The 451,124-nt window shown below is 68.4% G+C and carries 411 protein-coding genes, 2 tRNA genes, 2 pseudogenes and 1 riboswitch (2 of these 416 cut by a window edge); of the genes and pseudogenes, 233 read left to right on the top strand and 182 right to left on the bottom strand.

Annotation, left to right across the window (positions count from 1 at the left end; genetic code table 11):
• The 6 genes from HEP75_RS20445 to HEP75_RS20420 all read right to left on the bottom strand — a co-directional run.
• A protein-coding gene (locus tag HEP75_RS20445; protein WP_185824739.1) for a M17 family metallopeptidase crosses the window boundary here: on the bottom strand, nt 1-1,007 show its 5' portion. 364 nt of this gene lie to the left of the window's left edge; 1,007 of the gene's 1,371 nt are visible here — the first part of the coding sequence; the start codon lies at nt 1,005-1,007; its stop codon lies beyond the left edge, outside the window.
• A gap of 73 nt (nt 1,008-1,080) precedes the next feature.
• Nucleotides 1,081-1,815, bottom strand: a complete 735-nt coding sequence (locus HEP75_RS20440; RefSeq protein WP_185824738.1) for an HAD-IA family hydrolase — start codon at nt 1,813-1,815, stop codon at nt 1,081-1,083.
• Nucleotides 1,816-1,924: 109 nt separating this feature from the next.
• Nucleotides 1,925-3,046, bottom strand: a complete 1,122-nt coding sequence (locus HEP75_RS20435; RefSeq protein ID WP_185824737.1) for an AI-2E family transporter — start codon at nt 3,044-3,046, stop codon at nt 1,925-1,927.
• Nucleotides 3,047-3,192: 146 nt separating this feature from the next.
• Nucleotides 3,193-3,660 (bottom strand): hypothetical protein, encoded by a 468-nt coding sequence (locus HEP75_RS20430; protein ID WP_185824736.1) that lies wholly within the window; start codon nt 3,658-3,660, stop codon nt 3,193-3,195.
• The gene (locus HEP75_RS20425) at nt 3,657-4,148 is read right to left on the bottom strand and encodes a phage holin family protein (protein ID WP_185824735.1); all 492 of its coding nucleotides are present in this window, start codon (nt 4,146-4,148) and stop codon (nt 3,657-3,659) included. The genes HEP75_RS20430 and HEP75_RS20425 overlap by 4 nt, the downstream gene beginning before the upstream one ends.
• Before the next feature lie 5 nt (nt 4,149-4,153).
• The gene (locus HEP75_RS20420; RefSeq protein WP_185821379.1) at nt 4,154-4,522 is read right to left on the bottom strand and encodes a hypothetical protein; all 369 of its coding nucleotides are present in this window, start codon (nt 4,520-4,522) and stop codon (nt 4,154-4,156) included.
• A gap of 164 nt (nt 4,523-4,686) precedes the next feature.
• On the opposite strand from HEP75_RS20420, the pseudogene HEP75_RS20415 reads away from it, so the two are divergent.
• Nucleotides 4,687-4,914, top strand: a pseudogene (locus HEP75_RS20415) (hypothetical protein).
• A 20-nt stretch (nt 4,915-4,934) separates the two neighbouring features.
• Here the strand turns inward: HEP75_RS20415 and HEP75_RS20410 are convergent.
• Nucleotides 4,935-6,380, bottom strand: a complete 1,446-nt coding sequence (locus tag HEP75_RS20410) for a Do family serine endopeptidase (RefSeq protein ID WP_185824734.1) — start codon at nt 6,378-6,380, stop codon at nt 4,935-4,937.
• 474 nt (nt 6,381-6,854) lie between these two features.
• Between HEP75_RS20410 and HEP75_RS20405 the strand changes: the two genes are divergently transcribed.
• The 11 genes from HEP75_RS20405 to HEP75_RS20355 all read left to right on the top strand — a co-directional run bounded on the left by HEP75_RS20405 (nt 6,855) and on the right by HEP75_RS20355 (nt 21,391).
• On the top strand, nt 6,855-9,008 hold the full coding sequence (locus HEP75_RS20405) for an adenosylcobalamin-dependent ribonucleoside-diphosphate reductase (RefSeq protein ID WP_185824733.1): 2,154 nt from the start codon (nt 6,855-6,857) through the stop codon (nt 9,006-9,008).
• Nucleotides 9,009-9,203: 195 nt separating this feature from the next.
• Nucleotides 9,204-9,923, top strand: a complete 720-nt coding sequence (locus HEP75_RS20400) for a hypothetical protein (RefSeq protein WP_185824732.1) — start codon at nt 9,204-9,206, stop codon at nt 9,921-9,923.
• Between the two features lie 93 nt (nt 9,924-10,016).
• Entirely contained in the window at nt 10,017-10,856 is an 840-nt protein-coding gene (locus HEP75_RS20395; protein WP_185814344.1) for an NrdJb, read from the top strand.
• Nucleotides 10,857-10,859: 3 nt separating this feature from the next.
• Nucleotides 10,860-12,311: an ATP-binding protein gene (locus tag HEP75_RS20390; RefSeq protein ID WP_185814343.1), complete on the top strand. Its 1,452-nt coding sequence runs from the start codon at nt 10,860-10,862 to the stop codon at nt 12,309-12,311.
• Between the two features lie 541 nt (nt 12,312-12,852).
• Nucleotides 12,853-13,251 (top strand): SymE family type I addiction module toxin, encoded by a 399-nt coding sequence (locus tag HEP75_RS20385; protein WP_185814342.1) that lies wholly within the window; start codon nt 12,853-12,855, stop codon nt 13,249-13,251.
• Between the two features lie 463 nt (nt 13,252-13,714).
• A complete protein-coding gene (locus tag HEP75_RS20380) occupies nt 13,715-18,163 on the top strand; it encodes an RHS repeat-associated core domain-containing protein (protein ID WP_255423924.1) in 4,449 nt (1,482 codons plus the stop codon).
• Nucleotides 18,160-18,462: a hypothetical protein gene (locus HEP75_RS20375; protein ID WP_185824731.1), complete on the top strand. Its 303-nt coding sequence runs from the start codon at nt 18,160-18,162 to the stop codon at nt 18,460-18,462. The genes HEP75_RS20380 and HEP75_RS20375 overlap by 4 nt, the downstream gene beginning before the upstream one ends.
• A gap of 319 nt (nt 18,463-18,781) precedes the next feature.
• Entirely contained in the window at nt 18,782-19,114 is a 333-nt protein-coding gene (locus tag HEP75_RS20370) for an SH3 domain-containing protein (RefSeq protein WP_185824730.1), read from the top strand.
• 195 nt (nt 19,115-19,309) lie between these two features.
• A complete protein-coding gene (locus HEP75_RS20365; protein WP_185824729.1) occupies nt 19,310-20,026 on the top strand; it encodes a hypothetical protein in 717 nt (238 codons plus the stop codon).
• A 36-nt stretch (nt 20,027-20,062) separates the two neighbouring features.
• Nucleotides 20,063-20,677 carry a pyridoxamine 5'-phosphate oxidase family protein gene (locus HEP75_RS20360; RefSeq protein WP_185824728.1) on the top strand — a complete coding sequence of 205 codons (615 nt, stop codon included), beginning with the start codon at nt 20,063-20,065 and terminating at the stop codon, nt 20,675-20,677.
• 147 nt (nt 20,678-20,824) lie between these two features.
• Nucleotides 20,825-21,391 (top strand): type II CAAX endopeptidase family protein, encoded by a 567-nt coding sequence (locus HEP75_RS20355; protein WP_255423923.1) that lies wholly within the window; start codon nt 20,825-20,827, stop codon nt 21,389-21,391.
• Nucleotides 21,392-21,518: 127 nt separating this feature from the next.
• Here the strand turns inward: HEP75_RS20355 and HEP75_RS20350 are convergent, their stop codons facing one another.
• The 4 genes from HEP75_RS20350 to HEP75_RS20335 all read right to left on the bottom strand — a co-directional run bounded on the left by HEP75_RS20350 (nt 21,519) and on the right by HEP75_RS20335 (nt 26,238).
• Nucleotides 21,519-22,844 (bottom strand): alpha/beta hydrolase, encoded by a 1,326-nt coding sequence (locus HEP75_RS20350; protein ID WP_185824726.1) that lies wholly within the window; start codon nt 22,842-22,844, stop codon nt 21,519-21,521.
• Nucleotides 22,845-23,002: 158 nt separating this feature from the next.
• Complete coding sequence (locus tag HEP75_RS20345; protein WP_185824725.1) at nt 23,003-23,167, bottom strand: PepSY domain-containing protein; 165 nt, start codon at nt 23,165-23,167, stop codon at nt 23,003-23,005.
• Nucleotides 23,168-23,175: 8 nt separating this feature from the next.
• On the bottom strand, nt 23,176-25,266 hold the full coding sequence (locus HEP75_RS20340) for a TonB-dependent siderophore receptor (RefSeq protein ID WP_185824724.1): 2,091 nt from the start codon (nt 25,264-25,266) through the stop codon (nt 23,176-23,178).
• A 252-nt stretch (nt 25,267-25,518) separates the two neighbouring features.
• On the bottom strand, nt 25,519-26,238 hold the full coding sequence (locus HEP75_RS20335; RefSeq protein ID WP_185824723.1) for a ThuA domain-containing protein: 720 nt from the start codon (nt 26,236-26,238) through the stop codon (nt 25,519-25,521).
• A gap of 221 nt (nt 26,239-26,459) precedes the next feature.
• On the opposite strand from HEP75_RS20335, the gene HEP75_RS20330 reads away from it, so the two are divergent.
• Nucleotides 26,460-27,194, top strand: coding sequence for a hypothetical protein (locus HEP75_RS20330; protein ID WP_185824722.1), 735 nt, complete (start codon nt 26,460-26,462; stop codon nt 27,192-27,194).
• 269 nt (nt 27,195-27,463) lie between these two features.
• Here the strand turns inward: HEP75_RS20330 and HEP75_RS20325 are convergent, their stop codons facing one another.
• The 4 genes from HEP75_RS20325 to HEP75_RS20310 all read right to left on the bottom strand — a co-directional run bounded on the left by HEP75_RS20325 (nt 27,464) and on the right by HEP75_RS20310 (nt 31,033).
• On the bottom strand, nt 27,464-28,486 hold the full coding sequence (locus tag HEP75_RS20325; protein WP_185824721.1) for an IS5 family transposase: 1,023 nt from the start codon (nt 28,484-28,486) through the stop codon (nt 27,464-27,466).
• 290 nt (nt 28,487-28,776) lie between these two features.
• Nucleotides 28,777-29,199: a hypothetical protein gene (locus HEP75_RS20320; protein ID WP_185824720.1), complete on the bottom strand. Its 423-nt coding sequence runs from the start codon at nt 29,197-29,199 to the stop codon at nt 28,777-28,779.
• Between the two features lie 139 nt (nt 29,200-29,338).
• Nucleotides 29,339-30,781, bottom strand: coding sequence for a DUF692 family multinuclear iron-containing protein (locus tag HEP75_RS20315; RefSeq protein WP_185824719.1), 1,443 nt, complete (start codon nt 30,779-30,781; stop codon nt 29,339-29,341).
• Between the two features lie 15 nt (nt 30,782-30,796).
• The gene (locus tag HEP75_RS20310) at nt 30,797-31,033 is read right to left on the bottom strand and encodes a hypothetical protein (RefSeq protein ID WP_185823557.1); all 237 of its coding nucleotides are present in this window, start codon (nt 31,031-31,033) and stop codon (nt 30,797-30,799) included.
• Nucleotides 31,034-31,392: 359 nt separating this feature from the next.
• Here HEP75_RS20310 and HEP75_RS20305 point away from each other — a divergent pair, with 359 nt between their 5' ends.
• Nucleotides 31,393-32,241, top strand: coding sequence for a DUF6348 family protein (locus tag HEP75_RS20305; protein WP_185824718.1), 849 nt, complete (start codon nt 31,393-31,395; stop codon nt 32,239-32,241).
• Nucleotides 32,242-32,383: 142 nt separating this feature from the next.
• A complete protein-coding gene (locus tag HEP75_RS20300) occupies nt 32,384-32,740 on the top strand; it encodes a hypothetical protein (RefSeq protein WP_185824717.1) in 357 nt (118 codons plus the stop codon).
• A gap of 65 nt (nt 32,741-32,805) precedes the next feature.
• Here HEP75_RS20300 and HEP75_RS20295 read toward each other — a convergent pair whose 3' ends face one another.
• Nucleotides 32,806-33,639, bottom strand: coding sequence for a lysophospholipid acyltransferase family protein (locus tag HEP75_RS20295; RefSeq protein WP_185824716.1), 834 nt, complete (start codon nt 33,637-33,639; stop codon nt 32,806-32,808).
• A gap of 295 nt (nt 33,640-33,934) precedes the next feature.
• Between HEP75_RS20295 and HEP75_RS20290 the strand changes: the two genes are divergently transcribed.
• On the top strand, nt 33,935-34,324 hold the full coding sequence (locus HEP75_RS20290) for a ribonuclease domain-containing protein (protein WP_185824715.1): 390 nt from the start codon (nt 33,935-33,937) through the stop codon (nt 34,322-34,324).
• Between the two features lie 291 nt (nt 34,325-34,615).
• Complete coding sequence (locus tag HEP75_RS20285; protein ID WP_185824714.1) at nt 34,616-36,769, top strand: TonB-dependent siderophore receptor; 2,154 nt, start codon at nt 34,616-34,618, stop codon at nt 36,767-36,769.
• A 106-nt stretch (nt 36,770-36,875) separates the two neighbouring features.
• Here HEP75_RS20285 and HEP75_RS20280 read toward each other — a convergent pair whose 3' ends face one another.
• The 5 genes from HEP75_RS20280 to HEP75_RS20260 form a co-directional block, all read right to left on the bottom strand.
• Nucleotides 36,876-37,232: a DUF1428 domain-containing protein gene (locus HEP75_RS20280; protein WP_185814328.1), complete on the bottom strand. Its 357-nt coding sequence runs from the start codon at nt 37,230-37,232 to the stop codon at nt 36,876-36,878.
• A gap of 291 nt (nt 37,233-37,523) precedes the next feature.
• The gene (locus HEP75_RS20275; protein ID WP_185814327.1) at nt 37,524-37,865 is read right to left on the bottom strand and encodes a hypothetical protein; all 342 of its coding nucleotides are present in this window, start codon (nt 37,863-37,865) and stop codon (nt 37,524-37,526) included.
• 10 nt (nt 37,866-37,875) lie between these two features.
• Nucleotides 37,876-38,796: a hypothetical protein gene (locus HEP75_RS20270; RefSeq protein ID WP_185824713.1), complete on the bottom strand. Its 921-nt coding sequence runs from the start codon at nt 38,794-38,796 to the stop codon at nt 37,876-37,878.
• A 570-nt stretch (nt 38,797-39,366) separates the two neighbouring features.
• Nucleotides 39,367-39,852, bottom strand: a complete 486-nt coding sequence (locus HEP75_RS20265; RefSeq protein WP_185824712.1) for a hypothetical protein — start codon at nt 39,850-39,852, stop codon at nt 39,367-39,369.
• Nucleotides 39,853-39,973: 121 nt separating this feature from the next.
• Nucleotides 39,974-40,168 (bottom strand): hypothetical protein, encoded by a 195-nt coding sequence (locus HEP75_RS20260; RefSeq protein WP_185824711.1) that lies wholly within the window; start codon nt 40,166-40,168, stop codon nt 39,974-39,976.
• Between HEP75_RS20260 and HEP75_RS20255 the strand changes: the two genes are divergently transcribed.
• From HEP75_RS20255 to HEP75_RS20240, 4 genes are all read left to right on the top strand, one after another.
• Nucleotides 40,167-41,174, top strand: coding sequence for an exodeoxyribonuclease III (locus HEP75_RS20255; RefSeq protein ID WP_255423921.1), 1,008 nt, complete (start codon nt 40,167-40,169; stop codon nt 41,172-41,174). The two genes, HEP75_RS20260 and HEP75_RS20255, sit on opposite strands and share 2 nt — an antisense overlap.
• A gap of 7 nt (nt 41,175-41,181) precedes the next feature.
• The gene (locus HEP75_RS20250; protein WP_185824710.1) at nt 41,182-41,409 is read left to right on the top strand and encodes a hypothetical protein; all 228 of its coding nucleotides are present in this window, start codon (nt 41,182-41,184) and stop codon (nt 41,407-41,409) included.
• A 151-nt stretch (nt 41,410-41,560) separates the two neighbouring features.
• Nucleotides 41,561-42,025 (top strand): DUF4126 domain-containing protein, encoded by a 465-nt coding sequence (locus tag HEP75_RS20245; protein ID WP_185824709.1) that lies wholly within the window; start codon nt 41,561-41,563, stop codon nt 42,023-42,025.
• The gene (locus HEP75_RS20240) at nt 42,022-43,410 is read left to right on the top strand and encodes an FAD-containing oxidoreductase (protein ID WP_185824708.1); all 1,389 of its coding nucleotides are present in this window, start codon (nt 42,022-42,024) and stop codon (nt 43,408-43,410) included. The genes HEP75_RS20245 and HEP75_RS20240 overlap by 4 nt, the downstream gene beginning before the upstream one ends.
• 123 nt (nt 43,411-43,533) lie before the next feature.
• On the opposite strand, the gene HEP75_RS20235 is transcribed toward HEP75_RS20240, so the two are convergent.
• Entirely contained in the window at nt 43,534-44,352 is an 819-nt protein-coding gene (locus HEP75_RS20235; protein WP_185824707.1) for an HDOD domain-containing protein, read from the bottom strand.
• 655 nt (nt 44,353-45,007) lie between these two features.
• Here HEP75_RS20235 and HEP75_RS20230 point away from each other — a divergent pair.
• The gene (locus tag HEP75_RS20230; protein WP_185824706.1) at nt 45,008-45,502 is read left to right on the top strand and encodes a hypothetical protein; all 495 of its coding nucleotides are present in this window, start codon (nt 45,008-45,010) and stop codon (nt 45,500-45,502) included.
• A gap of 226 nt (nt 45,503-45,728) precedes the next feature.
• Here the strand turns inward: HEP75_RS20230 and HEP75_RS20225 are convergent, their stop codons facing one another.
• Nucleotides 45,729-46,202, bottom strand: coding sequence for a DUF1456 family protein (locus HEP75_RS20225; protein ID WP_179569339.1), 474 nt, complete (start codon nt 46,200-46,202; stop codon nt 45,729-45,731).
• Nucleotides 46,203-46,367: 165 nt separating this feature from the next.
• Here HEP75_RS20225 and HEP75_RS20220 point away from each other — a divergent pair, with 165 nt between their 5' ends.
• From HEP75_RS20220 to glpK, 4 genes are all read left to right on the top strand, one after another.
• Nucleotides 46,368-47,222, top strand: coding sequence for a DeoR family transcriptional regulator (locus tag HEP75_RS20220; RefSeq protein WP_185824705.1), 855 nt, complete (start codon nt 46,368-46,370; stop codon nt 47,220-47,222).
• 345 nt (nt 47,223-47,567) lie between these two features.
• Complete coding sequence (glpD, locus tag HEP75_RS20215) at nt 47,568-49,082, top strand: glycerol-3-phosphate dehydrogenase (protein ID WP_185824704.1); 1,515 nt, start codon at nt 47,568-47,570, stop codon at nt 49,080-49,082.
• 180 nt (nt 49,083-49,262) lie between these two features.
• Complete coding sequence (locus HEP75_RS20210) at nt 49,263-50,081, top strand: MIP/aquaporin family protein (RefSeq protein WP_185824703.1); 819 nt, start codon at nt 49,263-49,265, stop codon at nt 50,079-50,081.
• A gap of 95 nt (nt 50,082-50,176) precedes the next feature.
• Nucleotides 50,177-51,676, top strand: a complete 1,500-nt coding sequence (gene glpK / locus HEP75_RS20205; RefSeq protein ID WP_185824702.1) for a glycerol kinase GlpK — start codon at nt 50,177-50,179, stop codon at nt 51,674-51,676.
• A gap of 109 nt (nt 51,677-51,785) precedes the next feature.
• Here the strand turns inward: glpK and HEP75_RS20200 are convergent, their stop codons facing one another.
• Nucleotides 51,786-52,004, bottom strand: coding sequence for a hypothetical protein (locus HEP75_RS20200; RefSeq protein WP_185824701.1), 219 nt, complete (start codon nt 52,002-52,004; stop codon nt 51,786-51,788).
• A gap of 342 nt (nt 52,005-52,346) precedes the next feature.
• On the opposite strand from HEP75_RS20200, the gene HEP75_RS20195 reads away from it, so the two are divergent.
• The 8 genes from HEP75_RS20195 (at nt 52,347) to HEP75_RS20160 (ending at nt 59,399) form a co-directional block, all read left to right on the top strand.
• A complete protein-coding gene (locus HEP75_RS20195) occupies nt 52,347-52,907 on the top strand; it encodes a TlpA disulfide reductase family protein (RefSeq protein WP_185826682.1) in 561 nt (186 codons plus the stop codon).
• A gap of 4 nt (nt 52,908-52,911) precedes the next feature.
• Nucleotides 52,912-53,127 carry a hypothetical protein gene (locus HEP75_RS20190; protein ID WP_185814316.1) on the top strand — a complete coding sequence of 72 codons (216 nt, stop codon included), beginning with the start codon at nt 52,912-52,914 and terminating at the stop codon, nt 53,125-53,127.
• A gap of 104 nt (nt 53,128-53,231) precedes the next feature.
• Nucleotides 53,232-53,876 (top strand): HAD-IA family hydrolase, encoded by a 645-nt coding sequence (locus HEP75_RS20185; RefSeq protein ID WP_185824700.1) that lies wholly within the window; start codon nt 53,232-53,234, stop codon nt 53,874-53,876.
• Between the two features lie 392 nt (nt 53,877-54,268).
• Nucleotides 54,269-55,270, top strand: coding sequence for an aldo/keto reductase (locus tag HEP75_RS20180; RefSeq protein ID WP_185826681.1), 1,002 nt, complete (start codon nt 54,269-54,271; stop codon nt 55,268-55,270).
• A complete protein-coding gene (locus HEP75_RS20175) occupies nt 55,267-56,121 on the top strand; it encodes an amidohydrolase family protein (protein ID WP_185824699.1) in 855 nt (284 codons plus the stop codon). The genes HEP75_RS20180 and HEP75_RS20175 overlap by 4 nt, the downstream gene beginning before the upstream one ends.
• Nucleotides 56,122-56,172: 51 nt before the next feature.
• A complete protein-coding gene (locus tag HEP75_RS20170) occupies nt 56,173-56,919 on the top strand; it encodes an SDR family oxidoreductase (protein WP_185824698.1) in 747 nt (248 codons plus the stop codon).
• 34 nt (nt 56,920-56,953) lie between these two features.
• Nucleotides 56,954-57,811, top strand: a complete 858-nt coding sequence (locus HEP75_RS20165) for a fumarylacetoacetate hydrolase family protein (protein ID WP_185824697.1) — start codon at nt 56,954-56,956, stop codon at nt 57,809-57,811.
• Between the two features lie 268 nt (nt 57,812-58,079).
• Complete coding sequence (locus tag HEP75_RS20160; protein ID WP_185824696.1) at nt 58,080-59,399, top strand: L-fuconate dehydratase; 1,320 nt, start codon at nt 58,080-58,082, stop codon at nt 59,397-59,399.
• 262 nt (nt 59,400-59,661) lie between these two features.
• Here the strand turns inward: HEP75_RS20160 and HEP75_RS20155 are convergent, their stop codons facing one another.
• Nucleotides 59,662-60,027 (bottom strand): L-rhamnose mutarotase, encoded by a 366-nt coding sequence (locus tag HEP75_RS20155; protein ID WP_185824695.1) that lies wholly within the window; start codon nt 60,025-60,027, stop codon nt 59,662-59,664.
• Nucleotide 60,028: 1 nt separating this feature from the next.
• On the bottom strand, nt 60,029-61,342 hold the full coding sequence (gene fucP / locus HEP75_RS20150; RefSeq protein WP_185826680.1) for an L-fucose:H+ symporter permease: 1,314 nt from the start codon (nt 61,340-61,342) through the stop codon (nt 60,029-60,031).
• A gap of 303 nt (nt 61,343-61,645) precedes the next feature.
• Here fucP and HEP75_RS20145 point away from each other — a divergent pair, with 303 nt between their 5' ends.
• The 10 genes from HEP75_RS20145 (at nt 61,646) to HEP75_RS20100 (ending at nt 71,715) form a co-directional block, all read left to right on the top strand.
• The gene (locus HEP75_RS20145) at nt 61,646-62,401 is read left to right on the top strand and encodes an IclR family transcriptional regulator (protein ID WP_185814309.1); all 756 of its coding nucleotides are present in this window, start codon (nt 61,646-61,648) and stop codon (nt 62,399-62,401) included.
• Between the two features lie 100 nt (nt 62,402-62,501).
• A complete protein-coding gene (locus HEP75_RS20140; protein ID WP_185824694.1) occupies nt 62,502-62,948 on the top strand; it encodes a hypothetical protein in 447 nt (148 codons plus the stop codon).
• Nucleotides 62,949-63,151: 203 nt separating this feature from the next.
• On the top strand, nt 63,152-64,795 hold the full coding sequence (mdcA, locus tag HEP75_RS20135; RefSeq protein ID WP_185824693.1) for a malonate decarboxylase subunit alpha: 1,644 nt from the start codon (nt 63,152-63,154) through the stop codon (nt 64,793-64,795).
• 9 nt (nt 64,796-64,804) lie between these two features.
• The gene (mdcC, locus tag HEP75_RS20130; RefSeq protein WP_185824692.1) at nt 64,805-65,119 is read left to right on the top strand and encodes a malonate decarboxylase acyl carrier protein; all 315 of its coding nucleotides are present in this window, start codon (nt 64,805-64,807) and stop codon (nt 65,117-65,119) included.
• A 286-nt stretch (nt 65,120-65,405) separates the two neighbouring features.
• Nucleotides 65,406-66,320, top strand: coding sequence for a biotin-independent malonate decarboxylase subunit beta (locus HEP75_RS20125; protein ID WP_185824691.1), 915 nt, complete (start codon nt 65,406-65,408; stop codon nt 66,318-66,320).
• Nucleotides 66,320-67,024, top strand: a complete 705-nt coding sequence (mdcE, locus tag HEP75_RS20120) for a biotin-independent malonate decarboxylase subunit gamma (RefSeq protein WP_185824690.1) — start codon at nt 66,320-66,322, stop codon at nt 67,022-67,024. Before HEP75_RS20125 ends, mdcE begins: the two co-directional genes overlap by 1 nt.
• Nucleotides 67,017-67,670 (top strand): malonate decarboxylase holo-[acyl-carrier-protein] synthase, encoded by a 654-nt coding sequence (mdcG, locus tag HEP75_RS20115; protein WP_185824689.1) that lies wholly within the window; start codon nt 67,017-67,019, stop codon nt 67,668-67,670. Before mdcE ends, mdcG begins: the two co-directional genes overlap by 8 nt.
• 818 nt (nt 67,671-68,488) lie before the next feature.
• Entirely contained in the window at nt 68,489-69,301 is an 813-nt protein-coding gene (gene mdcB / locus HEP75_RS20110; RefSeq protein WP_185824688.1) for a triphosphoribosyl-dephospho-CoA synthase MdcB, read from the top strand.
• Nucleotides 69,298-70,218: an acyltransferase domain-containing protein gene (locus tag HEP75_RS20105; protein WP_185824687.1), complete on the top strand. Its 921-nt coding sequence runs from the start codon at nt 69,298-69,300 to the stop codon at nt 70,216-70,218. The genes mdcB and HEP75_RS20105 overlap by 4 nt, the downstream gene beginning before the upstream one ends.
• Before the next feature lie 141 nt (nt 70,219-70,359).
• Nucleotides 70,360-71,715 (top strand): SLC13 family permease, encoded by a 1,356-nt coding sequence (locus HEP75_RS20100; RefSeq protein ID WP_185821327.1) that lies wholly within the window; start codon nt 70,360-70,362, stop codon nt 71,713-71,715.
• Between the two features lie 152 nt (nt 71,716-71,867).
• Here HEP75_RS20100 and HEP75_RS20095 read toward each other — a convergent pair whose 3' ends face one another.
• Together HEP75_RS20095 and HEP75_RS20090 are read right to left on the bottom strand one after the other, a co-directional pair.
• The gene (locus tag HEP75_RS20095) at nt 71,868-72,608 is read right to left on the bottom strand and encodes a GntR family transcriptional regulator (protein ID WP_185821326.1); all 741 of its coding nucleotides are present in this window, start codon (nt 72,606-72,608) and stop codon (nt 71,868-71,870) included.
• A 213-nt stretch (nt 72,609-72,821) separates the two neighbouring features.
• Entirely contained in the window at nt 72,822-74,216 is a 1,395-nt protein-coding gene (locus tag HEP75_RS20090; RefSeq protein ID WP_221899284.1) for an MFS transporter, read from the bottom strand.
• Nucleotides 74,217-74,462: 246 nt separating this feature from the next.
• On the opposite strand from HEP75_RS20090, the gene HEP75_RS20085 reads away from it, so the two are divergent.
• The gene (locus tag HEP75_RS20085) at nt 74,463-75,065 is read left to right on the top strand and encodes a DUF4142 domain-containing protein (protein WP_185824686.1); all 603 of its coding nucleotides are present in this window, start codon (nt 74,463-74,465) and stop codon (nt 75,063-75,065) included.
• A 476-nt stretch (nt 75,066-75,541) separates the two neighbouring features.
• On the opposite strand, the gene HEP75_RS20080 is transcribed toward HEP75_RS20085, so the two are convergent.
• Complete coding sequence (locus HEP75_RS20080; protein WP_255423920.1) at nt 75,542-76,621, bottom strand: pirin family protein; 1,080 nt, start codon at nt 76,619-76,621, stop codon at nt 75,542-75,544.
• 329 nt (nt 76,622-76,950) lie between these two features.
• Here HEP75_RS20080 and HEP75_RS20075 point away from each other — a divergent pair, with 329 nt between their 5' ends.
• The 6 genes from HEP75_RS20075 to HEP75_RS20050 all read left to right on the top strand — a co-directional run bounded on the left by HEP75_RS20075 (nt 76,951) and on the right by HEP75_RS20050 (nt 86,411).
• The gene (locus tag HEP75_RS20075; protein WP_185824684.1) at nt 76,951-77,466 is read left to right on the top strand and encodes a sigma-70 family RNA polymerase sigma factor; all 516 of its coding nucleotides are present in this window, start codon (nt 76,951-76,953) and stop codon (nt 77,464-77,466) included.
• The gene (locus HEP75_RS20070; RefSeq protein WP_185824683.1) at nt 77,459-78,541 is read left to right on the top strand and encodes a FecR domain-containing protein; all 1,083 of its coding nucleotides are present in this window, start codon (nt 77,459-77,461) and stop codon (nt 78,539-78,541) included. Before HEP75_RS20075 ends, HEP75_RS20070 begins: the two co-directional genes overlap by 8 nt.
• A gap of 117 nt (nt 78,542-78,658) precedes the next feature.
• On the top strand, nt 78,659-81,166 hold the full coding sequence (locus tag HEP75_RS20065; protein WP_185824682.1) for a TonB-dependent receptor: 2,508 nt from the start codon (nt 78,659-78,661) through the stop codon (nt 81,164-81,166).
• Nucleotides 81,167-81,176: 10 nt separating this feature from the next.
• On the top strand, nt 81,177-82,544 hold the full coding sequence (locus tag HEP75_RS20060) for a histidine-type phosphatase (protein WP_185824681.1): 1,368 nt from the start codon (nt 81,177-81,179) through the stop codon (nt 82,542-82,544).
• Between the two features lie 259 nt (nt 82,545-82,803).
• Entirely contained in the window at nt 82,804-83,835 is a 1,032-nt protein-coding gene (locus HEP75_RS20055; protein WP_185824680.1) for an NAD(P)H-quinone oxidoreductase, read from the top strand.
• 188 nt (nt 83,836-84,023) lie between these two features.
• A complete protein-coding gene (locus tag HEP75_RS20050; RefSeq protein WP_185826678.1) occupies nt 84,024-86,411 on the top strand; it encodes a DUF3772 domain-containing protein in 2,388 nt (795 codons plus the stop codon).
• Between the two features lie 70 nt (nt 86,412-86,481).
• On the opposite strand, the gene HEP75_RS20045 is transcribed toward HEP75_RS20050, so the two are convergent.
• Both HEP75_RS20045 and HEP75_RS20040 read right to left on the bottom strand, forming a co-directional pair.
• Complete coding sequence (locus tag HEP75_RS20045; protein WP_185824679.1) at nt 86,482-87,144, bottom strand: TIGR02466 family protein; 663 nt, start codon at nt 87,142-87,144, stop codon at nt 86,482-86,484.
• 503 nt (nt 87,145-87,647) lie between these two features.
• Nucleotides 87,648-89,339 carry an AarF/UbiB family protein gene (locus tag HEP75_RS20040; protein ID WP_185824678.1) on the bottom strand — a complete coding sequence of 564 codons (1,692 nt, stop codon included), beginning with the start codon at nt 89,337-89,339 and terminating at the stop codon, nt 87,648-87,650.
• Nucleotides 89,340-89,519: 180 nt separating this feature from the next.
• On the opposite strand from HEP75_RS20040, the gene HEP75_RS20035 reads away from it, so the two are divergent.
• Nucleotides 89,520-90,680 carry a hypothetical protein gene (locus HEP75_RS20035; protein WP_185824677.1) on the top strand — a complete coding sequence of 387 codons (1,161 nt, stop codon included), beginning with the start codon at nt 89,520-89,522 and terminating at the stop codon, nt 90,678-90,680.
• 127 nt (nt 90,681-90,807) lie between these two features.
• On the opposite strand, the gene HEP75_RS20030 is transcribed toward HEP75_RS20035, so the two are convergent.
• Nucleotides 90,808-92,436 carry a dihydroxyacetone kinase subunit DhaK gene (locus HEP75_RS20030; protein ID WP_185824676.1) on the bottom strand — a complete coding sequence of 543 codons (1,629 nt, stop codon included), beginning with the start codon at nt 92,434-92,436 and terminating at the stop codon, nt 90,808-90,810.
• A 142-nt stretch (nt 92,437-92,578) separates the two neighbouring features.
• On the opposite strand from HEP75_RS20030, the gene HEP75_RS20025 reads away from it, so the two are divergent.
• A complete protein-coding gene (locus HEP75_RS20025) occupies nt 92,579-93,475 on the top strand; it encodes a DUF808 domain-containing protein (protein WP_185814289.1) in 897 nt (298 codons plus the stop codon).
• A gap of 93 nt (nt 93,476-93,568) precedes the next feature.
• On the opposite strand, the gene HEP75_RS20020 is transcribed toward HEP75_RS20025, so the two are convergent.
• Nucleotides 93,569-95,158: a GGDEF domain-containing protein gene (locus HEP75_RS20020; protein ID WP_185824675.1), complete on the bottom strand. Its 1,590-nt coding sequence runs from the start codon at nt 95,156-95,158 to the stop codon at nt 93,569-93,571.
• Nucleotides 95,159-95,586: 428 nt separating this feature from the next.
• Nucleotides 95,587-96,513: a carbohydrate kinase gene (locus HEP75_RS20015; protein ID WP_185824674.1), complete on the bottom strand. Its 927-nt coding sequence runs from the start codon at nt 96,511-96,513 to the stop codon at nt 95,587-95,589.
• 511 nt (nt 96,514-97,024) lie between these two features.
• On the opposite strand from HEP75_RS20015, the gene HEP75_RS20010 reads away from it, so the two are divergent.
• Nucleotides 97,025-97,657, top strand: coding sequence for an NAD-dependent dehydratase (locus HEP75_RS20010; RefSeq protein WP_185824673.1), 633 nt, complete (start codon nt 97,025-97,027; stop codon nt 97,655-97,657).
• A gap of 228 nt (nt 97,658-97,885) precedes the next feature.
• On the opposite strand, the gene HEP75_RS20005 is transcribed toward HEP75_RS20010, so the two are convergent.
• Together HEP75_RS20005 and HEP75_RS20000 are read right to left on the bottom strand one after the other, a co-directional pair.
• Nucleotides 97,886-99,181, bottom strand: coding sequence for a carbohydrate porin (locus tag HEP75_RS20005; RefSeq protein WP_185824672.1), 1,296 nt, complete (start codon nt 99,179-99,181; stop codon nt 97,886-97,888).
• Nucleotides 99,182-99,920: 739 nt separating this feature from the next.
• Nucleotides 99,921-100,682 carry an SDR family NAD(P)-dependent oxidoreductase gene (locus HEP75_RS20000; protein ID WP_185824671.1) on the bottom strand — a complete coding sequence of 254 codons (762 nt, stop codon included), beginning with the start codon at nt 100,680-100,682 and terminating at the stop codon, nt 99,921-99,923.
• A 199-nt stretch (nt 100,683-100,881) separates the two neighbouring features.
• On the opposite strand from HEP75_RS20000, the gene HEP75_RS19995 reads away from it, so the two are divergent.
• Complete coding sequence (locus HEP75_RS19995; protein WP_185814283.1) at nt 100,882-101,205, top strand: DUF6172 family protein; 324 nt, start codon at nt 100,882-100,884, stop codon at nt 101,203-101,205.
• 257 nt (nt 101,206-101,462) lie between these two features.
• Here HEP75_RS19995 and HEP75_RS19990 read toward each other — a convergent pair whose 3' ends face one another.
• Together HEP75_RS19990 and HEP75_RS19985 are read right to left on the bottom strand one after the other, a co-directional pair.
• Entirely contained in the window at nt 101,463-102,731 is a 1,269-nt protein-coding gene (locus tag HEP75_RS19990) for a DEAD/DEAH box helicase (protein WP_185824670.1), read from the bottom strand.
• A 361-nt stretch (nt 102,732-103,092) separates the two neighbouring features.
• Entirely contained in the window at nt 103,093-104,667 is a 1,575-nt protein-coding gene (locus HEP75_RS19985; RefSeq protein WP_185824669.1) for a M4 family metallopeptidase, read from the bottom strand.
• Nucleotides 104,668-105,495: 828 nt separating this feature from the next.
• Here HEP75_RS19985 and HEP75_RS19980 point away from each other — a divergent pair.
• Nucleotides 105,496-106,056: a hypothetical protein gene (locus HEP75_RS19980; protein WP_255423919.1), complete on the top strand. Its 561-nt coding sequence runs from the start codon at nt 105,496-105,498 to the stop codon at nt 106,054-106,056.
• A gap of 48 nt (nt 106,057-106,104) precedes the next feature.
• Here the strand turns inward: HEP75_RS19980 and HEP75_RS19975 are convergent, their stop codons facing one another.
• The 5 genes from HEP75_RS19975 to HEP75_RS19950 form a co-directional block, all read right to left on the bottom strand.
• Nucleotides 106,105-107,526, bottom strand: coding sequence for a dihydrolipoamide acetyltransferase family protein (locus HEP75_RS19975; RefSeq protein WP_185824667.1), 1,422 nt, complete (start codon nt 107,524-107,526; stop codon nt 106,105-106,107).
• Entirely contained in the window at nt 107,523-107,873 is a 351-nt protein-coding gene (locus HEP75_RS19970) for an SH3 domain-containing protein (protein ID WP_179569239.1), read from the bottom strand. Before HEP75_RS19970 ends, HEP75_RS19975 begins: the two co-directional genes overlap by 4 nt.
• A gap of 1 nt (nt 107,874) precedes the next feature.
• Nucleotides 107,875-108,954, bottom strand: coding sequence for an alpha-ketoacid dehydrogenase subunit beta (locus HEP75_RS19965; RefSeq protein ID WP_185824666.1), 1,080 nt, complete (start codon nt 108,952-108,954; stop codon nt 107,875-107,877).
• A complete protein-coding gene (pdhA, locus tag HEP75_RS19960) occupies nt 108,947-110,035 on the bottom strand; it encodes a pyruvate dehydrogenase (acetyl-transferring) E1 component subunit alpha (protein ID WP_185824665.1) in 1,089 nt (362 codons plus the stop codon). The genes HEP75_RS19965 and pdhA overlap by 8 nt, the downstream gene beginning before the upstream one ends.
• Before the next feature lie 890 nt (nt 110,036-110,925).
• Nucleotides 110,926-114,489, bottom strand: a complete 3,564-nt coding sequence (locus tag HEP75_RS19950) for a lamin tail domain-containing protein (protein WP_185824663.1) — start codon at nt 114,487-114,489, stop codon at nt 110,926-110,928.
• Between the two features lie 166 nt (nt 114,490-114,655).
• Between HEP75_RS19950 and HEP75_RS19945 the strand changes: the two genes are divergently transcribed.
• The 3 genes from HEP75_RS19945 (at nt 114,656) to HEP75_RS19935 (ending at nt 117,917) form a co-directional block, all read left to right on the top strand.
• The gene (locus HEP75_RS19945) at nt 114,656-115,570 is read left to right on the top strand and encodes a tryptophan 2,3-dioxygenase family protein (protein WP_185824662.1); all 915 of its coding nucleotides are present in this window, start codon (nt 114,656-114,658) and stop codon (nt 115,568-115,570) included.
• Between the two features lie 198 nt (nt 115,571-115,768).
• Nucleotides 115,769-117,292, top strand: coding sequence for an oligopeptide:H+ symporter (locus HEP75_RS19940; protein ID WP_185814275.1), 1,524 nt, complete (start codon nt 115,769-115,771; stop codon nt 117,290-117,292).
• Nucleotides 117,293-117,308: 16 nt separating this feature from the next.
• Complete coding sequence (locus tag HEP75_RS19935) at nt 117,309-117,917, top strand: thioredoxin family protein (protein WP_185824661.1); 609 nt, start codon at nt 117,309-117,311, stop codon at nt 117,915-117,917.
• A 184-nt stretch (nt 117,918-118,101) separates the two neighbouring features.
• Here HEP75_RS19935 and HEP75_RS19930 read toward each other — a convergent pair whose 3' ends face one another.
• Nucleotides 118,102-118,590 (bottom strand): MarR family transcriptional regulator, encoded by a 489-nt coding sequence (locus HEP75_RS19930; RefSeq protein WP_185814273.1) that lies wholly within the window; start codon nt 118,588-118,590, stop codon nt 118,102-118,104.
• Nucleotides 118,591-118,769: 179 nt separating this feature from the next.
• On the opposite strand from HEP75_RS19930, the gene hppD reads away from it, so the two are divergent.
• From hppD to hmgA, 3 genes are all read left to right on the top strand, one after another.
• Nucleotides 118,770-119,837, top strand: coding sequence for a 4-hydroxyphenylpyruvate dioxygenase (gene hppD / locus HEP75_RS19925; protein WP_185826677.1), 1,068 nt, complete (start codon nt 118,770-118,772; stop codon nt 119,835-119,837).
• Between the two features lie 82 nt (nt 119,838-119,919).
• A complete protein-coding gene (locus tag HEP75_RS19920; RefSeq protein WP_185824660.1) occupies nt 119,920-120,333 on the top strand; it encodes an endonuclease domain-containing protein in 414 nt (137 codons plus the stop codon).
• Entirely contained in the window at nt 120,330-121,631 is a 1,302-nt protein-coding gene (hmgA, locus tag HEP75_RS19915; RefSeq protein ID WP_185824659.1) for a homogentisate 1,2-dioxygenase, read from the top strand. The genes HEP75_RS19920 and hmgA overlap by 4 nt, the downstream gene beginning before the upstream one ends.
• A gap of 60 nt (nt 121,632-121,691) precedes the next feature.
• On the opposite strand, the gene HEP75_RS19910 is transcribed toward hmgA, so the two are convergent.
• Nucleotides 121,692-122,195: a hypothetical protein gene (locus HEP75_RS19910; RefSeq protein ID WP_185814271.1), complete on the bottom strand. Its 504-nt coding sequence runs from the start codon at nt 122,193-122,195 to the stop codon at nt 121,692-121,694.
• A gap of 244 nt (nt 122,196-122,439) precedes the next feature.
• Here HEP75_RS19910 and HEP75_RS19905 point away from each other — a divergent pair, with 244 nt between their 5' ends.
• The 3 genes from HEP75_RS19905 to HEP75_RS19895 all read left to right on the top strand — a co-directional run bounded on the left by HEP75_RS19905 (nt 122,440) and on the right by HEP75_RS19895 (nt 124,983).
• On the top strand, nt 122,440-123,099 hold the full coding sequence (locus HEP75_RS19905) for a lectin (protein WP_185824658.1): 660 nt from the start codon (nt 122,440-122,442) through the stop codon (nt 123,097-123,099).
• 98 nt (nt 123,100-123,197) lie between these two features.
• Nucleotides 123,198-123,767, top strand: coding sequence for a DUF1629 domain-containing protein (locus HEP75_RS19900; RefSeq protein WP_185824657.1), 570 nt, complete (start codon nt 123,198-123,200; stop codon nt 123,765-123,767).
• A gap of 265 nt (nt 123,768-124,032) precedes the next feature.
• Entirely contained in the window at nt 124,033-124,983 is a 951-nt protein-coding gene (locus HEP75_RS19895) for a calcium/sodium antiporter (protein ID WP_185824656.1), read from the top strand.
• 96 nt (nt 124,984-125,079) lie between these two features.
• Here HEP75_RS19895 and HEP75_RS19890 read toward each other — a convergent pair whose 3' ends face one another.
• From HEP75_RS19890 to HEP75_RS19865, 6 genes are read right to left on the bottom strand one after another with little or no spacing between them, the layout of a single operon-like run.
• The gene (locus tag HEP75_RS19890) at nt 125,080-125,466 is read right to left on the bottom strand and encodes a Na+/H+ antiporter subunit G (protein WP_185824655.1); all 387 of its coding nucleotides are present in this window, start codon (nt 125,464-125,466) and stop codon (nt 125,080-125,082) included.
• A complete protein-coding gene (locus HEP75_RS19885) occupies nt 125,463-125,747 on the bottom strand; it encodes a K+/H+ antiporter subunit F (RefSeq protein WP_145704729.1) in 285 nt (94 codons plus the stop codon). Before HEP75_RS19885 ends, HEP75_RS19890 begins: the two co-directional genes overlap by 4 nt.
• A complete protein-coding gene (locus HEP75_RS19880; RefSeq protein WP_185824654.1) occupies nt 125,744-126,244 on the bottom strand; it encodes a Na+/H+ antiporter subunit E in 501 nt (166 codons plus the stop codon). The genes HEP75_RS19885 and HEP75_RS19880 overlap by 4 nt, the downstream gene beginning before the upstream one ends.
• A 1-nt stretch (nt 126,245) precedes the next feature.
• Nucleotides 126,246-127,808: a monovalent cation/H+ antiporter subunit D gene (locus tag HEP75_RS19875; protein ID WP_185824653.1), complete on the bottom strand. Its 1,563-nt coding sequence runs from the start codon at nt 127,806-127,808 to the stop codon at nt 126,246-126,248.
• Complete coding sequence (locus tag HEP75_RS19870; protein ID WP_185824652.1) at nt 127,805-128,164, bottom strand: Na+/H+ antiporter subunit C; 360 nt, start codon at nt 128,162-128,164, stop codon at nt 127,805-127,807. Before HEP75_RS19870 ends, HEP75_RS19875 begins: the two co-directional genes overlap by 4 nt.
• The gene (locus HEP75_RS19865; RefSeq protein WP_185824651.1) at nt 128,164-130,995 is read right to left on the bottom strand and encodes a monovalent cation/H+ antiporter subunit A; all 2,832 of its coding nucleotides are present in this window, start codon (nt 130,993-130,995) and stop codon (nt 128,164-128,166) included. The genes HEP75_RS19870 and HEP75_RS19865 overlap by 1 nt, the downstream gene beginning before the upstream one ends.
• Nucleotides 130,996-131,180: 185 nt before the next feature.
• Between HEP75_RS19865 and HEP75_RS19860 the strand changes: the two genes are divergently transcribed.
• A complete protein-coding gene (locus HEP75_RS19860) occupies nt 131,181-132,104 on the top strand; it encodes an NAD-dependent epimerase/dehydratase family protein (RefSeq protein ID WP_185824650.1) in 924 nt (307 codons plus the stop codon).
• Nucleotides 132,105-132,132: 28 nt separating this feature from the next.
• Here HEP75_RS19860 and HEP75_RS19855 read toward each other — a convergent pair whose 3' ends face one another.
• A complete protein-coding gene (locus tag HEP75_RS19855) occupies nt 132,133-132,615 on the bottom strand; it encodes an Mpo1-like protein (protein ID WP_185824649.1) in 483 nt (160 codons plus the stop codon).
• 196 nt (nt 132,616-132,811) lie between these two features.
• Between HEP75_RS19855 and HEP75_RS19850 the strand changes: the two genes are divergently transcribed.
• The 4 genes from HEP75_RS19850 to HEP75_RS19835 are packed head-to-tail and all read left to right on the top strand — an operon-like array spanning nt 132,812 to nt 135,273.
• Nucleotides 132,812-133,393 carry a sigma-70 family RNA polymerase sigma factor gene (locus HEP75_RS19850; RefSeq protein ID WP_185824648.1) on the top strand — a complete coding sequence of 194 codons (582 nt, stop codon included), beginning with the start codon at nt 132,812-132,814 and terminating at the stop codon, nt 133,391-133,393.
• 13 nt (nt 133,394-133,406) lie between these two features.
• A complete protein-coding gene (locus HEP75_RS19845; protein ID WP_185824647.1) occupies nt 133,407-133,715 on the top strand; it encodes a hypothetical protein in 309 nt (102 codons plus the stop codon).
• Nucleotides 133,712-134,020 (top strand): 4Fe-4S binding protein, encoded by a 309-nt coding sequence (locus tag HEP75_RS19840; protein ID WP_221899283.1) that lies wholly within the window; start codon nt 133,712-133,714, stop codon nt 134,018-134,020. The genes HEP75_RS19845 and HEP75_RS19840 overlap by 4 nt, the downstream gene beginning before the upstream one ends.
• Complete coding sequence (locus HEP75_RS19835) at nt 134,017-135,273, top strand: MFS transporter (RefSeq protein ID WP_185824646.1); 1,257 nt, start codon at nt 134,017-134,019, stop codon at nt 135,271-135,273. The genes HEP75_RS19840 and HEP75_RS19835 overlap by 4 nt, the downstream gene beginning before the upstream one ends.
• Before the next feature lie 332 nt (nt 135,274-135,605).
• On the opposite strand, the gene HEP75_RS19830 is transcribed toward HEP75_RS19835, so the two are convergent.
• Entirely contained in the window at nt 135,606-136,532 is a 927-nt protein-coding gene (locus HEP75_RS19830) for a phosphoribosylaminoimidazolesuccinocarboxamide synthase (RefSeq protein WP_185824645.1), read from the bottom strand.
• Nucleotides 136,533-136,675: 143 nt separating this feature from the next.
• Between HEP75_RS19830 and HEP75_RS19825 the strand changes: the two genes are divergently transcribed.
• The 13 genes from HEP75_RS19825 (at nt 136,676) to HEP75_RS19765 (ending at nt 148,056) form a co-directional block, all read left to right on the top strand.
• Nucleotides 136,676-137,008, top strand: a complete 333-nt coding sequence (locus tag HEP75_RS19825) for a DnaJ domain-containing protein (RefSeq protein WP_145704749.1) — start codon at nt 136,676-136,678, stop codon at nt 137,006-137,008.
• A 10-nt stretch (nt 137,009-137,018) separates the two neighbouring features.
• The gene (gene rpe, locus HEP75_RS19820; RefSeq protein ID WP_185821293.1) at nt 137,019-137,687 is read left to right on the top strand and encodes a ribulose-phosphate 3-epimerase; all 669 of its coding nucleotides are present in this window, start codon (nt 137,019-137,021) and stop codon (nt 137,685-137,687) included.
• Nucleotide 137,688: 1 nt separating this feature from the next.
• The gene (locus tag HEP75_RS19815) at nt 137,689-138,171 is read left to right on the top strand and encodes a GNAT family N-acetyltransferase (protein ID WP_185824644.1); all 483 of its coding nucleotides are present in this window, start codon (nt 137,689-137,691) and stop codon (nt 138,169-138,171) included.
• Between the two features lie 326 nt (nt 138,172-138,497).
• On the top strand, nt 138,498-139,436 hold the full coding sequence (yegS, locus tag HEP75_RS19810; RefSeq protein WP_185824643.1) for a lipid kinase YegS: 939 nt from the start codon (nt 138,498-138,500) through the stop codon (nt 139,434-139,436).
• Between the two features lie 342 nt (nt 139,437-139,778).
• Entirely contained in the window at nt 139,779-141,254 is a 1,476-nt protein-coding gene (gene trpE, locus HEP75_RS19805) for an anthranilate synthase component I (RefSeq protein ID WP_185824642.1), read from the top strand.
• 2 nt (nt 141,255-141,256) lie between these two features.
• A complete protein-coding gene (locus tag HEP75_RS19800) occupies nt 141,257-142,327 on the top strand; it encodes an aminotransferase class I/II-fold pyridoxal phosphate-dependent enzyme (RefSeq protein WP_185824641.1) in 1,071 nt (356 codons plus the stop codon).
• 20 nt (nt 142,328-142,347) lie between these two features.
• Entirely contained in the window at nt 142,348-143,124 is a 777-nt protein-coding gene (locus tag HEP75_RS19795) for an SIMPL domain-containing protein (protein WP_185826675.1), read from the top strand.
• 10 nt (nt 143,125-143,134) lie between these two features.
• A complete protein-coding gene (locus tag HEP75_RS19790; RefSeq protein WP_185821288.1) occupies nt 143,135-143,713 on the top strand; it encodes an aminodeoxychorismate/anthranilate synthase component II in 579 nt (192 codons plus the stop codon).
• Between the two features lie 2 nt (nt 143,714-143,715).
• Nucleotides 143,716-144,075 carry a hypothetical protein gene (locus HEP75_RS19785; protein WP_185826674.1) on the top strand — a complete coding sequence of 120 codons (360 nt, stop codon included), beginning with the start codon at nt 143,716-143,718 and terminating at the stop codon, nt 144,073-144,075.
• A gap of 16 nt (nt 144,076-144,091) precedes the next feature.
• Entirely contained in the window at nt 144,092-145,150 is a 1,059-nt protein-coding gene (gene trpD, locus HEP75_RS19780) for an anthranilate phosphoribosyltransferase (protein ID WP_185824640.1), read from the top strand.
• A gap of 234 nt (nt 145,151-145,384) precedes the next feature.
• Nucleotides 145,385-146,290, top strand: a complete 906-nt coding sequence (locus HEP75_RS19775) for a hypothetical protein (RefSeq protein WP_185824639.1) — start codon at nt 145,385-145,387, stop codon at nt 146,288-146,290.
• 231 nt (nt 146,291-146,521) lie between these two features.
• Nucleotides 146,522-147,319, top strand: coding sequence for an indole-3-glycerol phosphate synthase TrpC (gene trpC, locus HEP75_RS19770; protein WP_185814248.1), 798 nt, complete (start codon nt 146,522-146,524; stop codon nt 147,317-147,319).
• Nucleotides 147,316-148,056, top strand: coding sequence for a haloacid dehalogenase-like hydrolase (locus HEP75_RS19765; RefSeq protein WP_185824638.1), 741 nt, complete (start codon nt 147,316-147,318; stop codon nt 148,054-148,056). Before trpC ends, HEP75_RS19765 begins: the two co-directional genes overlap by 4 nt.
• 32 nt (nt 148,057-148,088) lie before the next feature.
• Here the strand turns inward: HEP75_RS19765 and HEP75_RS19760 are convergent, their stop codons facing one another.
• Both HEP75_RS19760 and crp read right to left on the bottom strand, forming a co-directional pair.
• The gene (locus HEP75_RS19760) at nt 148,089-148,850 is read right to left on the bottom strand and encodes a sulfite exporter TauE/SafE family protein (RefSeq protein WP_185824637.1); all 762 of its coding nucleotides are present in this window, start codon (nt 148,848-148,850) and stop codon (nt 148,089-148,091) included.
• Nucleotides 148,851-148,898: 48 nt separating this feature from the next.
• Entirely contained in the window at nt 148,899-149,588 is a 690-nt protein-coding gene (crp, locus tag HEP75_RS19755) for a cAMP-activated global transcriptional regulator CRP (RefSeq protein ID WP_046979198.1), read from the bottom strand.
• 149 nt (nt 149,589-149,737) lie between these two features.
• Here crp and speD point away from each other — a divergent pair, with 149 nt between their 5' ends.
• The gene (gene speD, locus HEP75_RS19750) at nt 149,738-150,532 is read left to right on the top strand and encodes an adenosylmethionine decarboxylase (RefSeq protein WP_003476431.1); all 795 of its coding nucleotides are present in this window, start codon (nt 149,738-149,740) and stop codon (nt 150,530-150,532) included.
• A gap of 119 nt (nt 150,533-150,651) precedes the next feature.
• Nucleotides 150,652-150,969, top strand: coding sequence for a multidrug efflux SMR transporter (locus HEP75_RS19745; protein ID WP_003470247.1), 318 nt, complete (start codon nt 150,652-150,654; stop codon nt 150,967-150,969).
• 83 nt (nt 150,970-151,052) lie between these two features.
• Here HEP75_RS19745 and HEP75_RS19740 read toward each other — a convergent pair whose 3' ends face one another.
• Nucleotides 151,053-151,565: a hypothetical protein gene (locus HEP75_RS19740; RefSeq protein ID WP_255423918.1), complete on the bottom strand. Its 513-nt coding sequence runs from the start codon at nt 151,563-151,565 to the stop codon at nt 151,053-151,055.
• 193 nt (nt 151,566-151,758) lie between these two features.
• A complete protein-coding gene (gene coq7, locus HEP75_RS19735; protein WP_179569151.1) occupies nt 151,759-152,403 on the bottom strand; it encodes a 2-polyprenyl-3-methyl-6-methoxy-1,4-benzoquinone monooxygenase in 645 nt (214 codons plus the stop codon).
• Between the two features lie 215 nt (nt 152,404-152,618).
• On the opposite strand from coq7, the gene rplM reads away from it, so the two are divergent.
• Together rplM and rpsI are read left to right on the top strand one after the other, a co-directional pair.
• Nucleotides 152,619-153,047: a 50S ribosomal protein L13 gene (gene rplM, locus HEP75_RS19730; protein ID WP_003470250.1), complete on the top strand. Its 429-nt coding sequence runs from the start codon at nt 152,619-152,621 to the stop codon at nt 153,045-153,047.
• Nucleotides 153,048-153,049: 2 nt separating this feature from the next.
• Nucleotides 153,050-153,442, top strand: coding sequence for a 30S ribosomal protein S9 (gene rpsI / locus HEP75_RS19725; RefSeq protein WP_003470251.1), 393 nt, complete (start codon nt 153,050-153,052; stop codon nt 153,440-153,442).
• Between the two features lie 447 nt (nt 153,443-153,889).
• On the opposite strand, the gene HEP75_RS19720 is transcribed toward rpsI, so the two are convergent.
• Both HEP75_RS19720 and HEP75_RS19715 read right to left on the bottom strand, forming a co-directional pair.
• Nucleotides 153,890-153,963 (bottom strand) — tRNA-Gln (locus HEP75_RS19720).
• Nucleotides 153,964-154,007: 44 nt separating this feature from the next.
• Nucleotides 154,008-154,084, bottom strand: a tRNA-Met gene (locus tag HEP75_RS19715).
• A 120-nt stretch (nt 154,085-154,204) separates the two neighbouring features.
• Here HEP75_RS19715 and HEP75_RS19710 point away from each other — a divergent pair.
• The 3 genes from HEP75_RS19710 to bfr all read left to right on the top strand — a co-directional run bounded on the left by HEP75_RS19710 (nt 154,205) and on the right by bfr (nt 155,689).
• The gene (locus HEP75_RS19710) at nt 154,205-154,816 is read left to right on the top strand and encodes an RNA pyrophosphohydrolase (RefSeq protein WP_179569149.1); all 612 of its coding nucleotides are present in this window, start codon (nt 154,205-154,207) and stop codon (nt 154,814-154,816) included.
• Between the two features lie 79 nt (nt 154,817-154,895).
• Entirely contained in the window at nt 154,896-155,105 is a 210-nt protein-coding gene (locus HEP75_RS19705) for a (2Fe-2S)-binding protein (RefSeq protein ID WP_058196882.1), read from the top strand.
• Nucleotides 155,106-155,218: 113 nt separating this feature from the next.
• A complete protein-coding gene (gene bfr, locus HEP75_RS19700; protein ID WP_185814243.1) occupies nt 155,219-155,689 on the top strand; it encodes a bacterioferritin in 471 nt (156 codons plus the stop codon).
• Between the two features lie 165 nt (nt 155,690-155,854).
• Here the strand turns inward: bfr and HEP75_RS19695 are convergent, their stop codons facing one another.
• From HEP75_RS19695 to HEP75_RS19685, 3 genes are read right to left on the bottom strand one after another with little or no spacing between them, the layout of a single operon-like run.
• Entirely contained in the window at nt 155,855-158,326 is a 2,472-nt protein-coding gene (locus HEP75_RS19695) for a hybrid sensor histidine kinase/response regulator (RefSeq protein WP_255423917.1), read from the bottom strand.
• Nucleotides 158,327-158,328: 2 nt separating this feature from the next.
• Nucleotides 158,329-160,230, bottom strand: a complete 1,902-nt coding sequence (locus HEP75_RS19690; protein ID WP_185824636.1) for an EAL domain-containing response regulator — start codon at nt 160,228-160,230, stop codon at nt 158,329-158,331.
• Between the two features lie 41 nt (nt 160,231-160,271).
• Complete coding sequence (locus tag HEP75_RS19685) at nt 160,272-160,904, bottom strand: DUF4126 domain-containing protein (protein WP_185821279.1); 633 nt, start codon at nt 160,902-160,904, stop codon at nt 160,272-160,274.
• Between the two features lie 193 nt (nt 160,905-161,097).
• Between HEP75_RS19685 and HEP75_RS19680 the strand changes: the two genes are divergently transcribed.
• Genes HEP75_RS19680 through HEP75_RS19660 form a run of 5 tightly spaced genes read left to right on the top strand, consistent with a single transcriptional unit; the run spans nt 161,098 to nt 164,650 of the window.
• Nucleotides 161,098-161,832, top strand: a complete 735-nt coding sequence (locus tag HEP75_RS19680) for a DUF6776 family protein (RefSeq protein ID WP_185824635.1) — start codon at nt 161,098-161,100, stop codon at nt 161,830-161,832.
• Between the two features lie 7 nt (nt 161,833-161,839).
• The gene (locus HEP75_RS19675; RefSeq protein WP_185814239.1) at nt 161,840-162,295 is read left to right on the top strand and encodes a polymer-forming cytoskeletal protein; all 456 of its coding nucleotides are present in this window, start codon (nt 161,840-161,842) and stop codon (nt 162,293-162,295) included.
• 31 nt (nt 162,296-162,326) lie between these two features.
• Nucleotides 162,327-162,713, top strand: coding sequence for an iron-sulfur cluster insertion protein ErpA (gene erpA / locus HEP75_RS19670; RefSeq protein ID WP_053836095.1), 387 nt, complete (start codon nt 162,327-162,329; stop codon nt 162,711-162,713).
• A gap of 48 nt (nt 162,714-162,761) precedes the next feature.
• Nucleotides 162,762-163,694 carry an NAD(+) diphosphatase gene (nudC, locus tag HEP75_RS19665; RefSeq protein WP_185824634.1) on the top strand — a complete coding sequence of 311 codons (933 nt, stop codon included), beginning with the start codon at nt 162,762-162,764 and terminating at the stop codon, nt 163,692-163,694.
• Between the two features lie 59 nt (nt 163,695-163,753).
• Nucleotides 163,754-164,650, top strand: a complete 897-nt coding sequence (locus HEP75_RS19660) for a hypothetical protein (protein ID WP_185814236.1) — start codon at nt 163,754-163,756, stop codon at nt 164,648-164,650.
• A gap of 234 nt (nt 164,651-164,884) precedes the next feature.
• Here the strand turns inward: HEP75_RS19660 and HEP75_RS19655 are convergent, their stop codons facing one another.
• The 7 genes from HEP75_RS19655 to HEP75_RS19625 all read right to left on the bottom strand — a co-directional run bounded on the left by HEP75_RS19655 (nt 164,885) and on the right by HEP75_RS19625 (nt 169,986).
• On the bottom strand, nt 164,885-165,292 hold the full coding sequence (locus HEP75_RS19655) for a DUF2752 domain-containing protein (protein WP_185824633.1): 408 nt from the start codon (nt 165,290-165,292) through the stop codon (nt 164,885-164,887).
• 5 nt (nt 165,293-165,297) lie between these two features.
• Complete coding sequence (locus HEP75_RS19650) at nt 165,298-165,633, bottom strand: CD225/dispanin family protein (RefSeq protein WP_185814234.1); 336 nt, start codon at nt 165,631-165,633, stop codon at nt 165,298-165,300.
• 94 nt (nt 165,634-165,727) lie between these two features.
• Entirely contained in the window at nt 165,728-166,147 is a 420-nt protein-coding gene (locus HEP75_RS19645) for a DUF2752 domain-containing protein (RefSeq protein ID WP_185824632.1), read from the bottom strand.
• A gap of 85 nt (nt 166,148-166,232) precedes the next feature.
• The gene (locus HEP75_RS19640) at nt 166,233-166,514 is read right to left on the bottom strand and encodes a CD225/dispanin family protein (protein ID WP_185814232.1); all 282 of its coding nucleotides are present in this window, start codon (nt 166,512-166,514) and stop codon (nt 166,233-166,235) included.
• 55 nt (nt 166,515-166,569) lie between these two features.
• A complete protein-coding gene (locus HEP75_RS19635) occupies nt 166,570-166,869 on the bottom strand; it encodes a CD225/dispanin family protein (RefSeq protein ID WP_179569125.1) in 300 nt (99 codons plus the stop codon).
• A 93-nt stretch (nt 166,870-166,962) separates the two neighbouring features.
• The gene (locus HEP75_RS19630; RefSeq protein WP_185824631.1) at nt 166,963-168,885 is read right to left on the bottom strand and encodes an MFS transporter; all 1,923 of its coding nucleotides are present in this window, start codon (nt 168,883-168,885) and stop codon (nt 166,963-166,965) included.
• Between the two features lie 213 nt (nt 168,886-169,098).
• Complete coding sequence (locus HEP75_RS19625; protein WP_185824630.1) at nt 169,099-169,986, bottom strand: LysR family transcriptional regulator; 888 nt, start codon at nt 169,984-169,986, stop codon at nt 169,099-169,101.
• 104 nt (nt 169,987-170,090) lie between these two features.
• On the opposite strand from HEP75_RS19625, the gene HEP75_RS19620 reads away from it, so the two are divergent.
• Entirely contained in the window at nt 170,091-171,302 is a 1,212-nt protein-coding gene (locus tag HEP75_RS19620) for an MFS transporter (protein WP_185824629.1), read from the top strand.
• On the opposite strand, the gene yccS is transcribed toward HEP75_RS19620, so the two are convergent.
• The 5 genes from yccS to purH form a co-directional block, all read right to left on the bottom strand.
• Complete coding sequence (yccS, locus tag HEP75_RS19615; protein ID WP_185824628.1) at nt 171,247-173,487, bottom strand: YccS family putative transporter; 2,241 nt, start codon at nt 173,485-173,487, stop codon at nt 171,247-171,249. The two genes, HEP75_RS19620 and yccS, sit on opposite strands and share 56 nt — an antisense overlap.
• Before the next feature lie 66 nt (nt 173,488-173,553).
• On the bottom strand, nt 173,554-174,228 hold the full coding sequence (locus tag HEP75_RS19610) for a uracil-DNA glycosylase family protein (protein WP_185824627.1): 675 nt from the start codon (nt 174,226-174,228) through the stop codon (nt 173,554-173,556).
• Between the two features lie 49 nt (nt 174,229-174,277).
• Entirely contained in the window at nt 174,278-175,567 is a 1,290-nt protein-coding gene (purD, locus tag HEP75_RS19605) for a phosphoribosylamine--glycine ligase (RefSeq protein WP_185824626.1), read from the bottom strand.
• Between the two features lie 28 nt (nt 175,568-175,595).
• Nucleotides 175,596-176,402: a hypothetical protein gene (locus HEP75_RS19600; protein WP_345776778.1), complete on the bottom strand. Its 807-nt coding sequence runs from the start codon at nt 176,400-176,402 to the stop codon at nt 175,596-175,598.
• A gap of 71 nt (nt 176,403-176,473) precedes the next feature.
• Nucleotides 176,474-178,060: a bifunctional phosphoribosylaminoimidazolecarboxamide formyltransferase/IMP cyclohydrolase gene (gene purH / locus HEP75_RS19595; RefSeq protein ID WP_185824624.1), complete on the bottom strand. Its 1,587-nt coding sequence runs from the start codon at nt 178,058-178,060 to the stop codon at nt 176,474-176,476.
• A gap of 78 nt (nt 178,061-178,138) precedes the next feature.
• Here purH and HEP75_RS19590 point away from each other — a divergent pair, with 78 nt between their 5' ends.
• The 8 genes from HEP75_RS19590 (at nt 178,139) to HEP75_RS19555 (ending at nt 186,145) form a co-directional block, all read left to right on the top strand.
• Complete coding sequence (locus HEP75_RS19590; protein ID WP_185824623.1) at nt 178,139-178,753, top strand: CDP-alcohol phosphatidyltransferase family protein; 615 nt, start codon at nt 178,139-178,141, stop codon at nt 178,751-178,753.
• Between the two features lie 88 nt (nt 178,754-178,841).
• Nucleotides 178,842-180,596, top strand: a complete 1,755-nt coding sequence (locus HEP75_RS19585; RefSeq protein WP_185824622.1) for a bifunctional alpha/beta hydrolase/class I SAM-dependent methyltransferase — start codon at nt 178,842-178,844, stop codon at nt 180,594-180,596.
• A complete protein-coding gene (locus HEP75_RS19580) occupies nt 180,593-181,930 on the top strand; it encodes a phosphatase PAP2/dual specificity phosphatase family protein (protein ID WP_185824621.1) in 1,338 nt (445 codons plus the stop codon). The genes HEP75_RS19585 and HEP75_RS19580 overlap by 4 nt, the downstream gene beginning before the upstream one ends.
• Nucleotides 181,927-182,361 (top strand): hypothetical protein, encoded by a 435-nt coding sequence (locus HEP75_RS19575; protein WP_185824620.1) that lies wholly within the window; start codon nt 181,927-181,929, stop codon nt 182,359-182,361. Before HEP75_RS19580 ends, HEP75_RS19575 begins: the two co-directional genes overlap by 4 nt.
• 13 nt (nt 182,362-182,374) lie before the next feature.
• Complete coding sequence (locus HEP75_RS19570) at nt 182,375-183,892, top strand: TIGR04222 domain-containing membrane protein (RefSeq protein ID WP_185824619.1); 1,518 nt, start codon at nt 182,375-182,377, stop codon at nt 183,890-183,892.
• Complete coding sequence (locus HEP75_RS19565) at nt 183,892-184,545, top strand: CDP-alcohol phosphatidyltransferase family protein (protein ID WP_185824618.1); 654 nt, start codon at nt 183,892-183,894, stop codon at nt 184,543-184,545. Before HEP75_RS19570 ends, HEP75_RS19565 begins: the two co-directional genes overlap by 1 nt.
• Nucleotides 184,542-185,174, top strand: a complete 633-nt coding sequence (locus HEP75_RS19560; RefSeq protein ID WP_047325380.1) for a lysophospholipid acyltransferase family protein — start codon at nt 184,542-184,544, stop codon at nt 185,172-185,174. The genes HEP75_RS19565 and HEP75_RS19560 overlap by 4 nt, the downstream gene beginning before the upstream one ends.
• Nucleotides 185,171-186,145: a phosphatidate cytidylyltransferase gene (locus HEP75_RS19555; protein ID WP_185824617.1), complete on the top strand. Its 975-nt coding sequence runs from the start codon at nt 185,171-185,173 to the stop codon at nt 186,143-186,145. The genes HEP75_RS19560 and HEP75_RS19555 overlap by 4 nt, the downstream gene beginning before the upstream one ends.
• Nucleotides 186,146-186,433: 288 nt before the next feature.
• On the opposite strand, the gene fis is transcribed toward HEP75_RS19555, so the two are convergent.
• The 3 genes from fis to HEP75_RS19540 form a co-directional block, all read right to left on the bottom strand.
• On the bottom strand, nt 186,434-186,706 hold the full coding sequence (fis, locus tag HEP75_RS19550; protein WP_003471008.1) for a DNA-binding transcriptional regulator Fis: 273 nt from the start codon (nt 186,704-186,706) through the stop codon (nt 186,434-186,436).
• Between the two features lie 115 nt (nt 186,707-186,821).
• Nucleotides 186,822-187,721, bottom strand: coding sequence for a DUF3426 domain-containing protein (locus tag HEP75_RS22325; protein WP_255423916.1), 900 nt, complete (start codon nt 187,719-187,721; stop codon nt 186,822-186,824).
• 172 nt (nt 187,722-187,893) lie between these two features.
• Nucleotides 187,894-188,262 (bottom strand): helix-turn-helix transcriptional regulator, encoded by a 369-nt coding sequence (locus HEP75_RS19540; RefSeq protein ID WP_185814215.1) that lies wholly within the window; start codon nt 188,260-188,262, stop codon nt 187,894-187,896.
• A 186-nt stretch (nt 188,263-188,448) separates the two neighbouring features.
• Between HEP75_RS19540 and HEP75_RS19535 the strand changes: the two genes are divergently transcribed.
• Nucleotides 188,449-188,916 carry a hypothetical protein gene (locus HEP75_RS19535; RefSeq protein WP_185824616.1) on the top strand — a complete coding sequence of 156 codons (468 nt, stop codon included), beginning with the start codon at nt 188,449-188,451 and terminating at the stop codon, nt 188,914-188,916.
• A 48-nt stretch (nt 188,917-188,964) separates the two neighbouring features.
• Here the strand turns inward: HEP75_RS19535 and prmA are convergent, their stop codons facing one another.
• The gene (gene prmA / locus HEP75_RS19530; protein WP_185824615.1) at nt 188,965-189,885 is read right to left on the bottom strand and encodes a 50S ribosomal protein L11 methyltransferase; all 921 of its coding nucleotides are present in this window, start codon (nt 189,883-189,885) and stop codon (nt 188,965-188,967) included.
• 205 nt (nt 189,886-190,090) lie between these two features.
• On the opposite strand from prmA, the gene HEP75_RS19525 reads away from it, so the two are divergent.
• Together HEP75_RS19525 and HEP75_RS19520 are read left to right on the top strand one after the other, a co-directional pair.
• Entirely contained in the window at nt 190,091-191,032 is a 942-nt protein-coding gene (locus HEP75_RS19525; protein ID WP_185824614.1) for a hypothetical protein, read from the top strand.
• The gene (locus HEP75_RS19520) at nt 191,029-191,382 is read left to right on the top strand and encodes a hypothetical protein (protein ID WP_185814211.1); all 354 of its coding nucleotides are present in this window, start codon (nt 191,029-191,031) and stop codon (nt 191,380-191,382) included. The genes HEP75_RS19525 and HEP75_RS19520 overlap by 4 nt, the downstream gene beginning before the upstream one ends.
• 106 nt (nt 191,383-191,488) lie before the next feature.
• On the opposite strand, the gene HEP75_RS19515 is transcribed toward HEP75_RS19520, so the two are convergent.
• Nucleotides 191,489-192,232 carry an SDR family oxidoreductase gene (locus tag HEP75_RS19515; RefSeq protein WP_185824613.1) on the bottom strand — a complete coding sequence of 248 codons (744 nt, stop codon included), beginning with the start codon at nt 192,230-192,232 and terminating at the stop codon, nt 191,489-191,491.
• A 100-nt stretch (nt 192,233-192,332) separates the two neighbouring features.
• Between HEP75_RS19515 and HEP75_RS19510 the strand changes: the two genes are divergently transcribed.
• Nucleotides 192,333-193,223 (top strand): AraC family transcriptional regulator, encoded by an 891-nt coding sequence (locus tag HEP75_RS19510; protein WP_185824612.1) that lies wholly within the window; start codon nt 192,333-192,335, stop codon nt 193,221-193,223.
• Nucleotides 193,224-193,450: 227 nt separating this feature from the next.
• Here the strand turns inward: HEP75_RS19510 and accC are convergent, their stop codons facing one another.
• The 5 genes from accC to HEP75_RS19485 form a co-directional block, all read right to left on the bottom strand.
• Nucleotides 193,451-194,818 carry an acetyl-CoA carboxylase biotin carboxylase subunit gene (gene accC, locus HEP75_RS19505; protein WP_185814208.1) on the bottom strand — a complete coding sequence of 456 codons (1,368 nt, stop codon included), beginning with the start codon at nt 194,816-194,818 and terminating at the stop codon, nt 193,451-193,453.
• Nucleotides 194,808-195,242 (bottom strand): four helix bundle protein, encoded by a 435-nt coding sequence (locus HEP75_RS19500; RefSeq protein WP_185814207.1) that lies wholly within the window; start codon nt 195,240-195,242, stop codon nt 194,808-194,810. Before HEP75_RS19500 ends, accC begins: the two co-directional genes overlap by 11 nt.
• A 20-nt stretch (nt 195,243-195,262) precedes the next feature.
• Nucleotides 195,263-195,742, bottom strand: a complete 480-nt coding sequence (gene accB, locus HEP75_RS19495; protein WP_185814206.1) for an acetyl-CoA carboxylase biotin carboxyl carrier protein — start codon at nt 195,740-195,742, stop codon at nt 195,263-195,265.
• Between the two features lie 105 nt (nt 195,743-195,847).
• A complete protein-coding gene (aroQ, locus tag HEP75_RS19490; RefSeq protein WP_185824611.1) occupies nt 195,848-196,294 on the bottom strand; it encodes a type II 3-dehydroquinate dehydratase in 447 nt (148 codons plus the stop codon).
• Nucleotides 196,295-196,624: 330 nt separating this feature from the next.
• The gene (locus tag HEP75_RS19485; RefSeq protein ID WP_185814204.1) at nt 196,625-196,948 is read right to left on the bottom strand and encodes a helix-turn-helix domain-containing protein; all 324 of its coding nucleotides are present in this window, start codon (nt 196,946-196,948) and stop codon (nt 196,625-196,627) included.
• Between the two features lie 142 nt (nt 196,949-197,090).
• Here HEP75_RS19485 and gstA point away from each other — a divergent pair, with 142 nt between their 5' ends.
• The gene (gene gstA / locus HEP75_RS19480; RefSeq protein WP_185824610.1) at nt 197,091-197,720 is read left to right on the top strand and encodes a glutathione transferase GstA; all 630 of its coding nucleotides are present in this window, start codon (nt 197,091-197,093) and stop codon (nt 197,718-197,720) included.
• A gap of 251 nt (nt 197,721-197,971) precedes the next feature.
• A complete protein-coding gene (locus HEP75_RS19475; protein WP_185824609.1) occupies nt 197,972-199,369 on the top strand; it encodes an FAD/NAD(P)-binding protein in 1,398 nt (465 codons plus the stop codon).
• A gap of 124 nt (nt 199,370-199,493) precedes the next feature.
• On the opposite strand, the gene HEP75_RS19470 is transcribed toward HEP75_RS19475, so the two are convergent.
• From HEP75_RS19470 to HEP75_RS19455, 4 genes are all read right to left on the bottom strand, one after another.
• Nucleotides 199,494-200,063, bottom strand: a complete 570-nt coding sequence (locus HEP75_RS19470) for a TlpA disulfide reductase family protein (RefSeq protein WP_185824608.1) — start codon at nt 200,061-200,063, stop codon at nt 199,494-199,496.
• A complete protein-coding gene (locus tag HEP75_RS19465; RefSeq protein WP_185824607.1) occupies nt 200,060-202,345 on the bottom strand; it encodes a protein-disulfide reductase DsbD in 2,286 nt (761 codons plus the stop codon). Before HEP75_RS19465 ends, HEP75_RS19470 begins: the two co-directional genes overlap by 4 nt.
• Before the next feature lie 4 nt (nt 202,346-202,349).
• Complete coding sequence (gene cutA, locus HEP75_RS19460; RefSeq protein WP_185824606.1) at nt 202,350-202,682, bottom strand: divalent-cation tolerance protein CutA; 333 nt, start codon at nt 202,680-202,682, stop codon at nt 202,350-202,352.
• A gap of 364 nt (nt 202,683-203,046) precedes the next feature.
• Nucleotides 203,047-204,816, bottom strand: a complete 1,770-nt coding sequence (locus HEP75_RS19455; protein ID WP_185824605.1) for an endonuclease — start codon at nt 204,814-204,816, stop codon at nt 203,047-203,049.
• Nucleotides 204,817-205,090: 274 nt separating this feature from the next.
• Here HEP75_RS19455 and HEP75_RS19450 point away from each other — a divergent pair, with 274 nt between their 5' ends.
• The 9 genes from HEP75_RS19450 (at nt 205,091) to HEP75_RS19410 (ending at nt 219,313) form a co-directional block, all read left to right on the top strand.
• Nucleotides 205,091-205,378, top strand: coding sequence for a co-chaperone GroES (locus HEP75_RS19450; protein WP_003470504.1), 288 nt, complete (start codon nt 205,091-205,093; stop codon nt 205,376-205,378).
• A gap of 162 nt (nt 205,379-205,540) precedes the next feature.
• A complete protein-coding gene (gene groL, locus HEP75_RS19445) occupies nt 205,541-207,190 on the top strand; it encodes a chaperonin GroEL (protein ID WP_185814197.1) in 1,650 nt (549 codons plus the stop codon).
• A gap of 174 nt (nt 207,191-207,364) precedes the next feature.
• Complete coding sequence (locus HEP75_RS19440) at nt 207,365-207,934, top strand: RNA polymerase sigma factor (protein WP_185824604.1); 570 nt, start codon at nt 207,365-207,367, stop codon at nt 207,932-207,934.
• Nucleotides 207,931-208,938 (top strand): FecR domain-containing protein, encoded by a 1,008-nt coding sequence (locus HEP75_RS19435; protein ID WP_185824603.1) that lies wholly within the window; start codon nt 207,931-207,933, stop codon nt 208,936-208,938. Before HEP75_RS19440 ends, HEP75_RS19435 begins: the two co-directional genes overlap by 4 nt.
• A 190-nt stretch (nt 208,939-209,128) precedes the next feature.
• The gene (locus tag HEP75_RS19430; protein WP_185824602.1) at nt 209,129-211,963 is read left to right on the top strand and encodes a TonB-dependent receptor; all 2,835 of its coding nucleotides are present in this window, start codon (nt 209,129-209,131) and stop codon (nt 211,961-211,963) included.
• Between the two features lie 104 nt (nt 211,964-212,067).
• Entirely contained in the window at nt 212,068-213,354 is a 1,287-nt protein-coding gene (locus HEP75_RS19425; RefSeq protein ID WP_255423915.1) for a hypothetical protein, read from the top strand.
• A gap of 634 nt (nt 213,355-213,988) precedes the next feature.
• Nucleotides 213,989-216,880: a TonB-dependent receptor gene (locus HEP75_RS19420; RefSeq protein ID WP_255423914.1), complete on the top strand. Its 2,892-nt coding sequence runs from the start codon at nt 213,989-213,991 to the stop codon at nt 216,878-216,880.
• 351 nt (nt 216,881-217,231) lie between these two features.
• The gene (locus HEP75_RS19415; RefSeq protein ID WP_185824600.1) at nt 217,232-218,305 is read left to right on the top strand and encodes a 3-deoxy-7-phosphoheptulonate synthase; all 1,074 of its coding nucleotides are present in this window, start codon (nt 217,232-217,234) and stop codon (nt 218,303-218,305) included.
• Nucleotides 218,306-219,028: 723 nt separating this feature from the next.
• A complete protein-coding gene (locus tag HEP75_RS19410; RefSeq protein WP_185824599.1) occupies nt 219,029-219,313 on the top strand; it encodes a GIY-YIG nuclease family protein in 285 nt (94 codons plus the stop codon).
• 356 nt (nt 219,314-219,669) lie between these two features.
• Here HEP75_RS19410 and HEP75_RS19405 read toward each other — a convergent pair whose 3' ends face one another.
• Nucleotides 219,670-221,190, bottom strand: coding sequence for an acetyl-CoA hydrolase/transferase family protein (locus HEP75_RS19405; protein ID WP_185824598.1), 1,521 nt, complete (start codon nt 221,188-221,190; stop codon nt 219,670-219,672).
• Nucleotides 221,191-221,320: 130 nt separating this feature from the next.
• On the opposite strand from HEP75_RS19405, the gene HEP75_RS19400 reads away from it, so the two are divergent.
• The gene (locus tag HEP75_RS19400) at nt 221,321-223,546 is read left to right on the top strand and encodes a hypothetical protein (RefSeq protein WP_185824597.1); all 2,226 of its coding nucleotides are present in this window, start codon (nt 221,321-221,323) and stop codon (nt 223,544-223,546) included.
• Nucleotides 223,547-224,149: 603 nt separating this feature from the next.
• Nucleotides 224,150-226,978, top strand: a complete 2,829-nt coding sequence (gene glnE, locus HEP75_RS19395) for a bifunctional [glutamate--ammonia ligase]-adenylyl-L-tyrosine phosphorylase/[glutamate--ammonia-ligase] adenylyltransferase (RefSeq protein ID WP_185824596.1) — start codon at nt 224,150-224,152, stop codon at nt 226,976-226,978.
• A 90-nt stretch (nt 226,979-227,068) separates the two neighbouring features.
• Here the strand turns inward: glnE and HEP75_RS19390 are convergent, their stop codons facing one another.
• Entirely contained in the window at nt 227,069-227,296 is a 228-nt protein-coding gene (locus tag HEP75_RS19390) for a hypothetical protein (RefSeq protein WP_185824595.1), read from the bottom strand.
• 127 nt (nt 227,297-227,423) lie between these two features.
• On the opposite strand from HEP75_RS19390, the gene HEP75_RS19385 reads away from it, so the two are divergent.
• Nucleotides 227,424-227,585: a hypothetical protein gene (locus tag HEP75_RS19385; RefSeq protein WP_185824594.1), complete on the top strand. Its 162-nt coding sequence runs from the start codon at nt 227,424-227,426 to the stop codon at nt 227,583-227,585.
• A gap of 91 nt (nt 227,586-227,676) precedes the next feature.
• Here the strand turns inward: HEP75_RS19385 and HEP75_RS19380 are convergent, their stop codons facing one another.
• From HEP75_RS19380 to HEP75_RS19365, 4 genes are all read right to left on the bottom strand, one after another.
• Nucleotides 227,677-228,054, bottom strand: coding sequence for a hypothetical protein (locus tag HEP75_RS19380; RefSeq protein WP_185824593.1), 378 nt, complete (start codon nt 228,052-228,054; stop codon nt 227,677-227,679).
• A gap of 45 nt (nt 228,055-228,099) precedes the next feature.
• Nucleotides 228,100-228,693 (bottom strand): queuosine precursor transporter, encoded by a 594-nt coding sequence (locus HEP75_RS19375; RefSeq protein ID WP_185824592.1) that lies wholly within the window; start codon nt 228,691-228,693, stop codon nt 228,100-228,102.
• A 196-nt stretch (nt 228,694-228,889) separates the two neighbouring features.
• Nucleotides 228,890-230,002, bottom strand: coding sequence for a glycerophosphodiester phosphodiesterase (locus HEP75_RS19370; protein ID WP_255423913.1), 1,113 nt, complete (start codon nt 230,000-230,002; stop codon nt 228,890-228,892).
• A 41-nt stretch (nt 230,003-230,043) separates the two neighbouring features.
• Nucleotides 230,044-232,341 (bottom strand): TonB-dependent receptor, encoded by a 2,298-nt coding sequence (locus HEP75_RS19365; RefSeq protein ID WP_185824591.1) that lies wholly within the window; start codon nt 232,339-232,341, stop codon nt 230,044-230,046.
• Nucleotides 232,342-232,541: 200 nt separating this feature from the next.
• Here HEP75_RS19365 and HEP75_RS19360 point away from each other — a divergent pair, with 200 nt between their 5' ends.
• Both HEP75_RS19360 and HEP75_RS19355 read left to right on the top strand, forming a co-directional pair.
• Nucleotides 232,542-232,871 (top strand): hypothetical protein, encoded by a 330-nt coding sequence (locus HEP75_RS19360; RefSeq protein ID WP_185824590.1) that lies wholly within the window; start codon nt 232,542-232,544, stop codon nt 232,869-232,871.
• A gap of 124 nt (nt 232,872-232,995) precedes the next feature.
• Nucleotides 232,996-234,876: a S53 family peptidase gene (locus tag HEP75_RS19355; protein ID WP_185824589.1), complete on the top strand. Its 1,881-nt coding sequence runs from the start codon at nt 232,996-232,998 to the stop codon at nt 234,874-234,876.
• 99 nt (nt 234,877-234,975) lie between these two features.
• Here HEP75_RS19355 and HEP75_RS19350 read toward each other — a convergent pair whose 3' ends face one another.
• The gene (locus tag HEP75_RS19350; RefSeq protein WP_255423912.1) at nt 234,976-235,950 is read right to left on the bottom strand and encodes an ELM1/GtrOC1 family putative glycosyltransferase; all 975 of its coding nucleotides are present in this window, start codon (nt 235,948-235,950) and stop codon (nt 234,976-234,978) included.
• A gap of 132 nt (nt 235,951-236,082) precedes the next feature.
• Here HEP75_RS19350 and HEP75_RS19345 point away from each other — a divergent pair, with 132 nt between their 5' ends.
• Nucleotides 236,083-236,673 (top strand): malonic semialdehyde reductase, encoded by a 591-nt coding sequence (locus HEP75_RS19345; RefSeq protein WP_185814176.1) that lies wholly within the window; start codon nt 236,083-236,085, stop codon nt 236,671-236,673.
• 88 nt (nt 236,674-236,761) lie between these two features.
• Complete coding sequence (locus HEP75_RS19340; RefSeq protein WP_185821225.1) at nt 236,762-237,400, top strand: YceI family protein; 639 nt, start codon at nt 236,762-236,764, stop codon at nt 237,398-237,400.
• A gap of 975 nt (nt 237,401-238,375) precedes the next feature.
• On the opposite strand, the gene HEP75_RS19335 is transcribed toward HEP75_RS19340, so the two are convergent.
• The 5 genes from HEP75_RS19335 to HEP75_RS19315 all read right to left on the bottom strand — a co-directional run bounded on the left by HEP75_RS19335 (nt 238,376) and on the right by HEP75_RS19315 (nt 243,117).
• Nucleotides 238,376-239,167 carry a siderophore-interacting protein gene (locus HEP75_RS19335; protein ID WP_185824587.1) on the bottom strand — a complete coding sequence of 264 codons (792 nt, stop codon included), beginning with the start codon at nt 239,165-239,167 and terminating at the stop codon, nt 238,376-238,378.
• An 83-nt stretch (nt 239,168-239,250) separates the two neighbouring features.
• Entirely contained in the window at nt 239,251-239,838 is a 588-nt protein-coding gene (locus HEP75_RS19330; protein WP_185824586.1) for a PadR family transcriptional regulator, read from the bottom strand.
• Between the two features lie 518 nt (nt 239,839-240,356).
• Complete coding sequence (locus tag HEP75_RS19325; RefSeq protein WP_185814168.1) at nt 240,357-240,743, bottom strand: STAS domain-containing protein; 387 nt, start codon at nt 240,741-240,743, stop codon at nt 240,357-240,359.
• Nucleotides 240,740-241,180: an ATP-binding protein gene (locus HEP75_RS19320; protein WP_185824585.1), complete on the bottom strand. Its 441-nt coding sequence runs from the start codon at nt 241,178-241,180 to the stop codon at nt 240,740-240,742. Before HEP75_RS19320 ends, HEP75_RS19325 begins: the two co-directional genes overlap by 4 nt.
• On the bottom strand, nt 241,177-243,117 hold the full coding sequence (locus HEP75_RS19315) for a SpoIIE family protein phosphatase (RefSeq protein WP_185826669.1): 1,941 nt from the start codon (nt 243,115-243,117) through the stop codon (nt 241,177-241,179). The genes HEP75_RS19320 and HEP75_RS19315 overlap by 4 nt, the downstream gene beginning before the upstream one ends.
• A 237-nt stretch (nt 243,118-243,354) precedes the next feature.
• Here HEP75_RS19315 and aceE point away from each other — a divergent pair, with 237 nt between their 5' ends.
• The 3 genes from aceE to HEP75_RS19300 all read left to right on the top strand — a co-directional run bounded on the left by aceE (nt 243,355) and on the right by HEP75_RS19300 (nt 248,608).
• Entirely contained in the window at nt 243,355-246,045 is a 2,691-nt protein-coding gene (gene aceE / locus HEP75_RS19310; protein ID WP_185821220.1) for a pyruvate dehydrogenase (acetyl-transferring), homodimeric type, read from the top strand.
• 72 nt (nt 246,046-246,117) lie between these two features.
• Entirely contained in the window at nt 246,118-247,734 is a 1,617-nt protein-coding gene (locus tag HEP75_RS19305; protein ID WP_185824584.1) for a DUF262 domain-containing protein, read from the top strand.
• Nucleotides 247,735-247,738: 4 nt separating this feature from the next.
• The gene (locus tag HEP75_RS19300; RefSeq protein ID WP_185824583.1) at nt 247,739-248,608 is read left to right on the top strand and encodes a PIN-like domain-containing protein; all 870 of its coding nucleotides are present in this window, start codon (nt 247,739-247,741) and stop codon (nt 248,606-248,608) included.
• 158 nt (nt 248,609-248,766) lie between these two features.
• Here the strand turns inward: HEP75_RS19300 and HEP75_RS19295 are convergent, their stop codons facing one another.
• Entirely contained in the window at nt 248,767-250,152 is a 1,386-nt protein-coding gene (locus tag HEP75_RS19295) for a DNA cytosine methyltransferase (RefSeq protein WP_255423911.1), read from the bottom strand.
• 108 nt (nt 250,153-250,260) lie between these two features.
• On the opposite strand from HEP75_RS19295, the gene vsr reads away from it, so the two are divergent.
• From vsr to HEP75_RS19270, 5 genes are all read left to right on the top strand, one after another.
• On the top strand, nt 250,261-250,629 hold the full coding sequence (gene vsr, locus HEP75_RS19290) for a DNA mismatch endonuclease Vsr (RefSeq protein ID WP_185824581.1): 369 nt from the start codon (nt 250,261-250,263) through the stop codon (nt 250,627-250,629).
• A 10-nt stretch (nt 250,630-250,639) separates the two neighbouring features.
• Nucleotides 250,640-251,446: an endonuclease gene (locus HEP75_RS19285; RefSeq protein ID WP_237652418.1), complete on the top strand. Its 807-nt coding sequence runs from the start codon at nt 250,640-250,642 to the stop codon at nt 251,444-251,446.
• A 358-nt stretch (nt 251,447-251,804) separates the two neighbouring features.
• A complete protein-coding gene (locus HEP75_RS19280; protein ID WP_185824579.1) occupies nt 251,805-252,404 on the top strand; it encodes a hypothetical protein in 600 nt (199 codons plus the stop codon).
• A gap of 154 nt (nt 252,405-252,558) precedes the next feature.
• Nucleotides 252,559-253,047, top strand: coding sequence for a hypothetical protein (locus tag HEP75_RS19275; RefSeq protein ID WP_185824578.1), 489 nt, complete (start codon nt 252,559-252,561; stop codon nt 253,045-253,047).
• Nucleotides 253,044-254,687 (top strand): XVIPCD domain-containing protein, encoded by a 1,644-nt coding sequence (locus tag HEP75_RS19270; protein WP_185824577.1) that lies wholly within the window; start codon nt 253,044-253,046, stop codon nt 254,685-254,687. Before HEP75_RS19275 ends, HEP75_RS19270 begins: the two co-directional genes overlap by 4 nt.
• 137 nt (nt 254,688-254,824) lie before the next feature.
• Here HEP75_RS19270 and HEP75_RS19265 read toward each other — a convergent pair whose 3' ends face one another.
• On the bottom strand, nt 254,825-255,634 hold the full coding sequence (locus HEP75_RS19265; RefSeq protein ID WP_255423910.1) for a hypothetical protein: 810 nt from the start codon (nt 255,632-255,634) through the stop codon (nt 254,825-254,827).
• A 245-nt stretch (nt 255,635-255,879) separates the two neighbouring features.
• Between HEP75_RS19265 and HEP75_RS19260 the strand changes: the two genes are divergently transcribed.
• Nucleotides 255,880-256,800 carry a hypothetical protein gene (locus tag HEP75_RS19260; protein ID WP_255423909.1) on the top strand — a complete coding sequence of 307 codons (921 nt, stop codon included), beginning with the start codon at nt 255,880-255,882 and terminating at the stop codon, nt 256,798-256,800.
• 185 nt (nt 256,801-256,985) lie between these two features.
• Nucleotides 256,986-257,681 (top strand): DUF4142 domain-containing protein, encoded by a 696-nt coding sequence (locus tag HEP75_RS19250; protein ID WP_255423908.1) that lies wholly within the window; start codon nt 256,986-256,988, stop codon nt 257,679-257,681.
• A gap of 39 nt (nt 257,682-257,720) precedes the next feature.
• Here the strand turns inward: HEP75_RS19250 and HEP75_RS19245 are convergent, their stop codons facing one another.
• A complete protein-coding gene (locus tag HEP75_RS19245) occupies nt 257,721-258,986 on the bottom strand; it encodes a M1 family aminopeptidase (RefSeq protein WP_255423907.1) in 1,266 nt (421 codons plus the stop codon).
• Between the two features lie 134 nt (nt 258,987-259,120).
• Nucleotides 259,121-260,125 (bottom strand): alpha/beta hydrolase-fold protein, encoded by a 1,005-nt coding sequence (locus tag HEP75_RS19240; RefSeq protein WP_185826665.1) that lies wholly within the window; start codon nt 260,123-260,125, stop codon nt 259,121-259,123.
• A gap of 174 nt (nt 260,126-260,299) precedes the next feature.
• On the opposite strand from HEP75_RS19240, the gene HEP75_RS19235 reads away from it, so the two are divergent.
• Nucleotides 260,300-261,265 carry a polysaccharide deacetylase family protein gene (locus tag HEP75_RS19235; RefSeq protein WP_185824574.1) on the top strand — a complete coding sequence of 322 codons (966 nt, stop codon included), beginning with the start codon at nt 260,300-260,302 and terminating at the stop codon, nt 261,263-261,265.
• A 104-nt stretch (nt 261,266-261,369) separates the two neighbouring features.
• On the top strand, nt 261,370-261,585 hold the full coding sequence (locus HEP75_RS19230; protein ID WP_185821208.1) for a hypothetical protein: 216 nt from the start codon (nt 261,370-261,372) through the stop codon (nt 261,583-261,585).
• A 175-nt stretch (nt 261,586-261,760) separates the two neighbouring features.
• Here the strand turns inward: HEP75_RS19230 and HEP75_RS19225 are convergent, their stop codons facing one another.
• Entirely contained in the window at nt 261,761-263,050 is a 1,290-nt protein-coding gene (locus HEP75_RS19225) for an acetamidase/formamidase family protein (RefSeq protein ID WP_185824573.1), read from the bottom strand.
• A gap of 260 nt (nt 263,051-263,310) precedes the next feature.
• Between HEP75_RS19225 and HEP75_RS19220 the strand changes: the two genes are divergently transcribed.
• A complete protein-coding gene (locus tag HEP75_RS19220; RefSeq protein WP_185824572.1) occupies nt 263,311-263,934 on the top strand; it encodes a DUF2076 family protein in 624 nt (207 codons plus the stop codon).
• 265 nt (nt 263,935-264,199) lie between these two features.
• Here the strand turns inward: HEP75_RS19220 and HEP75_RS19215 are convergent, their stop codons facing one another.
• Nucleotides 264,200-265,381: a glycoside hydrolase family 30 beta sandwich domain-containing protein gene (locus HEP75_RS19215; protein WP_255423813.1), complete on the bottom strand. Its 1,182-nt coding sequence runs from the start codon at nt 265,379-265,381 to the stop codon at nt 264,200-264,202.
• A 496-nt stretch (nt 265,382-265,877) separates the two neighbouring features.
• Between HEP75_RS19215 and HEP75_RS19210 the strand changes: the two genes are divergently transcribed.
• The 3 genes from HEP75_RS19210 to HEP75_RS19200 all read left to right on the top strand — a co-directional run bounded on the left by HEP75_RS19210 (nt 265,878) and on the right by HEP75_RS19200 (nt 269,343).
• Complete coding sequence (locus HEP75_RS19210) at nt 265,878-267,965, top strand: beta-galactosidase (protein ID WP_185824571.1); 2,088 nt, start codon at nt 265,878-265,880, stop codon at nt 267,963-267,965.
• A 162-nt stretch (nt 267,966-268,127) separates the two neighbouring features.
• A complete protein-coding gene (locus tag HEP75_RS19205) occupies nt 268,128-268,889 on the top strand; it encodes an AAA family ATPase (RefSeq protein ID WP_221899281.1) in 762 nt (253 codons plus the stop codon).
• Nucleotides 268,890-269,022: 133 nt separating this feature from the next.
• Nucleotides 269,023-269,343, top strand: coding sequence for a DUF3817 domain-containing protein (locus tag HEP75_RS19200; protein WP_185826663.1), 321 nt, complete (start codon nt 269,023-269,025; stop codon nt 269,341-269,343).
• Nucleotides 269,344-269,445: 102 nt separating this feature from the next.
• Here HEP75_RS19200 and HEP75_RS19195 read toward each other — a convergent pair whose 3' ends face one another.
• The gene (locus HEP75_RS19195; RefSeq protein ID WP_185821204.1) at nt 269,446-269,979 is read right to left on the bottom strand and encodes a hypothetical protein; all 534 of its coding nucleotides are present in this window, start codon (nt 269,977-269,979) and stop codon (nt 269,446-269,448) included.
• Nucleotides 269,980-270,328: 349 nt separating this feature from the next.
• Here HEP75_RS19195 and HEP75_RS19190 point away from each other — a divergent pair, with 349 nt between their 5' ends.
• Complete coding sequence (locus tag HEP75_RS19190; protein ID WP_255423563.1) at nt 270,329-270,577, top strand: hypothetical protein; 249 nt, start codon at nt 270,329-270,331, stop codon at nt 270,575-270,577.
• A 29-nt stretch (nt 270,578-270,606) separates the two neighbouring features.
• Here the strand turns inward: HEP75_RS19190 and HEP75_RS19185 are convergent, their stop codons facing one another.
• Together HEP75_RS19185 and HEP75_RS19180 are read right to left on the bottom strand one after the other, a co-directional pair.
• Nucleotides 270,607-271,698, bottom strand: a complete 1,092-nt coding sequence (locus HEP75_RS19185) for a DUF1615 domain-containing protein (RefSeq protein ID WP_185826662.1) — start codon at nt 271,696-271,698, stop codon at nt 270,607-270,609.
• Nucleotides 271,699-271,772: 74 nt separating this feature from the next.
• The gene (locus HEP75_RS19180) at nt 271,773-272,612 is read right to left on the bottom strand and encodes an NAD(P)H-dependent oxidoreductase (protein WP_185824570.1); all 840 of its coding nucleotides are present in this window, start codon (nt 272,610-272,612) and stop codon (nt 271,773-271,775) included.
• An 84-nt stretch (nt 272,613-272,696) separates the two neighbouring features.
• Here HEP75_RS19180 and HEP75_RS19175 point away from each other — a divergent pair, with 84 nt between their 5' ends.
• A complete protein-coding gene (locus tag HEP75_RS19175) occupies nt 272,697-273,590 on the top strand; it encodes a LysR family transcriptional regulator (RefSeq protein WP_185824569.1) in 894 nt (297 codons plus the stop codon).
• 173 nt (nt 273,591-273,763) lie between these two features.
• Here the strand turns inward: HEP75_RS19175 and HEP75_RS19170 are convergent, their stop codons facing one another.
• A complete protein-coding gene (locus HEP75_RS19170) occupies nt 273,764-274,600 on the bottom strand; it encodes an SAM-dependent methyltransferase (RefSeq protein ID WP_185821201.1) in 837 nt (278 codons plus the stop codon).
• 305 nt (nt 274,601-274,905) lie between these two features.
• Between HEP75_RS19170 and HEP75_RS19165 the strand changes: the two genes are divergently transcribed.
• The 4 genes from HEP75_RS19165 (at nt 274,906) to HEP75_RS19150 (ending at nt 278,920) form a co-directional block, all read left to right on the top strand.
• Nucleotides 274,906-275,781 carry a DMT family transporter gene (locus HEP75_RS19165; protein ID WP_185824568.1) on the top strand — a complete coding sequence of 292 codons (876 nt, stop codon included), beginning with the start codon at nt 274,906-274,908 and terminating at the stop codon, nt 275,779-275,781.
• A 198-nt stretch (nt 275,782-275,979) separates the two neighbouring features.
• Nucleotides 275,980-276,327: a hypothetical protein gene (locus HEP75_RS19160; protein WP_185814145.1), complete on the top strand. Its 348-nt coding sequence runs from the start codon at nt 275,980-275,982 to the stop codon at nt 276,325-276,327.
• Between the two features lie 146 nt (nt 276,328-276,473).
• On the top strand, nt 276,474-277,853 hold the full coding sequence (gene cycA, locus HEP75_RS19155) for a D-serine/D-alanine/glycine transporter (protein WP_185824567.1): 1,380 nt from the start codon (nt 276,474-276,476) through the stop codon (nt 277,851-277,853).
• 155 nt (nt 277,854-278,008) lie between these two features.
• Nucleotides 278,009-278,920, top strand: coding sequence for a CorA family divalent cation transporter (locus HEP75_RS19150; RefSeq protein WP_185824566.1), 912 nt, complete (start codon nt 278,009-278,011; stop codon nt 278,918-278,920).
• Between the two features lie 25 nt (nt 278,921-278,945).
• On the opposite strand, the gene HEP75_RS19145 is transcribed toward HEP75_RS19150, so the two are convergent.
• The gene (locus HEP75_RS19145) at nt 278,946-279,305 is read right to left on the bottom strand and encodes a hypothetical protein (RefSeq protein WP_185824565.1); all 360 of its coding nucleotides are present in this window, start codon (nt 279,303-279,305) and stop codon (nt 278,946-278,948) included.
• Between the two features lie 300 nt (nt 279,306-279,605).
• On the opposite strand from HEP75_RS19145, the gene HEP75_RS19140 reads away from it, so the two are divergent.
• The 3 genes from HEP75_RS19140 to HEP75_RS19130 all read left to right on the top strand — a co-directional run bounded on the left by HEP75_RS19140 (nt 279,606) and on the right by HEP75_RS19130 (nt 283,289).
• Nucleotides 279,606-280,505 carry an AraC family transcriptional regulator gene (locus tag HEP75_RS19140; RefSeq protein ID WP_185824564.1) on the top strand — a complete coding sequence of 300 codons (900 nt, stop codon included), beginning with the start codon at nt 279,606-279,608 and terminating at the stop codon, nt 280,503-280,505.
• Nucleotides 280,506-280,559: 54 nt separating this feature from the next.
• Nucleotides 280,560-281,111 carry an RNA 2'-phosphotransferase gene (locus HEP75_RS19135; protein ID WP_185824563.1) on the top strand — a complete coding sequence of 184 codons (552 nt, stop codon included), beginning with the start codon at nt 280,560-280,562 and terminating at the stop codon, nt 281,109-281,111.
• Nucleotides 281,112-281,195: 84 nt separating this feature from the next.
• Nucleotides 281,196-283,289, top strand: coding sequence for an NHL repeat-containing protein (locus HEP75_RS19130; protein ID WP_185824562.1), 2,094 nt, complete (start codon nt 281,196-281,198; stop codon nt 283,287-283,289).
• Between the two features lie 263 nt (nt 283,290-283,552).
• Here the strand turns inward: HEP75_RS19130 and HEP75_RS19125 are convergent, their stop codons facing one another.
• The 3 genes from HEP75_RS19125 to HEP75_RS19115 all read right to left on the bottom strand — a co-directional run bounded on the left by HEP75_RS19125 (nt 283,553) and on the right by HEP75_RS19115 (nt 286,013).
• On the bottom strand, nt 283,553-284,167 hold the full coding sequence (locus HEP75_RS19125; RefSeq protein ID WP_221899280.1) for a transposase: 615 nt from the start codon (nt 284,165-284,167) through the stop codon (nt 283,553-283,555).
• A gap of 466 nt (nt 284,168-284,633) precedes the next feature.
• The gene (locus HEP75_RS19120) at nt 284,634-285,104 is read right to left on the bottom strand and encodes a hypothetical protein (protein ID WP_185821194.1); all 471 of its coding nucleotides are present in this window, start codon (nt 285,102-285,104) and stop codon (nt 284,634-284,636) included.
• A 129-nt stretch (nt 285,105-285,233) separates the two neighbouring features.
• Nucleotides 285,234-286,013 carry a transporter substrate-binding domain-containing protein gene (locus HEP75_RS19115; RefSeq protein ID WP_185824561.1) on the bottom strand — a complete coding sequence of 260 codons (780 nt, stop codon included), beginning with the start codon at nt 286,011-286,013 and terminating at the stop codon, nt 285,234-285,236.
• Nucleotides 286,014-286,451: 438 nt separating this feature from the next.
• Between HEP75_RS19115 and HEP75_RS19110 the strand changes: the two genes are divergently transcribed.
• On the top strand, nt 286,452-287,306 hold the full coding sequence (locus HEP75_RS19110; protein WP_185823498.1) for a hypothetical protein: 855 nt from the start codon (nt 286,452-286,454) through the stop codon (nt 287,304-287,306).
• A 571-nt stretch (nt 287,307-287,877) separates the two neighbouring features.
• Nucleotides 287,878-288,651, top strand: coding sequence for a lytic transglycosylase domain-containing protein (locus tag HEP75_RS19105; RefSeq protein WP_185814136.1), 774 nt, complete (start codon nt 287,878-287,880; stop codon nt 288,649-288,651).
• A gap of 242 nt (nt 288,652-288,893) precedes the next feature.
• On the opposite strand, the gene HEP75_RS19100 is transcribed toward HEP75_RS19105, so the two are convergent.
• The 6 genes from HEP75_RS19100 to HEP75_RS19075 all read right to left on the bottom strand — a co-directional run bounded on the left by HEP75_RS19100 (nt 288,894) and on the right by HEP75_RS19075 (nt 297,815).
• Complete coding sequence (locus tag HEP75_RS19100; protein ID WP_185824560.1) at nt 288,894-289,589, bottom strand: AIM24 family protein; 696 nt, start codon at nt 289,587-289,589, stop codon at nt 288,894-288,896.
• Between the two features lie 51 nt (nt 289,590-289,640).
• Nucleotides 289,641-291,332: an alpha,alpha-trehalase TreA gene (treA, locus tag HEP75_RS19095; protein ID WP_185824559.1), complete on the bottom strand. Its 1,692-nt coding sequence runs from the start codon at nt 291,330-291,332 to the stop codon at nt 289,641-289,643.
• A gap of 430 nt (nt 291,333-291,762) precedes the next feature.
• Nucleotides 291,763-292,557, bottom strand: a complete 795-nt coding sequence (locus HEP75_RS19090) for a DUF72 domain-containing protein (protein WP_185824558.1) — start codon at nt 292,555-292,557, stop codon at nt 291,763-291,765.
• A gap of 96 nt (nt 292,558-292,653) precedes the next feature.
• Entirely contained in the window at nt 292,654-293,091 is a 438-nt protein-coding gene (locus tag HEP75_RS22180) for an SMI1/KNR4 family protein (protein WP_221899279.1), read from the bottom strand.
• Between the two features lie 32 nt (nt 293,092-293,123).
• Complete coding sequence (locus HEP75_RS19080) at nt 293,124-296,018, bottom strand: pitrilysin family protein (RefSeq protein WP_185824557.1); 2,895 nt, start codon at nt 296,016-296,018, stop codon at nt 293,124-293,126.
• Nucleotides 296,019-296,363: 345 nt separating this feature from the next.
• On the bottom strand, nt 296,364-297,815 hold the full coding sequence (locus HEP75_RS19075; RefSeq protein WP_185824556.1) for a glycoside hydrolase family 5 protein: 1,452 nt from the start codon (nt 297,813-297,815) through the stop codon (nt 296,364-296,366).
• Between the two features lie 292 nt (nt 297,816-298,107).
• On the opposite strand from HEP75_RS19075, the gene HEP75_RS19070 reads away from it, so the two are divergent.
• From HEP75_RS19070 to HEP75_RS19060, 3 genes are all read left to right on the top strand, one after another.
• The gene (locus HEP75_RS19070) at nt 298,108-299,766 is read left to right on the top strand and encodes a M28 family metallopeptidase (protein WP_185824555.1); all 1,659 of its coding nucleotides are present in this window, start codon (nt 298,108-298,110) and stop codon (nt 299,764-299,766) included.
• Between the two features lie 14 nt (nt 299,767-299,780).
• Nucleotides 299,781-300,365 carry a hypothetical protein gene (locus tag HEP75_RS19065; protein ID WP_255423906.1) on the top strand — a complete coding sequence of 195 codons (585 nt, stop codon included), beginning with the start codon at nt 299,781-299,783 and terminating at the stop codon, nt 300,363-300,365.
• Between the two features lie 185 nt (nt 300,366-300,550).
• Nucleotides 300,551-301,111 (top strand): hypothetical protein, encoded by a 561-nt coding sequence (locus HEP75_RS19060; protein WP_255423905.1) that lies wholly within the window; start codon nt 300,551-300,553, stop codon nt 301,109-301,111.
• A 19-nt stretch (nt 301,112-301,130) separates the two neighbouring features.
• On the opposite strand, the gene HEP75_RS19055 is transcribed toward HEP75_RS19060, so the two are convergent.
• Complete coding sequence (locus HEP75_RS19055) at nt 301,131-302,723, bottom strand: APC family permease (RefSeq protein ID WP_185824554.1); 1,593 nt, start codon at nt 302,721-302,723, stop codon at nt 301,131-301,133.
• A 286-nt stretch (nt 302,724-303,009) separates the two neighbouring features.
• On the opposite strand from HEP75_RS19055, the gene HEP75_RS19050 reads away from it, so the two are divergent.
• Genes HEP75_RS19050 through HEP75_RS19040 form a run of 3 tightly spaced genes read left to right on the top strand, consistent with a single transcriptional unit; the run spans nt 303,010 to nt 304,091 of the window.
• The gene (locus HEP75_RS19050; RefSeq protein ID WP_185824553.1) at nt 303,010-303,432 is read left to right on the top strand and encodes a hypothetical protein; all 423 of its coding nucleotides are present in this window, start codon (nt 303,010-303,012) and stop codon (nt 303,430-303,432) included.
• Nucleotides 303,433-303,442: 10 nt separating this feature from the next.
• Nucleotides 303,443-303,892, top strand: coding sequence for a type II 3-dehydroquinate dehydratase (locus HEP75_RS19045; protein ID WP_185821183.1), 450 nt, complete (start codon nt 303,443-303,445; stop codon nt 303,890-303,892).
• Nucleotides 303,873-304,091, top strand: a complete 219-nt coding sequence (locus tag HEP75_RS19040; RefSeq protein ID WP_185821182.1) for a hypothetical protein — start codon at nt 303,873-303,875, stop codon at nt 304,089-304,091. Before HEP75_RS19045 ends, HEP75_RS19040 begins: the two co-directional genes overlap by 20 nt.
• 15 nt (nt 304,092-304,106) lie before the next feature.
• Here the strand turns inward: HEP75_RS19040 and HEP75_RS19035 are convergent, their stop codons facing one another.
• The gene (locus HEP75_RS19035) at nt 304,107-305,321 is read right to left on the bottom strand and encodes an FAD-dependent oxidoreductase (protein ID WP_185821181.1); all 1,215 of its coding nucleotides are present in this window, start codon (nt 305,319-305,321) and stop codon (nt 304,107-304,109) included.
• Between the two features lie 232 nt (nt 305,322-305,553).
• Between HEP75_RS19035 and HEP75_RS19030 the strand changes: the two genes are divergently transcribed.
• Genes HEP75_RS19030 through HEP75_RS19020 form a run of 3 tightly spaced genes read left to right on the top strand, consistent with a single transcriptional unit; the run spans nt 305,554 to nt 308,047 of the window.
• A complete protein-coding gene (locus HEP75_RS19030) occupies nt 305,554-306,840 on the top strand; it encodes a histidine kinase (RefSeq protein ID WP_185826659.1) in 1,287 nt (428 codons plus the stop codon).
• Nucleotides 306,833-307,600: a LytTR family DNA-binding domain-containing protein gene (locus tag HEP75_RS19025; protein WP_185821180.1), complete on the top strand. Its 768-nt coding sequence runs from the start codon at nt 306,833-306,835 to the stop codon at nt 307,598-307,600. The genes HEP75_RS19030 and HEP75_RS19025 overlap by 8 nt, the downstream gene beginning before the upstream one ends.
• 42 nt (nt 307,601-307,642) lie before the next feature.
• Nucleotides 307,643-308,047 (top strand): hypothetical protein, encoded by a 405-nt coding sequence (locus HEP75_RS19020; protein ID WP_185821179.1) that lies wholly within the window; start codon nt 307,643-307,645, stop codon nt 308,045-308,047.
• Nucleotides 308,048-308,853: 806 nt separating this feature from the next.
• Here HEP75_RS19020 and HEP75_RS19015 read toward each other — a convergent pair.
• Together HEP75_RS19015 and HEP75_RS19010 are read right to left on the bottom strand one after the other, a co-directional pair.
• Nucleotides 308,854-310,947, bottom strand: a complete 2,094-nt coding sequence (locus HEP75_RS19015; RefSeq protein ID WP_185824552.1) for a TonB-dependent siderophore receptor — start codon at nt 310,945-310,947, stop codon at nt 308,854-308,856.
• 464 nt (nt 310,948-311,411) lie between these two features.
• Nucleotides 311,412-312,029, bottom strand: a complete 618-nt coding sequence (locus HEP75_RS19010; protein ID WP_179568904.1) for a hypothetical protein — start codon at nt 312,027-312,029, stop codon at nt 311,412-311,414.
• Nucleotides 312,030-312,253: 224 nt separating this feature from the next.
• On the opposite strand from HEP75_RS19010, the gene HEP75_RS19005 reads away from it, so the two are divergent.
• Complete coding sequence (locus HEP75_RS19005; RefSeq protein ID WP_185824551.1) at nt 312,254-313,174, top strand: oxygenase MpaB family protein; 921 nt, start codon at nt 312,254-312,256, stop codon at nt 313,172-313,174.
• A gap of 147 nt (nt 313,175-313,321) precedes the next feature.
• Nucleotides 313,322-316,342, top strand: a complete 3,021-nt coding sequence (locus HEP75_RS19000) for an EAL domain-containing protein (protein WP_185824550.1) — start codon at nt 313,322-313,324, stop codon at nt 316,340-316,342.
• Here the strand turns inward: HEP75_RS19000 and HEP75_RS18995 are convergent.
• The 11 genes from HEP75_RS18995 to HEP75_RS18945 all read right to left on the bottom strand — a co-directional run bounded on the left by HEP75_RS18995 (nt 316,332) and on the right by HEP75_RS18945 (nt 327,944).
• Entirely contained in the window at nt 316,332-317,345 is a 1,014-nt protein-coding gene (locus tag HEP75_RS18995; protein ID WP_185821168.1) for a Rieske 2Fe-2S domain-containing protein, read from the bottom strand. The genes HEP75_RS19000 and HEP75_RS18995 overlap by 11 nt on opposite strands.
• Nucleotides 317,346-317,409: 64 nt before the next feature.
• Nucleotides 317,410-318,600: a GGDEF domain-containing protein gene (locus tag HEP75_RS18990; RefSeq protein ID WP_185824549.1), complete on the bottom strand. Its 1,191-nt coding sequence runs from the start codon at nt 318,598-318,600 to the stop codon at nt 317,410-317,412.
• Nucleotides 318,601-318,903: 303 nt separating this feature from the next.
• Nucleotides 318,904-320,013, bottom strand: coding sequence for a hypothetical protein (locus HEP75_RS18985; RefSeq protein ID WP_185824548.1), 1,110 nt, complete (start codon nt 320,011-320,013; stop codon nt 318,904-318,906).
• A complete protein-coding gene (locus HEP75_RS18980) occupies nt 320,010-321,191 on the bottom strand; it encodes an ATP-grasp domain-containing protein (protein ID WP_185824547.1) in 1,182 nt (393 codons plus the stop codon). Before HEP75_RS18980 ends, HEP75_RS18985 begins: the two co-directional genes overlap by 4 nt.
• On the bottom strand, nt 321,184-322,032 hold the full coding sequence (locus tag HEP75_RS18975) for an MBL fold metallo-hydrolase (protein WP_185824546.1): 849 nt from the start codon (nt 322,030-322,032) through the stop codon (nt 321,184-321,186). The genes HEP75_RS18980 and HEP75_RS18975 overlap by 8 nt, the downstream gene beginning before the upstream one ends.
• A gap of 154 nt (nt 322,033-322,186) precedes the next feature.
• On the bottom strand, nt 322,187-323,164 hold the full coding sequence (locus HEP75_RS18970) for an NAD-dependent epimerase/dehydratase family protein (protein WP_185814114.1): 978 nt from the start codon (nt 323,162-323,164) through the stop codon (nt 322,187-322,189).
• 1 nt (nt 323,165) lies between these two features.
• Nucleotides 323,166-324,182, bottom strand: a complete 1,017-nt coding sequence (locus HEP75_RS18965; protein WP_185824545.1) for a 3-oxoacyl-[acyl-carrier-protein] synthase III C-terminal domain-containing protein — start codon at nt 324,180-324,182, stop codon at nt 323,166-323,168.
• Between the two features lie 110 nt (nt 324,183-324,292).
• Nucleotides 324,293-324,739: a GNAT family N-acetyltransferase gene (locus HEP75_RS18960; RefSeq protein WP_221899278.1), complete on the bottom strand. Its 447-nt coding sequence runs from the start codon at nt 324,737-324,739 to the stop codon at nt 324,293-324,295.
• A gap of 81 nt (nt 324,740-324,820) precedes the next feature.
• The gene (locus HEP75_RS18955; RefSeq protein WP_185826657.1) at nt 324,821-325,522 is read right to left on the bottom strand and encodes a glycosyltransferase; all 702 of its coding nucleotides are present in this window, start codon (nt 325,520-325,522) and stop codon (nt 324,821-324,823) included.
• Nucleotides 325,523-325,619: 97 nt separating this feature from the next.
• On the bottom strand, nt 325,620-326,615 hold the full coding sequence (locus HEP75_RS18950; protein ID WP_185824544.1) for an aldo/keto reductase: 996 nt from the start codon (nt 326,613-326,615) through the stop codon (nt 325,620-325,622).
• A 246-nt stretch (nt 326,616-326,861) separates the two neighbouring features.
• Complete coding sequence (locus tag HEP75_RS18945) at nt 326,862-327,944, bottom strand: aldo/keto reductase (protein ID WP_185821160.1); 1,083 nt, start codon at nt 327,942-327,944, stop codon at nt 326,862-326,864.
• A gap of 108 nt (nt 327,945-328,052) precedes the next feature.
• On the opposite strand from HEP75_RS18945, the gene HEP75_RS18940 reads away from it, so the two are divergent.
• On the top strand, nt 328,053-328,955 hold the full coding sequence (locus HEP75_RS18940; RefSeq protein ID WP_185824543.1) for a LysR family transcriptional regulator: 903 nt from the start codon (nt 328,053-328,055) through the stop codon (nt 328,953-328,955).
• Between the two features lie 91 nt (nt 328,956-329,046).
• On the opposite strand, the gene HEP75_RS18935 is transcribed toward HEP75_RS18940, so the two are convergent.
• On the bottom strand, nt 329,047-329,616 hold the full coding sequence (locus tag HEP75_RS18935; RefSeq protein ID WP_185824542.1) for a flavodoxin family protein: 570 nt from the start codon (nt 329,614-329,616) through the stop codon (nt 329,047-329,049).
• Nucleotides 329,617-329,743: 127 nt separating this feature from the next.
• On the bottom strand, nt 329,744-330,655 hold the full coding sequence (locus tag HEP75_RS18930; RefSeq protein WP_185824541.1) for a LysR family transcriptional regulator: 912 nt from the start codon (nt 330,653-330,655) through the stop codon (nt 329,744-329,746).
• A 179-nt stretch (nt 330,656-330,834) separates the two neighbouring features.
• Here HEP75_RS18930 and HEP75_RS18925 point away from each other — a divergent pair, with 179 nt between their 5' ends.
• From HEP75_RS18925 to HEP75_RS18915, 3 genes are all read left to right on the top strand, one after another.
• The gene (locus HEP75_RS18925; RefSeq protein WP_185824540.1) at nt 330,835-331,641 is read left to right on the top strand and encodes a class III extradiol ring-cleavage dioxygenase; all 807 of its coding nucleotides are present in this window, start codon (nt 330,835-330,837) and stop codon (nt 331,639-331,641) included.
• A 108-nt stretch (nt 331,642-331,749) separates the two neighbouring features.
• Nucleotides 331,750-332,994, top strand: a complete 1,245-nt coding sequence (locus HEP75_RS18920) for a putative DNA modification/repair radical SAM protein (RefSeq protein WP_179568856.1) — start codon at nt 331,750-331,752, stop codon at nt 332,992-332,994.
• A 473-nt stretch (nt 332,995-333,467) separates the two neighbouring features.
• A complete protein-coding gene (locus tag HEP75_RS18915) occupies nt 333,468-334,931 on the top strand; it encodes a UdgX family uracil-DNA binding protein (RefSeq protein ID WP_185824539.1) in 1,464 nt (487 codons plus the stop codon).
• Between the two features lie 129 nt (nt 334,932-335,060).
• Here HEP75_RS18915 and HEP75_RS18910 read toward each other — a convergent pair whose 3' ends face one another.
• On the bottom strand, nt 335,061-335,651 hold the full coding sequence (locus tag HEP75_RS18910; protein WP_185824538.1) for a fasciclin domain-containing protein: 591 nt from the start codon (nt 335,649-335,651) through the stop codon (nt 335,061-335,063).
• Nucleotides 335,652-335,963: 312 nt separating this feature from the next.
• Nucleotides 335,964-336,632, bottom strand: a complete 669-nt coding sequence (locus tag HEP75_RS18905) for a class I SAM-dependent methyltransferase (protein ID WP_185824537.1) — start codon at nt 336,630-336,632, stop codon at nt 335,964-335,966.
• 249 nt (nt 336,633-336,881) lie between these two features.
• On the opposite strand from HEP75_RS18905, the gene HEP75_RS18900 reads away from it, so the two are divergent.
• From HEP75_RS18900 to HEP75_RS18890, 3 genes are all read left to right on the top strand, one after another.
• The gene (locus tag HEP75_RS18900; protein WP_185824536.1) at nt 336,882-338,519 is read left to right on the top strand and encodes a Na+/H+ antiporter; all 1,638 of its coding nucleotides are present in this window, start codon (nt 336,882-336,884) and stop codon (nt 338,517-338,519) included.
• Nucleotides 338,520-338,781: 262 nt separating this feature from the next.
• The gene (locus HEP75_RS18895) at nt 338,782-339,729 is read left to right on the top strand and encodes an ABC transporter ATP-binding protein (protein ID WP_185824535.1); all 948 of its coding nucleotides are present in this window, start codon (nt 338,782-338,784) and stop codon (nt 339,727-339,729) included.
• Complete coding sequence (locus HEP75_RS18890; protein ID WP_185814100.1) at nt 339,726-340,487, top strand: ABC transporter permease; 762 nt, start codon at nt 339,726-339,728, stop codon at nt 340,485-340,487. Before HEP75_RS18895 ends, HEP75_RS18890 begins: the two co-directional genes overlap by 4 nt.
• Nucleotides 340,488-340,845: 358 nt before the next feature.
• Here HEP75_RS18890 and HEP75_RS18885 read toward each other — a convergent pair whose 3' ends face one another.
• Nucleotides 340,846-341,088: a DUF3297 family protein gene (locus HEP75_RS18885; RefSeq protein WP_185824534.1), complete on the bottom strand. Its 243-nt coding sequence runs from the start codon at nt 341,086-341,088 to the stop codon at nt 340,846-340,848.
• 146 nt (nt 341,089-341,234) lie between these two features.
• Between HEP75_RS18885 and HEP75_RS18880 the strand changes: the two genes are divergently transcribed.
• A complete protein-coding gene (locus HEP75_RS18880; protein ID WP_185814097.1) occupies nt 341,235-341,780 on the top strand; it encodes a hypothetical protein in 546 nt (181 codons plus the stop codon).
• 584 nt (nt 341,781-342,364) lie between these two features.
• Here HEP75_RS18880 and HEP75_RS18875 read toward each other — a convergent pair.
• Both HEP75_RS18875 and HEP75_RS18870 read right to left on the bottom strand, forming a co-directional pair.
• Nucleotides 342,365-342,649 (bottom strand): DUF4031 domain-containing protein, encoded by a 285-nt coding sequence (locus HEP75_RS18875; protein ID WP_185824533.1) that lies wholly within the window; start codon nt 342,647-342,649, stop codon nt 342,365-342,367.
• An 8-nt stretch (nt 342,650-342,657) separates the two neighbouring features.
• Nucleotides 342,658-343,191, bottom strand: coding sequence for a hypothetical protein (locus HEP75_RS18870; protein ID WP_185824532.1), 534 nt, complete (start codon nt 343,189-343,191; stop codon nt 342,658-342,660).
• 474 nt (nt 343,192-343,665) lie between these two features.
• Between HEP75_RS18870 and HEP75_RS18865 the strand changes: the two genes are divergently transcribed.
• Nucleotides 343,666-344,331 (top strand): hypothetical protein, encoded by a 666-nt coding sequence (locus tag HEP75_RS18865; protein ID WP_255423903.1) that lies wholly within the window; start codon nt 343,666-343,668, stop codon nt 344,329-344,331.
• A gap of 237 nt (nt 344,332-344,568) precedes the next feature.
• On the opposite strand, the gene motB is transcribed toward HEP75_RS18865, so the two are convergent.
• The 3 genes from motB to msrB all read right to left on the bottom strand — a co-directional run bounded on the left by motB (nt 344,569) and on the right by msrB (nt 347,694).
• Nucleotides 344,569-345,795: a flagellar motor protein MotB gene (gene motB / locus HEP75_RS18860; RefSeq protein WP_185824530.1), complete on the bottom strand. Its 1,227-nt coding sequence runs from the start codon at nt 345,793-345,795 to the stop codon at nt 344,569-344,571.
• 10 nt (nt 345,796-345,805) lie between these two features.
• Complete coding sequence (gene motA / locus HEP75_RS18855) at nt 345,806-346,660, bottom strand: flagellar motor stator protein MotA (RefSeq protein WP_185824529.1); 855 nt, start codon at nt 346,658-346,660, stop codon at nt 345,806-345,808.
• 569 nt (nt 346,661-347,229) lie between these two features.
• Nucleotides 347,230-347,694: a peptide-methionine (R)-S-oxide reductase MsrB gene (gene msrB, locus HEP75_RS18850; protein WP_185814092.1), complete on the bottom strand. Its 465-nt coding sequence runs from the start codon at nt 347,692-347,694 to the stop codon at nt 347,230-347,232.
• A gap of 138 nt (nt 347,695-347,832) precedes the next feature.
• Here msrB and HEP75_RS18845 point away from each other — a divergent pair, with 138 nt between their 5' ends.
• Together HEP75_RS18845 and HEP75_RS18840 are read left to right on the top strand one after the other, a co-directional pair.
• A complete protein-coding gene (locus tag HEP75_RS18845; RefSeq protein WP_185824528.1) occupies nt 347,833-348,231 on the top strand; it encodes a hypothetical protein in 399 nt (132 codons plus the stop codon).
• Nucleotides 348,232-348,406: 175 nt separating this feature from the next.
• On the top strand, nt 348,407-348,784 hold the full coding sequence (locus HEP75_RS18840) for a host attachment protein (protein ID WP_185821142.1): 378 nt from the start codon (nt 348,407-348,409) through the stop codon (nt 348,782-348,784).
• 639 nt (nt 348,785-349,423) lie between these two features.
• Here the strand turns inward: HEP75_RS18840 and HEP75_RS18835 are convergent.
• Nucleotides 349,424-349,903 (bottom strand): Lrp/AsnC ligand binding domain-containing protein, encoded by a 480-nt coding sequence (locus HEP75_RS18835; RefSeq protein ID WP_185814089.1) that lies wholly within the window; start codon nt 349,901-349,903, stop codon nt 349,424-349,426.
• Nucleotides 349,904-350,051: 148 nt separating this feature from the next.
• Here HEP75_RS18835 and HEP75_RS18830 point away from each other — a divergent pair, with 148 nt between their 5' ends.
• Together HEP75_RS18830 and alr are read left to right on the top strand one after the other, a co-directional pair.
• Nucleotides 350,052-351,359 (top strand): D-amino acid dehydrogenase, encoded by a 1,308-nt coding sequence (locus tag HEP75_RS18830; protein ID WP_185821140.1) that lies wholly within the window; start codon nt 350,052-350,054, stop codon nt 351,357-351,359.
• Complete coding sequence (alr, locus tag HEP75_RS18825; RefSeq protein WP_185824527.1) at nt 351,338-352,411, top strand: alanine racemase; 1,074 nt, start codon at nt 351,338-351,340, stop codon at nt 352,409-352,411. The genes HEP75_RS18830 and alr overlap by 22 nt, the downstream gene beginning before the upstream one ends.
• Nucleotides 352,412-352,730: 319 nt before the next feature.
• Here the strand turns inward: alr and HEP75_RS18820 are convergent, their stop codons facing one another.
• Nucleotides 352,731-353,300 (bottom strand): DUF3016 domain-containing protein, encoded by a 570-nt coding sequence (locus tag HEP75_RS18820; protein WP_185824526.1) that lies wholly within the window; start codon nt 353,298-353,300, stop codon nt 352,731-352,733.
• A 207-nt stretch (nt 353,301-353,507) separates the two neighbouring features.
• Here HEP75_RS18820 and HEP75_RS18815 point away from each other — a divergent pair, with 207 nt between their 5' ends.
• The 5 genes from HEP75_RS18815 to HEP75_RS18795 all read left to right on the top strand — a co-directional run bounded on the left by HEP75_RS18815 (nt 353,508) and on the right by HEP75_RS18795 (nt 358,238).
• Nucleotides 353,508-353,978 carry a hypothetical protein gene (locus HEP75_RS18815; RefSeq protein ID WP_179568814.1) on the top strand — a complete coding sequence of 157 codons (471 nt, stop codon included), beginning with the start codon at nt 353,508-353,510 and terminating at the stop codon, nt 353,976-353,978.
• An 18-nt stretch (nt 353,979-353,996) separates the two neighbouring features.
• Nucleotides 353,997-354,245, top strand: a complete 249-nt coding sequence (locus tag HEP75_RS18810) for a hypothetical protein (protein WP_185814085.1) — start codon at nt 353,997-353,999, stop codon at nt 354,243-354,245.
• Between the two features lie 189 nt (nt 354,246-354,434).
• Nucleotides 354,435-356,438 (top strand): ATP-binding protein, encoded by a 2,004-nt coding sequence (locus HEP75_RS18805; protein ID WP_185824525.1) that lies wholly within the window; start codon nt 354,435-354,437, stop codon nt 356,436-356,438.
• Nucleotides 356,439-356,509: 71 nt separating this feature from the next.
• Nucleotides 356,510-356,800, top strand: coding sequence for a DUF3247 family protein (locus HEP75_RS18800; protein ID WP_185814083.1), 291 nt, complete (start codon nt 356,510-356,512; stop codon nt 356,798-356,800).
• A gap of 106 nt (nt 356,801-356,906) precedes the next feature.
• Nucleotides 356,907-358,238 (top strand): sorbosone dehydrogenase family protein, encoded by a 1,332-nt coding sequence (locus tag HEP75_RS18795; protein WP_185814082.1) that lies wholly within the window; start codon nt 356,907-356,909, stop codon nt 358,236-358,238.
• 414 nt (nt 358,239-358,652) lie between these two features.
• Here HEP75_RS18795 and HEP75_RS18790 read toward each other — a convergent pair whose 3' ends face one another.
• Nucleotides 358,653-358,916 carry a hypothetical protein gene (locus HEP75_RS18790; RefSeq protein WP_185821134.1) on the bottom strand — a complete coding sequence of 88 codons (264 nt, stop codon included), beginning with the start codon at nt 358,914-358,916 and terminating at the stop codon, nt 358,653-358,655.
• A gap of 143 nt (nt 358,917-359,059) precedes the next feature.
• Here HEP75_RS18790 and HEP75_RS18785 point away from each other — a divergent pair, with 143 nt between their 5' ends.
• Nucleotides 359,060-360,133: a class I SAM-dependent methyltransferase gene (locus HEP75_RS18785; protein ID WP_185824524.1), complete on the top strand. Its 1,074-nt coding sequence runs from the start codon at nt 359,060-359,062 to the stop codon at nt 360,131-360,133.
• The gene (locus HEP75_RS18780) at nt 360,130-360,831 is read left to right on the top strand and encodes a pseudouridine synthase (RefSeq protein ID WP_185824523.1); all 702 of its coding nucleotides are present in this window, start codon (nt 360,130-360,132) and stop codon (nt 360,829-360,831) included. The genes HEP75_RS18785 and HEP75_RS18780 overlap by 4 nt, the downstream gene beginning before the upstream one ends.
• Before the next feature lie 181 nt (nt 360,832-361,012).
• Here HEP75_RS18780 and HEP75_RS18775 read toward each other — a convergent pair whose 3' ends face one another.
• Both HEP75_RS18775 and HEP75_RS18770 read right to left on the bottom strand, forming a co-directional pair.
• Nucleotides 361,013-361,561 carry a DUF1415 domain-containing protein gene (locus HEP75_RS18775; RefSeq protein ID WP_185824522.1) on the bottom strand — a complete coding sequence of 183 codons (549 nt, stop codon included), beginning with the start codon at nt 361,559-361,561 and terminating at the stop codon, nt 361,013-361,015.
• 70 nt (nt 361,562-361,631) lie between these two features.
• Nucleotides 361,632-362,114, bottom strand: a complete 483-nt coding sequence (locus tag HEP75_RS18770; protein WP_179568798.1) for a YajQ family cyclic di-GMP-binding protein — start codon at nt 362,112-362,114, stop codon at nt 361,632-361,634.
• 119 nt (nt 362,115-362,233) lie between these two features.
• Between HEP75_RS18770 and HEP75_RS18765 the strand changes: the two genes are divergently transcribed.
• The 5 genes from HEP75_RS18765 (at nt 362,234) to HEP75_RS18745 (ending at nt 366,514) form a co-directional block, all read left to right on the top strand.
• Nucleotides 362,234-363,130 (top strand): DMT family transporter, encoded by an 897-nt coding sequence (locus HEP75_RS18765; RefSeq protein ID WP_185824521.1) that lies wholly within the window; start codon nt 362,234-362,236, stop codon nt 363,128-363,130.
• A gap of 105 nt (nt 363,131-363,235) precedes the next feature.
• The gene (locus HEP75_RS18760) at nt 363,236-364,243 is read left to right on the top strand and encodes a methionine ABC transporter ATP-binding protein (RefSeq protein ID WP_185821128.1); all 1,008 of its coding nucleotides are present in this window, start codon (nt 363,236-363,238) and stop codon (nt 364,241-364,243) included.
• Complete coding sequence (locus tag HEP75_RS18755) at nt 364,240-364,935, top strand: methionine ABC transporter permease (protein ID WP_185824520.1); 696 nt, start codon at nt 364,240-364,242, stop codon at nt 364,933-364,935. The genes HEP75_RS18760 and HEP75_RS18755 overlap by 4 nt, the downstream gene beginning before the upstream one ends.
• A gap of 198 nt (nt 364,936-365,133) precedes the next feature.
• Nucleotides 365,134-365,937: a MetQ/NlpA family ABC transporter substrate-binding protein gene (locus HEP75_RS18750; RefSeq protein WP_185824519.1), complete on the top strand. Its 804-nt coding sequence runs from the start codon at nt 365,134-365,136 to the stop codon at nt 365,935-365,937.
• Between the two features lie 13 nt (nt 365,938-365,950).
• Nucleotides 365,951-366,514: a DUF1453 domain-containing protein gene (locus HEP75_RS18745; protein ID WP_185824518.1), complete on the top strand. Its 564-nt coding sequence runs from the start codon at nt 365,951-365,953 to the stop codon at nt 366,512-366,514.
• Between the two features lie 69 nt (nt 366,515-366,583).
• Here HEP75_RS18745 and HEP75_RS18740 read toward each other — a convergent pair whose 3' ends face one another.
• Entirely contained in the window at nt 366,584-367,216 is a 633-nt protein-coding gene (locus tag HEP75_RS18740) for an OmpW family outer membrane protein (RefSeq protein WP_179568786.1), read from the bottom strand.
• 188 nt (nt 367,217-367,404) lie between these two features.
• On the opposite strand from HEP75_RS18740, the gene HEP75_RS18735 reads away from it, so the two are divergent.
• On the top strand, nt 367,405-367,947 hold the full coding sequence (locus tag HEP75_RS18735) for a DNA-deoxyinosine glycosylase (RefSeq protein ID WP_185826656.1): 543 nt from the start codon (nt 367,405-367,407) through the stop codon (nt 367,945-367,947).
• Here the strand turns inward: HEP75_RS18735 and HEP75_RS18730 are convergent, their stop codons facing one another.
• Nucleotides 367,948-368,706, bottom strand: coding sequence for a hypothetical protein (locus tag HEP75_RS18730; protein ID WP_185824517.1), 759 nt, complete (start codon nt 368,704-368,706; stop codon nt 367,948-367,950). It abuts the gene before it with no gap.
• Between the two features lie 245 nt (nt 368,707-368,951).
• Here HEP75_RS18730 and aceF point away from each other — a divergent pair, with 245 nt between their 5' ends.
• The 3 genes from aceF (at nt 368,952) to HEP75_RS18715 (ending at nt 373,012) form a co-directional block, all read left to right on the top strand.
• Nucleotides 368,952-370,715 (top strand): dihydrolipoyllysine-residue acetyltransferase, encoded by a 1,764-nt coding sequence (aceF, locus tag HEP75_RS18725; protein WP_185824516.1) that lies wholly within the window; start codon nt 368,952-368,954, stop codon nt 370,713-370,715.
• A 131-nt stretch (nt 370,716-370,846) separates the two neighbouring features.
• The gene (lpdA, locus tag HEP75_RS18720; protein ID WP_185824515.1) at nt 370,847-372,652 is read left to right on the top strand and encodes a dihydrolipoyl dehydrogenase; all 1,806 of its coding nucleotides are present in this window, start codon (nt 370,847-370,849) and stop codon (nt 372,650-372,652) included.
• A gap of 84 nt (nt 372,653-372,736) precedes the next feature.
• A complete protein-coding gene (locus tag HEP75_RS18715; RefSeq protein ID WP_185824514.1) occupies nt 372,737-373,012 on the top strand; it encodes a hypothetical protein in 276 nt (91 codons plus the stop codon).
• Between the two features lie 138 nt (nt 373,013-373,150).
• On the opposite strand, the gene HEP75_RS18710 is transcribed toward HEP75_RS18715, so the two are convergent.
• On the bottom strand, nt 373,151-373,978 hold the full coding sequence (locus HEP75_RS18710; RefSeq protein ID WP_185814068.1) for a hypothetical protein: 828 nt from the start codon (nt 373,976-373,978) through the stop codon (nt 373,151-373,153).
• Nucleotides 373,979-374,410: 432 nt separating this feature from the next.
• Between HEP75_RS18710 and HEP75_RS18705 the strand changes: the two genes are divergently transcribed.
• From HEP75_RS18705 to HEP75_RS18660, 10 genes are all read left to right on the top strand, one after another.
• Nucleotides 374,411-374,776, top strand: a complete 366-nt coding sequence (locus HEP75_RS18705) for an ATP synthase subunit I (protein WP_104558638.1) — start codon at nt 374,411-374,413, stop codon at nt 374,774-374,776.
• A gap of 27 nt (nt 374,777-374,803) precedes the next feature.
• Nucleotides 374,804-375,598 (top strand): F0F1 ATP synthase subunit A, encoded by a 795-nt coding sequence (gene atpB / locus HEP75_RS18700; protein ID WP_185821121.1) that lies wholly within the window; start codon nt 374,804-374,806, stop codon nt 375,596-375,598.
• Nucleotides 375,599-375,675: 77 nt separating this feature from the next.
• Nucleotides 375,676-375,975 (top strand): F0F1 ATP synthase subunit C, encoded by a 300-nt coding sequence (gene atpE, locus HEP75_RS18695; RefSeq protein WP_046978353.1) that lies wholly within the window; start codon nt 375,676-375,678, stop codon nt 375,973-375,975.
• 117 nt (nt 375,976-376,092) lie between these two features.
• Nucleotides 376,093-376,563 (top strand): F0F1 ATP synthase subunit B, encoded by a 471-nt coding sequence (locus HEP75_RS18690; protein ID WP_185821120.1) that lies wholly within the window; start codon nt 376,093-376,095, stop codon nt 376,561-376,563.
• Nucleotide 376,564: 1 nt separating this feature from the next.
• Nucleotides 376,565-377,092, top strand: a complete 528-nt coding sequence (locus HEP75_RS18685; protein WP_179568768.1) for a F0F1 ATP synthase subunit delta — start codon at nt 376,565-376,567, stop codon at nt 377,090-377,092.
• Between the two features lie 147 nt (nt 377,093-377,239).
• A complete protein-coding gene (gene atpA, locus HEP75_RS18680; protein WP_185824513.1) occupies nt 377,240-378,787 on the top strand; it encodes a F0F1 ATP synthase subunit alpha in 1,548 nt (515 codons plus the stop codon).
• 186 nt (nt 378,788-378,973) lie between these two features.
• Complete coding sequence (gene atpG / locus HEP75_RS18675; protein ID WP_185814064.1) at nt 378,974-379,837, top strand: F0F1 ATP synthase subunit gamma; 864 nt, start codon at nt 378,974-378,976, stop codon at nt 379,835-379,837.
• A 146-nt stretch (nt 379,838-379,983) separates the two neighbouring features.
• Nucleotides 379,984-381,390 (top strand): F0F1 ATP synthase subunit beta, encoded by a 1,407-nt coding sequence (gene atpD / locus HEP75_RS18670; RefSeq protein WP_179568762.1) that lies wholly within the window; start codon nt 379,984-379,986, stop codon nt 381,388-381,390.
• Between the two features lie 144 nt (nt 381,391-381,534).
• Nucleotides 381,535-381,957, top strand: coding sequence for a F0F1 ATP synthase subunit epsilon (locus HEP75_RS18665; RefSeq protein ID WP_145705148.1), 423 nt, complete (start codon nt 381,535-381,537; stop codon nt 381,955-381,957).
• Nucleotides 381,958-382,285: 328 nt separating this feature from the next.
• Entirely contained in the window at nt 382,286-382,858 is a 573-nt protein-coding gene (locus tag HEP75_RS18660; protein WP_185824512.1) for a chorismate mutase, read from the top strand.
• A gap of 160 nt (nt 382,859-383,018) precedes the next feature.
• Here HEP75_RS18660 and HEP75_RS18655 read toward each other — a convergent pair whose 3' ends face one another.
• Nucleotides 383,019-383,402 (bottom strand): GtrA family protein, encoded by a 384-nt coding sequence (locus HEP75_RS18655; RefSeq protein WP_185824511.1) that lies wholly within the window; start codon nt 383,400-383,402, stop codon nt 383,019-383,021.
• Nucleotides 383,403-383,546: 144 nt separating this feature from the next.
• Between HEP75_RS18655 and glmU the strand changes: the two genes are divergently transcribed.
• Both glmU and HEP75_RS18645 read left to right on the top strand, forming a co-directional pair.
• Nucleotides 383,547-384,911, top strand: a complete 1,365-nt coding sequence (glmU, locus tag HEP75_RS18650) for a bifunctional UDP-N-acetylglucosamine diphosphorylase/glucosamine-1-phosphate N-acetyltransferase GlmU (protein ID WP_185824510.1) — start codon at nt 383,547-383,549, stop codon at nt 384,909-384,911.
• 136 nt (nt 384,912-385,047) lie between these two features.
• A complete protein-coding gene (locus HEP75_RS18645; protein WP_255423902.1) occupies nt 385,048-385,989 on the top strand; it encodes a right-handed parallel beta-helix repeat-containing protein in 942 nt (313 codons plus the stop codon).
• A 96-nt stretch (nt 385,990-386,085) separates the two neighbouring features.
• Here HEP75_RS18645 and HEP75_RS18640 read toward each other — a convergent pair whose 3' ends face one another.
• From HEP75_RS18640 to HEP75_RS18580, 13 genes are all read right to left on the bottom strand, one after another.
• Entirely contained in the window at nt 386,086-387,438 is a 1,353-nt protein-coding gene (locus HEP75_RS18640; protein ID WP_185824508.1) for a HAMP domain-containing sensor histidine kinase, read from the bottom strand.
• A complete protein-coding gene (locus HEP75_RS18635; RefSeq protein ID WP_185824507.1) occupies nt 387,435-388,772 on the bottom strand; it encodes a sigma-54 dependent transcriptional regulator in 1,338 nt (445 codons plus the stop codon). The genes HEP75_RS18640 and HEP75_RS18635 overlap by 4 nt, the downstream gene beginning before the upstream one ends.
• A 157-nt stretch (nt 388,773-388,929) precedes the next feature.
• Complete coding sequence (locus HEP75_RS18630) at nt 388,930-390,102, bottom strand: FtsX-like permease family protein (RefSeq protein WP_185824506.1); 1,173 nt, start codon at nt 390,100-390,102, stop codon at nt 388,930-388,932.
• 17 nt (nt 390,103-390,119) lie between these two features.
• Complete coding sequence (locus HEP75_RS18625) at nt 390,120-391,346, bottom strand: ABC transporter permease (protein WP_185824505.1); 1,227 nt, start codon at nt 391,344-391,346, stop codon at nt 390,120-390,122.
• Nucleotides 391,347-391,383: 37 nt separating this feature from the next.
• A complete protein-coding gene (locus HEP75_RS18620) occupies nt 391,384-392,685 on the bottom strand; it encodes an ABC transporter permease (protein WP_185824504.1) in 1,302 nt (433 codons plus the stop codon).
• A 49-nt stretch (nt 392,686-392,734) separates the two neighbouring features.
• Nucleotides 392,735-393,961 (bottom strand): FtsX-like permease family protein, encoded by a 1,227-nt coding sequence (locus tag HEP75_RS18615; protein ID WP_185824503.1) that lies wholly within the window; start codon nt 393,959-393,961, stop codon nt 392,735-392,737.
• Nucleotides 393,962-394,025: 64 nt separating this feature from the next.
• Nucleotides 394,026-395,324, bottom strand: coding sequence for an ABC transporter permease (locus tag HEP75_RS18610; RefSeq protein ID WP_185824502.1), 1,299 nt, complete (start codon nt 395,322-395,324; stop codon nt 394,026-394,028).
• Between the two features lie 13 nt (nt 395,325-395,337).
• The gene (locus HEP75_RS18605; RefSeq protein WP_185824501.1) at nt 395,338-396,579 is read right to left on the bottom strand and encodes an FtsX-like permease family protein; all 1,242 of its coding nucleotides are present in this window, start codon (nt 396,577-396,579) and stop codon (nt 395,338-395,340) included.
• Nucleotides 396,576-397,886: an ABC transporter permease gene (locus HEP75_RS18600; RefSeq protein WP_185824500.1), complete on the bottom strand. Its 1,311-nt coding sequence runs from the start codon at nt 397,884-397,886 to the stop codon at nt 396,576-396,578. Before HEP75_RS18600 ends, HEP75_RS18605 begins: the two co-directional genes overlap by 4 nt.
• Nucleotides 397,887-397,899: 13 nt before the next feature.
• Nucleotides 397,900-399,114, bottom strand: a complete 1,215-nt coding sequence (locus HEP75_RS18595) for an FtsX-like permease family protein (RefSeq protein ID WP_185826655.1) — start codon at nt 399,112-399,114, stop codon at nt 397,900-397,902.
• Between the two features lie 16 nt (nt 399,115-399,130).
• Nucleotides 399,131-400,453 (bottom strand): ABC transporter permease, encoded by a 1,323-nt coding sequence (locus HEP75_RS18590; protein WP_185824499.1) that lies wholly within the window; start codon nt 400,451-400,453, stop codon nt 399,131-399,133.
• A 29-nt stretch (nt 400,454-400,482) separates the two neighbouring features.
• Nucleotides 400,483-401,199 carry an ABC transporter ATP-binding protein gene (locus HEP75_RS18585; protein WP_185814049.1) on the bottom strand — a complete coding sequence of 239 codons (717 nt, stop codon included), beginning with the start codon at nt 401,197-401,199 and terminating at the stop codon, nt 400,483-400,485.
• Nucleotides 401,200-401,331: 132 nt separating this feature from the next.
• Complete coding sequence (locus HEP75_RS18580) at nt 401,332-402,603, bottom strand: efflux RND transporter periplasmic adaptor subunit (RefSeq protein ID WP_185824498.1); 1,272 nt, start codon at nt 402,601-402,603, stop codon at nt 401,332-401,334.
• A gap of 379 nt (nt 402,604-402,982) precedes the next feature.
• On the opposite strand from HEP75_RS18580, the gene glmS reads away from it, so the two are divergent.
• Nucleotides 402,983-404,812: a glutamine--fructose-6-phosphate transaminase (isomerizing) gene (gene glmS / locus HEP75_RS18575; protein WP_185824497.1), complete on the top strand. Its 1,830-nt coding sequence runs from the start codon at nt 402,983-402,985 to the stop codon at nt 404,810-404,812.
• A gap of 165 nt (nt 404,813-404,977) precedes the next feature.
• Here glmS and HEP75_RS18570 read toward each other — a convergent pair whose 3' ends face one another.
• Nucleotides 404,978-406,108 (bottom strand): NAD(P)/FAD-dependent oxidoreductase, encoded by a 1,131-nt coding sequence (locus HEP75_RS18570; protein ID WP_185824496.1) that lies wholly within the window; start codon nt 406,106-406,108, stop codon nt 404,978-404,980.
• A 100-nt stretch (nt 406,109-406,208) separates the two neighbouring features.
• Here HEP75_RS18570 and HEP75_RS18565 point away from each other — a divergent pair, with 100 nt between their 5' ends.
• Nucleotides 406,209-406,937, top strand: coding sequence for a TetR family transcriptional regulator (locus HEP75_RS18565; RefSeq protein WP_185826654.1), 729 nt, complete (start codon nt 406,209-406,211; stop codon nt 406,935-406,937).
• 327 nt (nt 406,938-407,264) lie between these two features.
• Nucleotides 407,265-407,738, top strand: coding sequence for a hypothetical protein (locus HEP75_RS18560; RefSeq protein WP_046978691.1), 474 nt, complete (start codon nt 407,265-407,267; stop codon nt 407,736-407,738).
• Between the two features lie 203 nt (nt 407,739-407,941).
• On the opposite strand, the gene HEP75_RS18555 is transcribed toward HEP75_RS18560, so the two are convergent.
• From HEP75_RS18555 to HEP75_RS18545, 3 genes are all read right to left on the bottom strand, one after another.
• Nucleotides 407,942-408,892, bottom strand: coding sequence for a copper resistance protein B (locus HEP75_RS18555; RefSeq protein ID WP_255423901.1), 951 nt, complete (start codon nt 408,890-408,892; stop codon nt 407,942-407,944).
• Between the two features lie 389 nt (nt 408,893-409,281).
• Nucleotides 409,282-411,120, bottom strand: coding sequence for a copper resistance system multicopper oxidase (locus tag HEP75_RS18550; protein ID WP_185824494.1), 1,839 nt, complete (start codon nt 411,118-411,120; stop codon nt 409,282-409,284).
• Nucleotides 411,121-411,240: 120 nt separating this feature from the next.
• On the bottom strand, nt 411,241-411,672 hold the full coding sequence (locus HEP75_RS18545) for a CopL family metal-binding regulatory protein (RefSeq protein ID WP_185824493.1): 432 nt from the start codon (nt 411,670-411,672) through the stop codon (nt 411,241-411,243).
• Between the two features lie 246 nt (nt 411,673-411,918).
• Between HEP75_RS18545 and HEP75_RS18540 the strand changes: the two genes are divergently transcribed.
• The 6 genes from HEP75_RS18540 to HEP75_RS18515 all read left to right on the top strand — a co-directional run bounded on the left by HEP75_RS18540 (nt 411,919) and on the right by HEP75_RS18515 (nt 419,545).
• Nucleotides 411,919-412,362 carry a heavy metal-responsive transcriptional regulator gene (locus HEP75_RS18540; RefSeq protein ID WP_185824492.1) on the top strand — a complete coding sequence of 148 codons (444 nt, stop codon included), beginning with the start codon at nt 411,919-411,921 and terminating at the stop codon, nt 412,360-412,362.
• Nucleotides 412,359-414,809: a heavy metal translocating P-type ATPase gene (locus tag HEP75_RS18535; RefSeq protein ID WP_345776769.1), complete on the top strand. Its 2,451-nt coding sequence runs from the start codon at nt 412,359-412,361 to the stop codon at nt 414,807-414,809. The genes HEP75_RS18540 and HEP75_RS18535 overlap by 4 nt, the downstream gene beginning before the upstream one ends.
• 43 nt (nt 414,810-414,852) lie before the next feature.
• The gene (locus HEP75_RS18530) at nt 414,853-415,065 is read left to right on the top strand and encodes a heavy-metal-associated domain-containing protein (RefSeq protein WP_185824491.1); all 213 of its coding nucleotides are present in this window, start codon (nt 414,853-414,855) and stop codon (nt 415,063-415,065) included.
• A 132-nt stretch (nt 415,066-415,197) separates the two neighbouring features.
• Nucleotides 415,198-416,301, top strand: a complete 1,104-nt coding sequence (locus HEP75_RS18525) for a PLP-dependent cysteine synthase family protein (protein ID WP_185824490.1) — start codon at nt 415,198-415,200, stop codon at nt 416,299-416,301.
• 61 nt (nt 416,302-416,362) lie between these two features.
• Complete coding sequence (locus HEP75_RS18520) at nt 416,363-418,387, top strand: M3 family metallopeptidase (protein WP_185824489.1); 2,025 nt, start codon at nt 416,363-416,365, stop codon at nt 418,385-418,387.
• Between the two features lie 312 nt (nt 418,388-418,699).
• Nucleotides 418,700-419,545 (top strand): SH3 domain-containing protein, encoded by an 846-nt coding sequence (locus tag HEP75_RS18515; protein ID WP_185824488.1) that lies wholly within the window; start codon nt 418,700-418,702, stop codon nt 419,543-419,545.
• A 54-nt stretch (nt 419,546-419,599) separates the two neighbouring features.
• On the opposite strand, the gene fabB is transcribed toward HEP75_RS18515, so the two are convergent.
• Both fabB and fabA read right to left on the bottom strand, forming a co-directional pair.
• On the bottom strand, nt 419,600-420,808 hold the full coding sequence (fabB, locus tag HEP75_RS18510) for a beta-ketoacyl-ACP synthase I (protein WP_185824487.1): 1,209 nt from the start codon (nt 420,806-420,808) through the stop codon (nt 419,600-419,602).
• Nucleotides 420,808-421,323, bottom strand: a complete 516-nt coding sequence (gene fabA / locus HEP75_RS18505; protein ID WP_003473191.1) for a 3-hydroxyacyl-[acyl-carrier-protein] dehydratase FabA — start codon at nt 421,321-421,323, stop codon at nt 420,808-420,810. The genes fabB and fabA overlap by 1 nt, the downstream gene beginning before the upstream one ends.
• A 206-nt stretch (nt 421,324-421,529) precedes the next feature.
• Between fabA and dinB the strand changes: the two genes are divergently transcribed.
• Nucleotides 421,530-422,591 carry a DNA polymerase IV gene (dinB, locus tag HEP75_RS18500; RefSeq protein WP_185824486.1) on the top strand — a complete coding sequence of 354 codons (1,062 nt, stop codon included), beginning with the start codon at nt 421,530-421,532 and terminating at the stop codon, nt 422,589-422,591.
• A 78-nt stretch (nt 422,592-422,669) separates the two neighbouring features.
• Here the strand turns inward: dinB and HEP75_RS18495 are convergent, their stop codons facing one another.
• Both HEP75_RS18495 and HEP75_RS18490 read right to left on the bottom strand, forming a co-directional pair.
• A complete protein-coding gene (locus HEP75_RS18495) occupies nt 422,670-423,611 on the bottom strand; it encodes an MBL fold metallo-hydrolase (RefSeq protein WP_185824485.1) in 942 nt (313 codons plus the stop codon).
• Between the two features lie 141 nt (nt 423,612-423,752).
• A complete protein-coding gene (locus HEP75_RS18490) occupies nt 423,753-424,388 on the bottom strand; it encodes an NAD(P)H-binding protein (RefSeq protein WP_185814035.1) in 636 nt (211 codons plus the stop codon).
• A gap of 103 nt (nt 424,389-424,491) precedes the next feature.
• Here HEP75_RS18490 and HEP75_RS18485 point away from each other — a divergent pair, with 103 nt between their 5' ends.
• Both HEP75_RS18485 and gph read left to right on the top strand, forming a co-directional pair.
• Nucleotides 424,492-425,394 (top strand): LysR family transcriptional regulator, encoded by a 903-nt coding sequence (locus HEP75_RS18485; RefSeq protein WP_185824484.1) that lies wholly within the window; start codon nt 424,492-424,494, stop codon nt 425,392-425,394.
• A gap of 44 nt (nt 425,395-425,438) precedes the next feature.
• A complete protein-coding gene (gene gph / locus HEP75_RS18480; protein WP_185824483.1) occupies nt 425,439-426,092 on the top strand; it encodes a phosphoglycolate phosphatase in 654 nt (217 codons plus the stop codon).
• 450 nt (nt 426,093-426,542) lie between these two features.
• On the opposite strand, the gene btuB is transcribed toward gph, so the two are convergent.
• From btuB to HEP75_RS18465, 3 genes are all read right to left on the bottom strand, one after another.
• Complete coding sequence (btuB, locus tag HEP75_RS18475) at nt 426,543-428,414, bottom strand: TonB-dependent vitamin B12 receptor (RefSeq protein WP_185824482.1); 1,872 nt, start codon at nt 428,412-428,414, stop codon at nt 426,543-426,545.
• Between the two features lie 109 nt (nt 428,415-428,523).
• Nucleotides 428,524-428,741, bottom strand: a riboswitch (cobalamin riboswitch).
• A 26-nt stretch (nt 428,742-428,767) separates the two neighbouring features.
• The gene (locus tag HEP75_RS18470; RefSeq protein ID WP_185824481.1) at nt 428,768-429,187 is read right to left on the bottom strand and encodes a TfoX/Sxy family protein; all 420 of its coding nucleotides are present in this window, start codon (nt 429,185-429,187) and stop codon (nt 428,768-428,770) included.
• Nucleotides 429,184-429,666: a GAF domain-containing protein gene (locus tag HEP75_RS18465; RefSeq protein WP_185814030.1), complete on the bottom strand. Its 483-nt coding sequence runs from the start codon at nt 429,664-429,666 to the stop codon at nt 429,184-429,186. Before HEP75_RS18465 ends, HEP75_RS18470 begins: the two co-directional genes overlap by 4 nt.
• A 183-nt stretch (nt 429,667-429,849) precedes the next feature.
• Between HEP75_RS18465 and bioD the strand changes: the two genes are divergently transcribed.
• On the top strand, nt 429,850-430,530 hold the full coding sequence (gene bioD, locus HEP75_RS18460; protein ID WP_185824480.1) for a dethiobiotin synthase: 681 nt from the start codon (nt 429,850-429,852) through the stop codon (nt 430,528-430,530).
• 301 nt (nt 430,531-430,831) lie between these two features.
• Here the strand turns inward: bioD and HEP75_RS18455 are convergent, their stop codons facing one another.
• From HEP75_RS18455 to HEP75_RS18445, 3 genes and pseudogenes are all read right to left on the bottom strand, one after another.
• On the bottom strand, nt 430,832-431,203 hold the full coding sequence (locus HEP75_RS18455; protein WP_185824479.1) for a phasin family protein: 372 nt from the start codon (nt 431,201-431,203) through the stop codon (nt 430,832-430,834).
• Between the two features lie 280 nt (nt 431,204-431,483).
• A complete protein-coding gene (queD, locus tag HEP75_RS18450) occupies nt 431,484-431,843 on the bottom strand; it encodes a 6-carboxytetrahydropterin synthase QueD (RefSeq protein ID WP_185814027.1) in 360 nt (119 codons plus the stop codon).
• Nucleotides 431,844-432,022: 179 nt separating this feature from the next.
• A pseudogene (locus HEP75_RS18445) lies at nt 432,023-433,333 on the bottom strand (DEAD/DEAH box helicase); the annotation flags it as partial.
• A gap of 376 nt (nt 433,334-433,709) precedes the next feature.
• On the opposite strand from HEP75_RS18445, the gene HEP75_RS18440 reads away from it, so the two are divergent.
• A complete protein-coding gene (locus HEP75_RS18440) occupies nt 433,710-434,699 on the top strand; it encodes a fumarylacetoacetate hydrolase family protein (RefSeq protein ID WP_185824477.1) in 990 nt (329 codons plus the stop codon).
• 89 nt (nt 434,700-434,788) lie between these two features.
• Nucleotides 434,789-435,448: a maleylacetoacetate isomerase gene (gene maiA, locus HEP75_RS18435; RefSeq protein ID WP_185824476.1), complete on the top strand. Its 660-nt coding sequence runs from the start codon at nt 434,789-434,791 to the stop codon at nt 435,446-435,448.
• A 101-nt stretch (nt 435,449-435,549) separates the two neighbouring features.
• Here the strand turns inward: maiA and HEP75_RS18430 are convergent, their stop codons facing one another.
• Entirely contained in the window at nt 435,550-436,698 is a 1,149-nt protein-coding gene (locus tag HEP75_RS18430; protein WP_185814023.1) for a PilT/PilU family type 4a pilus ATPase, read from the bottom strand.
• Between the two features lie 99 nt (nt 436,699-436,797).
• Here HEP75_RS18430 and HEP75_RS18425 point away from each other — a divergent pair, with 99 nt between their 5' ends.
• The 13 genes from HEP75_RS18425 to HEP75_RS18365 all read left to right on the top strand — a co-directional run.
• Nucleotides 436,798-437,190: a DUF4398 domain-containing protein gene (locus HEP75_RS18425; RefSeq protein WP_185824475.1), complete on the top strand. Its 393-nt coding sequence runs from the start codon at nt 436,798-436,800 to the stop codon at nt 437,188-437,190.
• A gap of 14 nt (nt 437,191-437,204) precedes the next feature.
• A complete protein-coding gene (locus tag HEP75_RS18420) occupies nt 437,205-438,083 on the top strand; it encodes an OmpA family protein (protein WP_185816693.1) in 879 nt (292 codons plus the stop codon).
• A gap of 337 nt (nt 438,084-438,420) precedes the next feature.
• Entirely contained in the window at nt 438,421-438,645 is a 225-nt protein-coding gene (locus HEP75_RS18415; RefSeq protein WP_009575526.1) for a YdcH family protein, read from the top strand.
• Nucleotides 438,646-438,847: 202 nt separating this feature from the next.
• Nucleotides 438,848-440,218, top strand: a complete 1,371-nt coding sequence (locus tag HEP75_RS18410; RefSeq protein ID WP_185824474.1) for a pyridoxal-phosphate dependent enzyme — start codon at nt 438,848-438,850, stop codon at nt 440,216-440,218.
• Nucleotides 440,219-440,300: 82 nt separating this feature from the next.
• Nucleotides 440,301-441,497 carry a cystathionine gamma-synthase gene (locus HEP75_RS18405; protein WP_185814020.1) on the top strand — a complete coding sequence of 399 codons (1,197 nt, stop codon included), beginning with the start codon at nt 440,301-440,303 and terminating at the stop codon, nt 441,495-441,497.
• Nucleotides 441,494-442,333: an ABC transporter permease gene (locus tag HEP75_RS18400; protein WP_185814019.1), complete on the top strand. Its 840-nt coding sequence runs from the start codon at nt 441,494-441,496 to the stop codon at nt 442,331-442,333. Before HEP75_RS18405 ends, HEP75_RS18400 begins: the two co-directional genes overlap by 4 nt.
• Nucleotides 442,323-443,687: an ABC transporter ATP-binding protein gene (locus HEP75_RS18395; protein WP_185814018.1), complete on the top strand. Its 1,365-nt coding sequence runs from the start codon at nt 442,323-442,325 to the stop codon at nt 443,685-443,687. The genes HEP75_RS18400 and HEP75_RS18395 overlap by 11 nt, the downstream gene beginning before the upstream one ends.
• Nucleotides 443,684-444,313, top strand: a complete 630-nt coding sequence (locus tag HEP75_RS18390) for a CatB-related O-acetyltransferase (RefSeq protein WP_185824473.1) — start codon at nt 443,684-443,686, stop codon at nt 444,311-444,313. The genes HEP75_RS18395 and HEP75_RS18390 overlap by 4 nt, the downstream gene beginning before the upstream one ends.
• The gene (locus tag HEP75_RS18385; RefSeq protein ID WP_185824472.1) at nt 444,310-445,401 is read left to right on the top strand and encodes a class I SAM-dependent methyltransferase; all 1,092 of its coding nucleotides are present in this window, start codon (nt 444,310-444,312) and stop codon (nt 445,399-445,401) included. The genes HEP75_RS18390 and HEP75_RS18385 overlap by 4 nt, the downstream gene beginning before the upstream one ends.
• Before the next feature lie 174 nt (nt 445,402-445,575).
• Nucleotides 445,576-446,889, top strand: a complete 1,314-nt coding sequence (locus HEP75_RS18380) for a glycoside hydrolase family 99-like domain-containing protein (RefSeq protein ID WP_185814015.1) — start codon at nt 445,576-445,578, stop codon at nt 446,887-446,889.
• Nucleotides 446,877-448,586, top strand: coding sequence for a rhamnan synthesis F family protein (locus HEP75_RS18375; RefSeq protein ID WP_255423900.1), 1,710 nt, complete (start codon nt 446,877-446,879; stop codon nt 448,584-448,586). Before HEP75_RS18380 ends, HEP75_RS18375 begins: the two co-directional genes overlap by 13 nt.
• Nucleotides 448,587-448,615: 29 nt before the next feature.
• On the top strand, nt 448,616-449,467 hold the full coding sequence (locus HEP75_RS18370; RefSeq protein ID WP_255423899.1) for a class I SAM-dependent methyltransferase: 852 nt from the start codon (nt 448,616-448,618) through the stop codon (nt 449,465-449,467).
• Between the two features lie 50 nt (nt 449,468-449,517).
• Nucleotides 449,518-451,124 carry the 5' portion of a hypothetical protein gene (locus tag HEP75_RS18365; protein ID WP_185824471.1) on the top strand. 733 nt of this gene lie beyond the right edge of the window, so 1,607 of the gene's 2,340 nt are visible here — the first part of the coding sequence; its start codon is at nt 449,518-449,520; the stop codon falls past the right edge of the window.

Genomic DNA, 451,124 nt, shown 5'->3' with positions numbered 1-451,124 from the left:
CCGGTCAGTGTGGCGAAATCCAGGATCGCGTCCGGCGCCTGCTCGCTGGCGTAGGTCAGCGCGTCGCACAGCACCAGCCGGCCTTCGGCATCGGTGTTGTCGATCTCCACGCTGATGCCCTGGCGGGTGGCGATCACGTCGCCGGGGCGGAACGCGTCCGGGCCGACCGCGTTCTCCACCGCCGCGAGCAGCACGGTCAGCCGCAGAGGCAAGCGCTGCGCCATCACCAGCCCGGCCAGCGCCAGCGCATGCGCCGCGCCGCCCATGTCCTTCTTCATGTGGCGCATGCCGTCGGCCGGTTTCAGGTCCAGGCCGCCGGTGTCGAAGCACACGCCCTTGCCGACCAGCGCCACGTGCGGGTGCGCGTCTTCGCCCCAGCGCAGCACGATCAGACGCGGCGCGCGGTGCGAGGCGCGGCCGACCGCGTGGATCGCCGGGAAATTGCGCAGCAGCAACTCTTCGCCAACGATGCTTTCGCACTGCGCGCCATGCGCGTCGGCGATCGCGCGCGCGGCCGCTTCCAGCTGCTCCGGCCCCATGTCCTCGGCCGGCGTGTTGACCCAGTCGCGCACGCGCACGCACGCCTCCAACTGGTCGCGCACCTCCGCGCTCGGCGTGGCCAGCAGTTGCGCCGGCACCCGCGTCAGCTGCTTGTAGCGGGCGAAGCGGTAGCTGCCCAGGCCCCAGCCCAGGTGCAACGCGGCCTGCTCCTCCTCGCTCAGCGCGCTGGCCAGCCGCCAGCTGCTGCCGGCCGGCAGCGCGTGCGGCGCGTGCGCGTAGGCATAGGCATCGCCGCGGTCGCCGACGCCCAGCACCGCCGCGGCCACGCCGTCCGCGCCGGGCAGCAACAGCACCGTGCCGGGGGCGGCCACGAACTGCTGCGCGTCCAGCCACGCCACCCAGGCCGGCGTCTGCGCGGCGCGCCATTCGGCCAGGCGTTCGCGGTCCAGCACATGCAGCGGCAGCGCGTGGGGGGAGGCATCGGTGAAGCCGGAAGGCAGGGACATCAGCGGGTCCTTGTGGGGCGGGCGCGGCCGGCGCGGCGCGCGGCCAGGGCGAAGAGGCGGCAGCGGACGGCGCTCATGCGCGCGCGCCGATGGCCGGCTGGGTGGCGTCCAGCCAGTCGGCCAGGCCGGTGAGAGTGTCGAAGTGCAGGTCCGGCGGCGTGGGCGGATGCCAGGCCTGCGCGTCGCGGTTGATCCAGCAACCGCGCAGCCCGGCCTGCATCGCGCCGACCACGTCCATCTCGATGTGATCGCCGACGTGCAGTACCTCCGCACAAGGCACCCCCAGGCGCGCGCAGGCGGCGTGGAAGATGCTCGGGTCCGGCTTGGCCGCGCCGTGTTCGCGCGCGCTGAGCTGGAACGCGAAATGCGAGGCCAGGCCGATCGTGGCCAGGTCTGCATTGCCGTTGCTCAGCGCCACCACCGGCACCCGCGCGGCGATCCGCTGCAGCGCGGCGATGCTGTCCGGATAGCACTCCACCTGGTTGCGCGCGGCATAGAACACCGCGAACGCTGGCTCCACCAGCGCCTCGTCGGCGCCGCTGTCGCGCAGCGCGCGGCGCAGGGTCAGCCGCCGCATCTCGCTCAGGTCGTGGACCAGGTGCGGATGCGCGGCGAACACCTCATCGCGCAGCTGGCGCATTGCCGCGATCGGGAACCGCTCGGCGGTGCGCGGACTGTGCTGCAGCAGCCAGTCGTGCAGCACCTGCTCGATGCGCGCGCCGATCGGCGCGAACGGCCACAGCGTGTCGTCCAGGTCCAGCGTGATCGCGCGAACGGGGAAGGAAGGCAAGGAAGTCACTCGCAACATTTTACGCGAACCCGCCGCAGCGACCGTCGCCCCAGGTAGACACGCGTGCCGCCAGCGCCGCGCCGACCGCTTTTCCGAGCCCCAAGTCCCGAGTCCCCAGTCCCGCCACTCATTCCAGCAACCTGGCCCAGCGCTGCATGCCTTCCACCCGCGCCAGCACCATCTTGATGCACACCAGCAGCGGCACCGCCAGCAGCAGCCCGATCATGCCCCACAGCCAGCCGAACAGCATCAGCGCCAGGATCAGCATCAGCGGCGAGATCGCCATGCGCCGGCCGAGCACGATCGGCGTCACCACCTGGCCTTCGAGCATGTGCAGCGCCAGGTACAGGATCGCCGGCAACGCCGCGCTCAGCGGATCGCGGAACTCCACGAAGCCCATCAGCAGCATCAGGATCGCGCCGATCAGCGGGCCCACGTACGGGGCGAAGTTCAGCAGCGCCACCACCGTGCCCCACAACAGCGCTTCCTGCAGCGGAATCTTCAGCAGCACCAGGATGCCGGCGAAGATCAGCCCGACCAGGGTGTTGATGACGCTGATGGTGAGCACATAGCGCGACACCTCGCGCTCGATCGAACGCAGGATGTCGGTGGTGAATTTCTGCTGCTGGCGGTTCGGCAGCAGCGCGATCGCATGCCGCTGCAGGTTTTCGCCGAACACCATGAAGAAGAACGTCAGCAACACCACCGCCAGCGCCGAGGCGGCCAGCCGCGGGGTGCGCACCAGCGCCTTGTACGGGTCGTCCAGCTGGGTGCGGATCACCTGCACGCGGCGGCCGTTGTCGCCGCCGGCGGCGCGCGCGAAATTCTCCGCCGCCTGGTTGGCCTGCTGCATCGGCTTGGTCAGGTCGCGCACCTGGGTGGCGATGTGGCGCATCTGCCCGGGCGCCTGTTGCACCCACTCGGCGGCCGGCCCGGCCAACTGCATGGTCAGCGCCGCGGCCACCGCCATGCCCGACAGCAGCACCAGCAGCGCGCCGAGGAAGCGCGGCACGTACAGCCGCCGCAGCCCACGCAGGATCGGATTGCCGACCAGGGCGAAGAACGCGGCCAGCAGCACCGGCAGGATCACCTCCTGCGCCGCCCACAGGGTGTAGCCCACCGCCAGCGTCGCCAGCACCACCAACGACATCGGCCCGCGCGGACGCGGTGCGGGCGCTGGCGGCAGAGCGTCCTCGGGGGGCGGTGCCACGTCGCCGGCGTCGGCCACGGATTCGGAGAGAGTGCTCATCGGACCTGCGCTGCGTACGGTGGCCCCGGCACGCGTCCTGCGGACACGCGCCGTTCGGCGCAAAAAGGGGAAGCGGAGTGTAGGCCGATCCTGGCCTGCGCGGTATGAAGGCGGCGTGGCGACCGCAGCGGGTCGCTACGCCGCGCTCAGCGTTCGGAAACGTCGGTGGCCGCTTCGGCCGCGCGCGGCGGTGCCTGCGGCGCTGCGGCGAACGGCGCCTCGACCGGCGCGGTGGCCACGGCGGGCGCAACCGGCGGCCGCGGCACGCCTGCAGCCGCGGGCGTCTCGACCGCCTCGGCCGCATCCTGCGCGGTGTCCGCCGCGCGTTCGGCCTGGTCGGACGCTTCCTTGACCTTGGTCGCCGTCAGCAGGCTGGAGACCGCGCTAAGCATCTGCAGCCAACGCGCGCCGCCGAGCTTGCCGATCGCCGCCGCCGGCTCGGCGCGTCCGGCCAGAAAACCGGCGCCCAATCCCACCGCGACGATGCGCAGCGGCGTCCAGCCTTCGCGCCAGACCCGCTGCAGGGTGGTCCACTGCGTCTGCATCTGCTGCTGGCGGCCTTCCAGCACCGTTTCGGCGCGGGCAATGCGGTGCTGCAGTTGCTCGAATTTCATCGGCGCGTCTCGCTGGCCGCGGCTGCGTTGCCGCCGGCATGATCCTCGTCGTCGTCGCCACCGATCCCCAGCTTCGCCAGCTGGCGGCGGGTGGCGTCGAGCTTGCTCATCTCGAAATAGCGCAGCGCTTGCCAGGCGCCCAGGGCGGTGACCACCAGACTGAACGCAGCCGTCGCCGAGATCGACGCCAGCCACGACCAGCCCAGCCGCTGCAGCACCGCGATCAGCGCGCCCATCAGCAGCATCCACGCCGACGCGCCGAACGACACCGCGATGGTCAGCCACACCAACGCCCGTGCCAGTGCGGCACGCGCCAGGGCCAGGTCCGCCACCACCAGCTTGCGCAGCGCGCGGCTGGCTTCCAGCGTGGCGTTCAGGCCCTCGCGGCCTGCCTGGCCGAACTCGCGGAACGATTGCTCCAGCGAGGGCCGTTCGGCCTCCGCTGGATCGGGCGCGGCGGTGCCGTCGCGGGCCTGCTCGTCGCTCACGAGGCTTACTTGTCGCTGCTGCGGGCCAGCTTGGCGATGATCCAGCCGGTGGCGAAGGCCACGCCGAACGAGGCCAGCGGACGCTCGCGGATCAGCTCGGCGGCGCTGTCGATCAGGTCGCGGCCCTTGTCCATCAGCACATCGACCTGCTCCTTCGCCGCGGCACCGCCGAACTCGGCAGCGGCCAGCCCGGACAGCGCGCTGTCGGACAGCTCGGCCTTGACGTTGGCCTTGCCCAGCTTCAGCTCGTCGCCCGCGGCACCGGCGGCGCCCTTGATCGCGTCGCCGGCGTAGCTGGCGGCCGACTTCAGGTGCGAACCGGCTTCGCTGAGGTTGTCCTTGAGGTTTTCGGTATTGGTGGGGTTGGCATTCATCGCGTGTCTCCTGAGGGTTTGGGGGCTATACCGCCCGCTATGCGCGGACGCTTCGCGGATCGCGGGCGACAGCAATACCATCGGCACGGTGTACGGCTTGTTAGGCCCTGGCGATCCACAGTGTCGCCGCTTGCGGTGCCCGCGACCAGGGCCGGGAGAAACGGATGCGCGCTTATGGGAACAAACTCGGCGGCACGGGCGTGGTCGCCTACGACATGGGACCGGACTGGATCGTGCTGCGCTTCGTCGACGGCAGCACCTACCGCTACGACCGCCACCATCCCGGGCCCTACCACGTGGCGGAAATGCAGCGCCTGGCCTAGGCCGGCAGCGGCCTCAGCACCTATCTCAACCGCTATGTGCGCGACGACTACGCCGCGCGCCTGGAATGAGCGCGCCACCGCCGCCCACCTCACTGCATCAACAAATCCGCCTGTGCCCCGCCACGCACCACGCGCAGCACCAGCTGCGCCGGCTTGCGCGCGAAGTTGGCGCGGAAGCTGGCCAGGTCGGCGAACTCGCCGGTGGAGGCGGCCATCACGATGTCGCCGCTGGCCAGGCCGTTGCGCGCCGCGCGGCTGCCGCGCGCCACGGTGCCGACCAGCACCCCGTTGATGCCGGACTGGCGCAGCGACTCGGGCAGGTCGGTGAAGCTGGCGCCGCCCAGCCGCGGGTCCAGCGATTCGCCGCTCACCGCGCGCGGCTGCTCCTTCAGCGTGGCCTTGATCTGCAGCGGCTTGCCGTCGCGGCGCACGTCCAGCGTCACCGTGCTGCCCACCGGCTGCAGGCCTTCGTAGTTGTGCAGCGCCTCGGCGCTGTCCAGCCGCTCGCCGTTGGCGCCCACCACCACGTCGCCGGGCTGCAGCCCCGCGCCGGCCGCGGCCGAACCGCTCAGCACCCGCGTCACCAGCGCGCCGCGCGGCGCGTCCAGGCCCAGGCCCTGCGCCATCTGCGCGGTCAGGTTCTGGGTCTCGATGCCGAAGGTGCCGCGGATCATCACCCCGTTGTTCTTCAGCAACTGCTCGACCACCGCCCGCGCCAGGTTCGACGGGATCGCCAGGCCCAGGCCGATGTTGCCGGCCATGCTGCCCTGCGGGTTGAAGCTGGCGGTGTTGATGCCGACCAGCTCGCCGTGCAGGTCCACCAGCGCGCCGCCGGAGTTGCCCGGGTTGATCGAGGCGTCGGTCTGGATGAAGTTCTGGTAGCCCAGGCCGCGGATGCCGTTGCGGCCCATCGCCGAGACGATGCCCGAGGTCACCGTCTGGGTGAAGCCGAACGGGTTGCCGATCGCCACTACAAAATCGCCCACGCGCAGCTTGCTGCTGTCGCCCAGGCGGATCTCGGTGAGCTTGTCGGCCTTGATCCGGATCAGCGCCACGTCGGTGTCCGCGTCCGAGCCCATGAACTCGGCCTTGAAGCTGCGCCCGTCGGCCAGGGTCACCTGCACGTCGTCGGCGTTCTCCACCACGTGGTGGTTGGTCAGCACGTAGCCGTTCTTGGCGTCGATGATCACGCCCGAACCCAGCGACTCGTTGATCCGCTCCTGCGGGATGTCCGGGAACAGGCGGCGGAAGAACGGATCGTTGAAGTACGGATTGCGCACCCGCACCACCTGCTTGGTGTTGATGCTGACCACCGCCGGCATGGTCTGCTGCAGCATCGGCGCCAGCGACGGCAGCGGCTGGCCGGCCACCGAGGCCGGCAAGGCGGCGCTGCCGGCCAGCGTCTGCGCCACCGGCGCGGCGGGGGCGGGCGCGGCCTCGGCGCGGTTGTCCAGGTGCGCGTTGATCGCGGTGGCGGCGAAACCGCCGAAGGCAGCGGCGGCGGTCAGGGTCAGCAGCGTGGGCAGCGGTCGCATGGGTCGGGTTCCGGATGACGCGGCGGGAGACGCAAGGCAGATGGGCGCCGGGGCGCATAAATCAAGATGAACGCGCGGCGTTTAACCGCCAGTGAAAGCCCGGCGCCGGGCACACCCACGGCGGCGTACGGAGGCGCCGAACCGGCCGGTTTCGGCGTTGACAGCGGGCCCGCCCAGGGTTAGCGTGGGCACTTCGTTTTGCCACTACATGTAGCGGTAAGACGTCAAAGCAACCCAACTACTGGGGTTTTCGCTGGGGTCCAGACCCCAGGGGGCGCACGCAGTGACGCATGGCGTGAACGTGAGACGGGCGGTCGAACGCCCTACGCATTCCCATTCGGCCGAAGGGCGGCGCCGCGCGCGCTGCCGCGGCTGTCGTCGTCGCGCAGCGCAAACCGCATACAAATAAGAGACACGGCGGACGGTCCACCCCCATCCGCCCCATCGGGACAGGTTCGAGGAGAACAGAAAAGAATGAGCACGGTGCGCCTGGAAGTCGTCCAGACCGAGTCCAAGCAGAACCCCATCCCGATGCAGCCTGCGTCGCAGGATATCTGGGACAAGAAGTACCGCCTGAAGACCAAGCAGGGCGAACCGCTGGATGCCGACATCGACGGCACCTACCAGCGCGTGGCGCGCGCGCTGGCCGATGCCGAGGCCACCGAGGAAAAGCGCGCCCACTGGTTCGAGCGCTTCGCCTGGGCGCTGCGCCGCGGCGCGATCCCGGCCGGGCGCATCACCTCCAACGCCGGCGCGCTGGAACACAAGCCGGCCACCAGCACCATCAACTGCACCGTGTCGGGCATCGTCACCGACTCGATGGACGGCATCCTGGAGAAGGTCCACGAAGCCGGCCTGACCCTCAAGGCCGGCTGCGGCATCGGCTACGAGTTCAGCACGCTGCGCCCGCGCGGCGCGTTCGTGGCCGGCGCCGGCGCCTACACCTCCGGGCCGATGTCGTTCATGGATATCTTCGACAAGATGTGCTTCACCGTGTCCTCGGCCGGCGGCCGCCGCGGCGCGCAGATGGGCACCTTCGACGTGTCGCACCCGGACGTGAAGGACTTCATCCGCGCCAAGCGCGAGGACGGGCGCCTGCGCCAGTTCAACCTGTCGCTGCTGATCACCGACGGCTTCATGCAGGCGGTGGAAACCGACGCCGACTGGCCGCTGGTGTTCCCGGTGAACCGCAAGGAAGAGGCCGACATCGACCTGACCAGCGCCACCGACGTGGTCTGGCGCGACTGGCCCACCCACAGCAACTACATCGTGCGCGACGACGGCCTGGTCGCGTGCAAGGTGTACGGGCAGATCCGTGCCCGCCACCTGTGGGACATGATCATGGTCTCCACCTACGACTACGCCGAGCCGGGCTTCATCCTGATCGACCGCGTCAACGAGATGAACAACAACTGGTGGTGCGAGAACATCCGCGCCACCAACCCCTGCGGCGAGCAGCCGCTGCCGCCGTACGGCGCCTGCCTGCTCGGCTCGATCAACCTCACCAACTTCGTGCGCGACCCGTTCACCGCCCAGGCGCGCTTCGACTGGGAGGAATACAAGGAAGTGGTGCGCGTGTTCACCCGCATGCTCGACAACGTGGTCGAGGTCAACGGCCTGCCGCTGCAGCAGCAGCGCGACGAGATCCTGCGCAAGCGCCGCCACGGCATGGGCTTCCTCGGCCTGGGCTCGACCATGACCATGCTGCAGATGAAGTACGGCAGCGCCGCCTCCTGCGAATTCACCGAAGCCATCGCCCGCGAAATGGCCGTGGCCGGCTGGGAAACCGCGCTGACCCTGGCCAAGGAAAAGGGCCCGGCGCCGATCATGCAGGAGACCTTCGAGGTCACCGCCGCGATGCTGCGCCAGCGCCCGGAAATGGCCAAGGACGGCTGGCGCGTGGGCCAGCAGATCGAAGGCAAGCTGCTGCACGCCAAGTACAGCCGCTACATGCAGCGCATCGCCGAAGTGGCGCCGGAACTGGTGGACGAACTGGCCGAAGTGGGCGCGCGCTTCACCCACCACAGCTCCATCGCCCCCACCGGCACCATCTCGCTGAGCCTGGCCAACAACGCCTCCAACGGCATCGAGCCCAGCTTCGCCCACCACTACAGCCGCAACGTGATCCGCGAAGGCAAGAAGTCCAAGGAGAAGGTGGACGTGTTCTCCTTCGAGCTGCTGGCTTACCGCCACCTGGTCAACGCCAAGGCGATGCCGTACGCCGAGGCCGCCGACGCGCAGTTGCCGGACTACTTCATCTCCGCCGACGACATCCACCCCAAGGAACACGTGGACGTGCAGGCCGCGGCGCAGAAGTGGGTGGACAGCTCCATCTCCAAGACCGCCAACGTCCCCACCGACTACCCCTACGAGCAGTTCAAGGACATCTACCGCTACGCGCACCAGCAGGGGTTGAAGGGCTGCACCACGTTCCGCTTCAACCCGGCCGCCTTCCAGGGCGTGCTGGTCAAGGAAGCGGACCTGGAGAACACCACCTACCGCTTCGAACTGGAAGACGGCAGCGTGGTGGAAGTGAAGGGCAACGAGCAGATCGAATACGACGGCGAAATGCACAGCGCCGCCAACCTGTTCGACGCCCTGAAAGAAGGGTATTACGGCAAGTTCTGAACGCCGCGTTTTTTGCGTCCCCCGCAGCGGCGGGGGACAGGCGGCGGCGGGGAAACGGGGAAAGCGGCAGGCCGGCTTTCCCCAATGCTTCCCTACCGCGCGCCGGCTGCCGTCGCATCCGGTTCCACGCTTCACGCCAATCGGTATAGCATCGCCCGCGTTACATAAACACTGACACCCTGAGGAGGGTTTTTTATGAGCAACGGTAATGGTGTGACGGCGACGCTGACGCAAGTCGCCGAAAACGTAAAAGAGACCGCCAGCAACATGGGCGATGCGATCGCCGCCACCGCCAGCGACGCCGTCGCCAGCGTCAAGCAGACCGCCGGCAACGTGCAGAAGCGCGTGCAGGACCAGGTCGCCAAGACCCGCAAGGCGGTCAAGAAGGCCGAGAAGGCCGTGGCCAAGCGCGCGGAGAAGGCCAGCAAGTCGGTGAAGAAGACCGTCGCCAACGCGCGCAAGAAGCTGGAAACGGCCAAGGCCAACGCCCAGTCCGAAGCCGCCGCGCTGAAGAAGGCCGGCAAGAAGACCGCCAAGAAGGCGGCGGCGAAGAAGGCCCCGGCCAAGAAAGCCGCCGCCAAGAAGACCGCGACCAAGAAGGCCGCAGTGAAGAAGGCGCCGGCCAAGAAGGCGGTAGCGAAGAAGGCGGTAGCGAAGAAGGCCGCGCCGAAGAAGGCGGTCAAGAAGGTCGCCGCCAAGAAGGCCGTGGCCAAGAAGTCGGTGGCCGCCAAGAAGACCGCGGTCAAGAAGAGCGTCGGCGCGCGCAAGGCCGTCGCCAAGAAGGCAGTGAAGAAGGTCGCCAAGGCCGCCAAGAAGAGCACCGCCAAGGTCGCCAAGAAGACCGCCGCAACGAAGAAGACCGCCGTGCGCAAGAGCGCCGGCAAGAAGGCCGCGGCCACCCGCGCCCGGAAGTAAGCCGTCCCACGCTGCATCCTCTCTCCCGTTCGCGGGAGAGGGGCAGGGCGAGGGACGCGCGCCCCAACACGACACGCACATCAGGAACGCATCATGGCCGTCAAGATCGACAAGAAAATCAAGGGCTACGCCGTCGTCACCGCCGAAGACAAGGCGCGCGAAGCGGCGCCACCGGTGCCCGCCGCGTCGATCGACCGCGCCACCGCCGAGGCCGAAGTGCCGGTGGACAACATCATCCACATGCACGAGCGCATCGAGCGCCCGGACGTGCTGATCGGCAGCACCTACAAGATCAAATCGCCGTTGGTGGAACACGCCATGTACGTGACCCTCAACGACATCGTGCTCAACGCCGGCACCGAGCACGAACTGCGCCGCCCGTTCGAGATCTTCGTCAACTCCAAGTCCATGGAACACTTCCAGTGGATCGTGGCGCTGACCCGCATCATGTCCGCCGTGTTCCGCAAGGGCGGCGACGTCACCTTCCTGGTCGACGAGATGAAGGCCGTGTTCGACCCCAAGGGCGGTTACTTCAAGGCCGGCGGCGTGTACATGCCCTCGCTGGTCGCCGAACTGGGCAGCATCGTCGAAGAGCACATGAAGTCCATCGGCCTGCTGCACGACCCGGAGATGAGCGACCACCAGCGCGCGCTGATCAACGAAAAACGCAAGCAGTACGAAGACCGCTCAAAAAAAAACAATGAAATGAAGCCGGCTGTTCCTTCTCCTGCGGGAGAAGGTGCCCGAAGGGCGGATGAGGGTACGGTTTCGACCGACTCAACCGCCGACCACGAAGAAGACATCGCCGTCACCGGCGACGGCGCGAGTTTCCCGCCGTCGGCCACGATGTGCCACAAGTGCAACACCAAGGCCTTGGTCATCATGGACGGGTGTGCTACTTGTTTGAATTGTGGTTATTCGAAGTGTGGGTGAGCTATGAATATAAAGGCGCTTACTTTTTCTGAGCTTGAGATTCAGCGAATTTTTGGTCACGAAGCCGCAGAGAGCGAAGATATTGAACGGCTTCGCGAATACTATTTTAAAAACGATACCTATGAGCAAGTAACGTCCGAACTTCCATTTCGAATTCTTGTCGGGCATAAGGGTGTCGGTAAGTCGGCCTTATTCAAGGTCGCGATGGCGGAAGCAGAGGAGCAGGGAAGGCTCACAGTTCTCATCAGGCCTGACGACATAGTCGGAATTGGCTCCGATACGGGGGACTTCATTCGGGCTATTCGAGATTGGAAAGAGGGGCTAGTCTCCATAATCGGAGAGAAGATCGTTACTGGCTTTGGGTTTGAGAACACTGCTCTTAATAAGGCTGCTCTGGTTGGTGGTCAATTGCTAAATGCGGTTGCAGCATTCTTTGAAGAAAAGAAGCCTCTTGTTGGAGGGGTGAAGAAAAATGTACTTCAACACTTTTTGAAGTATAAGTGTGTAAGCATCTACATAGATGACTTGGATCGTGGCTGGCAGGGGCGTCCGCACGATATACATCGAATATCGGCTCTCCTTAATGCAGTTAGGGATTTGGCGGCTGACAATAGAGGGCTGAGCTTTAAAATTTCTCTTCGGTCGGATGTTTACTACTTAGTTCGGACGTCAGATGAATCTACAGATAAGATTGAAGGGTCTGTTATTTGGCATGCTTGGAATAATCACGAAATATTTGCGTTGTTAGTTAAGCGTATACGTACCTTCTTTGGGGAGGTTGGTGATGAAAAGGTTTTGGTTACGCTAAAGCAAACTCAGCTGGCTGAGACGTTAACTAAGGTGATGGAGGGTCGCTTTAGTGGTGAAGGTAAGTGGCGTAACGCACCAATTTATCGCGTGCTGATGTCCCTAATAAGGAAACGTCCGAGGGACCTTGTTAAGCTACTAACGCTTGCTGCACGAGAGACTCGCAATCGAGGGGGTGATAAGATTTCGACATCTGATTTTAAGGCAATCTTTGACGAATATTCACAGGGGCGAATTCAAGATACCGTGAATGAATTCCGATTTGAGCTCCCTGAGATAGAGCGACTCCTAGTCAACATGAAGCCTAATAAAAGGGAGAGGCAAGCGCGGTCGGGTTACGTATATCAGACTGACAAGCTTCTTGAGAAGATTAGAGGCATTTCCCAAATGGGAAAGTTTCAGTTCTCGAATGGGAAGGTTGCGGATGAAAAGGCCTTGGCTGCCTTCATGTACAAAATTAATTTTCTTGTGGCGAGAAAGGACATGCCTGATGAATCGGTTGTAAGGCGATACTTCGAAGAAAATAGGTATTTATCTTCAAATTTTGCTGATTTTGGTTTCGCCTGGGAGATTCATCCTGCTTATAGATGGGCGCTTCAGCCCGATTCTTTGGCTGATATATTCCAGCAGTTAGCATTGACTGACTAGAGAATTTAACTCTGAATAACCTTGCCGGGCTTCACCTTCGAAGCATTTGAAGCCACGGCAGGTGTGCCAGTTTTGCTAGGTTAACTGCGGTTTTCTTGCATTGTCTAGCATGCGCAACCGTCTTTGCGCCGCCGAAAGCGGTCCAGTCAAGTACTTGTTCTGTTCCCTTCTAGAGAACCGAATGCCGTGGTCCGAATACCGGGCTCAGAGTAGATTTTCTATTTATGTATAGCCTGAATTTCTGTCTACAAAAGTCGTTGACGCAGGGTTTGGCAAAGAACAAAATTGAATCGCTGCGTTAAATCACGCAGCCGGGCTTGGCAGCCCGACCACTCAGGCGCACCAGCGCCCATCTTCGATGCCCGGCGCTTTTTTGTTGCCCGGGCGTTATCGTGGGCGATTAGCTCGCATGCTTCATGGCGGGCGGTACGTGGAGGCCGCAAGGCCTGCCGGTCCCTGAGTCCGGTCTGCCAACCCGTACCGTCCGCCACCCTGCTTGGCAGCAGTGGGCGGACTTCTTTCAACTCAGGAGAAGTCGTCTATGTCCCGCAAAGCAACCGCACCCACGAGTAACCCGTCCTCCCGTCGCCGTACCCGCGATGCCACGCCGTCGCCCGCCACGCCTTTCGTCCCCGGCCCGATGCCGCGCGTCCCGCTCGGCGACCTGACGTACACCACGCTGTTCAATCCGGTCCTGACGGAAGACGAACTGCCGCGCAAGCGCGCGCCGCGTCCGCATCAACCCACGCAGTGCACCATTGGCTACACCTGCCACGACGTGATGGTGGACGGCCACCGGCAGAGCCAGCGCATTCCCACCCTGCGCTTGAGCGGCCAGTGGCTGGAAGCCTTGGGATTCGCGCCGGGTAGCAAGCCGCAGATCGCCATCGTCGATGGCGCGTTGGTGATCACGCCCGTGCCGAACGCCAAGCGGTGCTGAGCCATCGCGCCGACTGATCGAGTGCGTGTCGGTGCTGGTCGGGCGCGAGTCGGATTGCCAGTCAGCATTGGGAGTTGCCGCGTGGTTTTGGTTTTATAGCCACGCGCCCATCGTTCGTGCGCGCGACACGAACAATGGGCACAAGCATTGGTCCAGACGATGGACAAGTTTTGATTTGGCAGGGAGCACCCGGCGCTCGACCTTTGAGTTTCCAGTCTCCAGTTGGCTGCCTGCGGCTCGACTCCAGCGATGGGCTAGGCAGGGCGGTGGACCTTGCTGGAGTGGCCGGTGGCTGAGGCGTGGCTCCCACCGCTTGTTGGCCGGTAGCGGGGCGGCCGGCCAGCAAAAAAGTTTTGGCCGTCTCAGAATTTGCAACAAAGGAGCGATACGATTGTTAGCGCTGGGCAATGCCTGCGCACTGCGGTTGCCCGCCTACAACTCTATCAAGCTCAAGGATGACGCAATGTCGAACCCCCACGTTCGCCTTTCCCGCCGTATCGGTGTGGCCTGCCTGTGGCTGCTTGCCGGGATGCTGGCTTCGCCGCTGAGCCAAGCGGCGCCGCAGCCGCAATACGGACCACCCTATTCGGCCAACTCCCCGAGCGGTTCAGCCGCCTTTCCAACGGTCGGCCAAGCGGTGCAGTTCATCCATGATGGGATCATGCGGCTGTGTGAAAGCGGTACGGGAGGTTGCGTCAACCCGCCTGTCATTACCGATTCTTACAGCGACGGTTATACGGTTGCCTACGTTTATTCCAACGGGCGTGAGTGGGGGAGGGTGTTCGCGAACGACAACATCCCCGGCCAAGGCTCGCCAGCTAAGAATGCGGGCAGCTGCAACACCATGTGCACCGGCGGCCTGGGCCAGCAGGGCGACAACACAGGCCCGCATGGCAGCAGCGGCGACGCGGCGCTGAAACAGGGTGGCGTGCATCGGGGCAGTTCCTTCGAAGGCGACCCGATCAATACCGCCACCGGCAACATGTTCCGCCAGGACACCGACTACGATTCGCCGACCTGGCTGACGCTGCGCCGCTTCTACAACAGCAAGACCTTCGTCACCCCGGTCGCGCTGGGCAAGCAGTGGCGCCATTCGTTCGAACGCACCCTGGACGTCATGCTGTCCAGCGTCGCCAATGGCGGCAGCCGGGTCGAGGCCCGGCGTCCGGATGGTGGCGTGGAACGGTTCCGCCTGAGCAACGGAGTGTGGACGACGGATCCGGACATGCCCGACATCCTGACCGAGCGCCGCGACAGCGCAGGCCTGTTGCTGGGCTTTGCGTTGGAGGTCAGGGCCACGCAGCAGACGGAGATCTACGACACTGCTGGCCTGCTGCGCTCGGTCTTCGACCGCATGGGCCAGACGGTGCTGACCCTGTCCTACAGCGATCCGCCGACGGTGCCCGGCACCAAGACCCCACCCAACCTGCTGCAGCGGGTGACCGACGCGGGTGGCCGCGCGCTGAGCTTCGCTTATGACAGCAATAGCCGCCTGAGCACGGTCACTTTGCCGGATGGCGGCACGCTGACCTACGGCTACGACACCACCGGCAACCTGACCTCTGTGCAATACCCGGATGGCAAGACGCGCCAATACGTCTACAACGAGCAAACGCTCACCTCCAAGGCAAACCTGCCCACGGCCCTGACCGGCGTCATCGACGAGAAGGGCATCCGCTTCGAGAGCACCGGCTACGCCAGCAACGGCAAGGCGATCTCCTCAAGCTTCGCCGGCAACGTCGACGCCATGACGGTCGAATACGCCGCATCGACCTACAACTGGGGCATTCCAGCGACCATCACCTCGCCACTGGGGACGCGGGTCACCCTGGGCTACACCGACAGTGGCTATGGATCGCTGAAGCCGACCGGTGCCGGCGCGGCGTGCGGCGAACAATGCAACCAGCCGTGGAAGTCGCTGACCTACGATGCCAATGGTTACCCGGCCTCGACGACCGACTTCAAGGGCAACATCACCAAGACGACGTATGCGGCGGGCGGCCTGCTGACCCAGCAGATCGATGCATCCGGCACCGCGCAGCAACGCACGACCAACACCACCTGGAACACCAGCCTGCGCGTGCCGCTGACCCGCATTGTGCTCGATGCCGCAGGCGCCACGGCCGCCAAGACGGCATGGACCTACAACGCACGCGGCCAGCAAACGGCGCGTTGCGAGGTCGATCCAGCCGTGTCCGCTGCCATGAGCTACAGCTGCGGCAGCGCCGCCAATGCGCCGGCTGGTGTGCGCCAATGGCGGACGAGCTATTGCGATACCGTCGATGGCACGCAGTGCCCGCAAATCGGCCTGGTGCTGAGCCAGGACGGCCCGCGCACCGACGTCGCGGATACGACCACGTATCGCTACTACCTGACCGCCGACGAATCCGGGTGCGCCAATGTCGGCGGCGCCTGCCATCGCGCCGGGGATCTGTCTCAAGTGGTCGATGCGCTGGGTCGGGCGACGACCTATGTAGCCTACGATCGCAATGGCCGTCCGACGCGCACCCAGGACGCCAATGGCCTGATCCGCGACCTCACCTACACCCCGCGCGGTTGGGCGGCATCGAGCACGCTGCGCGCGAGCGCCGACGGCACGCCGTCGGACCAGGACCAGACCACGCTCGTCGCCTACGATGCCGTTGGCAACGTCAGCAAGGTCACCGATCCCGACGGGACGTTCGTCATCTATGGATACGACGCTGCGCACCGCCTGACCGACGTGACCGATGGTGCCGGCAACAGCATCCACTACACGCTGGACCCATCCGGCAACCGATTCAAGGAAGACACCAAGGACGCATCCGGCACGCTGAAGCACACGCTGTCGCGGATCTACAACAAGCTCGGCCAGCTGGCCACCCAGGCCACCGCCGAGGCCGATCCCACCGACTTCAGCTACGACCTCAACGGCAACGTGCAACTGGTCACCGACGCACTCAAGCGCAAGACGCAGACCGACTACGACCCGCTGAACCGGGTCAAGCAGATCCTGCAGGACGTCGGCGGCATCGCCGCGAAGACCCAGTTCGACTACGACGCGCTGGACCGCACCACTAAGGTCACCGATCCCAAGGGCCTGGCGACGAGTTACCAATACAACGGCCTGGGCGACCTGCTCAAGCTGACCAGCCCCGACACCGGCGCGACCAGCTACACCTATAACAGCGCCGGTAATCTGGCTACACAGACCGACGCGCGCGGCACCAAGACCAACTACATCTATGACGCGCTCGGCCGCCTGGCCAAGGCGACCTACGCCGACAAGGCGCTGATTGCGACCTATACCTACGACGCAAGCCAGACCGTTTGCGCCACCGGCGAGACCTTCGCGTTGGGTCGCCTGAGCAAGCTGCAGGACGGCAGCGGCCTGACCCAGTATTGCTACGACCGCTTCGGCCGCGTGGTGCGCAAGGTGCAGACCACCAACGGCAAGGCGTTCACCGTGCGCTACGCCTACACCAAGGGTGGCCGCCTGAGCCGGGTGACGTATCCGGACGGCGCGGTGGTGGACTACGTGCGCAATGCGCTTGGGCAGGCGACGGAAGTAGGTGTCACCGCAGCCGGTGGCACGCGACAGAAACTGCTCGGCGGCGCCACCTATTACCCGTTCGGCCCCAGCGCCGGCTGGTCCTACGGCAACGGCCGGCCACTGCAGCGCGTGCTCGACCAGGACTACCGCCCGCTGACGATCCAGGACAGCCGCAGCGACGGCCTCAACATCGGCTTCGGCTTCGACCCGGTCGGCAACCTCACTGCGCTGACTGCGCCGGGCAACACCGCTCCGGTCGTGAGCCTGGGCTACGACAACCTGGACCGGTTGACCGCGTTCAAGGACGGCCCGACCGGCGCCGTGATCGACGGCTACAGCTACGACGCCACCGGCAACCGGCTTAGCGCCCAGGTCAACGGCAGCAGCCAGACCTACAGCTACCCGACCGACAGCCACCACCTGGCGAGCGTGGCCGGCGCCGCGCGCAGCTACGACGCGGCGGGCAACACCACGGCCATCGACGGCACGGCCCGCGAGTTCGCCTACGACGCAACCGGGCGCATGAGCCAGGCAAAGCGCAGCGGCACGCTGGCGATGGAATATCGCTACAACGACCGCGGCGAGCAGGTGCGCCGCTTCCTGGGCACGACCAACACCTACACGGTCTACGACGAAGCCGGGCACTGGCTGGGCGACTACGACGATGCGGGTAAGTCGCTCCAGCAAGCGATCTGGCTCGACGACCTACCGGTGGGTGTGCTGGTCGGCACCGCCTTGAACTACGTGCAGCCGGATCACCTCGGCGCGCCACGGACAGTCATCGATCCAGTGCGCGACGTAGCGATCTGGAAGTGGGACATCAAGGGCGAGGCCTTCGGCAACACCCCGCCGGACCAGGATGCGGATCGCGATGGCACGGCATTCGTGTTCGGCATGCGCTTCCCAGGGCAGCGTTATGACAGTGCGACGGGGCTCAATCAGAACTACCATCGAGATTACGATGCCAGCGCTGGTCGGTATGGTCAGAGTGATCCATTAGGTCTGGATGGTGGCATTGATACGTATGCGTATGTTAATGGCAGTTCTCTGGGTTATATTGATCCTTTTGGTCTTGCTAGAACCTCGATTGATTCAGCAATCCAGCAGGCATTGATGCGCGGCGATGTAGGGGAATTGGAGACGATTCTTGAAGCCGCTGCCACCAATGAAGAGCGAGCTGCGGCAAGAGCAGCAATTGACCGTCTAAATAGCCGTGTTGGAGATATCGTTTCCAAAGAGTGTAGGGGGAGTATCAATCGCGAATTTCCTGGTCAGTATCGTGAAAAAACTCTTCAAGAGCTTCTGCGGGACAAAAACGCTGGGGATTCTGCGGCAAGAAAAGCCTGGAAGCTAATTAACGACAGTAGGTTTAAAAAATGAATTATTTTATTTTCCACATCTATATGGTTGGACTGTATTCACCATCTCGCGAAGATGCATGGGAGGAGAATTTGCGCATCTATCAAGAAGAGTCCGCCGAACTTGCCTATGCAAAAGCAAGTCGAGATGCACTTGCTGATCAGGTGGAATACAGGACTTTAGATGGGTACACAATTTCCTGGAAAGTTCACTCTACAAATCTTGTCAAGGAACTTGTTTCAATAGGTAGTGGTGAAGAGATCTTTAGTCGAACTTTGACGAATGGCGAGGCCCAAAGTCTTTTGAAGAAAATAGATTAGACGAATAATTTAGCTATCATCTTTTATCTGGATCGTCTTGTGGATGCTCAGCAGGTTGATCCAGAATCGTTGCTGGGTCGCTTCAACACCGCAGCTGCGGCCCGGAGGCTGTCATATCAGCATGCGTGTTCCCAATACACCTGTCACAACACCTCAAAAATTGCCTGAAAGTAGCTTTCGTCCAGACATAGACTATCGTCCAAGACTGCTTGCAGATGGTTGGTCTTCAGTTCGAAAAAGCATTGCGGCCCAAGTCGATCCATCCAGGTCCGCCGAAAGATGGTGGGCCTCTTGATAATCCTTTCTTATGGGGCTTCTGATGAAAAAATTTATCGGGCTCTTGCTGGCGTTGGTAGTGGTATTTGCTGTTATCGCGGGATTTGCAGCTCAGCGGCTTGTGCTGTTAGCGAAAAGCGATGTGGCCGTAGACAGCTATCCCGTTCCTGGGCCTGCTCCAGTAGCGAAAATGCAAGCCGGTGAGCGTGCCACGGTTTTAGGCTGCGACGACTTAAAATCCTATCCGGCTCTGCATGTGCGCCTGAAAAATGGCATTGAGGGTTATGTCATTGACGGGAGTTATGAATTTATTTCCGTATCGATATGGGACAGTTTGAGCGGGAGTCCCATCGTTTTCTTCTGTCCAAATTACTGAGGCCAGAGAATTAATGGGAATACAGAGCAAGGCATTCGCCCATGATTTATCATTATTTGAGGTGAATCGCTTTGCTTTCTATGGCTGTAGCAGGGAAAAGAGGTTGATTCCGCTGAGTGGTGGTCAGCCCGGCGGTGCTTTCGTCAGTTATGGCTTTGCTCCAAAAGAGTAATTCCGTACTTACTAGGTAATGTGATGAAAAAGGAAGTTGTTCTGTACATGGCCGCGCTCTCCATCGCGCTTGCCGCGTGTGGAAACCCAGGCAAGCCGACGGGCGGGACCACTTCCGCGCCGCCGCAGCCAGAAATGGCCGTATCCGACGCCAATCCAAGCGAACAGCGTTCCGCGGCCCATCCAGTGCATCACGAACGTATCCAGTCGTCGGTACAACGCCAAGACGCCAGTCAGCATCTTTGTCAGGGCAGTGCAAGCGCCTGCAGGATCAGGGGACCGTTGGTAGCCAATTCCGAGGCGGAAGCGCAGTGGCTACTGACACACGGCTATCCGACGGAAGCCGAGTTGGCACGCCTGGAGACAATGGGTCTCGCGCAGCTGAGAGCGGAGGCGCAAGCAGGCAACAAACCCGCGACCGTGATCTATGGCAAGAAGACCGCGATCGAGGCTGGCCGCTTTCAGGAAGGCGTGGACATTCTTCGGGATGCGGCGACGTCGGGAAACCTGTACGCGTACTACGGACTGTCCGACGTCTATGGTGCCGAGACGAAGGAAAAGAATCTGGTCGACAGTGCGGCCTACCTGCGGCTGGCTTACCTGCTGGGTGACGGAAAAGCATCGGCAGGCATGGCATTGCAGGGTCTGAGCGGAGTGGAACGCGTCGCGGCGGATGAGCGTGCGGCATCGCTCTACCAGACATTCGCGAGGAGTCGGACGCCTTCGCCCAGGCCGCTATAGTGATGCCTGCATCACGAACAGCGTCAGGACACAAGCATGACCCATCGCATCGCCACCCTCGAAGCACTCGAAGCGCTGTACGGCCAACCCGTCGAGCGCTCGCTGCGCAAGCAGATCGATCATCTGAACACCGACTACCAGGCGTTCGTGCGAGCCTCGCCGTTCGTGGTGCTGGCATCGGCGGGAAACGATGGACTGGACTGCTCGCCCAAGGGCGACCCGGCCGGCTTCGTGCAGATCCTGGATGCGCGCACGCTGGCGGTGCCGGACCGCCCGGGCAACAACCGCATCGACAATCTGCGCAATCTGTTGCACGACCCGCGCATGTCGCTGCTGTTCCTCGTGCCCGGCATCGGCGAGACCCTGCGCGTGAACGGGCATGCCGAGATCAGCGTCGATCCTGCCTTGCTGGCCCGCTTCGAGATCCGCGGAAAGCTGCCGCGCAGCGTGATCGTGGTGCACATCGACGCGGCCTATTTCCATTGTTCCAAGGCGATCGTGCGATCGACCTTGTGGGATCCGGCGCGGCACGTGCCGCGCGAGCAGTTGCCCAGTGCCGGCACCATGCACGCCCATCTGGCCGATGGCGACTTCGATGCCGCCGCTTACGACCGAGAGCTGCCCAAACGGACACAGGACATGCTGTACTAGCGCGCCAGACAGGTCAGCCAACTGCGTATCACCGGCTAACAAAGGACATCGATGCAAGGGCGCGAAAGATCATCCGCGGGATGGGGTGAGTTCCTGGTCGTCGTAACAACCGCATTCGGACTTCCGATCTATTGGAGTCTTTCGGCCGTGCTGGCGCCCATCGCCGAGCCTTCGTTTTCCGCAGAGGGCCTTTGGGGATTGGCTTTCTACGAGCTGCTTGTCGTAGCGTTGCTCGTCCCGGCGCTGTGGTTCCGTGGGTGGACGCCGCAGGCATTGGGGTTGCAGTGGCAGGGGCGCGACATCCGGCCCGCGATCGGCTTGCTGATCGCGTGCATCGTAGCGTGCTATCCCGTGGAATGGCTGGGCAAGGACATTGACGAGGCGGTGAATCCTTCCATGGATGCCATGGTGGCCGGGAAACTATCGCTAGCTGCGGTGGTGGCGGTCTCGCTGATCAATCCGATCTTCGAGGAGGTGTTCGTCTGCGCCTACGTGATCCGCGCCTTGCAGCGAAACCACAGCCCCGCATTCGCGGTGAACGTGAGCGTGGCGATCCGTGCCTCGTATCACCTGTACCAGGGACCCATCGGCGCGATTTCACTGGTCATCGTGGGGCTGATACTCGGCTGGTGGTTCGCACGGACCGGCCGGCTTTGGCCCGCCATCATCGCGCATGGGTTGATGGACCTACTTGCGCTGATGGCTTATGCATAACGTGTTTGATTGAAAAACATGGCGCTCAATGCGCCGCGCCAAAACATCTGTCCCGATCACGTAGCAGACAGAGCGCAGGGAGATCGCTACTTGCAGAGACGCCCTGGCAGGTAATCGGTTTGGGCAATCAGTCCGCCACCGGCATCACGATGAACTTCCCTGCCGCCGGAAGCTTGCGGTCGTCGATCCAATCCGCAGTCACGTCGAACAGGTGCGCCGAATGGGTCTTTGCCACGCCGTCGGCGGTTTTGATCGACTCGATCAGGCCATGGTCCGCGTTCGGGAACACCACCACGGCGAGGTCCGTCCGGCGTTGCTGGAGCTGCCGAAGAATTGCTTGGGTAGCGGCGTTCGGGGCCTGGCGGTCGCTGCCGCCCAGCAGCCACAGTTGGTGCGGCTTGATTGCCTCGATCACCGGCCGCGGCTCGTAGTCGAAGCTCAACCCCTGCGCGAGGGCAGGGCCGTTGGCCTGGAGTTCGGCGCTCGAGAATTTCAGGAACAGGCCGGTGTAGGAGCGGGGCTGGATGGCGGCCAGCCACGGCGCGTCGGCATGGCTGGACTTGAAGGCGTCCAGCTCGGCGAAGCCGTCGCGCATGTTGGAACGCACGATGCGTTCGGTGATGGCGGTCAGTTCCCTGGCTTCGGCCAGCGCGGTCTCGTCGAACCCTGCGCGCTGCAGCTGTTGCTCCACCAACTCGCGGTCTTGCGCGATCGGCCCTTCCGCCATCGCGAAGGCGGCCACGACGAAATCCAGCGGCACCAGCGTAGCGGTCAGCGGCGCGACCCAGCCGCCCTGGCTGCCGCCGATCACGCCGACCCGGCGCAAGCCTGGGGCGAGCCGCCGGGTTTCCTTGACCGCGGCCGCGGTGTCGCGTGCGCGCGCATGGAAATCGGAGGAGAGTGCGCCGGCGGAGGCGCCGGTTCCGCGCTTGTCGTAGACGAAGACGGCGATGCCTCTGCGCGCGAGTTCGTATTGCCAGACGGTATCGTCGGTAGTGGGGTCGTTGTTCGAACCTTCGACCCATACCGCCGCCGATGTCGCTCGGCCAGTGGCGGGCAATACGAGCTTGCCGTGCAGCGCGATGCCATCGCTGCTGAAGGTGGTTTCCTTTTCGACCAGGCGCAGGCGGGTGCCGGTCTCGGTGGCCTCGCCCTGGGTCAGTTGCAGCGTGCCGGCACGGCAGGGGGCGAAACGGATGTACACGGCGTCTGCGCCGTATCCGCCACTGGCGTCCAGCTGCAGGCGGCCGAACCGGCCGTTCGACAGGGTGTAGTGGAGGTCGCGCTGCTTCCCGCCGTCGCCGGTGATGGTCACCGACTGCCCCTCAGGCAGCGCATACACCCCAAGCAGACAGCGCAGGTCGGCATCCAGGCGGGTCTGCGGGACGGCATCCAGTGGCGCGGACGCGGAAAGCGCGGCGGCGACGAGCGTCGCGGTCAGGAACGCCAGCATGGTCAAGCCTTGTCGTGTCGAAGCCGCACACTCGCAGCTTCGGGCGCTGCCGGCAACGTGCCTAAGGTAGGGGGGACGGTTGGGCGCTTTTCGCGTCGGCGATCAGAACTATGCAACTGGACCGGTCCGTTGCGCTGCATCGCGTCTTCGGCAGTCATCTAGCTGCGCCGCACGCCGCGCTTGCGCCACCACAGGTCCGCGCTCAACCAGCGGTCGGCTTCTTCCTGGAACGCGATAAGGCTGCGGGTCACGCCGGCAACGAACAGCACGCCCGCAAGCGCCAGGCCGGCATGGCGATGCAGCCGGACCAGCAGAAGGCGCACGCCGCGGCCTAGTAGCGGTAGGACACCGTGAAGCTCGCCGTGCGCGGGATGTCCGGCCACACTTCGAAGGTGCTGAAGGCGTGGGTGTAGCCGCGCTTGTCGGCCACGTTGTCGATGCGCATCCCCATCGTGAGCTGGCGGCTGATTTCGTAGTCCATCGACAGGTCCGTGCGCCAGTACGACGGCAGTTCGAAGCTGCCCTCCACGTCGCCGGTGCGGGTGCCGATGTAGGTGGAGGACGCACCGAGGCGCAGGCCGCTCAGGACGCCCTCGCTGAAGCGGTAGTCGGTCTGCAGCACGAAGCTGTGCCGTGGCACGTTGCGGATGGGCGCGCCCATCAGGTCGGTGTTGGTGTCCTCCACCGTCTTGGCGCGCGTGTAGGCGTAGCCGGTCTGCACGGTCCAGCCCTGCATGCCCAGCCGCGCGGAGACGTCCACGCCTTCCGAGCGCTGTTTGCCGATGGCGGCGAGCGAACTGGGATTGTCGCGATCGGAGACCGCCACGTTCTGCCGCTCCAGCCGGAACAGCGCGCCTGTCGCCAGCAGTCGCCCATTCCAGAAGGAGGACTTCGCGCCGACTTCGTACTGCACGCCGGTTTCCGGCTCCAGCGGCGTGCCGCGCGCGGTCAGGCCGGACACCGGCAGGAACGAGGTGGTGCGGTTGGCGAACAGGGCGAGGTCCTCGCGCGGCGTGTAGAGCAGGCCCAACTGGCTCGTCCAGGCGTCCTGCTTCTGCTTAAAGCTGCTGCCGACGCCCCCGCCGGATAGCGAGGCGGTGTCCTGCCGGTACGTGGACCAGCGCGCGCCGACCACCGCCCGCAGCCGTTCGGTCAGGCCGATGCGATCCTGCGCGAACAGGCCGAGGGTGCGGAACGCTTCGTCGCTGGTTCTGCTGCGCGACGGAATCGGGGACACCTCGGGCCTGCGCTCGAACTGGTAGATGGGCGCGTAGAGGTCCAGGCTGCTGGCCAGCCCGGTGCCGCTGGTGGTGTGGCGTTTGAACCGGGTGTAATCGCCGCCGGCCACCAATTCGTGGGTGATGGCGCCGGTGCTGGTCTGCCATGCGAGGTCGTTGTGCGCCGACCACGCCTCGCCGCGCGCGTGCCCATCGAGCACCGCGCGGGTCAGCGTGTGCTGCGGCTCGTCCCAGCCGAGCACGCCGAAAATGTTTTCTTCGTCCACCTCTTCCCGCGTCCAGGAAACGGCCGCGCGATAGCGGAGGCTGTCGCTGAAGCGATGCTCCAGGCGCGCGCTGACGTCGGTGTTGCTGCGCACGGAAGGATCGAAGGTGGGATCGACCAGGCTGAGCGAGCGCGGCAGCGGGCCGTTCGCGTTGGGAAGCACCGTGCCTTCGGCCGGCACGCCGTTGAAGAATCCTTCGATGCGGTTGCGGGTATAGAACGCTTCCAGCGTCAACGTGGTGCGCTCGCTCAGGTCGATGGCGAGCGACGGCGCAATGAACTGGTGTTCCCGGCTCCAGAAATCCACGAACGACTTGCTGTCGTCGACAGCGCCGGTCAGGCGGAATCGCACCGCGCCGTCGGCGGCCAGCGGGCCGGTGAGATCCAGGGTGCCGCGCCAGTCGTCGAAGCGTGCGTACTTCACGGTGCCTTCGAAGCCCCACACGCTCTCCGGCTGTTTGGTGACGACGTTGACGACCGCGCCCGGCTGCAGCTGCCCGTACAGGACCGAGGCCGGTCCCTTGAGCACCTCGATGCGCTCGATGGCGACCGCATCGCGCGCCTGGCGCAGGGGATTGGCGGTCATGCCGTTGACGGTCTGATTCGCCGCGAACCCGCGGATCAGGTAGGTGTCGCCGAACGCATCGAGCGTGGAGCCATCGCGCGACGCGCCCGGGATGAAGCGCAGCGCATCGCCCACGGTCTCGCTCCCCGTCGCCTCGATCATCGCGCGATCGATCACGTCCACGGTCTGCGGAATGTCCAGCGTCGTCTCGTTGGTCACGCGTCCATAGACGGCGATCCGGTCCAGCGTGACGGCATCGCTTCCCGCGTCCTGCGCGGCGGCCGACTGGCCCGCCAGGCCCAAGGCAAGGGCGACGGCGACGGGCAGGCAGCTGGGACGGGGACGCAAGGACATGATCGATTCCGGAATGAGATTTAATCGCATATGGTAACTGAATGGGGGATTCAGCATGCGTCCGGAGCTAGCGATGACTTGGTGCGGAGGCTGGCATGCGCGTGCCGATCGGCGGACGCGCCCGGCAGTTCAGAGCCTGCTGACGGGGCGGATTACTGGCGTTGCCGATGGGGCTGGTGTGCCCGGAGCCGACACGCAGCGCCGCACGCAGAGGCTTTCAGGGAGGGCTGCAGCCACAGCTCCCTCACCCGTTCAGCACCGCTCCTGCCGCTTCGCCGCATAGCGCACGCCTGCACGCAGTTGCGCCAGGAACTGCGGATCGGCATAGACCGCCGCGTCGTGGCCCAGGCCGGTGTACCACGCGCGGCCGCCGTCGAAAGCGTGGCACCAGGCGATCGGGTGGTCCGCGCCCATGGTGCCACCGGTGTAGCGCGTTTCGTCCACGGTGGCGATGACCTGCACTTGCGCGCGTGGATTGCTGCGGTAGTTGTAGATCTCGTCGTGGATCGGCCAGGGCGTGCCGCTGGGCCGCCCGTCGCGTTCGGGCTGCACGTGGGTGGATTGCAGCCCGGGCGGATGGCCCTGGAACCAGGCGCCGACCAGGCGTCCGTACCACGGCCAGGCGTAGCCGGTGTCGGCCGCCGAATGCACGCCGACGAAGCCGCCGCCGTTGCGCACGAAGCCTTCGAATGCCTGTTGCTGCGCGGGATCGAGGATCTCGCCGGTGGTGCTGGCGAATACCACCACGCGGTAGCGGGCCAGGTTGTCGGCAGTGAAGTCGCTCGCGTCTTCGCTGTGGTCCGCGGCCAGGCCTTCCTCGGTCGCCAACTGGCGCAGCGTCGCCACCGCAGTGGGGATCGACTCGTGACGGAAGCCGGCGGTCTTGCTGAAGATCAGCATGCGCTCCGGCGCCGGGGCGGTTGCGGCGACGCCGGCCAGCATGGCGGCGAGCGAGAAGGCGAGTGGCGTCATGGGCTGATTCTGCCCCGGATGCTGGCTGGCGGGTAGTGCAATTGCGGTTCGGGACCGCGCGTGCCTCGCTGGCGCTGCGCATGGCGCGTCCAGGCGCGCGGAGCCGGCTTCGCGACTCTCATGCAGCACCGGAGCATCGGCTGCGAAAGATGTCTGCCGCACTGGTCGACCGCCCGCAAGATGGAGGAAAATTCCACTCCCTTGCCGAATTTGGAACCGCCATGTCAGGACGATGGAGTTGGAGTGCGCTGCTGGTGTGCGGTGCGGCGTTCGCTGCCGCCGCGGCTGCGCCGGCGCCCGTCGAGTACGGCACCAAGGAGGGCTGGGGCAGCCTGCGGATCAGCGGGCAGGGTGACGTGCGCCAGTTCACGATCGACGCGATGGGCGCCAACGGCCACAGCTGCGGGCTGTCCGGCACGCTGCGCGGCGAGATCGCCGAGGCCACCGAAGGCAGCGACACGCCGTGCCGCGTGTCGTTCAAGCGCACGCCCGGCGGGTTCGAGGTGAAGGCGCTGACCGAGGAGAGCTGCCGCGACTATTGCGGCGCGCGCGCCGGCTTCGAGGGCGAGTACCTGGCGTTGCCGGCGGGCTGCACCGCCGCGGCGAGCACGCGGCGGCGCGCGGCGTACCTGGCCGATTATCGCGGCAAGCGCTATGCGGCCGCGCTCGCGGGGATGGACGCGTTCGACAAGGAATGCGGCACGTTCTTCCACTGGCTGGAGCGCGACCGCTTCGCCAACGACCGCGCCATCACCCTGCTGCGCCTGGGCCATCCGAAGGAGTGCCTGGCCGTGCTGGATACCACCATCGCCGCCGGCAGTCGCGACGAGGACTCGCTCCAGGAGGAACTGGACAAGAACGGCAGCATGCTGCCGCCGACCGATTGGGACAGCTATCTGCCGATCGCCAAGTCCACCTGGTTCAACCGCAAGCTGTGCGAGGCGGCGAAGCCGTAGCGGCGAGTGTGGGAGCGGGCATAGTCGCGCCGAATGCAGCGTGGTGTGTTTCGGCTCCGGATACCGTCGGGGCTGAAGCCCCTCCCACAGTGCACCCAGCAAGCTAGCCGCAAGTCCCTGTATGAGCGACTTCAGGGCACCTCGAACAACCCGTCATTTCACTGAAGTGGGCTGCAAAGGCGCTGCCGCTGCGTCTGTTCGAGGAAGCCGACGTGCTTCGCAGGGGTCCTGGATGTAGGAAGAGCGGCCGGATTGGCCGCCTCACCCGCTCACGCGGGCACCATGGCCGGATGCTGCAGCCGCGCCAGCCGCATCAGGTTGTGACTGGCGACCTTCAACCCGATCACCACCGTGGCCCGTGCCAACCCGATGGTGCGCAGGCATTTACCGCCCTGCTGCGCCAGCCGCGCGAACGGGTGTTCGCCGAACACCCGGTCCTTGGCAAGCCGGCGGTTGCGGCGCTGTTCGGCCGCGCTTAGCGGCTTGCGCGCCTGGCCCTGGTGCTGAATGGCCGCCCGATAGCCGCGTTGCGTCAGATCGGCCTCCCGCGATGCGTCGGCATAGCCACTGTCGGCCCACACCGTGCGTCCGCGATTGCTGGGGTCCAGCACCTCCTCGAAGTGTCGGCTGTCATGCACGTTGGCTGCGCTCACCGCATGGCGGCGGATGAAGCCCCAACGCCGATCCGTGCTGGCGTGCAGCTTGTAGCCGTAATGCGCCTTGCCGTGCTTGCGGGTCCAGCGGGCTTGCACATCCTTCTGCGCGCGCTTAGCGTCGCTCCAGTCTTGGCCTACCTCGCCACCCTGCTTGATCTGTGCGTTCTCCTCGCGCGTGTTGCGTTGGATCGGGGCGCTGACGATGCTCGCATCGATGATCTGACCGCCACGCGCGATGAATCCCGCCCGCTGCAATTGCACGCCGACCGCTGCGCTGATGTCGCCCATCACATCCTGCGCCTTGAGCCGCTCGCGCCACACCCAGATCGTCTTGGCGTCAGGCACCTTGCCGCTGTGTTCCAGTCCAAGGAACTGCTGGAAACTGCGCCGATCCAGCACCTGGTACTCCCGCGCATCGTCAGAGAGGTTGTATAGCTGCTGCAACAGCAGCAGTTTGACCATCACCACCGTCGGCCAGGCCGGACGGCCCCCGCGCGTACCGGTGCCCAAGGACAACTTCGCATCGACGGCTTGGGCAATCGCTGCGAAATCAATATGGCGAGACAACACCGCCAGCGGGTCGCCTATCTGCTGGCGCTTGGCTTCGCGTTCGTGTCCGGCAAACAGGCTGATCATCGCGGGGCCTCGGCTCTCTCTTCTGACCATATGATGCCAAAGAAGGAGGTTTTTAGAGGTGCCCTGAAGCCGCGACGAGCGAAGCGGTGAGCGTTCCGGCTTCGAATACTGTCGGGGCTGAAGCCCCTCCTACAGTGCACCCGGCAAGCTAGCCGCAAGTCCCTGTAGGAGCGGCTTCAGCCGCGACGAGCGGAGCAGTGAGTGTTCCGGCTTCGGATACTGTCGGGGCTGAAGCCCCTCCTACAGGGAGCGGCATACCAGGGAAATCCTGCATCCTGCGCAGGCCGCCATCAACCGCCTGCGCGCGGAATCTCCAGCGGCGTCCGCACGCGGTCCATTGCCAGGATCGAGGCGTCGTCCGGATCGCGCAGCACATGCACACGGGTGCCGGCGATACAGAACTGCGGCAACAGTGCTTCGTCGATCAGCGTGCGCAGCGTTGCGGTGAATACGCCGCCCGCGCCGTCGAAGACGTCCAGCGTCAGTTCGACCGCGTGCACGGTCTGGCCCTGGCTGCCGCCGCGCGACAGCCCGTGCTCGGAACGCTTGAGCGCGCGGATCTCCGCCTCGGCAGGGATGCCGCCGTGCATCAGGCGTTGCCAGGTTTTCTCTTCGGCGGAGTAGAGGCCATTCTCGCGGGTGGCGACGATCACCACCGAGACGCCCAGCAGCAGAACGGCGCTCATCACCACGGCGAACACGGTCCACAGCAAGAGTTCGATGGCGACAGTCCTTGGCGGCGCCGGCCGCCAGCCCTGGGGGCAGGCTAGGAAGTCGCGATGTCATCTGCGTGACATGCAGCCGCCCGCACCGATGGCATGCAATTCTTCCAGCTGTTGGAAGAGACAGACGTTAACGTGCGCGGATAGCGGTGACAGCGCCGCCCTGCAGCTCGATCGCAAACCTGCCGGGCGCTTGCGTCGCTGGCGGGGCACGCCGTTCGGCCAGCGCGGTCAGCAGCGGCACCGGGTCGCTATCGAAGGCGACGACGCGCGCGTCGCCCTGCAGCGCGGAGTGGATCACCGCGCTTTCGAACATCGCCACCTGCGCCAGCTGCGGAATCGCCGGCGCCGCGAGTTGCACGTGCTCCAGAAAGCCCAGCGCCTCGCTGCTGGCGAACTGGCGCGGCGGCTGCGCGGCGGCGTAGTCCTCGAACACGCTGCGGAAGGCCGCTTCGCCACCATGCGCCAGCAGCATGCGCGTGGTCAGCCGCGCCGCGCTGGCGATCTGTCCGGCGCGTGCATTGCTGGCCAGTTCCTGCAGCAGGGCGACGCCGGGATCCGCCAGCAGTGCGGTGACGGGATGCGCGCCCGGCGCGTCGCCGCGGACCAGGGCGCCCAGCGTCCGTTCCCAGTCGGCGGGCGACGGTACGGCGCCGCCATCGCTGCGCGCGAGGCCCGCTGCCGCCTGCGGCGCGCGTGCGCCGGGCCGGCGCAGCGCCCATAGCGTGTGCAGCCTGTCGATCTGCCTGCGCACATCGGCGATACCGACATGGGCCAGGGCGGTCGGCAGCATCTCGAACACGATCGCGTGCAGGTTGGGCAGCGCGGGCATCAGCTCGGCGGCTAGTCGCATCAATTCTTCATCGACGAGTCCGGAATGCGCATCGAGCCAGTAGCCGCGGTGCGCGAAGCCGCCGGCCAGGTGCAGTTCGCAGACGCGTTCGAGCGGCAGCGCGGCGAGCGCCTCGCGTACCGGCTGGCGGCCGTTCTTCTGGTTGGTCCACAGGTTGTGCAGGTCGAGCAGGATGCCGCAGTCGGCCTGGGTCGCCACTTCGGCGATGAACGCGCCGTCGCTGAGCTCGCCAGCGACCGGGCGCAGATAATTGACGTTGTTCTCCACCGCGAACGGCACCTGCAGGCCCTGCGCCATCGCGCGGATATTGGCCGCCGCCTGTCGCGCGCTCGCCACGGTCTGCAGCGGCGGCAGCAGGAAACCGGAATCGACCGGGCCGCCGGCCACCGGTACCGCATTGAAGCTCAGATGTTCGCTGGCCCACGGTGCGTCCAGCGCCTGCACCACGTCGCGCATCAACTGCAGGCGTTGCGGATCGGGCGCCAGCGAACCGCCCACCGGCGAGGCCACGCCGTGCACGAGTTTGTGCTGCGGCAGCTCGGCGAGCTGCCGCACCATGCCGGTGTCGATGCGCATCGGCGCCTGCGCGTTGCCGGTCTCGAACCAGAAGAATTCCGGCTCGATCTCGACCACCCCGATCGCGCCGTCGTCCTCGGCCAGCACCGGCATCAACTCCGGCCACAGCACCAGGCCGACGCCGAGATCGGGCAGGGCATGCATCGCCGATGCCGCCGGTCAGGGGCCGATCCGCGGCGCGAAGCCCTCGATCTCCAGCGCCGGATTGACCCGGAAGTCGCGTTCGATCACGAAGCGGAGGTCGAAGCCGGAATGGCAGGCCGCGCAGCCCAGCCGGCCGAGGATTTCCCGGGTGACCTTGTGCATCTTCTCGATGTCGTTGCCGACCTCCACCGGCACCGCAACGGTGACCGCGTGCGGGGACCGGAACGACGATACTGCCCTTGCGCTCTTCATTTGCGTTCTCCATGAACTGTTGGGATGGACCTGCGCGGACGCCGTCCGTATGGGGACGCGCGCTGCGACAGGCAGGCAGCCGCGCCGGAAATCCTGTGCGGGTCGGGAAGATCCGCGCCGGTCGCTGTTGCCTGCCGATAACAACGCGGGGAGTGCCGCATAGCGGCCACGCTCACGCGAACACGGCCGCGCGGGCGCTCTAGCGAGCGGAAAGGGACGATCGGCTGGGCCGGCCATCCGATCGGTGCGCCCGTTAGATCCGTGGATGCCGGCCGCCCAGGAGCGCTGTCGCCGATCCTCCGATCGCGGAATCTATAATCCGTCGCGCGACGACCCACTCGCCTGCCATCGGATCATGGATGTTCAAACGACTGCTGCGCTTCTTTGTCGACAAGCGGCCGCCCCAGCCGGTCAGCACCAATGCCGCGGAGCCGGCCGATGCGCCACCCGTCCGCGATCGTGGCCTGCTCGCATTGCTGGCGCAGGTGCTGGAAAGCGAAGGCCTGGCGCCGGTGCTGCAGGAAGGCCACCTCGTCCTCGGCAATGGCCTGCAGGTTTTCGTCGAACTTTTGGACGTGGTCGAGCTGCCGCCCGACGGCATCCGTACCGCCACTACCATCCAGGTCCACCATCGAACGCTGTTCCCCGACGGCATCGCCGAGTTTCAGCACGCATGGGGCTCGGACATCGAGCAGAGCCTGGTGTCGGGGTTTGCGACCTGGGCGCGCACCGATCTGGTTGCGCTGTCCGAGGCGGTGTCCGCTGCGCAGCAGGAGCGCCATTGCATGACCCTGCAATTGGGATTTCCGCCGCCTGCCGCGCATCGGCGCGAGGTCGTGCTTGGACCGGTCGCCCACCTGGGCGGTGCCGCGCAGGCCGCCGCCTGCGATGTCGGCGATGTGGATGAGGCTGGGCATGCGTTCTGTCCGTGCTGCCTGTTCACGCAAAGCCTGGAGGCCTTCATGCCGGTGCTGGAAAACGATGCGCGGATGCTGGGAATCCGCCTGTTCGCCTCGCGCGATGCGGAAGGCGAGGTCGCGGCGGATTGTCGGATCAACGGCGTCGATTTCGCCGAGGGCGCTGAGTGCCTGCGTCGCTATGCCGCGACTTGGCCGGCGCATCCGGGGCTTGAGTTCCGCAAGCAGTACGTGGTGGTACGTCCGCCCGATGCGCCGGCCGCGCCGCTGGTACCGGACGTCGCGTCGTGATGTCGCCCGGGTCGCGGCTGCACGACACTGCCGGCGTCTCGGCGCCACATGCTGACCAGGCTTTGAGGGCGCGAAGATGAGGAGGGTGTTGATAGTACTGCTGAGCCTGGTTCCGTTTGCCGGATCGGCATGCAGTTGCGCCATGTACGACAGTGTCGAGGACGCGCAGGCGCGCGCCGCGGTCGCGGTGGAAGCGGAGATGCTGTCGCTGCGGCGCGAGCAATCGCCGTCGGCCATGGGTCCTGCAGGCATGGTCGAGGTGGTGCGCTGGAAGGTGACGCGTTCCATGCGTGGCCCCTTGGCGCCCGCGCAGACGTTCGAAACCCGGGTTGCGCTGTTTCCCGCCATGTGCGGCATGCAAGTGGCCAGCCCGCTGAGCGCCAGCAACCATAACGGACGCGTGCGCAAGCGCTGGGTGCTGTTCTTCAACTACGCCGAGGCCAGCGGCGTTCCCTATTTCATCGCCACCTGTTCGCGCAGCCAGCCCATCGAGTCCTAGAGGCCGCGGCAGGCGAGACGCATGCCGCCTTGCGCCATGCTGTGCGGCGGCGATACGGCGTAGGCCTATCGCGCCCCGTCGTGCGGCTGTGCGGCCAATGCCGACGCCACGATGCCATGCACCTGCTGCGCCAGCGCCTTGCGGTCAGTGCCGGGCGCGATCGCGAGCGGTGCGTGGAAGGTCGCCCTGACCACGGCGCCGGACGAGCGCAGGAAGCGCAGGATGTGGGCGCCGGCCTGCATGCCGCCGTAGAACGCGTAGGCGTCGCGCTCGCCGCCGTGCGCCAGGCGGCGGCCATCGACGGACAGGATGTCCATGGTGAACGGTTGCAGCGTCCATGGCCGGGCGTTGGCGTCGCCGCCGAGGAACAGCGAGAACAGGCTGGACTTGAACGGGGCGACGCGCTCGCCGGACGAGGTGGTGCCTTCGGCGAACAGCACCACGTCGTGGTCGGGGCGGATCTGCGCGGCGACGGCCGCTGCCACGTTGGCCGCGTCGATCCGCCGGCGGCTGATGAACAGGGTCTGCGCCAGGGCGCCGAGCCGGCGCATGCCCGGCCAGCGTTCCATGTCGTTCTTGGCGATGAAGCGCGCGTGCAGCAGGCTGCCCAGCACCACGATGTCGAAGTGCGAGATGTGGTTGCCGACGAACAGTGTGCCGCCGCCGCCGCCGCGCGGCGTGCCCACCACCTCGACGCGGATGCCCATCGCCTTGCGCAGGCAGGCGAACCACAGTCGGGGCAGCACGAAGGCGCCGCGTCCGCGGGCGAAGCGCATCAGCAGCCATTGCAGCGGCAGCAGCGGCACGCTGATCAGGACGAATGCGGCGAGCTTGGCGGCCACGCGCAGCGCAGCGAGGGCAGTGCCCGCGACAGGGCGGGACGGAGCGGCGTGGTTCATGGGCGGCGGATGGGGCGTCGGGAGGCAGGCGTGTGCGCAGAAAGACGAGCGCCGGCTTCGGCGCGCCGCCGATGGTAGCCGACGCTGTGGCGTCCGGCACCTGCCGGCAGTGTTGTCGCGCCTGTGGCGTGCTGACGGCCCATTTGCTCGCAGCGAACGCGCCGGCGATCGCCGCACCGGGAGATCAGGTATTCACGGATAGGCGGCGCAGGCGTTTCTTCTCATAGTCCGGTGCGCGGCCTGCGTGCTGTTCGCATCGGCGGCAATCCCTCCATCCGTTCCCAAGGAGTCACCCATGTATCCCTCGATCAGAGTCACGCTGCTGGCCGTCCTCGCCCTGTCGGCTGCGCAGGCGCAGGCACAGAAGGCCCCGAGCTGCGGCGCGCTGCCCAGCTATGTGCGCGAGGCCATGCGCGATGTGGCCGCTTGCATCACCATGCCCAACCCGATCGTCGCCTGCGGCGCCGGAGCCGTCGATGTGCAGGTCTTCGGCAATGCCGAAGGACGCTTGCCCCGGGCCGGCCGCGGCCAGACCTATTACGAGGGCAAGGCGCGGCGCGATCCCGGCGGCCCTGCGGGCACCTATCGGTTGGTGTACCTGGTCACCGACGGGGCCAAAAAGTCGGTCGTCGACAAGCGCTATTACTCGGCCGATCACTACGTCACCTTCTGCGCGATTCCCTGAGCGACTGACTGCAGCGATGCCAGACAGCGTGCCCGGTCCGACCGGGCACGCTGCGTTGGGCGACCCTCGGTGGCAAGCGCTGCAGTTGCCCGCGCCGATGCCTTTTTGCACAGACGCCCATGCGCATTCGCAGCCGACGCTTGCGCCGGGCGCGCGGCGCACTCGTCCCGGCGGCCACGCTCGGATAAACTACGGTGACTTGACGACGCGCAAGCCCTGTTCCTGCCAGCCCCAGTCGTGAGAATCCGCACAGGCCGCCTGCCTGTGGCTCACTTCATTCAGGGGTTTTCCATGTCCGCTTTTCCTCTTCGTACCGCTGCCGTGCGCTTGAGCGTGCTGTCCGTCGGCTTGTCCGTCGCACTGTCGGCCGCGGCGCAGCCGGGTGCGGCCGCCGATGACCCGACCACGCTCGACGCCATCAACGTCAAGGCCGAACGCGCGCGTTCCTACACGGTCGAACAGACCGCGGCGGCGACGCGCCTGGCGCTGACCCCGCAGCAGACGCCGCAGTCGGTCAGCATCGTCACCGCGCAGCGGATCGAGGACCAGCACCTGACCTCGGTGCGCGACGTGCTCGACAACGTCACCGGCGTGTCCTCCAATGCGTACGACACCGAGCGGGTGCTGTTCTATGCGCGCGGCTTCCCGGTCGAGAACATGGCCTACGACGGCGTGCCGGTCGCGCCGGGGGTCAACTCCGGGTCCGCCGATGCCAGCCTGGACACGGCCATCTACGAACGCATCGAGGTGCTGCGTGGGGCCAGCGGGCTGCTCACCGGCGCCGGCAGCCCGTCGGCGACGATCAACTTCGTGCGCAAGCGCGCCGACAGCCGCACCCTGCAGGCCGACGCATCGCTGAGCGCGGGCTCGTGGAACACGCTGCGCGGCACCGCCGATGTCGCCGCGCCGCTGGCCGCCGACGGCAGCGTGCGCGGCCGCCTGGTCGGCGCTTACGAGCAGGGCGATTCCTACCTGGACCGCTACAGCAAGAAGAAGACCGTGCTGTACGGCGTGGTCGATGCCGACCTCGGCGCCGCCACCACGCTGAGCGTGGGCTACGACTACCAGAAGAACCGGCCCAAGGGCGTGACCTGGGGCACCTACCCGGTGTTCTACGATGACGGCAGTTTCCTGGAGTGGCCGCGCGGTTTCAGCAGCGCCGCGGACTGGACCTACTGGAACACCACCACCGCCACCGCCTTCGCCGATCTCAAGCATCAGTTCGGCAATGGCTGGATGCTGCGGGCGCTGGCCAGCCACCGCGCCACCGACGGCGACATGGCGCTGTTCTACGTCTATGGCTTCCCGAACCGCGTCACCGGCGAGACGCTTGAGCCGTCCGCCTACCGCAGCCGCGACCGCGGTCGCCAGAACATGCTCGACGTGTACGCGTCCGGGCCGTTCCAGGCCTGGGGCCGCGAGCACGAGCTGGTGTTGGGCCTGAGCGGTTCGCGCTACGCCAAGCGGTCGTGGGTCAACGCCACCGAGGCGCTGGCGCCGATCGGCGATTTCCTGCAGTGGAACGGCGACTATCCGTTTCCGCAGTTCGCGGCCAGCGCCGACGAGGTCACCGACATCCGCACCGACCAGCAGGGCGCGTATGCCGCCGCGCGCCTGTCGCTGGCCGAGCCGTTGACGCTGGTCGCCGGCGCCCGCTACAGCCGCTGGAAGAACGACACCGACGACCTCTACAGCGGCGTGTTCCACCACGACCACCGCAAGACCGTGCCCTACGCCGGGCTGATCTACGCGATCACCCCGGTGTATTCGGCGTTCGTCAGCTATACCGAGATCTTCGACCCGCAGGACAACCGCCGCAGCGACGGCAGCTTCCTCGATCCGGTACTCGGCAGCAGCCGCGAGATCGGCCTCAAGGGCCGCCATCTCGACGGCCGCCTCAACACCGCGCTGGTGCTGTTCGATACCCGCCAGGACAACGTGGCCGAGGCCGATGTCGGCAAGACTCTGCCCGACGGCCTGACCCAGGCCTACGTGGCGGTGGACGGCACGCGCTCGCGCGGCTTCGAACTGGAAGCGTCGGGCGAGCTGAGCGAAGACTGGAGCGCGTCGTTCGGCTGGTCGCATTTCGAACTGGAGGGCCCGGACGGCGCCGACCTGCGCACCGCGCTGCCGCGCACGCTGGTGCGCCTGTTCACCACCTACCGGCTACCGGGTAGCTGGAACCGGCTCAGCGTGGGCGGCGGCGCCAACTGGCAGTCCGCCAGCCATGCCACGGTGGATGGCCCCAACGGCCCGCAGCGCGTGGACCAGGCCTCGGTGACCCTGCTCAGCGCGATGGCGCGCTACGCGTTCAATCCGCAGGCGTCGCTGCAGTTCAACGCGAACAACCTGCTGGATCGCAAGTACTTCGTGCTGGACGAATACAGCAACCTGTACTACGCCGCCGGACGCAATGCGACGCTGAGCTTCAGCTACAGGTTCTGAGCGGCCCCGCGCTGCGCCGTCGTCGCAGCGCGGCATGAAGCGGCATGCACGGATGGCATGCCGCGGTGGCGGCGCAAAGCGCGTCGCATGTCGGCCGCTGGCGCGCCTATTTGTTCAATTCCAGCACCGGCACGAAGCCGCCGTAGATCATGCGCTTGCCGTCGAACGGCATCGGATTGGCCGCCGGATCCATGCGCGGGTCTTCCATCATCTTCTTCATGCCGGCATCGCGGGTGGCCTTGTCCGGCCATTCGATCCACGAGAACACCACCGTTTCGTCGTCCTTGGCGTCCACCGCGCGGAAGAAGTCGGTCTGCTGGCCGCGCGACACGTCGTCGCCCCAGCATTCGAGCACGCGTAGCGCGCCGAATTCGATGAACACCGAATCGATGCGGGCGTGTTCGAGGAACTTCTCCTTGTTGGCCGTGGGCACGGCCAGCACGAAACCATCGACATACGACATGCAAACCTCCGGGTGCGGCGCGCCGGGACGGGCGCCTTGTTGCATACGACGTGCAAGAAGGCGGGAAATCGACACGCGATTGCCGAGAGGGAGATCTTGTCCGTCGCGGGACTGCGGCCACGTGAAGCCGCGCGATGGACGGGACCATGAATGCGCCTGCCTGACGTCGCGCGCGCTGTGCATGATGTGCACGAGGCAGCTGGCCACCGGATCGCCGCTACCGGCTCGCTGGGTCAGTCGGCGGCATGGACCGAAGGCCCCGCGATGCACGCGAGCGGATGCGTCGCGCGATCACGCCGGCCCGGAACGCTCGCCGCGTTCGATCGCCGCCTGCACCCGCTCTTGCAGCGGCGCGTAGGGCGGCGGCAGTGTCGCCAGCAGATAGCGCTCCACGCTGCGCTCGGTATCGCGGTAGACGGCAGCGCCGACGCTCACCTCGCCGGCATGCGCGCGCCAGTTCGCCGCGCCGTCCTGCCAGCGGAAGCCGCGATAGCCCAGCGCCGGCGGCGCGGCGGCCGGCCCGGGCACGCGTGGCAGGCGTTCGCAGTGTTGGCGCAGCCCGCGCACGGCGATGGCGTCAAGGTCCCAGCACGGATTCGGCTGGCCGCTGTAGATGTCGAGCTCGACGCGCATCGGCCTTGCGTCAGTTGATGACCACCGAGCGCCCGGCGTAGAAGTAGCCGCAGAACTGCTCGTAGCCGCCACGGTCGCAGGTTTCCGGATTCAGGATCAGCTGGCCGCTGTTGTCGTAGTTGCGCGCGGGGGTGCCGCCGGGCTTGTGGCCCCAGAAGCCGCCGCGCTGGTGCCGGTACCAGTGGTAGTCGTGACCGGCGTCGATGACCAGCGCCATCAGCCGGCGCGGGTATTCCTTCTCGCTGAGGCAGTCGCAACGCTTGCGCAGGCCGTCGGCCATGGCCGCGGCGGTGACGGTGTTGCAGGCCATGGTCGAGGTCTGGGCGCCGTGCGCGCGCCCGGGTTGGGCGAAGGTGTTGGTGCGCCAGTTGCGCGCATAGTTGTAGCAGTTGTTGTGGCCGACCACGCCGGCGCCGTTCCAGAAGCCGGGGTTGTACTGGCTCACTTCGTATTCGCACTTGCCGCAGGCTTCGTCCTTGATGGTGGTGCGCAGCGAACTGCGCGGCGGTGCCGGCGGCGCCGGCGTGCGCCGCGGCGGATCGGCGAGATAGCGCTGCAGGCGTTCGAGCACGCTGTCGCGCAGCTTGGCGTCCAGCGGGGTCAACGCGTGTTCCAGCAACTGCACCTTGGAACGCAGCGGCATGGCTTCGATCAGGCGTTGCGCGAGCGCACCGGAGGCCTTGAAGTCGCGGCTGGCGGTGGAGGCCAGCGCGAACTGGCGCGGAATGCCTTTGCTCTTGGCGGGTGCGTCTTCGAGGAATTCGACGCGCACCTCGCGGAAGCCGAGTCCGTCGAAGCCGGTCCCGGGGCGGGCGATCACGCCCTGATTGCCGCTCACCTCGCCGAGCAGGCGTTCGGCCTCGGCGCTGTCGGTGACGTACCAGACCGGATTGGGGCGGCCGGAAAACATCGCGATTTCGATCCTTAGCATGTGCTTCTCCATGGGTGTTGCGTGCGCGCTCGCGGACGCCGCGCGAGCGGTTGCATGAATGCGGGAGAGCGCCGGCGGCGTGCCTGGCGCAGTGGCGTCCTTCTATCGAACGCGCGAAGCCGGGCGGACCGGCCACGCACGATGTCGCGATGGATGCGGTTCGCTGGTAGCGCGGGTGCTGCTTTGATGGCGAGCGGCCGCGATGCGCGGATGGCGGACCGGACTGGAATTACGATGGGAAGCACTCGGGCCGCTTCGCATGCCAGGCCAGCGATCGATCCGGTTAGAGCGACTGCGATCCGCAGGACATCATCTGTGGGAGCGACTTCAGTCGCGACGGGCGTTACCGGTAACGCCTGTCGCGACTGAAGTCGCTCCTACAAGGACTCTCCGCTGGGGTGCTGCAGGAGGCGCTCTGGGTGGCCTGGGGCCATCGGCCCCGACGCATCGTCGGCGCAGTGGTTGCGCTGCTTCGCCGGTCGCGGTTGAAACCGCTCCTACAGGGAGCGAAAGGCAGATGGAAACGCGCTTATCCGCACCCGGTCCGTTATTTCCGCGCAGCGCTGCATGTCAGTTCTGGCCGGCGCCACCTGGGCACGCGGCGGTCAGCTTCAGCGAGTAGGACTGCAGGTCCCAGCGGTGCTGCGGGCTATCGTCCGGCACGTAGTGCCACGACTGCAGGTAACCTTCCGCGCACGATGCGATGGCAATGCTGTCGCCGGGCGTACCGGTGGCAGGCAAGGGCAGCGGTCGCGGCACCGCGCGGGTGGCGGCCGGCATGCTCACGCTGTAGTCCAGGCTCACCGCGCTGAGCTGGTCGGGATCGCCCAGGCGCTTGCCTTCGATCGTCGAGGGGTGTTGCACCAGCCACTCGCGGATCTGGCGCCACTCCGGCGTGTCCTTCGCATAGACGGTCTTGGTCACGATCCGCAACGCCTCCTGCTGCGCGCTCGCGCTACCGGCCAGTGCGGCCAGCGCCAGCACGGCGATGCTGACCAGCCTTTTCGGCGGCTGGCCAATGCCTGCTGCATGATTGCTGCGATGGTTCGACTGCATGCGTCCGCTCCTTGCCGATGGCCGATCGGACAAAAATACCATCGGCGTGTGCCAGCGGCGCAGCGATGAGCGCGAGGCGCGAATTGTCTACGCCACACGCGGCCGGACCGCGCGCCGCGCGTCACGTCGGCGCGAGCGAGGCCTGCAGCGCGGTGGCCAGCGCGGCGTCGCCGTTGACCAGGTCGCTCCAGCGCAACGCCAGGCCCTTGCGGCGGCCTTTCTCGGTGAGTTTCAGGCCGTCCGGGTCGACGGTCAGCGTATACAGCCTGCCATCGATCTCCAGTTCGCGGCGCAGCGGTTTGTCGAGCGGGGTCATGGGTGCTTTCCGGTTTTCACGATGCGCCGAGCGTAGCTGGGCCAAGGTGATGGCCGGTTCTGCAACGGCGCATGCGATGAAGACGCTCAAGATCGCCACCTACAACGTCAACGGCATCCGCAGCCGCCTGCCGCAACTGCTGGAATGGTTGCGGCGCGAGGCGCCGGACATCGTCGGGCTGCAGGAACTCAAGAGCGTGGATGCGGGCTTTCCGATCGCCGAGATCCATGCCGCCGGCTACGGCGCGCTGTGGCTGGGGCAGTCGGCCTGGAACGGGGTGGCGGTGCTGGCCAAGGGCAGCGATCCGGTGGAGAGCCGGCGCGGTTTGCCGGGCGACCCGCGCGATCCGCAGAGCCGCTACCTGGAGGCGATGGCGCATGGGGTGCTGGTCGGCTGCCTGTACCTGCCCAACGGCAATCCGCGCCCGGGGCCGAAGTTCGACTACAAGCTGGACTGGTTCGCGCGGCTGCAACGGCATGCGCGGCATCTGGTCGCGCTGCCGCATCCGGTGGCGCTGATCGGCGACTTCAACGTAGTGCCGACTGACGATGACATCTACAACCCGGCGTCGTGGCGCCGCGATGCGCTGTTGCAGCCGGAAAGCCGCCAGGCCTACGCGGACCTGCTCGCGCAAGGCTGGACCGACAGCCTGCGCAAGGTGCATGGCGAGCGCCGGATCTACACGTTCTGGGACTACTTCCGCCAGCACTGGCAGCGCGATGCCGGCTTGCGTATCGATCACCTTCTGCTGAACCCGCCGCTGGCCGCGCGCCTGCACGACGCCGGGGTGGACCGTTGGGTGCGCGACCTGCCGCATGCCAGCGATCATGCGCCGACCTGGATCGCGCTGAAAGCCGCCACGAAGCGTGGCAGCGTCGCCGCGCCGGCCGGCCGGCAAGGCCACCGGCCATGCGAAAACGGGCAGGCCTGCGAAGGCCGAAAAGGCGGCGAGGCCGGCCAAGCCGACGAAAACCGGGAAAACCGGGAAAACCGACAAACAGCATGAGCTACCGGTGGCGACCAAGACCACCAAGACCACCAAGGCAGCGAAGGTGGGCAAGCCGACTGGTGCAGCCACGCTATTGCAGTCGCCCAAGGCCGGCAAGACGTTCAAACCCGCCAAGCAGGCCAGGCCCGCGAAACCAGCAAAACCAGCAAAACCAGGGAAACCAGCGAAGGCAGCGAAGGCAGCAAAGCCAACAAAGCCAACAAAGCCAACAAAGCCAACCCGAACGCCCTGACCCGCATTGCATGCGCGTGCGCAAATCGGTCCTGCATGGCGGGCGCCGTGCAGGGCTGCCTATACTCAAGGGCCGCTGCCGCCTGCCGTGCGGTACGCCGCGCTTGCCAGGTTGTTCGGGATTTCTTTCTCCACCTGCCGGAGTCGCCGCCATGAGCCTGCTCGTCGTCGCGCTGTTGATCGGGATCGTCGCTGGCCTGCGCGCAATGACCGCGCCGGCCGTGGTCAGCTGGGCCGCCAGCCTGGGCGTGTTGCCGCTGGTCGGCACGCCGCTGGCGTTCCTGGGTTGGCGCTTCACGCCGTGGATCGTCTCGCTGCTGGCCGTCGGCGAGCTGGTCACCGACCAGTTGCCGGGCACGCCCAGCCGCAAGGTGCCGGTGCAGTTCGGCACGCGCATCGTGATGGGCGGCCTGTGCGGCGCGGCGGTGGGCATGGGCGGCGGGCTGTGGGTGGCGGCGATGGTCGCCGGTGCGCTGGGCGCGGTGCTGGGGACCTACGGCGGTGCCGCGGCGCGCGCGGCGATGGCGCGGCATTTCGGTCGCGATCTGCCGGCCGCGCTGCTCGAAGACGCGGCGGCGATCGGCCTGGGCGTCCTGGCGATGGCGCTGCTGCGATGAGCCGCGGCTTCGACGCGATCGTGGTCGGCGCCGGCCAGGCCGGACCCTCCCTGGCCGGCCGGCTGGTCGCCGCCGGCATGCAGGTGGCGCTGGTCGAGCGGCAGTTGGTCGGCGGCACCTGCGTCAACACCGGCTGCATGCCGACCAAGACCCTGGTCGCCAGCGCGCGCGTGGCGCACCTGGCGCGGCGCGCCGCCGATTACGGGGTGCAGCTGCAGGGCGAGGTCGGCATCGACATCGCGCGGGTGATGGCGCGCGCGCATGCGGTGACGCACAGCGCGCGCGACAACCTGGAGCAGTGGCTGGGCGGCATGTCCGGGCTCACCGTGTTGCGCGGCCATGCCCGCTTCGAGGCGCCGCAGCGGCTGCGCGTGGGCGAAGAATGCATCAGTGCGCCGAAGATCTTCCTCAACGTCGGCGGTCGCGCGCATGTGCCGGCGCTGCCGGGGGTGGAACGGATCGACTACCTGACCAATACCTCGATCCTGCAGCTGCAGGAAGTGCCGCGGCACCTGGCGGTGATCGGCGGCAGCTACATCGGCCTGGAATTCGCGCAGATCTTCCGCCGCCTCGGTGCGCAGGTGACGGTCGTCGAGCAGCAGCCGCGGCTGATCGCGCGCGAGGACGAGGACGTGTCCGACTGCATCCGCAGCGTGCTGGAAGGCGAGGGCGTGGCGGTGCGCACCCACGCGCAGTGCATCGCCTTCGCGCCGCATGCGCAGGGCGTGGCGGTGCAGGTGGATTGCCACGAAGGCGCGCCGGAAGTGGTCGCCAGCCATGTGCTGCTGGCGATGGGGCGGCAGCCCAATACCGACGATCTGGGCCTGGAACACGCCGGCATCGCCACCGACGCGCGCGGCTACATCGTCGTCGACGAGCAACTGGCGACCAGCGCCGCCGGCGTGTGGGCGCTGGGCGACTGCAACGGCCGCGGCGCGTTCACCCACACCGCCTACAACGACTACGAGATCGTCGCCGCCAACCTGCTCGACGGTGGCCAGCGGCGGGTGTCGCAGCGCGTGCCCGGCTATGCGCTGTACACCGACCCGCCGTTGGGCCGGGTCGGCATGACCGAGGCGCAGGCGCGCGCCAGCGGCCGCCCGCTGCTGTTCGCCAAGCGGCCGATGACCCAGGTCGGGCGCGCGCGCGAGAACGGCGAGACCGCCGGCTTCATGAAACTGGTGGCCGATGCGCAGACCCACCGCATCCTCGGCGCGGCGATCCTCGGCATCAACGGCGACGAGGCCATCCACGGCGTGCTCGATCTGATCAATGCCGAGCAGCCGTTCGAGACCCTGCAGTGGGCAGTGCCGATCCATCCGACGGTATCCGAGCTATGGCCGAGCGTTGTCGGCGCGCTGCGGGCGGAGGCGGCCAGCGATTAGCGCAGTGCACGCCATCAAAAATGTAGGAGCGGCTTCAGCCGCGACCGGGCATTACCGGTAACGCCCGGTCGCGGCTGAAGCCGCTCCTACAGTGGTTTCCGATCGCCTGCGGCGAGAAGCGGCTCAGCGCAGCATCTCGGTGAATGCGCGGTCGGCCTCGATCACGTCCGGCAGCACGGCGAACAGCGCGTCCAGGTCCACGTCGTCCAGCAGCGGGCCGCTGACCGCCTGCCGCGCTTCCGGGGTGGCCCCGCCGCAGCGCTCCAGCGCATCGGCGACCAGCGCCGCCTGTGCCACCACGCGCGGCATCGGCTGGCCTTCCGGCGACTGGAGCGGTCGTGCCTGGAAGGCGATCGCGGTCTGGATCACCTCCGGCAGGTGCCAGCGCCGCGCCAGCTCGGCGCCAACTTCCGGGTAGCCGAAGCCCAACTGCACGGTCTCGTCGGCGGCGCGGCCGCTGGAGGACGCATCCGGATGCAGCTGCGCCGCATAGTCCGGCGCGCCGGTCTGGATCAGCAATTCGCCGATGTTGTGCATCATCCCGCAGGTGAACGCGGTCTCCGGATCCAGGCCCTTCTGCTTGGCCAGCAGCCGGCAGATGCCGGCGACCTCGAAGCTGTGCAGCCAGAACGCGCGCAGGTCGAAATGGGCGGGCGCATGGAACGCGTCGGTCATCGACGAAGCCAGCACCAACGTGCGCAGCGTGTTGAAGCCCAGGCGCAACGCCGCGTCCTCGACGCTGGTCGAATCGCGCGCGCCGCGGAACCGCGCCGAATTGGCCAGGCGCAGCACCTTGGCCGCGATCACCGGGTCGCGCTCGATGCTGCGCGCCACGCTGTCCAGGCTGGTCGTGGGATTGTCGAATTGCAGGATCAGCTCCTGCGCCACCTTGGGGATGGTCGGCAGGGTGTGCAACTGGTCGAACAGCACCTCTAGTTTCATGGGGACCTCAAAACGGAACGGGAAGGGACACCGCCGGCGCAGGGAGTGGGCGGCGCCCGCCATGGGTGGCGACCCCGCGCATCGTAGACCGAATCGCGGCGGGCGGCGTGCACACCTGAGGGTATGGTCCGTCCTGATGGCGCCGGCTGGACATGCCGCGCGGTGTGTGGACAACACGTTGCGGGTACGGCGTGGGGTCGCCTCGGCCATCGGTCGCGACAGGTGTTTCCGATGCAAGCCACTGCGACCGAGAGCGGCGACCGTCGACGCCTGGACCGAAAGATGCACGTCGCGTGCTGATCGAGCGCGTGCCCGCCCGTGCAGGACCGCGTGCGTCGTTGTTCGGGGATCCCTGTGGCGGTGTGCCGTACCCGTCGCGGCGCGCAGGACGTGCCAGAGTGCCGTGGGGCGCCGGGCTTGCGCGAGCGTGAACGCCGGCAGCGCTGCAATGCGATCGCCGCGGCGGGCCGTTGCGGCGATGCGCCGAGGGGCGGCGGCCGGCCGCATCGTTCGCTGTCGAGCAAGCTGTCCGCGATGGCCCCTGATGCGGCGCGTCATCCAAGTGTCACCGGATTGACCCAAACTCGCCGAACTGGGGAGCCGGTCCCATCGACCGTGCGGCCTTTCTTATCCGCGAACGCGGCAGGATCGAACGATGAAATACATAGTGCTGGCGCTGGCATGCGCCCTGGCGGCGCCGATGGCGCAGGCGCAGTCGGGGTATGTGGAGATCGAGCACAAGCTGAGCGCCGAGCAGTTGCGCGAGGTCGGCCTGACCCCGACCCAGCTGTCCACGCTCAATCGCCTGCTGCGCGACGCCGAGACGCGCGAGGCGGCACAGGCCCCGGCGCGGCCCGCGTCTGCACCCGCAGCGGCCGTCGCCGGCGATGCCGAGGCCGGGCAGGGCATGATGATCGGCCTGGACGACGGCCCGATCAGTGCCCGCGTGCAGGGCGAGGTCGCCGGCTGGGCGCCGGGCACCGTGTTCGTGCTGGACAACGGCCAGCAGTGGAAGGTGCTCAAGGGCAGCATGACCCTGCGCACCGCGCTGGCCTCGCCGGCGATCAAGGTCGTGCCCGGCATCGCCGGACGCTGGTTCCTGCAGGTGGACGAAGACCTGCCGAAGGCGCGGGTCTACCGGATCCGCTGACTCGCTTCCTGTGGGAGCGACTTCAGTCGCGACGAACGCAGCGGAGAGCCTGACGACTTTGGATAGCGTCGGGACAGCATCGCATTGCCACGGACTGCGGCTCCTGTAGGAGCGGTTTCAACCGCGACCCAAGGCCTCGGCAAGACGACGGCTTCGGCTACCGTCGAGGCTGAAGCGCTCCTCCTCAGCAACAAGCCCGCCCAGCGTACGCATCGCGCACTACGCCTCACCCCGCCGCGCGCATCCGCAGGGTCAGGCCCTTGAGGAAGTTGCGCAGCAGCTGGTCGCCGCACAGGCGGAAGTTCTTGTGCTCGGGCTGGCGGAACAGCGCCGACAGCTCTGGCTTGGACACCGGGAAGCCGGCGTCGGCGAAGATCTGGTGCATGTCCACGTCCTTCAGCTGGAACGCCACGCGCAGCTTCTTCAGCACCACGTTGTTGGTGACCCGGGTTTCCACCGGACGCGCCGGCAGGCTGTCGTCGCGGCCGCGGTAGTGGAACACCAGCCCGTCGAGGAAGTGCGCCAGCACCAGGTCGCTGCATTCGACGAAGCCGTCCTCGTCCTCCTTCTTCAGGTAGGCCGGCACTTCGCTCTTGTCGATCGGGAAGGCGGGATCGGCGAGGTGGACCGTGTCCACGATCATCTGGTCGCTCAGGTCGAGCATGTAGCGGATGGAGCGCAGTACGTCGTTGTTGATCATGGCCGGTCCGGTGCTGCCGGTGGGCGTCCGGCGGGGTGCGTAGTCTAGGCCGTGTCCCGCATGGGGGGTAGGCGCGTCGCGTCGAGGCGCGCCGGTCGCCACGGCGCCGTGCGATCGCGATGGCGGCGTTTGCATCCGCGCGCGCATGCGCCCCATCATCGGCGCATGGACAACACGATTCCCAAGCCGAGCGCGGTGCCCGCGCTCAATCCGCGCCAGGAACAGCTGGTGACGCTGGTGCGGCAGCAGGGTTATGCCGAAGTGGAAGGGCTGGCCACGCGTTTCGAGGTGACGCCGCAGACCATCCGCCGCGACGTGGCGCTGCTGTGCGAGGCCGGCCTGCTGCGCCGCTACCACGGCGGGGTCAGCCTGCCGTCGAGCGTGGAGAACCTGGCCTACACGGCGCGCAAGTCGCTGCAGGCGCAGGAGAAGCGGCGCATCGCCACGCTGCTGGCGCAGCACATCCCCGACGACGCGTCGCTGTTCATCAACATCGGTACCACCAACGAGGACGTGGCGCGCGCGCTGATGGGGCACAGCGGGCTGCGGGTGATCACCAACAATCTCAACGTGGCGGTGATGATGAGCGCCAATCCGAGCTTCGAGGTGATGGTGGCCGGCGGGCGCGTGCGCGGCCGCGACCAGGGCGTCACCGGCGAGGCCACGATCGAACTGATCCGCCAGTTCAAGGTGGATTTCGGCGTGATCGGCATTTCCGGCATCGATCCGGACGGCACCTTGCTGGATTTCGATTTCCACGAGGTGCGGGTGGCGCAGGCCATCATCGAGCACTCGCGGCAGGTGTTCCTGGCCGCCGACCACAGCAAGCTCGGCCGCAACGCCATGGTCCGGCTCGGGCCGATCACGCGAGTCCAGGCCTGGTTCACCGACCGCGCGCCGCCGCCGGAACTGGCCGCGGTGCTGGCCGAGGCCGGCACTCGCGTGTTCGTCGCCGAGGGTGGCGCCGACGGCGAGGCCGAGGTGGAAGCGGTGGCCGGCAGCCAGGCCGATCCGGACTGAACTGCGCCGCACGCGACGTGCGTGGGTGAGGCAAACCGGCATGCGGGCAGATGCCCGGCGCAGCGAACGGCGCTGGGAGTAGACGACCACGCATTTCGTGTGCGTTTATGTTCGTATTGTTTCGTTATTATGACGTTAAACCCAGCCGGGAGTCGCTATCGGCGGGAGCCGCCTGCCGGAAATGAAGCGGTCGCCATGTACATCCGCTGCCAATAGCAAGGCTCTGCGTTGACTCTACGCTGCACTGCAGCGTGCTATGTTCGAAAATGTTCGTTTACGATCTTTTCGTCCTTCGTCGTCGACCCAGGGGTTTGCCCGGTGACACGACGCTTCCGGAGTCAGGCAATGCGCGAGATCTACGATGTGCTGGTGGTCGGTGGCGGCATCAACGGGGTGGGCATCGCCCGCGATGCGGTGGGCCGCGGCCTGTCGGTGTGCCTGTGCGAGCGCGACGATCTGGCCTCGCATACCTCCAGCGCCAGCACCAAGCTGATCCACGGCGGGCTGCGCTACCTGGAGCAGTACGAGTTCGCGCTGGTCGGCAAGGCGCTGGCCGAGCGCGAAGTGCTGCTGCGCCTGGCCCCGCACATCATCTGGCCGCTGCGCTTCCTGCTGCCGCACCAGCCGCACCTGCGCCCGGCGTGGATGATCCGCACCGGCCTGTTCCTGTACGACCATCTCGGCCGCGGCCGCCGCACCCTGCCGGGTTCCAAGCGCATGGCGCTGCGCTCGGATCCGGTCGGCGCGCCGCTGCGCGAAGAGTTCCGCACCGGCTTCGTCTATTCCGATGCCTGGGTGCAGGATGCGCGGCTGGTGGTGCTCAACGCGATGGACGCGGCGCAGCGCGGGGCGCGGATCCTGACCCGCACCCGCTGCGTCGCGGCGCGCCGCGTCGGCGGCATATGGCAGGTGCAGCTGGAGCACGCCGACGGCCGCCGCCAGGACCTGCAGGCGCGCGCGCTGGTCAATGCCGCCGGGCCGTGGGCGGTGCAGTTCCTGGACGACGTGGCCAAGGTCGGCCACGACCACGCGCTGCGCCTGGTCAAGGGCAGCCACATCGTGGTGCCGCGGCTGTTCGAGCACGACCACGCCTACATCTTCCAGCAGCCCGACCGGCGTATCGTGTTCGCGATTCCCTACGAGCACGACTTCACCTTGATCGGCACCACCGACGTGGACTACCGCGCCGATCCGTCCGCGCCGAAGATCGATGCCGAGGAGACGCGCTACCTGTGCGAGGCGGCCAACCGCTATTTCCTCAAGCAGATCGCGCCCAGCGACGTGGTATGGAGCTACAGCGGCGTGCGCCCGCTGCTCGACGACGAGGAGGACAACGCCGCCGAGGTCACCCGCGACTACCTGCTGGAAGTGGACGCGGACGACGGCGCGGCGCTGCTCAACGTGTTCGGCGGCAAGCTCACTACCTACCGCAAGCTGGCCGAGGAAGCGGTGGACCGGCTGGTCGCGCATGCCGGGCGCAAGGCGCCGGCGTGGACCGCGCGCGGCGCGCCGCTGCCCGGCGGCGAGCGCCGCGACATCCGCGTGCTGGCGCAGGAACTGCGCGCGGCGCGGCCATGGCTGAGCGAGGCGACCGCATGGCGGCTGGCGCGCAACTACGGCACCCGTGCGGTGCAACTGCTGGGCGACGCGGCATCGCTGCAGCAGCTGGGTGAGCATTTCGGCGCCGATCTGTACCAGGCCGAAGTGGACTACCTGCGCGAACACGAGTGGGTGACCCAGGCCGACGATCTGCTGTGGCGCCGCAGCAAGCTCGGCCTGCGCATCGATGCGGCCGGCCGCCAGCGGCTGATCGACTATCTGCAACAGGCGCCGGCCGCGGTGGCCGCCGCGCCCGCATGAGGCAAGCACCGCGGCCGGCGTGCCCGTCCCGGGCGCCGGCCGCGCGTGCGCAATCGCCGCGCGCATCGGCATCCGCCGCCGCGCGCGAACCTGGGAACGACCGTGGAGGGTGGCAGGCATGTGCAAGACGACGACCGGCATGACCGGCAAGACGACGACAGCAGTGCGGGAGCAGCGCGCATGAACCGGCAACTGCTTGGCGAACTGATTTCCGAGGCGGTGGCGATGGTGATCATCATCGCCTTCGGCTGTTCGGTGGCGTGCATGTACGTGCTGTACGACCCCAGCCCCTACCAGAACGCCTATTGGGGCGTGTGCATCGCCTGGGGCCTGGCGGTGACGATCGCGATCTACGCGACCGGCTCGGTCTCCGGCACCCACGCCAACCCGGCGGTAACCCTGGCGCTGGCGCTGTTCCGCGGTTTCTCGTGGAAAAAGGTGTTGCCGTACTGGGCGGCGCAGGTGGTCGGCGGATTCCTCGGCGCGGGCATCGTCTACCTGCTGTTCGCGCCGGTGATCGACCATTACAACCAGGCCCATCAGTTGACCCGCGAAGCGGGCGGCGCGGCCGGCGTGTTCTTTACCGCACCGGGCCTGGCGATCACCCCGATGCATGCGTTGCGCGACCAGGTGATCCTGACCGCGTTCCTGATTTTCGGCATCTTCGCCATCACCGAGCGCTATAACGAGGCCGCGCCCACCGCCAATTCCGGCGCGTTGATGATCGGCCTGCTGGTGGCGACCATCGGCGCCTCGATGGGCTACCTGGAAGCGTGGGCGATCAATCCGGCGCGCGATTTCGGGCCGCGACTGTTCGCCTACTTCGCCGGCTGGGGGTCCTCGGCGCTGCCGTCGGCCAACAGCTACTGGTGGATTCCGATCGTCGGCCCGCTGATCGGCGGCGTGATCGGCGGCGCGGCCTACCAATGGCTGATCTATCCGTTCCTGCCGGCGCGAATCAAGGCGCTCGAGGAAGAAGCGGCATCGCGCCAGGCCTGAGCCGGCGCGAGCTGGGTGCCGGCACCGCCGGCACCTCCCCATCCATTTCGGGCGCCGCCGCGGCGCGCGCCTTCACGACCCCGCAGGAGTCACCGATGGAAAAGAAATTCATCCTGGCCATCGACCAGGGCACCACCAGTTCGCGCGCGATCCTGTTCGACCGCAAGGGCCACATCGCGGGCATGGCGCAGCGCGAGTTCGGGCAGATCTTCCCGCAACCTGGTTGGGTGGAACATAACCCGCGCGAGATCATGACCAGCGTCTACACCACGATCACCGAGCTGCTGAACAACCAGCAGGTGGACGCGAGCGCGATCGCCGGCATCGGCATCACCAACCAGCGTGAGACCGCGGTGGTGTGGGACCGCGCCACCGGGCAACCGATCTACAACGCCATCGTCTGGCAATCGCGGCAGACCAAGGACATCTGCGAACAGCTCAAAGCGGCCGGCCACGAGGACATGGTGCGGGCCAAGACCGGCCTGCTGATCGATGCGTATTTCTCCGGCACCAAGGTCAAGTGGATCCTCGACCACGTCGAAGGCGCGCGCGAACGCGCGCAGCGCGGCGAGCTGGCGTTCGGCACCATCGACAGCTGGCTGATCTGGAACCTCACCGCCGGCAAGGTCCACGTCACCGACTACACCAACGCCTCGCGCACGCTGCTGTACAACATCCACGAACTGCGCTGGGACGAAGAGCTGCTGCAGATGCTCGACATCCCCGCCTCGATGCTGCCGGAGGTGCGTTCCTCCAGCGAGATCTACGGCACCACCCAGGGCCAGTATTTCTACGGCCACGAAGTGCCGATCGCCGGCATCGCCGGCGACCAGCAGGCGGCGCTGTTCGGCCAGGCCTGTTTCGAACCGGGCATGGCCAAGAACACCTATGGCACCGGCTGTTTCATGCTGATGAACACCGGCGAGAAGGCGGTGGAATCCAAGAACGGCCTGCTCACCACCATCGCCTGGGGCGTGGACGGCAAGGTCGAGTACGCGCTGGAAGGGGCGATCTTCGTCGCCGGTTCGGTGGTGCAGTGGTTGCGCGACGGCCTGCGCATGTTCGGCAAGGCCAGCGACTCGCAGTCCTACGCCGAGCGCGCCGGCGACAACGACGGCGTGTATTTCGTGCCGGCCTTCGTCGGCCTGGGCGCGCCTTACTGGCGCAGCGACATCCGTGGCGCGGTGTTCGGCCTGACCCGCGGCACCACCAAGGAACATTTCATCCGCGCCGCGGTGGAGTCGATGGCGTATCAGACCCGCGACGTGCTGACCGCGATGCAGGTCGATTCGGGCATCGAGCTGAAGGAACTGCGCGCCGACGGCGGCGCGATCAGCAACGACTTCATGGCCCAGTTCCAGAGCGACATCCTCGACGTGCCGGTGCTGCGCCCGGAAGTCGCGGAAACCACCGCGCTGGGCGCCGCGTACCTGGCCGGATTGGCGACGGGCTTCTGGAAGGATCGCGCGGAGATCGCGCAGCAATGGGCGGTGGACCGCCGCTTCGAGCCGAGCATGCCGGCCGAGCGCCGCGAGGAACTGTATGCCGGCTGGCAACAGGCGGTGGAGGCGACGATGGGGTTCCGGATTCGCTAGCCATCGCTAACGCTGTATCTCTGTAGGAGCGGCTTCAGCCGCGACCGGCGTCCCGGTAAGACCCGGTCGCGGCTGAAGCCGCTCCTACAGGAGTTTTCTGGGCCGGACGCTAGACGTACTGCGTCGGCCCGCGCGGCCCCGGCACCGGGGCATCGACGTCGCCGACCGGATCACTGATCGGCGGGATGGTCGGGTCGATCGGCTGGTCCGGGATCGGATCCGCCGGCCGATCCGGGATCGGATCCACGCCCGGATTCGGAACCTGACCGGGCACCTCGTTCGGTGGCTGCTGCGGATCCTGGCCGGGGTTGGGATTCTGCATCTGCATATGCGCCTCATGCTTCGGAAACCAGGCTGCACCGTGCGCGCCGCCGCGAACGCAGCGTGTGAAGCGGAAGGCAAGGGCGGATGAAGGCGCGCCAGCGCTTATCGTTGCAGACGGTGCTCCATGATTTGGAGAAACGCGGCGTGCAGGCCGTGCGCTTGCGCGCAGCGCGGCGCACGCCACTGGAATGCGCAGCTGCGGCAAAGCGTGATTGCCTCCCCAGCATCGCCACGCGGCCGCAAAAACCGCACGCCAGGCGTTGACCGAACCCGGCCAGCTGCGCAGCCTGCAAGCGACACCGCACGGGATGCACAGCGCATGGCACGTCGTTTTCCCTGGAGTTGGCTGGCCTTGCTCGCGGCCTGCGCGCTGCTGATGGTGCTGGCCTGGCAGAACCGCCAGCTGCGCGAAGAGCGGCGCTGGTTCGTGACCCGCACCACCGAACCGTATTTGGGCATGTATGTGCCGAAGATCGCTGCGACCGCGTTGGACGGTTTGGTGCTGACCCTGGGCGTGCCGGCGGGGGACACGCAGGTGCTGTTCTTCTTCACCACCACCTGCCCCTATTGCAAGCGCTCGGCGCCGACGGTGGTGCAGGCGGCGCAGCGCCTGGCCGAGCAGGGCGGCCGCGTGCAGGTGCTGGGAGTGTGCCAGTGCAGTCCCGACCAGGCGCGTCGCTATGCCATCGAGCACCGCTTTCCCTTTCCGGTGACCACGCTCACCGATCGCCGCGCGCTGATGCTGTTTCGCGCGCGCAACGTGCCATCGATGCTGGCGCTGGACCGCGATGGGCGGGTGCGTTACGCACGCGTCGGCGTCTTCGATACCACGGAGCGGGTGCAGGACCTGGTGGCCGCAGTGCGACGCACGGAGGCGCCGGCGGCCTTGGCAACTCTCGAGGAGTGACGACATGAAACAGCGTTGGACAGCGTTGCGTAACGGCATGGCCGCGGCCGTGTTCCTGGCCTGCATGGGCTTCGGCGCGGTGCAGGCGACCGCCGGCGACGGAATCGAGAAGGATGCATCGTGTAGCGCCTGGGCGTGTCAGCAGGAGTGCGCGCCGTTCGGCGGCGAGTTGGGGCCGGGCGGTCCCGGCAAGCCGCTGGTCTGCTACTGCTGCGGTTGAGCCAGCGCCGGGGCCGGCCGCGGCCGGCTCCGGCTTAACCGTGTGCAGGCGCGGGGCGCGGCGGTGCTGGCGACGCGGCCGGTGCTGCGGCATGCTGCGGCCGCATGCGCCGCTACGACCTGATCATCTTCGATTTCGATGGCACCCTGGCCGATTCCTTCGCCTGGTTCCTGGACACCATCAACGACGTCGCCGACGAGTTCGGCTTCCGTCGCTTCGAGCCGGAGCGGCTGCAGGAAATCCGCAGCCTGAGCGCGCGCGAATTGATGGCGCGCAGCGGCATCCGCTGGTGGCGGGTGCCGGCGGTGGCGCGGCGCATGCGCGCGCTGATGGCCGCGCAGATCGAGCGCATCGCCCTGTTCGACGGGGTGACCGAATTGCTGGACGCGCTCGCGCGGGCCGGCGTGCAGCTGGCCCTGGTGACCTCCAACAGCCGCGACAACGTCGAGCGCGTGCTCGGCACCGAACTGACCGCGCGCTTCCGCCACATCGGCTGCGGCGCCGCGGTGCTGGGCAAGCGCCGCAAGCTACGCGCAGCGCTCAAGGCGTGCCGGGTACCGGCCGCACGTGCACTCTGTGTGGGCGACGAGATCCGCGACGCCGACGCCGCGCGCCAGGCCGGCATCGCCTTCGCCGGCGTCGGCTGGGGCTACACCTTGCCGGCCGCGCTGCAGCCGCACACGCCGCTGCCGCTGCTGCAGCGCCCGGCGGACGTCTGGGACCGGCTGGGCCTGCCGATCCCAGCCTGATCCAGCGAGCTGCGCCCGCGACCCAGCTCCCGATTCCCGCCCCGCCGTCGTTCCCTACCTGCTCGCAATCCCTCCGCGCCGGGTGCCGCTTCTACCCATTCCCGATTCCCCATTCCCGATTCCCCATTCCCGATTCCCAGCCCCATGCTGCACCGCGGCGTTGATTGTTCACTTATGATTGCTATATTCATATACGAACAGCCGGCAAGCGGCGCCAGCGGCCAAGGCGACGCGATCCGGCCATCATCCGATCTGGCCCCAGGTGGGCGGAGGCGTGGCATGCGCAATTCCAGCGGTCCCCGATCCTGCAGGTCGAGCGGGCGCCTTGTGTCGGCAAACGGTCGAGGCCAGTGCCAGTGAACGCTGCGGTCGCCGCCGTCGAGCCCGGCCCAATCGCGCAGCGCCCGCTGGGCCGCAGCGAGGTGCGCATCGCCACGCTGGGCTTCGGCGCCGCGCCGATCGGCAATCTGTATGCGGAAGTGGACGATGCGGTGGCGCTGGCCGCGGTCGCCGATGCCCATGCCGCCGGCATCCGCCATTTCGACACCGCGCCGTATTACGGCTATGGGCTGAGCGAGCGCCGGCTCGGGCGGGGCCTGCGCGGGCTGCCGCGCGCCAGCTACACGCTGTCGACCAAGGTCGGACGCCGCGTCTACGACGAGGCCGGCGCCGCGCCGGGGCGCGACGGTTTCGCCGTGGCCGGGCGCGGCGCCGCGTTCGACTACAGCCGCGACGGCGTGCTGCGTGAATTCGAGGCCAGCCTGCAGCGGCTCGGCACCGATCACGTGGACGTGCTGCTGCTGCACGACATCGGCCGCCTCACCCACGGCGAACGCCACCCGGCGATGCTGCGCCAGGCGCTGGACGAGGCCTTGCCGGCGATGGCCGATCTCAAGGCCAGCGGCGCCTGCCGCGCGATCGGCATCGGCGTCAACGAGGAAGACATCGCGCTGGAACTGATGCCGCTGTTCCCGCTGGATTGCGTGATGCTGGCCGGCCGTTACACCTTGCTCGAACAGCACGCGGCGCAGCGGATCATGGCGCAGGCGCTGCAGCATCAGATCGGCATCCTGGTCGCCGGCCCGTACAGCTCGGGCCTGCTCAGCGACGCGCGCGGCCCCGGCGACACCTACAACTATGCGCCGGTGGATGCAGCCACGCTCAAGCACGCGCAGCAGCTGTTCGCGGCCTGCGCGGCGCAGGGCGTGGACGTGGGCGCGGCCGCGCTGCAGTTCCCGCTCGCGCACCCGGCGGTCGCCGCCGTGGTCGCCGGCATGCGCACGCCGGCGGAGGTGGCCAGCGCCGCCACGCGCCTGCAGGCGCCGATTCCGCCCGCGCTGTGGCGCGACCTGCGCAACCAGGGCCTGCTGCAGGCGCAGGTGCCGACGCCGTGAACGTGGTCGATGCGCACGTGCACTTCTGGCAGCTGGCGCGCGGCGACTACGACTGGCTGACGCCCGACCTCGCCGCGCTGTACCGCGACTTCGTGCCCGAAGACCTGATCGCCATGCTCGATGCGCACGGCGTGGACGCGATCGTCGCGGTGCAGGCGGCGCAGACCGAAGCGGAGACCCGCTACCTGTTGCAGCTCGCCCGCGCGCAGCCGCGCATCGCCGGCGTGGTCGGCTGGATCGATTTCGAGGCCGCCGACGCGGCCGTGCGCATCGCCGCGCTGTGCGCCGAGGGCGACGGGCTGCTCAAGGGCCTGCGGCCGATGGTGCAGGACCTGGCCGATCCGCAGTGGCTGGCGCGGCCACAGCTGGACCCCGCATTCGATGCGATGCTGCGGCACGACCTGGCGTTCGACGCGCTGGTCAAGCCGCTGCACCTGCCCGCGTTGCAGGCGCGGCTGCGGCGCCATCCGGCGTTGCGCGTGGTGCTCGACCATGCCGCCAAGCCGGCGATCGGCGGCGACGGTTTCGCCGCCTGGGCCGACGGCCTGGCGCAGCTGGCGCGGCATCCGAACGTGCTGTGCAAGCTGTCCGGCCTGCTCACCGAACTGCCTGCCGATGCCGACGTGGCGGCGATCGAGCCGTACGTGGCGCAGGTGTTCGCCTGCTTCGGCGCGCAGCGTGTGCTGTGGGGCAGCGACTGGCCGGTGCTGACCCAGCGCGCCGGCTACGGCGACTGGCTCGCGCTGGCGCAGGCGCTGGTCGCGCGGCATGCCGCCGGCCACGCCGCCGACGTGTTCGCCGGCAGCGCACGCCGTTTCTACCGTTTGCCCGAGCCGATTCCTTCCCCCTGATCGAGAGTGCCCCACCATGACCACGTCCGCATTCCATCCCCGGAGCCGCGCATGAGCGGCCGACTGCAAGGCAAGCGCTGCCTGATCACCGCCGCCGGCGCTGGCATCGGCCGCGAGAGCGCGCTGGCCTGCGCGCGCGAAGGCGCGCAGGTGCTGGCCACCGACATCGATGCCGCCGCGTTGCAGGCGCTGGCCACCGAATCCGATGCGATCGTCACCCAGACGTTGGACGTCACCGACGCCGCGGCGATCCAGGCGCTGGTCGCGGCAAACGCGCCGTTCGACGTGCTGTTCAACTGCGCCGGCTACGTGCACCAGGGCAGCATTCTCGACTGCGACGAGCCGGCGTGGCGGCGCTCGTTCGCGATCAATGTCGATGCGATGTACTACCTGTGCCAGGCGGTGTTGCCGGGCATGCTGGAGCAGGGCCGCGGCAGCATCGTCAACATGTCCTCGGTGGCCTCCAGCATCAAGGGCGTGCCGAATCGCTTCGCCTACGGCGTGACCAAGGCCGCGGTGATCGGGCTGAGCAAGGCCATCGCTGCCGACTACGTGGCCAAGGGCATCCGCTGCAACGCGATCTGCCCGGGCACGATCAAGACGCCGTCGCTGGGCCAGCGGGTCAAGGCGCTGGGCGGCGACGAGCAGGCGGTGTGGAAGAGCTTCACCGACCGCCAGCCGATGGGCCGCCTCGGCGACCCGCGCGAGATCGCGCAGCTGGTGGTGTACCTGGCTTCGGACGACGCCTCGTTCACCACCGGCCAGACCCACATCATCGACGGCGGCTGGTCGAACTGACCGCGCCTGCCTTCCACTTCCAAGAGGACATCCCATGAAACTGCTGCGCTACGGCGAACCCGGCCACGAACGTCCTGCCCTGCTCGACGCCGCTGGCCATCTGCGCGACCTGTCCGCGATCATCGACGACGTCGCCGGCGAGCATCTCACCGGCGCCGGCCTGGACAAGCTGCGCGCGCTCGATCCGGCCACGCTGCCCAAGGTGGAAGGCGAGGTGCGCTACGGGCCGGCCGTGGGCCGCGTCGGCAAGTTCATCTGCGTCGGCCTGAACTACGCCGACCACGCCGCCGAGTCGGGCATGGCGGTGCCGGAGATGCCGGTGCTGTTCATGAAGGCCACCACCGCGATCAGCGGCCCCAACGACACCGTGACGATTCCGCGCGGCTCGAAGAAGAGCGACTGGGAAGTGGAACTGGGCGTGGTGATCGGCGATGTCGCCCGCGATGTGTCGCTGGAAGACGCGCTCAAGCACGTCGCCGGCTACGCGGTGATCAACGACCTGTCCGAACGCGAGTTCCAGCTCGAGCACGGCGGCCAGTGGGTCAAGGGCAAGAGCTGCGACGGCTTCGGCCCGCTCGGCCCGTGGCTGGTCACCCGCGACGAAGTGGCCGACCCGCAGAACCTGTCGATGTGGCTGGAAGTCAACGGCCACCGCTACCAGAACGGCAACACGCGCACGATGGTGTTCGGCGTGGCCGAACTGGTCAGCCACATCAGCCGCTACATGACGCTGATGCCGGGCGACGTGATCAGCACCGGCACGCCGCCGGGCGTGGGCCTGGGCCAGAAGCCGCCGATCTACCTGAAACCGGGCGACGTGATGGCGCTGGGCATCGAAGGCCTGGGCGAACAGCGCCAGGCCGTGGTCGCCCATCCGCGCGACGCGCAGTAAAGCCTTAAAGCCCCTCTCCCCCCGGGAGAGGGGTTGGGGTGAGGGTACGGGGCGAAGCCACCTCGCCATCCATCCGGATGCGGTCTTCGCTCGCGCCACCACATCCCACGTGTGGGACAGGGCTGCGTGCTTTTGCTTCGTTCGTGTTCTGGATGGGCGGCGGCAGTTGTGCACTCCCGCACCCTCACCCCAACCCCTCTCCCGGGGGGAGAGGGGCTTGTCCATCGCATTTTTCTTTTTCTCTACCGCCTCACCGACCAGGATCCCCATGAGCAAAATCGTCGCCCTCGAGACCTTCGACGTGCGTTTCCCCACTTCGCGCGAACTGGACGGTTCCGATGCGATGAATCCGGATCCGGACTACTCGGCCGCCTACCTGCGCCTGCGCACCGATGCCAACGACGGCCTCGCCGGTTACGGCCTGGTGTTCACCATTGGCCGCGGCAACGACGTGCAGAGCGCGGCGATCGCGGCGCTGTCGCATCATGTGGTCGGGCGCGACGTGGAAGACGTCATCGGCGACCTGGGCGGTTTCGCGCGCAGCCTCACCGACGATTCGCAGCTGCGCTGGCTGGGCCCGGAGAAGGGCGTGATGCACATGGCCATCGGCGGCGTCATCAACGCCGCCTGGGACATGGCCGCGCGCCGCGCCGGCAAGCCGCTGTGGCGCTACATCGCCGAGCTGTCGCCGGAACAGCTGGTGGCCACCATCGACTTCCGTTATCTCAGCGACGCGCTGACCTCGGACGAGGCGCTGGCCATGCTGCGCGCGGCCGAACCGCTGCGCGCCGAACGCCTGCAGACGCTGCTCGAACAGGGCTACCCGGCCTACACCACCTCGCCCGGCTGGCTCGGCTACTCCGACGAGAAGCTGGTGCGCCTGGCCAAGGAAGCGGTGGCCGACGGCTTCCGCACCATCAAGCTCAAGGTCGGCGCCAATGTGCAGGACGACATCCGCCGTTGCCGCCTGGCGCGCGCAGCGATCGGTCCGGACATCGCGATGGCGGTGGACGCCAACCAGCGCTGGGACGTGGGCCCGGCGATCGCCTGGATGCGCCAGCTGGCCGAGTTCGACATCGCCTGGATCGAGGAGCCGACCAGCCCCGACGACGTGCTCGGCCACGCCGCGATCCGCCAGGGCATCGCGCCGGTGCCGGTGTCCACCGGCGAGCACACGCAGAACCGCGTTGTGTTCAAGCAACTGCTGCAGGCCGGTGCGGTGGACCTGATCCAGATCGACGCCGCGCGCGTGGGCGGGGTCAACGAGAACCTGGCGATCCTGCTGCTGGCGGCGAAGTTCGGCGTGCGCGTGTTTCCGCATGCCGGCGGCGTCGGCCTGTGCGAGCTGGTGCAGCACCTGGCGATGGCCGACTTCGTCGCCATCACCGGCAAGATGGAAGACCGCGCGATCGAATTCGTCGATCATCTGCACCAGCACTTCGTCGACCCGGTACGCATCGAACACGGCCGCTACCTGGCGCCGACGCTGCCGGGCTTCTCGGCCGAGATGCACGCGCAGTCGGTCACCCAGTACCTGTATCCGGATGGCCCGTTCTGGAGCGCGGACCTGGCCGCGCAGCAGGTATAGCGCGAGATGCGTGCGCGGCCCCACGCCGCGCACGCGCCCCTGTAGGAGCGGCTTCAGCCGCGACGAACGAAGTAGTGGTCCTGACGGCTTCGCAAGCATCGGGACTGAAATGCTTTCGCAGCGTCATTGCCTGCATCGCGCACGATTCTGTAGGAGCGGCTTCAGCCGCGACGCGCTCTACCGATGCAGTCTGTCGCGGCTGAAGCCGCTCCTACAGGGTGGTTTTTCGGCATGGCAGGAGCGCAGTCCTTACCAAGAGATCTCAGTCCCGCGCCTGCTCCGCCATCGCCGCCTGCAGCGAAAAAATCTGCAGCGCCTCGCGCCATTTCTCGCCCGGCGCCGAACCCGGCAGCTGCTTCTGGAAGCGCCACATCAGCTCTTCCCAGGCCTGCACGCGCGGGTCGGCGGCATCCGCGGCGGCCTTGGCCGCGGGCGAATAGTCGTCGTCCACCTCCATCAGCATCACCAGGCGGTCGCCGCAGCGGTGGATGTCCAGTTCGCGGATGCCGGCGTTGCGCAGCGAGGCGACGATCTCCGGCCACACCGTGTCGGGGCGATGCCAGCGCTCGTATTCGGCGATCAGCGCCGGGTCGTCGTGCAGGTCGAGCAGATAGCAGTGGCGCGGCATCTCAGGCTCCAGCAACGGTGGCGCGAGTCGTGGCCGCGCGCTCGCGCGCATAGGACGCGAACACCAGGATCACCGCGAAGCACAGCGCCGGCACAGTCATCGCCCAGTGGATGCCGGCGCGGTCTGACAGCGCGCCCATCAGCGCGGTCAGCACCGCGCCACCGATGATCGACATCACGATCAGCGACGAGCCGAGCTTGCGCGCGTCGTCGTTCAAGCCGTCCAGGCCCAGCGCGAAGATGGTCGGGAACATCACCGACATGAACGCGCTGCTGGCCACCAGCGCATACAGCCCGGTCCAGCCCGGCAACGCGATCGCCACGCCGCACAGCAGCAGGTTGAGCAGCGCGAACGCGCCCAGCAACACCGCCGGCGACACGAAGCGCAGCAACGCGGTGCCGATGAAGCGGCCGGCCATGAACAGCACCAGCGAGACGGTGAGGAAGCTGGCCGCGGTCTTTTCCGGGGTGCCCGGCACCGCGTCCTGCAGATAGCGGATCAGGTAGCTCCAGATGCCGACCTGGGCGCCGACGTAGAAGAACTGCGCGACCACCGCGAACACGAAGCGGCGGTTGCGCAGCAGCGGGCCGAAATAGGCCCTGCCGCCGCTGGCCGCGGCGCCGCTGTCGCGGGTGACCGGGAAGCGAGTCAGCCCGATCAGCAGGGCCCACAGCACCACCACCGCGCCGATGATCAGATACGGGGTCTGCACCGCCGCCGATTCGGCGGCGAAAAAGCTGGCGCGCGCGGCCGGCGCCATCGCCGCCAGTTGCTGCGGCGTGTGCTCCACGCCAGAGAGGATGAAGTGCTGGCCGATCATCACCCCGGTAATCGAACCGAGCGGATTGAACGCCTGCGCCAGGTTCAGCCGCCGCGCCGCGCCTTCGGCCGGGCCGAGCACGGTGACCAGCGGATTGGCGGTGGTTTCCAGGAACGCCAGGCCGCTGGCGATCACGAACAGCGCCAGCAGGAACAAGCCGTAGGTGTGCTCCTGCGCGGCCGGGTAGAACAGGAACGCGCCGGTCGCGTACAGCAGCAGGCCGAGCACCACCGCCGCCTTGTAGCTGAAGCGGCGCATGAACATCGCCGCCGGGATCGCGAACACGAAGTAGCCCAGATAGAACGCGCTCTGCACCAGCCCGGCCTGCAGGTCGGACAGCTCGAACGCCTTCTTGAACTGCTTGATCAGGATGTCGTTGAGGTTGTTCGCCATGCCCCACAGAAAGAACAGGCTGACGATCAGGACCAAGGGCACGATGGCGGTGCGCGCCAGGCTGCCGGGCGCCGCTGTTGCGGTGTCGCTGCTGTAGTGCATGCCGCCTACCCCTCCCAGGATGTGCCGCGTGGCGTTGAAGTTGTGGCCGGAGCGTACTGCGGTCGCTGTCGCCATGCAAATATAAAATCCGTGTTTATATTTGCATGGAGTGCCATGGCCTGCGTCGTGTCCGAACCCTGGCGCGGGCGGTCCTCGCAAGCGCCGGCATCGGAGTGCACGCGTCGGACCTTGCAGTCCATCTGAACATCCGTGCGCCAGGCGCAGGCTGGTTTCGCCGCGCTTCTGTCCACGGACATTCCCTGTACCCTAGCGCCCTTCCACCCCCCGCCTGGCCTCGACGGAATGACCACGCCCCCGCCCAAGTACCGCGCTCCCGCCCTGGACAAGGGCCTGGATATCCTGGAACTGCTGGCGCGCGACGCGCGGCCGATGACCATGAGCGAGATCTCGCAGGGCATCGGCCGTTCGCGCGGCGAGATCTTCCGCATGCTGCAGGTGCTGGAAGAGCGCGGCTACCTGACCAAGGGGCCGGGCGAGGGCGGCTACGTGCTGACGAACCGCCTGTTCATGCTCGGCATGCAGCAGCCGCAGGTGCAGAACGTCACCGAGGCGGCGCTGCCGGTGATGCGCCGGCTAGCCGATGCGATCCGCCAGCCCTGCCACCTGGTGGCGCCGTCGGACGACCAGATCGTGGTCATCGCGCAGATGGACGTGCCCAGCGACCTGGGCATGGTGGTGCGCCCGGGCCACCGCCGCCCGCTCGCGCATTCCACTTCCGGCCTGGTGCTGTTCGCGTTCCAGCACGAAGACGCGCAGGCGCGGTTGCTGCAGCGCCTGGACGCCAGCGACGTGGGCTACGATCGCGACGCGTTCCTCGCCGCCGCCGCGCAGGTGCGCGCGCTGGGCTACAGCATCCACCCCAGCGAAGCGGTGGTCGGCGTGATCGACCTGACCGCGCCGATCCTGCAGCACGGCAGCGCCATCTACACGCTGACCGTGCCCTTCATCGAACGCCGCCCGCAGCAGATCGACGCGCAGGCGGCGATGCAGGCGGTGTGCGCGGCTGCGGCGGAGATCAGTGCGGCGTTGGGTGGGTAGCCTGTCGCGCGGTACGCAGGACACGCTGCCAGGCTGCGGTTGCGCAGGTGGCAAGCCCGGCATCAGCATGACGACAGCGACATAGGTGGGGGGAGAGCCCGTGTTTACCTGGGAGGGCGCCGTCACCGTCGCTGCCATCGTCGTGGTCGTTGCTTTCATGGCGTGGCTTATTTGGCTTCAGCGCCGTCGCGATCATTGGCTGGAGCGAGCGGTGGAGGAATCCTTCCGGCGCGTTTCCCTGACCAGCGATGGCGTGCTTCTCACCGGTGCGGATCTGGTCGTGGTGAAGAAGGTGCAGCAATTCATGGACGCCAATTACGATGCGTCCTTCATGTTCGATAGCGAAGCCATGAACGGCAGCAACGCGTTCTGGTATTGCAGTGGGCCCGGTGCGCGCTGGTTCCTGGCGATCCCGACGGTCAGCACGTGCCGCAGTGGTGTGGACGTGCGCTGGGTGCTGCGTCCGCTGACCGAGCAACGTGCGCGCGCGGTGCTGCGCTTCGATCGCGTGGCTTATCGAAGCGCGTTCGGCGAGACGCTCGACTAGGCCTGGCAATGCCGGTAACGACGCGGCCATGCACGCGGCGGACGGCTGAATCGTGGTGGTCCCGGATCCGGTGCTATAGGCCGATAGCCGCCTGTTGCACCGCAGCGTGCATTGGTCACGGTTTCATAATTATATCGTAATTACAATTTCGGCCGGCCCCGCCGCCAGGCGCTGCCGCCCTCCATTCGCCGACGGAAAGCCTTATGCCTCAGGACTGGAACACGCTCGCCGACAATCGCCGGCAACGCCTGCAGCGCGCCGAAGGGCTGGCGCGCGGGCGCTTGGTGGAGGCCAAGGACGCGGTGGCGTTGCTGGAGGCGGTGATCGAGCCGGGCGACCGCGTGTGCGTGGAAGGCAACAACCAGAAGCAGGCCGATTTCCTCTCGCAGTGCCTGACCGAGGTCGATCCGGCGCGGGTGCACGGGCTGCACATGCTGCAGTCGGTGCTGGCGCTGCCCTCGCATTTGGACGTGTTCGAACGCGGCATCGCGCAGCGCCTGGACTTCTCCTTCTCCGGGCCGCAGGCATTGCGCCTGGCGCGGCTGGTCGCCGACAAGCGCATCGAGATCGGCGCGATCCACACCTATCTGGAACTGTTCGGCCGCTACTTCGTCGACCTGACCCCGCGCGTGGCGCTGGTCGCCGCGCAGGCCGCCGATCGCCACGGCAATCTCTACACCGGGCCGAACACCGAGGACACGCCGGTGATCGCCGAGGCCACCGCGTTCAAGGGCGGCATCGTCATCGCCCAGGTCAACGAAATCGTGGACACGCTGCCGCGCGTGGACATCCCCGCCGACTGGATCGGCTACGTGGTGCAGGCGCCGCGCCCGCACTACATCGAACCGCTGTTCACCCGCGACCCGGCGCAGATCTCCGAGATCCAGGTGCTGATGGCGATGATGGCGATCAAGGGCATCTACGCCGAGTACGGCGTGGACCGGCTCAATCACGGCATCGGCTTCGACACCGCGGCGATCGAGCTGCTGCTGCCGACCTACGCCGAGTCGCTCGGCCTGCGCGGCAAGATCTGCCGGCATTGGGCGCTGAATCCGCATCCGGCGCTGATTCCGGCGATCGAGTCGGGCTTCGTCAAATCCGTGCATTCGTTCGGCTCGGAACTGGGCATGGAGAAGTACATCGCCGCGCGCGCCGACGTGTTCTTCGCCGGCCCCGACGGCTCGATGCGTTCCAACCGCGCGTTCTCGCAGACCGCCGGCCTGTACGCCTGCGACATGTTCATCGGCTCCACGCTGCAGATCGATCTGCAGGGCAACAGTTCCACCGCCACCCGCGACCGCATCGCCGGCTTCGGTGGTGCGCCGAACATGGGCTCGGACGCACGCGGCCGCCGCCACGGCAGCGAGGCTTGGCTCAAGGCCGGGCGCGAGGCCGCGCGCCCGGGCGAGATGCCGCGCGGGCGCAAGCTGGTGGTGCAGATGGTGGAGACCTTCCGCGAACACATGGCGCCTGCCTTCGTCGACCGGCTCGACGCCTGGGAACTGGCCGAGCGCGCCAACATGCCGCTGCCGCCGGTGATGATCTACGGCGACGACGTCAGCCACGTGCTGACCGAAGAAGGCATCGCCAACCTGCTGCTGTGCCGTACGCCGGAGGAACGCGAACAGGCGATCCGCGGCGTGGCCGGCTACACCGCGGTGGGCCTGGGCCGCGACAGGCGCATGGTCGAGAACCTGCGCGACCGCGGGGTGATCCGCCGCCCCGAGGACCTGGGCATCCGCCTGCGCGACGCCAGCCGCGACCTGCTGGCCGCGCGCAGCGTCAAGGATCTGGTGCGCTGGTCCGGCGGCCTGTACGCGCCGCCGCAACGTTTCCGCAACTGGTAAGGGATGTCGATGGAAACCCTTCGCTATCGCTACGACGGACGCCTGGCGCCGAACGGCCGGCTCGACCAGGTGCTGGTCGGCGTGGTGTCCTCCGGCAATCTGGAAGTGCTGATCGAACCGCAGGAACTGGGCGGGGCGATGCAGATCGAGATCGTCACCGCCGCCGACGGCTTCGGCTCGATCTGGCAGGCGGTGCTCGACGATTTCGCCGCGCGCCATCCGCTGCGCGACGTGCGCATCTCGATCAACGATGTCGGCGCCACGCCGGCGGTGGTCGGCTTGCGCCTGGACCAGGCGGTGGAAGCGTTGCAGGAGGATGCGTGATGCGTTCAATCCGGACATCCGCGATCGCCATGCTCCCTGTAGGAGCGGCTTCGGCCGCGACGTTGTCCGGAGCCGGTGATAGTTCGGTTCCGTTCGTCGCGGTTGAAGCCGCTCCTACAAGGGACGCCGTGCCTGCGAGTAGCCCTGTTGTGGGAGGGGCTTCAGCCCCGATGCGATCCTCCGGCAGCGCCTGGATGGCACCGGCCGCGATCCAGACGCCTGCTGCAATGAACGATCGTCCCGCTCTACCTATTCGGCGAGTCCGCCGCCCACACCGGAGCTGCGCATGAGCGCGATCCCGAACAACCGCCGTCCGCGCAGTTTCTATGAAGCCGACGCGCGCGAGCGCATCACCGGCATGCTCGATCCCGGCTCGTTCCGCGAGTTCGTCGGCCCGCGCCAGCGCGCGATGAGTCCGCATCTGGCCCAACTGGATCAGCCCGGTGCGTTCGACGACGGCATCGTCGTCGGCGAGGGCCGGCTCGACGGGCGCACGGTGCTGATCGCCGCGCAACAAGGCCAGTTCATGGGCGGTGCGGTCGGCGAGGTGCACGGCGCCAAACTCACCGGGCTGCTGCAGCGTGCCGCGGCGACTAGGCCGGCGGCGGTGCTGCTGCTGCCCGACACCGGCGGCGTGCGCCTGCACGAGGCCAACGCCGGTCTGATCGCGATCTCCGAAATCATGCGCGCCACCCTGGACGCGCGCGCCGCCGGCGTGCCGGTGTTGGCGCTGATCGGCAGCGGCAACGGCTGCTTCGGCGGCATGGGCATCGTCAGCCGCTGCTGCACGCGCATCGTCATGTCCGAGGAAGGACGGCTGGGCCTGTCGGGTCCGGAAGTGATCGAGACGGTGCGCGGCGTGGACGAGTTCGATTCGCGCGATCGCGCCCTGGTGTGGCGCGTGACCGGCGGCAAGCACCGCTATCTGCTTGGCGAGGCGCAGGCCCTGGTCGCCGACGCCATAGAGGACTTCCGCGCTGCGGCGATCGCCGCGCTGGCGGCGCCACCGCCGGCCGCAGACGACGATGGCCTGGCGCGCATCGCCGCCGAACACGCCGCGCTGCGCCAACGCCTGGAAACCTACGGCGACTGCCGCGACGGCGTGGACATCTGGCGCCGCCAGGGCATCGCCGATCCCGAAGCGCTGCCGTTGCTGGATACCGCCGCCTTCCTTGCCGCCGTCGCCGATCGGAGCCCGTGATGGAACTGAAGCCTTTGCTGGAAGCACTGTTCCCGCTCGGCCACCGGGTCGAGGTCCGCGACGGGGTGATCGGCGGCAGCGCCAGCACCGCGCTGGGCGAGGTCACCGTGATCGGCAGCGCCGACAAGCTGGAAGTGGGCGTGGAGCATGCGCTGGCCTTGGCCGCCGCGGTGCTGGACAGCACCCGCGCGCATCCGCAGCGGCCGATCGTGATGCTGGTCGATACCGCCGGCCAGCGCCCGTCGCGCAAGGACGAACTGCTCGGCATCAACGGCTATTTCGGCCATCTGGCGCAATGCCTGGACCTGGCGCGGCGGCGCGGGGCGCGGCTGCTGACGCTGGTCTACGGCGAATCGGTGAGCGGCGGCTTCCTCGCCTTCGGGCTGATGGCCGACGCGATCTACGCGTTGCCCGAAGCGCAGGTGCGAGTGATGGATCTGCGCGCGATGGCGCGGGTCACCAAGCAGCCGCTGGAGAAGCTGCAGGCCTTGAGCAAAAGCTCGCCGGTGTTCGCGCCGGGCGTGGAGAACTACGTGGCGATGGGTGCGGTGGAAGCGGTGTGGCAGGGCGATCTGGCGCAAGCGCTGGTCGCCGCGTTGCAGGCGCCGCTGCAGGGCGACGTACGCGCGCAACGCGGCACCGAGCGCAACGGCCGCCTGCTGGCCGCGCCGATCGCCGCGGAGGTCGCTGCCGGCCATGCATGAGCCGCTCGCCCGGCACGACCTGGTCTGGCTCGCGGCCGATGCGCCGTGGCAGGCGCGCACGCCGGGTGCGCAGGCGCGCCTGCGCGACTGGTTCGCTGCCGGCCATCCGGCGATCGTCGCGCGCGGCGATCGCAGCGACGATGCGCAGCTGTTGCGTCTCGGCGTGCCGTTGCCGCCGGCCGAAGGCAAGCAGCGCCTGTCGCTGTCGGCCGAGCGTGATGCGGTGTTGCGGCAGCGCGCGCCGCCGACGCTGGACGAGGTCTGCGCGCAGGTGCCGGCCGTGCCGCAGTGGCAAGTGCCGCTGCGCGAATTGCAGGCGCTGGCCGCCACGCATGGTCTGACTCCGCGCGTATTCGGCGCCTTCGCCTGGCAGGCGCTGACCGGCTTGCCCTACGTGCAGGCCGGCTCGGACATCGATTTGCTGTGGACGGTGCCGTCGCCGGCGCAGGCACCCGCGCTGCTCGCCGACCTTGCGCGCTGGGAGCAGCGTCACGGGCATCGCGTGGATGGCGAAGTGCTGCTGCCCGACGGCAACGCGGTGAGCTGGCGCGAACTGGCCGGCGACAGCGCGCAACTGCTGGTCAAGGCGCTGCGCGACTGCCGGCTGCAGCCGCGCGCCGAGCTGCTGCAGGCATGGGGGGCGTGATGGAATTGCAGGCGGTGCGCGGCGTGGAAGACGGTTGTTTCTCGGCATCGCCGGCGGCCGCAGCCGTGGACGGGCCGGCGCCAGAAGCGGTCGGGGCTGAAGCCCCTCCTACATTGGCCCCAGCAGCACATTCGCGGGCTCCTGCAGGAGCGGCTTCGATCACAACTAACGCAGCCTCAAACCTTCCGGCTTCGGCAGCCGTCGGGACTGAAGTATCTCCCACAGTGCAGGTAGTCGGCCGTCCGCAAGCCTCTGTAGGAGCGGCTTCAGCCGCGACGAACGGAGCGGCGATCTTTCCAATGTCGGAAGCCGCCGGGACTGAAGTTCCTCCCACAGTGCGCCCGGCGAATAGTCCGCAAGTTCCTGTAGGAGCGGCTTCAGTCGCGACGAGCGAAGTTAGAAACCCTGGTGGTTTTGCTTGTCTGTCGCGGCTGAAGCCGCTCCTACAGGGCACCTTGCAAGAAAGCCACAAGACCCTTGTGGGAGCGACTTCAGTCGCGACGAGTGAAGCAATGGAGGTGCTGCGGCCCGACCGCGTCGTGACTGAAGTCCCTCCCACAGTACGGGTAGCCGACCATCCGCTAGTTCCTGTAGGAGCGGCTTCAGCCGCGACGAACGAAGTCGCGGTCTTGCCAACACCGGAAGCGGTCGGGACCAAAGCCCCTCCCACAGGACTTGTCGCAGGCATGGCATCCCTTGTGGGAGCGACTTCAGTCGCGACGATCGAAGCCCGAGCAGCGACGGTACAATTCGCCCGCCATCCGCGAGCGACTGTGGCCGCAGCCAAGGCAGCGGCGATCGCTCCACACCGCCTGTCCATGCCGCACCGCCTCGGCCGTCTCGCCGTCGCCAGCCTGCATGCCGAGCTGGCCTGCGCGCCGAAGCCGGGTCTGGTCACGCCGTTCGATCGCGGCAGCCACGACGATATGGACGCTTCCACGTTCCTGCGCAGCCTGTTCGCGTTGCGCGGCTACTTCGTCGCGATCGCCACCGCCGGCGCGGCCGATGCGGCGTTCCCCACGCTGCGCGAACTCGGCATCGGCGCCGAGCGCGCGATGCTGCGCGCCACCGGCGGCGTCAACACGCACCGCGGCGCGATCTTCAGCCTGGGCCTGCTGGTCGCCGCGGCGGCGCGGTTGCGCAGCCAGCATCACGCGACGCCGGATGGCGTGGCGGTCTGCAATGCCGTGGGCCTCTGGCGCGAGGCGCTGCTCGACGCACCGCTGGACCCATACAGCCACGGCCAGCGCATGCGTCGCCTGCATGGCGTGGCCGGCGTGCGCGAACAGGCGGCAGCCGGGTTCCCGCTGCTGCGCGACGTAGCGCTGCCGAGCCTGCGCGCGGCGATGCGTGCAGGCCTGGCGCAGGAGGCGACGCTGGCGCAGACCCTGCTGCAGCTGATCGCGCAGACCGACGATCTGAATCTGCTGCACCGCGGCGGCCGCGACGGGCTGCGCTTCGCGCAACGCAGCGCGCGTGCGTTCCTCGAGGCCGGCGGCGTGGCGCAGCCGGATTGGCGCCAGCAGCTGTCGCGCCTCGGCGACGCCTTCGTCGCGCGCCGGCTCAGCCCGGGCGGTAGCGCCGACTTGCTCGCCTGCGCCTGCTTCCTGCAGCGCCAGGAGGGCGTATGAGCCTGGCGCTGCTGTGCCCGGGACAGGGCGCGCAACATCCGGCGATGTTCGACTACAGCGTCGGCGAGCCGGCGGCCGAGGCGGTGCTGACCGCGGCGGCGCAGGTGCTCGGCGCCGATCCGCGGGCGCTGGCCGGCGACGACGCACGCTACGACAACGCCATCGCGCAGCCGCTGGTCTGCACCGCGGTGCTGGCCAATGCCGCGGCGCTGTTGCCGCAACTGCCGACGCCGGCGTTGCTGCTCGGCTACAGCATCGGCGAGCTGGCCGCGCATGCGTTGGCCGGCGGCATGGAGGCGTCCGCCTGCCTGGCACTGGCGGTGCAGCGCGCGCAGCGCATGGATGCGGCCAGCCGCAATGGCGACGGCCTGATCGCGGTGCAGGGCCTGCTGCGCGAGCAGGCCGAGACGCTGTGCGCGCAGACCGGCCTGCACCTGGCCATCGTCAATGGCGACGACCATCTGATTCTAGGCGGCCATGCTGATGCGCTGGCGCACGGCGAGCGGCAGGCGCGTGCGCAGCGCGCGCGGGTCACGCGCCTGCCGGTGGCGGTGGCCGCGCACACGCCGTTGCTGGCGAGCGCGGCGCAGGCGTTCGCCGCCGATCTGCGTGCCGCGCCATTGGCGGCGCCGCGCGCCGCGGTGCTGGCCGGCATCGACGGACACCGGATCGGCGACCGCGACGACGCCATCGGCGCCTTGTCGGCGCAGCTGGCGACGACGCTGGATTGGGCGGGAACGCTGCGCCAGGCCGCCGAACGCGGCGCGCGCGTGTTCCTGGAACTGGGACCGGGCGGTGCGCTGGCGCGCATCGCGCGCGAGCTGTTGCCGGAGTGCCAGGCACGCTCGGTGGAGGAGTTCGGCAGCCTGGCCGCGGCAGCGGCGTGGGTGCGGCAGGCGGAGCAACGCATGCAGTGATGCAGCCGCGGCGGCGGGAGGGGGCGGCGATGGCAGCCGTCGCGGCGCCACGGCAGTTGGCAGTGAGCGATCGACCCAGGATGGCGGGTGGCCATTCGCGGCAGTGGTAGTGGTACGGATCCAGCAAGCTCGGGAGGGCGCATGAGTCCACAAATCGCGACGATCATCGGCTTGATCGTCATGTTCATCGTGGCCACGGCGTTGCCGGTCAACATGGGCGCGGTCGCGTTCGCGTTGGCCTTCATCATCGGTGGCGTCTGGGTCGGCATGGACGGGAAGGAGGTCTTGGCCGGGTTTCCCGGCGACCTGTTCCTGACCCTGGTCGGCATCACTTACCTGTTCGCGATCGCGCGCAACAACGGCACCATCGATCTATTGGTGCATTGGGCGGTACGCGCGGTCCGCGGCAAGATCGTGGCGATCCCGTGGGTGATGTTCGTGGTCACCGCGGTGCTGACCGCGTTCGGCGCGCTCGGCCCGGCGGCGGTGGCGATCATCGGTCCGGTCGCGCTGCGCTTCGCCAAGCAGTACAGGATCAATCCGTTGCTGATGGGCTTGCTGGTGATCCACGGCGCGCAGGCCGGCGGTTTCTCGCCGATCAGCGTGTACGGCGGCATCACCAACAAGGTGGTGGAGAAGGCCGGGCTGGACGTGACCGAGATGGCGGTGTTCCTGACCAGCCTCGGCTTCAACTTCCTGATGGCGCTGATCTGCTTCTTCGCCTTCGGCGGCCTGGCCCTGCTGCGGCGCGGACAGGCGCCGTCGCTGGCCACGGCCGAGTACGTGCCGGTGGGCGATCAGTCCTCGCACCGCCAGTTCGCGATCGAAGGCCATGGCGCGCTGCTGGCGGCCGGCGGCGGCACCTTGTCCACCGATCCGGCGGCGCTGGAGGCGGTGAGCTTGAATCGCGATCGCGTGCTGACCCTGTTCGGCCTGCTCGGCCTGGGCATCGCCTCGCTGATCTACAACCTCAACGTCGGCCTGGTATCGATGACCGTGGCGGTGGTGCTGGCGCTGCTGTCGCCGAAGGCGCAGAAGGGCGCGGTGGACGGCATCAGCTGGTCCACTGTGCTGCTGATCAGCGGCGTGGTCACCTACGTGGCGGTACTGCAGGAGAGCGGGGCGGTGGACTACATCGGCAACGGCGTGTCCGACATCGGCATCCCGCTGCTCGGCGCGCTGCTGGTGTGCTACGTCGGCGGCATCGTCTCCGCGTTCGCCTCGTCGGCGGCGGTGCTGGGCGCGACCATCCCGCTGGCGGTGCCATTCCTGCTGCAGGGCCACCTCGGTGCGGCCGGGGTGATCTGCGCGCTGGCGATCTCCTCCACGGTGGTGGACGTGAGCCCGTTCTCGACCAACGGCGCGCTGGTGGTGGCCTCGGCCGCCCCGGACGAACGCGAGTCGCTGTACAAGCGCTTCCTGATCTACAGCGGCCTGGTGGTCCTGTTCGGCCCGCTGCTGGCGTGGCTGCTGCTGGTGGTGCCGGGGTGGCTGTGAAGCTGGGAATTGGGAAACGAGAATCGGGAATGGGGTGAAGCAGTTCCCGCGAGCCGATGCGTTATTGGTTTCGTTGCTGCAGCGTCGGCCCTTCGGGGCCGATGCTTTTTTGCAGAAGCTATGTGGCGCCGATCGATCGCGCAGACCTGCTTCTACGATTCCCCATTCCCCATTCCCCATTCCCGGCCGTTAGGCAATGGCGCCGGCACATTCAACTTTCCGCCGGCGGCCACGTACATCGCCAGGGCATTGCCCTGGCTTTGCAGGTGCCGGTTCATCGTGCGCTCGGCGCCTTCGGCGTCGCCGCGGCGGAAGCAGTCCATCAGTTCGCGGTGTTCGGACAGCGATTGCTGCATGCGTCCGGGCGCCAGCAGCTGGCGGCCGCGGTGCATCTTGAGGATGCGGTGCAGGTCGTGGGTGACGCGGATCAGCCACGGGTTGCCGGCGAATTCCTGCACCGATTCGTGGATCAGGTAGTTCTGCCGGTAGTACTCGGCCAGGTCGCCTTCGTCGGCGGCCTGCTCCATGCGCGCGTGCAGCGTTTCCAGCCGCGCCAGGCCGGCGGCGTCGACCTTGCGCACCGCTTCGTAGGCGCAGCGGCCTTCCAGCAGCGCCATTACCGGGAACAGCTCGTTGAGGTCTTCCAGGTTCAGCCGGGTCACGCGCGCGCCGCGGCCCGGTTCGATCTGCACCAGGCCTTCGGCCGCGAGCAGTTTCAGGCTCTCGCGCAGCGGGGTGCGGCTGATGCCCAGTTCGGCGACCAGTGCCGGTTCGTCGATCCACTCGCCCGGCGGCAGCACGTAGTCGTAGATCTTCTGCCGCAGCCGCTCGGCCACGTCTTCGTACAGCGCCACGCGCTTGCGCGGCGCGCGGGTGTCGGGTGCGAGGGTCATCGGCGGATCGAAACGCTCTGGAGCCGGTGCTGGCGATACGGCCATTCTAGCGGCCTGCGGGATGTGCCGGCGCCGCGGCATTTCCGCCGGCGCCGCCTATTCCACTCGCTTCTTGTGCGGGAGTCGCGACAGCGCCGATGGCTTGCAGGCGCAGCAGCGCCTTGCGACTTCCACGACTGCGTACCGGACAATGACCTTGCCGATGGAGGCGCTTCAGCATTCCACCGGGTGCGCCGCTGGCGCTTTCAACACCAGGGCCGAGAGCAGCATGGCAAGCATGGACAAGCCGATCGCGATGCTGACGGCGACGTGGATCGCAGCGTTCAGAGGGTGGATCGACGCCAGCAAAGCGCCGAAGATCGCCACGCCGAAGGCGGAACCGCTTTGGCGGCCGGCATTGAGCGTGCCGGCCGCCACTCCGGCCTTGGCACGGTCGACCCCGCTCATGAGCACCGAGGTGGCGGCCGGGGTAATGATTCCCGCGCCGAACCCCACCGCCGGGTAACACACGGCGATACGCCAGTATGGCGCGTCGCCGGCCAACGCGAGCAGGCCGACAAATCCCAGGGCGTACAGGCCGAACCCGGCAATCAGCACGGCGCGGGCGCCGTACGCTCGGGTCAGCCGGCCGCAGGCGAAGCTGCCCAGGGTGACCATGGCGGTCAACGGCAGAAACGCGAGCCCCGTTTCCAGGGCGGACCAGTTGCGGTCCGACTGGAAATACAGGCTCAGCAGGAAAAACAGGCCGTAGAACACCAGGGCCGAGATCAGCGACAGGAACGTCGCCCCCGAGAACGCCACGTTGCGGAAATAGCGAAGCGGCAACATCGGGTCCTGTTGCCGGCTTTCCGTCATCAGGAACACGCACCAGGCGATGCACGCCACGAGTACGCCGACGTACACCCATGCGGAGTTCCATCCCAGCTTCGCGCCTTCGATCAACACCGCCACGGACGTCGCCAGCGCGACGATCGCGGCGACTTGCCCGCCGACGTCCAGGTGCCGGGCGGGCGCCAGCGGCGCCGAAGACGGGATGCGCGACGTCAGCCACACGCCGATCAGGGCAATCGGCACGTTGATCAGGAAAATGCTGCGCCAACCCAACAGTTCGATCAGCACCCCGCCGACCAATGGCCCGGCTGCCATGGCGATCCCGCCGCAGCCCGCCCATACCCCGATGGCGCTGGCACGCTGGTGGGTCTGCGGATACGCCGTGTTGATCAACATCAAGGAGCAAGGCACCAACAGTGCGGCCCCCGATCCCTGCAATACCCGTGCGCCCACCAACGCAGGCAGGCCGGTGGCCAGGCCGCACGATGCGGATGCCAGCGCGAACAGGCACAGGCCGGCCATGTAGATCCTTTTCGCACCGAAGCGATCGCCCAACACGCCGCCAGTCAGCAGCAAACTGGCAAAGGTCAGCGTATACGCGTTGATCACCCATTGCAGCCCGGAGATGTCCGAGCCGAGCGTGTGCGAAACGGATTCCAGTGCCACGTTGACGATGGAGGTGTCGAGGATGACGACCACGTAACTGAGGCTGGTCGCGATCAGCACCTGTCGTTGGCCGCGGGTGGCGGGTTGCATGCCTGCGTGTTCTTCCTTCATCGAGTGGCGGCCGGACTATAGGCCGCCTTCTGCCGGAAATGCTTCGGGCCGTGTCGAAGCGTCGGTACCCGATGGCCTCCTGCGACGCGAGGTGCGCGCTGCTGCCCGGACCGAATGGCAGCATCGCATCGCCTGCGCGTGCATTCGCCTGGCCGCGTCGATGTCGTGTCGCGGCAAAGCGCGGCGATTCACACGGGTTTGCGCGCGGCCCGGGCAAGGTGGCGGCTGGCACATCAGGAGCATCCCATGACCCCGAGGCTCATCACGACCCGGCTTTCGATTCTCGCGGCGCTGGCCGCCGTGGCGCTGAGCGGCTGCGGCAAGCCGGGCGACCAGACCTCGCGCACCGCACCGGCGACCTCGCCGGCGCCGACCGCCGCCCCGGTCGGTGGCGAAAGCGGACGCGCGCCGATCAGCGGCGACGCCTCGGCCAAGGCGATGCTGCAGGTGCTGGAAGGCAACGCGGTGGCGCTGTCGCAGCAGGCGCTGTCGCGCAACGTCAGCGGCAGCGTCGCCGACTTCGCCCGCGAAGTGGTCGCCGCTCACCATGGCGCCGCGGCGGCGGATGCCGGCAAGGGCGGTCCCGGCGATGCGGAGAAGATCGCCGCGCAGGCAGCCAAGGGCAAGGCGCAGTTGCAGGCGCTGGATCAAGAGAAGGACGATTCGGCGTACATGAACGCCTACATGGCGACGATGGTGCGCAGCTATTCCGATGCGCTGGCGGTGATCGATGCCGAACTGGTGCCGGCGGCGCAACAGGACGCGACCAAGCAGGAACTGCAGCAGGCGCGCAAGCGCATCGCCGAGCAACTGGAACGCGCGCAGGCGTTGGCGTCGGCGCGCTACTGAGGGTGCTTTGTCGCGTTGTTGTTGCTGTCTGTCGCGAACCGGCTGCGGTGCTAGCGGCGACACAGTACATAGCCCCTCTCCCCCCGGGAGAGGGGTTGGGGTGAGGGTACGGCGCGAAAGCGACTCGCAGGTTTGGGTGCACGAGGCTTCGCCCGTACCCTCATCCGCCCCTGCGGGGCACCTTCTCCCGAGGGGAGAAGGGAACAGCTGCTAGCCCCTCTCCCCTCGGGAGAGGGGTTGGGGTGAGGGTCCGGCGCGAAGCGTCTCGCGGAGTTGGGTGCACGAGGCTGCGCCCGTACCCTCATCCGCCCCTGCGGGGCACCTTCTCCCGAGGGGAGAAGAGAACAGCTGCTAGCCCCTCTCCCATCGGGAGAGGGGTTGGGGTGAGGGTACGGCGCGAAAGCGTCTCGCTGATTCGGATACGCGAAGCCAGCAAGGCGCACTGCATTTCCGCAGCCATTCGCCAAGAACCACCGCTAGACGTTCGCGATATCCGCAGCTGCCGCTTGCAGTGCCGGCCGCTCCTCGCGCCCATCCGGGTGCCGCGCGAAGTGGGTGGGATCGCTGCCGTGCACCGGCGCTTCGTCTTTCCACGGCCAGCCACCGAATTGGGTGCGGCGGTAGTCGGCCATGGCCTGGGCGATCTCGGCCTGGGTGTTCATCACGAACGGGCCGTGTTGGGCCACCGGTTCGGCGATCGGTCGGCCCTGCAGCACCAGGAACTCGCTCGCCTCGCCATCGCCGTTGATCAGCTCGACCGCCTGGTCGGCGCGCAACTCGATGGCGGCGTGGCTGGTCACTTCGCGCCCAGCCACGGTCACCGCTGCGCCCTTGAAGAAGTACAGGCTGCGGCGGGTGCCGCGGCCTTGCGCGGCGGGCAGGGTCCAGCGTGCGCCGGGCGCCATGCGGATCGTCCAGATGGCCACGTCGGCATCGTCCTGCGCGGCCCACGAATCCGGTGGCGGCGCCAGCGGGCCGCCGGCGCTGCCGGGCGCGGCATCGACGGGACCGATGCGACCCGCCACGCAGGCCACGTCGGTGGTGCGGCCGGCGTCGTCGCTGGCGGTGAAACGCGGCAGGTCCTGCGCCCAGAACATGGTGAAGTGCGGCGCCACCATCTTGTTGCGTGCCGGCAGGTTGAGCCAGATCTGGAACAGTTCCAGCGGGTTGGGGGCGGTGGTGTCGAGCAGCGGGAACATCTCCGAATGGACGATGCCCGCGCCGGCCGTCAGCCATTGCACATCGCCGGCGCCGAAGCGCGCCACCGCGCCGAGCGAGTCGGAATGGTCGATCAGGCCCTGGCGCACGATGGTCACGGTCTCGAAGCCGCGGTGCGGGTGGCCGGGAAAGCCGGGGACCTCCTCGCCGTGGTACATGCTCCAGCCGTCCTTGCGGCTGAAGTCCTGGCCGATGGCGCGGCCTGCCAGCGACGCCGCCGGCCCCATCGCACCGTTGCCGGCGGGGTAGGCATCGTCGTGATAGACGCAGAACAGGAACGGGTCGATCGTTTCCCAGGGGAAGCCAAGCGGCTTGATCTGGACGACAGGGTCGGTCATGGAGAGATCCTTCATGCGAACGCCGCCCGAGATGGAGGCGGCAACTCTTCCGATATGGGGCGATGCCGATGGAACGGAAGGCCGCTCCGAAGGACATCCTGTCCTGCACGGGAAACGCTGGACGTGCCGCCGCCGCATACAGGGCCATGGGGCAGGCACTGGTACTGGCCGCGCGCCGCCGCCGGCCGAGCGAACGAGGCCGGCATCGGCGCGCAACTGAATGCCGGCTGGGGCGCAGCCGGCCCTCCGCGCCCGCACTGCCCGCGCGTCATTGGACTGTCATCTGCCGCGACCAGCATCGCAGGCCTTTCCGACCCTGCGAGCGCCTGGTGCGTCCCGAACCCTTGCCGGCCCTGTCGCGGCTGTTCCTGCAGTGGCGGCCGTCGCTGAGCCGTTATTTCCTGCGCCGCCGCGCTGCGGCGTGGGACGCCGAGGACCTGGTGCAGGAAGTATGGCTGCGCCTGCAGCGCAGCGAGGCGCACGTGCCGGAGATCGCCAATCCGGAAGCCTACCTGTTCACCATTGCCGCCAACCTGATGCGCGAGCACGCGCTGCTCAATCAGCGCAGCACGCAGCGCGACACCTGCCTGGACGAGGTGCTGGAGCGGCTGGCGGTGCCGTGCGAAGCCGATGCGCAGGTGCACCGCGAGCAACGCCGGCGGCGCCTGGCCGAGCTGATGGCGCGGCTGCCGCCGAAATGCCGCGCGGCGATGGTGCTGCGCTACCGCGACGAACTCGGCTACCAGGACATCGCCGAGCAGTTGCAGATCTCCAGCCACATGGTCAAGAAATACATCATCAAGTGCCTGGCGGTGTGCCGGCAGGGCATGGCGCGCTATGCGTGAGTCGCCGATCGCCGCGGCGGCCGCGGCCTGGTACCTGGCGCAGCGCGAGGCGCCGCTGGCGCCGGTGCAGCAGGCCGAATTCCTGGCCTGGCTGCGGCAATCGCCCGCGCACGTGGCCGAATACCTGGGCATCGCGCACCTGCATCAGGACCTGCAGGCCGCGGCGTACTCGCAGCAGGCCAGCAGCGAACAGCTATGCGCGCATGCGCGCCACAGCGGCGCGGTGGTGGTGCCGTTGCGGCCCGAACTCGGCCGCAGCGCCGTGCCGCGATCGCGCGCGGCACCGACCGCGCGCAAGCGCAGCAGGCGCTGGGCCTTGGGCCTGGCCGCCGTCCTCGCGCTGTCGGCGATCGGCGTGGCCACGCAGCTGGCGGTCCCGGACACGGTCGCGGCGACGGTCTATGCCGCCGGCACCGATGCCGGGCGCGAGGTGGCGCTGTCCGACGGCAGCGTGGTGCGCCTGGACCGCGGCAGCGCCATCGCCGTGCGCTACGGTGCGCAGCGCCGCGACATCGCGCTGCTGCGCGGCAAGGCGCTGTTCGACCTCGGCCACGATCCGGCGCGGCCGCTGCGGGTCAGCGTCGGCACGCTGGTGCTGCGCGATATCGGCACCGTGTTCGGCGTCGACCAGCACGACGGCGCCACCCGCGTCACCGTGCTGCAGGGGCGCGTGCACGTGCTGCGCGGCGCGCATCCGTGGTGGCGGCGCAGCGCGCTGCCCAGCGAGGGCGCGCAGCTGGCGGACCTGGGCGGCGGCCAGCAGGCGCGGCTGGATGCGCGCGGCCGGTTGCTGGGAATGGACGCGCATGCCGACATCGCCGGCGCCACCGCCTGGCTGCCGGCACAGGTCGGCGTGCACGACCGCAGCGTGGGCGAGGTAGCGCGGCTGTTCAACGCCTACACCACGCAGCCGCTGCGCATCGCCGATCCGGCGCTGGCCGCGCGCCGCATCAGCGGCGTGTTCCACCTGCGCGATCCGGAAGCCTTCGTCGCCTACCTGGGCAGCCTGCCGAACGTGCAGGTGCACCGCGACGCGCAGGCGGTGACGATCCGCAGCGCGCCGGCGCCGATGTAAGAAAAAATTCATGCAATTACCGGTAGCCGCGCGGCGCTGTGCGGCACTCCTAGGTAGGCATGGCCGTCGCGCTGGATGCGCACGGCGGCCTTCCTCTCCCCTCCGGTAGCACGCCCCATGCGCAACACACTCGTTGTTTCCATCGCCCTGCTGCTCGGCAGCACTTCCTCGTTGCCGGCTTGGTCGGCCCCCGTCGCCGCCACCGCGCCGGCGATCGCGCCGATGCCGCTGGACCAGGCGCTGGAGCTGTTCGCCCGCAGCAGCGGCCTGCAACTGATGTACGACCCGGCATTGGCGGCCGGGCAACGCAGCAACGGTGCGCCGGCCGGCCTGGCGCCGGCGCAGCAGCTGCAGAAACTGCTGGCCGGCACCGGCCTTGACTACCGCATGCCGACGCCGAGCACGGTCAGCATCGTGCGCGGCGCCGCCCCGGCGCAACGCAGTGCCGCCGCCCCGCGCGCGCCGCACGCCGCGGCCACGCCGGCCGCCGACCCGGGAGACCGTGACGACGGCCCGCGCGAACTGGCGCCGATCAACGTCACCGCCAACAGCGTCGATACGCTGGCGCCCAGCGCCGCGCCGCTGGAGGCGAGCCAGCCGACCTCGGTGATCGACGAACGCTTCATCCGCGACGGCCTGCGCCTGAACGCGAACTACGACGACATCATCAAGTACGCGCCGAGCGTGGTCACCACTTCGCCGGAAGGCCCGGGCCTGGGCAAGAACGAAGGCATCAGCATCCGCGGCTTCCAGGACGGCCAGTTCAACACCACCTTCGACGGCATCCCGTTCGGCGACGCCAGCGACCTGCACCACACCACGTCGGCGTACTTCAACAACCACGTGCTCGGCCAGGCCGAGATCGACCGCGGCCCCGGCGGCGGCGCCACCATCGGCAACGCCACCTTCGGCGGCACCCTGGCGCTGCGCACGCGCAACCCCAGCGCGGTGGATGGCGTCACCGCGTACATCACCGGCGGCAGCTGGGACACCTGGTCCACCGGGGTCAGCGCCGACGAGCACATCGGCAACACCCGCGTGTTCGCCGACCTGTCCAAGGAAGCCAGCGACACCTACCTGAAAGGCACCGACGACCGCCGCGAGCACGCCTTCGTCAAGACCGTCACCGAGCTGGGCGAGGCGACCACGCTGACCTTCGTCAGCAGCTACAACCAGGAACACCAGAACACCGTGCAGGGCGCCACCCGCGCGCAGATCGAACAGCACGGCTGGCGCTACGGCCTGGGCAACGATCCGACCCTGCAGAACTACACCGGCTACAACAGCGCGGCGTACTACTCCAGCTTCAGCTACCTGGGCCTGAGCACGCGCCTGGGCGACTGGGACCTCGACAACAAGGTCTACTACAACAGCTTCGACCATACCGCCGCCAAGAGCAGCATCCCCACCAGCGAGAGCGCGGCCGACAACGGCGTGACCTTCTACTCCAGCACCGGCAAGAAGCTGTCCAAGCCGGCCACCGACGTGCCCGGCAAGCTGTCGGACAACGATTTCCATGCCTTCGGCGACGTGCTGCGGCTTGCCCGCGATCTGGGCCCGGGCCAGTTGCAGACCGGCGTGTGGGCGGAACGCAGTCTGGACGAACGCGAGCAGCAGCCGGTGGACATGAGCACCGGCGCGGCCAGCGGCACCAAGTACGGCTATCTGTACAACTACCAGCTGCACGACCGCACCGACACGCTGCAGCCGTACGTGCAGTACGACTGGAAGCTGAGCGACACGCTGACCCTCAGCCCCGGCGTGCGCTATTCGCGGGTGGAACGCCAGCTCGACGCGCAGCTCAACAAGAGCACCCCGCCGGCGCCGTCCTACACCAGCGCCAACTACGACGCGACGCTGCCGTCGCTGAGCCTGCACGACGCCTTCAGCGACCACTGGAGCGGCTACGTGCAGGCCGCGCGCGGCTTCCTGGCGCCGCCGATCGACGTGATCGAACTCAACGGCGAGCGCGGCCTGCAGCCGGAGCTGACCAGCAACTACCAGCTCGGCACCAGCTACGCCGCGCGCGGGCTGACCTTCGGCGCCGACATCTACTACATCGATTTCAGCAACTACATCAGCCAGACCCTGGTCGCCACCGACAGCGGCACCGAGAGCGCCTACGTCAACGGTGGCGGCGCGGTGTACCGCGGCGCCGAGGCCGAGGCCACCTACGCGCTGACGCCGACGCTGAGCCTGTACGCCAACGCCAGCTACAACGAGGCCACCTACAAGCACAGCAGCACCCAGGTCGCCGGCACCCCGCACGTGACCGGGGCATTGGGCCTGCTCTACAACAGCGGCACCGGCTACTTCGGCTCGTTGATGGAAAAGGTGGTCGGCGCGCAGTACGGCGTGGACAACACCACGGACGCCAGCGGCGCCACCGTGTTCGGCAACGACCAGCGCCTGGGCGGCTACGCCAGCCTGGATGCGGCGCTGGGCTATCGCAGCACGCATGGCCCCTACGGCCTGAAGGGCTATTCGATCAGCATGGACGTCAACAACCTGCTCGATCGGCATGCGTTGATTGGCTATGCCGGCGCGCGCTCCTCCGACAACCAGCCGCTGTACTTCGGCCTGGCCGGACGCGGCGTGTTCCTCGACCTGTCGCTGAAGTTCTGAGGCCGGGGGCATGCACGTCTCCATCCAAGCACCCAGGACCGCCGCGCTTGCGCGGCGCCGCCTGCATCGCGTGGCGGCGCTGTTGATGCTGGCCGCGGCGGCATTGCCGGCCGTGGCCGCACGCGTGCCGGCGGGCACCGCGGCGCGCGCCGGCGCGAACGCGCCAGCGCAAGTGCGCCTGAGCATCGTGGTGATGCGCCACGGCGTGCGCGCGCCGACCCAGGATCCGCAAGCGCTGGCCAGGTACGCGGCGCAGCCATGGCCGCAATGGCCGGTGGCACCGGGCATGCTCACCGCGCATGGCGCGGCGGGCATGCAGGCGCTGGGCGCGCGCTACCGGCAGCGCTGGCTGGCCGAAGGCGTGCTGGCGCCGGACTGCGCTGCCGCGCAGGTGGTGCTGATCGCCGACAGCACGCCGCGCAACCATGCCAGCGCCGCGGCCTTCGGCGAAGGCCTGCAGCCGGGCTGCCGCGCCCAGTATCTGGCGCTGCCGACGGCACAGAACAATCCGCTGTTCCACTACGCGGCCGGCAAGGACAGGAACGACGACAAGGACGACGACGCGGTGGCCGCGCCGCTGCATCCGGATGCGGCCACGCGTGCGCGGCTGCGCGCGCTGCAGCAGGTCCTGTCCGACTGCCGGGGCGCCGCCTGCGCCGCGCAAGCGCCTGGCCAGGACACCCCGCGGCTGGACGATCCGCAGCGGCTGGACGATCCCGCGCAGGCGGCCAAGCTGCTGAAGACCGCCGGCAGCCTGGCCGAGAACCTGATGCTGGAATACGCGCAGGGCCTGCCGCTGCCGCAGGTGGCGTGGGGCCGCGCCGATGCGCCCGCCCTGCAACGCCTGATCGGGCTGCACAACGCCTCCTTCGACCACAGCAAGCGCGCCCTGCCGGCGGCGCGTGCCGGTGGCTCCAACCTGCTCGCGCACCTGCTGGCGACGCTGCAGGCCGCAGCCGGACAGACCCCGGCAGTGGCGCCGCTGGCGCCGGCGCACACCCGCGCGCTGCTGCTGCTCGGCCACGACACCAACCTGGCGCATCTGGCCGGCCTGCTCGGCGTGCCCGGCCCGGTGCGCGGCCAGCCCGATGCCTATCCGCCCGGCGGCGCGCTGCTGCTGGATCTGGTGCGGCAGCGCGGCCGCGACTATCTGCAACTGCGTAGCGTGGTGCCAACCTTGCAGGCGCTGCGCGACAACCGCTTCGACGGCGACCGGCTGCGCGAGCGGCGCTGGCCGTTGCCGGGTTGCGGCGGCCGTCTGCGCTGTCCGTTGGCGGTCGCGTTGCCGGCGCTGCAGGCGCGGCTGGACGCGCAGCAGGTGCAGGCCGACGTGCCGGCGTTGACGCCGTGGCCGGTGCAGGCGGCGGCTGGCGATTAGCTAGCGCAGTCCTCGCATCGCGTTGCGCACTTTGTAGGAGCGGCTTCAGCCGCGACAGGATTTATCGGTGATGCCTGTCGCGGCTGAAGCCGCTCCTACAGGGATTTCACGGCATCCCTTCAATTTCCGAGCGGACGGTGTTTGGTCCGGACGGAACCCTGCGCGCACCATCACGGATCGCAACGCGGCGAAGGCCGATCATCGCGGTTCCCGCGCTGCGCGCCCGCGTGGCGTTGCGCCGTCTTTGAAGGTTCCCGCCATGTCGCCGATGTCCGCCGCTTCGCTCCCCGATTCGATGACCGCGATCGAGATCCGCCACCCCGGCGAGCCGGAGGTGCTGGTGCCGGTGCGCCTGCCGCTGCCGCATCCGGGCCGCGGCGAACTGCTGGTGCGGGTGGCTGCGGCCGGGGTCAACCGCCCCGACGTGATGCAGCGCCGCGGCAGCTATCCGCCGCCGCCCGGGGCGTCGCCGCTGCCGGGGCTGGAGTTCGCCGGCGAGGTGGTGGCGCTGGGCGAGGGCGTGGAGCGCTACCGGCTCGGCGATGCGGTGTGTGCGCTGGTCGCCGGCGGCGGTTATGCCGAATACGCGGTGGTGCACGAACGCAACGCGCTGCCGGTGCCGGCGCCGCTGAGCCTGGCCGAGGCCGCGGCGCTGCCGGAGACCTTCTTCACCGTGTGGGCCAACGTGTTCCAGCGCGGCCGCCTGCAGGCCGGCGAGACCATGCTGGTGCACGGCGGCACTTCCGGCATCGGCAGCGTCGCCACGCTGCTCGGCACCGCGTTCGGCGCGCGCGTGATCAGCACCGTCGGCTCGGCCGACAAGCGCGCCGCCAGCCTGGCGCTTGGTGCGCAGGCGGCGATCCTGTACCGCGACGAGGATTTCGTCGCCGAAACCCTGCGCCTGACCGGCGGCCGCGGCGCCGACGTGATCGTGGACCTGCTCGGTGGCGACTACCTGCCGCGCAACTACCAGGCCGCGGCGCTGGACGGGCGCATCGTGCAGATCGGCATCCAGCAGGGCAAGGTTCGCGAGCTGGACCTGATGCCGCTGCTGGCCAAGCGCCTGACCCACACCGGCTCGACCCTGCGCGCGCGCTCGGTGATGGAGAAGGCGGCGATCGCGCGCGAGCTGGAGCAGCAGGTCTGGCCGCTGCTCGAACAGGGCCGGATCAAGCCGCGGCTGGACCGCTGCTTCCCGCTGGCCGAGGCGGCGCAGGCGCATGCGCGGATGGAATCCAGCGCGCATATCGGCAAGATCGTGCTGCTGACCCAGGCCGGGGCGGGGCGGTGAGATCCTGTCGCGGCTGAAGCCGCTCCTGCAGGCGAGCTCCTGTAGGAGCGGCTTCAGCCGCGACAGATGCCCATCGGCCCCGCGCCGCTGGCCCTGTTCAAGCCCCACGCCGTATATTGCGCCGCACGCGCGGTGGTCCGCGCTTCACTTGCCGGTCTCCCCGCGTGCGCCTGCCTTCCCGTTCCGCCGTGCTGCTGCCGTTGTTGCGCCGTTCGCTGCTGCTGCTGTTCCTTTGCCTGAGCGCGGCGGCGAGCGCGCAGCCGCAGGACGAGCCGCAGGCGCCCGACCCGCAGGCCTTGCTGAGCGGCGCCGAGGAGACCCTGCAGGACGCGCGGCGCGCCGTGGACAGCGCCGACGACCAGGAGGCGCTGCGCAAGCTGATCGGGCAGGTGGCCGATGCGCAGCGCGATGCCGAGGCCGCGGTCGCGGCGCTGACCCCGCAGCTGGCCCAGGTCGATGCGCGGTTGCAGCAGCTTGGCCCGGCGGCGGACGGCGAGGCGAAGGACATCGCCGCGCAGCGCAGGGACCTGGCCAAGCAGCGCGCGCCGCTGGATTCGGGAATCAAGCGCGGCAAGCTGCTGGCGGTGGAGGCCAAGCAGCTCGGCGAGGAAATCGAAAACGTGCAGGCCGAGCACTTCAGCCAGGAGCTGTCGCTGCGTTCGACCTCGCCGTTGTCGCCGTCGCTGTGGCGGCAGATCGCCAGCGATTTCCCCGCCGACCGCGATCGCCTGCTCGCCCTGTACCAGTTGGGCGCAAAGGCGCTGGACGACGCGATCGCCGACAACGGCACCGCCGCGCTCGGCATCGGCCTGGCCATCGCGTTCGTGCTGCTGTTCCCGCTGCGCTACCTGCTGCGCTGGCTGGGCAAGCGTTACGCGATGTCGCGCGCGCCAGGCAGCCGCCTGCGCCGCTCCGGGCTGGCGTTGTGGTTCCTGCTGCTGGGCACGCTGACCCCCGGCCTGGCCGCGCTGGTGCTGGCCGAGAGCCTGCGCAGCATCGGCGCGGTGCCGACCGCGCTGGAGAGCGTGCTGCGCGGCTTCGTGGTGTACAGCTTCGCCGCCGCGTTCATGGGCTCGCTGGGCGCCAGCGTGCTGCTGCCGAACCAGCCGTCATGGCGGCTGTTCCCGATCGACGACGCCACCGCGCGGCGCCTGCGCAAGTACACCTGGGCCACCGCGACGTTGGCCTGGGTCAGCAGCATGCTGCTGGTGATCAACCGCGCCAGCCACACCAGCGCGTCGGCCACGGTGGCCGCCGATGGCGTGATCGCGCTGGCCTACGCGGTGCTGATCCTGGCGATCCTGACCAGCCTGTCGCGGCTGCGCCGGCGCCAGTACGCCGAGGCCGCGGCGCAGGCGCTGGAAAACGGCCAACCGCCGCCGCCCGGACAGCATGGCGGCGCGCTGGCGCTGGTCGGGGTGCTGGTGCGGGTGGTGGTGGTGGTGGCGCTGCTGGCCTCGCTGCTGGGCTATCTGTACCTGGGCCTGTTCATCACCCGGCAGATCATCTGGATCACCATGATCGTCGGCGCGATCCGCCTGCTGATGACCTTCGCCGACGATTTCGCGCTGTGGCTGTTCGCCAGCGAAGGCCGCATCGGTCGCGCCGCCAACGGCGCGTTCGGCGTGCGCCCCAGTCAACTGGAGCAGGCGGGCGTGCTGACCTCGGCGGTGGTGCGGGTGGCGCTGCTGCTGATCGGCCTGGGCGCGCTGCTGATGCCGTTCGGCACCAACGTGTCGACCTTCACCGACTGGTTCTCGCTGCTGTCGCAGGGCATCCCGATCGGCAAGAGCCACCTGTATCCGGGCGCCGTGCTGCGCGCGCTGCTGGTGCTGGGCCTGGGCATGCTGGCGATGCAGTACATCCATCGCTGGCTGACCGGGACCTACCTGCCGAAGACCGAACTGGACGATGGTTCGCGCAATTCGGTCAGCACGGTGGCCCGCTATGTCGGCATCCTGCTGGCCGCGCTGTGCGCGCTGGCGGCGTCGGGGATCGAGGTGGCGCAGATCGCGCTGGTGGTCAGCGCGCTGTCGGTGGGTATCGGCTTCGGCCTGCAGTCGATCATCCAGAACTTCGTGTCCGGGCTGATCCTGCTGGCCGAGCGCCCGGTCAAGATCGGCGACTGGGTCAAGATCGGCGACCAGGAAGGCGACGTGCGCAAGATCAGCGTGCGTTCCACCGAGATCCAGGTCGGCGACCGCTCCACCCTGATCGTGCCCAACTCCGAACTGATCACCAAGACCTTGCGCAACATGACCCTGGCCGGGCCGCTGGGCCGGGTGCAGATCCAGTTCGCGGTGTCGCTGGGCACCGACATGGCCAAGCTGCGCGCGCTGCTGCTGGAACTCTACGCCGCGCATCCGGGCGTGCTGGAGGATCCGGCGCCGTCGGTGTTCATCGACTCCATCGCCAGCGGCCACGTCACCCTCAACAGCTTCGCCTACGTCGGCAATCCGCGGCTCGTCTACGGCATCCGCAGCGATCTGTTCTTCAGCCTGCTGCAGCGCCTGGCCGATGAGGGCATCGCGCTGGAATCGCCGCAGGAAGTGCGGCTGCTGCGCAAGGAGCCGTGAGCGCGGGCGGCGGCTTTTTTAGGCGTGCGCGGGTCCGATGCGCCGCCCGGCCGGGAACGGCTGCGTTCGCTCAGATGCTGAAGTTGAACGCGACCGAGATGCGTGGCCGCGAACCGGTAAACACGCTGACCGAGTGCAGAAGCCAGGCAGGGAACATGACCAGGGTGCCGCTCTCGGGAGCGATGGAGGTGGTCAATCCCGCGCTCAGGCAGCCTGCGATGCGGATCTTGAGTTCCGGATTGTAGAGAGAAGGCATGACCCCTCTCGGGTCGAGAAACTGGAGTTCTCCGCCAACTTCCTGGCCATCGTCGCGACCGTCGTCCACCCAGTAGACGCCCGACCAGAAGGCGCCGGGATGCGCGTGTTGCGCGTTCGAATCCCCGGCATTGTTGACGTTTGCCCAGGCATTGATCTTCCACTCGAACTCGGGCACGACCAATCCATGCTCCGGATGGTAGACGGCGGTCAACGCGTAGGCCAGTTCTCTGGCGTACGCGGTCAGCGCCATGGCGCCTTCGCCGCCCCACGCGTTGAAATCCGCACTGGACTGCCATCCCCCCGAATTGCTGTGGCGCACGCCGGCCGGGTTTTCGGCCCTGTTCCGATCGATTTCTTCTTTCAGCACTGCATTGAGACGTTCGGCCGCCGGGTGCGCGATTTGAGCGACGGGCGTGGCAAACAACCGGTGTATCTCGATCTGCTCGGGGACAACGAGTTTCGAATGAAGTGACATGTTCGAAGTTTCTGGTATCTACGGGCCGTTTTTCGCTGCGTGAGCCTTGCGGTATTGCTGGCGCTTCCTCGCATGGCGTGGGAGCGCCATTTTGCCCGTCGCTCATGCACAGGCTGTTTGCTACTTCGTTCACGAGCGTTGATCTGCTGCGCATTGATTCACGCGCAGCCGTAACGGTCTTCGCGGTCGAAATCGCTCCGGCAGCAAGACGCCGGGCATCAGTCTAGCGGCATCATTCCGGTGGCGTGTGTCACCCAGCCGCGTGCAGATCGCGCCACGCTTGCCCGCGGATGCTGCAACAAGAAGGAAGCCAACGGCGTGCGCATGCCCGGGCCATGATGCGGCGCCGTGCATGCGCAAGCGTGGCCCTCGGTTGTGCCTGCCGTCCGCGGTCCGGCCCCGAGCGGCGCGACCTGACCGCCAGTCTCAGCCGACAAGCCGCGCCGCATTTGCTGGCGACCCGTCAAACCCGGCGCGACCTGGTCGGACATCGACTCCGCGGCCTAGCGCCGCCCGCGCTCCTCGCGGGCGTGCGCGCGGCGGTCGAACAGCACCGCGCTGGCGACGATGCCCAGGCCCAGCGCCACGCCGAGCAGGAACAGCACCATCGCGATGGCTGGATAGCCGAACAGCTTGGCGCCGGTGTCGATGCGCATCATCTGCGTGGAGGCCAGGATCAGCGCGGCGGTGACGATGCCGGCGGCGACGCGGTTGGCGATCTTCTGCAGGCTTTCCATCAGCCGCGATTCTTCCAGCCCGGCCACGCGCACCTGCAGGCGGTTCTCCGCAGCCAGGGTCAGGATGTCCGACAGCTTGCGCGGGCCTTCGCGCAGCAGCGCCTGCATCTCCATCGCCTCGCTGGCCAGGTTGGCCGCCGACAGCGATTTCTTCAGCCGCGCGCGCATCACGTGCTGCAGTTGGTCCTCGACCACGCTGCGCGTGTCCAGGCCCGGCGACAGCGTGCGGCACACCGCCTCCAGGTTCAGCAGGGTCTTGCCGAGCAGGCTCAGTTCCGGCGGCGTGCGCAGCCCGTAGGCGGTGGCGATGCGCACCAGGTCCAGCACCACGCGGCCTTCGGAGGTGGCGTCATGCGCGGCGTAGCGCGCGATCATCTGCCCGGTCTCGCGCTGGTAGTGATCCTCGTCGAAATCTTCCAGCCGCGTGCTCAGCGCGATGGTTTCCTCGGCCACTTCCTCGCCGCGGCCATCCACCGCGGCGAACAGCAGCTTGAGCAGGCGCTCGCGCAGCTTCGGCGGCACATGCGCGACCATGCCCAGGTCGAAGATCGCCAGGCGCCCGTCGCTCAGCACGCGCAGGTTGCCCGGGTGCGGATCGGCATGGATCTCGCCGTGCACGAACATCTGGTCCAGGTAGCCGCGCACCAGCGCCGCGGCCAGGTCGTCCATCGGCTGCTCGGTGCGGCGCAGCCCGGAGATCTTGTCCACGCGCACGCCTTCGGCCAGCTGCATGGTCAGCACCTTGCGGCTGCTCAGGTCCCAGATCGGCTGCGGCACCCACAGCTGCGGGAACGGCTTGAGGTGGTCGCCGAAGCGCGCCAGGTTCTCCGCTTCGGCTTCGTAGTTCAGCTCGGCCAGCAGCGCCTTGCCGAACTCGGCCAGCCAGTCGGCGAAGCGGATGCGCCGGCCCAGCCCGGTCAGCTTGTCGGCGGCGCTGGCGAAACTCTTCAGCACCTCCAGGTCCGAGCGCACCTGCGCGGCCACCTCGGGCTTCTGCACTTTGATGGCCACCGGCGTGCCGTCGCGCAGCGCGGCGCGGTGCACCTGCGCCAGCGAGGCGGTGCCCAGGGGGGTGTCGTCGAACGCGGAGAAGGCCTTGTTGACCGCCACGCCGAGTTCGGCCTCGACGATCTCGCGGATGCGTTCCACCGGGATCGGCGCGGTGTTTTCCTGCATCCGCTCCAGCGCGGTGGCGAATTCCGGCGGCACCACGTCCGGACGCGTGGACAGCATCTGTCCGAGCTTGACGAAGGTCGGGCCTAGCGCTTCCAGGTCGGTGACGAACTGTTCGGGGGTGCCTTCCGGCGGCAACTCGTGCACGCCGTCGGCGGTTTCCATGTCCATGCCGGAGAACACCCCGGAGCTGCGGTAGCGCAGCAGCAGGCGCAGGATCTGGGTGCGGCGGCTGAGGCCGCCGACTACCTGGGTGGTCTCCGCAGCGTCGGGCGTCGCGCTCAAGGTCAGGCTCCAGGCAGGGAATGCGGAGGCCAGTGTGGCCGGGGCCGGGTCGTCGCCCGGTGAATCTGCCGGCGGTGCGGCGACGTTGGGGACAGGGAGCCAAGAGTGTGCCGGCGCAAGTGCGGCGGCTGCTCTAGACTTCCGCCTCCAGCTACAGGCTGCCACTTCCCAGGACTCGTCATGCTGTTTCCCTTTGCGCGCGCCGTTCCCGTTCCCACGCGTGACATGTGGCGCTGCGGCCTGGTCTTGCTGGGCGCGCTGTTGTCGGCGACGGCGGCTGCCGAGACGGACCGCCATGCCGACGAGGGGTTCGATGCGCAGGCGTTCGCCGGCAGCGAACATGTCACTTACAAGGTCCAGGATTTTTCCGAGCGCTACCGGGCGACGCTGGAGGTGGAGGCGAACGAGGAGGTGTTCCGCCCCGGCATCATTCGTGTGTTCGCGCGCGGCGGCACCACGCCGCTGATCGAGGTGGCCTCGCCCGAGTTGGTGCTGGACACCGATGCCAAAGGCGGCAAGGTCAAGGCCAACGTGCACGAACTGCCGTACGGCGAGCAGAGCGTGCTGATCTACGCCGATTTCAATTTCGACGGGATCAAGGACCTGGCGCTGATGGACGGGCAGAACAGCTGCTACCACGGCCCGTCGTATCAGGTGTACCTCGGCACCGTCGACGGCTTCGCGCCGAGCCCGGGGTTCACCGACCTGGCGCAGAACAACTGCGGCATGTTCGAGGTAGATGCGAAGGCGCGCGAGATCCGCACCATGACCAAGGACGGCTGCTGCTGGCATCAATTCAAGGTGTACACGGTGCGCGACGGCGAGCCGTTGCTGGAGAGCGAAGTGGTCAACGACGCCACCGGCCGTTCTTCCGGACTGGACACGGAAACGCGCTACCGGGACCAGGGCGGCAAGCGCGTGGCGGAGGAGCACTACCTGTGGGACGAGGAGGGCGGCACCGCGCTGGGCGCACGCAAGATCCTGCTCGAATTCCGCCTGGCGCCGTCCGGCAAGCGCATCGTGGTGTTCGCCAACGTGGGCGACGACGAGGCCCGTACGCCGTACTACGCGGCGATCGGCGCGCAGCAGCAGGTGGAGTTGCTGTACCCGGATGACGGAGACGGAACCTTCGCCTACGATGCAGCGCGGCACACGCTGAGCTTCGTGCGCGACGCCACCACCTACCGCATCGTCGGCGACGCCCAGGGCGTGCCGCAGCGCATGGAGGTGGTCGTGCGCGGCAAGACCCAGCCGCTGGCCCTGCAGCCCGGCTCGGTGCATGGATCGTTGCAGGCGGTGGCGCAGGCACTGAGCGCCGCACAGGCCGCTGCGGCGCAGTAAGGCGGGCGCCGCGCATCGATGTTCCTGGCGCGCATCGATGTTCCCTGTAGGAGCGGCTTCAGCCGCGACAGGGTCTTCCCGGAGAGTGCCTGTCGCGGCTGAAGCCGCTCCTACAACAGCAAGACGGCTACGGGCCCCACGCCGCGAAGGCGCGTGCCACCGCCTCTGCACCCGGATCGACCACGCCGCGCAGCGCGTCCGCCGGCACCGCGGCCGAACGGCCGGCGCGGGCCTGGGTCAGCTGCGCGGTGGCGTCGGCGCCGGCACGTGCAGCGCGCGCCGCGTCGTCGGTGCTGCCGCCGCGCGCCAGGGCCTCCAGCGCTGGCAGCAGCGCGTCGAGCATGGTCCGGTCGCCCAGTTGCGCGCCGCCGTAGTGCTGCATCCGCGCCACGCCGGCCTGCAGCGCCGGCACCCAGCCGTGCCCGGCCTCCAGTTCGGTGGCGGCGGTGGTGAACAGGATCGACAGCAGCACGCCGCTGGAGCCGCCCATGCTGCGTTCGATCGTCGCCGCCAGGCCGTGCGCCAGCGGCGCGGCCTCGCCGGTCGACAGCGCGTCCTCGTCCAGCGCCTGCTGCAGTGCGCGGGCGCCGGCGGCGAAGGTGCTGCCGGCATCGCCGTCGCCGGTCTGCGCATCGAGCGCGTCCAGCTCCGCCTGCGCGCCGATCAGCGCCTGCGCCACCCGTGCCAGGGCCGCGCCGCGTTGCGGGTCGCGGGCGCCGTGCCGGTGCGCGTCGCTGCGCGACAACGCCGGAGTGAAGTGGGTGGGCGCGTGCGGCACACGCACGCCCGGCCAGCCCAGGGTCTGCACCGGCGATCGCAGCGCGGCGAGCACGTCGGCGTCGGCCGGTGCCAGGGTGATCGAGAAGCCGTGCATGTCCATCGAGGTCATCAGCGCCGCCGGCAGCGTCATCAACGCGATCCGCTCGGTGCCGATGTGCTGCACCGCCAGTCGGGTCAGCACGCCCAGTTCCTGGGTGGAGCAGCCGCCCAGGTCGTTGAGCATCAGCAGCAGCGGCGCATCGGCGCCGTAGCGCGCGTCGGCCTGTTCGAGCAACGGGTCCAGCACCAGCGTCAGCGCTTCCTCGACCGAGGCCGGCTGCACCTTGCGCGTGCCCGGCTCGTTGTGAATGCCCAGGCCCAGTTCCGGCGCGCGGCGGCCGGCGTGCTGGCCGGGCACGGTGCAGCTGGACAGGGCCATGCCCAGCGACAGCAGGCGGTCGGCGAAGGCCTGGCCGCGCCGGGCCAGCTCGGCCAGCGCCACGCCCTCGCGCGCCAGGTGGCCGACGTATTTGTGCACCAGCACGGTGCCGGCGATGCCGCGCGGTTGTGCGGCGTCGGGCAGGGCGATGTCGTCGGCGACCAGTACGCTGGCCACGTCGATGCCTTCGGCGCGGGCGCGCTCGGCGGCCAGGCCGAAGTTGAGCCGGTCGCCGGTGTAGTTCTTGATCACCAGCAGCACTCCGGGCGCGTCGGCGCAGGCGCGGATCGCGGCCAGCACCGCTTCCACGCCGGGCGAGGCGAACAGGTCGCCGGCGATCGCACCGCTGAGCATGCCGGGGCCGACGAAGCCGGCATGCGCCGGTTCGTGGCCGGCACCGCCGCCGGACAGTACTGCGACCTGGGCCGGGTCGCGCTGGGCCTGCAGCACGATGCGGGTACCGCTGGCCGGGTCCGAGCGCAGCAGCGGTTGCAGCGCGGCGACGGCGTCGAGCACGTCGTCGACGATGGCGCGGGGGGCGGTGAGGAACTGGTCCATGGGGGTCCTTGGCGGAGCGGCGGGTCTGTCGCGCACGGTAGCCGAGCCGACGTTATGCGCGGCTGAGGCCGGCGGCGGCGATCACGCACCGGGCGCGCGGAATCGGCGAGAATCCCCACTCACCCCCGAATGGAATCCCCGCATGGCCGGCGCCAGCCTGTTCACCCTGCTCGACGATATCGCCTCGCTGCTCGACGACGTGTCGATCCTGACCAAGGTGGCGGCGAAGAAGACCGCCGGCGTGCTCGGCGACGACCTGGCGCTGAACGCGCAGCAGGTCACCGGGGTCAACGCCGACCGCGAGTTGCCGGTGGTGTGGGCGGTGGCCAAGGGCTCGCTGCTCAACAAGGCGATCCTGGTGCCGGCGGCGCTGGCGATCAGCGCCTGGCTGCCGTGGGCGATCACCCCGCTGATGATGATCGGCGGCGCGTTCCTGTGCTTCGAGGGCGTGGAGAAGCTGGCGCACCGCTTCCTGCATTCCAAGGACGAGGATGCGCAGCGCCACGCGCAGCAGCTGCAGGCGCTGGCCGACGAAAAGGTGGACGTGGTCGCGCTGGAGAAGGACAAGGTCAAGGGCGCGATCCGCACCGATTTCATCCTGTCCGCGGAGATCATCGTGCTGTCGCTGGGCGTGGTCGCCGGAGTGCCGTTCTCCCAGCAGGTCATGGTGCTGGTGGCGATCGCGCTGGCGATGACGGTCGGCGTGTACGGCCTGGTCGCCGGCATCGTCAAGCTCGACGACCTGGGCCTGTACCTGACCCGCAAGGGCGCCGCGGCGGCGGCGATCGGCCGCGGCATCCTGTGGCTGGCGCCGTGGCTGATGCGGGTGCTGTCGATCGCCGGCACCGCGGCGATGTTCCTGGTCGGCGGCGGAATCCTGGTGCACAGCATCGGCCCGCTGCACCACGCCCTCGAAGGCATCGCACCGCAGGGCGCCTGGGGCAGCGTGGTGCTCAACCTGGGCAATGCGCTGGTCGGCATCGTCGCCGGGGCGTTGGTGCTGGGGGCGGTGTTGTTGTTCAAGAAAATCCGGGATTAGGGATTCGGGATTGGTGATTCGCAAAAGCGGTGCGCTCGCGCTTTTGCCAATCCCGAATCCCCAATCCCCAATCCCGCGCCGGCCACGCCGGCGCTAATCCACGGAAACCACCCGATTCTTGCCCGCCTTCTTGGCCTCGTACAGGGCGCGGTCGGCGCGCTTGATCAGCACGTCCTGGGTCTCGCCGGGGCGGCGCATCGCCACGCCGGCGCTGAAGCTGACGAACACGCGCTGGTCTTCGTGCACCACCGCGCGCTGGGCCAGCGCGCGCTGCACCCGTGTCACCGCCGCGGACGCTTCGAAGATGGTGCAGTCGGGCATCAGCAGCAGGAATTCCTCGCCGCCGAAGCGCGCGATCGCGTCGCTGCCGCGCAGCGTGGTGCGCGCCACTTCGACCACGTGGCGCAACGCGGCGTCGCCGCCGGGATGGCCGTAGATCTCGTTGAGCTTGCGGAAATCGTCCAGGTCCAGCATCGCCACGCACAGCGGCTGGTCGCTGCGCTCGGTGCGCACCAGCTCGCGCGCGAACAGTTCGTCCAGCCCGCGCCGATTGAGGCTGCCGGTGAGCTGGTCCACCCGCACCAGTCCGCTGACGTCCTGCAGTTCCTGTTCCAGGCGCAGGATGCGCTGCTCGGCCGCGTCCACTTCCTGGCGTGCGGCGATCAGGTGGTCGCGCGCGCGCAACGCCTGCTGCTGCACGTGACCGGTGTCCTGCAGCACTTCCTGCAGCAGGCGGTTGAGGTCGCCGATGCTGCGCGCGTCGCGGATGGTCTGCGAGTAGTCGGCGATGCGGTCGTGGAACTCGCTGGTGCTGATCGCCATGCCGTCCAGGTTCTCGACGAAGGACACCATCATGTCCTTCATCGCCTCCTTGGATTCGGCGATGCCCTGCTTCAGCAGGCCCTGCTTGTAGATCACCTCGCGCAGGCTGCCGCGCGCTTCCTCGATCGAATAGCGGTCCAGCGGGCCGCTGATCATGTCGCGCACCACCGCGATCTGGCCCTGCAGCCAGCTGGTGTCGTCGAGCAGTTCGCCGACGTTTTCCAGCAGCAGGTCGAACAGGCCCAGCAGCAGCGTCTGCTGCTCCTGGCTGTCGCTGGCGCGCAGCGCGATCTGGTGGCACAGCTCGCGCACGCGCTGCGCCACCGGCTCCAGCGGCAGGCCCGGGCGCCATTGGCGCAATGCCTCGCCGGTGGCCTCCGATTCGTTGGCCAGTTCCGGCAGGTTGTGCAGCAGCGAGGCCAGCGCGCCGGCGATCGCCTGGCGCAGCAGATCGCGCAGGCGTTCGGTGTCGCTGGGCCCGGCCAGCGGATCGCCGACGTCGATGGTGCGGATGTATTTGTCGATCAGCTGGCGCAGCGCGCGGCCGTAGCTGGGCCAGTCGCCGCTGGCGGCCGCCGATTGCAGGCGCCGGCCCATGTCGCCGAGTTCGCCGTGCAGGCCGGCCATGCCGTCGGCGAAGGCGCCGAGCAGTTCCAGCGGCTGGTGGGCGTGGTTGAACAGGCGGATCAGCGCCGCGGTGGCCGCGGCCGGATCGGCGTGCTCGCCCGGCGCCGCCTGCGCAGCACCATGCGCGCCATGCCGCGCCACCGCGGAAGCGGCCGGTGCCGCCGGTTCGCGCCGGCGCGGCGACAACAGCTTGCGCAGCCCGCCCGTCGGCGGCTCGTCGCGTTGATCCGGCATGCGGACGCTTCCTCCAATAGAACGCACCGCCCTGCCGCAAACGCGGCGCCCATGGCGATACTCAGGAACAGGATATCGGCGCTGGCGGCGTGCGCTTGAGCCGGCGGCGGGCGCCCTACGATCGTCCCGGCGTGGACGAATGTCCACTTGCTCGCTTTCTTGCCGCGTAGACGCCAAGCACTGCAGGCATCTCCCATCGCGCCATTCCTGCGCGTGCACGAGGCAAGAGAGAACAGGGATGTGCGAAATGTCTACGCTCGGGCGATGACGTAGCGCCGCGGGTGCATAAGCGCGGCCCTGCGGGTGCGCCTGTTCAGGGCGGCAGCAGGCGCGCGGCCCGGCCTGACCATCGATCGGGCGCTGCGCATGCAGCACCGGTTGGCACCCCGGCAGATCCCACGCGACCTGCCCGGATTCGATGACGCGCCCTAGAGCGCGGCGCGGACCTCGTCCAGGCTGGGCGGATTGGCACCGGCGCGGGTGCAGTTGATCGCCGCCGCGGCCACGCAGAAGTCCAGCAAGCGCTGCAGCGCCGGCGCCGACGGGTCCAGCGCGGCGAGCGTGGCCAGGTCGGGCAACTGGTGCAGCAGCGCGGCCTGGAAGCTGTCGCCGGCGCCGACGGTATCTGCAACCTGCACCGCGCGCCCGGCCACGCGCGCCTCGGCGTCGCCGCGCCAGGCCACTGCGCCATCGCCGCCCAGGGTCATCACCACCAGCGACGGACCCTGCTGCAGCCAGCTGCGCGCGATCGCGAACGGATCCTGCTGCGGATACAGCAGCTCGATGTCTTCCTGGCTGACCTTGACCACGTGCGCCAGCGCGATCCAGCGCGCCAGCCGCGCGCGCCACACCGCCATGTCCGGCTCCACCGTCGGCCGCACGTTCGGATCCAGCGAGATCAGCCGCTGCGCGCGTTCGCGCTCGGCCAGGGCCTGGAAGGTGCTGGCGGTGGTCTCGGCGACCAGGGTGTAGGAGCCGAAATGCAGGCCGCCGACCGTGGCGTCGAGCGCCGGCAGGTCGGCCGCGGTCAGCGCGCGGTCGGCGCAGCCGGTGCCGTAGAACGAATAGTTGGGCACGCCCTGCGCGTCCAGCGCGACCATCACCAGGGTGGTCGCCTCGCGCTTGTCGATGCAGTGCTGCAGCGCCACGCCCTCGCGTTCCAGGGTGCTGCGCAGCTGGCGGCCGAGCGGGTCGGTGGACAGGCCGGTGAACAGTGCCGACGGCGTGCCGAGCCGGGCCAGGCCGATCGCCACGTTGAACGGCGAGCCGCCCTGGCGCGCGGTCATGCCGACCGAGGTGCCGGCGTAGCCGTCGATGAAGATGTCGTACAGGGCCTCTCCACACACCACGAACATCGAACGGCTCCTCGGTTGGCTGCAGCGGCGCCGGGGCGGCGCGATGGGCGGCTATTGTGGCGTACAAGCTGTGGCGCGGCGACCATGGGCGCTGGTGCGGGGTGGTGGCTGCTTGTGTAGGCATGCTGCTTTTGTGTTTGAGGGTGCGAGGCTGCGCCCGTACCCTCATCCGCCCCTTCGGGGCACCTTCTCCCGAGGGGAGAAGGGAGCAGCCGTAGCCCCTCTCCCACCGGGAGAGGGGTTGGGGTGAGGGTCCGGCGCGAAGCGACTCGCTGAGTTTGGGTGCACGAGGCTTCGCCCGTACCCTCATCCGGCCCTGCGGGCCACCTTCTCCCGGTGGGAGAAGGAACAGCCAACTAGCCCCTCTCCCGTCGGGAGAGGGGTTGGGGTGAGGGTACGTCGCGAAGCGTCTCGTGGATCCGGCAGACGCTCGCACGCGCGCCCGACCGCACCTTGCCCATGCGCCTGCGATCGGCGTAGCTTCATCCATCCATCGCGCAAGGCGCTTTCGATGAAGATCCTGCTCGCCGGTGCCACCGGCCTGGTCGGCTCGCATGTGCTGGCGCAGTTGCTTGCCGCGCCGGAATGCAGCGCAGTGGTCGCGCCGACCCGGCGCGCGCTGGATGTGGTGCACGCCAAGCTGGACAACCCCTTGGTCGATTTCGAGCGCTTGCCGGTGCAAGCACCGTGGTGGCAGGTTGACGCGGCGATCTGCGCGCTCGGCACCACCATGCAGCAGGCCGGCTCGCGCGAGGCGTTCCGCCGCGTCGATCACGCCTATCCGCTGGCGATCGCGCGGCTGGCGCGGCAGCACGGCGCCACCGCGTTCGCGCTGAATTCGGCATTCGGCGCCGACCCGCGCTCGCGTCTGTTCTACAACCGGGTCAAAGGCGAGTTGGAGCGCGACCTACAGGCGCTGGGCTATCCGTCGCTCGCCTTGGTGCGCCCCGGCCTGATCGGCGGCGAGCGCGCGCAAACGCGCGTGGCCGAGCGCGCCGCCGCCGTCGTGCTCGGGATGCTCGGGCCACTGCTGCCACGGCGCTACCGGATCAACCCTGCCGCGCGCATCGCCGCCGCGCTGGTGGACAGCGCGTTGCGGCCGCAGGCCGGCTGCCAGGTGATCGGTTCCGAACGCCTGGCCTGAGCGCGAGGCGGGCTACGGCCCGTCAACGCTATCGCGATGGTCGTGTCGTCGTGCGCTGTGCCGCGACCCGCATGTGATGCCGCCGCATCGCACTGGTCGAAGTGCGATGCGGCGGCGGCCTGCCATGCAGGTAGCGTCGCCGCGTTCCCGCGACTCTCGCCCGCGCGCGTGGCGCCTGCTGCATGGCGCCACGCAACGTCGCCATCGGCGCGACGCTGCACGCGGCGATCAGAAGTTCATGCTGACGCGCAGGCCGCCGACCACGCCGTTGTTGTCCTTGATCCCGTTGGCGTTGCGGATGTACTGCAGGTTCGGCATCAGCGACAGCGCCGGGGTGATGGCGTACTGGTAGTTCAGTTCCAGCGGATATTCGTATTCCTGCACGCCCACCGTCGTCGCGCCGGCCGGCAGCGCGGCGTTGTAGCGGCGCTGCGCAGCGCCGAGGCGTTCGCTGACGCGGGTACGGCCGGCGGCAAAGCCGATGCGGTCGTAAGGACGCGAGGCGAATGGCGCATCCAGCCACGCGCCCAGCTGCAGCATCTGGTCGATGCGGTCGGTGTCCTTGTCGGCCTGCACCCAGTTGCCGAACAGGCGCAGCGTGCCGCCGCCGGGCGCGCGCCACAACACCTGCTCGGCCATGGCGTAGTAGCCACTTTCGCTGTCCATCGTCGCGGTGGCGTCGGCGCTGATGTCCGACGGCAGGCCGCTGACGGTGACGGTGTTGCGGTAGTCGGCGCTGTTGCGCCAGCCGCCGACGCGGTAATGGCCCTGCAGGCCGTCGCCGAAGGTGGGCAGGTATTCGATCTCGGCCACCACCAGCGTGCCCTGGCTGTCGCCGTCGGTGCGCAGTTTCAGGCCTTGGTCGCGGTCCAGGTTGTTCGGGTTGACGTCGTAGGCGCCGAGCTTGAAGCGCCAGGCGTCGTTGGGCTTGAACGCGACCACCGCGCCGTACTGGCTGATCGGATCGACGTACCAGCCGTTGCTGACGTAGCCGGGCAGGCCGCCGCAGAAGCTCAGGTTCTGGAACTTGCAGGAGAACGAGAAGAAATCGCCGTTGGCGTAGAGGCGGCCGAGCTTGATGCTGAGGCGGTCGTCGAACAGGTCCTGGGTCAGCGAGAACTGGCTCAGGCGCGTCACCGAGCCGCGGCCGTGGATCTCCTGCACCGCCAGCAGGGTCGGAAAACCGGCCGTGTCGTTGAGCGAGTCGCCGTTGCGGTTGGCCACTTCGACCTTGAAGGTGGCGCCATGCCAGGCCCACAGCTTGTCCAGGTCAAAGGTGCCGGCCAGGAAGAACTGGTCGGCATAGGCGTAGGTATCGTCGCGGCTGCCGCCGGAGTTGTTGTGCGCGAACTCGCCGGTGTAGGACAGGCGCAGGTCCACGCCGCTGTCGACCAGCCGGGTGCGCGCGCCGCCCCAATCCCCGGTCAGGGTCTTGGCCGGATCGAAATCCTGCGCCGCGGCCTGCGCGCAGCACAGCGCTGCCGACAGTGCCGCCAGGACGAGGCATGGGGTCTTCTTGTTCATGGGCGACTCGCTTTGTGCGGGGCCGGCGGGTGCGCGCGGCCGGTCATGGAAAGGACGCCGGCGCGGCGGCTGCCGCGCGGCACAGGGCGCCTGGGCGGCGGCGGTCGTTGCGGTGCGTGGTCTGAGGCTGAGGTGCGCAGAGCGACAGGGCCCGCGGGCGTGCCGTTGGAGGCGGGAAGCTTTACGGATGACGGTGTCGGTGCACGGATGGAACACATGGCCTCCCGGTCGCCCATCGCGACGCGCTGCGCTGGGCTGGGTGAACGTGGATACAACCCCTGTGACCGGAGCATATCGTCGCCACGTTCGTTTGATGTTCGTTATTTTTCGAATTAGAACTTTCTTGTTTTTCTTTGTTCAGGATTGGCAGCGATCGCCAAATCCAGTGCATGGTCCACCGCCCCCGTCGTGCCTTGCGTGGCGCGGGTTTCTGGCGTTCGAGTGAGGTGCGCTGCGACTTTCGCTTATCGCCGCTGCCGCTTCGGGAAGGGCGGCGCGGGGCATGTTTTGCTGCATTGCAGCGTCCGGAATGGGCGCAGAAGCCGCCGCGATGGCGCGCGCTGTGTGGCGTACCTCCACGACGGCTGCTGCAGGGCCGGGTTGCTGGCGTCTGTCATCCCTGCCGGGTCGGCCCGCCGCCGCATCCGCCTGGCAATGTCTTCCTGCCGCACGAGCGGTGCCGCTGTTGGAGACGCGTTGCGGCGCGGCGCCGCTTGCCCGGCGGGCGCCGCAGCGTGGTTCAGGCGCCCAGCGACTGCCCGCCGTCCACCGCCAGCACCTGCCCGGTGATCCAGCGCGCCTGCGGCGAGGCCAGGAACAGTGCGGCGTTGCTGACGTCCTCAAGCGCGCCGAAGTCGCCGAACGGAATGGCGGCACGGATGCGCCGGTACAGCTCCGGCTGCTGCGCGCGGCGCTGGTCCCACAGCCCGCCGGGGAACTCGATCGAGCCGGGCGCGATCGCATTGACCCGGATCCGTTCGCGCGCCAGTTCGGCGGCCAGGGTGGTCGTGTAGTAATTCAGCGCGGCCTTGGCCGCCGAGTACGCCGGCACCCGCGGCGTCGGCCGCAGTGCGTTGATCGAGCTGATGTTGAGGATGCAGGCGCGTTGGCTGGCGCGCAGCAGCGGTAGCGCGGCGCGGTTGCAGCGCACCGCGGCCATCAGGTCGATGTCGAAGCCGGCCTGCCAACTGGCGTCGTCGTCGCCATGGCCGTAGCCGGAGGCGTTGTTGACCACCACGTCGATGCCGCCCAGGGTGTCGGCCGCGTGCGCCACCCAGCGCTGGATCTGCGCCGGATCGGCCAGGTCGCAGGTCAGCCGCGACACCGGATGGCCGTGGCGGAGCAACTGCTCGGCCGCCTCGGCCAGGCCGGCGGGATTGCGCGCGCAGATCGCCAGCGCGGCGCCCCGGCGGGCGAAGGCGTCGGCGATGGCCAGGCCGATGCCGCGGCTGGCGCCGGCGACGAGGACGCGGCAGCCCGCGAAGGCGGAAGGGTCGGTCATCGGCAACTCCTGCGGCGGCGCCGGCATGCGCCGGGCACCGATTATCGGCCAATCCGCAGCGCGGGGCCGGGTTCTGGCACCATGGCGGCCCGCCGCGCATGCAGGCGGCCGGCCGCAGGGCCTGCCCACGCGCCGCCGCCCGCGGTCAGCGCCGCGCATGCCGGCCGCCGCGTTCCCTCTTTTCAGGATCCTCCCCGCAGTGAAGAAGACCTACCAGCTCCGCATCGAAGGCAAGCATCCCGACCGCCTGCTCGACGCCAGCAAGCACGACATCCGCAAGTACATCCGCCGCGAGCGCCGCAAGGCCTTGCCGGCCGGCGCCGACTACTGGGACTTCGACACGCTGTTCGGCGCCGAGGAAGCCAGTGCCGCGGTGGTGCCGCCGGCCGAGCTGCTGCGTTCGATCGACGCGCTGGTCGCCACGGGCGGCACCCAGTTCTATGTGGAAATCCGCAGCAAGCCGGGCAAGCGCACACCGCGGCCGCAGGGCGATGCCGCGGTGGCCGATCCGTTCGACGATTGAGTGTGGGCGCCGCCGCTCCTGTTTGGAGTGGATGCGGGTGGCCTCGGGTCATCGGCTGCGGTGATTGATACGGGGGCGTTCGGTTGCTGTCGCGGCTGAAGCCGCTCCTACAGAAGCTGGCCGAAGGAACTGTAGGAGCGGCTTCAGCCGCGACCGACAGGATCGACGCGCGCAATGCATTAAACAGCTCGCGACCAGCGCTGTGCGAAACAGCGCGCATCTCGGACCACCGAACGCGACCAGCGCCGCGAACGCGCTCACCCCTTCGCTGGCAGCCCGCCGCCCTGCGCGTTCGCCGCGCGCAGCTTGTCCTTCTTGCTTGGGCGCTTGCCCTTGATGCCGCCGGTCTGCGGCGCTGCCTCGGCGGCGGGCGCGGCCGTCTGCGTCGGTTCGAAACCGGCGACGCGTTCGCGCGGCACGCGCAATTGCTGGCGCTTTTCGATCAGGCGCAGGTGCGCCTCGCTGGCCGCGTCGACGAAGCTCACCGCCAGGCCGTCGGCACCGGCGCGCCCGGTGCGGCCGATGCGGTGGGTGTAGTCGGCGGTGGCGCGCGGCAGGTCGTAGTTGACCACCACCGGCAGCTGCGCGATGTCCAGGCCGCGCGCGGCCACGTCGGTGGCCACCAGGACCTGCACCTGACCGCTCCGGAAGCCGGCCAGCGCCTGGTTGCGGCGGCCCTGGCTCAGCTCGCCATGGAACGGCTGCGCCAGCACGCCGGCCTTGCCCAGCTTCTCGGCCAGATTGTCGGCGCCGCGCTGGCTGGCCACGAACACCAGCGCCTGCGGCCAGGCTTCGCTGTGCAGCAGGTGCCGCAGCAGCGCGGTGCGCTGTGCGCTGTCCACTTCGATCGCACGCTGGCGGATCGTCGCCGGGGCCGCGGCGGCGGCGTCCTCGCCGATGCGTCGCGGTCCGCGCATCAGGCGTTGCGCAAGCACTTCCACCTCGGCCGGGAAGGTGGCCGAGAACAGCAGGGTCTGCCGGCGCCGCGGCAACAGCGCCAGGATCCGGCCGAGTTCCGCTTCGAAGCCCAGCGCCAGCAGTCGGTCGGCTTCGTCCAGCACCAAGGTGCCCACTGCGCCCAACTCCAAGGCGTTGTGCGCGACCAGGTCGAGCAGCCGGCCCGGGGTGGCCACGACGATGTCGGCACCGCCGCGCAGCTTCAGCATCTGCGGATTGATCGAGGCGCCGCCGGCGACCGTGGCCACCTTGACCCGCCGCGGCAGGAAGCGGCCCAGCGCCTGCAAGGTGTCGCCGACCTGCGCGGCCAGCTCGCGGGTCGGCACCAGCACCAGGCCGCGCACGCGGCGGCTGGCCGGTGCCAGCGCCGCGCGCTGCAGCAGCGGCAGCGCGAAGGCCGCGGTCTTGCCCGAACCGGTCGCGGCGCAGGCCAGCAGGTCGTCGCCGCGCAGGATCGGCGCGATCGCCTGCGCCTGGATCGCAGTGGGCGCGGTATAGCCGGCGGCGTCGAGCGCGCGGGAAAACGCGGGCAGCAGCTCGGGGGCGAGGCCCAGCGTGGTGAATGGCATGCAGCGAGGTCCGGAAGGTGGGCGGCGAAACCGATGCCGCCGCGATGCTCCGCGGCGGACGTAGCCGCGCAGCCTACCCGCAGCCGCACGCCTATGCGAGGCGTACGCGCCTGCGGGTATCCGATGGCCGCTATTCGAGAGGTGGTCAGTCCGGGGTAGCGGACAGCTGCGGCATACCCTGGCGTCGTGCCCTCGATCATTGCCGAACCGGTCATGCGTGGCAGTGAAGTGCGCATGCACCTCGCCATGCGCATCGGCGATCACGCGTGCGCGGGTTCGCCTGCAACGCCGCGTTGCCATGCCACCGCACGGCCACCCCACCGGGGATGGCCGTGCGGCGGGGTAGTGCCGGACGCCGCGCTTACTGGCAGGTCACGCCGACCGCACTGAACGCAGCAGTCACCGCCGCCACCGGACGGCCCAGGTCGCTGGCCGCGGTGCGCACGCCGCAGGCGCCGCTGTTGAAGCTGGTGCTCGGGGTCCAGTACAGGCGGTTGGCGCGGGCGAAGACCTCGAAGGCGGTGCGCGTGTTCCAGCCAGAGGTGGTGGCCAGCTTGTAGAACGCCTTGTTGTAGACGCCGGAGGAGTAGTGCACGTCCAGCCCGCTGCGGTAGTTGGCGGCGTTGTCGATCGAGGATCCGTCCTGCGGCGGATTGGCCATGTAGCGCAGCGCGCCGTTGGACTTGAAGATCTCCGGGCCGACCAGGAAATCGTTGCTGCCCTTGAGGTAGTACTCGGTCGCCTCGCCGGCGATGTCCGAATACGCCTCGTTGATGCCGCCGGACTGGCCGGAATAGGTGAGGCCGGAATTCTGCTCGGTGAAGCCGTGCGAGACCTCGTGGCCGGCGACGTCGATGCTGACCAGCGGATAGAAGCGGGTGTTGCCGTCGCCGAAGGTCATCGTCGACCCGTTCCAGAACGCGTTCTCGTAGCGCGTGCTGTAGTGCACGCGCATCACCAGCTGGAAGCTCAGCGGCGCCACCCCGGCATAGGCGCGGTACATCTTCTCGATGATGCCGCCGAAGTAGTGCGCGTCGTTGATCGGCGAGTAGGCGCCGTTGATGGCCTTGTAGGTGTTGCGCGGGCAGGCGAACTGGTACGCCGTACTGCCGGAGGTGCCGCCGTTGAGGTTCACCGACTTGACCGTGCTGTTCTGCATGCGGCAGTTGTTGTCCACCTCGAGGAAGCCGTGGATGCTGCCGCTGGTGCCGTATTCGTACTGCCCGGTCTTGGCGTTGCCGCCGGGGCCGGTGGCATCGCGGGTGGTCAGGCCGTCCCATTGCCGCAGAATCGCGCCGCTGCGCGCATCGACGATCACGAACGGCCGGGTCGGCTCGCCGCCCTGCGGCGCATCGGCGAAGAACGACACCACGTAGGCCATGTGCGCGCGGTCGTCGTCGTCCAGGTAGATCATCTGCGGCGCCTGCGCGCGCTCGATGCGGCGCGCGGCCAGCGCATCGCCGAGCGCGGCGCGCTTGGCTACGTCCAGCGCGCGATTGGCTGGCAGCAATGCGCTGGAAGCTGCCGTGGTCGTGGCCGGCAGTTCGCTGGCCAGGCCCGCCACCGAGCGCCCGAACAGGCTGCGCACGCTGCCGTCGCTGCGTTCGCTGACGACGACATGCTCGCCCCAGACCGGCACGCCGCGGAAGGTCTGTTGGTAGCGGCTGTGCACGGTACCGTCGTCGTCGGTGCTGCTGCTCAGCAGGGTCAGCGCGGACTCGGCATCCAGGCCGATCAGTTCGGCGTGGCGCACTGCGGCCGCGGCGGGAACGCCGCCAAGGCTGGTGGTGGCGGCCTTGTACTGCACGTTGAGCGTGCCGAGATCCTTGCCGTGCAGGTCCACGCGCTCGGCCGCCGTGGCGGAGGTGGCGGCGAGGGCGAGCAGCAACGGCGACAGCAGCGCGAGCGGGCGGTGGTGGCGGATGGATTTGGGCATCTTCGAGTTCCTCGCAAGTGATAAGGGAATGTCGTGCCGGCGCGGCTGCGCATGGCGGCCACGGGTGGTTGCGGTTGTGTGCGGAAGTGCGTCGGCGTTGCGGCCAATGGCGCGGTGCCGTCCCCCTGGCAACGACCATAACGATGCGATTACGGGCTGTGGTAGACAGCGTTTGTTCAGACTTTCGATCTGGGATGGCGAGCCGGATGTGCGGCTCCCACGCGCGCCAAGGGCGGCACGCGTGCCGAGCGTGCGGCGTCAACGGTGTGGCTGCACCTGTGCCAAAAAAACCCAAAGGGTTAGTGCGCAAAAGCGCTGAAAAAGATAATCGGGCTGCCTTTCGCCCGATAGGGGAAGTACTGCCGGCAGGTGCGCAAGCCGCGCTGCAGGGTGATCGAGGCGAGCTTTGGGAGAACTCAAGAAAATTTGGAAAAGCAGCTATTTCCCGGTGAATTTCGCACAGTGCAGAAGCTTGATTTACGTACTTTCGTGGACTGTAAAAGACCGGCGTACAGCCTTCGCTGTGGGAATGCAGTTAATCGGTAGACACGGACGATCCAAAATGCGTGGCAAGTCACCTTTGGGAAGATTGGCGATTGCCGCCGCGGAGTGCGGATTGCTATATATCGGCCGCGTCTCGTCGGCACGGTATTGGCTGCCGACGCATGTCTTTCCTCCCCTCGGGATCGCAACGCTATGACCTCTTCGCCCCTGCGACCGAGCTCGGCTGCATTCGCCGCGGCGGTGCGCGCGTACGGGCAGCGGCGTTGGTCCGTGACCGCGGCGCGCCATCGCCTGCGCGGATGCCTCGCGCGCAGCGTGCTGGGGATGGCGTTTGCCGTTGTCGTGCTGGGCGCGCCGCCGTTGTCGGCGCAGGCGCCGGATATCCGCGCGTTGCGCCAGGCGGCTACCGGCGCGCGTTTCAGCTTCGGCCATTCCACCTATCGGCTGATCCCTGGCGCGGTGGTGCGGCTGCGCGCCGAAGATGGTCTGCGCGATCGGCGCACGATGCCTGCCGCCGACGGGGTGGTGGCGCAGATCGGCCCGTACGCGATCCTGCTCGGACGCGACACGCGCAACGCAGTGCCGGCGTCGCGCGATCCGTCCAGGCAGGACGAACGGCTGGTCGCGGCGATCAACGAGCTGACCGAGCAGACCGTGCTGGTCGCGCCCAAGCTGAAGTTGTTCGGCACCACGCCGGCGGTGGTCGAAGCGCTGGCGCACCGGACCGGCGGCACCCTGGTCTACGCCTCGGCGATCGACGGCAGCGCGGTGATCGGCTACGGCTCGGTCGACGCCGCGCATGCGGCGCTGGTGCAGTTGCAGCAGGCCCGCGGCGTGGCCGAGGTGGCGCTGCAGGTGATCCAGGCCTTCGACGAGCGCAACTGATGGGTGGCAAGCACCGCCGCCTCGTTGCGAGGCGGCGGCGCAGTTCGCTCAGCCCGGCAGGGCCAGATCGTCGATCATCGCGCGCAGGAAGCGCGCCGCCTCGCCGCCGGTGCAGGCGCGGTGGTCGAAGCTCAGCGACAGCGGCAGCAGCTTGTGCGTTTCCACGCCGCCCATCACCGGCACCAGTTGGTGGCGGGCGCGGCCGGCGGCGACGATCGCCACGCACGGCGGCACCACGATCGGCGTGGCGTAGCGGCCAGCGAACATGCCGAAGTTGGACAGCGAGATGGTGTAGCCGCTCAGTTCCGACGCGGCGATGCTGCGCGTCTCCACCTGCTGGCGCAGGCGGTTGACGCCTTCGCGGATGCCGCGCGCATCGAGCATGTCGGCATTGCGCAGCGCCGGCACGAACAGGCCATCGTCGGTGTCCACGGCGATGCCGATGTCGACCTGCGCGTGCAGGGTGCGGGTCAGCGCGTCGCCGTCGAACCAGGCATTGAGCGCCGGCACCGCCTGACAGGCGACGACGATCGCGCGCACCAGGCGCACGGTCATGTCGTTGCCGGGGGCCCAGGCGTGGACGTCGGCGTCGTCGTTGAGCGTGGTCAGCACCACTTCGCGATGCGCCTGCGCCATCACCCGCGCCATGTTGCGGCGCACGCCCTTGAGCGGCTCGGGCTGGCCGTGCGCGGTGGTGCCGGGCGGCTGGGTGCGCATCGGCTTGCCGGTGGTGGAAAGCGGCGTGCGCGAGGGTGCTGCAGGCGCTGGTGCAGGCGCAGTTGCTTCAGCCGCGGCTTGCGATTGGCGTGTGGTCGCGGCTGAAGCCGCTCCTACAAGGGCCGAACCGTCGGCGGCGGCCTGCTTTACGTCGGCCAGGGTCACCGCGCCGTCGCCGCCGCTGGCGCGCACCCGTGTCAGGTCCACGCCCAGCTTTTTTGCCAGCGCGCGCACCGCCGGCATCGCGCGGACCCCGCCGACCGAGACCGTGCGCTCGCTGTGCACGGCGTTGGAGCTCTGCATCGCGCCGACCACGGTGCCGGCGTCGTCGCGTGCGCCATCGCCTGGCGCCGCGTCGGCATCGCGCAGTTCGCCGCCGGTGTGGGAGGCGATGACGCGGTCGTTGTCGCCCGGCGCATCGGCGCCGGCGCCCTTGCCGGGACTGGCCGGCGCGGCGCCACCCTGGTGATGGCCGGTGTCCTGGCCTTCGGCGCGCTGCGGCATGCTGGCGTCGGGCGCGAACTGCGCCAGCATGCTGCCGGTGACGACGATGTCGCCCGGCGCGCCGGCCAGCTTCAGCACCTTGCCGGACACCGGCGAGGGCACTTCGACCACCGCCTTGGCGGTTTCCATCGATACCAGCGGTTCGTCGAGTTGGATGGTGTCGCCTTCCTTGACGAACCATTCGACGATGGTGGCGTCGGGCAGGCCTTCGCCCAGGTCGGGCAGATTGAAATTCTTGGTTTGGCTCATGTGGTCTCTTCCAGCAGTTCCAGGTCGCGCGCCGGCAGCCAGCCCTGCACGCCATCGGCGCGCTCGGCCCACCACCAGTCGCCGTATTCGTAATGCAGGGTCACGGTGTCGCCCTGCACGGCATCCAGTTCGCGCGCGTCGTAGTCGCGCAGCGCTTCGGCGTGGCCGTCGCCGGTGGCGCGCAGCCAGGCCAGCGGCGCCCAGCCGGCGTTGCCGGCCGCGGTCGTGGTCCAGACGAACGCGGGCCATTCCTCGTCGCGCACGCCCAGCACCACCCGCTCGCCGGCGGCGAAGCGGATCGGGTGCGGGTAGGCGGCGCGGTAGTCGCTGAGCAGGCGCGCCTGCATGTCAGCCTGCGGCGACGGCACGCTTGGCCGCCGCAACGATCTTGTCCACGCTCGGCAGGTATTTCATCTCCAGCCGGAACAAGGGAATGTGGGTGTCGTAGCCGGTCACGCGCTGCACCGGCGCGACCAGGTCGTACATCGACTGCTCGGCCAGGCGCGCGGCGATCTCGGCGCCGAAGCCGGCGCTACGCGGGGCCTCCTGCACGATCACGCAGCGGCCGGTACGCGCCACCGATTCGGCGATGGTGTCGAAATCCAGCGGGCGCAGCGTGGCCACGTCGATGACCTCGGCGCTGATGCCGTCGGCGGCCAGCTTGTCGGCCGCTTCCAGCGCTTCCTTGACCTGCGCGCCCCAGGCGACCAGGGTCACGTCGCTGCCCTCGCGCAGCACGAAGCACACGTCCAGCGGCAGCGCCTCGCCATCGTCGGCGACCACTTCCTTGTACTGGCGGTACAGGCGCTTGGGCTCCATGTAGATCACCGGATCCGGCTCGCGGATCGCCGCCAGCAGCAGGCCGTAGGCGCGCTGCGGCGAGGACGGCAGCACCACGCGCAAGCCCGGCACGTTGGTGAAGATGGCTTCGTTGGCCTCGCTGTGGTGCTCCGGCGCGCGGATCCCGCCGCCCCACGGCACGCGCAACACCATCGGGCAGTGCAGGCGACCGCGGGTGCGATTGCGCAGGCGCGCGGCGTGGCAGATCAGGTGATCGACCATCGGGTAGACGAAGCCGTCGAACTGCGCTTCGGCCACCGGCTTCATGCCCTGCGCGGCCAGGCCGACGCTCAGGCCGGCGATGGTGGTTTCGTCCAGCGGGGTGTCCAGCACGCGCTGCGCGCCGAAGCGCTGCTGCAGGCCGGCGGTGGCGCGGAACACGCCGCCGTTGACGCCCACGTCCTCGCCCAGCACCAGCACCGACGGGTCGTGCTGCAGTTCCCAGGCCAGGGCCTGGGTGACGGCTTCGATCAGGGTGATGGGGGTGCTGGTCATGGACTGGTCTCCGCGCGCTGTGGCCGCGCTGTGGGCGGTGCCGGCCGCATGCGTGGCGGCCGTATCGGCAAGGCGAGGGCTGAGCTCATCCATGGCGCTGCTCCAGGGCGATGGCGTCGGCGCGCTGCGCGAGCAGGTCCGGCGGCGGATCGGCATACAGGTAATCGAACATCGCTTCCACCGGCTGCACCGGGGTGGCCAGGTAGGCATCGACCTCGATGTCGACCAGGCGCGCGCATTCCTGCTTCCACGCCGCTTCCTCGGCCTCGTTCCACAGGCCCTGCGCGGTCAGCCAGGTGCGCAGCCGGGTCAGCGGCTCGCGCTCCCAGGCCTGCTTGACCTCGGTCTCGTCGCGGTAGCGGCGCGCGTCGTCGGCGGTGGTGTGGTCGGACAGGCGGTAGGTCATGAATTCGATGACGCTGCCGCCCTGGCCGCTCAGCGCGCGCTCGCGCGCCTGGCGCATCGCTTCCAGCACCGCGATCAGGTCGTTGCCGTCCACCTGCAGGCAGTGCAGGCCGCCGGCCAGGCCCTTCTGCGCCAGGGTCTGCGCGCCGGTCTGCGCCGCGCGCGGCACCGAGATCGCCCAGCCGTTGTTGATCACGCACAGGATCAGCGGCAGCTGGTAGGCGCCGGCGGAATTGAGCGCGGCATAGAAATCGGTCTTGGAGGAGCCGCCGTCGCCGCAGGTGGCGACGGCGACATGGCCTTCGCCGCGCAGCTTGAACGCCAGCGCCGAGCCGGCGGCGTGCAGGCACTGGGTGGAGATCGGTACGCAGATCGGGAAGTCCTTGGCGGCGTCGGAATCGCGCAGGAAGTCGCTGCCGCGTTCGTCGCCGCCCCAGTACAGCAGCACCTCGCGCGGGCGCACGCCGCGCATGAACATGGCGCCGTATTCGCGGTAGCTGGGCGCCAGCACGTCGCCGCTGCGCATCGAGGCGCCGATGCCGATGTGGGTGGCTTCGTGGCCCAGGCACGAGGCGTAGGTGCCGAGCTTGCCGGTGCGTTGCAGGGCCACGGCCTTGCTGTCGAAGGTGCGCACGTAGAGCATCTGCTTGAACAGCGCCAGCAGGGTCTGCGGGTTGGCCGAGTCGGCCGGGAGGGCGTCGCGGGCCGGCTGGCCGTCCGCGTCGAGGTACTGCAGGTATTCGATTTCGAACTGGGCGGCGATGGTCATGACAGCGGCACTCTCGACAACAAGTTTCAAATGATATGACTCGGCATGTTAAGGATGGCGTGCACAAAAGCCGTCCTGCACCGCAGCACGGTATCTTGCTGGATTGCAGCAAAAACTTGCGCTTTGAGGGCTTTGCGCATTGCTGGCGTTCACTTGGGCGATTGTTGCGTTGCGGTGGTTGGCTGCGCGGTGGTTGCGGATGTCCATCGGTGGACGTTTGGGGTTGGGCGTGATGGCGGCTGCTGTGGCGTTCGAGCGATTGCGCAAAAGCAATGGCGACGGCAAGAGCAAGATCAAGAGCTTTCGCGCCGGTCGGCGCGAGTCACTTTTGTCTTGGCAAAAGTAACCAAAACCGCTCCCGCCCGACACGAGCCGGTGCGATACAGCCGCACCGGTGCCCTGCGCTCCTCGCGGCGAGCGGCACGGCGCCCAAACTCGCTTCGCTCAAACAAGGGCGCCTCTTCGGCCGCTCGCCACTGCGGTGCTCGGCTCGCTTTAAGGCGGGAAGTTTTAAGAGCGACAGCTCACGGCAACAGCAAGAGCAACAGCAATAGCTCAAGAGCGACAGCGAAAGGCTCGAAGCGGGAGCGAAGGCTGCATTCGAATGGAGGGCGAGGTGGCGGCTGTTCCTTCTCCCATCGGGACCATGGCCCCCTTTTCGGGGGAAGGTGCCCCGAAGGGGCGGATGAGGGTACGGGCGAAGCCTCGTGCGCCCAAACTCCGCGAGTCGCTTCGCGTCGTACCCTCACCCCAACCCCTCTCCCGAGGGGGAGAGGGGCTTGAGCAACAGCAGGGCGGCTTCGAGGGCGAGCGTGGGTTACGGAGCGAGCGCAAAAGAAAAGGGCGCGGCTTTGCGGCCGCGCCCTTGTTCTGCCCGAAGGCGGTTGCGCTCAGCGGCCGATGCGGGTGCTGAAGCGTGCGGCGTTGTCGGACGGGTCGGCGTCGGGCGAGGCCGAGCTGGCGCTGGCTTCGATCACGATGCTGCGGTCGGCCGGCAGCGGGCGGGTCGCGGTGGTCAGGGTGAACGCGGTGCTGGCGCCCGGCGCCAGGTCGGCGCGGGTGCTGCACTGGTATTGCGCGCTGCGCAGGCCGTGGGCCTGGCGTACGCACTGCCAGCCGCGCGGCGGCACCAGCAGCGACAGCACCGACAGGGTGTTGCCGCTGACGCTCAGGCTGGCGCGCTTGACCGGCGCATTGCCGTGGTTGACCAGGGCGATGCGGTAGTTGGCGCTGAACGCGATCAGCGGCAGCGTCGCCGGGCCGTCGATGCGCAGCGCCAGGTTGCCGGCGGGCGCGGCCTGCACCGCGACCGCGGCGCTGGCGCCGTTGTTGCCGCCGTTCGGGTCCTCGGTCTGCGAGGCGACCGAGGCGGCCAGGGTCAGCGTGCGCCCGACCAGGTCGGCCGTGGCCGGCACCGCCACTTCGAAGCGCGGCGCGGCGCCGGCGGCGAACGCCGTCGTGGTGCAGGTCACCACGGTCTGCGCGGCCACGTCCGGGGCCGCGCAGTCCCAGCCCGGAGCGGCGGTCACGGTCGGCGTCACCGCTGCATCCAGGGCGAAGGCGACCGCGGCGAAGCGCGCCGCATCCGGGCCGGCGTTGCCGGCCTCGACGCTGTAGCGGATGGTGTCACCGGCGTAGACCGCGGCATTGGCCGCGTTCGCGGTCACGCTCAGGTCGGCGCGCTGCAGCGGCTTGAGCTTGAGCAACACCACCGCCGGATCGTGGTCGGACAGCCGTGCCGGCGAGTTGGCGTCGTTGCGCGCGGTGGCTGGGAAGTCGGCGTTGAGCCGCGCATGGCCTTCGCTCAGCGTCGCGACCTGCGCCGAGTTCATCAGCGCGCGGTTGGCCAGGATGTGGTCCAGCGACTGCACGTTGCCGTCGTAGGCGTACGAATAGCTCTGGTCCGGCGTGGACAGCAGGGTCAGGTTGTACAGGTCCGGCGTGACCAGGTCGGCGCCGTCGCCGTCGACCACGGTCTGCGCGTCGGCCGACGGCAGGCCGGTCACCGTGCCCATCGCATCGACGTAGCCGTCGTTGAACTCGAAGGCGTTGAAGTCGCCCATCACCAGCAGCTGTTCGCCGGGATCGGCCGCTTGCCGCGCCTGCAGCAGGTTGGCCAGGAACACCGCCTGTGCCTGGCGCTTGGCGCGGATGCGCAGGCCGCTGGCGTCGTCGGTCTCGGCGCCGTTGAGCGAACGCTGGTGCACCTCGACCACGGTCAGCGGCAGCGTGCGGCCGTCGGCGAAATGCACGATCGCCTTCAGCAGCAGCGGCGGGCGGTCGTTGAGCAGGCTGCTGCCGCCGGCCGGCTCGGTCCAGGTGGTGGCCTTGCCTTCCTGGCTGACGGAGAGCACTTCGACGCGGGCGATGCCGGCGCCGACCGCGCCGGTCTTGACCAGGAAACCGACGTCGATGCCGCCGACGTCGTTGCCTTCCTGCAGATAGGCCACGTACTGCGGATCGGGCTGACCGGCGGCGACCGCATCGCTGTTGATGCGCGCGGCCAGGGTCTGCAGCACGCTCAGGTTTTCCACTTCGACCGTGCCCAGGATGTCGGGCGTGTTGAGGTAGTTGCGGATCGCCAGCGAGGCCTTGTTGAGCCGCGCCTGGTAGGCGGCCGCGGTCAGTACCGGCTCGCCGATCGCCGGGTCGTTCTGGTCGTCGAAGAAGCGTTCCATGTTGTAGGTGGCGACGTTGACGTCGTCCGCCTGCGGCGCCGGGGCCGGCTTGGGCTGATCGGCGCCGTTGCATTGCACGGTCGGCGCGGCTTCCGGATAGATCGTGTAGCGGCGGAAGCTGTAGTCCAGCGGGCCGCTGACGCCGAGCACCACGCAGCCGCCGGCCACGTCGATGCGCTCGCCGCCGAGGCCGGCGCTGCCCACCGCGATCACCTGCGGGTTGGTGTTCCAGCGCGGCACGTCGGCCGGGGAACCGGCCGGCAGCGGGTCGGGCTGCTGCACGCCGGCGGTGCGCCAGGCGCGCGGCAGGCCGGTGACCACGGCATGGAACACGCCGTTGCTGCTGGCGCTGGCGTTGGTCTCGTTGACGCTGCCGCCGGTGGGCGCGTTGACGGTCAGGCTGGGCACGGTGACGCGCATGCCCTCCAGGCGTTCGAGTTGGTCGTAGGCGCCGTTCGGGTCGGGGAAGCTGGTGGTCAGCGTCACCGCGGCCGGCAGCGGATTGCCGGTGGACTGCAGCAGCACGGTCGGGGTGCCCAACTCGGTCAGCGGCGGCTGGGTCGGGTCGGCGGTCGGCACGTATTCGAGCACGGTGGCCTGCACCCGCACCGCATTGCCCACCGCGGCCTCGGCCGGCGGCGCGCTGCCGGTGTAGACGTAGATGCCTTCGGAGGTCTGCGGATCGGCGTCGGCCTGGGCGTCGGGCGCCTGCAGGAAGAAGCCGGCGCTGCGGCGCGCGGTGACGATGCCGCTGGTGGCGACGATCTGTCCGACCAGCGGCGAACGCGCGCCGCTGCCCTGGATGCTGTGGATCGGCACCAGGTTGAAGTCGTCGTTGAGGATCACCCCGCTGGCGGTCAGCGTGGCCGGCAGGGCGCCGCTGATGCCGGTGATGTCGAGGTAGAAGGTCTCGTCGGGTTCGTTGGCGGTGTCGCCGTTGACCGGCACGCTGATCTGCGCGCTGCTCTCGCCGGCGGCAATGGTCACGTCGGTCGCGGCCACGGCCTGGTAGTCGCTGCCGGCGCTGGCGCTGCCGTCGCGGGTGGCGACGCGGAAGCTCACCCCGCCGCTGCCGGCCGGTTGGCTCAGGGCGATGGTGAACACGAACGCGGTGCTGCCGCTGTCGCCTTCGCCGCGGCTGACGTTGGCCACGCTGGCTACCGGCTGGTTGCCGCCGCCGCACAGGTTGGCGGCCGCGGCGCTGTTGCGCGGGGTCGGCGCGCCGGTGGCGAAGTCGGCGTTGTTGTTGTCGCTGTCGCTGCAGCCGCCGTTGCCGCGCAGCACCGCCAGGGTGTTGCTCGGCGCGGCGGTCGGCGCGCTGCCTTCGGCGCAGCTGGCGCTGCTGCCGTAGCCGACGAAATCGACGTTGCCGGCGGGGCAGGCGCCGCTCAGCGCGGTCGCCGCGTTGCTCAGCGCGATCTTGCCGGCGGTGCCGCTCATCGCGGTGGTGCCGGTGGCGTCCGGGGTCGGCAGCGCGGTGCTGCCGCCGCTGCCGTCGGCCTGCTTGACCAGGTAGTAGCCGCCGGCGGGGATGCTGCCGGCCAGCGTGGTGACCTGCCAGCTGCTGCCGGCGGCCGAGGCGTACTGCACCGACCAGCCGGCCAGGCTCACCGCCTGGTTGCCGTTGTTGTGCAGTTCGACGAAATCGCTCTTGTAGGTGGCGCCGCTGTTGCCACCACCGCCATAGACCTGGCTGATGACGACCTGGGCCTGGCCGGTGCCGGCACAGGCAAGCGCGCACGACAACACTGCAGCACGAAGCAGCATGGTTCGCATGACGAAGACTCTCCCCAATCCTTGAAGACGCAAGTTGCGACGATGACGGACGGCGCTCCCCAAAGCGCCGGCTCGATTCTGCCCGAGTTTGCCGCCGGCCGCTGACCGGGATGTGACAGGCGTCGCTGCGGTACCCTTGCCGGCCCCGGATCGCCGTCCCCCGCCCATGCCCGTCGAACAGAACCAGCGCCCGCTCGAAGCCGGCATCCATACCGACCTGGAAGGCCGCGTCACCTACGGCGGCTACCTGCGGCTGGATCAGCTGCTGTCCGCGCAGCAGCCGCTGTCGGACCCGCCGCACCACGACGAGATGCTGTTCATCATCCAGCACCAGACCTCCGAGCTGTGGCTGAAGCTGCTGGCGCACGAGCTGCGCGCGGCGATCATGCACCTGCAGCGCGACGAGGTCTGGCAATGCCGCAAGGTGCTGGCGCGCAGCAAGCAGGTGCTGCGCCAGCTGACCGAGCAGTGGTCGGTGCTGGAGACGCTGACCCCGTCCGAATACATGGGCTTCCGCGACGTGCTCGGCCCGGCGTCGGGCTTCCAGTCGCTGCAATACCGCACCATCGAGTTCCTGCTCGGCAACAAGAACGAACAGATGCTGCGCGTGTTCGGCCACGACCCTCACGGCCAGGCGACATTGCAGGCGGTGTTGGAAGCGCCCAGCCTGTACGAGGAATTCCTGCGCTACCTGACCCGCTTCGGGCATGCGATTCCCGAGCAGTACCGGGCGCGCGACTGGCGCCAGCCGCATGTCAGCGATCCGCTGCTGCGGCCGGTGTTCGAGCGCATCTACGAGAACACCGACCGCTACTGGCGCGAATATGCGCTGTGCGAGGACCTGGTGGACCTGGAGACCCAGTTTCAGCTGTGGCGCTTCCGCCACATGCGCACGGTGATGCGGGTGATCGGCTTCAAGCGCGGCACCGGCGGCTCCAGCGGCGTGGGCTTCCTGCAGCAGGCGCTGGCGCTGACCTTCTTCCCGGAATTGTTCGAGGTGCGCACCTCGGTGGGGCTGCCGGACGGGCGCGATGCGGCGCTGCCGGGAGCGGCCGCCGGCAGTGCGGAATTCGGAGCCTGAGCGTGCACGCCGGCCCAGGCACGCGCGTGGCCGGGCGGCATGACCCGCCGCAGGCCGAGGGGGCGCTTGCGAATCCCCAATCCCCAATCTCGAATCCCGGCCATTTGACGCCAGCGCCAACTGTCGGTGATGCTCGCCCGTTCCCCGGCCCGGCCGGGAATCGCCCCAGCCCATACTGAATACGCAAGGGAACACCGCATGAGCGTTGACGACGTCGCGTCGCACCCCCCAGCCTCACCGCCGCAGCCGCCAGCGCAACCGCCCGAATTCAAGACCCTGCTGGGCCATCCGCGGCCATTGTGGATGCTGTTCATGACCGAATTCTGGGAGCGCTTCGCGTTCTACGGGATTCGCTGGGCGCTGACCCTGTACATCGTGGCCGAGTTCTTCCAGGGCTCCGGCGCGGGCGAGGCCCCGGCCAACCGGCTGTACGGCGCCTACCTGGCGCTGGTCTACGCCTCGGCGCTGTTCGGCGGCTTCGTCGCCGACCGGCTGATCGGTTACCAGCGCTCGCTGCTGATCGGCGCGGTGGTCATGTCGGTGGGCCTGTTCCTGATCGCGGTGCCGAACGAAGAGGTGTTCAAGATCGGCCTGGCCACGATCATCGCCGGCAACGGCCTGTTCAAGCCGAACGTGTCGACCATGGTCGGCAAGCTGTATCCGCTCAACGATCCGCGCCGCGATTCGGGCTTCACCATCTTCTACATGGGCATCAACGCCGGCGGCTTCTTCGCGCCGATCCTGACCGGCCTGCTGGCCGACAAGCTGTTCGGCACCGAAGCGATGCCGGCCTACAAGTACGTGTTCATCGCCTCCGGCATCGGCATGCTGATCAGCCTGGTGTGGTTCTGGATCGGCCGCCGCCAGCTCGGCGCGGTCGGCCGGCCGCCGGCCGGCGGCGAGGGCATGGGACGCACGATCGGGGTGCTGCTGGCGACGCTGGTGGTGATCCCGGTGGCCTACGGCCTGCTGCTGATCGATGCCGGCATCCTCGGCTGGATCCTCACCGCGCTGTTCGTGGCGCTGTGCGCGATGATCCTGGTCGAAGGCATCCGCGAGGGCCGCGTGCCGCGCGACCGTTCGATCGCGATGCTGATCGTGTTCGTGTTCAACGTGATGTTCTTCATGTTCTTCGAGCAGGCCGGCAGTTCGTTCAACTTCCTCGCGCAGAACATCGTCGAGCGCGACCTGGGCGGCTGGATGTTCCCGGTCGGCTGGTTCCAGTCGGTCAACACGCTGGCGATCCTGGTGCTGGGCCCGGTGTTCGTGTGGCTGTGGGTGGCGCTGAAGTCGTCCAACCCGTCGATCCCGCGCAAGTTCGGCCTGGGCCTGATCTTCAACGGCCTGGCCTTCGCGCTGCTGATGTTCGCCTTGTCCTCGCTGGTCGACGGTTCCGGCAAGATCCCGTTCTGGACCCTGTTCATGGTCTACGTGATCCAGACCGTGGGCGAGCTGTGCCTGTCGCCGATCGGCCTGTCGATGACCACCAAGCTGGCGCCGACCAAGGTGGTGGGCTTCGCGATGGGCGGCTGGTTCCTGTCCACCGCGATCGGCAACAACCTGTCCGGCATCTTCGCCGCAGGCGTCAGCGGCGAGACCGGCATGACCGTGGACTCGGCGCTGAAGGGCTACACTTTCGGCTTCTGGGCCCTGCTCGGCTCGGGTGTGTTGTTGTTCCTGATTGCACCGTTGATCAACAAGTTGATGCACGGTGTCAAATGACGTGAGGTAGATCGCAATGTCGAACAAGACGATCAAGACGATAGGCAGCGCGGCGGCGCTGATGCTGGCCCTGAGCGGCTGCAACAAGGCGCCTGCGCCGGAACCGGAACAGGCGCCGGCCAAGCCGCTGGACACCTCGGTGCAGAAGCCGCCGGTGGCCGATCCGAACCAGCCGGTGGCCTCGGGCAACACGCCCGCCGCTGCCGACGTGGCCGCCGCGGCGGCGTTGGGCGCGCAGTTCGATCCGAACCGCGATCCGGCCAACGACCTGGAAACGGCCGAAGTGGAAGCCAAGCGCGGCGGCAAGCGCATCCTGCTCGACGTGGGCGGCGAGTGGTGCTCGTGGTGTCACATCCTCGACGAGTTCATCGAGGGCGACGCCGAGGTGCGCAGTTTCCGCGACGCCAACTACGTGTGGGTCAAGGTCAACTACAGCGACGACAACAAGAACGAGGCGTTCCTGGCCCAGTACCCGAAGATCGAGGCCTATCCGCACCTGCTGGTGCTCGATGCCGACGGCAAGCTGCTGCACTCGCAGTTCACCGGCGAACTGGAAAAGGGCAAGGGCTACGACCGCAAGAAGTTCTTCGACTTCCTCAAGCAGTGGGCGCCGCCGAAGACCTGAGCGCAGCGGCAGCCTGCTGAAAGTCGCTCGAATCCTGTAGGAGCGGCTTCAGCCGCGACAGGCATTGTCGGTAATGCCTGTCGCGGCTGAAGCCGCTCCTACAGGGACATGGCCTTGCGGCGCGCATGGTTAGTTCCGGCAGCGCCGCATCGCCGCCACGCCCGCTGCGAACGGGCGCTGCCCCTCACTTGCCGGTCATGCTCGGCAGCCCCTCGGCCGCCAGCCGGTCGATCAGCCGGTTCAGCACCCGCTGCTCTTCCTCGCTGAACGGCGCCAGCAGGCGGCGCTCGCATTCCAGCACCATCGGCGCGATCACTTGGTAGACCTCCACCCCCGCCTCGGACAGGTGCAGCACCGAGCGGCGGCGATCGTCGCCATGGGTCTCGCGCTGGATGAAGCCGCGTTCCAGCAAGCGTGCCACCGCGCGGCTCACCGCCACCTTGTCCATCGCGGTGCGCTCGGATACCTCGCCGGCCGACAGCCCCGGGTACAGCGCCAGCACCGCCATCACCCGCCATTCGGTCACCGCCATGCCGTAGCGCTCGCCGTAGACGCGGGCGATATTGCTGCTGATCCGGTTGGACAGCACGCTGATGCGGTAAGGCAGGAACTGCTCCAGGTCGAGCGAAGGCTGCTCGGGAGCGGGCGGGGCGGCGGAAGCGATCGACGTCATGCTGCATTGCACCTTGCTGGTGGTTTCATTTGTAACTATAACGGAGGAGACTACTGTCCATTCTCGCGAGTCTGGCGTCCGTCCGCATCCGAAATTTCGGTCGGCCGCTGCCCGCGTCCTCCAGGAGACGAGCCATGAGTGCACAACCGCAGTATCCGTCCCAGCCGGCCAACCTGGGCATGCAGGTCACCACCTTCGAGAACCCGATGGGCATCGACGGCTTCGAATTCGTCGAGTTTGCCGCGCCGGCCGGGCAGGGCGAGCAGTTGCACGCCTACTTCCGCAGCATGGGCTTCAGCGCGGTGCTGCGCCATCGCAGCCGCGCGATCACCGTGTACCGGCAGGGCGGGGTCAACTTCCTGGTCAACGAGGACCCGGATTCGTTCGCCGCCGATTTCGCCGCCGCGCATGGTCCCTGCGCCTGCGGCTTCGCGATCCGCTTCCGGCATCCGGCCGACGAGGTGTTCGCCAAGGTGCTGGAGAACGGCGGCGAAGCCATCGCCGACAAGGCCGACACCCGCGCGGTGCCGGCGCCGGTGGTCAAGGGCATTGGCGACTGCATGCTGTACCTGGTCGACCGCTATGGCGAAAAGGGTTCGGTCTACGCCGAGTTCGAGCCGGTGCCGGGCGCCGAGCCGCATCCGGCCGGCTTCGGCCTGACCTTCATCGACCACCTGACCCACAACCTGTACTTCGGCAACATGCAGCGCTGGTCGGACTACTACGAGCGCCTGTTCAATTTCCGCGAGATCCGCTACTTCGACATCAAGGGCGCCAAGACCGGGCTGACCTCCAAGGCGATGACCGCGCCGGACGGCGTGGTGCGGATCCCGCTCAACGAATCGTCCGATCCGAAGAGCCAGATCAACGAATACCTCGACGCCTACCACGGCGAAGGCATCCAGCACATCGCCTGCTTCACCGACGACATCTACGAAACCGTGGAGCGGATGCGCTCGGCCGGCGTGGAGTTCCTGGATACCCCGGACGCGTACTTCGAAGTGATCGACCAGCGCATCCCCGACCACGGCGAAGACGTGGCGCGGCTGGCCAGGAACAAGATCCTGATCGACGCCGACCCGGAGACCAAGCAGCGCAAGCTGCTGCAGATCTTCACCCAGAACTGCATCGGCCCGATCTTCTTCGAGATCATCCAGCGCAAGGGCAACGAAGGCTTCGGCGAAGGCAACTTCCAGGCGCTGTTCGAGAGCATCGAACGCGACCAGATGAAGCGCGGCGTGCTCTGACGCGATACCGCGGCGAATGCCGATAAGCGCTTGAGCCCCTCTCCCATCGGGAGAGGGGTTGGGGTGAGGGTACGGTGGCTCAATGAGAGTCAAACCGCCGCTCCCTACTTCAACGCTGGAAAATGCACGCTTGCTGCGTCGGGCCATGACCGACGCCGAACACAAACTATGGAGTTATCTCAGAGGCGGGCAGTTGCAAGGCCTCAAGTTCCGGCGCCAATATCCCATTCCTCCCTATGTCGCTGATTTTTGCTGTTTGGCATCCAAGCTGATCGTCGAACTCGATGGTTCGCAACACAGCGAACCACGCGATGCAGAAAGAACGCGCTGGCTTGAGTCGCAAGGCTGGCGAATCGTCCGCTTCTGGAACAACGATGTGCTGCTGTCGACGGACGCTGTGATCCAGGCAATTTGCCACGTTACGGCGGCGCCGTACCCTCACCCCAACCCCTCTCCCGATGGGAGAGGGGCTTCAGAGCAAGAGCCCACGCAATGAACATCTCGCAGAAAGGGTACATGTCCGGCTTCGGCAACGAATTCGCCACCGAAGCCGTACCGGGCGCGCTGCCGGTCGGGCAGAACTCGCCGCAGCGCGTGGCCCATGGCCTGTACGCCGAGCAGCTGTCGGGCACCGCGTTCACCGCGCCGCGCGGCGCCAACCGGCGCAGCTGGCTGTACCGGATCCGTCCGGCGGCGCTGCACGGCGGCTTCGCCGCGTACACCCAGGCCGGCGACTTCCACAACGACTTCAATGCCGGGCCGGTGTCGCCGGACCAACTGCGCTGGAGTCCGCTGCCGCTGCCGCAGGCCCCAGTGGATTTCGTCGATGGCCTGTACACGATGGCCGGCAACGGCTCGGCCGAGGCGCAGCACGGCGTGGCGGTGCATCTGTACGCGGCCAACGCCTCGATGCAGGGGCGTTTCTTCTACGACGCCGACGCCGAGCTGCTGATCGTGCCGCAGCTGGGCCGGCTGCGGCTGTGCACGGAACTGGGCACGCTGGAGCTGGAACCGCAGGAGATCGCGGTGATCCCGCGCGGCGTGCGCTTCCGCGTCGCGCTGCTCGACGAAGAGGCGCGCGGCTACGTGTGCGAGAACTTCGGCGCGCTGCTGCGCTTGCCAGACCTGGGGCCGATCGGCGCCAACGGCCTGGCCAATCCGCGCGATTTCCTGACCCCGGTGGCCGCCTACGAAGAAGACGAAGGCGACTTCGCGCTGATCGCCAAGTTCCAGGGCCATCTGTGGCAGGCGCCGATCGCGCATTCGCCGCTGGACGTGGTCGCTTGGCACGGCAACTACGCGCCGTACAAGTACGATCTGCGCCGCTTCAACACGATCGGCTCGATCAGCTTCGATCATCCCGACCCGAGCATCTTCACCGTGCTCACCGCGCCCAGCGACACGCCGGGCACCGCCAACCTGGACTTCGCGATCTTCCCGCCGCGTTGGCTGGTGGCGCAGCACACATTCCGGCCGCCGTGGTTCCACCGCAACGTGGCCAGCGAATTCATGGGCCTGGTGCACGGCGTCTACGACGCCAAGGCCGAAGGCTTCGCGCCCGGCGGCGCCTCGCTGCACAACTGCATGAGCGGGCATGGTCCGGACGCGGCGACCTTCGACAAGGCCTCGCAGGCGGACCTGTCGCGGCCGGACGTGATCGCCGACACCATGGCCTTCATGTTCGAGACGCGCGCGGTGCTGCGCCCGACCGCGCAGGCGCTGGCCGCCGCGCATCGCCAGCGCGATTACCAGCAGTGCTGGCAGGGGCTGCGGCGCAACTTCCGCGCGCCCTGAGCGCCGCGGCGCGCGGCATCCAGCCCGCGCCGCCCAGGCGCGGCACCTACGGCAATGGGCTCAGGCCGCTTCCAACGAGGCGTGCAGCGGCGTCGGCAGCACTTCCAGCAGGCGCTCGCGGATGCGCTGCGCATAGCGCTCGGAGGTCATCTCCGGCATCGCGCGCAGCGCGTCGGCGATCGCCTGCAGCGTGGCGACATCCTCGCGCGCCTCGCGCAACCGCTGCTGCAGCGGACGCGAGGCGGGGTGGCGCTGCAGTTGCAGCAGATCCAGCAGGTACATGCGCGCGTTGAGCAGCGCGCGGCGCGGATCCACCGGCGCCGCGACGGCTGGCGCTGGCGGTGCTGCAGCCGGCGGCGGGGCGGCGACGCGGCCGTCGTCCAGATAGCCCTGCTGCAACAGCGCCTGCACGATCGCCGCGGCATTGCTGCCGCCCAGCGCGGCCAGTTCCTCGACGCTGCGTTGGCCGTCGGCCAGGATCAGGACACGGCGCTGGCGCATGTCCAGCGGCGCGGCGTGGGATTGCAGTGCCGCGAGGGCGAGGGCAGTCTTGCGCGGGTGCATGGCAGTGGTGCCGGAAGGGAAGAAGCTTGGCGGTCGGCGGTGAAATACTGATGACAGGCGGTGCGCGTCGGCTGTTGTGGGAGGCGCGTAAGTGCGGCGCGACGCGATATGGCTCTGACGCAGCAACTGCCACTACGAGCGATGGCGATGAGATGACGGGCCTGCATCGCGATTCCGCAACGCCAGGCAGTGCATACGCACGGCGCGCACGCTAGCCTATGCGCTGCTCTTGCGAGGAACTGCGATGAAGCCGACCCTGCCCGCCGCTGCATTGCTGCTGTTCGCGCTGAGCGCCTGCGACAAGGCGCCGCCGCCGCAACCGACTTCGACCGCTGCCGCCGGCACGGCGGACGACGGCGCCTTGCCGCCGCCGACGCTGGATCAGCCCGACACCGACGTGCCGCCGGCCCAGGCCCCCGCGGCGGCGATGCCGCCGGAGATGGCGCCGGCCGAGCGCCAGCTGGCTCGCGACGACGGCTACGGCGACCTGCGCCTGGGCATGAGCGCGGCGCAGGCGCGCGCGGCCTGGGGCGGCGAACTCGACGGGCAGTCCGGCGAAGCGGGTGACTGCTACGTCCTCAGGCCGCGCTGGGCCAAGGGCGGCAACGACTTCGGCCTGATGTTCGAGGCCGACAAGCTGGTCCGCTACGACGTGCGCACCGCCAAGGAAACCGCGCCGGGCGGCGGCAATGTCGGCATGGACCTGGCGCAATTGCGCACGCTGTACGCCGGACGCGTGGAAGAGCAGCCGCACAAGTACATCGAAGGCGGCAAGGTCCTGCGTATCCGCAGCGGTGCAGACCACCCCGGCGTATTGGTGTTCGAGACCGACGCCGCGGGCAAGGCCACCTCTTGGCGCGTCGGCCTGCCGCCGCAGGTGGACTACGTGGAAGGCTGCGGCTAGCGCAGGCGTCAAGCCGATTGTCAGCGCGCAGGGCAGTTACGTACTGGGCATGCCCGCTGCATAAAGATCAACTCGTGCAGGTCGCTGCAGGGAATGCCATGTACCTATTGGACATCAGCGAGAGCTACTCGGAAATTTTCTGGTTCAAATACGACCAGAAGCTCTCGCCCGACCACCTGCTGTTCATCAGTGGCGAAACGCAATCGACGATTGCCGCCACCCCGACCTTCAGAAACAACAAGAAAGTAAGCAGGTCACGCTTGCTGGTGTTCGATCTCCTCCAAAGCGACACGCTCGAATTCGTCAGCCAGGCAATGGCTGAGGTGTTGCGCCAATATCCTGATGACGTCCAATTGTTTCCAGCCGACGTCTACCTCAAAGAGGAAAGGCTGGAGGGCTTCTACGTCTTCAATGTGATCCAGACATTGCCCTGCATCGACCTCGAACACTCCCAGCATGCCCCCATGTTCGGCTTTATGCCTGATGGGCCACTGAGATTCTCAACGCTTCAGAGCCTGCCGCCTGCGGCTTTGGCTGGTCACCACCTCGTCCGGGCCAAGGAAAGCTCGCAGCGCATTTTCGTTTCCCAGCAGCTAAAGCAGCAATGCGAGGCGTCCGGGCTTGGAGGCTTGCGATTTTTGGACTGCTCCAACGGTATTCGGGTGTGAGACAAGTGGGGCGAATTCGTTGATAAAAGGGCCTCGTCGTCCTTTTTGTTTCCTTCAGGAACTCGGCCGCGATCTTCACCGGCTCGCCGATCCGCAGGCTTTTGCGGGTGCAGCGGTGGCGGTCGCGATCCACGCCGCCGGCACCCGGTTCCGCTGACGAAACCCGCCTGGCCAGCCAGCCGTTTCCCGCCCGGTCGCCACGATGACAGCTACATCATCCGCGCTGCGCATAGAATCGCGCATCGTAATGGCGAGGGGATGGGCGATGGCGAGCGCGATCGGCTTGGTGCTGGTGGGACTGCTGCTGCTGGCCTTGGGCGGCGACTCGATCGTCAAGGCAGCCTCGGGCCTGGCGCAGCGCTGCGGCGCCTCGCCGTTCGTCGCCGGCCTGCTGCTGGTGGCGTTCGGGACCTCGCTGCCGGAACTGGCGGTCAATGCGCGCGCTTACATGGTCGGCGCGCAGGACCTGGCGCTGGGCAATGCGGTCGGCAGCAACATCGCCAACCTCGGCCTGACCCTGGCCCTGGCCGCGCTGGCGGCACCGCTGCTGGTGCGCACGCGGATGCTGGCGCCGTTGCTGCTGGTGCTGGCGGTGGCGACGCTGGCGCTGATCGGCTTCGGCCTGGACGGGGCGATCTCGCGCCTGGAAGGCGTGCTGCTGTTGCTGGGCTTCGTCGGCGTGGTGGTGTTCCTGCTGCGTCGCGCGCGCAGCGAGGAGGCAGGGCGCCAGCTCGGCCTGTCCGGCTACGCAGTCACCCGCACCGCGCTCGGCCTGAACCTGCTGCGTCTGCTGATCGCGATCGCGCTGCTGTATTTCGGCGCCAAGCTCGTGGTCGATGCAGCGCCGCGGCTCGGCGCCGCCTGGGGCCTGTCGCCGCTGCTGGTGGGCCTGTTGCCGGTGGCGATCGGCACCGCGCTGCCGGAAGCCGCCGCGGCGATCGCCGCCGCGCGCCGCGGGCAGGGCGACATGGTGGTCGGGCATGTGCTCGGCTCCAGCCTGTTCAACCTGCTGGTGGTGATCGGCGGCATGGCGGCGTTGCGCCCACTGCCGTTGCCGGCCTCGTTCGTGCGCCTGGAGCTGCCGGCAGCGGTGGCGCTGAGCGTGGTGCTGTATCCGATGTTGCGCGGCGACATGCGCATCAGCCGCGGCGAAGGCGCGGTGCTGCTGGTCGCGTTTCTGGCGTGGGTCGGGTTGGAAGTGGCGCTGGTGGGGTGAGGCTGGAGCCCGCCATGCAGACGCTGCCACCTGTAGGAGCGGCTTCAGCCGCGACCGGGCGTTATCGGCAAGGCCCGGTCGCGGCTGAAGCCGCTCCTACAGGACTGCGCCCTGGTCGTCCTGCTGCGCCGGCGGCGGCAGCCCTTCCTGGCCGGCATGATCGCGGCTGTCGGGTACCTGCGGCCGCTGTTCCATCATCAGCGACAGCGCCGCCTTGGCCATCATGTGCGCGCTGATCGGCGCGGTGATGAACAGGAACGCGGTGATCAGCAGTTCGCGCGGTTGCGGGTCCTGGCCCAGGAACAGGTGGTAGCCGACCGAGGCCAGCAGCACGCAGCCCACGCCCAGCGTGCTGGCCTTGGTCGGCGCGTGCAGGCGCTTGAAGAAGTCCGACAGCTTCACCAGGCCCAGCGCGCCGAGCAGGATGAAGAAGCAGCCGACGATCAGCAGCAGCGACAGTCCCACTTGCAGCAGCCCGATCATTCGACGATGTCCCGGCGCAGCACGTACTTGCTCAGCACCACGGTGCTGCCGAAGCCGAGCATGGCGATGACCAGTGCCGCTTCGAAGTACACGGGCGAATCCAGGTACATGCCGAACAGCATCAGCTCGGCGATCGCGGTCACCGACAGCGTATCCAGCGCCAGGATGCGGTCGGGCACGGTCGGTCCGCGCAGCAGCCGCCACAGCGCCAGCAGCATCGCCAATGCCACCACGTGCATGCATACGGCGATGGTGCCCTCGATGAACATGTGGCCGGTCATGGGAAGATCTCCATCAGGGGCGCTTCGTAGCGCGTCTTGATCTGCCGGATCACGGTCTCGGCATCGTCCAGGTGCAGCACGTGCACCAGCAGGTATTTGCGGTCGTCCGACAGCGCCGCCGACACCGTGCCCGGGGTCAGGGTGATCATGCTGGTCAGCGCGGCGATGCCGTGGATATTGGCGATGTCCAGCGGCACCCAGATGAAGCCGGGGTGGATCCTCGATTCCGGACCCAGCACCTGCAGCGCCACCACCACGTTGGAGCGCACGATGTCCCAGGCGACCACGCACAGCATCTTCGGTACCGGACGCAGCGAGCCGATGCGCGCGAACTCGCGGTCCAGGCGCGCGGCGAACAGCGGCACCGCCACGCCCAGCATTGCGCCCAACAGCAGCTGGCCCAGGCCGAAGCTGTCGCTCATCAACAGCCAGAACACGGTGACGGTGACGCTCAGCGGCCAGGACGGAAACAGGCGGCGCAACCAGGGACGGCGCATGTCAGGGCTCCCGCAGCGCTGGCGCGACGGCGCGCAGCTGGGTGGCGTAATCGGCCGGACGCAGCAACTGCGCGGCGGCGGCCTCGGTATAGCGCAGCATCGGCCCGGCGGCGATGGTCATCGCCACGCCGTAGCCGAGCAGCAGCAGCGTCGCCGCGGTTTCCAGCGGTCGTGCGCGTGCCTTGCGCGGCTGTGGCGGCGGCGATTGTTCGATGCCGTCGTCGTCTATGTGCTGGTCGCCCGGCACGCGCCAGAACAGGCGTACGCCGGCGCGGGTCAGGCCCATGATCACCATCAGGCTGCTGAGCAGCACCGCGGCCCACACCGGGCCGGCGTTGGCCGCGGGCGTGGCACTGAGGATCGCGACCTTGGCCAGGAACCCGGACAGCGGCGGCAACCCCGCCACCGACACCGCGGCGATCAGGAACAGCACGCCGGGCACTGTCTTGCCCGGCAGCGGCGCGATCACTTCCTTGCGGTCGCTGGCGTCGCCGCGGCGGCGCCGGATCAGGTCTGCAATCAGGAACAGCGCCGCGGCGACGAAGCTGCTGTGCGCCAGGTAGTACAGGCCAGCCCCGAGCGTGCCCGGCGCGTCCAGCGCGAAGGCGATGAACAGCGTCGCCGCCGACACGATCACCAGGTAGCCAACCAGCACCCGCAGGCGCACCGCGGCCAGCACTCCGAGCGCGGCCAGCAGCAGCGTGCCGATGCCCAGCCACAGCAGCCATGCGCGGCCGTAGCCGTCCAATGCCTGCGCCTGGTTGCCGAGGATCAGCGTGCTCACCCGCAGCACCGCGTACAGCCCGACCTTGGTCATGATCACGAACAGCGCCGCCACCGGCGCCGGCGCGCGCGCATAGGTTTCCGGCAGCCACAGGTACAGCGGCAGCAGCGCGGCCTTGGCGCAGAACACCAGCAGCAACAGGCCAAAGGTGGCCTTGATCAGGCGCAGGTTCTCCGGCGGCGCCTGCGCGATGCGCTGCGACAGCTCGGCCATGTTCAACGAGCCGAGCAGCGCGTACAGCAGACCCAGGGCGATCAGGAACAACGTGGAGGAGGTGACGTTGAACACCACGTAGTGGAAGCCCACGCGCAGGCGCAGGCCGCGCCCGCCGCTGAGCAGCAGGCCGTAGGAGGCGATCAGCATCACCTCGAAGAACACGAACAGGTTGAACACGTCGCCGGTCAGGAACGCGCCGTTGAGCCCGACCAGCTGGAACTGGAACAGCGCATGGAAGTGCGGCGCGCGCCGGTCCCAGCCGGCGCAGGCGTGCAGCAGGCAGGCCGCGGCGAGCAGGGTGGTGGTCAACAGCATCCACGCCGACAGGCGGTCGGCCATCAGCGCGATGCCCAGCCGCGACGGCCAGTCGCCGAGCAGGTAGACCTGCACTTGGCCGTCGCCGGCGCGCACGAACAGCGCGATCACCGCCGCGGCCAGCGCCGCCATCGCGGTCCAGGCCACCGCGCGGCGCACGTGGCGCCCGTAGCGGCGGTGCTCCACAAACAGCGACAGGGCCGCACCGAGCAGCGGGATCAGGATCGGCAGGATCACCAGATGGTTCATAGCGCGCTGTCGCCGTCGTGATCGACGCGCGCATCGACGTGGTCGCTACGGTTGTCGCCGCGGCTGCGCATCGCCAGCACGATGCTGACCGCGGTCATCGCGAAGGCGATCACGATCGCGGTCAGCACCAGCGCCTGCGGCAGCGGGTCGGTGTAGTCGGCCAGGGTCGGCGCGACGCCCTCGCGCAGTACCGGCGCCTTGCCCTGCACCAGCCGTCCGCCGGCGAAGATCAGCAGGTTGGTGGCGTAGGACAGCACGGTCATGCCCAGGATCACGTCGAAGCTGCGCGCGCGCAGCAGCAGGTACACGCCGACCGCGGTCAGCACGCCGATCGCGCTCGCCAATGCCAGTTCCATCAGCGCATCTCCCCGGTGCGGGCCGAACGTTGTGCCGGATCGATCTCGCCGCGCTGCGACTCGCGCGTGCGCGAGGGCTTGATCGTGCCCATCATCGACAAGGTCAGCATGGTGCCGCCGAACACGACCAGGTACACGCCGGTATCGAAGCCCAGTGCGCTGGCCAGCGGGATGTCGCCGATCAGCGGGACGTAGAGGTCGTAGTGGCCGCTGGTCAGGAACGGCACCCCGAACAGCATCGAAGCCATGCCGCTGAGCGCGGCCAGCAACAGGCCCAGACCGATGCAGCGGATGTAGTCGAAGCCGAAGCGCGATTCCACCGAGGCCGCGCCCTGGATCACGTACTGGATCAGCAGCGGCACCGCCAGCACCAGGCCGGCGATGAAGCCGCCGCCGGGCGCGTTGTGCCCGCGCAGGAACAGGAAGATCGACACGGTGAGGGTCAGCGGGAACATCAGCTGCGCCAGGTCGGCCGGCACCGGCAGCTTGATCGGCGGCCCCGGCATCACTTTCTCAGGCGCCATCCGCGCGCGCCGCAGCAGCGCATGCACCACCAGCGCGGCGATGCCGAACACGGTGATCTCGCCGAAGGTATCGAAGCCGCGGAAATCGACCAGGATCACGTTGACCACGTTGCGCCCATAGGCCTGCGGCAGCGCGCGCTGCAACAGCTCGCCGGCCATCGTCGCCGCCGGGCGGGTCATCACCGAATACGCCAGCAAGGCCATGCCGGTGCCGGCGGCGATCGCCAGCGCCGCATCGCGCAGCTTGCGCCAGCGCTGCGGCTCCACCGGCGAGGCCTTGGGCAGGTAGTTCATCGCCAGCAGCATCAGCACCAGGGTGACCATCTCCACCAGCAACTGGGTCAGCGCCAGGTCCGGCGCCGACAGGAACACGAACACCAGGCTCACGCCCAGGCCGCTGCCGCCGATCACCAGCACCGCCAGCAGGCGCTGCCGGTACAAAAACAGCGTCGCCAGCGCGCAGCTGACGATCAGCAGCCACAGCGCCCAGCCCAGCAGCGGCATCGGTTGCGGCGCCGGCCACTGGCTCCATAGCGGCGGTGCGGCGACGAACGGCGCCGCCGCGACCACCACCGCGCTCAGCAGCAGCCAGCGCAGGCTGCGCTGCAGGCTGCCGTTGGTCAGCAGGCGGGTGAAGCGCGCGGCGATGCCGAACAGCGCGTCCACCTGCCAGTGGAACACGCGCTTGCCCAGCGAGCGGCGCACCTCGGTGTACAGCGCGGTCAGCCGGCGCAGGCCGAAATACAGCGCCACGCCGCCGACCACGCCGGCGAGGCTCATCGCCAGCGGCGCGTTCCAGCCATGCCATACCGCCAGGCTGTAGTCGGGCAGCGCCTCGCCGAGGATGGAGCGCGCGGCGGTGCGCAGCACAGGCGCCACGGTCAGCGCCGGTACCACGCCGACCGCCACGCACAGCAGCACCAGGATGTCCACCGGGATTCTCATCCAGCGCGGCGGCTCGTGCGGCATCGCCTGCAGTTGCCGTGGGCCGCTGCCGAAAAACGTCTCGTAGACGAAGCGCAGGCTGTAGGCGACGCCGAACACGCCGGCCAGCAGCGCCGCGGTGGCGGTGAACACGCGCATCGCCGCCGGCCCGCCGGCGTCCAGCGCCTGCGCGAAGAACATCTCTTTCGACAGGAAACCGTTGAGCAGCGGGATGCCGGCCATCGACAGCGAGGCGATGATCGCCAGTGCGCTGGTGAACGGCATCCAGCGGCGCAGGTTGCCGAGCCGGCGCATATCGCGGGTATGCGTCTCGTGGTCGATGATGCCGGCGGCCATGAACAGCGAGGCCTTGAACACCGCGTGGTTGAGGATGTGGAACACCCCGGCCACCACCGCCATCGGCGTGGACAGCCCGAACAGCATGGTGATCAGGCCCAGGTGCGAGATCGTCGAATACGCCAGCAGGCCTTTCAGGTCGTGCTGGAAGATCGCCAGCCAGGCGCCGGCCAGCAGGGTGATCGCGCCGATGCCGCTGACCGTGTAGAAGAACAGGTCGCTGCCGGCCAGCGCCGGATGCAGCCGCGCCAGCAGGAACACGCCGGCCTTGACCATCGTTGCCGAGTGCAGATACGCCGACACCGGCGTCGGCGCCGCCATCGCATGCGGCAGCCAGAAATGGAACGGGAACTGCGCGCTCTTGGTGAAGATGCCGAGCAGGATCAGCCCCAGCGCCCACGGATACAGCGCGCTGGCGCGGATCGCATCGCCGGCGGCGAGCACCGCATCGAGCTGGTAACTGCCGACGATGCGCCCGAGCAGCAGCACGCCGCCGAGCAGCGCCAGGCCGCCGCCGCCGGTGATCACCAGCGCCATGCGCGCGCCGTCGCGCGCATCCTTGCGGTGCGACCAGAACCCGATCAGCAGGAACGAGCTGATGCTGGTCAGTTCCCAGAACACCATCAGCAACAGCAGATTGCCGGCGATCACCATGCCCAGCATCGCGCCCATGAACAGCAGCAGGTAGCCGTAGAAGCGCGCCGCGTTCTCGCGCGCGCTGAGGTAGTAGTGGGCGTACATCACCACCAGCGCGCCGATCGCCAGCACCAGCCCGGCGAACATCCACGCCAGCCCGTCCAGGCGCAGCGAGAACTGCAGGCCGATCTGCGGCAGCCAGGCGTGGTCGGCGCGCACGATGCCGCCGCCGAGCACGGTCGGGGTCAGCGTGCCGAGCACGATCAGCCCGGCCAACGGCGCCGCCGCGGCGACCCAGGCCAGCGTGGCGCGCGAACGGTGGCGCAGGGCAATGACGGCCGCCGCCATCAGGAACGGCAAGGCCAGCAGGATGTCCAGAACGGGGATCATGCAGGGAATACGAGATTCGCGAGCAGGTGCCCGAGTGTAACAGGCGCTTCCCGGCGCTGGCCTGCGATGGTGGTCGGCGCATGCAAGGTCATCGCTGCACGATAGCGCAGGCCGGGTGAGGCGCTTGCGAGCGCGCGGCGGCCGCGGGATTGGGCGTGGCGGCGTGCGCTCGCTATGCTTGCGCGATGACCGATGCGCCTCCTGTCACCGCTGCCGCCGCCACGACGCCTACGCCCACCGCGGGAGCGCGCGTGGCGCTGCTGTTCGGCGGCAGCGGCCAGATCGGCGAGCGCCTGCTGCACGGTCTGCTCGCCGCCGGCTGGCAGGTGCATGCGTTCTCGCGCACGCCGCAAGCGCCGCGCGACGGCCTGCACTGGCACCCGGGCGAATTGAGCCAGCTGCAGGCGCCGCCGGTGCAGGCCGAGGCGATCTTCAGCTGCGGCCCGCTGGATGCGTTCGCCGACTGGTACCGGCGCACGCCGTTGCGCGCTTCGCGCGTGGTCGCGTTCGGTTCCACCAGCCTGGAGGTCAAGCGCGATTCGCTGGACGCCGCCGAACGCGACGTCGCCCGGCGCCTGCGCGAGGCCGAGGCGGTCCTGTTCGCGGCTGCGGCCGAACGCGGCGCCGCGGTGACCGTGCTGCGCCCGACGCTCGTCTACGGCGCCGGCCGCGACCGCACGCTGAGCGCGATCGCCACGCTGGCGCGGCGCAGCGGCTGGTTCGTGCTGCCGCGCAGCGCGCGCGGCCTGCGCCAGCCGGTGCATGTGCAGGACCTGGCCGATGCGGCGCTGGCGGTGCTGGCGCATCCGGCCACGCATGGCCGCAGCTATGCGCTGGGCGGCGGCGAAGTGCTCAGCTACCGCGAGATGGTGCGGCGGGTGCTGGCCGCGCTGCAGCCGCCGGCGCGGCTGCTGTCGCTGCCGCACGCCCTGTTCGCGCTGGCCCTGCGCATCGCCCATGCCGGCGGCCGTCTGCGCGGCATGAACCGTGCCGCTCTGCAGCGCATGGGCGAGGACCTGGTGTTCGATCTGACGCCGGCGCAGCGCGATTTCGGCTACGCGCCGCGCGCCTTCGCCCCGGATGCGGCGATGCTGGGCGAGCCGCGCTGAGGCGCAGGCGGCAGGCCCGGCGGCAGGTTCAGTAGCGCCAGCCCATGCGCCGATAGAGCTTGGCCAGCACCCAGGCCGGCCCGATCAGCAGGTACACCAAGTCGGTCAGGAAGCTGGGTTTGTGGCCTTCCAGCTTGTGCCCGACGAACTGCGTGATCCAGGCCGCCACGAACACGCCGATGGCCAGCCACAGCAGGCCGTGCAGGCCCAGACGCGCCTCCAGCAGCCGGCACAGGCAACCGCAGAAGAAGAACGCGGCCAGCATGCCGTAGCCCAGCGGCCGCGACAGCCGGTTGTAGAACATCCACGCCGCGAACATGCCCAGTGCCGCCCACAGCCCGCTCTGGAACAAGCTGCCGCCGACCGGGATGCACCACAGCAGCGCCACCACCGACCACAGGATCGCCGGTACCGCCAGCACATGGATGCGCTGGTTGGCGACGTTGCGGTGATCGTCGGAATAGCTGGCGAAATAGCGGTCGATCGGGCGCGCGTAGGCGGTGGTATCCATCGTCCCTCCCAGGAGTCGGGCCAGGATAGCGCCATCGGCGTGGCGATGCGGAGACAGCGGCCGCGCCGGAGCAGGCGCTTGCCTGGGCCGTGTCTGTTGGCCTCCGTCGTGCCATCGTGCGGCGGTCGAGTCGGCACAGCGCAAAAAAAGCCCGTCGTCGGCACAATATCGACCGCGCTGTCACGTCTGCAACAGCATGAGCCCATCGAATCCAGCGCCCGAGACCGACCGCGCCATCGCCGCGACGGTCCTGCACGAGCGCTCCAGGCTCGGCAACTTCATCCGCCGCCGCGTGCTCGACCGCGCCGAGGCCGAGGACATCCTGCAGGACGTGCTCTCCGAGTTCGTGCAGGCCTACCGGCTTCCCGCGCCGATCGAGCAGGCCAGCGCCTGGCTGTTCCAGGTCGCGCGCAACCGCATCATCGACCGCTTCCGCAAGCGCCAGGCGCAGCCGCCGGACAGACATCTCGACGAGGGCGCCGACGTTGCCGACGACGACGACACGCTGCGCCTGGATCTGGCGCTGCCGGCGCCTGGCGGCGGGCCGGACGCCGCCTATGCGCGCACGCGCTTGCTGCTGGCCTTGCAGCAGGCGCTGGACGAATTGCCGGAAAACCAGAGCGAGGTATTCGTGGCCCACGAATTCGAGGGCCGCAGTTTCAAGCAGATGGCCGCCGACAGCGGCGTCGCGATCAACACCTTGTTGGCGCGCAAGCGCTACGCCGTGCTGTACCTGCGCGCGCGCCTGCAAACGGCTTACGACGAACTCGAATTCTGAAGGAGTGAACAAGATGGCATTCAAAGCGAGATATCTGGGCAAGGCGGTGTTCGTGCTGGCGGCGCTGGCCGTCCTCGGCGCGGTGGTCATGCTGCTGTGGAATGCGGTCGTGCCATTGGCAGTGAGTGGCGCGAACCCGATCGACTATCCGCATGCGCTGGGATTATTGGTGCTCAGCCGCATTCTGTTCGGCGGATTCCGCGGGCACGGTGGCTGGCACAGGCACCGCCATTGGGAGAAATGGCAGGCGATGACGCCGGAAGAGCGCGAGCAGTTCAAGCACGCCATGCACCGCCGCCGGCACCGGGGCGAACGCCAGTGAAGCCACTGCACGATGCGATGACGGTGTGCCGGCAGGCGCCGGGTGCGGTGCGGCCGAGCGTCGACTTGGCGCGCTGCGAGGGCAAGGGCGAGTGCGTCGCGGTGTGCCCGGAGCAGGTGTTCGAACTGCGCCGCATCGACGCGCCCGACTATCGCCGCCTGGGCCTGTTGCACCGGTTCAAGCTGCGCGTGCACGGCATGCGCGTGGCCTATGCGCCGAACGCCGACGCCTGCCGTGGCTGTGGCCTGTGCGTGGCCGCCTGCCCGGAGCAGGCGATCACGCTGCGCCGCGGGGTGCCGGCATGAGCGCGGCGGCCGCGGCGTCCCCGCCGGGCTTCAGCGGCTACCAGAAGGCGGTGGCGGGCATGCTGGCGTTCCTGCAGTTCGCCGTCATACTCGACTTCATGCTGATGTCGCCGCTGGGCGCGACGATCATGCCGGCGCTGCGCATCGGCCCGGCCCAGTTCGGGCTGGTGGTCTCCGCGTATGCGTTCAGCGCCGCCATTTCCGGACTGCTGACCGCCGGCTTCGCCGACCGCTTCGACCGCAAGAGGATCCTGCTGTTCTTCTACGCCGGCTTCATCGTCGGCACCGCGTGGTGCGGCCTGGCGCAGAGCTTCCACAGCCTGCTGCTGGCGCGCATCGTCACCGGCCTGTTCGGCGGCGTGATCGGCTCGGTGGTGCTGGCCATCGCCGCCGACCTGTTCCCCGCGCAGCAGCGCGGGCGGGTGATGGGCTTGATCCAGACCGCCTTCGCGGCCAGCCAGGTGCTGGGCATCCCCATCGGCCTGTCCCTGTCCAACCGCTGGGACTGGCATGCGCCGTTCCTGGCGATGGCCGGGCTCGGCCTGCTCGCCGGCCTGGTCGTGGCCTGGCGGCTGCAGCCGGTCACCGAGCACCTGCATGCGCCGCGCGAACACGGCGCATGGCGGCACCTGCTGCACACCTTCGCCGTGCCGCGGCACCTGCCCGCGTTCGCGGCGACCGCGCTGTTGAGCATCGGCGGCTTCATGCTGATGCCGTTCGGCAGCGCCTTCATCGTCGGCAACCTCGGCATCGACCTGCACAGCCTGCCCACCATCTACCTGATCACCGGACTGTGCGCGATCGTGTTCGGCCCGATGATCGGCCGCGCGACCGACAGCTTCGGCATCCTGCGCGTGTTCACCTTCGGCACGCTCGCCTCGATCGTCATGGTGCTGGTCTACACCCACCTGGTGCGGGCGTCGCTGCCGCTGCTGATCGTGGTCAACGTGCTGCTGTTCGCAGCGATCTTCTCGCGCATGATCCCGTTCCAGGCGCTGGCCGCCTCGGTGCCGTCGGTGGCGCAGCGCGGCGCCTTCAACGCCATCGGCGCCTCCGTGCAGCAACTGTCCGGCGGCCTGGCATCGCTGATCGCCGGGCACATCGTCAGCATCGGCGCCGACGGCAGGCTGCAGCACTTCGAGGTCGTCGGCTATGTAGTGGTGGCGGTGTCCCTGGTCGCCTGGTTCCTGCTCCGCGGGCTGCAGCGCGACATGCAGCGCGAGTCGAGCTTGCCGCGAGCCGCCGCAGGCTGAGGCGCCGCGGCAGTCAGGGTGCCGTGCGCTCTGGGCGCTGGCCGGTGTATCGCTGCACGTGGCGCGCCGGCGCAGCGTGATCGTCTGCGGCGCATGCGCCCGGCATCAGCATGCGCCGGCGGCCGCCAGGCCGTGCAGTACGCGAGAATGAAGCAGAGCGCACGGCGTCATGGCGGCCTCTGCGGGATGGACCGCGCCTGCACGGCGAGCGTGCAGGTTGCATGCACCAGAGCGGGCTGCAGGCTGCGCCCGGTAGTGCGCGTACGGGTGCACGTCCGGGAGGGCCTGCAGGAAACGCCAGGCCCCACCGTTCCTGCGCGTCCGCTGGATCGTCAGTCGATCGAAATCCCCGCCAGCCGCTGCAGCGCTTCGGCGTATTTGGCGCGGGTGCGGTCGATCACGTCCTGCGGCAGGCTGGGGCCGGGCGCGGTCTTGCCCCAGTCCAGCGTCTCCAGGTAGTCGCGCACGAACTGCTTGTCGTAGCTCGGCGGGCTGGTGCCCACTTGGTACTCGTCGGCCGGCCAGTAGCGCGAGGAATCCGGGGTCAGTATCTCGTCCATGATGTACAGGCGACCGTCGGCGTCGGTGCCGAATTCGAACTTGGTGTCGGCCAGCAGGATGCCGCATTCGGCGGCGAAGTCGGCGGCGAAGCGGTAGATGCGCAGGGTGGCGTCGCGCACGCGCTCGGCCAGTTCGGCGCCGACGGTCTTGACCATCGCGTCGAAGTCGATGTTCTCGTCGTGGTCGCCGACCGCGGCCTTGGTCGAAGGGGTGAAGATCGGCTCGGCCAGTTTCTCGGCCTGGCGCAGGCCGTCGGGCAGCTCGATGCCGCTGACCTTGCCGGTGCGCTGGTAGTCCTTCCAGCCGCTGCCGATCAGGTAGCCGCGGGCGATCGCTTCCACCGGCACCGGCTTGAGCTTCTTGGTCACCACCGCGCGCCGGGCGTACAGCGCCGCGTCCACGCCGGCGGGCAACACCGCGGCCACGTCGATGCCGGTCAGGTGGTTGGGCATCAGGTGCTCGGTCTTCTTGAACCAGAAGTTGGAAACCTGGCACAGCATCTCGCCCTTGCCGGGAATCGGGTCGGGCAGCACCACGTCGAACGCGGACAGGCGGTCGGTGGCGACCATCAGCAGGTAGTCCCCGGGCGGGGCGTCGGCAGGCAGGCGGTCGCGGGGAATATCGAATACGTCGCGGACCTTGCCCCGGTGACGCAACGGCAGGCCGGGCAGATCGGATTGCAACAGCGTGGTGGACACAGGCACTCCTACGGACTTCGCAATGGCGGCTGTCCCGGGACCCGGCGGGCCCGCGGCTCGACAGCGGGCCGCGTAGTGTACGGCCGGAAAGCCCCGCTGTGCCGTAAAATGCGAGGCCTTGTCCGCCGAGCCCGCCCTCGCCCATGCACTGGTACGGAAAACTGCTCGGCGCCATCGCCGGGGCGCTGCTGTTCCGGCCCAATCCGGTGTTCGGCGCGGTGCTGGGGCTGCTGGTCGGGCACGCCTTCGATGCTGACTGGTTCAAGCTCGGCCAGCGCGACGACCCCTACCGCGAACTGGGCGTGCGCCGCGACGCCACCGACGCCGAGATCGAACTGGCCTACCGCCGGCTGATCTCCCAGTACCACCCCGACAAGGTCGCCGGCGCCAGCCCGGAGCTGCGTGCGCGGGCCGAGAAGAAGGCCAGCCAGCTCAACACCGCCTACGACCGTATCCGCACCCTGCGCAAGCGCTGAGACCTTCGCCATGTCCGATTGCATCATCTCCCCGTCCATCCTTTCCGCCGATTTCGCCCGCCTCGGCGAGGAAGTGGACAACGTCCTCAAGGCCGGCGCCGACTGGATCCATTTCGACGTGATGGACAACCATTACGTGCCGAACCTGACCATCGGCCCGATGGTGTGCCAGGCGCTGCGCAAGCACGGCGTCACCGCGCCGATCGACGTGCACCTGATGGTCGAGCCGGTGGACCGGCTGATCCCGGATTTCGCCGAGGCCGGCGCCAGCCTCATCAGCTTCCACCCCGAGGCCAGCCGCCACGTGCACCGCACGATCCAGCTGATCAAGTCGCACGGCTGCAAGGCCGGGCTGGTGCTCAACCCGGCCACGCCGGTGGACATCCTCGACTGGGTGCTCGACGACCTGGACCTGGTGCTGGTGATGTCGGTCAATCCGGGCTTCGGCGGGCAGGCCTTCATCCCGTCGGCGCTGGACAAGCTGCGCGCGATCCGCGCCAGGATCGACGCCAGCGGCAAGCCGATCCGGCTGGAGATCGACGGCGGGGTCAAGCCCGACAACATCGCCGCGATCGCCGCCGCCGGTGCCGACACCTTCGTCGCCGGCTCGGCCATCTTCAACGCGCCCGACTATGCCGCGGTGATCGCGCAGATGCGGGCTGCGGTGGCGGCGCGCTGAGATGGCCGCGCTGCAGATCCGCCCGGCCACCGCCGACGATGCCGCGCTGATCCTGCGCCTGATCCGCGACCTGGCCCGCTACGAGCGCGCCGAGGACGCGGTGCAGACCGACGAGGCCGGCCTGCGCGCCAGCCTGTTCGGCCCCGGCGCCACCGCGCATGCGCTGATCTGCGAGGCCGACGCGCAGCCGATCGGCTATGCGGTGTACTTCTACAACTACTCGACCTGGCTCGGCCGCAACGGCTTGTACCTGGAAGACCTGTATGTGGCCCCGGAACACCGCGGCAGCGGCGCCGGCAAGGCCTTGCTGCGGCATCTGGCCCGGCAGGCGCTGGCCGAGGGCTGCGGCCGTTTCGAATGGTCGGTGCTGGACTGGAACCAGCCGGCGATCGAGTTCTACCAGGCCGCCGGCGCGCAGGCGCAGGACGAGTGGACCGTATACCGCCTGCAGGGCGAGGCGCTGGCCAGGTTCGCGGCCGGCTGAGCGGCGGCGCAAAAGAAAGAACCGCACTGTCGCCAGTGCGGCCCCTGGGAGAAATCGGAGGCTGATCCTGCCTCCATCCGTCGTCCTTGCTATGGCCTTCCATGTTCCGGGCGATCGGTGACGCAGGTATGACAGCGTGGTCGACATTGCGCTGCTTGCCGGGCGCTGCGTAGGCAACCAATCACGGCCGGTCGGCCAGTGCAGATGGCCGGGCGTGGCGCGTGCCTGATCCGGCGCCCATGGCCCGCGCAGCTGGCACGTTGCGCATTCACGATGTCCGCATCCGCCGCCGGCTAGGCTGCAGGCCTGATCTCGGGAAGGTCCGCATGGCAGCACCGCACTGGCGTCTGATCCTCAATGGCAAGTCGGCGGGCGACGAGCCGCTGCGCGAGGCCGTGTCCGTGCTGCGCGAGCGCGGTATCCAGTTGCAGGTGCGAGTGACCTGGGAGGAGGGCGACGCCGAACGCTACGTGGCCGAAGCGGTGGCCGACGGCGCCGACTGCATCGTCGCCGCCGGCGGCGACGGCACCCTGAGCGAGGTGGCCAGCGCGCTTGCGCACCACGACGCCGATGCCGCGGCGCTGCCGGCGCTGGGCCTGGTGCCGTTGGGCACGGCCAACGATTTCGCCACCGCCGCCGGCATTCCCGACACGCCGCTGGCGGCGCTGGAGCTGGTCGCGCAGGCGCCGGCCGTGGCCATCGACCTGCTGCGCATCGAGGCCGAGCACGGGCCGCACTGGTGCGCCAACGTCGCCAGCGGCGGCTTCGGTACCCAGGTCACGGTGGAAACCGACGAGGGCCTGAAGAAGATGCTCGGCGGCCTGGCCTACCTGATCACCGGGATGGGCAAGCTGGGCCAGATCGATCCGATCCAGGCGCGGTTCGAAGGGCCGGATTTCGCCTGGGAAGGCGAATTCATCGCGCTGGGCCTGGGCAATGGGCGCCAGGCCGGCGGCGGCCAGGCGCTGTGCCCGGACGCCTTGCTCGACGACGGCCTGCTCGACCTGACCATCGTCCCGGAGATGAGCGGCGAAGTCGCCGCCACCCTGGGCACGCTGGTCACCTCCGGCAAGCAGGCCGCGCTGGAGCGGGTCGCGGTGCGCGCACAACTGCCGTGGGTACGCATCGACGCGGCCATGCCGCTGACCTTGAACCTGGACGGCGAACCGGAGACCTCGCGGCACTTCCGCATCGATTGCGTCGCCGGCCGCCTGCGCATGCACCTGCCGGCCGATTCGGCGTTGCTGCGCGGTCGGGCGGGGTAGCGGCGCGGCTATCGCTTGCCGGAGGGAGTACCGCGTCGCGACTGAAGTCGCTCCCAACAATGGGACTTGCGGCGCGCCGGCTGGGTGCACTGTGGGAGGGACTTCAGTCCCGACTGCATCCAGCCCAGGCAGGCCTGGCGCTTTCCAGGCTGCGCAACAGCCCATGCGGCGCAGCGCCGATGGTCCCTTCTGCAACCGTTGCCAGTCGCCGCAGTTGCGGTAAAGTAGCCGCCGTGTCCAGCCTGACGACCCAGCGTTCCTTCACTTCCGCTCGCCGTGCGTGGCGATGGTGGCCTGTAGCCGTCGTCCGCCCCGCCACCGAGTCCCGGAAGGAAAGTCGTCTTGATCACCCGCGAGCTGTTCCAGCGCTACGCCGCTGAAGGCCACACCCGCATCCCCGTCGTCCGCGAAGTGCTGTCCGATCTGGACACGCCGCTGTCGGTCTATCTCAAGCTCGCCGACGCCCCGCATACCTACCTGTTCGAATCGGTCGAGGGCGGCGAACGCTTCGGCCGCTACTCGATCATCGGCCTGCCGGTGCGGCGCGTGTACACCTTCAGCGGGCATACGCTGGAAGTGCGCGATCACGGCGAGCTGATCGAACGCCGCGAGGTCGCCGATCCGTTCGCCGAAGTCGAGGCGCTGCGCTCGGCGCATTCGGTGCCCAAGCTCGACGGCGTGCCCGGCTTCACCGGCGGCCTGGTCGGCTGGTTCGGTTTCGAATGCATCGGCTACATCGAGCCGCGCCTGGCCAGCGGCGACAAGCGCAACGAGCTCGACACGCCCGACATCCTGCTGATGCTGTCCGAAGAGGTCGCGGTCTTCGACAACCTCAAGGGCCGCCTGTACCTGATCGTGCACGCCGATCCGCGCGACGCCGACGCCTGGGAACGGGCGCAGGCGCGGCTGGACGCGCTGACCGCCACGCTGCGCCAGCCCGGCGCCGGCTACCCGGTGCCGCTGGCGCGCGACGTGCTCGACGAAAGCGACTTCGTGTCCGGTTTCACCCGCGACGGCTTCATCGCCGCGGTGGAGAAATCCAAGGAATACATCCGCGCCGGCGACATCTTCCAGGTGGTGCTGAGCCAGCGCCTGAGCGTGCCGTTCAGCGCGCGACCGGTGGACGTGTACCGCGCGCTGCGCGCGCTGAACCCGTCGCCGTACATGTATTTCCTCGACGTCGGCGACACCCAGGTGGTCGGCTCCTCGCCGGAGATCCTGGTGCGGCTGGAAGCGGGCCAGGTCACCGTGCGCCCGATCGCCGGCACCCGCCCGCGCGGCAAGACCGTGGAAGAGGATCTGGCGCTGGAAGCGGAACTGCTGGCCGATCCGAAGGAGCGCGCCGAGCACCTGATGCTGATCGACCTGGGCCGCAACGACGCCGGCCGCGTGTCGCAGGCTGGCACCGTCGCGGTCGGCGAGCGCTTCGTGATCGAGCGCTACAGCCACGTCATGCACATCGTCAGTGAAGTCACCGGCACGCTGCTGCCCGGGCTCAGCTACGCAGACGTGCTGCGCGCCACGTTCCCGGCCGGCACCGTCAGCGGCGCGCCGAAGATCCGCGCGCTGGAAGTGATCCGCGAGCTGGAGCCGATCAAGCGCAACGTCTATGCCGGCAGCATCGGCTACCTCGGCTGGCACGGCGACGCCGATACCGCGATCGCGATCCGCACCGCGGTGATCAAGCACGGCCGCCTGCACGTGCAGGCCGGCGCCGGCATCGTCTACGACTCCGATCCGCAGAAGGAGTGGGACGAGACGATGAACAAGGGCCGTGCGCTGTTCCGCGCGGTGGCCGAGGCGGCGAAGGGGCTGTGAGCGTGTCCGCACCGGCCGCGCGGATCGGCTTCCGCAACGACTACAGCGAAGGCGCGCATCCGCGCCTGCTCGCCGCATTGGCCGCGGCCAGCGCCGAGCAGAACGGCGGCTACGGCCTGGACCGGCACAGCGAACGCGCCGCGCAACTGATCCGCCGCGAGATCGCCTGCGCGCACGCCGACGTGCACCTGCTGGTCGGCGGTACGCAGACCAACCTGGTCGCGATCGGCGCCTTTCTGCGTCCGCATCAGGCGGTGATCGCCGCCGCCAGCGGGCACATCGCCACGCACGAGACCGGCGCGATCGAGGCCACCGGGCACAAGGTCCTGACGGTGGAGGCGGCCGATGGCCGGCTGAGCCCGGCGCTGATCGCGCCGCTGCTGGCCGAGCACGGCAACGAGCACATGGTGCAGCCGCGGTTGGTGTACGTGTCCAACACCACCGAGCTCGGCACGATTTACCGCAAGCGCGAGCTGCAGGCCTTGCGCGAATTTTGCGATGCGCACGGGCTGTGGCTGTTCCTTGATGGCGCGCGCATCGGCAGCGCGTTGACCGCCGAGGGCAACGACCTGCGCCTGGCCGACATCGCCGCGCTGACCGACGCGTTCTACATCGGCGGCACCAAGAACGGCGCGCTGCTCGGCGAGGCGCTGGTGATCGTCAACCCGGCGTTGCAAGCGGATTTTCGCTACTTGCTCAAGCAGCGCGGCGCGCTGCTGGCCAAGGGCATGGTACTGGGCGCGCAATTCGCCACGCTGTTCGAGGATGGCCTGTTCTACGAACTGGCCGCGCACGCCAACCGCATGGCCGCGCGCCTGCGCGAGGGTCTGGCCGCGGCCGGCGCGCAGTTCGCGTCGGACTCGCCGACCAACCAGCTGTTCGTGACGCTGCCGGCCGACGTCGTCGAGGCCTTGGCGCAGCGCTACGATTTCGAGCGCTGGCAAGTGCTGGCCGACGGCCGCTGGGTGATCCGTTTCGTGACCTCGTGGGCCACGCAGACCGATGCGGTCGACGCGCTGTGTCGCGATTTCGCCGCGCTTTCGTACCCCGGCGCGCAACGCGCGGCCGGCTGACATTCGCCAAGGAGAGGAAGATGAAGACGAAAACGCTAGGTCGCTGGGTCATCGCCGTATTGCTGGCAGTGCCGGCATTCGCCAGCGCGCAGGTCAACAGCCTGCCGTCCCAGCCGCACCTGCTGGTCAAGGGCGAGGCGCAGCGCGAAGTGGTGCCGGATCGCTTCGGGGTCAAGATCACCCTGAGCGCGGTGGATGCCGATCCGAGTGCAGCGCGCAAGCGCGTGCAGGCCAATGCGGCGAGCGTGCTGGCCGCCTTCAAGCAGCAGCACGCGCTGGCCGATAGCGTGCAGGCGACGACGCTGTCGATCCAGCCAGAGCAGCGCTACGAAGACAACAAGCAAGTCTTCATCGGCACGCGCGTGCAGCGCACCTTGTCCGCCGACTTCAGTACGTTGGACGACCTCCGCGGCTTGCTCGGCAAACTCAGCACCAGCGAGGAACTGCAGGTGTCGGGCGTCACCCCGCACTACAGCGGCGAGACTGCGTTGCGCGCTGAGCTCAAGCGCCAGGCGGCCGAGCAGACCCGCGCGTCGGCGCAGGCACTGGCCAAGGCCTACGGCGTACGCCTTGGCGGCCTGTACACAATCTCTGAGGTTGCGCCGGATTTCGCCTACGGCATCCAGGCCGGCCGATGGCCGACGGAGCCGGTCGCCTTGCAGTTGGCGAGTGCGCCTGTCGGGCCTTTGTTCCAAGTTGCAGAACCACGTGCCGCTGATCATGTGGCCGAATACCTCGAAGCCGGCAGCCTCACCCTTTCCGAAAACGTCTATGCGGTCTTCCTGATCGCGCAATGAGTCCTTCGCCATGCTGCTGATGCTCGACAACTACGACAGCTTCACCTACAACCTCGTGCAGTACCTGCAGGCGCTCGGCGCCGAGGTCAAGGTGGTGCGCAACGACGCGCTCAGCGTGGACGAGATCGAGCGGCTGGCGCCGGAGCGCATCGTGATCTCGCCCGGCCCGTGCACGCCGAACGAGGCCGGCGTCTCGCTGCAGCTGATCGAGCGGCTCGGCCAGCGCACGCCGATCCTGGGCGTGTGCCTGGGCCACCAGAGCATCGGCCAGGCCTACGGCGGCGACGTGGTCCGCGCAGGCACCATCATGCACGGCAAGACCTCGCGCATCCGCCACGAAGGCCGCGGCGTGTTCGCCGGCCTGCCGGACCGCTACGAGGCCACCCGCTACCACTCGCTGGTGGTGGAGAAGAGCACGCTGCCGGACTGCCTGGAAGTGACCGCCTGGACCGAGAACGAAGACGGCACCATGGAAGAGATCATGGGCCTGCGCCACCGCCAGTTCCCGGTCGAGGGCGTGCAGTTCCATCCCGAGTCCATCCTCACCGAGCACGGCCACGCCCTGCTCAAGAACTTTTTGGAGCGATGAATATGCGTCTGCCTTTACGTCCGGTGCTTGCGGCGATCGCATTGCTGACCTGCGCTCCGTGTTTCGCGGCGCCTGCCGCCGCCAAGCCGACCGCGCCGCACTGCGCTGCGGAGGCGCTGAAGCAGGCCGCCAAGCTGCTCGCCTTCCATTCCGGCAACGACGAGCGCGCCGAGGTCGGCGAGGAAGTCGAGCGATTGCCGTCCATCGTCAATCCGGCCAACCCCAAGCAGCGCTTCGAGGTGCTGCAGGTGTGGGGTTCCATCTACAAGGGCGAGTACCGCATGCGCCTGCTCTACTACCCGATGCGCGACGGCGACTGCGTGCTGATGGGCCAGGAAATCCTCGAGCACGCCAGTCTTTGAACGTCCAGGAACCGCAATGACGCTGACCCCGCAGCAAGCCCTGCAACGCACCATCGAGCACCGCGAGATCTTCCACGACGAGATGGTCGGGCTGATGCGGCAGATCATGCGCGGCGAAGTGTCGCCGATGATGACCGCGGCGATCCTCACCGGGCTGCGGGTGAAAAAGGAGACGATCGGCGAGATCGCCGGTGCGGCCGCGGTGATGCGCGAGTTCTCGCGCACCGTCGAGGTCGCCGACCGCACCCACATGGTCGATATCGTCGGCACCGGCGGCGACGGCTCGCATACCTTCAACATCTCCACCTGCGCGATGTTCGTGGCCGCCGCGGCCGGGGCCAAGGTGGCCAAGCACGGCAACCGCAGCGTTTCGTCCAAGTCCGGCAGCGCCGACGCGCTGGAAGCGCTGGGCGCGGCGATCGAGTTGCAACCCGAGCAGGTGGCGCAGGCTTTGGACGCCACCGGCATCGGCTTCATGTACGCGCCGGTGCACCACCCGGCGATGAAGGTGGTGGCGCCGGTGCGGCGCGAGATGGGCGTGCGCACCATCTTCAACATCCTCGGACCGCTGACCAATCCGGCCGGTTCGCCGAACATCCTGATGGGCGTGTTCCATCCCGACCTGGTCGGCATCCAGGCGCGCGTGCTGCACGAGCTGGGCGCCGAGCGCGCACTGGTGGTGTGGGGCCGTGACGGCATGGACGAACTCTCGCTCGGCGCCGGCACCCTGGTCGGCGAACTGCGCGATGGCGAAGTGCGCGAGTACGAAGTGCATCCGGAGGATTTCGGCATCGCAATGTCGGCCAGCCGCAACCTTAAGGTCGCCGATGCCGCCGAATCGATGGCGATGCTGCTGAGCGTGCTCGACAACGTGCCCGGTCCGGCGCTGGACATCGTCGCCTTCAACGCCGGCGCGGCGCTGTATGTGGCCGGCGTGGCGGCCGATATCGGCGCCGGCATCGGGTTGGCGCGCGCGGCGATCGCCGACGGCCGCGCCCGCGCCAAGCTGGATGCGTATGTGGCGTATACGCGGCGCCTGGTGGAGCTGCAGGACGTGGCGCCCGCTGCCGGTTGAACGCGTCGGATCGGGAAAAAGCAGTCGGCGATCCCGCATCGTCGCCGCGTCCATCCATGCCGTCGGCAATGCAGGCTTGGCGCGCATCGCCATGTCGTTCGCGCGTCACGCGGATGCGCGAATGTGCCGGTAGCGATGCGAGGGCAGGGCGATTGCGCAGGGCCGCTGCGTTGGCCGGCGCGCTAAGCTGCCTTCCGCTGCGCATCGGCGGCGCACCACGACACGAGGATTTGCATGGCCAACCGATCCTATCTCTACAGCCTCGGCAACCGGCCGACGTCGTACTACGACCGGCCCGAGACCATTTCCAGCCTCTCGGAGTGGGCGTACGACGTGCCGTTCGTGTACCGGCTGCTGATGTCGGCCGATCCCCAGCTGTGCGCCTCGCTCGTGGCGGAAGGCCTGGATGACGACGAGGGCGACGACGAGAACGAAGGCGAAGATGCGCTTGAGGCTAGCGCTCAGGAAGCCGACGAGGACGAAGAAGAAAACGAAGACGAAGACCAGCCCCCGCGCCTGCATGCGATCAGCAGTCCGTTCGCGCCGGGCCTGGAGCGGGTCCGGCGCTTCGCCGGGATCGTGAAGGCGATCGCGATGGCTGCGCCTGCCGCGCAGCCCGCTCCGGCGCCGGTCGCCGAGCCACCACCGGCGTCCTTGCTGGGGCGTCTCACGCGGATGCTCTCTGCACCGGCGCCGGCACCGGTCGAGGCGCCAGTGCAGGTGCCGGCGACGGTCGAGCACTTGCCGGGCTGGCTGGACGAAACGATCGCTTTCCTGGAGGAGAACCGCGATGCGTTCCTGCTGCTGGAGACCGTCGAACTGGACATGATGTCGGCGATGGGAGAAGCGGACCTGCGCGCATGCGTCGAGGAGGAGATCGAACGCTGTCGCGCCGTCGGCGCCGCCTTCGAGGCCTTGCCGGCCGACACCGACGAGGCGGCGCGCCTGCTGCGCCGCCTGGCGGTCGAAGAAGGCGCGCCGCCGCTCGATGTGTTCCATGGCCTGCGCTTCGACGACGACTGCGACAGCACGCGCACCGGCGCCACCGAGCGGCCGCTGGGGCTCAGCAACTGGTCCGAGGTGCTGTATTTCGAATTGTCCGACCGGGAGGCGTTCGACGCGCGCGAGGCCAGGGACTGACGCCACAGGTCGCGCGGCTGTCGCCGCGGTGCCGCGGCAGCAGGCGGCGCCACAACCGAACCGGCGCGGGAGAGGCACATAGATACGCGCGGCAATCGTCCGCTCGCGCCTGCCGGCCCCAAAAAACCGACGTCCATGCGGCTGACCGTATCCCGAATCCCCAGTCCGGCCGCATGACCCCGGCCTTCACCGTCTTGACCGATAATGCCCGTCCCCCAGGATCCAAGCCCTATGAGCAGCGACATCCTCCGCACCATTCTCGCCCGCAAGGCCGAAGAGATCGCCGCGCGCAGCGCGCGCGTGCCGCTGTCCGAGCTGATGGCGCGCGCCGAGACGGCGCCACCGGTGCGCGGTTTCGCGCGTGCGCTGCAGGCCGCGATCGCCGCCGGCGATCCGGCGGTGATCGCCGAGGTCAAGAAGGCCAGCCCGTCCAAGGGCGTGATCCGCGCCGACTTCCATCCGGCCGACATCGCGGTCAGCTACGAATTCGGCGGCGCCGCCTGCCTGTCGGTGCTGACCGACGAGGACTTCTTCCAGGGTCACGACCGCTACCTGCAGCAGGCGCGCGAGGCGTGCACGCTGCCGGTGCTGCGCAAGGACTTCATCATCGACCCGTACCAGGTGTACGAGGCGCGCGTGCTCGGCGCCGACTGCATCCTGCTGATCGTCTCTGCGCTGGACGATCTGCAGCTGGCCGAACTGTCGGCGCTGGCGCTGCAGCTGGGCATGGACGTGCTGGTCGAAGTGCACGACATCGACGAGCTGGAACGCGCGATCCAGGTGCCGGTGCCGCTGATCGGCATCAACAACCGCAACCTGCGCACCTTCGAGGTGTCGCTGCAGACCACGCTGACGATGCAGGACGCGGTGCCGCGCGATCGCCTGCTGGTCACCGAGAGCGGCATCCTCGGCCCGGCCGACGTGGCGACGATGCGCGCGGCCGGCGTGCACGCGTTCCTGGTCGGCGAAGCCTTCATGCGCGCCGAGGAACCCGGCGAGGCGCTGCGCCAGCTGTTCTTCGAACCATGAGCGGAGCCTATCCCGCGCCGCGCGCCGATGCGCCGCTGGTGGTGTTCGATTTCGACCACACGCTGTACGACGGCGACTCGGGCAGCCATTTGTTCGCCTGGTTGATCCGGCGCAATCCCGTGCGCCTGGCCGCCGCGCTGCTGGCCACGCCGCTGCTGGGGCCGCTGGTGGCGATGCTGCCGACCCGGCGCACCGGCATTTCCGGCTACGTGTGGATCGCCAGCTTCGGCCTGCACCGCGCCCGCGAGTTCAACCGGGTGATCGACCAGTACGTGCTGCAGCACGAGGCGCGGATCCGCCAGCGCCTGCTGCCGCACGCGCTGGAGGTGTTCGCCCGGCACCGCGCCGCCGGCGACCGGGTGGTGGTCGCCACCGGCGCGCCGCCGGAACTGGCGCGCGCCATTCTCGGCTTCGTCGCCCACCAGGACGTGCCGGTGGTCGGCAGCCTGATCGGCCCGCGGCTGGGTGCGGTCACCGCCACCCGCCACTGCCACAACGAAGAGAAGATGCGCATGCTGCGCGAGCTGGGCTACGGCGAGATCGCCACCGCCTACTCCGACAGCACCGCCGACCTGCCGCTGCTGCACGCCGCCGCGGTGCCGGTGGTGGTCAATCCGAAAGCCTCGGCCGTGGCCCGCTTCCGCCGCGAACTGCCCTCCGGCACGCCGATCCTGAACTGGGGTTGCCGCGACCGCGCCGGCGACGCGGCGACCGGATTGGCCGCGCCGCGGAACTAAGGCTTATCCCCAGCACGAGCGCGTCGGCAGGCCTAAGCCCACCACCAGCGATGCAGCGTGCTGCCGATCTGGTACAGGCTGATCCCGAGCACCAGCAGGCCCACCGCCACCAGCACCCAGCGTTCGCGCACCCGCTTGACCAGTAGCGCCGCCAGCGGCGCGGCCAGCATGCCCCCGACCAGCAGTCCGAGCACGATGTCCAGGTGCTGGATGCCCATCGTCAGCAGGAAAGTCAGTGAGATCGACAGCGTCACCAGGAATTCGGCGGCGTTGACCGTGCCGATCGTGGTGCGCGCCTGGCCGCCGCGCGCCAGCAGGGTCGAGGTCGCCACCGGCCCCCAGCCGCCGCCACCGCTGGCGTCGAGCAGGCCGGCGACGAAGCCCAGCAGCGGCACCCGCTGCACCTGCTGCCGCGGCAGCGCGCGGCCGGCGGCGCGCAACAGGATCAGCACCGCCAGGCCGAGCAGATACAGATGCACGAGCGGGCGGATCATATCGCCCGGCAGTTGGGTCAGCACGTAGGCGCCGAGGATGCCGCCGGCCATGCCCGGCAGCGCCAGGCGCAGGAACAGGCGCTTGTCGACATTGCCCAGCGCCAGATGCGACAGGCCCGAGGCGCCGGTGGTGAACACTTCGGCGCTATGCACGCTGGCGCTGACCGCCGCCGGCGGCAGACCCATGCTCAGCAGCACGGACGAGGACACCAGGCCGAAGGCCATGCCCAGCGCACCATCGACCAGCTGCGCAGCCAGGCCGACCAGCACGAACCAATAGAACGTCTCGCTCAGAACCATCGCGGTGGACCGCCGCCGCTAGCGCGGCGCGCGGTCGCGGCCTTGCGCTCAGCGCGCGCCGTACAGCACCACGGTCTTGCCACGGGCGTGCAGGATGCCGTCGACCTGCAGCTTCTTCAGCACCCGCCCGGCCATCTCGCGCGAGCAGCCGACCAGCCGCGCCAGCTCCTGCCGCGACACGCGCAGCTGCATGCCCTGCGGGTGGCTCATCGCCTCCGGCTCCTGCGCCAGGTCGTGCAGGGTGCGCACGATGCGGTCGGTGACGTCCAGGAACGCCAGGCGGCTGGCCTTGCGCGAGGTGTCGAGCAGGCGCTTGGACAGCTGCACGCCGATCGCGTACAGCACCCGCGGCGCATCCGCCGACAGCGAGCCCAGGAACAGCTGGTGCAGGCGTTCGTAGCTGATCTCGGCCAGTTCGCACGGGGTGCGGGTGCGCAGGATCACTTCGCGCTGGTCCGATTCGATGAACAGGCCCATCTCGCCGACGAACTCGCCGCTGCCGAAATAGCCCAGCACCAGCTCGCGGTCGTCATCTTCCTCGGCGATGATGCTGACCGAGCCGCTGACGACGTAGTACAGGGTGCCGGCCGGATCGCCGGGCCTGAACACGTCCGTCCGCGCCGGATAGCGACGCCGATGGCTGTGGGCCAGGAAGCGGTCGATGGTGGCGGTGTCCAACGTCAGAGGACTTGGAGCGATGCGCACAGGTGTTGCAGTGGAGGTGTTTCCGGGACTCATGGCGGCTTCGCTACTACGTGAGTCCCGAAGCTTAACGGGACGCGTTGTCTGCGGCAAACGAGCGCCAGACCCCACGTTTCGCTACGGGCGCGTTTGGCCCATAATTGCTGCCCTTTCTACCCCATCCATCTTTTAGAGGATTCACGCCCGTGGTCAAGCCGTTGCCTCGCCTGAGGCTGCAAGGTTTCAACAACCTCACCAAGGCGTTGAGCTTCAACATCTACGACGTCTGCTACGCGGTGTCCGAAGAGGAGCGCCAGCGCTACATCGAGTACATCGACGAGCAGTACGACGCCGACCGACTGACCGAGATCCTCACCGATGTGGCCGAGATCATCGGCGCCAACATCCTCAACATCGCGCGCCAGGACTACGATCCGCAGGGCGCCTCGGTGACCATCCTGATCTCCGAAGAGCCGGTGATCGACAAGAAGCTGGCCGGCAAGGAGATCATCTCCGACGCGGTGGTCGCGCACATGGACAAGAGCCACATCACCGTCCATACCTACCCGGAAACCCATCCGCAGCACGGTATCGCTACCTTCCGCGCCGACATCGACGTCGCCACCTGCGGGGTGATCTCGCCGCTGAAGGCGCTCAATTACCTGATCGAGCGGCTGGAATCGGACATCGTGATCATGGATTACCGCATCCGTGGCTTCACCCGCGACGTGAAGGGCAAGAAGCACTACATCGACCACAAGATCAATTCGATCCAGAACTTCCTGGCCAAGAACATCAAGGCGCGCTACGAGATGTTCGACGTCAACGTCTATCAGGAGAACATCTTCCACACCAAGATGCACCTGAAGGACTTCGATCTGGACCAGTACCTGTTCGAGGAAAAGGCCAAGAATCTCTCGTTCAAGGAGCGCATGCGGATCGAGGCGCTGCTCAAGCGCGAGATCGAGGAACTGTTCCACGGTCGCAATCTGGCCGAGTAGCACGTCACATTCGGCGGGACGGCCCGCCACGCGGCGTTTGCGCTGCGACCCCTGCCGACGGCGGCCCGATGTGCAGACATCGGGCCGTTTTTGTTTTTATTTGTCTACGGAGACAGACAATGCCATGGATCTACCTGCTGCTCGCCGGCCTGTTCGAAATCGGCTTCGCGCTCGGCCTCAAGTACAGCGAAGGCTTCACCCGGCTGTGGCCGACGCTGGGCACGCTGGCCGGCGCCGGCATCAGCCTGTGGCTGCTGACCCAGGCGCTGAAGCACATTCCGCTGGGCACGGCGTATGCGATCTGGACCGGGATCGGTGCGTTGGGCACTGCAGCGCTGGGCATCGCGCTGTTCGGCGACAGCGCCTCGCCGGCGCGGCTGGCCTGCATCGGCCTGATCGTGGCCGGCGTGATCGGCCTGAAGCTGGTCCAGTCCTGAGCGCTGCCGGGTTCGCAGCCTGAGAAGCAAGCCAGTGGGGTAATGCGTGGTGTGGCGCAGTTGCGCCTGCGCAGCGCGCGTGGTCAGGCCACGGCGGGACGGCGCCGCGTGCCGAGCACGCGTCCGATCAGTACCTGGTGTGCGGCTGCGGCCAGCAGTGCGACGATCGACAGCGCGATCGCCAGGCGGGTCAGCACGCCGCCGAGGTTGCCGGCGTGCTGCAACTGGTCGAGGCGGCCGAAGCGCGACGGGTCGGCATTGGCGTAGGCGATCTCCACCGTGGCGCCGTCGAGCAGCAGCGGCGCGGCCTCGGCGCCGCTGGCCTCGAACGTGCCGCGGTGCAGCCGGCCCTTGCTCTCGAACACATAGTGGAAGCGGTAATGCACCAGCGGCTCGGCATGCACGCCGAAGGCGCCGTCGGCGATCACCGGCACCGTGGCCACCGAGTGGTCGGACAGGATCGCGCTGGCGTGGCGATAGTCGCCGAGCAGGTGGTACAGCAACGCGCCGCCACCGAGCGCGAACAGGCTGGCGAACAGCAGGCGCGAGAGCCAGCGGGTCCGTGGCGAAGCGATGTGGGTGGAGCGTGCGGGCATGTCGGTCGGTAAAGCGCGCGCAAGCGGCATGGCTCGGCGCAGTGGTGCAGCGGATGAAGGCGATGCCGGGATGGAACCGCCGGTCGCTGGAACAGGGCAAGCCGACGTGGAATCAGTCAGCTTTCGTTCACTTTAACCCGAATGCGCCGGCAATGCCAGCACGACCGTTCGCGGCATGCCTGTCGCGCCGTGCTCAGAGCCGGTAGGCGACCGCTTTCATCAGCCGCGAGGCGGCGGCCATCAGGCTTGGAATCGGCGCCGGCAAGCGCCGAGCGCCGGCCTGTTCGGCATGCTCGGCATGGCGCGCCTCGTCGGCCTTCATCACCTTCAGCACGTCGCGGCTGCGCAGGTCGGCCGGCGGCAGGGTCTGCAGGTGCTCGTCCAGATGCGCCTCGACCTGGCGTTCGGTCTCCACCACAAAGCCCAGGTTCCAGCCGTCGCCGCGCAGCCCGGCCAGGGTGCCGATCGCGTAGCTGCCGGCGTACCAGACCGGATTGAACAGGCTCGGGCGGCTGTCCAGTTCGCGCAGCCGCGCCGCGCACCAGGCCAGGTGATCGGTCTCTTCCTGCGCCGCCTCCAGCAGGTGCGCGCGGGTCGCCGGGTCGCGCGCGACCGCGGCCTGGCCGAAGTACAGGCCCTGCGCGCAGACTTCGCCGACATGGTTGATGCGCATCAGCCCGGCGGCGTGGCGGCGTTCGTCCGGCGCGAGCACCACGTCGGCGGTGGCCGCGGCCGGGTAGGGGCGTTGCGCCGGCGGATTGCCGAACACCGTCTCCAGCGCGCGCTGGGCTTCGACCAGGGCGCGGTCGAGCGGGGTATGCAGGCGGGGAGCCGTCATCGCGAGGGGCCTGGGAGCGGTGGGGGATTCGATTTTCGCCCCGGGTCGCCGCGATGCCAAGCGCCGGCCGGCGCTGGCGTCCCGCGCAGGGGCGGACTTGCGCGTGCCGCTGCTGGCGCGTAGAATTCCGCCTCTTGCGTTTTTGCAAGTCACAACGCGTGGCAAAGTTCAGGCAGCGTGCTGCCGGAATCCGCCCGACCAACCGAGTCTTCTTAATGAGCACCTTCACCGCTAAGTCCGAGACCGTCCAGCGCGACTGGTATCTCGTCGACGCCGCCGGCAAAACGCTGGGCCGGCTTTCCACCGAATTGGCCCGCCGTCTGCGCGGCAAGCACAAGCCGGTCTATACCCCGCACGTCGATACCGGCGATTACCTGGTGGTAATCAACGCCGAGAAGATCACGGTCACCGGCAACAAGCTCAACGACAAGAAGTACCACCGCTTCACCGGCTACATCGGCAACCTGAAGACCGAGACCTTGGCGCAGGCGCTGGAGCGTCATCCCGAGCGCGTCATCGAGATCGCGGTCAAGGGCATGCTGCCGAAGGGTCCGCTGGGTCGCGCCATGTACCGCAAGCTCAAGGTCTACAAGGGCTCCGAGCATCCGCATACCGCCCAGCAGCCGCAAGTTCTGGATATCTAATCATGGCTATCACGCAAAACTACGGCACCGGCCGCCGCAAGTCCTCCACTGCCCGCGTGTTCCTGCGCAAGGGCACCGGCAACATCACCGTCAATAACCGTCCGCTGGACGAGTTCTTCGGCCGTGAGACCGCGCGCATGATCGTGCGCCAGCCGCTGGAGCTGACCAAGAACACCGAGAGCTTCGACATCTTCGTCACCGCCGCCGGCGGCGGCACCACCGGCCAGGCCGGTGCGATCCGCCTGGGCATCGCCCGCGCGCTGGTCGAGTACGACGAAACCCTGAAGTCCGAGCTGCGCAAGGCCGGTTTCATGACCCGCGACGCCCGCGAAGTCGAGCGTAAAAAGGTCGGTCTGCACAAGGCCCGTCGCGCGACCCAGTTCTCCAAGCGCTGATCCACCGCGCCTGGCGAGGAATCCTTCGGGATTCCCCTGGGAATACGCAAAAGCCCGGCTCCGGCCGGGCTTTTGTCGTTTTGGGCTTTAGTTTGGTCTTGGCGGGTGAGCGCTATCGAGGTGGCAGGTCCAAACGATGGTGGTGGCTTTGGACCGCCCACGTCCGATTGCAGCGCCCAAGGCAATGCGTCATTCAATAGCATCGGCAGTCGAGCGCGGCCTGCCCGCAGGTCAAGGATTTACCTCCAACCTGCATCAAGGCGTCTGGTGAAAAGCCCCCTTGGAGTCCAAGGGGGCGCGCCGACAGGCGCGGGGATGTGGGGGCGGAAGGGCTGGGGCCCGCACCTTGCGCAGCAAGGTGCGGGGCGTAGGCGCAACGCGCCTACGCAAACCCCCGCGCCAAACAAAAAAGAAAGGCCGATCAAAGATCGGCCTTTCTTTTTTGTTTGGCTGCCCCGGATGGATTCGAACCACCGATGCCTGAGTCAGAGTCAGGTGCCTTACCGCTTGGCGACGGGGCAATGTCGCAGATCGCAATTATCGCACGCTTGCCGCGTGGACACCATGGTGGCTATGGGTGGACTCGAACCACCGACCCCAGCATTATGAGTGCTGTGCTCTAACCGGCTGAGCTACATAGCCTTGGTGAACCCCCAATTCTTATAGGAAATGGGGCGGCTGTCAACGGGTTTTTGCCGCGCTTGTGGGCCGGCCGCAGCCATGGCAGAGTCGGAGCCAGTAGATTTTTCAGGAGTCCGCATCGTGATCGATCCGGACGGTTATCGACCGAACGTGGGCATCGTGCTGATGCGGCCGGACGGTCAGGTGTTCTGGGCACGTCGCGTGCGCCGGGATGGCTGGCAGTTCCCGCAAGGCGGCATGAATACCGACGAGACCCCGGTCGAGGCCATGTACCGCGAGTTGCGTGAAGAGACCGGGCTGTTGCCCGAGCATGTCGAAGTGCTCGGTGCGACGCCTGGCTGGCTGCGCTATCGGCTGCCCAGCCGCGCCATCCGCCGCAACGAACGCCAGGTGTGCATCGGCCAGAAACAGGTCTGGTTCCTGCTGCGCATGCAGTGCGACGAGAGCGAATTGAACCTGGAGCTGACCGAGACCCCGGAATTCGACCATTGGCGCTGGGTCGACTTCTGGTATCCGGTGGAGCATGTGGTGCTGTTCAAGCGCGGCGTCTACGCGCGTGCGCTGCGGCATCTGGCGCCGTTGGCGCAGAGCATCGCCGGACCCGGCATCCGCGCCATGCCGACCCTGGCGCAGGAAGCGTGGATGCCCGGCAACAACGCCGGCCACGAGCGCCCGCGCAAGCGGCCGCGCAAGCGTGGCGGTCCCCTGGTCGCCCGTATTAATAACGATTAACGGTCGGAATTGACAACCATTCTCACTTTGGGTTGAATGGCGGCAGGCGCAGTCCGCGCCGTCCGCCGCCAACGCCATCGTGTACGTCTGCATCTGCAATGGGGTTACCGATCGCCAGATCCGCGAAGCCGCCGACGCCGGCTGCCGCAGCGTGTCCGAGCTGACCATGCGCACCGGTTGCGGTGCCACCTGCGGTTCCTGCCTGGACATGGCCGGCGACCTGCTGGAACGCGCGCTGCTGCGCGAGCTGCCGTTGCCCCTGCTGGGCGGCATGGCCCGCGCCGCCTGAAAGCGGCGTCCCCGCCGCGCCGATGCGCAGCGGGATGATCACGATTCGCGTTCCTTCACGGCCGCGGCCGATTCGCTAAAGTCTGCGCTTTCCACGCATTAGCGAGCACTGCGATGAAGGGCGACAGCAAGGTCATCGAGTTCCTCAACAAGGTCCTCTACAACGAGTTGACCGCGATCAACCAGTACTTCCTGCACGCCAAGATGCTGAAGAACTGGGGGCTGAAGGAGCTGGCCGAACACGAGTACAAGGAATCGATCGACGAGATGAAGCACGCCGACAAGTTGGCGGACCGCATCCTGTTCCTCGAGGGGCTGCCCAACTTTCAGGCGCTGGGCAAGCTGCGCATCGGCGAGAACCCGAGGGAAATCCTCGAGTGCGATCTGGCGCTGGAGCAGGACGGTACCACCACCTTGCGCGACGGCATCGCCTACGCCGAGTCGATCCAGGACTACGTCAGCCGCCAGCTGCTGGCCGACATCCTGGAGTCGGAGGAAGAGCACATCGACTGGCTGGAAACGCAGCTCGATCTGATCGGCCGCATCGGCGAGCCGAACTATCTGCTGACCAAGCTCGAGGACTGAGCCGGGCGTCGCCGCCTGGTCGTGTTTGGTCCGCACTCGGGCCAGCGTCAGGTAGCCACGGATGCTGGCATCCCTGTAGGAGCGGCTTCAGCCGCGACAGGCTCTATCCGGAGGTGCCCACAGGATCTGTCGCGGCTGAAGCCGCTCCTACAGGGGGTGCGGCGTCTACGGCGCGGTGCTTTCCGCGGCGTCGCGCAAGGTGTTGCGGTAGCCCTTCAAGGCCAGCCGCGCGCGCGCGAATTCGGCGATGACCAGCGCCACCGCGACCGCGGGGCGCTCCAACTGATGGGCGCGCACGCCGGCCTCGATGCGCGCGGCGGCGGCCGACAGCGCCAGTGCGCCGACGTTGGCGGCCGAGGACTTCAGCGTATGCGCTGCGTCGCGCAACGGGTCCAGTTGCGGGATCGAGGCGGCCTGCTCCAGGCGCTGGATCAGCTGCGGCGCATCGTCCAGGAACAGTTCCACGATCTGCGCGGTGGTCGCGCTGCCGGCGAGTTCGCGCAATTCGTCTAGCACCGCGATATCCAGCACCGGCAACGGGGTCGGCGGCAACATCGGTGCCGTGTCGGCGACGCTGGCAGCGGGCGTGGCGGCGACAGCGGCGGTTGCTGTCGGCGCTGCCGCGTTTTCTGCAGCCGCTTCTTCCGCGTCCGCCGACAACGCGACATCCGCCAGCGCGGCATTCACCGGCATACCATTGGCGGCACGGTGCGGCAGCCAGCGTTGCAGGCATTCCGCCAGCAGTTCGCGGTTGACCGGCTTGGACAGGTAGTCGTCCATGCCGGCCTCCAGGCAGCGCTGGCGGTCGCCGGCCATCGCGTTGGCGGTCATTGCCACGATCGGCAGTCGCGGCCGTCCCGCCGCCGCTTCGGACTGGCGCCATTGGCGGGTCGCGGCATAGCCGTCCAGGACCGGCATCTGGCAGTCCATCAGCACCAGGTCGTAGGGCTGCGCGTCCAATCTCGCCAGTGCGGCGGCGCCGTCCGTGGCGCTGTCGCTGCGGTAGCCGAGCACGTCGAGCAGCTTCTGCGCGACCAGCAGGTTGACCGGGTTGTCCTCGACCAGCAGCAGGCGGTAATCGGCGGGCGGCGAGGCCGGGCCGGCAGCGGTGTCCAGCTCCGGTTCGGCGGCGCTGGCCGAGGTTGGCGTTGGTTCGGCGGCGTGTGCGGGGTAGAGCGCGTCATCGGGCGAGGTCGGCTCGACGCTGGCAGCGGGAGCCGCCGCTGGCGCCAGCGCGAGCATCCCGCGCAGGTCCAGGTCCGCCGCCTGCCGCGACAGCAGCGCGCCGTGCGCGCGGATCTCGTCGGGAATCTCCACTTCCCCGTACAGCCAGATCAGGCGCACGCCATGCGGCGCCGGCAGGCGCCCGACGGCACGCTGCAGCGCGCGTGCGCTCTGGCGCAGGCCGTCGAGGTCGCCGATCACCAGGTCGTAGGGCGGGAGTGCGGGGCCGGCGGCGCGCAGCCGCTCCAGCGCTTCCTGGGTCGAGTCGACCTTGCTCAGCTGCACGCCCCAGTTCGGCAGCAGCGCTTTCAGGCGCTGGTACAGGCGCAGGTCGGCGCCGACCAGCAGCGCGTGCAGCCGCGGCAGGCCGCCCTGGAGTTGCGGCAGGTCGCCGATCACCTTCAGCAGCGGGATCTCGAACCAGAACGTGGCGCCCTGGTCGCTGCCCGATTCCACGCCGATGCGCCCGCCCATCAAGTCGACGATGCGCTTGCAGATCGCCAGCCCCAGGCCGGTGCCGCCGTACAGGCGGGTGGTGGAGGCATCGGCCTGGGTGAAGGAGCGGAACAGCCGTTCCTGCTGCTCGGCGCTGATGCCGATGCCGGTGTCGCGCACTTCCAGGCGCAGCAGGTGCTGCGCCGGGGTCTCGCCGAGGCGGCGCACGCGCACCTCCACGCTGCCGCGCGCGGTGAACTTGATCGCGTTGCCGATCAGGTTGCTCAGCACCTGGCGCAGCCGCACCGGGTCGCCGCGCACCGGCAGGCGCACCGCCGGATCCAGTTGCAGGCTCACGCGCAGGCCCTTGGCCTCGGCCGAGCGCTGCATTAGCTGCAGCACGCCTTCGAGCAGGTCGCGCAGGTTGAAGCTGGTGATCTCCAGCTCCAGCCGGTTCGCTTCCAGCTTGGAGTAGTCGAGGATGTCGTCGACGATGCGCAGCAGCTGCAGCGAGGAGTCGTTGGCGGCGCGCAGCATCTCGCGTTGCTCGGTGCCGAGCTGGCCGCGCGCGATCAGTTCCAGCATCGGAATGATGCCGTTGAGCGGAGTGCGGATCTCGTGGCTCATGGTGGCCAGGAATTCGCCCTTGGCCATCGCCGCGGCCTCGGCGGCCTGCTTGGCCTGCACCAGCTCCCGTTCCAGCCGTTCGCGCAGGTGCACGTCGCGCTGCAGGGCGTCGCGTTCGGATTCGGCCAGTGCGGCGCGTGCCAGCGCCGCGTCCAGCGCGCCGGCCTGCTGCCGCGCGCGCCAGCCGGCCACCACCGCCAGCAGCGCGGCGATGCCGATGCACAGCGGGGCCAGCAGATGCCAGGGCGGCGGCGGGGCCAGTACCGGCACCCCCAGCAGCGCGCCGGCGACCGCGCTTGCCGCGCTCGACGCGGCCAGCCACGGCAGGGGCCGGCGCCGGCGTGCGGGCATCGCTACAGCACCGCGTTCTGGAAATCGAAGTTCAGTTCGTCGCCGACCGACTGCACCAGGTTGCCCTGGATGAAATCGACCCCGCCCATCCACATCGCCGCGGCGGCCTGCGCTTCCTCGATCTGCTGGCCGATGATCAGCAGCCCGGCGCGGTGCGCCAGGTCGATCGCGGCGCGCAGCTGGTCGCGCAGTGCGGCATCGGCGTGCGCGTTGGCGAAGCGCGCGGACAGGCGCAGGTAGCCCAGCGGCAACTGGTTGAGCAGCGCCTCGGCCTCGGCGCCGGGTTCGAACTGGCTGAGGCAGAACTGCACGCCCAGCGGCATCAGCCGGGCGCAGAACTGCTGCAGCGTCACCGTGTGGATCAGCGCATCGTCCAGGCGCAGGTCGATCACCAGCGAGGTGCCGGTGACGCCGCGGCGGCCGATCGCCTCGACCAGCCAGTCGGCGAAGGCGCCGCGCGCCAGCGTGCGCGAGGACTGCGACACGAACAGGCGCAGCGGTGGCGTGGCGTGCTGGTACAGGTGCAGCAGGCCGAGCGCGTGGTCCAGCACCTGCTGGTCGAGGTCGGCGATGCGCCCGCCGGCCTCGGCTGCGGGCAGCACCTGCCCGGCCGACAGCAGCGTGCCGTCGCGCTGGCGCAGGCGCAGCAGCACCTGGTACTGCGCGGTATCGCCGCCGGCGACGGCGACGATCGGCTGGTAGGCCGGCTCCAGCTGGCCTTCGAACATGGCGATGCGGCCCAGGTCCTCTTCATCGCGCGGCGGCGCGTACGCGGCCACGCCCTGCGGGTGCAGGCGCGCCTGCAGCGCGGTGCGCTCGACCGCTTCCAGCGCGCTGCCGGCGTCTTCGAAGCCCTGCGCCAGGTCGGCATAGCCGATCGCGCAGCGCAGGTGCACGGCTTCGTCGTCGCGCAGCGGGAACGCATGGCTGGCCAGGGCTTCGCGCAAGGCCTGGGCGCGCTGCCGCAGCGCGTCCAGGTCGCTGTCCTGGGCCAGCAGCAGGAAGCTGTTGTCGTTGAGCCGGGCCAGCGGCTGCGGCGCGGTGACGCTGGCCAGGCGGCGTCCGGCTTGGGTCATCAGGCGTTCGAACGCGGCGTAGCCGTAGCGTTCGCGCAGGCCCAGCGCGCTGGCGATCTCGATGAAGAACAGGCCGCCGCCGGCGCGCGTGCGCAGCGACTCGCCGAGCAACTGCAGCACGTGGGTGCGGGTCGGCAGGCCGGTCTCGGGATTGTTCAGCGGCACGCCGTCGCTGGCGCTCTGCTGCGCCTGCTGGCGCGCGCGGCGGATGCGGTTGGAGACCGCGGCGATCAGGTGCCGCGGGCGGATCGGCTTGGTCAGGAAATCGTCGGCGCCGCTGTCCAGCACTTCGTATTGCAGCTCCGGATCCGGGTCGCCGGTCAGGAACACGATCGGCAGCAACTGGTGCTGCGGTTGCTGGCGGATCAGCGCGGTCAGGCGCATGCCGTCCAGGCCCGGCATGTGCAGGTCCATCAGGATCAGGTCGGGGCGGTATTCGGCGATCGCCTGCTGCACGCCTTCGGCCTGCATCTCCACCTGCGCCTGCATGCCGGCGCCGTGCAGCACGCTCTGCGCGAACAGGGCCTGCGAGCGGTCGTCCTCGACGATCAGGATGCGGTACGGCGCGTCCAGCGGCTGCGGCGGCGCAGCCGCGTCGCTGGACGCGCTCGGCGCTGCGGGGGGAGCGGTGTCGTGGCCGGCGGCAGCGGCCGCTGTGCCGTCTTCCGCACTCGGCGCCAGGGCCAGGTCGGACGCCGGCGCTTCCGGGTCGGGCACGGCGTCGGCGGCCCAGCGCCGCCAGTAGTGCGGTGGCGGGGTCTCGGCACGGACGTTGCGCGAACGCGGTTCGTCGCGGCTGGAAAGTGGTGCGGTGTCTCTTGCGGCCATCGCGTCTTTATCCTGGTGCGCGCGCAATTATGCGATGAAGTTCACGAAGACAGGGAGCCCTTGTGGCCCGGACCGGCAACGGCGGCGTCCGCGGGCACCGCCAGCAGGCGGCGGACGCCGCGCCACAGCGTGCGCCACACCCACCACACCAGCAGCGCACCCAGCACGCTCGCCCCAAGCAATACGGCCAGCGCCAGCCACGGATGCACCAGGGCCAGCGCGAGCGTGGCCAGGACCACCGAATCCTCGGTCAGCGAGGCGATCCAGTTGCTGGCCGGTTCCGGCGAGGTGTTCAGCAAGGCGCGCGAGCCGGCCTTCAGCACATGGCTGGTGAGCGCGACGCCGGCACCGGTGGCCAGCGCGCCGGCGCCCAGCTGGCCGTCCTGGGACAGCGTGGCCGCGGCCAGAAACGCGCCGGCCGGGATCCGGGTCAGGGTCTGCAGCAGGTCCCAGACCGAATCCACGCCGGGAATCTTGTCGGCGAAGAACTCGGCCAGCGCCAGCGCGCCGGAGGTGCCCAGCACCCACCACGACTCGGTGGCCTGCAGTGCCGGCGGCAAGTCCAGCCAGCCGAGCAGGCCGGCCACGCCGATCCCGAACACGGTCAGGTAGACGCGGATGCCGGCCAGCCAGGCCAGCAGGATGCCGATTACGAAGAGGTGGGCGTCGGTCATGGCGAGGCGCTCCTGCAGATGCGCGGGTGGCGGCCACTATCGGCCAAGCGTGCGGCGAAGGCCAGCGCACGGGCGGCCGCCCGCGCCGCCGCTGCCGGCAACGGCAAGCTACGGCGCGTGGCTTACACTAGCCGGCCGGCCGACCCCCCGCGAGGATCGACGCCGCTGCCGCCTCGGTGGCGCGGCTTTGACGATGAACCGACCCGTCCCCCGTTTCCAGATCGTGCCCAACGGCGCCGCGCCCGTGCGCGGACGCGGCCTGTGGCTGCTGATCGCCATCGTCTGGCTGCTGTCGCTGGCGGGAACCTGGCTGCTGGCCAGCCGCCAGGCCGCGCCGGAACTGGGCGAGGTGAGGACGCAACTGCGCCAGGCCGAGGCCAAGCTGCAGGCGCAGCAGCGGCAGATCGACACGCTCAACCAGCGCCAGGCCACCCTGGCCCGCTCCGACCAGATCAGCCGCGCCGCCAACAACGAGGTGCAGAGTTCGCTGGCCGAGCGCGACGAGGAGATCGCCGGACTGCGGGCCGACGTGGCCTTCTACGAGCGCCTGGTCGGCGCCACCAGCCAGCGCAAGGGCCTGACCGTGCATTCGGCCGAGTTCTCGGCCGAGGCCGGCGGCACCTGGCACTACAACGTGGTGCTGACCCAGAACCTCAACCGCGGCGCGATCAGCCAGGGGCAGATGCGCCTGGCGGTGGAAGGCGTGCGCGGCGGCAAGCTGACCAGCGTGGGCTGGGACGAACTGCACCAGAAGAGCGGCGTGCCCGGGCAGGACTATTCGTTCCGCTATTTCCAGCAGTTGGACGGCAGCGTGATCCTGCCCAAGGATTTCACCCCGCAACGGGTGCGAGTATCGCTGTCCGGCGGAGGGGCGCCGGTCACCCAGAGTTTCGATTGGACACTGGCCGGCAACGGCAAAGGGGAGTAGGCAGCTTATGTTCGGAAGCAACAAGAACGGCCGCAGCAGCGGCCAGACCGTGGTGGATACCCTGATCGGCGCGCAGGTGGTGATCCGGGGCGACCTGGTGTTCAGCGGCGGCCTGTACGTGGAAGGGCGCATCCTCGGCAAGGTGCTGGCCGAGGACGGCGCGCCGGCGACGCTGACCCTGTCCGAGCACGGCAGCATCGAGGGCGAGGTGCGCGCGCCGATCGTGATCATCAACGGCCAGCTGACCGGCGACGTGCATGCCGCCGAGCGCGTGGAACTGGCGCCGAAGGCGCGGGTGCAGGGCAACGTGCACTACCAGGTGGTGGAGATGAACGCCGGCGCGCAGCTGACCGGGCGGCTGATCCATGTCGGCAGCATGGCCGCGCTGGCGCCGCCGGAGCCGTCGCACGAGGAACCGCAGGCCGCGCCGGCGCAGCGCGCGCTGACCGCGGCGGATGCTTGATTCGGCCCCCGGCCGCCCCCATCCTGCAGCCATGAGCACTCTCGTCTCCCTGCCCAGCGCCGCGCCCGCCCCCGACTACCAGTCGCTGGAGCGGCCGCTGAACTTCACCCAGGCCGCCGCGGCCAAGGTGCGCGAGCTGATCCGCGAGGAAGGCAACGATGCGCTGGCGTTGCGCGTGTACATCCAGGGCGGCGGCTGTTCCGGGTTCCAGTACGGCTTCGAGTTCGACGAGAACCGCGCCGAGGACGACCTGTCGGTACGTACCGACGAAGTCACCCTGCTGGTCGACCCGCTGAGCCTGCAGTACCTGATGGGCGCGGAAGTGGATTACAGCGAAGGCCTGCACGGCGCGCAGTTCGTGATCCGCAACCCCAACGCCAAGACCACCTGCGGCTGCGGCAGCAGCTTCAGCGTGTAGACACGCTGCGGCTTGCGGGATGCGCGGTTTGCCTGCACCCTGCGCCGCATGCCCGAACTGACGCCTGTTTCCTTCGCGTTCGCCGACGCGGTCATCGACCGCGCCGATGCGCTGCGCAACGATCCCGAGGCCTTGCGCCGCGCCTGGCCCGCCGCGCACCTGCTGCTGCTCGATGCCGACGGCAACGCCTACGCCGATGCGCACGGCCAGCCATTGGCGCTGACCGGCGCCGCGCTGGGCGATAGGGTCGAGCAGGCGATCTTTCTCGGCCTGCGCGATGGCCAGGCCTGGTTCGCCGTAGCAGCGGGCATGCTCGACGCAGACCTCGATCCGCCGCGGCGCATGGACCTGCGCCGCGCCGCGGCCGAGTGGCCCGCATTCGCGTCCGGCCTGTTCGCCTATGCCCGCGGCATGCTGCATTGGCAATCGCGCACCCGCTTCTGCGGCGTCTGCAGCGGCGCCATCGGCTTCCGCCGCGGCGGCTTCCTCGGCGTGTGCGCGCAATGCGCCAGCGAACACTATCCGCGCGTGGATCCGGCGGTGATCGTGGCGGTCAGCGACGGCGCGCGGCTGCTGCTGGGGCGCCAGGCGAGCTGGCCGGCGCGGCGCTATTCGGTGATCGCCGGCTTCGTCGAGCCGGGCGAGTCGCTGGAGCAGACCGTGGCGCGCGAAGTGGCCGAGGAGACCCAGGTGCGGGTGCGGCCCGGCAGCTGCCGCTATTACGGTGCGCAGCCATGGCCGTTCCCGGGTGCGCTGATGCTCGGCTTCAGCGCGCTGGCCGAGCCCGACGCGCCGCAGGTGGATGGCGAGCTGGAAGACGCGCGCTGGTTCGAGCGTGACGAGATCGGGGCCGCCCTGCAGCGCGCCGCGGAACAGGGCGACAGCGCCGACGACGGCCATGGCCTGCGCCTGCCGCCGGGCATCTCCATCGCGCGCGCGCTGGTGGTGGACTGGTATCGCCGCGGCGGCGCGCAGGCGTAGACCGGCAAGCCGCGCCGGCGTCCGCCGCACACGCTTCAGAACGGTCCCGGAGGACCTGCATGTTCACTACTCTCGTCGCTGTGATCGTCGCCCTGGTGCTGGGCCATGTCGCGCCCGGCATGGTGGCCTCGCTGCGCCGTTTCGATGCCTATGGCGACTGGCTGTCGTGGCTGGATGCGCACGCCGGCGAAGGCAGCGGCTGGCGCGGCCGCTACGGCATCGCGCTGGCGCTGCTGCCGGCCTTGCTGTTGGTCGGGCTGCTGCAGTGGCTGCTGGCCGCGCCGCACCTGGGCCTGCTGGCGCTGCTGTTCGGGGTGCTGGTGCTGGCCTTCAGTTGGGGTCCGCGCGATCTGGATACCGATGTGGAAGCGGTGATCGAGGCCGACGACGTGGCCGCGCGGCGGGTGGCGGTCGCGCACCTGCATGCCGATGGCGGGCCGCCGCGCGAGGATCCGGCGGGCTTGGTGGAGGCGGTGGCGGTCAGCGCGTTGCGGCGCTGGTTCGCAGTGCTGTTCTGGTTCCTGCTGCTGGGGCCGTTCGGCGCGCTCGGTTATCGCCTGCTGGCGCTGGCCGCGGTCGGCCCGTACGCGCCGCGGCTGCCGTTGGCCACCGCGCTCGGCGCGCGCACCGTGCTGGCCGCGATGGAATGGCCGGTGGCGCAGCTGATGACCTTCTCGCTGGCGCTGGTCGGCAACTTCGAGACCGTGTTCGGCGCCTGGCGCGCGGCCGGCGGCAATCGCTGGCAGCTGGACAGCGGCTTCCTCGGCCCGGTGGCCTGCGCCAGCGTGCGCGGCGAACTCGACGACGAGGCGCACGACTACAGCGATGCCGGCATGGCGGTGCCGGTGCTACGGCGCCTGCCGGAATTGCGCGATGCGATGAGCCAGATCTGGCGGGTGCTGCTGCTATGGCTGGTGGTGCTGGCGTTGCTGGTGATCGCCGGCTGGGTCAGCTGACTAGGGCGTGTCATCGATTCCCGAGTAGGTCGCGTTGGGTCTGTCAGGTTGCCAGCCGGTGCTGCGTGGCGCAGCGCCTGACTGGCGGTCAGGTCAAGCCGCGCGGTGCCGGCTGGCGGCCTGACAGACCCAACCCGTAGGGCCACTCTTGCGCGTGCACGCTGCCGTGCCAGCGCCGACATGAACGCGCATGCGCGAGAGCGGCGCGAGCTGCTCGGGGATTGATGACACGCCCTAAGTCGGCGCGAGCAGGGTGAACGGGAACCACGGCAGGTTGCGCGCGATCCAGTAACCGGGCAGCGCCAGCAGCCAGAAATTCGGCCGCGACAGCAGCGCGACCACCGGCGCGAACCACGCCGCGCGCCAGCCAGCCTTCCAGGCGATCAGGCCCGGCAGCACGGCCAGGCCCAGCATCGCGCCGGGATTCATCGCGAAGGCACCGACTGGATCCAGGTGCACCAGCGCGTGCAGGGCGCGGGTCATGCCGCAGCCGGGACAGTAGTAGCCGGTGAGCGCATGGAACAGGCACGGCGCGAACGGATTGTCCGCGGCGTTGGGATCGAACCGGTACAGCAGCGCGCCGCCGGCCGCCGCGAGGGCGGTGGCGCCGCCGAGGCACGCCCGTTGTTGCCAGGCGCGCATGCCGATCAGCTCATGTGCTGCATCTGGTTCACGTATTCCATGTACTTCTGCATGCCGCCGGTGGCGACCATGCCGATGTTGAGCAGCACGCCGATGATGGCCATGGCGGTGGTCACCCAGCACCAGGTCTTGGCGTTGTTGGAGGCGCGCCGTGCGCCGTCCAGGTCGCCCTGGTTGAGCAGCCCGTTGACTTTGCTGGAGAACACGATCGCGACGATGCCCGGAATGATCGACGGGCAGCACAGGCAGAAACCGAGCACCGTGGCGATGATCGCCCAGGCCAGATGATTGGGAATCGCGCCGGGGGCGGGCGGCGGCGTGACGGGGCTGACGGTGCTCATGTGTGGATCTCCTTGAAGGGCTATGCGCTGGGCATGGGGCCAAGTCTAGACGAGGTGGCCGCCGCGCCTCCATCTTTCGGCGCGCGTGCCGCGCTCAGTGCGGCGCGAGCAGCATGAACGGGTACCACGGCAGGTTGCGCAGCACCGCGTAGCCGAGCAGCAGCCACAGCCACAGGCGCGGATCGGCGAGGATCTTCAGCAGCGGCGCCAGCACGCGCATGCGCAGCCCGGCGGCGTTGAGCGCCATGATCGCCAGCAGCGGCAGGGCCACCACCAGCAGCGGATTGGTCGCCATGGCATGGGCGAGATCCAGGTGCACCAGTGCGTGCAGGCAGCGGGTGCTGCCGCAGCCCGGGCAATACAGGCCGGTGAGCGCGTAGAACGGGCACGCAGGCAAGGGATTGCCCGGCACATTGGGATCGACCCGGCGCAGCACCAGTGTCGCGACCACGGCGCCGCCGCTCAGCGCGGCCAGCGGTAGCCAGCGGGGCAGGGGGCGTCCGCGCAGGAACATCGGCGACGGAATCGTGGGTAACGGAATCGTGGAGCGATCGAACAGGGCCGCCGCTGCGCGCGGCAGCGGCGGCCCGGCGCGTCGATCAGGCCGTGGCCGACTGCTGCATCATGCTCATGCCGCCCAGGGCGAACAGGAAGATCAGGTACAGCACGACCAGCACGACCCAGGCGACGACCGAGTAGATCGCCCACTTCTTGGCCTTGTCGGCCGATTCGCGGGCGCCGGTGACGTCGCCGGCGGCGAGCTTGGTGTTGACCTGGGCGGCGAACACGATCGAAACGATGCCCAGCGGCAGGCAGCAGAACAGCGTGCTCAGGATCGCCCAGACCAGATTGTTGGACACTTGCGGTGCGGTGGTATTCATCCGTGTTACTCCGGTTGCGTGGTGGAACGAAGAAAAAACGAGAAAGCGGGTCGGCTCACTGCCCCAGCGCGCTGCTGAGGATCGCGATGCCGCCGAACAGCAGGAACCACAGTGCGAGCAGGATCGGCGCGGCCAGCGCCGACCACATCGCCCACAGGCCGGCCTTGCGCGAGGCGTCGCGGGCGCCGGCCACATCGCCGGCGGCGCGCTTGCCGTCCACCTGCGAGGCATAGACGATCGACACCACGCCTAGCGGCAGGCAGCAGAACAGCGTGGACAGGATCGCCCACACCAGATTGTTGGGGACGTAGATGCCCGCGCCGTTGGGCGGTGGTGGCGGCAATACCTGACTCACTGATCGACCCCTGAAATGGACGCCGCTGCAGTACGCAGGCGTCTCCCCGGCGCCTAATCTACCCGAAGCGGCGTTTTCAGGCACCCCGCAGCTTCACGCGGCGTCTCCGCGCAACTGCCGCACCTGCGCTTCCAGCAGTTCCGCGCTGACCTCGGCGGCGTCCACCGGCGCGCCGGCGATCACCTCCACGTGCGCGCGGAAGCGCCGCGGCACGCGCATGCGCCGCAGCCGCGAGTCGCGCTTGCTCCACATGCTGGTCCACATGTTGCGCAGCGCCATCGGCAGCACCGGTACCGCGCGGCGCTCGACGATCTTCTCCACGCCCGACTTGAACTTGGCGATCTCGCCGTCCTTGGTCAATGCGCCCTCGGGGAAGATGCACACCAGCTCGCCGTCGGCCAGCGCCGCGTCGATCTCGTCGAATGCGCGCTGCATCAGCGCCGGGTCCTCGCGCGCGCCGGCGATCGGGATCGCCTTGGCGGTGCGGAAGATCCAGCGCATCACCGGGATGTTGAAGATGCGGTAGTACATGACGAAACGCACCGGCCGCGGGATCGACGCGGCCAGCACCAGCGCGTCCATGTAGCTGACGTGGTTGCACACGATCAGCGCCGCGCCCTCGTCGGGCACGTGCCGCTCGATGCCGTGCAGGCGCAGCCGGTACAGCGCGCGCACCATCACCCAGCTGAGGAAACGCATCAGGAATTCGGGGACGATGCTGAAGATCCAGATCGCCACCACCGCGTTGGCGATGGCCAGCGCCAGGAACACCTGCGGGATGCTCAGCCCCGGCATCGGCACGCGCACGCCGAACAGGGTCAGCTGCTGCATCTGCAGCGCGATGCCGACCATCGCGGCGATGACGATGAACATCGAGTTCTGGATGTTGAGCCCGGCGATGACCCGCGACAGCTCGGCCTTGGGCGTGCGGCTCTGGATCAGCGCGAACAGCGGCACCACGAACAGGCCGGTGCACAGGCCGATGCCGACCAGGTCGAGCATGATCCGCCAGCTGCCGGCCTGGTGCACGAACTGGCCGATGCCCAGCCCGGCCTGCAGCGCGCCGCCGGGGCGGGCGAAATACAGGTCGAGCATGAACGCGCTGATGCCGAACGCGCCCAGCGGCACCAGGCCGATTTCCACGGTGCGCCCGGACAGCTTTTCGCACAGCAGCGAGCCGGTGCCGGTGCCGATCGAGAACAGCGCCAGGGCGAAGATGTACAGGTCCTGCGCGCCGCCGAGATTGAGTTCGGCATAGGTCGGCAATTGCGCGGTCAGCACCGTGCCGATGAACCAGAACCAGGACACGCCGAGCACCGCGTTGCGCACCGCCAGATGGCGCCGGGTCAGGCGCATGATCGCCAGCGACTCGGGCAGCGGATTCCAGTTGATCTTCAGCTCCGGCGCGCCGGCGTCGACCTTCGGGATCAGTCGCGCGACCAGGTTGCCGGTGACCGCCAGCGCGATCACCGCGGTGGCCGCGGCGACCGGGCCGTGGCTGCCGGCGATCTGGAAGATCAGCCCGCCCAGGATCATGCCGCACAGGATCGAGATCGAGGTGCCCATCTCGACCAGGCCGTTGCCGCCGGTCAGTTCTTCCGGCTTGAGCACCGAAGGCAGGATCGAATACTTCACCGGGCCGAACAGCGTGGACTGCAGGCCGGTGCAGAACAGCGCGACCAGCAGCACCGCCATGTTCTCGGTCAGGAAGCCGACCGCGGCCAGCGACATGATCGCGATCTCCATCGTGGTGGTGATCACCACCAGCCGCGATTTCTCCAGCTTCTCGGCGATCTGCCCGGCCAATGCCGAGAACAGGAAGTACGGCAGGATGAACAGCGCCGGAGCCAGGTTGGTGTACAGCGTGCGCTGCTCGGGGGTGACGCCCAGATAGAACAGCAGGCCGATGATCGCCTGCCGGTAGACGTTGTCGTTGAACGCGCCCAACCCCTGGACCACGAAGAACGGCAGGAAGCGGCGCTGTTTCAGCAGGGCGAACTGGCTATGGCCGGACATGCAGGCTCCTTTGCGAACGCGCGCAGCCTAGCAGGTTCGTTGCGCGGTGGAGGCGGCGCCGCGGAGTGGGGCGTGCCGCGATGCGGGCTGTGTCGGTGGTGGGGTCTGCGGGGCTTGCGCGTGCTGCCGTTTTCGGAGGCGCGCGAGGGTGGCGTGCTTCGTTCGTCGCGGCTGAAGCCGCTCCTACAGGGGGGGCGGTGCGACGCGATCCGGTTAGTCGGTTGGGACGGTGCCTGCCTGCTGCCGCAGCAGTGCGATCAGCGCGCGTGCGGCCGGGGTCGGGTCCGAGCGCCAGGTGGCGTAGGTCAGGAAGCGGAAGCGCTCGCGCAGCGCGATCACCGCCACGCCGTGCATCGCCGCGGCCATGCTCTGCGGCACGATCGCCAGGCCCAGGTCCTCGACCACCAGCTGCCGCTGCAGATCGGCATGGGTGACCTCGTACTGCAAGCGCTGGCGCAGGCCGGCCTCGGCGAAGGCGCGGTCGATGATGCCGCGCACGCCGGCGCCGGCGATCAGCCCGGCCATCGGCGCGTCCTCCAGTTCGTGCAGGGACACGTCGGCGCGCGCGGCGAAGCGGTTGCCGGGCGCGGCGATCAGCGCCAGCGGCTCCTCGTGCAGCAACAGGCGCTGCTCGGGCAGGACGATATGCGGGCCGACCCCGACCAGGGCCACGTCCAGCCGGCCTTCGCCCAGCTCGAGCAGCAGCGCATCGCTCATGCCGGTGCGCAGGTGCACGTCCACCGCGCTGTGCGCGGCGCGGAAGCGGCGCAGCAGGGCCGGCACCTGCACCGTGGTCAGCGAGGAGATCTGGCCGATGTGCAGGCGCCCGCGCACGGTGCCCAGCGCCTGCGCCATCTCCTCATGCAGGCGTTCGGCGGCACGCAGGGTGGCGCGGGCGTTGTGCAGGAATACTTCGCCGGCGGCGGTCAGCCGCACCTGCCGCGCGCCGCGCTCGAACAGACGCGCACCCAGCGCTTCCTCGATCTTGGCGATCTGGTGGCTCAGCGCCGACTGCACCGTGTGACAGCGCCGTGCGGCGGCGGTGAAGCTGCCTTCCTCGGCCACGGCGACGGCGAACTCGAGTTGGCGCAGGGTCAGCATGGCATCTGGAAACAAGATGGATCGAGTGAAAACAATACATTGGAAAGATCGATGGCGCTTGCCCAGACTGGCGCCATTCCTTCCGTACCCCCTGGATTCCGCTCATGGACACGTCCCCGCATCCCCCGTTGCATCGCGGCCTGGTGCTGCTGATGGCCGCCGCCACCGGCCTGGCGGTGGCCAGCAACTACTACGCGCAGCCGCTGCTGGAGGTGCTGGCGCAGACCTTCGCGATCGACGTGCGCAGCGCCGGCGCGGTGGTCACCACCGCGCAGCTGGCCTACGCCGCCGGCCTGCTGTTGCTGGTGCCGCTGGGCGACCGCTTCGAGCGCCGCAGCCTGATCGTGGGGCTGTACGCGCTCAGTGCGGTGGGCCTGCTGATCAGCGCCGCCTCCACCAGCTTCGCGCTGCTGCTGCTCGGTACCCTGGTCACCGGCCTCAGCTCGGTGGCCGCGCAGATCCTGGTGCCGTTCGCCGCCACCCTGGCCGCGCCGCACGAGCGCGGGCGGGTGGTCGGCACGGTGATGAGCGGCCTGCTGCTCGGCATCCTGCTGGCGCGCACCGTGTCCGGGCTGCTGGCCGGCGTCGGCGGCTGGCATGTCGTGTACTGGGTGGCCGCGGCGCTGATCCTGCTGGTGGCGGCGTTGCTGTGGCGCGCGCTGCCGCGGCATCCGGGCAATCCGCGGCTGTCCTATCCGCACCTGATCGGTTCGGTGCTGGCGCTGCTGCGCGACGAACCTGTGCTGCGCTCGCGGGCGATCCTGGGCGGGCTGATCTTCGCCGGTTTCAGCACGTTCTGGACCACGCTGGCATTCCTGCTGTCCGGTCCCAGCTACGGTTACGGCACCGCGACGATCGGCCTGTTCGGCCTGATCGGCGCCGCCGGCGCGTTCGCCGCCAACCTGTCGGGCAAGCTCGCCGACCGCGGCGCCGGGCACTGGGTGGGTTGGGGCGGGCTGGCCATGCTGCTGCTGTCGTGGCTGCTGCTGGCCGCCGCGCCGCACTCGCTGTGGCTGCTGATCGCCGGGGTGCTGCTGCTGGACGTGGCGGTGCAGGGCGTGCACATCGGCAACCAGCATGTGATCTACCAACTGGATCCGAAGGCGCGCAACCGCATCACCTCGGCCTACGTCACCTGCTACTTCATCGGCGGCGCGATCGGTTCCAGCCTGGGCACCGCCGCCTACGCCTACGCCGGCTGGCACGGGGTGGTGGTCGGCGGCGCGGCGCTGGCGCTGGCCGCGCTGCTGTGGATGGGGATCAGCGTGCGGCCGGCACGGCCGCCGGTGGTGCCGGCGCCGCTGCCGGAGCGGTGACCGCATGCGCGGCGGCGCGCAGCTTGGGCAGCAGGCGCAGGGTCAGCGCCAGCTGGTTGCGCACCAGCCGCCGCTTGGCTTCGTCGATCCCGTCCTCGTGCTCCAGCGCATCGGCCATGCCCACCTCCGCTGATTCGTCGGCCGGCGGTAGCGCCTGGCGCTGCGCCAGCGCGTCGGCGATCGCGCCCAGGGTGTCCTGCAGGTAGCCGCCGGCACGGTCGATGGCCGGATCGGCTTCGCCGGCCAGCGCGGCGCGGTGCGCGCCCAGCGCCGACAGGTAGCCGAGCAAGGTGTTGGACAGCGCCAGGAAGCGGAAGCCCGCATCCAGATTGCGGCGGTAGCGGCCGGGTTCGCGCAGCATGTTGGACAGCGCCACCGACAGCGCCGCGTCGGCGTTGTGCATGTCGCGCCGGGCGATGCGGTAGGGCAGGTCGTCGCGCATGCCGCTGCGGTACTGCTCCAGCACCTGCGCCAGGTAGCGCGCGCAGCTGGCCAGCACCGTGGCCATCACCTGGTTGAGGCGCCGGCCCTGCCAGTCGGGCAGGATCAGGAACGAGGCCGCCGCGGCGATCGCGCAGCCGATCAGCGTATCCACCAGGCGCGGCCAGATCAGCACGAAGCCGTCGCCGAGCAGGTTGAAGCAGAACAGCGCCATCACCGTGATCGCGGCGGTGGCCAGCATGTAGCGGTCGGTGCGGGTGACGAAGAACAGCAGCGCGCCGAACAGCGCGAACAGCAACTGCAGTTCGGTGCCGGGGAACAGCTGCATCAGCGCCCAGGTCGCGATCAGCCCGATCAGCGTGCCGGCGATGCGCTGCGCCAGGCGCAGCCGGGTGGCGCCGTAGTTGGGCCGGCACACGAAGGCGGTGGTGAGCAGGATCCAGTAGCCGTTGCTGGCGTGGATCGACTGCATGACGGCGTAGCCGACCACCAGCGCGATCGCCATGCGCAGCCCGTGCCGGAACAGCACCGAACCGGGGGTGAGCTGCTGGCCGACGCGCACCAGCATCTCGCGCAGGGTGTGCGGCGAGGAGTCGCGCAGGCGCGTGTCGAGGGTGTCGCTGGTGGTGTCGGACTGCGCGGATTCGGACAGCCGCCGCTCGATGCTCTGCAGGTTGGTGACCAGTAGTTCCAGCGAGCCGAGCAGCCGCGCATGGCGCGGATCGGCCTGCGCATGCAGGAAATCCAGCGACTGGCGCAGGTCGGTAGTGGCCTGCTGGGTCTGCTCGCCGTATTCGAACGGCTGGCGCAGCCGGATCGCCTCGCCCAGCGCGGCGCAGGCCTTGCCCTGCAGCGCCAGCAGGCGCTGGCAGCGGTACAGCACGTCGCTGTGGAAGAAGGCGTCGGTGAGCGCTTCGTAGGGGTAGTGCGAGGAACTGGCGCGTTCGTGGAAATCCTGCGCCATGTAATACAGCCGGAAGTACAGGCCGGACTGCACCCCGGGCCGGCCGGAGCGGCCGAAGCGGCTCATGATCGCGGTCTTGGCCGCGTTCAGCGCCGCCACCACCTGCGCGTTCTGTTCGGCCAGCGCCAGCCGCCGCGCATGCAGGTCGCTCTGCCGCACCGGTTCGAACAGCGCGGCCTTCAGCCGCAGGTAGCGGCCGAGTTCGAAGAACAGCCGCGACAGCCGCTCGCGCACCGGGCGGTTGGCGAACAGCAGGGTCCACAGGATCGACAGCAGCCCGTACCAGGCGGCGCCGAGCATCAACAGGCCGATACCGTGCCAGGCGCTGCCGCCGACGTGGCCGGTGCGGCCGCCATGGTCGATGCCGATCATCGCGTAGATCGCCAGCGCCACGGTGGCCTGGGCGATGGAGGCGTAGCGTTCGCCGAGCGCGCCGAGCAGGGTCAGGGCGAAGGTGGACAGCGCCATGCCGGCGACGAACGCCAGCGGGTACGGGAACAGCAGCACCACCGCGGCCGCGGCGGCGGCGAAGCACAGCAGCGACAGCAGCACCGACTTGATCCGGCCCAGCCAGTTGTCGTCGGTCTCGGCGATGGCGCTGGCGATGGCGCCGAGGAAGATCGCCGGCAGCGCGGTCAGTTGCTGCTGCTGCCAGCACACGCCCATCGCCACGCCCAGGGCGATGAACACGCGCAGCCCGTAGCTGGCCTTTTCATGGGCCCACAGGCGGCTGAGGCGCGATTCGATCGAGGATTTCGGCACGGCGACACGATAACGCAACGCTGGCCGCCGTATCGCAGCCGCTGGCGGATCGGCGCGCCGCGATGCGAGCGCGGCGCTGTTCGCTCAGATGTCCAGTTGCCGCAAGCGCGCTTCGAGCAGCGCCGGGAAACGCTTGAACCAGGTCTGGTTGAGCGGCGAGGGATGCGGCAACGGATATAGCGTGAAGCATCGCGCCGCGCCGGTTTCGGCCTGCAGCCGGACCTCGGTGTGCGCGCTGAAGCGCGATTCGCTGGCCCAGAACGCATCCAGTTGCGCGCGCACGTCCTTGGGCTGGTCGATGCCGAACCACAGGAAGGCTTCGCGGCCGAGGGTGACGATCTCGTGGCCGCGCCATTGCGCGATCAACAGGCGCCGCATCAGCGGATGGAAACGCCGCTTCGCCTGCATCGACCAGGCCTTGTTGCCGATCGGCTTGTACGGCACGGTGTTGATCCAGAAGAAGGCGCGGCCGACTTTGAGCGAGGCCGCGAAGTCCGGCATCGGCTGGCCGTCGTGCAGGTGCCGGTACAGCGCCTTGCGCACGAGTTGTCCGCCGCTGCCGACGAAGGGTTCGCCGTGTTCGACTTCGCTGCGGCCCGGATCGCGGCCGAAGAAGCACAGCCGCGCGGTGCGGCGGCCCAGGCCGATGATCGGCTCGAGCGGATCCTTGGCGTAGTCGGCGTAGACCTTGGTGTCGATGCCGTCGGTCTGCGCCGCCAGCTCGCGGAATTGTTTGCGCAAGTCGGGATCCAGTGCCATGCAATGTCCTCGAATGCCGATGGTGCTCCTACAGAGGGCGACGTGCGCCCTATTCGCCGCGTTCGCGCGCGATCGCGCGCCAGCCGATGTCGCTGCGATGGAATTCGCTGGGCCACCGGATCTGCGCCACGCCGGCATACGCATTGCGCTGCGCGTCGGACACGCTGTCGCCGAGCGCAGCCACGCACAGTACGCGGCCGCCGGCACTGAGCACGCGGCCCTGGTCGTCCAGCGCAGTGCCGGCATGGAACACCTTGGCGCTCGCCGGCACCTGGTCCAGGCCGGAAATCGCTTCGCCGGTGATCGGCGTTTCCGGATACGGCGCCGCCGCCAGCACCACGCCCAGCGACGGGCGCGGATCCCACTGTGCTTCGGTCGCATGCAGGCGGCCGTCGATCGCCGCCTCGATCAGCTCCACCAGATCCGACTGCAGGCGCAGCATCACCGGCTGCGTTTCCGGGTCGCCGAAGCGCACGTTGAACTCGATCACCTTCGGCGCGCCGCTGGCGTCGATCATCAGTCCGGCATACAGGAAACCGGTGAACGGCACGCCGTCGGCGATCATGCCCTGCACGGTCGGCTCCACCACCTCGCGCATCACCCGCGCGTGCACCTCGGGCGTGACCACCGGTGCCGGCGAGTACGCGCCCATGCCGCCGGTGTTGGGGCCGCTGTCGCCATCGCCGACGCGCTTGTGGTCCTGGCTGGTGGCCATCGGCAGCGCGGTGGCGCCATCGACCATGGAGATGAAACTGGCTTCCTCGCCGTCGAGGAATTCCTCGATCACCACGCGCGCGCCAGCATCGCCGAAGGCATTGCCGGAGAGCATGTCGCGCACCGCCGCTTCGGCCTCGTCCAGGGTCATCGCCACGATCACGCCCTTGCCCGCGGCCAGGCCGTCGGCCTTGACCACGATCGGCGCGCCTTTGTCGCGCACATAGGCCAGCGCCGCGTCCACCTCGGTATGCACTTCGTAGAACGCGGTCGGGATGCCGTGGCGGGCGAGGAATTCCTTGGCGAAGGCCTTGCTGCCTTCCAGCTGCGCGGCCTTGGCGCTGGGCCCGAAGATGCGCAGGCCGGCGGCGCGGAAACGGTCCACCACGCCCAGCACCAGCGGCACTTCCGGGCCGACCACGGTCAGCGCCACGGCCTCGTCCTGCGCCAGCTTGAGCAGGCCGTCGAGGTCGTCGACCTTGACCGCCACGTTGCGGCACTTGGGTTCAGTGGCGGTGCCGGCATTGCCCGGGGCGACCAGCACTTCGCTGACGCGCGGGGATTGGGCCAGCTTCCAGGACAGGGCGTGTTCGCGGCCGCCGGCACCGATGACGAGGATTTTCAAGGCGTGTCTCGTGAGGTCGAAGGAAGGACTATTCGCAGGCTTCGCGCTGCATCGATTCGGGGAACGGATAGACCCAGCGCTTGGCGTCGAAGGCGAACACCTGGGTCGTGCCGAGCTTCTTGCCGCAGGACATGCCGCGTTCCTCGATGGTCACCGGCCACACCCGCGCGCCGCGGTCGCTGTCGTCCACGTCGAGTTTGAAGTCCACGTCGAACAGTTGCGCCTGGCATTGTTCGGCGGTCTGCTGCGGATCGCGGCCGTCGTCGCTGCAGTCCAGCGCGCCGTGGTTGTCGATGTGCTCGCGCACCGAGCCGGCGTTGACCAGGCCCTTGGGGCCGGGCAGCACCAGGTCCTGCGATTGCAGCACGGTGCCTTGCCCCATCCAGTCGCTGTAGACCACGAAGCCGTAGAAATCGCTGCCCAGCCGCAGGATGTCCACCGCACCCGGGTCGCCGTCGCTGCCGAAGCCGTCGCCGAGCTTCTCGGCGACCACCGCCAGGCCCTGGCCGGTGTCGCGCAGGATCAGGAAATCGATCAGCCCCGGATTGGCATGGCCGCCGTCGCTGAGCCGGTGGCAGACCGCCAGCAGTTCCTGGATCTGGTCGCCGACCACCACCGGCTGTTCGGCGCAGACTTCGCTCTGCACCGCGTTGCCGTCGGCCTGGCCGGACCAGCTCTCCGACAGGCGCGCCTGCTTGCCGTAGCGCGTCTGCAGGAAGGCCTGCAGGCGTTCGGTGCGCGGCACGTGCGCAGTCGGTGCCGGCGTGGCGGCCGGCGCCGCTGCGGCCGCCGGCGCGGGCGTCGTCGGTGCCGCGGTCGGCTTGCACGCGGCCATGCCGAGCGCGAGCAGCAGCGGCAGGCCGTGGCGCAATGGAGTGCGATTCATCGTTCCGATTCCTTGGCCGCTCAATGGCGGAAGTGGCGCACGCCGGTGAACACCATGGCGATGCCGTGTTCGTCGGCGGCGCCGATCACCTCGCCGTCGCGCATCGAGCCGCCGGGCTGGATCACCGCCTTGATGCCGGCCGCGGCGGCGGCGTCGATGCCGTCGCGGAACGGGAAGAACGCGTCGGAGGCCATCACCGAACCCTGCACCACCAGCTCCGCATCGGCCGCCTTGATCCCGGCGATGCGCGCCGAATACACCCGGCTCATCTGCCCGGCGCCGACGCCGATGGTGCGGTGGTCCTTGGCATAGACGATGGCGTTGGACTTGACGTACTTGGCCACCTTCCACGCGAACAGCAGGTCGGCGAACTGCGCCTCGGTGGGCGCTAGCCGGGTGACCACTTTCAGTTCGTCGCGGGTCACCACGCGGTCGTCGGCGCTCTGCATCAACAGGCCCGAGCCGATGCGCTTGGTGTCGACGAAACCGCCGGACACCGGCGCCAGCGGAATGCGCAGCACGCGCACGTTGGCCTTCTTCTTCGCGTATTCCAGCGCACCTTCTTCGTAGTCCGGCGCGATCAGCACTTCGACGAACTGGCGGTCGAGGATGACCTTGGCGGTGGCCGCGTCCAGCGTGCGGTTGAAGGCGAGGATGCCGCCGAAGGCGCTGGTCGGGTCGGTCGCGTAGGCCAGTTCGTAGGCATCGCCGCAGGCCGCACCCACCGCCACACCGCAGGGATTGGCATGCTTGACGATGACGCAGGCCGGCGCGTCGAACTGGCGCACGCATTCCCAGGCCGCGTCGCTGTCGGCGATGTTGTTGTAGCTCAGCTCCTTGCCCTGCAACTGCTGGAACGTGGCCAGCGAGCCCGGCGCCGGGCACAGGTCGCGGTAGAACGCGGCGTGCTGGTGCGGGTTCTCGCCGTAGCGCAGGTCCATCACCTTGACGAAGGTGCCGTTGGCCTGCGCCGGGAACGCGGCACGCACCGGCACCTCGCTCGCAGGGTCGGTCACCGTGGACAGGTAATTGCTGATCGCCGCGTCGTACTGCGCCACGCGGTTGAACGCGGCCACCGACAGCGCGAAGCGCTTGGCCGCCGACAGCTGGCCGTCGTGCGCCTCCAGTTCGGCCAGCAGGTCGGCGTATTGCACCGGATCGGTGGCCACCGCCACGCGCGCGAAGTTCTTCGCCGCCGAGCGCAGCATCGCCGGGCCGCCGATGTCGATGTTCTCCACCGCCTCGGCGAGCGTGCAGTCGGCCTTGGCGGTGACCGCCTCGAACGGATACAGGTTCAGCACCAGCAGGTCGATCGCGGCGATGCCGTGTTCGGCCATCACCGCGTCGTCGGTGCCGGCGCGGCCGAGCAGGCCGCCGTGCACCAGCGGGTGCAGGGTCTTGACCCGGCCGTCCATCATTTCCGGGAAGCCGGTCAGCTCGGACACGTCCTTGACCGCCAGCCCGGCCTCGCGAATGGCCTTGGCGGTGCCGCCGGTGGACAGCAGTTCCACGTTGCGCGCGGCCAGCGCGCGGGCCAGGTCGATCAGGCCGGTCTTGTCGGAAACGGACAGCAATGCCCGGCGCACGGGCAGGAAATCGGAGGACATGGGGGCAGGGCACACATCGGAGCGGGGAGCCGATATTGTAGGCTGCGCCGCCCCGGCATGGACCCTCAGGACCCCGCAATGGTTTCGATCTACGCATTGAAAGGACGCTTCCAGGACCTGCTGCGGCCCGGGGTGCGCGGCCTGTACCGGCTCGGGGTGACCGCCAACCAGGTCACCGTGGGCGCGGCCGCGGTGTCGCTGCTGGTCGCCGCCTGGGTGTTCTGGCGCGGGCCGGCGCAGCCGCTGTGGTACGCGCTGCTGCCGGCGTGGATGCTGCTGCGCATGGCCTTGAACGCGGTCGACGGCATGCTGGCGCGCGAGTTCGGCCAGCAGTCCAGGCTCGGCGCCTACCTCAACGAACTGAGCGACGTGATCGCCGATGCGGCGCTGTACCTGAGCCTGGCCAGCGTGCCCGGCGCGGGGTCCGGCTGGCTGTGGGCGCTGGCGCTGGCGGCGGCATTGACCGAGTATGCCGGGGTGTTGGGGCTGATGGTCGGCGCCGGACGGCGCTACGACGGACCGATGGGCAAGAGCGATCGCGCCTTCGCCATCGGCCTGCTGGGGCTGCTGCTGGCCGGCGGCTGGGTGGGGGCGAAGACGGTGGACGGGTTCGCGATCGTGCTGGCGCTGCTGTGCGCGGCGACGGTGCTGCGGCGCGTTGCCGCCGGCCTGCGCGAGGGCGCGCCGCGCTGAGCCGCGCGGCGCGGGCCGCGGCAACGACACGGAAGCGGTAGCGGTACTCACGGCAAGAGCAAGTACGACGACAGGGAATCGGCAACGGATGCGGCAGGTCAGCGAAAGCGAGTTTTGCAGTTTCGACGGAACACGGCTGTTCTACCGGCATTGGCCGGCCACGGCGCCGGCGGCGGCGCCACGCGCGGTGGTGCTGCTGCACCGCGGCCACGAACATTCGGGGCGGGTCGTGCACCTGGCCGACGAACTGGGCCTGGACGACTGCGCGATGTTCGCCTGGGATGCGCGCGGCAACGGCCGCTCGCCCGGCGTGCGCGGCGATGCGCCCGGCTTCCCGGCGCTGGTGCGCGATCTGGACCGCTTCATCGCCCACATCGGCGAGACCCACGGCATCGCGGTGCAGGACATCGTGGTGATCGCGCAGAGCGTGGGCGCGGTGATCGCCAGCACCTGGGTGCACGATTACGCGCCGCCGCTGCGCGCGCTGGTGCTGGCCTCGCCGGCGTTCAAGGTCAAGCTGTACGTGCCGTTCGCGCGGCCCGGTCTGGCCTTGATGCACAAGCTGCGCGGCAATTTCTTCGTCAACAGCTACGTCAAGCCGCAGTGGCTGACCCACGACCCGGCGCGCGTGGCCAGCTACCGCGACGATCCGCTGATCACCCGGCCGATCTCGGTGCGGGTGCTGCTGGGCGTGTACGCCGCCGCCGACCGCGTGGTCGGCGATGCGCAGGCGATCACCGTGCCGGTGCAGTTGCTGGTGTCCGGCGACGATTTCGTCGTGCACCGCGGCCCGCAGGACCGTTTCTACGAGCGGCTGTCCTCGCCGGTGAAGGAGCGCCACCTGCTGCCCGGGTTCTTCCACGACACCCTGGGCGAGCGCGACCGCGCGCCGGCGCTGGCGCAGATCAGCCGCTTCGTGCGCGAGCGCTTCGCCGAAGCGCCGGCACTGCCGAGCCTGCTGCAGGCGCACCGCCGCGGGCCCACCTTCGAGGAAGCCGAGCGGCTGTCCTGGCCGCCGCAGAAATACAGCCTGCAGGACCTGCGCTGGCGCTTCGTGCGCGCCAACCTGCGCTTCGGCGGCACTTTGTCCGAGGGCGTGGCGCTGGGCCTGCAGACCGGCTTCGATTCCGGCAGCACGCTGGATTACGTGTATCGCGACCGCGCCGCCGGCAAGGGCCCGCTGGGCCGCTTCATCGACCGCAACTACCTGGATGCGATCGGCTGGCGTGGCATCCGCGTGCGCCGCACCCATCTGCACGAACTGCTGCGCCTGGCCATGCAGCGCCTGCGCGACGCCGGCGCGTCGGTGCGCGTGCTCGACATCGCTGCCGGCCACGGCCGCTACGTGCTGGAAGCGCTGGCCGGTGGCGAACAGCGTGCCAATGCGATCGCGCTGCGCGATTTCAGCGACTTGAACGTGGAGCGCGGGCGCGCGCTGATCGCCGAACTCGGCGCCGCCGACATCGCCCGCTTCGAACAGGGCGATGCCTTCGACCGTGACGCGCTGGCGGCGCTGCAGCCGCGGCCGACGCTGGCGGTGGTGTCGGGCCTGTACGAACTGTTTCCCGACAACGACCAGGTGCTGCGTTCGCTGCAGGGCGTGGCCGCCGCGGTCGAACCGGGCGGCTACCTCGCCTACACCGGCCAGCCCTGGCACCCGCAGCTGGAATTCATCGCCCGCGCGCTGACCAGCCACCGCGGCGGCGCGGCCTGGGTGATGCGCCGCCGCACCCAGCAGGAGATGGACGAACTGGTGCGTGCGGCCGGCTTTCGCAAGCTGGAGCAGCGCATCGACGAATGGGGCATCTTCACCGTGTCGCTGGCGCAGCGGATCGCGCCGTGAGCGAAGCGGCGCCGCGGCCGTGGCGGCGGGCGCTGGCGTGGCTGGCGCTGCTGGGGCCGTTCTTCTTCCTCAGCTACGGCCTGGCCAATACGCTGGCCGAGCGCCGCGCCTACGTGCCTTCGTTTCCGTTCGCGTGGGAAACGCAGATCCCGTTCTGGCCGTGGACGATCGTGCCGTACTGGTCGATCGACCTGTTCTACGTGATCTCGTTCTTCGTCTGCCGCACGCGCGCCGAACTGGACACGCATGCCAGGCGGCTGCTGACCGCGCAGCTGCTGGCGGTGGGATGCTTCCTGCTGTGGCCGCTGCGCTTCGGCTTCGAGCGGCCGCCCAGCGACGGCGTGTTCGGCTGGTTGTTCGCGGTGCTGCTGGGTTTCGACAAGCCGTTCAACCAGGCGCCGTCGCTGCACATCGTGCTGCTGGTGGTGCTGTGGGTGCGCTATGCGCAGCATCTGCACGGTCTCGCGCGCAGCGCGCTGCACGCCTGGTTCGCGCTGATCGGGCTGTCGGTGCTGACCACCTACCAGCACCATTTCCTGGACATTCCCACCGGCCTGGCCGCGGGTTGGCTGTGCGTGTGGCTGTGGCCGCAGCGGGTGGCGGCGCCGTGGAGCGCACTGGCCGTGGCGCGCGATCCGGCGCGCTGGCGCCTGGCCGGCGGCTACCTGTGTGGCAGCGCGGTCTGCGTCGCGCTGGCCTGGGTTGTCGGCGGCGCAGCGTGGTGGCTGTTGTGGCCGGCGTTGTCGCTGCTGCTGGTCGCGTTCGACTACGCGCTGCTCGGCGCGATCGGCCTGCAGAAGCGCGCCGACGGCCGCCTCAGCCTGGCCGCGCGCTGGCTGTACGCGCCGTACCTGGCCGCGGCCTGGCTCAATGCGCGCGCCTGGACCCGGCGCGATCCGGCGCCGCGCGAGATCGCCGACGGCGTCTGGCTGGGGCGCCTTCCCGGCCGCGGCGAGCGCGCTGCATTCGCCGCGGTGGTCGATGTCTGCGCCGAACTGTCGCTGCGCGATGCCGGTGCGCACGATCGCACGGTGCCGATGCTGGACCTGGTCGCGCCGCCCGCACAGGCATTGCGCGACGCCGCCGCCGCGATCGAGGCCGCCCGCCGCCATGGTCCGGTGCTGGTGTGCTGCGCGCTGGGCTATTCGCGCAGCGCAGCGGCGGTTGCCACGTGGCTATTGCTTAGCGGCCGCGCCGCCGATCTGGATGCCGCGCTCGCGCTGTTGCGCGCACGCGCAGCACGGATCGTACTGGGGCCTGCGCAGCGCGATGCCATCGCCGCCGCGTGCGCCGCGCCGGCCGCTCCGCCGCAGGTCCTGGAGCTGCCGGCATGAGCACGCCGCTGGAACTGCGCACGATGGCCGCGCTGCTGCGGCAGGCATCGCCGCTGGACCGGCTGTCGCTGGCGCTGCTCGCCGTCGCGCTGCTGCTGGGCGCGTGGTACGGCAGCGCCGGCGCGCATCTGGCGCTGGCCGCGTGCCTGCTCAGCGTGCTGGCGGGCTTGCTGCAACGCTACTGGGCCGCACGCGTCGGCCTGGATGCAGCGTTGCTCGAAGCAGTGTTGGCCGAAGCGGACCTGGACCAGGCCGGCAGTGATCTCGACGCCGCCCTGCACCGGCTCGGCCTGCTGCGGCGCCTGCCGCCGCCGCGCGACTGGCAGGCGCGCTGGCGCGGCATGCGCGGCTTGTTGTTGCGGCAGATCGCCAGCCTGGCGCTGCAACTGCTGGCGCTGCTGGCGGCGCCGATCGCGGTGCAGTTCGCATGACGGAGCGCAGACCATGACCGCATCCGCCGATCCGGCGCCGCTGCCCCACGCCGATGCCGCGCAACAGGCGCTGTGGCAGCGCCTGCAGGCCTATCGTTTCGGCGAGGAGGACGACGCGTTGCCGGTGTTCGTGCGCCGCGTGGCCAAGGAAGCCAAGGTCTCCCTGGCCGAAGCCGCGCAGGCGGTGGAGGAATACCGTCGCTTCTGCTTCCTGGCCTGCAGCAGCGCCGACGCAGAGGTCACGCCCAGCACGCTGATCGACCAGGTCTGGCATACCCACCTCACCGATACCCACGAATACTGGCAGCGCTTCTGCCCGCAGGTGTTGCAGACCACGCTGCACCATCGGCCCGGGCGCGGCGACGCCGCCGATGCAGACCGCCACGCGCTGCAGTACCGGACCACCCTGGCGCACTACCGCCGCCATTTCGGCGATCCGCCGGCGGCGTGCTGGCCGGCGCCGGGCGACACCACAGCGCCGCAACCGCGGCTGCGCAGCGATGTCGCGGCGCGGCGTTGGCCGATGCCGCGCGAGGGTGGCAAAGCGCTGTGGCTGTGGTTGCTGGCGACGCTGCTGCTGGGCGGGTGGCTGAGTTCGATCAACCCCGCCGCGTCGCCGTTGCACTGGCGCGGCGGTTCGTTCCTGCTGCTGTTCCTGGTGGCGATCGGGCTGGCCTGCGCATTGGCCGCGCGGCTGCGGCGCGCGGTGCGCGGCCTCGGCCAGCAGCGCGCGGTCCGGCAGGTGGACAACGCCGAACTGGCGTTCCTGGCCGGCGGCAGCGAGCGCGTGGCAGACATGCAACTGGCCTTGCTGCTGGCGTGCGACGCAGTGCAGTTGCAACTGGCGCCGTCGAGCCTGCGTGGCAGCCACCGCGACGAGGCCCAACTGCAGGTCACGGACGCTGCAGTGCCGGCGGCGCTGCAGCGCGCCCTGCTGCTGGTGCGCGCCAACCCGAAATTGCCGCTGGCGCTGCAGGCATTGCGCGACGATGCGTCGCCGCTGCATGAGGCGTTGATCGGCAAGCGCCTGCTGCTCGGCCGCGGCCAGGCCTGGTGCGCGCGTCTGCTCGGCGCAGCGCCGCTGCTGGCGCTGTGGATCGCCGGCGCGCTGAAGATCCACATCGGCCTGCAGTTGCAGCGCCCGGTCGGCTTCCTGGTCGCGGCGATGGTGCTGGTGACAATGCTCGCGCTCGGCTTCCTGTTGACGCCGCCGCTGCGCAGCGTCGCCGGCGAGCGCTTGCTCGCCGAGCGCGACAAGGCATGGCGCGCAGGCGCCGGAGCGGCGCCCGCGCCACAGGCATTGCATCTGGCATCGCCCCTGGCCCTGGCCGGCACCGGCGTGCTGCTGGGGACGCCATGGGTGGACTACCACGCATTGCGTACGCCGATCGTCGCCAGCAGCGGCAACGGTGGCGGCAGCAGCTGCACCAGCACCAGCAGTTGCACCAGCGGCAGCAGCGGCGGCGATGGAGGCGGCGGCAGCAGTTGCAGCAGCGGTTGCGGCGGTTGCGGCGGCGGAGGCGGCGACTGATGGCAGGACCGACGATCAGCGAACGCCGCGCGCAGTGGCGCGCGCGCCTGGCAATGGCGCTGCGCGCGCGTGGCGCCACGCCCAACGGCCTGTCCTGGACCGCCACCGGCTTCGCCGCGCTGGCGGCGCTGATGTTCTATTGCGCCTGGCGCGAGCCGCCGCGCGATGCCGCCGGCTTGCTGCTGCTGGCCGCGCTCGCCCTGCACGGCCGGTTGCTGTGCAACCGCCTGGACGGGCTGATGGCGCGACAGGCGCAGATGATCGGCCGCGCCGGCGAGGTCTACAACGAAGCGCCGGACAGGCTGTCCGATGTCGTGGTGTGCCTGGGCGTGGGCTACGGCCTGCAGCACGTGCTGAGCTGGGGCGCGGAGCTGGGCTGGGCCGCGGCCCTGCTGTGCGTGGGCACCGCCTACGTGCGCATGCTCGGCCTGGCCTGCGGCGTCAGCGAGCCGGTGCAGGGCCCGATGGCGCGCGTGCAGCGCATGCGCTGGCTGTCGCTGGCCGCGTTGCTGGCGGCCGTCGCGCTGCTGCTGCAATACACGGCCGTCGCCGAAATGATTCTGGTTGCGACCATGGCGCTGCTGATCGGCGGCGCGGCCTTGACCATCGTGATGCGTCTGCGCGCCATCGTGCGCGAACTGGAGTGGACATGATCGAACGCCTGATCGCCCGCGGCTGCAGTGCCGCGATCCGCATCCTGACCGGCGCGCGTGCGTTCTGGCGCGGCTGCATTCCTTCCAGCGAGCGCCGCGTGTACTACGGCAACCACGCCAGCCACGGCGACTTCGTGCTGATCTGGTCGTCGCTGCCGGCGGCGCTGCGGCGCGAGGTGCGGCCGGTGGCCGCGGCCGAGTACTGGCAGCGCGACGCGCTGCGCCGCTACCTGATCCACTCGGTGTTCAACGGCGTGCTGATCGAGCGCGAGGCCGCGCAGCGCAGCCGCGATCCGATCGAGTGCCTGTGCGAGGCAGTCGATGGCGGCGGCTCGCTGATCCTGTTCCCGGAAGGCACGCGCAACACCGAGGAAGGCGTGCTGCCGTTCAAGAGCGGCATCTACCACCTGGCGCGGAACCGCCCGGAACTGGAGTTCGTGCCGGTGTGGATCGACAACCTCAAGCGGGTGATGCCCAAGGGCAAGTGGCTGCCGCTGCCGTTGCTGTGCACCACCACCTTCGGCGAGCCGTTGCGGCTGGGCGCCGGCGAGGACAAGCAGGCGTTCCTGGAACGCACGCGTGCGGCACTGCTGGCGTTGTCGCCGGAACAGATGGAGGCCGCACGATGAGCGCGATCGCCTTCAGCGACCACCTGCAGCAGTCCTCGCTGCGGCAGCAGACCATCTGGCTGTTCCTCGGCATCGCCGCGGTGCTGCTGCTGGCCACGCTGATTTCCGAAACGCTGCGCTGGCGCGCGCGCGGGCGCCCCAGCGCGGTGCTCGACAACCTGGTGGCGCGGATCCGCGCGTGGTGGGTGATGGCCGCGGTGGTGGCGCTGGCGTTCGTGTTCGGGCGCATCGGCGTGATCGTGCTGTTCGCGCTGGTGTCGCTGTTCGCGCTGCGCGAGTTCATCACCTTGGCGCCGACCCGGCGCGGCGACTACTACGCGCTGCTGGTGGCGTTCTACATCGTGCTGCCGTGGCAGTACTGGCTGGTGTGGAGCGGCTGGTACGGGCTGTACACGCTGCTGATCCCGGTCTACGCGTTCCTGGTGCTGCCGATCCTGGCCACCATCGGCGGCGACACCACGCGCTACCTGGAGCGCACCGCGAAAGTGCAGTGGGGGCTGATGATCTGCGTGTTCTGCATCTCGCACGTGCCGGCGCTGCTGAACCTGGAGATCCCCGGCTACGAGGGCCGCAACCTGCTGCTGTTCGCGTTCCTGGTGATCGTGGTGCAGTCCTCGGACGTGCTGCAGTACGTGTGGGGCAAGTTGATCGGCAGGCACCTGATCGCGCCGAAGCTGTCGCCGTCCAAGACCGTGGAAGGCTTCGTCGGCGGCATCCTGTCGGCGAGCCTGCTCGGCGCGGCCTTGTGGTGGATCACCCCGTTCTCGCCGCTGCAGGCGTTCGCGCTGGCGCTGGTGGCCAACCTGATGGGCTTCTTCGGAGGTCTGGTGATGTCGGCGATCAAGCGCGACCGCGGCATCAAGGACTGGGGCCACATGATCGAAGGCCACGGCGGCGTACTCGACCGGCTGGACTCGGTGTGCTTCGCCGCGCCGGTGTTCTTCCACCTGATCCGCTATGGGTGGGTGTGAGGGGCCGGGATGACCAGCCATGCGGCTGTGGAAAAGCGGGGGATTGGGGATTGGAGATTGGGGTTTGCGCGAGGGCCGCTTTCTGTAGGAGCGGCTTCAGCCGCGACGCGTTACCGGTAATGCGTCGCGGCTGAAGCCGCTCCTACACAAAAGCGCCCGGGCTGAAATAAAAAAGCCGCCTTTTCTGCAGAAAGGGCGGCTTTTTTTTATCGGGCCGCTTGACGGCGATTTGCATGGGGACGTGATTCTGCAGTCCCGAGTCCCGAGTCCCGAGTCCCGAGTCCCGCCTCAAGCCAACCCGTATTCCTTCAACTTCTTGCGCAGCGTGGCGCGATGGATGCCCAGCATCGCCGCGGCGCGGCTCTGGTTGCCTTCGCAGTGGTTGAGCACTTCCACGAACAACGGGATCTCCATCTCGCGCAGCACGATCTCGTACACGTCGTCGGCGTCGCAGCCATCGAGGTCGCGCAGGTAGCGGCGCACGGACTGCGCCACGTGTTCGCGCAGCGGCGGCTTCGGCGCGCCGCGACTGGAGTCAGGACGAGTGGTGGCAGCGTTCAAGTTCGGCGGGTCCCCGGATGACGTCGGCGCCGGAAGGTTGGAGGGCCGGCGCGGGGGGACGAGTCTAGCGCGTGGCCTGCCTCGCTGCCATGCCGGATCGTGATGTCACAGCGTTTCAGTGGAAGTCGAAACTGAATGCAGCGGTTCCCGCGGCCGGTTCGCGCACCTGGAACGCCACCTGCGCGCTCTGTCCGGGCGCCAGCGTCGCCGTATCCGGGCGGGTGCGGCCCAGGTACTCCTCCGGGCGCAGCACGCGGCTGCCGATGGTGCGGCCGTCGGCGTCGGCCAGCGACAGCTGCAGCAGCGGCCAGGCCTGCGCCCAGCGCGCGTCGTTGCGGAAGGTGGCCTGGATCTGCAGGGTGCCGGCGCGGCCGGGCAGCGGCCGCACCTCGCGGCTGAGCATGGTGAACGCGCTCGGCTCGCGCCACGGCGGCAGGCTGCAGCGCAGCGCCTGGCACACGCCGGCCACCCACGGCCGCCAGCGCGCGTCGGCGCCCAGCCGTTGCCGGTCGGCGACCAGGATCTGCAGCGCCAGCAGCAGGCCCAGCCCGACCAGCGCGATCCACTGCCAGGGCGCGGCGCGCAGCACCGGCCGGCGTGACGCGCTGGGCTGCATGAAGCTGGGCGCGGCGCTGGTGGCGATCGCTGCTGTGGTCAGGTCCGGTTCCAGCTGCGGCGGCGGCGCCAGCGCCGATTCCGGTTCGGGTTCCGACTGCGGTTCGAGTCCGGCAGGCGCGCTCGACTCGCCGGTCACCGCGGCGGGCGGCGTTGCGGTGACCCCGGCGGCGCGCGAGGCGTCCGCCTCCGGCGTCGACGCTGGCTCGGACTCCGGCGCGCCGGGGGCATCGGCACGCGGCGCCGCGCCGTTACCGGTATCGCCCGTCTCGGCGGGGCCGGCCGCCGCGTCTGCAGCGGGACCTGCCGTCTCGGCGGCATCGGCCTGTTCCGGCACCGGCTGCTGGGGCTGGCGCAGCAAGGTCGCGAGGCTGGGACGGGGCGGGGTGGGATCGGGCATGCGTGCAGGCGACGGCGGCAACGAGACCCCTATTCAAGCACGCGCGGGAGCGGGCTGCAGTGCGCTCGTGGCCTTCGTGGGCTTCTGTAGGAGCGGCTTCAGCCGCGACAGGCACCTTCGGTAAGTTCCTGTCGCGGCTGAAGCCGCTCCTACAGGGACATCGGGTCCCTGCTCAGCGCCGGTGCTTGCCGGTGCCGATCAGGTCCAGCAGGCCGGCGCGCTGGCGGGGACTCAGGGTCTCGAAGCTGTCGAGCAGGCGCGCCTGCTGGTCGGACAGTTGTCGGTAGTGCGCGGCTTCCTCGGCCACGGACAGCGGTTCGCCGAACACGCGTTCGCCGCGGCCGGTGGCCAGGTATTCGAAGGTCAGCCCGCTGCGGCGGGCCAGGGCGATCAGGTGCTCCACCGCCGGCGCGGTGCCGTCGGCCATCTCCCACTGCGCCACGGCGCTGCGGGTCACCGACAGGTCCAGCGCGAGCGCTTCCTGGGTGAGACCGGTCAGCTTGCGCGCTTCGCGCACCCGTTCGTACAGCCTGCTGTTCACACTCACCTCCGCGGGGGAGGCGAGATATAGCCGCGCCGACTGGGAAAGTTGGTTCGTACGGCTTTCAATGAGGGCTTTGTTGTTGATACTGTCGTCGGCGATGGCTGTGCGCAGTGAAGACGCCGCATCGTTTGCGCCGTCTCTGCCGCCGCCGCCCGACCCGCTGCCATGGACCAGGACGCGCCGATGCACACGCAGGATGCCCCGCTGCAGGATGTCCACCGCTCTCGTTTCGCGATCGCCCCGCTGCGCACGCACAGCCGCCCGCGGCCGCCGCCGGGGATCGGCGCGCACCGCTACCGGATCTGGGCCGATGCCGGCGACGGTCGCTGCGCGGTCAGGCAGGGCTGGTCGTGGCAGGTGTTCGCGCTGCCGTATCCGCCCGCGCCGCCGTCGCGGGCGCCGGCGCTGCTATGGCTGCTGGTGCACGCCGCGGGCTGGCTGGCGCTGGTCCAGACCCTGGGTGCGTCGGCACTGATCGGCGTGCTGCTGGAACTGGCCTGGCGGCTGCCGCGGGCGCGGCGCGGCCATCGCTGGCACGAGCGCCGCCTGCGCGCGCAGGGCTGGCGGCCGCGGACCCGGGTGCTGGCGATCCATGCCGAGGCGGCGTTGCTGACCGCGGCGATCCGCAGCCTGGCCGCAGGCCGCGGGTGAGTGTTGGATCCGGCGCGAGCGCGTGAGCGGACCCGCCGCTCCGCGGACTCAGGCGCGGCGCACGCCGTCGATACGCATCCAGTCGCCGTCCTGTTCGCTGCGCAGCTGCTCGAACCACGGCGCGTAGCGCTGCAACAGCTCCTGTTCCTGGCCATGCAGGATCCCGGACAGGGCGATGCGCCCGCCCGGCGCGACGCGTTCGGCCAGGGTCGGCGCCAGCGCGTCCAGCGCCGAGGCCAGGATGTTGGCGACCACCACCGGATAGGTGGCCACCGGCTCGTCGGCCGGCAGGTGCACCGTCAGGCGCGCGCCGACGTCATTGCGCTCGGCGTTGTCGTGCGTGGCCAGCAGCGCCTGCGGGTCGTTGTCCACGCCCACTGCCGCCGCCGCGCCCAGCTTCAGCGCGGCCAGCGCCAGGATCCCGGAGCCGCAGCCGAAGTCGAGCACGCGCGCCTGCGCCAGCGCGCCGTCGGCGGCCAGGGCGTCGAGCCAGCGCAGGCACAGCGCGGTGGTCGGATGGGTGCCGGAACCGAACGCCAGGCCCGGGTCCAGCCGCACCACCGCGGCATCGGCGCCGCGCGCGTCCTCGGGCAGGTCGTGGTTCCACGGCACGATGAAGGTGCGCGTGCCGAAGCGCATCGGCTGGAACTGGTCCAGCCAGGCGCGTTCCCAGTCCTGGTCGTCGACCTTGCGGAACGTGGCCTGGGCCCAGTCCAGGCCCGGGTCGAACGCCTCCAGCGCGGCCAGCAGCAGCAACGCGTCCTGCTCGGCGGGGAACAGCGCACTGAGCACCAGCGTGCCCCACAGCGGGGTCTCGCCGACCCCCGGTTCCAGGATCGCGCGCTCGTTGCTGGTGTCGGCCTCGGCGTCGAGCAGGGTGACCGCCAGCGCGCCGACGTCCTCCAGCGCGTTCTCGTAGCGGGGCTGGGTGGCGTCGGTGCAGCGCACAGTCAGTTCGAGGAACGGCATCGGTCGGGCACAAGGAGGAATGACCGCGCATCTTAGACGACCGCCGCGGCGGCCCGAACCGGCGCCGGCCGCGCACGCCGCGACCGCGGCCGCCATTGTCTGCCGTGGCCCGCCATCGGCTGCGTTAGACTGGCACATTGCGGCGGCCCCCGGTTCCAGCGGCCGCGGCCGCGCTCCTCGCCTGCTGCCCCGATCGCCTACGCGCATGCCCTTCGCCGTGTCCCGCAAAACCTGGCTGTTGCTGGCGCCCGCTGCGCTGCTGCTGGGCGTGGTCGGCTATCGCGCGCTGCTGCTGGCCGCGGCACCGGCGCTGCCGGTGACTGTGGGTGCCGCCGCGGCCACCCCGGCGACCGTGGACGTGTCGGGGCAGGACCAGCGCAGGCGCAGCTCGGTGCAGGCATTGCCGGCGGCGTCGCCCGACCGCCGCACCGCGCTGGAACGCAGCCCCGACCTGTACCGCACCGCGCAGCAACTGTCCGCCGCCGCCGCGCAGGGCGATGCCGATGCGTCCTGGCTGCTCAGCCGCATCTACGACTATTGCGCCGGCTATGCGATGAATCCGGCCGGCTATGCCGCCGACACCCGTGCGATCGATGCGGCGCAACTGCCGACCTCGGGGCGCATGGTCGATGCGCGCGCGCGGGTCGGCCGCCGCTGCGCCGGCTTCGTGCCCGGCGACGGCCTCACCCGCCAGGCCATCGTCGCCCAGCGCGTGCAGGCCGCGCGCGGCGGCAACCTAGCCGCGGAGGCGGCGCTGCTGACGCTGGGGCAGCCGCTGCAGTCCTCGGCCGGCTACAAGCGCGACCTGGTCGAACGGGTGCGCGCCTCCGGCGATCCGGACGCGTACATGGCGCTGGCACCGGCGATGGGCTTGGCCGCCAGCGGCGACGACAGCCTGGACGAGCGCATCGCCGGTACCGCCTTCACCGAACTGGCCTGGCAGCTGGCGGCCTGCCGGCTGGGGCTGGATTGCGGCCCGAACAGCGAGTTGATGACCCGCTATTGCGCCAACGGCGGGATCTGTTCGCAGGACCCGACCCAGGATTTCAGCAGTTTTGTTTACGACGCCGCGGTGCCGCGGCAAGGCACGGACACGATGAACGACATGGTCAACCGTCTGGTGGATACGACAGGAGCGGGCTCATGAATTACCGGCGATGGCTGCACGGCGCCAAGTTCTGGTTCTGGGTGCTGGCCCTGGTCGCCTATTCGGCGGCGGCGGCCGGCCTGCTGCTGATCGACACGGCCGAGCAGCGCTACCGCGGCCTGTCCAAGGTCGAACTGACCACCACGCACGCCGACCCGGACCTGCGCCGCGCCGGCGCCGCGCAGGTGGCGGCGATCTACCGCGCCCGCAGCGGCATGCCGTTCTCCACCCTGAGCCCGGGCAGCACCTTCCAGATCGTGTGGCCGGACGGCTCCACCGAGACGGTGATGATCGTCAGCCCGACCTCGACCCTGGGCGCCGAGCCGGTGCCGGGGACGCAGGCGAAGTAGCCGGGATTCGGGATTTGGGATTCGGGATTCGCAAAGGCGAGTCTTCGGCCCCGATCTGTTGGTGCGACCCGATATTTCAGCGCTTCGCGGCGGACGTGCGGCGCACCTAGCGCTGTTCGGACAGCGCCACGGCATCGGCGCCGGCCGGGAAATGCAGCCGCTCGGAAACGTCGTTGGCCGCTTCCCAGATCGCCTGGGCGACGTCGCTCGCCGTCGTCACCGCCGCCGGTTGGCCCAGGTGCGAGAACACCTCGCGGGCAAAGGGCGCGTAGGCGTCCGGGATCAGGCCCTGCATGCGCTGCTGTCCGTTGGCGGTGAACTGGGTGGACGGGCCGTAGCCGGGCTCCACCAGCTTGACCCGCAGGCCGAACGCCTGCAGTTCGTGGCGCAGCGATGCGGTGAAGCCCTGCACCGCGGTCTTGCTTGCCGTGTACGCGGCCACCAGCGGGAACGGCGCCAGCGTGGCGCTGGAGGTCACGTTGACGATGACGCCCGCGCCGCGCTGGCGAAACCGGGGAATGGCGGCCTGGCACATCGCCATGACGCCGAAGGTGTTGGTCTCGAACACCTCGCGCACGGTCGCCATCGGCGTGGCCTCGAACGCGCCGAACAGCCCGATGCCGGCATTGTTGACCAGCGCGTCGATGGGGCCGGCCGCCTCCAGCGCCAGCGCGATGCTGTCGGGCTGGGTCACGTCCAGCGCCAGCATGCGCAGGTCGGGCGAGGCCGGCAGCAGCGCCGGTCGGGGCTGGCGCATGGTGGCGACGACGTTCCAGCCTTGGGCCAGGAAGTGGCGCGCGGTTTCCAGGCCGTAGCCGGAGGAGCAGCCAGTGATCAGGACGGTCTTCATTGCGTTCTCCAGGAGTGAGTGGACTCGGGAGGAAACGATAGGCCAGCTGTCTCGGATGATCGATAATGCGGAATCCTTTTTGTTTTAGCGAAAGTCCGAAATGCACGATCCGCTTTCCGAGCTCGTCCGCCTGCTCCACCCCCGCGCGGTGTTCGCCAACCTGATCAGCGGCAAGGGCAACTGGGCGGTGCGCTATGCCGAGTACGGGCAGCCGGGGTTCTGCATCGTGCTGGAAGGCAGCGCCGTGCTGGCGGTGGACGGGCATCCGCCGCTCGCGATCGGCGCCGGCGATTTCGTGCTGCTGCCGACCACGCCGGCGTTCACGCTCTCCAGCCTGGTGCCGGGGCCGCCGGTATTCATCGATCCGAAGGTCGTTCCCGGCGGGCAGGGCGAGCGGCGCCACGGCGAACCGGACGGCGCGCCGGACATGCGCTCACTGGGCGGCGCCTTCCTGTTCGACAGCGCCCATGCCGGGCTGCTGGTCTCGCTGCTGCCGGCGGTGGTCCACGTGCGCGGCGCGGGCCGGCTGATGCAACTGGTGCAGATGGTGGGCGAGGAGTACCACGACAGGAAGCCGGGCAACGACTACATGCTGTCGCGGCTGGTCGAGATGCTGCTGGTCGAGGCCATGCGCTGGACGACGGCGGGGAATGCGCCGCCGGGCCTGCTGCGCGGCCTGGGCGACGAACGGCTGGCGCCGGCGCTCACGCGGATCCACGCCCGCATCGATCACGCCTGGACGGTGGGCGAACTCGCGCAGGCGGCCGCGCTGTCGCGCTCGACGTTCTTCGACCGCTTCGCCCGCACGGTCGGCGTGCCGCCGATGGAGTACGTGCTGGCCTGGCGCATGGAGCTGGCGAAGGACCTGCTGCGGCGCGGATCGAACGTGGCCGAGGTGGCGCAACGCGTCGGCTATGGCTCGACCAGCAGCTTCAGCGTCGCCTTCAGCCGCCACGTGGGCGAAGCGCCCAGCCACTACGCCAAACGCTGACGCAAAACGCGGCGGCGATGCCGATGGCAGTGCTTTGCAACGCCATCTGCGGGCAATCCGAAGTGGCCGGATGCGATCGCCAATCTGCCGCGCAACGCGCATGCGAAGGCTTGCCCAAGGCGCGTCCTGGCAGCGACTAGAACCGGTCGCCTGCCATCACCAGGAAGGGATCGCGACCCGGGACCCGCATTTGCGAATCCCCAATCCCGAATCCCCAATCCCGGCTCTCAAACCAACGCAATCGACTTGTTCTTGCGCTCGGCCAGGCGCTTTTCCAGGTAGTGGATGTTCTGCCCGCCGGCCTGGAAGCCCTTGTCGCGCATGATCCGCTGCTGCAGCGGGATGTTGGTCTTGATCCCGTCCACCACCATCTCGCTCAGCGCCACGCGCATGCGCGCGATCGCGGTGTCGCGGTCCGGGCCGTGCACGATCAGCTTGCCAATCATCGAGTCGTAGTTCGGCGGCACCCTGTAGCCGCTGTAGATGTGCGTGTCCACGCGCACGCCGGGGCCGCCGGGCGGGTGGAAGCCGGTGATCAGGCCCGGGTTGGGCATGAAGGTTTCCGGGTCCTCGGCGTTGATGCGGCACTCGATCGCATGGCCGCGCAGCACGATGTCGCTCTGCTTGATGCTCAACTTGTGGCCGGCGGCGATGCGCAGCTGCTCGCAGACCAGGTCGATGCCGGTGATGCGCTCGGTGACCGGGTGTTCGACCTGGATGCGCGTGTTCATTTCGATGAAGTAGAAGCGGCCATCCTCGAACAGGAATTCGAAGGTGCCGGCGCCGCGGTAGCCGATGCGCACGCAGGCATCCACGCAGACCTTGCCGATCTCGCTGCGCAGCTGCTCGGTGATGCCGGGCGCGGGCGCTTCTTCGACCACCTTCTGGTGGCGGCGCTGCATCGAGCAGTCGCGCTCGCCCAGGTGGATGGCGTTGCCCTGGCCGTCGGCCAGCACCTGGATCTCCACGTGGCGCGGATTCTCCAGGAACTTCTCCATGTACACCTGGTCGTTGCTGAAAGCGGCCTTGGCCTCGGACTTGGTGGTCTCGATCGCCGCCTTCAGCGCCGCCTCCGAATGCACCACGCGCATGCCGCGGCCGCCGCCGCCGCCGGCCGCCTTGATGATCACCGGGTAGCCGATCTCGCGCGCGACCTTGGTGTTGGCGACAATGTCATCGCCCAGCGGGCCGCCCGAGCCGGGCACGCACGGCACGCCGGCGGCCTTCATCGCGCGGATCGCCTCGACCTTGTCGCCCATCAGGCGGATGGTGTCGGCCTTGGGGCCGATGAAGATGAAACCGGACTGCTCCACGCGCTCGGCGAAGTCGGCGTTCTCCGACAGGAAACCGTAGCCGGGATGGATGGCCTGCGCGTCGGTGACCTCGGCCGCGGCGATCAGCGCCGGGATGTTGAGGTAGCTCTCGGCCGACGACGCCGGGCCGATGCACACCGACTCGTCGGCCATGGCCACGTGCTTGAGGTTGCGGTCGACGGTGGAATGCACCGCGACCGTGCGGATGCCGAGCGTATGGCACGCGCGCAGGATGCGCAGCGCGATTTCGCCGCGATTGGCGATGACGACTTTATCGAGCATGGGATTCGGGATTCGAGATTGGGGATTCGTAGAGGGCGCCGGGCTCGCGCAGATGTCGCGAATCGTCCAGCGTGCGGATCAATGCGTTGAGCCTGGAAAAGGTGCGGTTCAAGAGATCGAGGGTTGCCGCGTCCGGCGAACCGAACTGCAGCCGTGTCGCGATCTGCATCTGCGTATCCAATTCGGCCAGCGAGCCTCGCGCCATCGACAGATAGCGCAGGTACTCGGCAGTGGACCGCCGCGCGGCGCCCTCCGCGATGTTGGAGGGAACGCTGATCGCCGCGCGCCGCATCTGTGCGGTCAGTCCAAAGCGTTCGGCATCGGGGAAATTCTGGGTGAGATGGTAGATCGCTTCGACCAACGCCATCGCATCGCGCCACACCGTGAGGCGCTCGTGCGGCCGCTGTTGCGAATCCCAAATCACGAATCCCCAATCCCGGCCGCTCAGCCAATCACAAACAACGGCTGATCGAACTCCACCGGCACGCCGCTGTCGCTGAGGATCGCGACGATGGTGCCGGAGACGTCGGCTTCGATCGGGTTGAACATCTTCATCGCCTCGATGATCGCCAGGGTCTCGCCGGCCTTGACCGCCTGGCCGACCGTGACGAAGGCCGGCTTGTCCGGCGACGGCGAGGTGTAGAAGGTGCCGACCATCGGCGCGCGCAGCACGTGGCCCTCGGGCAGGGCATTGCCGGGCTTGGCGGTGCCGCCGGTGGAGGCCTCGGTGGGCGAGCTCATCGGCATCGGCGCGGCCGCAGGCGGCGCGGCGACAGGGGCCGGGGCGTACTGCGGGGCGCTGGCGATCATGCCCTTGGGCGTGCGCGCCAGGCGCACGCTTTCCTCGCCTTCCTTGATCTCGATCTCGGCGAGATTGGACTCTTCCAGCAGGTCGATCAGCTTCTTGATTTTACGGAGATCCATAACGGCCTCTTGAGGTGAATCGGGAAATGACCGGGCACGCGGCCCGGCGAACGCGGAGAGGGTGGCGCAGCGCCGCACGACGCGCGCTGAAGCCGGGAGTGCCGCTCATGCGCCGGCTCCCAGCCGGGCCAGCGCCGCATCCATCGCGTAGCGGTAGCTGTCGGCGCCGAAGCCGCAGATCACGCCGAGCGCGTGGTCGCTGAAATAGCTGTGGTGGCGGAACGGCTCGCGGCTGTGCGGGTTGGACAGGTGGATCTCGATGAACGGGATCGCCACCGCCGCCAGCGCGTCGCGCAGCGCCACCGAGGTATGGGTGAACGCGGCTGGGTTGATCAGGATGAAGGCGGTGCCGTCGCCGCGCGCGGCCTGCACCCGCTCCACCAGCACGTGCTCGGCGTTGGACTGCAGGTTGTCCAGCTGGTGCCCGGCGGCCGTGGCCTGCGCGAGCAGCGTCGCATCGATCTGCGCCAGCGTGGTGTGCCCATAGACCCCCGGCTCGCGGGTGCCGAGCAGGTTGAGGTTGGGGCCATGCAACAGCAGCAGTCGCGCCATGGAAGACAAAGCAGCGGAAAGGGCGGCAGTCTGCGCGAAGCCGGGATTACTGTCCAGTTCGGCGAAGTTGCGCGTGTTTTAAACGGATGTTTGGTTCTGCGGCGCGCGGCGCGTGGCGCGGGCAGTGCAAGGCGCGAGGCGGCTTGGTCGCAGTTGCACTGCTCGCATCCTAGCCCGTCCAGAGCGAGGTCAGTCGAGGCGCTTTCTTGCGCGGAGGCTGTTGCGGTGCGCGATGTGCGACGACGCATGGCACTGGCTGCATTCCGAAGTCGTCTCGCACGTGCGTCTCTGAAGCCCGGGACATCCCTTCCGGTCCCGAGCCGGCAGCGCTCATCCGGCAGACCGCGCCTTGACCCACAGCCCGAACTCCTTCATCACCGCCACCACTGGTTCCAGGCGCCGCCCGTCCTCGGTCAGCGCGTATTCGACCTTGACCGGCACGGTCGGATAGACGGTGCGCTGAATCAGCCCCGCTTCTTCCAGGGCGCGCAGGTCCAGGGTCAGCATGCGCTGCGAAATGGCCGGAACGTCGCGGCGCAGTTCGTTGAACCGCTTGGGGCCGTCGAGCAGGTACGACACCAGCAACAGGCGCCATCTTCCGCCCAGCAGGCGCATGGCCTCTTCCACGGAGCAGCCGGACACGTTGTCCTTCATCGCAAGTCCCTCGGTGTGCGCACGCTAGGTATAAATTTTGTACCTAGACAACATTATAGTGCCTTCTTCCTTTTCTATACCTGGTTTCTAGAATGCGTCGGGCTGCTCGCCCTAGAGCTGCGCCCACTTTCTGGAGATCGCAATGAAGCTGTACTACATCCCGGCCGCCTGCTCCCTCGCGCCGCATATCGTGCTGCATGAGCTCGGCCTCGAGGCGACGCTGGTGAGGGTCGATCACCGCAAGCATCTGACTGAGGATGGAGAAGATTTCCATCGGGTCAATTCGATGGGCTACGTGCCGGCGCTCGAACTCGACGATGGCAGCGTGCTGCGCGAAGGGCCGGCCATCGTCCAGTACCTGGGCGATCGCAAGCCGGAACGCGGCCTGGTGCCGCCCAACGGCAGCATGCAACGCTACCGCTTGCAGGAATGGCTGAACTTCCTGGCCACGGAGATCCACAAGGGCTTCATTCCGCTGCTGTACGCGCGGCTCGCCGGCCAGTACGTGGATACCGCGCGGCCGAAGCTGGAGCAGCGCTTCGCCTGGATCGATGCACAGCTCGCCGGTCGACAGTTCCTGATGGGGGATGCCTTCACCGTCGCCGATGCCTATCTCTACGCGCTGACCGGCTGGGGCCAGGCGCCCTGGCTGACCTCGCACTACCGGGCGGACATCCACTTCGACGCGTTGCAGAACCTGCAGGCGTGGTACCGGCGCGTGCACGCGCGGCCTTCGGTGCAGCGGGCACTGAGCGAAGAAGGGCTTCAGTAGGTCGATCGCGCGCACGTCCATCGTGGCTGCGTTTCCACTGAGGGAATGCCCCACGTCGCGCTGGCCATTCCAGCATCGCGCGACGATCGTGCGACGCCATCGCCAAGGTCCGGCGCACGCCGCTTATGGAACAAACGCATCTGCTGATACCCGATCGGCATGCGCCATATGCCGCGCATTAACCGGCGATTTACACCCGCGGCCGGCATCCCGGGCACAAAGGACGCCCCGACCGGCCACGAGTGTCAGCCATGCGAATTGCGATCATCGGCGCAGGATTCTGCGGCAACCTGCTGGCCGCGGCCCTGGCCGGGCAGGGAACGGCCAGCCGGCTGACATTGATCGGCGTGGCCGACACCTTCGGCCGCGGCATCGCCTATGGCGCGGCGCGGCCCGAGCATCTGTTGAACGTGCGCGCCAAGGACCTGGGCGTGGACCCGCAGGATCCGGGCGGCTTCGCCGACGCCTTGCAGCTCGACGCCGCGCAGCGGCTGGAATTCCTGCCGCGGCTGCGCTACGGCCGTTACCTGGAGCAACACCTGGACGCGGCGCTGGCCGCCTCGGCGGTGGAAGTGGCGCGGGTCAGCGAAGAGGCGGTAGCGGTGGAGCGCGGTCCAGACGGCTTCCGCATCTTCCTGGCCAACGGCGAGGACGTGGTCAGCGACGTGGTGGTGCTGGCGATCGGCGCGCTGCCGCCGGCGGCGCTGCCCGGCATCGGCCCGCGCCTGGCGGTGCACCGGCGCTACATCGGCTGGCCATGGCAGGACGGGGTACTGGACGAGGTGCCGCCGCAGGCGCGGCTGTTGCTGGTCGGCACCGGCCTGACCATGGCCGATGTCGCGCTGACCCTGCGCCGCCGCGGCCATCGCGGTCCGATCACCGCGCTGTCGCGGCGCGGCCTGGCGCCGCAGGCACATCTGGCCCAGCCGGGCGCGCCGGTGACGCTGCCGCCGAGCGTGGCGCAGGCGCTGCGCAACCACGACCTCACCGGCCTGGTGCGCAGCCTGCGCCAACTGGCCACGGTGGTGGAGGACTGGCGCTGCGTGGTCGATGCGCTGCGCCCGCATCTGCAGCCGTTCTGGAAAGGCCTGGCGCCGGCGGCGCGCGCGCGTTTCCTGCGCCATCTGCGCCCGTACTGGGAAGCGGCGCGGCATCGGCTGGCGCCGGCCGCGGCCACGGCGCTGGCGCAGATGCAGCAGCAGGGCCAGTTGCGCATCCGCGCCGGGCGCCTGCTGCGTGCGCGGCTGGGCGAAAACGCGGTGGAGGCGGTGATCCGCGACCGCGCCAGCAACAGCGCGCGCACGGAAGACTTCGACGTGCTGATCCGCGCCACCGGGCTGGACACCGACGTCGCGCGCACCAGCCATCCGCTGGTCGCGACGATGCGCGATGCGGGCCTGCTGCAGGCCGATCCGCTGGGCCTGGGCCTGGTGGTGGACGCGCGGTTGCAGGTGCGCGATGGCAGCGGCCATCCGGTGCCAGGGCTTTACTGCCTGGGACCGCTGCTGCGCGGCGGTCTGTGGGAAATCACCGCGGTGCCGGAATTGCGCGCCGGCGTGCAACTTCTGGCCGCGGAACTGGCGGCGCTGGGGCCGGCGCGGGTTGCCGGGGGCGGCGCCGGCAGGAAGGCGCAGCGGCAGGCGGTATAGCGCAAGCCGATCCAGGCGACGATCCCGATCCCTGTAGGAGCGGCTTCAGCCGCGACAGGCACCTTCGGCAAGTTCCTGTCGCGGCTGAAGCCGCTCCTACAGGGGCCAGTACGCAAACGAGCGCCTACGGCAACTGCGCCCAGCGCTCCGCCTCGCCCGGTGCGAACGGCCCCAGCTTCTGCCGCACGATGCGGCCGTTGGCGTCGATCAGCACGCTGTAGGGCAGCAGGCCCTGGGTGTCGCCCAGGCGCACGCTGGCGTCGGCCGGGCCGGGGGTTTCCAGCGCGATCGGGTAGCCGATCGGCACCCGCTGCAGGAACGCACGCACGTCCTCGGGGCGGTCCAGGGCGATGCCGAGCACCTGCAGGCCGTTGGCCGGCTGCGCGCGCGCCAGGCGGTCGAGTTCCGGCATCTCGCGCACGCACGGTTCGCACCAGCTGGCCCAGACATTGACCAACAAGGGGCGGCCGCGGAACTGGGCCAGGGTCAGGCTGCCGCCGTCGAGGGTGGGCAGGCGCAGCGCCGGTGCCGGATCGCCGGGGCGGGCCGCGGCGACGCCGGCCGGCAGCGCGCTGCCGGTGGCCGGCGCCGACGGCGTTGTCGCCGGCGTGCGCCACCAGACCTGCGCGGCGGCAATGCCCAGCACAGCCGCGATCGCCGCCACCGCGAGCAGGCGCGGCGGCGTGGCGTTCATCGCGCCGCGCGCAGCAGGGCGTCCTCGGCCACCGCCTGGCTCAGCACCGGCGGCAGCACGGTCGGCGGTGCGCCCGGACCGTAGACCACGTACAGCGGCACACCCACCGCCTTGTGTTCGGCCAGGAAGGCGCTGATGCGCGCGTCCTCGTTGGTCCAGTCGCCCTTCATGTACACCGCGTCGACCCGCTTGAGCGTGTCGCGGAAGGCGTCGCTGCCGAGCACGTTGCGTTCGTTGGCCTTGCAGGTCACGCACCAGTCGGCGGTCATGTTGACGAACACCACGCGGTTGTCGGTGCGCAGCCGGTCCAGCATCTCCGGCGAGAAGGCCACGGTGTTGCGCTCTGCGGTCACGCTGGGCGGCGCCAGCCGGGTCACGCCCCACACCGGCAGCAGCGCCAGCAGCACCAGCAGCGAGGCCAGGCGCAAGCCGAGGGTGTGGCTGCGCCAGCGCGCGCGCTCGATCCACCACAGGCCCAGCGCCAGCAGCGTGGCGCCGACCAGCAGCAGCGCCACCGCATCCACGCCGCGCTGCTTGCCCAGCACCCACAGCAGCCAGATCGCGGTCAGGTACATCGGGAACGCCAGCACCTGCTTGAGCGTCTCCATCCACGGGCCGGGGGTGGGCAGGCGCTTGGCCAGCGAGGGGATGAAGCCAACCAGCAGGAACGGCAGCGCCAGGCCCAGGCCCATGGTCAGGAACACCAGCATGCCGATCGCCGGCGGCGCGGCGAACGCATAGCCCAGCGCCAGGCCCATGAACGGGCCGACGCAGGCGCTGGAGACCACGCAGGCCAGCACGCCGGTGGAGAAGTCGCCGACCGGGCCGCTGCGCGAGGACAGCGACTGGCCGAGCCCGCCGAGGTTGGCGCTGAGCGTGAACACGCCGGACAGGCTCAGGCCCATCGCGAACATCAGGTAGGCCAGCACGGCGACGAAGCCCGGGCGCTGCAGCTGGAAGCCCCACAGCAGATGCGCGGCCACGGCGATGCCGCCGACCACGGCGAAGGACGCCAGGACTCCGAGCGTGTACCACAGCGCATGGCTGCGGGCGCGCGCATGGCTTTCGCCGCTGTGCGCCAGGCCCAGCACCTTCAGCGACAGGATCGGCAGCACGCACGGCAGCAGGTTCAGGATCAGGCCGCCGCCCAGCGCCGCCAGCAACACCCACAGCAGGTTCTGCGGCTCGGCGGCCGGCGCGGTGCTGCGCGCGGCGTTGTGCACCGAGGCATCGGGCACGCTCGCCGCGTCGGGCGCGGTCACCGGCGTGGCCGCGTCGGCCGCCGCAGCGCTGGCGTCGGCCTGGCGGCTGTCCAGCGGCGTCACCAGCAGCGGCGTCACTTCGGCCTGGTCGGTTGGGCTGAGCTTGCCCTTGGGCAGCGACAGCTTCACCCGCCGGGTCATCGGCGGATAGCAGATGCCGTCGGTCTGGCAGCCCTGGAAGGTGGCGACCAGGGTCGCGTCGGCGGCATCGGCGCGCTGCCGCTGCAGCGGCACGCTGACCTCGGTCTGGTCGAAATACACCACTACGTTGCCGAAGTGCTCGTCCTGGTGCGAGCGGCCCTGCGGCCAGTGCGGCATGCCGGTGCGGATGCCGGTCGCGCCTTCCAGCGCCAGCGCGGTACGGTCGCGATATAGGTAGTAGCCCGGCGCCGGGGTGAAGCGCAGCAGCAGGGTGTTGCCGTCGCCGACGATGGCTTCGAAGCCGAACGCCTGGTCCGACGGCAGCGGCAGGCCTTGCACGGCGCCGGCACCGGCGCCGAACAACGGCTTGGCGGCGGGGCCAGCCGCGCCCGGCGCGCTGCCCGGCAGCGGCGAGGAGGCGGTCGTCGCCGCACCGGCCTCGGCCGCCGGCAGCGCCACGGTGAGCACGCGCTTCTGCGGCGGATAGCACACGCCGGCGTCGGCGCAGCCCTGGTAGCGCACCTCCACCTGCAGGCTGGTCGTGGCGGGATCGGCCACGCCGCTCTGCACCGCGTTCAATTCGCCGCGGTAGGTTTCCACCTCACCGAAGTACGGGTCGGTCTTCTTATGCCCGGCCGGCAGCTGCACGGTCGGGTTGGCCTTGAAGCCGCTCAGCACCCGCACCGCGATCCGGTGCCGGTACAGGTAATAGCCGTCGGCGATCTTCCAGTGCAGCTCGATGCGGCCGCGCTCGGGCGCCTGCGCGCTCAGCACGAAGGCCTGATCGACCGGCAGCAGATCCTTTTCGCTGATCGCCAGGGCGGGGAAGGCGGCCAGGGCCAGCAGGCACAGGGCGGCGATACGGTGCAGCACGGTCATCGGCTTACGGTTCCTCACGGGTTTCGGCGTACATCCACTGCAGGTAGGCGGGCAGGCCGCCGGCGACCTCGACCTCGATCAGTTCGGGGACGTCGAAGGGGTGCAGTTCGCACAGCCGCTGTTGCAGCGCGGGGATGCGGTCGGCGGCGGTCTTGATCAGCAGCAGCACTTCCTCGGCCTGCTCCACGGTGTCCTGCCAGCGATAGGTGGCGTGCACGCCGGGCAGGCGGCTCACGCACGCGGCCAACCGTTCTTCGACCAAGACCTGGGCGATCCGCGCGGCGCTGGCGGGATCGGGGCAGGTGCTGAACAGCAAACGGAGTGGGGGCGAAGACATGCGGCCGACAGTATAGGGACGCCGGCAGGGCTTTGCCGGGCCTGGTTCGGGCATGAGTGCGCGCCCGCGGGCGTGCGGTTGCAGGCCTGTGCGGGGCTGCGCGGGATGGCGCGGGCCGGGCATGGCGCAGGGCCGCACTGCGGCGAACCGATTTTCGTCGCGGGACATGCACGGTAGCCCGATGGCGATGCAGGGCAGCAGGCGGGAAAACAGGGCCGTGATCGTGCCGGCGTTCGCACGCTGGCGGCGGCCATCTGCCGCCGAGCGCCCATTGCATGCGCGAGCGATGCCGGATGGCCCGAAGCCACCCGGATCGCGCGCTGGATGCTCCGGCGCGCCGCCGTCGGCGCGCCGGAGATCCGGCTCAGTTGAGCAGCTGGCAGGTCGCCGGCTTGGCCGAGGTGAACAGCGAGGAGGTCGCCCACTCCGGGTGGTCGATGAACGGATTGCGGTTGCCCTGGAAGCTGTACACCACTTCGTTGCGGGCACGCTCGGCGTCGTCCGGCGGATCCTGCTGGCTCCACGCGATCAGCGTCGACAGCAGGCCCATGTAGGCCGGCGAGGCCGAGGTCTGCACGATCTTGCTGCGGTCGTCGGTCAGTTCCAGGTCCGGCTCGGACTGCCCGGTGGCCGCGTCGGTGCCGCCTTCGTAGCGGATCGCCATGTACATGACCGCGCGCGCCATGTCGCCCTTGCGGTGGTTCCACACTTCGAAGCTGCCGCCGTTGCCGTCCGGGGTGCGCACCCAGTTGGAGTTGCCCGGGTAGCTGCCGCTGCCGCCGCCGAAGCCGGCGTTGGCCTCGGTGATGCGCTCGCCGCAGTTGCTGTCGCAGTTCGCGTACGGCTTGTTGCCGCGGTCGGCGTTCCAGGTGGAATCGGTCAGGTACAGCATGTGCGTGTCGGTGTACGGCGCGTAGGGCAGGCCCTTGTCGCCGCTGGCGGTGCCGAAGCCCAGCGAGTTCGGCCAGCTGTGCTCGCGGTTGTACTTCAGCCCGCTGCCGCTGCCGGCGCGGTCGGTGCCCTTGGCGTAGCTGCGGTTGCGGTAGGCGTCGAGGATGCGCCCGCTGTTGTTCGGGTCCTCGTCGGCGATCTCCAGGATGGTCCAGGTGCTGGTGCCGGAGCTGCTGCTGTACGGATAGACGGTGTGGCCCTTGATCGTCTCGTGCAGCGAGCAGCGCAACTGGCTGGCGTTGGAGGTGTTGACCCGCGAGTAGTAGCCGCTGGCACCGCCGCCGCTGCCGCTGGCGACGCTGAAGGCGATGCTGCTGTCCTGTGCCGGGTGCGCGCCGCCGGCGTCGCTGATCTTTGCCGCCAGGATGCTCAGGCTGCAGCTTTCGCCGGCGGCCAGCGCGGTGTTGGTGGAGATCGCGAACTGGCTGCCGCTGCTCGGGTAGCTCAGCGCCACCGTGCCGGACTGGCTGCAGCTCAGCCCGAACGCGCCGCTGGCCAGGGTCACCGCTTCGCTGAAGGTCACCGCCAGGTCGCCGGCGGCGGGGAAGTTGCTGGCGCCCTGTGCCGGCGTGGTCGCGGTCACCGACGGCGCGGTATTGCTGCCGCCGCCGCTGAAGGTCTGGCCGCTGTTGCAGGCGCCGAAGCTGCTGGCCGAGCTGCCGGCCCAGCTGAAGTCGGACGCGGCGCTGCCGTTGCTGCCGCGCAGCTGCAGCGAGGTGCCCGCGGCGGTGCTGTTGCTCTCGCTGACCGGCAGGTTCTGGCTGGTGAGGCCGGCCGCCGGGCCGCCACCGCCGGTGATCGCGCCCTCGTAGCTGAGGAACTGCACCACCTGGCCGCTGCCGTCGACCAGCGCCACACCGTCGTTGGGGCCGTTCTGCACGCCGTTGCTGGCGTAGCCGACGGTGGCGATGCGCACCTGCCCGCCGCAGGTGACCAGGCTGCCGGCCGGCACCGAGGTCGTGGCGTAGACGGCGGCGGCGCCGGGGTTGCTGCCGTTGTACAGGTAGACCTTGTAGCCGCTCAGGCTCTCGCCGGCGGTGGCGACGATCTCCACGCCCTCGCCGGTATCGCCGGCGGCGGTGGCATCGTCGTAGTGCAATTCGTTGATGAATACGGCGGCCTGGGCGTGGCCGGCCAGGGCCAGCAGACAGGCGAGAGGTAAGGCAACGGCGGATGGCTTCATCGACAACTCCTTTTGGATGGTCCCCCCTGGGTCTGCGAGCCTAGCCTGCCCCTGTGACAGCGTTGCGGAATCCGGGTACCAGTTCCACGGCCGGACGGGCGCCGAAGCGAAATTTTTTTGCCGCCAGCCCTTGAAAGGGCGCCGGCCAGCACCACATCTTGCGCATCCCGGCGTACCGGGTTTTTTCGCGAGCGTTGCTGGCAGTCGTCACATGCGAGTGCTAACATCGCCAGCCTTTCCTAGACCAATCAATCACTTAAGAGGGTCTCTCTCAATGAGCATCAAGCCGCTTCACGACCGCGTCGTAGTCAAGCCGATCGAAGCCGATGAAATTTCCGCCGGCGGCATCGTGATCCCGGATTCGGCCAAGGAAAAGTCCACCAAGGGCGAGATCGTCGCCATCGGCAGCGGCAAGCCGCTGGACAACGGCAGCGTCCGCGCTCCGGCGGTCAAGGTCGGCGACAAGGTCATCTACGGCCAGTACGCCGGCTCCAGCTACAAGGCCGAAGGCGTCGAGTACAAGGTGCTGCGCGAAGACGACATCCTCGCGATCGTCGGCTAAGACGCCGCCGATCGCGGGATTCGGGAGTGGGGATGAGCAGCCATACGGCTGCGGAAAAACCGGGATTCGCGCTGCGCTCGCCGCGGCGCGGTCCCGGGTCTCCCCCGAATCCCGCTCTTGGCCAATCCCTAATCCCCAATCACGAATCCCGGAGTTACACACATGGCTGCCAAAGATATCCGTTTCGGTGAAGACGCTCGTTCGCGCATGGTGCGCGGCGTCAACATTCTCGCCAATGCCGTCAAGGCCACCCTGGGCCCGAAGGGCCGCAACGTCGTGCTCGAGAAGAGCTTCGGCGCGCCGACCATCACCAAGGACGGCGTCTCCGTCGCCAAGGAAATCGAACTGGCCGACAAGTTCGAGAACATGGGCGCGCAGATGGTGAAGGAAGTCGCGTCCAAGACTTCCGACAACGCCGGCGACGGCACCACCACCGCCACCGTGCTGGCGCAGGCGCTGATCCGCGAAGGTTCCAAGGCGGTCGCCGCCGGCATGAACCCGATGGACCTCAAGCGCGGCATCGACCAGGCCGTCAAGGCCGCCGTGGTCGAGCTGAAGAAGATCAGCAAGCCCACCGCCGACGACAAGGCGATCGCCCAGGTCGGCACCATCTCGGCCAACTCCGACGAGTCGATCGGTCAAATCATCGCCGACGCGATGAAGAAGGTCGGCAAGGAAGGCGTCATCACCGTTGAAGAAGGCTCGGGCCTGGACAACGAGCTGGACGTGGTCGAGGGCATGCAGTTCGACCGCGGCTACCTGTCGCCGTACTTCATCAACAACCAGCAGAGCCAGTCGGCCGACCTGGACGACCCGTTCATCCTGCTGCACGACAAGAAGATCTCCAACGTGCGCGACCTGCTGCCCGTGCTGGAAGGCGTGGCCAAGTCGGGCAAGCCGCTGCTGATCGTGGCTGAGGAAGTCGAAGGCGAAGCGCTGGCGACCCTGGTGGTCAACACCATCCGCGGCATCGTCAAGGTCGTCGCGGTCAAGGCGCCGGGCTTCGGCGATCGTCGCAAGGCGATGCTGGAAGACATGGCCACCCTGACCGGCGGCACCGTGATCTCCGAGGAAGTGGGCCTGGCGCTGGAGAAGGCGACCATCAAGGACCTGGGCCGCGCCAAGAAGGTGCAGGTCTCCAAGGAGAACACCACCATCATCGACGGCGCTGGCGACAGCTCGGCGATCGAGTCGCGCATCAAGCAGATCAAGGCGCAGATCGAAGAGACCTCTTCGGACTACGACCGCGAGAAGCTGCAGGAGCGCGTGGCCAAGCTGGCCGGCGGCGTGGCGGTGATCAAGGTCGGTGCTTCGACCGAGATCGAGATGAAGGAAAAGAAGGCGCGCGTCGAAGACGCCCTGCACGCGACCCGTGCGGCCGTGGAAGAAGGCGTGGTCCCGGGCGGCGGTGTGGCCCTGGTGCGCGCGCTGACCGCGATCGGCGAGCTGAAGGGCGCTAACGAAGATCAGACCCACGGCATCCAGATCGCGCTGCGCGCGATGGAAGCGCCGCTGCGCGAGATCGTCACCAACGCCGGTGAAGAGCCGTCGGTGATCCTGAACCGGGTCAAGGAAGGCACCGGCAACTTCGGCTACAACGCCGCCAACGGCGAGTTCGGCGACATGGTCGAGTTCGGCATCCTGGATCCGACCAAGGTGACCCGTTCGGCGCTGCAGAACGCCGCGTCGATCGCCGGCCTGATGATCACCACCGAAGCGATGGTGGCCGAAGCGCCGAAGAAGGACGAGCCGGCCGGCGGCGGTGGCGGCATGGGCGGCGGCATGGGTGGCATGGGCGGTATGGATTTCTGATCCGCACCGGCGCAAGCCGACCTGCAGTACGCAATCGAAAGGAGCCCCGCAGCGATGCGGGGCTCTTTTTTTATGCGCTTGCGTGGCGCCGGCGCAGGACAGCGCCGCACAGGTCATGCCGGTTGCATGCCGATGCGCTATAAGCTGCGCACGCATCGCCATGCATGGGAAGCCATGGTCACACCGGTCTGCCACCTCGATCAGCATCGGCTGGACCAGCACCGGCCGGCGTTGCATCGGTTTTTGTTCCGGCGCACCGGCGACTGGTCACTGGCCGAGGACCTGGTGCAGGAGACCTTCCTGCGCCTGGTCGTGTACGCGCGCGAGCATGTGGTCACCGATATGGCGGCGCTGGCCCGCTCCATCGCGCTCAACCTGCTCAACGACCATCTGCGCCGGCGCCAGCGCCAACGCACCGAATCGATCAGCGACGACGTGCCCAGCCCGGCCTTGGGCGTGGAGGAGGCGGCGATGCAGCGCGAGCGCGTGGAGAGCTTCGCCCGCGCGCTGCAGGGCATGCCGCCACTGCGCCGCGAGGTGTTCGTGCGTTGCCGGGTGCGCGGGCAGAGCTATCGCGAGATCGCCGAGGCGCTGGGCCTGAGCGAGGGCGCGGTGGAAAAGCACGTCAGCCGCGGGCTGCGCTGGCTGCAGGAGGCGGTGGCGCGGACCGATGCCACGCGTCCGCCGGCCGGCGCCGCGGTGCGCGCTGCGCAGCGCGGCCCGGCGCAGGACGACGACGCATGAGCCGGGATCCGGCCTTGCCCCCCGGCGATCGCGCACAGGCTCCCGGCGACGCCGCGGACTGGGTGGCACGCAAGCTTGCCGGCGACGGCGCCGATCCGCCCGGCCTGCAGCGCTGGCTGGCCGCCGATCCGGCGCATCGCGCCGCGTTCGATGCGCTGTGGGCGCTGGCGCACGATGCGGCCTTGCTGGAGGCGCTGGCTGGCTTCGATACGCCGGCTGCGATGCCGCGGGTGCTGTCCGCCTCCGCATCGGCACCCGCGGCAGCGCCGCTACGGCACCGGCGGCGCTGGCAGGCCGCGGTGGCGCTGGCCGCCAGCCTGGCGTTGCTGGCCGTGCTGGCGTGGCCATGGCTGCGTCCGGACCCGGCGCCGCTGCTGGCCGCCACTGCGCCGGGACAGGTGCGCGTGCTCAAGCTCGACGACGGCAGCGTGCTCACCCTCAACGGCGCCAGCCGCGTGCGCGTGCAGCTGCGTGCGCACCGGCGCGAGGTTGCGCTGGAGGCCGGCGAAGTGTTCTTCGACGTCGCCCACGACGCGCGGCGCCCGTTCGAGGTCGCCCTGGGCACGGCCCGAGTGCGGGTGCTGGGGACCGTGTTCAACCTTGCGCGCGATGGCGCCACCAGCGAGCTGTCGGTGTACTCGGGACGGGTGGAGATCGTCAGCCGCGGCGCACGCCAGGTGCTGGCCCAGGGCATGCGCATCGACGCCGCACGCGACGGCCTGGGCGCGCTGGCCCGCTTCGACCCGGACGCCGGCGACTGGCGCGAAGGCTGGCTGCAGACCGCCGGCATTCCGCTGTCGCGGCTGGTGGAACGGCTCAACCGCCGCTCGCCGCAGTCGATCGCCATCGCCGATCCGGCGGTGGGCGCGCTGCAGGTGTCCGGGCGCTTCCGCCTGGACCAGCCGGAGCAGACCCTGGCGCACCTGGCACGGCTGTATCCGCTGCGGATCCAGCGCACGGCAACGGGCATCACGCTGACCGGCGACACCGCCGTTCACCAGTAGACGCCGCTACGCTTGCTGCCGCGGGCGGTGCCGCTCCCAGGTAGGCAGCGAATTTCCGGGATAAGACGTCGGTCGCAACCCGCATTGCGACGCGTCATAAAAATTTCATGGCGATTGCTTGTCAGGATCGTCGCTGTGCGTCGTCTTGGATGTTCGCCACGCCTCGTTGGCAACCAGACAGACGACGCTCATGCCGCCCCGTATCCCGTTCCGTTGTTCTTCCCGCTTCCCTCCGGTCACCGCGTTGGCCGTGGCACTTGCGGTCGCCGTGGCGGCGGCGCCGCTCGCCGCACAGCCCGCCCCGGCTGCCGCGTCCGGCGCCGCGGCGGTGCTGCCGCCCGGCGATCTGGGCGACACCCTGAATGCGTTCTCGCGCGCCACCGGCCTGCAGGTGATCGCCGACCCGAGCCTGCTGCGCGGCAAGCGCAGCCCCGGCGGCAGCGTCGCCGGCGATGCACGGCAAGCGCTGGCGCACCTGCTGCGCGGCACCGACCTGGGCTTCCGCCTGGACGGGGACACGGTGATCGTGCGGTCCGCCAGCGCCGATGCCAATGCCGACGCCGACGCAGCACAGGCGAGTGCGGCGCCGGCCGCGGCCGAAGCGATCGACCTGGACCAGATCGTGGTCACCGGCACCGCCACCCAGCAGCCGAAGTTCCTCGCCCCGTACGCCATTTCCACGATCGGCGCCGAAGCGATCGCGCGCCAGGCGCCGCGCAGCATGGTCGACATGCTGCGCTCGGTGCCCGGCGTCACCGTGGAGAATTCCGGTGGCGAGGCCGGCGGCGAGAACGTGGTGATCCGCGGTCTGCCGTGGTCGGGTTTCCGCCTGCTCGACGTGCTCGAGGACGGCCTGCCGCTGTTCGAGTCCAACTACGAGCGCCAGCTGCAGATCGACGAGGTGTACCGGCTGGACCTGGGCACCACCGGCGCGGAAGTCGTGCGCGGCGGGACCGCGCCGATCTACAGCAACAACGCCTCCGGCGGCGTGCTCAACTTCATCACCAACCACGGCACCGACATCGCCAAGGGCGCGGTAAAGCTGACCGGCGGGTCGAACGCGCTGGGCCGCATGGACGCCACCGCCTCCGGGCCGGTCAAGGGCAACGACAATCTGCTGTATGCGGTCAGCGGCTTCTACCGACAGAGCGACGGCCTGCGCGATCCGGGCTTCGGCAACGGCAACCAGGGCGGCCAGATCAAGCTCGGCGGCACCTACAAGTTCGACTTCGGCAAGATCTTCGCCGACTTCAAATACCTCAACGACCGCGGGGTGTTCTACAGCGCGATCCCGCTGGCCGATCCACGCAACGGCGACTCGCTCGGCGACCTGATCGATCCGTCCACCGGCACGCTCAACAGCGACAGCTTCCGCAACGTCAGCATCCGCACCCTGGACGGCAAGGGCGGCAACCGCGTGCAGACGCGCGACCTGGCCGATGGCGTGCATCCGGTCACGCGGACTCTGACCGTGGGCGGCGAGACCGAGTTCGCCAACGGCTGGCGGCTCAGCGACAAGGCCCGCTACGTCGATGGCGACGTCGGCTTCAATGCGCTGCTCAACGGGTCTCCGGTGGATGCGGCCAGTACCCTGAGCGGCCGCCTGGCCGCCGCGCGCGCCGCGTTCCCGGGCACCGCGGCGCTGCGCTACGTGCTGGCCGGGACCAACACGCCGTTCGATCCGGCCTCCACCGCCGGGCTGACCATGATCAACACCTGGTCGAGCACGCAGACCCACTACAGCGACTTCGTCAACGACCTGCGCCTGGGCCGGCTGTTCGATACCGCCGGCGGCGGCAGCCACGACGTGTCGCTGGGGCTGAGCTTCAGCCGTTTCGACCTGCAGCAACAGCAGCTCGGCAATGCGCTGCTGACCGACGTCAAGACTAATCCCGACGCGCTCGACATCCAGGCCTTGAACGCCGGCGGGCAGGTGCTCGGCAACGTCACCGAGAACGGCTTCACGTCCTATGGCAGCGGCGACCTGATCGGCGACAGCCACGGCACCGCCACCGCGCTGTACGCGGCCGATACCTGGAAGCTGGCCGATGCCTGGGAAGTGGATGCCGGCCTGCGCCGGGTGTGGCGCCGCGAGGAAGGCAACCGTGGCGTGATCGGCACCCAGACCATCGCCAGCAGCGGCCCGCTTGCCGCACGCAGCGTCACTGGTCTGGTCGGCAGCGTGCCCTACCAGAAGAACATGGCCGGCACCTCGTGGACGCTGGGCACGTCCTACAAATTTTCCGAACCGTTCAATGCATTCGCGCGCTACACCGAGAGCTTCAGTTTCCCGCGCCTGAGCGAGCAATGGGGCAATGTGGTGAACGGCGTCGGCGGGCGCATGCCCGACGGCAGCGCCACGCCGGTGACGCCGATCCGCCAGGCGGAGATCGGCCTGAAGTACGGTTCGCGGCCGCTGGACCTGGTGCTGATCGGGTTCTACAGCGACTTCAAGAACCTCAATTCCAGCACCTATGTCGCCAATGCCAGCGGCCTGCTGGTCAACGTGCCGCTGATGCTCGACACGCGCACCAAGGGCGTGGAGCTGGAAGGCACCTGGCGGCCGACCGACGCGTTCGAGATCGCCGGCTCGGTCACCGTGCAGGATCCGCGCATCAGCGGTGCCGACACCTTCAGCGGCCTGTCCGGCGCCAGCCTGGTCGACAACGAGATCCCGCGCGTGCCCAAGTACAGCTGGTCGTTGCAGCCGAGCTATCGCTTCCAGGCCGGCGAGGTGGAGACACGCGTCTATGCCACCTGGTTCGGCATCGGCCGGCGCTTCCAGGACTTCACCAACGCCAGCGTGCTGCCGGCCTACCGAACGCTCGATGTCGGCGTGCACCTGCAGCTGGACGCCAACTTCAGCGCGCAGCTGCTGTGCACCAACGTGACCGATTCGCACGGCCTGACCGAAGGCAATGCGCGCGCGCCGGGCGTGTCCGGCGATCTGGTGCAGGCCGACGCCACGGTCGGGCGGCCGATCTTCGGCCGCAGCTACGTCGCCTCGCTGCAGTGGGCCTGGTAGCGCGTCGCTAGCGATGCTGTGCGTGCGCCAGCGCCGACGGCGCAGGCACGGCAACGCGTCGTACCGGCCTCCGGTTCCGCCCAAAGGACACACGCATGCATTCCATGAATATCACCCGCCGCCGCTTCCTCGGCGGCCTTGGCACCACGCTTGCCGCGGGCATGCTGCCGATGCCTGCCTGGGCGCAGGCTTCCGCCGCGGCGGCCGCATCCGCCGACCGGCTGCGCGAGCCGCTGAGCGGCTGGACGCCCGGCATGCTCGACATCCACCACATCGGCACCGGCCGCGGCAACGCCACCCTGATCGTGTGCCCGGACGGCACCTCGATGATGATCGACGCCGGCGCGATCGACGGCCTGGACAAATACCTGATCGACGAGCTGCCCAACGACTCGCGGCGCGCCGGCGAATGGGTGGGGCGCTACGTGCGACGCCACCTGGCGCAGGCCGGCCGCCACGAGATCGACGATTTCGTGCTGACCCATTTCCACCGCGACCACATGGGCGAGCGCCTGCCGGACACGCCGATGGCCAGCAACGGCAAGTACGCACTGACCGGCCTGATCGACGTGGCGCAGATCGTGCCGATCCGCCGCTACCTGGATCGCGGCTTTCCCGACTACGACTTTCCCGCACCGCTGGACGACCCGAACCAGCTCAACTACCGCGCCTTCATCCAGGCCGAGCGCGCACGCGGCGCAGTGGTCGAGCGCTTCCGCGCTGGGGCTGGCGATCAACTGCGGCTGCGCCGTAAACCCGCCGCATATCCCGACTTCGCCGTGCGCAACCTGATGGTCAACGGCGAAGTGTGGACCGGCGAGGGCGAACGCACCCGCAACCTGTTTCCGCCCGGAGCGGTGCCGACAGAGAACCAGTGCTCGCTGGCGTTGCGCATGGACTACGGCGCGTTCAAGTACTACAGCGGTGGCGACGTCAGCAATACCACCAACTACTACGGTGACGACCCTTGGCGCGACGTGGAAACGCCAGCGGCGCAGATCGCCGGGCCGGTCGACGTGGCCGTCGCCAACCACCATGCGTACGCCGACGCGATGGGGCCGGCGTGCGTGCGTGCGCTGCGCCCGCGCGCCTTCGTGATCCTGAGCAACGATTCGGCGCATCCGTCGATCACGCCGCTGGAGAACATGCTCAGCCAGCGGCTGTATCCCGGCCCGCGCGATATCTACGCCACCGCGATGAAGCCGGAGAACATCATCGCCAACAAGCGCGTGCGCGAGATGACCAGCCTCAACGGGCACGTGGTGGTGCGGGTCGAGCCGGGCGGAGCGCGGTATCGCATCGTGGTGCTGGACAACAGTGACGAATCCGATCGCGTGCTGGCCGTGCACGGCCCGTATGCCAGCGGCCGGCGCGAGGCGGTGGGCGGCTAGCGGCAGAGACGATGCCGTGTGCATGCGGCTTCAGCCGCGACAAGCATTGCCTTCAGCGCCGGTCGGCTCGATTGCCCGAGATCGCAAGCCTCGCTGCAAAAGCTGCAAATGCCCGGCAGAAAAAAAGGCGCCAGCGCGGCATCGCTCGCCTGGACGCGGCCGCATCCGGCCTTGCCGCGGTTCATGAAGCGCGAGGCCGGCACCGCTGCCTGCGCCGTACCGCAATAGGTCTTGCATCGATGGCCGGACGTCCGCAGCAAGGCGGTGTCTTGCAATGTATTCAGGCGCCGTCGCCGCCACGGAGATGCGATGCGGACTCTGCGCAAATCGACGCGTTGCGCAACGAATCGCGCATAAAGCGGGATCGTCTACAAGATCCCTGTGGCGACGTGTTGACAACGTTGTCGCCGCATTGCAGGTTAGGTCCGCGAGCACGTCAGGGGATATACGCGCTCGCACGTTCGTCTTCCTTTTGCGCGCCGATGCGGCGCAACGCAGCGCATGCCATCGCATGCGTGCGGCTGCGCCGTGGGCAACGACACGGGATACCTCGTGTGGTGGCGGAACGAAGACGCGCATTGTTGCGCCGGCGTCCGTCGGCGTTTCCGCGCCAGCCTGCAGCAGGGAGATCCGCATGCCTCGTCATTACCTCACCACTCTCGCGCTCGGCATCGTGCTGGCGCTGCATGGCGCGCCCGACGCGCTGGCGCAGGACGCCGCAAGCGATGCCGCACCCAAGGCCGCAGCCACCGACCTGGGCCAGGTCGTGGTCACCGGATCGCGGATCAAGCGCTCGGAAGTGGAAGGCGCCGAACCGGTGGTGGTGATCAGCGCGCAGCAGATCCAGCAGGAAGGTTTCCTCACCGTGTACGACGTGCTCAATACGCTGAATCAGCAGGGTGGCGTCGAGGCCGATACCAAGTACGGCTCGCATACGCCCAACGCATCGCCGGTGAGCTTGCGCGACCTCGGCCCGGGCCGCACCCTGCTGCTGGTCAACGGCCACCGCGTCGCCGATTATCCGCAGCCCTACGCGGGCGAGAGCAACTTTGCCAACTACAGCAGCATCCCGTCCGCGGCGGTGGAGCGGATCGAGATCCTCACCGGCGGCGCCTCGGCGATCTACGGTTCCGATGCGGTGGCCGGCGTGATCAACGTGATCCTGAAGAAGGGCTACCAGGGCAACCAGGTGCGGCTGCGCGGCGGTACCGCCACCGAAGGCGGCCGCGACGTGTTCGACCTGTCCTGGGTCGGCGGCACCAGCGGCGACAGGTGGAACCTGACCTATGCGCTGCAGTGGACGCGGCGCGATCCGCTGTCGGTCGGCGAGCGCCCGAAGATGGACGACCAGGACGACGAGTCCTACAGCAACTGGACCGCGCAGGCGCGCAAGTACGGCTTCAATTCCTACACCGGCCTGACCCTGCTCGACGCCGACAGCAATCAGCGCCTGGCTCCGCCCAGCGGCACCTGCGCGCGCTTCGGCGGCCAATACATCGATTCGCAGCGGCTGAGCTACGACTACAACAGCGACACGCTCACCAACCTAGGCGGCTATTGCGGCATGGCCCACGACTACGCCGACTGGCTCGCCGCCAGCGGCGGCGACAGCGGCTCGGCGTATCTGTACGGTACCTTCGATTTCGACAACGGCATTCAGGCCTGGAGCACGCTGTCGGTGAACAAGAGCACCGGCTACTGGACCTACGATCCGCCCTACGTCTACCTGGGCCCGTTCCACGACACCGGGACCGACCGCAACCTGTACGCGATCCGCCAGCTGACCCGCTACGAATCCGGCGGCTGGAAAAATCTGGCCAATACCACCAAGGAACTGTCCTGGGACCTGAGCGCCGGCCTCAAGGGCACCCTGGCCGATCGCTTCGACTGGGAAATCGCGCTCGGCCGCGCGCGCTACACCACCGACGAATACGTGCGCACCGTGGACACGCAGAAGGCCACCGCCTATTTCCTCGGGCCGCAACTGGGCAGCACCGCCGACGGCACGCCGATCTACGACCTCAACGAGGAACGCTGGTACCAGCCGCTCAGCGGCGCGCAGTACAACGACCTGGCGGTGAAGGCGCACAACCAGGCCGATTCGTGGGTCAACCAGGCCAGCGCCAACATCACCGGCGAACTGTTCCAGGGCTGGGCCGGGCCGATCAAGTTCGCCGCGGTCGGCGAGGTGGCCAAGCAGGGCTACCGGCTCGATCCCGATCCCTGCGCCAACACCTGCTATCCGCTGGACGTGGTCGATTACGGCGGCGGCGAACGCCTGCGCTATTCCGGCGGCATCGAATTCGACGTGCCGCTGCTGTCCTCGCTCAACGCCAGCCTCGCCGCGCGCCACGACCGCTACGGCGACTACAAGTCGTACAGCAGCGATCTCGGTTCGGCGATCGGCAAGCAGAGCGACACCACCTGGAGCACCGGCCTGGAGTGGCGTCCGCTGAGCACGCTGCTGCTGCGCGGCAGCCTGGCCACCAGCTTCCGCGCCCCGGACATGCACTACGTGCTCGGCGAACCCAGTTCCACCCAGCAGACCGTGATCGACCAGTACCGCTGCATCCAGCAGGGCTACTACCTGACCGGCGGCTGCAGCGCCGAGAACGCCGACGTCTATTACCTGATGCAGGTCAACCGCCGCGGCACCCCGGATCTGGAATCGGAGCACGGGCGCTCGGCCACCGCCGGCTTCGTGTGGGACATCGCCGACGGCCTGTCGCTGACCGTCGACTACTACAAGATCCGCCTGCAGGACATGATCAAGGACATCAATCGCGACGAGATCCTGACCGCCGAAGCGGGTTGCCGTACCGGCTTGACCACCGCCGGCGGACTGTGGGTCAATCCGGGCGGCGCCGAATACTGCGCGCGCATCGTCTCGCGGGTGACGCGCGACGCCGCCGGCCGCGTGACCGGCATCGAGCAGGGCCCGATCAACATCGCGCAGATGCAGGTCTCCGGCGTCGACGCCTCGCTGAAGTACCGGGTGACCACCGCGCGCTGGGGCAACTTCAGTGTCGGCCTGGACTACAACAACCTGATCAGTTATCGCGAGCAGACCTACCGCACCGACGACTACAAGAACCTGCGCGACCAGAAGATCCGCAGCAAGCTGCGCGGCAGCGTGCACTGGGAGAACGGCGGCCCGCTGGACCTGACCGTCTACGCAAAGCGCTTCGGCTCCACCCAGGCGGTGAACTGGGGCACCTGCACGCGCTTCGACGACGGCTACCAGCCGAGCCCGTCGGACGAGTGCCTGGTCACCGACAGCGCCAACCCGCACTTCGGCGACAGCACCACGCGCTACTTCGGCCGGGTCGGCCCGGCGGTGTACTGGAACCTGACCGCCGGCTACCGCATCACCCCGAAGATGAAGGTGAACCTGTACGTCAACAACGTGCTCAACACCACCGGCTACGACAACAAGGAGCGCTACTACGGCTACCAGTTCTACAACACCACGCTGTACGACGCGATCGGGCGCGAGGTGGCTGCGGAGTATGTGTTCGATTTCTAGAGGCCGGGATTGGGGATTCGAGATTCGGGATTGGGAGACGTCGCGGATCGCTTGGGCCTTCGGGCTTTGCGACTCCCCAATCTCCAATCCCGAATCCCGAATCCCTGCTCCATCCAGTTGCCAATGCAACTGTAGCGCCCCCCAAAATCCTGTGCTATCAATGCACCCCATGAACGCCAACCGCAGCTTTTATTTTTGGTACTACGGTTTTCCGATGCCGCTGGCGGAGGAAGGAATGCGTTCACCCTGAAGGAAACTTCAGCCGCATCCCCGAAAGCCGCCAGCGAACCTGGCGGCTTTTTTCATGCCGCCGGACCTGGCCCCCCACCCAGAACCCGACGAGAGATTCCCATGCCTCCCCATACCGACGATCTGCGCATCCGCAAGATCGAACCGCTGACCCCGCCCGCCCACCTGCTGTCGCTGCTGCCCTGCGACGAAGAGGCCTCGCAGACCGTCGCCGCCTCGCGCGCGGCGTTGCACGAGATCCTGCACGGCCGCGACGACCGCCTGGCGGTGGTGATCGGCCCGTGCTCGATCCACGATCCGGTGGCGGCGATGGAGTACGCGCAGCGCCTGCGCCCGCTGCGCGACACCTACGGCGATGCGCTGGAGATCGTGATGCGGGTGTACTTCGAGAAGCCGCGCACCACGGTCGGCTGGAAGGGCCTGATCAACGATCCCAACCTCGACGGCAGCTTCGACATCAACAAGGGCCTGCGCCTGGCGCGCGGCCTGCTGCGCGACATCAACCGCCTCGGCCTGCCGGCCGGCGTGGAATTCCTCGACATCATCTCGCCGCAGTACATCGCCGACCTGGTGGCCTGGGGCGCGATCGGCGCGCGTACCACCGAAAGCCAGGTGCACCGCGAACTGGCCTCGGGCCTGTCGTGCCCGGTCGGGTTCAAGAACGGCACCAGCGGCGACGTCAAGATTGCGGTCGATGCGGTCGGCGCGGCCTCGCATCCGCACCATTTCCTGGCGGTGACCAAGGACGGGCAGACCGCGGTCGCCACCACCACCGGCAACCCCGATTGCCACGTGATCCTGCGCGGCGGCAAGCTGCCCAACTACGATGCGGCCAGCGTCGCCGCCGCCGGCCAGGTGCTGGAGAAGGCAGGTTTGTCGGCACGGTTGATGGTCGATGCCAGCCACGCCAACAGCGGCAAGAACCCGGACAACCAGCCGAAGGTGATCGAGGACATCGCCGCGCAGCTGGAAGCCGGGCAAACCCGCATCGTCGGCGCGATGGTGGAGAGCCACCTGGTCGGCGGCCGCCAGGAGCTGGTGGAGGGCCAACCGCTGGTCTACGGTCAGAGCATCACCGATGGCTGCATCGATTGGGACAGCTCGGTGCAGGTGCTGGAGCGCCTGGCGCAGGCGGTGCGCGCGCGGCGCCAGGCGCGGTTGTCGCAGGCGGCCTGAGCGGCGCAGCGCAGCGACAGGCAGCGGCTGCAGTCCGATGCCTGTCGCCCGAAAGACTCGCCGTTATCCCGATGCTCGCTACAGCCCGAGCAAAGCGGCAAGCACCACACAGCACGCGCGCCGCTCTTGTGCACGCATCCCGCTCTTCTGTAGGAGCGGCTTCAGCCGCGACGAGCGAAGGCGCGATCGCTCCGACTACGGTGACAGCAGGGATGAAGCTTCTTCTACAACGCGCGTAGCAGGGGGGCGAAGGCCTTTGTAGGCAGCTTCAGCTGCGACAGCCGGCGTTGTCAGCAAAGGCTGGGGGAGGCGCATCCAATGCGGCACCAGGCCGGGCCGTCGAAGCGGTGTCGATCCGGTGGCGGGCTGCAGGCAACGCCCAAGGTGTCCGTTGCGCATCACCCAAAAAAGACCCGGCCGTGCCGTCGAATCCAAAGGGAGAGAGCCTCTTCATCGACGGCATCCGGCCGGTGGTGAATTTATGCGCCCGTGCCGTGGCTGCGGTTTGCCGTTGTGTGCCAACGACTGGCAAGGTGTTCGGGTTGCGTTAAAGCCGGTTTCGTGGCGGTTCAGCGCGGCAACGCGATCGCAGTAGGCGGCGTCGATGCTGGCCGGCAATGCGCTGCATGCGATGCGCCGGCGCTCGCACTGGGTCGGTGCTCTGGCTGCGCGTGCCGCCGCATGTGGGCTGGCGCATTCCGCGCGCTGACCGATAATGCGCCCATGGCCGACTCCCTGCCCTGGTTCCTGTACCTGCTCGAATGCCGCAATGGCAGCTACTACGCGGGCATCACCATCGATTTGCAGGCGCGCTACCAGGCGCATCTGCGCGGCACCGGCGCCAAGTACACCCGCGCCAACCCGCCGCTGCGGCTGCTGGCCAGTCGCGCCTACCCCGACCGCGCCGCTGCGTCGCGCGCCGAATACGCGCTCAAGCAACTGCCGCGCGCGCGCAAGCTGGCTTTTCTCAGTGAGCTCGACCCGGTGTTCTCGCCCATCGATGCATAGCGGGGTGGTGGACGCTTTGCACTGACCGCATCCGAAGCCTGCCAGCATCGCCGCTTCGTTCGTCGCGGCTGAAGCCGCTCCTACAGGGGGCTTGCGGCGAGTTTGTTGGGTGCACTGTGGGAGGGGCTTCAGCCCCGACTTTTGCCGAAGCTGGCAAGCCGGCCGCTTCGTTTGTCGCGGCTGAAGCCGCTCCTACAGGGGCTTGCGGGGCGCTTGCTGGTGCACTGTAGGAGGGGCTTCAGCCCCGGCCGATCACCGAAACGGCTGCGGTCCGGGCTCGCTCGTCGCGGCTGAAGCCGTTCCTACAAGAGCGCGTGGGAGCCGCGGCGATGGCGCTGCGTAGCGCGCCGGATGGGTCAACCCGCCGCGTGCATCGTGCCGGTGTCCAGCCAGCGCTGGTGCCAGGACAGCGCCTCGGGCAGCAGGTGTGGGGTGTGCTTGCCGTAGCTGTCGCGCAGCGCGCGGTCGAAATAATCTTCCAGCTGCGTGCGGTAGCCCGGGTCCACGCAGTGGTCGATCAGCTGTCGTGCGCGGTGCCGCGGCGGCAGCCCGCGCAGGTCGGCCAGGCCGTGTTCGGTGACGATGATGGAGACGTCGTGCTCGGTGTGGTCCACGTGGCTGACCATCGGCACGATCGCCGAGATGCTGCCGTGCTTGGCGGTGCTGGGGCTGAGGAAGATCGACAGGAAGCTGTTGCGGGCGAAGTCGCCGGAGCCGCCGATGCCGTTCATGATGCGGCTGCCCATCACGTGGGTGGAATTGACGTTGCCGTACAGGTCGGCCTCGATCATGCCGTTCATGGCGATGCAGCCCAGCCGCCGCACCAGTTCCGGATGATTGGAGATCTCCTGCGTGCGCAGGATGATGCGCTGGCGATAGAAATCGATGTTGCGCTTGAACTCCTCGTTCGCCTCCGGGCTCAGTGCGAAACCGGTGCACGAGGCCACCTTCAGCACGCCGCTGCACAGCAGGTCGAGCATGCCGTCCTGGATCACCTCGGTGAAGGCGCTCAGGTCGCGAAAGCCGCTGCTGGCCAGGCCGGCCAGCACCGCGTTGGGAATGTTGCCCACGCCCGACTGCAACGGCAGCAGGTTGGCCGGCAGTCGGCCCTTGCTCACTTCGTGCTTGAGGAAGTCGATCAGGTGCGCGGCGATGCGCTCGCTGGTGGCGTCGGCCGGGGTGAATGGGCTATTGCGGTCGGGGCCATGGGTGCGCACCACCGCCACGATCTTGTCCGGATCGCAGCGCAGCGACGGCTCGCCGATGCGGTCGTCGGCGTGCAGCAGCGGGATCGGCTTGCGCTGCGGCGGCAGCGCGGTGCCGTAGTACACGTCGTGCATGCCGTCGATGCCGGCCGGCTGCCAGTCGTTGACCTCGACGATCACCTTCTTGGCCAGGTCCAGCCAGGTCTTGTTATTGCCGATCGAGGTGGACGGGATCAGGCTGCCGTCCTCGCGAATGCCGGCCACTTCCACCACCGCGGTGTCGATCTCGCCGTAGAAGCCGAACCACACGTGCTGGGCGACGTGGCTGAGGTGGATGTCGATGTAGTCCAGGGTGCCGGCGTTGATGCGTTGGCGCGCGTCCGGGTCGGTCTGGAACGGCATGCGCAGGGCGATGCCCTCCGCCTTGGCCAGCGCGCCGTCCAGCTCCGGCGCGGTGGAGGCGCCGGTCATCAGCCAGATCTTGAACGCCTGCCCCTGCAGGTGCGCGGCCTCGATCCGCTGCGCCAGCGCGATCGGCACCGCCTTCGGGTAGCCCGAGCCGGTGAAGCCGCTCATCGCCACCGTCTCGCCGGGCTGGATCAGCGCGGCGGCGGCCTCGGCGGTGACGATGCGCTCGCGCAGGCGCGGGTGGAGGATGCGTTCGGCGGACATGGGGCAACCATGGGGGCAGGGGAGAGGCCGATTATCGCGGATCGCGCCGGTCGCGGCTTTGCGCCGATGGTGCAGTGGCGGCGCTGTGGCTTTCACGCGCCCCACGCCGCGCCACAGCGATAGTGCGTCGGTGCCGCCCTTCGCCCGCCTCTCTCCGAACGCCGCCCTCGAACGCTACCGGCGCTGGCCGCGGCCGTTGCGCCTGCTGCTGCGCGGGCTGTCGATCGCCTATCTGCTGTACCTGCTGCTCGGCAACGTGTTCCTCAACACGCCGCTGTTCGACATGGCGACCAACCGCAAGCCGGAAAAATTCCGCATGCAGACCGGCCCAGCGCTGACCGTGCTGCCGGGCTTCGTCACGGCGTGGGACGTGCGCATGCGCGGGCACGTGCAGCGCAACGTGTGGACCCTGCGTGCCGATCGCGCGAGCGCGCGCATCGCGCTGTTGCCGCTGCTGCACCGCGAAGTGCGCCTGCCATGGATGGAGGCGGTGAACGTGATCGGCGAGATCGACCGCGTCGCCGACGCCATCCCGCCGCCGCCGCAGAGCGACCAGGGCTGGACCCTGCGCTTCGACGCGATCCACAGCGGCACGCTGCGCCGCGCGCGCTTCGGCGAACTGGCGATCGAAGGCAAGGGTCATGGCACGGTGGGGTTCCTCAAACAACTCAAGGGCGGGCCGTCGGAGCTGTACCCGTCGCAGATCGTGTTCGACGAGGCCAGCGTGCGCTACGGCAAGCGCCAGATCGCCGACCAGGCGCATCTGGACGCGCGCTTCTCGTTCCCCCGCCACTACCGGGCGCAGGCGCCGGGCCTGCGCAAGCTCGGCATCACCGACCTGGCGCTGCAGCTGCACGGGCGCAGCGTGGCGCTGCGCATCGACACTGCCGGGGCGAATACGCAGCTGAGCACCGAACCCGGGCTCGGCCACATCGACGCCAACCTGCGCATGCTACGCGGCGAACTGCAGCCGGGCAGCAAGCTCAATTGGCGCGTGCCGCTGCACGCCGGCGTCGGCGCCACCGATCGCGGCGTGCTGGCGCTGCTGCTCGACGTCGATCGCGACATCCGGCTGCGCGCGCGCCTGCCTGGGCAGGTCGATCCGCGCAGCATGCTCGACGCCGACGTGCGCATCGCCGGGCGCAACGTACCGTTCGCCGATCCCGCGGCGTTGCTGCCGCGCCTGTCCGGCACGGTGCAGGGACGCTGGCATTTCGAATCGCTGAACTGGATCAGCGACCTTTTGGTGCGCAAGCCGTGGTTCCGGCTCGATGGCGGCGGCGACGTGTCCGCCGATCTGCGCCTGGCGCACGGCGCGCTGCAGCCGGGCAGTCGCCTCGACGTGCCCGACGTGCAGGCCACGGCCGATGTGCTGCGGCTGCGCATCCGCGGCCAGGCGCAAGCGGTCGGGCGCATCGTCGGCACTGCCGAGCAACCGCGCACCCAGGTCGACGTGCGCATGCATACATTCGCGCTGGCACCGCTGGCCGAACCCAAGGCGATCTTCGTGCAGGGCGAGAACCTGCGCCTGGACCTGCAGGGCGACGGCGCGCTGGCGACGTTGAAGGAATCGTTGCAGGCGCGCCTGCGTTTCGACGATGCGCGCGTGCCGGACCTGCGCGCCTACAACCGCTACCTGCCGGCATCGCAGGTGCGCGTGCTCGGCGGCAGCGGATCGCTCAGCGGCGACCTGCACCTGGACGCGGCCGGGCAGGTGGGCGAAGGCAATGTGCGCATGCGCGGCCGCCAGGCGCAGCTGCAGGCGGCCGGACTGGCGCTGGCCGGCGACCTGGATCTGGACGCGCGGCTGCGGCGCGGGGAGCTGCAGGGCAAGCGCTTCGACCTGAGCGGCAGCACGCTGCGCCTGCAGGGCGTGCGCTACGGCGACGGCGCCAAGCAACGCGACTGGTGGGCCACGCTGCGTGTGCCGCAGGGGCGCATCGCCGCGACGCCGGCCACGCAGGCCGATGCGCAGGTGCAGATCCAGATGCGCGATGCCGGTCCGGTGCTGGCGGTATTCGCGCAGCGCAGCGATGCGCCGGCCTGGCTGCTCAAGCTGGCCGATGCCGGGCAGCTGGAGGCGAGCGGCCAGCTGCGCTGGCGCAAGGATGCGCTGTGGCTGGATCGCTTGCAGGCGGAAAACCAGCGCGTGTCGCTGCGCGCGCGGCTGCGCGTCGGCGATGCCGGCACCCAGGGCGATTTGTATGCGCGCTGGGGCGTGCTCGGCGTCGGCGTGGCGCTGCGCGGCGAACAGCGGCAATGGCATCTGCTCGGTGCGCGCGAATGGTACGAGCGGCAACCGGCGTGGTTGTCGGACACGCTACCCGCTCCGGCACCGACGCCGTTGTCGCCCTGAGCCGCAAGGCGGTGCGTGCTCGCGCGTCGTTGCGGCTATGCAGGCGCGCCAGCTTGTTGCTCGAATCGTGCCTTCGTCGCCAGGCAAGCCGTGTTCCTATGGAGCGACTGCGGATCGCCTGGGCAATCGGTCGCGACGATGAAAGCGCGTCGCGATCGAATCGATCAGGCGCAGCACGTGCCCATGCGTGATCACGTGACGCCTGCGCGCCGATGCCGTGCAGTTGTGCCGATACGCGTAGTCTGTAAAGACAAGGCATCGCCGCATACTGCATTGCAGCAGAATGTACCGCCCAGTTTCATTTTGCAGTGCAGCGTGCAATGTGCAAATAAAGCGCCCAAGATCAACCTGCATCCCGACGTGGGGGAGGGAGCAAGGCCCGCTGGCAGTTCGCTGCAAGCGGGCTTTTTTTTGCCTCGAGTTTGGGTAACCCAGGACGCTGCGTCGCCTTTTCAGGCAGTGCTTTTCGTATGGCGCCAGGCATGGACGCCAATCGTGTACCACGCGCCCTCGCCTGATCGTGCCTGCGGCTTGGCCAATCGCCTTGTCGGTGCGCTGCGCGGCCCTCTGTCTGCCGGCGCGCCGGGATGCCATCATCGACGGATGCCCACCTCCTCCCCGCTTGTCCCCGACACCTTGCAACCCTTGCTGGACCGCAACCTGGCGCGCTTGCGCCAAGCAGTCGGTGCGCGACCCTGGCCCGATCGTCCCGGCTTCGACACCGACCTGCAGCGCGCGGTGCTTGCCAGCGATTTCCTGCTCGACACGGTATGCCGGCAACCGACGCTGCTCGAACACCTGGCGCAGCCCGATCCGCCGCCGTTGCCGGTGCCGCAGCTGGATCCGGCGCAGCCGGCGGCGTGGCCGGCGCACCTGCGCCGCTATCGCGCGGCGGCCTCGGCGCGGCTGGTGTGGCGCGACGTGCTGGGCCTGGACGACGTCGATGCGACCCTGGCCGGCAGCACGCAGTTGGCCGAGATTTGCCTCGACATCGCGCTGCAGGCGCTGGAAGGCGAATTCGCCACGCGCCACGGCGTGGTCCGCGCCGCCGACGGCAGCGCGCAGCGGCTGGTGGTGTTCGGCCTGGGCAAGCTCGGCGGCGGCGAACTGAACTTCTCCTCGGACGTGGACCTGGTCTACGCCTATCCGCAGGGCGGCGAATCCGATGGCGCGCGTGCGCTCGCCGCCGAGGAATATTTCGCGCGCCTCGGCCAGCGCCTGGCGCGGCTGCTGGACGAGACCACCGCCGACGGCTTCTCGCATCGCGTGGACCTGCGCCTGCGTCCGTTCGGCACCGCCGGGCGGGTGGCGCTGTCGTTCGCCGGCATGGACCACTACTTCCAGCGCGAGGGCCGCGACTGGGAGCGCTATGCGTGGCTGAAAGCGCGCGCGGTGGCCGGCGACATCGCCGCCGGCGAGGACTGGCTGCAGACCCTGCGCCCGTTCGTGTACCGGCGCTACCTCGACTTCACCGCGCTCGACGGGCTGCGCGAGATGAAGGCGGCGATCACCGCCGAGGTCGCGCGGCACGATCGCCTGGACGACATCAAGCGCGGTCCCGGCGGTATCCGCGAGATCGAATTCCTGGTGCAGTCGCTGCAGCTGATCCGCGGCGGCCGCGAGCCGGCGTTGCGCGAGCGCCGCCTGTTGCCCGCGCTGCAGGCGCTGGTCGCCGGCGGCCAGGTCGCGGCCGCCGATGGCGCGGCGCTGGCCCACGCGTACCGCTTCCTGCGCCATGTCGAGAACCGCCTGCAGATGCTGCGCGACGCGCAGACCCATGCGCTGCCGGAAGACGCGCTGGACCGCGCGCGCATCGCGCTCGGTCTCGGTTACACCGATTGGACCCAGCTGTATGCCGCGTTGCAGGTGCAACGCGACCGTGTCGCCGCCGAATTCGCCGAGTTGCTGGCGCCGCGCGTGCAGGCGGTGGCGCCGGATGCGCTGGCCAGTTACTGGCGCGGCCTGCCGGACGACGCCGGCACGCAGGTGCTGGCCGCCGCCGGCTTCGCCGATGCCGAGGGCGCCGACCAGGCGCTGCGCGGCTTCGTGCAGTCGCTGGGCGTGCGCACGCTGTCGGATGCGGCGCGCGCGCGGCTGGACCGGGTGCTGCCGGCATTGCTGCACGCCGCCGCGCGCTCGCCGCAGGCCGACGCCGCGTTGCACCGCGTGCTCGGCCTGCTGCAGGCGATCCTGCGCCGCGCCAGCTATCTCGCCTTGCTCGACGAACAGCCCAGTGCGCTGGCGCGGCTGGTCGATGTGCTCGCGCGCAGTGCGTTCCTGTCCGAACGGCTGGTCGCGTATCCGTTGCTGCTCGACGAACTGCTCGACAGCCGCGTCGCCGGGCCGATGCCGGATCGGGCGGCAATGCAGCGGCTGTGCGACAGCGCGGTCGCCGCCGCCGGCGACGATCCGGAAGCCGCCCTGCGCGGCCTCAACGAAGCGCGCCAGGCACTGAGTTTCCGCATCGCGCTGGCCGCGCTGGACCGGCGCCAGCCGGCGGTGCATAGCGCCCGCCAGCTCGCGGAGCTGGCCGAAGGCGTGGTGCTGACGGTGCTGCGTCTGGCCCGCGCCGAGTTGGTCGCAGCCCATGGCGAAGTGCCCGGCGGCAGTTTCGCGATCGTCGGCTACGGCAGCCTCGGCGGCATCGAACTGGGCATCGGCTCGGACCTGGACCTGGTGTTCCTGTACGACCATGCCGCCGGCGCGGAGACCTCCGCAGGACCGCGTCCGCTGGAGAGCGGGCGCTGGTTCGCGCGCCTGGCGCAGAAGGTGATCGCGTTGCTCGGCGCGGTCACCGGCGGCGGCCGCCTGTACGACATCGATGTGCGCCTGCGCCCGGATGGCGGCAAGGGCGCGCTGGTGTCGTCGCTGGCCAGCTATACCGAGTACCAGCGCGAGCGCGCCTGGACCTGGGAGCACCAGGCGTTGGTACGCGCGCGCGGCGTCGCCGGCGATGCCGTGTTGCTGCAACGCTTCGAGCAGGTGCGCGCGCAGACCCTGGCGCGTTCGCGCGACGCGGCGCAGCTACGCGAGGAAGTGTTGAAGATGCGCGCACGCATGCGCGCCGAACTGGACCGCAGCGATGCCGCCCGCTTCGACCTGAAGCAGGGTGCTGGCGGCCTGGTCGATCTGGAATTCCTGCTGCAGGCCGGAGTGTTGCTCGGCGCCGCGCAGCATCCCGAGCTGACCGTGCCGCGCGCTACGCCGGCGCTGATCGACGCATTGGCGGCCAGCGCATGGTTCGATGCGCCGACTGCCGCCAGTTTGCACGACGCGCACGCAACGCTGGTCGACGCCGGTCTGGCCTGCACGCTCGACCGGCGCCCGCGGCTGACTGCAAGCACCGACGCGATTGCGCGGGCGCGGGCGGCGATCACTGCCGCGGCGCAGGCCAAGGGGCTGGCGTTCGAGCCGGGGCGCAGCGAGCGATAGCGCGGCTGGTCCGCCGCCGGCCCGCCGGATCCCACCCGGCCTGCCCGGAAGTGGATGGCACGCCCCTGAGGTGAACATGGGGTGTGCCCGTCATCCGGGGTTGGCTCGCTTTTTGAGCCAAAGCGCCCTGATGAGCATGAGCACAAGCAGAAGAAAGCCGCAGAGTCCTTGCAGCAATTCCGGCCAGCCGGGGCCAAGGCCGCATGCGGCCGCAATTTTCTGCCAAAGAACGTCTGCGAAAAGCGCATTCAAAAGCGAGGCGAGCAATAACGGAAGAAGCAGTGGATCGCGGAGCATGCGCCTGTGGTTCGATGTCATCTGTCTTCGCTTCCTTTCGTTTTTTTGAGGCGTGTGTTGGATCCGAGTCACGTGCGCGACAGCACGTAGCAGCGTCGTTCGATCCGTCGCACGGGCTCGGCGACGATGTTGCCGAAGTCGGCCTGGCGTGGCGGGTGCCGCTGGGGTCGGCGCCGGCCTGAGCTGCACGCTGGACCGGCGGCTGCGCCTGACCGCAAGCACGGAGACCGTCGTGCGCGTGCGCGCGGCGATCACCGTCGCGGCGCAGGCCAAGGGGCTGTCGTTCGAGCCGGAGCGCAGCGAGCGATAGATCGCTGCACGGCTGCTGGCTGAGCAGCGGCCAGTTTTGGCCGGACGTGAGATGGTGGGTACGCGGCAGCAGCGTATGCACACCGCCATGTCTACGCAACCAAGTCGCCCAGTCGCACCTTGAGTGCTGCGATTTGCTCCTGCACGGCCTCCATCGCCTGCGGATTGTCTCCCCACATGTCGATGAATCCCCAAGTGGCGTCGGGAGGATCCAGCATGTTGCTCAAGATCTCGATGGCGCTTTCGAGCAGCGGCTTCAAGTCTTCCAGATAGCGGGAGGGCCAGACATAGGCGATGCCCAGCGTCTGCAACAGGTAGCTGGCGGCTCTGACCGAGTCGTAGCGCTCCTGGCTCGGGTCGAACCCATTGATCTCGTCGATCAGGAGCGAAATGTCATGTGCTTTCCAGAAACGCTGAAACCAATCCGCCGCCTCATCGTTGGCCCACGGCTGCGTGTTCCAATCTCCCATGATCTTTGTCCTTGTCTGCGGCCGCCAATTTAATTGTGCTGCGTCCTAGCGCTGCCGCGGCCGCGCGGCCGATGCGCCGGTCGCGGCCGGCGGCGCCATCCGCCACAGCAGTGCCCGGAACGGCGCCAGCAGGAACACGCCGATGCCCAGTTTCACCGCCAGGTCGCCGGCGGCCCAGCTGACCCACGGCAGCGCCGAGCCGGTGAAGGCGACCGACCAGAAGATCGCCGTGTCCAGCGTCGCGCTGCAGGTGGTGGCGACGATCGGCGCGCGCCACCAGCGGCCGCGGCGCAGGCGGTCGAACACCGCGATGTCCAGCAGCTGCGCGGCGATGAACGCCAGGCATGAGGCGGCGGCGATGCGCGGGGTGGCGATCCAGATCGACAGCAGCACCGCCAGCGCGAAGCCGCACCAGGCCACGCGCCGTGCCGCACGCGGGCCGAAGCGGCGATTGATCAGATTGCTGACCAGGAACGCCACTGGATAGCTGAAGGCGCCCCAGGTCAGCCAGTCGTTGATCGGGAACTGCACCAGCACGTTCGACAGCAGTACGACTGCGCCCATCGCCAGCACCGCCAACAGCAGGGCGCGCGGGGTCAGTGCGGCGAACGTAGGCGATGGCGAGGACGGCGGAGGCATTGGGCGGCTGCGCGGCGGGCAAGGCGAAGCGGCGCATTATCGCGATGCGGCGGCGTTGCGGCCAGCGCGCGGCATGCGGGCCGCGACGCCGTTGCTCCCTGTAGGAGCGGCTTCAGCCGCGACCGGGCGGTACCGATAGAGTTTCGGTCGCGGCTGAAGCCGCTCCTACAAGGGGCGAGCCGCCGAGGAAGCGCCCTCAGCGTTCTTGCGGCGGCGCTGTCCCATCCACCGCGGCACGCCCGACCGCCGGGTCGTCGGTGAAGAAGGCATCCACGCCTGCGGCAATGAACGCGCGCATCTCGGCGATGCTGCCGGCGGCATTCACCGCCGCCGGGCCGCGCGCGTCCTGCAGTTGCTTGGGCAGGAAGTAGTTTTCCGGACGGAACGTGTATGGCACCACCTGCAGTCCGGCCGCATGCGCGTCGGCGATGAAGGCGGTGGGCGCGGCCAGCGCGCCGTCGGCATCGACCGGGATGATGGTGCGCAGGTTGGGGCTGACCAGTTGCGCATACTTGGCGATCGCGCGCAGGCCCTGCGCGCTGCCCATCTGCGCATAGGTCGGGCCGTCGCGCAGCTGGTCGCCCGGGCGTTCCTTCGGGTCGCCCAGCAACTGCACCAGGCGCACGTTCGGATGGTCCTTGCCGAGTTTGCGGTGCAGGGACTGCAGGTTGCCGATCTCGAACGACTGCACGATCACCGGCGCGCTGCGCGTGTACGCATGCGCGTCCAGCGTGGCCAGCACCTTGTCCTCCATCGCCAGGCCCAGCGCCTGGAAATAGGTGCCGTGCTTGATCTCCGGGATCAGCCCGATCGTGCGCCCGCGCGCGGCCGATTCGGCCGCGGCGAAATCGATGATCTCGTCGAAGGTGAGCAGCTGGAACTGCCCGTCGAACGCGGTGCCGCGCAGTTGCGGCAGGCGCTCGCGCGCGCGCAGCGTCTTCAGCTCGGCCAGGGTGAAGTCTTCGGTGAACCACCCCTCCACGCGCTGGCCGTCGATCTGCTTGGCCGTCTTGCGCGCGGCGAACTCCGGATGCGCGGCGACGTCGGTGGTGGCGCCGATCTCGTTCTCGTGGCGCGCCACCAGGGCGCCGTCCCTGGTCGAGACCAGGTCCGGTTCGATGAAGTCGGCGCCGTCGGCGATGGCCTTCGCATACGACGCCAGCGTGTGCTCGGGGCGCAGCGCGCTGGCGCCGCGGTGGCCGATCACCAGCGGCTTGTGCGGACCCGCAGCCGCGACCGTGTCGGCCGCGGCGGTCAGCGACGACAGCGCCATCGAACATCCCAGCATCCAGACCATGGGTTTCATCATCGCATGCGCTCGGCGGCCAGGTGAGGGCAGGATGCGCGCGTTCAGAAGCGCGCGTCCAGGGTCAGGAACACCTGCCGCGGCGCGCTGGCATGGAACGCCAGCGAACGCCCGTTCGGATCGCTGTTGCCGAAGGCGGAGAGGTTGGAGGCGTAGCGCTTGTCGGTGAGGTTGGTCACGTTGAGCGACAGCTTCAGGTCCTGCAGGAACGACACTGCGCCGAAGTCGTAGCCGGTGCCAGCGTCGAACGCGGTGTAGCCGCCGAAGCCCTGGTCGTTGGTGTAGGTGTAGTAGCGCTGGCCGGTGTACTTGCCGCGCAGGTTGGCGTTCCAGCCGTTGTAGTTCCAGCTGATCTCGCTGGTGACCATGCGCTTGGGCGTGTCCACCGTGTACTTGCCGGCGGTGGGGATGGTCACGCCGTTCTGCACGTAGTTGTCGTCGTAGGTGGAGCGGTTGATCGACGCCGAGTTGTACCACTGCAGATGCGCGTTCGGCTTCCAGATGAAGGTCAGCTCGCCGCCGCGGCTGCTGACCGAGCCGACGTTGAAGAAGCGCGTGGTGCACGCCGGGGTGGTGCCCTGCTGGATGCTCGGGCAGGGATTGAGCGAGAGCAGGCGGTTGTCGAAGGTGACGTCGTAGCCGACCAGCGAGGCCTCGAACGTGTCGCGTACCAGGCGGTAGCCGGCCTCGAAGGTCTTCGACTTCTCCGGTTCCAGCGCGCCGACGCTGGCGTCGAACGAAGCCTGGGTCACCAGCAGCGGGCCGCCGGCGCCGCCGCCCTGGAACGCGGCGATGTTCTCGGCATAGGAGGCGAACACTTCCTGCCCCTCGGCCAGGCGATAGCTCACCCCCACCTGCGGCAGCAGCGCTTCGCTGGCCTTGAGCGTGCCGTTGGCGACCGGCGCTTCCACCGCGATCCCCGGCGTCTCGCGCGCGGTCATCGTGGTGTGCGGGCTCTTCGCGCCCACGTCCAGGGTCAGGCGCTCGTCGAGCAGCTTGAAGGTGCCCTGCACATAGGCCTGCTTGGTGGTGATCGTATAGTCCTGCGAGAACAGCCGGCGGTCCGGGCCGCTGAGGAACAGGTCGTCGTCGATCGGGCCGTCGATCCAGTAGAAGTTGCGCTCCACGTGGTGCTTGTTGCGCTCGTACCACACGCCGGCTTCCAGGTGGTGCGGGCCCAGGTCCCAGCCCAGCGAGGCGATGCCGCCGGTGCGGTTGATGGTGTAGTTGGTGCTGCGGATCGAGATCGGCAGCGCCTGCGGCGTGCCCGGATTCGAGGCCTGGCCCGGCGACCACCAATGGCCCTGGCCTTCGTTCTCGTGGTGGTAGACCTGGGTGTGCACGCTCACCGCGTCGGACGGCTGGAAGTCGCCGGCGAGGTAATACAGGTCGTCGTTGCGCAGCGCGCGGCTCTGGTAGTAGGCGTCGTCGGTGTTGTCCACGCCGCCGCTATAGGCGCAGCGGCTGGCGTCGCGGGTGGCCGGCGCGCAGTAGGCCGCGGCCAGCGCGCGCTGCCAGTCCGGCGCATACAGGTTCCAGTCCCAGCCCAGGCCGCGGTGCAGGCCGCTCTTGGACAGGTAGGCGTAGTCGGCCTGCGAGGTGCGCGAGGTATCGACGAAGGCGGTAATCTTGCCGCCTTCGAACTGGTACACGCCCTTGCCGTTGAACTGCGCGGTGCTGGTCGGCGATTTCGGATCGGCCCACATGTCGGCGCTGGCGTAGACGCCGGACAGATACGCCGAGAAGCCGTTGTGCTCGCCGGTGTCCAGGCGCAGGTAGGTGCGGCGGTTCTGGTCCGAACCGACCGTCTGCGACAGGCGCACGCCGGTTTCGGTGGACGGATCGTCCGAGAAGTACTGCACGGTGCCGCCGAGGTTGCTGGTGGACGCGGTGCCCAGGCTGCCGATGCCCGAGGCCAGTTCCACGCCGCCAAAGTTCTCGGCGATCAGCGCGCGGCTGATGTTCAAGCCGTTGTAGTTGCCGTAGGCGTTGTCGCCCAGCGGCAGGCCGTCGAGCGTATAGCCCAGGCGCGTGCCGTTGAAGCCGCGCAGGCTCACCGTCTGCGATTCCTCATTGGCGCCGAACGCGTCGTTGGACTGCACGTTGACGCCGGGAATGCGGTTGAGCAGTTTCTGGATGCTGGTGCCCGGCGGCAGTACCGCAATGTCCTGGCGGGCGATGCGCTGCACCTGGCGGGTCTCGCCCTGGCCGATCACCGACACCGTATCGAGTTGGCGGGCATCGCCGGTCGCGCCGTCGGCCGGCGCGTCTGCCGCGTGCGCCGCCAGCGGCGACAGCAACGTGGCGAGGATCGCGGCGCTCAGCAAGTGATGGGTAGGCATGCGTGAAAAATTCGCTAAAGGAGGTTGGGCGAAGATGCGACAGCGAGGTTTCAGGATCGCGTCACGCATGTTGCGGTTGTCATGCAATGCCGACACAGGCGACACATTTTCCTCAGTCGCGCGATGTGACCTGGCGCCGTCGTGTGAAAACTAAACGGTCGCAAAACGGAAAATTCGATCGTTCAGGAACGACCCAGCGCATGCCTCCGTTTTCCGCCGAAAAACATGCATCGCCCGCACATTTTTCAGCAGCGCACACGTGCTTCGACGATGCCGATGAAACATTGTCGATGCATTTCTTTCCAGGATCGAAAATGCGGTGCAACGTCAAAGTTTCGACGCGTGGCTTCATCAATGATTGCGGCCACGTCATCGTTTGGACTTCGTTCGTGACATTGCCGAAACAGGTATTGGACGACCGGATGGCATTGCCTCCAGCAAGCCCGTTGCACACGCGAATGCGGCGCGCATTCGCTGGGGAGTCTTCACCGCACCTGCGTGCGGCCGCGGTGGCCGTGCAGATGCGCTAGTCGATCGCAAGTCGCTGTGGCGCGTAGCGGCCGCTGCGCGTCTGCGCCTGTTTCGTTCCCACGCGACGCCGCCTGCAACTGCTTGCAGGCGACGCCCTATCGTTCCTTCCAAGGAGAGAGATGCATGATCGATCGTATTCGCCGTCAGCCGCTGCTGGCCGCCGCGTTGTCCGGGTGCGCGCTCGTGTTCGGCAATGCCCATGCCGCGCAGGACGCCACGCTCGCCGCGATGTCCGCCACGTTGCGCACCGCGCCCGTCAGCTTCGAGGTGCACCTGCCGTTGCGCGACCAGGCCGGCTTGGACGCATTGCTGGCGGACATCCAGGATCCGGTGTCGCCGCAGTATCACCACTGGCTGTCGCGCGCGGAGTTCGAGCGCCGCTTCGCGCCGTTGCCTGCACAGGTCGAACGCGTGCGCTCGGCCTTGCAGGCCGCGCACATGTCCGTCACCCAGCAGGGCGCGAGCCTGCATGTGAGCGCCAGCGCCGATAACGTCGAGCGCCTGTTCTCCGCGCCGCTGGCGGTGGACCTGCCCGAAGGCGGGCATGCCAAACTCGCGGCCGCCGCCGGCACGCTGCAGCTGCCGGCCGCGTTGCGCGAGAGCGGCGCCGTGGTCACCGGCCTGACCGGCGGCCTGCCGCTGCACCATGTCCATTCGCAGAGGCTGCGGCAGGTCGATCCGGCCAATCGCAATGGCCGCCTCGGCGTCTACGCATACAACGATCTCAAGCAGGCCTACGGCTATCCGTCGTACCAGAGCATGATCGGCGCGCCCGGCCAGCAGCGTCGCCTCGACGGGACCGGCACCACCATCGCGGTGCTGATCTCCAGCGATGTGCTGGATTCGGACGTGGATGCGCTGTTCAACGAAGAAAAATTCAGCCGCTATGGCGCCGGTCACGTCAATCCGAAACTGTTCGCGCGCCGTTACGTAGCCGGCGCCAAGCCAGGGATCAACGAAGAGGGCGGCGCGGGAGGCGAAGCGGCGCTGGACGTGGAGATGGCGTTGGCCGGCGCGCCGGGCGCGCATGTGCTGCTGTACGTGATCCCCGACCTGACCGACGCATCGCTCGCCGCGGGCTACCGGCAGATCGTGCAGGACAACGAGGCGGATGTGGTCACTTCCTCGTTCGGCGCCTGCGAGCTGTACTACACCAAGGCCTACAACGACGGCAAGGATCTCACCTCGCCCTTCCACACCATGGATGCGATCTTCAAGCAGGGCAACGCGCAGGGCATCACCTTCATCGCCTCCAGCGGCGACAACGCCGGCGTCGCCTGTGCGGATACGCACTATGCGGTCGAGGGCAAGGACGGCAACTTCGTCGCCGGCGTCGAGCATCCCGCGGCCGATGCGTATGTGACCGCGGTCGGCGGCGGCAATCTGTCCACCAACTACGAGCAGGGATCGCCGGACTCCAGCTACCGGTCCGAGAGCGCGTATGCCGATCCGCTGCTGACCCAGGACTACTACGGCGTGGGCGCACTGCTGGCCGGTGGCTATTGGGGTGCCGGCGGCGGTGTGAGCACCTTGTTCCAGCGCCCGGCCTATCAGCTGCGCGCGCTGGGCGGCACCCGCACCTCGATGCGCGCCTTGCCCGATGTCGGCATGCTGGTCGGCGGCTGCCCCGATACCGCGAAACAGCCGTGCCGCGAAGGCCGGGGGCTGTATGCCAGTTCGGTGCTGTCGGTGTACAAGGGCGAGTTCTACTCGACGATCGGCACCAGCGTCGCCGCGCCCGAGTTCGCAGGCGTGGCCGCGCTGCTGGTGGAGAAGCAGGGGCGCCAGGGCAATCTCAACGATTACCTGTATCGGCTGGCGGCCAATTACCCGCAGGCGTTCCATCGCGATATCCCGGGCAACAATGGCGTCGTCGACAACAACGTGCCGCTCAAGGGCAGGTACAACTACACGGCCGGCCTCGGGACGCCGATCGTGCGCGCCTTGATCGGTGCGCTGGACGCCGCTCCGGCCGGTGCGCCGCGTTCGCCCAGCAATCCGTGAGCTGACGCGAACGCAACGACGGGGCCGCAGCTGCGCCAATGCCGGCGCACCTGCGGCCCCGTTGCGTTTGCGCAGGCATGGCCTGCAGGCGGCCTTGCTTCAATCCAATTGCAGGCGCTCGCGGATGCGCATGGCGATGCGTGCGGTTTCGCGCAGCGGTTCGATCGTGCCTGCGGTGGCGCCATGCATGGCCGGTGCATCGACGAGGCGACCGCGCGCGCGCAGCGCGGCATGGAAGTCGCGTGCGCGGCCGCGTGCCGACGTCGGCATCGCCACTACCACCGGTACCCGCGTGGCGCAGGCTTCCGACAGCAGGTTCACCGAATCGGGCGTGCACACGATGCGTTCGGCCCAGCCCAGCAGGCCGGCGTAGGGGTTCGCGCCGTCGCCTTCGCCGCACCAGACCACGCCGGGCACACCGGCAAACGCGCCACGCAGCGCGGCGGCCACTGCCGGCGGTGTGCGTCGCGAGGTGCTGGCGAGCACGCTGCCGCCGCTGTCGCGTAGTTGCGACGCCAATCGTCCGAACACCGACGCCGCGGCATCGGCCGTCCATGGCGCAAGCGCGGCCGGGCCGCCGACCAGCAACGCGGTGCGCGGCGACGGCAGCGCGCCGAAGTGCGGGAACGCGGCGCGCGCGGCGGCCAGCCAGGCGTCGTCGATCGGATGCAGGCTGCCAAGCAGGGTGAGCACGTTGTCGCCGCGTAGGCGATCGTGCTCGGGCACCACCACCACGTCCCAGTGCCGCGGCGACAGGCGCGGATCCAGTACCTGCACCACCGCGCTGCCGCGCGCGCGCAGCAGCCGCGTCGCCAGCGCCGCCTGGCGGCCGCAGCCGATCGCCAGCGCCGGCGGTTGCCGCAGCAACTCGGCGAAGGCGGGGCCATAAGCCTGCGCTGCGCCGGGCAGCCGCCGCGGCGCCAGCCAGCGCCAGGGCGTGTGCGGTTGCAGCACCAGCGCCGGGGCGGGCGGCATTGCGGCGGGTCCAGCCAGTGCTGCGGCGAGTGCTTCCGCCTGGCGCGCGTTGCCGGCGCGGCCGTCGCTAATCGCCCAGGGCGCGCCCGATCGTTTCACGTTTGGTAGTAATCCGTTGCATTGCGGCTGGGTGTTGCGGCTATCGTGCCACTCTACACTGGCCGCCTTGCGCCGAAACCGCCCACCGTGGCTGGGCATCGGCCTTCCTCCGACGACAAAAGGTACCTCCGCATGTCCGACGTTCTGCACGATGCCGCCCTGGATCAACTGTTCCGTACCGCCCGCACCCAGAATGCCTTCCGCGACACGCCCGTCGGCGAAGACACCCTGCGCGCCTTGTACGACCTGCTGAAGTGGGGCCCGACCGCGGCCAACAGCAGCCCGGCGCGGTTCGTGTTCGTGACCTCGGCCGCGGGCAAGGAGAAGCTCAAGCCTGCGCTGTCCGAAGGCAACCTGGCCAAGACCTTGGCCGCGCCGGTGACGGTCATCGTCGCCCACGACGAGGATTTCCACGAGAAGCTGCCGTACCTGTTCCCGCACGCCGATGCCAAGAGCTGGTTCGACGGCCCGCGCGAAGGCCGCAGCGAGTCGGCGTTCCGCAACGGCTCGCTGCAGGGCGCCTACCTGATCCTGGCTGCGCGTTCGCTGGGCCTGGATGCCGGCCCGATGTCCGGCTTCGACAACGCCAAGGTCGATGCGGCGTTCTTCGCCGGCACCGCGATCAAGTCCAACTTCCTGGTCAACCTGGGCTACGGCGATCCTGCCGGCCTGTTCCCGCGCCTGCCGCGGCTGAGTTTCGACGAGGCCGCGCGCATCGAGTAAGTCGGATCGTTTTCCGCTTCACCCTCACACCGCTGTGCCTGCGCTTGCCGCAGTTTCCCAACCACCGATTTCTTCAGGAGCTCCGCCCATGAACAAGACCCGCAAACTGCTGCTTCCGCTCGCCCTGGCGCTGGCCGTCGTCGTCGCCCAGCCCGCCACCACCGCCTTCGCCGCGCCGGCCGCCGCGGCCGCCACCGCGATCAAGGGCACCACCGGCACCTACAAGCTCGACCCCTCGCACACCGACGTGCTGGTGCAGTGGAGCCACTTCGGCTTCTCCAACCCCAGCGCGCATTTCGGCGACGTCGACGGCACCCTGGTCTACAACGCCGAGAACGTGGGCAAGTCCAGCGTCCAGGTGACCCTGCCGCTGTCGGGCCTCAACAGCTTCACCGCCAAGTTCGACGAGCACCTGAAGAGCGGCGACTTCTTCGACGCCGCCAAGTTCCCGACCGCGACCTTCAAGAGCACCAAGGTCACCGCCGCCGGCACCAACAAGCTGAGCGTGGCCGGCGACCTGACCATCAAGGGCATCACCAAGCCGGTAGTGCTGGCGGTGACGCTCAACGGTGCCGGTCCGCACCCGATGAAGAAGGTGCCGGCGCTGGGCTTCGATGCCAGCACCACGATCAAGCGCAGCGACTTCGGCCTGGGCGCGTACGTGCCGAACGTCAGCGACGAGGTCAAGATCCGCATCACCACCGAGGCGCTGCAGGACGCGAAGTAAGCCTGCGCTCTGCGGTGAAAGCGGCGGCCTGAACTGGGCCGTCGCTTTCGAGGGAAACGCCCGCCACTCGGTGGGCGTTTTCGTGTGTGCCCACGCGGCGCGACATGTCGGCGCCGCTGGCGGGAGTGCGCGGTGTGGCGCGCAGCTGCAGATGTTTCAGCTGCCTGCAGTCGGGACTGAAGTCCCTCCCACAAGGAGCGATGCATTTTGTGGGAGGGACTTCAGTCCCGACGCACGAGCCATGGTTTCCGTATCGCCAAGCGCTTTATGTAGGAGCGGCTTCAGCCGCGACCGGAGAATGAAGCGGCTGGATCGATCGAGCCAAGAAAAAGCGTCGCGGCTGAAGCCGCTCCTACAGGGAGCCCGCAAGGACGCACGCTTTTTGTGGGAGGGACTTCAGTCCCGACGCACGACCCCATAGTTTCCGCATCGCCAAGCGCTTATGTAGGAGCGGCTTCAGCCGCGACCGGAGAATGAAACGGTCGGATCGATCGAGCCGAGAAATGTGTCGCGGCTGAAGCCGCTCCTACAGGAGCCTGCAAGGAAGCACGCTTTTCTATGGGAGGGACTTCAGTCCCGACGCACGACCCATGGTTTCCGCATCGCCAAGCGCTTATGTAGGAGCGGCTTCAGCCGCGACCGGAGAATGAAGCGGCTGCATCGATCGAGCCAAGAAAAGTGTCGCGGCTGAAGCCGCTCCTACAGGGATCCCGCAAGGAAGCACGCTTTTTGTGGGAGGGACTTCAGTCCCGACGCATGGACCCCGCGGTTTCCGCATCGCCAAGCGCTTATGTAGGAGCGGCTTCAGCCGCGACCGGAGAATGAAGCGGCTGGATCGATCGAGCCAAGAAAAGTGTCGCGGCTGAAGCCGCTCCTACAGGGGCCTCGCAAGGAAGCATGCTTTTCTGTGGGAAGGACTTCAGTCCCGACGCATGAAAAACAACCGCATCCACCTCGGGCGCGCAATCACCAAACTTATGCCTCCTCCTCGCGCCCGGACTTCCAATACCCCGTCGCCCGGATCCACTCCTTCGGCACATTGAGCCGGCCTTCGACGAACTTGCGCATCATCCGTGCACGCGCCGATTCGCAGGCGATCCAGTAGAACGCATCGCCGTCCGGCGCTTCGAAATCGCGCAGCGCGTCTTCCAACAACTGGCTGCCGAGCATGGGCACGCCGTTGCGTTCCAGCCAGGTGATGCGCACCTGCGCGCGCGACGGCAACGCCTGCCGGTCGGCGAAGCCGGGGATCTCGATCAGGGCCTCCACCTTCGCGCCGGCTGGCAATTCTTCCAACCAGCGGCCGATCGCCGGCAGCGCGGTCTCGTCGCCGATCAGCACATAGGTGTCGTAGTCGTCGGCGGCCACGAACGAGCCGCGCGGGCCGCCGATCACCAGCGGGTCGCCCGGGTTGGCCTGCGCCGCCCAGCGGCAGGCCGGGCCGTCGCCGTGCAGCACGAAATCCAGGGTCAGTTCCTGCGCCGCGGCGTCGTAGTGGCGCGGGGTGTAGTCGCGCGCCGGCGAGGGCGCGGTATCGGCCGGGTAGACCGGGCCGCTGTCGGTCATTGTCGGCAGCACGAATGCGCCATCGGCGTTGGGGAAGAACAGCTTGACGTGGTCGTCGGGTCCGGCGCTGACGAAGCCGTCCAGCTCCGCGCCGCCGACCACGATGCGGCGCATGTGTGGGGTCAGCGGTTGGGTGCGCAGCACCTGCAGGTGGCGGAACCGCAGCGGATGGCGTAGCAGGCGGTTTTCATGGGTGTTCATGCGGAAAATCCTTGGGGGAAGGGGGGCGGCGCGTTGCGCCAGCGGAAAGGAAGGAGGTTTTGGCGGCGGCGCGCGGGCCGCGCTCAGCCATCGCCGTCGCGTTCCATGCCGTCGGCGGCCTGTGCCAGCAGTTGCGCGACGCGTTCGATTTCCGCCTCGGTCCAGCGGCCGTGCCGGGCCAGCAGGCCATGCTTGATCCGGCGCATCGCCTCGCGCACCGGGGCTGGCACATTCGCGCGGACCAGCGCGCGGGCGCTGTGATGGGTGCGTTCCACCGCCGCGTCCAGCTGCGCGCGCTGCGCCTGCACGAAGGCCAGGCCGTCGGCGGTGATCGCGTAGCGCTTGCGTGCGGCACCGGCATCGGCCTGCACCAGGCCCTGCGCTTCCAATTGCGCCAGGGTCGGATAGACGGTGCCGGCGCTGGGCGTGTACAGCCCATGGAACAGGTCGGCGACCGCGCGGATCAGCTCGTAGCCGTGGCGCGGCTGGGTTTCGATCATCGCCAGCAGCAGCAGGCGCAGGTCGCCATGGCCGAGCGGGCGGCTGCCGCGTCCGCCGCCGCGGCCATGCTGGCCGCGTCCGCCGCCGCGGCCATGCTGGCCGCGGCCGGCGCTGTCATCGTCGAACAGGCGGCGTGGATCGCGGTGGCTGGGGTCGGTTGGGCGGGGCATCGTTTCGATATGTCTAAGTGTTGCGAAACGATATATCGAAACTGGGTGGCGGGCAAGGTTCTGGTGGGGCTTGCGTGGTTGGGGCGGGGGGATGGTTCAGCGGGGGGAATCTGGTAGGCAGCTGGGGCCGCGTGGTGTGTGGGGCGCCTTCTAGTTGGTCGCGTCGCGACTGAAGTCGCTCCCACAAGGATGCTGCACAGCGTCGTGCCAGCTGGCCGCAAGGCGGCGGCTTCTCTGTCGGTACCGCGTCGGCTATTGCGTTTTGTGGGAGTGCCTCCTTGTGGGAGCGACTTCAGGGCGACGCGGGGTGGGGCGGTGAGTAGGCTTCGGAGCCTGCCTGTCGGGGCTGAAGCCCCTCCTACAGTGCAGCTAGCGGGTCGGTCGCGCGCTTTCTGTAGGAGCGGTTTCAACCGCGACGAACGGAGTCGTTCGCTTTCCGGCGGTGCAATGCGTCGGGACTGAAGTCCCTCCCACAGTGCACCCAGCCAGCCGCAACGCAGGCGAACACCTCGCCGAATTCAGCCGCCGTCGCCTTCCTCCAACACCCGCCGCTGCATCTCGTCCAGGTACTCGTCCAGTTCCTGCACCGAGGTGAAGATCTCGTTCAACGGGACCGCCTTGACCACGTCGAACACCTTGCGGATCTGCGGTTGCGGGTTGACCACCAGCACGCGGCCGTCGCGGGTGGCCAGCACCTTGCGCGCCTTGAAGATCGAGCGGATGCCCGCGCTGCTGATGTAGTCCAGGTGCGACAGGTCCAGCACCAGGGTGGTGATCTGGGTGGCCAGCAGCGGCGCCAGCGCCTCGTCCAGGGCCTGGTAGGTGTGGGTGTCCAGGCGCCCGCTGAGGGTGATGCGCTGGCGCCTGTCCTGGGTGGGGTCGATCTGCAGGCTCAACGTGGTCATGCGGGGAACTCCTGGGGGATGGGGCCGAAGGGGTGCAGCAAGGTGATACACACGACGTTGCGGCCGGCGTCGTGGCGGTAGTCGATGTGGTCGGCGAGTTGCCGCACCAGATGCAGGCCGAGGCCGCCGATCTGGCGCTGCGCGATGTCCGCGTCCAGGTCCGGCGCCGGCGCCGTGCGCAGGTCGAAGGCCGGGCCGCTGTCGTGGAATTCCAGCACCAACGCGCCGGTGTCCACCTGCAACAGCACTTCCACCGGCGGCTGTTCGCTGGCCAGGTGGCCGTGCTCGAGCGTGTTGCAGGCCAGTTCCTCCACGATCAGCCGCGCCCGGTGCACGTGGTCCAGGACCACGCCATGGCGCAGCAGCGCGGCCTCCAGCGTGTCGCTCAGCTGCGCCAGCGTGTCCAGCGCCGGCACCATCTGCAGACGTAGTTTCATGGGCTTCCCTCCCGGGTCGGATCCTGGCGCAACCGGATCGCCAGCAATGTAATGTCGTCGGATTGCGGTGCGGCCGCGGTGAACGCGTGCACGTCGGCCAGCACCCGCGCGCACTGCGCCTGCGCGTCGATGCCGGGCTGCAGCGCGGCCAGCAACCGCTCGGCGCCGTAGGCCTGCAGGCGCGCGTCCATCGCCTCGGTGATGCCGTCGGTATAGCTCAGCAGCGTGGCGCCGGCGGCCAGGCGGCCGCGTACCACGGGGTAGCGCGTCTGCGATTCGATGCCCAGCGGCGGCCCGGATTCCACCGCCAGCAGTTGCGCATGGCCGTCGGCGCCGAGCAGCACCGGCGGCTCGTGGCCGGCGCTGGACAGCCAGTAGTCGCCGCTGTGCACATCGATCAGCCCACACAGCACGGTGGCGAACATGCAGGTGTCGTTGCCGTCGACCATGCGCTGCGAGGCCGCGATCAGGATCGCGTCCGGCCGGGTGTGGCGGCGCGCGGCCACCTCCAGCACGGTCATCGCCCGCGCCATGAACAGCGCCGCCGGCACGCCCTTGTCGGACACGTCGCCGACCACGAACCACAGCAGCCCCGGCTCGGTTTCGAAGAACTGGTAGAAGTCGCCGCCGACCATCGTCGCCGGTTCCAGCAGCGCGTAGGTTTCCAGATGCTTATGCGCGCTGTCGAAGGTGCGCCCGTCCGGCAGCATCGCCTGCTGGATGTCGCGCGCGATCGACAGCTCGCTCTGCATCCGCTGCCGCGCCTGCGCCAGCGTGGCGATCTCTTCCAACTGCAGCTTGATCGAACCGCGCGCGCTGTCGAAGGCGCGCGCCATCACCCCCACTTCGTCGTGCCGTTCCACATGCCGCAGCGGATAGTCGAACTCGCCCTGGCTGAAATGCCCGGCCGAATTGGTCAGGTCCTCGATCGGCCGCGCCAGCCGCGCGGTGTAGCGGTGCAGCAGCCACAGCCACAGCAGCAAAGCGGTGCCGCCGCCCAGCCCCACCCACAGCGCGATGCGGTTGAGCCCGGCCACGATGTAGCGCTCGGACACGGTCAGCGCGAAGGTCCAGCCGGTATCGCCGACCGCCGCGCTCTGGGTCAGGTAGCGCTCGCCGTCGGGCGCGGTGTGGGAAAAGCGCACCGGCACGTGCGCGGCCACCGCCGCGGCCAGTGGCGACAGGTCCGGCCGCGCGCGTGCCACGTGCGCCTCCAGGGTGCGGCGGAAGCGCAGCGCCGGGTCCGGATGCAGCACGAACAGACCGTCCGGCGACAGCAGCATCGGCTGCAATCCGGCGCTGGCCGGCAGTTCGCCGACGATCGCCTGCAGCCGTTTCAGCGGCACATCCACGCTGACCATGCCGATCGCCGGCGCCCCCGTGTCGTCCCCGGGCAGGCGTAGCGGCAGGTTGTAGGTGGTGAGGTAATCGCCGCCGGTGGACGCGTCGCTGTACGGCTCGGACCACCACGGCGCCGACGCCGTCAGCGTGCGCCGGTACCAGGGCATGGTGCGGTAGTCGTAGGCCAGCGCATCGGCCGGCTGCTCGGTCACCCGGCCGTTGGCCCGCCGCAGGTGCCAGGCGAAGCCGCGGTCGTCGCCTTTCAGCGCGCCCGGCTCGATCACCAGCAGCGCCCCGGCGATGTCCGGATCGCCCTCCAGGGTGGCGTGCAGCAGGCTGCGCAGGTTGAACGGCTGGCGCCCGACCGCCGAGGCGCCAGCGGCCAACGTGCGCCCGCTCACCTGCACCGAGCCCAGCGTGGCGTCCAGGCTGCGCGCGGTCTGCTGCGCCAGTCCGGCCACCTCCTCGCGCGCATTGCGCACCACCACCTGGCGCGCGCCCAGGTAGAACAGCACCGCCAGGCCCAGCAGCAGCGCCACCTGGATCAGGCTGCCCCACAGCATCAGCCGGGTGCGCAGGCTGTGCCGCCAGGCCACCGCTGAAGCGTCCTGCACTGGCGAGAGAGCGGCGATGGCGGCGTTTCCGCGGGAGTCGGCCCCGATCATAAGCGCAGCCGCGCCCCGCCGCGCGTCCGGGGCGCGCGCGGTCCCAGGCCAATGTGACAGTCCGTTCCATACGCTGCCGTACGAGGTCCGGCGGGGCGGTTGCGCTACACTTGGAGGCTTCGAAAAACACATGCAATCGCGCGCGTGCGTGCGACCTACGGGAGCGCTATGAACTGGTTGAACGAGGTGCTGCAGAACGATCCGAACCCCACTGAGACCCAGGAGTGGATCGAATCGCTCAAGGCCGTCATCGATGTCGCGGGCCCCGAACGCGCGCATCAGCTGCTGGAGGACATGGTCGAACTGACCCGTCGTTCCGGCGCCTACCTGCCGTTCTCGCCGACCACCGAGTACGTCAACACCATCGCGCCCGCCAACGAGGCCAAGAGCCCGGGCGATGCGGCCATCGAGTGGAAGATCCGCTCGATCATCCGCTGGAACGCCATGGCCACCGTGGTCCGCGCCAACCGCAAGCCCGGCGACCTGGGCGGCCACATCGCCTCCTTCGCCTCGGCCGCCACCCTGTACGACGTGGGCTTCAACCACTTCTGGCGCGCCCCGTCCGACAAGCACCCCGGCGACCTGCTCTACATCCAGGGCCACAGCGCCCCGGGCATCTACGCCCGCGCCTTCCTCGAAGGCCGCATCAACGAGACCCAGCTCGACCATTTCCGCATGGAAGTGGACGGCCAGGGCATCTCCTCCTACCCGCACCCGTGGCTGATGCCGGACTTCTGGCAGACCCCCACCGTGTCGATGGGCCTGGGCCCGCTCAGCGCCATCTACCAGGCGCAGTTCATGAAGTACCTGGAGCACCGCGGCCTGATCGAGAAGTCCGACCGCAAGGTGTGGTGCTTCATTGGCGACGGCGAGAGCGACGAGCCGGAAACCCTGGGCGCCATCGCCCTGGCCGGCCGCGAAGGCCTGGATAACCTGATCTTCGTGGTGAACTGCAACCTGCAGCGCCTGGACGGCCCGGTGCGCGGCAACGGCAAGATCATCCAGGAGCTGGAAGGCGTGTTCCGCGGCGGCGGCTGGAACGTCATCAAGCTGCTGTGGGGCGGCTACTGGGACGCGCTGCTGGCGCGCGACACCGACGGCGTGCTGCGCAAGCTGATGATGGAAACCGTCGACGGCGAATACCAGAACTGCAAGGCCTTCGGCGGCGCCTACACCCGCGCCAACTTCTTCGGCAAATACCCGGAGACCGCGGCCATGGTCGCCGGCCTGTCCGACGACGACATCTGGCGCCTGAACCGCGGCGGCCACGACCCGCACAAGGTCTACGCCGCCTACCACCAGGCGGTGAACACCAAGGGCATGCCCACCGTGATCCTGGCCAAGACGGTCAAGGGCTACGGCATGGGTTCCTCGGGCGAATCGCTCAACCCCACCCACCAGACCAAGAAGCTGGACGACGACGCCGTGCGCGCGTTCCGCGACCGCTTCAACATCCCGCTCAGCGACAAGCAGCTGGCCGATGCCGAGCAGGTGCCGTTCTACCACCCCGGCCCGGACTCGCCGGAAGTGCAGTACCTGCAGGAACGCCGCGCCTCGCTCGGCGGCTACCTGCCGCAGCGCCGCCGCAAGGCCGATCAGTCGTTCACCGTGCCCGGCCTGGACAAGTACGACCGCCTGCTCAAGTCCAGTGGCGAGCGCAGCTACTCCACCACCATGGCCTTCGTGCAGAGCCTCAACATCGCCCTGCGCGACAAGGACCTGGGCCCGCGCATCGTGCCCATCGTGGCCGACGAAGCGCGTACCTTCGGCATGGAAGGCATGTTCCGCCAGATCGGCATCTACGCCCCGTTCGGCCAGAAGTACAAGCCGGTGGACGCGGACCAGCTGATGTTCTACCGCGAGGACCAGTCCGGCCAGGTGCTGCAGCAGGGCATCAGCGAACCGGGCGCGATCTCCTCGTGGCTGGCCGCCGGCACCAGCTACTCGGTCAGCAACGTGCCGATGCTGCCGTTCTACATCTACTACTCCATGTTCGGCTTCCAGCGCGTGGGCGACATCGCCTGGCAGGCGGCGGACATGCGCACCCGCGGCTTCCTGCTCGGCGGCACCGCCGGCCGCACCACCTTGAATGGCGAAGGCCTGCAGCACGAAGACGGCTTCAGCCAGGTCATCGCCGGCTCCATCCCCAACGTGCGCAGCTACGACCCCACCTTCGGCTACGAAGTCACCGTGGTCATGCAGTACGGCATGAAGCGGATGATGCAAGAGCAGGTGGACGAGTACTACTACATCACCCTGATGAACGAAAACTACACCCACCCGGAAATGCCGGCCGGTGCAGAGGACGGCATCATCAAGGGCATGTACCTGCTGACCGACGCCGGCAAGCCCAAGAAGGGCGAACTGCGCGTGCAGCTGCTGGGCTCGGGCACCATCCTGCGCGAAGCCATCGCCGCGGCGGAGCTGCTGGACAAGGACTTCGGCGTCACCGCCGACATCTGGTCCTGCCCCAGCTTCAACGAACTGCGCCGCGACGGCTTCGACGCCGAGCGCTGGAACCGCCTGCATCCGGAAGGCGAGCAGCGCAAGCCCTACGTCACCCAGCTGCTGGAAGGCCGCCAGGGCCCGGTAATTGCGGCAACGGACTACGTACGCGCCTTTGCCGACCAGATCCGCGCCTTCGTGCCGACGCACTACACCGTGCTGGGCACCGATGGCTTCGGCCGTTCGGATACCCGCGCTAACCTGCGCCGCTTCTTCGAAGTGGACCGGTACTACATCGCGCATGCCGCGATTGCGGCGCTGGCGAAGGATGGGAAGATGACCGGGAAGGATGTGGCTCGGGCGATCAAGCAATACAAGATCGATCCGGAGAAGTCGAATCCGGTCGGAGTCTGAAATTAAAACCCCCGCATCGCCGGGGGTTTTTTGTAGGCAATGCATCCTACTCGCATCACTGAAGGACAATCGATGCACACCCCTCTGAATGCTTCGGCGACAACTGCTGGTACGCTGATGTCGAGCTCGACTCTTGAGATACCGCCCTACCAGCGAGAATATGCTTGGCAATTAGATGAGGTATCGGACTTCTGGAATGACCTCAAGAAGGCCATCAACGAAGATTCTTACTTCCTTGGCCTGTTGATCCTCACGGATGACGGCGGTAGGAAGCATGTTGTCGACGGCCAGCAGAGGATCTTGACGCTCACCCTTCTTGCGGGGGCTCTCTATCAAGAGGCTCTGTTTGCCGGGAGGAAGGCACTTGCCGAACGAATTCACGCGGACTTCTTGAGTTCAATTGATTACGACACTGACGAAGTCCATCCGAGGGTGATCCTGTCGGACGGACAGGACGACGTAACTCTTCAAGCCCTCTTGTCGACAGGAGCCCCACCCCTCGTACTGGGTGATACTGGTGGCTCGATCTCCCATGTCATGTCTGAGGCGTACAAATTCCTAAAGGACCAGCTAAGAAAAGACCTCGCTGATGATCCCTTCAAAAGGCTTGGCGCTTGGACGGATTTCATAACTAATCGACTCTACTTCGCAGTCTTTGTTCACCCCGATTCTGCATCCGCCTACCGTGTCTTCGAGGTCATCAATACTCGAGGAAAAGAGCTGACAACTGCTGACTTGCTGAAGAACTATGTCCTTAGTCAGACGCCAAAGACCAAGCGCGATGAGCTGTATCAGCAATGGCAACGAATTGCGCGAAGTTTCTCCCTCAATGGATCTAATTCATTTGTCCAGTACATCAGGCATGTGATCACTATCGAGGCTGGTCACGTCCTTCCAAAAGATCTTTTTGATTTCATAGCCGGTCGTCAGGTCTTTGGGTCGCGCAGCCCGCCATCAATTCCAGAATTAATGGCAATCCTCAGTGCGCATCTTCCGCTCTACTTGCAAATGATTGATCCAACGTTGGAAGGGCCAGCGGAGTCGGATGCTCTGAAAATATTTTCTGCCCTCAATAGCCTGGGTGTAATATCAGTGCGTCCACTACTATTGGCCATTGCTAATGTTCCAGATTCGATAGAGGGAATGCGCTATGTGCTGAGATTGGTTGTGCGAAGAATAGTCGTCGGAAACCTGGGTACCGGCAATGTTGAGCGTCAACTCAGTGAGGCTGCGCGATCTGTTAAAAGCGCTAATGACTGGAGGTCTGCGGAGGCGGCGTTGCGCGATCTTGATCCAGAAGACGAGCTCTTCTTGGATCAATTAAAGAGAAGGTCTTTCAATAAGGGTGTGCTCACGTTCTTGCGTCGATCGATTATCCAAAATGAAATGACGCCAGAATCGATTGGAGTACTTCATTTCATCGCGCCACGACAGCAGGGTGTGTGGAATGGCCTAAGTGATGAAGATCTCTCGTACTGGGGTGCGACGATTGGCAATGTGATTTTGACCGAGCTTGAACGGCGCCCAAAAGCAGCCAGTACTTGGGAGGGCGTAAAGAACGCATTGCTACCATCCGCAGTAGATGGTGAAATTGTTCAAGCTTTGGAAGCCTTTGATGTATGGGATGCGAGCGCTATTGAAGAAATTGGTAAAAACCTTTCGGACTCTGCGCGTCAAGTGTGGTGCTGATCAGATGCCTTCCGTCGACCATCTTAGTGAGATCGAGAATGTTCTCGATCGTCGAGTGCCGATCGCAGCAGTCGAAATGCTCGCGGCGGCCGTTGTCTACAAGAAGAAGGCAGAGTTTAAGCTTGGAGATATCGCTATCGGGCTGGACGCCAATGTCCTGCTGAAGCTCGCTGGTCATAAACAAAGAGCAGACATTATTGACTATTTCTCTGGGAAGCATGATGCCCCGCTAGTGCTTCCTGGGCAGGTGATTCAGGAGTTTTGGAACAATCAATTTGCAGCGATGCAGTCAGTGCCCGCCCAGGTGAAAAAGCACTTCGATGCGTTGGCGGCTGAGATTCAAAAAGTTGACGGGGCGTTCGGCGATACTGCAGTGAAGGCGCATTCTTTGCTAGGTGAGCTCGGCTCAGACTACGGTTACATTCGCGATAAATCGACAATTAGTCATCTTGCAAGTGTCTGTGCAATTTTGTCGGATAAGGCCCATGTGGGCTACGTGCCGCGCTTGAGATTCCAGGAAATCGCCCATCAGAGAAGGCGCACGCGCACACCTCCCGGGTTCAAGGACGACGCAGATGGCGACTTCTTCGTTTGGGCAGACTTCTTATTTGGGCTACTCACAAAGAAATCGGAAGGTGCGGAATTCAAACACGTGGTTTTGGTCACTGATGACAAGAAGTTGGACTGGAGCTTGGCAGGGGTAGCGCATCCGATTCTCGCTGCCGAAGTATTGGCTCTGACGGGAGTGTCCTTCGAAGTGTGGTCGCTTGACGTGCTAGGCAAGGAGGTCGTCGCTGCTGTCGGGGTAAGCTCGAACGCGACGCCGCCCAGTTCGCCGGGAGCTTCTACCGGTGAAGTCGATGCATCGGAGTAACGGGGTCAAGTTCTAAGGTTTCCCCACGTTTTCATGCCGCGAATAACGGGGTCAGGTTCACTTCTAGCTGTAAGTGAACCTCACACCGTTTTTATATGCATGCACTGGATTCAGCGCATGCAGGCATTGCTAAGTAGTCAATAGCTAAGGTGTAGGCGTCAATCCAATGGTGCCGAATAATATAAGGCGCCTTGCATGATATCCGACTGCTTTCGCTTCTTGATCCCGCTTTTCTTATCTCTGCGGCCAATTGGATTGGAAATGCCCCAATAATGGGACGCCTCTGTTGTCCCGAATCGCAGTAGAGCGCTGTTGCCAAGTGCAATCACCTTCTTGGGACGCTGCGGTTTGACTCCTAGTGCGCGTATAACCTCGCTTGCGACCGCCCGAGCTAGAGGCGGCGGAACAGCATTTCCTATCTGGCGCGCTCCGTGCCACTTAGTCGTGTTGAAGCGGAACCAGTCGGGAAATCCGTGAAGTCGCGCCATTTCGCGCACTGTGATGCAGCGTTTCCACTTGTAATGGATGGGGCGCGGGCTAGTAAAAGCTCCGCGCGCTGAATCGGTGCCGGCACGAAGAGTATTAGAGACCCCCCCGGGATGGAGCTTGAAGAATCGAGAAACGGGCTCGACCTCGCCGGGGAGAGTTGCCGCAAAACGTTCGCGTGAGATGTCGCTATGATTGGAACGAGCGCTCGAAGTCAAAAGAGTTGGGTCCCAATCCCGTTTGTATCCGTAAGCCCAGCCTGCCGAATCCGAGCAGCGCATAAGGGCTGCGTAGCTGCTGGGATCGCTCCACCTCGCAATGCGCGCCTCGTCGTTCCCATTCAGCCGAGCGTACCGTTCTGCGTCCGGCAGGTCGCCCAAAGCGTCTAGGCAAGTTGGCGCTGTGGGAAGCGCAGTCTCCGCACTTCCTGGTTTGCGCGTCGTTGGTGTTGGATAGGATGGAAGCGGAAGCCCTCGCTTGGCGCCAAGTAGAAAAAGCCGCTGCCTATCTTGGGGGACTCCATACGAGCAGGCGTTGAGAACTTTCCAGTCCTCAACTACGTCATAGCCTGCTTCCTTGAACTCTTCGATGATTTCGAAAAGAAATTTCCGATGCTTGCCGACAGTAAGCCCTTTAACGTTTTCGAAGACGAAGTAGCTAGCGTCCAGTTCTCGAACGATCCGCACGAAGTCCTTCACCAGCGAATTTCTTGGGTCGTCCAGTGCGCGCCGCCCAATAAGGGAGAAGCCTTGACAGGGGGCGCCGCCAAAGACTACGTCAACAGTACGTTCGCCTATCCCGGCCGCAGCGCGGATGCGTGAGCCGTTCAGCTCTGTAACTGATTGCGGAATCACCTGACAATGCGGAAAATTGTACTCATGGACCGAGGCGTGGACTGGATCGATTTCTACTGCCGCAACTACATCGAATCCAGCTTGTTCAAAGCCAAGGCTAAGGCCGCCGGCACCGGCGAAGAGGTCGATTCCAAGGGGTCTGTTCATGGGTGGAAGTATAGTGTGCCCGCGATCATTTGTCGATCGGAAGAGGTCGTTCTGCATGGTCAGAGATCCTTCTCTTGAGGGTGGTGGACATTGCAAGAGAGCCGTCTCACGGCATGAGATGGGTTGCTCGTGGACAGGTTGACTGCAGAGCGACGCAGTTGGCTTATGTCGCGGATAGGCTCGAAGAACACCAAGCCAGAGCTTGCGCTGCGATCATTGCTGCACGGACTCGGGTTCAGATTCAGGCTGCATAGACGAGACCTGCCAGGTACGCCTGATGTGGTCCTTCCTGGTCGTCAGACGGTCATCTTCGTCCACGGATGCTTCTGGCATGGACATGCGTGCAAACGAAACAAAATGCCGAAGTCCAGGACGGAGTATTGGGGGCCTAAGATCGATGCCAACCGGAAGCGAGATGCGAAGAAGCGGAGGATGTTGCGTAAGCTTGGCTGGCAGGTACTTACGGTATGGGAGTGCGAGCTGAGAAATCCTTCTAAGCTTTCGGATAGACTTGTACGTATGATCGATGACTAGGAAGGGTGTCGTGGGACTTGTAGCTAAGAAGCCGAATCGCTATTCGGAGATCATTGCCGAGGTATTCCGACGCCATTACACGCAAGGGAGTAGGCGGGTCGCATTCGAGCGGGAGGAGTTCGAGAGGGTGGCGACCGAAAAAGGTATAGATCAAATAAAAAATTTGGGTGATGCGATCTACGCATTCAAGTACAGAGTGCCGTTGCCTGATTCCATCGTTGAGACGGCTCCTGAGGGGTACGAGTGGGGTATCTTCGGAGTGGGGCGCGCTAAGTACGAGTTCCGTTTGGTCGCCCCCTTGGATATCACTCCGCGGTCCAATAGGCTTGTGATAAAAATCCCGGATGCTACCCCCGAAATAATCGGGGCATATGCTCTTGGCGACGAGCAGGCGCTGCTGGCGAAGGTCAGATATAACCGCCTAATCGATGTGTTCTTGGGGGTCACGGCATCTTCGCTCCAAAATCATCTGCGTACAACCGTTAAAGGGATTGGGCAAATTGAGATCGACGAGCTCTACGTAGGCGTTGATCGCTACGGTTCTCAATATGTCATTCCGGTTCAGGCGAAAGGTGGAAAGGATCGGCATGGTAGGCAACAAACCGAACAAGATATCGCTTGTTGTATAGAGAAATTTCCGAATCTAAGATGTCGAGCGGTTTCTGCGCAGTTTATGCCGAATGGGCGAATCGCGATGTTCGAGTTGGCAATGCAGGACGACGATATTAAGGTGGTTGCTGAGGAGCAATATGAGCTTGTTCCTGCCGCATGTATTACTTCGGAGGACCTGGACGTATACCGAAGAGGTCGTGGATAAATAAGTGATAGTCGTGACTTTTGGAGGGTAAGCGTGGGTTTTCAGTAAAAAATTCAAAAATGTGACTGATTTAAAGTTTGCCTTGCTTGCCGGGTATTGACATGCAAAGCTGCTGATAGCATCTTAGTTACAAGGAGCGTCGAAACTCCTCACGTAGCGGCACCCACCTCCGACAAACCGGTGGGTTTTTTGTGCCCGAGTCTCGGGCGCAAGCCGACGCGATGCCTGCGTCGGGAGGGCGGCTAATACAACACCCTTCGGGGAAATACGCCCGCCGTCTACGTGCGGTTTCGAACCTCCCGACTTCCCGTCCGCCATTTGTGGCGGGCGGACCCCTTCATGGAACGAGGAGGCAACGATGTCGTACGACCGTTTGGACGATGAAGCCATGCCCGGCTATTTCCTGCCGGAGGAGAGCCAGTTCCGGCTGGCGAAGCTGCGCGATCACGTGAGGTTCCTGGTCCGGCTGGCGCAGCCGCGCACGCCGGACGAGGAGCGTGCCGCCGAGCCCAAGGTGCGCATGGGCGAGCTGGCGGTCTGTCTGGAGCTGTTGGCCGACCAGGCGGAGCTGGTGCTGGACGCGCTGTCCTATCCTGCGCAGCGGACCGACACGACGCACGGCGCCCGGCCCGCTGCCACCGTCGAGGTGGCGCCGGACGCGGGCGGCGGCGCCTTCCGCGTCACGCTGGCGCAACTCGACCAGCTCACCCTGCTGGCCGAGACCGTCTCGGCCCACGCCCGGGCGGTGGCGGCCGGCGATGCAACCGCGCGTGCCGGCCAGGCATTACCGGAAGTGGACGACACGCTCTGCGAGGCAGCGAACGCGATGCGGGCGCTGCTGCTGCAGATCGAGCACCAGCCGCTGCGCGAACCGACGCCCAACGGCGTACGCGAGGAGCGGGCGGTCTATGCGTTGGAGGTGGACGCGCCGCCTGCGGGAAGCGGGCGGCTGCATTGATTCCACATGGCTGAGGTGAGGCAAGAACGCTCCGCCGGTGGGCTGGCTGGCGGAGCGTTGCCGGTTCATCTCGCAGGAGATGTATGGAATGCCTCAGGTCTAGTTGCTATCTTCCGCGCATACGAGCCGCAGGCATGTCCAAGGAGTGACCGAAATGGCTGAGCAAGTGCGATCCAGGCCGTGTTTTCCCGTGGCCGCGCTGGTTGTAGCGATGGGGTTGATCACCTCGTGTGCAAGCTCCGCTTCCGCGAGCAAGGCCACTCCGTTTTCCGGGGAGTGGGCGTATGCCAAGAAATGCGACTTGGGCCACTATCTGAGCCTGCATCTGCAGCAGCATGGCGATCGCGTCACGGGAGATTGGAGCGAGGCGACGAACGCCCACGGCAATGATGGGCAACTGCAGGGACAAGTGCGTGGAGACACGTTGTATGTCCGCTACTGCAGCGATGACGGGGGAAAGAGCTACGCCGCATGCCCCGCGTTTTCAGGGCCAGAGGATCAGTTCCGGCTGGAAAATGGGCAACTTGTTCAATATCAGAAGTACGGTTCTGTCTACCGCCGTAGCGTCGCGCTTCATCCGGACATCGCTGGGAAGGAAGTGCCTTTTGACAAGGATTGTACGGATCCCGAGGACGAACAATGAGTGCGCTCACAGACCAGGAGCTGCGCGCGACCCTCTACTTCGCGGTGGGTGTCACCTCCGAGAGTCGATACGATGCATATCGACTGGCTGTTGCAGGCGACAAGGCGTCAACGCCGACACTCGAACCGGCGGACAAAAGCGGCTATTCGATCGGTACCATCCAAACGGATCTTGGGCAGCACTATCAGCCCAATGATCCTAATGGCGAAAACGTTCCAAGGGACTTGATCAATGCGTACCAGGGCTGGGCGAGCGCGCATCAGCCACAGTCGGTGTTGACCGAAGATCAGGCGACGAGAGCGATTGCGGATCTTGGTCGTGATGGAGATGCGATCAGAAGCGACCACGGGCGCCCGCTGGATGCGGATGTCAAATCGCGGTTGGACGCGTTCTTGTCCTCGGACGCCGGTATCACTTGGGTGCACGATCGCGACATCGCCCAGATCGACAAACTGATGGATCATGCCATTGCGCCTCTGCAGCGAAGCAACCTGTATCAGAACGCTTCACTCGACGACCAAGTGAAACTGGCGGCGATGGTTGGCAAGGTGTACAACCAGAACGAAGTACGCGCTGCACCAATGATTCGCAAGCTTGAGGGCAATCAGTATGACTCTGTGGCAGACGTCAGTGCTGCCATCGACGGACTTCTCCCCAAACGCTCGGGTCGGAACGACTACTTTGAGCTGGGGCGTGACGACGCCCTGAGGGGGGCTGAGGTCGTCAACGCACTGCGCAACGCGAATCGAGAAAGCCCTCTCTCGACGGCATGGGCGAGTGTCCTGGCTGATCCGCTTGTCAATCCAACCGCCCTCACTGCGGACAGGACGCACCAAAACTTGCCGCACGAGTACCCGGTCATCAAAAACCTGTTCATCCATGACGATCGCTCAGGGCAGTTCATCGGGGCTTTGGATAGAGGCGCGACGCATCAATACGGTCCTGCGGATCGCGCGCACCCAGAGCGCTTCAATGGGCCGGGCTTCTATGCCGCAGGGAATGATCTGGTCAACTGGAACAAGCATGGGCAGGGCCATGCCTTCTTGAACGGTGAATGGAGCTCTGTCGCGCGCGAGAATCTGACGCGCGCTCGAAACCAAGATGGCACCACCGATCTCAATGTGCAGCAGGGAGGCCAGACGCAACGGCTGCTGCATGTGGATCCTCATGCACCGGAACTTCGGCCCGCTCCGCAACAGCACGGTGGCAGGACCGGACCCGACAATCCTGCGCACCCCGATCACGCAATGCTCCTGCAAATCAGGGAGGGAGTGCAGCGGCTCGGCAACCAGGCCGGCGTGCCATTCGATGAGAGCAGCGAGCGCGTGTGCAGGAGCCTTCTCGCCGCCTGCAAGGACAATCGAGACCAGTATCCGAATGCTTCCAGCGCCTCGCTATCCGGCAATGCATTGACCAGGGTGGATCATGTCGTCGCTGGTCCCGAGCGTCTGTTCGCGGTTCAAGGTGAGTTGAACGATCCCGCGCACCTGCGTGCCCATGTCCTCGTACAGCAAGCGACGCAGACACCGGTAGAGCAATCAGACGCCAAACTTATGGTGGCGAACCAGGCAATTGCTCAGGAACAAGCGATGACCCAGCAACGCGACTTGTCTAGAAATCAAGGGCAGTCGCTGGGGTGACGTTATCGAGGCAGCGGGCTCCTTCGTGTTGCCCGGTGCCGCCAGAATGACAACGGATAGGTGAGTGTCCGCAACTCCGCATCCACCAGTACCGCTGGCGAATGCGTGTTGTCCTCATCACTCCATTCCTTTGGGGCCTACTTCTTCATTGCGCCTTTACGGCACAAGCCGATGTTGGTCCTTGCCGCGCGCACGATCGCCACGTAGCGATCCGCCAGCGTCGGCGTCCATCCTTCCACCACTGCGTCGTCGTCCTTGCCGGCGTCCTCGGCATACTTGTCGAGCGTGGCCAGGCACTGCGCATACAACCCGTTCTTGTACTGGGTGATGGCCAGGTCGTTGCGAATGGCGCCTTCTTCTTCCCATTCCAGCGTTGGCAAGCAATTCGTCAGTGCCGGGGACAAGGTGGTCAGCGCCGCCTTATAGTTTTTGCCATCGTAAAAACGCTTGAACGCAGTCCGTGTGCGATCGAGGTCGTCCCGGCCGCACCCTTCGGCCATCCGCAGGTAGGGCGCTTCGAAGCCCGCGTTGTAGCCGCAGAAGGCCTTGCACTCGGTAGGTGTGGCCGCCTTCACCTCGATGCCATACGCATTGGCCGTGAACTTCACGCTGCAGGAAGGAACGCCAGCGTCGCCCTTTGCGATGCCGTGGTCGCCTTGGATCGCTCCATCCAGCAGGCACATGTCTCCCCCGGAGGTGCTTTCCAGGGAAAACATCAACGTCCCGTTCTGCTTGTCGAGCAGCAGCCGCCCCCATCCCTTTTCGGTCAGGTATTCGCCGGGCTTCAACGTTTCCCCCGATGTTGCGGGCGACGCGGGTTGCGCGTTGCTTTGTCTTGCCTTGGAGGCTGCCGCAAGCGGCTGCGCCGAGCAAGCCGCGCTACATAGCGCCGCGATCGCCGCGCAGGCGAGCCATTTTAGCTTCAGGGAATGATGCGTCTTCGCCATGCTTGGTCTCTCACTCCGCTTTCAGATAACCGACAAACCCACCACGCGGCGCCAATTCCAGCGCGATAGTGTCATGCGCGTGGCGGCGCCGCGCAGCCAATTCCGCTTGTTCGCTATCACATCGTCTTTGGTTAGATCGTTGGGAGGGGCGAACGTGCATCTTATTCAGGCTGTGGGCGCAATGCGTGCCAGACTTGTCATGCGCGCGAGGTTCGTGCAGCCTGCGCTGTCATGGAAGCGATGGCATGCGACTGATGCAGAACGACCAGGAACAGCGTCCCCCGGCCACGCGGCTCTACGCGCTGCTGGCGCGCGACGCGCGCAGCGGGGTGATCTTCCGCCGCGGGCCCAGCAAGCAGGTGCAGCTGATCCGCTGGGACCTGCGCGACGACAGCTTCGAACATGGGCAATGGTTCAAGGGCCGCATCTACGAGCGGCGCTGCGATCTGTCGCCGTCGGGCCGGCTGCTGGTGTATTTCGCTTCAAAGCAACACGGCGATTTCGTCACGTGGACGGCGCTGTCGCGTCCGCCGTTCTTCACCGCGCTGGCGCTGTGGCCGAAGGGCGACTGCTGGGGCGGAGGCGGCATGTTCGAGGACGAACGCACGCTGCTGTTGAACCATCGCCCGCAGCAAGGCCGCGATCCCTTTCCGCTGCCGACCGGCTTCCAGGTACCGCACGACATGGAGGTCCGGCCGTTCGGTCGTGGCTCTGGCGGCGGCGAAGACCAGCCGATCGATGGCGTGCTGCGGCAGCGCGACGGCTGGCAGGCGATCGATGCAGGTGAGGGCGAAACCGGTGGCATGAGTTCCACCACGCTCTATCGCTTCAACTGGCCGCGTGTATGGGAGAAGGCTGGCGCCAGCGGACGCCGGCTGCAATCGCTGCTGCATGCGATCGGCCGCGAAAACGAAGCGTGGTACAGCCTGGACCATCGTGTGCTGGACCGTGAGGGCGCCGTGCTGCTGGACCTGCCCGGCACCGACTGGGCCGATTGGGATGGCGGCGATCTGGTGTTCGCCCGCGACGGTTGCCTGTACCGCCTCGTCAAAAGCGATTTTCGGCGCTATGCGCAGGAAGGCGAAGCGGTTTTCCGTTTGTTGCACGATTTCACCGGCGCGCGGTTCGCGCCGCTTGCGCCTGCGGCGGATGCGCTCAAGTACTGAGTGATGGACGTGCAGCATGCGATCGATCCTGACGATCGACGTGCAGCGCATCACGAAGAGCTGCGGTGTCGGGAGCGCGATGTCGCCGCTTGCCGCCGTCCGTCTGGAGGTGGCGATATGCCGACGTGCAATCCGCCGAGTGCGCATTGCGTGAAGCGGCGAACTGAAGAATTCAGGGAAATTGCATGAGCCTTCTTCACCTGCATGGCGCGATGCTGATGCTCCCATCCAAGAGGGAATCGCACATGAAACATTCACTGTTGGTCCTGTCCATCGCGGCTGCACTGGCCATCGCGGGGTGCAAGCCGAACAAGGACAACGGCGCGCCGGCACCCACGGCCGACACGCCGGCCGCGAGCACCGAGCCGACGCCGGTGGGCGGCGCCGCCACCCCCACCACGCCGCCGGTCGGCGAGGCGAGTCCGGCGCCGGAAGGCGCGGCGCGTGCGAGTTCCGGCGACGACATCGCGCTGGGTTTGCTGGGGGCGGTCGACAAGAACGAAATCGCCGCGGCTAAGCAGGCGCAGGAAAAGAAGGTGACCGGCGCGGTGCTCGAGTACGCGAAGATGATGGAGAAAGAGCACTCCGAGAACCTGGAGAAGACCAAGGCGCTCGGCACGCTGGCCGAGACGCCCGACGTCAAGCAACTCGAGAACAAGGGCGAGCAGGAGCTGACGACGCTGGGCCAGAAGTCCGGCAAGGACTACGCCGCGGCCTACATCGACGCGATGATCGCCGGGCACAAGGAGGCTTTGCAGTTGATCGACACGCAGATGACGGCGGCGGCCTCGACGGAGCCGGTCAAGGCGCACCTGACCGAGACCAAGACCCACGTCGAGCAGCATCTGGCGAAAGCGGAAGCGATCAAGAAGGCGATGTGAGCGCGGGGCGTGGCAGGTCGTCGATCTGCCACGCCTTGCTCATCGGGTCGGCGCAGCAGTTGCCGTCGCGGGCGGTATCGCGGCTGGCGCCGACTCATTGGTGCCATAGACCCATTCGGCGAAGACGGCCGACAGGTCCTGTCCACTGGCGCGCTCCATCGCGGCCTGGAAATCGCGGCTGGTGACGGTCTTTCCGGCATGGCCGCGGGTGAATCCACGGATGCCGTTCCAGAAGGCCTGCTCGCCCAGGCGCTCGCGCAAATGTGCGAGGAACAGCGCACCCTTGCTGTACTGGACCGCGCGGCGCATGCCGAGGGAGGGATAGCTGCCCGACCAGGCCAGCGGCTTGTCGAATCCCGCGGCGCGGGCACGCTCGAGCCGACGCTGCGCCTGTTCCAGCTCCTGCCGATAGGCGTCCGCGCCGACTGCCTGTTCCTTCCAGGCTGCGGTCATGAAGGTGGTGATGCCTTCGTTCAACCAGAAGTCCTGCCACGACGCGCAGGTCACCAGATTTCCCCACCACTGGTGGGCCATCTCGTGGGCCACGATCCACGCCTCTGACGGTGCCTTGTTGTCCTCTTCCAGTGCCTCCTGGCCGATCAGGGAGAACGTCGCGGCTTCCTGTGCTTCCTGTCCCGGCACCCGCAATTGGGTGTAGCGCCGGTCGGGCAGCGCGATGCCGGCCTTGTCGGCCAGGAAGCGCGCGATGCCCGGTGCCTGTGCGAACGCTGCCGCCAGGTCGGTCCCTTGCCCGGTGGCGTCCATGTACACCAACTCGCCCACGTCGGTCTTGACCGTTGCCTTGGCGAAGGTTCCCGCGGCGAAGCCGAACAGGTAGGCGGAGTAGGGCCGTGTGGAGCGCCAGCGATGCAGGACCAGGCCATCGCGGCGCGCGCGCAGCGGCAACGCCTTGCCGACGCCCAGCGAGGCCGTGCCTGCCGGCAGCAGCAGGTCGAGCGCGAACTCGGCCTTGTCGCCGGGCGCGTCCTGCAGGCAGACCATCCAGTCGCAGGCGAAATAGCTGCTGTAGACGCCGTCGCCGGCGCGGATCAGGCCGCGCGCCGGCACGCCCTCCAGCGCGAAGCGGAGCGTGGCGGTCGCGCCCTTCTGCAGCGGCACGGGCAGGTCGAAGACAATGCCGTCGGCGCGCCTGACCACCGTCACCGCGCGCCCGTCCAGCGTCGCTGCGTGCAGCTGCAACGCGTTGGGCGAGAACACCAGCTGCGACACCCGCTGCGTGCCGCGCAGGGTGATGCTCTGTGTCCCGGCGACGGCGGTGGTGACCAGATCGGGATGCAGGGTCACCGCGTAGCGTTCGACCTCGAATCCCGTCCCCGGCGCCGGGGACGGTACCGCCGCGCCCGCGGCAGCCGATGCGGCGGCCAGGGCAACCAACGCTGCGCGTGCGTACCGGTTCGCCCATCGGCGTGGCGGTCGTGTCATCGGGGTTCCTTGGTGCCCAGCAGGTATTTCAGTCCATGGGTGAGCCCGCGCGGCGCCACGCTCAGGTGGTCTTCGTCGTTGAGCACGTCCAACTGCAGCTGCAACGACGGATAGCCCCGCGCTCGCAGCGTTCGCGTCATCTCCTGCGCATCCGACACCATGTCGTAGTTCTGTCCATAACGCCGCTGCTCGTATTCGCCGACGTACATGTAGACCTGCGCCGGCAAGTCCTTGTGGCTGGCGGCAAAGGCCTTTTCCTGCGCCTGCATGGCGTGCTCGCCGTACCAGTAGGACGGGCTGCCCAGGATGTAGCCGGAAAACATCTCCGGCGCGGTCAGCAGGATCTGCGCGCCGAGCAGGCCGCCGTAGGAGTGGCCGAGGAACAGGCGCCGGTGTTCGTCGGTGCGATAGCGCTGCGCCACGAACGGCAACGCCTGGTCGCGCAGATAGGCGATGTAGGCGTCCGCCTTGCCATGCGTCGCGTTCGGCGCTGCGTCCGCTCCGCCTTCCGGCGTGGGCGTGTAGTCGCGTCGTCGGCTCGGCATGGGTTCGTCGCCGATCGCGTAGGAAAGGCCGACCAGAATGAAATCGTCGATGGCCGGCCCTTCGCCGTTCAAGCGCCGTGCGATCTGCCGGACCAGAGGAAAGGAGTAGTCGGCGTCGGTGACGTAGAGCACCGGATAGCGGCGGCCGGGGTCGTCGGCATAGGAACGCGGCAGCGCGACGAATACTTGATAGTCGCGGCCTGAAACCGGGTCGGGCACGTTCCAGACCTGGCTGTCCGCGATTTCGTAAGGCTTTCCTTCGCCGCGTTGCGCGCCCGCGAAGGACGCCGTCGCGCGCGCAACTGGCGCTTGTTTCGCCGCCTGTTGCGCGGACGTCGGCGCCGGTGCCTGCGATGTATCGGCACACGCCACCAGAAGCACTGCAAGCAATCCCACCGACAACGATTTGCTCAATTTCGATCTCCTGGCCGCATTGGCTCGATTGGTCCAACGCATGGACAGGGCCGGATCATGCCATGCCGCAACGCTGCCCCGCTGTTTTCGATCGAAGAGCTCGGCAAGCCGACGACGGCGCGGAAGCTGCGCCAGCGATTGGCGCGGTACGCGCGCCATGGGCATGGAAGCGACCGCAGCCGCTAGACTTGCGTTCTCCGGAATCTGGTGAGGCCGATGAACCGCTACCGCTTCGTGTTGCTGGCCTTGCTGGCCGTATTCGGTGTCGCGCAGGCGCAAGACGATCGCCGTATCGCCGTGACCATCGACGATCTGCCGTGGCAGCGCATGGGCAAGACGCCGGCCGCGCAGGTGCCGGCGTTCCATGCGCAGCTGATGGCGTCGTTGAAGCAGGCGAACGTGCCGATCGTCGGCTTCGTCAACGAGGACAAGCTCGAACAGGACGGCCAGCTGCAACCGCAGCGGGTAGCGATGCTGCGCGATTGGCTGGATGCGGGCTACGAACTGGGCAATCACACCTACGGCCACGTGAATCTGCACGAGGTGGGATTGCCGGCCTACGAGGACGCGATCGTGCGTGGCGAACGCACGCTGCGGCCGCTGCTGGCCGAATACGGGCAGCCGCTGCGCTGGTTTCGCCACCCCTACCTGGCGACCGGTCGCAGCGATGCCGATCGCGAGGCGGTGGTCGCCTTCGTCGCCGCGCGCGGCTACCGCGTCGCGCCGGTCACCGTGGACAACGGCGATTGGGTGTGGGCCTTCGCCTATGCGCGGGTGCTGGAGACCGAGCCGGATGGTGCGGCGCGCGAGGCCACGCTGCTGCGGCTGCGCAAGGGCTATGTGCCGTACATGCTCAACAAGCTGGATTATTTCGAGGCGCAATCGCAGCGCTTGTTCGGCCGCCGCATCGCGCAGGTATGGCTGATGCATGCCAACGAGTTGAACGCCGTCGCGTTCCCGGAGCTGATCGCCGCCACGCGCCGCCGCGGTTATGCGTTCGTCACCCTGGACGAAGCGCTGCGCGATCCGGCCTACCGGCACGCGGAGGGCTATACCGGCGGCGGTGGCATCAGCTGGTTGCACCGTTGGGCCATGGCCGAGCACAAGCCCAGGGACTTCTATGCCGGCGAGCCGGCGGTGCCGGGTTGGGTGTTCGCGCTGGCCGGGATCGATTCGGAATAGAGGCGGTCGGGTCGGCCTGGGCGCGCGCTCGCGGCGTTCACTTTTCCGAGAGCCGTTGTGCTTCACGCTGCCCGCTTCGCGATTCCCGCTTCCCACCAATTGCCATGCCCACCTCCAAGACACCGCCCTGGAAGAAGCCCAAGCCGCGCGGCCAGCGTTCGCAACCGCTGTCGCCTGCGCAGAAGGCCGCGGCGCGGCAGCGCGCGGAAGAGAACGGCCGTCCGTATCCGAACCTGATCGACAACATGTGGGCAGTGCGTCTGCCGCGCGGCGAGGCTGCGGCGGACGAGACCGTGGCGGACGACGACGCGGAGAAATAGGCGCCGCCTGCGCATACGGTTGCAGCGGATGAAGCGAGTCGCGGTGTGGAATTTGGCAGCGGTGCCGTTCGCTCTTGGGCCATCGCGCGCGACAGGCATTGCCGGTAACGCGCGTCGCGACTGAAGTCGCTTCCACAATGGCCGTGCTGGCTGCAACTGCGTCGGCGAATGCGTTTCAGCGCGCCGGCGCATCCAGCGTGCGCAGCACCGACTTGTCGAGGCTGGCGGCTACGCCGATGCTGCGCCCGGCGAGGTTGGCCACCCTGTACTGCACCGCCACGCCCAGCACCTGGGTGGCCTGCGCCAGCGACAGGCCGTAGTCCTGCTGCAGCCACTGCAGCATGCCGGAGGTGGCCACGCGCAGCGCGTCGTCGCTGGAGCCGGCCTGGCCCAGGGCCATGATCTGCTCGGGCGATTCGACCCGCGGCATCGCGATCGCGCGGTGTTTGATCAGTTCGACCCGCAGTTCCACGTCCAGCGACGTCTCCAGCGCCCACTGCGTGGTCTCGCCATCGCCCTGCAGCGCGTGGCCGTCGCCGAGATAGAGCAACGCGCCCGGCTGTTGCACCGGCAGATACACGGTATTGCCCTGGACAACCTCATTGAAGTCCATGTTGCCGCCGCTGGCGCCGGTATCGCCGGTGGACAGGGCGGCGCTGCCGAAGCCGGGCGCCAGCGCCAGGCCGCCGAGCATCGGTCGCAGCGGGATCGCGAAGTGCTTCATCGGCCCTTCGCCGTCGACGGGATGCGCGAGCGCCGCAGCGCGGTCCAGGCGCCAGCGCACGTGCTTGCCAAGTGCGCTGGCCTGCGCGGCCACGCGCGGGGTCTGCAGGCGCCCGACCAGGCCGTCGAGGCTGTCGGCGGAGTCGCGGTTGAGCCGCAGCGAGACCACGTGGATGGCGAGCGTATCGCCCGCTTCGGCGCCGACGACGAAGAACGGCCCGACCTGCGGATTGCCGAACAGCGCGCGGGTGACGCCGCCCGCATCCACGCCGCCAGAATCCAGCGTCTTTGTGCGCAACGTATCGCCCGGCCAGAGCATCAGCACGGGTGGGCGATTTGCACTGAAGGTATTGGCGTAGTCGCTGGGCACGAAGTCGTGCGTGCGCGGCGCGGCGGTGTCGCGGGTCGGCACGCGCCATGCGTCGAAGGCGTGGTTGGCGCGCATGTCGGCGGCATTGGGATCCGGCTGGTCGCTGCGGCCGCGCATGCGTTGGCCCTCGACGCGGCCGTCGAAGCGGTAGACGCTGCCGTCGGTGGAGGTGGCCACGAAGGCGAGCGCATCGCCATGGCGCGTGCCGCGAACCGGATCGTTGTCGAGCCGACCCTGCAGCTGCGTGCCGGTCGCGTCCAGCTCGAGCGTCTGATAGCTGCGGTTGCCCCACAGATCCGTGGCCACGATCCATTGCTCGCCGCCCCATGCCGGCGCCGATGCGAGCAACGCCAGCGCGGGTATCCATCGCATCCTTCGCCACTGCATCGTCGTTTACCTTGCGTAGCTGTATTTGACTACAATTGTAGTCATTGGCGATTGCGGCGGAAATGCCGGAAGTCATGCCGGAATCGGCGTGGATGCCGTCGATTGCATCCTGGTGCGAGCGCGCCAGCCTCGGGGCTTTGATGAATGTCGCCGCACCAGGTCGCGTCGTCGCCCTTGGCGGCGGCGCGTCCGTGCCCATGCTGTGCCTGCCGGCATCGAGCCGGTCACCTCCTCCAGGTATTGGTATGACTCCGCAAGAACAACAGCTCCTCGAAGATTTCCTGGCCCGCGTGCGCAGCGCCGGCGGTGTGGCGATGGATCCGCAGGCGGATGCGCTGATCCGCGAGCGCCTGGCCGGCCAGCCGGATGCGGCCTATCTGCTGGTTCAGCGGGCCTTGCTGCTCGAGCACGCGCTGGACAGCGCCAAGGCGCAGATCGCGCAGCTGCAGCAGGCCGCGCCGCCACCGCCACCGGCCGCCAGTTTTCTGGGCCAGGGATTCAATGCGGGACCGCCGCCGTTGCCGCCGACACCCGCGCCGCAGGCCGCGCCGGGTTGGCGCGAGCGCCTGTTCGGCGGTGGCGCCAGCGTGCCGGACCAGGCGCAGGCCGCGCCGGCCGCACGCGGTCCGAGTTTTCTCGGCACCGCGGCCACCACGGCCGCAGGCGTGGCCGGCGGCATGTTCCTGTTCGAAGGCGTGGAGAGCCTGCTCGGCGGCGGCCACCACGGCGGCTTCCTGGGCGGCGGGTCGTCGCAGCCCACCGTGGTCGAGAACGTCACCAACAACTACTACGACGATGCGCCGCAGCAGGACGCCGGCCAGGACTTTTCGGACGACACCAGCATGGATGGCGACGACAACTGGACCTAGGGATCTGGGTGTTCCGCTCGGCAGGCATCTTGATGGGGCCACCGAGCGGACCTTGTAGCGTCATTGCGCCTGCGATGTCTGTCCGCCCGCGGGTACTTTTCCCCGCTCTTCATCAGGCTGTCGCCGCAAGGTTGCAGAGCGGTCGCCACGTGTAACGCGCGGCATGCGTGGCCGGACGAATCTGCGGCCCATGGGGCCGCAGATCCTCCTTGCAGCGTGCGCTGTGGCGAACGGACGATCGGTCCGGGCGCCGTGACACCAACAATCAGTTGCTGATGAACGTCGCCACGCTCTGCGGATCGACGTAGAACGCGGTCTGGCCGTTGCTGACCTGGTACGCGCCGCCGTAGCCGACGTTGACGCTGGCCGAGGTGCTGTACTTGGTGAAGCTGGCGGCGCTGCCGCTGGGCAGGGTGACCTTCAGTTCGCGATACTGGGTGCCGGTGTTGACCGCGACCAGCACGATCTTGTTGTCGGCGCGCTTGTAGGCGGTGACGGCGACATCGCTGTAGGGCGCGGCGGTGGCGCCGATCCGCTTGGCGCCGGGACGCACGAAGCGGGCGTATTGCGCCATCGCGTAGCCGCGCTTGCTGACCGCGCCGCCCTCGGTGATCAGGCCGTAGCTGCGGCGGATGTACCACCAGATGTAGGCGCTGTAGTTGGCCGCCATGCTCTTGTGCAGCTCGCTGGCCACGCCGAGCGCGGACGGCCAGGCGTTAGCGTCGGTATTGTCGGTGTAGTGCTCGGTCATCCACAGCTGCTTGCCCTTGTTGCGCGCCAGCGGATAGTCCTTCGGCTGCACCCCGTACAGATGGCCGCCGATGATGTCCACGTGCTGGCTGGCGCTGCTGTTGAGCAAGCCATCGGTCAGGTTGGGATTGAAGTTCAACGACTCGGCCGCGAGCACTTTCAGGTTGCCGAAGCTGGCACCCTGGGCGCTGAGGAAGTTGGTGAAATCGCTGCCGTTCCATTCCGCCGACTCGTAGTCCGGGTGCCAGTCCGGCTCGTTCTGCACGGACAGCGCGTACAGCGGCGCGCCCTTGCTCGACATGTAACTGGAGAAGTCCAGCAGGTGCTTGGCGTAGGCGCCGTAGTACTGCGGCAGCAGCTTGCCGCCGTTGTTGAGACTGTTGTTCGACTTCATGTACGCAGGCGGCGACCACGGCGTGGCCAGCAACACCGCGCCATGCGAGCGCGCGCGTACCGCGGCCGGGACCTGCTGGCTCCAGCCCGAACTGGAGGGGTCGATGCGCATGCGCATGATCGACAGGCCGATCTGGCCGTTGTCGCTGCCGAAGGCCAGATCGACCTGGGCCGGGGTGAGGTCGGCGATCCAGCCGGCGCCGCTCATGCCGCCGAATCCCTGGATGGTCTGGTAGGTCTGGCTCGGGGTGACGGTGACGTTCTGTGCCAGGACGGGCGCGGCCGAAAGGACCGCTGTGGTCATCGCCAGCAGGGTGGCGAGGATCCGTGGTGTTCTCATGTGTGTCTCCGGGGGAATGCAACAGGGGGTGTGACAGGGCGTGACCCTACGCCGTCGACATGACATAGACAATCGGTGCATGCGCCAACTGCGGCAACTGAGATGCAAGGCGCAGGGAGGCAGGGATTGCATTCGCGAAGGCGCAGGACAGTCGCGCGCTTGTCTCAGGACACGTGCATGCCGATCGGAGATGTCGCCACTGCCGCACAGGCTGAGCATGGTGCGTGCCTATCTGCGAGGCATCATGTGTGCGTGTGCATGCCGGCGCTTTGCAAGACGCCTGATGCTGCGCCGCGCAATCCTGTGCCGCGCAAAACCGCGGTACTGCCGATTTTGTGCACAGTTGCGCATCCAGGTTCGGCAAGTTGCGCAAGTGCGCGCGTAGTGCATGCGTGCACAATGGCGATGGCGGCTGCTCGGGTTTCACCGGCCGTCCTTCCCTCTATCGACGAGTCTGTCTATGCCATCGCCTTCCTGGTTTCTGCAGCGCGCGATCGCGCTGTCGTTCGGCGCGCTGTTCGCTCTTGCGGCGGCGATTCCCGCTGCGCATGCGCAGGCCACGCGCTACGCCGATGCCGCGCCGTTGCTGCTGGGCGTGGCCTGGTATCCGGAACAATGGCCGGAGGCGCAGTGGGAGCACGACCTGGCGTTGATGGAGGCGGCGCACGTGCGCGTGGTGCGGATCGGCGAGTTCGCATGGAGCCGCATGGAGCCGCGCGAGGGCCAATACGACTTCGCCTGGATGGATCGCGCCATCGCCGCGGCGGCGCGGCACCACATCGTGGTGGTGCTCGGTACGCCGACCGCGGCGCCGCCAGCGTGGTTGACCCAGGCCTATCCGGATACGCTGCGCGTCGGCGAGGACGGCGTGCGCGACGAGCATGGCAACCGCCAGCAATTCTCCTTCGCCAGCGCGCGCTACCGCCGCTTCGCCCATGCCATCGCCGAGCAGATGGCGCAGCGCTACGGCCGCAATCCGCATGTGGTCGGCTGGCAGCTGGACAACGAATACGCGCAGGCCTCGTTCGATCCGGAGGCCAAGGCGCAGTTCCATGCCTGGTTGCAGCGCAAGTACGGCAGCATTGAGGAACTGAACCGGCGTTGGGCCACCGCGTACTGGAGCCAGACCTACAACGACTTCGCGCAGATCCCGGTGCACGAGGACGGGCAGAATCCGGCGCTGCTGCTGGAGTGGAAGCGCTTCGTCAGCGACACCTGGACGGACTACTCGCGCAACCAGATCGACGCCATCCGCCCGCATGCCGATCCGCGCCAGTTCATCACCACCAACACCATGGGCTGGTTCGCCGGCTTCGACGCGTACACCGTGCACGATGTGCTCGACATCGCCGCGTGGGACGACTACGTCGCCGGCGAGCGCTACGACTGGGTGGACAACGCGGCGCGCCACGATCTCACCCGCGGCTACAAGCAGCGCAACTACTGGGTGATGGAAACGCAGCCGGGCTTCGTCAACTGGCGCGCGACCAACGTGGCGTTGCGCAAGGGCCAGGTGCGGGCGATGGCCTGGCAGGCGGTGGCGCACGGCGCCGATGCGGTCGCGTATTGGCAGTGGCGCGCGGCGCCGAACGGGCAGGAGGAATACCACGGCACCCTGGTCGGCGCCGATGGCGAGCCGGTGCCGGTGTATGCGGAGATCCAGCAGGTCGGCGCGGAGTTCGCCAAGGCCGGCGCGGCGCTGGCGGGCACCACGCCGCACGCGGACGTGGCGCTGATCAACGACTTCGACAGCCGCTGGGCGCTGGGTTTCCAGAAGCATTCGGCCGACTTCGATCCGGTCGTGCAGATGAAGTCGTTCTACCGGCCGCTGCGGCAGCAGGCGCAGGTGGTCGATGTGGTCTCGGCGCTGGCGCCGCTGGACGGCTACAAGCTAGTGGTCGCGCCGTCGCTCAACGTGCTCAGTGAGGCGCAGGCGCAGCGGCTGAAGGCCTATGTCGAACGCGGCGGGCATCTGGTGCTGGGTCCGCGCAGTGCGATGAAGAACGCCGACAACGGCCTGCAACCGCAGCGCCAGCCCGGTCCGCTCGGCGAACTGCTGGGCGGCCGGGTGCAGCAGTTCTATGCGCTGGACAAGCCGATCCCGGTTGCCGGCGCGGCCGGCGAGGGCAGCGCGAAGATCTGGGCCGAGCAGCTGCAGGCGCGTGCGGCGCAGACCGAGGTGCCGTTGCGCTACGGCCAGGCCAACGGCTGGCTGGACGGCGAGCCGGCGGTGCTGACCCGGCGGGTCGGCAAGGGGCGTATCAGCTATGTCGGCGCCTGGCTCGACGACGCCACCCTGGATCGCCTCACCGGCGACTGGCTGCGCGATGCGCAGGTGCGCGCGCCGCTGGCGGACGTGCCCGAGGACGTGGAGGTCGGCGTGCGCAGCGATGGCCGCCGCCGCGTGCTGGTGCTGATCAACCATGGCAGCGATGCGCAGCAGGTGCACCTGCCGGCGCCGATGCGCTCGCTGCTGGGCACGGGTGCGGCCAGCGACGTGGTACAGCTGGCGCCGGAGGGCGTGGCGGTGCTGGACGATCGCCGATGAGCGCGGTTGCGATGCACGGCTGACGCCGTGCGGCCGATCCGTGCGCGTAGCGCGGATCGGCGCAAGGAACGGCCCTGGTGCTGCGCGCGCATTGCGCGCAGCGCGCGTCGCCGCGACACTTGGCGCCGTTGTGCCGGCCTTCCGCCGGCCGGGAGGGAACCCGTGCGCGCGATCGATGCCGAGCACTATCTGATGGATGTCACGCTGAAGAAGGATCGCGTGGCCTCGATGCAGGCCTGGCCGTATTCGCTGCCGGCGGTGCGCAACCTGGGCGTGCTGCGCTTCCATCCGAAGGTGACCTTCATCGTCGGCGAGAACGGCAGTGGCAAGTCGACTCTGTTGGAAGCGATCGCGGTGGCCTGGGGTTTCAATGCCGAGGGCGGGACCAGGAATTTCAACTTCAGCACGCTGGCGTCGCATTCCAACCTGCACGAGGCCTTGCGCCTGGGCCGCAGCGGCCGACGCCCGCGCGACGGGTTTTTCTTGCGCGCTGAGAGTTTCTACAATGTGGCCAGTGAGATCGAGCGCCTGGATGGGGCGCCATCGTTCGGTGCTCCCGTCATCGACAGCTACGGCGGCGTATCGCTGCACGCGCAGTCGCACGGCGAGTCGTTCTTCGCGCTGATGCTGCACCGCTTCGGCGGCAACGGTTTCTATGTGCTGGACGAGCCGGAGGCGGCCTTGTCGCCGTCGCGGCAGATGGCGATGCTGACGCGGCTGCATCAGCTGGTGCAACAGCGCTCGCAGTTCGTGATCGCCACGCATTCGCCGATCCTGATGGCGTACCCGCACGCGGACATCCTGCAGATCGGCGAGGATGGCTTGCAGCGCGTGGCATACCGCGACACCGAGCACTACCGGCTGACGCGCGCGTTCATGGAGCAACCGCAGCGCATGCTGGACACGCTGCTCGACGGCGATTGAAGCCGTGTTCCCGGCGGCCGAGCGCCGACGGCCGGCGTCGGGTCTGTAGAATGATGGCGCCAGCGGGCGTCGCCGCCGCCATCGCGTCGCGGCGTCTTTCTTCCCACTGGAGTTGCCTGTGCCTTCCCATCCGATTTCGCCTGTCGGCCGGCTGTTCGCCGCCGCCGCCTTCTTCGAGGGCCTGACCTGGGCCGGCCTGCTGCTCGGCATGGTGCTCAAGTACGGTACCCAGACCACCGAACTGGGTGTGTGGCTGTTCGGCCGCCTGCACGGGGTGGCGTTCCTGGTCTATCTGGTCGCGAGCGTGGTCGCTGCGGTGCGCCTGCGCTGGCCGTGGTGGGCGTGGCTGCTGAGTCTGCTGGCGGCATTGCCGCCACTGGTCACGGTGCCGCTGGAAATGTGGTTTCGCCGCATCGGGCTGCTCGGCTTGCCGCGGCAGGGCGTGGTGCGATAGCGGCAGCAGGGCCGATCACGCGCCGCTCGGCTCTTCTGCTCGGCGCAAGGCAAAAAAAGCGGCCCGGAGGCCGCTTTTTTCTTGTCCATTGGCGCCGCAGGCTCAGCCGCTGGTCACCAGATGGATGCGGTGCTTCTTGGCGTAGGCATTCTGCGCGGCGTCCAGCGCCGTCGCTTCCTTGTCGAGGGCGTCCGATTCGGTGTTCAGCCGTTCCAGCAGCGGCTGCACCTGCGCTTCGGTGTAACCGTCGGGCAGCGCGGTTATTTCCTGCAGCGTCGCCAGCACCGTGTCGGTCTTCTTGTAGTAGGCCTTCAGCTTGGCGTCCATGTCCTGCGCGTCTTCGGGAATGCCGAAGCCTTCGTAGCCCGTGTTGGAACTTGCGACCTGCTTGCGCGGATTGTTCAGCGCGTTGCGGTGCGGCTGCATCGACTTCAGTTCGCTCGCATCGGCCAGCAGCTGCTCGCCGCGCTCGCCGCCGATCCACGGCTCGGTCACCGAGGTGACGCCGTTCCAGGCCGAGACGTTGTAGGTCAGGTAGTCCTCCGGCGACATGTTCTTTTTGCCGGTGGTGGGATCGCAGGCGGACAGCGCAGCTACGCACAGGGCCAGCAGGACGAGGGTGAGGAGATTTTTCAAGAGGAGTTTCCTTGGTGGGAACGCGCTACCCGCTGGGCGACCGGCATGGGAGCGCAAGGCAAGGAAATCGACGCGTGCGGCATGCCGGGGCGAGGCCGGCGCGATCATCCTTGATGGGTGCAATGGCGGCAGTCCGGGCCGGTAACGCGTTCTGCGCAAGCGATGCGCGGCAAGTATAGCGGCATCGCTGCGCCGGCGCAGTTTGCGCGCGCCAGCCGCTGCGGCGGCTCTAGAATGCAGGCCATCAACGCAGGCAGTGGAAAAGATGGGAAAGCGTCGACGACGGCAACATGGGAGCGCAGCTGCGCACAGATCCGGCCGCCGTCTGCCCGCCTGGTTGCGTTGGCCGGTGTCGCTGTTGGTCGTCGCGCTGGCGGCGGCGAGCGCCTTGTTGAAGCTCTACCTGCTGGTGAAGGCGTTGCTGAGCGGCGTGTACACGAGCGGATCGCGCTTCGGCTCGCCCCAGGTGTATCTGCTGGACGTCGATCCCGGGCGCTATTGGTTCTGGATGGCATGGGACGGGGTTTTCACCGTCTTGTTGCTGTTGCTGGCCGTGGCCATCGCGTGGGTGTTCCTGGTGCTGGACAAGCCGAAATAGCGCGCCGGCGGCGGGACATGCCGCTGCGGTCACTTGCCCATGCAGCGGCGCCAGCGTTCGGCGACGCGCTGCGCGAACCAGGCGGTGGTGAGGGTGCGGGTGATCTTCGGGCTTTCCAGGGTGATGCCGGGCAGGATCGCGCGCGGCAGCGGCTTGCCGGCGTTGCGTTCGGCCAGCGCGAACACCTTGCGGTAGAGTGCGGTGTCGCCGAAATCGGCGGCGTTGCCGCGCTGCAGGGCGCGGCGGATGTCCTTGTCGTCCAGCGCCAGGCGCGAGCCCAGGCTGCGTGCCGCACGTTCGGTGGCGCCGGGCTGGTCGAGGTCGCTGCCGGGAATCAGCAGATCGCCGTCCAGGGCCAGGGTGCTTCCGCTGGCCTTCGCCAATGCCGCCTGGAACGCCGCATTGCGGCTGGCGTACCAGCCGGCGTTGAAGTCGGCGAAGCGATACAGCAGCGCGTCGTAGTCGCTCGGGTAGCCGAGCAGATGACGGGTGCCGAACCACACGCCGCCGCGGCGGCCGAACACCTCGTGGCGTACCGTGTCCTGCAGTGGGTACGGATAGCCATCGGTATGCGCCTCGGCGAAGGCGATGCTCACCTGCATCGGCCCGCCGGTATGCACCGGGTTGAGGTCGCCGAACAGGCGTTGGCCCAGCGGCACGCTGCTGGCGAAGTCTTCGAAGATGGCGCTCAGTTCCTGCTCGGTGCGCGCGGCGGCGATGCGTTCGCCGTAACTGCGGCCATTCGGTGAGGTCACCGCCAGCGCGGCATCGAGCATGAACGCGGGCACATGCAATGCCGACGCGCGGCGGCCGAGTTCGGCGCGCGAGATCTTGCCCAGGCCGGGCACCGGCGGATTGGCCTGGTAGGTGGATTCCTGTTCGATCACCGCCAGCACCGCGCAGATGTTGTCGGCGCTGGTGGCCAGTTCCTGCGAGGACAGCGCCACGTACACGTCGTTGGCCCAGCCGCTGCGGTCGGGGATCGCGGCCGGGATGCGCCGTGCGATGTCGGCCTTGATCTCGGTCGGCGTGCGCTCGGGCGCGCGCGGTGCCTGCGTGGCGCAGGCGCCGAGCAGCAGGGTGGCGCACAGGGCGAGCAGGCGGGCGGATGTGGATGCGATCACGTGCGGCTGGGCTCCGAAGGCAGGCGCGGCGCATTCGCCGCAGGCGCCATCCTACCGTCCAGCGCTGCGCTTCATGTCTGAGGGATCCTCTGGACGTGCGCGGCCGCTGTCGCTGCGGCGCGATCTTCTTCGGACCCCATCACATGCGCCGCGAACCCGACCTGGCCCTGCGCGACCTGCGGCCGCAGCGTCAGCTCCGGAATGGCATAGTCGCCGCCGTTCTGCTTGCGGAACGCGATCGGCGCGGCGCTCCACAGCGTGTCCAGGCGTTGGCCGAGCGTGTCGCGGATCTGTGCGAACCGGTCCGCATCCATGCGGCTGCTGCGATAGACCACGAATGGCGGCAGCACGTCGAAGCCTGGGTAGTGCAGGATGCCGTGCTGGATCGGGAACAGCACATCGTCGATCGGGCCGTTGATGCCGCGCGGCGCGTAGTGCGATTCCCAGCCGCCGGTGGTGACGATCAGCATCGCGCGCTTGCCGGCCAGCGTGCCCTCGCCGTAGCGGTCGCCCCAGCGCAGGTCGGAATGTTCGCCGACGCCGTAGGCGAAGCCATACGCATAGACGCGGTCCACCCAGCCTTTCAGGATCGCCGGCATCGAGAACCACCACAGCGGGAACTGCAGCAGCACGGCGTCGGCCCAGCGCAGCTTGTCCTGCTCGGCGGCGATGTCGGCGCTCTGGCGGCCGTTGGCGAAGGCGCGTTGGGAGTCCAGCGACGGATCGAAGCGGTCGCCGGACGCGCCGTCCAGGCTGTCCTGCGCGTCGAGCGTCGGCTTCCACTGCATCGCATATAGGTCCGATACCTGCGCATGGTGCCCGGCGGCCTGCAGGCGTTGCACGGCGAAGTCCTTGAGCGCGCCGTTGAGCGATGTGGGTTCGGGATGGGCATAGACCAGCAACACGTTCATGGGCGACCTCGGCAATGGGATGCAGCCAAGGTAGGTCGTAGCCAGCTATAGTTGAAATGAATTACAGGAATTCCAGCTATAACCATGCTTAATTTCGGACGCCTGGACCTGAACCTGCTGCTGACCCTGGACGCGCTGCTCGCCGAGCACAACGTGACCCGCGCCGCCGAGCGCCTGCATCTGTCGCAACCCTCGGTCAGCGTGCATCTGGCCAAGCTGCGCGAGGCGCTGGACGATCCGCTGCTGCTGCCCGGGCCGCGCGGCATGCGCCCGACCGCACGCGCCGAGGCTTTGCGCGCGCCGCTGCGGCAGGCGCTGGAGGCGCTGCAGCGCGCGGTGGCGGCGGATGCGCCGTTCGACCCCGCGCAGGCTAGCAATAGCTGGCGCGTGGCCGCGACCGACTATGGCGAATCGACCATCCTGCTGCCGGCGCTGGCCGCGCTGCGCAGCGAGGCGCCGGGCACGCGATTGGCGGTGCTGGAAATGGCGCCGTTGCAGATCGCGCGCCAGGCCGAGCAGGGCGAGATCGACCTGGCCCTGCATACCCGCGATGGCGCGCCGCCGAACCTGCGCCAACGCACGCTGTTCGCCGAAGACTATGTGCTGGTCGGTCGCGCTGGACATCCGCGGCTGCAGCGGCGGCCGACGCTGGCGCAATTCTGCAAGCTCGAACATGTAATCGTGTCGCCGGACGGCGGCGGTTTCAGCGGTGTCACCGACGCGGCGCTGCACGCGCGTGGGCTGCAGCGCCGGGTGGTGCTGTCGGTGCCGCATTTCCTGTTCGTCATCGACGCGCTGCTGCGTACCGATCTGGTGGCGATGCTGCCGTCGCGGCTGGTGCGCGCGCATTCCGGGCTGAAGGTTTGCGCGCCGCCGGTCGCCGTGGCCGGTTACGAGATGGCCATGCTCTGGCACGAACGCGTGCACCGCGATCCGGCGCATCGCTGGTTGCGCGAGCGGATTGCTGCTTCGGTGTGAGGATCGACTGTTGGTGGCGTTCTTTCGGCGGTTTATGTGTTGTGGAGCTGTGCCGGGGCATCGATCGCGATGGGGTGTCTGTCGCGGCTGAAGCCGCTCCTACAAGGGCGTGCGGCTAGCTTGCGGGTGTCGCAAGAATGAGCCGGCCGCTTCTGCAACCGAATCGGGATGGGCTAGCGGCGTGTCGCCAGCACGCCGTCCAGCGCGAGTTCTGCGCGGAAGCCGGCCTTCTCCAGGCGCTTGGCCACCTCGCGCGGCACGTCGCGGCCGCTGGTCAGCTTGTTCGGGCTGCCGGTGTAGTGGAACAGTCGCCCGCCGCGGCGCAGCACCCGCGCGAGCTGGTCGTAGAACGCCTGCGAGTACAGCTCGCCGGCGATGCCGAAGCGTGGCGGGTCGTGCAGCAGCGCATCCATCGAATCGCTGGCGATGGCGAGGATGGCCTCGGCGACGTCGGCATGCGTCAGCTGCAGGCGACCCTCGCTGGCCGCCGGATCCGGCGACCACGGATTGAGCGTGCGCAGCCACAGCACGTCGGCGTTCTTCTCGAACGAGTGCAGTTGCGCCACGCCGGCCTCCAGCGCGCAGGCGGCGAAATAGCCCAGCCCACCGCAGGTGTCGAGCACCCGCTTGCCACGCGGCTCGATCAGCGCCACCTTGCGCCGCGCGTCCTCGAACGGCGACAGCTGCGCGCTCGGCAGCATCTTGATGCCGTCGATCTCGAAGGTCGGCGCGCCCCATTCGGTCGGAACCAGCTTGATCAGCGCGCCGCCGAAGCGCGACACCGGCGCGAAGTCCTCGCCATCCCAATGGTAGATCGTGCGGTCCTTGAGCTTGGGCGGATACGGATACGCCTGCCCGCGCCACTGCCAGCTTTCCGCGTCGAGCACGGCCTGGCCTTCGCTGCGCTGCAGATCCAGCGACCCGGTCCAGGTGGCGGCGCCGCCATCGCGTGCGGCAAGCAGCGCGTCGGCGAGCGGGCGGGTCAGCAGGGGGCCGGAGGAATGGGTCACGTCGAGGGAGGCGATGCCAGCGCGCGCTGCGCGAGGCCGGGTCGTCGGTACGGGGGAGGGCATCGTAACCGAGGCCCGCGGCGAAGTCCTGCGCCGGCGCGGCCGTGGCGTGCCAGGCATGCGGCGTCGGAATGCGTCGCACAGTACTCGTCGGCAACGACGGCGCAATCCGCAGCGGCACGTGGCTCGCGCGCGTGCTAGTTGCGGCGAACCGTCATGGTGGCCGTGGCGATGGCGACGCATAATGGCGCCGTCCTCCCCCCAATGGCCGACGCCGCGCGCGGCGCCAGCTGCCAGGATCCGCGATGCTCAAAGGTGTGCTGCTCGGTTTCGCCTGCTATGCCGCCTATTCGATCAGCGATGCGTTCGTGAAGGGCCTGGAGGGCACGCTGCCGGCCTACGAGGTGGTGTTCTTCGGCGCGTTGCTGATGCTCGCCGCGCTGCCGTTCCTGAAGAAGCGCGGCGACCGCTGGCGCGAGGTGGTGGTGGCGCAGCGTCCCAGCATCTGGCTGCTGCGCGCGTTCACCGGCGCGGTCGGCAATCTGTCGGCGGTCACCGCGTTCACCCTGTTGCCGATGGCCGAGGCGTTCGCGCTGATCTTCCTGATGCCGATCTTCGTCACCGTGCTGTCGGTGCTGCTGCTCAAGGAGGAGGTGCGCTGGCGGCGCTGGCTGGCGGTGATCGTCGGGTTCGTCGGCGTGCTGATCGTGTTGCGGCCCGGCTTCCGACATCTGAGCGAAGGCCATGTCGCGGCCATCGTCTGCGGCTTGGTCGGAGCGGTGTCGGTGATCAGCCTGCGCATGGCCGGGCCGGGCGAGAAGCGCCTGACCCTGTACGGCGCCGGCGTGCTCGGCCCGTTGCTGATGGGCGCGCTGCTGATGCTGCCGACCTTCGTGTGGCCGACCTGGCAGCAATGGGTGCTGCTGGCCGGCTATGGCCTGCTCGCCGGCCTGGCGGCGATTTTCCTGATGTATGCGTCGCGGCTGGCGCCGGTCAGCGCGGTGGCGCCGACCCAGTACAGCCAGATGCTGTGGGCGATCGGCTTCGGCTACTTGCTGTTCCACGATCACCTTGACTGGCCGATGCTGGTCGGCATCGCGCTGATCCTGGGCGCCGGCCTGTTCACCCTGGTGCGCGAGGAAAAAGTCACGCAGTGGTGGCGGCGCACCAAGATCGTGTGAGGCGCCGGCGTCGCGCGCGGTCCGCGCTGGCGCTCGCTCCGCTGCGGCGCTGCGCCGCCTCAGTGCGCAGACCGCACGCGATCAGCAAATCCCCGATGGTGCGCCGTGCGCGCCGTGCCGATGCTGGCCCCTCACGGACGAGGCACGGCATGGGCGCGCGGCGCCGGTTCTTTTCTTCCATCGAATCTGGAGATTTTCATGATCAACGAATTGGCGGGCGAGGCGATCGGCTTCGTCCAGGGGCCTTCGGGCCGCGTGGTGGCAGGCGTGGTGGCGGGCAACGGCCAGATCCGCAACGGCAGCGGCTTCTCGGTGGCGCGGACCGGCACCGGACACTATCTGCTGTCGTTCCAGCCGGCGTTCGAGACCCTGGGCGGTGCCGCCATCACCCAGATCTACGGCGGCGACGGCGACACCCGCGACAACGCGGTCATCATCCGCATCGACGCGCGGCAGGTGCTGATCAAGACCGGCGACGGCAACGGCGCGCAATCCGATCGCGACTTCAGTTTCGTGGCGCTGGGCCAGGGCGCCAAGCCGGTGTGATCGCGATGCCCGGCCGGGCGCTGCGCGGTGCATGGCAGCATCCGGCCGCGGTTGCCGCCGTGCGGTGGCATGCAATGCGCCGCTACTGGCGGACGCTGGCCGGGTCCACTATGTTGTCCGACTGACCCCTGCCGATGGCCGCGCCCATGTCCGACCCGTCCGCCCAGCCCGACCATCTGCAGCGCAGCCTGTCCAACCGCCACCTGCAGTTGATCGCGATCGGCGGCGCCATCGGCACCGGCCTGTTCATGGGCTCGGGCAAGACCATCAGCCTGGCTGGCCCGTCGATCCTGTTCGTGTACCTGATCATCGGCGCGATGCTGTTCTTCGTGATGCGCGCGATGGGCGAACTGCTGCTGTCGAACCTGGAATACAAGTCGTTCATCGACTTCTCCACCGATCTGCTCGGTCCGTGGGCCGGGTTCTTCTGCGGCTGGACCTACTGGTTCTGCTGGATCATCACCGCCATCGCCGACGTCATCGCGATCGCCGCCTATGCGCAGTTCTGGTTCCCCGGCCTGGCGCCGTGGATCCCGGCGATGCTGTGCGTGCTGTTGCTGCTGAGCCTGAACCTGGTGACGGTGAAGCTGTTCGGCGAAATGGAATTCTGGTTCGCGCTGATCAAGATCGTCGCCATCTGCGCATTGATCATTACCGGCGCCGGGCTGGTGGCCTGGGGCTTCCAGTCGCCGTCCGGGCACGTGGCGTCGCTGGCCAATCTGTGGAACGACGGCGGCATGTTCCCGATGGGCATCGGCGGTTTCTTCGCCGGCTTCCAGATCGCGGTGTTCGCCTTCGTCGGCATCGAGCTGGTCGGCACCACCGCCGCCGAGACCGCCGACCCGCAGCGCAACCTGCCCAAGGCGATCAATTCGATTCCGGTGCGGATCCTGGTGTTCTACGTGCTGGCGCTGATCGCGATCATGGCGGTGACGCCGTGGCGCGAGGTGGTGCCGGGCAAGAGCCCGTTCGTGGAGCTGTTCGTGCTGGCCGGGGTGCCGGCCGCGGCCAGCCTGATCAACTTCGTGGTGCTGACCTCGGCCACCTCCTCGGCCAACAGCGGCATCTTCTCCACCAGCCGCATGCTGTATGGCCTGGCCGAGGAGCGGCATGCGCCGCGCGGCTTCGCCCGGCTGTCGCGCGCGGCGGTGCCGGCGCGCGGGCTGCTGTTCTCCTGCGCCTGCCTGCTCGGCGGCACGCTGCTGGTGTACCTGATCCCGAACCTGGTCACCGCCTTCACCCTGGTCACCACCTTGGCCGCGGTGCTGTTCATGTTCGTCTGGTCGCTGATCCTGTGCGCGTACATCGCCTACCGGCGCAAGCGCCCGCAGCTGCATGCGGCCTCGGCGTTCAAGATGCCCGGCGGCGTGCTCATGTGCTACGTGTGCCTGGCGTTCTTCGCCTTCGTGCTGGCGTTGCTGACCCTGCAGGACGACACCCGGCAGGCCTTGTTGGCCAGCCCCGCCTGGTTCCTGCTGCTGGGCATCGGCTATGCGTTGAAGCGTCGCGGTGGCGCGCGCGCCTGAGCGGCGGCCGCGTTGCGTGGCCGGCCTAGCGCGGAGATGGTGCTGTTCGGTGCGGTGTCGCGGCGTGGGCGGCTGCGGTGAGTGCCTGCGCCGTTGACGTTCGCTTCAGCCGCGGCGGAGGATGCTCGCGCCCTCCCGCCATCAAGCCGATCCCGATGATCACGATCCACCGCATTGCCGGAACCTCCGCGCAACCGTTCTGCTGGGTGGACCTGTGCCAGCCCAGCGCCGAGGAACTGGCCGAGGCCGACCGGCAGGTGGGGTTCGCCTTGCCCACGCGGGCGGCGATCGGCGAGATCGAGTTCAGCAGCCGGGTGCGCACCGAGGGCGACGTGCTGTTCCTCAACGTGCCGCGTTTCCAGGACGACGACGGCCCGACCGCGCCGCTGGGCTTCGCGCTGTCGCCGCGGATGCTTGTGACCCAGCGCGAGCAGCGCATGGGTTCGTTGCAGGCGGTGGCTGCGCAACTGGAGAAGAACCCGTGCCGGAGCAGCGACGATCTGCTGCTGCGCCTGCTCGATCAGGTGGTCGGCCGCTTGGCGGACCGGCTGGAAGCCCTGGAAGCGGAGATCACCGAGACCACCCGCATGGCCTTCGACGAACCGCACAAGTCGCGCGATCTGGAGCGGATGCTCAATGCGGTCGGCGGCATGGGGCGGCGGCTCGGCGGCATGCACAACGCCGGGCAGGGCCTGTTGCGCCTGGCCACCTACCTGGACGGCGCCGCGCCGGACTGGTTCGGCGCCGATGCGGCCAAGCGCATCGTCCTGCTGCACAAGGACCTGGTCACCCTGAGCGAGTTCGAGCAGCACCTGGACGACCGTGTCGAGTTCCTGCTCGACAGCGTGCTGGGCATGATCAACATGGACCAGAACAACGTGATGAAGGTGATGGCGGTGGCGTCGGTGGTGGGCATTCCGCCGACGGTGCTGGTCGGCATCTGGGGCATGAACTTCGCGCACATGCCCGAACTCAAGTGGCACGACGCCTATTACTGGGCCTTGGGCGTGATCGCGCTGAGCGTGGTGCTGCCGCTGGCGTGGTTCCGCCGCCGCGGCTGGGTGTGAGCGCGGCGGCAGGCGCTCGTGTTTGCTAGGCGGCGAGGCTGTCCGCTTCGGCTTCCGTCTCGCTGTCGCCGCGCTCTTCGCCGCTGATGTGCTGCACCGGCGCGATGTCCCAGGACACCGTGTCCGGATCGATCAGCGCGTGGATCGCCGCGCCGCGCAGTTCGCGCATCAGCCGCCGCGCCGAGGCGGTGCCATGCGCCACGCTGTCCCAAAGCAGCATGTCGACCACGGTGCCGTCGCGGCGCCGGGCGATGCGCCGCGAGCGGAAGCCGGGCTGGCGTTGCAGCCAGGCATCGACCTCGGCGTTGGCGCGCAGGAAGGTGCGCCAGGTGCAGTCCTGCAGGCGGAAGGTGGTGATTTCCAGGGCTTCGCTATGCGCTTGCATCGGCTCAGCCCTGCGCTTTGCGCGGCGCGGCGCAGTGAAGGGAACGGGTGCGGCGGGGCGCGGCGGCGGCGATCGGCGCGCAAGTGGGGGAGGAGGGGAGCAGGATGGGCATGGGAGCACTCCGGTAGACGCGACGGGGGATCCGGCCTGCACAGAATGCGAGCGCGGCGCCGGGCCGCGTTATCGCGATCCCGCGGAATTCTTGTCCGATCCTGCAAACCGTGCCGCGGCGGCGAACGCGCCGTCGCAGCATCAGGCAAGCTGTATGTCCCTGGATTGCCCGCCACCGCGCCGACGCCGATGACCGCGCTTGCCGACCGCTATCAAGAAATCGCCGCCTTCATTGCCCGATTGGCCGTCCCCGACGGCGACGGCGATACCGCCATCGACGGCCTGTACTGTTCGTACCGCACCGCGCCCTCGCCAAAGACGCACACCGCGCAGTGGCCGTGCTTCGCCCTGGTGGTGCAGGGCGAGAAGTGCCTGAGCCTGGGGGCCGAGGAATACCACTACGCGGCCGGCACCTATCTGCTGGTGGCGCTGGACCTGCCGGTGGTCTCGCGCATCACCCAGGCCAGCCTGGAGCAGCCATTGCTGGGCCTGGCCATGGCGATCCGCCCGGACCGGCTGCGCGACCTGCTCGAACGCATTCCGTTGCCGGCGCAGGCCAGCGCCGATTGCGTGCGTGGCGTGTCGGTCAACACCGCCAGCGCAGCGCTGCTGGATGCGACGCTGCGCATGCTGCGGCTGCTCGAACAGCCCGACGACATCGCCGCGATGGCGCCGCTGATCGAGCAGGAAATCCTGTATCGCCTGCTGACCGGCCCGTGCGGCCCGAACCTGCTGCGCATCGCGCAGGAGGACAGCCCCAGCAACCGCATCGCCAAGGCGATCGCGTGGCTGCGCCAGCATTACGCCGAGCCGATACGGATCGAAGACCTGGCGCGGCAGGTGAACATGAGCGCCTCGTCGCTGCACCACCATTTCAACGCGGTGACCGCGATGACCCCGCTGCAATACCAGAAGCAGCTGCGCCTGCGCGAGGCGCGGCGGCTGATGGTGGTGGAGCGGATGGACGTGGGTTCGGCCGGCTATCGCGTCGGCTATCAGAGCCCGTCGCAGTTCAGCCGCGAATACAGCCGCCTGTACGGCCGCTCGCCGCGCAACGACCTGGCCGAACAGCTCGGCCTGGGTGGCTGACCGCGCCGGCCTGGTCTATCGTGCCCGGCCCGAGTGCATGCCGAGGCCGCTGCGATGGACTGTTCCGACGAGACCGCAAGCAAGTTCCTGAGCTGGGTGTTGCGGCACCAGCCGCAGGCGATCGGGCTGCGGCTCGATGCGCAGGGCTGGGCCTCGATCGACGACCTGCTGCGGCTGGCGCAGCCCACCCATCCGTTGACCCATGCGCAACTGCAGCGGGTGGTGGCGCACAGCGACAAGCAGCGTTTCGCGATCAGCGCCGATGGCCAGCGCATCCGCGCCAATCAGGGGCATTCGCTGCCGGTGGACCTGGGCCTGACATCCGCGGAGCCGCCGCCGCAGCTGTACCACGGCACGGCGACCCGGTTCGTGGACGCGATCCGCCGCGACGGGTTGCTGCCGGGCCAGCGCCAGCACGTGCACCTGTCCGTGTCGCCCGACACGGCCTTGCAGGTCGGGCAGCGCTACGGGCAGGCCGTGTTGCTGACGGTGCGCGCGCAGGCCATGGCCGAGGCGGGGCATGCGTTCTATCGCGCCGACAACGGCGTCTGGCTGACCGCGCAGGTGCCGGTGGCGTTCATCGATTTCGCAGCTGCGGCCGCTTAGGAGCCCGCCAGACACGCACGCGAGCGCTTCCCTGTGCCGCGCGCTTTGTCTAAGGTGCCTGACCATTCGTTGCGCGGGCAGGGCATGAGAAAGACCGGAGTGTGGCTGCTGTTGCTGGCGCTGGTATCGCTCGCGGTGTTCGCGTGGTGGCGAAGCGAACGTCCGCACAGCGCAGTGCGCACCTCCAGCGCGCCGGCGCCGACACCACTGGGTTGGCTGGCGCAGCTGCAGTGGGTAGCCGGTGACGGCGTGCGCGGCCTGGCCGATGGCGCCGCCGGGCGTGCGCGCTTCGCCGATCCCTACGGCATCGTGGTCGATGCGCACGGCGTGCTGTACGTGGCCGACGCCGGCGACAACAACCGCATCCGCCGCATCGCCCGCGACGGCGTGGTGTCCACCATCGCCGGCGGCGCCGAAGGCTTCGTTGACGGCCCTGCCGGCACGGCGCGCTTCGCGACGCCATCGGGCATCGCCGTGGACGCGGCGGGCACGCTGTACATCGCCGATACCGGCAACCATGCGATCCGCAAACTCAGCGCGCAGGGCATGGTGAGCACCTTGGCCGGCGACGGCACGGCCGGTTTCCGCGACGGCCCGGCCGCGCAGGCGCGCTTCAACGGCCCGATGGGCGTGGCAGTGGATGCGCAGGGGCGCGTCTACGTCGCCGATACCTACAACGACCGCATCCGCGTGATCGAGCGCGATGGCCAGGTGCGCACGCTCGCCGGCGGCGAACGTCCGGGCTATGCCGATGGCATGGGCGCCGAGGCGCGCTTCGATACGCCGACCGACCTGAAGGTGGACCGCGCCGGCGTGCTGTGGATCGCCGACCTGCGCAACAACGCGATCCGCCAGCTGCTGCCGGACGGGCGAGTGATCACCCTGGCCGGCGCCAGCGAGGCCTCGCCGCTATCGCGGCCGCTGAGCCTGGGCCTGACCTTCGATGGTCACGGCTACGTCGGCAGCGACGACGGCCGCGTGCTGCAGGTCACCTCGACCGGGCACGTGCTGGTGCTGTCCGGCGAGCGCAGCGACACCAGCCTGGCGCGTCCGGCCGGCGTGACCGTGGCCGCGGACGGCGCGGTCTACGTTACCGATGCGGGCAGCGCGCGGGTGCACCGGCTGCTGCCGACCACGCCGCAGGCCGCTGCCGCCGCCGCGCCCGCGGTGATCGGACCCGCCGCCGCACAGCCGCTGCCAATCACCCACGGCCGCTGGCCGCTGCGCCCGCAGGACGGCTGGCACGAGGTGGTCGGCACGCTCGGCGAGGTGCGCGGCAACTACCAGGGCGAGAGCCGCGACCATCTGCATGCAGGCCTGGATATCCGCGGCGACGTCGGGCAGACGGTCTACGCCATCGCCGATGCCAAGGTCGCCAGCGCCAGCGCGACCTGGGCGCTGGGCAAGCTCGGCGAAGGCATGGCGCTGGACCAGCTCGGCTACATCCACATGCGCGTGGGCCGCACCGCGCAGGGCGCGCCGCTGGATCCGCAACGCTTCCACCTGCTCACCGACGACAGCGGCGCGCCGGAGCGGGTGCGCGTGCTGCGCGGCACCCGCTTCGCCGCCGGCGACGCGCTGGGCACGATCAACGCGATGGCGCATGTGCACCTGAGCGTCGGCGCCAGCGGCTTCGAACGCAATGCAGTGCTGCTCGGCTTCCGCGACTACGCCGATCACTACCCGCCGCAGATCCAGCGCATCGAACTGTTCGACGGCACCGGCCAGGCGCTGCCGGCGACGCAAGGACGGGTGCGGGTGGCGCGCGGCAACGGCGGCGTGCAGATCGTGGTGGAGGCCTGGGACCAGGTGGATCGCAACCTGCCGCGCCGGCGCCTTGGCCTGTACGCGCTGGGCTACGAAGTGCTCGATGCGCAAGGCCGGGCGTTGCCCGGTGCCGCGCCGCCGCAGCCGAGCATCCAGTTCGACCGCATGCCCGCCGATGCCGACGCGGTGAAGGTGGCCTACGCCGCCGACAGCGGCATCACCGTGCACGGCAGCGCCACGACCCGCTTCCGCTACGTGGTGACCAACACCGTGCGCGACGGCCACATCGCCGAAGGACGATGGCAGCCGGACGCGCTGCCCGCGGGCGACTACCTGATCCGCATCACCGCAAGCGACTACAGCGGCAACCAGGCCATCGCCAATCGCGACCTGCGGGTGACGCTGGAATAGGCGCAGGCACCGCGGCGACATGCGCGCGCACGACGGCAGCCGAGCCGATTGCGAAGACGAGCCTGGAGCCGATGCGCTTATCGAATTGCAGGCATCAGCCCCTTGTGGAAGCGACTTCAGGGCACCTCGAACAACCATAGTTTCATCACTATGAGCCGCGAATGGACAGCGTCAGCGCGTCTTGAGGACGACTTCGGTGTATTGCCGGCTTGCTGGATGGCATTGATGTGCCAGGTAAGGCGGCCGTCGGCCGCCTTACCTGATCACGCCGGCACGATGCCGCGATGCTGCAGCCGCGCCAGCCGCATCAGGTTGTGACTGGCGACCTTCAACCCGATCACTACCGTGGCCCGTGCCAACCCGATGGTGCGCAGGCATTTACCGCCCTGCTGCGCCAGCCGCGCGAACGGGTGTTCGCCGAACACCCGGTCCTTGGCAAGCCGCCGGTTGCGACGTTGTTCGGCCGCGCTTAGTGGCTTGCGCGCCTGGCCCTGGTGCTGAATGGCCGCCCGATAGCCGCGTTGCGTGAGATCAGCCTCCCGCGACGCGTCGGCATAGCCACTGTCCGCCCACACCGTGCGTCCGCGATTGCTGGGGTCCAGCACCTCCTCGAAGTGTCGGCTGTCATGCACGTTGGCTGCGCTCACCGCATGGCGGCGGATGAAGCCCCAACGCCGATCGGTGCTGGCGTGCAGCTTGTAGCCGTAATGCGCCTTGCCGTGCTTGCGGGTCCAGCGGGCTTGCACATCCTTCTGCGCCCGCTTGGCGTCGCTCCAGTCTTGGCCTACCTCGCCACCCTGCTTGATCTGTGCGTTCTCCTCGCGCGTGTTGCGTTGGATCGGGGCGCTGACGATGCTCGCATCGATGATCTGATCCAAGGAACTGCTGGAAACTGCGCCGATCCAGCACCTGGTACTCCAGCGCATCGTCAGAGAGGTTGTACAGCTGCTGCAGCAGCAACAGTTTGATCATGACCACCGTCGGCCAAGCCGGACGGCCCCCTCGCGTACCGGTGCCCAAGGACAGCTTCGCATCGACGGCTTGGGCAATCGCTGCGAAATCGATATGACGCGAAAGCAGGGTCAGCGGGTCGCCTATCTGCTGGCGCTTGGCTTCGCGTTCGTGTCCGGCAAACAAGCTGATCATCGCGCGACCTCGGCTGTTGGCTAAGACCCTATGATGCCAAAGCAGGCAGGTTTTTAGAGGTGCCCTTCAGTCGCGACGGGCATTACCGATAAACCCCGTCGCGACTGAAGTCACTCCACAACACTACGAATGGCAAGTGGTCTGGCACAGCTGTCGCTTGCGGAGGACACCAGTTGCGCCTCCGCAGAACACGCCGACTTACTGCAACTGCTTGAGCCGTTCGACGATTTCTTCGGCGTGGCGGCCGACCAGGCCTTCGGAAGTGCCCCAGGCGCTGGTATTGGTCGACTCGACATCGAAACGCGCGGCGGTCTTGCCATCTGCGCCAGCGACCTCGACCTTGCTCTTGATCTTGTCGCGCCCGGCCATGATGCCGGCCCAGAAACGCGCGCCGTTGCTGCGCATGTAGTAGTGGTCGATGGTGATCGTCATCTTGCGCGCGTCGGCGCTGCCTTCGGCACCGCGCAGATGCGCCTCGCCCAACTTTTCGTCGAGCTGGCGCTGGAACATGCCCAGGCTTTCGGCGTCGGTGTCTTCGTTGCCTTTGATCTGGTACCAGTAGGTCTCCGGTGCCGCGGCCTTGTAGCTCTGTCGCACGACACTATTGGTCGAGCAGCCGGCCACCAGCATGACGCCCGCCAACGCGAGCGCGCTCCATAGGTTCTTCATGATGTCCCCTTGTCGATGTCCTTTTCCGCCGGGGCGATCGCCGCCGGCACTGGCAGCATAACGCCTTACCGATGGCATCGCTGCGGGGGCGGGTACTGTGCAATGCGGCTGCCGGCAACACGCGGCGAACTAGTCCGCGTCATCCCCCAACCACGGCGCCTGCGCCTTGCGGTATTCGCCGCTGGCCTTGCTCAGGTGCAGCCACTGGTCCACGTAGGCCTTCCAGGCCATGTCGTCGCGCGGTAACAGGAATGCTTTTTCGCTGTACTGCAGCGGCTGTTGCGGATTCACCGCGCATAGCCCGGGCACGCGGCGCTGCTGGAAGCGCGCTTCGGAGGCGTCGGTGATCATCACGTCGGCGCGGCCTTCGAGCAGTTCGCGGAAGATCGCGGTGTTGTCGTCGGACAGGGTCAGCCGCGCCTGCGGCAGTTCGCGGCGGGCGAAGGCTTCGTTGGTGCCGCCGCGCGGTTCGATCACCCGCACCTCGGCGCGATCGATCTGCGCGATGTCGCGATAGCGTGCCTGGTCGGCGCAGCGCACCAGCGGGATCTTGCCGTCCACGTCGAGCACGGCGCTGAACCAGGCATGGCGCTGCCGCGGCAGCGACACCGAGATGCCGCCGACGGCGATGTCGCAGCGATCGGCGAGCAGGTCCGGCAGCAGCGTCGCCCAGCGCGTGGCTACCCAGGTCACCGGCACCTCCAGGCTGGCCGCCAGCGACTGCGCCAGGGCGATGTCGATGCCTTCGTAGCCACCGTCCGCGCGCAGCAGGCTGTAGGGCAGGTAATCGCCGGTGGTGCACACGCGCAGTGTGCCGCGCTGCGCGATGCTGTCCAGGTGCGACGGCGCGGCAGTGGCCGGCAGTGCGGCGGCGGCGCTCAGCAGGCAGGCGCCCAGCCATCGGATCATTGTGTGTTGCATGGCAGATGCGTTTCCACGACAGGGGCGTTCTTCAAAAACAGGGGCAACGGTGCGCGCTGGCTGTACGCCGGCTGTCGCCGCAGCGGCGCCGGCCACCTTAGCGGGTTTCCTCGAGATAGGGCGCAGCGTCAAGCGTGGCAGGGGTTTTGCACCTGCAGTCCGGCGGCGCGTGGCTGTGGATGACCGTGTTGGACGCCGACCGACACGTTGCGGCACAGGAACTCACGGCACCATAGCGGAGTCCGGAGACAATCCTCCGGTGGACGCATACCTCGCTATGGAATTTCGATCGTCGTGACGTCTGCGCCTGCGGAAGACCGGCTGCTGCGCCTGGGCGCGGCCGCCACCACCCTGCTGATCCTGCTGTTGCTGGGCCGCCTGCTGTTGATCGCGCCGGCAGCGGCGCCGCCGCGCGCCGATGACGCGATGCGGCTGGTGTTCGTGCCGCGCTCGGTCCCGGTCGCCGCACCGCCGCCGCAAGCGCAGGCCGCCCCGTCCGCGCCGCATGCCGCGGCACGGCGCGCGCCGGCCGCCGCGCGCGCGGCGCAAGCGCCGCTGCCGCCACCGACCCGCAGCGCCGCCCCCGTGGCCACCCAGGCCGCGCCGATGAGCGCCACGCTGTACACCCGCGACGGCAGCGCGCGGCTGCCGGACGGCGTGGCGGTGGATCCGTTCGCCGAGGCGCAGGGCACGCCGCCGGGCACCACCAACCCGCGCGACCTGGCCAAGGCCAAGCGCCTGCTCGAGCGCCCGAACCCGATCGACTACCGGCGCACCCGCTTCGACAAGGACTGGGCCACCAGCGGCACCCTGGGCGACGTGGCGATGCAGGGCATCGGCGATGCGATGAAGAAGATGCTGCCCAAGAGCACCCACCAGTCGGCGGTGGCACGGCCGCCGCCGGACGTGCGCTTCGACCCGGCGCTGCACGAGCGCCCGGGCGACCTCGGCAGTGAGGCCACCGGCGATGCCTACAAGGCCGCGCCGATCGCGTTGGAAAAGGCGCCGGGCCTGGACGGCGAAGCCAGCCGCCGCATCCGCAAGGCGATCGGCGAACTGGAGCAGCGCCGTGCGGCCTGCCCGGCGGCGCAGCGCAGCCGCCTGCTGCAGCCGGTGCTGGACAACCTGGGCGACCTGCAGCGCGTGGAAAACGCCATGGCCCACGGCGCCGATCCGGTCCTGGCGCAGCAGACCCTGCCGCGCGCCGCCGACAGCGCCTACGACCTGGCGCGGCGCGCGCTGTGGTACGCCGACCAGAAACTGGCGGCCTGCGCGCCGTAGGCGGTGGCGTTTCCCGGCTGCGCGCCATTGTAGGAGCGGCTTCAGCCGCGACAAGCGGCGTGGGCCGGCTATCCGATTTCGAAAGCAGTCGGGACTGAAGTCCCTCCCACAGTGCACCCAGCCGGCTCGCCGCAAGTCTCCTGTAGGAGCGGCTTCAGCCGCGACGAACGGCGTGGCCCGTCTATCCGATTTGATAAGCAGTCGGGACAGAAGTCCCTCCCACAGTGCACCCGGCTGGCTCGCCGCAAGTCTCCTGCAGGAGCGGCTTCAGCCGCGACGAACGGAGTGGGCGGGCTATCCGATTTCGTAGGCATTCGGGACAGAAGTGCCTCCCACAGTTCACCTGGCAGCTCGCCGCAAGCCTCCTGTGGGAGCGACTTCAGTCGCGACGAGCGGAGTTGGAGTTGCGACGAGCGGTGCCGGAACTGCAGCGGCTTCGGCAACCTGTCGCGGCTGAAGCCGCTCCTACAACGGCGCGCGTCAGAACGGGTGGGCTGGGCGGTCCTCACCCGCGCCGACGCCCGGTGCGCGATGATGCGCGCCCGCCTTCGCCGGTTCCGTCCGCCACCCCATGTTCTGTTCCCGAACGCTGCTGAGCCTGCTGCTGTGCTGCGGCGTCGTCGCCGTGGCGCAGGCGCGCACGGTGTACCGCTGCGTGCGCGACGGCACGGTCAGCCTGGCGACCGCGCCGGAGCCGGGGTCGCGCTGCACCGCCAAGGAACTGGACGATGCCGCGATCGCCACGCCCAACCTGTGGGGCAGCATGGGCGTGTTCAGCGGCACCCTGTACGAGCGCGAGCAGGACGGGCGCCTGGTGTATTCCACGCGCAACCTGCCGGGGTCGCGCCCGTACCTGCGCTTCACCGCGGTCACTCCGCCGGGCGAGGCGGCGCATCCGGGATTGGGCAAGGTCGGCGCGCCGCAGTTGAACATGCACGCCAAGCAGTTCCGCGCCGCGGCGCGCGCCACCGGCGTGGACGACCCGTGGCTGCGCGCGATCGCGCATGCCGAAAGCGGCTTCGATGCGGCAGCGGTGTCGCCGAAGGGCGCGCAGGGCGTGATGCAGCTGATGCCCGAGGTGGCGAAGGAATACGGCGTGGCCGATCCGTTCGCCGCCGACCAGTCGATCGCCGGCGGCGCGCGCTACATGCAGGCGCTGCTGCGCCGCTACCAGGGCGACCGCACCCTGGCCGCGGCCGCCTACAACGCCGGTATCGGCACCGTGGCGCGCTACCGCGGCGTGCCGCCCTACGCGGAAACCCGCGATTACATCGACAAGGTGATGGCGCTGTACCAGCGCTACCGCGAGGCGATGGGGATCAAGACAGAGACACCGGCGCAGTAGCGCGGGTTGCGATCGGGCACTTGCGGGCCGCGTGGTCGCGCGTCGCTGCCGACGCACGCACGATCGAACCTGGCATCCGCACCCGTGCCGACACGGTGCGTCCGCGCAGCGCACGACATCCACGGGGCATGGCGTACCGACGACTGCACCATGACCCAGCCCCTGCCGGCGAAATACGGCTGGGTGCGCTCACCGGAGCCGCGCCCGAGCAGCGTGCGCAAGCTGACGCCAGCGTCGCGCTCTCAGCTCTTGGCCTGCAGCGCCACTTCCTCGTACGGCTGCACCACCACCCAGCCCTCGCCGGCGAAGCGCAGCTGGATGCTCTCGCCGGAGCCGCGCCCGAGCAGCGTGCCCAGGCTGACGTCGGCGACGATCTCCGGAGTCAGCCCGCCGGACCAAGCCACGGTGGCGTTGGGGTCGGTGAACACCGGGCCGCTCTGCGCATTGACCGGCAGCGTCAGCGGTGCGTAGTGCGAGGTGATGGCGACGATGCCGTGGCCGCTCAGGCGCACGTTGAACAGGCCGCCGGAGAGCATGCCGGCGACCCGGCGCATCATGGTGATCTGGCTGTCGATGCCGGCCTCGATGGCGAGCACGTCGTTGCCGTTGACGAAGATCGACTCGCCGGCCAGGCGCAGCAGGGTGATCTTCTTGCCGGCGTCGGCCAGGTAGACGCGGCCCTGGCCCTCGATCTTCATCAGCTGCATGCCTTCGCCGCTGACCGCCTTCTTCAGCAGGTTTCCCAGGCCCTGTTCCAGCAGGCCCTGGCGGGTGAACTTGACCGCGCCCTTGCGCGCGACCATGGCCCCGGCCTTGGCCCAGACCAGGCCGTCCAGGCGCACTTCCAGCAGGTGTGGGCTTTCCAGTTCGAACGCGTCGGCGGAGGCATCCTTCTCGCGCGAGGCCGACAGGAATTCGGCCAGGGTACGTACGCTCATTTTCGATCCTTGGTATGGGCAAGGATCGCAGCATACCCGCCGGCCGCCGACTCAGGGCGTGGCCGGCTCCGGTTGCCGCGCCTGCTGCGCGGCCGGCGCCACCGCTGCGGCGGGCGCGGGTTTGGCGTACAGGTCCAGCAACAGCAGGGTCACGCCGTTGGTCCAGCCGAAGCCGTCCTGCAGCGCGTATTCGCCGCCGCCGCCGCCCTGGGCCTTGGCGTCGACGCCGTACTTCTCCACCAGCTTGTGCTGCTGCGCGAACAGCGCCTGCACCCGCGCCAGGAAGCGGCTGCCGATGCGCTGCGCCAGCGCGTCCTGGCCATAGCGGCGCAGGCCGTCCACCGCGATCCACTGCAGCGGCGCCCAGCCGTTGGGCTCGTCCCATTGCTGGCCGGTATGCAGGCGGGTGGTGGCCAGGCCGCCGGGACGCAGCAGCTGCGCCTGCACGGTGTCGGCGCTGCGCTTGGCGCGCGCCGGCGAGGCGATGCCGACGAACAGCGGATACAGCGCCGCGGCGGTGACCTGGTCGCGCAGTCTGCGCTGTTGCCAGTCGTAGTCGGCGTAGTAGCCGGCGTCGCTCCACAGGTGCTTGTCCATCGCGGTCTTGCGCGCGCTGGCCAGGGCCGCGTAGTCGGTGTCGCAGCCGGCCGCGCCCGGGTTCTTGGCGCAGGCCAGGGCCAGGGTGGTTTCGAGATGGTAGAGCAGGCTGTTGAGATCGACCGGGACGATGGCGGTGGTGCGGATCGTGGCCAGGGTCTTGCGGTCGCCCAGCCAGCGGCTGGAATAGTCCCAGCCGCTCTCGGCGCCGGCGCGCAGGTCGCGGTAGACCTCGGCGGCGGGGCGGTCCTTGGCTTCGGCCGCGGTGCGCACGTCGTGCAGCCAGGCTTCCGGGCGCGGCGTATCGCGCGCGTCCCAGTAGCGGTTGAGCAGGCTGCCGTCGGCCAGCCGCACCACGTGCGCCTGCGCGCTGCCCGGCGCCAGCGCCTGCGCGCCCTGCATCCAGTACGCGTATTCCTTCTGCAGCTGCGGCAGGTAGCGCGCATAGGCCGCGTCGCCTTCCACCTTGGCCTGCAGCTGCACCATGTGCGAGAAGAACGGCGGCTGCGAGCGGCTCAGGTAGTAGCTGCGGTTGCCGTTGGGGATGTGCCCGTAGGTGTCGATCAGGTAAGCGAAGTTGTCCAGCATCTGCCGGCTGCGTTCGCGCTCGCCGCTCTCGACCAGGCCAAGCATGGTGAAGTACGAATCCCAGTAGTAGACCTCGCGGAAGCGCCCGCCCGGCACCACGTAGGGCTGCGGCAGCGACAGCAGGCTGCTGTGCGCCGGCACGTCCACCTGGCGCCGCACCAGCAGCGGCCACAGCGCGTCGATGTGCTCGCGCAGGCCGGTGTCCTGGCGGATCGCCTCGGTCTGCACCGGGCCGGATTCCTCGAAGTTGGCGGCGACGAAGCGGCGCAGGTCGAAGCCCGGCTGCTGGCGCTGCGCCAGGTAGTCGGCGTTGATCAGGGCCGGGTCGCGCAGCGGCAGCGCATCGACGAAGTGCTTCTGGTCGTCGAACAGTTCCTGCCGCTGCACGGCCTGGAACAGTTCGGGGTAGGCCAGATCCGGGGTCAGCGGCGCGGGCGCCGGCGCGGCCTGCATCGGCGCCGGCGCGGGCTGCGCCGAGGCGGTGTCGTAGTTGCCCAGCAGCAGGCCCAGCGACAGGCTCAGCAGCGGCGTGCAACAGGGAGGAGCGGCATGGCTCATCTCGGGTCCAGAGCAGGATGCGTGCGGCATGGTAAACGACCGAAGGAGGAGGCGGGTGACTGGCGGCTGTGGCGGCCGCGTGCCGACGAAACCCGGAAGCGCGGAGCGATCCGGCCGGGGCGCGACGCCATCGGCCGATCTGGCGATATCGGCCATGCGCCGGTGGGCTTGAATCGGAGCGGATTGCGGAGACATGCCGGAGGCGATGCAAGAGCGGGGCCAATCGGGTGCTGCCGCCCGTCGGGCGGGACGGTGGAGTGTGCCGACGTCGGCTGCTGGCATGCGCCTGCCGAGCTGGTGCACGAACGCGGAGCGCCTTGCATCGGCGGCAGTGTCGGGTGCCGACACGATGTGTCGCGGCTGAAGCCGCTCCTACAGGGGTGGCGAATGAGTGTCTGGCCTTGTCGCCGCAAACGGCGCGACGTGGCGGTCAGCCGGCTGCGGCGGCGCCGAGCGCGCGCAGCTGCGCCTGCAGCGTGGCGGCGTTGTCGAGCGCGTGGCCGAGCGCGGTGTTGTCGAAGATCACCCAGGCTTCGTCGGTGTGCGGCGTGGTGGCGGCGACGCGTTCGGCCAGGCCGCGCAGCGTGTCGTCGGCGTAGTCGCTGTAGTAGATGCGCGGCGCGCCGTGCCAGCGCCAATAGGCCGGCGTCGCGGTGCCGGCGGGCTGCGCGGCGCTGGCGTTCAGCGCCGGATCGGCGGCGACGCGGGCAATGCGGTGGCGCTGCCACAGGACCTCGGCGCGCGCGCCGAACCAGCTGGCGTGGCGCGGCTCGCAGGCGATGCCGCCGTGCCAACGGCGCCGCAGCATGGCGAAGAAGGTGGCGGCGGTGCGCGCATCGAAGGCCAGGCTCGGCGGCAGCTGTACCAACAGGCAGCCGAGCTTGTCGCCGAGGTGGCCGACTTCATCGAGGAAGGCCTGCAACAGCGGCCCCACGCCGGACAGGCGTGCGTCGTGGGTGATCGTACGCGGCAGCTTGGCCGAGAAACGGAAATCCGCCGGCACGCTGTCGGCCCAGCGCTGATAGGTGCTCGCGCGGTGGGCGCGATAGAACGTTGAGTTGATCTCGACAGCATCGAAGCGGGTGGCATAACGTTCCAGCTGGCTGGCACCGTCGCCGACCAGCGCGCGCTGGGTGCTGGCGATCGACCAGCCGGCGCAGCCGGCGCAGCCGACGCGGATGCGCGGTGCGGCGTCGGCGCGGCGGCGGGGCGAGGCGGTCGGCATCGGCGGTGGCAGGCGAGGAAAGGCCTCCGGGATAACAAGCGCTGCGGCCAAGAGCCGTGAAGGACATTGCCGGCCATGCGCGTTTTTCTGCCCGGTTCATTCCTCGTCCGCATCCTCCTCGTCGATCAGCCCTTGGACGAACTGGAGGAAATCTGGGCAGAGCGGCCTTTCGGAGTGGGCCTGGTTCTGTTCCGGGCTGAGCTCGATGTCGAAGGTGTCGGTGGTGAAATAGCGGACGGCTCCCGTGTCCAGATCCAGGCAAAAGAAGTTGCCGCCGCAGTCGTTCGCGAACGGCAGCAGGCGTGAAGCAGGAAGGACCGGCTCGTGGCCGTCGTCCCGATCTTGCACTGCTTGGATGTCGAGCGACCGATGCGTGCAGCGCGCAACGATGGCTGCAATCGGCAGCGCGCTTGTGCGCGTGCCTCTAACGCGAGACTGGGGATCGGGCAGCGTGTGCACCACTGCGCGCGCGTCGCGAGGCAAAGACGTTCCGGCGTCGCGGGCGATCCGCTCGCACGCCGCCTTGCAACGCATGGCCGGGATCTCCCGGCCATGCGCGTGTCGCCTTACTGCTTGCCGGCGGTCTTGGCCTTCGCCTTGACCGGCTGGCCGTCGCTGTCCAGCACCTGCACCTCGCCCAGCTTCAGCGCGCGTACCGGCGCCTCGATCTGCTTGAGGTCGCCGACGATGACCCAGGTCATCGCCTGCGGCGCGACGATTTCCTTGATTGCCGCTTCCGCCGCGGTCTGGTCGATGCCTTCCAGGCGCGTCTTCAGGGTCTGCACGTAGTCGTCCGGACGCCCGTACTGGACAATGCTCTCGACCGCGCCCAGCACCGCGCCGGTGGTCTCGAAGCTGCCCGGCAGGGCGCGGATGCGCTGGTTCTTGATCTTGGCGATCTCGTCGGCGGTCAGCGGCTTGTCGCCGACCACGGCCTTGGCTTCCTTCAGGATCTCGGCGGCCGACTCGGCGGTCTTGTCGGTCTGCACCGGGGCGAAGAACAGGAACGGGCGCTGGCCCTGCGCATCCAGCATGAAGCTGTTGGCGCCGTAGGCCCAGCGCTTGTCCTCGCGCAGGTTCATGTTCAACCGCGAGGTGAAGGTGCCGCCGAAGGCGCCGTTGGCCACGCCGATGGCGAGGTTGTTCGGTGCCTTGGTCGACGGCGCCAGCAGGCCGGCCAGGATCAGCGACTGCGGGGCGTCGGCACGGTTGATCAGGAACACGCGCGGCTTGGGCTGCGCGGCGACCTGCGACAGGGTCTTGCTGGGGCGCGTGGCCGCCGGCGGCTGCCAGTCGCCGAACGCCGCGTCCAGCTGCGGGATGATCTGCGCCAGGGTGGTGTCGCCGGCGACCAGGATGCGCAGGTTGTCCGGGCGCAGCCAGCCGTTCTGGAACGCGGTCAGGTCGCTCGCGCTCAGGCTCTTGATCGCCTTTTCGGTGCCGCTGCCGGTGAGCGGCACGCCGTAGGGATGCTGCGGGCCGTACAGCAGCGGCGGCAGGGTGCGCAGCGCCAGGCCCTGCGGCTGGGTCTTCTCCTGCGCGATGGAGGCCAGCCACTGGCCGCGCACGCGCTCGATGTCTTCGGCCTTGAACGCCGGGTTGCGCACGATGTCGGCGAACAACGCCAGCGACGGCGCCAACTGGTCGTTGAGCGCATCGAGCGAGGCGGCACAGCTGTCCAGCTCGCACGCCACGCTGGTGATCGCGCCCAGGCGCTGGCGGCGCTGCGCCACTTCCACCGAATCCAGGCTGCTGGTGCTCTCGTTCATCAGCGCCGCGGTGAAGTTGGCGGTGCCGAGCTTGCCGCCCTTGTCGGCCGCGTAGCCGGCATCGAACAGCAGTTCGACCTGGGTCACCGGGATGGTGTGGCGCTCGGCCAGCACCACCTCGATGCCGTTCTTGAGCTTGCCGCGCTGCAGCTGCGGGAAGCTCAGGCTCGGGAACTGGCTGGTCTCCGGAATGCCGGCGGCGCGATCGACCTGGTTCTTGCCGACGCTGTAGCTGGCCTTGGCCGGCAGCGCGGGCGCGGGCTTGCCGTCGGCCGCGGGCAGCGGTTTGACCGCCTTGTCCTCGGCCACCGGGTCGAAGCCGTCGCCGGCTGGCAGCACGGTCAGCAGGTAGTCGCCCTTGCCGAACCAGGTGTCGGCGGCCTTGCGCACGCTGGCCGCGGTGGCGGCCTGGGCGCGCTGCAGGTCGTGCTGGTAGGCGCCCGGATCCTTGCGATAGACCTGGCCCTCGGCCAGGATCGCGGCCTTGCCGGTGAAGCCGCCGACCTTCTCCAAGCCGCGCACGAAGCCGGCGCGGTAGTTGGTCTGCGCGCGCTGCAGTTCGTCGGCGCTCGGGCCCTCGGCGAGGAATTTCTTCAGTTCGTCGGCGATGGCGGCCTCGACCTTGGCCGGGTCCACGCCGTCCTTCACGTCGGCGCTGATCTGCAGCTGGCTGGCCAGCGCGAACGGCTGGACGCTGGCCGAGACGTCGTCCACCAGGTTGTCGCGGTACACCAGGCGCTGGTACAGGCGGCTGGTCTTGCCGCCGCCGAGCACGGTGGTGGCCAGGTCCAGCTGCACGGCGTCGTCGCTGCCCAGCTGCGGCGCCACCCAGGTGCGGTAGATGCGCGGCTGCGCGACATGGTCGTGCTGCACGCCGCGGGTCTGCTTGGCCAGCGGGGTGATCCACGGCTGCTGGCGCGGCACCGGCTTGCCGGCGGGGATGTCGCCGAAGTACTGCTCGGCCTTGGCCTTCGCCTGGGCCACGGTGATGTCGCCGGCCAGCACCAGAGTGGTGTTGGCGGCGCCGTAGTTGTCATGGAACCACTGCTTGACGTCGTCCAGCGAGGCCGCGTCGAGGTCGGCCATCGAGCCGATGGTGTCGTGCTGGTACGGGTGGTTGGCCGGGAAGATGTTGGCCAGGATGTTCTCGTCCACGCGCCCGTACGGGCGGTTCTCGCCCTGGCGCTTCTCGTTCTGCACCACGCCGCGCTGCGTATCCAGTTCCTTCTGCCCGATCGCGCCGAGCAGGTGGCCCATGCGGTCCGATTCCATCCACAGCGCCATGTCCAGCGCGGTGGTCGGCACGGTCTCGAAGTAGTTGGTGCGGTCGAACCAGGTGGTGCCGTTCATGTCGGTGGCGCCGACCTTTTCGAACGGCTGGAAATAGGTGCCCTTGTGGTTTTCCGAGCCGGAGAACATCAGGTGCTCGAACAGGTGGGCGAAGCCGGTCTTGCCGGCCGGCTCGTCGCCGGAGCCGATGTGATACCAGATGCTCACCGCCACCACCGGCGCCTTGTGGTCTTCGTGCACCACCACGGTCAGGCCGTTGGGCAGGGTGAAGCGGGTGTAGGCGATCTCCGGCACGGTGGCCTTGGCCGCCAGCCCCGGCGGCGCGGCGCTGGCCGGTGCGATGGCGGCGCCGACGCCGAGGGTGAGGATGCTGGAGATCAACAACGACAAGGGTCGAAGCATTGGGCCGGGCCTGATGAGGAGAATGGACCAGCATAGTGGCCGCGTGCCGGACCCGGAACGTGACTTATGGCACAGCGGCGATGCCCGGCCGCGCGCGGTTGCCGATCGGCGGACGCTGGGAGCGATTTCAGTGGCGATCGGCGCGGACGCGAAGCCCCGTTGTGCCCGATGTTTCGAGACGTCCCTGGTCCGCTCCCGCTCCTGCAGCGATCGCCATCCGGATCGCCACGCGCCACGCCACTACGCAGTGCGATGGCCTGAAACGCGAACGGCAGCGTCGTCCGACGCTGCCGTTGTTGCTACCGCCGCGCAGTGCACGCGGAGGCGATTCGGTTACAGGCGATCTCAGCGCGCGGCGCAGAAGCCGAATTCGGCCATGGCGCCGGGGGCCAGGGTCTTGTTCCAGTCCACGCCGGAGGCCTTGAGCGTGCTGCCGGATTGCGACCAGTTGGCATTCCACAGGTTGTTGACGGTGCCGCTGATCGAAAGCGTGACCGCCCAGTTGCCGCTGGCGCTGCCGGTGTTGGTCACCTGCACGCGGTGGCAATAGCCGGCGTTCCAGTCGCTGTCCACCACGGTCTTGGTGCTGAAACTGGCGCTGCCGGGAGTCGGCGTGGGGGTCGGCGTCGGTGTGGGTGTTGGAGTGGGCGTCGGAGTAGGAGTAGGCGTGGAGCCGCTGGAATCGCCCCACAGTTTCTTCAGCAGGGTGACCTTGTCGGTGCGCACCGATTTCCAGTCGTCGTTGAGGATGCCGCCCGTGTCGCCGCTGTTCGGATTCCACGACCAGTAGAAGCCGCTGTGGATGCCCTTGCCGACCAGATAGTCGACCAGCGCGTTCTGCCACTTCACGTCCAGCGCATTGCCCTGGCCGTACTTGCCGCCGAACTCGCCGAGCATCAGCGCGTGGCCGGACTGCACGAACTTGCCGAAGTGCTGCTCCCAGATCGCCGGCATGTTGGCCGGGAAATTGGAGGCGCTGAAGTAGGGCTGCATGAACACGTCCGGGCCGTACACATGCGGCGCCAGCAACAAGCGGTTGGCCGGAATGTTCAGCGCGGTGCACGCCAGCGGCTCCAGGTTGCCGCCCCAGAAATGGCCGCCGCTGCTGGAGCAGTTCGCGTTCTCGCCGATGCCTTCGACCACGATCAGCCATTTCGGCGCCACCTTCAGCACCGCGGCCGAGGCGCGTTCGGCGGCCTTGTTCCAGTCGGTGGCGGCGTTGCCGCTGCCCCAGGTGGCCGCGCCGTGCGGCTCGTTCTTCAGGTCCAGGCCGATCACGCCCGGCACGCTGGCGTAGCGCTTGGCGACGAAGGTGAGATCGTTAAGCCACTGCTGCTCGCTGTAGGAGGAGGTGTACCACAGCTCGGAAATCGCGTTGCAGTCCGGCGTGTGGTGATCGAGCAGCACGTACATGCCGCGGCTGCTGAGTTCGTTGATCACCTTGTCCATCACCTGCAACGCGCTCAGGCCCTGCAGGTCCGGATTGAGGCCGTAGTCGATGCTGCTCGGCGCGGTGCCGTTCAATGTCTGCGGGCAGAACGGCAGGCGCACGGCGTTGAAGCCCAGGCCCTGCATCTGCGTGATCATGTCCTTCCAGTTGCGCGCCCACAGGCCGTGCACGCTGTGCACGTTGGTCTCGAAGCCGAACCAGTTGACGCCGCGCAGCTGCACCGCGTTGCCTTTGTCGTCCACCACCTTGCCGCCGTTGATGGCATAGCTCCAGGCCGAACCGCTGGCCGCCAACAGCGCCGCGGCCAGCAGGCAGCGGGTGATGCGGGATTTTTTCGACGTCGACATCTCTCTATCTCCGAAAACGGCCGGCCCAAGACGGGCGGCCAAAGGTGGGGGCGCAGGCGGGGCGCATGGCGACCATCATCGGCAGCCGATGTGGCGGACGTCGTGATTGCCGGCACAGAAGGGCGGCTTGTCCACGGACGCTGCGATGCGCTTGGCGAGCGCGGCGATTAGAGCACGCGCAGATGGCAATCTGAGCAGTGCGTCACGTCTTTCTGGTCGGTGCAGGCACCGCTTGGCCGCCCGTCGCGGGCGTCGCTACACTCGGGCGGGTACATCCATCCAAGGGGCAAGAGTGAAGCGACCGATCATGGGCATGCTGGCGCTGGCGATTTCCGGCGCACTGATGGCGGCGCCGCCGTCCGCACCGAGTTTCGACACCAAGCGCATTTCCGCCGACGTCAAGACGCTGTCCTCCGACGCTTACGAGGGCCGCGCGCCGGCCACGCCGGGCGAGGACAAGACCGTGGCCTACCTCAGCGCGCAGTTCCAGGCCGCGGGCCTGCAGCCGGGCGGCGACCTGCAGGACGGCAAGCGCCTGTGGACGCAGGCGGTGCCGCTGCGCCGCGCCGACATCGTCGGCACGCCGCAGGTGGCGGTCGAGGCCGGCGGCCAGCGCCAGGCGCTGACCCAGGGCCAGCAGATCGCCGTGCGCGCCGCGCTCGACGGCAGCACCCAGGTCGCCATCGACGCCGCGCCGTTGGTGTTCGTCGGCTACGGGGTCAAGGCGCCGGAGCGCGACTGGGACGACTTCAAGGGCGTGGACCTGAAGGGCAAGATCGCGGTGGTGCTGATCAACGACCCGGACTTCGAGACCGGCAAGGGCGCGTTCGACGGCAAGGGCATGACCTACTACGGCCGCTGGACCTACAAGTACGAAGAGGGCGCGCGGCAGGGCGCGGCCGGCGTGCTGATCGTGCACGAGACCGCCCCGGCGTCCTACGGCTGGGCCACGGTGGCCAGCTCCAACACCAACAGCATGTTCGACGTGGTCCGCGACGATCCCAAGGCCGCCCATCCCACGCTCGAAGGCTGGATCCAGCGCGATCTGGCGGTGGACCTGTTCAAGCGCGCCGGGCTGGATTTCGAGGCCTTGAAGAAACAGGCGCAGTCGCGCGATTTCAAGCCGGTGGAACTGAAGGGCGAGCGCCTGCATGCCGACTACGCGGTGAAGTCGGAGGTCATCACCTCGCACAACGTGGTCGCGCGGCTGCCCGGCAGCACCCATCCGGACGACAGCGTGATCTACACCGCGCACTGGGACCACATCGGCGTGGGCGCGCCCGACGCCAACGGCGATCGCATCTTCAACGGCGCGCTGGACAACGCCAGCGGCACCGCCGCGCTGCTGGAACTGGGCCGCGTGTTCGCCAAGGGCCCGGCGCCGCAGCGCTCGGTGGTGTTCCTGGCGGTCACCGCCGAGGAGAAGGGCCTGCTCGGCTCGGAGTACTACGCGTCCAAGCCGCTGTATCCGCTGGCGCGCACGGTGGCGGTGATCAACATGGACGGCATGAGCCCGTTCGGCCCGTCGCGCGATTTCGGCATCTACGGCACCGCCAAGCTGGACCTGCTCGAGGATCTGAAGACGGTCGCCAAGCGCTGGGACCTGCGCTACACGCCGGACCCGAAGCCGGAAGCCGGCTACTTCTTCCGCTCCGACCACTTCTCCTTCGCCAAGCGCGGCGTGCCGGCGCTGTCGTTCGCGGCCGGGCAGGACTGGGTGGACGGCGGGATCAAGGCCGGCAAGGCGGCTTCCGACGACTACACCGCCAAGCGCTACCACCAGCCCGGCGACGAATGGCTGCCGAGCTGGATCTTCGCCGGTGCCGCGCGCGACCTGCAGGTGCTGTACACGCTGGGCAGCGAGCTGGCCAACTCGCCGCAATGGCCGAACTGGAGCAGCGACTCTGAGTTCCGTGCCACCCGCGACGCCAGCGCGGCGCAGCGGCAATAGGCCGGGGCTGAGGCATGACGACCGAGCCGCCGGACGCCGTGCCGGTGGCGCGGCTGCAGGACGACGCAGCATCGTCGTGGCCGACGGCGGCCGAGGCCGCCGTCGCCGATCCCGGCGCGGCAGACGTGATCGATCCGCTGCATCCCGGCCTGGTGCGCACCGGCGTGGTGCTGGCGTTCCTGATCGCCGGCCCGCCGCTGGGCACGGTCGTGGTCGGCTTTCCGGTGGCCATCGTGTGGTCGGGAGAAGGCCCCTCCGTCAGTAGCCTGTTGCTGGCCCTGATGATGGCGCTGTTTTCCTATGTGTTCGGCGCGTTGCCGGCCCTGCTGACCGGCCTGCTGGCCGCATGGTTTTGGCCACGCCTGCGCGGCTGGCGCGCGCATCTGCGGCTGGGCCTGGCCGCCGCGCTGCTGTCGGCGATCTGCGTCGGCGCGGCGATCGCGCTGCTGCGCCGCCCGCCGCCGCCCGCCAACGAGGTCGCCATCGCGCTGGCCCTGTGCGCGCTGGCGGGGTTCGTCGGCGCCACGCTGGTTTCGCGTTTGCTGCAGGCGCTGCGTGGCGGGACACCGGTGCCTGCACGCATGCCCGAATCGACATAGCCGCATCGCTGCCGTCCGCGCCTTTACAGGCATCGTATTCGTCTGGACTGATCGCCGGGATCGTCGCCCGCCGCTGCGCCGCCTGCCGATAGTGATGATCGGCATTCCCGGTCGCGCGGTCGCCGCGTAGCGCGCGCACCCCTACCGCAACGACGAACCAAACGACCCCTAAACGGCACTGTTCCATGACGACCGACGATCCATCCGATACCGATACCGTCTCTGCCGCGCCCATGGCACCGGCGCATGCCCCGCAGGCGCCCGGCACCGATGTGCCGCAAGGCGACGATCTGGCCGCCACCGCCGATGCCATCGATCCATTGCATCCTGGCCTGGTGCGCACCGGCGTGGTGTTGGCGTTCCTGATCGCCGGTCCGCCGCTGGGCACGTTCCTGGTGGCGGCGCCGTTGCTGCTGATCGGATCGGTGGGGGGCAGCCTGCCGTTCGGCAATGCGTTGCTGGCCGCGCTGGCGATCGCGTTGGTGTCCTACCTGTTCGGCGCGTTGCCGGCCTTGCTGACCGGCGCGATCGCCGCGTGGTACTGGCCACGATTGCGCGGCTGGCGCGCGCATGCGCGGATCGGCCTGGTGGGATTTCTGTCGTCCCTGATCTGCCTCGGCATCGCGTTCGCGGTGCTGAGCATGCAGCGCGATGCCATCGAGACCTTCAGCATGGCGTTGCTGTGCAGCCTGCCGGGATTCGTCGGCGCCACGCTGGTCTCGCGCCTGCTGCAGGCGCTGCGCTGACCCCGCGCCGGCGCCGGCCTCAGCCGGCGCTGGCCTGCTGCAGCGACGGCGTGCGCCAGCCGGCGCGCACGCCCCAGAAGTAGAAGCCCAGTGCGACCACGCCGACCACGATCAGGTCCGGGCCGTAGGACAGGTAGCCATGCCCGCCGAAGGTGGTGCTGCCGGCCCACGACAGCAGCGCGATGGTCGGCAGGTAGGCGATCAGCCAGCTGGCGCCGCGCAGGTGCTTGCCGAAATCCTTCCAGCCCTGGCGGTGCTGGTAATACGCGTACACCGGCAGCGCCACCAGCATCAGCAGGATGATCTCGCCGGTCAGCGGCCAGCGCGCCCAGTACAGCAATTCGGTGGCCAGCACGAAGGCGGTGGCGGCCAGTACCGGCAGGCCGAAGATGCGCAACGGGCGGTGCATCTCCGGCGCGTGGCGGCGCAGCGCCATCGCGCTGATCGGGCCGGTCAGGTAGGAGATGATCGTGGCCACCGAGATCACTGCCGCCAACGTGCCCCAGCCGCGGAAGAAGAACAGGAACAGGTAGGACACCGCCAGGTTGAAGAACATCGCCGGGCGCGGCACGCCCCAGTGCGGATGCAGCTTGCCCAGCACCTTCGGCAAGGTGCCGTTCTTCTCCATGCCATAGATCATCCGCGCGGTGGTCGCGGTGTAGGTGATACCGGTGCCGCTGGGGCTGACGAAGGCGTCCACGTACAGCAGCATCGCCAGCCAGTGCAGGTTGACGATGATCGCCAGCTGCGCGAACGGCGAGCGGAAATCGATGCCGTGCCAGCCGGCCTTGGCCAGCAGCTCCGGCGGCACCGAACCGATGTAGGCCACCTGCAGGATCAGGTAGATCACCGTGGCCAGCGCGATCGAGCCGAGCACCGCGAACGGGATGCTGCGTCCGGGATCGCGCGCTTCGCCGGCCAGGTTCACCGGACTCTGGAACCCGTTGAAGCTGAACACGATGCCGGCGGTGGCCACCGCGGTCAGCACCGCGGCGAAATCGATCGTATGCGTGCCGCCATGCAGGCCTACGCTGAAATTCTCGCTGTGGAAACCGCTGGCGATCAGCGCCACGCCGGTCAGTGCCGGCACCACCAGCTTGAACACGGTGATCAGGCTGTTGGAGCGGGCGAACAGCTTCACGCTCCAGAAGTTCAGCAGGAAATACACCAGCACCAGCGCCGCGGCGATGTACAGGCCTGGCACCGACAGTTCGCCGGCGCCGCCGGGCTGCTGCACGTACAGATCCTGCGCCCACTGCCACGGCCACGACGCCATGTACTGCACCGAGGCCTCGGCCTCGACCGGGATCACCGACACGATCGCGATCCAGTTGGCCCAGCCGGCGATGAAGCCGACCAGCGAGCCGTGCGAGTAGTGGCTGTAGCGGACCATGCCGCCGGACTCGGGGAACATCGCGCCCAGTTCGGCATAGGCCAGGGCGATGGTGGTGACGATCGCCGCGCCCAGCAGCCAGGCCCAGACCGCGCCGGGGCCGGCCAGCCCGGCCGCGCGCCAGGCGCCGAACAGCCAGCCGGAGCCGATGATCGAGCCCAGGCCGGTCAGCATCAGGGCGAATGGGCCGACATCGCGGCGCAAGGCGGTTTGGGTCATGGAAGGTTCCTGGCGGCGTCGGCAGCGGGAAACCGGGGATGATCGCAGAAGCGCGGCGGCGCCGCACTTCCGGGATTCGGGATTGGGGATTGCGGGATTCGTAAAGGCGATGGTGGCGAAGCGGGGGCGCGACCGGCTTGGATTTTCCCAATCCCGAATCCCGAATCCCGAATTCCCAATCCCGGCACTTCTTACGCAAGCTTTACGCGGCAACGGCATGGCGCAATGGCGCGCTTACGCGGCACAGGCCTAGAGTCTGCAGCGTCCTTTCCGTTGGATGTGTTCCATGTCGATTCTGGTGATCCAAGGCCCGCACCGCGATGCGCCGGCCATTGCCGTGGCTCGTTGCCTGGCCGGCGCGTCCGGTGCCCGCGTGGTGCCGGTGGCCTGCGCCGATGCGGCGCAGATCGTGGCGCGGCTGCAGGAGGGCGCGCACGACGAGACCGAGCTGGTACTGCTGGACTCCGGCGAACTGCCGGCCGCGGACCTGGCCGATCACGGCGTGCAGCTGCGCGAGGCGCTCGATGCGCTCGGCCATCCCTACATCGAAGTGCACGACGCCAGCGCGCAGGCGCTGGAACCGCTGCTGCATCCGCGCCACATGCCGCTGCTGACGGTGATCGCCAATGGCGCGCTCGCCGACAGCTACGCGATCGCGCTGGGCGTGGCCGCGCGCCATCTCGGCGCGCGCGCGGCGCTGGCCAACTGAGGGCGCCGCCATGTCGATCCTGTTGTTGCGCGGCCCGGACTGCGTGGCCGGCCATCGCGGCCGCCCGGCGCGCATCGCGCCGCGGGTGATGCGGCAATTGCTCGAGCATGCCGGCCGTGCCGGCAAGACCCTGGCGGTGCGCGGCTGCGCCAGCGAGGGCGAACTGCTGCATGCGCTGGCCCAAGCCGACGCGGCGGCGGTGGAAATGCTGCTGCTGGATCCGGGCGCGTGCTCGGACAGCGCCGCCACCGCCGCGGCGGTCGCGCACCTGGGCCGGCCGTACGTGGAAGTGCACGACGATGCCTGCGACCAGCGCGAACCCTGCCTGTGCGCGGCCTCGCGGCAGCGCGTGGGCCAGGTCGGCGGCTATTGCGCGCAGAGCTACGCGCTGGCCTTGTCGATCGCGCTGGAACACCTGGGCTGCAACGGCTACGAAGGCGATGTCCACGTCGGCACCTGAGTCCGCGCGCCACTACTTGGCCGACTACGACGCCTACAGCTACGGTCAGCGCGTGGCCTGGGGCACGCTGGCGCACAGCTGGGACGACGATGCGCCGCTGGACCCGGAATGCCTGCTGCAACGACTGCGCGCGCAGGCGGCGCAGCGGCACGGCGTGGACAGCGACGACATCCGCATCCGCAGCGTCAGTCGGCTGTAGCGCGGGGCATCGCGGTTACGCGAACAGCGTAGCAAGCCGCGCCACCGCCGCCTCGGAGGCGGCGCGATCCGGAGTGGCATCTGGGTTGCCGAAATCGCCGTCGGCCTGCGCCTGCACCAGGATCCCGTCGCGGCGCGGCACCACGTTGAGGTTGTGGCCGCGATAGACCAGCCCGTAGTTCACTTCCGGCTGCGGCACCAGCCGCGCGGTCTGTCCGCGCACCGGCACCAGGCTGTCGTCGCCGAGCAGGGCGCGCGCGCCATAACCGGTGGCGTTGACCAGGGTCTTCTCGCGCAGGTCGGCGAACTGGCGCGGGCTTGCGAACTCGCGCGTTTCGATCTCGCCGCCGGCGGCGAGGAAATCGTCCAGCAGCAGCCGCGCATAGGCGCTGATGTTGAACACCAGTTGCGTGTAGCGGCGCACATGCGCCACCCGGAACGGATGCTGGCCTGCCGCCAGCGGCTGCGAGTGCGGGCCGAGGTCGGCCAGATACTGCGCCTCCAGCGCTGGGTAGTCGGGTTCGCCGTTGCCGCCATGGCCGCTGGGCTGGTCGAACGGCACATCCGACAGCACGTAGCCGTCGCGCCACTCGATCGGATCGCCAGGCAGGCCGAGCAGGTTCTGGTACATGTCGAACGAGGTGCGCGCCATCCGTTCCCAGCGCCGCCCGAACTCGGGCGTGGCGTAGGCGCTAGTGCACACCCGCGAATCCGGCGACCACACCCCGGTGGCGAAGGAAGAACGCACTTCCGGCGGCCGCTCCCTGGCGTAGATGCGCACGCGCAGCCCGGCGCGCTGCGCGACCAGCGCGGTGGTCAGGCCGATCGCGCCGCAGCCGATCACCGCCAGTTGGGTCTGGCCGGTGGCGCGCGCCAGCTGCGTGGCGATCGCCGCCGATCCCCACGACAGCGACCAGCCGCTGCCGCCATGGCCGTAGTTGTGGATCACGGTCTTGCGGCCGATGCGCTCGGCCTCGATGCGCGGCCCTTGCGCGCGGAACGGACGCGTGCACGCGTGCAGCGCGACGATGCGGTCGGCGCTGGCGCGGATCGGCGCCAGCGGCGCCGGCACGGCGAAGGCGGCGCTGGGAGCGGGCGTTGCGGGGAGGATCGGCCGGGTCGGCGCTGGCTGCGGCATCGCGGCATCGCGCCGCGGCTGCGCGAGCAGAGGACCGGCACCGAACGTGGCGGCGGCCAGTGCGCCGCTGCGCAGGAAGTGTCGTCGGTGCATGCCGGGCTCCTGATCGTGACGACCGAAGTCTAAGCGAGCGTGTAGGTCCACGTCGCTTCCGCAGGCCGGCAATAGGTGCACGCGCAGACGCAACGCCGAAGCGTCGCCGGTGCCGCGGTTGGCGCCGCCGATCCGAGGTTCCGTCCGCACTTGCAGGGTTTTTGTCGCAAGGGGACTGGCGGCCTGCGCTGCCGCGGCTATGCTCGCGGCCATGTCATCGATCCCCGCCGCCATGTTTTCCAGCGTGTCCCTGATCCTCCGCCTGCTGTGCGCCTGGGTGGCGGCGGTGATCGTCGCCGGCTTCGTCTGGAGCGGCCTGTTCTACGGCATGGAAAACCGGCCCGGCTGGTTCTTCGGCCTGCTGGCGATGCTGCTGATACTGTCGGCGCTGGTCGCCGGCATCACCCATCTGCGCCGGGTCTGGCTGATCGCCGGGCGGCTGGACAACGCCACCCTGTCCAGCCGCCAGCGCCGCCAGATCGAGATCCCGCTGGACACCCGCGAGGCGTTCGCGCTGGTCGCTGCGGCGGTGCGCGAACTGCCGCGGGTGGAAGAGATCGAGAGCGCCGCCGACAGCCTGCAGGTGCGCGCCAAGGTGCGCCGCATCGACCCGTACAACGGCCGCACGCCGTCGCGCTGGAACCTGGCCGCGCGCTTCGCGGTCAAGCGCAATCAGGTGCTGGCGACGCTTGCACCCGGCGCCGGCACCAGCAGTCTGACCTTGCTGCTGGAACCCGACGCCAGCGCCTGGATCGACCTGTTCGCGGTCGACGAGGGCAGCAACTACGAGAACGCCGAGGCATTGAGCCGTGCGGTGGCGCGCCGCGTCGCCGAGTTGCGCCGCGACGAGCAGGCCGCCGCCAAGCAGGCGGCCACCGATCAGGAGCTGACCGTGGCGCGGCTGAATCTGCTGCACGCGCAGGTCGAGCCGCACTTTCTGTACAACACGCTGGCCAGCGCGCAGGTGCTGGCGCGCACCGATCCGCCGCGCGCCGACCTGATGCTCGGCTACCTGATCCAGTACCTGCGCCGCTCGCTGCCCAGCGCCGAGGACGCACTGAGTTCGCTTGGCGAAGAGCTGGAACGCACCCAGGCCTACCTGGAGATCCTCAAGATCCGCATGGGCGCGCGGCTGCAGCTGGAACTGCAGGTGCCGGAGGCGATGAAGAGCCTGCCGCTGCCGTCGATGATGCTGCAGACCCTGGTCGAGAACGCAATCAAGCATGGCCTGGAACCCAAGCCCGGCGGCGGCACGGTCTGGATCCTGGCGCGCGCGTTCGACGACCACGTCACCATCACCGTCGCCGACGACGGCCTGGGCTTCAACACCCAGTCCAGCGGCACCGGCATCGGCCTGAAGAACCTGCGCGAGCGCTTGCGCCTGACCTATGCCGGCGCGGCCACGTTCGCCATCGTGTCCAACTTCCCCAGCGGCGTGGCCGCGACGATCACCTTGCCGTCTCCGCAGCCGCCGTCGTCACCCCCGGCGCCGCCGCCGACAGGAGCCGGTCATGGTTGATGCCGTCATCGCCGAAGACGAGGAACTGCTGCGCACCGCATTGGTCGGGCTACTCGGCGAGGTCTGGCCGCAGCTGCGCATCGTCGCCGAATGCGAGGACGGCGCCAGTGCGCTGGAGCGACTGGCCGAGCACCAGCCGGACGTGGCCTTCCTGGACATCCGCATGCCCGGCCTGAGCGGCATCGAGGTGGCGCGCGCGCTGGGCGAATTGAGCCCGCGCACGCAGGTGGTGTTCGTCACCGCCTACGACCAGTACGCGATCGATGCGTTCGAGCAGGGCGCGGTGGACTACCTGCTCAAGCCGATCGTGCGCGAGCGCCTGCAGGCGACCGTGCAGCGGCTGCAGGCCCGCGCCGCGCAGGGGCCGGACGTGGCGGTGCTGGATGCGCTGCTGCAACGCCTGGGACAGCGCCCGCCATCGCCCGCCGCGCCGCCGCCGCTGGCCTGGATCACCGCCAACAGCGGCCGCGAGACGCGGCTGATCCTGCTCGACGACGTGATCTATTTCCAGGCCGACAACAAATACACCACGGTGCTGACCCGCGACGGCGAAGCGCTGCTGCGCACGCCGCTGCGCGAGCTGCTGGACGTGCTGGATCCGGCCGCGTTCCGGCAGATCCACCGTTCCACCATCGTCAATCTGAAGGCGGTGGCCTCGGTGGTCCGCGACGACACCGGCAAGGGCCGGATGAAGCTGCGCCACCGCGACGAAGTGCTGACCGTCAGCTTGCCGTACATGAGTCTGTTTCGCGGCATGTAAGCGCCGCCTCCCGCATCTCCGCACTGGAACAAGGAATTCGCCATGCGTCTGCTCTCCGCGCTGTGGTCGTGCCTGCTCGGCATCGTCGGATGCCAGGGCCACGCCACCTTCGACCTGTCCACCGACGCCCACCGCGAGACGGTGGTGCATAGCAGCGAGCGCGGGTCCGCGGTGATCTTCAGCCGTACCAGCTACCGCGGCGGACTGGCCACGTTCCGCTGCATGGACAGCCGCAGCGGGCGCTGCCACTACCAGGTCTATGCCGCCTGCGCGGCGTCGGCCGCGGTCGCCGGCAATGCAGCGGCGGCGGCGTGCGAACCGCGCATGCTGCAGGAGTTCGACCTGCAGGTCGGCCAGCGCCGCGAGATCGGCGGCCTGCCGCGCGACTTCGGCCAATGCGTCGCGCCCGAGATATCGGCTGCGCCGCAGCCGTGCGCGCAGGGCTGAGGGGCGATTGGCGTCGAGGGATTGGGACCTAGTTACCGATACCGTCGCCGATCAGAGTCCGCGCATCAGTTCCGACTGTTTCCGAGGCCGGATAGCTGGATGGCTTCGTTCGTCGCGGCTGAAGCCGCTCCTACAGGGGGCTCGTTACCGACTCGCCAGATGAACTGTAGGAGCGGCTTCAGCCGCGACAGGTCGCCGAAGGAAGCCGCTGCGATACCCGGCCCCTTCCTCGGCCCATCTGTCGCGGTCGCTTCTGAAGCCCAGCAACCGGACAGCTCCGCTCGTCGCGACTGAAGTCGCTCCCACAAGGGGCTTGCGGCGAGCCGGCTGGGTGCACTGTGGGAGGGACTTCAGTCCTGACTGTTTCCGAAGCCGGATAACAGATTGCCTTCGCTCGTCGCGGCTGAAGCCGCTCCTACAGGAGCTTGCTGCCGACTCGCCGGGTGCACTGTAGGAGCGGCTTCAGCCGCGACAGGTTGCCTAAGTCGCTGCGATACCCGGACCTTTCCTCGGTCCATCTGTCGCGATCGCTTCTGAAGCCCCGGCAACCGGACAGCTCCGCTCGTCGCGACTGAAGTCGCTCCCACAAGGGGCTTGCGGCCAGCCGGCTGGGTGCACTGTGGGAGGGACTTCAGTCCCGACTGTTTCCGAAGCCGGATAGCTGGATGGCTTCGTTCGTCGCGGCTGAAGCCGCTTCTACAGGGAGCTCGCAACCGACTCGCCGGGTGGACTGCGGGAGCGGCTTCAGCCGCGACACGCCGCCGGGCCGCTGCACTTCCTGCCAAGAGCAGCACGCGCTCGGTAGCTCAGTAATCCACGCCCACCGAGAACAGCAGCGTGCGCGGATCGCCCAGTGCCACTGCGCGCTGCAGGCCGCCGGCGAAGTAGTCGCGATCGAACGCGTTCTTCAGGTTCAAGGCGTAACGCCAATGGCCTTGGCGGTAGGCGAGTCCGGCGTCGAACACCGCATAGCCGGGAATGCGATGGCCGTAGGCGGTCTTCTCGCCTTCGGCGCGCGCGCCGCCGCTGAACGTCCAGCCGTCGTCCACGCCGTGCGGCGCGTACTGCAGCCACAGCGAGCCGCTGTGCTTGGGCACGTTGTACAGACGGTCGCCGACGGTGGTGACGCTCTGTTCGCCATCGTCGGTGACTACCGCGTCGGTGTAGGCGTAGCCGGCGAACAGGCTGACGCCGCTGCCCAGGTCGGCGGCGGCATTGAGTTCCACGCCACGGCTGCGCTGCTCGCCGACCGCGATGCTGTAGCCGTCGTTGAACGGATCGCTCTGCAGCACGTTGCGCCGGCGCAGGTCGTACAGGGCCATGCTCAGGCTGGTGCCCGCGTCCAGTTCCATCTTCAGCCCCAGCTCCACCTGGCGGCCGCGCTCGGGATCGAACTGCGCGCCCTGCGCGTCGGTGCCGACGTTGGGATAGAACGAGGTGGCGACGCTGGCATAGGGGTGCAGCCCGCCGCCGGCATCGAACATCAGCGCGGCCGAGCCGGTGGTGGCGCTGGCATCGTTGCGCGTGTTGGTGTCGGTGAGGTGGTCCTCGCTGAGGTTGCGGCTGCGGTCGTGGCGCATGCCCAGCAGCAGCTGCCAGTCGGGCGTGAACTGGATGCGGTCGCGCAGATACAGGCCGCCGGAGGTGACCACGCTGAGGTTGTCGCGGCTGGGCGTGGCCGGGCAGGTGACCGCGCCGCCATAGACCGGCGCGTACACGTCCAGCGTGCCGACCCGGCAGGTGGACTGCACGTTCCATTCCCAGGTCTTGAACGCGTCCACGCCGGCGGTCAGCGTGTGCTGCCAGGCGCCGGTGGCGAAGCCGCGCTGCAGGTAGGTGTCCTGTACCCAGGTGCGTCCGTCGAAGTGTTGGTCGGTGGCGGTACGGCGCAGCGTGCGCAGGTCGGCGGCCAGGCCGTTGTTGGCGATGATGAAGCCGTCCAACCCGAATGCCTGCCAGCGTGCCGCGTGGTGCAGGGTCCAGCCGTTGTCGAAGCGATGCTCCAGCACGTAGCCGATGCGGCTCTGGTGGCTGTGGTACGGCGGCTGGGTGGGTTCGCCGGTGAACAGCGAGCGAGCGATCCTGCCGTTCGGATTGGCCTCGGCGCTGCCTTCCCAGGGCAGGCCCTGCTGGCGGATGTAGTCGCGTTCCTGGTAACTGGTGAGGAGCACGAAGTCGGTGCGTTCGCCCAGGTCCAGCGACAGCGACGGGGCGATCCAGCGGCTGCGGAAATACACGTGGTCGGTGGGATCGTCGGAATTCATCGCCAGGCCATTGAGCCGCAGCGCGACCTTGCCGTTGGCCGACAGCGGCTGGTTGAGGTCGAAGCTGCCCTCGCGCAGGCCGTCGCTGCCGACGCCCAGTTCGGCGCGGCGCAGCGGCGCCGGTTCGGGCCGCTTGCTGACCAGGTTGACCAGCCCGCCCGGCAGCACCTGGCCGTACAGCAGCGAGGCCGGGCCCTTCAGCACTTCCACCTGCTGCATGCCGAACAGCTGTTCGGCGACGCGGTTGTTGGAGGCGGTGCGCAGGCCGTCGACGAACAGCGAGTCGGACGCGGTCTGGCCGCGGATGATCAGGTCGTCCCAGCCGCGCCGGCCATAGGTGTTGGCGACCACGCCGGAGACGTTGTGCAAGGCATCGGCCAGGGTCTGCGCCTGCTGGCTGTCCAGCAGCGCGCGCGGCACCACGGTGATCGAGAACGGCGTCTGCGCCAGCGGCGTATCCGACTTGTCGGACTGCGCGGGCTTGGTGCTGCGGAAGCCGGTGTCGGCCGCCTCGGCGCGGACCTGCACCGCCGGCAGTGCGGTGGCCTGCGCGGTATCGGCGGTATCGGCCGCGCGCGCAGCCGGGGAAGCCGCCATGCCGAGCAGGCAGGCGAGCGGGAGGGGGTGCAGTTTCATCGAGACCGTGGGGTGGGGAAGGGGCTAATCGAGAATGATTATATTTCGCGATGTGGCGATTGCGAAGACCTGGTCGGCGGCGGCGGGTATTCGCCGGGCACAGTCAAGCTGCGGCAGGGGCACGCAGGCGATCGGGCAAGCGAGGGCGTTTGCCGCAGTGGCGGCCCTCGATAAGTCCGGGTCGGCACTTGCGCCAGCGGTGCGCATCCAGGGCGCCGCTGTCGATAGGCAACGCCGAACTGTCGCTAGGAAAGCGACTGCGCTCCAGCGCGGATGACGCCGGCGCTGAGGCACTGCAACGCCGATGTCGGCGCTGCGTGCGTCGCGGTGGGATGCGGCGGCGAGTTGTCCAGACGGCGTCAGGGCGCGGCGGTGGCCACTACGGCGGCAGGCACTGTCGCGCCTGTCGCCGATGTCGATGCAAAGCGCGTGCTGTATTCAGGCGCGCGCCACGCGCCACCAACTCAGCCGGCGACGCGGAGCACGCCGTTCTGGCCGCCAGGCGGCACGCCCTCGAACTGGATCAGTGCGGCGACCAGTTCGGCATGCAGGCGGATGCGGCCCATCTCGCGCATGATGCGGATGTCCTCGTGGCGCAGTTCGCGGTTGGCCACCACCTCGCGCTTGTACTCGAGGATTTCCGGATACTTGCGCGCCATGTTCAGCGCGTCGGCGACGCACTCCACGGTATCGGCGTCGGCCGACAACGGTTCACGGCTGTTGAAGGCGGTGAGCCAGCGCTCGAAGCCGGCGGTGCGGTCGAACATGTTGGCGATGAACCAGATCACGAACAGGATCGCGACCCAGGAACTGACCACGATGACGATGCGCGAGAAGGTCAGGTGATAGTCGTGCTGCCACAACTGGTTGGTGATCACGCCGAGGATGATCAGCGAGATCGCCTGCCAGCCGATGATCGAAACCACCAGCCACTGCTGCTTGGCCTTGGCCAGCAGATCCACTTCCGAGCGCAGCTGCGCCTCGCTCTTGTGCTGCCAATGCGCGACCTGTTCCGGGAACGAGCGCTGGTGCAGCGCGTTGTCCTCCAGCAACAACCCCAACCCCTTGAACAAAGCGATCATGACAGGCTCCCTGCAGATGCGGTGGCGGACGGCGGTGTCTCGGTGATCTTGAAGCAGCTTCTTTCTAGCACAGTGGCCGGGATCGGCATGTTGCAGGCGCACATGAAGGCCGCACGCGGCGATGCGGAGACGCGCGTTCGCGCCCCGAAACCCTGGGTGCCGTCGCCAAGCATGCGCGCAGCGGTTTGCACGGCGCATGCATCGCCGCCCGCTACCATGCGGCGATGAGTGCCATGCTGCGTACCCTCACCGCTCCCGCCGCCGCCCGGATCCGCAACTGGGTGCTGGACGTGTTCCCGCGTGGCCAGGGCGGGATCGACTACGACCAGCCGCTCGGCGATGCCGGCCTGTTCGGCCCCGACAGCGTCACCTGGCGCATCCATGCCGAATTCCCCGGCATGCTCGCCGGCGGCCTGTGCGCGCTGCTGCTGCAGACCCTGCATCCGCTGGCGCTGGCCGGCGTCTACGACCATTCCAACTTCCGCGAGGATCTGGTCGGGCGCCTGCGCCGCACCACCCAGTTCGTCGCCGCCACCAGCTATGCGCCGGTGGCCGAAGCGCAGCGCCTGATCGCGCGCGTGCGCAGCATCCACGCGCGGATCCGCGGCCACACGCCCGACGGCCGCGCCTATGCCGCCGACGATCCGGCGCTGCTGACCTGGGTCCACGTCACCGAGGCCTACGGCTTCCTGCAGGGCTATCGCCGCTACTGCCGCGCGGTGCCGGTCGCCATCGCCGATCGCTACTACGCCGAGGGCCGGCGCGTGGCCGAGGCGCTGGGCGCGCAGGCGGTGCCGGCCAGCGAGCGCGAGGTGCTGGAGTACTTCGCGCAGGTGCGCCCGCAGCTGTTGATGGATGCGCGATCGCGCGAGGTGCTCGCGGTGCTGGCCGGGCTGCGCCTGCCGGTGCCGGCGGCGGGCCTGTCGCGCGAGCTGTTCCTCGGCGCCGGCGCCGCGCTGCTGCCGCCATGGGCGAGCGCGATGCTCGGGCACGGGCGCCTGCAACGTGCGCAGGCCGCGGCCTCGTCGCGGGTGCTGCGAGGGCTGGCGCCGCTGTTCCGCATTGCGCTCAACGATGGCATCGCGCAGCGCGCCTGCCGCCGCGTCGGCATCGCCTCGCAGCAGTTGGCGCAGTGGCCGGAGTGAGCGGGTCGCCGACGTTTGTGGGCTTGTGTTGCCGCATACGCTCGCGCTGGCGAAGCTGAACCGTATGGCCGATCCGTCGCGCGGCATCCGGCGTGACGCTGCTGTCCGGTCAAGATCGCCGCGCCTGGGCCGCTCTATGCAGGACCCATGCAGCGCCGTTTCTCCGCCGCCGACAAGCTCTACGACGTCCGCTTCAGGCAGCGGCTGCGGCGCGCGTTGCGTGCGCCGTTGCGCGCGATCCTGGTCTGGGGCCTGGGCTTGGCGCTGCTGCTGGTGTGCGGGCTGGCCTATGTGCTGGTGCAGGACCGCGACAACCGCCTGGCCGCCGCGCAGCGGCAGAGCCTGGCGCTGGCGACGGGTGCCGACCGTCTGCTGCAGCTTGAGCTGGACAACCTAAGCCAGACGCTGCGCGGCGAAGGCATGGGCGCGCAGGCGCTGCTGGCCGACGCGCCGGCACGCGCGCCGGCATTGATCGAGGCATCGCTGCACGGCGTGCTGCTGCGCCATCCGGAACTGCATGGCATTGCGTTGCTGGATGCGCAGGGCCGGCGCCGCTACGGTGCGGAGGGCGATCCGAACGTGCGCGGATGGGCGCTGGGCTCGCGCCGCAATGGCGATCAGGTGTTCGTCGGCCCGTATCAACGCCTGGCCGACGGCGAAGCGGTGGTGCGCCTCGCGTTGCCGCTGGCGTCGGGCGATTGGGTGGTGGCGAGCTGGCGGGTCGCGGCATTGCAGCGCATCGTCGGCGGGGTCGATGCCGGCCGCGACGGCGTGGTCGCGCTGACCGATACGCATGGCCTGCTGCTGGCGGCCAGCAGTCCCGCTGCCGGCGCCACCGGCACCCGCGTGCTGCTGCCGTTGGGCCTGGTGCGGGGGTTGCCGCAGGGCAGTGCGCTGGGCATGCACCGCAGCCTGTTCGACCAACAGCCACGCATGCTGGCGGTCAGCGGTGGGCGCGACTATCCGTTGCTGGCGGTGTCCGGGCTGGCGGTGCGCGAAGCGCTGGCGCCGTGGTGGTGGTTCGCTGGCGCTGCGGCGCTGGTGTATCTGCTGTATCTGCTCGGTTTCGCCTTCCTGCTGGGCAGCCTGCGCCGTGCCGAGGGCCGCCAGCGGCAGTTGCTGGAGCGCCTGCGCCGCGGCGACGAGGACTTGCGCCTGGCGCACGCGATGGGCGGCATCGGCACCTGGCGGATCGAGGCCGACCGGCGCCACCTGCTGCTGGCCGAACAGACCGGGACCTTGTTCGGGGCGCCGCAGCTGCGCATGCCCCTGAGCGCGTTCCTGGCCCTGGTGCACGACGACGATCGCGCGCGGGTCCAGCAGCTGTACGACGAGGCGCTGCACGGCAACGGCGAATACAACGTGGTGTACCGCATGCATTCGCCCGATGGCGGCCTGCGCTGGCTGGCCGCGCGCGGTGCGCGGGTGCAGGGCCGCGACGGGCTGTGCATGACCGGTGCGGTGCAGGACGTCAGCGAGCGGCTCGAGGCGCAGGCGCGGCTGTTCGACGCCGAGCGTCAGTTCCGCCTGGTGTTCGAGCGCAACCCGCTGCCGTTCTGGCTGTTCGCGGTGGACAGCCTGCGTTTCCTGGAAGTGAACCAGGCCGCGATCCGCCAGTACGGCTACAGCCGCGACGAATTCCTGGGCATGACCCTGCTCGACCTGCGCCCGCCCAGCGAGGCCGAACGGTTGCTGGCGGACGTACGCAAGCCGCGCGACGGCTTCGACGCGCCCAGCGTGTGGACCCACCGGCGCAAGGACGGCAGCCTGCTGTCGGTGCGGGTGCACAGCGCGGACGTCGACTTCGGCGGCGTGCCGGCGCGCCTGATCCTGGCCGAGGACGTCAGCGAGCGCGTCGCCCACGAGCGCGAACTGGCATTCCGCGCCAGCCACGACGTCACCACCGGGCTGCTCGATCCGCGCGCCCTGGCCGAGGCGCTGGATGCGCGTGGGCAAACGGGCTATGCGGTGGCGTACGTGCAGGTGCGCGGACTGGCGCTGATCGGCGACACCCTGGGCCGCGCCGCCGGCGATGCGGTGCGCTGCGCGGTGGCGGCGCGGTTGCGCGCACTGGGCGAACGCTTCGGCCTGACCGCGCACCAGCCGTCGCAGGATTTCGTGCTGGCGGTACTGGATCCGCAGCAGCTGCCGCAGGCGCTGCAGGCCTTGCTCGAGGCGATGTCCACGCCGGTGCAGGGCGGCGCCTTCACCCAGCAACTGCAGGCGCACATCGGCGTGGCGCTGTGTCCGGACGACGCCGCGGGCGCCGAGGACGCCATCGGCAGCGCCGCGCAGGCCGCGCATGCGGCGCAGGCCGACGGGCGCAGCGTCGCCCGCTTCGAGCGCAGCATGTCCGCACGCATCGGCGAGCGCCTGCGCCTGGCCGGGCGCATCCATCAGGCGATCGCGCGGCAGGAGTTCGAACTGCATTTCCAGCCGATCCTGCGCGCCGATACCGGCGCGCCGCGGCTGCTCGAGGCGCTGATCCGCTGGCCGCAGGACGATGGCAGCTTCATCGCCCCCGACCAGTTCATCCAGCTGTGCGAGGACACCGGGTTGATCCTGCCGCTCGGCCGCTGGGTGATGCAGGCCGCCGCGCAGGCGCGTAGCCAGCTGGCGCTGTACGGCTGGGCCGACCTGCCGGTGGCGGTGAACGTGTCGGCGTTGCAGTTCTTCGACGGCGACCTGGTCGCGGACCTGGCGCAGGCCTGCGCCGCGGCCGGCCTGGCTGCCGACGGCCTGCACCTGGAACTGACCGAGAGCAGCCTGATGCGGCAACCGCAGCAGGCATTGGACGTGCTGCGGCAGCTGCGCGCGCTGGGCGTGGGCGTGGCGCTGGACGACGTCGGCACCGGCTTCTCCAGCATGGCCTACCTGCGCGACCTGCCATTGGACACGCTGAAGATCGATCGCAGCTTCGTCGCCGACGTGCATCGCGATGCGCGCAACGCCTCGATCTGCGAGGCCTTGCTGACGCTGGGCCGCAGCCTGGGCCTGCAGGTGGTCGCCGAAGGCGTGGAGAACGACGCGCAGTTGCAGTGGCTGCGCGCGCACGGCTGCGACCAGGTACAGGGCTATCTGCTGGGCCGGCCGGCGCCGCTGGCGCAGGTGCTCGCCGCGCTGGGCACGCGCGACGCGCAGGACGCGCAGGACGCAGTCACAGCATGAGGTCGATGCAGTGTGGCGCACCCGGCGCCGGCAGCGGCTCGCCGTCCCAGTAGCGGCGCAACGGTTCGCGGACCAGGTCCAGCGCGGTCGAGGCGCCGCGCACGCCGGGAAAGCGCTGCAGGTTGTGCGACTGCAACGCGAGCATGCGCCGGTCCTGTTCGCCGACCTTGCGCAGCAGCGGCCACACCAGCCAGCGCACCGCCCATGCCGGCGCCCAGCGTCCGTCCACGTGCAGGCTGGCGAACACCTCGGTGCTGCGCATGCCGACCGGGGTGAAGTGCAGGCTGATGCGCACGCGGCCGCCACGGGCATATCGGTATTCGATCTGCGCGGTGCCGGGCGCGGCGAAATGCGCGCGCTCCAGCGTGCGCGGCGATTCGAACAAGCGGTACAGCCAGCCGCTCTGCGCGGCGGCGCCGGCATAGTCGACATGGAAGCCTTCGTCCGTAGTCTGCAGGCTGGCGCGCATCGCGCTGCGCGCACCGCCGCGGCGCACCAGCCCCGGATGCAGCAGGTGGGTGTGCAGCGGATCGAGGAAGTTCTCCAGCGCATCGACCACGTGCGCCTCCCAACGCGTGCGCCACAGGAAGCGCCGTGCCGACGGTTGCAAGTCCTGCACCAGCTGCGCCGGGTGCGCGTCGCCGTCGGGATCCGGGCGCAGCCAGATCAAGCCGTCGTGTTCGCGCGCGGCGAAGGCGCGGACCCGCACCGCCGGCAGCGCCTGTCCGGGCGGCATGCCGGGGATCTCGCGCAGCGCGCCGTCGCGGTCGAAGCGCCAGCCGTGGTACGGACAAGCGAGGCTTTCGCCGCTGGCGCAGCCGGCCGACAGCGGCGCGTGCCGGTGCGGGCAACGGTCCTCCAGCGCGAGCAGGCTGCCGTCGGCGCAGCGCGCGATCGCCGCATGCCGGTCCATGACCGTCACCGCCAGCGGCCGCTGCCGCAGCGCGTCGGCCCGGGCCACGGCGAACCAGTGTCGGTACAGCGAGGGATGCCAGTCGTTCATGGCCGCTAGCGTCGCATGCGCGGTGGGCCGATGTCTGGATGCACGCTCGAACGCGGGCGACGCACTACGCGACGACGGTCCCGGTGACTCGGTTGCGTCCGCCGCGCTTGGCCGCATACAGCGCCTGGTCGGCGATGACCACCAGTTTCTGCCATTCGATCTGCGCCTGCGCCGAGATGCAATAACCGATGCTGACCGTGCAGACCAGCGCAGCGCTGGCCGCAGGCGCGATTTCCTGGCGTTCGACTACGCGCCGCAGGCGTTCGGCGATGTCGCGCACCACCGATTCGTCGCCCTGCGGGATCAGCACCATGAACTCCTCGCCGCCGACGCGGGCGAGAAAGTCCGGGCTGCGGATATGCCGCGCCAGCGTGTCGGCGATGGCGATCAGGACCTGGTCGCCGGTCGCGTGGCCCAGGCGGTCGTTGATCGACTTGAAGTTGTCGACGTCGATCATCAGCACCGCGATCGGCGAGTTCCTGCCGCGGGCTTCCTGCGTGGCCGACTCGCCCTTTTCCCACATGACGCGGCGGTTGGCGACGCCGGTGAGGGAGTCCTGGGACGCGTGGCGTTCCAGTTCCGCATGCATCTCGCGGGTCAGCATCCACAGGAATCCGGGTGTGATGACGGCGGTCAACACCATGCGCGAGAGCAGGCCGAAGGTCGAGGTGGGGTCGTAGGATGCGTCCGCGGACGGATGGGTCGACCACCAGGCGATGCGCAACAGCAGCATCAGCGCCCACAGGAAGTGGAAGAGGGCGGTGAAGCGCGCCGCGGTTCGAATCCTTTCGTCCGCATGGCGCCACAGGGCCGCGCCCGTGGCCACCGTCAGCAGGCCGCGCAGCGTGCAGCCGCAGATCACCATGACCCTGAGATTGTCGCCGTCGCCGCGCAGGCAATAGATCTCCGCGGCGCCGATCGCCGCCACCGGAATCAGGATCCACAACTGGAGCAGCGGCCGCCGCAGATACGCGTTCACCGCGAACAGGGTCAATACCGTGGCGATATCGATGGTCAGATTGCCGATCAACCCCATCGCGTCGGGGTGCCCTGGCGATGCGCGCGGCAGCAGCAGGGTGCCGAAGCCTGCGGCGAATGTGCCGTAGCTCAGGCTAAGAAGCAGCAAGCCCCGGGTGTTCCTGGCTTTCCCTGCGGTCAAATGCAGGGCCAGGAACATCGCCGCGGAGACCGCCGCCAGCAACGCGTTGACGATCAGCAAGGTACCAGCGTGAGCCAGGTGTGCGATCCATTCCACAGGTCCCCCGATCCACGCCGCAAACGATTTTCAGATGCCGCCCAGTATAAGGCCGCGAGAATATGCGAGCCGCCTGTTTGCAGCGGTTTTCGCGTTGCAAACGTTTCCAGATACCTTGCGGGACACCGTGACGTTCGCGCGGCCGCCGAATTGGTTTTGCAGGCGCGGCATAGGTCGATAGGAAGGGGGGCGGTCCATCCGGATTCCTGGCGCTGGAGCTTGGCTTGACGCGGTATCGGCGGCGGGTGCGCGGCCTTTAGTCCCTTGCCACCCCCACCATGGTGGAAAAGGCAGGCCGGTCGTTCACAGCCGATAGCGGCGCATCAGCGGCACGCCGATGCGTTCGGTCAACGCGCCGAGCGCGGCGATCGGCTGGCGCCGACGCAGCGGCAGGTGGCGTGCGTCCACCGCGCTGTACTCGATCACTGGGGTGCCGCCGCGTTGGCGCTTGAAGCTGGCCGCGCCGGCGCTCTGGTTGAGCCGGCGGCCGTGGCGCAGCGCGTGCTCGAAGCCGCAGGCGGTGAGCGTGCGGTACAACGCCAGCCGCTGCGGCTGCTGCAGGTCGTAGCCGACGATCGGCGCGGTCAGCGTGCGTCCGATGCCGAACAGACCGGTGATGCAGACCAGCTCGCCGCTCGCTTCGCGAAAGCCGTCGAAGCGCAATAGCCCGGCGCGGTGCCAGGCGCGCAGGAAGTCGGCATGGTAGGCCGGATTGCAGCGCGAATACTTGTCCAGGTACAGCTGCGCGTACAGCGCGGCGATGCGCGGGTAGTCGGCCTCGCCGATGGCGTCGTTGCCGCAGCGCTGCAGGTCGGTGCGCGCGGTCAGCTTGAGGTCGCGCGCCAGGTCGCGGTGCTGCAGCAGCGCCGGCCAGTCGTCGTACAGATACACCTGGCGGCTGCCGATCAGGGTGAAGCCCTGCGCCTGCAGCGCGTCCAGCCACTGCGGCGTGTCCACCCGGTTCAACGAGCGGAACCACAGTGCGTGGTCCGGCCAGCGCGCACGCGCGGCGTCCAGCAGGCCGCCAAGCCCCTCGGGCGGCAGCGGCGGATACAGATTGGTGGACAGCAGCCAGTTGTTGAGGGTGACCGCGCGGTCGATCCGTGCCCAGTCCAGCCAGGCGCCGATGCCGCCGCACAACCCGCGCAGCGGGGCGGCCAATGCCGGCGGCAACAGGCGCGCGGCCTCCTCGGCGGCGTAGTCGGCATAGGTGGTGCGCGGCGAACACACCCAGGCATTGCCCGTGCGCTCCTCGCTCACCGTGACCGGCATCGACAGCGTGCCGGCCTGCAGCATGTCGATGCGCGCGTACAGGTTGCCGGCCACGCGCTGCGCATCGCGGCCGGCATGCAGTTCGGCGAAACGCTGCGCCTGCAAGGTGTAGTCGGCGCCTGCCTCGGCGGCGCCGTTCATGGCGGCGGCAGGGCCTCGCCGTCCCATTCGGTATCGCGGGTGGACGCCTCGCGCAGCGTGCAGCGCTGGGCCAGCGCCAGTCGCGCATGGCTGCCCAGGTCGCGCAGCGCGCCGGCCAGCGGACGCCGGTCGCCGCGTGGCGCGAGCACATCGTCGGCGCGGGCGTAGTCGTCGTGCCACTGGCGGAGCCGACCATGACGTAACGCCACCGGCAGCGCGACGCCTAGCATCAGCGGGCCGAGCATCGCCGCGCGCGTCGGCGCCGGGCGCACCAGCGCGGCCGGGTCGCGGTGGCTGCCATCCAGCGCGGCGACCAGCGGGTCGGATGCGGCGAACAGGTGCAGGCCGCTGGTCGCACGCGGATTGCATTCGATCACGCTGTAGCGGCCTTGCGCCGAGACGATCCAATCGAAGGAGAGCTGTCCGCTGAAGCGCAGCGAGCGCACCAGTTGCGCGGTGAAGCGCTCGATCTGCGGCGCCGGCGCGGCGTCGAAGTAATAGCTGGAGCTGCGCTGCAGCCGGTAGCGCGGGCGGTATACCGCATGCGCCAGCAGCACGCCGTCGCGGGCCACCGCGTACGAGCAGCGCTCCTCGCCGGCGCAATAGCGTTGCGCGACCCAGTTGCCTTGTTCGGGCAAAGGTGGCGCGTCTGCAGGCAGGCCATGCGGATGCACGCGCACGTGCACGCCGAAACGCGAGTATTCCGGCTTCAGCACCAGCGGCGCGCTACCGGCCCAGTCGCGCGCCTGCGCCAGGCTGCGCACCTGCACGCTGTCCGGCACGTCCACGTCGGCATCGAGCGTGCGGGCGAGATGCAGGAAGTGCCATTTGCTGTGCAGCGCGCGCAGCGTGTCGAAGCCGTCCACCAGTACGTCCAGCTGCGCCGGCAGCGCGTGCCGGTAGCGGGCCAGGTAGAACACCTCTTCGCAGGTCGGCAGCAGCAGCGCGATGCGCTGGCGCGCGACCAGCGCGTTGAGGTCGGCGATATAGGCGGCCGGCGCGTAGCGTGCGGGGGCGATGCGATGGCTGGCGGTCACCGCGCGCGACCAGCCCGAGATGCGGCAGGCCACGCTGTCGGCCAGGTGCACGCGCCAGCCCTGCGCGGCGAAACGGCGTGCCAGGTCCAGCGCCACCGGCGCACGTGCGCCGGTGATCAGCACCGCCGGCGCGCTAGGCACCGACGCCCTCGTGCGCGGTCGGCCGCCATTGCCGGCAATGCGAGGGCACCATGCGCAGCGCCGGTTCGGCCAGGCGCAGCGCATGCAGCCGCGCCAAGGTGTCGCGGTAGACGCGGTGCTCGCCGAGCAGGTGGGTGACCAGCGCCGGCGGTGGCGTGCCGTCGGCGATCGCGGCGCTGGACCAGGCCGCATCGGCGACCAGGAACACCGGCCCGTGCGCGTCCTCGAACCACAGCCCGTAGTGGCCGGGTGCGTGTCCGGGCAGCGGCACCAGCAGCACGCTGCCGTCGCCGAACAGGTCGCGCAGCGTGCCGAAACCGCGCAGCGCCGCGGGCGCCGCGCATGCCGGCAATGCCTCGAACCAGTGCATGCGCGCGCGCGCGCCGTGCAGCAGCGCCGGCAGGAAGCCTTCGCGCAGCGCCGCCAGCCGCCCGCGCCGTTGCAGATCGTTCCAGGCCTGCTGTGCGCAGGCGATGCGCGCCTGCGCGAAATCGGCCACGCCGCCGACGTGGTCGCCATGGAAATGCGACAGCACGATCCAGTCGATCGCCGCCGCGTCGATGCCGTCGCGGGCCAACTGTTCGCGCAACGACTGGCCCGGCGCCAGGTGCACCGGCGTCAGCACGCGGTACAGGCGCTCGGGGAACTGCGCGGTCGCATCGAGGAAGTGCTGCGAGTAGCCGGTGTCGAACAGCAGGTTGCCGTGCACCGGGTGCTGCAGCAGCGCCGCCAGCGCCGGGAACTGGCAGGGCGTCAGCGTTGCGCCGCGGCGCGTGGCGCGTTCGGGATGGGTGCAGTGCCCGGCTTCGTACAGCCGCCAGCGCAGCGTGGCTACGCTCATGCGCGTTCGCGTCCGGGCGCGCGATGCGTGGGCGATGTTTCGGCCGCGGCGCTTTGGCGGGCGAGTCGTGTCGGGACTGAAGTCCCTCCCACACGTGCAAGGGCGCGTGCGCCTGCGTAGGCCGGGGGCTGGCCAGGAGCTTGCCGTGGCTGGCTCACGTGCGCGCCAGGGCCGCCAGCCCGGCCTCGGTGGACAGCACCGGCGCGTAGCCGAGTTCGCGGCGGGCGCGGCCGATGTCCAGCGTCTGCGAATAGCCGAGCACGCCGATGCCGTAGCGGCTCAGTCGCGGCTCCGGTTGTCCGCGCCGGCGCAGCGCGATCTGTTCGCCGACCGTGGCCAGCGCCAGGGCCACCCGGCGTGGCACCGGCAGCAGGCGCACGCGCAGCTGCAGCACCGCGAACAATTCGGTGAGCAGATCGCGCACCGCGATCGGCGTGCCGTTGCTGATGTTGTAGGCACGGCCGTCGCCGAGATGTTCGGCGCGCAGCGCGGCCAGCGCTGCGGCCACCGCGTTCTCCACGCAGCACACGTCGATCATCGCGCGTCCGCCGTGCACCAGCGGGAACCAGCCGCGCTGCGCTACCGCCAGCAGCCGCGGCACGATCGCGTTGTCGCCGTGGCCGAACACCGCGCGCGGGCGCAGCACCAATGCCGGCAGCCCGGCCGCGGCGGCGGCACGCACTTTCTCCTCCGCTTCCCACTTGGTCTGCGGATAGCCGCCGATCCAGCGCGCCGGCGGGGTGAAGTCCTCCGTCACCTGGTACTGGTCGGCGAAGCGGAAATAGATGCTCGGCGAACTGAAGTGCACGAAGCGGCGCACCCGCGCGCGTTGCGCCGCGGCGAGCATGCGCTCGGTGGCGACCACGTTGGCCTGGCGGAACAGCTCGGCGCTGGCCCACGGCGCGGACAGCGCGGCGCAGTGGATCACCGCGTCGCAGCCATCGAGCAGCGCGGCCAGATCGTCGCGGCACAGGTCGGCGCGGACCACGTCGATGCGCGGGTCGCCGGCGAAGGCGGCCAGTGCGGCGGCATTGCGGCCGCTGGCGCGGACCTGCGCGCCTTCGGCGGCAAGGGCGCGGACGATATGCGCGCCGATGAAACCGGAGGCGCCGGTGACCAGGATGCGCGCCATGTCAGTACCTGAGCACCGCGCCGCCGAACGCCAGCCCGGCGCCGGAACCGACCAGGCCGATCAGGTCGCCGCGCACGATGCGGCCGTCGGCGATGGCCTGGTGCAGTGCGCTCGGGATCGAGGCGGCCATCTGGTTGCCGCGCGCGCCGATCACGTTGACCAGCGTGTCCGGCGCCAGCCGCAGCGCGACCTGCAGATGCCGCAGCGCCTTGGCGCTGGCCTGGTGCGGCACGATCCGCTGCAACTGCTCCAGGTCGACGCCGGCCTTGTCCAGCAGCCGCTGCAGGAACCCGGGCAGCTTCGCGGCGGCGAGCCGGTAGGTGGCGCGGCCGTTCATTTCGAACAGCGAGCCGGCACGCAAGGCGTCGATGCCGTGTTCCAGGCGCAGGCGGGTGCCGCCGGCGCGGACCCGGCAATGCTCGATGCCTTCGGAATAGGTTTCCAGGTGCGCGGCCAGCAGTTGCGAACCGCTGTCGCCGCTGTCCGCACCCAACACCACCGCCGCGGCGCCGTCGCCGAACAGCGGCGCGGTGTCAATGTCTTCGCCGTTGAGGCCGACGCTGGCGATCTCGCTGGACACGATCAGCACGCGCCGGTAGCGGCCGGCGGCGATCGCGCAGGCGGCCAGGTCCAGCGCGGCGATGAAGCTCAGGCAGGTGGCGTTGATGTCGAACGCGGCCAGCCCGCTGCCCTGCAGGCCGAGCCGCGCATGCAGCAGCGCGGCGCTGCATGGGATCGCCTGCTCCATCAGGCTGCAGGCGGAGATCACGCAATCCACATCGCGCGGCTGCAGCTGCGCCGCCGCCAGCGCCGCGCGCGCGGCGCGTTCGCCCATCAGCGAGGCCGGTTCCTCGGCGCCGGCGTAGTGGCGCACGCCGACCCCGGCATGGCGCAGGGTCCAGCCGGCGGGCTTGCCCCAGCGCTGGTCGAAGCTGTCCGAGGTCACCTGCTGCGCGGGCAGATAGTCGCCCGTGCCGAGGATGCGCACCGCGATGGGCCTGCTGGGTTCGACGGTCACTGCCAAAGCTCGGGCAAAGGAGGCGCAGCGTACTGCCAGCGGATCGGCGCCGGCAACCGCTCCCGGGAAGAGCGCGCCGCGGTCTGCCGCGGCGATCTCAGACAGCCGGCTTATTCGCGCAGCGACTTGGCGAAATATTTGGGCGCTTCGACAAAGCCTTCGCGCCGATAGAAGGCGTGCGCCCGTTCGCGCCGGCGATGGCAGTGCACCTCCAGGCGGTCGCAGCCGCGCTGCCGCGCCAACGCCTCGCCCTGCGCCAGCAAACGCTGCCCCATCCCGGCGCTGCGCGCGCGATCGTCCACGCAGAAATAGCTGATGCGGCAGATGTCCCCCGCCAATGCCAACTGCGGCAGGAAATGCAGCGACAACACGCCCACGACGTCGCCCTCTGCGGCGGCCACCAGCAAGGCCTGGTCCGGATGCGCCAGCAGCTGCGCCAGGCGCGCCTCGATGAAGTCCTCGGTTCCGGCATAGTCCAGCGCCGCCAGCAACGCCACGATGGCCTGCCGGTCCGCCATCACCGCGTTCCTGATCTCCAGCTTGCTGTTCTCGCCCATGCGCAGATGGTAGAAAGTCGCCCAAGCTGGGCGCAACCGCTTTGCAGGCCCAACGCAATCTATGCGAAATGGACGACGCGCCTAGCGGCCGCGACGCTGCCCGTACCAGAACCCCAGCGCCTCGCGCGAGCGCAGCATGCCGCGGCCACGGCGCAGCAACTGCAGCAGCAGGCCCAGGTGCTCGCGCTTGCTGAAGCTGCGCAGCTTGCGGTCGGAGGTGTGCACCGGCTCGCGCAGGATCACGAAGCGCCCGCGCCGGGCCAGCGCGCGGCTCAGCGCCACGTCCTCGCCGGCGTAATAGCGTTCGTCGAAACCGCCGGCGGCATCGAACGCGCTGCGCGTGCAGAACAGGAAGCAGCCCGGGGCGATGCCGGTGCGGCGGAACAGCCAGCCGAACAGGGTTTGCGCCACGCGTTCGTGCCAGGCGACGGCGCCGAGCAGCTGCACCTGCGCGCCGCCGCCGACCGCGCCGGTGTGCAGCGCGCGCAAGGCCGCTGCCAGCAGTGGCGTGTTGACGCGGGTGTCGGCATCGACGAACAGCAGGTAACGGCCGCGGCTGGCGGCGGCGCCGGCATTGCGGGTGGCGGCGATGTGCCGCAATTGCACGTCCAGCACCTGCGCGCCATGGCGGCGCGCGATCTGCGCGGTGTCGTCGCTACAGGCATCGGCGACGACCAGGGTCTCGTAGTCCAGCCGCAAGGCTTCGGCGGCGATATGCAGCGACGCCAGGGTGTCGCCGATCAGGGCGGCTTCGTCGTGGGCGGGAACGATGAACGAGATCACGTCCGGCATCATGCGATGCCGGCGCGGCGCGGGCAAATCGGCCCGCGCCGCGTGCCGGCCGGCCGCAGGCGCGGCGCGGCCGGATTGCAGCGGCGGGTCAGCGCTGCAGCGTTGCCATCATCGCCGGCGGGTAACGGGTGCCGGCGGCGGCGTCCACCGGGAAGATCGCCTCGATCTGCGCGAGATCCTCGGCGCTCAGCGTCACCTGCAGCGCGCCCAGGTTCTCTTCCAGGTAGGCCAGGCGCTTGGTGCCCGGGATCGGCACCAGGTCGTCGCCCTGCGCCAGCACCCAGGCCAGCGCCAGTTGGCCGGGGGTCACGCCCTTGGCCTGTGCCAGCGTGCGCACCTGTTCCACCAGTTGCAGGTTGCGGGCGAAATTCTCGCCCTGGAAACGCGGCGAATGGCGGCGGTAGTCGTCGGCCTCGAAGTCCTCCGGCGAGCGGATCGCACCGGTCAGGAAGCCGCGGCCCAGCGGCGAGTAGGGCACGAAGCCGATGCCCAGCTCGCGCACCGTGTCCAGCACCTGGTCGCTCTCCGGATCGCGCGACCACAGCGAGTACTCGCTCTGTAGCGCGGTGATCGGGTGCACCGCATGCGCGCGGCGGATGGTGCCGGCGGCCGCCTCGGACAGGCCCAGGAAGCGCACCTTGCCCTGTTCCACCAGCCGCGCCATCGCACCGACGGTGTCCTCGATCGGCACGTTCGGGTCCACTCGGTGCTGGTAGTACAGGTCGATGTGGTCCACGCCCAGGCGCTGCAGGCTGCCCTCGCAGGCGGCCTGCACGTACTCGGGGCGGCCGTCGACGCCGCGCACGCTGGGATCCTTGGGGTCGAGTTTGATGCCGAACTTGGTGGCCAGGAACGCCTGGTCGCGGCGCCCGGCCAGCGCCTTGCCGACCAACACCTCGTTGGTGTGCGGGCCGTACATGTCGGCGGTGTCGATCAGGGTGACGCCGTGGTCGAGCGCGGCATGGATCACCGCGATCGAGGCCGCGTCGTCGCTGCGGCCGCCGTAGAACGCGCTCATGCCCATGCAGCCGAGGCCGAGGGCGGACACGCGGGGGCCGTTGCGGCCGAGAGTGCGGGTTTGCATCGGGAAACTCCTGTTGGAAAGCGGGAAGGGACGTGGAAGAAAAAGATGCGGCGCGGACGCGGTGGTCGCGGGGCAGGGAGGATGCGAGCGCGGCGCGGCGATGCGTTATCGCGATCGCGCAGGATCCTTGTCCGATTCTGCAAACGCGCCGTACCGTGCCGTGAATCACGCAGACGCCGACCATGCCATGGCGGACGTTTGCGCAAAGTCAGTGCCGCGTGTTCGGTCGCGCCCCGGCGGCGCGGTTCAGATCGCCGGCGTACGCGGGCGCAGGCGGGTGCCGCCGGACACCAGTTGCCGCGGCATCGGCAGGCGCACGAACGCGTGCGGGAACGGATGCGCCACTTCGCTGACCGCATCCAGCCGCTGCAACTGCGCCGCGTCCAGCTGCAGTTCCAGCGCGCCCAGGTTGTCGTCCAGCTGCGCCAGGGTGCGCGCGCCGACGATCGGGATCGCGCCGCCGCCCGGTCGCTGCAGCAGCCAGGCCAGCGCCACCTGCGCCGGCGAACGGCCGATCTCGGCGGCGACCTGCTTGACCACGTCGGCGATGTCCAGCGCGCGCTCGGTCAGCATTTCGTGCGCATGCGCGGCATCGCCGCGCTCGGCGCTGGCCTGGCCGTCCGCAGCGCGGCGCTGCACCGCGGCCAGATCCTGGCGGCTGTACTTGCCGGTCAGGATGCCCATGGTCAGCGGCGACCAGGCCAGCACCGCGAGCCCGAGCGCCTCGGCCATCGGCACCAGTTCGGCCTCGACCGTGCGCTGCGCCAGGCTGTATTCGATCTGCAGCGCCACCAGCGGCGACCAGCCGCGCAGGTCGGCCAGGGTCTGCATCCGCGCCACCTGCCAGGCCGGCGTGTCGGAGATGCCGGCGTAGACGATCTTGCCGGCGCGGACCAGGTCGTCGAAGCCACGCATCACTTCCTCCACCGGCGTGGTGTCGTCCCAGATGTGCAGGTACAGCAGGTCCAGGTAGTCGGTGCGCAGCCGCTTCAGGCTGGCCTCCACCGACTGCAGCAGGTTCTTGCGGTGGTTGCCGCCGCCGTTGGGGTCGCCGGGGAAGGGGTTGAGCGTGTACTTGCTGGCGATCACCAGGCGGTCGCGGCGGCCTTCGGCGAACTTGCCGAGCAGGGTCTCGGAACTGCCGTTGGTGTAGGTGTTGGCGGTGTCGATGAAGTTGCCGCCATGGTCGACGTAGCGCGCGAACAGGCGCCCGGCTTCGGCTTCGTCGGCGCCCCAGCCCCAGTCGTTGCCGAAGGTCATGGTGCCCAGCGAGATGGGGCTGACGCGCAGGCCGGAGCGGCCGAGCAGGCGGTAGTGGTCGAGGGACATGGGGAGCTTCCTGGCAAGCGGATCGGACCGCGGGAACGGCAGGATGCGCCGCTCGACCAGGCGGATAAACTGGCATAGTCTGCATCTTCCTTGAAGTTGAGCTTCACAATGGCTGCCAGCCCCCTGCCTGCCGTGGTCGCCTTCGCCCGCGTCGCCCACCACGCCAGCTTCACCCGCGCCGCCGACGAACTCGGCGTCTCGGCCTCGGCCCTGTCGCAGACGGTGCGCACGCTGGAAGCGCAACTGGGCGTGCGCCTGCTGCACCGGACCACGCGCCGGGTGGCGCTGAGCGAACACGGCGCGCGCTTCCTGGAAAGGGTGAAACCGGGCCTGGCGCAGATCGAGGCGGCGTTCCTGGACCTGGACACGGTGCGCGAACGCCCGGCCGGGCGCCTGCGCATCACCCTGCCGCGGGTGGTCGCCGACCAACTGGTGATGCCGTGGCTGCCGTCGTTCCTGGCGCGCTATCCGCAGATCGAAGTGGAGTTGTGCGTGGACCCGGCGCTGGTGGACGTGGTGGCCGAGGGCTTCGATGCCGGCATCCGCCTGGGCGAATGCCTGGCGCGCGACATGATCGCGGTGCCGCTGGGGCCGATGCAGCGCCAGGTGATCTGCGCGGCACCGGGCTATTTCCGGCGCCATCCGCCGCCGCAGACGCCGGCCGACCTGATCGAACACGACTGCATCGTGCACCGCATGAGCAATGGCCGGCGCATGGCCTGGGAATTCACTCGCGACGGCCGCGATTTCGAAGTGGAGGTGACCGGCACCCTGGTGTTCAACGACAGCGGCCTGACCCATGCCGCCGCGCTGGCAGGGCTGGGCCTGGCGCAGGGCTTCGAATCGGTGGTCGCCGCCGATGTCGCCGCCGGCCACCTGCTGCGCGTGCTCGACGACTGGCAGCAACCCTTCGCCGGCTTCTATCTGTACTACCCGGCGCGCGAACACCTGGCGCCGAAACTGCGCGTGTTCATCGACCATCTGCGCGCGGCGAACGCGGCGGCGGAGTAGCCGCCGCGTCCGTTCGTGTTCGGCGCCGCCAGCGGTCGCGCAAGCGCGCAACCGGCGTCGCCAACATGGCGGTGGCGACGCCGTGCGCGGCTCAGCCCTTCAGCTTGACCGCGTATTCGGCCACGCGCTTGCCGAGCAGCCGGCCGGTTTCCAGGTCGCCGGCGCGCGGCGCTTCCTCCGGCGAGGCGTCCGACGGCGAGATCGCCAGCGCGCCGCCCGAGCCGGCGGTCCAGTTGGTGTCGGCCGGGCCATGGGCCTTGGTGTTGGCCGGCAGCAGGCCGGTGCCGACCCAGATCTGCCCGTGCTGCTGTGACAGCGTCCAGAAGTATTCGATGGTGGAGAACTTGTCGCCGTTGACCGACGCGGAGTTGGTGAAGCCGGCGGCGATCTTGTCCTTCCACGCCTGCGAGAACCACGGCTTGGAACTGGCGTCGGCGAACTTCTTGAACTGCCAGGCCGGGCCGCCCATGTAGGTCGGGCTGCCGTAGACGATCGCATCGGCCTGGCCGATGGCGTCCCAGGCGCTCTCCGGCAGGTTGCCGTCCTCATCGATGCGGTACAGCGTGGCTTCGCCGACGCTGGCGGCGCCGGCGTGCACCGCCTCGGCCTGCTTGACGGTGTGGCCGTAGCCGCTGAAATAGACGATCGCGATCTTGCTCATGGGCGAACTCCTGAAAGGAAGGGGGGATGAAGCGCAGGCATTGTGCGCATGAGCCGCCGCTTCGATCAGCGCCACGTGCAGGATGTTGTGTCCGAGCAATGGCCGCGGCGCGCCGACCGGCCGCGGCTCAGGGCGTCACGGTGGCGTGCATCTCGCGTTCGATGCCGACCTCGACCAGGTAGTCGATGAAGCTGCGCACCTTCGGCGCCAGGTGGCTGCGGCTGGCATAGACCGCATAGACGCCGATCGGGGCGAGCTGATGGTCGGGCAGCACCCGCACCAGGCGCCCGTCCTCCAGTTCCTTCTGCGCGATGAAATCCGGTTGCAGGACGATGCCCATGCCGGCGACGGCGGCCTCGCGCAATACGTCGCCGCTGTTGGCGCGCAGCCCGCCGCTTACCCGCACCCGGGTCTCGCCGTCGGGGCCCTGCAGGGCGAGTTCGTCGCCGATCGGCGAATAGCTGTAGGTCAGGAATTCGTGGCCGGCGATGTCGGCGGCCAGGCGCGGCGTGCCGGCGCGTTCCAGGTAGGCCGGCGCGGCGCACAGATACGCCTGCACCTCGCCGAGCTTGCGGGCGATCAGGGTCGGGGTGACCTGGCGGGTGATGCGGATCGCCATGTCGTAGCCTTCCTCGACGATGTCCACCATGCGGTCGGACAGCGACAGGTCCAGCGCGACCTGCGGATAGCGCGCGCGGTAGCCGGCCAGCCGCGGCCCCAGCCGGGCGATGCTGAAGCTGAAGGGCGCGTTGATCCGCAGCGTGCCGGACGGAGTCAGCGCCTGCTCGCCGACCGCCGCCTCCATGTCGTCGAACTCGGCCAGCAGCACCTGGCAGCGCTGGTAGTAGGCGGTGCCGACGCTGCTCGGGCTGACCCGGCGCGTGGTGCGGTTGAGCAGGCGCAGGCCCAGTCGCTTCTCCAGCCAGGCCACCTGCCGGGTCACGCTGGCGGTGGACATGCCCAGCGCGTCGGCGGCGGCGTTGAAGCCGTTGCGGTCGACCACGGTGACGAACACGCGCATCGCTTCCAGCGTATCCATTGTTGCCGTTCCCGAAATAGATATCCGATTGCAGGGTAATTTATCTCCCCTCATAGCGGGAATACCCTGTGGATCTGCCGCCATGGCCCTGTGATCCACGGCCACGCGTGCCGGCGGCGCCGGCCCCGGCAACGTCCCGATCGGCCGACGCCGCGCCCCATCCGCCTGGAGAACCTGTCATGCCCCGTCTGCCTTCGCTGTATATCTCGCATGGTTCGCCGATGACCGCGCTGGACCCGGGCCTGGTCGGCGTGCGCCTGGCGGAACTGGCGGCGACGCTGCCGCGTCCGCGCGCGATCGTGGTGGCGTCGGCGCACTGGCTGGGGCGGCGGCCGCTGGTCGGCGCGGCGGCGCAGCCGCAGACCATCCACGACTTCGGCGGTTTCCCGCGCGCGCTGCACGAGATGCAGTACCCGGCGCCGGGCGCGCCGGCGCTGGCGCGCGAGGTCGCCGAACGGCTCGAACGCGCCGGCCTGCAGCCCTACGTGGACGAGCGCCGCGGCCTGGACCATGGCGTGTGGGTGCCGTTGTCGCTGCTGTATCCGCAGGCCGACATCCCGGTGCTGCCGCTGTCGATCCAGCCGGAACTGGGCCCGGCCCACCAGCTGGCGATGGGCCGCGCGCTGGCGCCGCTGCGCGACGACGGCGTGCTGCTGGTCGGCTCGGGCAGCATCACCCACAACCTGCACGACTTCGGCCGCTACGCCGAGGGCAAGGATGCGCCGTACGTGCGTCCGTTCATCGAGTGGGTGGAACAGGCTCTGCTGCGCGAGGATCTGCCGGCCTTGCTCGACTACCGCCGCCAGGCGCCGTTCGCCGAGCGCGCGCATCCGACCGACGAGCACTGGCTGCCGATCTATTTCGCGATGGGTGCCGCCGGCGAGCAGGGCCTGGGCGCGCAGCGCATCGATGCCGGTATCGACGCCGGGATGATTGCGATGGACCTGTACCGGTTCGATGGCGGGGCACTGCGCGCCGCGGCCTGAGTCCGGCGGCAACGTCGCGCCGACGTCCGCCTGAGCGATTCATCGCGGTGAAGGCCAAAACGCATCGCCGTCTCACAGGCTGAGACGGCAAGCGGGCATCGTCCACGGGTGAATACCCTCGAAAAGCTCGCCGTGCTCGCCGATGCGGCCAAATACGACGCCTCCTGCGCCTCCAGCGGTGCGGACAAGCGCCATTCGCTGCGCAGCGGCGGCATCGGCAGCACCGAGGGCATGGGCATCTGCCATTCGTACACGCCCGACGGCCGCTGCGTGTCGCTGCTGAAGATCCTGCTGACCAACTTCTGCGTGTTCGATTGCGCGTACTGCGTCAACCGCGTGTCCAGCAACGTGCGCCGCGCGCGCTTCGCGCCGGCCGAAGTGGTCAAGCTGACCCTGGATTTCTACAAGCGCAATTACATCGAGGGCCTGTTCCTGTCTAGCGGCATCATCCGCAACAGCGACTACACGATGGAGCAGCTGGTGGAAGTGGCGCGGCAGCTGCGCGAGGAGCACCGCTTCGCCGGCTACATCCACCTCAAGACCATTCCCGATGCGGCGCCGGAACTGCTGGCCGCGGCCGGCCGCTACGCCGACCGGCTGAGCATCAATGTCGAACTGCCGACCGAGCAGGGGCTGACCCAGTTGGCGCCGGAAAAGAGCGTCGGCGGTATCCGCGCGGCGATGGGCGAGCTGCGCTGGCGCATCGAGGAAAGCAAGGAGGCGCGCAAGGCCGAGCGCAAGCTCAGCGCCAAGCCGCCGCGTTTCGCACCGGCCGGGCAGAGCACGCAGATGATCGTCGGCGCGGACGGCGCCGACGACCGCGCGATCCTGCGCACCAGCCACAATCTCTACGGCAATTACCGGCTGCGGCGTGTCTACTATTCCGCGTTCAGTCCGATTCCGGATGCATCGTCGAAGTTGCCGCTGCAGGCGCCGCCGTTGCAGCGCGAGCATCGTCTGTACCAGGCCGATTGGCTGCTGCGGTTCTACGATTTCTCGGTGGAGGAGATCGCGCCGGAGGCCGCCAGCGGCATGCTCGATCTGGACGTGGATCCGAAGCTGGCCTGGGCGCTGCGGCATCCTGAGCGGTTTCCGGTGGATCTGAATACGGCGGCGCGGGAGATGTTGTTGCGGGTGCCGGGTCTTGGCACGCGCAATGTGGAGCGGTTGTTATTGTCGCGGCGGCATGCGCGGTTGCGGGTCGGGGATCTGGCGCGGTTGCGGATGCCGATGAAGAAGGTGCTGCCGTTCGTCAGTGTGGTGGATCATCATCCGCGCCAACGGTTGGACGATCCGCAGCGGTTGCGGGCGCAGTTGGCGCCGGCGCCGCGGCAGGGTGGGTTGTTTGATTGACGCTGTGCTGTGGCGCTGTAGTGGCTGGGTTGTTGCGATGATTGCTGCTTCTGCAACTGCAACTGCAACCGCAGAGGCAACGGCAGTTGCGGAAGCAAGATCAAGAGCAAGAGCTTTCGCGCCGGTCGGCGCGAGTCACTTTTGTCTTGGCAAAAGTAACCAAAACCGCTCCCGCCCGACACGAGCCGGTGCGATACAGCCGCACCGGTGCCCTGCGCTCCTCGCGACGAGCGGCACGGCGCCCAAACTCGCTTCGCTCAAACAAGGGCGCCTCTTCGGCCGCTCGCCGCTGCGGTGCTCGGCTCGCTTTAAGGCGGGAAGGTTTAACAGCAAGATCGCCGGCAACAGCAACAGCAATAGCAATAGCAATAGCAAAGGCAACAACAACTGCAACTGCAACGGTCGTTGCTTTGGTGATGGTGGCGCTGGTGGCTGTTGGGTTGGTGTTGGTGGGGTGATGCGAGGGTTGAACTGTGTTTCGGGCTGAGGTGGTGCCGGCGTGGTGTCTGGAGGCGTGGCGGGCGGCGGCGCGGGCGGCGTGGTGTGCGCAGGTGGTGCCGGAGTTATTGGTCTGGGAAGGGGATGCGCAGGGCGGGTTGCTGGCCGGGACCGATGTGGCTGCATTGCCGGCGACGGTGGCGGCGCCGCGGGTGTCCGCGGAGTTCCTGGCGTTGGCGGGGGCGGTGCTGTGCCATCGCGATCCGCAGCGGCATGCGTTGCTGTATCGGTTGTTGTGGCGGATCGCGTCGGGCGAGCGGGCGCTGTTGCAGCGGGTCACCGATGCCGATGTGCATCGGGCGCAGCAGTGGGCGCAGGCGGTGCGCCGCGATAGCCACAAGATGAAGGCGTTCGTGCGCTTCCGCGAGGTGCCCGGCGAGGAGGAGGCGTTCGTCGCCTGGTTCGAGCCGGAACATCACATCGTCGATCGCATCGCGCCGTTCTTCGCGCGCCGTTTCGCCGGCATGCGCTGGGCGATCCTGACCCCGTATCGCAGTGTGCGCTGGGATGGTGCGGTGCTGCAGTTCGGCGCCGGCGCGCAGCGCGCCGATGCGCCGGCCGACGATGCGCAGGATGCGTTGTGGCGCACCTACTACGCGAACATCTTCAATCCGGCACGGCTCAACCCGGACATGATGCGCCAGGAGATGCCGCAGAAGTACTGGAAGAACCTGCCGGAGACGCAGTTGCTGCCGGGCCTGATCCGCGATGCCGGGCAGCGCGTGCGCGAGATGGCCGAGCGCGCGCCGGAGTCGGTGCGGCGGCGTATTCCCGCGCCGTCGCCGTCGCCGTCGCCGTCGCCGGTCGCGGTCGATGCCGATGCCGATGGCAGTCTCGATGCGCTGCGCGCCGCGGCGCGCGAGTGTCGGCGTTGCGAACTCTGGCAACCGGCCACGCAGACCGTGTTCGGCGAGGGGCCGCACGATGCGGCGGTGATGGTGGTGGGCGAGCAGCCCGGCGACGAGGAGGATCTGAGCGGGCGGCCGTTCGTCGGTCCGGCTGGGCGCCTGTTCGATCGCGCGCTGCATGAACTCGGCATCGCCCGCGCCGGGCTGTACGTGACCAATGCGGTCAAGCATTTCCGCTTCGAGCAACGCGGCAAGGCGCGGCTGCATCGCAATCCCGAACGTGCGCAGGTGGAAGCCTGCCGCTTCTGGCTGGCCGGCGAGCTGGCGCGGGTGCGCCCGCGCATCGTGCTGTGCCTGGGCGCGACCGCGGCGCGCGCGGTGCTGGGCAACGGCTTTGCGCTGATGGCGCAGCGTGGGCAATGGCAGGCGCTGGCCGATGGCACCCGTGCGCTGGCCACCGTGCATCCGTCATGGGTGCTGCGCCAGCACGGCAGCGATGCGGCCGATGCCGCCTATCGAGGCTTCGTGCACGACTTGCGCGTTCTGGCGGAGCAGATGCAGGCGTCGCGCGGCGCCAGTGCCGGCGACTGATTGCCTGTGCGAGTTCGCCCGCCGTTGGAGTGGGCAAGCCGCGCCGTTTGTTGCCGGTCGAACGTACGGCACAAAAACGAGGACGGCCGTAGCCGTCCCCGCGATGCCAATGCACTCCCCGAGGGGTGCTTACGGCATCAAAACCTTGTCCACGACATGGATCACGCCATTGCTCTGCATCACGTCGGCGGTGGTGACATGGGCGGTATTGCCCTTGCTGTCGGTGAGGGTGACCTTGCCGCCGCGGGTCTTGGCGACCAGCGTTTCGCCCTGCACCGTGGTCAGCTTGGCGCTGCCGCCGCCGGCCTTGATCTGCGCCAGCAGCGTCGTCGCATCGAGCTTGCCGGCGACCACGTGATAGGTCAGGACCTGGGTCAGCTTTTCCTTGTTTTCGGGTTTGAGCAGCGTGTCCACGGTGCCCGCCGGCAGTGCGGCGAAGGCGGCGTTGGTCGGTGCGAACACGGTGAACGGGCCCGCGCCCTTCAGCGTGTCCACCAGGCCGGCGGCCTTGACCGCGGCGACCAGGGTGGTGTGATCCTTGGAGTTGACCGCGTTGTCGATGATGTCCTTGGTCGCGTACATCGGGGCGCCGCCGACCATCGGATTCGGCTTGGCCTCGGTCATCGCGGCGTGGTCGTGCATCGCGGTTTGGCCGGTCGCGGCCATGGCGGGCATCGCGACGAGGCCAGCGAGGGCGAGGGCCAGCAAGTGGATCTTCATGGGTTGCTCCTTGAGGGAATGCCCGGCCAGTCGACCGAGCACAGGCTTTACGGCGATTGCGCTGGCGCGGTTGCATCACGCGACCCAGATAATGATGAATGGGCGTCGCGGGCAAGGATCGCCACACGCGCTACGGGCCTTTTTCCCGGCAAGCGCGCCTGTGCAGAGCAGCGCAAACGCTGCAGTCATTAAAGCCGCGCTCCGCGGCGACTCGTGCGCCATGCCCGTAATGCATGTGTTGCGTCGTTGTGTACTCACGCAGGCAATGCCGCCGCCAATGTAGGCGGCGCCGGACGGGCAAAGCGTCGTTGGTCAGCGCCGCTGCAGCACGTAGCTGTTCTCGAACCCATGCGCGCAGCCCAGCACATGGAAGTCGTTGAAGTAGCCGGTGGCCCTGAGCAGGTCGACCGCGGGACCGACTTCCGGCGAATGCTGGTGGTCGCCGTAGTCGTCGAACACCACGAACCCGCCGGTCACCACGCTGGGCGCATACAGCAGGAAATCCAGCAGCACGTTGCGCCCGGTGTGGCCGCCGTCGATATGCAGCAATGCCACTTCGGGTTTCATGTTGTAAAAGTGCTGGGCGCAGAACTCCGAGTAGCCGCGGATGAACTGCGCATTGGGCAGCAGCAGCTGGCGGTAGTGGTTGAATTCCTCGAACTGGTTCGGCAAGGCGAACGGGTCCATGCCGATCACCCGGCGCTGGCGATTGCTGATTTCGTTCATCAGTACCAGCGATTTGCCCTTCCACACGCCGATCTCCACCAGGTCGCCGGGGATGCCCTCCAGCAGCAGGCACAGATACCCCAACAGCCGCACGTGATCGTGGAACGACAGTTCGCGCCGCGACATCGCGTGCTCGGCCGGCAGGCTCGCCTTGGCCTGCTCGAAATGCGCGCCGATCAGGTTCCAGACCTGGGTGACGTTGTCGCTCACCGCCTGGTCGTCGATGAAACGGTTGAGTTCTTGGATGCTGAGCATGGAGTCTCCGACGGCGGCACGCTGGGGTTCGGGTCTGCGTGCGGATCGCTTCGATGGTAGCGCGTGCCGCGCTGCGGCGCCGGATCGCGCAGGTTTGCCCGCCACCCGGGCGTAGCGCTCGCGCGGTTCCGGGCCGCCGCCTAAATGCCGCGCGCGGCTGCCACTGGACATCGCGCCTGCGGTGCGCTTTGCTTGCCGCTTCCCCCATTCATGGTGCGCGCCTGGCGCGGCGCCGCCGTCCGGACGAGCATGCATTCGATCGAAGTGGTGTTGGCGATGTTGCTGGCGGTGGTGGCCAGCGGCTATCTGGTGCGCGTGCTGCCGTTCTCGCTGCCGTTGCCGCTGGTGCAGATCGGTCTGGGTGCGGTCATCGCCGGGGTGTTCAAGAAGGGCTACGCGCTGGAGCCGGAGCTGTTCTTCCTGCTGTTCCTGCCGCCGCTGCTGTTCCTGGACGGTTGGCGCATCCCCAAGCAGGGCCTGTTCCGCGACAAGGGCGCGATCCTGGAACTGGCGCTGGGGCTGGTGGTGTTCACCGTGGTCGGCGCCGGCTTCCTGATCCACTGGATGATCCCGGCGATGCCGCTGGCGGTGGCGTTCGCGCTGGCCGCGGTGGTGTCGCCGACCGATCCGATCGCGGTGTCCTCGATCGCGGCGCGGGCGCCGATCCCGAAGCGGCTGATGCACATCCTGGAGGGCGAATCGCTGCTCAACGATGCGTCGGGCCTGGTCTGCTTCCAGTTCGCGGTGGCCGCGGCGATGACCGGCACGTTCTCGCTGGCCGACGCTTCGCTGACCTTCCTGTGGGTGTCCCTGGTCGGCGTCGCCGCCGGTGTCGGTGTGACCCTGGGCGCGAGCCTGGCGCAGCGCTGGATCTGGCGCCAGGTCGGCGAGGAACCCGGCGCGGCGATCCTGGTCAACCTGCTGCTGCCGTTCGCCGCCTACCTGCTGGCCGAGGCGATCAACGCCTCCGGCATCCTCGCCGCGGTCGCCGCCGGCATCAGCATGAGCTACGTGGAACTGAGCGGCCGCGCCCCGGGCAGCATGCGCGTGCAGCGCTCGGCGGTGTGGGACATGGTCCAGTTCACCCTCAACGGCATCATGTTCGTGCTGCTCGGCGAGCAGTTGCCGGGGATCGTGCAGGGCGCGGTGCACAACATCGACGAAGCCGGGCATCTCAATCCGTGGTGGCTGCTGGCCTATGCGCTGGCGATCTATGTCGGCCTGCTGTTGCTGCGCTTCGTGTGGGTGTGGCTATCGCTGCGCTGGAACCTGCTCAAGGCGCGGCGCCGCGGTGAGGCGCATCTCAGTCCGCCGTGGCGGATCGTGGTGGCGGCCTCGCTGGCCGGCGTGCGTGGTGCGATCACCCTGGCCGGCGTGCTGACCCTGCCGCTGCTGCTGCCCACCGGCGCCGCGTTCCCGGCGCGCGACCTGGTGATCTTCCTGGCCAGCGCGGTGATCGTCACCTCGCTGCTGGTCGCCAGCGTGGCGCTGCCGCGGCTGCTGCGCGGCCTGGAACTGCCGGAGGAACCCAGCGACCGCCTGGAGGAGGACCTGGCCCGGCGCGAATCCTCGCGCGCGGCACTGGTGGCGGTGGAGAAGCTGCGCCAGCGGCTGGTCCACGACAGCGAACATGCCGATCTCTACAACGAGGCGGCGATCCGGGTCAGCGCCCTGTACCAGCGCCACCTCGACCACGGCGAGGCGATGGAGAGCGATCCGGAAGAGGCGCGGCGGCTGGACGACGTGCTGCGCCAGCTGCGCCACGCCGGCCTGCAGGCCGAACGCCAGGAACTGTTCAAGCTGACCCGCCAGCGCAGGATCTCCGACGAGATCGCGCGCCGGCTGATCCGCAATCTGGATCTGCTGGAGGCGCGGCGGAAAAATTGAAAGCCGGGATTGGGAATTCGGGATTGGGGATTTGAGGAGCGCCGCGCTGGATGCCGGCCCGGCCGGCGGACGCTGGAGCTTGCCATGTCCGTGACGTCGTTGCTGCTAGGCTTTTCCAATCCCGAATCCCCATTCCCGAATCCCGGCCTCACCACTATCCCGCATGCGGGAGACTGCTTCCGCCTAACGCGGTTTATCTGAGCGTAGCGGACCTCTACCCTGTCGGCGCTCGCAGTGCCCGACCGCTGCGCAAGGAGTTCGTGTGTCGCCGATCATTTCCATCCAGCAGCTCACCAAGACCTACGCCGGCGGTTTTCAGGCGCTGAAAGGCATCGACCTGGACATCCAGCGCGGCGAGATCTTCGCTCTGCTCGGGCCCAACGGCGCCGGCAAGACCACGCTGATCAGCGTGGTCTGCGGCCTGGTCAATCCCAGCTCCGGCACCGTGCTGGCCGACGGCCACGACATCGTCCGCGACTACCGCGCCGCGCGCGCCAAGATCGGCCTGGTGCCGCAGGAACTGGCCACCGATGCGTTCGAGACGGTGTGGGCGACGGTGCGCTTCAGCCGCGGCCTGTTCGGCAAGCCGAAGAATCCCGCCTACCTGGAGCAGGTGCTGCGCGAGCTGTCGCTGTGGGACAAGCGCGACAGCAAGATCTCCACCCTGTCCGGCGGCATGAAGCGGCGCGTGCTGATCGCCAAGGCGCTGGCGCACGAGCCGAGCATCCTGTTCCTGGACGAACCCACCGCCGGCGTGGACGTGGAGCTGCGCCACGACATGTGGCAGATGGTGCGGCGCCTGCGCGAGCAGGGCACCACCATCATCCTGACCACGCACTACATCGAGGAAGCCGAGGACATGGCCGACCGGGTCGGGGTGATCAACCGCGGCGAGCTGGTGCTGGTGGAGGACAAGCGCACGCTGATGCGCAAGCTCGGCAAGAAGCAGCTGGCGCTGACCCTGCAGGCGCCGCTGCCGGCGCTGCCCGCGGCGCTGGCCGCGCAGCCGCTGGAACTGTCCGCCGACGGCGCCGTGCTGACCTACACCTACGACGTGCAGGCCGAGCAGACCGGCATCGGCAGCCTGCTGCGGCAGCTGGAGGAGCAAGGCGTGGAGATCAAGGACCTGCATTCCAGCGAAAGCTCGCTGGAGGAGATCTTCGTCAACCTGGTGCGCCCGGCCGCCGGCCGCACGGAGGCGCGCGCATGAACCTGCATGCGATCGCCGCGATCTACCGTTTCGAGATGGCGCGTACTTTCCGCACGCTCACCCAGTCGATCGCCTCGCCGGTACTGTCGACCTCGCTGTACTTCGTGGTGTTCGGCGCGGCGATCGGCTCGCGCATGGGCGCCATCGACGGCATCAGCTACGGCGCCTACATCATCCCCGGGCTGGTGATGCTGTCGCTGCTCAACGAGAGCGTGTCCAACGCCTCGTTCGGCATCTATATGCCGCGCTGGGCCGGCACCATCTACGAGGTGCTGTCGGCGCCGGTGGCGTGGTGGGAGGTGGTGATCGGCTATGTCGGCGCGGCGGCGAGCAAGTCGGTGCTGCTGGGCCTGCTGATCCTGCTCACCGCGCGCGCGTTCGTGCCCTACGAGATCGCGCATCCGCTGTGGATGTTCGGCTTCCTGGTGCTGACCGCGCTGACCTTCAGCCTGTTCGGTTTCATCATCGGCATCTGGGCCGACGGCTTCGAGAAGCTGCAGGTGATCCCGCTGATGGTGGTGACCCCGCTGACCTTCCTCGGCGGCAGCTTCTACTCGATCAGCATGCTGCCGCCGCTGTGGCAGAAGATCAGCTGGTTCAACCCGGTGGTGTACCTGGTCAGCGGCTTCCGCTGGGCGTTCTTCGGCAAGGCCGACGTGCACATCGCGGTCAGTGCGAGCATGACCGCGGTGTTCCTGGCGCTGTGCCTGCTCGTGGTCTGGGCGATCTTCCGCAGCGGTTACCGGCTCAAGTCCTGAGCCGGCGCCGATCGCGCGTTGCCGCCGCGACGCTTGTGCGCGGGCCGCCGCCGCGATCCGGCGCGGTGCAGAGGCAACGCGAGGACGGATCTGGCCACTGCCGGGGCCGAAGTCCCACGTGACATCGCACCAGCAAGCCAGCCGCAGCCCCGTGTAGGAGCGGCTTCAGCCGCGACAGAACAGGTCGGTGACGACGCTCCGGCCTGCTGCGCAGGCGCACGCGATGCGCCTGCCCGACCGCATCCACACGAGCCGCGGCACACGGCAGGGGGTCAGACCACGACCACCCTGAGCGCATCGATCGCCAACGCGGACAGCTGCCATCGCACGTTGTCGCGCGCTCGCCGCGCCTGGACGGTCAATTGGTCTCGAGGTAGTACGCCTCGACGGCGCCCTTGATCTTCATCGTCATCGGATTGCCGCGGCGGTCGCGCGCCTTGCCGACCTGCACGCGGATCCAGCCTTCGCTGAGCGAATACTCCTCCACGTTGTCGCGCTCCACACCGTTGAAGCGGATGCCGACGCCGCGCGCCAGCGCCTCTGCGTCGTGGAACGGGCTCTGCGGGCTGATCGCCAGGTGATCGGGAGGGGTATCGCTCATCGTCGTGGGTTCGCTTGGCGGCGGGTGGCGCCGTCTTCCGGGGGCGAAGGATAAACGCCTGCGGCGCCGCTGCCGAGTTTCGCCGCGCTTCCGTCGCCGCGCCCGGCGCGTCACACTGCGCGTCCCGCACTGCCCGATCCGCCGCCATGCCCGACAACAGCGCCGACTACGAAGACCCCGACGACCTCAGCGGCGACGCGGACGACGACGATCCGGATACCCAGCAGGGGCTGATCTGGAACCTGCTGCTGCTGATCAATCCCGGCGACGACGAGACCGCGCTGCGCCAGTTCAACGCTTACCGCGAGGCGGCGGGCGAAGGGGAGAGCGACGGCGACGGCTGGCTGTGGACGCTGAAGGACGCCATCGACTGGACCTCCGGTTTCTACGTGGACGGCGGCGACAGCGAAGCGCTGATCGGCGCGATCAACGAACTGGCCGCGCGCTGGAACCTGCGCCTGGACTGGGGTGGCGACATCGACGACGAGGACTTCCTCGGCGCCCACGACACCGCCTCACTGCTGGCGGTGGCCTACGACCGCCTGCGCGAATACGGCTACAGCATCTGGTGCTGGGACACCGGCAACGACGACCGCGCCGGCTGGATGGCGCTCAGCCGCGACGACGAGGACATGCAGCGCCTGGCCGCGATCCTGGGCATCGACCTGCGCCCGGGCAGCGACCCGTTCTAGGCGTGCTCCGTCGGGCGAGTGGGGAATGAAGTCCCTCCCACCGTGCACCCAGCAGTTTGCCGCAAGCTCCCTGTAGGAGCGGCTTCAGCCGCGACGAACGGAGCCCGGAACTACACCGGCTTCGGCGGGTGTCCGGGCTGAAGCCCTACAGCGCACCAGCCAAGCATCCGAAGCAGTGCACCAGCGAGCATCCGCAGCTCCCTGTGGGAGCGACTTCAGTCGCGACGAGCGAAGCGGTGGATTTTCCGGTTTGGGATGCAGTCGGGACTGAAGTCCCTCCCACAGTGCCCCCAGCCAGCTTGCCGCCAGCTCTTGTAGGAGCGGCTTCAGCCGCGACAATGGAGCCCGGAACTGCACTGCTTTTTCGGCGAATGTCGGGGCTGAATCCCCTCCTGCAGCACACCAGCCAGGCATCCGAAGCAGTGCACCAGCAAGCATCCGCAGCTCCCTGTGGGAGCGACTTCAGTCGCGACGAGCGAAGCCGCGAGCCGCAACCGCGCCGGCCGCTGCCGGAAGCGACGCCCCAACGCATCCGCAAGCCCGCGCCACAGCCATGCGCCGTACTCCAATGCCGCAATAAATATTCAATCGACCTCGCCGCGCGCCTGCGCGCGGGCCTGGCGGATCAGCGCCTTCATCAGGGCGCGATCGGTGTGCCGGGACACCGGCACCGCGCCGAGCCGGATCGCTTCGTCGCGCAAGGCGGCGGGCACGTCGTAGTGCGCACCGCTGAGCTTGTTCTGGAAGGCGCGGCGGGGAATGCCCAGCCGCGCCGCCATCGCATGCAGTTCGTCCAGCGTATCGGCAAGCAGGTGTCCCCAGCGCTGGCCGCGCCAGGGATGCACCGCATCGTCGATGTAGACCGCCATCGCGCCGATCAGGCTGGCTTGTGCTTGCCGTCCGCGTCGGCGTCCGGGGCCGCCACCGCGTCGCTTTCTGCCTTGCCCGCCGATGCCTCGGCATCCGCGTCATCGGCAGCATCGTCGCCCGCCTCGGCAACGCCATCTTCTTCTGCGGCCGCGTCGCCATCGCTCTCGGCGAACTCGGCGACCAGCGCGTCCAGATACTCGGCCGCGGTCTTGCCCTCATCGGCGGCAAGGTCGTCGATCATCTGCTGCAACTGGGTCGAATAGTCCAGGGTGATGGTATTGCCTTCCTGCTCCTGCACGTTGGCCAGATGCTTGAGCATCGCCAGCATCGGCACCGGGTTGTCGGCGTTGCCCATGGTCTGGCCGCCGACCGACAGCAGCCATTCGGTGCCCTGCAGGCCGATCGCGGCCAGCACGCGGCCGCTCTCGTCCTGCAGCACGGCGTGGTTGGCGATGGGCTGGTCGCGGCCCAGTCGGGCGAAGGCCCGCTTGGGTTGCTGCTTCTTGCGCTTGTCGCGCTTGGCTTTGGATTGCTTGGACACGTTCGTCTCGCTCGCGGAGTGGCCGCCATTGTAAGCGGGGTGGCCGGGCATGACCTTCGGCAGGCTTGACTACATTTGTAGGCATGGCTAGTTTGACTACAGCTGTAGCTATCCAGCCCTGATGCCGTTGCCCGCTGCGCGAGCAGCGGATTCACAGTCACGGCAGAGGTGCATCTGCGGAGGTCGGCAACGCGCGGTTCGCGTCGCCGCTCGGGCCGCTGGTCGCCACGGCCCAGGCCATCGCTTCGTCCATCCGCCATGCCCACAAGGAGATCCGCCATGCTGCACTCGAACATCCCGCTCTGGCGCCGCGGCGCCGCATTGCTGGTCCTGGCCGGCGCCACGGCCGGTACGATCGCGTCCGTGCCGGCGAGCGCCCAGGATGCAACCACCGACATCGCCGAACCGGCCGAACCGGCGTCGCCCGCAGCGCCGCCTGTTCCGCCTGTTCCGCCCGTGCCACCGGTGCCACCGGTGCCGCCCGCGCCCGTGGCCGGCGCGCATCGGGTGACGAGCAGTTCCACCATCACCCTGTCCGACGATCGCCGCAACGCATCGGTGCTGTTCGAACAATCCAGCACCAACATGTACGGCAGCAGCGACGACCTGCGCGAGGCGCGGCGCGCGCGCCACGGCGACGAGACGCTGTGGTGGATCCGCAGGGACGGCAAGCGCTACGTGGTGCGCGATGCGGCCACGATCCAGCAGCTGAAGGCCGCCTACGCGCCGGTCGAAGCGCTGGGGCGGCAACAGGGAGAACTGGGCGAACGGCAGGGGCGGCTGGGCACGCGCCAGGGCGAGATCGGCCGGCAACAGGGCGCCATCGCGCAGGGCCAGGCAGGCCAGGCGATGGAGGAAGCCAGGCGCGCTGGCGAGCAGGCACGACTTGCCGCCAGCGGCGGCCAGGCCGCTGCCCGATCCGCGGCACGTACCGATGCCGCGCATGCGGACTTCGAGCAACAGATGGCTGCGCTGGAAACGCGCCAATCGGCATTGGCCGAGCAACAGGAGGGCTTGGCCCGGCAACAGGAAGTGCTGGCAAAGCGCCAGCAGGTCGCCAACGCGGCGATGCAACGCGACATCGAACGCATCACCCGCCAGGCGATCGCGCAGGGCGTGGCACAACCGCTGCCGCAGTGAGGCACGCTGCGGGCGCACACTGGTTATCCGTCGGGGTTGAAACCCCTCCTACAGTGCACCCGGCAAGTTCGCCGCGAGCTCTTGTAGGAGCGGCTTCAGCCGCGACAAACGAAGTCGGAAACCGCGACGCCATAGCCGCGAGCTTCTTGCAGGAGTTGCTCGCGACCTGACTCGATCAGGACAGTTCCGGCCGTGGCCGGAGCTCAGCAGGTCGTGTAAACCCGAGAGGAAAAAGCCTCAGCGTTGCGCCGGACTCTCGGCGGCGGCCGTTGCCGTTGCCGGCGACGGCGCGGCACTGTTGCGCGGCGTGTTGCCGGTGACGCTGTTGACCGCGCGGATCGCTTCGCGGGCGGCGTCGGCCGCGGCCTCCGGTGAAGTGGTGCGCGGCGGCGCGACTGTCACCGTCGCCGGCTTGGCGATGCTTGCCGCCGGGGCAGCGGCATTCGCTGCCGGAGTCGCAGTCGGAACCGCAGCCGCAACCGTGGTTGAAGTCGCAGCCCGCACCGGCGGTGCAGCGGCAGCGCCAGCGCTCAGGTCCGGCACCTTGGTGTCGGCATCGTTCTGCCGCTGGCCCAGCGCCACGGCGTGATCGCTGCCGGCCAGCGCCGCATCCTCGGCGTCCTTGGTCATCACCACGATGCTGATGCGGCGGTTGATCGGGTTGTCCGGATTCTGTTTGTCGAACAGGATCGAGGACGACAGGCCGACCACGCGCGAGACCTTGTCCTCGCCCATGCCGCCGACCACCAGTTCGCGCCGCGCCGCATTGGCGCGGTCGGCGCTCAGCTCCCAGTTGCTGTAGCCGTTCTTGCCGCTGTACTGGGTGACGTCGGTGTGGCCGGTGATGCTGATGTGGTTGGGCACTTCGTTGATGAAGCTGGACAGCTCGTGCAGGATGTCGCGGGTATAGGGCTTGAGCACCGCGCTGCCGATGTCGAACATCGGCCGGTTCTCCTTGTCCACGATCTGGATGCGCAGGCCGTCCGGGGTCAGGTCCAGCAGCAACTGGTCCTTGAACGGTTCCAGCGCCTGGCTCTTGTCGATCGCCTCCTTCAGCTCCTGCATCAGCGTTTCCAGCCGCTGCTTTTCCTTCTCGCGTTGCGCCGTCTTGCTTTCCGTGTCGCCCGTCAGGCTCTTGCTGCCGAACGGATCCTTGTTGTTGCCGCGCTGTATGTCGGCGCTGCCGCCGAGCTTGATCATCGAGGTGCTTGCGCCGCCGGGACCGGCCATGCCCGGACTCGGCGCCGGGCTTTTGCCCTCCAGCGGGCTGGGATTGCGGAAGTATTCGGAGATCGCCATACGCTGTTCCTTGGTGGTGGCCGCGACCAGCCACAGCACCAGGAAGAACGCCATCATCGCGGTCACGAAGTCGGCGAACGCCACCTTCCAGGCGCCGCCATGATGGCCGCCGCCCTGGACCTTCTTGACCCGGCGGATGACGACGGTAGCTTTGGCTTCGGGCATGACGGCAGCGCTACTTGATCGTCTTCAGGTGCGTCTCGAAGTCCGCGAAGCTCGGCCGCACGTTGCTCGGCAGGGTCTTGCGTGCGAACTCCAGCGCGATCTTCGGGTTGTAGCCACGCAGGCAGGCCAGCAGGGCGGTCTTCACCGACTCGAAGATGCGGCTGTCCTGTTCGGCGCGCGCTTCCATCGCCGCCGCCAGCGGGGCGACGAAGCCGTAGGCCAGCAGGATGCCGAGGAAGGTGCCGACCAGCGCGGCGCCGACGTGATGGCCGATCTCTTCGATCGGGCCGCCGATCGAGCCCATGGTGATGACGATGCCCAACACCGCGGCGACGATGCCGAAGCCGGGCAGACCGTCGGAGACCTTGCTCAACGCATGCGCCGGTGCCATCGCCTCGTGGTGATGCTTCTCCAGCTCCAGTTCCAGCAGCGGTTCCAGTTCGTGCGGCTCGATGTTGCTGCCGATCATCAGGCGCAGGCAGTCGGTGATGAAGTCGAGCAGGTGGTGGTCGGCCAGCACCTTCGGGTAGTTGCTGAAGATCGCGCTTTCGGCCGGTTTCTCCACGTGATCTTCCAGCGCCATGAAGCCGTCGCGCCGCGCCTTGTTCAGCAGTTCGTAGATCAGGGTCAGGGTGGCCCGGTAGTCGTCGGACTTGTACTTCGGGCCCTTGAACACGCCGGCGATGTCGGCGAGGGTCGCCTTGACGATCTTGCCGGGGGTGCTGACCAGGAACGCACCCAGCGCCGCGCCGCCGATGATCAGCAATTCGTAGGGCTGCCACAGCGCGCCGAGCTTGCCGTGCGAGAGCACGTAGCCGCCGACCACGCTGATGATGACGACAAGGAAGCCAACAATGATGAGCATGGCGGAAGCAGCCTGCGAGCCGTGAACGGGGATACCTCCATTTCGGCCCGGCGGCGGCTTTCTGAAGGCGGCGGCGCGGCCGCGCCTGCGTGAAGACGTATGTGAAGGCGTCATTTTTGTCGCCGCTGCGGCGACGTACGCAGGCGTTTGGAGGCCTTGCCTCAGCCGATCGCGCCGTTGCCTTGGTGCATTGCCTCACGCGTATCGCGTTGCTCGAACAGGCTCAGCGTGGCGGCATCATGCGAAGGATTCCAGCACACGTTGCCTCCGCCTCGGCGTAGCGCAGCGCTGTCGGCATCGGCCCGATACATGCGCAGCGTAAGGCCGTGCATCGGCAGCGCTGCATGTTCGCGCATTGCTGCGAATACAGCCCGCACCGCTATCGCCGCGGTGCCATGGCACGCGCAGCGTATCGGCCTGCAGGTCCGCGCTTGCGGCCAAGTGCGGCGCGGAAGTGGTGCCGTGTCAGGTGCGCGTCCACATGCGCTGCGCGGCAAGATCGGCGAACAGTCAAGATGGGGGCGCACGCCGGTTCCCCTGCGCGCGCGCGGCGCAGGGCCGCCGCCGCTTCAGGCCGGTTCGGTGTCGCCGCCGCCGCGCTGCAACGGGTTCGGCAGCGCCTGGCCCTGTTCGGTGAAGTGCAGCGACACCGAATTCAGGCAATGCCGCTCGCCGCTCGGCGGCGGGCCGTCCGGGAACACGTGGCCGAGATGGCTGTCGCAGCGGGCGCAGACGATTTCGGTGCGGATCATGCCGTGGCTGGTGTCGCGGATCTCGCGCACATGGGCCGGATGATAGGGCGCGAAGAAGCTGGGCCAGCCGGTGCCAGAATCGAATTTGGCGCTGGAACGGAACAGCGGCAGCCCGCACAGCCGGCAGCTGTAGACGCCCTCCAGCTTGTTGTCCAGGAACACGCCGCAGAACGGCGCCTCGGTACCGTGCTGCAGCAGCACCCGCCGCTCCTCGTCGTCGAGTCCTGCGATCAGGCGCTCGCGTTCGGCGGGCGAGGGAGGCGTGAGGTCGAATCGGCTCATGGCAGGGGCCTGTGGCGCGGAAGGATGGGCACAAGATGAGGGCGCCGCTGCCGCGATCAAGCTGCAGCGGCGGGGCATCGACGTGGCGCCCTGGTTGCGCTAGCGTCGGCTTCCCGATCACGGTGCTACGGAGCTGTTGTGCATCCTTCCCTCGTTCGCATGGCCGCCATCGCGTTGCTGGCCCCGGCGCTGGCGACGGCGCAGAGCCTGAATCCGGCCCCGTCGTCGCCGACTGCCACCCGCCAATCGACCGTGCTGGAATCGGCACCGGTGCCCAAGGCCGCGCCCGTGCGTTCCAGCCTGGACGACCGCCCGGAGTCCTCGCAGTCGCCCGCGCACAAGCCAGCCAAGGCCAAGCCGGCACCCGCCAACGGCGCCAATGCCGCCGCCGACCGGCGCCCGGTCAAGCTGTACGACCGCGGCGGCCGCGTCATTCCCGGCGCGGTGCAGGTCGGTCCCAACCGCGTGCTGGACACGCGCAGCGGCCGCTACTACAGCACCGTGCCCAGCGGCGACGGCCAGCGCATCAACGAGTAGCCCGACGACGCAGGCATGTCCGCACAGCGGGTGTGTCGTGCACCCGGGCCGATCCGTTGCGCTGGCGTGAACGCGCGGCGAACGTTCCGTGGCCGCAATCCTCACGAACCGGTTCCTAGACTGCCTGCACGCAGGTGCCGCCGGTGCCTGCGCCGCACCTTCGCTAGGAGAACCGATGAGCAAGCTTCCCGACAACACCCTGGTCGTCGTCGCCGACCGCGCCAGCGCCCGCCTGTTCCGCACCAATCTGGCCGGCCAGACCTCGCTGCTGGAGCAGACCGAAGTGCTGACGCCCACGCCGATCGAGGGCGTCGAAGACGGCGACCGGCCGATGACCATGGACGAGGCCGGCTTCGTCCGCCAGCTGGCCGAACGCCTGTACCAGGGCGCACTGCGCAGCGACTTCGAACACCTGGTGCTGGTCGCCGATCCGCAGACCCTGGGCCAGCTGCGGCCGCTGCTGCACAAGGAAGTCCAGAAGCGGGTGGTGTCGGAACTCGCCAAGAACCATGCGCATACCTCGCGCGACGAGCTGGAAAAGCTGCTGGCGTAAGCGTGTCCGTCGCGCAGGCCGATTTGGCATGCGCATACTCCCTTCTCCCCCTCGGGACCATGGCCCCTTTTGGGGGGAAGGTGCCCGAAGGGCGGATGAGGGTACGGGCGAAGCCTCGTGCGCCCATACACCGCGGGACGCTTCGCGCCGTACCCTCACCCCAACCCCTCTCCCGGCGGGAGAGGGGCTAGCGGCTGTTCCTTCTCCCCCCGGGAGAAGGTGCCCCGCAGGGGCGGATGAGGGTACGGGCGAAGCCTAGTGCACCCAACTCCACGAGCCGCTTCGCGCCATACCCTCACCCCAACCCCTCTCCCGGCGGGAGAGGGGCTAGCCGCGGTTCCTTCTCCCTCCGGGAGAAGGTGCCCCGCAGGGGCGGATGAGGGTACGGGCGAAGCCTCGTGCACCCAACTCCACGAGACGCTTCGCGCCTTACCCTCACCCCAACCCCTCTCCCGGAGGGAGAGGGGCTAGCCGCGGTTCCTTCTCCCTCCGGGAGAAGGTGCCCCGCAGGGGCGGATGAGGGTACGGGCGAAGCCTAGTGCACCCAAACTCCGCGAGACGCTTCGCGCCATACCCTCACCTCAACCCCTCTCTCCCACGGGACTTCCTTCGGTCGCCGGCGGGAGAGGGGGATGACGCTCAGTCGGCGATCGGCAGGCTAAGCGTCTCCTTCACTTCCTCCATCACGATGTAGCTCTTCGACTCGCGCACGTGCGGCAGGGTCAGCAAGGTGCTGCCGAGCAGCTTGCGGTACGAGGCCATCTCGCTGATCCGCGCCTTGAGCAGGTAGTCGAAGTCGCCGGAGACCAGGTGACACTCCAGCACGTTGGGCAGCTTCAACGCGGCGCGGCGGAATTCCTCGAAAATGTCGCCCGACTTGTAGGCCAGGCTGATCTCCACGAACACCAGCAGGCTGGCCTTGAGGAAGTGCGGGTCCAGCCGCGCGTAGTAGCCGGTGATGGCGCCGTCGCGTTCCAGCCGGCGTACCCGCTCGGTGCACGGGGTGGTCGATAGGCCGACCCGCTCGCCCAGTTCGGTGAAGGAAATACGCCCTTCCTGCTGCAGAATGCGCAGGATCTTGCGGTCGATCTTGTCCAGTTCGCGGGTGCGTGCGGCCATGACGCGGGTCTCGGTGGGCTGGGGCAGGGGATTGACCTGCCGGGTATTCGAAAATCAGCGGAAAATCCTGGCTTGCGCTCCATATACTGCGCCTAAACCCATCCGTGGCGCCATTCAGCCAGGGATTTGATCCGACAGAGGTAAGCGCATGCGCGTTCTGGTTCTCGGCAGCGGTGTGATCGGCACGGCCACGGCGTGGTATCTGGCGCGCAGCGGCTGCGAGGTGACGGTGGTCGATCGCCAGCCCGCGGCAGCGCTGGAAACCAGCTATGCCAACGCCGGCCAGGTGTCGCCCGGCTACGCCTCGCCGTGGGCCGCGCCCGGGGTGCCGCTGAAGGCGCTGAAATGGCTGTTCCAGCGCCATGCGCCGCTGGCCATCACCCCTACTGGCGACATCCACCAATACCTGTGGCTGGCGCAGATGCTGCGCAACTGCACCGCCGAGCGCTATGCGATCAACAAGGCGCGCATGGTGCGGCTGTCCGAATACAGCCGCGACTGCCTGGACCAGCTGCGCGCCGACACCGGCATCGCATACGAAGGCCGCCAGCTCGGCACCACCCAGCTGTTCCGCACCCAGGCGCAGCTGGACGGCGCGGCCAAGGACATCGAGGTGCTGCGCGAGTACGGCGTGCCCTACGAACTGCTCGACCGCGCCGGCATCGCCCGGATCGAGCCGGCGCTGGCCAGCGCTCCGGCCACCTTGGTCGGTGCGCTGCGCCTGCCCAACGACCAGACCGGCGACTGCCGCCTGTTCACCCAGCGCCTGGCCGCGCTGGCCGCCGCGGCCGGCGTGCAGTTCCGCTACGGCGAGACCATCGACGGCCTGCATGCCGATGGCGACCGCCTCGACGGCGTGCGCATCGGTGGCCGCCTGGAGCGCGCCGACCGCTACGTGGTCGCCCTGGGCAGCTATTCTCCGCAGCTGCTCGCGCCGCTGGGCATCCGCCTGCCGGTGTATCCGTTGAAGGGCTATTCGCTGACGTTGCCGATCCGCGACGCGGCGCTGGCCCCGATGTCCACCATCCTCGACGAAACCTACAAAGTGGCGATCACCCGCTTCGACCAGCGCATACGCGTCGGCGGCATGGCCGAACTGGCTGGCTTCGACCTGTCGCTGCCGGCGCGGCGCCGCGCCACCCTGGAAAACGTAGTGAACGACCTGTACCCGCGCGGCGGCGATCTGGCCCGCGCCGAATTCTGGACCGGACTACGCCCGGCCACGCCCGACGGCACCCCGGTGGTCGGCGCCACCGGCTACCGCAACCTGTTCCTCAACACCGGCCACGGCACCCTCGGCTGGACCATGGCCTGCGGCTCCGGCCGCTACCTGGCCGACCTGATCGCCCAGCGCCAGCCGCAGATCAGCGGCGAGGGCCTGGATATTTTCCGTTATTCGCGCGGCGCCTCGGCGCCCGTCGCAGAGGCAAGTTCGTGCGTCCAGCCCGTGCGTTGATCGATCTTCAGGCGCTGCGCCACAACTACCGCCTGGCCCGGCGACTGGGCGGCGGCAAGGCGCTGGCGGTGGTCAAGGCCGATGCCTACGGGCACGGCGCGGTGGCCTGCGCGCGCGCGCTGGAAGCGGAGGCCGACGGCTTCGCGGTGGCCTGCATCGAGGAGGCGCTGGAACTGCGCCAGGCCGGCATCGCCGCGCCGATCCTGCTGCTGGAAGGCTTCTTCGACGCCGACGAACTGCCGCTGATCGCCGAGCACCGGCTGTGGTGCGCGGTGGCCTCGCCGTGGCAGGTGGAGGCGATCGCCGCCTATGCCGCGCCGCAGCCGCTGTGCCTGTGGCTGAAGCTGGACAGCGGCATGCACCGGCTGGGCCTGGCGCCGGACGAATTCCGTGCCGCGCATGCGCGGCTGAGCGTGTTGCCGCAGGTCGAACGGCTGGTGCTGATGAGCCATTTCGCGCGCGCCGACGAATTGGACAGCGCGCGCACCCTGGAGCAGGCCGAGGTGTTCCGCCAGGCCACCGCCGGCTTGGCCGGCGAGACCAGTCTGTGCAATTCGCCGGGCCTGCTGGGCTGGCCGCAACTGCACAGCGACTGGGGCCGCCCCGGGCTGATGCTGTACGGCGCCGACCCGTTCGCCGCCGGTGCCGAGCTGCCGGGCGAGCTGCGTCCGGTGATGACCCTGCAGTCCAGGGTCATCGCGGTGCGCGAACTGGCGGTCGGCGAGCCGGTGGGCTACGGCGCGCGTTTCGTCGCGTCGCGGCCGACCCGGGTCGGCGTGGTGGCGATCGGCTATGCCGACGGCTATCCGCAGTTCGCGCCGAACGGCACGCCGGTGCTGATCGACGGCGCGCCCGGCGCGCTGATCGGGCGGGTGTCGATGGACATGCTGACCGTGGACCTCACCGAGCACCCGCAGGCCGGACTCGGCAGCGAGGTACAGCTGTGGGGCGCGCAGCCGCGCATCGACACCCTGGCGGCGCGCTGCAGCTCCAGCGCCTACCGCCTGCTGTGCGGCCTGAAGCGCGCGCCGCGGCAGTACTTGGACGGCTGAGCGGCGCGTCCGCCCGCGCCTATCTGGCGCAGCGCTTTGCGGGAGCGGCTTCGGCCGCGACAAGCTGAGCGATAGACCTTCGGCTTCGGTCGGATACCGTCGGGGCTGAAGCCCCTCCTACAGGGCCCCGGCATGCCGGCCGCAAGCGACTGTGGGAGCGACTTCAGTCGCGACGAGCGGAGCGGTGGATGTGCCTCAACCAGTCAGCGTCGGGACTGAAGTCCCTCCCACAGAGAGGCGCGCCGCAGCGTGTCCTCGGCTCATCTGTAGGAGCGGCTTCAGCCGCGACACATAGGTACCCGAAGGCACGCCACGCCGCTCAGCGCTCGGCCACCGCCGCCTTGTCGCGGAACTCGCGGCGCAGCCAATCGTCGAACATCCGCTTCTCGTAGCGCAGCGGGTCGGTGTTCAGGCCGATCGAGCTGTTCATCAGGTAGCTGCTGTCGAGCAGCTTGCGCTCGCCCTGCTCCAGCACCTGTCCGTCGGCGCCGTACAGGGTGAAATTGAGGCTGATCCGCGGCGGGTAGATGTCGCGCATCACCCGCACGTCGTTCCATTGCGGACCGTGCCAGGATTCGTAGTCGCCGGCGCGCTTGATGTCGGTCAGCTCCACCTCCAGCCGCTGCCCGGGCGCCAGCTGCTTGCTGGCGCGTTGCTGCAGGTAATCGGCCAGGTCGCGCACCCAGTCGCCGCGCTGCGCTTCCCAGCGATTGCGGCTGTAGCGCAGTTCGCTGAAAGCGGCGGGGTCGGTCCAGCGCACCTGCACCGGGCTGTCGCCTTCGGTGCTGCGCACGGCCTGCGGATCGGTGACATTGCGGATTTCGGCGGAAGCGCCGCCTGCCACCAGGCAGGCCAGGGCCAGCGCCGTCCAGGCATATCGGATCTTCATCGCGGATCTCCACGGAAACGGCAATGCCAGTGTGTGCCTGCGCGGGCGCCACCGCAATCGCGACGCGGCCACCGGCCGCGCTCGTTCTCCGCCGGTTCATGGGTCCTGGCATGTGACATGCGGTTCACGCTGCGTCGCCGCGTGCTTCACGCCGCCCGCGCGACCATGCGCACATTCGCACATAAACACGATTCGGGGATCGATCGCATGAAGATGCCGCTGTTCCACCAGGCCCACGCAGCGTCGGACGTCCGCCTGCAGTTCATCGACTGGGCCAAGCGGCACGGGCACAGCCCGGCGAGCGGCGCGGCCAGTTTCGTCGATCAGCAAGCGGACCTGGATGCGGCCGCGCGCCACCTGCGCCTGAACCCGGGTGAGGACGTGCGCCAGGAACTGCGCCGCTATCTGGCCTCGCTGGGCGAGCAGCAGGACGTGGCGGTGCAGTTCCCGCCGATCTATGCCTACCGCAGTCCGCAGGGGCAGGCGTTCCGCTATTCGTTGACCCTGGTCCTGGCCGAGAGCGGGGTCGAGTGGAAGGCGCGGGTCTGGACCGGCCTGGAATACCTGGGCCTGATCGTCGGCCGCGGCGCCGGCCCGCGCGCCAATTACACGCGCCTGGCGCGGATGGCGGTGGAGCACGAACTGGCCAGCGACAGCCCGCGTTTCACGCTGGGCTAGAGAATAGGGAGACCGCGCATGTCCTATGCAATCTCGCCCGACGACGTCACCGCGCCGGAACAGTGTCGGCAGCAATGCCGCGAACTCGGCGTGGCGCGGGTGCAGCAGATGCTGGACCAGTCGCCGCCGCCGTCGTGGCGGCAGGAAGCCGAACGCTGGCTGGAAGAGCAGGCGCTGCGCAGCGCGCGTCTGACCCAATGGGGCGTCATCGCCGGCATCGCGCTGTCGCTGCTGGGGATCGTGCTGGTCGTCGCTTTTCTCTGGTGACCCAGCGTCGCTGCAGCACCGGCCAGCCTGGCCGGCTTGACGGCAGCGGAGCGGCTTAACAAGATGCGGGGTCCGTCGCGCTGTTCCGGTCTGAGCATTTTCCGGTCCTGAGCCATCGTCATCGCGCCGCAGGCGCGGAGCGCGTCGCCGCCTCTGCCACCGCAGGCCGTCTCCAGAGCAAATTCCCGCATGCATGTCAGCACCGAATCTTCTTCCACGTCGCCCACGCAGGCGTCGGGCCTGAACTACCGCGAGATCTTCGACAAGATCGACTCCGGTTTCTGTGTGGTGCAGGTGCTGTTCGACGACACGCAACGCGCGGTCGATTACGTGTTCCTGGAGGTCAATCGGGCGTTCGAGCGCGAGACCGGCATGCGCGACGTGATCGGCCGGCGCATGCGCGAGCTGTCGCCAACCCACGAGGACCACTGGTTCCGCGTGTACGGCGAGGTCGCGCTGAGCGGGCGCTCGGCCAAGTTCGAGAACTACGCATCCGCGCTGGGCCGCTGGTGGGCGGTGGATGCGTTCCGCGTCGGTGCGCCGGAACGGCACCTGGTCGCCGTGCAGTTCCTCGACATCACCGAACGCAAGCGCGTGGAGCGCGACCTGGCCGAGAGCGAGGCGCGTTTCAGTGCGCTCGCCGAAGGCCTGCCGATGCCGGTCTGGGTGCTGGACGCCACCGGCCAGTTGCGTTTCACCAATACCGCCTACGCCGAATTCTTCGGCATCGACCTGCAGGCCGACGAGGCGCGGCCGGGCTGGGGCGATGTGCTGCATCCACAGGACGCCGGCGTGTTCGCCTTCGAGTTGCGCAGCGCGCTGGACGAACAACGCAACCTGCGCGCGCTGGTGCGCGCGCGCCGCCACGACGGCGCATGGCGCTGGGTGGAGATGACCGCGGTGCCGCGCTATTCGGCCGAGGGCGAGTTCATCGGCCTGGCCGGCAGCAGCCCGGACGTCACCGAGCGCCGCGACATCGAACTGGCCCGCGAGCAGTTGCTGGAATCGGAGCGCAGCGCGCGCAATGCCGCCGAGAGCATGGCGCGGCTGAAGGACGAATTCCTGGCCACGCTGTCGCACGAGCTGCGCACGCCGTTGACCACCATCCTGGGCTGGAGCGACCTGCTGCTGCAGCGGCTGCCGCCGGGCGATCCGAGCAACAAGGGCTTGTCGGTGATCGCCAGCAGCGCGCGCGCGCAGCAACGGCTGATCTCGGACATGCTCGACCTGAGCAGCATGCTGCTGGGCAAGGTGCAGCTGGAAATCGAGACGCTGGACCTGACCGAACAGGTGCGCGAGGCGCTGCGTGCGCAGGAGCCGGTGGCCGAAGGCAAGGACCAGGCGTTGAGCCTGCGCGAGCCGGCGCAGCCGTGCCTGGTGCTGGGCGATGCCACGCGCCTGCAGCAGGTGTTCTGGAATCTGTTGTCGAACGCGATCAAGTTCACCCCGGCGCATGGGCGGATCGAACTGGCGATCGACCTCGATGCCGATGGCGAGCACGTGACGGTGGCGGTGCGCGATTCCGGCGATGGCATTCCAGCGGATTTCCTGCCGCACCTGTTCGGCCGTTTCCGCCAGGCCGACGGCACCACCACGCGTCTGCACGGCGGGCTCGGCCTGGGCCTGGCGATCGTGCAGCAGCTGGTGGAAATGCATGGCGGCCAGGTCAGTGCGGCCAGCGAGGGCCGCGGCTGCGGTGCGGTGTTCACCGTGCGCCTGCCGTTGCACCGCGACACGCCGGGCAAGCGGCCGTTGCGCGAGGTGCGCGCGTTTGCGATGGCTGAACAGGTTGTGGAAGCGTATGCGCTGAAGGGCATGCGCCTGCTGGCGGTGGAAGACCAGCCGGACATGCTCGAATACCTGCGGCGGCTGCTGGAAGAGCAGGGCGCCGAGGTGGTTGCAGCCGGTTCCGCCAGCGAAGCGTTGGCGGTGCTCGACGATGGCGGCCACACCCGCATCGACGTGATGGTCACCGATATCGGCATGCCGGGCATGGACGGCTACGGCCTGATCCGCACGATCCGCGAGAACATGGGCCTGCAGGCGGCCGAGTTGCCGGCGGTGGCGGTGACCGCGCTGGCGCGCGACGACGATCGCCAGCGCGCCCTGCAGTCCGGTTTCCAGGAGCATCTGGCCAAGCCGTACAGCGTGGCGCAGTTGGTGTCCGCGGTGCGTTTCGCGCGGCAGGAATAACCGCGGCGTTTTTTCCCGTGCATTCACGCGATGGCCGCTAGCGTGCGGGTTTTCCCTCGCTGGAGATGCGCATGAGCAAGTACGCCGACGCGGTGCATACCGATCCCGAGGCCATCGCCGCATTGCAGGCATGGCTGCCGAAATTGCCGGACCAGGCGCAGGTGCTTTTGCGCTTGGTCGATGGCAGCCAGGTCAGCGGCACGGTCTCGGTGCGTCCCACCTTGCAGACCTTTCGCGATCACGAGGAGCATGAAGGCATCAACGGCGTGGTGCGTCTGGACGACCTGCTGCATCCGGAGCAGCAGCACTACATCTGGCTGGACCGCATCCGCGAGATCGAGCCATTGACGCCGACCTCATGAGCGCGGCGGGCGACGCGTAACGGCATTTGACATCTATTTCACGTTTGCCGAGCGCGCGCTGTGCATCATCGGTGGTCCTGTCGCCACCCTGGAGAGTTGAGCAGCGATGCGCCTTCCCTCGTCCCCGGCCCGTTGGGCACTGTGTCTCCTGTCCGCTGCCGCGTTGAGCGCTTGTGGCGATACCGCCAAGCATTCCATCGAGGATGGGATGGGGCCCGATCCGGTGCTGCCCGATCCGGTCAAGCGCATGATCCCCACGGTGAAGGTCGCTGAGGTCAAGCGCTGGGCCGAAGGCGCCGCGCCGGTGCCGGCCGCCGGCCTGGCGGTGCAGGCCTTCGCCCGCGATCTGGACCATCCGCGCTGGCTGTACGTGCTGCCCAATGGCGACGTGCTGGTGGCCGAGACCGCCGCGCCGCCGGCGCCGGAAAAAGAGAGCAGCGGCCTGCGCGACAAGATCCAGGGCGCGATGATGGCCAAGGCCGGTTCCACCGTGCCCAGCGCCAACCGCATCACCTTGCTGCGCGACGCCGATGGCGACGGCGTGGCGGAGGTGCGCACGCAATTCCTCAAGGGCCTGTATTCGCCGTTCGGCATCGCCCTGGTCGGCGACCGCCTGTACGTCGCCAATGCCGACGCGCTGGTCAGTTTCCCGTACAAGGACGGCGACACCCAGATCAGCGCCGCGCCGAGTTTCGTCGCCAACCTGCCCGGCGGCATCAACCATCACTGGACCAAGAGCCTGCTGGCCAGTCGCGACGGCAACAAGCTCTACGTCGGCGTGGGCTCCAACAGCAACGTCGCCGAGAACGGCATGGACGCCGAACTCAATCGCGCCGCGATCCTGGAAGTGGACGCGCACAGCGGCGCCACCCGGGTGTTCGCCAGCGGCCTGCGCAATCCGGTGGGCCTGGCCTGGCAGCCCGGCGCGGACACGCTGTGGGTGGTGGTCAACGAGCGCGACGAGATCGGCAGCGATCTGGTGCCCGATTATCTGACTTCGGTACGCGAAGGCGGCTTCTACGGCTGGCCATACAGCTACTACGGCCAGCACGTGGACGAACGCGTGCAGCCGCAGAATGCGGAGATGGTGGCCAGCGCGATCAAGCCCGATTACGCGCTGGGCGCACACACCGCCTCGCTGGGCCTGACCTTCTACGAAGGCGCGCTGCTGCCGCAGGCCTACCAGGGCGGCGCCTTCATCGGCCAGCACGGCTCCTGGAACCGCGATCCGCCGTCCGGCTACAAAGTGGTCTATGTGCCCTTCGCCAACGGCAAGCCGAGCGGCAAGGCGCAGGACGTGCTGACCGGCTTCCTCGACGCCGAAGGCAAGGCCCAGGGCCGCCCGGTCGGCGTGGCGGTGGACAAGCCCGGCGCGCTGCTGGTGGCCGACGATGTCGGCAACGTGATCTGGCGGGTGACGCCGAAGGCCGGGCCGTAATCGAGTAGTCGTGCCGCTTGGCTCTCTCAGAGCCAGACGGCGCGACAGGTCGTCGCTTGCTGCGCCGCCGATCGCCGGTGTCTTCGTTGATGTCCACTCAGGCGCTGGGTTGGATGTACGAGTTGTGGGTTTGCAGCCATCTCGGCGGGCGAGGACTAGCTGCATCCGTAGGAAGCAGCTTCCAAGTGGTCTCGCGAGCTACCGCGGCCTTGAAGGCCAATTCGCCGCAACCGCCTTGCCTTGGGGCAATCCGCCCTAGGTCGAAATATTCATGTGGGAGCGACTTCGGTCGCGACGGGCCTTATCTATAGCGCCCGTCGCGACCGAAGTCGCTCCCAGAGTTGTTTGCATCTGGATGGAACGGTCAATTCAGGCGAAGCGCCGCGCTAACCGATCCGAAGGCCCCGCCTGCGCTTAATGCTCCACCGGCGCAGGTTCCACCCCGAAGCGGCGTGCGTAGCCGCGCTCGTTGAACACGCGCTCCACCTCGGTGTCGCCCAATTCCGGCGCGGCATAGACCGCGTATACGACGCTGCCGTCGTCGCGCGCGCCGCGCTGGTGCAGGCGGTAGCGCGGGCGTCCGGTGCCGGTGTTTTCCGGATAGTGCAGCGGCGGTTGGCTGCCTTCCAGATCCACTTCGCTGTTGTCGACGACGCCACCGATGAACACTGCGCGCATATGCCACTCCATCCGTCCGGGTTGACCTGCAGCCTAGGCGCGGCGATGTTGCCATTGCATCAATGATGCGTTCACTTGGCGCAAAACCGGGCCGGCGCCGGGCTGCCGGTAGAATGCGCGCTCCCCGACCGATTCCGATCCCGATGCCGGCTCTGCAAGACGCTCCCCTCGATACCCTGTTCCTGCCCTTCGCCCAAGGCGCGCTGCGCTGGCCGGCCGGCAAGGTGCTGTTCCTGCGCGCGCGCGACGGCTGGGCGTTGCGCCAGCACGCGCAGCCGGCGCAACTGGTCTGTGAACAGGGCTACCGTCCGTTCGCCACCGCCCTGGAGCAGGGCGGCTGGCAGGTCCGCGCCGAGGATGCCGACGATCACGACGATGCCGGCGGCTATGCGCTGGTGCTGGTGCTGCCGCCGCGCCAACGCGACGAGGCGCGGGCGCTGCTGGCGCGTGCGCTGGCGCTAGCCGCGCCGGGCGGGGTGGTGGTGGCCTGCCAGTCCAACAACGAGGGCGCCCGCTCCGGCGAGGACGACCTGCAGCAGCTGGCCGGCCTCGGCGGCAAGCTGACCAAGCACCACTGCCGCGTGTACTGGACCGCGCCGCTGCACGGCGGCCACGACGCCGCGCTGCAGCAGCGCTGGGCCAAGCTCGACGCGGCGCGGCCGATCCTGGACGGGCGTTTCCGCAGCCGCCCCGGCGTGTTCGCCTGGGACCGCATCGATCCTGCCTCGGCGCTGCTGGCCGAGCACCTGCCGGCCGACCTGGCCGGCCGCGGGGCCGACCTCGGCGCCGGCTATGGCTATCTGTCGGCGGAATTGCTGGCACGTTGCCCGAAGATCGCCGCGCTGGACCTGTTCGAAGCCGATGCGCGCGCGCTGGCGCTGGCGCGGTCGAACCTGGCGCAGGCGCCGGCCGCGGTGGAGATCGGCTACCACTGGCACGACGTGACCGCCGGGCTGCCGGCGCAGTACGACTTCATCGTCACCAATCCGCCGTTCCACGCGCCGGGGCGGATGGAGCGCCCGGACATCGGCCGCCGCTTCATCGCCGTGGCCGCGCAGGCGCTCAAGCCCGGCGGCAAGCTGTATCTGGTCGCAAACCGGCACCTGCCGTACGAGGCGGTGCTCGACGCCAGCTTCGGCGACACCAGCGTGATCGCCACCCGCGACGGCTTCAAGCTGATCCAGGCGGTGCGCGCCCGCGCCACGGTGCGCCGGTGAAGCTGGTCAAACACCTGGCCAACCTGGGCTACGGCAGCCGCAAGCAGGTCACCCAGATGTTCCGCGAAGGCCTCATCACCGACGCCGACGGCGAGGTGCTGTACGCCGACGACCAGGTCGAGCATGCCGCGATCCGGGTCGACGGCGAGGCGCTGGACCCGCCGCCGGGGCTGATCCTGGCGCTGCACAAGCCGGTCGGCTACACCTGCTCGACCAAGGATCCGGGCCGCATCGTCTACGACCTGCTACCGCCGCGCTTCCGCCTGCGCTCGCCGCTGCTGTCCACGGTCGGGCGGCTGGACCGCGACACCAGCGGCCTGCTGCTGATGACCGACGACGGCGCACTGCTGCACCGCATCGTCTCGCCGAAATCGCAGCTGGCCAAGGTCTACGAAGCGACCCTGGCCGAGGACCTGCGCGGCGACGAGGCGGCGCAGTTCGCCAGCGGCACCCTGCTGCTGGACGGCGAGACCACGCCGCTGCTGCCGGTGGAGCTGGAGGTGCTGGGCCCGCGCCAGGCACGCATCACCCTGTACGAAGGCCGCTACCACCAGGCGCGGCGCATGTTTGCCGCGGTCGGCAACCACGTGGCGAGCTTGCACCGCAGCCGTATCGGCGGCTTCGCCCTGGACGAGACCTTGCCGGCCGGGCAGTGGCGCGCGCTGGATGCGGCGGATCTGGGGCGGGTGTTTGGTTGAGGAGCCGGGAATCGGGATTTGGAAAAACCGGTTTGCTGCTTGGTGCGATGTAGCCCCGAATAGTTGCAGTGCGCGGCAGCGTTTGTAGGAGCGGCTTCAGCCGCGACAAGCATCACTGGTAATGCCTGTCGCGGCTGAAGCCGCTCCTACAGGGATCAGGAATCCGGGTGCGCTCGGCGTGTCACGCGAACAGCTTCTTCCAGCCGTCCAATCCCAGTGTCTCCAACGTCTGCAGATTGCGCTCCACGATCACGTCCGCGTCCGGGAACGCGGCCACGGCGCGTTCGACGCTGTCCTCGCGCAGCAGGTGCAAGGTGGGGAAGGGCGCGCGGTTGGTGTAGTTGCCGATGTCGTCCGGCGCGGTGCCGGCGAACTGGTAGTGCGGATGAAAGCTGGCCACCTGCAGGATGCCGTGCAGGTCCAGCGCTTCGACCGCGGCGTCGGCGTTGTCCAGGAAATCGTTGTAGTCCAGGAAATCGCCCAGCACCTGCGGATGCACGATCAGGGTGGTGTCGATCTGCTCGGCCGGCGTGTCGCGCAGCAACAGCAGTTCCTCGCTCAACTCTTCCAGCAAGGCCTCGGGCGTGGTCGCGTCGCTGAGCACGTAGCGGATCTGCTGCTTGACGTGCACCGCCTTGGCGAACGGGCACAGGTTCAATCCGATCACCGCGCGTTCCAGCCATTGGCGGGTCAGCGCGATCGGGTCGGCGGTGGGGTCGAGGTCGTTCAAGGCGATTCCGGCGGGCGAGGGCGGGCGGCGATTGGGCCAAGCGGCTGCGGCGCATATCGCCGCGGGCGACTCAGTCGCGGAAATTCTCGAACTGCAGCGGCAGCTCGAAATCGCTCTTCTTCAGCAGCGCCATCACGTCCTGCAGGTCGTCGCGCTTCTTGCCGCTGATGCGCAGCTTGTCGCCGTTGATCTGCGCTTCGACCTTGAGCTTGGCGTCCTTGATCGTCGCGACGATCTTCTTGGCCAGCTTCTGCTCGATGCCCTGCTTGACCGTGACCTTCTGCCGCGCGCCGGCCAGGTTGGTTTCCACGTCGCCGAATTCCAGGCAGCGCACGTCGATGCCGCGCGCGATCAGCCGCGCGCGCAGGATGTCGGTCATCTGCTTGACCTGGAAGTCGCTCGGCGCGGCCTGGTTGATGACCTGGTCGTCGAGCTCGAAGCTGGCCTCCACGCCCTTGAAATCGAAGCGGGTCGACAGCTCGCGGTTCGCCTGGTCGATGGCATTGGTCAGTTCGTGCTTGTCGATTTCGGAGACGACGTCGAAGGAAGGCATGGCAGTTCCTCGGGGAAAGACGCCATATCCTACCGATCTCGCCGCAGCGCCGCTGCCGTCGCGGTGCCGGCGCGGTGCCGTCGCTGGGCGGCGCGTGCGATCGCGGCGATAATCCGCGCATGCCCACCTCCCGTTCCAACGCCGCGGCCGCCGCCTGGATGATCGCGGCGGTCGCCTGCTTCGCGCTGATGGATGCGGCGATGAAGCTGCTGACCGCGCACTATCCGGCGCTGCAGGTGGCCACGCTGCGCGGCGGCGCCTCGCTGCCGTTCGTGCTGCTGTGGGTGCTGGCCACCGCCGGCCCGCGTTCGATCCTGCCGGTGCGCTGGGGCCTGCATCTGCTGCGCGGCGTGCTCGGCATCGCGATGATCGGCTGCTTCGCCTGGGCGCTGCGCAGCCTGCCGCTGTCCACCGCCTACACCATCTACTTCGTCGCGCCGCTGCTGGTGACGGCGCTGTCGGTGCCGCTGCTGGGCGAACAGGTCGGCCCGCGGCGCTGGGCCGCGATCGGCGTCGGCCTGGTCGGGGTGCTGGTGGTGCTGCGCCCCGGCGTGGGCGGCTTCGTGTCGCTGCCGGGGTTGATGGTGCTGCTGGCGGCCACCGCCTATGCGCTCGCGGCGGTGCTGGTCAGCCTGCTGGCGCGCACCGAGACGCCGCAGTCGCTGGTGGTCTGGTTCCTGCTGATCATGGCGCTTGGCGCCGGCGCGCTGGCGTGGCCGGCCTGGATCCCGTTGCGCCTGGCCGATGCCGGCTGGATCGCCACGCTCGGCCTGGCCGGTGCGCTGGGGCAGGTGGCCTTGACCCAGGCGTTCCGCCGCGGCGACGCCTCGCTGATCGCGCCGCTGGAGTACAGCGGCCTGATCTGGGTGATCCCGTGGGACTGGTTGCTGTGGCGCAAGCTGCCCGACGCCTGGACCTGGCTGGGCGCGGCGATCATCGTCGCCAGCGGCCTGTACCTGCTGCATCGCGAGCGGGTCCGCGCCACCGTGCGTCCGCCGCCGCTGGCGCATCCCTAGCGCACCGCCGCGGACTTCCGAGCGCAAGCGTTAGAATCGAATGGAATAACGCCTGCAGGCCTGGCCTGCTAGGCTTTGCGCCCCCTTCGCTGCCGGCCCCGCGCGGTGATCCAGTTCGAGCACCTGCACAAGTCCTATCCCGTTGCCGGCCAGTCGGTCGTGGCCTTGCATCCGCTCGACCTGGAAATCCGGGCCGGCGAGGTGTTCGGCATCATCGGCCACTCCGGCGCCGGCAAGTCGACCCTGATCCGGCTGATCAACCGGCTCGAGGAACCCAGCGGCGGACGCCTGCTGATCGATGGCGAGGACGTCACCGCGCTGGACCGTGCCGGGCTGCGCACGCTGCGCCGGCGCATCGGCATGATCTTCCAGCACTTCAACCTGCTGTCCTCGCGCAGCGTGGCCGGCAACGTCGCCTTTCCGCTGGAACTGGCTGGCACGCCGCGCGCGCAGATCGAGGCGCGGGTGGCCGAGCTGCTGGCCAGGGTCGGCCTGGCCGAGCACGCCAACAAGTATCCGGCGCAGCTGTCGGGCGGGCAGAAGCAGCGCGTCGGCATCGCCCGCGCGCTGGCCACCGGGCCGCAGATCCTGCTGTGCGACGAGGCCACCAGCGCGCTGGATCCGCAGACCACCGCCTCGGTGCTGAGCCTGCTGGCGCAGATCAACCGCGAGCTGGGCCTGACCATCGTGCTGATCACCCACGAGATGGAAGTGATCCGCCGCGTCTGCGATCGCGTGGCGGTGCTCGATGCCGGGCACCTGGTCGAGAGCGGGCCGGTCACCGAGGTGTTCCTGCATCCGCGCCATCCGACCACGCGCCGCTTCGTGTCCGAGGCCGAGCACGTGGACGAGGGCGAACTGCATCGCGACTTCACCGCGGTGGCCGGGCGCATCCTGCGCCTGACCTTCCTCGGCGGCGACACCTACGCGCCGCTGCTCGGGCGCATCGCGCGCGAGACCGCGGTGGACTACAACATCCTGTCCGGGCGCATCGACCGGATCAAGGACACCCCGTACGGCCAGCTGACCGTGGCCCTGGTCGGCGGCGATCTGGACGCGGCGCAGGCCGGGTTCGTCGCTGCCGGCGTGCATGTCGAGGAGCTGCGCCGATGATCCCGTTCGCCACCGCCGCCAGCGGCTTCTTCCGCAATCTCGACGCCGGCAAATGGGACGAGATCGGACGCGCCACGCTGGACACGCTGCTGATGCTCGGCGGCTCGCTGCCGCTGACCCTGCTGATCGGCCTGCCGCTGGGCGTGCTGCTGTTCCTGACCGGGCCGCGCCAGACCCACCAGCGGCCGGTGCTGTATGGCGCGCTGGCGCTGGCGATCAACGTGCTGCGCTCGGTGCCGTTCATCATCCTGATGATCGCGATGATCCCGCTGACGCTGTGGGCGATGGGCACCTCGCTGGGCGTGCGCGGCGCGATCCTGCCGCTGGTGGTGGGCGCAGCGCCGTTCTACGCGCGGCTGGTGGAAACGGCGCTGCGCGAAGTGGACCGCGGCGTGGTCGAGGCCAGCCTGGCGATGGGCGCGACCACCTGGCAGCTGGTGACGCGGGTGCTGCTGCCCGAGGCGCGGCCGGGGCTGATCGCCGGCGCCACGGTGACCACCATCGCGCTGATCGGCTTCACCGCGATGGGCGGCGCGATCGGTTCCGGCGGGCTCGGTGACCTGGCCTATCGCGACGGCTACCAGCGCTCGCACGCCGACGTGGCGCTGATCACCGTGGTGGTGCTGCTGTTGCTGGTGCAGGGGCTGCAGATGCTCGGCGATCGGCTGGTCGCGCATTACAGCCGGCGCTGAGCGCGCAGTGCCTTGCATCGCACTGCTGTAGGAGCGGCTTCAGCCGCGACCGGATCTATCGGTAAAGCGGTCGCGGCTGAAGCCGCTCCTACAGAAAAGCCATCCTTGGCCCTTCGCCGCATGCAGCGCCCGGGTCTGCTAGCTTGCCCGCATGGCGGCCTGGCCGCTCTTCTTCCCCACGTTCTCGGATTCCTGCCCATGACCAAACTCCCGCTTCGTCTGCTGCTCGGCGCCGCCGTGCTCGCCCTGGCCGCCTGCGGCAAGTCCACGCCCGCGACCGACACCGCGCGGCTCAGCGTCGCCGCCACCGCGGTGCCGCATGCGGAGATCCTGGAGGTGGTCAAGCCGATGTTGCAGAAAGAGGGCCTGACCCTGGACGTGCGCGTGTTCAACGACTACGTGCAGCCCAACGACCAGGTGGTGCAGAAGCAGATCGACGTGAACTACTTCCAGACCGAGCCGTACCTGGATGCCTACAACCGCGATCGCAAGAGCGACCTGGTCACCGTGATCGGCGTGCACATCGAGCCGTTCGGCGCCTATTCGCGCCGCTTCAAGTCGTTGGCCGAACTGCCGCAGGGCGCCGACGTGGTGATTCCCAACGATCCCAGCAACAACAGCCGCGCGCTGATCCTGCTCGACAAGGCCGGTGTCATCAAGCTCAAGGATCCGGGCAATGCGCTGTCCACCCAGCGCGACATCGTCGCCAACCCGAAGCAGCTGAAATTCCGCGAACTGGATTCGGCGATGCTGCCGCGCGTGCTGGACCAGGTCGATCTGGCGCTGATCAATACCAACTACGCGCTCGACGCCGGGCTCAATCCCACCCGCGACGCGCTGGCGATCGAGAGCAAGGACTCGCCGTACGTGAACTTCCTGGTCGCGCGCGCCGACAACAAGGACGATCCGCGCGTGCAGAAGCTGGCCAAGGCGCTGACCAGCCCCGAGGTCAAGGCCTTCATCGAGCGCAAGTACCAGGGCGCCGTCCTGCCGGCGTTCTGAGCGGAGCGCGCGCATGCCGTTGCTGCTGGCCATTCCCCTGGCGATCGTGATCGCGCTGGCGGTGACCGCGGTGCTGTTGCCGTTGTCGCTGTTGCAGCGCTTCCGCTACGGCACCTCGCGGCGCCAGGCGCGGGCGTGGCTGGCCAGCGTGCAGTTCTGGTCGGCGCTGGTGTCGAACCTCGTGTTGCTGGGCTTCGCGCTGATCGCCACGCACTGGTGGCCCGATGCGGCGACGTATGCCTGCATCGGCTGGGTAGCGGGCCTGGCGCTGGGCGCGCTGGGCATCTGGCTGAGCCGGTTCGAACCGCTGCCGCAGGGCCTGTACTACACGCCGAACCTGTGGCTGGTGCTGGGCTTGACGCTGCTGGTGGTGGCGCGGATCGGCGCCGGCCTGCTGCAGGGCTGGCGCAGCATGAGCGAGGGCGCGGCGTGGCCGGCGCAGGGATGGATGAGCCACGCCAGCCTGCTCGGCGCCGCGGCGTTGTTGCTCGGCTACGCGTGCGCGTATGCGTGGCTGTTGCGGCGCCGCGTGCGCCACTTCGATCGCTATCGCGGCTACGACCGCTCGCCGCGCTGAGCGCCAAGCGGCGACACAAAAACAAACGGGCCCGAAGGCCCGTTTGCATGTGACGCGGTGCAGGCGTGCTTAGAAGCGCGCGCCGACGCCGAAGCTGACCAGCCACGGATCCAGCTTCAGATCCTGGCCGGTGCCACTGCCGGCGACCTGCACTTCCGGACGCGAATGCATGTAGCGGGCATCGGCGCGGGCGAACCAGGTGGAGTTGATGTTCATGTCCACGCCGACGGTGCCGATCGCACCCTTGGCGGTGTCCAGGCCGACGTGCTGGCCGCTGGCCGACAGGCCGTCGATCTTCTCGTTGCTGAAGTTGGACTCGTAGTAACCGACGCCGACGAACGGACGGAACACGTTGTCCGCCTGGCCGAAGTGGTACTGACCGCTCAGCGCGATCGGCTGCTGCTCGACGGTGCCGACCTTGCCCACGCCGCTGGCGCTGACGCGGTGGTTGAACTTGTCGGCGGCGCCCCACAGCTCGACGGCCCAGTTGTCGTTGATCAGCCAGCTGGCGCTGATGGTCGGCGCCGGACCGCCGTCGACGTCGAGGCCGTTGGCCGGCTTGGAATGGGGGTCGAGCAGGGTCGCGCTGCCGACGACGGCAAAGCGCTTGCCGGATGCGGTGTCGCCGTCCTGCGCAAATGCGGCAGGCGCGAACGCAAGGGCGGAAACGACAGCCAGGCTCAGGATTTGAATGGACCGCATGGGAATCTCCTCAATCTTTTTTTTGTGGGGCCACAGGAGTGGGCGCGCACACCGTATCGATGAGAAGATGAATCGACGCCGACCTCGGCCGGATGGATCCAGGCATCGTTCAGACACAGGTGTCCGATGCTTGAAATAACGAGGTTTTAAGACTTGCCGATGTTCACCCAGATGCGTGCGACGTGACGATGCAGGCGGTGTTGCAAGGCTTGCCTGCGCAGATTCGCGGCGATTGCCGGGTGCTGATTCTCGGCTCCATGCCCGGCGCGATGTCGCTGCAGCACGCGCGCTATTACGCGCATCCGCGCAATCGCCTGTGGCCGCTGCTGGGCGCGCTGTGCGGCTTCGATCCGCGACTGGATTACGCAGTGCGGTTGCAGGCGATGCAGGCCTGCTGCGTTGGGCTGTGGGACGTGATCGGCCAGTGCCGGCGCAGCGGCAGCCTGGACACGGCGATCGTGCGCGGTAGCGAAGTGCCCAATCCCTTGCCGGCGCGCATCGCGCAATTGCCGCAGCTGCGCGCGATCGCCTGCAATGGCGCGGCGGCGGCGCAGGCGTTCGCGCGTTTCGTGCAGCCGCAGCTGGCGCCGCGCGTACCGCCGCTGGCGGTGCTGGCGCTGCCCTCGACCAGTCCGGCCAACGCCGCGTTTTCGCTGTCGCGGCTGCAGCAGGCGTGGGCGCCGCTGCAGGATTGGCTCATGCCGCCGCCTGCAGCGCCAGCGCAGCGCTGATCAGCGCCGTGCCCGCAGCCTCGGCGCGCGCAGCCGCAGCCACAGCGTCTGCACCAGCAGCACCGCGGCCAGCGCCAGCGCCACCCAGGCCGCGCTGCGCGCGCCGTCCAGGCCGCTGCCGGCCTGCTTGACGTAGACCGCGGCCAGCGCCCACAGCGCCGCCGCGACATAGGCCAGGTTGCCGCGCATCGCCCGGTTCAGGCCGAGCAGCAGCGCCGCGGCCAGTGCGAACAGCAGCAGGCTCCACGGCAGCATGTGTTCGGTGGACAGCCAGCGGTAGGCGACGATCACCTGCGCGGTGTTGAGGAAGGCGGCCAGCGACAGCCAGCCGGCGTGCAACGACAGCGGCAGCCAGGCCCACAGCGCCTGCCACGGCTCGGCGCGCGGATCGCGCGACAGGCGCAGCGCGGCCAGCGCCAGGCACCCCAGCGCCGCCCAGATCACCGCCAGCGCCAGCAGGAAATGCTGCTGCGAGAACACCGGCATCCACAGCGCGGTCAGGCCGAAGCCCAGCGCCGCCGGCAGCCGCACCTGCGCCAGCGCGCTGTCGCGCCGGCGCCGCGGCGACAGCTGCCACAGGCCGAAGGCCAGGTCGAGCAGGAAGATCGGGCCCCAGATCGCGAACGCGTAGCCGGCGGCGACGACCAGGGTGGGGTAGCGGTCGGAGACCGCGCCGTTGGTCGGGCCGAACGCGCCGCGTTGCGCGAACCAGGCGACCAGCGGCATCGCCAGCGACATCAACAGCACGAACGCACGCATGGCGGCACTCCGATCAGGGTGCGGCGCATCCTAGGCGCGCGCCCGTGAAGGCGGTGCGGCGCTTGCCACGGCGATGACGCCGGGACAATGCGCAGGCGTACAGTCCGCCGCGAACGCCGCAGACCGGCGCTTCTCGGCGCCGCCGCGCGGCCGCTGCAGGTTTTTTTGCCCGGCAAAGGTTGGCGCTGCGGCTGCGGGCCGCCACAATAGGGGTTTCCCCCTCATTAGTTGCCGGAGTTGCCCGCATGGCCGAAATCAAGGAAGCACTTGTCCCCGATATCGGTGACTACAGCGACGTCCCGGTAATCGAAGTGCTGGTGGCGGTCGGCGACACGGTGAAGAAGGACCAGAGCCTGGTCACCCTGGAGTCGGACAAGGCGACGATGGAAGTGCCGTCGCCGTTCGCCGGCGTGGTCAAGGAGCTGAAGGTCAAACTCGGCGACAGCCTGTCCGAAGGCAAGCTGGTGGCCTTGATCGAAGTGGCCGAGGACGGCGCCAGCGCCGCCGCACCTGCTTCGGCAGCGGCCAAGGCCGCGCCCGCGCCGGCCAAGCAGGAACCGGCCCAGCCGGCGCCGGCCGCGCAGCAGGCGACCAAGCCGGCGGCGGCCGCGGGCGGCGGCGGCATCGTCGAGGCGCGCGTGCCGGACATCGGCGACTACAGCGACGTGCCGGTGATCGAAGTGCTGGTCGCGGTCGGCGACACCGTGGCCAAGGACCAGAGCCTGGTGACCCTGGAATCGGACAAGGCAACGATGGAAGTGCCTTCGTCGGTGGCCGGCGTGGTCAAGGAACTGAAGGTCAAGGTCGGCGACAGCCTGTCCGAGGGCAAGGTCGTGGCGCTGATCGAAGTGGCCGGCGCCAGCGCCGACGCGCCGGCGGCAGGCGCGATCCAGCCCAGCGCCGAGACCGGCGGCGGAGTGGAGCCGGTGCCGGCCTCGGCCGCGCCGGACAAGCTCGCGCAGCGCGAGATCGCCCAGGTGCAGACCTCGGCGCCGGCCAAGGCGGCCGCCGCGCCGTCGGCCGGTACCCCGAGCAGCCCGCCGGTGGAGTTCAACGCCGACAGCGTGCTGCCGCAGAAGGTGCCCTACGCCAGCCCGGCGGTGCGCGTGTTCGCCCGCGAACTGGGCGTGGACCTGTTCCAGGTCAGCGGCACCGAGCACGGCGGCCGCATCACCAAGGACGACGTGCAGCGCTACGTCAAGGCCGCGCTGGCCGGCGGCGTGCCGGCCGCCGCAGCTGGCGGCGCGGCGTCGGCCGGCAGCGGCAACGGTCTGAACCTGCTGCCGTGGCCCAAGGTCGATTTCGCCAAGTTCGGCGAGGTCGAGGTCAAGCCGCTGTCGCGGATCAAGAAGATCTCCGGCGCCAACCTGGCGCGCAACTGGGCGATGATCCCGCACGTCACCCAGTTCGAGCAGGCCGACATCACCGACCTGGAAGCCTTGCGCGTGGCGCTGAACAAGGAGAACGAGAAGGCCGGCATCAAGCTGACCATGCTCGCCTTCCTGCTCAAGGCCAGCGCCGCGGCGCTGAAGCAGTTCCCCGACTTCAACGCCTCGCTGGATGCGGCCGGCGAGAACCTGACCCTGAAGAAGTACTTCCACGTCGGGTTCGCCGCCGATACCCCGAACGGGCTGGTGGTGCCGGTGATCCGCGACGTGGACAAGAAGGGCGTGGTCGAACTGGCGCGCGAGAGCGGCGAGCTGGCCAAGAAGGCGCGCGACGGCAAGCTCGGTCCGGCCGAGATGAGCGGCGGCTGCTTCTCGATCAGCTCGCTCGGCGGCATCGGCGGCACCGCGTTCACGCCGATCGTCAACGCGCCGGAAGTGGCGATCCTGGGCGTGTCCAAGTCGGCGATCCAGCCGGTGTGGAACGGCAAGGAGTTCGCGCCGAAGCTGATGTTGCCGCTGTCGCTGAGCTACGACCACCGGGTCATCGACGGCGCCGCCGCGGCACGCTTCACCACCTACCTGAGTCAGGTGCTGGCGGACATGCGCCGCGTGCTGCTGTAAGTCCTGCCGCAACGGCGCCGCGCCTGGCGCGGCCCGTGTTTCCCCCACCTGCGTGCGCCGCGTCCATCGCGGCGCCGCCGTAGAACTGCAATCGCCCGCCGGCGCGCCGGCCGGGCCACAGGAGAAGCTGCATGGCGGTCATTGAGGTCAAGGTCCCGGATATCGGCGACTACAGCGAGGTTCCGGTCATCGAAGTGCTGGTCGCCGTCGGCGACACGGTGAAGAAGGATCAGGGCCTGCTGACCCTGGAGTCGGACAAGGCCACGCTGGAAGTGCCGTCGGCGGCGGCCGGCGTGATCAAGGAATTGAAGGTCAAGCTCGGCGACGTCCTGTCCGAGGGCGCGGTGATCGCGCTGCTGGAAACCGAGGACGCCGGCGCCGCGCCGGCCGCTGCGCCCGCGGCGGCCAAAGCCGAGGCGCCGGCCAGCAAGCCGCCGGTGGCGCCGTCGCACCGCGCCCCGGCCGAGCCGCCGGCGCCCAAGCCGGCGCTGGCCAGCGGCAAGCCGGCCGATATCGAATGCAAGATGGTGGTGCTCGGCGCCGGCCCCGGCGGCTACACCGCCGCGTTCCGCGCCGCCGACCTGGGCCTGGATACGGTGCTGATCGAGCGCTACGCCAGCCTCGGCGGCGTGTGCCTCAACGTCGGCTGCATCCCGTCCAAGGCGCTGCTGCACGCGGCCGCGGTGATCGACGAGGTGGCCCATGCGGGCGACTTCGGCGTGACCTTCAGCGCGCCCAAGATCGCCCTGGACAAGCTGCGCGCGTACAAGGAAAACGTGGTCGGCAAGCTCACCGGCGGCCTGGCCAGCATGGCCAAGCAGCGCAAGGTGCGCACCGTCACCGGCGTGGCGTCGTTCGTGTCGCCCAACGAGCTGGAGATCGTCGGTGCCGACGGCAAGACCCAACTGCTGCGTTTCGAACACTGCATCATCGCCGCCGGTTCGCAGGCGGTGAAGCTGCCGAACTTCCCGTGGGACGACAAGCGGGTGATGGACTCCACCGACGCGCTGGAGCTGCAGGAGATCCCCAAGACCCTGCTGGTGGTCGGCGGCGGCATCATCGGCCTGGAAATGGCCACCGTGTACAGCGCGCTGGGCAGCAAGGTCACCGTGGTCGAGTTCATGGACCAGCTGATGCCGGGCGCCGACAAGGACCTGGTCAAGCCGCTGGCCGATCGCCTGAAGAAGCAGGGCGTGGAGGTCTACCTGAAGACCAAGGCCACCGAGGTCAAGGCCGACAAGAAGGGCATCACCGTGTCCTTCGAGGCCGCGGCCGCGGGCGAGCAGCCGGCGCTGGGCGCGACCAGCTACGACCGCGTGCTGGTCGCGGTGGGCCGCTCGCCGAACGGCAAGAAGATCGGCGCGGAGAAGGCCGGCGTCAACGTCACCGAGCGCGGCTTCATCCCGGTCGATCGGCAGATGCGCAGCAACGTGCCGCACATCTTCGCCATCGGCGACATCGTCGGCAACCCGATGCTGGCCCACAAGGCCACGCACGAGGGCAAGCTCGCCGCGGAAGTGGCGGCGGGCGAGAAGAAGGAATGGGTGGCGCGGGTGATCCCGTCGGTGGCCTACACCAACCCGGAGATCGCCTGGGTCGGCGTCACCGAGACCGAGGCCAAGGCCAAGGGCCTGAAGGTCGGCGTGGCCAAGTTCCCGTGGGCGGCCAGCGGCCGCGCCATCGGCATCGGCCGCACCGAGGGCTTCACCAAGCTGATCTTCGACGAGGAAACGCACCGCATCGTCGGCGGCGCCATCGTCGGCGTGCATGCCGGCGACCTGCTGGCCGAGATCGGCCTGGCGATCGAGATGGGCGCGGAGGCCGAGGACATCGGCCACACCATCCACGCCCATCCGACCCTGAGCGAGTCGGTCGGCATGGCCGCCGAGGTCTACGACGGCACCATCACCGACCTGTACATCCCTAAAAAGAAGTAAACCGCCTCGCGCCTGCGATGCCGACGACGCCCCGCCGCTGCGGGGCGTCGTCGTGTCTGCGCTGCGGCGATTGTGGAGAGCCCGATGCGCGAAATGCCGCTGTGCCCCGAACTGCAGGCGTTGCTGGACCGCGAACTTGGCCAGGGCAACCGCATGCAGGAACCGCCACACTGCAGCGACTGGCCCGAGCCTGGCTCGGTGTTCGTGGCCTTGCGGCACGATCTGCGCAGCGCCATTGGCGATCTGCCCGCGGCGGTGCGCCGCACGATATGCCGCGATCCGCACTACGGCTGGCACGACGAGTGCTATTGCGAACTGCACAAGCACTTGTTGGTCGCGGGCGCCACCAAGCTGCCGTGACGGGGGCTGCGGCGCGGCGACCCGGTCGATCCGCCTGGGCGGCGCGCCTGCGCTGGCACGTAGTGCGACGCGCTCCCTGCGGACGCAAGAAGGCCCGCGCATGGCGGGCCTTCTCTGGGTGCAACGGAGATCGCGCGATCAGAACGCGAAGGTCACGCCGGCCACCGGGCCCTTGAACTCCTGCTTCAGGCCGACGTTGGTCAGCGACGCGGAGTTGGAGTCGGTCTCGCGGTCTACGTCCAGCTTGAACCAGTCGTAGCCGGCGAAGATGCCGAAGTTCCGGGTGAAGCGGTACTCGACGATCGCATTGGCGCGGCTCAGGTCGCCGTCGTACTTGCCGAAATCGCCCCACTTGGTGTTGACGTACTGGCCCTGCGCGCTGAACAGCCAGTGCTCGTTCGGCTGGGCGGTGAAGCGCACGCCGACCACCGGCGCGGCGCCGTCCTCGCTCTCGTCGATGAAGGTGCCCGAATACAGGTCGCCCAGGTCGGCGTAGGCATTGGCCTGCACCTTGGCCCATTCGGCGCCGATCTGCAGGCCGAGGCTGAACTGCGGGGTGTCGATGACCGAGTAGTCGTACACCAGGCTGGCGACCTGGTACTTCAGCTCGCCCTTGACGAAGCTGCCGGCCGGCACGGTGGCGCCGTCGTAGCTGAGGTCCTCGCCCAGTTCCTCGCGGCGGTCCTTGTCGTACTTGAAGTAGTCGAAGATCAGGCGTTGGCGGGTGCTGATGCGGAACATGCCGTCCACGCGCGGCTCCCATTCCTTGCCGCCGAAGTCGAAGTCCTGCGAGCCGGAGATCTCGTTGCCGGCGATGGTGGTGTTGCCGCGCAGGGTGTTGTCGTTGTCCACGTTCATCGCGCCGAGACGGATGGTGAAGCGGTCGTCGGTGTCTTCGGCGTGGGCGGGGAGGGCGTAGGCGGCGGCGAGCGCGCACGGCAACGCAAGGGCGAGCAAATGTTTCATAGGGGGCGAAGCTCCGTCATCTGGGGATGGATGCGCCGATGGCGAGCGCCACCGCGTGCCGCAACTATCCTTAAAACCATGTCCACCATCCGTGAAGGTATGGAGGTGCATCGGTCACAGAATCGCAGGCAAAAAGAAGAGCCCCGGTCGCCCGGGGCTCCATGGGTCCGCGCTGCAAATCGACGAGGATGGGCGCAGTCCCTGCAGGATCGGACCGGGGACGGGATGAAAAGTTCCCACGCAAATCCCTGTTGCGATGCATCAATGCGGGCCGCGGTGCGGGTCCGCGACGTGCTATCGTTGGCGGCTTGGCTCGATCGGGGGACGGCCGCGACCTTTGGCGGTTGTCTCGCAAATTGTCCCATTGCTATAATTCCGCGGCTCGACGGACGCGAAGACGTCCTCAACCCACCACCAACTGCAGGATTTTCTGTGCTGAACTCCGTTGATGCGGGTCGGCGGCTGATGCTGCGCGCAGCGATTTACCCGCTGGTGGCGGTGGCCGTGGTTTCCCTGGCGTTCCTGCTGCTGGGGCCGAAGTACGCCATGGGCGCTGCCGCAACCGGGCTGGCGACGGTGGCGGGAGGATGGCTGGCGGCACGCACCGCGTTGAGCGGTGGCGTGCAGGCGGCAGGTGCGGCGATGGCGCGGTTGATCGTGGCCATGGTGCTGAAGTGGGTGTTGGTGTTCGCGGTACTGGCGCTGGGCTTTGCCTGGTGGCGGCTGCCTCCTCTGGCCCTGTTGGCGGGTATCGCCGTCGGGCTGATGTTCCAGGTTCTGGCTCTGGCCAGACGTTGATCGAATCACGATAAAGGCTCAGGACTCATGGCGGGCGAGGAAGCAACCCCTACCTCCTACATCCAGCACCACCTGCAAAACCTCACCTTCCAGGTGCAGGAAGGCGGGTTCTGGCAGGTGCACGTCGACACCCTGGTGATGTCGGTGCTGTCCGGCCTGTTGATGGTGTTCGGCTTCTGGATCGCCACGCGCAAGGCCACCGCCGGCGTGCCGGGCAAGTGGCAGGCGTTCGTGGAGATCCTGCTGGAGTTCGTCGACCGCCAGGCCAAGGACACCTATCACGGCACCAGCAAGCTGGTGACCCCGATCGCGATCACCCTGTTCTTCTGGATCCTGATGATGAACCTCATCAAGATGATCCCGGCGGACTTCATCGCGATCCCGCTAGCCTGGGCCGGCATTCACTACTGGAAGCCGGTGCCCACCGCCGACGTCAACGCCACCCTGGGCATGTCGATCAGCGTGTTCTTCCTGATGATCTTCTTCTCGCTGCGCTCCAAGGGCGTGGGCGGGATGACCAAGGAATTCCTGACCGCCCCGTTCGGCAAGTGGATGCTGCCGTTCAACCTGATCCTCAATATCGTCGAGTGGGTCAGCAAGCCGATCTCGCTGGCGATGCGACTGTTCGGCAACATGTTCGGCGGCGAGATCGTGTTCCTGCTGATCTGGGTGCTGGGCGGTGCCGGCATCTTCGGCGCGCTGGCCGGCGGCGCGTTCGGCTTCGGCTGGATGCTGTTCCACCTGCTGGTGATCCCGCTGCAGGCTTTCATCTTCATGATGCTGTCCATCGTGTATCTGAGCCTGGCGGAAGACAGCCACTGACGTTTCTGCTTCACGCGTTTTACGCAACCCTTCGTTCGATTCACCATCCTCAAGCAACTTTGTTCTCGGAGAAAACCATGTACTTCGCCGTCCTGACCAACCTCGCCCAAGTCCAGAGCTCCACCGTCCTCGCCGTCGGCATCATGATCGGCCTGGCCGCGCTGGGTGCCGGCCTCGGTCTGGCCATCATGGCCGGCAAGTTCCTGGAGTCGGCCGCGCGCCAGCCGGAACTGATCCCGGTGCTGCAGGTGCGCATGTTCATCACCGCCGGCCTGATCGACGCCGCGTTCATCATCAGCGTCGCGGTCGGCCTGCTGTTCGCGTTCGCCAACCCGATGATCGGCGAGTTCGTGTCGCGCCTGCCGCAGGGCGGTTGATCCAGTAGCACCGGCGGACGGCCGCAGCGATGCGGCCGCCCCGCTGCGGATGAAGGTTCGGACGCGCCCGCCGCGATGGCGGCGCGTCCACCCCGTCACTTTGGCTGAGCGTACCCAATGAATATCGGTCTCACCCTCTTTGCCCAGGCGCTGGCGTTTGCCGGTCTGATCTGGATCGTCGCGACCAAGATCTGGCCGCCGCTGATGAAGGCCATCGAAGAGCGCCAACAGAAGATCGCCGAAGGCCTCGCCGCCGCCGATCGCAGCCAGAAGGATCTGGCGCAGGCGCAGGAAAAGGTCAACGAAGCGCTGAAGGACGCACGCGTCAAGGCCAACGAAATCATCGACCAGGCCCACGCGCGCGCCAACCAGATCGTCGAAGCGGCCAAGAACGAGGCGATCGCCGAGGCCAACCGGCAGAAGGATCTGGCCCAGGCCGAGATCGATGCCGCGGCCAACCGTGCGCGCGAAGAACTGCGTCGCCAGGTGTCGCTGCTGGCAGTGAGCGGTGCGGAAAGGCTGCTCAAGCGCGAAATCGACGCCAACGCCCACAAGGCGCTGCTCGACGAGCTGGCGGCGGAGATCTGAGATGAGCCAGGCCCTCACACTGGCGCGTCCGTATGCCCGCGCCGCGTTCGCCGCGGCCAGCGATGCCGGCAAGCTCGCGCCCTGGTCGCAGGCCTTGGCGTTCTCCGCCCAGGTCGCCGCCGATCCGCGCGTGGCGGCGTTGCTGCACAACCCGCAGCTGCAGCGCGAGCAGGCGGTGGCGCTGCTGGCGCCGCAGGTGGCCGACGAGCAGTACGCGCGCTTCCTGAGCCTGCTGGCCGAAGGGCAGCGGCTGCCGCTGCTGCCCGAGATCGCCGGGCTGTACGATCAGCTGCGTGCCGAGGCCGAATGCGTGGTCAAGGCCAACGTGACCTCGGCCACCCAGCTGAGCGACGCGGAGGTGGCCTCGTTGAAGGTGGCGCTGAAGCAGCGCTTCGGCCGCGAGGTCGAGATCACCACGGCGGTGGACGCTTCGCTGATCGGCGGCGCGGTGATCGACGCCGGCGACGTGGTCATCGACGGTTCGCTGAAAGGCAAGCTGTCGCGCCTGCAATCCGCACTGGCCCACTAAGAAGCGGGAATGGCGAATAGAGAAAAGAGAACCCGGCCCGGCGGCGACGCCACCAGCGATTCCCGATTCCCCATTCCCGATTCTCAAAGAAGCTAACCAAAAGTCGCCATCCGCCTTCGCGCGGTGGACGATCCGAAGGAAACCAAGATGGCAACCACGCTCAACCCCTCCGAAATCAGCGAACTGATCAAGAACCGCATCGAGCAGGTCAAGCTGACTGCGGAGTCGCGCAACGAAGGCACGGTCACCAGCGTGTCCGACGGCATCGTGCGCATCTTCGGCCTGGCCGACGTGATGCAGGGCGAAATGATCGAACTGCCGAACGAGACCTACGCCCTGGCGCTGAACCTGGAGCGCGACTCGGTCGGCGCCGTGGTGCTCGGCGACTACGAGAACCTGCGCGAAGGCGACGTGGCCAAGACCACCGGCCGCATCCTGGAAGTGCCGGTGGGCAAGGAACTGCTCGGCCGCGTGGTCAACGCGCTGGGCGAGCCGATCGACGGCAAGGGCCCGCTGGGCACCAGCGCGACCGCGCCGGTGGAGCGCGTGGCGCCGGGCGTGATCTGGCGCAAGTCGGTCGACCAGCCGGTGCAGACCGGCTACAAGTCGGTCGACGCGATGATCCCGATCGGCCGCGGCCAGCGCGAACTGGTCATCGGCGACCGCCAGACCGGCAAGACCGCCCTGGCGATCGATGCGGTGATCAACCAGAAGACCACCGGCATCAAGTGCGTGTACGTGGCGATCGGGCAGAAGGCCTCGACCGTCGCCAACATCGTGCGCAAGCTGGAAGAGAACGGCGCGCTGGCGCACACCATCGTGGTCGCCGCGACCGCCTCCGAATCGGCCGCGATGCAGTACATCAGCGCCTACGCCGGCTGCACCATGGGCGAGTACTTCATGGACCGCGGCGAAGACGCGCTGATCGTGTACGACGATCTGTCCAAGCAGGCCGTGGCCTACCGCCAGATCTCGCTGCTGCTGAAGCGCCCGCCGGGCCGCGAAGCGTATCCGGGCGACGTGTTCTACCTGCACAGCCGCCTGCTGGAGCGCGCCGCGCGCGTGTCCGAGGACTACGTGGAGAAGTTCACCAACGGCGAAGTGAAGGGCAAGACCGGTTCGCTGACCGCGCTGCCGATCATCGAAACCCAGGCCGGCGACGTGTCCGCGTTCGTGCCGACCAACGTGATCTCGATCACCGACGGCCAGATCTTCCTGGAAACCGACCTGTTCAACGCCGGCATCCGTCCGGCAGTGAACGCCGGCATCTCGGTGTCGCGCGTCGGCGGCGCCGCGCAGACCAAGATCATCAAGAAGCTGTCCGGCGGCATCCGCATCTCGCTGGCGCAGTACCGCGAGCTGGCGGCGTTCGCGCAGTTCGCCTCGGACCTGGACGAAGCCACCCGCAAGCAGCTCGAGCGCGGCCAGCGCGTCACCGAACTGATGAAGCAGAAGCAGTACCTGCCGATGTCGATCGCCAACCAGGCGCTGTCGATCTACGCGGTCAACGAAGGCTTCCTGGACGACGTGCCGGTCAACAAGATCGGCGCGTTCGAAGAAGGCCTGCACGCGCACTTCGCCAACACCGCCGGCGAGCTGATCGCCAAGGTCAACGACAGCGGCGACTGGAACGGCGAGATCGAAGCGGCGTTCAAGAAGGGCATCGGCGAGTTCAAGACCACGGGCAGCTGGTAAAGAGCCGGGATTTGGGATTGGGCATTCGGGATTCGTAAGAGCGGTGGTTCAGGGGGCTGGTCGATCCCCGATCATCGTTGCGAATCTTCAGATTCAGATATTTGGATTTGTAGGTGAGGTGGGTTTGGGAGCTTTAGCTAATCCCCAATCCCCAATCCCGAATCCCACGAGCGGAGCGAGCGAGTAATGGCAGGCGGACGCGAAATCAAAACCAAGATCAAGAGCGTGCAGAACACCCGCAAGGTGACGCGCGCGCTCGAGATGGTCTCGGCCTCCAAGATCCGCAAGGCGCAGGATCGGATGAAGACCTCGCGCCCGTACGCGCAGGCGATGAAGCAGGTGATCGGGCATCTGGCGCAGGCCAGCACCGACTACACGCATCCGTTCCTGGTGCAGCGCGACGAGGTCAAGCGTGTCGGCTACATCGTGATCTCCTCCGATCGCGGCCTGGCCGGCGGCCTCAACAACAATCTGTTCCGCAAGATGCTGGGCGAAGTGCGCCAGTGGCAGGATAAGGGCGCCGGCATCGACGTGGTCACCATCGGCCAGAAGGCCTCGGTGTTCTTCCGCCGGCTCAAGGTCGAGATGGTCGGCAGCGTCAGCCACCTCGGCGACGTGCCGCAGCTGGAGCAGCTGATCGGCGTGATCAAGGTGATGCTGGATGCGTTCACCGAGGGCAAGGTCGACCGCGTCTACCTGGTCTACAACCGCTTCGTGAACACGATGACGCAGAAGGCCAGCTTCGACCAGCTGCTGCCGCTGCCGGCGGCGGAGAACCAGGTCGCGCACCACGACTGGGACTACCTGTACGAACCCGATGCCGCGACCGTGCTGGAGCACGTGATGACGCGCTACATCGAGTCGCTGGTGTACCAGGCGGTGCTGGAGAACGTGGCCTCCGAACATGCCGCGCGCATGGTCGCGATGAAGGCGGCCAGCGACAACGCCAACAAGCTGATCAGCACCTTGCAGCTGATCTACAACAAGGCGCGGCAGGCGGCGATCACCCAGGAAATTTCCGAGATCGTCGGCGGCGCGGCGGCCGTCTAAGTGCCGGGATTCGGGATTGGAGAATCGGGATTGGCAAGAGCTGCGAAGCGCGCTTTTACGAATCCCGAATCCCGAATCCCCAATCACGAAATCCATGGGATGGCGCAGGCCATCCGCACAGAACTAAAGCTAACCGGAGCAGCAAAATGAGTCAGGGCAAGATCGTTCAGATCATCGGCGCGGTCGTCGACGTCGAATTCGCGCGTGCCGATGTGCCGAAGATTTACGACGCACTGAAGGTCGAAGGCACGGCCATCACGCTGGAAGTGCAGCAGCAGCTCGGAGACGGCATCGTGCGCACCATCGCGCTCGGTTCCACCGACGGCCTCAAGCGCAACCTGCTGGCGACCAATACCGGCCGCGCGATCTCGGTGCCGGTCGGCCCGGGCACGCTGGGCCGGATCATGGACGTGCTGGGCCGCCCGATCGACGAGGCCGGCGACGTGCAGGCCACCGATCATTGGGAAATCCACCGCGCCGCGCCGAGCTACGAAGACCAGTCCTCGGCCACCGAGCTGCTGGAAACCGGCATCAAGGTCATCGACCTGATGTGCCCGTTCGCCAAGGGCGGCAAGGTCGGCCTGTTCGGCGGCGCCGGCGTCGGCAAGACCGTCAACATGATGGAGCTGATCAACAACATCGCCAAGGCGCACTCGGGTCTGTCCGTGTTCGCCGGCGTGGGCGAGCGTACCCGCGAGGGCAACGACTTCTACCACGAGATGAAGGACTCCAACGTCCTGGACAAGGTCGCGATGGTGTACGGCCAGATGAACGAGCCGCCGGGCAACCGCCTGCGCGTGGCGCTGACCGGCCTGACCATGGCCGAGTACTTCCGCGACGAGAAGGACGAGAACGGCAAGGGCAAGGACGTGCTGCTGTTCGTCGACAACATCTACCGCTACACCCTGGCCGGTACCGAAGTGTCGGCGCTGCTGGGCCGCATGCCGTCGGCGGTGGGCTACCAGCCGACCCTGGCCGAGGAAATGGGCGTGCTGCAGGAGCGCATCACCTCGACCAAGACCGGCTCGATCACCTCGATCCAGGCCGTGTACGTGCCCGCGGACGATTACACCGATCCGTCGCCGGCGACCACCTTCGCCCACCTCGACTCGACCGTCGCGCTGTCGCGCAGCATCGCCTCGCTGGGTATCTACCCGGCTGTGGATCCGCTGGATTCGACCTCGCGCATGATGGATCCGAACGTGATCGGCCACGAGCACTACGACACCGCCCGCCGCGTGCAGATGACCCTGCAGAAGTACAAGGAACTGAAGGACATCATCGCGATCCTGGGCATGGACGAGCTGTCCGAAGAGGACAAGCAGTCGGTGTCGCGCGCGCGCAAGATCGAGCGCTTCTTCAGCCAGCCGTTCCACGTGGCCGAAGTGTTCACCGGCTCGCCGGGCAAGTACGTGTCGCTGAAGGACACCATCCGCGGCTTCAAGGGCATCGTCGAAGGCGAGTACGACCACCTGCCGGAGCAGGCGTTCTACATGGTCGGCAGCATCGAAGAAGCGGTCGAGAAGGCCAAGAAGATGGCCGAGAAGGCGTAACAGCCGGGATTCGGCATTCGGGATTAGGGATACGCAAGGCGGCATCGAGGGCGAGGGATTCGGAGTGAAGGCAAGGCGGCGTGACCGCTTTGGCCAATCCCGAATCCCCAATCCCCAATCCCGCCTCGCGCCAGCGAGGTAACCATGAGCACCATCCGTTGCGACATCGTCAGCGCCGAGCACGAGATCTACCACGGTGAAGCGACCCTGGTGGTCGCTACCGGCGAGCTGGGCGAGCTGGGCATCGCGCCCAAGCACGCGCCGCTGATCACCCGGCTCAAGCCCGGCAAGGTGGTGGTCACCACCGCCAGCGGCGAGCAGCTGGATTTCGCCATTTCCGGCGGCATCCTCGAGGTGCAGCCGCAGGTGGTGACCATCCTGGCCGACACCGCGATCCGCGCGCAGGACATCGACGAGGCGTCGGTGCGCAAGGCCAAGGAAGAAGCCGAGCGCATGCTCGCCAACCGCGGCGACGGCATCGACGTGGCCGAGGCGCAGGCCAAGCTGGCGGAAGTCACCGCGCAGCTGCAGGCGCTGGAACGCCTGCGCAAGAACCTCAAGCACTGAGCCTCGCTGCACGCGCCGCCTGGCGCAGGCATGCGACGAAGACGCCGGCAACTGCCGGCGTTTTTCGTTTGTGCGGTGCGGTTGGCCGCTTGCCGCGCGGCGCCGTTATGCAGCGGCGAAGAGAGTAGCTGGCGTAGCGTGCGTATGCCGGCATCGCCGCGCAACAGTGACATGGCGCACGGCGCTGGCTTTATCGCCGCTGACTCGATTGCGCGCGCGCGTCGCAACCGCGGCGTGCTGCAACGAAATCGTCCAACGGCTTGTGCAAGATGGCGGCCCGATCTGCGGACTCCTTCCCCCACGCAGACGGTTTTTCAGGAGAGACCCGATGACCGCTTCCGCTGCTGCCACACTTCCGCGCGTGCTGAGCGCACTGCTGGCAGGTACCGCCATGCTGGGCTGCGCGATGCCCGCGCGCAGCGCCACGCCGCTGGAGCCGCTGCTCGATCGCATCGTCGAACGCAACGCGATCGGCGACCAGGTCGCGCTGAGCAAGTGGGACAGCGGCAAGCCGGTACTGGACGCCACCCGCGAGGCCGCGGTGCTGGCCAGCGTGCGCGAACAGGCGCCGGCGCACGGCGTGGATGCGGACGACGCGGCGCGCTTCTTCGGCATGCAGATCGAGTCCAACAAGCTGGTGCAATACCAGTTGCTGGAGCGCTGGCGGCTGCGCGGCCGCGCGCCGGATCAGCCGCGCCCCGACCTGACCGCGCTGCGCGCGCGCCTGGACCAGTTGCAGGGCGAGATGCTGGACGCCCTGCAGGCCAATGCCGCGACCCGGCAGGCGCCGGACTGCCCGGCGGCGACCGCGCGCGCGGCCGAGGCCTATGCGCTGCGCTGGCAGCTGGACCAGGTCCATCGCACCGCGCTGGTGCGCAGCCTGGGCGATTTCTGCCACTGAGTGGGTGCGCGGCGTAGTCCGATTGCGCGCAGATGCGGTCGCAATTCGGTCAATTCTGTAGGAGCGGCTTCAGCCGCGACGGGCTTTCCCGATAGGGCCTGTCGCGGCTGAAGCCGCTCCTACAGGGATCTGTGCATGTTGAAGCCAGCGCCTAGCGCGCCTAGCGGTACACCAGGTGCCGCCCGACGAAGAACGACAGCACCGCCAGCACGCCCTCGACCACCGGCTTGGCCAGCCTGGCCAGGCGCAGGCCCAGCGCGTCCACGCACAGCGACACCAGCCAGGTGCTGAGCAGGGTCATCAGGATCCACATCGCCATGAAGCGGCCGAAGCGCTGCCAGCCCAGGCGCGCGCCGTCGTCGCTGGCGAAGGTGATGCGGCCGTTTAGCCAGAAGCCGAGCAGGGCGCCGCACACGCGGCCGAGCACGTTGGCCGGGATCGGCGGCATGCCGGCGGCGGTGGCCGCGACGAACACGCTCCAGTCGATCAGCAGTTGCAGCAATCCGATCAGCACGAATTGACCGCCCTGGCGCAGCAGACTCATGGAAGCCCTGGGTTGGGATCAAGCGCGCATGCTAGCGTCTGCCACGCAGATGTAAATGCCGCGGCATCGCGAGGCTGCGGGCGTTGCGGCACGCAGACACGGCTGCCTCTAAAATCCCCGTCTGACCCGGAATGGAACTTCCCCATGAGCCTGCCCCTGCACGTCGTGATCCTTGCCGCCGGTGCGGGCAAGCGGATGAAGTCCGCCAAGCCCAAGGTGCTGCAGCCCATCGCCGGCCGGCCGATGCTGGCCCACGTGATCGCAACCGCGCGCCAGCTGCAGCCGGCGGCGATCCATGTGGTCTACGGCCATGGCGGCGATGCGGTGCGCGCGGCCTTCGGCGACCAGCCGGATCTGCTATGGGCCGAGCAGGCGCGGCAATTGGGCACCGGGCATGCGGTGCAGCAGGCGATGGCCGCGGTGCCGGACGCGGCCACGGTGCTGGTGCTGTACGGCGACGTGCCGCTGATCCGTGCCGATACCCTGTTGCGCCTGCTGCACTCGCCGGGGCGGCTGGCGGTGCTGGTGGCCGAACCCGACGACCCCAGCGGCTATGGCCGCATCGTGCGCGACGCGGCGGGCAAGGTCGCGGCGATCGTGGAGCACAAGGATGCCGACGACGAGCAGCGCCGCATCCGCGCCATCAACACCGGCATCGTCACCGCCGAATCCACCGCGCTCAAGCGCTGGCTGGCGCAATTGCGCAGCGACAACGCGCAGGGCGAGTACTACCTGACCGATGTGTTCGCCGCCGCCGCTGCCGAATTCACCCCGGCGGAGATGGTGCTGGTGGCCGATCCGATCGAGGCCGAGGGTGCCAACGACCCATGGCAGCTGGCGCAGCTGGAGCGCGCCTGGCAGCTGCGCGCGGCGCGCGCGCTGTGCGAGCAGGGCGCGCACCTGCTCGATCCGAACCGGCTGGACCAGCGCGGCCGCGTGCGCGTGGGCCGCGACGTGTGCATCGACGTGAACGTGGTGCTGGAAGGCGAGGTGGAACTGGGCGACGGGGTCAGCATCGGTCCGTTCGTGCGGCTGAAGGACGTGGTGCTGGGGCCGGGCACCGAAGTGCGCGCGCACTGCGACCTGGAAGGCGTGGTCACCGAAGGCGCGGTGATAATCGGTCCGTTCGCGCGGCTGCGGCCGGGCACGGTGCTGGCCGACGGCGTGCACATCGGCAATTTCGTCGAGACCAAGAAGGTGGTGCTCGGCGTCGGCAGCAAGGCCAATCATCTGAGCTATCTGGGCGATGCGACGATCGGCAGCGGGGTCAACATCGGCGCCGGCACCATCACCTGCAACTACGACGGCGTGAACAAGTCGCAGACCACGATCGGCGACGACGTCTTCGTCGGCTCCAACAGCGCGCTGGTGGCGCCGCTGACGATCGGTGCGGGCGCCACCATCGGCGCCGGGTCGGTGATTACGCGCGATGCGCCGGCCGGCCAGCTCACCGTGGCGCGGGCGCGGCAGGCCACGCACGAAGACTGGAAGCGGCCGAAGAAGAAATAGCCGGCAGCGGGGCGCTGGGCGGCGCGTGACAGGCATCGCAACCGCACGCGCAGGGCCGCGCTAAGGTGGCGCGGCTGGCCGGATCCGGCGCCAGCGTCGCAACGCTCCATGGAGGTGTTCGATGTCGGTACGACGCATGCGATGGTGGGTCTTGATGGTGCTGGTGGCGGCGGGCGGCGTGCACGCGCAGACCTTCCGCCTGTACCTGGCGCCCGATGGCGACGATGCCGCGGCCGGGACCAGCGCCGCCACCGCATTGAAGACGTTGAGCGCCGCGCAGCAACGGCTGCTGGCGCAACCGCCGCCGGCGGCGGTGGAAATCGTGGTCGCGCCCGGCACCTATCTGGGCCAGTCGGTGCGCTGGACGTTCCGCAACGGCGTGCCGCTGCGCATCGTCGCCGCCTCCGGTGCGAGCACGATGCCGCACTTCGACGGACGCGGCGGCGGTACCTGGTTCACCCTGCGTGGCGGCGGCAACCAGCGCACCCAGCTGCAGTTCGTCGGTCTGGAAGTCAGCGACTACTGGATGGCGATGGACCTGGGCAGCAGCAACGCGGCTGCCGACGGCAACGCCGGCAACGAGATCCGTGGCATGCGCTTCGTCCGCATCGGCGGCATCCACGGCCAGGGCGATCCGGCGTATTCGTATGCGGCGATCCGCTTGCAGAATTCGCGCGACAACGTGATCGCCGACAACCAGTTCAGCGCGATCGAGAACAGCAAGGAAACCTCCGGTTACATCCATGCGCTGTACCTGGCGCGGCATTCGACCGGCAATACGGTCGAGGGCAACAGCTTCACCGACGTCAACGGCGACGTGGTGCGCACCCGTGATGCCTCCGACGATACCGTTGTGCGTGGCAACCACTTCGTGCGCGCCGGCAAGTACGCCGCGTTCTCCGACTGGTTCGACCCGGACCAAGGCGAATGTCCGTCGCAGGGCGGGCGCTTCGTCGACAACACGGTCGGCGCCGGTTACTACGGCGCGATTCCGGCCACGGCCACGACGGGCGCCGACGACGCCTGCGGTGCGCTGGGCACGCCGCGCATCGTCGAGAGCGGCACCGTACACGAGTAAGTCCGTATGCACCCTGTAGGAGCGGCTTCAGCCGCGACAGGTTCTACCGGAATGTCTGTCGCGGCTGAAGCCGCTCCTACAAGGGGGCGTGAGGCGCTAGCTCGCCGATGCCAGCGGCAACTGCACCGCCACGCACAGCCCGCCTTCGTCGCGGTTCTGCAGCGACAGGCGGCCGCCGTGCGCTTCGACGATCTCGCGGGTCAGCGCAAGGCCCAGGCCGGTGCCGTTGCGCTTGGTCGAATAGAACGGCATCAGCGCGTTGTGCAGCACTGCTTCGTTCATGCCGCTGCCGCGGTCCAGCACCTCGATGCGCAGCCATTCGGGGCGGGTGGAGACGCGGATACGCACGCTGTCGGCTGGTGCCTGGCCTTCGGGGCTGGATTCGTGCGCGTTCTTGACCAGGTTGAGCAGCGCCTGCTGCAGCTGCGCCGGATCGACCCGGCTGTGCAGGTCGGGCGCTTCCAGTTCCAGCGCGAACGGGATCTGCTGTTGCAGCCCGGCCAGGAACTGCGCCCAGTGCACGGTCTGCAACTGCGGCTGCGGCAGCTTGGCGAAGCGCGCGTAGCCGCGGATGAAGCCCTCCAGGTGCCGCGCGCGCTCCTCGATGGTGCCGAACACTTCCTCCAGCCGCTCCACCTTCTGCCGCCGCACCAGCTCGGCGCCGGAGTGCGCCAGCGAGGCGATCGGCGCCAGCGAGTTGTTCAATTCGTGGCTGATCACCCGGATCACCTTCTTCCAGGTATGCACTTCCTGGCGGCGCAGTTCGGCGGTGAGCAGGCGGATCAGCAGCAGTTCGTGCGGGCGGCCGTTGAGGCGGAAGCGGCGCCGCGACAGGTGGTAGACCTGCTCCTCTTCCGGGTCCTCGTCGTCGTCGATGGTGAACAGGCTGTCGCCGCCGCGCGCCACGGCCTCGCGCAGCGCCGGCGGCATGCCCAGCAACAGGTCGTCCAGGCGCTGGCCTTCCAGTTTCCAGCCGCCATGCAGCAGCTTGCGCGCGGCCAGGTTGGAGAACACCACGCGGCGCAGGCCGTCGCCGCCGTTGGAGGTCAGCAGCATCGCCACCGGGGTGTTCTGCACCATGGTGTCGAGCATCAGTTCGCGCTGCGCCAGGCCCTGGCGTTGCTCGCGCAGGATCTCGCCCAGGTGTCGGTGCGCGGCGACCATCTCGCCCAGTTCGTCGTCGCCGCGCCAGTGCACGCCGAAGTTGTATTCGCCGTCGCGGTAGCTGCTGACGGTGCCGGCCAGGGCGCGGAACAGCGAGCGCATCGGCGCGGTGGCGCGGCGCAGGGTCAACCACATCAGCGCCAGCAGCGACAGCGCCGAGAACGTCACCACTTCCCAGCCGCGGTCCATCCAGTACGCCAGCAGCCAAGGCATCGCCGCGGCCAGCGCCAGCACCGGCAACAGGCGCAGGAACAGGCCGACGGTGAACGAGCGGCGCAGTTTCATTCGCGAGGGATTCCGTAGCGGTCCATGCGCCGGTACAGCGCCTGCCGGCTCATGCCCAATTCGGCCGCGGCCTGGGCGATGACGCCGTTGGCGCGCCCGAGCACCGCGACGATACGCTCGCGGTCCGGTTCGGCGCCGGGCGCCGGACGCTGCGCTGCAGGCTTGGGCAGGTTGAGGTCGGCGGCCTCGATCAGGCGGCCGCCGGCCAGCAGTTCGGCGCGCTGGACGACGTTGCGCAGCTCGCGCACGTTGCCGGGCCAGGCATGCCGCTGCAGCGCCTGCGCGGCGCCGGCCGACAGCGCCTTGGCGCCGGACAGGAAGTGCTCGGCCAGCGGCAGGATGTCGCCGGGGCGGTCGGCCAGCGCCGGCAGCGACAGTTCCACCGCATTGAGCCGGTAGTACAGATCCTCGCGGAAGCTGCCTTCGCGGATCATCGTGGTCAGGTCGGCATTGGTGGCGCTGATCACCCGCACCTTGACCTGGCGCTCGCGGTTGGAGCCGAGCCGTTCGAAGCGCCCGGTTTCCAGCACGCGCAGCAGCTTCATCTGCCCGGCCAGCGACAGGTTGCCGATCTCGTCCAGGAACAGGGTGCCGCCGTCGGCGGCCTCGAACTTGCCTTCGCGGACCTTGTTGGCGCCGGTGTAGGCGCCGGCCTCGGCGCCGAACAATTCGGCTTCGATCAGCTCGGCCGGAATCGCGCCGCAGTTCAGCGCCACGAACGGGCCCTGCCGCATCGGCGAGTTGGCCTGGACGATTTCGGCGATCTTCTCCTTGCCGCTGCCGTTGGGGCCGGTGATCAGCACCGGCAGTTCCGAGCGCGCGACCTGGCAGGCCAGGGCGATGGCGCGCTCGCTGGCCGGGTCGGCGAACACCGCGCCGCGCAGGTCGTAGCGCTGCGCCAGCTGCTGGCGGTGGCGGCGTTCGCCGTCGCGGCGCCGTTCCAGTTCGCGCCGCGCCTCGGACAGTTCCAGCAGGTTGTTGACCGTGGTCAGCAGCTTGCGGTCGTCCCAGGGTTTGGCCAGGTAGTCGGCGGCGCCGGCCTTGACCAGTTCCACCGCGCTGCTGAGCTGGGTCCAGGCGGTGAGCAGGATCACCGGCAGGTCCGGGTGGCGCGCGCGGATCGCATCGAACAGCGCCACGCCTTCCTCGCCCGAGGTGGTGTCGGCGGTGAAGTTCATGTCCTGCAGCACCAGGTCGATATCGCCCTCGGCCAGTCGCTGCAGCCCGGCATCGGGGCTGTCCGCATGCACTGTCTCGATGTCGTGCAGCGAGAACAGCACTTCCAGCGCGGTGGCGACGGCGGGGTTGTCGTCGATGATCAGGATGCAGGGCATCGGGAACCTTGTCGGATGGCTTGGGCGGAACGGGCGAATGCCGGGCGAAGCGGCATCATCGCAGTCCCGGTGTGGCTTGTCGTGTGCGACAGCGGCTGCCGGCGTGCGGCTGATGCCAGCGCGGGCACGCGCGATGCGGCGACCACGCGCATGCGCATCACCGAGACGCCGCAGGCGACAGCTGCGCCGCGCGAACCGCCGGTCCGCGCATCGCCAGCCAGCCGGCAGCGAGCAACAGCAATGCGATGGCCAGCGCGGACAGCGGTGGCGGCGACAGCGCTGCGGCATCCGGCAGGACCCGGCGCAGCAGCGCGGCGACACCCGTGCCGATGGCGACGCCCAGGCCGCACAGCAGCAGGTTCTCGTGATGCAGCTGCCGGCGGATCTGCGCCGCGCGCGCGCCCAGCGCACGCCGCAACGCGATCTGCCGATAACGCTGGCGCACCATCAGCTCGCTGATGGCGTAGACCGTCGCGGTCGTGGCGAGCAACCACAGCGCCGCACCTGCAGTCAGCAGCATCAGCCGCTGAAGATGCACGCGCCGTTGCTGCGAGCGCAGTTCGCCGGCGCTGCCCAGGTCATGCATCCGCCCCGCTGCGATCCGTTGCGCATCCGCCCCCAGGCGCGCGCGGACCTGCATCGGATCGCCGTGCGCGACGCGCAGCACATACAGCGCGTCGCCGTCATCGCGCAGGCGCAACGCCAGGATGGCGCCGTCCTCGTCGCCGGCGCCCGGCGCACGCAGCCGCTCGACGATGCCGACCACCCGTGCCGGCGGCCCGCCGCCCAGATACACCGCCTCTCCCACCGCGTCGCGGCCCGGGAACAGCCTCGCTGCCAGCGACTGGGTCAGGATCACCCGCTGCGCCAGGTCCAGCGCGGTGGGCGAGGCGAGGTCGCGGTACTCGTCGCTGGCGAAATCGCGACCGCGCTGCAGGCGCAGGCCCAGCGCGGCCACCAGTCCGGGACCACCGAGGTAGGTGGTCACGCGGAATTGTCCGCCGGCACCGTCGGCGCGCGGTCCCATCAGCGTGCTCCACTGCTCGGGTCCGAACGGCAGCTGATTGATCGCCGCCACGTGCAGGACGCCGGGGATCGCACCCAATGCCGCGACCTGGCGCTGCGCTTGCGCGGCGGACACGCGGCCGTTGAGCCGCAGCGTCAGCAGATGTGCGTCGTCGTCGATGCCGCTGGAGGCGTGCATCCGCGCATGCGCCTGCGACGCCAGCGTGCCCATGGCGAGCAGCACCGGATAGCCGAGCGCCATCTGCAGCACGATCAGCGCCGCCAGCAGCGGATGCCTGCACGGCGAGATCAGCAATCGATCCATGCGCCGGATTGCCCCGCTCAGGCGCTGCGCGTGGCGACCGCCGGCGGTACCCGGGTAGCGCGGCGCGCCGGCCCGAGCACCGCGAGCTGGCCGAGCAGCCACAGCGCCAGCGCGCCGACCGGCAGGTACCACAGCGGCAGCCGTGGCAGTTCGTAGGCGCTCATCAGGTACAGGTTGGCGGCATAGGCCAGCAGCATGCCCAGGCCGATCCCGGCGCTGGCGAGCAGGAAGTTCTCCAGCTGGAAATAGCGCAGCACCTGGCCGCGCGTGGCGCCGAGCGCGCGGCGCACGCCGATCTGCTTGGTGCGCTGCTGCACCCAGAAGCTGGCCAGGCCGACGATGCCCAGCGCGGTGATCAACAGCAGCATCGCGCACACCGCGACCAGCAGCCAGGCCATCGCGCGGTCGTTGCGGTAGTAGAGCGCGCGCGCCTGCTCCAGGGACACGCTGCTCTGGTCGCGGATCATGCGCCGCGGCCCCTGCGCGAGCAGCAGCTTGCGCGCCTGCTGCTGCACCGCCTCGCGCTGCGCCGGGTCGTCCACGCGCAGCACGTAGGTGCCGCGGGTGTAGGGCATGTTCACCGGGAACAGCATCGCGCTTTCGTAGTCCATCGCGGAACCGTAGTCGCGGGGTTGGACCAGGCGCTCGACCACGCCCACCACCCGTTGCTGGCCGTACACGTAGATCGATTTGCCGATCGCCGACTGCCCGGGAAACAGGCGCTGGGCCAGAGTCCGGCTCAGGATCACCGACGGCACCACGGCCTTGTCGTTCGGGTCCATCAGGTGCGCGTAGTCGAGGATCTCGTCTGCGTTGAAGCGGCGGCCCTCCACCAGTTTCAGGCCCAGCGTGTCGAGCAACTGCGCGTCGCCGAAGTAGTTGGTGGCGCTCAGCGTGGCGCGTTGCTGGTCCGGGCCGAGCGAGACGCCGCTGGAGCCGATCGAGCTGCCGAACAGCGGCTGGTTGACGACGCTGGCGTTGCGCACGCCGGGAATGCGCCGCAGCGCATCCAGGTCCGCGCGGGTGAGCGCGGCGGCATCGCTTTGCCCGAGGACGTTGCCGACCTTGACGTAGACCAGCTGCGATTCCGCCGCGCCGGTGGGGCGCTGGATGTTGTGCAGGCGCGTGCCGATCAGGAACAGCGCGTTGCAGACCACGGCGCAACTGAAGGCGATCTCCAGCACGATGAGCAGTGCGGCGATCTTGTGCTTGCGCAAGCTGGAGAGGATGGGGCGGATATGCACGGGAACGTTCCTGATGGGAAGGAGGGTGCGCGGCGCGTCACTGCGACTTGAGTTGCAGCGCGGTCTGCACGCGCATGGCCTGCCACGCCGGCAGCGCGCCTGCCAGCAGGCTGCTGCCCAGGGTCAGCGCCAGTGCGGTCAGCAGCATGCTGCCGTCCATATGCGCCAGCCCGGCATAGTCGGCCGGCTGCTGCCGCACCAGCCACAGGCCGATCCAGGCGAACAGCAGGCCGATCGCGCCGCCAACTGTGCCGATCATTGCCGCTTCCACCAGGTGCTGGGCGAAGATCGCCCGGCGCGATGCGCCGAGCGCCCGCCGCACGCCGATCTCGCCGCCCTGGCGCAGGAACTTGGCCAGCATCAGGCCGACGGTGTTGAGCAGGCAGATGCCGAGGAACACCAGCGCCAGCCACAGCTGCAGGCGCACGTCGGCGGGCACCGCATGATTGCGGTCCAGCCAGGTCATCACGTCGCTCAGGCGCGCATCGGCCGGATGGCTGAAACGGCCGGCATCGTGTTGCTGGCGCGCGTAGCTGTCCAGGTAATCGCGGTAGGCGGTGCGCTTGCCGGCGTCGGCGAGTTCCACCCAGTACTGGATCCACGCGCAGGGCGCGTTCTCGCTGTCTTGGCCATCGCCGCTGCTGCCCCAGCACTCCATGCTGCCGCTCGCTCCCATCTGCAGGTCGCGCGAGGTCGAGAACGGGATGAAGATGTCCTCGCTGTCGCCGTATTCGGTGTTGGTCAGGTCGTAGAAGCGCGGATTCATGCTCCAGTCTTCGGTAACGCCGACGATGCGCAGCATGCTTTCGCCGACCTGCAGGTCGCGCCCGGTGCTGTCCACGTCGCCGAACAGCTGATCGTTGAGCTTGCGCGAGAGCACTGCCACGCGCGCGCGCCGCGTGTCGTCCTCGGCGGTCCAGGCGTGGCCGTAGCGCATCGGGACCGCGAACATCGGGAAGAAGTCGGACGAGGTGAAGCGTGCTTCGACGTGGGCCGGCGTCTGTTCGGCCTTGACCGGCACCACGTTCACGCCGCCGGCGGACATCATCGCCTGGCGGTCGCCGCGCTTGTCGCGCAACAGCGCTTCGGCATCGCGGCGGGTCAGCTGCAGCGGTTCGGTTGCGCCCGGTTCGTACTTTTCGTCCGGATAGACGTTCATCTCCACATAGAACAGCTGCGCGCTCTTGCCCGGGATCGGGTCGGCGGCCAGGACGTGGAACACGGTCAGCGTGGTCATCGACGCACCGATGCCGACCGCGATGGCGAGCACCATCAACGCGGTCAGCAGCCGGTTGCGGCCGAAGCTGTGCAACGCCAGTTTGCAGTAGTAGCCGAACATGGGAAGTCCTGGAAAAAAGGCCGGCATGACGCCGGCCAAAGGGGACGCTTCAAGCGCTGCGCGTGGCCACCGCCGGCGGCACCGCCGCGGCGCGGCGCGCCGGCGCGAACACCGCGATCTGGCCGAGCAGCCACAGCGTGACCGCACCGAACGGCAAGTAGTACAGCGGCAGCCGCGGCAGTTCGTACTTGCCCATCAGCCACTGGTTGATCGCATACGCCAGCAGCATGCCGAGCACGATGCCGGTGCTGGCCAGCAGGAAATTCTCGGTCTGGAAGTAGCGCAGGATCTGCCCGCGGGTGGCGCCGAGCGCGCGGCGGATGCCGATCTGCCTGGTGCGCTGCTGCACCCAGAAACTGGCCAGGCCGACGATGCCCAGCGCGGTCACGATCAGCAGCGCGATGCACACCGCACCGAGCAGCCAGACCATCGCGCGGTCGCCCTGGAAGTATTCGTCGCGGATCTCGGCATAGGTCTGCTGTTTCAGCACCAGGCGGCTGCTGTCCACCTTCATCAGCGCCGCGGTCGCCGCGGTGAGCACTTCCTGGCGCCGCGCCGGGTCGGTGACGCGCAGCACGTACAGGCCCTTGGTGTAGTTCAGGCGCAGCGGCAGCAGCATCGCGTAGTCGATCTCGGCCAGGCCGCTGGTCGCGGCCGGCCGCGCCAGCGTGTCGACGATGCCGACCACGCGCACCGGGATCTGTCCGATATAGAGGGTCTTGCCGAGGGCATTCTGCCCGGGGAACATCTTCTCCGCGGTGGCGCGATTGAGAATGATGGCGGTACCTTTTTTCTGCGCGTCCCTGTCGGTTTTCGCGATTTCCAGATCGAGGTATTCGTCGGGCGTGAAGTCGCGCCCGCCCACCAACTGCAGCCCCAGGGTCTGCAGCGTGCCTTCCTCGGCCATGTACTGCGCCGCGTTGAGGGTGGGCCGCTCCTGGTCCGGGGTCAGCGACAGGCTGGTGTTCGAGGAGTAGTGCACGAACGGCACCTGGTTGAGCACGGTCGCGTTGCGCACGCCCGGCACGGCGCGCAACGCGGCCAGATCCTCGCGGGTGCGCGCGGCCGCATTGACCTGCTGGCCGATGCCGCCGAGCGAGACCGTCACCAGTTCCGACTCGGCGATGCCGCTGGGCCGGTGCAGGGTCTCGATGCGGTTGCCGATCAGGAACAGCGCATTGCACACGATCGCGCAGGCCAGCGCGATCTCGAGCACGATCAGCGCGGCGGCGGTCTTGTGCCGGCGCAGGGTGGAAAGGATGGGGCGGATGTCCATGGCGATAACCTTGTGAGGGACCTTCGTTGGCGGTCTGCCCGCCGCCGTGCGGCGGGGGCGATGATCAGGACGATTTGAGCTGCAGCGCCGGCGCCACCTGGATCGCGCGCCAGGCCGGCAGCAGGCCGGCCAGCAGACTGGCGGCCAGGGCCAGGGCGAAGGTCAGTGCCAGCATCGTAGGGTCCATATGGGCGAGCTTGGCGTAGCTGGAGGGCTGCTGGCGCACGGCCCACAGGCCGAGCACGGCCAGGCCGAGACCGGCGATGCCGCCGGCCAGGCCGATGGTGCCGGCTTCGACCAGACACTGCGCGAAGATCGCACGGCGCGAGGCGCCCAGCGCGCGGCGCACGCCGATCTCGCCGCTGCGGCGCAGGAACTTGGCCAGCAGCAGACCGACGGTATTGAGCAGGCATACCAAAAGAAAACCCATCGCCAGCCACAGCTGCAGGCGCACGTCGCCCGGCACCACTTCGTTGTGGTCCAGCCACTGCATCACGTTGCGCAGGCGCACGTTGTTCGGACGCTGGAAGCGGCCGGCGGCGCGCTGCTGGTTGGAGTAGTTCTCTAGGTAGGCCTTGTAATCGGCGGCCTGCGCCGGGCTCTCCAATTCCGCCCAGTACTGCATCCAGGTGCAAGGCGCATTGAGCGAGGTCTGATCGCCGTTGCTGTCGCCGAAGCAGTTCATGTTGCCGTTGCGGTCTATCTTCAGGTCCATCGCGACTGAGAACGGCAGGTAGGCCTGTTCGTCCGAACCGTAAGTGTTGGTGATGTCGTAGAAGCGCGGATTGGGGGCCCAGGTGTCGAGCACGCCGATGATGCGGAACGTGTTCTGGTCCATGCGCAGTTCGCGGCCGACGCTGTTGGCGCCGTCGTACAGCTTCTCGTTGAGCTTCTTGCTGATGACCGCCACCCGCTCGTGGCGTTCGTCTTCCGTACCGGTCCAGCCGTGGCCGTACAGGAACGGCGTGTCGAACATCGGGAAGAAATCCGCTGAGGTAAGCCGTACTTCCGACTTGAACGGTTTCAGCCCGCTCCTGAGCGGCTCGATCGCCGCCGACCCGCCGGTCATGATCGCCTGCCGCTTGGCGCGTTTCTCGCGCAGCAGCGTTTCGGCGTCGTAGCGCGTGTTCTGGAAGTCCGGCTCCTCGCCGGGCTGGAAGCCGGCTTTCGGCTGCGCATCGACCTGCACGTAGAACAACCGATCGCTCTTCTGCGGGATCGGGTCGCCGGAGAGCACGTAGAACACGGTCAGCGTGGTCATGCTGGCGCCGATGCCAAGCGCGATGGCCAGCACCATCAGCGCGGTGAGGACCTTGTTGCGGCGGAAGCTGCGCAAGGCGAGGCGGAAGTAATAGCCGAACATGGGTGGCTCCGGGTCAGGCGCTACGGGTGGCGGTGGCGGGTGGGACGGCGGCGGCGCGCAGCGCGGGGCCGAGGACGGCGAGCTGGCCGAGCAGCCATACCGCCACGATGCCGGTGAGCACCGTGGGCGAGGACAGCCGCTCCAGTTCGAAGCGTTGCATCAGCCATTGGTTCATGACGTAGGCGAGGACGGCGCCCAACACGGCGCCGCCGCCGACGATCAGAAAGTTTTCCAGCTGGACGTACCCCATGATGTCGCGGCGGGTGGCACCGATGGCGCGGCGGATACCGATCTGCCGGGTGCGCTGCTGCACCCAGAAACTGGCCAGCCCGCCGATGCCCAACGCGGTGACGGTGAGCAGGATCACGATGATCGCCAGCAGCATGCGCGCCACTGCGCTGTCGCTCCTGAAATAGTCCGCGCGCAGTTCCTGCATGGTGGCGACCTGGTGCTGCACATAGGTCGGGTTGGCATGCTGCATCGCCGCCGCCGCGCGTTGCAGGACCTGCGGCAGTTGCCCCGGTTTGCTGCGGATCAGATAGCCGCCGCCCCAGCCTTCGGCGCCGACGCGCAGTTCGGTCAGCAGCGCGTCTGCATCGTCGTCGTGGCCGGCGATCACGCCACGCAGCGGTGCCATCACCCCAACGACATCCAGCCGTACCGCCTGGTTCCACATCGTGGTGTAGATCTTCTGCCCCAGCGGCGAAACGCCAGGAAACAACTTGGCGGCCAGCGACGGGGTGATCAGCGTCGGCAGCTGCCGCTCGCCATGGTTGCTCTCCGCGAACATCTCGGCGGCAGCCGGCAGCTCGGCGTCGTGCAGGTCGCGGCCGGCGACGATGCGGATGCCCAGGGCGCGGTTCAGGCCCTGGCTGCCGGAGAACAGCGTCGCGTGCGCCGCCGGTTGCGTCGCCTGCGCTTCCCGGAACAGTTGCACCCGGTTCGGATTCCACAGCGGCGGTGCGCCAAAGGCGGCCGCTTCCACGCCGGGCACCGCTTGCAACACATCCAGGCTGCGCCCGACGCTGCTCTTGCTGTCTTGCTCGCCGATCACGGAGATGCTCTGGATCAGGCCGATGTCCTGCTCCATCACCCCGGTCGGCGTGTCCACCCGCTGGTAGGTGCGCGCGATGATGAACACCAGGTTGCACAGCACCGCCAGGGTCAGGGCGATCTGCAAGACCATCAACACCACCGCGGCACGATGGCTGCCCAGCGCGGAAAGAATGGGGCGTGCGTGTCTCAGCGCGGTCATAGCGATTTCACCTGCAGGGCGGGAGCGATGCGCGAAGCGCGCCATGCGGGCCACACGCCGGCCGCCAGGGCCGACAGCACCGCCACGGCCAGCGCGAGCGCAAGCAGCGATGGGTCGGCATGCGCCTGTTGGGCGTAGGCCACCGGTTGCTGACGCACCAGCCACAGGCCGATCCAGGTCAGCGGGATGCCGAGCAGTCCGCCGAGGCAGCCGATCAGCCCGGATTCTGCCAGGCATTGCAGGAACACCGCGCGGCGGCTGGCGCCCAGCGCGCGGCGCACGCCGATCTCAGCGGCCTTGCGCATGAACTTGGCGACCAGCAGGCCGACCGCATTGAGCAGGCACACCAGCAGCACGCCGAAGCCGATCCAACTCTGCATGCGCACGGTGGCCGGCACCACCCGCTTGTAGTCGAGCCAGTCGAGCAGATCGCGCAGGCGTGTGTTGGGTGCGCGTTCGAACCGGCCCAACTGACGTTGCTGCGCGCTGTAGTCGTCCAGCGCGGTGCGGTAACGCTGGACCTGCGCCGGCGTGCGCAGTTGCACCCAATACTGCACCCAGGTGCATTGCGCGCTCTTGGGATTGTGCAGGCCCGCTTCCTGGTCCCGGCCCCAGCACTGCATTGGCCCATAGCCGTAGTCCTGGGGCAGGTCCAGCCAGGTCTCGAACGGCACGTACAGCGCTTCTGGCGCCTTGTACGCGCCCGAATTGAGATCGTAGAAACGCGGCTGCGCATCCCAGGTGTCGATCACCCCGATCACCCGAAACGGGCGGGTGGCGATGGTCAAGGTCTTGCCGACGCTGTCGGCGCCGCCGAACAAGGTGTCGTTGAGCGTGCGGGTCAGCACCACCACCTGCGCGCGCTGCGCATCGTCGCCACGGCTCCAGCCGCTGCCGTAGAGGAAGCGCATGCCGAACATCGCGAACAGGTCGGCGGTCGCGGCGCGGGTGGTGAGCATGCGCAAGGGGCTATTCGGCAGGGTCTGGCGGACCGGCAGCCAGTTCGCGCTGGTCATGGTCTGCGCCGGCGCAGCGTGCAGCCGGTACAGCGCATTCGCGTCCTGCCAGGTCAGTTCGTCGGGCGGCTCCTGGTCGGCACCCGGCAGGTCGCGCGGACGCGGGTCCAGTTGCGGATGGAACAGCGTGGCGCTGCGGCCGGGCAGCGGATCGCCGGACAGCGTATGCAGCACCGTCAGCATGGTCATCGAGGCGCCGATGCCCAGCGCCACGGCCAGCACCATCAGCGTGGTGAGGATCTTGTTGCGGCCGAAGCTGCGCAGGGCGAGGTGGAGGTAATAACCGAACATCGTGGGTCTCGGGTCAGGCGCTACGGGTGGCGGTGGCGGGTGGGACGGCGGCGGCGCGCAGCGCGGGGCCGAGGACGGCGAGCTGGCCGAGCGCGCACAGCAGCGCGGCACCGGCCGGCAGGTAGGTCGCGGGCAGTCGGTCCAGTTCGAAGAAGCGCATCAGCAGGACGTTGCCGGCGTAGGCCAGCAGCATGCCCAGCACCACGCCGGCACCGACGATGAGCAGGTTCTCGGTGTGGAAGTGCTGCAGGATGTCGCGGCGGGTGGCGCCGAGCGCACGCCGGATGCCGATCTGCCGGGTGCGTTGCTGCACCCAGAAACTGGCCAGGCCGACGATGCCCAGCGCGGTCACCAGCAGCATCGCGGCGATGACCGCCAGCAGCAGCTTGGCCATGGCCCGATCGCTCTGGAAGTAGCGCTGGCGCAGTTCGTTCAACGGCTTGCTGTACTCGCCGTCCAGGACCGCGTCGGGCGCCGCGCGCGCCACCGCGGTGCGCGCCTGTTCGATCACGCGCGGCAGCTCGCGCCGATCGGCGCGCAGCACGTAGATGCCGGATTGCGACGCCTCGCGCACCGGGATGAGCACCGACCAGTCGCTGCCGATCGCGCCATCCTCGCTGCGGCCGGGATCGGGCCGGGCCAGGTGCGGCAGCGTGCCGACCACGCGGTAGTGGCCGCCGGCCCAGAATTCGCGGCCCAGCGGATCCTGGCCATGCCACAGGTGGTCGGCCAGGGCGCGGGTGATCCACACGTCGGCCGTGTCCGGGGCGAAGTGCTCGAACGGCTGGTAGTCGGCGTCGTCGAACGCGCGGCCGCTGTCCGGCTTGAGGCCCAGGGCGGCCACGGCGCCCGGGCTGGCCGTATAGAAATGCGGTACGCCGCCGACCTCGGTGCAGGCCTGGTCCAGGCAAATGCCGCTGTTGCCTGCAGCCGGAGCGAACGGGACCGTGTTGATGGTGCCTGCCGCGCGTACCCCGGGGATGCGGCGCATGGCATCGAGCACGCGCGCATTGAGATCGGCGTTGTTGCAGCCGTCGCAACCGGACAGGGACACCAGCCCCAGCGCGGCTTCGTCGACGCCGCTGTCCAGATGCATCAGATCCAGCCGGTTGCCGATCAGGAAGAACGCGTTGCACAGCACGGCGCAGGCCAGCGCGACTTCGAGCGCGATCAGCGTCGCGGCGATGCGGTGGCGCGACAGGGCGCGCAGGATGGGGGCGATCTGCATCATGGAGGGGTCCCGGTCACAGGGTCTTGAGCTGCAGCGCCGGCGCGATCCGGCTTGCCCGCAAGGCCGGGAACAGGCCGGCTGCCACGCTGCAGCCGACGGCCAGCACGAAGGTGCCGGCGAATGCCAACAGGTCCAGGCGCGCCAGATCGGCGTAGGCGGCCGGCTGCTGGCGCACGCTCCACAGCCCCAGCAGGGTCAGCAGCCATCCGCCGATGCCGCCGATCAAGCCGATGACGCTGGCTTCGGTCAGGCACTGGGCGAAGATCGCGCGCCTGGACGCGCCCAGCGCGCGGCGCACGCCGATTTCGCCGCCGCGGCGCAGGAACTTGGCCAGCAGCAGGCCGACGCTGTTGAACAGGCACAGGCCCAGAAACGCCACCGCCAGCCAGCTCTGCAGGCGCACGTCGCCAGGCACGACCCGGTTGTGGTCCAGCCACTGCGGCAAGGACAGCAGGCGCGCCGTGTCGGTGCGGCCGATGCGTCCGGCCGCCTGCTGCTGGGCGGCGTAATCGGCCAGCAGGCGCCGGTAGGCGGCCACCTTGGCTGGCGTATCCAGTTGCACCCACAACTGCACCCACACGCAGGGTGCAATGCGCAGGTCCAGCGGCTGCGCCGGCGTGCCGAAGCAGGTCCACGGCTCGATGTGGCCGTCGTTGATCTCCAGGCTGGTGGACAGCGGCGCGAACACGTCCTGCGGCTTGCCATAGAAGCTGCCGGTATCGCCGTGGGAAAAGCTGCCGCCGGCCAGCGTGTAGAACTGCGGCGACGGCCGCCAGGGCGCCAGCACGCCGACGATGCGCACCGCATTGCCGCGTACCAGCAGGCTTTGTCCGACGCTGTTGCGGCCCTCGAACAATTTGTTGTTGAGATCGGCCGAAATCACTGCCACCCGGGCGCGGTCCTGGTCGTCCCGCGCACGCCAGCCGCTGCCGTAGGCGAACGGCACCTGGAACATCGGAAAGAAATCGGCTTGCGTGGACAGCATCTGCGCCATGAATGCCGGGCCGTCGCGTTCGGGCGCGCGCAGCTTGATCTGGCTCTCGGCCACGATTGCCTGGCGATCGGCGCGCCCGGTCTTCCACAGGTCCATCGCGCTGGGATAGTCGAGCTTGTCGAACGGCTGCCGGCCGGTGCTGCCGGCAGGGCGCGGATCGAGCTGCGGGTAGAAGATCCGCTGGCTGCGCCCGGGCAACGGATCGCCGGACAGCAGCCGCATCACCGTCAGCGTGGTCATCGCCGCGCCGATGCCGACGGCGATGGATAGCACCATCAACGCGCTCAACACCGGACTGCGGCGCAGGCTGCGTAGCGCAAGCTGAAGGTAGTAGCCGAACATGCCGTTCTTCGCCTGCCGTCGCCGCGCCGTCAGCCGTTGGCCGCGGCGCCGTGGCCGGTATGCCCCAGCACCGGTTCGCGCTGCAGGTCGGTGGCCTGGCCGTCGACGATGTGCACGTTGCGCTGAGCGCGCGCGGCCAGTTCCGGATCGTGGGTGACCATGACGATGGTCGAGCCCTGCGCGTTGATCTCTTCCAGCAGTTCCATCACCCCGCGCGCCATCTGCGAGTCCAGGTTGCCGGTCGGTTCGTCGGCCAGCAGCAGGCGCGGGCTACCGGCCAGCGCGCGCGCGATCGCCGCGCGCTGTTGCTGGCCGCCGGACAGCTCGGACGGGTAGTGCTTCATCCGCGAGCCCAGCCCGACCCGGCCCAGCGCGTCCTCGATGCGCTGCTTGCGCTCGGCCGCGGCCATGCCGCGGTAGCGCAGCGGCACGTCGACGTTGTCGAACAGGTTGAGATCGGGGATCAGGTTGAAGCCCTGGAAGATGAAGCCGATCTTCTGGTTGCGCATGCGCGAGCGCGCGTCGTCGTTGAGGTTGCTGACGTCCTGGCCGTCGAGCAGGTACTGGCCGCTGGTGAAGGTCTCCAGCAGGCCGGCGATGTTGAGGAAGGTGGTCTTGCCGGAGCCGGACGGCCCGGTGACGGCGACGAATTCGCCTTCGCGCACATGCAGATCCAGCGAACGCAACGCGTGCGTCTCGACCTGTTCGGTACGGAAGACCTTGGAGACGGAGCGCATTTCGAGCATGACGTAGTCCTTTGGCGGTGGAGCGGGGATTGGGGATTGGGATTGGGAATATCGGGATTCGGAATCAGCAAGCGGGGAAGGAAAACGGCAGGGGAAGACGAATCCCCAATCCCGAATCCCCAATCCCAGCCTTCAATGCACCGTCACCTGCGGCGCCTCGCCGAACAGGTCGCTGCCGGAGACCACGACGCGGTCGCCCGGTTGCAGGCCCGAACGCACCTCGACTTCGCCGAGGCTGGTGACGCCCAGCTCCACCGGGCGGCGGATCGCCGAGTTGCCGTCCATCACGTAGGCGTAGCGGCCGCCGGATTGTTCGACGAACGGACCGCGCTCGAGCTTGAGCACGTTCTTGCGGGTATCCAGCAGCACCCGCGCGCTCATGCGCTGGCTCTGGCGCAGGCCCGGCGGCTGCTTGTCGGTGAAGCGGATGCGCGCGTTGACCTCGCCGTTGACCACTTCCGGCGATACCGCCGAGATCGCGCCGGCGAACGGTTCGCCGGCACCGCTGGTCAGCTGCGCCGGCATGCCGATCGCCAGGTCGCGGGCGAAGCTCTCCGGCACCTTGATCTCCAGTTCGAACTTGGACAGGTCGACCACGCTCAGCACCGGCGCATTGGCGGCGACGTTGGTGTGCTGCGACACCTGCACCTGGCCGACCTGGCCGTCGAACGGCGAGCGCAGGGTGAGCAGATCCACCTGGCGCTTCACCTCGGTCACCACCGCGCGCTGGCGCTCGGCGAGCAGGCGCTTGTTGCGCGCATCCAGGCTGGCGCCCTGGGTCTGCAGGCCGGAATCCTTTTGCGCATGGCTCATCGCGATGTCGGCTTTCTTCAGCGAGTCCTGCGCCTTGGCCAGTTCCACCTGCGGCACCGCGCCGCCGTCGTAGCCGCGCTGGTAGCGCTCCAGATCGCGGCTGGCCGCCTGCCGCTCGATCTGCGCCTGGTCGACCAGCTTGCTGGCATTGGCCCGCGCCAGCACCGCATCCAGGTCGGCGCGGCCGGCTTCCGCTTCCTGGCCGGCCAGCGTGGCTTCTTCCTGGGCGAGCTTGCTGCGCAGTTCGGGGCTGTCGATCTCGGCCAGTTCCTGGCCCTGCTTGACCACGTCGCCGGCGACCACCTTCAGGCTCACGGTGCCGCCGGAGATCGCGTACAGGGTGGGGCTGTTGGCGGCGATCAGGCGCCCGTCGGCGGAGATGTCGCGGACCAGGTCGCCGCGGCTGACCGTGGCGATGCGCACGCGTTGCGCGTCGAACGAGCGGCTGCCGGCGATCCAGCCGCGCGCGGCGAAGGCTATGCCGAGCAGCACCGCCAGCGCGATCAGTGCGGGCCAGAGCCAGCGGCGCCAGGCGGAGGCGGAGCGGGGGCGGGCGAGAACCTGGTCCTGGGCGGAAGTGTCGCGGATCATCGGTCGGGTCGGCGCAGTGGAGAATGAACGAATCCAAAGCACGTCGCGTGCCAATCGCAAGTGACTGAAATACCTTAGGTTTGATTGGGGCGGACGGCTGTCCGTGTGTCCGCGGACACGTTCGCGGACACCGTGTCCGCAGCCTTCCCGGACGATCGGGACAGGCCGCGCTGCCGCGATCCGCGTCTGGATCGTGTACGGGGCCAGGTCCGGCGGTCCCCACTCGGTCGCGCCACATACGGAAGCTTCGTGCTGGTTCGCCGCAACCCGAGCCGTACCGCCAGGGCATGCGATGGCGCATCCAAGTCGCGTCGGCAGGTCCTATAGGACATTCAGCGGACAAAGCTAGAATGGCGTTCTTTCGGTGCAGGGTGCGGCTATGTGCGGGATCGTGGGTGCGATTGCGGAACGGGACGTGGTGCCGGTGCTGATCGAAGGCCTGAAGCGGCTGGAGTACCGCGGCTACGACTCCTCCGGCATCGCCGTGGTCGCCGGCGATAGCGTGCGCCGGGTGCGCCGCACCGGGCGCGTGGCGGAGATGGAAAGCGCGGCGCTGGCCGAGGACCTGCACGCCACGCTCGGCATCGGCCACACCCGCTGGGCCACCCATGGCGGCGTCACCGAGGCCAACGCGCATCCGCACGTCAGCCATGGCGACCTGGCGCTGGTGCACAACGGCATCATCGAGAACCACGAGCAGCAGCGCGAACGGCTGCGCGCGCTGGGCTATGTGTTCGAGTCGCAGACCGACACCGAGGTCATCGCGCACCTGATCCATCATCACGCCGCGCAGGGCCTTTCGCTGCTGGCGGCGCTGCAGGCCGCGGCCAAGGAACTGACCGGCGCCTACGCGCTGGCCGCGATCAGCAAGTCGCGCCCGGACGTGCTGGTGTGCGCGCGCATGGGCTGCCCGCTGCTGATCGGCCTGGGCGAGGGCGAGAACTTCATCGCCTCCGACGTGTCGGCGGTGATCCAGGCCACGCGCCGGGTGATGTTCCTGGAAGAGGGCGACACCGCCGAGCTGAGCCGTAGCGGCGTGCAGGTGTACGACGCCGAGGACCGGCCGGCGCAACGCGAAGTGCACATGTCGGAAGTGTCGTTGGCCTCGCTGGAACTGGGGCCGTACCGCCACTTCATGCAGAAGGAGATCCACGAGCAGCCGCGCGCGCTGGCCGACACGCTGGAAGCGCTGTTCGACGCCGGCGGCTTCGATACCACGCTGTTCGGGCGCAATGCCGAAATGCTGGCCGACATCGACGGCGTGCAGATCCTCGCTTGCGGCACCAGCTACTACGCCGGGCTGACCGCGCGCTACTGGATCGAGTCGATCGCCGGCCTGCCATGCAGCGTGGAGATCGCCAGCGAATACCGCTACCGCGCCGCCTACGCCAACCCGCGCCAGCTGATCGTCACCATTTCCCAGTCCGGCGAGACCCTGGACACGATGGAGGCGCTGAAATACGCCAAGTCGCTGGGCCACGCCAAGACCTTGTCGATCTGCAACGTGCCGGAGAGTGCGATTCCGCGCGCCAGCGCGCTGGTGCTTTACACCCGCGCCGGTGCCGAGATCGGCGTGGCCTCGACCAAGGCCTTCACCACCCAGCTGGCGGCGCTGTTCCAGCTGACCTGCGTGCTGGCGAAGCTGCGCGGACGCCTGAGCGCCGCGCAGGAAGCCGAGTACCTGGAACAGCTGCGCTACCTGCCGGGCAGCGTGCAGCACGCGCTGAACCTGGAGCCGCAGATCGCGGTGTGGGCCGAGCGTTTCGCCGACAAGCACAACGCGCTGTTCCTGGGCCGCGGCCTGCACTATCCGATCGCGCTGGAAGGCGCGCTCAAGCTCAAGGAAATCACCTACATCCATGCCGAGGGCTACCCGGCCGGCGAACTCAAGCACGGCCCGCTGGCGCTGGTCGATGCGAACATGCCGGTGGTGGTGATCGCGCCCAACGACGCGCTGCTGGAGAAGGTGAAATCCAACATGCAGGAAGTGCGCGCGCGCGGCGGCGAGCTGTTCGTGTTCGCCGACCAGGACAGCCACTTCAGCGAATCCGAAGGCGTGCACGTGATCCGCACCCCGCGCAACGCCGGCCTGCTCAGCCCGGTGGTGCACACCATCCCGGTGCAATTGCTCGCGTATCACACCGCGCTGGCGCGCGGCACCGACGTGGACAAGCCGCGCAACCTGGCCAAGTCGGTGACGGTGGAATAGCGGCGGGCGTGCGTCACTGGGGCCTGCCTGCCTTCGCAGGCCAGCCGGCGCTGCGCAGCGAAATCGCTGGCGCATCGCTGGTTCGAGAAGGCCGCAGCCAATGGCCGATGCCGGCACGGCCGTGTCGGGCGATGCGGCACGACTGCCGCTGCGTAACCGATTCGGCTACCCGGCAACGCCGTCGAAGAACGCGACCAGGCCCTGCGGCGCATCGGCGTCGAAGAACATCGCGAGATTCTGCGCCGACTCTTCGGCAAAGGCCGCGCTGCGCGGGAACAGCTCGCTTTCGTACGCGGCGAGCGCGGCGTCGATCGCGCCGGGATTGGCGACGATGGCCTGGCCGAGTTCGGCGCCGTCGTGGAGCGCGAGATTGGCGCCTTCGCCAGCGAACGGCGACATCAGGTGCGCCGCATCGCCGAGCAAGGTCACGCCAGGCGTGCGCTCCCAGCGGTGCTCGATCGGCAGTGCATGGATCGGGCGCAGCACGGGGTCGGTGTCGCCATCGGTGACGAGTGCCGTCAACGCCGGGGCCCAGCCATCGAATTCCGCGGCGACGCGGGCCAGTGCGGCCGCCGGGTCGGCGAAGTCGAGGCGGGCGAACCAGTCCTGCGGCCTGTTCAGCGACACATAGGTCTGCAGGGTGCCATCGGCATGGCGGTGGGCGAGGATGCCCTTGCCCGGCGCGACCGCCATCAGCGTGCCGCCGCCGATCACCTGCGCGCTGGCGGGGTGGCGGGTGTCGCCGTCGAACAGGCAGGTCTCGATGAACGAGGTGCCGGCGTAGGCGGGCACTGCGGCCGACAGCAACGGACGCACGCGCGACCAGGCGCCGTCCGCGCCCACGAGCAGATCGGTGGTCACGGTCGCGCCGTCGGCGAAGCGCAGCAGGTGCCGCCCGTCGCCGAGCGGGGCGGCCGTGGCCAGCTTGCGCCCCCAGCGGATGGTGCCCGCGGGAAGCGCGCCGAGCAGGAGCCTGCGCAGGTTTCCGCGATCCACTTCGGGCCTGGCGCCGCTACCCGTGTCGGGCCGGTCGATCAGGATGGCGCCTTGGCTGTCGACGACGCGTTTTGCGTCCGCGCCGGGAAGGACCAGGCCGAGGAACGCCTCGTAGAGGCCTGCGGCCTTGAGCGCGCGCTGCCCGTTGTAGGTGTGGATATCGAGCAAGCCTCCCTGCGGGCGGGCATCCGCCGAGGCTTCGGCTTCGTAGATCGTGGCGGCGATGCCGTGCACGTGCAGCACGCGGGCGAGCATGAGCCCGCCGAGCCCGGCGCCGATGATCGCGATGGGAGTGTGCATCTGAATCCTTGATCGAGTGGCTGCGCCGGGACGGGCGCGAATACGGATGGAACGTCGTTCCACATGTTGGAATGGTGTTCCATTCATGTCAAGATGGGGCATGGCCAAGACAACGCGCGGCACCCCGCGACGCGAGGCATCGCTCTCGCGCGAACAGATCGTGGACGCGTCGATCGCGCTGCTGGACAGCGGCGGCGAGGGCGGCCTGACCTTCCGCGCGCTGTCCGAACGGCTCGCCACCGGCCCCGGTGCGCTCTACTGGCATGTCGCCGACAAGCGCGACCTGCTGACCGCCGCCTGCGACGCCATCGTCGCGCGCACCTTGCATGCGCCCTCCGCCGACGCCACGCCGGAGGCGGCGCTGCGCGCGCTGGCGCTGGGCATGTTCGATGCGATCGATGCGCATCCGTGGATGGGTTCGGCGCTCACCCGCGCGCCCGGCGAATTGCCGATCGTGCGCGTCGTCGAGCGCATCGGCCAGCAGGTGCATGCGCTCGGCGTGCCGGACCACGAGCAGTGGGCCGCGGTCTCCGCGTTGTTGAGCTACATCCTCGGCGTTGCCGGGCAGAACGCGGCCAACACGCAGCTCGCGCGCACGCGCGGCATCGTCAGGTCCGATTTCCTGGATGCGGTGGCGACGGCGTGGTCGCGGCTGGATGCGGACACGTACCCGTTCGTGCGCGGCATGGCCGTACACCTGCGCACGCATGACGACCGGGTGGATTTCCTGGCCGGCATCGACCTGATCCTGCACGGTTTGGCGGCACGGCGCGCGCAGGCGCAGCCGGCCGCCGTGCCGGGCCGCAAGATCGCCACCAAGAAGAAGTAGCGGGGGGGTGCCGTCGCGTCGCGGTGCCGGCACGGCGGGTGTAGCGGACCGGTCTGGTCAACATGCTGGCGCCATGTGCCGTCATTGCGGTCGCGAGCCTCTACGGTTGCCGGATCGCCGCTGGTCGTCGGCGCATGCGGCGTACCGGTTTCATGCACGCATGTTCGGTGATTGCGGCATCGTGCGGCATCCGCGTATCCGCCTGGCTCCACGGCGTTCTCCGTGCGTGCGCACGCCGGATTGGCAGCCGCCGCGGTCGGCTGCCAACGCAATGGCCCAGCTTATGCATAAGCTCCTGGCGAGGGTTCCCACCACGCAGGAGGACGCATGTACGAGTCTTTCAGACAGGGGGCGCCGGCCGAGTTGTGGCAGGCGCTGGTGCACGAGGCAGGGCAGCGGCTGGGCCGGCCGCTGGACGAGTCGCGCGAGAGCTATCTGGTGTTCGTGTTGCTGCGCTACCAGGCCGATGGACACTTGCTGTCGCGCACCCAGGCGCTGGCCTGGCTGCATGCGCAGGAGCAGGTCGGGCGCGCCCGCGCCGATGCGTTGCGCGAGGTCGGCGACGGCTGCCTGCTGATCGCCGGCCTGTTTCCCGGCGTGGCCGCACGGCGCCGGGTCAGCGTGGACTATTTCATCGACCTGGGCCGCGGTGCCTACTACGAAGTGGCCGAAACCCGCGCCAGCGATGCCGGCCTGTTCGGACAGCTGGCGCGCAGCTACCAGGAACTGGTGCGCACGCTGGGCGCGCTGCGTCCGCCGCGCGACTGGCGGATCGGTGAGGATGGTTCGCTGCGTGCTTGAGCGGCCGGGACTGGTGTGAGTGAGCGGTTGCTGGACACCGTGGTGGCGCGCGATGCGCGCCGTGCCATTACGGTTGGCGAAGCGATGTAGGAGCGGCTTCAGCCGCGACAGGATCTATCGGTACCTGTCGCGGCTGAAGCCGCTCCTACAAGAGCCAGCAACAGCCATTGCCCTTCAAATGGCGGGAATTTTCTGGCGGCCGCTCAGAACCAGACCCGCACACCGGCCACCACACGCGTTTCGCGCGCGGCTTCTCGCGCGTCGCGCCGATAGTCCGCGGTGGCGCCGAACGCGCGTTCGTGGACCACGCCGAGATAGGGCGCGAAACGGCGGTTGATCTCGTAACGCAAACGCAGCCCGGCCTCGATCGTGGACAGGCCGCTGCCGATGCCGTGCGCGCGATCGTCGGCGAACGCCGCCTGCGCCTCCAGTCGCGGCTGCAGGATCCAGCGGTTTGTCAGCAGCACGTCGTACTCGCTTTCCAGGCGTGCGCTGGCGCTGCCGCCTTCGCCGACGTACAGGGTGGCCGCGACCTCGAACTTGTACGGCGCCATGCCCTGCACGCCGAATGCGGCGGAGGTGCGCGCATCGCCGGGGGCGACGTCCTGTTTCACGCCGACCAGCAGGTCCCACCACGGCGAGACCGCGTGGCCGTACAGCGCTTCCAGGTCCGCCGCTTCGGTGCGGCCACCGCTGTGCTCGCCTTCGCTGCGCAGCCACAGCCGATCGATGTCGCCGCCGTACCAGGCGCTGGCTGCCCAGGCCTGGCCGTTGCCGTGGTCGTTGTCCCAGCCTTCCAGCCGGTCGAACAGCAGGTAGCCGGTGCGCGACGGCGCATGCAACATCGCGTGCGTCCGCAGGGTCGGAAATGCGGCGGCGCGGTCGGCGTCGGTGAGCGCTGGGATCGGCTCGCGCGGTAGCGTGGGAGCGGATGCACTGGCGCAGGTACACGTCGCCGCTGCGCTGGAGTGAGCATGGCGCGCTTCTATTTTCCCGGACCCCTGGTCCTCGGCCCGTGGTCCCGGCTCCACAATCCCCGGCTGCATCCCGGCGTGGTCCTGCATGGCGCTATCGGCCTGCGCTGCTGTTGGCTTGCCGTGCTCCATCGTGGCCGGCTGCATGTCCATGTGCTGCATGTCTGCGTGGCCGGGCATGGCATGCTCGCCATGTGCTGCGTGGTCCATGTCTACGTCCAAGTGCTGCATGCTCCCGTCGCTCGTCGTCGGAGCGGCCGGAACACTGGCGGCGTGCGCAGCGTGACCCATCGCTGCGTGATCCATGCCGGCATGCGCCATCGCTGCGTCATCGACGTCGGCGACGGCGGGCGGCGCTGGCGCGGTGTGCGCATGCGCCCCATCGTCGGGTGGCGGACACACGCATGCCGCAGGTGCGGATGTAAATGTGGATGTAGCTGCAGCTGCAGCTGCTGCGCTATCGGCATCGGCAGCTCCAGGCGCATGCACATGCTGCGCACCTGCAGCACCATGCGCGAGCAGCAGCGCCAGGCCGACGGCCTGCGCCAGCGTGGCGAGCGGCGTGGCGTTCATGCGTCCACCCGCACTTCGCGCATCATGCCGCCGTCCATGTGGTACAGCAGATGGCAGTGGTAGGCCCAGCGGCCCAGCGCGTCGGCACGCACGCGGTAGCTGCGGCGCGTGCCCGGCGGCATGTCCACGGTGTGCTTGCGCACCTGGAACTGGCCTGCTGCGTTCTCCACGTCGCTCCACATGCCGTGCAGGTGGATCGGGTGCTGCATCATCGTGTCGTTGACCAGCACGATGCGCAGGCGCTCGCCGTAGTTGAGCCGCAGCGGCTCGGCACTGGCGAACGGGATCCCGTCGAAGGACCAGGCGAACTTTTCCATGTTGCCGGTCAGGTGCAGTTCGATCTCGCGCCCGGGGTCGCGGCCGTCGGGGTCGTCGAACAGGCTGTGCAGGTCGGCGTAGCTCAGCACCCGGCGGCCGTTGCCGCGCAGGCCGATGCCCGGATCATCCAGCTTCGGCGCGGTGGCGGAGGACTGCATGTCCACCAGCGGATTGCCGCGCTCGCTGCGCGGATGTGTGGGCGCCGCGCCGGCGTCGCCAGGCGCATGCGCGCTGTGGTCCATCGTGCCGTGGCCCATCGCGGCATGGTCCGTGCCGGCCATGCCCATACTGGCGCCGCAGCCGCCTTCCATGCCTTTCATCGTGGCGGTGCCGCCATGGTCCATGCCGGCGTGCCCGCCCATGGCGTGGCCCATGTCCTGCATGCGCAGCAGCGGGCGCGGATCGTTCGCCGGCACCGGCGCCTGCAGCCCCTGACGCACGGCCAGGGTGCCGCGCGCGTAGCCGGTGCGGCCCATGTCCTGGGCGAACACGGTATAGGCGTCCTGGCCGTTGGGTTCCACCAGCACGTCGTAGGTCTCGGCCGCGGCGATGCGCAGTTCGTCCACGCTCACCGGGTGCACGTACTGGCCGTCGGCGGCGACCACGGTCATCTTCAGCCCGGGAATGCGCAGGTCGAAATAGGTCATGCTGGAGGCGTTGATCAGGCGCAGGAGTACCTTTTCGCCGGGACGGAATTCGCCGGTCCAGTTGCCGCCGGGGGCGACGCCGTTGAGCAGGTAGGTGTAGGTATTGGCGTTGACGTCGGACAGGTCGCTGGGGGTCATGCGCATGCGTCCCCACATGCCGCGGTCGGCGAGGGTGGCGCGCACACCGTCTTCGCGCGCGTCGCGCAGGAAGTCGCCGACGGTGCGCTGGTAGGTGTTGTCGTAGGACGGCATCTTCTTCAGCCGTCGGAACAGCGCCGCCGGGTCCAGGTCGGTCCAGTCCGACAACAGCAGCACGTGTTCGCGGTCGTAGTGGTAGGGCGGCGGCTGCAGCGGGTCGATCACGATCGCGCCGTATAGGCCCGCCTGTTCCTGGTGCAGCGAGTGGCTGTGGTACCAGTAGGTGCCCGACTGGCGCAGGGCGAAGCGGTAGCGGTAAGTCTCGCCCGGGTAGATGCCGTCGAAGCTCATGCCCGGCACGCCGTCCATGTTCGCCGGCAGCAGGATGCCGTGCCAGTGCACGGAGGTTTGCGCGTGCCCCGGCAGGCGATTGGCGACGCGCACCTCGACGGTGTCGCCTTCGCGCCAGCGCAGGATCGGTGCGGGCACGCTGCCGTTGACGGTGATGGCCGGACGCTCGCGCCCGGTGAAGTTGACCCGCGCGCTGCCGATGCTGAGGTCGAAATCGGTGCCGCGCAGCTGATACGGCACGGCGCCATTGCGCGCCAGCGCCGCGGCGTGGGCTTGCCGCAGCGGCAGGCCGCCGATGCCGGCGGCGGCGCCAAGCGCCAGTCCGGTGACGAAGCGACGCCGCGACGGTAGGGCCGGCAGGCCGGAGGAAGGTGGTTTCATGAGCGAACCTCGATGCGATGCGATGCGATGCGCGACCGCGTGGGCGGTGCGTGCGCAGAAGCGACCGCGCGCGGATGCGCGGTCGCCGTGGCGCCGCCCGAGCGGGCGGCGGCGTCGCGATCAGGCGCTGGGAGGTCGCTCCAGCCGCGGCAGGCCGGGCGCGCCGCGGCCATCCTGGCGGCCGCGCGGGAACAGCGGTTGCGCGGCGATCGGCAGTGCCAGCGGCAGCGCGATCAGCGCCGGCAGCGGCTGCGCATGCGGGCACTGGCAACCGGCCGCGGTGCCGCAGCAGCCGTGCTTGCCGGCCTGCTTGGGGCAATGGCCATCGTCATGCTCCGCGGCGGGCGGTGCGGCCTCATGGTGGTGACACGGCATCGCCGCCGCCGCGACGTGCGTGGCATGCGCATGCTCGGCGGCGCGGTGCCGGGAGATGCCGGCGTCCGTGCGCTGCGGCGCCTCTGCCATGCCCGGCATCGCCATAGCTGTGCCGGCGCCATTGAGCAGCAGGCTCAGGCACAGCAGCAGGCGGGTCAGCAAGGCGAAGATCGGCACGGAACACGCAGAGCACGCAAAGGGATACGCGGAGAATACTGCAGCGACGGCTGCGGGCAAGCGCCGGGACGAGGCGGCGGCTAGCCATCGTCGCACCCTGGAGCCGGGTCCAGGGCACGCCTCCATGCCCGGCGAAGGCCTGCGCGGCAAGGGTTTGGCGCCAGCGTGAGTCGCCAATGAACAATTCGCGCGCAACGGCGACAATGGCTTGACCCTGGACCAGCCTCCAGGGAGTAGCTTGCACGCATGAATCCGGTCGCCACTCCGTCCCGCTTCACCATCGGCGCGCTCGCGCGCCAGGCCGACGTCGCCATCGACACGGTCCGCTACTACGAGCGCCAGGGCCTGCTGCCGACGCCGCCGCGGCGCGCGTCCGGCTACCGCGACTACGATGCGGCCGCGGTGGAGCGGGTGCGTTTCATCCGCCGCGCCAAGGACCTGGGCTTCTCGCTGGAGGAGATCCGCGACCTGCTCGCGCTGCAGGACGATCGCCTGCATGGCGTGGAAGGCATCAAGCAGCGGGCGAGCAAGCGCCTGCACGAACTGGATCGTCGCATCGCGCAGCTCACCGAGATGCGCGATGCGCTGGCCGTGCTGGTCGCCGAATGCCCGGGCAGCGGCGAACCCGCATGCTGCCCGATTCTCAGCGACATCCGCGGCGACGCCGCGCCAGGCAAGCCGCAGCCGTGAACGCGACGGCCGCCACCACCGCCACAGTGAGCCTGCCGGTACACGGCATGAGCTGCGCGTCCTGCGCCGTCGGCCTGGAGCAGGCGCTCAACCGCTTGCCCGGAGTCGTCGCGCAAGCCAATTACGCCGCCGCGCGCGTCCACCTGGACTACGACCCGCAGCAGGTGGATGCGCAGACGCTGCTGCAGCGCATCGGCCAGGCCGGTTACACGGTGCCGACGCAGATGGTGACGTTGGAACTCAGCGGCATGAGCTGCGCGTCCTGCGCGGCCGCGATCGAAGCCGTGCTGGCGAACACGCCCGGGGTGATCGCCGGCAGCGTCAACCTGGCCTCGGCCAGGGCGCGTGTGGAGTACGTGGCGGAACTGGTCGCGCCGGCCGACATCGTCGCGCGGATCGGCAGCGCCGGCTTCGGCGCCAGCGTCGTGCGCGAGTTGGACCAGGTCCAACTGCAAGCGCGCGAACAGGCCGAGCGCCGTGCCTGGCACCGCGAGCTGGGCCGGTTCGCCGCGGCGGCGCTGCTGACCCTGCCGTTGTTCGTGCAGATGTTCGGCATGCTGGACGTCTCCGCCATCGAACATGCGCTCGGCGGCCAGCACGCCGAGCCGTTGCCGCGCTGGCTGCAGCTGCTGCTGGCCACGCCGGTGCAGTTCTGGCTCGGCGCGCGCTTCTACCGCGCCGGGTTCGCGGCCTTGCGCAATGGCCGCGCCAACATGGACGTGCTGGTCGCGCTCGGCACCAGCATGGCCTACCTGTACAGCGCCGCGGTCACCGTGTTCGGCCTGGCCGGGCAGCATGTGTATTTCGAGGCCAGCGCCTCGATCGTCACCCTGATCCTGCTCGGGCGCCTGCTGGAAGCGCGCGCCAGGCGCAGGACCTCCTCGGCGATCCGCGCGCTGCTCGACCTCAAGCCCAAGACCGCCAGGGTGGAGCGCGACGGCGCGATCGTGGAGATCGATGCCGCCGAACTGATCGTCGGCGATGTGTTCGTGGTCGCTGCCGGCGAGCGCGTGCCGGTGGACGGCGAGGTGCTCGACGGCCGTTCCAGCGTGGACGAGGCGATGCTGTCGGGCGAGGCGATGCCGGTGGCCAAGGAGCCGGGCAGCCGCCTGTTCGCCGCCACCGTGAACCAGTTCGGCATGTTGCGCGCGCGTGCCACCGGAGTCGGCGCCGACACGCTGCTGGCGCAGATCATCCGCATGGTCGATGCGGCGCAGGGCTCCAAGGCGCCGATCCAGCATCTGGTCGATCGCATCGCCGCGGTGTTCGTGCCGGCGGTGATCGCCATCGCCGCGCTGACCCTGGCCGCGACTTGGTGGCTCAGCGGCAGTTTCGCCACCGCGCTGGTGCATGCGGTGGCGGTGCTGGTGATCGCCTGTCCGTGCGCGCTGGGCCTGGCCACGCCAACCGCGATCACGGTCGGCACCGGTGTGGGCGCCAGGGCCGGCATCCTGATCCGCAACGCCGAGGTATTGGAGCGCGCGCGTGCGCTGACCACGCTGGTGCTGGACAAGACCGGCACCCTCACCGAAGGCCGGCCGCAGGTGACTGCGATCGGCGTGGCGGAAGGCGACGATGCGACGGCGCTGCTGCGCCTGGCCGCCGCGCTGGAGGTCGGTTCGGCGCATCCGCTGGCCGATGCGATCGTGCGGCGGGCCGCCGACGAGGGCGTGCGCGGGTCAGTGCCACTGCCGGTGGCGGCGGTCGAAACGGTGCCCGGCAAGGGTGTGCGCGGCCGCGTCGATACCCGCGAGGTGGCGCTGGGGTCGCTGGCGTGGTTGCGCGAGCTGTCCGTGCAGGCGCCGGATGCGACGCTGCTGCAGCGCGCCGAGGCGGCGCAGGCGAAGGGCCAGAGCGTGGTCGCGGTCGCGCTGGACGGCTGCCTCGCCGGCTACATCGCCATTGCCGATCCGCTGCGCGACGGTGCCCTCGACGCGGTGGCGCGGCTCAAGGCGCGCGGCATCGAGGTGATCATGCTCAGCGGCGACAACCGGCATGTCGCGCAGGCCGTGGCCGCGCAGGTCGGCATCGCGCGGGTGCTGGCCGAGGTGTTGCCGCAGCACAAGGCCGAGGAAGTGTGGCGCCTGCAGGTCGAACCCGGCGCGCACGTCGGCATGGTCGGCGACGGCATCAACGATGCGCCGGCGCTGGCCGCGGCCGACGTCAGCTTCGCCATCGGCGCCGGCTCGGACATCGCCGTGGAGGCGGCCGACGTCGTGCTGGTGCATGGCGACCTGGATGGCGTGGCCACCGCCATCGACCTGTCCGCGGCGACCCTGCGCAAGATCCGCCAGAACCTGTTCTTCGCCTTCGTCTACAACGTGCTCGGCATCCCGCTGGCCGCGTTCGGTCTGCTCAATCCGGTGCTCGCCGGCGCGGCGATGGCGCTGAGTTCGGTCTCGGTGCTGGCCAATTCCCTGCTGCTGAACCGCTGGCGGCCGCGCTGAGCGCAGTGCCGCAGCAACGCTCTTTCCAAACGAGGACACTGCAATGCGCCATCTCGAATTGACCGTTCAGGGCATGACCTGCGGCGGCTGCTCGGCGCGGTTGAAACGTGTGCTGGACGCCAGCGCCGGAGTCGCCGCGGCCGAGGTGGTGCTGGATGGCGGGCGCGTCGGCGTCGATTACGACGAGGCCCGCACCGATGCCGCGGCGATCGAGCGCGTCATCGTCGATGCCGGCTTCGGCGTCGCGGCCCGCTGAGCGGCGGCGCGCCGCCCGGGGCAAAGCCACCGCCGCCAAGTGAACGTCGCCACGCCACGCCGCCGCGTGCAGCCCCAGTGCATGGGGCGGGCGTGTATCGTGGACGCGATTTTTTCCGTCCTGCGCACCGCCATGACCTATCGCGATTGGGTGGCCAACGCCATCCAGAAGATCGAAGCCGATTTCAACCGCTCGGCCGACACCCACCTGATTCCGCTGGACCTGCCCGGTTTCCCCGGCATCGACCTGTATTTCAAGGACGAGTCCAGCCATCCCACCGGCAGCCTCAAGCACCGTCTGGCGCGCTCGCTGTTCCTGTACGCGCTGGCCAACGGCTGGCTGCGCGAGGGGCGCCCGGTGATCGAGGCGTCCAGCGGCTCCACCGCGGTGTCCGAAGCCTATTTCGCGCGCCTGCTGGGGCTGCCGTTCATCGCGGTGATGCCGGCCACGACCTCGCCGGAGAAGATCGCCGCGATCGAGTTCCAGGGTGGGCGCTGCCATCTGGTCGAGCGCGCCTGCGACCTGCACGCCGATTCGGTGCAGCTGGCGCGCGAGAGCGGCGGCCATTTCATGGACCAGTTCCTGTACGCCGAACGCGCCACCGACTGGCGCGCCAACAACAACATCGCCGAGTCGATCTTCCGGCAGATGCAGGAAGAGCCGCATCCGGTGCCGGAATGGATCGTGTGCAGTCCCGGCACCGGCGGCACCGCCGCCACGCTGGGCCGCTACGTGCGCTACCGCCGCCACGACACCCGCATCCTGTGCGCGGATCCGGAGGTGTCGGTGTTCTTCGACGGCTATTGCGAGGCGCTGGCCGGGCGCGACTACGCCGGCCTGGCCAGCACCGGCGGTTCGCGCATCGAGGGCATCGGCCGGCCGCGGGTGGAATCGAGCTTCATCCCCAGCTGCGTCGATGCGATGGTCAAGGTGCCGGACGCGCTGAGCCTGGCGGCGATGCGCTACGTGAGCGTGCGCCTGGGCCGGCGCGTGGGCGGTTCCACCGGCACCAACTTCGTCGGTGTGCTGCAGGCGGCGACGCGGATGCGCGAGCATGGCCGCAGCGGTTCCATCGTCACCATCCTGTGCGACAGCGGCGAGCGCTACGGGCACAGCTACTACCGGCCGGACTGGTACCGCGAGCACGGCATCGACGTGGAGCAGGCCGACGCGCAACTGGCCGCGGCGGTGGCCGGCGCCGGATTGCCGCCGCTGGCTTGTGCCGCGTTGTCCTGACCGCCATATCCCCTTCGAGGCCGGCAACGCCGGCCCTTCCCCCGCTACCGAGATTCCCGCGATGACCAATCCCCTGCTCGATTTTTCCGGCCTGCCGCGCTTCGATGCGATCCAGCCCGAGCACGTCGGCCCGGCGATCGACGCGCTGCTGGCCGCCGCCGAGGCCGCGGTCGCGCACGCCGAGCAAGTCGCGCCGGTGAGCTGGGACAGCTTCGTGGCGCCGCTGGACGATGCCGCCGAGCGCCTGTGGCGCGCCTGGGGCCAGGTCAACCACCTGCAGGGCGTGGTCAACACGCCGGCGCTGCGCGAGGCCTACAACGCCAACCTGCCCAAGGTGACGCGCTTCTCCAGCGCGCTGGGGCAGAATCTGGCGCTGTTCGCGCAATACCGCGCGCTGGCCGCCACGCCCGAGGCCGCCGGCTACGACGCGGCGCGGCGCAAGGTGCTGGACAACGCGCTGCGCGATTTCCGCCTGGGTGGCGCCGAACTGGGCGATGCCGACAAGCAGCGTTTCGCCGCGATCCAGGAAGAACTGTCGGCGCTGTCGGCGAAGTTCTCGCAGAACGTGCTCGACGCCACCGATGCGTGGTCGCTGCTCATCGACGAGTCGTCTCGTCTCGCCGGCCTGCCCGACGATGTGGTCGCCGCGGCGCGTGCGGCGGCGGAAAAGGACGGCCAGGCCGGCTGCAAGCTGACCCTGCAGATGCCGTGCTATCTGCCGGTGCAGATGTACGCCGACGACCGCGCACTGCGCGAGACCCTGTACCGCGCCAACGCGATCCGCGCCTCGGAATTCGGTGACGCGGCGCTGGACAACAGCGCGGCGATCGAGCGCATCCTGGCGCTGCGCGGCGAACTGGCCGGCCTGCTCGGTTTCGCCAGCTACGCCGAATATTCGCTGGCGACCAAGATGGCGCAGAGCCCCGACGAGGTGCTGGGTTTCCTGCGCGACCTGGCCGCGCGCGCCAAGCCCTACGCGCAGCGCGACCGCGCCGAACTGGAAGCCTACGCCCGCGAGCATCTGGGCCTGGACGAACTGCAGGCCTGGGATGTCGCCTACGCCAGCGAAAAGCTCAAGCAGGCGCGTTACAGCTTCTCCGAGCAGGAAGTGAAGCAGTATTTCACCGAGCCGAAGGTGCTGGATGGCCTGTTTGGCGTCATTAACGACCTGTACGGCCTGCAGGTGCAGGCCGACAGCGCGCCGGTGTGGCATCCGGACGCGCGCTTCTTCCGTGTCAGCGATGCGCGCGGCCGCCTGATCGGACAGTTCTACCTCGACCTGTACGCGCGCGAGGGCAAGCGCGGCGGCGCCTGGATGGATGACTGCCGCAACCGCCGCGACCGCGCCGATGGCGTGCAGACGCCGCTGGTCTACCTGGTGTGCAACTTCGGCCGTGGCGGCGACGGCAAGCCGGCCACCTTCACCCACAACGAAGTCACCACCCTGTTCCACGAGATGGGCCACGGCCTGCACCAGTTGCTGACCCAGGTCGGCGAACTCGGCGTGGCCGGCATCAATGGCGTGGAATGGGACGCGGTGGAGCTGCCCAGCCAGTTCATGGAGAACTTCTGCTGGGAATGGCCGCGGCTGCAGGCGATGACCGCGCACGTGGACAGCGCGCAACCGCTGCCGCGCGCGCTGTTCGACAAGATGCTCGCGGCGAAGAACTACCAGAGCGGCATGTTCACCGTGCGCCAACTGGAGTTCGCGCTGTTCGACATGCAGCTGCATCACAGCTTCGACGCCGCCGGCGACAGCATGCTGCAACTGCTCGAACGCGTGCGCGACGAGGTCGCGGTGAACCGGCCGCCGGCATGGAACCGCTTCCCGCATCAGTTCAGCCACATCTTCGCCGGCGGCTACGGCGCCGGCTACTACAGCTACAAGTGGGCCGAAGTGCTCAGCGCCGACGCGTACGCCGCATTCGAAGAGGCGCCTGACCAGCTGGCCGCCACCGGTGCGCGCTTCCTGCAGGAGATCCTGGCGCGCGGCGGCAGCCGTCCGGCGTTGGAGAACTTCACCGCGTTCCGCGGTCGTGCGCCGGAATTGGATGCCTTGCTGCGGCATAGCGGCATGGCTGGCTGATCGCCCGCCCCCGCGCCGCTATCCATGCGGCGCGGGGGCGACGTGCCGAATGCGCTGGCGCACCCATCCGCTTGTCGCGCGCAGCAACCCGACAATCCGCTTGGCCGCGCACGCGGCAGCATGAGTGCGTGGTCGCTCGTGGCAGCGGTTCCTTGTCTTCCTGCCTCGCATGCGCCCAGGCACGGCGCGACCCGAGCGGGTTAACAGGTCCTTAGCGCATCGGCGTGCTAGAACATTGCCGAATACGATGGCTCGCACGAGCCCATGGAAGAAGCGCCGGCCACAGGGCCGGCCAGGCACAGGAGGTTGGGCATGAAACGCTGCATCTGGATCGCACCACTGTTGCTGGCCGCCGTCGCGCCGGTGCTGGCGCAGAGCAATGGCGGGTTCGCCCGCAGCGGCGCCAATCTGCGCGCAGGCCCGGCCAACGACTATCCGCGCGTCGCCACGGTGGTGGGCGGCGACAGCATCACCGTCTACGGGTGCGTCAACGATTTTTCGTGGTGCGACGTGCGCTGGCGCGAGGCGCGCGGATGGTTGCCGGCCGGCGTGGTCGAGTTCGACGCGCGCGACGGTGTCTTCGCTCCGGCCATCGGGTTCGCCATCGATCCCTATTGGGACGCGCATTACCGTGGCCGGCCCTGGGCCCGCGACCGCGCACGCTGGCGGCAGCAAGCGCAGGCCTCGCCATCTGCGCCGGCGCCGATGCCCGATGCGCTGAAGCGCCAGCTGATCCCGCAACGCATCGCCGACACGCGCGGCTACCAGCCGGCGCCGCCCGCCGTGGAGGCGCCGATGCAGTCGCAATGGGTGCCGCCGGGCGAGCGCATGTACCAGGTGCCGCCGCCGGATGCGCTCAACCCAAAGCGCAACAAGGAACTGGCCGAGCAGCAGCGGCGCGACGAAGAGGATCGCCGCTGGCGCGAGTCCCTGCACCAGACGCCCGAGCCGTCGCAACCCTCGTCGTCCGCCTCGCCATGGTGGCCGCCGAAGCCGGAGACGGTGGTGCAGGCAGCGCAGCACACGCCGCCGCCGCCGCCGCCGAAGCCTGCTTCGCCCCCACCAGCACCGCCGCCATCCGCGCCGCCGCCCAGGAAAGAGCGGACCAAGCAAGAGGACGAGAAAAAGCGCCGCGACGACAAGCAACTCGAACGCTGACGTCGCCGGTGATCAGCGGCAGGACGCCCCTGCCGCTGCGGTGCGCAGGCGCGCTCAGCGCTTGCCGAACACCAGCGCGGCGTTGGTGCCGCCGAAGCCGAAGCTGTTGGACATCACCGTGCGCAGGTTCGCCTCGCGGCTCTCGCGCACGATCGGGAAGCCCTCGGCGCGCGGGTCCAGCGCGTCGATGTTGGCCGAGCCGGCGATGAAGCCGTCGCGCATCATCAGCAGGCAGTAGATCGCCTCGTGCACGCTGGCCGCGCCCAGCGAATGCCCGGACAGCGCCTTGGTCGAGGACAGCGGCGGCACCGCATCGCCGAACACCTCGCGTACCGCGCCCAACTCGGTGACGTCGCCCAGCGGCGTCGAGGTGCCGTGCGTGTTGAGGTAGTCGATCGGCGCGTCCACGCCCTGCATCGCCATCTGCATGCAGCGCACCGCGCCTTCGCCGGACGGGGCGACCATGTCGGCGCCGTCGGAGGTCACGCCATAGCCGAGCAGCTCGGCATGGATACGCGCGCCGCGCGCCACCGCGCGTTCGTAATCCTCCAGCACCAGCATGCCGCTGCCGCCGGCGATGACGAAGCCGTCGCGTTCGGCGTCGTACGGACGCGAGGCCACCGCCGGGCGGTCGTTGAAGCTGCTGGACAGCGCGCCCATCGCGTCGAACATCAGGCTCATGGTCCAGTCCAGTTCCTCGCCGCCGCCGGCGAACATCACGTCCTGCTGGCCGTGGCGGATCAGGTCCGCGGCCGCGCCGATGCAGTGCGCCGAGGTCGCGCAGGCCGCCGACAGCGAATAGCTCACGCCCTTGATCTTGAACGCGGTGGCCAGGCTGGCCGAGACCGCCGAGCACATCGTGCGCGGCACCATGTACGGGCCGACCTTGCGCACGCCGCGGTTGCGCAGCAGGTCCGCCGCTTCCACCTGCCAGTGGCTGGAGCCGCCGCCGGAACCGGCGATCAGGCCGGTGCGCACGTCGCTGACCACGGCCTCGTCCAGGCCCGCATCGGCGATCGCATCGCGCAGCGCCAGGTACGCGTACGCGGACGCATCGCCCATGAAGCGCTTGAGCTTGCGATCGATCAAGGCCTCCAGGTCCAGCTGCACGTCGCCGGCGACCTGGCTGCGCAGGCCGTGTTCGGCCGCCTCGGGGTTGGCGCGGATGCCGGCGCGGCTCTCGCGCAGCGCGCGCGACACCGTGTCCAGATCGTTGCCCAGGCATGAGGTGATGCCCATGCCGGTGATCGCGACGCGGCGCATCAGAACGCCTCCGTCGAGGTGAACAGGCCCACGCGCAGATCCTTGGCGGTGTAGATCTCGCGGCCGTCCACCGACATGCGGCCGTCGGCCACCGCCATCACCAGCTTGCGGTTGATGACCCGGCTGATGTCCAGCTCGTAGACCACCTGCTTGGCGGTCGGCAGCACCTGTCCGCTGAACTTCACTTCGCCCACGCCCAGCGCGCGGCCGCGGCCGGGCGCGCCGATCCAGGTCAGGAAGAACCCGGTCAGTTGCCACAGCGCATCCAGGCCCAGGCAGCCGGGCATCACCGGATCGTCGATGAAGTGGCAGCCGAAGAACCACAGGTCCGGGCGCACGTCGAGTTCGGCGCGGACCACGCCCTTGCCGTGCGTGCCGCCGTTGTCGTCGATGTGGGTGATGCGGTCGAACATCAGCATCGGATCGTTGGGCAGGCGTGCGGCCTCGGCGCCGAACAGTTCGCCGCGCGCGCTGGCGAGAAGGTGTTCGCGTGAATACGAAGTGAGGCGGCTCATGAGCGAATTTCCCAGGGCAGACAGTCGAGGCGCGCAAGCGTGCACGACGCCCGCGCTTTCAATCAAACGTTTTATCCGTACGCACGCGTAGCGTAGGCAGTGCTGCAATGCGGCGCGCTAAGCGAAATCAAGGCATGCGTTCGCAGCGCATGCGCAGGCCTGGCTTATCATGCGGCTACCGTTCGCTGGCGTAGGGTGCAGGGCCGATGCGCAAGATCATTCACGTCGACATGGATGCGTTCTACGCGTCCGTGGAGCAGCGTGACGATCCCGCATTGCGCGGCAAGCCGGTGGTGGTGGCCTGGCGCGGCATGCGTTCGGTGGTGTGCGCCGCGTCGTACGAGGCGCGCGTGTTCGGCATCCGCTCGGCGATGCCGGCGTTGCGCGCCGAGCGCTTGTGCCCGGACGCGATCTTCGTGCCGCCGGATTTCGCGCGTTACAAGGCCGTGTCGCGGCAGGTGCGCGAGATCTTCCAGCGCCACACCGACATGATCGAGCCGCTGTCGCTGGACGAGGCCTATCTCGACGTCACCGCGCCGAAGGGGGAGTTGGCCACCGCCACCGAGATCGCGCAGACCATCCGCGCGCAGATCCGCGAGGAAACCGCGCTGACCGCCTCGGCCGGCATCGCGCCGAACAAGTTCCTGGCCAAGATCGCCTCGGACTGGCGCAAGCCCGATGGCCAGTTCGTGATCCGCCCGCACCAGGTGGAAGCGTTCCTGACCCCGCTGCCGGTCAGCAAGGTGCACGGCGTGGGCAAGGTGATGCAGGCAAAGCTGGCGGCGTTGGGCATCGTCACCGTCGGCGACCTGCGCACGCACGGCGAAGCGGAACTGGAAGCGCACTTCGGCAGCTTCGGGCGTCGCCTGTATCAGCGCGCGCGCGGCATCGACGAGCGTCCGGTGGAATCGGATCAACAGGTGCAGTCGATTTCTTCGGAAGACACGTTCGCCGAAGACCTGGCGCTGGACGCGCTGGAGCCGGCGATCCGGCAACTGGCGGAAAAGACCTGGAACGCGACCCGCCGCACCGAGCGCGTCGCGCGCACCGTGGTGCTGAAGCTGAAGACCGCGCAGTTCCGCATCCTGACCCGCAGCTTCACCCCGGAGCAACCGCCGGAATCGCTGCAGGTGCTGACCGACATCGCGCTGGCCTTGCGCCAGCGCGTCGACTTGCCCGCGTCCACGCGCTACCGCCTGGTCGGCGTGGGGCTGGCCGGTTTCCACGAGCGCGAGCCCGGGCAGGCGCAAGGTCGGCTGTTCCGTTGAGCCGCTTGCCGGCGCCGGCGGTCGTATGCACCGCCGCGCGCGCCGGCAGTTCGCTCATGGCCAACGCATTGCGCCGGCTCAGGGCCAGCGCATTTCGCCCTTGGCGACCTTCGCGCTGAGCTGCAGCGAGTCCACGCCGCCCAGCTGCGGATAGCGTTGCTGCATCGCCGCGACCAGCGCGGCCGCATCCTTGGCCTTGGCGGTTTCCTCGTCGAAGGCGCGGATGTAGTCGGCGGTGAAACGCACCGCGGCCAGGTCCTGCGCCGCGCCGGGCACGAAGTGTCCGGGAATCACCCGCTGCGGCTGCAGCGCCTGGATCCGTTGCAGCGTGGCCAGCCACTGCGCATGCGACGCCGGGGTCTGCGTATCGGCCATCCACACGTGTTCGCCGGCCATCACCGGGATCCCGCCGAGCACGGTCTTGATCGACGGAATCCACACGAAGGTCCGGTCCGGGCTCGCGCCGTCCAGGCCGACGATCTGCAGTTCGCGGCCTTCCAGCAGCAGGCGGTCGCCGTGCAGCGGCTGCGGCAGCACGATGCGCTGCGGCGCGTCGGCGCCCAGCTTCGGCGCCCACACCTGCAGCTTCTGCGCCTGGGTCTGGCGGATGTGCGCGACGGTCGCCGGGCTGGCTAGTACCTTGGCCTGCGGGAACGCCTGGGTCAGCACGTCCAGGCCGAAGTAGTAGTCCGGATCGCCGTGGCTGATGTAGATCGTGGTCAGGCGCTTGCCGCAGGCGCGGATCTGCGCGACCAGGGCGCGCGCATCGGCCGCGGAGAACTGCGCGTCGACCAGGATCGCGTCCTTGGCGCCGCTGACCAGCACCGAGGCGACGCCGAAGATCGCGTTCGCGTCCGGGTGGTAGACCTGCACCTGCAGCGGCGCGGCGGCCGGCTGTGCCGCGGTGGCGGTGGCAGCCGCGGCGTGGGCGGCGGTGCCGGTGGCGGCATGCGCCGCGCCGGCGAGACCGAGGGCAAGGATCAGCGCGGCGCTCAGGCGCGACAACGAAAGGCTAGGCATGCGGAACTCCATCGGAGAAGGCGAGGCCATGCATCGGCATGGCGTGAGGCAATCGGGCCGCGACCGTGCAGTGGCCGCGGCGGGGGAGGGCGACTGCGCGCGCTGCCATGCACGCCCGCAACCGCCTGCCCGGCGTTGCGCTCAGTACGCGGCAGTGGCGATCTGGCGCAGGTACTGCGGGCGCTCGATCTCGTCGACGAAGGCGCTGGCGTAGTCGGCATAGCTGATCGCGCTACGGCCCTGCGCATCGCTGAGCAGCGCGGTGGCCTGGGTGCGCACGCCGCCGCGCTTGGCGCCCGGGCCGATTTCCGCGGCCGGCGCGTAGAAGGTCCAGTCCAGGTCGGCGGCGGCATGGAAGTGCTGCAGGGCGGCACGGTGCGCCAGCGCGTAGGGCTTGTAGGCGTCGGGGAAGTTCGGCGTGTCCACCAGCTGCACGCCCGGCGCCACTTCCAGGCTGCCGGCGCCGCCGACCACCAGCAGGCGCTGCACGCCGGCGTCGCGGGCGACCTCGATCAGCGCCTGGGCGACGGCCGGAATGGTGTCGGCGGCCGCGGCGCTGGGGCCGTAGGCGCTGGCCAGCACGTCGTGGCCGCGCACCGCGGCGGCGAGGGCGGCGCGGTCGTCCAGCGACGCGAGCACGATGCTGGCGCCGTCCAGTTCCGGCGGCAGCGGTTGCGTGCGGCGGACCAGGGCGGTGACCGCGTGGCCGCGGCGCAGGGCTTCCTGGGCGATATGGCGGCCGATATTGCCGGTGGCGCCGAACAGGGCGATGTGCATTGAGGTTCTCCGGGGAGGGTGGACGGGATGCGCACAGCCTAGTCCTGGCAATTAGCACGATAAACAGCGTATAAGTCGCCAATTTGTTGCATGGAACGATCAAATGGACCGTCTGACCGCGATTGCGGTATTCGTCGAGGTCGCCGAGCGCGGCAGCCTCACCGCGGCCGCCGAGGCGCTGGACCTGTCGCGGGCGATGGTCTCGCGGCATCTGGCCGAACTGGAGCGCTGGCTCGGCGCGCGCCTGCTGCACCGGACCACGCGGCGGGTGACCCTGACCGGCGCCGGCGAGACCGCGCTGGCGCGGTTCCGGCCGATGCTGGCGATCGGCGCCTCGCTGCGCGACGAGCTGGCCAGCGACGACCCGGAGCCGCACGGACAGCTGCGCGTCACCGCCTCGGCCTCGTTCGGGCAGGCGCATCTGGCCGCGGCGGCGGCCGAGTTCGTGACCCGCTACCCGCAGGCGCGGGTGGACATGCTGCTGGCCGACCGCACGGTCAACCTGGTCGAGGAACGCATCGACCTGGCGGTGCGCATTTCCCATCGCGTCGACCCCGGGCTGATCGCGCGGCGCCTGAGCGTGTGCCGCTCGGTGCTATGCGCGGCGCCGGCCTATCTGCAGCGGCAAGGCGCACCGCACAGCGCCGCCGACCTGGTCGCGCACAACTGCCTGGGCCACCACTACGTGGGCAAGCACGAATGGCCGCTGCGCTACCGCGGCGAACCGGTGTCGGTGGCGGTGAGCGGCAACTTCACCGCCAACGAAGCCACTGTGCTGCTGGAGGCGGTGCGCGCCGGCGCCGGCATCGCCATGCTGCCGACCTACCAGGCCGCGGCGTTGCTGCGCAGCGGCGAATTGCAGCGCGTGCTGCCCGACCACGACCTGGACACGATGGACATCTTCGGCGTGTACGCATCGCGCCGGCAGCAGCCGACGATCGTGCGCGCGTTCCTGGATTTCCTGGTCGCGCGTTTCGGCGAAGTGCCGTACTGGGATCGCGACTGAGCGCGGCGCCTACAATGGGCGCTGCTTTCGCATCCAGGAACGACATGACATTTCCGTACGCGCTGGTGGTGTTCGATCTGGACGGCACACTGGTGGACAGCGGCGCCGATATCGCCGAAGCGCTCAATCGCACGTTGGCCGAGTTCGGCCTGGCGCGCGTGCCCGAAGCTACCGTGCTTGGCTGGATCGGCGAGGGCGTGCGCAAGCTGGTCGAAGCCGCGTGGCGGCATGCGCACGACGCCACCCCGATCGACGCGGTGATGCCGACCTTCATGCGCCACTACGAGGAATGCCTGCTGCGCAGCCCGCGCCTGTATCCGGGCGTTGCCGAGGCGTTGGCGCAGTTGCGCACGCGCGGCGTCACCCTGGCGCTGTGCACCAACAAGCCGTCGGCGTTCGTTCTGCCGCTGCTGCGCCATCTCGGCGTGGCCGATGCGTTCGCCGCGGCGCTCGGCGGCGACAGCCTGCCCGAGCGCAAGCCCAGCCCGCTGCCGCTGCTGCACCTGGCGCAGCAGTTCGCGCAGCCGCCGGCGCACTGCTTGATGGTCGGCGATTCCGGCACCGACCTGCAGGCCGCGCACGCCGCCGGCATGCCGGCCGCACTGGTGCGCTACGGCTATCCGCGCGACCTGGACCTGGCCACCGCCGACGTGGTGCTGCTGATGGACGACATGCGCGAGTTGCTGGCGCTGGGGTGATGCGGGTCATTGCACGCGTGCCGCTGCAATCGAGCTGACTGTCGAGTAGGAGCGGCTTCAGCCGCGACCGGGCTTTACCGATACGTTCTGTCGCGGCTGAAGCCGCTCCTACAGGGGCGCGCAGCCTCTGCACTCGTACGCCGACGCACGGCATGCGAATTACCGACATTGGGGGTGCGGTCGTCGGCGTGGCCGATCTGGCATCGCCACAGCATTCTTCATGCAACTGCAGGCACAAAAAATTGTGGGAGCGACTTCGGTCGCGACGGGCCTTGTCGGTAGCGCCAATCGCGACTGAAGTCGCTCCCACACCATCGCGTTAACTGTCACGTGCGCATCGAGGAAGTTGCGTTCACGACCACCAAGCGCTGTAGCGGCGTTGGCGAGACTGCAGGAGGCGGACCCGTGTTCGTGCAGAGGGCTGCGCCGAATGGCGCAGCCCTTCCTGACTCAGCGCGCCGCCGGCGCGTAGCGCAGGGTCAGCGCGTATTCGCGGCCCGGCTGGTTGTACCAACTGATGGTCTGGTAGTCGCGATCGAACACGTTGCTGGCCTTGGCCTGCAGCGTCCAGTCCGCCGCGAACGCGTATTCCACGCGCAGGTCCAGCGTGCCGTAGCCGGCCAGGCGCACGCTGTTGGCCGCGTTGTCGTAGCGGTGGCCGCTGCCGAACGCGGTGACGCCGAGCTTGACCGGGCCGAAGCCGCGGTCCACGTCCAGTCGCGCGGTGTCCTGCGCGCGCCGCGCCAGCCAGTTGTCGCGGTTGGCGCCGTCGCTGCGGTTGCGCGGATCGGTGTGGCTGAGCTGCGCCGACAGTTCCCAGCCGGCCAGCGTCGCATACCCGGTCAGCTCGGCGCCGCGGATCCGCGCCTTGTCCACGTTGACCGGCAGGAAGGTGGCGGCATCGTAGGAGATCAGGTCGTCGACCCGGGTCTCGTACACGTTGAACGTCCAGTTCCAGCTGTCGGCGTACTGCGCCACGCCCAGGTTGCCGCTCTTGGACTTCTCCGGCTTCAGTTCCGGATTGCCGGAGAACGGGTAGTACAGGTCGTTGAAGGTCGGCGCCTTGAAGCCGGTGCCGAGGCTGGCGGTGAGCTTGAAGCCGCCGTCCAGCGCCAGGCCCCAGCCGAGGCTGCCGGTGGTGTGCTGGCCGAACTGTTCGTTGTCGTCGCTGCGCACGCTGGCCTGCACCTGCTGCGCGCCGAAGCGGCCCTGGTACTCGGCGAACACGCCGGTGTTGTCGCGCTGGTCCACGTCGAAGGCGGTGGTGCCGGTGACTTCCTCGCGCTGCCAGTCGGCGCCGGCGCTGAGCAGGTGGCCTTCGGCCAGGCCGAAGTCGCCCTGCAGCGAGGCGGTGTCGCGGCGGCTGTCGAAGGTGCTGACGAAGCTGCGCGTGTCGCTGCCGGCGGCGTGGTAGTAGCTGTCGGCCTGGTCGGTGTTGCGGCCCAGCTGCGCGGCCAGATGCACGCGCTCGGACGGGGTCCAGTCGAGCTTGCCGCCGAACACCTGCTGGGTGTTGTCGGCCTCGTTGCCGGCGAACAGCGCATCGCCGTCGTACTCGTTGCGGCTGTCGATGTTCAGCGCCTGGCCTTCGATGCGCAGCGTGTCGCTCAGCGCATAGCCGCCGCGCGCGCTGAGCGAGGTGTTGCGGTAGCCGTCGCGGTCCGGCTCATCGACGAAGCAGCCAGCGAACAGGGTGGCCGAGCCGTTGCAGGCGTTGATGCCGTCGCTGTTCTGGTAGCCGCCCTGCACCGACAGCCAGCCGCGCTCGCCGCGGTTGCTGAAACCGGCGCTGGCCTCGCGCAGGCCGTGGCTGCCGGCGCCCAGGCTCAGGTTCTGCTGCAGGCCCTGGCCGCCGCGGCGGGTGAAGATCTGGATCACGCCGCCGATCGCATCGGAGCCGTACAGGCTCGAGCGCGGGCTGCGCACGATCTCGATGCGGTCGATCTGGCTCAGCGGCAGGTCCTGGAACGCGGCCAGGCCGGCGCTGGCCGAGCCGATGCGCACGCCGTCCACCAGCACCAGCACGTGGTCCGATTCGCTGCCGCGCAGGCTCAGCGTGGTCAGCTTGCCCAGCCCGCCCTGGTTGGACACGCCGATGCCGGCGCGGCCCTGCAGCAGCTGCGCCAGCGACGTGGCCTGGCTGCGCTCGATCTCGGCGCGGTCGATCACCTGCGCCGGGACCACGCTGTCCTCGACCGAGATCTGGGTGCGGGTGGCGGTGACCAGGACCTGGTCCAGATCGGTGGCGGCATCGGCGGCGAGCGCCAGCGAGGGCAGGGACAGGACGGACGCGATCGCGACCGAAAGCAGGCGGAACGACATGGGGCAACTCCGGCGCGCGGGCGCGCTGTGACGGCAAAGGAGTCGCGAACGGAGGGTGCAAGCGGACGGCGCCAGACGCGGCGCGGCACGCCGCGACGCCCTCCGCATCGCAACCAGTGAACTGCAAGGCCGGTCTCCGGGCTGGCGATCTGGGAGTCGGACTCCCGGCTGCGACGCCTTCCCATGCCCAAGGCACAGTGGCGCAAGTCGTCAGCGCGGATCGCTTACCGTTGCGGGGGCAGCGCCGGCCTTGTCGCAAGACGCACCGGCTTCCCGTTTCAACCTGCAGGCCGGAGCCGGCAGGTCACCTTGAAGCGGCGCGATTGTACGCGATCGCCGCTGTTGCGCGCGGATCAGTCGTCGTCGCGCTCGCTGGCGTGGCCATCGTCGTCGCGTTCGTGCTCGTCGGATGCGTCGTGCGCATCCTGCGCATACGGCGTGTCGCTGCGGTCGCCGTCGCGGTCGAAATGGGTGGTCGCCACCGGCCCGGCCACCGGCAGGCCGCGCTGCGCCGGCAGCTGCGCCGCCGCGGCTTCCAGCTCGCCGAGCAGCTGCGCGCGTCGCGCCTCGGGCAGTTCCTGCCAATGGCAACCGGTCAGCGCCCCTTCCAGCGAATACAGCAGGTTGAGGCTGGGCTTGAAGCCGGCGCGCTTGACCTTCAGGAACGCGCCGACCGCGCCGGCCGCGGCCAGGTCCTCCTGCGTGCGCAGGCCGACCTGGCGCAGCCAGGCCGCGCTCTTGGGGCCGATGTTGCGCAGTTTTTCGGTGCTCATCGCAGCGCGTCGACGAAGACCTGGGCGATCGCTTCCAGGCCGTGCTGGTCGTCGGCGTCGAAGCGCGCCAGGTCCGGGCTGTCCAGGTCGAACACGCCGATCAGCTCGCCAGCGCGCAGCAGCGGCACCACCAGTTCCGAGCGCGAGGCCGCATCGCAGGCGATATGCCCTGGGAAGGCCTCGACGTCGTCGATGCGTTGGGTCTGGCCGCTGCTGGCGGCGGCGCCGCACACGCCCTTGTGCAGCGGGATGCGCACGCAGGCGGGCAGGCCCTGGAACGGCCCGACCACCAGTTCCTTGCCGTCGTACAGGTAGAAGCCGACCCAGTTCAGCCGCGGCAGCGCGTGGTACACCAGCGCCGCCAGGTTGGCGGCATTGGCGATGCGGTCGGGCTCGCCGCTGACCAGGGAGCGGGCCTGGGCGAGCAGTTGGGCGTACTGTTCCGGCTTGCTGCCGGTGAGCGAAGAGGAAGCGAACATCGCGCGAGTCTAGCAGCGGCCGATGGCGGCCTGCGCGCCGGTACCGGTCGAGGCGCGAGGCAGGGCGGTATCCCGAGGCACCATTCTCAAGCGCGCCGGCGAAAGGCCGGGCAGCGCTGACGCGGCGCGCCAGCTATCCTGCGCGCCCGCGCCGCATGCGCCGACCTCGAGGATCCTGCCACGATGCGCTTTCCCGCCTTCTACGTCACCGGCACCGATACCGGCATCGGCAAGACCGTCGCCAGCACCGCGTTGCTGCACGCGCTGCGCGCGCGCGGGCAGGCCGCGGTGGGCATGAAGCCGGTCGCCAGCGGCTGCGAGCGCAGCGCGGACGGCTGGCGCAACGAGGATGCACTGGCGCTGCAGGCGGCGAGCATGCCGCGCCCGGACTATGCCGACCTCAATCCCTACGCCTTGCCGCTGCCGCTGGCGCCGGAACTGGCCGCGGCCGACGCCGGGGTGTGCGTGGAACTGGCGCCGATCGCCGCTGCCTTCGCGCGGTTGCGTGCGCAAGCCGACGTGGTGGTGGTGGAAGGCGTTGGCGGCTGGGCGGCGCCGCTGTCGGCGAGCCTGGAGCAGGCCGATCTGGCGCGCGCGCTGGCGCTGCCGGTAGTCCTGGTGGTCGGCCTGCGCCTGGGCTGCCTCAACCATGCCCGGCTCACCGCCGCGGCGATCGCCGCCGACGGCCTGCGCTGCATCGGCTGGATCGGCAACGAGATCGATCCGGCGATGGAGCGCATCGACGCCAACATGCGCATGCTGCAGGAGCGGCTGCCGATACCGTGCTGGGGGCGGCTGCCGTATCGGCCGCAGCCGGACCCGGCAGCGCTTGCGGCGTCGCTGACCCCATGGCAGGGCGCGTAGATGGCGCAGGACTGAGCCGGCACCTGGCCGGAAGCGCCACGCAGCGCAGTAGCCGCTTTCGCGAGGAAAGGACTGTTGTGAAGGAGGGACTTTCAGCCCGGATGCCGGACTGGAAAAACTTCGGCCCTAGGCCCTGGCAAGCAGCGCAGGAATGCCCGCACTTGCGAATCCCAAATCCCGAATCCCAAATCCCGGCCATAAAAAAGACCCGGTAGAGGGAGGGATCTACCGGGTCTTGGCTGCGCGGGGGGAGGGACCCGCGCGTACCACTGGTCAGTCGTGCGGCTGCGCCGCAGTGGACTTATTTGGTATTGGCCTTCGGCGCGGCCTGGTCGCTGGCCGCCTCGAACTGGCTCTTGGCGAGCTGGCCGATGGCTTCGGAGGTCTTCAGGCCGAGGCCGAACATTTCCTGGTTGGCCGTGGCCAGCCGCTCGAAGTTGTCGCGGGCGATCTGCAGGCCCTTCGGCCACAGCGACTGCACGCTGCCGATGTCGCGCGCTTCGGTGAGCTCGCCGAGGAAGCCGGTGGTCGCGGCGACGTTCTTCTCGAAGGTCTTCAGCTGCACGCCGAACACGCTCTCAGCGCTTTCCAATGCCAGGCGGTTGGCGCGCGAAGCGGCGGCGGCGAACTGCTGGGTGTAGCTGCTGAATTGATCGTTGAACTGAGCGGACATCATGCGACTCCAAGGGAATGCCGATTGCTGTTGCAGTGCAACATACGCGCATTCTGCTGCAATGCAACATTATTTTCTGAAGCCGCTCAGGCTTCGTTCAAACTTTCTTTCGGATCAATGAGTTGGAGACGATCTGCCTGGCGCTGATCTGGCCTGCGCAGGCACCGCGCGGACGCCGGTTGCGCTGAGGCGGGCACCCCGGAACGGGGCCATCCATCCATCCGCACCGGTCAGTCGCCGCCATGCCGCCCTTGCGAATCCCCCATCCCGAATCCCTGCCTCAAGCCGGCCCGCGATACCGGCACCCAGAAGTGCACGTCTCGTGCACCACCACCTCGCTCAGCAGCGGCAATGCAGGCTTGAGCTGCTCCCATATCCACATAGCCAGGCGTTCGCTGGTCGGGTTCTCCAGTCCCTCGATGTCGTTGAGGTAGTGGTGGTCGAGGCGGTCGTAGAGCGGGCGGAACGCGGCCTTGATGTCGCCGAAGTCCATGACCCAGCCGGTGTCGGCGCCGGGTTCGCCGCTGACGTGCAGCTCGATCCGGAACGAATGCCCGTGCAGCCGCGCGCACTTGTGGCCGGGCGGGACGTTGGGCAGGCGGTGCGCTGCCTCGAGGGTAAAACTCTTGAAGATATCCATGGCGTCATTGTAGGTGGCGGGGGAAGTGGCCGGCGGATCGCCAGCACTGCTGCGGTTTCGCGATAACGGTGCGTCGCGAAAACACGAACGCCGCCCGAAGGCGGCGTTCGTGGTACTGCGGTCGGCTGCGCTCAGCGCGCGGCGCTGGGCTGGCCGCCGCTGCGACGACGCTCGCCCTGGCGGCGTGCGCCGCCCGGCTGGGTGCCGCCGGCCGGCTTGGCCCCGGCATGCGCGTGCGGGCGCGGCGCATCGCCGTGCGGACGGCGCGCGTGGGTGCTCTTGCGCGGCGGACGCTGGCCGCCCGGACGCTCGTCGGCCGGATTGTTGTTGCCCCAGCGGATCGGCGTGGACGGCTCGAAGCCCGGCACGTCGCGGATGTCCATCTCGCGCTTGAGCATGCGCGAGATCGCACGCAGCAGCTTGGCCTCGTCCTGCGCCACCAGCGACACCGCCTCGCCCTGCGAGCCGTTGCGGCCGGTGCGGCCGATCCGGTGCACGTAGTCCTCGGCGACCATCGGCAGGTCGTAGTTGATGACCTTCGGCAGCTGGTCGATGTCGATGCCGCGCGCGGCGATGTCGGTCGCCACCAGCACGGTGATGCGGCCGGCCTTGAAGTCGCTCAGCGCGCGCAGGCGCTGGCCCTGGCTCTTGTTGCCGTGGATCGCGGCGGTCTTCAGCCCGGACTTGTCCAGGAACATGGTCAGCTTGTCGGCGCCGTGCTTGGTGCGCGCGAACACCAGCGTCTGCATGCGCGAATCGGCGGCCAGCAGGTGCAGCAGCAGCTCGCGCTTGCGGGTGCCGTCGACCGGGTGCACGCGGTGGGTGATGGTGTCGGCGACGGTGTTGCTCGGCGTGGCCTGGATTTCCTGCGGGTTGTGCATGAACTCGCGGGCCAGCTGCTTGATGCCTTCCTCGAAGGTGGCCGAGAACAGCAGGGTCTGCCGGTTCTGCTTGGGCAGCTTGGCCAGGATGCGCTTGATCGAGGGCAGGAAGCCCATGTCGAGCATGCGGTCGGCTTCGTCCAGCACCAGGATTTCGATGCCCGACAGGTCCACGCTGCGGCGCTCGAGGTGATCGAGCAGGCGGCCCGGGCAGGCGATCAGCAGGTCCACGCCGCGACGCAGCGCGTCGAGCTGGTTGCCCATGCCGACGCCGCCGTAGATGGTGGTGCTGGGAATGCGCAGGTACTTGCTGTAGCCGCGCAGGCTGTCGTGCACCTGGGTGGCCAGCTCGCGGGTCGGGGTCAGGATCAGCGCGCGCGGCTTGCGTGCGCCATTGCCGACCGGCTGCGGCGAGGTGCCCAGGTGCTGCAGCAGCGGCAGGCCGAACGCGGCGGTCTTGCCGGTACCGGTCTGCGCGCCGGCCATCAGGTCGTGGCCGGCCAGCGCCAGCGGAATCGCCTGCAACTGGATCGGGGTGGGGGTTTCATAGCCCTGCTCGGCCAACGCACGCAGCAGGAAGGGCGCCAGGCCCAGGGATTCGAAAGACATCGAGGAAAGCTCCGGATAACGCGCCGTCGCCGGGACGTGCCCGGAGTGCAGACGCAAGTAGGGTGAGGCTCGGAGCGTTCCCGTGAACCGCGCTGCGAGAGGGTGGATCAACCCGGAGCAGAACAGCGCTCGGGTTTGTCGGCACCACGAAAGGCGTCGGGCGGGGCGGGCGAGCGGATCGGAACGATCCTGGCCTCGCCGGCGATCCCTAAGGGAAACGGACGGCCGCATGCAGACCTGGCCAGTCTACGCTGAATTGGCGCGTTGCACAAAAGCCGCAGAGAACCAGCCGACAGTCGGCGATTCCGTTTCAGTTGCAACCAATATCCGGTCTGGCCGTACAATCGCCCGATCAGCTCCCCAGCACTGGACGGACATGAAGCTAGGTTCCCTGAAGGAAGGCGGCCGCGACGGCACCCTGATCGTCGTTTCCCGCGATCTGACCCGCGCCGTGCGCGCCACCGGCATCGCCGCGACCCTGCAGCGCGCGCTGGAGGACTGGAGCAATCTGGCGCCGCGCCTGAATGCGCTGTCCGAGTCGCTCAACGACGGCAGCGCCGACGGCCAGTTCGACCTGGACATCGCCGCGCTGGCGGCGCCGTTGCCGCGCGCCTACGAATTCCTCGACGGCAGCGCCTACCTGCCGCACGTGGAGCGGGTACGCCGCGCGCGTGGCGCCGAGGTGCCGGAGAGCTTCTACACCGATCCGCTGATGTACCAGGCGGTCAGCGCCGGCTTCTATGGCCCGCGCGAGGCGGTCAAGGTGGTCAGCGAGGATTACGGCATCGACCTGGAGGCGGAGATCGTGGTGGTCACCGACGACGTGCCGATGGCGGTCGATGCGCCGCAGGCCGCCGCGCATATCCAGCTGATCGGGCTGGTCAACGACGTGTCGCTGCGCAACCTGATCCCGGCCGAGCTGGCCAAGGGCTTCGGCTTCGTGCAGTCCAAGCCGCGCTCCGCGCTGTCGCCGGTGTTCGTCACCCCCGACGAGCTGGGCGAGGCCTGGCGCGACAACAAGCTGCACCTGCCGCTGCTGACCCACATCAACGGCGCCTGGTTCGGCGCGCCGGAAGCCGGCGAGGACATGCAGTTCGACTTCGCCCAACTGGTCGCGCACGCGGCCAAGACACGGCCGCTGGCGGCCGGCGCGGTGATCGGTTCGGGCACCATCGCCAACCAGGACACCTCGCGCGGCGCCTCGTGCTTCGCCGAGCTGCGCGTGGTGGAGACGCTGCGCGACGGCCAGCCGAGTACGCCGTTCATGAAATTCGGCGATGTGGTGCGGATCGAGATGCTGGACCGTGATGGAGTGAGCATCTTCGGCGCGATCGAGCAGCGCATCGAGCCAGCCTCCCGGCCCTGAGCCGGCCAGTGGCGGCACCGAGACGACCGGCGGTACCGCTGCGCCGCTGTCCACCGGTATCTTGATCGTCCGAATGCGGAGAGCAGAGCGTGGAAGAGGCGTTGCAGCTGTACACCTACTGGCGTTCCAGCGCCGCCTATCGCGTTCGCATCGGTCTCAATCTGAAGGGGCTGGCCTACCAGGCGCTGCCGGTGCATCTGCTGCGCGACGGCGGCCAACAGCATTCGCCGGAGTACGCGCGGCTCAATCCGCAGGAACTGGTGCCGACGCTGTGCCACGACGGCCAGCCGATCCGCCAGTCGCTGGCGATCCTGGAATACCTGGACGAACGCTGGCCGGAGCCGCCGCTGCTGCCCGATGCGGCGATCGACCGCGCGCGGGTGCGCGGGCTGGCGCAACTGATCGTCAGCGACGTGCATCCGCTCAACAACCTGCGCGTGACCCAATTCTTCGAGACCGTCTGGAGCGTGCCGCAGTCCGAGCGCGAAGAGTGGATGCTGCACTGGATCGTGCTGGGCTTCGATGCGCTGGAGCAGTTGCTGGCCGAATCGCCGGATACCGGCACTTACTGCCATGGCGAACAGCCGGGACTGGCCGATTGCTGCCTGGTGCCGCAGGCGTTCAACGCGCGCCGCTTCGGCGTGGACATGCAGGCGTATCCGACCATCGCGCGGATCGAGCAGGCCTGCCTGGCGCTACCGGCATTCGAGGCGGCGCGCCCGGAGCGGCAGCCGGACGCCCAAGGCTGAGCCTGGCGCCTCGACCCTGTAGGAGCGGCTTCAGCCGCGACAGGGTCTTGCCGGGCGATATGTGTCGCGGCCGAAGCCGCCCCACAGGATGCGCAGCGGTCTCAGCCGAAGCCGTGGGTGATCCGCGGCGAGCTGGCGCCGCCGCTGCCGCCGGCGTCGTAGTCGGCGTAAGGGTCGTGTTCGCCGCTGGAGCCTTCGGATAGGCGGAACTTCAGCGCCAGGCCGTCGCGCGAGTCGGCCGCGCGCAGCGCTTCCTCCTGCTCGATCTGGCCCTGTTTGACCATCCGGAACAGGCACTGGTCGAAGGTCTCCATGCCTTCCTCCAGCGATTCCTCCATGGCCGCCTTGATCTCGTGGACCTGGCCGCGGCGCAGCAGGTCGCGGATCATCGGCGTGTTCAGCAGCACCTCGGTGGCCGGGCGGCGGCGCTCGTTCTTGTCCTTGACCAGGCGCTGCGAGACCACCGCGCGCAGGTTCAGCGCCAGGTTCATCAGCACGTTCTTGTGCGCGCTTTCCGGGAAGAAGTTGAGGATGCGCTCGATGGTCTGATCGGCGTTGTTGGAGTGCAGCGTGGCCAGGCACAGGTGGCCGGTCTCGGCGAAGGCGATCGCCGCCTCCATCGTCGTCGCGTCCAGGATCTCGCCGATCAGGATCACGTCCGGCGCCTCGCGCATCGCGTTCTTCAGCGCGTTGTGGAAGGCATGGGTGTCCAGGCCGACCTCGCGCTGGTTGACGATCGACATCTTGTGCTTGTGCAGGTATTCGATCGGGTCCTCGATGGTGAGGATGTGCCCGGTGGTGGTGCTGTTGCGGTGGTCGATCATCGACGCCAGCGAGGTGGACTTGCCCGAGCCGGTGGAGCCGACCACCAGGACCAGCCCGCGCGGGGTCATGATCACGTCCTTGAGCACCTGCGGCAGGTGCAGTTCCTCGATGCTGGGGATCTTGCTGCGGATCGCGCGGATCACCATGCCGACCTCGCCGCGCTGCTTGAACACGTTGACCCGGAAGCGGCCGGCGTCCTGCAGCGCGATGGCCATGTTCAGCTCCAGCTCGCGCTCGAACTGCGGTACCTGGCCCTCGTCCATCAGCGAATAGGCGATCTTCTTGACCATGCCCGGCGGCAGGCCGGTGGCGCCGAGCGGGTACAGCTTGCCTTCGATCTTGATATAGACCGGTGCTCCCGTGGTCAGGAACATGTCCGAGGCGTTCTTTTCGGTCATCAGCTTCAGGAAGTAGCCGATATCCATGCGCAATGGTTCCCCAACAATCCGCGGCAGCCCGTTGCAAGCGCGCCACAGGCTTCCGACAATGGCCGTGCTCGACGTCTCCGCCTACGGCCCCCCTTGATGAAAACTAGCTTCGCACAAATCCGTTGCCCGCAGTACGTGATGGCGTGCGCATTGGCGCTGTTTGCCACGCCCGCCGCCTTTGCCCAGGTCGCCTCGCCGGAACTGCAGACCGCGCAGCAGGCGGTGCAGCGCGCGATCCAGGCCGACGCCGACCAATACGCCCCGGACCTGATCGCCACCGCCCGCCAGGGCCTGGAGCAGGCGCAACAGGCGGCGCTGGACCGCCGCCAACGCAAGACCGCACCGCAGCTGGCGCTGCGCGTGGCGGCCGACGCCGACCTGGCGCGGGTGCGCAGCGAGGAGGCGGTGGCGAACGCGCAGCTCAAGCAGCGCAAGGCCGAGGTGGCCGACCTGCAGCGCAGTTTGAACACCGGGGAGGGCCGTCCATGAGCCGCTACCTGGGGATGGCCGGCCGCCTGGCCGCGCTGTTGTTGCTGGTCGCACCGCTGGCCGCGTTCGCGGCCGACGATCCGGAACTGGCGGTGCTGAACCAGCGCCTGGTCGCGCTGCAGGCCGATCCGCTGAGTGCCGACGTGGCCGCCTACGAGCGGCTGCAGGCGCAGCAGGCGGTCGCCGCGTTCGCCGCGGCCAAGCGCAAGGAGCAGGACGACGCACGCTATCTCGCCGAGCGCCGCGTCGAGATCGCCGAGACCGCCGCACGCGCGGCACTGGCGCGGCGCCAGGTCGACCAGTTGGAGAAGACCCGCAGCGACTTGCTGGTCGAGGCCAGCCGGCGCGAGGCCGCGCGCGCGCGCCAGGAAGCCGAGCGGCTGCGGGTGCAGGCGCAGATCCAGGCCGAAGAGGCCGAGAGCCTGCGCCAGGCCGCCGAGGCCGAGCAACTGGCGCGGCAGGATGCCGAGCAGGCGCTGACCAACGTCGCCGGGCAGCAGACCGCCAAGCTCAGCGCCGCGCAGCAGAAGTCGGCCAAGCTGGCCCGCGAGGAGGCCGAGTTGGTCGCCGGGGCCAAGCTGCCGGCGTCGCGTTTCGAGCCGCGCGGGGAGGTGTTCACCGTCACCGGCGGCGCCTTCGCCGCAGGCAAGGCGGCGCTGTCGGCCGATGCCGGCGGCCAGGCCAAGGCGTTGGCGCAGTATCTGCAGATCGGCGCCAAGGGCCGGGTGCGGATCGAGGCCTACGACGCCGATGCCGGCGTGGCGCAGAAGCGCGCCGACGCGTTGCGCGACGCGCTGGTCGCTGGCGGCGTCGCGGCGGGTCGCCTGCAGGCGGTCGGCAAGAAGGCGCCGGCGACCAAGGCGCGTGCCGCCGAGGTGGTGATCGCGCCCTGAGCGGGGCTGGCCGTTGCAGGTCCTGGAGCCCGTTTAACGCGGTTTTTCTCTGGGCCTGAGCGGCAAGCAACTGAATGCGGAAAGCGCGCGCTGCTGCCCTTGCCGGAACTGGTGGGGAGGCGTAGGGTCGAACTCCCAGGCGATACATCGTCGCCTGGTTCCACGGAGACTCCGGGCCGATGAAGCAGTGGCACGCACCGCAGCGAGACGTTCCAAGGGCAGCAGGCCCGGGCGTTGCGGTGGAGTGGCTGGCGACCCGCGCGACTCCGCTCCCAGGCAACGCCCCGTGCCGTTCCGGCCGGGGCGTTCTTGTTTCCAGCTGAAGGAGGCTATTCCTATGTTCGAAGGGCAACCGCAGACCGAAATCGACGCGTTGATCAAGTCCGATCCGGAATTCAAGCAGCTCTACCAACGCCACAAGACCCTGGACAAGAAGTGTATGGACGCCGAGCTCGGCGTGCTGCCGATCGACGATCTCACCCTGTCGCAGATGAAGCGGGAAAAGCTCGCGGCCAAGGAAAAGCTGTTGCGGCTCTACGACGAGCAGCAAAAGCCTCACTGATTCCTCTCTCCCACGACAAGCGTTCAATTGTCGCGGGCGGTGGCCGGCCTCCTCGTCGGCTTGCCACCGTCCGCGTCATCTCCTCCCGAAGCCGCGATCGCGGCTTTTTTCGTGCCGGTTCCGCGCTATGTCTGACATTCCGGCGCATACCGCGGATAATCACCGGTCCAGCCGCTATGACGGCGCGATGCATCCGGACGCGATGGCCATTCACTCTTCCGTACTCGACCTGATCGGCGACACCCCCATCGTCAAGGCCAGCAAGCTCGACACTGGCGTGTGCGAGCTGTACCTGAAGCTGGAAAGCGCCAACCCCGGCGGCTCGATCAAGGACCGCATCGGCCTGTCGATGATCGAGGCGGCCGAGCGCCGCGGCGAGCTGAAGCCCGGCGCGGTGCTGGTGGAGGGCACTGCCGGCAACACCGGCATCGGCCTGGCCCTGGTCGCCCAGCAGAAGGGCTACAAGCTGATCCTGGTGGTGCCGGACAAGATGAGCCGGGAGAAGATCTTCAACCTCAAGGCGATGGGCGCCGAAGTGGTGCTGACCCGCTCGGACGTGGCCAAGGGCCATCCCGAGTACTACCAGGACCTGGCCGCGCGCCTGGCCGCCGAGACGCCCGGGGCGTACTTCGTCAACCAGTTCGGCAATCCCGACAACCCGGCCGCGCACGAGTTCGGCACCGGCCCTGAGATCCTGCGGCAGATGGACGGCAAGCTGGACGCGATCGTGTTCGGCTGCGGCAGCTCCGGCACCATGACCGGCCTGTCGCGCGCGTTCGCCGCCGCCTCGCCGCATACCGAGCTGGTGCTGGCCGACCCGGTCGGCTCGATCCTGACCGAGTACATCGAGCAGGGCACGGTCAGCGAGAAGTCCGGCAGCTGGCTGGTGGAGGGCATCGGCGAGGACTTCCTGCCCGATATCTCCGACTTCTCGCGGGTCAAGAAAGCCTATTCGATCAGCGACGCCGAGAGCTTCCATACCGCGCGCGAATTGCTGGCCAAGGAGGGCATCCTCGGCGGCTCCTCGACCGGCACCCTGCTGGCTGCCGCGCTCAAGTACTGCCGCGGGCAGACCGAGCCCAAGCGCGTGCTGGTGTTCGTCTGCGACACCGGCAACAAGTACCTGTCGAAGATGTACAACGACTATTGGATGCTGGACAACGGCTTCCTGGAGCGCCCGCAGCACGGCGACCTGCGCGACCTGATCCTGCGCCCGTACAGCCAGCGCGACACCGTGGTGGTCGGCCCCAACGACCTGCTGACCACCGCCTACCAGCGCATGAAGCTGTACGACGTGTCGCAGCTGCCGGTGATGGACGGCGACCAACTGGTCGGCATCGTCGACGAAAGCGACGTCTTGTTGCACGTTTATGGCGACGAGGCACGGTTCCGCGACCCGGTGTCCACGGCCATGGTCAGCAAGCTCGACCGGCTCGACGTGAAATCGCCGATCGAAGCGCTGCTGCCGGTGTTCGACCGCGGCCAGGTCGCCATCGTGATGAACGACGGCGCCTTCCTTGGCCTGATCACCCGCATCGACCTGCTCAACTACCTGCGCCGCCGCGTTCAGTGACGGTGCCTCGTGGACGGCCCCCGATACAGGGGGCCGTTCAGACCTCGCTGCTAGAATCACGCCCCTTCTCCGGGAACCCCTCATGACGGACCACACGTCCAACCCCAATGGCGACGGCCGCGCGCTGTCGCTGGCGACCCTGGCGATCCATGGCGGCCAGCATCCGGACCCGTCCACGGGCGCGGTGATGCCGCCGATCTATGCGACCTCCACCTACGCCCAGTCCAGCCCCGGCGAACACCAGGGCTTCGAGTACTCGCGTACTCACAATCCGACTCGCTTCGCCTACGAGCGCTGCGTCGCCGCGCTGGAAGGCGGCTCGCGCGGCTTCGCGTTCGCCTCGGGCATGGCCGCCACCTCCACGGTGATGGAACTGCTGGACAGCGGCAGCCACGTGGTGGCGATGGACGACCTGTACGGCGGCAGCTACCGCCTGTTCGAGCGCGTGCGCCGGCGCACCGCCGCACTGGACTTCAGCTTCGTCGACCTGACCGATCCGGCCGCGTTCGCCGCCGCGATCACGTCCAAGACCAAGATGGTGTGGATCGAGACGCCCACCAACCCGATGCTGAAGATCGTCGACATTGCCGCGATCGCCGCGATCGCGCGCCAGCACGGCCTGCTGGTGGTGGTGGACAACACCTTCGCCTCGCCGATGCTGCAGCGCCCGCTGGAACTGGGCGCGGACATCGTGGTGCATTCGGCCACCAAGTACCTCAACGGCCACTCCGACATGGTCGGCGGCATCGCCGTGGTCGGCGCCAATGCCGAACTGGCCGAGCAGCTGGCGTTCCTGCAGAACTCGGTGGGCGGCGTGCAGGGCCCGTTCGACAGCTTCCTGGCGCTGCGCGGGCTCAAGACCCTGCCGCTGCGGATGCGCGCGCATTGCGACAATGCGCTGCAGCTGGCGCAGTGGCTGGACACCCATCCGGCGATCGACAAGGTGATCTACCCCGGCCTGGCCTCGCATCCGCAGCACGCCCTGGCGCAGCGGCAGATGTCCGGTTTCGGCGGCATCGTCTCGATCGTGCTCAAGGGCGGCTTCGACGCGGCCAAGCGCTTCTGCGAACGTACCGAGCTGTTCACCCTGGCCGAATCGCTGGGCGGCGTGGAAAGCCTGGTCAACCATCCTGCGGTCATGACCCACGCCTCGGTGCCGGTGGAACGGCGCGCCCAGCTCGGCATCAGCGATGCGCTGGTGCGGTTGAGCGTTGGGGTTGAGGATGTGGGGGATTTGCGGGCGGATTTGCAAAGGGCGCTAGCTGGTACTTCCGCATGAACCCGATGATCTCTTCCTCCGTCGCCATCTCGGGTTCGCCGATGGCAATGATCCGCAGCTTCGTCAGCAATCGCGTGCTCATCTATCAACTGTCCAAGCGCGAGGTTATCAGCCGCTATCGCGGTTCGTTGATGGGCCTGGCTTGGTCGTTCTTCAATCCGCTGCTGATGCTGGCCGTCTACACGTTCGTGTTCTCGGTGGTCTTCAATGCGCGCTGGGGCGTGGAGACAGCGAACAAGGGTGATTTCGCCATCATTCTGTTCGTCGGCATTCTGGTGCATGGCATCTTCGCCGAATGCGTGAATCGTGCCCCCAGCTTGATCGTCGGCAACGCAAGCTACGTCAAGCGCGTCGTGTTTCCGTTGGAGACGCTGCCGTGGGTGGCAATGGGCGCCGCGCTGTTCCATGCGCTGGTATCGCTGGGCGTGTTGCTGCTTGCGCAGTTGCTCATTCGCGGGGTTCTGCCGATAACGGTCGTTTACCTCCCGCTGGTGCTGCTCCCGCTGGTGCTGCTCACCATGGGCCTGGCTTGGCTGCTGTCGGCACTGGGTGTGTTCGTGCGCGACATCGGACAGATGACCGGCATCCTGACGACGATCCTGCTGTTCCTGGCGCCGGTCTTTTATCCGGTCTCCTCGTTGCCCGAGGGCATTCGCAAGTGGATCTATCTCAATCCGCTTACCTTCATCATCGAAGCATCGCGCGATGTGCTGATCTGGAACAAGACGCCCGATTTCAGCGGGCTGGGCAAATACACCGTCTTCGCCGCGTTCGTCGCCTGGTTCGGCTACGTGTGTTTCCAGAAGATGCGCCGAGGATTTGCCGATGTCATCTAAGCAATCGGTCCAGGACCAGGCGGAGCTTGCGATCCGCGTATCGGACGTCACCAAGTGTTTCCAGGTTTACTCGCAGCCACAGGATCGCCTCAAGCAGGCCATCCTGCCGCGCCTTTCCCGCTTCCTGGGCAAGCCTGGCCACAGACACTACCGCGAGTTCTGGGCGCTGAAGGGCGTCAATTTCGAAGTGCGCCGTGGCGATACGGTAGGCATCATCGGACGCAACGGCTCAGGCAAGTCCACCCTGTTGCAGATCATCTGCGGCACGTTGCAACCGACCACCGGCGAAGTCGCCGTGCGTGGGCGCGTCGCGGCGCTGCTGGAACTGGGTGCGGGTTTCAACCCAGAATTCACCGGTCGAGAGAACGTCTACATGAGTGCCTCGATCCTCGGTCTGTCGTACGAGGACATCGATCGCAAGTACGACGACATCGTGGCATTCGCCGATATCGGCGACTTCCTTGAACAGCCGGTCAAGACCTACTCCAGCGGCATGTATGTGCGACTGGCGTTCGCGGTGATCGCTCACGTCGACGCCGACATCCTGGTGATCGACGAGGCCCTGGCGGTAGGCGACGCCATCTTCGTGCAGAAGTGCATGCGTTTCCTGCGCAAATTCCGCGAGAACGGCACTCTCTTGTTCGTCAGCCATGACACGTCCTCGGTACTGAATTTCTGCCAGAGCGCGGTATGGCTCGATCGTGGCGAGATGCGGATGCACGGCACGGCACAGGACACCTGCAACGCCTACATCGAGTATTGCTCCCAGGAAGTCTATGGCGACACGGTGAAGCTGCAGTCGCGACAGGCAGGCAAGGCCGAGCCGAAGGCGCTGTCGCCGGGTCGCATAGAAAAGGACCTGAAGGTCGAGCTTTTCGACAACGTGGCCAACTCTGGTGGGTGGCAGTCCGGCGTTGCGAGCATCGATTCGGTGACGCTGTGCAACGACCGGGGAGAGCCCTTTACTTCTTTCGCCGGTGGCGAGGATGTGGTGCTAAAAATCCGGGCCACTGCCTACCAACCGCTGCAGAGTCCGCTGATCGGATTCTTCGTCAAGGACCGGCTCGGCCAGTCGTTGTTCGGCGAGCACACCTATACCTATGTGCAGCCGCCCATGCAGGTGGAGGCCGATACCGGTCTGGAAGCGTCCTTCCGCTTCACCTTGCCGCTTCTGCCCAATGGCGAATACTCCATGACGGTCTCTATCGCCGATGGCGATCCTTATGCTAATACGCAGCATGCCTGGTTGCATGATGCTGTGTTGATCCGGGTCGCTTCGCCCCGTCTGCGCTACGGGTTGGTCGGCATTCCTTTCGATGAGGTGACGATGGAGCGCACGAGTCCCAAACCATGAGTGATGCATCTCTTCCAATGGCGGTGACGGAGCGCAGCGGATTCATCCCGCCATTGGTGACGAACGACCCGCGCATCTCCGTTGGTCGCTTTACCTACGGCAATCCGCAGTTCAAAGTGTGGAGTGAAGGCGAGAGGATCGATATCGGTGCGTTTTGTTCGATCGCCGACGATGTGCTCATCTTCGGTGGCGGCGAGCATCGCCTGGACTGGGTCACCACCTATCCGCTGCGGATTGCATTGAATTCCCCGGGCGCCGGACAGGACGGACATCCGCACACGAAGGGTCGCACGGTCATCGGTAACGACGTCTGGATCGGCCATGGCGCCATGGTTGTGTCCGGTGTCACCGTGGGCGACGGTGCGTGTATCGGTGCTGGCGCGGTCGTCAGCAGGGATGTGCCGCCTTACGCGATTGTCGCCGGCAACCCCGCGCGCGTGGTGCGCATGCGCTTCGACGAGCAGATCGTCGCACGCCTGCTGGAGATTCGTTGGTGGCAGTGGCCGATCGAGAAGATCCGTGCCTTCGAGTCCCTGTTGTGTTCCGACGACATCAGTGCCTTCGTCGCTGCTGCGCCGCGCGCCGACGATTCCGTTTCCCCTTTTGCGAACCATACCGTCCCATGATCGATTTTCCGTTATCCCCCAGTATGTTGATCGCTCCGCGCTCGCTCTCCTTCAGCGCATGGTTGGGACATATTCCATTCGCGTCTTGGCTGGTGGAACAGCTTCGGCCGCAGTCGATCGTAGAACTGGGGACGCATCGCGGTGCGTCTTTTCTTGCCTTCTGCCAGGCCGTCGAGGAGCAGAAGTTCACTTCGCGCGTGTTCGCAGTCGACAGCTGGGAAGGCGATGAACATGCAGGTTTCTACGGCGACGACATCTATAACGAACTGCGCGACTACCAACAGCGCAACTATGCCGGCATTTCCGAGATGTTGCGGATGCGCTTCAGCGAGGCGCTGGAGTACTTCGCCGAGGGCTCAGTCGACCTTCTGCACATCGATGGCCTGCATACCTATGAAGCCGTCCGTGAGGATTTCGAGACGTGGCTGCCGAAGCTTTCCAGTCGCGGCGTGGTCCTGTTCCATGACACCTGCGTACGCGAGCGTGGATTTGGCGTCTGGCAATATTGGGCCGAAATCAGTCAGCAATATCCCGCGTTCGAATTTACCCACACGCATGGACTGGGCGTGCTGCTGGTCGGCAAGGAGCGCAGTCCTGCGTTGTTGAAGCTTGCCGATACTGCCGCCGCTGGCGAGTTTGCGTTGATCAACCGCTTGTTCGACGTGCTTGGGCGTAACGTCAAGGGCACTGAGGAACTTGAGCGCGTCTACGCCGGTCTTGCCGATGCGCGTGGTCAGGTTGTTGGCCTCACCCAGCAGGAGCAGATACATCAGCAGCGCGTCCAGCAACTGGAACAGCAGGAACAACAGCTGCAGCAGCAGGTCCAGCAGCTAGAGCAGCAGGTCCAGCAGCACCTCCAGCAACTTGGACAGCAGTCCCAGGAATACTTGTTGCGTGCTCAGCTAATGGAGCAGCAGATTCAACAGCTTTCACAGGACTCGGCGGCGTCGGCAGAGCTGCAGCGGACAATTGCCGAGGATCACGCACAGATGCTGAACGAAATGAAGGCCGTGGTGGTGCCATATTTGGAGAGTAGTGAGCAAAAACTGGATAAGTTGCTGCTGCAGCGACGCTGGTGGCGTCGTTGATTGGCCACTAAGCTCACGCTGTGTGCCTCGGTCGTGTCTCTCGCTGCCAAGGCTGCAAAAGACTAGGAAGTTCCTGGTCATGTACGATCAATCAGTCTGTAGCAGGGGGATTTTCTGCTTTCAGCCTTGAAGGTGTCTCGGTAACCGGGATCTATCCGAATTTTTGGGATAACAATGTCGACTGTAAAGCCAATTGCCTTTTATCTGCCGCAATATCACCCGGTGGCTGAAAACTCAGAATGGTGGGGGCCCGGTTTCACGGAATGGACCAATGTTGCCAAGGGGCGGCCGAATTTCGTCGGCCATTATCAACCGCATGTTCCCCGCGAACTTGGGTTCTATGATCTGCGCCTTGTCGACAACATGCGAGCGCAAGCCGAACTTGCAAAGCTTTACGGTATTCATGGGTTCTGCTTCTATTACTACTGGTTCGATGGGCGTCGTATCCTCGAGCTGCCGATCGACAACTATTTGAAGAGCGACATCGAGTTCCCGTTCTGCATCTGTTGGGCGAACGAGAACTGGACGCGCACTTGGGACGGCATGGAGAAAGATGTCCTGCTGGAGCAGAAGCATGGTGATGATGAAGATCGCCGTTTCCTCGAAGATATCCTTCCGCTGCTGGGCGACCGGCGGGCGATCCGGGTAGACGGCAAGCCGATGCTGCTCGTCTACCGCGCAGACCTGTTTCCGAACTCGAAGCAGACCGCCGAGCGCTGGCGCGATGTCGCGCGGGAGCATGGCATCGGCGAAATCCATCTGGTCGCCGTGCAGTTCTACGGGATCGTGGATCCGCGCGACTGGGGTTTCGATGCTGCCGTTGAATTCCCGCCGCATACCTTCCTCGGCTCGGAAAACCGGGTAACCCACCACGTGGACATGATCAACCCGGAATTCCGGGGTGGCATGGCCGATTACCGCAAGGTCATCGCACAGTCCATCAGCCGCGAAAAGCCCGATTTTCGCTGGTACCGCGGCATCGTCCCGTCATGGGACAACACTGCCCGACGCCAGCATACGTCGCACATCTTGGTGGATTCCTCGCCATCGCTCTACCAGTATTGGCTGCGCCTGCTGGTCGAGTACACGCGTCTCAATAACGCGCCCGACGACCAGCTGATCTTCATTAATGCGTGGAACGAATGGGGGGAGGGCTGCCATCTTGAGCCCGATCTGAAGCATGGCCTGGCCTATCTCGAGGCGACACATGTCGCGGTGACAGGGGGCAATCCCGATCTGGACGATCTTCTCAAGGATGGCAAGTTGCTTCGCGCAATCGGTGGCGAACGCGCGGCGGCGTTGCTGGATGACCGTGACCGTCTCATCAACGAAGTGGTTCTGCTTTCCGCGGAACTACGCCGGGCGAAGCCCCTGGAAGCTCCTGTCATTAAGCCGTCCCGTGTTCGATCGCTGATCGGAAGGATGCTCAGACCCTTTCCGCGACTCCGTGCGTCCGCTGTCCAGATCTACCAGGTATGGAATCGATGAAGGCCTCGCGTCGGGTTGCGGTCGTCGCCCACTTCGACGCCGAAGGCCTGTTGACCGAGTTCACTCGGCGCCTGCTCGATGAGTTGCTGCTGCACGCCGAGCGGATCGTGCTGGTGTCGACACGGCTGGCGCCCGAGCAGGCCGCGGGTCTGGATGATCGGATCAAGGTGATCGTACGCGAAAACGTCGGCTATGATTTCTACTCATTCCGTACTGGTATCTTCGCCGTCGAGGCACTGTATTCCTACGACGAACTGATTATCGCCAATGACAGCGTGATTACGATCGATCGCGGGGGCATAGGCAAGGCTTTCGCGCAGATGCGCGATGTCGAATGCGATGTTTGGGGAATGACCGAGTCGTTGCAGGTAAGTCGCCACCTGCAATCCTATTTCTTGGTATTCCGCAAGAGCGCCTTTTTCAGCCATTACTTCGAACGGTTCTGGAGGAATGTCCGGGTACTGGACGACAAGTGGGAAATCATTCTTTCCTATGAAGTCGGTTTGACCCAGTGGCTGCTCTCTCACGGCGCGAAGATCGGGGTGGCATTCCAGCCCGATGCCGCTGCACAGCGGACCGTGGCGGTCAGATTGAAGCGGAAGCGCTTGCGCGATGGTGTCAATGCCCTGATCGCAGCGCCGAGCAAGCAGGGGGTGATGCATGCCAATCCCGCTCATTATCTCTGGGACGCGCTGTATCGTCGTTTTGGTTTCATCAAGAGCGAAGTTCTCCGTGATGACCCTAATGGCGTGCTCGATGTAGAGCTGGAACGCGTGATCCCCGATGCCGGCGCGCGTGCGATGCTCGAGCGTGAAATTGCGCGGATGCGCCAGACACGCAAGAACACCATGCCAATCGCCACGGGAGAGCGCGATGTCCCGACCCCGGAAGAATTAGAACGTTATGGTGTGGGGGCGATCGATGCCGAAAGCTTGGGCGCGCGCTTCGCGATTGTATTGCACCTGTTTCATGTCGATCTGATCGATTCGATTTACGCGTACATGCGCAACGTGATCGTCGATCACGATGTTTTCGTGTCAGTGAAGTCGATTGCCGATCGTCGCATCGCGGTTCGGTACTTCCAGGAGCATAAGGTTCGGGCGTTCGTATTCATCCACCCCAATGTCGGGCGGGATGTCGGACCGTTCGTCAGTCTGCTAAACACCGGTCTGCTCGATCGCTACGACGCGGTCTGCAAGATCCATTCGAAAAAGAGCGTCTATCACGATGGCGGTGGTCAGTGGCGCGATGAATTGATGAAGTCCTTGCTGGGCTCTTCGTTCGATGTCCTGAGGATTCTTCGCGCTTTTGACGACAATCCGGTTTGCGGTATCGTTGGCCCAGAGTCGGCTTACCTCAGCAATGCACGGTTCTGGGGGGGCAATGAGGAGCGCCTGCGCGTCCTCGCCGCCGAGACGGGTATCGACGACGCGCGCATCCGTCTGGGCTTCTTCGCCGGCACAATGTTCTGGTTTCGGCCTGCTGCGCTGGCTGCGCTTCGTATGCGAAACATCGGACTGAGCGAATTCGATCCGGAGGCAGGACAGCGCGATGCTACGCTCGCGCACGTGATCGAGCGGCTCTTTGTGCTGTGGGTCGAGCAGGCAGGCTACTTCGCGGCAACCACACGCTCGCCTCGTATCGCACTGCGCCATGATGATTACGAGAAGCAGGGTATTTCCGTTTTGCCTTCCTGATGTAGTGGCTTTACCCAACGGAGCAAGAAATGGATGATCAGCAGTGGTATGAGCGCATTCTTCGTTCCGTGGACGATCCATCACTTGGGTTGCCAGGGTTTCCATCTGTATACCAGCAGGAAGTCTTCGTTGGTAAGTCGAACGAAGTTGCGTTGGCCGAAGCTTTCACGTTCTACAAGATCGTCAAGGCAAGCAGTTATCCCCTCCGCAACAATTCCCGGGTTCTCGATTTCGGCGTTGGCTGGGGACGTATCATCCGGTTCTTCCTCAACGATGTGGATGCGAGCAACCTGCATGGTGTCGATGTCGACGAAGCCATTCTCGATGTGGCTCGGGCAACGGGAGTTCCAGGCAACCTGAGTCTTATCGGCCCTAATGCTCGCCTTCCTTACGAAGACGGTTACTTCGACATCGTCTATGCGTTTTCGGTGTTCTCGCATCTTTCGGCGGTGTCGGCGACGTTCTGGCTGGGTGAGTTGATGCGAGTGCTCAAGCCGGGCGGCACATTGGTCATGACCACCACGACCGATCATTTCCTTGAGCTATGCCAGGCGTGCTCGCTCAAGGAGAGCGGTCGCAATCGCTACGAAGAGGACTATGCGCATATGTTTGCCGACCCTGCGGACGCGCGTCGTCGTTACGCTGCCGGTGAGCATGTATATGCCGCCGTGGCGGGCAATGCGGACGTCTTGGAGGCTGCAAACTATGGGTGGGCGGCCATGCCGCCGGCCTTCGTGGAAAGGGAGATTGGTGCGCTGGCTCGGTCGATCGCATTCGTCGACGACCCGGGTCTGCTGCCGCAGGGATTCTTCACTGTTCGCAAAAAGGCATCGTTAGTGCAGAGAGCAAGGCGTAAACTGCGTTCACTTGTGCCGGGTTGATCCAAGTCAACCACGGCGCATCACCTGATACGCGGAACAGTAAGGTACACATGGACAACGGCAACGCAAAAACCGACAGCGAGTCGACGACGACGTGGAGCTGGCTTGCGTCGGCGTTTGCCTGCATTTTGGCGGTACTGATGTTGACGCATTTCGCCGTGACGATGCCTTTCGCTGGTATCGATGGATCGTGGGCCTACGCGATGAATGTCGCGACCGCGCAACACCTGAGGTTCGGGTCGGACATCGTCTTTACGTTTGGCCCGCTGGCATCGATCTACACAGGCATTTACCACCCCGCCACTGACAGTTTGATGCTTGGTGGGTCGTTGCTCATCGCCATCGCGCTCTTCGCTGGACTGTTCGCGGTAGTCCCTCCGCAACGGCGTACCCTGCTGCTGCTGCTGCCTGTGATCATCAGCCTTGGATGGGGGCGTGATGCCGCTCTCCTTTTCCTGCCGTTGTTGCTGCCCTATGTCGTCATGCGCGGAGTGGAGCGGGGCAAGCCGTTCACGGCGACCTTGTGCATCGTGGCGGCGGCCATGGCCATTCTGCCCCTGGTGAAGGGCAACTTCGGCCTGATAGTCGCGTTGACAACGGCGATTGCGTTGATTCTCTGCTGGCGCTCTTCGCGCAAGACCGCACTCATTATCCTCGCCGTCCAGTTTGTCGTCATGGTGGGTGCCTGGTTGATTTCCGGGCAGGCGCTGATTGATCTGCCGAGCTATTTCCTGGCACAAGGACCGACGCTCTCCGGATACACCGATGGCATGTCGGTGGAGGGGCGTACGCTCGATATTGCCATCTTCATGGTGGCCGGCGCATTTTTGTTGGCAATCTCCACGCTTGGCGGGCTGCGTCGTCACTGGTATGCCCCGATCCTGGTGACTGCCTATCTGTTCATCACCTTCAAATCCGGTTTCGTCAGGCATGACGAGCATGCGCTTGTTTCCGCTGTCGCCCTGGCGTTTGTGGGACTTCTTCTTTGCTTGGCCCAGGGTGGCCGCGCAGGCGCCCTTGCAGTCTTTGCGGGGCTGCTGGGCTGGGGACTGATCGCAAACGCCTACATGCCGGTCACCTGGGATACCTCGACAGCGAGGTTCTCCCTGATGGTGCGTCATCATGCGCACGGCGTATGGCTACGGATGACCCAGCCGGACCTATTGTCTGGACAGTTCAAGAAGCAGGTCGCGTATATGGGAACGCGGCCACCATTCGCCGGTTACATGGGAACCGCCGATGTCTATCCCTCGGAACTGTCACCGATGTTGGCCGCCGGCGGGGTCTGGAAGCCGCGCCCCATGCTGCAGAGCTATGCGGCTTATTCGCCTCGTCTTCTCAAGGCCAATGCCGCTCATCTGGCCAACAACCCGCCGTCGCGCGTGTATTTCAAAGTCGCTCCCATCGATCATCGGTATCCTTCGCTCGAGGATGGCGCCAGTTGGCTGGCGTTGCTCGGCAGTTTCACTCCGAAGGCTCTCGACGGTGGGTATGCGGTGCTCGAGCGAGCTGATCCCGGCAGGCCAGCGCTGGTTCCTCAGACACCGGTGCAGGTAAGCGCCGTGCTGGGAGAAGAGGTGACGGTGGTCGGTTCGGACCAGCCGGTGTGGGTCACGATGGATATCAGACCTACCCTTGTCGGCAGGCTGTTCTCGAT

The sequence above is a fragment of the Xanthomonas sp. SI genome (genome assembly GCF_014236855.1).
Lineage (GTDB): Bacteria > Pseudomonadota > Gammaproteobacteria > Xanthomonadales > Xanthomonadaceae > Xanthomonas_A.
The sequence above is the reverse complement of the archived record's forward strand: the minus strand, read 5'-3'. Positions and strand labels throughout refer to the sequence as shown.

Coding starts and splice junctions, on each gene's coding strand:
- HEP75_RS18395 (WP_185814018.1), top strand. CDS start 442,323: ATGTCATCTAAGCAATCGGTCCAGGACCAGGCGGAGCTTGCGATCCGC.
- HEP75_RS18665 (WP_145705148.1), top strand. CDS start 381,535: ATGAGCACCATCCGTTGCGACATCGTCAGCGCCGAGCACGAGATCTAC.
- HEP75_RS18995 (WP_185821168.1), bottom strand. CDS start 317,345: ATGAACGACTGGCATCCCTCGCTGTACCGACACTGGTTCGCCGTGGCC.
- HEP75_RS20190 (WP_185814316.1), top strand. CDS start 52,912: ATGAAACAGCGTTGGACAGCGTTGCGTAACGGCATGGCCGCGGCCGTG.
- HEP75_RS19215 (WP_255423813.1), bottom strand. CDS start 265,381: ATGACCACAGCGGTCCTTTCGGCCGCGCCCGTCCTGGCACAGAACGTC.
- crp (WP_046979198.1), bottom strand. CDS start 149,588: ATGAGTCCCGGAAACACCTCCACTGCAACACCTGTGCGCATCGCTCCA.
- HEP75_RS20125 (WP_185824691.1), top strand. CDS start 65,406: ATGAGCGCGATCCCGAACAACCGCCGTCCGCGCAGTTTCTATGAAGCC.
- HEP75_RS19135 (WP_185824563.1), top strand. CDS start 280,560: ATGGACTGTTCCGACGAGACCGCAAGCAAGTTCCTGAGCTGGGTGTTG.
- HEP75_RS18770 (WP_179568798.1), bottom strand. CDS start 362,114: ATGCCTTCCTTCGACGTCGTCTCCGAAATCGACAAGCACGAACTGACC.
- HEP75_RS18560 (WP_046978691.1), top strand. CDS start 407,265: ATGTACGAGTCTTTCAGACAGGGGGCGCCGGCCGAGTTGTGGCAGGCG.
- HEP75_RS20315 (WP_185824719.1), bottom strand. CDS start 30,781: ATGCATGCCCTGCCCGATCTCGGCGTCGGCCTGGTGCTGTGGCCGGAG.
- bfr (WP_185814243.1), top strand. CDS start 155,219: ATGAAGGGCGACAGCAAGGTCATCGAGTTCCTCAACAAGGTCCTCTAC.
- HEP75_RS20245 (WP_185824709.1), top strand. CDS start 41,561: ATGAGCCTGCTCGTCGTCGCGCTGTTGATCGGGATCGTCGCTGGCCTG.
- HEP75_RS19655 (WP_185824633.1), bottom strand. CDS start 165,292: ATGCGCGCCTGGCAACAACGGGCGTGCCTCGGCGGCGCCACCGCCCTC.
- aceE (WP_185821220.1), top strand. CDS start 243,355: ATGAACTGGTTGAACGAGGTGCTGCAGAACGATCCGAACCCCACTGAG.
- HEP75_RS20230 (WP_185824706.1), top strand. CDS start 45,008: ATGAAATACATAGTGCTGGCGCTGGCATGCGCCCTGGCGGCGCCGATG.
- HEP75_RS18495 (WP_185824485.1), bottom strand. CDS start 423,611: ATGCCTAGCCTTTCGTTGTCGCGCCTGAGCGCCGCGCTGATCCTTGCC.
- HEP75_RS20340 (WP_185824724.1), bottom strand. CDS start 25,266: ATGTCCTTGCGTCCCCGTCCCAGCTGCCTGCCCGTCGCCGTCGCCCTT.
- HEP75_RS19890 (WP_185824655.1), bottom strand. CDS start 125,466: ATGATCGGGCTGCTGCAAGTGGGACTGTCGCTGCTGCTGATCGTCGGC.
- HEP75_RS18910 (WP_185824538.1), bottom strand. CDS start 335,651: ATGAAGATCCACTTGCTGGCCCTCGCCCTCGCTGGCCTCGTCGCGATG.
- HEP75_RS20330 (WP_185824722.1), top strand. CDS start 26,460: ATGTCAGGACGATGGAGTTGGAGTGCGCTGCTGGTGTGCGGTGCGGCG.
- HEP75_RS19100 (WP_185824560.1), bottom strand. CDS start 289,589: ATGAGCGTACGTACCCTGGCCGAATTCCTGTCGGCCTCGCGCGAGAAG.
- HEP75_RS18635 (WP_185824507.1), bottom strand. CDS start 388,772: ATGCCCTGCATCCTGATCATCGACGACAACCCCGCCGTCGCCACCGCG.
- HEP75_RS19570 (WP_185824619.1), top strand. CDS start 182,375: ATGACCGCATCCGCCGATCCGGCGCCGCTGCCCCACGCCGATGCCGCG.
- HEP75_RS19620 (WP_185824629.1), top strand. CDS start 170,091: ATGGACACGTCCCCGCATCCCCCGTTGCATCGCGGCCTGGTGCTGCTG.
- HEP75_RS18455 (WP_185824479.1), bottom strand. CDS start 431,203: ATGTCCGCTCAGTTCAACGATCAATTCAGCAGCTACACCCAGCAGTTC.
- HEP75_RS19270 (WP_185824577.1), top strand. CDS start 253,044: ATGAGTGCGCTCACAGACCAGGAGCTGCGCGCGACCCTCTACTTCGCG.
- HEP75_RS19260 (WP_255423909.1), top strand. CDS start 255,880: ATGCGACTGATGCAGAACGACCAGGAACAGCGTCCCCCGGCCACGCGG.
- HEP75_RS19410 (WP_185824599.1), top strand. CDS start 219,029: ATGGCCGACTCCCTGCCCTGGTTCCTGTACCTGCTCGAATGCCGCAAT.
- HEP75_RS19140 (WP_185824564.1), top strand. CDS start 279,606: ATGACCGCGCTTGCCGACCGCTATCAAGAAATCGCCGCCTTCATTGCC.
- HEP75_RS19365 (WP_185824591.1), bottom strand. CDS start 232,341: ATGCCTACCCATCACTTGCTGAGCGCCGCGATCCTCGCCACGTTGCTG.
- HEP75_RS19265 (WP_255423910.1), bottom strand. CDS start 255,634: ATGGCGAAGACGCATCATTCCCTGAAGCTAAAATGGCTCGCCTGCGCG.
- HEP75_RS19075 (WP_185824556.1), bottom strand. CDS start 297,815: ATGTCGACGTCGAAAAAATCCCGCATCACCCGCTGCCTGCTGGCCGCG.
- HEP75_RS19935 (WP_185824661.1), top strand. CDS start 117,309: ATGTCGAACAAGACGATCAAGACGATAGGCAGCGCGGCGGCGCTGATG.
- HEP75_RS19880 (WP_185824654.1), bottom strand. CDS start 126,244: ATGCGCCGTCCCTGGTTGCGCCGCCTGTTTCCGTCCTGGCCGCTGAGC.
- HEP75_RS19575 (WP_185824620.1), top strand. CDS start 181,927: ATGAGCACGCCGCTGGAACTGCGCACGATGGCCGCGCTGCTGCGGCAG.
- atpA (WP_185824513.1), top strand. CDS start 377,240: ATGGCAACCACGCTCAACCCCTCCGAAATCAGCGAACTGATCAAGAAC.
- trpC (WP_185814248.1), top strand. CDS start 146,522: ATGAGCAGCGACATCCTCCGCACCATTCTCGCCCGCAAGGCCGAAGAG.
- HEP75_RS20200 (WP_185824701.1), bottom strand. CDS start 52,004: ATGCAGATGCAGAATCCCAACCCCGGCCAGGATCCGCAGCAGCCACCG.
- HEP75_RS19130 (WP_185824562.1), top strand. CDS start 281,196: ATGAGAAAGACCGGAGTGTGGCTGCTGTTGCTGGCGCTGGTATCGCTC.
- nudC (WP_185824634.1), top strand. CDS start 162,762: ATGCCCGAACTGACGCCTGTTTCCTTCGCGTTCGCCGACGCGGTCATC.
- HEP75_RS18710 (WP_185814068.1), bottom strand. CDS start 373,978: ATGAAACATTTGCTCGCCCTTGCGTTGCCGTGCGCGCTCGCCGCCGCC.
- HEP75_RS18905 (WP_185824537.1), bottom strand. CDS start 336,632: ATGCTCAGCATCCAAGAACTCAACCGTTTCATCGACGACCAGGCGGTG.
- HEP75_RS20435 (WP_185824737.1), bottom strand. CDS start 3,046: ATGAGCACTCTCTCCGAATCCGTGGCCGACGCCGGCGACGTGGCACCG.
- HEP75_RS18465 (WP_185814030.1), bottom strand. CDS start 429,666: ATGTTCGCTTCCTCTTCGCTCACCGGCAGCAAGCCGGAACAGTACGCC.
- HEP75_RS19485 (WP_185814204.1), bottom strand. CDS start 196,948: ATGAAGGACAACGTGTCCGGCTGCTCCGTGGAAGAGGCCATGCGCCTG.
- accB (WP_185814206.1), bottom strand. CDS start 195,742: ATGGATCTCCGTAAAATCAAGAAGCTGATCGACCTGCTGGAAGAGTCC.
- HEP75_RS20400 (WP_185824732.1), top strand. CDS start 9,204: ATGAGCAACGGTAATGGTGTGACGGCGACGCTGACGCAAGTCGCCGAA.
- HEP75_RS19305 (WP_185824584.1), top strand. CDS start 246,118: ATGCACACCCCTCTGAATGCTTCGGCGACAACTGCTGGTACGCTGATG.
- HEP75_RS19065 (WP_255423906.1), top strand. CDS start 299,781: ATGACGACCGAGCCGCCGGACGCCGTGCCGGTGGCGCGGCTGCAGGAC.
- HEP75_RS19910 (WP_185814271.1), bottom strand. CDS start 122,195: ATGCACCCGCGCAAGACTGCCCTCGCCCTCGCGGCACTGCAATCCCAC.
- HEP75_RS19325 (WP_185814168.1), bottom strand. CDS start 240,743: ATGACCACGTTGAGCCTGCAGATCGACCCCACCCAGGACAGGCGCCAG.
- HEP75_RS20395 (WP_185814344.1), top strand. CDS start 10,017: ATGGCCGTCAAGATCGACAAGAAAATCAAGGGCTACGCCGTCGTCACC.
- HEP75_RS18790 (WP_185821134.1), bottom strand. CDS start 358,916: ATGCGCGCAGTGTTCATCGGTGGCGTCGTCGACAACAGCGAAGTGGAT.
- HEP75_RS18745 (WP_185824518.1), top strand. CDS start 365,951: ATGCCGTTGCTGCTGGCCATTCCCCTGGCGATCGTGATCGCGCTGGCG.
- HEP75_RS20090 (WP_221899284.1), bottom strand. CDS start 74,216: ATGAAGGAAGAACACGCAGGCATGCAACCCGCCACCCGCGGCCAACGA.
- HEP75_RS18655 (WP_185824511.1), bottom strand. CDS start 383,402: ATGAGTCTGCTGCGCCAGGGCGGTCAATTCGTGCTGATCGGATTGCTG.
- HEP75_RS18425 (WP_185824475.1), top strand. CDS start 436,798: ATGAAAACTAGCTTCGCACAAATCCGTTGCCCGCAGTACGTGATGGCG.
- glpK (WP_185824702.1), top strand. CDS start 50,177: ATGGAAAAGAAATTCATCCTGGCCATCGACCAGGGCACCACCAGTTCG.
- HEP75_RS18490 (WP_185814035.1), bottom strand. CDS start 424,388: ATGCACATCGCCCTGTTCGGCGCCACCGGCAATATCGGCCGCCATATC.
- HEP75_RS19795 (WP_185826675.1), top strand. CDS start 142,348: ATGAAGACGAAAACGCTAGGTCGCTGGGTCATCGCCGTATTGCTGGCA.
- HEP75_RS19160 (WP_185814145.1), top strand. CDS start 275,980: ATGATCAACGAATTGGCGGGCGAGGCGATCGGCTTCGTCCAGGGGCCT.
- aceF (WP_185824516.1), top strand. CDS start 368,952: ATGGCCGAAATCAAGGAAGCACTTGTCCCCGATATCGGTGACTACAGC.
- HEP75_RS19520 (WP_185814211.1), top strand. CDS start 191,029: ATGAATTACCGGCGATGGCTGCACGGCGCCAAGTTCTGGTTCTGGGTG.
- HEP75_RS19450 (WP_003470504.1), top strand. CDS start 205,091: ATGAGCATCAAGCCGCTTCACGACCGCGTCGTAGTCAAGCCGATCGAA.
- HEP75_RS18785 (WP_185824524.1), top strand. CDS start 359,060: ATGCCGGCTCTGCAAGACGCTCCCCTCGATACCCTGTTCCTGCCCTTC.
- HEP75_RS19355 (WP_185824589.1), top strand. CDS start 232,996: ATGATCGATCGTATTCGCCGTCAGCCGCTGCTGGCCGCCGCGTTGTCC.
- HEP75_RS19175 (WP_185824569.1), top strand. CDS start 272,697: ATGCTTAATTTCGGACGCCTGGACCTGAACCTGCTGCTGACCCTGGAC.
- HEP75_RS18615 (WP_185824503.1), bottom strand. CDS start 393,961: ATGGACATCCGCCCCATCCTTTCCACCCTGCGCCGGCACAAGACCGCC.
- groL (WP_185814197.1), top strand. CDS start 205,541: ATGGCTGCCAAAGATATCCGTTTCGGTGAAGACGCTCGTTCGCGCATG.
- HEP75_RS19455 (WP_185824605.1), bottom strand. CDS start 204,816: ATGAAGCCATCCGCCGTTGCCTTACCTCTCGCCTGTCTGCTGGCCCTG.
- HEP75_RS18410 (WP_185824474.1), top strand. CDS start 438,848: ATGGCCATTCACTCTTCCGTACTCGACCTGATCGGCGACACCCCCATC.
- HEP75_RS20260 (WP_185824711.1), bottom strand. CDS start 40,168: ATGACCCCGCTCGACAAACCGCTGCGCCGCGAACTGGAGATCGATGGC.
- rpsI (WP_003470251.1), top strand. CDS start 153,050: ATGGCTATCACGCAAAACTACGGCACCGGCCGCCGCAAGTCCTCCACT.
- HEP75_RS19895 (WP_185824656.1), top strand. CDS start 124,033: ATGGCGAGCGCGATCGGCTTGGTGCTGGTGGGACTGCTGCTGCTGGCC.
- HEP75_RS18795 (WP_185814082.1), top strand. CDS start 356,907: ATGCGCCTTCCCTCGTCCCCGGCCCGTTGGGCACTGTGTCTCCTGTCC.
- glmS (WP_185824497.1), top strand. CDS start 402,983: ATGTGCGGGATCGTGGGTGCGATTGCGGAACGGGACGTGGTGCCGGTG.
- HEP75_RS19405 (WP_185824598.1), bottom strand. CDS start 221,190: ATGTCCGCCGAACGCATCCTCCACCCGCGCCTGCGCGAGCGCATCGTC.
- HEP75_RS19790 (WP_185821288.1), top strand. CDS start 143,135: ATGCTGCTGATGCTCGACAACTACGACAGCTTCACCTACAACCTCGTG.
- HEP75_RS18565 (WP_185826654.1), top strand. CDS start 406,209: ATGGCCAAGACAACGCGCGGCACCCCGCGACGCGAGGCATCGCTCTCG.
- HEP75_RS18470 (WP_185824481.1), bottom strand. CDS start 429,187: ATGAGCACCGAAAAACTGCGCAACATCGGCCCCAAGAGCGCGGCCTGG.
- glnE (WP_185824596.1), top strand. CDS start 224,150: ATGCCCACCTCCTCCCCGCTTGTCCCCGACACCTTGCAACCCTTGCTG.
- HEP75_RS20085 (WP_185824686.1), top strand. CDS start 74,463: ATGACCCCGAGGCTCATCACGACCCGGCTTTCGATTCTCGCGGCGCTG.
- HEP75_RS19660 (WP_185814236.1), top strand. CDS start 163,754: ATGTTCACTACTCTCGTCGCTGTGATCGTCGCCCTGGTGCTGGGCCAT.
- HEP75_RS19590 (WP_185824623.1), top strand. CDS start 178,139: ATGGTTTCGATCTACGCATTGAAAGGACGCTTCCAGGACCTGCTGCGG.
- HEP75_RS20430 (WP_185824736.1), bottom strand. CDS start 3,660: ATGAAATTCGAGCAACTGCAGCACCGCATTGCCCGCGCCGAAACGGTG.
- HEP75_RS18605 (WP_185824501.1), bottom strand. CDS start 396,579: ATGACCGCGCTGAGACACGCACGCCCCATTCTTTCCGCGCTGGGCAGC.
- HEP75_RS19600 (WP_345776778.1), bottom strand. CDS start 176,402: ATGGCCGCGTGCAAGCCGACCGCGGCACCGACGACGCCCGCGCCGGCG.
- cutA (WP_185824606.1), bottom strand. CDS start 202,682: ATGTCTTCGCCCCCACTCCGTTTGCTGTTCAGCACCTGCCCCGATCCC.
- HEP75_RS19035 (WP_185821181.1), bottom strand. CDS start 305,321: ATGCACCGACGACACTTCCTGCGCAGCGGCGCACTGGCCGCCGCCACG.
- HEP75_RS19225 (WP_185824573.1), bottom strand. CDS start 263,050: ATGCGATGGATACCCGCGCTGGCGTTGCTCGCATCGGCGCCGGCATGG.
- HEP75_RS20290 (WP_185824715.1), top strand. CDS start 33,935: ATGTATCCCTCGATCAGAGTCACGCTGCTGGCCGTCCTCGCCCTGTCG.
- HEP75_RS19120 (WP_185821194.1), bottom strand. CDS start 285,104: ATGAAGAACCTATGGAGCGCGCTCGCGTTGGCGGGCGTCATGCTGGTG.
- HEP75_RS19965 (WP_185824666.1), bottom strand. CDS start 108,954: ATGGATGAGCTCAGCCCTCGCCTTGCCGATACGGCCGCCACGCATGCG.
- HEP75_RS19865 (WP_185824651.1), bottom strand. CDS start 130,995: ATGATCCCCGTTCTGGACATCCTGCTGGCCTTGCCGTTCCTGATGGCG.
- HEP75_RS18890 (WP_185814100.1), top strand. CDS start 339,726: ATGAACCTGCATGCGATCGCCGCGATCTACCGTTTCGAGATGGCGCGT.
- HEP75_RS19055 (WP_185824554.1), bottom strand. CDS start 302,723: ATGACCCAAACCGCCTTGCGCCGCGATGTCGGCCCATTCGCCCTGATG.
- HEP75_RS19380 (WP_185824593.1), bottom strand. CDS start 228,054: ATGGGAGATTGGAACACGCAGCCGTGGGCCAACGATGAGGCGGCGGAT.
- HEP75_RS18800 (WP_185814083.1), top strand. CDS start 356,510: ATGAGCAAGTACGCCGACGCGGTGCATACCGATCCCGAGGCCATCGCC.
- hmgA (WP_185824659.1), top strand. CDS start 120,330: ATGAACATCTCGCAGAAAGGGTACATGTCCGGCTTCGGCAACGAATTC.
- HEP75_RS19110 (WP_185823498.1), top strand. CDS start 286,452: ATGCGGCTGGTGTTCGTGCCGCGCTCGGTCCCGGTCGCCGCACCGCCG.
- HEP75_RS18815 (WP_179568814.1), top strand. CDS start 353,508: ATGAAGATGCCGCTGTTCCACCAGGCCCACGCAGCGTCGGACGTCCGC.
- HEP75_RS20055 (WP_185824680.1), top strand. CDS start 82,804: ATGTCGCCGATGTCCGCCGCTTCGCTCCCCGATTCGATGACCGCGATC.
- HEP75_RS19375 (WP_185824592.1), bottom strand. CDS start 228,693: ATGCCTCCGCCGTCCTCGCCATCGCCTACGTTCGCCGCACTGACCCCG.
- HEP75_RS19235 (WP_185824574.1), top strand. CDS start 260,300: ATGAACCGCTACCGCTTCGTGTTGCTGGCCTTGCTGGCCGTATTCGGT.
- HEP75_RS18945 (WP_185821160.1), bottom strand. CDS start 327,944: ATGTCCCTCGACCACTACCGCCTGCTCGGCCGCTCCGGCCTGCGCGTC.
- HEP75_RS20275 (WP_185814327.1), bottom strand. CDS start 37,865: ATGCGCGTCGAGCTCGACATCTACAGCGGCCAGCCGAATCCGTGCTGG.
- HEP75_RS18750 (WP_185824519.1), top strand. CDS start 365,134: ATGACCAAACTCCCGCTTCGTCTGCTGCTCGGCGCCGCCGTGCTCGCC.
- HEP75_RS19020 (WP_185821179.1), top strand. CDS start 307,643: ATGCGTCTGCTCTCCGCGCTGTGGTCGTGCCTGCTCGGCATCGTCGGA.
- HEP75_RS19815 (WP_185824644.1), top strand. CDS start 137,689: ATGGCCGCGCTGCAGATCCGCCCGGCCACCGCCGACGATGCCGCGCTG.
- coq7 (WP_179569151.1), bottom strand. CDS start 152,403: ATGACGGCTCCCCGCCTGCATACCCCGCTCGACCGCGCCCTGGTCGAA.
- HEP75_RS18645 (WP_255423902.1), top strand. CDS start 385,048: ATGCGATGGTGGGTCTTGATGGTGCTGGTGGCGGCGGGCGGCGTGCAC.
- HEP75_RS19930 (WP_185814273.1), bottom strand. CDS start 118,590: ATGACGTCGATCGCTTCCGCCGCCCCGCCCGCTCCCGAGCAGCCTTCG.
- HEP75_RS20350 (WP_185824726.1), bottom strand. CDS start 22,844: ATGCTGGCGTTCCTGACCGCGACGCTCGTCGCCGCCGCGCTTTCCGCG.
- HEP75_RS19220 (WP_185824572.1), top strand. CDS start 263,311: ATGACTCCGCAAGAACAACAGCTCCTCGAAGATTTCCTGGCCCGCGTG.
- HEP75_RS19695 (WP_255423917.1), bottom strand. CDS start 158,326: ATGCCCGCACGCCGGCGCCGGCCCCTGCCGTGGCTGGCCGCGTCGAGC.
- rpe (WP_185821293.1), top strand. CDS start 137,019: ATGTCCGATTGCATCATCTCCCCGTCCATCCTTTCCGCCGATTTCGCC.
- HEP75_RS18520 (WP_185824489.1), top strand. CDS start 416,363: ATGACCAATCCCCTGCTCGATTTTTCCGGCCTGCCGCGCTTCGATGCG.
- HEP75_RS18570 (WP_185824496.1), bottom strand. CDS start 406,108: ATGCACACTCCCATCGCGATCATCGGCGCCGGGCTCGGCGGGCTCATG.
- HEP75_RS19775 (WP_185824639.1), top strand. CDS start 145,385: ATGGCCAACCGATCCTATCTCTACAGCCTCGGCAACCGGCCGACGTCG.
- HEP75_RS20035 (WP_185824677.1), top strand. CDS start 89,520: ATGCTGTTTCCCTTTGCGCGCGCCGTTCCCGTTCCCACGCGTGACATG.
- HEP75_RS19875 (WP_185824653.1), bottom strand. CDS start 127,808: ATGAACCATCTGGTGATCCTGCCGATCCTGATCCCGCTGCTCGGTGCG.
- HEP75_RS19295 (WP_255423911.1), bottom strand. CDS start 250,152: ATGCAGAACGACCTCTTCCGATCGACAAATGATCGCGGGCACACTATA.
- HEP75_RS19105 (WP_185814136.1), top strand. CDS start 287,878: ATGTTCTGTTCCCGAACGCTGCTGAGCCTGCTGCTGTGCTGCGGCGTC.
- HEP75_RS20185 (WP_185824700.1), top strand. CDS start 53,232: ATGCGCCGCTACGACCTGATCATCTTCGATTTCGATGGCACCCTGGCC.
- HEP75_RS19165 (WP_185824568.1), top strand. CDS start 274,906: ATGCTCAAAGGTGTGCTGCTCGGTTTCGCCTGCTATGCCGCCTATTCG.
- HEP75_RS20265 (WP_185824712.1), bottom strand. CDS start 39,852: ATGCAGTCGAACCATCGCAGCAATCATGCAGCAGGCATTGGCCAGCCG.
- HEP75_RS19980 (WP_255423919.1), top strand. CDS start 105,496: ATGGCGTTTGCCGTTGTCGTGCTGGGCGCGCCGCCGTTGTCGGCGCAG.
- HEP75_RS19945 (WP_185824662.1), top strand. CDS start 114,656: ATGCCCGTCGAACAGAACCAGCGCCCGCTCGAAGCCGGCATCCATACC.
- HEP75_RS18840 (WP_185821142.1), top strand. CDS start 348,407: ATGAGCAAGCTTCCCGACAACACCCTGGTCGTCGTCGCCGACCGCGCC.
- HEP75_RS19560 (WP_047325380.1), top strand. CDS start 184,542: ATGATCGAACGCCTGATCGCCCGCGGCTGCAGTGCCGCGATCCGCATC.
- HEP75_RS19860 (WP_185824650.1), top strand. CDS start 131,181: ATGACCGATGCGCCTCCTGTCACCGCTGCCGCCGCCACGACGCCTACG.
- mdcG (WP_185824689.1), top strand. CDS start 67,017: ATGCATGAGCCGCTCGCCCGGCACGACCTGGTCTGGCTCGCGGCCGAT.
- mdcC (WP_185824692.1), top strand. CDS start 64,805: ATGGAAACCCTTCGCTATCGCTACGACGGACGCCTGGCGCCGAACGGC.
- HEP75_RS19425 (WP_255423915.1), top strand. CDS start 212,068: ATGAATATCACCCGCCGCCGCTTCCTCGGCGGCCTTGGCACCACGCTT.
- HEP75_RS18970 (WP_185814114.1), bottom strand. CDS start 323,164: ATGGCGCGCATCCTGGTCACCGGCGCCTCCGGTTTCATCGGCGCGCAT.
- HEP75_RS19765 (WP_185824638.1), top strand. CDS start 147,316: ATGAGCGGAGCCTATCCCGCGCCGCGCGCCGATGCGCCGCTGGTGGTG.
- HEP75_RS20280 (WP_185814328.1), bottom strand. CDS start 37,232: ATGTCGTATGTCGATGGTTTCGTGCTGGCCGTGCCCACGGCCAACAAG.
- HEP75_RS18485 (WP_185824484.1), top strand. CDS start 424,492: ATGGACCGTCTGACCGCGATTGCGGTATTCGTCGAGGTCGCCGAGCGC.
- HEP75_RS20375 (WP_185824731.1), top strand. CDS start 18,160: ATGAATTATTTTATTTTCCACATCTATATGGTTGGACTGTATTCACCA.
- HEP75_RS19675 (WP_185814239.1), top strand. CDS start 161,840: ATGTTCGGAAGCAACAAGAACGGCCGCAGCAGCGGCCAGACCGTGGTG.
- HEP75_RS18385 (WP_185824472.1), top strand. CDS start 444,310: ATGATCGATTTTCCGTTATCCCCCAGTATGTTGATCGCTCCGCGCTCG.
- mdcA (WP_185824693.1), top strand. CDS start 63,152: ATGCCTCAGGACTGGAACACGCTCGCCGACAATCGCCGGCAACGCCTG.
- HEP75_RS20155 (WP_185824695.1), bottom strand. CDS start 60,027: ATGCCGCGCCACTGCTATCTGCTCGACCTGCACGACGACCCGGCGCTG.
- HEP75_RS19825 (WP_145704749.1), top strand. CDS start 136,676: ATGCACTGGTACGGAAAACTGCTCGGCGCCATCGCCGGGGCGCTGCTG.
- HEP75_RS19030 (WP_185826659.1), top strand. CDS start 305,554: ATGTTTTCCAGCGTGTCCCTGATCCTCCGCCTGCTGTGCGCCTGGGTG.
- HEP75_RS19525 (WP_185824614.1), top strand. CDS start 190,091: ATGCCCTTCGCCGTGTCCCGCAAAACCTGGCTGTTGCTGGCGCCCGCT.
- HEP75_RS19760 (WP_185824637.1), bottom strand. CDS start 148,850: ATGGTTCTGAGCGAGACGTTCTATTGGTTCGTGCTGGTCGGCCTGGCT.
- HEP75_RS19845 (WP_185824647.1), top strand. CDS start 133,407: ATGGCATTCAAAGCGAGATATCTGGGCAAGGCGGTGTTCGTGCTGGCG.
- HEP75_RS19050 (WP_185824553.1), top strand. CDS start 303,010: ATGTCGATTCTGGTGATCCAAGGCCCGCACCGCGATGCGCCGGCCATT.
- HEP75_RS18835 (WP_185814089.1), bottom strand. CDS start 349,903: ATGGCCGCACGCACCCGCGAACTGGACAAGATCGACCGCAAGATCCTG.
- HEP75_RS18440 (WP_185824477.1), top strand. CDS start 433,710: ATGAAGCTAGGTTCCCTGAAGGAAGGCGGCCGCGACGGCACCCTGATC.
- HEP75_RS20235 (WP_185824707.1), bottom strand. CDS start 44,352: ATGAAACTAGAGGTGCTGTTCGACCAGTTGCACACCCTGCCGACCATC.
- HEP75_RS20360 (WP_185824728.1), top strand. CDS start 20,063: ATGACCCATCGCATCGCCACCCTCGAAGCACTCGAAGCGCTGTACGGC.
- HEP75_RS19015 (WP_185824552.1), bottom strand. CDS start 310,947: ATGAAACTGCACCCCCTCCCGCTCGCCTGCCTGCTCGGCATGGCGGCT.
- HEP75_RS19990 (WP_185824670.1), bottom strand. CDS start 102,731: ATGCCATTCACCACGCTGGGCCTCGCCCCCGAGCTGCTGCCCGCGTTT.
- HEP75_RS19000 (WP_185824550.1), top strand. CDS start 313,322: ATGCAGCGCCGTTTCTCCGCCGCCGACAAGCTCTACGACGTCCGCTTC.
- HEP75_RS20225 (WP_179569339.1), bottom strand. CDS start 46,202: ATGATCAACAACGACGTACTGCGCTCCATCCGCTACATGCTCGACCTG.
- mdcB (WP_185824688.1), top strand. CDS start 68,489: ATGCCGCACCGCCTCGGCCGTCTCGCCGTCGCCAGCCTGCATGCCGAG.
- HEP75_RS19330 (WP_185824586.1), bottom strand. CDS start 239,838: ATGCCCCGCCCAACCGACCCCAGCCACCGCGATCCACGCCGCCTGTTC.
- HEP75_RS19630 (WP_185824631.1), bottom strand. CDS start 168,885: ATGTCCGGCCATAGCCAGTTCGCCCTGCTGAAACAGCGCCGCTTCCTG.
- HEP75_RS18685 (WP_179568768.1), top strand. CDS start 376,565: ATGAGCCAGGCCCTCACACTGGCGCGTCCGTATGCCCGCGCCGCGTTC.
- HEP75_RS20045 (WP_185824679.1), bottom strand. CDS start 87,144: ATGTCACTTCATTCGAAACTCGTTGTCCCCGAGCAGATCGAGATACAC.
- HEP75_RS18620 (WP_185824504.1), bottom strand. CDS start 392,685: ATGTTCGGCTACTACTGCAAACTGGCGTTGCACAGCTTCGGCCGCAAC.
- HEP75_RS20270 (WP_185824713.1), bottom strand. CDS start 38,796: ATGCTAAGGATCGAAATCGCGATGTTTTCCGGCCGCCCCAATCCGGTC.
- HEP75_RS19585 (WP_185824622.1), top strand. CDS start 178,842: ATGCGGCAGGTCAGCGAAAGCGAGTTTTGCAGTTTCGACGGAACACGG.
- HEP75_RS19045 (WP_185821183.1), top strand. CDS start 303,443: ATGTCGATCCTGTTGTTGCGCGGCCCGGACTGCGTGGCCGGCCATCGC.
- HEP75_RS18515 (WP_185824488.1), top strand. CDS start 418,700: ATGAAACGCTGCATCTGGATCGCACCACTGTTGCTGGCCGCCGTCGCG.
- HEP75_RS19440 (WP_185824604.1), top strand. CDS start 207,365: ATGGTCACACCGGTCTGCCACCTCGATCAGCATCGGCTGGACCAGCAC.
- treA (WP_185824559.1), bottom strand. CDS start 291,332: ATGAGCCATGCCGCTCCTCCCTGTTGCACGCCGCTGCTGAGCCTGTCG.
- HEP75_RS18830 (WP_185821140.1), top strand. CDS start 350,052: ATGCGCGTTCTGGTTCTCGGCAGCGGTGTGATCGGCACGGCCACGGCG.
- HEP75_RS19920 (WP_185824660.1), top strand. CDS start 119,920: ATGAGAGTCAAACCGCCGCTCCCTACTTCAACGCTGGAAAATGCACGC.
- HEP75_RS19950 (WP_185824663.1), bottom strand. CDS start 114,489: ATGCGAACCATGCTGCTTCGTGCTGCAGTGTTGTCGTGCGCGCTTGCC.
- HEP75_RS20060 (WP_185824681.1), top strand. CDS start 81,177: ATGCACGTCTCCATCCAAGCACCCAGGACCGCCGCGCTTGCGCGGCGC.
- HEP75_RS18630 (WP_185824506.1), bottom strand. CDS start 390,102: ATGGATCGATTGCTGATCTCGCCGTGCAGGCATCCGCTGCTGGCGGCG.
- HEP75_RS18660 (WP_185824512.1), top strand. CDS start 382,286: ATGACCGCTTCCGCTGCTGCCACACTTCCGCGCGTGCTGAGCGCACTG.
- pdhA (WP_185824665.1), bottom strand. CDS start 110,035: ATGACCATCGCCGCCCAGTTCGAAATCGAATACCTGCAGTACCTCGAC.
- HEP75_RS20390 (WP_185814343.1), top strand. CDS start 10,860: ATGAATATAAAGGCGCTTACTTTTTCTGAGCTTGAGATTCAGCGAATT.
- HEP75_RS19340 (WP_185821225.1), top strand. CDS start 236,762: ATGAACAAGACCCGCAAACTGCTGCTTCCGCTCGCCCTGGCGCTGGCC.
- HEP75_RS20300 (WP_185824717.1), top strand. CDS start 32,384: ATGTACGACAGTGTCGAGGACGCGCAGGCGCGCGCCGCGGTCGCGGTG.
- HEP75_RS18430 (WP_185814023.1), bottom strand. CDS start 436,698: ATGGATATCGGCTACTTCCTGAAGCTGATGACCGAAAAGAACGCCTCG.
- HEP75_RS20310 (WP_185823557.1), bottom strand. CDS start 31,033: ATGAAGAGCGCAAGGGCAGTATCGTCGTTCCGGTCCCCGCACGCGGTC.
- HEP75_RS19940 (WP_185814275.1), top strand. CDS start 115,769: ATGAGCGTTGACGACGTCGCGTCGCACCCCCCAGCCTCACCGCCGCAG.
- HEP75_RS19515 (WP_185824613.1), bottom strand. CDS start 192,232: ATGAAGACCGTCCTGATCACTGGCTGCTCCTCCGGCTACGGCCTGGAA.
- HEP75_RS22325 (WP_255423916.1), bottom strand. CDS start 187,721: ATGCCCGATCCCACCCCGCCCCGTCCCAGCCTCGCGACCTTGCTGCGC.
- atpG (WP_185814064.1), top strand. CDS start 378,974: ATGGCAGGCGGACGCGAAATCAAAACCAAGATCAAGAGCGTGCAGAAC.
- HEP75_RS19905 (WP_185824658.1), top strand. CDS start 122,440: ATGAAGCCGACCCTGCCCGCCGCTGCATTGCTGCTGTTCGCGCTGAGC.
- HEP75_RS20160 (WP_185824696.1), top strand. CDS start 58,080: ATGAGCAAAATCGTCGCCCTCGAGACCTTCGACGTGCGTTTCCCCACT.
- HEP75_RS19640 (WP_185814232.1), bottom strand. CDS start 166,514: ATGAATACCACCGCACCGCAAGTGTCCAACAATCTGGTCTGGGCGATC.
- HEP75_RS19060 (WP_255423905.1), top strand. CDS start 300,551: ATGACGACCGACGATCCATCCGATACCGATACCGTCTCTGCCGCGCCC.
- HEP75_RS19420 (WP_255423914.1), top strand. CDS start 213,989: ATGCCTCGTCATTACCTCACCACTCTCGCGCTCGGCATCGTGCTGGCG.
- HEP75_RS19080 (WP_185824557.1), bottom strand. CDS start 296,018: ATGCTTCGACCCTTGTCGTTGTTGATCTCCAGCATCCTCACCCTCGGC.
- HEP75_RS20065 (WP_185824682.1), top strand. CDS start 78,659: ATGCGCAACACACTCGTTGTTTCCATCGCCCTGCTGCTCGGCAGCACT.
- yegS (WP_185824643.1), top strand. CDS start 138,498: ATGGCAGCACCGCACTGGCGTCTGATCCTCAATGGCAAGTCGGCGGGC.
- HEP75_RS20000 (WP_185824671.1), bottom strand. CDS start 100,682: ATGACCGACCCTTCCGCCTTCGCGGGCTGCCGCGTCCTCGTCGCCGGC.
- HEP75_RS18930 (WP_185824541.1), bottom strand. CDS start 330,655: ATGGATACGCTGGAAGCGATGCGCGTGTTCGTCACCGTGGTCGACCGC.
- HEP75_RS19090 (WP_185824558.1), bottom strand. CDS start 292,557: ATGCCGACCGCCTCGCCCCGCCGCCGCGCCGACGCCGCACCGCGCATC.
- msrB (WP_185814092.1), bottom strand. CDS start 347,694: ATGAGCCGATTCGACCTCACGCCTCCCTCGCCCGCCGAACGCGAGCGC.
- motA (WP_185824529.1), bottom strand. CDS start 346,660: ATGCTCATCATTGTTGGCTTCCTTGTCGTCATCATCAGCGTGGTCGGC.
- gstA (WP_185824610.1), top strand. CDS start 197,091: ATGAAGCTGTACTACATCCCGGCCGCCTGCTCCCTCGCGCCGCATATC.
- HEP75_RS19435 (WP_185824603.1), top strand. CDS start 207,931: ATGAGCCGGGATCCGGCCTTGCCCCCCGGCGATCGCGCACAGGCTCCC.
- HEP75_RS20070 (WP_185824683.1), top strand. CDS start 77,459: ATGCGTGAGTCGCCGATCGCCGCGGCGGCCGCGGCCTGGTACCTGGCG.
- HEP75_RS19555 (WP_185824617.1), top strand. CDS start 185,171: ATGAGCGCGATCGCCTTCAGCGACCACCTGCAGCAGTCCTCGCTGCGG.
- HEP75_RS19625 (WP_185824630.1), bottom strand. CDS start 169,986: ATGCTGACCCTGCGCCAACTCGAGTTCGCCGTCGCCGTGGCCGAGGAA.
- HEP75_RS20015 (WP_185824674.1), bottom strand. CDS start 96,513: ATGTTCGTGGTGTGTGGAGAGGCCCTGTACGACATCTTCATCGACGGC.
- HEP75_RS18640 (WP_185824508.1), bottom strand. CDS start 387,438: ATGAAACTGCGCCGCTCGTTCACCGTCGGCCTGTTCCTGCGCCTGTTG.
- HEP75_RS20295 (WP_185824716.1), bottom strand. CDS start 33,639: ATGAACCACGCCGCTCCGTCCCGCCCTGTCGCGGGCACTGCCCTCGCT.
- accC (WP_185814208.1), bottom strand. CDS start 194,818: ATGCTCGATAAAGTCGTCATCGCCAATCGCGGCGAAATCGCGCTGCGC.
- HEP75_RS22180 (WP_221899279.1), bottom strand. CDS start 293,091: ATGCGTTGCAAGGCGGCGTGCGAGCGGATCGCCCGCGACGCCGGAACG.
- HEP75_RS18375 (WP_255423900.1), top strand. CDS start 446,877: ATGGAATCGATGAAGGCCTCGCGTCGGGTTGCGGTCGTCGCCCACTTC.
- HEP75_RS19115 (WP_185824561.1), bottom strand. CDS start 286,013: ATGATCCGATGGCTGGGCGCCTGCCTGCTGAGCGCCGCCGCCGCACTG.
- HEP75_RS18690 (WP_185821120.1), top strand. CDS start 376,093: ATGAATATCGGTCTCACCCTCTTTGCCCAGGCGCTGGCGTTTGCCGGT.
- HEP75_RS18550 (WP_185824494.1), bottom strand. CDS start 411,120: ATGAAACCACCTTCCTCCGGCCTGCCGGCCCTACCGTCGCGGCGTCGC.
- aroQ (WP_185824611.1), bottom strand. CDS start 196,294: ATGGCGCGACTGCTGCTGTTGCATGGCCCCAACCTCAACCTGCTCGGC.
- HEP75_RS20100 (WP_185821327.1), top strand. CDS start 70,360: ATGAGTCCACAAATCGCGACGATCATCGGCTTGATCGTCATGTTCATC.
- purH (WP_185824624.1), bottom strand. CDS start 178,060: ATGTCCTCCGATTTCCTGCCCGTGCGCCGGGCATTGCTGTCCGTTTCC.
- HEP75_RS19975 (WP_185824667.1), bottom strand. CDS start 107,526: ATGAGCCAAACCAAGAATTTCAATCTGCCCGACCTGGGCGAAGGCCTG.
- HEP75_RS19240 (WP_185826665.1), bottom strand. CDS start 260,125: ATGCGTTGGACCAATCGAGCCAATGCGGCCAGGAGATCGAAATTGAGC.
- HEP75_RS19680 (WP_185824635.1), top strand. CDS start 161,098: ATGAACCGACCCGTCCCCCGTTTCCAGATCGTGCCCAACGGCGCCGCG.
- HEP75_RS18595 (WP_185826655.1), bottom strand. CDS start 399,114: ATGCAGATCGCCCCCATCCTGCGCGCCCTGTCGCGCCACCGCATCGCC.
- HEP75_RS18820 (WP_185824526.1), bottom strand. CDS start 353,300: ATGAAGATCCGATATGCCTGGACGGCGCTGGCCCTGGCCTGCCTGGTG.
- HEP75_RS19850 (WP_185824648.1), top strand. CDS start 132,812: ATGAGCCCATCGAATCCAGCGCCCGAGACCGACCGCGCCATCGCCGCG.
- fabB (WP_185824487.1), bottom strand. CDS start 420,808: ATGCGCCGCGTCGCGATCACCGGCATGGGCATCACCTCATGCCTGGGC.
- HEP75_RS18925 (WP_185824540.1), top strand. CDS start 330,835: ATGCCCCGTCTGCCTTCGCTGTATATCTCGCATGGTTCGCCGATGACC.
- HEP75_RS18940 (WP_185824543.1), top strand. CDS start 328,053: ATGGCTGCCAGCCCCCTGCCTGCCGTGGTCGCCTTCGCCCGCGTCGCC.
- HEP75_RS18975 (WP_185824546.1), bottom strand. CDS start 322,032: ATGAGCGTAGCCACGCTGCGCTGGCGGCTGTACGAAGCCGGGCACTGC.
- queD (WP_185814027.1), bottom strand. CDS start 431,843: ATGGATATCTTCAAGAGTTTTACCCTCGAGGCAGCGCACCGCCTGCCC.
- HEP75_RS19230 (WP_185821208.1), top strand. CDS start 261,370: ATGCCCACCTCCAAGACACCGCCCTGGAAGAAGCCCAAGCCGCGCGGC.
- HEP75_RS20370 (WP_185824730.1), top strand. CDS start 18,782: ATGAAAAAATTTATCGGGCTCTTGCTGGCGTTGGTAGTGGTATTTGCT.
- HEP75_RS19300 (WP_185824583.1), top strand. CDS start 247,739: ATGCCTTCCGTCGACCATCTTAGTGAGATCGAGAATGTTCTCGATCGT.
- HEP75_RS19885 (WP_145704729.1), bottom strand. CDS start 125,747: ATGACCGGCCACATGTTCATCGAGGGCACCATCGCCGTATGCATGCAC.
- HEP75_RS18950 (WP_185824544.1), bottom strand. CDS start 326,615: ATGCAAACCCGCACTCTCGGCCGCAACGGCCCCCGCGTGTCCGCCCTC.
- HEP75_RS19345 (WP_185814176.1), top strand. CDS start 236,083: ATGTCCGACGTTCTGCACGATGCCGCCCTGGATCAACTGTTCCGTACC.
- trpD (WP_185824640.1), top strand. CDS start 144,092: ATGACGCTGACCCCGCAGCAAGCCCTGCAACGCACCATCGAGCACCGC.
- HEP75_RS18735 (WP_185826656.1), top strand. CDS start 367,405: ATGCAGGCGGTGTTGCAAGGCTTGCCTGCGCAGATTCGCGGCGATTGC.
- HEP75_RS20410 (WP_185824734.1), bottom strand. CDS start 6,380: ATGCGACCGCTGCCCACGCTGCTGACCCTGACCGCCGCCGCTGCCTTC.
- HEP75_RS18525 (WP_185824490.1), top strand. CDS start 415,198: ATGACCTATCGCGATTGGGTGGCCAACGCCATCCAGAAGATCGAAGCC.
- HEP75_RS19985 (WP_185824669.1), bottom strand. CDS start 104,667: ATGCCCAAATCCATCCGCCACCACCGCCCGCTCGCGCTGCTGTCGCCG.
- HEP75_RS20420 (WP_185821379.1), bottom strand. CDS start 4,522: ATGAATGCCAACCCCACCAATACCGAAAACCTCAAGGACAACCTCAGC.
- HEP75_RS20255 (WP_255423921.1), top strand. CDS start 40,167: ATGGGTGCTTTCCGGTTTTCACGATGCGCCGAGCGTAGCTGGGCCAAG.
- HEP75_RS18880 (WP_185814097.1), top strand. CDS start 341,235: ATGCCCGACAACAGCGCCGACTACGAAGACCCCGACGACCTCAGCGGC.
- HEP75_RS19470 (WP_185824608.1), bottom strand. CDS start 200,063: ATGAACGCCACGCCGCCGCGCCTGCTCGCGGTGGCGGCGATCGCGGCT.
- HEP75_RS18530 (WP_185824491.1), top strand. CDS start 414,853: ATGCGCCATCTCGAATTGACCGTTCAGGGCATGACCTGCGGCGGCTGC.
- HEP75_RS18985 (WP_185824548.1), bottom strand. CDS start 320,013: ATGAACGGCGCCGCCGAGGCAGGCGCCGACTACACCTTGCAGGCGCAG.
- HEP75_RS18415 (WP_009575526.1), top strand. CDS start 438,421: ATGTTCGAAGGGCAACCGCAGACCGAAATCGACGCGTTGATCAAGTCC.
- glmU (WP_185824510.1), top strand. CDS start 383,547: ATGAGCCTGCCCCTGCACGTCGTGATCCTTGCCGCCGGTGCGGGCAAG.
- HEP75_RS19510 (WP_185824612.1), top strand. CDS start 192,333: ATGCACGATCCGCTTTCCGAGCTCGTCCGCCTGCTCCACCCCCGCGCG.
- HEP75_RS19690 (WP_185824636.1), bottom strand. CDS start 160,230: ATGGCCGCAAGAGACACCGCACCACTTTCCAGCCGCGACGAACCGCGT.
- HEP75_RS20005 (WP_185824672.1), bottom strand. CDS start 99,181: ATGAACAAGAAGACCCCATGCCTCGTCCTGGCGGCACTGTCGGCAGCG.
- HEP75_RS20440 (WP_185824738.1), bottom strand. CDS start 1,815: ATGTTGCGAGTGACTTCCTTGCCTTCCTTCCCCGTTCGCGCGATCACG.
- HEP75_RS19335 (WP_185824587.1), bottom strand. CDS start 239,167: ATGAACACCCATGAAAACCGCCTGCTACGCCATCCGCTGCGGTTCCGC.
- HEP75_RS18810 (WP_185814085.1), top strand. CDS start 353,997: ATGTCCTATGCAATCTCGCCCGACGACGTCACCGCGCCGGAACAGTGT.
- HEP75_RS19465 (WP_185824607.1), bottom strand. CDS start 202,345: ATGACCGTGCTGCACCGTATCGCCGCCCTGTGCCTGCTGGCCCTGGCC.
- HEP75_RS20240 (WP_185824708.1), top strand. CDS start 42,022: ATGAGCCGCGGCTTCGACGCGATCGTGGTCGGCGCCGGCCAGGCCGGA.
- HEP75_RS18540 (WP_185824492.1), top strand. CDS start 411,919: ATGAATCCGGTCGCCACTCCGTCCCGCTTCACCATCGGCGCGCTCGCG.
- HEP75_RS19970 (WP_179569239.1), bottom strand. CDS start 107,873: ATGCAGGCGCGCCTGCTCAGCGACTACCGCGCCGCCTACCCGCACCCG.
- HEP75_RS19415 (WP_185824600.1), top strand. CDS start 217,232: ATGCCTCCCCATACCGACGATCTGCGCATCCGCAAGATCGAACCGCTG.
- HEP75_RS19535 (WP_185824616.1), top strand. CDS start 188,449: ATGCACACGCAGGATGCCCCGCTGCAGGATGTCCACCGCTCTCGTTTC.
- HEP75_RS19360 (WP_185824590.1), top strand. CDS start 232,542: ATGCCTCCGTTTTCCGCCGAAAAACATGCATCGCCCGCACATTTTTCA.
- HEP75_RS19745 (WP_003470247.1), top strand. CDS start 150,652: ATGCCATGGATCTACCTGCTGCTCGCCGGCCTGTTCGAAATCGGCTTC.
- HEP75_RS19430 (WP_185824602.1), top strand. CDS start 209,129: ATGCCGCCCCGTATCCCGTTCCGTTGTTCTTCCCGCTTCCCTCCGGTC.
- gph (WP_185824483.1), top strand. CDS start 425,439: ATGACATTTCCGTACGCGCTGGTGGTGTTCGATCTGGACGGCACACTG.
- HEP75_RS20220 (WP_185824705.1), top strand. CDS start 46,368: ATGGACAACACGATTCCCAAGCCGAGCGCGGTGCCCGCGCTCAATCCG.
- HEP75_RS19740 (WP_255423918.1), bottom strand. CDS start 151,565: ATGCCCGCACGCTCCACCCACATCGCTTCGCCACGGACCCGCTGGCTC.
- HEP75_RS19475 (WP_185824609.1), top strand. CDS start 197,972: ATGCGAATTGCGATCATCGGCGCAGGATTCTGCGGCAACCTGCTGGCC.
- HEP75_RS20030 (WP_185824676.1), bottom strand. CDS start 92,436: ATGGACCAGTTCCTCACCGCCCCCCGCGCCATCGTCGACGACGTGCTC.
- HEP75_RS18600 (WP_185824500.1), bottom strand. CDS start 397,886: ATGTTCGGTTATTACCTCCACCTCGCCCTGCGCAGCTTCGGCCGCAAC.
- HEP75_RS20325 (WP_185824721.1), bottom strand. CDS start 28,486: ATGATCAGCCTGTTTGCCGGACACGAACGCGAAGCCAAGCGCCAGCAG.
- HEP75_RS18715 (WP_185824514.1), top strand. CDS start 372,737: ATGCGCGAAATGCCGCTGTGCCCCGAACTGCAGGCGTTGCTGGACCGC.
- HEP75_RS20165 (WP_185824697.1), top strand. CDS start 56,954: ATGAAACTGCTGCGCTACGGCGAACCCGGCCACGAACGTCCTGCCCTG.
- atpB (WP_185821121.1), top strand. CDS start 374,804: ATGGCGGGCGAGGAAGCAACCCCTACCTCCTACATCCAGCACCACCTG.
- HEP75_RS19645 (WP_185824632.1), bottom strand. CDS start 166,147: ATGTTCCTGCGCGGACGCCCCCTGCCCCGCTGGCTACCGCTGGCCGCG.
- HEP75_RS18740 (WP_179568786.1), bottom strand. CDS start 367,216: ATGCGGTCCATTCAAATCCTGAGCCTGGCTGTCGTTTCCGCCCTTGCG.
- HEP75_RS18960 (WP_221899278.1), bottom strand. CDS start 324,739: ATGGGCGAGAACAGCAAGCTGGAGATCAGGAACGCGGTGATGGCGGAC.
- fabA (WP_003473191.1), bottom strand. CDS start 421,323: ATGAGCCGCCTCACTTCGTATTCACGCGAACACCTTCTCGCCAGCGCG.
- HEP75_RS20380 (WP_255423924.1), top strand. CDS start 13,715: ATGTCGAACCCCCACGTTCGCCTTTCCCGCCGTATCGGTGTGGCCTGC.
- HEP75_RS18935 (WP_185824542.1), bottom strand. CDS start 329,616: ATGAGCAAGATCGCGATCGTCTATTTCAGCGGCTACGGCCACACCGTC.
- HEP75_RS19390 (WP_185824595.1), bottom strand. CDS start 227,296: ATGACATCGAACCACAGGCGCATGCTCCGCGATCCACTGCTTCTTCCG.
- HEP75_RS18730 (WP_185824517.1), bottom strand. CDS start 368,706: ATGCGTGCGTTCGTGCTGTTGATGTCGCTGGCGATGCCGCTGGTCGCC.
- btuB (WP_185824482.1), bottom strand. CDS start 428,414: ATGTCGTTCCGCCTGCTTTCGGTCGCGATCGCGTCCGTCCTGTCCCTG.
- vsr (WP_185824581.1), top strand. CDS start 250,261: ATGTCGCGGATAGGCTCGAAGAACACCAAGCCAGAGCTTGCGCTGCGA.
- atpD (WP_179568762.1), top strand. CDS start 379,984: ATGAGTCAGGGCAAGATCGTTCAGATCATCGGCGCGGTCGTCGACGTC.
- HEP75_RS20170 (WP_185824698.1), top strand. CDS start 56,173: ATGAGCGGCCGACTGCAAGGCAAGCGCTGCCTGATCACCGCCGCCGGC.
- HEP75_RS20335 (WP_185824723.1), bottom strand. CDS start 26,238: ATGACGCCACTCGCCTTCTCGCTCGCCGCCATGCTGGCCGGCGTCGCC.
- rplM (WP_003470250.1), top strand. CDS start 152,619: ATGAGCACCTTCACCGCTAAGTCCGAGACCGTCCAGCGCGACTGGTAT.
- HEP75_RS20080 (WP_255423920.1), bottom strand. CDS start 76,621: ATGACCGACCCTGTCGTCCAGATCAAGCCGCTTGGCTTCCCCTGGGAA.
- HEP75_RS19320 (WP_185824585.1), bottom strand. CDS start 241,180: ATGAAACTACGTCTGCAGATGGTGCCGGCGCTGGACACGCTGGCGCAG.
- HEP75_RS19280 (WP_185824579.1), top strand. CDS start 251,805: ATGTCGTACGACCGTTTGGACGATGAAGCCATGCCCGGCTATTTCCTG.
- HEP75_RS19180 (WP_185824570.1), bottom strand. CDS start 272,612: ATGAACGTGTTGCTGGTCTATGCCCATCCCGAACCCACATCGCTCAAC.
- HEP75_RS20105 (WP_185824687.1), top strand. CDS start 69,298: ATGAGCCTGGCGCTGCTGTGCCCGGGACAGGGCGCGCAACATCCGGCG.
- atpE (WP_046978353.1), top strand. CDS start 375,676: ATGTACTTCGCCGTCCTGACCAACCTCGCCCAAGTCCAGAGCTCCACC.
- HEP75_RS19855 (WP_185824649.1), bottom strand. CDS start 132,615: ATGGATACCACCGCCTACGCGCGCCCGATCGACCGCTATTTCGCCAGC.
- mdcE (WP_185824690.1), top strand. CDS start 66,320: ATGGAACTGAAGCCTTTGCTGGAAGCACTGTTCCCGCTCGGCCACCGG.
- HEP75_RS20145 (WP_185814309.1), top strand. CDS start 61,646: ATGACCACGCCCCCGCCCAAGTACCGCGCTCCCGCCCTGGACAAGGGC.
- HEP75_RS19565 (WP_185824618.1), top strand. CDS start 183,892: ATGGCAGGACCGACGATCAGCGAACGCCGCGCGCAGTGGCGCGCGCGC.
- HEP75_RS19685 (WP_185821279.1), bottom strand. CDS start 160,904: ATGACCGACGCCCACCTCTTCGTAATCGGCATCCTGCTGGCCTGGCTG.
- HEP75_RS19210 (WP_185824571.1), top strand. CDS start 265,878: ATGCCATCGCCTTCCTGGTTTCTGCAGCGCGCGATCGCGCTGTCGTTC.
- HEP75_RS18420 (WP_185816693.1), top strand. CDS start 437,205: ATGGCCGGCCGCCTGGCCGCGCTGTTGTTGCTGGTCGCACCGCTGGCC.
- HEP75_RS18580 (WP_185824498.1), bottom strand. CDS start 402,603: ATGATCCGCGACACTTCCGCCCAGGACCAGGTTCTCGCCCGCCCCCGC.
- HEP75_RS18380 (WP_185814015.1), top strand. CDS start 445,576: ATGTCGACTGTAAAGCCAATTGCCTTTTATCTGCCGCAATATCACCCG.
- HEP75_RS18805 (WP_185824525.1), top strand. CDS start 354,435: ATGCATGTCAGCACCGAATCTTCTTCCACGTCGCCCACGCAGGCGTCG.
- HEP75_RS19835 (WP_185824646.1), top strand. CDS start 134,017: ATGAGCGCGGCGGCCGCGGCGTCCCCGCCGGGCTTCAGCGGCTACCAG.
- HEP75_RS19610 (WP_185824627.1), bottom strand. CDS start 174,228: ATGGCACTGGATCCCGACTTGCGCAAACAATTCCGCGAGCTGGCGGCG.
- HEP75_RS18900 (WP_185824536.1), top strand. CDS start 336,882: ATGCATTCGATCGAAGTGGTGTTGGCGATGTTGCTGGCGGTGGTGGCC.
- HEP75_RS19025 (WP_185821180.1), top strand. CDS start 306,833: ATGGTTGATGCCGTCATCGCCGAAGACGAGGAACTGCTGCGCACCGCA.
- HEP75_RS18610 (WP_185824502.1), bottom strand. CDS start 395,324: ATGTTCGGCTATTACTTCCGCCTCGCCTTGCGCAGCTTCCGCCGCAAC.
- HEP75_RS19145 (WP_185824565.1), bottom strand. CDS start 279,305: ATGCAAGCGCATAGCGAAGCCCTGGAAATCACCACCTTCCGCCTGCAG.
- HEP75_RS19005 (WP_185824551.1), top strand. CDS start 312,254: ATGAGTGCCATGCTGCGTACCCTCACCGCTCCCGCCGCCGCCCGGATC.
- HEP75_RS20285 (WP_185824714.1), top strand. CDS start 34,616: ATGTCCGCTTTTCCTCTTCGTACCGCTGCCGTGCGCTTGAGCGTGCTG.
- HEP75_RS20405 (WP_185824733.1), top strand. CDS start 6,855: ATGAGCACGGTGCGCCTGGAAGTCGTCCAGACCGAGTCCAAGCAGAAC.
- HEP75_RS18885 (WP_185824534.1), bottom strand. CDS start 341,088: ATGAGCGATACCCCTCCCGATCACCTGGCGATCAGCCCGCAGAGCCCG.
- HEP75_RS19275 (WP_185824578.1), top strand. CDS start 252,559: ATGGCTGAGCAAGTGCGATCCAGGCCGTGTTTTCCCGTGGCCGCGCTG.
- HEP75_RS18590 (WP_185824499.1), bottom strand. CDS start 400,453: ATGTTCGGCTACTACCTTCAGCTTGCGCTACGCAGCCTGCGCCGCAGT.
- hppD (WP_185826677.1), top strand. CDS start 118,770: ATGCAGGTCACCACCTTCGAGAACCCGATGGGCATCGACGGCTTCGAA.
- HEP75_RS18390 (WP_185824473.1), top strand. CDS start 443,684: ATGAGTGATGCATCTCTTCCAATGGCGGTGACGGAGCGCAGCGGATTC.
- HEP75_RS18765 (WP_185824521.1), top strand. CDS start 362,234: ATGCCCACCTCCCGTTCCAACGCCGCGGCCGCCGCCTGGATGATCGCG.
- HEP75_RS20385 (WP_185814342.1), top strand. CDS start 12,853: ATGTCCCGCAAAGCAACCGCACCCACGAGTAACCCGTCCTCCCGTCGC.
- HEP75_RS19870 (WP_185824652.1), bottom strand. CDS start 128,164: ATGGAACTGGCATTGGCGAGCGCGATCGGCGTGCTGACCGCGGTCGGC.
- HEP75_RS19650 (WP_185814234.1), bottom strand. CDS start 165,633: ATGAGCACCGTCAGCCCCGTCACGCCGCCGCCCGCCCCCGGCGCGATT.
- lpdA (WP_185824515.1), top strand. CDS start 370,847: ATGGCGGTCATTGAGGTCAAGGTCCCGGATATCGGCGACTACAGCGAG.
- HEP75_RS19040 (WP_185821182.1), top strand. CDS start 303,873: ATGTCCACGTCGGCACCTGAGTCCGCGCGCCACTACTTGGCCGACTAC.
- HEP75_RS18585 (WP_185814049.1), bottom strand. CDS start 401,199: ATGCTCGAAATGCGCTCCGTCTCCAAGGTCTTCCGTACCGAACAGGTC.
- HEP75_RS20365 (WP_185824729.1), top strand. CDS start 19,310: ATGAAAAAGGAAGTTGTTCTGTACATGGCCGCGCTCTCCATCGCGCTT.
- HEP75_RS18875 (WP_185824533.1), bottom strand. CDS start 342,649: ATGGCGGTCTACATCGACGATGCGGTGCATCCCTGGCGCGGCCAGCGC.
- HEP75_RS18555 (WP_255423901.1), bottom strand. CDS start 408,892: ATGCCCGGCCACGCAGACATGCAGCACATGGACATGCAGCCGGCCACG.
- dinB (WP_185824486.1), top strand. CDS start 421,530: ATGCGCAAGATCATTCACGTCGACATGGATGCGTTCTACGCGTCCGTG.
- HEP75_RS19010 (WP_179568904.1), bottom strand. CDS start 312,029: ATGATCGCTTTGTTCAAGGGGTTGGGGTTGTTGCTGGAGGACAACGCG.
- bioD (WP_185824480.1), top strand. CDS start 429,850: ATGCGCTTTCCCGCCTTCTACGTCACCGGCACCGATACCGGCATCGGC.
- HEP75_RS19900 (WP_185824657.1), top strand. CDS start 123,198: ATGTACCTATTGGACATCAGCGAGAGCTACTCGGAAATTTTCTGGTTC.
- HEP75_RS18370 (WP_255423899.1), top strand. CDS start 448,616: ATGGATGATCAGCAGTGGTATGAGCGCATTCTTCGTTCCGTGGACGAT.
- HEP75_RS18400 (WP_185814019.1), top strand. CDS start 441,494: ATGAACCCGATGATCTCTTCCTCCGTCGCCATCTCGGGTTCGCCGATG.
- HEP75_RS19785 (WP_185826674.1), top strand. CDS start 143,716: ATGCGTCTGCCTTTACGTCCGGTGCTTGCGGCGATCGCATTGCTGACC.
- HEP75_RS20025 (WP_185814289.1), top strand. CDS start 92,579: ATGGCCGGCGCCAGCCTGTTCACCCTGCTCGACGATATCGCCTCGCTG.
- HEP75_RS20020 (WP_185824675.1), bottom strand. CDS start 95,158: ATGCCGGATCAACGCGACGAGCCGCCGACGGGCGGGCTGCGCAAGCTG.
- glpD (WP_185824704.1), top strand. CDS start 47,568: ATGCGCGAGATCTACGATGTGCTGGTGGTCGGTGGCGGCATCAACGGG.
- HEP75_RS18405 (WP_185814020.1), top strand. CDS start 440,301: ATGACGGACCACACGTCCAACCCCAATGGCGACGGCCGCGCGCTGTCG.
- fucP (WP_185826680.1), bottom strand. CDS start 61,342: ATGCACTACAGCAGCGACACCGCAACAGCGGCGCCCGGCAGCCTGGCG.
- HEP75_RS20095 (WP_185821326.1), bottom strand. CDS start 72,608: ATGACCCTCGCACCCGACACCCGCGCGCCGCGCAAGCGCGTGGCGCTG.
- HEP75_RS19370 (WP_255423913.1), bottom strand. CDS start 230,002: ATGATGAAACCCATGGTCTGGATGCTGGGATGTTCGATGGCGCTGTCG.
- HEP75_RS19250 (WP_255423908.1), top strand. CDS start 256,986: ATGAGCCTTCTTCACCTGCATGGCGCGATGCTGATGCTCCCATCCAAG.
- erpA (WP_053836095.1), top strand. CDS start 162,327: ATGAGCACTCTCGTCTCCCTGCCCAGCGCCGCGCCCGCCCCCGACTAC.
- HEP75_RS20010 (WP_185824673.1), top strand. CDS start 97,025: ATGAAGATCCTGCTCGCCGGTGCCACCGGCCTGGTCGGCTCGCATGTG.
- HEP75_RS18755 (WP_185824520.1), top strand. CDS start 364,240: ATGATCCCGTTCGCCACCGCCGCCAGCGGCTTCTTCCGCAATCTCGAC.
- cycA (WP_185824567.1), top strand. CDS start 276,474: ATGTCCGACCCGTCCGCCCAGCCCGACCATCTGCAGCGCAGCCTGTCC.
- HEP75_RS20210 (WP_185824703.1), top strand. CDS start 49,263: ATGAACCGGCAACTGCTTGGCGAACTGATTTCCGAGGCGGTGGCGATG.
- HEP75_RS20305 (WP_185824718.1), top strand. CDS start 31,393: ATGTTCAAACGACTGCTGCGCTTCTTTGTCGACAAGCGGCCGCCCCAG.
- motB (WP_185824530.1), bottom strand. CDS start 345,795: ATGCCCGAAGCCAAAGCTACCGTCGTCATCCGCCGGGTCAAGAAGGTC.
- HEP75_RS19150 (WP_185824566.1), top strand. CDS start 278,009: ATGATCACGATCCACCGCATTGCCGGAACCTCCGCGCAACCGTTCTGC.
- prmA (WP_185824615.1), bottom strand. CDS start 189,885: ATGCCGTTCCTCGAACTGACTGTGCGCTGCACCGACGCCACCCAGCCC.